This window comes from Saccharopolyspora hirsuta (assembly GCF_008630535.1).
Classification (GTDB): domain Bacteria; phylum Actinomycetota; class Actinomycetes; order Mycobacteriales; family Pseudonocardiaceae; genus Saccharopolyspora; species Saccharopolyspora hirsuta.
Map to the genome: position 1 here is coordinate 1 of NZ_VWPH01000001.1, position 461373 is coordinate 461373.

Here is a 461373-nt window from a genome sequence, read left to right on the forward strand (position 1 = left end):
CACCAGTTCAAGCGTCTACGGATCCGCTGGGAACGCCGAGCCGACATCCACCTTGGCCTCATGCACCTGGCCTGCGTCCTCGTCTGCTACCGCAAGCTGCCGACTTCATTATGAAACCAGCTGTAAGCCCGCACCCGCCCTGACCAGCAGCGCACCGACCGCCGGAAAACTCCGGTGCGGGTTTTCGCCGGCCGGTCAGCCGGTGGGTTCCGGGGTGACGGTGCCCGCGGTGCCGTCGACGGTGATGAGCTGACCGGTTTCGATGCGGGTCGTGGCGTCGCGGACGCAGATGACCGCCGGGATGCCGTACTCGCGGGCGACCGTCGGCCCGTGCGCGATCGGGGAACCGGTCTCCGTGACCAGGCCGGACGCGGTCATGAACAGCGGCGTCCAACCGGGGTCGGTGGTCGGGGCGACCAGGATCTCGCCGGGTTCGATCCGCGCGTCGGCGGGGTCGCGGATCACCCGCGCGCGGCCGGTGGCGGTTCCCGGCGACGCCCCGAGCCCGGTCCACGCGCCGTCCGCCACCGGCGGGGCGATCGCCTCCAGGTCGGTGCCGTCGGAGAGCAGGGCGACGGGGACCCGGCGCCGGTCGAGTTCCCCCTGGTAGGTGGCCTTCCGGGTCGCCGCGAGCTCCCGCTGGTCGCGGCCCGCGACCGCGGCGCGGATCTCGTCGAGGTCCAGGAACACCACATCGCCGGGCTGGTCGAGCACCCCGTTGGCGGCCAGATCCTCGCCCACCAGCAGCACCTGTCGGCGCATCTCGGCCAGCGGGTGCACCCAGGCGAACTTCGCGAGCTCCCGCAGCCCGGTCAGCTGGCGGGTGCGGCGCAGGAAGAACCCGGCGAGCCGCCCGCGGACCGGCCGCAGCCGCCGGGCCCGGGCGGTCAGCTCCGCGACGGTCGCCTCGGCCTGCGCGGCGGCGCGCGCGAACCGCCGGTCGGGGGCCTGCTCCTGGTCGGTGATCTGCAGGTAGTTGGCGATGGCGGCGAAGACGGGGGTCGGGTCCTCGGACCAGCGCGGCACCCCGATGTCCACCTCCGCGGCGCAGCGGTTGCCGTACTCGGCCAGGAACGCGGCCAGGCCGAAGTCCGGCAGTTCGCCGTTGCGGTAGCGTTCGGCCAGCTCGGCTGGCGGTGCGCTGCTGAGCAGCTCCCGCTGCTCATCGTCCAGGTCGTGCACCACCTGCCACAGGGCGAGGTCCATCATCGTGGTGATGTTGTGCGGCAGCCCGCGCAGCACGGTGTCCAGCTCGGCCTCGTCGGCGATGCCCCGGAGCAGACCGCGGGCGAGCTGGCTGACCAGCAGTCCCGTCATCATCGGCCAGATGACGTCCGAGATCTCCTCGCCCGCGAAGGGCTCCTGCGCCGCCTCGGCGAGCCGGAGGCGCTCGGCGGTGGTGGCCGGTCGCGATGCCGGTGCGGACTTGCGCCGGATCTCCGCCGCGGAGCGGAACGCCCGCGCTCGCGCCGCGTCCGGCCGGGCCAGCGAGCCGCCGATGCCGACCACCGCTGCGGGAAGCACCTGCCGCACGAGCGTCAGCCAGGGCAGGCGGATCGGCATCCCGCGCTGCGGGGCGAACCGCGGATCTTCGAGCAGCCGCCGCGCGATCGCTTCGCACCGCGGTCCGTAGGTGCGCATCATCCGCGGCACCTGATCGCGGGTCCACCTGCTGCGCAGGAGGTCGGTCGGATCGCTGTAGAGGTGCCCGTGCACGTCGACGACCCAGACGTCCATCGCGGACCTCGTGCCGGTGGACCCCAGCCACATCCGGCCCGCCAGCTGCATCGCGGACATCCCGACCGGGGTGAACGGCCGGAGCATCCCCTGCATGTGCCCCACCTCGAAGTAGACCCGCGGCCCCGGGCCGTTCGCGGGCGGCGGCAGCGGGAAGAGGGTGGTGATCGGCCGGGACTGCAGCACCCAGAGCGTCCCGTCGCGGTCGATGGCCCACTCGACGTCCTGCGGGCTGCCGAAGTGCCCCTGCAACCGCGAACCGAGCTCCCGCAACGACTTCAGCTCACCCCTGCCGAGGCACCCGCCGGTCTCCGGGATCGCGTCCCCGAGGACGTAGTGGTCCGCGTTGACGCTGCCGTCCACGACGGCGGTCCCGAGCCCCGGCGCGGCATCGACGACCATCTCCGCCCGGCAGCCGGTGAGCGGGTTGGCGGTGAACAGCACACCGGCCACCTCGGCGTCGACCATCCGCTGCACGACGACGGCCATGCGCGCGGACCCGTGGTCGATCCGGTTCGCCTCGCGGTAGGCCACCGCGCGCTCGGTGTTCAGCGACTCCCAGCACCGCTGGACGGCTCCGACCAGCGCTTCCGGTCCTTCGACGTCGAGGAGCGTGTCGTGCTGACCGGCGAAGCTGGCGCCCGGGAGGTCCTCCGCGGTGGCGCTGGAGCGCACGGCGACGCGACCGGAGCCCAACCGCTGGTAGGCGTCGAGGATCTCCTGCGCCGGAACGACCCCGGACCGGTGGGCCCGCGTGGTCACGCAGAACCCGTCCGGCACCGGGAACCCGGCGCGCCGCATCTCGCCGAGCGCGGCGGCCTTGCCGCCGACCAGCTCGACCGCCCCGGCGCCGACCTCGGCGAGATCGACCACCTCAGCACCCCGTCCGGCCGACATGACAGCTCCCTCCTCGCCACGCCGACCAGGCTTCCCGGCACACCACCGCGAGGAGGTCAGACTGGCCCGAGCCCGTGAGCACGTGAACACCGCGACTGGCCGACACCGACATGATGGGGCGCTTCCACCACCGCCGCCGGTCGGACGCCGCTGAAAGGCCGTGCGATCGCAGTGGCCGGGCCGCCGGACGGCGGCTGACCGGGGACCGGTCGCGGTCGTGGGCTCGGCGCGCGGGGGTCCGGCGCAGCGGGTAGGTGCGGGCGTGGTGACTTCGTCCTGGTGCACGGGGCCTGGCACGACGGGGCGCATTGGGCTCCGGTCGTCGAGCGGTTGGCATCGCTGGGCCACACCGCCCACGCCCCGACCATCGCCGGGCACGCGGACTGCGTTCGATCCATTGTGGACTACTAGGCGGATCGAGAGCTCTCCGGCGCCGTGCTGGTCGGCCACGGCTTCAGCGGTTCGGTCATCGCCGGGGTCGCCGAGCGGGTGCGCCGCCTGGTGTTCTGCAACGCCTTCGTGCCGCTGCCTGGCCAGTGCCCGCTGGACGACTGCCCGCCGCACTACCGGACGCTGTTCCAGCGGCTGACCTGTCGGCCGGTTGGCCCAGATGTCGGGCAGTCACGAGGCGCTGCTGGTCAACCCGACCGGCCTGGCGGACCAGCTCGTCGAGGCCGGTCGGGGCTGACGCCCCGTCCGAGATCTTCGATACCGTGGTGGCGGAGTGTCGGATCTTCGACGGGGAGCTCGCGTGGGACTGTTCGGCGGCATGATGGGCAACGCTTCGCGCACCGATCCGGGTGCGGCGGTGAAGGAGTTCGGGCGCCTGCTGGCGCAGGGCGAGGAGATCCACGCCGCCTACCAGCTGATCCGGGACTCGTTCCTGTTCACCGACCGGCGCCTGATCCTCGTCGACAAGCAGGGCGTGACCGGCCGCAAGGTCGAGTACCACTCGATCCCGTACCGCGCGATCACCCACTTCTCGGTGGAGACCGCGGGCACCTTCGACCTCGACGCGGAGCTGAAGATCTGGCTGTCCGGCACGGCCGAACCGATCTCCAAGCAGTTCGGCAAGGGCGTCGACGTCTACGAGGTCCAAGCCCTCCTGAGCACGTTCATCCGCTGACCCGCTGGCGAAGGCGCGGCCTTCGGAAGTCCCGACCGATGAGGTCTGTCGGTCGGGACCTCTGCTCTTCGGCCCCACCGCGCGGCGGGACCGTCCCAGGACAGGATGAAACCGCTGGTCACGGGGGTGAAGCCGCTCCGGCCGCGCGAAGGGGTCTTTTTGTCCACAGTGGATGATCATCGGGGTCCGGGACGCAGCTGCGGCGCTTGACCATCTGGGGGAACGTCGGTCAAGCGCCGCAGCCCGGAAGCCGACCGCCGAAGCGGCGATCTCGGCGGTCGGCTATTCGGTCGCGAACGTCACTCGCACTCTCAACGGTAAACACCCTGATGGCATATACCAACCACCTTCGGTGCATGCCACCCCTTCGTGCGACCAGATCGCTTCCGGAACGCGGCGACCGCCGCCGAGGTCTCCGTCCCGGGGGTCCGCGCCGGTATATCCTGGAAGGCTTCGTTCCAGCGAAAGGAGCAGCTCCGAGCATGTCGAACGCTGAACAGGCCGACCGCGACTACCTTCGGGTGGTGACCGTCGGCGAGCTGATCCCGCACGACGACACCATCACGCTCGCCGACTACGACCCCGACTGGCCGCGGCTCTTCCAGCGCGAGGCGGACCGGGTCCGGGCCGCGCTGGGGGACACCGCGCTGCGCGTCGAGCACGTCGGGTCGACCGCGGTTCCGGGCCTGCCCGCGAAACCGATCATCGACCTGGTCCTGGTCGTGCCGAACTCCGCGGACGAGCAGTCCTACCTGCCCGCGCTCGAGTCGGTCGGCTACGTCCTGCGGATCCGCGAACCCGACTGGTGCGAGCACCGCGTGCTGAAGGGACCGGACACCGCCGTCAACCTGCACGTCTTCAGCTCGGGCGAGCCCGAGATCGACCGGATGCTGCGGTTCCGCGATCGGCTGCGGGCCAGCGCCGCCGACCGCGACCACTACGCGCGCACCAAGCGCGAGCTGGCGCAACGCGTGTGGCGGTACGTGCAGGACTACGCCGACGCCAAGACCGCGGTCGTGGAGGAGATCATGAGCCGCTGCGGCTGAACCGGGTGCCGCGCGGCGGTCGAGTTGACCGGGGAAGCGGGGAGGACCATCGCGCCGCTCATCGAGGAGGTCACGAGCTGGGCGCGGATCGCGGAACTTCCTGCTGAGCAACGGGGAGCGGGCCCGATCTGAGCGGTGGTCGTCGACTCGCGGGCCCGGTGTCGCAGAGGGTGCCGACCGGCGCGGAGCCGGTCGGCACACCTGGTGCGGCGGTCTTCGGGGGTTTCGCCCGAATCGGGTCAGTTGTTGCCGGCGAGGGACGAGGCGTCGCCGCCGTACCCGGCACCGCCGTTGCCCGCGGAGGCGTTGCCGCCGTCGCCGCTGGACAGGGCGCTGATGCCGCTGAGCACGTTCACGCCGACCCCGCCGTTGCCGCCGGCACCGCTGCCGCCGACTGCGCTGGAGGTCGCGTGGTCGCCGCCGTGCCCGTGGCCGCTGGCGAAGGCGGGCGAACCGATGGCCAGCGCCGCGGCGCAAGCAGCGGTGACACCGATAAGACGAAGCGAAGTGCGCATTGCTTGAACTCCCATCCATGTTCTGAAACGGTGCCGGGTCGGCATCAGCGGTCCCGGGTCTCCGGGATCTGAGGGGGTGCGCCGACCGGCAGGGCCTACGTTGCCCCGAACCCGGTCGATCCGCTTTGGCCGCCACACCAAAGAGAAACAGGGCCACTCGGGCGGACGATCGCACTGCGCCGTCCGAGTGGAAGCGACAGGTTACAAGGCGAAAACCCTCTTTTCCGCAGGGGAAATCCGACCAGATCAACATCGCCTCGGTGCGGAGATGGTGATGTGCAAGGGTTTTCGCGACGACTGATCAGCGCGAGCTCGGAACGTCAACTGCGATGACCCGTCCGGGAGCCGCTTTCGGTGGGTGAATCTCCTTTTCTTCCTGCTCTTTCGGGTTTTCGGTGCGGCTGCCAGCTCCGCGATGTCCGTTTGGTCTGAATGCTGCCCGTCGGCGGGGGCGGCCGGTGATCGGGCTGCGTCGTTTCGAAGTGGATCTAGGTTTCACTCGATCGTGAGAGCGGGCTGCGGAGTGGCTGGTCAGCGCCGGCCTGTGGACGCGTTCGGTGTCGAAAACTCGCGTCCTGCAACGGATTCAGGTGGACTGGCCCGGTGCCCGAGGTGTTCGTCGCGAATCGGTCCGTGCAAAAAGGACGTTTCTGATGTGCGGGCCGGAGATCTGGAGGGTCGATGCAATCGTCACCCCGACGTGCGGAGCGCGGCGCTGTGTGGTTCCCGCGCTCCCGTGGTACGCAGCGTGCCATGCCTGAGGAGACCGACCGTGGAACGCTCCCGCTGACCGCCGCCCAGACGGGGGTGTGGTTCGCCCAGGAGTTCGATCCGGCCAACCCCCTCTACCGCGCCGCGGAGGCGCTGGAGATCAGCGGCCCGGTGGACGTGGCGCTGCTCGAGGTCGCGTTGCGGCAGGCCATCGCCGAGACCGAGGCCTTCCGCGTCCGCTTCGACAGCGACGACCGCGGACGGGTCTGGCAGAAGGTCGAACCGCTGCTGGACTGGGAGCTGCCGCACGTGGACCTGCGCGGGGCCGCCGACCCGGTGGCCGCGGCCGAGGAGTGGATGTGGGCCGAGCTCGGCTCGCCGGTGGACCTCCGCAGCGCGCCGCTGTTCTCGTTCGCGGTGCTGCGGACCGGGCAGGAGAACTACACCGTCTACCTGGCGCTGCACCACATCACCATGGACGGGTTCGGCCTCTCGCTGTTCATCCAGCGGGTCGCCGAGCTCTACACGGCCGCCGAGGAGGAGCGGCCCTTCCCGCCGTGCCGGTTCGGCTCGCTGGCCCAGATCCTGGCCGACGAAGCGGACTACGAGGCGTCGGAGCGGTTCGCCCGCGACCGTCAGTACTGGGCGGAGCACCTGGCGGACTGGCCCAAGGCGGACCGGACGCGCCGGCTGTCGTCCATCGTGCCGCACACCTTCCTCCGCGAGACCGGGTACGTCACCCCGGAGGACGCCGAAGGCCTGCGGGCGCTGGCCCGGCAGGCGCGCACGGGCCTGCCGCCGGTCGCGATGTCCGCGCTGGCGCTGTACGTGCACCGGTTGGCGGGCGACGACGAGGTCATGCTGGACCTGACCGTGAACGGCCGGTCCGGCAGCGTCGCGCGCAGCGTGCCGTCGATGGTGGCCAACGTGCTGCCGCTGCGGACCTGGATGACGCCGTCGACCACCGTGGCCGAGCTGATCCGCACCACCGCGAACAGCGCGAAGGACCTGCTGCGCCACCAGCGCTACTCCTCGTCGCACCTGGTGCGGGACCTGGGGATCGCGCACCACCGCGGCGGGTACCTCGGCGACTGGGGCATGAACGTCATGACCCACGACGGACGGCTCCGGTTCGGCAGCCACCCGGCGGTGCTGCGGAACCTCTCGAACGGTCCGGTGACCGGGCTCGGCGTCAACGTCTACGACCGGCCCGCCGACGGATCGCTGCGGATCGACTTCAACTCCGACCCGGCGAAGTACGACCGCGCGACCACCGCCGCGCACCACCGCCGCTTCCTCGACCTGCTGCACGTGCTGGCGCACACCGACCCCGAGCAGCGGGTGGGGGAGATCGACCTGCTGTCGGCCGCCGAGCGCGAGCTGGTCGTCAGCACGTGGAACGACACCGCGCTGGGGACACCGACCGCGACGGTGCCGGAGCTGTTCGAGGCCCAGGCCCGCGCGGAACCCGACGCCACCGCGCTGGTCTGCGGCCCGGAGCGGCTGACCGCCGCCGAGCTCAACACCCGCGCGAACCGCCTGGCGCACCTGCTGGTCGAGCGCGGCGCCGGTCCGGAGGAGCGCATCGCGCTGGCCCTGCCGCGCACCGCGGACTACCTGGTCGCGGTGCTGGCGGTGCTCAAGGCCGGGGCGACCTGCGTGCCGCTCGACCCGAACCACCCGACGGCCCGCCTCCAGGCGCTGCTCGCGGAAACCCGGCCGCGCCACGTGCTCACCACCGCGGCGATCAGCGCGACCCTGCCGTCCGGACACCCGCTGCTGGTGCTCGACGAGCTCGCCACCGACCAGCACCCCGGCACCGACCCGACCGGTACCCACCGGCCGGAGCACGCGGCCTACATCAGCTTCACCTCGGGCTCGACCGGCGGTCCGAAGGGCGTGGTCGTCGAGCACCGCCAGCTCGCCAACCTCTTCCACGACCACCGCCGCGAGCTGGTCGAACCGGCGGGCCGACGACTGCGCGCGGCGCTGACCGCGTCGTTCTCCTTCGACACCGCCTGGGAAGGACTGCTGTTCCTGGCCGCGGGCCAGGAGGTCCACCTCGTCGACGACGCGGTGCGCCTCGACCCGGCCGCGCTCGTGCGGCACTTCGCCGAGCAGCGGATCGACTTCGCCGACCTCACCCCGTCCTACCTGCGCCGCCTGCTGCCGGAGGGCCTGCTGTCCGGGCCCGAGCAGTTCCCGTGGCTGCTCATGGTCGGCGGTGAGGCGATCGATCCCGGGCTCTGGGCGACGCTGCGCGACCACCCCGGCGTCGAGGCCTGGAACTACTACGGGCCGACGGAGTGCACGGTGGACGCGGTGTACTGCCGCATCGAGGGGGACCGGCCGCTCATCGGCCGTCCGGGGCGCAACGTCCGCGCGTACGTGCTCGACCGGGCGGGGCAGCCCCAGCCGCCGATGGTGCCGGGCGAGCTGCACCTGGCCGGTGCGCAGGTCGCCCGCGGGTACCTGAACCGCGAGGAGCTCACCGCGCAGTGCTTCCTGCCCGATCCGTTCGGGCCGCCGGGCGCGCGCATGTACCGCACCGGAGATCTCGCCCGGTGGACGGAGGACGGCCAGCTCGAGTACCTCGGCCGCACCGACGACCAGCTCAAGATCCGCGGTGTCCGCATCGAGCCCGGCGAGGTCGAGGCGGTGCTCACCGAGCACCCCCGGGTGGAGGAGGCGGTGGTGACGGCCACGCAGTCCGACGAGCCCGAGCTGATCGCCCACGTGGTGCCGGGACCGGAGCCGGTCGACGCGGCGGAACTGCGCTCGTGGACGGCGAAGCGGCTCCCGACCTCGATGGTGCCCTCGTCGTTCGTCCTGCTGCCCGAGCTCCCCCTGACAGCGCACGGCAAGCTCGACCACGCCGCCCTCCCCGCGCCCGAGGTGCGCACCGGTCGTGCCGCCCGCACGCGCCGCGAGGAGCAGCTGTGCGCGTTGTTCGCCGAAGTGCTCGGCGTCGGGCCGGTCACCATCGACGACGACTTCTTCGAGCTGGGCGGGCAATCGCTGCTGGTCGCCGAGCTCGTCACCCGGCTCCGCGCCGAGCTGCGGACCGAAGTGCCGCTCGGCGCGGTGTACGAGGCGCCGACCGTGGCCGAGCTGGCCGACCTGCTGGAGCGGGAGACGCCGTCGAGCGCGTTCGAAGCGGTCCTGCCGCTGCGCACCGGGGGCTCCCGGCCACCGCTGTTCTGCGTGCACCCGGTGGGCGGTCTGAGCTGGTGCTACGCGGGTCTGCCGCGCCACCTGCCGGACGACCTGCCGGTCTACGGGCTGCAGTCGCTCGGGCTGACCAGGGCCGACGGGCTGCCGTCGACGTTCCCCGAGATGGTCGACGGCTACGTGCGCCAGATCCGCTCGGTGCAGCCGACCGGGCCGTACCACCTGCTGGGCTGGTCGCTCGGCGGCGCGTTGGCGCACGCGATCGCATCCCGGCTGCAGGCCGACGGCGACCAGGTGGCGCTGCTCGCCCTGCTCGACGCGCGGCCGGTCGACCCGCAGGCCCACCGGACCGAACCCGCCCGCGAGGACGTCCGAGCGCTGCTGTTCGAGGCCGCGGGCCTGCCCGCGGACGCCGAGCACCACCCGGCGCTGGGGGAGGAGCAGCTCGCGGCGCTGACCACCGTGCTCCTCAACTCCGCGGCGCTGCTGCCGACCTACACCGAGTCGTTCTTCGACGGGGACCTGCTGTACTTCCGGGCGACGGAGGCCGACCAGGTGTCCGACGGCGGTGCGTGGCGCGAGCGGATCACGGGCTCGGTGATCTCGCACGACATCGAGTGCACCCACAACGCGATCGTCCAGGCCGAACCCCTGGCGATCATCGGTCGGCTGATCGCCGAGCACCTGGAGCGCGAGCCCGCGACCGCCAGCACGTAGCGGGTCCGAAACCCGCCAGCGGCCGGGTGGTGCGGCGCTGACACTGTCGGCATGCACGACGATTCGCGGGAACTGCTGGACCGCACCGCGGCGCACGCCGCCGAGTTCCTGGCCGGGCTGGACGCACGACCGGTGGCGCCCGCCGGGAGCCTGACCGAGCTGCGGGAGGCGCTGGGCCGCTCGTTGCCGGAGGAGGGCACGGACGACGTCCGCGTCGTCGACGAACTGGTGCGGGACACCGCCGAAGGGTTGCTGGCCAGCGCGGGCGGGCGGTTCTTCGGTTGGGTGATCGGCGGTGGGGTGCCCGCAGCGCTCGCGGCGGACTGGCTCACCGCGACGTGGGACCAGAACGCCGCGATGCACGCGTGCGGGCCCGCGTTGGCGGTGGTCGAAGAGGTCACCGGTGCGTGGCTGAAGCAGTTGCTCGGGCTGCCGGAGGAGGCGTCGTTCGCGTTCACCACCGGGGCGCAGTCGGCGCACGTGACGGCGTTGGCCGCGGCACGCCACGCGCTGTTGGCGGAACGCGGGTGGGACGTGGAGCGGCGCGGCCTGACCGGTGCTCCGCCGCTTCGGGTGCTGACCTCGGGTGAGCAGCACGCATCGATCGACCGCGCCGTGCGGCTGCTCGGCCTGGGCACCGACCAGCTGCAAGCGGTGGGAACCGACGCCGAAGGTCGGATCGACCTCCCCGCACTGGACCGGGCGCTCGCCGAGTCGGACGATCCGACGGTGGTGTGCCTGCAGGCGGGCGAGATCAACACCGGGGCGTTCGACCCGTTCGAGGAGGCTTGCTCGCTGGCCGCTGCCAGGCGCGCGTGGGTGCACGTCGACGGCGCCTTCGGGTTGTGGGCGGTGGTGAGCGACCGGCACCGGCACCTGCTGTCCGGGGTGGGTGCGGCGGATTCGTGGACCACCGACGCGCACAAGTGGCTCAACGTCCCGTTCGACTCCGGGCTGGCGTTCGTCCGGCACCCGTCCGCGCACCGCGAAGCGATGTCGATCCGCGCGAGCTACTTGGTGCACGCCGCCGAGGAATCCGGCACGCCGCCCGCCCGCGACCAGCTGGACTGGACCCCCGAGTGGTCCCGCCGCGCCCGGGCGGTACCGGTCTACGCCGCGATCCGCGCCCTGGGGCGGCGGGGAATCGCGGAGATGATCGACCGCTGCGTCGACCACGCCCACCGCCTCGTGACCGGGATCGGCGACCTCCCCGGCGCCGAGGTCCTGGCCCGCCCGCTGATCAACCAGGGCCTGGTGCGCTTCCGCGCCCGGACGGAGACCACGACGCCCGCACCGACCAGGTCATCGCGCGAATCCAACGAGAAGGCGAGACCTGGTTCGGCGGAACCACCTGGAAGGGCCAGCGAGCCGTGCGCATCTCGGTGGTGAACTGGCGAACCGACACGAGGACGTCGACCGAGCCGTCGAGGCCGTCCGCGCAGCGCTCGGCTGACGCGATCTCGGAGATGTGCGGTTCGGGGGTCGGGTGTCCGCGGGTAGGCTCGGCGGGGAGTTCAAGCGGTTGTGGAGTTGAGACTGCCCGATGGCGAGATCTGAGCGCCGGAGTGTTCCGGACGAGCAGTCGCGACTTCAGGTGAAGCCCGTTGTGTGGGCCGCTGGCGTGATCGGGGTCTTCGCGCTCGCGCTGGTGTCCGTGGCGATCCCGCTCAACGCCGTGGCGTTCGGGATGTGGGTTCCGCTGGCGTTCCTGCTCAGCGCCGCGCACGCCGGGGCGCTCGGGGTCGCGCTGTTCTACCCGCGCACGGTGAGCGTCGTTGCGTGCGTCGCCGTGTACCTGCTCGCGGTGGCGAGCGCCGATCTCACGGTTGTCTGGCCGGTTTCGGTGACGACGCTGATCGGGCAGGCGTTGCTGGTCGGCGTGCTCGGGGTGCAGCAGGTGTGGTCGGTCGGTCTGCTGTGCTGGGGCGGTGGTGTCGTGGCCGCTGTCGCGGCGGCTGCGCTCGTTCCGCACGACGTGCCGGTGAGCGGGAACCTCGTGCTGTTCAGCTCGATCACCGGTGGCGTGTTCGTCGTCGCGCTGATCGTGCAGCAGTGGCGGCAGATCTCCGCGCAGCTGGTGCGGGAACGCAGGCTCAGCGCCGACGAGCACGCCAAGCGGGTCATCGCCGAGGAGAAGACGCGGGTCGCCCGCGAGCTGCACGACGTGATCGCGCACAGCATGTCGCTGATAAACGTGCAGGCGACCACCGCGCGGTACCGGCACCCGGGGCTCGACGCGCGGATCGCCGCGGAGTTCGACGAGATGGCCGCCGCGTCGCGGCAGGCGTTGAGCGAGATGCGGAGCGTGCTGGGAGTTCTGCGCAGCACGCAGACCGGCGGGGAGCTGGTTCCGCAGCCCGGGCTGGAGCGGATCCCGGAGCTGATCGACAGCGCCCGCCGCGCGGGCGTGGACATCACCGCGCACGGCACCGAGCTGCTGGAAGACCGCGAGGCCAGCGGAATCGCGGGTATCGCGGCGTTCCGGATCGTGCAGGAGGCGCTGAGCAACGTGACCAGGCACGCCCCCGGCGCGCGCACCGAGGTGCGGTTCGGCCGCTCCGGGGACGAGCTGACGATCGTCGTGCGCAACGGTGCCCCGGATCGCGTGGCGAACGCGGTGCAGGGCGGCGGGCACGGCTTGGTCGGTATGCAGGAGCGGGCCGCGATCGTGGGTGGAGCAGTTCGGTTCGGGCATCTCGACGACGGCGGCTACGAAGTCCGCGCCGTGCTGCCGCTGCGCGAGATGAGCGACGATCCCCAGGAGTTCGCATGACCATCAAGGTGCTCGTCGTCGACGACCAGGCCATGGTGCGGGCCGGGTTCGCCGCGCTGCTCGACGCGCAGCCCGACGTGGAAGTGGTCGGCGAGGCGGACAACGGGGCCCGGGCCATCGAGATCTCGCACGAGCGGCAGCCCGACGTCGTCGTGATGGACGTGCGGATGCCGGTGCTCAACGGGATCGACACGACGCGGCAGCTGATGAACCCACCGGACGCCGCCGCGCACGTGCCCCGGGTGCTGATGCTGACGACCTTCGACATCGACGACTACGTGTACGAGGCGATCCGGGCGGGGGCCAGCGGTTTCCTGCTCAAGGACGCGCTGCCCGCCGACCTGGTCTCGGCGGTGCGAGTGGTCGCCAGCGGTGAGGCGCTGCTGGCACCGACGGTGACGCGGCGGATGATCGAGCACTTCGCCAGGTCCACCCCGCCGCGGCGGACCTCGGCACCGCGGCTGTCGGGGCTGACCGACCGCGAGCGGGAGGTGTTGGTCCTGGTCGCGCAAGGCCTTTCGAACAGCGAGATCGCGGCGTCGTTGTTCATCGCCGAGCAGACGGTGAAGAGCCACGTCAGCCGGATCATCGGGAAGTTGGGGATTCGGGATCGGGTGCAGGCCGTCATCGTCGCTTACGAGTGCGGGTTGGTTTCGGCCGCTGGGGATTGAGGCGGCGCTTGGGGTTTTGCGGTGATAGTGGGGTGCGGTTGGGTGCGGGGTTGATTTTGGGTTCGAAGCGGTGGGTGGTCGGCTTGGGGTGATGCAATTTCAAGCGAAATTGCGTCGTCGCCGCCCCCCCGGACTGCCGTGGTCGTGGCCTGGGGCGAGGTGAGCGGACGGCCGAGGCCGTTGCGGATGTCCTGGTAGTACCTGGGGCGGGGTGCCCCCTACCGTGGTAGGGGGTCTGAATGCGCTCCCCGGAGCGATGTGCTGCGGGGTGCTGAATTTCTACGCTTCTGCCGGTTCGGAATTCGTCCGGGCACGTTCACGGGGAGAAGCGGCATTGACCATTTCGCGCGCAGATATCGCACCGGCCCCGGTCGCCGGTTCGGGGCCGTTCCGCGATCGGGTTCTCGACCTGGTTCGGGCCGGTTGTTTGGTGGTGGTCGTCGTGCTGCACGCCATGATGGCCGGGATCGAGGTCGGCGACGACGGTGTTCGGATCACCAACGCCTTGGAGAACCAGGGGTGGTTCACGCCGGTTTCCTGGGGTGTCCAGGTGATGCCGCTGTTCTTCGTCGTCGGCGGGTTCGCCGGGGTCACTCAGTGGCGTCGGATGCGCGATTCCGGGGCCACTCCGGCCGATTTCGCTCGGGCCCGGCTCGTTCGGCTCGCGCGGCCCGCGCTCGTCGCCTTCGCCGCGATCGCCGTGGCGCTGGCGGTGGCGGGCGTGGCCGGGGTTCCGGCGGAGCTGCTCGCGCAGGTCGGGTTCCGGATGGGGCAGCCGATGTGGTTCCTCGGCGTCTACCTGGGGACCTCCGCGCTGGTCCCGCTGCTGTGCCGACAGCACGAGCGCGCGCCGCGGGTGACGTTGGCGCTGCTGGTGGCGGTGGCGTTCGGCGTCGACCTGGTGGCGATCGCCACCGCGGTGCCGGTGGTCGGGTTCGTCAACCTCGCGTTCGTGTGGCTGGCCGTGCAGCAGATCGGCTTCTGGTACGCCGACGGCTGGTTCCGGTTCCGGTCGAACGGGCAGCTGCTGGCCGGGGCGGTCGGTGCGTTCGCGCTGCTGCTGGCCAGCACGACGTCCGGCCTGTACCCGGCCGACATGCTGGCCAACCTCAACCCGCCGACCACGAACCTGGTGCTGCTCGGCGTCGTCCAGGTGTGCGTGCTGGCGCGGTTCGCCGACCGCCTCGCGGTCCTCGTCGACCGCCCGGGGCTGCGCAGCGCGGTCGACGCGATCGGCAAGCACTCGCTGACCGTCTACCTCTGGCACATGCCCGCCGTGGTGCTGTTCGCCGCCGCACTGCTGGTGCTCGGGTTCCCGTGGCCGGAACCGCTCAGTGCCGCGTGGTGGCTGACCCGGGGTGCGTGGCTGGCCGGGATCGCACTGGTCCTCGTCCCGCTCGCCACCCGCCTGGGCCGGTTCGAGCACGGTGCCGGAATTCCCCGTCGCACGAGGGGATTCGCCGCAGCCGGTGTGGTCGTCGCCATCGCAGCCGTTCTCACGGTGCTGGTGGTGGGCTTCACCGTCGGCTCGGCCGCGATCGCTGCCCTCCTGCTCCTGATCTCACTGCGCATGCAGCGAATCCGACAGGCCACAGTGGACATCTAGGGCCTGCGACCGGACCGGTTCGGCGCCGCCGTCGTGGTTGCGGGGGCATGCCGGAGACTGCGGTGTTGGTGATGGGCGGGTTGACCACGCTCAGGAAGATGCCGATCAGCACGAAGACCGCGAGAACGAGCGATCTCAGTGGATCACCATCTGCACCAAGCTGCGTGCTACCGGCATGCCCATCAGGGGCATCCGCCGCTACGCCGAGCTCGTGACCGCGGGCGGCGGCAACGAGGACGACCGCCTGGGCCTCCTCGGGTCGCGCCGGGACCACGTGCTCGCCCGGACCGCCGAACTCCAGGACAGCCTGGAGAGGATCAACCACAAGGTCGACGTCTACCGAGGACGCCTGGCCGCCGGAGATGCCGACCCGCTGTGGGCGCCGCGCCGCGGTTGCCCCGTCCTCCCGGTAGTCCCGTACGGCGAACGTCGGTCAGCTGACTTTCCCAGCGACTGTTGACGGTGGGAGAACCATCTTCTACAGTCCTTCCCTAATCGTTTAGGAATTCGTTGCGGCGGCATCGTCGGCAGCGACCTAATCGTTTAGGGAGAATGTGGTGGCAAAGAAGCCCACGCTGCGTGACGTCAGCCGTGCGACGGGTCTGTCGACGTACACGGTGTCCAGGGCGTTGAACGACGGCGACGACGTGGCGCCTGGTACCCGAGAGCTGGTGCGTGCGGCGGCCCGCGAGCTCGGGTACGTGCCCAACCGGGTTGCGCAGGAACTCCGGAAGAACACCCGCAGCTCGATCGCGGTGATCACGGCCAGCACTTCGAACTACTACTACATCGAGATGATGAAGGGCGTGCAGCGCGTGCTGCGGTCCACCGGCCGGACGGCGTTCGTGGCGGACATCGCCGCGGAAGGCCTGTACTCCGCGGAGGTGGAGGATGCCACCGTCCGCCAGCTGATCCAGTCGCGCACCGCGGGGGTCATCGCGACGCTGACGCTCAGCCCGGCCAATACGCGGTTGCTGGACGACTGGGACATACCGGTGGTTTTCGTCGACTCCGCCCCACCTGCGGAGGCCGCGAACGTACCTCACATCGGCACGGACAACGTCGCGGCGAGCACCCAGGTCGGCGCACACCTGGCCGAACACGGTTACCGCGACTGGCTCTTCCTGGCCTACCCCAGCCGCTGGTCCACCAGGGTGGACAGGGAACGAGGCCTGCAGGAGGCCGCGCACCGCCACGGCGCCCGGCTGGAGGTCGTGGAGAGCGACAACGACGCCGAATCCGCCCGCTGCACCCTGGAAAAGTACCTGGACGAGCGTGCCGGGGCCCTGCCGCAAGCCATCGTTGCGGGCAACAACCCGATGCTGCACGGCGTGCTGCGCTGCCTGCGCACGCGCGGAGCCCGGGTACCTGCCGACGTCGGGCTCGTCGCGTTCGACGAGTTCCCGTGGGCGCCGCTGCTCGATCCGCCGCTGACCGTGCTGAACGAGAACAGCGAGGAGATCGGCGAACTCGCCGCCCAGACGCTCACCAGGGTGATCGACCAACAGCTCGCCGCCGAGCGAGAAGGCCAACAGCCCCGGCCCCGGTACACGGCGCAGGATCGGCGTGAAGTTCCCGCCGAGCTGGTCATCCGCGAATCCTGCGGATGCCCGGCGCCGTGAATGCCTCGCCCGCACCGGTCACCGAACGCCATCTGACCGGAGAAGATCTGCTTAGGACAAAGGAGCAGCCGTGAAGCGTACCGTCCGCAGGGTGGCGCTGGCCGCCACCGCGCTGGCCGTTCTCGGCGCCGGCGCGTGCACCTCCGGTGATCAGGACGTCGCCGCCAAGCCCACGAAGATCGAGAAGATCGGCTTGATGGTGCAGGACATGTCCAACCCGTTCTTCTCCTCGATGGAGAAGGGCGCGAAGGAATCCGCAGCCGCCATCGGGGCGACCGTCAACACCCAGGACGCGCAGCTCGACCTGGCCAACCAGAACAACCAGATCGACGCGTTCATCCAGCAAGGTGTGGATCTGATCGTGGTCAGCGCCGTCGACGAGAGCGGGCTGCAGCCCGGCATCGAGCGGGCGAAGCGCGCGGGCATCATTGTGGTCGCGGTCGACACCCCGGCGAAGGGCGCTGACGCGGTGATCATGACCGACGCCGTGCAGGCGGGCGAGAAGTCGTGCGAGTACCTGTTCAGCCAGCTCGGCGGCAAGGGCAACGTGCTGCTGGTGGATGGCACGCCGATCCAGACCATCCGGGACCGGATCACCGGCTGCGAGAACGTGCTGCCCAAGTACCCCGGGATCAAGGTCGTCGGGCACCAGGCGTCCAAGAACGACCGGGCGTCGGGGTTGATGGTGACCACTGACATGCTCACCGCGACGCCAGACGTCCAGGGCATCTTCGGGATGAACGACCCCTCCGCGCTCGGGGCGGTGCTCGCGGTGGAGCAGGGCGGCAAGAGCGGCCAGGTCAAGGTGACCGGTGTGGACGGTAGCCCCGAAGGGGTCTCGGAACTGCAGCGGCCCGGTTCGCCGTTCGTCGGGACGGCGACGCAGAACCCCGCCGAGATGGTCCGGCAGGCCGTCCAGGTCGGCCAGGACATCGTCGCGGGCAAGCCGCCGCAGCAGCGGACCATTCTGATCCCGAGCGAACTGGTCACCCGGGAGTCGGTTGGCCAGTACGCCGGGTGGTGACGACCTCCGGTCGGGCCGCCGGGTTCGCCGGTGGCCCGCGAGCGACGAGAGAGCTTCCATGACCAGGTCAACTCCGCCCTTGCTGCAGATCGAGGGCGTCACCAAGAGATATGGTCCGACCCTCGCGCTGGACTGCGTCGACTTCGACCTCCGAGCCGGCGAGGTGCACGCCCTGATGGGCGAGAACGGCGCCGGGAAGTCCACCCTGATGAAGATCCTGGCCGGCAACGTCGACCGGGACTCGGGGCGGATCCTGTTGAACGGCGAGCAGATCGAGATCCGGTCGCCGGGAGACGCCGCAGCGCACGGCATCGCGATCATCCACCAGGAGTTGAACACGGTTCCGACCATGACGGTGGCCGAGAACCTCGTGCTCGGTCGCGAACCGCGCACCCGGCTGGGCGTCCTGGACCGCCGCGCGATGCTGGCGTCGGCCGAGGAGAAGCTGGCCCGCATCGGGGCCGACATCGATCCCCGGCGGCGCTTGGGCGAGCTCAGCGTCGGGATGCAGCAGATGGTGGAGATCGCGCGAGCGGTCGCCGAAGACGCCGCCATCCTGGTGCTGGACGAACCGACCGCAGCGCTGTCCCGGGCCGAGGCCGAACAGCTGTACCGGATCATCGAGGAGATGCGGGACCGCGGCGTGGGATTGATCTACATCTCGCACCGCATGGAGGAGGTGTGGCGACTGGCCGACCGCGTGACCGTGTTCCGGGACGGCGGCTACGTCGGCACCCGGGCCAAGAGCGAGATCGAACCGCCCGAGGTCGTGCGCATGATGGTCGGCCGCACGCTGGACGACCTGTACCACCGCCAGCGGCATCCGATCGGGGAGCCCGTCCTGGACGTGCGGGAGCTCACCGACGGCAACGGCGTCGGCCCGGTGAGCTTTCAGGTGCGGGCCGGGGAAGTGGTGTGCCTGGCAGGTCTGATCGGCGCCGGGCGCACCGAGGTGGCGAGGCTGCTGTTCGGAGCCGACCGCGCCCGCGGCGGTGACGTGCAGGTGTCCGGTCGATCGGTGGTCGCCCGGCACCCGGCCGAGGCCATCGCGGCGGGCATCGCCATGGTCCCGGAAAGCCGCAAGGAACAGGCGCTGTTCCTCGACCACGCGGTGGAGACCAACATCGCCATCAGCTCGCTCGACGACTTCCACCGGGCCGGAGTCCTGCAGCGCGGCCGAATCCGCCGCGGCGTCGAGGACCAGATGCAGCGCCTCCGCTTGCGGCAGAACGCCCTGCGACTGCCGGTGCGCGCGCTTTCCGGCGGCAACCAGCAGAAAGCGGCGCTGGCGCGCTGGCTGATGCGACAGGCGGACGTGCTCGTCCTGGACGAGCCGACCCGCGGGGTCGACATCGGCGCCAAGAGCGAGATATACGAAGTGATCAACGAACTGGCCGGGGCGGGCAAGGCCATCCTGGTCATCTCCTCCGACTTGCCGGAGGTACTCGGCATCAGCGACCGGATCCTGGTGATGCGGGGCGGTCGCATCGTCCACGAACTCGCCGCCGATGACGCGAGCGAGGAGAGCATCATGCTGCACGCGACCGGCACAGCCCGGCATGTTCCTGGAGACGTCCCATGATTCCGCAGACGACGACGCAGGGCACCGACGCGGTGCGGGAGCGCAAGTCGTTCGACTTCGCGACCTGGTGGGATCGCGTGGGAATCCTCGCCGTCCTGATCGCACTCGTCGTGCTGATGGCGCTGATCGCGCCCAACTTCGCGTCGGTGGAGAACCTGCTCAACATCGCGCGGTCCATCTCCATCAACGCGATCCTGGCCGCGGGTTTGACCTTCGTCATCCTCACCGCGGGAATCGACCTGTCGGTCGGCTCGATCGTTGCGGTATCAGGGGTGGCGGCCGTGCTGGCCGCGGTCGGCGGGTTGCCCACGCCCGTCGCGGTGCTGATCGGCATCCTCGCGGGTGCCGCCGCCGGGCTCGGCAACGGCCTGCTCACCGCGTACCTGTCGCTGGCCGCGTTCATCGTCACGCTGGGCAGCATGACCCTGCTGCGGGGTCTCGCGTACACCATGACCGACGGCCAGCCGATCGTGTCCAACACGCTGAACTTCCGGGACATCGGCAACGGCTACTTCGCGGGGATCCCGGCGCCGGTGGTGGTCATGGCCATCGTGTACCTGGTCGCCTGGTTCGTCCTCGAACGCACCAAGTTCGGCCGCCACGTGTACGCGGTCGGCGGGAACGCCGAAGCCGCTCGGCTCGCAGGCATCAACGTCAAACGCGTGATGACGGTCGTGTACGTCATCGCCGGGGCCTGCGCCGGGCTGGCCGGTGTGATCTTCGCGGCGCGCGTGGTCTCCGCGCAGCCCAACGCCGGCACCGGCTACGAGCTCGACGCCATCGCCGCCGTCGTGCTCGGTGGCACCAGCCTCGCGGGCGGTCGCGGCAGGATCATCGGCACCTTGGTCGGGTCGGTCATCCTCGGCGTCCTCAGCACGGGGCTGATCCTGATGAACGTGCAGTTCTTCACCCAGCTGCTGATCAAGGGCGCAGTGATCATCCTGGCGGTCGCCATCGACAGCCTGAAGCGCCATCCCATCCGCCTGCGCCGCGGTGGCACCCCGGCGACGAGCCCACCGGCCGAATGACCCCGCACCGCACCAGGAACCAGACAGGAAGGACGGACGTGGGCCTGCCTACCGTCGTCATCTCCGACCCCCGCCCCGGGCACCGCATCCACGAGCCGGTCCGCTTCGTCGTCCCGGCGGAACTGGACGGCGATGTGTGGACCGCGACGCGGCCCGATGGCACCACCGTGCTCTGCCAGCGGCTGACCGAGCACACCGCGCCGGGGGAGACCGCGTTCGTCGCCGCGGTGTCGTTCACCGGTCGGACCGAACTGGTGCTCACCGGCCCCGCCACCAGCACCGCTGCCGGTATCCGCCAGCTGGAAGCAAGGGAGGAAGACGCCTTCGTGCGGCTGGACACCGGGTACTTCGACCTGGAGTTGTGCACCGGGACCGCCCAGGGCACCGGATCCTCCAAATGGGGACTTCGGCACTTCTCCACGTTGGCGGAGGGGGTCGACCTGCTGCCGTCCGGGAACAACGCCATCGGCGGCTTCTACGGGCCGTTCTTCACCCCGGAGAACGGCTTGATCAACCCGCCTGAGCACGCGGTTGTCGACATCGAGGTCGTCGAACGCGGGCCGGTGCTGCACCACTACCGCATGCACGGCGTGATCCCGGACGGGCTCCTCGACGAGCTGCGCGGCAAGAGCTTCACCGTCGACTGGATGTTCACCTGCGGCACGCCGCACTTCACCAGGCGCTACGTGGTGGACGACTTCCAGACCGTCATCAACGGGCGCTCGGTGACCAACCTGATCACGGTCGGCGACGAGTTCGAGGGCGGCCGGGGCGAGTTGGTGTTCGACCGGTTCGAGTCCTACGACGCGACGACCTACCGGGCCGGCGACCCCTACGCGGCCGAACTCGCCGCCATGGTCGCCGAAACGCTGGAGACCTCGCAGTCGCGGAACCCGAAGTTCGACGAGTTCAAGTCGCTGCTCACCGAAGACCTGGAATCGGCCCATTGGGATCTGTACTGGCGGCTGTTCTGCTCCTGGGAGAACGCGCTGGACGAACCGGAGATCCGAGAGCGCCTGGCCCGAGTACGCGCCCGGGCGCACGCGCTGGCCGACCATCCCGACCGGGAGTGGATCATCACCCGTGACCCGGTGGACGTCTCCGCCACCCCGCACGAAACCGCCTTCCCGGGCCCAGCGGCCAAGACCGCCGAATACCACACGGGGAGCGGGCGGACGATGGTGTGGTGGACCGAAAAGCCCTCCGGGGCCTTCCAAATCGTCCAGCGCCCGCAGTCGGGCTGGGTGAACTGGGGCAGCAACGGCGAGAACGAGTGCCCGCAGCTACCGACCGGTGTGTGGATCAAGACCGCTTATGGCCAGTTCTCCGACTGGCGCGCGGTGGCCGATGACCTGGAAACGCCACCAGAGGTCCGCCTGGCGTGACACCCGGCCGATCCACGTGAGGGGCACCGTCGACGGCGGTGCCCCTCACGCACTGATCGAGCAACGCTGCGTGGGCAGCGTGCCTGTCTCGCCCCCCGAGCGAGACAGGCACGGCTGGTCTCAATTCGCCCGCGACAGCGTTCCCGGCCGGAGACCGCTCACTTCAGCAGGAACCCCGCGTCGATCTGCTGGGTGCTGCCGGTGATCCACTTTCCCGCGTCGGACACCAGGAACAGGACGACGTCGGACACGTCGCGCACCGGCATCGCGTCGACCGGCATCAGGTTGTGGCGCATCGCGTCGCCGAGCTCTTCGTGCTCCTCCAGCCACTGCGGGAAGTATTCGTTGTTGGACATGGGGGAGTCGACGCCGGTGGGGTGGATGGTGTTGACCCGAATGGACTCCGGAGCCAGCTCGCGCGCGAGCGTCCGCATGAGACCGACGATGCCGTGCTTCGCCGCCGCGTAGTGGGTGCAGCCCGCGACCCCTTTCAAGCCCGCGATCGACGACGTGAGGACGACGGAACCGCCGCGGCCGCCCGCCCGGATGTGCGGGATCACCGCCCGGCAGGACTTGAACACGCCGGTGAGGTTGATGTCGATCATGTCGTCCCACGCCTCGTCGGTCAGCTCCCACGTGTTCTCCGACAGGCTGAGGATGCCCGCGTTGGCGAGCAGGATGTCGATGCGCCCGAATTCGCCCATCGCGGTCTCGGCGAGCCTGGTCATGTCCGCGGTGCTGCGGACGTCGGCTTCCAGCGCGATGCAGCGGCGCCCGGTCCTCTCGACGGCGGCGACGGTCTCGTCGAGGTCACCCGGGCGCCCGGTCGGGAACGGCACGGAGCCGACCTGCTCGGTGATGTCGCACACGACGACGTCCGCGCCCTCCTCGGCGAGCCGCACCGCGTGTGCGCGCCCCTGCCCTCGGCCACCTCCGGTGATGACGGCGACTTTCCCGTCGAGCTGTCCCATTCCCGGCTCCTTTCAGCGGTTTTCCCGTGATGCGCGGAGGAAGGCGATGCTGTCGGCGGCCAGCGCGTCCATCGACGGCGCGACCGGGCGCCACAACGACACCGCCCGTGCGATTTCGACGATCGTGGGCAGGAACGACTCGACCACGATCTGCCCGGAGTAGCCGATCCCGTCGAGCGCGGCGAACACCTCCGGCCACGGCAGGTGCCCGCTGCCGGGCGCGCCGCGGTCGTTCTCCGAGACCTGGAAGTGGAAGACCCGGTCCCCGGCGGTGCGGATCGCGTCCCCGAGATCCTTCTCCTCGATGTTCAGGTGGAAGGTGTCGAGCAGGAGGCCGACGTTGTCGCGGCCGGTGGCTGCGCACAGTTCCAGACCTTGCTCGACGGTGTTGACCAGGTCGGTTTCGAAGCGGTTCAACGGTTCGATCGCCAGCCGGACGCCGTGTTCGCCCGCGTGGTCGGCGGCGGCCCGCAGGCTTTCGGCCGCCCGCGCGCGTTGCTGGGCACGCTCGTCCGGGGGCAGCAGCCGAGCTTGCCCTGTCGGTGCGTACATCGGTCCCGCCACGTGCGGTGAGCCGACCGTGGCCGCCAGCTCCACGCAGCCGCGCACGTAGTCCAGACCGGCAGCGCGGGCCTCCGGGTCCGCTGCGGACAAATCGCGGTCAGGTCCGAAGGCGCCGCAGATGCTGACGGCGAGTCCGTGTTCTCCGGCGGCGTCGCGCAGTGCCTGGGCGGACAGCAGATGCGGATTCTCGACGCAGACCTCGATCACGTCGTAACCGAGCCTGGCGACCTTTGCGAAGGCCGCGGGGCAGTCGGCGTCGGAGAACGGCGAGGCGAGCACGAACGTGCTCAGTCCCAGGGGATTGCGCATGGTCGTCACACCAGGCCCAGCTCGTTCTCGAGCTTCTTGGTGTGGGTGATGGCCGCTTCGGTGTACGGGTCGAGGAATTCCGGTGCGCCCGCGCCTGAGAGCACGCCCCAGACATCACCGGCCGCGGGCAGCAGTTCGTAGGAGATCCAGCCGGTGTAGCCGATTTCAGCGATGGCTCGGACGATCGGCCGGAAGTCGGTGTGCCCGCAGCCCGGCGCGGCGCGGTTGCTGTCGGCCAGGTGCACGTGTGCCAGCCGATGCCCGCAGTGCCGGATCGCCGCGGCGATGTCCCGCTCCTCCAGCGCCATGTGGAAGGTGTCGGCCATGCAGCCCAGCGCGGGATGTCCAGCCTCGTCGACGAAGGTGACCGCCTGATCCATCCGGTTGATCAGGTAGGTCTCGTACCGGTTCCATGGCTCGACCGCGATGCGCACGCCGTGGTCGTCGGCGTAGGCGGCGATCGCCCGAGCGGCCTCAACCGCCCACGCCCATTCGCGTTCCCGGTCAGTTTCCGGCGTGATCTTCATGCAGGCCGTCGGAGTGAAGGTGACGACCTCCGCTCCGAGCGCCGCGGCGTAATCGACGTTGCCGCGCAAGTAGTCCAGTGCGTTCCGGCGGATGGCTTCGTCGGTGCTGACCACGTCGCGTTCCGGGGTGAAGATGCTGATGATCGACGACGCGCGCACGTCGTGCTGCTCCAGCTCGCGACGGACCTCCGCAACGTCGTGCTGTGCTGGTTCTCCGACCAGTTCCACGCCGTCGTAGCCGAATTTCGCGATCCGCGCGATACCGTCCGCGAGCGGCTCCCGGCCGTAGACGAGCGTGTTGTAGGTGTAGCGAAACATCGGTCCCCTCAATCCGTGGCCTGGAAGTCGTGGGTGTGGTCGTCGACGTTGTGCGTGGTGAAGGTGATCGGATCGCCCAGCACGATCTCGCCGTCGGCCCCGATCGTGCGGCGGCCGAGTCGCAGCGCACCGCATCCTCCGGGACACCAGAACCAGCAGCCGCGGCTACTCGCCGGCCCCGGCGCGGCGCAGGCATTCCCGGACGTACCGGTCGGAAGCGGTCAGCTGCGAGGTCACCTTCTCCAGCGGCCAGCCGCCCGTGCCGTGGCACTTCAGGCTCGCCGGGCCCTGGTAGCCCAGGCGCCGCAGGGTGGCGAGCGGGACGCCGTGGTCGAGGGTCCCGTCCGGACGCGGCAGCTGCCGCTCGCCCGGCCCGAAGTTGAGCCCGTCGACCCCGCGCTGGTAGTCGCGGTCGATGTCCCAGATGTAGTAGTAGAAGAGCTTCTTGCGCTCGGCGAGGAAGGTGAGCACCTCGCTGATCGTTTCCTCCATCACCCACAGATGCGACGGTGCGACGCAGACGCCGAGGTTCGGGTGGTCGAGTTCGGTGACCAGCCGCTTGATCTGCGCGAAGCTGTCGACCCCTTCCTCCCACCGCTGCTCCTCACCGACGCCGGACTCGAAGTCCGCGCTGAACGGGACCGTCAGGTGGTTCTCGACCGCGATGCGGATCCCCTTGGCGGCTGCGGATTCCACCAGCGGCGGCAGGAAGGAGCCGACGAAGTCGGGAAAGTTCGCCTCGCAGTCGAAGACGATCGTGTCGATCCCCAGCTCCGCCGCGAGGTCGATGCGTTCGGCGATCTCGTGCTGGTTCTTGCCGTACGTGGTGAGCCCGCACGGTTTGATTCCGTAGGTGTCCAGTGCCTTCCGGATCGCACCGACGTCGTCGCCGGGGTTCACGTGGTGCGCGAGGGGAGCGGCCGAGGACCACAGGTTGACCTCGCGGAATCCCAGACCGGCGAGTTCGCGCAGCGCGACGTCGAGCGGAAAGTCGTGGTAGGGGAGAATTTCTGCGGTGTAGCGCATGTCGGTGCCTCTCAGTCCCAGGTGAAAACGGCTTTGTCGGTCAGCCGGCGATCGAATGCGCGGAACGCCTCGGGCGCGTCGTCGAGCTGGTACCGGTGACTCACCAGTCGCTCGATCGGCAGCGCGTGCTGCACGGCGAAGCGGCTGAGCTCCGCGAACTGGTCGATGGGGAAGTACCACCCGCCGGTGACCCGCAGCAGCTTGCGGATGATCTGGTCGCTCGGGTTGATCGTGGTCTGCCGCGATTCGCCGACGAAAGCGACGCTGCCGAGCTTGCGCACGCAGTCCAGTGCGGAATTCTGCGCGGGCGGCGCGCCCGAGCATTCGACCACGACGTCAGGCCCCCGGCCGCCGGTGAGCTCCCGCAACCGGGCCACCGCGTCGTCCGAACCGGAGTTGACGACCGCGTCCGCGCCGAGTTCGCGCGCCAGCGCCAGCCGTTCGTCGAGCAGGTCGACCGCGAGCACGGTCGCGCCGAGCGCTTTGCCGACCAGCACCGCGGCTCCGCCCATCGGGCCCATTCCGAACACCGCGAGCGTCGTCGCGCCGCCCACGGCGAGGGACTTCTGGGTGGCGTACTGCGTGCCGACCATGTCGGTGAGCAGCGCTCCAGCGGTGTAGGAGAGTTCGTCCGGCAGCGGCAGGCAGTTCACCGCCGGCGCCACGAAGTACTCGGCGTCGCCGCCGTCCACGTCGAACCCGAGGCACTTCCACCGGGGACAGAGCATGAGCCGGCCGCCGCGGCAGTGCTCGCACCGCATGCAGCCGATCGCGAGATAGCCGGTGACCCGGTCGCCCAGCGCGAGCCCGGTCACCCCGGGGCCGGTCTCGACCACGTCGCCGGCCGGCTCGTGCCCCGGCACGACGAGCCCGCGGCCCGCGGCGTCGCCGCCGACGATCGGATTCCCGGTGTACAGGCTCATGTCGCTGCGGCAGATCGCCGAGGCACGGGTGCGCACGAGCACCTCGCCGGGGCCCGGCCGCGGCACTTCCCGCTCGACGACCCGGACCTCGCGCTCGCCCGGCAGCAGAACGGCTTTCATGGCATTGCTCCTTCTACTTGACGGCGCCGAAGGTGAGCCCGGAGACGATCCGGCGGCGCAGGATGAGGGTCAGCACGACGATCGGTGCGACGATCACGGTCGAGGCGGCGGTGAGCATTCCCCAGTCGGTGCCGAACATGCCGGTGAACTCCATGATCCCGACCGGTGCGGTCTTGGCGTCCTGGCGGGTGAGCGACAGGGCGAGCAGGAACTCGTTCCAGGACAGGACCGCGGTGAGGATCGCCGTGGTGGCGACCGACGGCACGAGCAGCGGCCAGAGCACCCGGCGCATGGTTCCCCAGCGGGTCAGGCCGTCCAGCATGGCGGCTTCGTGGAGCGCGTACGGGATCTGCAGAATGGTGCTCCGGAGGATCCACACCGCGATCGGCAGGTTGATCGCTGCGTACGGCACGATCAGGATCGGGTAGGTGTCGAACAGGCCGAGGTTCCCGGCGAGGATGAACAGCGGCACGACGGAGACCATCGGCGGGAACATGTAGGTCGAGAGGATCCACGACGACAGGAACCGCCGGGGCCGGAACTCCCGCAGCGAAAGCGCGTACGCAGCAGGCACGGCCAGCACCACGGTGAGGACGGTGGCACCGACCGTGACGATCACGCTGTTGAGCACCAGCGGCCCGAACGCCTGTCCCGCCCCGCCGCCGGTGAGCACCTTCGCGTAGTTCTCCAGGGTGGGCCGGAACGACCAGCTCGGCGGCACGCTCGTGGCGACGCTCGGCGGTTTGAGCGAAGTGACCACCATGAACACGATGGGCACCAGCGACACGAGCAGCCATGCCCACAGCACCAACTGCCCGGACCAGGCACTGACCTTCCGGTTGGCCACGTCCTACGCCTCCTCGTGGTCGCCGTGCCGGCCGACCAGGCGCAGCAGCAGGGGGGTGAGCATGAGCAGGAACACCAGCAACAGGAGCCCGACGGTGGCGGCCGTGCCGATCCGGAAGCTCTGCAGCGCCACCCGGTAGATGGCGAGGTTCACGATCTCCGTCGAATCGCCGGGGCCGCCGCGGGTGAGCACTTGGAACGAGTCGAAGGTCTTGAACGCCTGGATGGTCCGCAGCACGAGCGCGATGCCGAGGAACGGCATGAGCGTGGGCAGCGTGACGTGCCGGAACGCCTGCCAGGCCGACGCCCCGTCGATCGCCGCCGCCTCCATCGGCTCCTGCGAGAGCGATTGCAGGCCGGCCATGAGGATCAGCGCGACGAACGGGGTCCACTGCCAGACGTCGAGTCCCAGCACGGCGAGCCAGGCGGTGGCCGGTTGCCCGAGCCAGTCCAGGTCGGTGGGGACGATGCCGAGCGCGCCCAGGTAGTGGTTCACCCAGCCGTAGTTCGGGTTGACCAGCTGCCGGAACAGCAGTGCGGACACCGCGGGGGCGATCGCGAAGGGCAACAGCATGAGCGCGGCGGCCGGACCCGAGCCGCGCACCTTCGCGCTGAGCGGGATCGCGAGACCCAGACCGAGCAGCATCTCCACCGATACGGCCACGACGACGAACACGAGCGTCGTGAGCAGCGAAGCGAGGATCTTCGGATCGGTCAGCACCGCGCCGAAGTTGGCGAAGCCGACGAACTGGCTCTGCCCGCCGAACAGGTCGACGCGGTGGAAACTGGACACCAGCAGGTAGAGCGTGGGCACCACCGTCAGCGCGAGGAGCACGAGCAGCGCCGGGGAGACGAACAGCCAGCCGGCGCGGTTGCTCCGCCGTCGGGCCCGGCGGTCCGCGCCCGGCCTCGTCTCGGATGGAAGAGTGCTGAGCGTCGTCATCGGGGCACCTCGTATCCGGCGGCGGCGAGCAGGCGGCGGACCGATCTCGCGGCCTGGTCGAGCGCTGCGCGGGGCTCGGCACGTCCGGTAGCGGCGGTGTTGACCGCCACCGCGATCGCCTGGCTCACCTCGGTGTAGTTGGTCAGCCGAGCTCGCCCGACACCGACGGAGAGGGTGTCCCGCAGCGCCCGGTAGAACTCGGCGTCCGGGTTCGCGGGGTCGGCGACCAGCCGGTCGTACACCGACGTCCGGGTCGGGTGCAGGCCCGCCTTCGCCATCTCCAGCTGGACCGGGGCGCTCGTGAGCCAGGTGATCGCGCGGTAGGCCCACGCCTTGTGCGCCGAACTGCGATTGATGCTCAGCATGTACGTGCCGAAGTGCGGCCCCGTCGCCTGCCCGCGCGGCACCGGGGCGTAGCCGACCTCGCCCAGGCCGGGCGAGTCGAGCTCCATGCTGTGGTAGTTCATCGACATCGCGGCGAGGCCGGCGCCGAAGGTCGACGCGGTCTCGTCCCAGGACGCCGACGCGGTGCCCGGCGGCACGACCGGGCGGTCGGTGATCATGTCGCGGTAGAAGGCCAGGGCCCGCTCGCCGGGCTCGTCCGCGAAGCGCAGGCTCAGATCGTCCCCGATGAGGTGCCCGTCGCCGCCGAAACCGGCCAGCAGCGTCTTGAAGTCGTCGGTCGCCCAGTCGCCGACCCCGGCCATCCACGTGGTGCCGTAGCGCCGTTCGGCCGGGCGGGTGAAGAACGCGGCCACGGTGCGGAATTCGTCCCAAGTGGACGGTACGGTCAACGGCTCGCCCGTGCGGGCGGCGAACGCGCTCTGCTCGGCCGGATCCTCGAAGAGGCTCTTGCGGTAGGCCATGGTGAGACCGTTTGCCTGGATGGGCAGTCCGTAGATGTCGAACCCGGCCGCACTGATCGCGTCCGTCGCGGCCGGAGCACCGGTGGCGGGGAAGTGCGCGGTGGGCGTGTCCTCGCGGTAGACGGCCGTGTCGTAGAAGATCTTCGGGATGAAATCGCCGAGGTCGACGTCCGCGAAGTCGTTGAGCGCCGGTTGGCGCAGGTAGCCGCTGAGCGGTTCGATCACTCTCGTCAGAGCGGGGGTCCACGGGGTGTCCATGATCATGATGTCGTAATGGCCGCTGCGGACCGCCAGCTCCGCGAACGTCCGCTGCTGCAGAGCGTCGTAGGGCTGGCCGTCGATCTCCAGGCCGAATCCGAACCGGTCGCGGAAAGCCGGCAGCTGCGTGCGCACGGCGTCGAGGTTCCCCTCCGCGGTGGCGTACAGCATGCGCAGCCGGTCGGGCCGGGGCTGCGCCGCGTGAGCGCCGACCGGTCCGGGCGGCGCGGCGCAGCTGGACACCGCCGCAACCCCCGCGGCCAATCCCGCAGCCCGCAGCAGCTGCCTGCGGGTGAGCTGGTGGAGCGCCACGGGCACCTCCTGGACGTCGCTGTCCTGGCCGTCGTTTCTGTTGGTGGAGAGCAAAGTAATGTTTGCTGTGAACAAAAGTCAACCCTGCTCGTGCAGAAGAGTGCGGATCCGCGGCAATCCGCGCCTCGGAACCGACCTCAGGATTTCCCCGGAACAGCTGGGCGATCTGGCCACCGTGCTCGACCTCGTTCGCTCGGGCAGCGCGGACCAGGCCGGAGGTGGATCGAGGACGGCGAACTGGGGCTGTCCAGCGGTGGGCGTGCCCCGCGCGAACTGCGGTTCCGGACGCCGAACCGCTCCCGATCGCGGCGAACGACAACCGGCCGTCGTCACTTCAGCCCCGCGACGATCTTCCGGCCCGTCTGGAATCCCGGGCCGCCGTTCCTCACCGACCTGCCTGATCGCACCGGCGCGCGCTGCTGCGGTCCCGTTCAGGACATGAGCCGCACGCCCAGGGGCGTGATCGAGCCGTCAGGGGTGGTGAGGTCCCCGCTGCCGGAACCCTCCGCCAGCGAGAAGCGGACGAGCCGTCCCCACGGCCTGCGGCCGTCCTGCTCGTGCCCTCGTGACCGGCCGCACGGGAATCCGAAACCGAACCACAGGTGCCCGGCCGGGTCGATGATCTCGCTGGAGATCGTGCCGTCGGTCGTGCCGTGGTTGCACAACGACCGGCCGTGCTTCCCGACCGGTCCGCCGTCTTCCCGGTGGTCTTGCAGAACTTGCCGCAGCGCTTCCGGCGTGGCGCTGTCCAATGCGCCGAGCAGTTCGCTGCCGCGGCCGTGCCGGTGCGTCGACGCGGTGGCGTCGTCCCAGGCAGGAGCCGGGTTTTGGGTGAGGCACCGCCACGCATTGGCCCGCGCCTCGGCGCCGGTCGTGGGACTGCACACCGCCACGCGTCCGCCGCCCACCTCGACGGCTGCCATGCCTCCCGCGCGGTCGGCGAGGAGGTAGTTGCCCGGCAGCGTGCTGTCCCCGCGCATGTAGGTAATCGCCTCATCCACAGTGGACGCGTTCGTGAGCATCCGGGCGGACCACTCCTGCGCGGGGTAGTCCGCCATGTCCTGCTCCGGCACGAACGCGTAGGTGAAGCAGAGCCCGGCGCTGTTGACCCCGCGAGTGAGCATTCCCGCCCACGGCACGACGACGTCGGCGGGCGGCACGACGACCCGGACTGCCAAGTACGAGTGGCGTTCGCCGCTCGCGGCCAGCAGATGATTCGTCGTGGCGTACGGGTTGTCGCTGTTGCTGGCCAGCAGCCAGTACCGGGGGCCGTTCATTCCTGCCAGGAAACACATGACTACTCCGATGCGGACTCTGGATTGCGGGATGCCGTCCGAGGCGGCCGGGTTCTGCCGAGCAGATGCGCGTTGGCCGCCTCCAGGTCGGGCGTGCGCGGCGGCAGCGGCGCGATCTGCACCAGGACCGGCTCCGGCATCGAGCGGCAGGCGTCGCCGCACCCCTTGGTGTGCATGCAGTCCTGGGAGCAGATCCACTGCTCGTGGTAGGGGCACGGGAACAGGTCGTCGGTGCTGACCACCTCGCCGTCGAGGGGGCACGCGACGACGAGATCTTCTCGCGGCCAGGCGATCCGGGGGCGGATCGCGTAACCGCGGCCGCGGGTGCGCGTGCCCAGCCACCAGGTCAGGCCGCCGGCGATCAGGAAGCTGACCCAGTTGGACAGGTAGAGCGTGACCTGGCCGCCCAGATGTCCGAGCAGGCCGCCCACCGCCAGGAAGGAGCCGACGACGGTCGCGGCGAACAGGGGGACGACCCCGGACCAGTTCCAGTGGCGCAGCATGGCGCGGCGGTACTCGATGAACCGGCCGTTGTCCGGCCCGTGCCCGCCCCGGCCCCGGACCAGCAGCAGGTCGGCGATGCTGACGCCGATCCAGGCGGCCAGCAGCACGCCCTCGACAGCGAGGACGGTGCCCAGGTGGCCGAGGACGTCGAGGTACATCGCCAGGGTGCCGAGCACCACCATGACGACCGCCCAGACGGACCGTCCCGGCGTGAGACGCAGGCGGGAGAAGAAGTTCGCCAGCGACAGCGAACCGCTGTAGGCGTTGAGCAGGTTGATCCGCAGCTGGGTGATCACGATGAGCACGAAGCCGACGGTGCCCATGATGGTGACCACGTACTGGCCGGGGTTGGCATCTCCGCCCGAGGACGCCCACAGGAACAAGCCGATCGCGCCGGCGATGACGTAGGCGCCGAAGGCGTACGGGAGCAGGGCGACCCACAGCGCGCCGCGCCGGCCGCCGCGGGCGAGGCTCTGGTCGTTGGCGAGCAACCGTCCCATGTCGGCGTGCCCGAACGCCACGTTGCCGACCAGTCCGTTGTACGACGCGATCGCGCCGAGCAGGCCGATTCCGCCCACGCTGCCCAGGTGCGCGGCGAGGAACTCGCGAGTGACCGACAGATCCGATCGGGACAGCACGATGATCAGCAGTGCCGCCAGCCCGACGACGTAGGCGTAGAGCGTCCACTTCTGGAACTTGGCGACGAACTGCAACCCGTACAGCACCAGCGGCAGGAACACCAACCCCACCAGCAGGTACGAGACCTTCAGCGGGATGCCCGTCTGCGCGGACAAGGCGCTGGAGAGGATCTGGCCCTCGGTCGCGAAGTAGGTCAGCCAGCTCACCCAGTAGAGCAGAGTGGTCCAGGCGGCGCCGTCGAAGCCGAGGGCGAGGCCGCGCGACATGAGCGCGGAGCCCAGTCCCGTGCGCGAAGCGGTCTTGACGTACAGCACGTTGAGCAGGGTCTGCACCAGGACCGCGTAGACGATGGCGACGAGCACGTTCGCGATGCCGAACGACGCCGACAGCCCGGCGGGCAGCGACAGGAAGATGGCCGCCGTGGCGCCGCCCATCAGGGAAAGCACGATCTCGGACGTGCGATAGCGCCAGGTGGGCGGCACCTTGCCCAAGGCGTAGTCGTCGCGTGCGACGCTGCCGGACCCGATGCGCGCGGGCAGGTCACCGGTATCGCTCACTGTCTCTCCTCAGAAGTTCGTCGAAACGACGCAGCACCGCGCGAAATCGTCGCGGCTGCGCCCGTACAGCGGGGTGGTCGAGCGCCCGCGCGGGGCGGTGCCGATCAGTCGTGCTCTGCTGCGGCGTGGACGGTGAACCGATCGCCCCTGGCCCGCAGCCGGGTGCCGTAGCGCTGGGAGAGTTCCGCCAGCTCCTCGCCGATCGTGCCGATTTCCGGGCCGCTGGCGAGTTCGGGCGCGCCCCGGTGCGCCGCGGGCCGGTCCCGGCCGAGCGAGATCGGCCACAACTCGACGTCGGCGAGTGCGCCGTCGTCGAACGTCAGGGTCGCCACCACGGAGCGGGCGTACTCGGGGTGCTCCGGAAAACCGGTGGAGGTCGCCGCAGCCCGCGCGCCGGGCGAGCCGGGTGCGACCCCGAACACGTCGTAGGTGTGCGGAGTCAGCCGGTCCTGCAGGTGGATCTGATCCACGAAGTTGCCCAAGCCGTAGAAGATCGGGCGCCCGCCGTGGAACTCGATGCCCCGCAAGCGGTGCGGCCCGTGCCCGGCGACCACGTCGGCCCCGCTGTCGATGACGGCGTGCGCGAACTCGCGCTGGAAGGCCGCGGGCTCGGTCAGCGCCCCGCCCTGCTCGTGCCCGTGCACGCTGACCACCACGACGTCGGCCCGCTCGGCGGCTTCGGCCACCCACCGCTGGATCCGCTCCAGATCCCGGGGATCGCACCACGTCTGCACCGCCGGTTCGTCCGCTTCCCGGAAGACCTGCCCGAACAACCGCTCGTCCTGCTCGTCCGGCAACGGGGGCAGGAATCCCATGTCCACCGCGTACTTCAGCTGCTCGTCGAAGCCGAGGTCGCGGTGTGCCGCCCGCAGCGCGGCGAGCTGCTCGGGCCGTACGTGAAGCCGGGTGTGGAAGCGCAACGGGTTGAGCCCCGGCCGCGGTGGCATCAGCTCGGCCGGGCCGCTGGCGTCGTCGCCGGTGCCGAAGGTGGACGTGCAGGCGATCACCGCGACGCTGCCGGTCGGCCGGTCGACGTACGCGGGCATCGTCGCCTCCTCCAGCGACTTCCCGGCCCCCGCGTGCGCGAGCCGACGGGCCGCCAGCTCCCGGATGGTGCCCGTCATGCCGGGAACGCCCAGGTTCAGCGCGTGGTTGTTGGCGAACGACACGACGTCGATCCCGACGTCGGCGAGGTCGTCGAGCACGCACGCGTCCGCGGTGAGGGTGGGCGTGAGCGGATGGGAGGTGTGCGGTCCGTCGTGGTCGGCGGCGACCGTCTCCAGGTTGGTGAACGCGACATCCGCTTCCCGCAGCAGGGTCCGCAGCGCCTCCGCGCCGGGGGTGGCCCGCACCATCGCTCCGCGGGTGATCATGGCGTCGCCGGACAGTGCGACCACGAGCTTCATGTCAGCCGACCACCAGGTCGTCGAGCGCGGCGCCGGCCGCGAGCTTCCGCGGCGTCGGATAGGCGGTTTTGCTGTGGCGCCAACCGAACAGCGCCCGCGCGTGGGCGATCGCGAGTGCGGCCTTGACCGGGTTCAGCACCGGCACACCCAGCTTCGCTTGGAGGTCGACGTCCAGCTCCAGGAAGGCCATGCTCATGCAGCCCAGCACAAGCACGTCGGCACCGTCGCGTTCGATGAGCCTGCGGCCGGCTTCGGCCGCCCGCAGCGCGGATGCCTCCCGGTCCGCGCCGAGTTCGAGGACCGGGACGTCCACGACGGCGATGCCCGCGAGCGAACCGGCGAGCCCGGCGTCGGCGACCAGGCGGCGGAGAGGATGCACGACCCCGTCGGCGATCGTGACGATCCCGAACCGGTGGCCGAGCATCGCGGCCAGGTGCGCGGAGGCCGCCCCCGGGCCGACCACGATCGCGCGCTCGGTGAGCTCGCAGAGCGCGTCCAGGCCGGGATCGCCGTAGCAGCCGAGGATGATCGCGTCCGCGCCTTCGGCCTCCAGCCGCGTGACCAGCCGCGCGGTCTGCTCGACCGACACGTGCTCCTCGTAGGCCGACTCGATCGAGGCCGGTCCGGACGGTACGTCCTGCACGGCGACCTCGACGCCGTCGGGCGCCCAGCGCTGGAGGAGTTCCTGCCGCCGCCGGACTTCCGCACTGCCGAGCGCCGTTTTGGACATCGGTCCGGGGACTGCGTAAACGATGCGCATGGTTCACCTCTCGTTCGGGACGGGGGACACTCGCGGGCGGGGCGGCGGGAAGAACGTGGCGAGCGCCTTCTCCCCGGGGCCGCGGGTGCGCAGCGACACCACGAAGAACACCGCCAGGCTCACCGACACCCCGGGGAGCACCGGGTCGAGCCCGGCCGGCTTCCCGGCGGCGTACCAGGCCAGCGCGACGACGAATCCGGCGCACATCGACGCGATCGCACCGGCAGCGGTGGCGCGCCGCCAGTTCAGCCCGATCACGACGGTCGCGAAGAAGAACGAGGCGACCAGCGATGCCTGGAGGGCCACCACGAACTGGACCAGCGCCAGCTGGCGCAGGGCCAGGAAGACCGGGACGACGCCCAGCACCAGCACCGCGGCTCTGGTGAGCCACAGCTGAGCCCGGTCCGACAGCCGCCACACCTCGCTGAGCAGGTCGTTGGTCAACGCGGATGCCGACACGATCATGATTCCGGAGACGCTGGAGGCGATCGCGCCGAGCACCGCGATGATCAGCAGCGCGCCGATGATCGGGGGCAGCACGTCGGCCGAAAGCACCGTCGAGGCGATGTCCGGGGTCGGCAGCGACGGGAAGATCGCCCGGGTGGCCATGCCCAGGACGCAGACCGACAGGAACACGATGGCCTGGAACAGGAACGACCACCCCACCGCCCGGCGCACGGTCCGGATGTTCTTCATGGTGTAGAGCCGGGCGAGCTCGTACGGCGTGGTCGCCTGCGCGAACAGGAACGCCAGCCCCAGCCCGAGCAGCGCGTTGGACGAGTAGAACCAGCCGGTCATGCTCGGCTGCACCTGGTGCACGATTCCGCCGATCGCCTCCGGCCCGAGCTGCAGGAGCACCGCGGGCACGGCGGCGACGAAGCAGCCCGCCATCAGCAGCGCGTGCAGGTAGTCGGTGTACGCGGTCGCCCGCATGCCGCCGATCAGGACGAACAGCAAGGTCACGCCGATGGTGATCAGCACCCCGTGCAGGAAGGGCAGGCCCAGGATCGCGTGGAAGATCTGGCCGCCGGCCTGGTACTGCGCGGTGAGGTACACGGTGTAGGCGACGATGATCAGCACCGCGGAGATCACGCTCGCCGCGCGGGAGTTGTAGCGCGCGCGGATGAACTCCGGCACCGTCTTGCCGCCGAAGCGGGCGAACTTCGGGGCCACGAACAGCACCTGCACGATCCAGCCGCCCCACAGGCCGAGCACCACCATGCCGAAGCTGGCTCCGGTCAGGTAGTGGATTCCCAGCGTGCCGACGAACGTGCCGGCGCTCATCTGGGTAGCGGCGAGCGAAGCACCGCCGACCACGGAGCCGATCGACCCGCTCGCGGTCAGGTAGTCGCGGACGGTCCGGGTCTTCGCCCGGACCACACGCTGATCACCACCAGCAGGACGAAGTAGCCGATGGTGACGCCCCAGAAGATGGACTGCGCCGACATGGTCATTTCCCTTCGCGGTCGCGGCGGGTGTAGGCCCAGACGAAGTACAGGACGACCCACGACACGGAGAACAGCGCGTAGACGAAGAACGGCGTCCCGAGGGAGAACATCCCGCTCACCTCTTTCCCGCGCGGGATTCGCGCAGCATCACGACCGCGGAGAGCGCGACCCCGAGCAGGATGATCAGGACCCCGCCCCAGCTGGCGGCTCCCCAGCCGGAGGAAGGGTGTTCGCCGAGCCGGTAGGCCAGGAACGAGGGCAGTCCGACCAGATCGCGCTGTTGCACGCCGCTGGACCCGATCACCACCGGAAACGGCTCGCCCTGCACGTGATAGCCGTCGGGCACGTGGTAGCGCAGCCGCACGGCCCGGCTGCCGTCGGTCGGGACGTCCGGCACCAGGATCGGCACCTGTTCGCCGCCGCGCTGCTCGACGGTGTAGGCGATGACGTAGGACAGCGGCCCGGCGTGCGGGGCGGGGAAGCTGATCGTGTCCGCGCCGGTGCCCGTGACCGTGGTGGTGGGCACGACCGCCGAACCGGCACTGACCCGCAGGCCGGTGAGCCGCACCTCGGGGAACGCGGCGACCAGGTGCCGGATCGGCGTGCCCGCGGCGATGCCGTCGACGGTGATCGACTCGGTCACCGTGACGGTGCGCGCCTGCGGTGCGGGCGTCACGTCGAGCTGCGCTTGGCGGAGCACCGGCTCGGCGGTGCCCTGCGCGGTCGCGGTCGGCGGGGCGGCGACCACGGCGAGACAGGCGATGCCGAACAGCAGGCGGTATCGCATGGGGACTCCTTGGGGGACGTGGTGCTCAGGCTCGGCCGGGGGAGGCGGTGGGGAATCCGCCGCGGGCGAGTTCGTAGCGTTCGGCCACGGCGTAGACCGCGTCTTCGCGGCCCTTCGGCCCGATCAGCTGCCAGCCGAGCGGTCGGCCGTCGGACGTGCTGCCCGCGGGCAGGGAGAGCGCGGGATGGCCGCTGACGTTGAACGGGATCGTGCGGACGCAAGCATCCAGCCCGGCCAGGTCCAGCTGGGGGTCATGGACCGTGGCACCGCCGGGCATCGTGGGCGCGGCCAGGACGTCGGCTTCGCCGAGCACGGAGTCCACCTGGCGGCTGAACGCCTGGCGGGCCTCCAGCGCGGCCAGGTACGCCACCGCGGGCACCTCGCGCCCGGCCATCAAGTTGGCGAAGGTCGCACGGGTTGTTGCACTGCCCGTGGTCGGGATGCACGAACCCGTAGGCGAATTCGAGCATGTTCGTCTTCCCGAAGACGACCGCTCCCGCGTCCCGGAGTCTGCTGTGGACAGCAGAGTCCGCGGTGGCCGTGGTGTCGCGCAGAATGCGCGAACCGGCGATCGTGGGAACCCCGGCGATGTCGAAGATGTCCTTGATCGACACCGGGATTCCGGTCAGCGGACCGCCCTGGCCCGCGGCGAGGGCCGCGGCTGCCGCGCGCGCCTGCCGCCTGGCCTGGTCCGCGAGCACGGTGGTGAACGCGTTGAGCTCGGGCTCCAGGGCCTCCTGGCGGGCCAGCACGGCGTCCAGGAGGTCCTCGGGGGAGAGCTCGCCGTCCCGCAGCAGCCGCGAAACTGTCGCTATCGACGCGAACAGGAGGTCGCTTCCGGGGTTCATGTCACCAGATCTGTTCGAGCACGCGGACCACGTTGCCGCCGACGACCAGCTGGATCTCCTCGTCGGAGTAGCCGTGCTTCACCAGCCAGCCGACGATGTTGAAGAAGCACTCGGTCGGGTTCTCGAGCCCCGCGACGTACGGGACCTCCTCGTAGTCCGGGCCGACGTGCGCGTCGTGCACCCCGAGGTTGGCCGCGAAGAGCTTGTGCAGCCCCACGTGGTCGCCGTAGAGGGTGTCCGGCCCGAACGCGACGTGCTCGATGCCCATCAGCTCGACGCAGTAGGTGAAGTGGTCCATCACCGACTCGAGGCTGTGGCGCGGGTGCTGCTTCGACAGCGTCGTGTGGGGAGCGGCTTCGAGGCCGAGCACGCCGCCGGTTTCGGCGCACGCTTTGAGCACGTCGTCCGGCATCATCCGCGGGGTCGGCCAGACCGCCCGCGCCCCGGCGTGGGTGATGAGGACGGGCTTCTCGGACGCTTCGAAGACGTCCAGACAGGTCTGGTCCCCGGAATGCGACACGTCGATCGCCATGCCGAGCTTGTTCATCCGCGCCACGGCGCGCCGGCCGAACGCGGTGAGGCCGCCGTCCCGCTTCTCCTTGAGGCCGCTGCCCAGGGTGTTCGACTCCGAGTACGCGATGCCCATCTGCCGCACGCCGAAGCCGTAGAGCAGGTCGATCCGGTCGACCTCGTTCTCGATCGGGGTGGATGCCTCCAGGCACAGCACGAGCCCGACCTGTCCGTTCTCGTGGGCGGCGCGGATGTCGTCGAGGCCGTGCACGACCCGCACGAAGTCCTGATGCGCCAGGTCGCACAACCGCATGCCGATGTCGTAGAGGATGTCGTCCCACTTCCAGCCGCATTTGCTGGTGACGCAGGCGGTGCCGTCCATCAGGTTGTCGAAGACGGCGGTCATGCCGGAGCGGGCCAGGCCCGCGTAGCCGGTGTGCTCGCGGCCGGTGCGGATGTACTCGCGGATCTTCCCGACGTCGCGCGGGAAGACCTGCGGGTGGTCGTGCAGGCTCACCACGATGCTGTCCTCGAGGAGTCGGCGGGTCCTGGACAGCTGCTCGGCGTCGAGGCCCAGGTCGTATTCCGGGACCCGGTTCAGCTCGTCGCTCAGCTCGAACGTCTCGTAGTCGACCCCGGGGGTCAGGTAGGAGTACGACTGGTAGCCGGTGTACTGGGTTGCCTTGCTCATCCTTCTCCTGTTCCTGGTGCGTTGTCCGCGTGCGCCCGGACGGGCCGCGGCCGGTAGGCCCGCTTGACCGAGCCGAGTTCGACGGTGGTCTCCAGGCTCCGCACGCCGTCGAGATTGGCGATGGTGCCGGTGAGGAAGTCCGACAGCGCCGCGTTGTCGCGGAGGACGGCTTCGCAGACGAGATCGGACGCGCCGGCGGTCGCCGAGACGTAGCGCACGGAGGTCTCACGGCAGAGCCGGCGGGCGATCGCGTCGACCTTCCGCAGGTCGACGCGCATCCGGAGGAACGCTTCGATCTCGTACCCCAGCAGCGCCGGATCGATCAACGGGCTGAACGTGAGGTAGCCGCAGTCGACGAGGTGCCGCAGCCGCCGGGTGGCCAGGGACTCGGTGATGCCGAGCCGCTGCGCGAGGGCGGCGTAGGAGAGCCTCCCGTCCTTCGACAGCGCGGCGATGAGGTTGAGGTCCACTGCGGACAGTTCCGGACACGGGCCCTGGTGGGCTGCGCGCGGACGGGAGCGCGGCGTGAGCGCGTCGTGGCCGAGGAGTCCGCGGGCCCAGTCGAATCCGACCTTGAAGGTGCGCAGTACCGATTCGACGCTGGCTTCGAGCGCGCCCTCCAGTTCCCGGAAGTCCTCGTGGATCACGCGCATCAGATGGTCCCGGTCGGTGCTGATCAGTTCGGCGAGCACGTCGAAGCTGCCGGCGAGCAGGACGACCAGCCGGGTGTCGGGACGCTCCGCCAGACGGTCGGCGACCGCGCGGGCGTGCCCTGGCACACAGCGGAGGTGGACCAGCACCGGGGTGCCGAACTCGCACCGCAGCGGGTCGGGAACGGCGACCACCCGGGCGCAGCCGGAATCGAACAACCGTTGTGCCCGGCGCGCGACCTTGCTCTCGGACAGGCCCAGCGCGCGGGCCATGTTCGCCCAGGTCTCCCGGCCGTCGACCGCGAGCCGGGCGAGAATTCGCCGATCGGTTTCGTCGAGCATGCGACACACCCACGATGCGAGTTGATGAAGGAATCCGCTGTCTGCGCACATGAGACTGCGGCATCCCAGCAGATTGTGTCAACGAAGTGCCGGAATCCCGCAGCAACTTCGCGCAGCGACGCGCCGCCGACCTGCCCGGCGCGCGTTGTAGCTGGTCAGCGCCGTGATCGCGATGCCGACCAGCGATGCGGGTTTCCCGCATTCCGTTTTCGCCGGTATCGGGTGCGCAGCGGTGCCGTTTCCGAATCATTGCCGACTGCGTTTCGCGACGAAAAGCGTTGACCTGTTCGGTGCGAATTCGGTGGCGGGAGAAACCGCGCCCGCCGCCATTCGGAGCGAACCGGAATCGCAAACGCTCGGACGACGACTACGTCGGCCTTCACGGGCAGAACCTGTCGGCCATGAAGCCACCTCGGGAACTGCCGCCGTGCCCTGAGCCCAATCCCGCAGCTCGTATCAGTCGGGGGTCGAGGGTGCCCTGTCCCCGCACCGCAGAGAGCGCACTTGCTCGCGGTGACGACGACGATCGGACCACCATGCGAGGCGGTCGCGCGAGTTCTGGGGGAAGACCACCCACAGCGCCGCGACAACCAGCATGCCGGCGATGAGGAGTGCCAGAGCGACCGGCGGGAGTGACGCTCCCGCCGTGCCCAGCACGGCAGCAACGGATCCGGCGATAGTCGCCACCTGCGACCACGATGCCCTCATCGCAGATCACCGCCGTGAGCACCGGTGCGTGAGGATGGTCCGTCCGCGCGTCGCACTCGGTTGCTGCGCACCGTGTTGAGTTTGGTTCTCGGATTGCGTGCTTCGTTCTGAGAGCACAGAGTTCGCAGCAGCAGTGCGGGCCCGGGGCGTGCGTCCCGGAGATCTCCGAGGAACCGGTCTGCGGTCGGCAGCAAGTCGCACATCTGAGCGTGCCGATTCTCGGCCGCGTCCAAGACCTTCGCATGCGCGGTGACGCCCGCGACCGGATGGCGAAGCGCGTCGACGAGTGCGCTGATTGGCGGCCCACCGTCCATTTCCACGTGGATCTGGGTGTTGCCTAGACCTGACCACACATCGAGAGCCCTCGCCCCGGTCAACAGGCTTGTTCGGATCAAGCGGTTGGGCGCGTCGAGGTCGTTGACCCACCCGTGGCCATTCTCGAGGCGCCATGCCTGCGCGTTGCAGGTGCCGTGTGCGATCTGGGTTACGGGATGGCACAGAGCCATGAGCGCGTCCTCGACGGTCACATCACCGTCCCAGGAGAAGTCAACCGAGTCGGCCCCTTTGCCCACGACCCCGATCCTCCATGAATTGCCGGAGAGTTTGATTCGGCGCAGCAGCGCACTGGCTAGCCGGACTGGGAGGTAGAACCGCGGTCGTCCGAGCTGCAGCCGTTCTGCTTCGCCCGGGGCGAGCGCGTGCGGGAACCGGTCGTTGAGTGTCAGAACCGTTGGTCGTTCGGCGTAGAGGTATTCCTGCGCTGCGTTCCACTCCCGTGCCCCCACTCCGGTTGCGATGACCTGGGCATGCGCATCCGGATGGCGAGCGAGAGCACCAATTGCCCGGACTTTCGCGACTTCTGCCACCGCGCTCGCGCACCTACGGTCCCGTAGATCTCCGGGTGGGCTTCGTTCTCGTCGTCGGCCATGGGCAGCAGCTCGGCCAGCAACGGGCCCAAAGCTCGCGGGTGGATCTGGATGCGGAGCGAATCAGGTTCGGGATGGACGAGGACCGGCGCACCGCGTCCGGTGGTGGCCCGGTTCCGGCCAGGAGCCGTTGCGGGATTTGATGAAGATGTGCTGGCGGTGCCATTTGAAGCAGGGCTCGCGCTGCCGGGGGCCACCAGGTACTGATGCGTCCGGTGAGCCGGTCCTCTGCGAACTGAGCGACGTCCGGCGTGGCGTCGCTGGTCAGAATGGCCGCCGCCGCGGTGGACTGCGGTGAAACCGTGTTAGAAGAGGCTGATGTTGTCAAAGGTCAGGGCGTACACGAGTCCCAGGTCAGCTCCGTCCTGGTTCTCAACACCTGCACAAAGAAACCCCAGGTCAAGTGCATGACCTGGGGTAGATGCCGTGTCCGAGGACGGACTTGCACCAAATCCCCACCTTGTTCGAGCCTGCAATTCTGTGCCTGGCAGGAGGTACCTCGGGTGCGGGTGGGAGGCTCTGATGCGGGCTTCCCGGGATGCGGTGGAGCGGTCGGTGACCGTGATCATGGGCTCGGTCATCGCGTTGACCTTCCTGTTCGGGTGCGGCAACGTCCTGAACCTCGCTTTGCGGTTGGGGGTGCCGATGTACGTGGCGCCGCTGGTCGCTCCGGCGGTTGATCTGTCGGTGCTTGGGTTGCTGGTGGGTACGCGCTACCTGGCCCTGCATGGTGCGCGGCCGGAGCAGCTGCGCCCGGCACGACGGCTGCTGCTGTTTGCGTCGTTGGTGACGTTGGCGTTGAACGTGGCCGAGCCGATCTGTGCCGGCGAGTTCGGCAAGGCGGCCTTCGATGCGGTGGGGCCGTTGCTGCTGTTCGGCTGGGCGGAGGTCGGGCCGGGGCTGCTGCAGGCGATTTCCGCAGCCGGGACGCCGTCCAACGCTGAAGGACAGAGAGCCGTTGACCTTGCCGGTGACGGTGGTGCTGTATCGACAGCGTCGTGCACGGTTTCGGACAACGTCCCTGGTCAGCAGCTGGATGATGACGATGCGGGCACGCGCGGAGTCGAGGAGCTCGTGTCTTGCGCCGTCGATCTCGACGTAGAACATTGGCGGCGGCACCATCGGCCGATCTCGGCGGAGACGTTGCGCCGGGAACTAGGTGTGGGTTCTGCGCGTGCACGCGCGTTGGTGAAACGGATCCGATCTGGCCACACGCCCGTTGGTGAGCACTAGTGGACCTCGCCGATTGGCGCTACCCAGCACGATCCGGTGCCGACGTTGGTGGTCGCCTAATTGCGTTCCTCGCCCGCCCTGGAGGGCTTGAACCACTTCGCTGCCCACCGGTTGCCTGTGGTTGCGATCCTCGCAAGCCCCGGAGGGGCTGGCGCCACACGCGGTGACTGAGCTCGGCGACATGGCCGGCTGGGGGTTGCGATCCTTGCCAGCCCCGGAGGAGCCTGGCGCCACGTCGAGAACGGCCAGGTGGAGCTCGACGTCCTGGTGCTCGTTGCGATCCTCGCCAGCCCGAAGGGCTGGCGCCACGTAGGCCCATCGGTAGAGCCAGACCTCGCGGCCGGTGTTGCGATCCTCGCCAGCCCCGAAGGGCTGGCGGCACCCATCACGGTCACCGTGAAGCACCGCATCGACGCGGTTGCGATCCTCGCTAGCCCCGGAGGGCTGGCGCCACCCGCTGTCCTGCGGAAATTCGCTCCGAAGCGCGCCGAGTTGCGATCGTCGCCAGCCCCGGAGGGCTGGCGCCACACGGTCGCGAGGTAGACATCGCGGGTGTCGACGTTGCCGTTGCGATCCTCGCCAGCCCCGGAGGGCTGGCGCCACCCGACGGCGGCCGGGTGGCCCGATCAGCGGCTTCGTAGTTGCGATCCTCGCCAGCCCCGGAGGGCTGGCGCCACACCACGCCAGCTCGGCGCATTCCTCGCAGGTGTTGCAGTTGCGATCGTCGCCAGCCCCGGAGGGCTGGCGCCACCCGGGCTGCCGCCGCTTTGGTACAGCCGCTACCCGCTGTTGCGATCCTCGCCAGCCCCGGAGGGCTGGCGCCACGGATGTTGTTCGGTGCCCGCGGGTCGCGGTAGGCCGCGTTGCGATCCTCGCCAGCCCCGGAGGGCTGGCGCCACCGGTACAACGTGATGCTCCCGACCATCATCACCTCGTTGCGATCCTCGCCAGCCCCGGAGGGCTGGCGCCACCCCTGGCTACGTCGGTTGGTGGTGGCGGGGCCGGGTTGCGATCCTCGCCAGCCCCGGAGGGCTGGCGCCACCGCAGCCGCGGCCGACCTCGTGCGGGCCGCACATCCGGTTGCGATCCTCGCCAGCCCCGGAGGGCTGGCGCCACCGGCTCCAGAACGTGACAACGCCGAACTCGTCTACGTTGCGATCCTCGCCAGCCCCGGAGGGCTGGCGCCACGGGTGCCGCCCTCAACCACCACCCAAGGGGAATCGTTGCGATCCTCGCCAGCCCCGGAGGGCTGGCGCCACACGCTGCTGCGCGAGCTGCGCGCCCTGGTCGGCCGGATGTTGCGATCCTCGCCAGCCCCGGAGGGCTGGCGCCACCTGCTGGCGGGCTTGCCGAGGTTGAGGGCTTGGGCATCGTTGCGATCCTCGCCAGCCCCGGAGGGCTGGCGCCACCCCGCTCCCTCCAGAGGTACTAGAACTGGACGAGCAAGTTGCGATCCTCGCCAGCCCCGGAGGGCTGGCGCCACCCTGCTTGAGCAGGACTTTTCCTTTCTTCTGGGGTTGATCTTAATGGTTTGGTGATCGACTTGCCCGTGGGGTAGTTCGGGATGTCGTGGCGTGTCGGTGGACGCTTGGGGTTCCGAAGGGTGGTTGTTGGTTTCCGCGGGGTTGTCGGTGGGGGCGGGTACGGTGCGCGGCGTTCTCCTGGACGAGGCGTTCGGTGGAGGTTGTGGTGTGGGCTCACAGCGTCAATAGCCGGTTGCGTCGGCACTTGCTGTCCGATCACGCTCGGGAAACTGGGGCGCTCGCGCGGCGGTTCGCTGGCGAGTTCGGCGCCGGCGAGCTCGGGTTCGCGTTGGGGCTGTTTCATGATGCGGGTAAGGCGCGCGGGTGCTGGCAGCGGCGGCTGTTGGAGGTTGAGGGCACCGATGAGGCAGTCGGGTTTCCGCATAAGGATTTCGGTGCTCGCTGGCTGGTGGATGTGGCGGGGCCTGCGGCCTTGGCGATCTTGGGGCATCACGGTGGGCTGACGTCGGTCACGGCGTTCGAGGAAGTGATCCGGGAGGAAGGGACTCTAGAGGAAGAGGTCAAGCGGGCGTTTCTGGCGGAGGTGCCGGAAGCGGAGGAGATCCTGCGGGTTGGTTCGCGTGGTCTGGTTCCTGTTGGGTGGTTGCGTGATCCGTTGACGGCGGAGCTGGGGATCCGGCTGGTCTTCTCAGCGTTGGTCGACGCTGATCACCTGGACACCGCTGCGCATTTCGACGGACTCGATGCGCCTGCGGTGCGCCGGGATGCCGACATGGGTGCGCTGCTGGCGCGGTTCGAGCAGCAGCGGCTGGAGTTGCTGGTGAAGCGTGGTGGTTCGCCGATCGATGCGGTACGGGAACGGGTGTACCGGCGCGCAGTGGAACACGCCAGCCAGGCGACCGGTATCTACCGGATGCCGGCCCCGACCGGGATCGGTAAGACGCTGAGCTCGGCGGGTTTCGCGTTACATCACGCGGCGCTGCTGGGCAAGAAGCGCGTGATCGTGGCGGTCCCGTTCATCACCGTCACGGAGCAGAACGCCAAGGTGTACCGCAGCATGCTCGGCACGGAGAACGTGCTGGAACATCATTCGGCGGTGACGCCGCCGGAATCCGGTGCGCAGGGACGCCGGTGGCGATCCGCAGCGGAGAACTGGGACAGCCCGTTCGTGGTGACCACGACGGTGCAGCTGTTCGACTCCTTGTTCGGCCGCAAGCCCTCGCAGATGCGCAAGCTGCACCGGCTGGCCAACTCGGTGCTGATCCTGGACGAGGTGCAGGCACTTCCGCTGCGGGTTCTGGTGCCGATCCTGGATGCGTTGCGGGTGCTCTCCGAGCAGTTCGGCACCACGGTGTTGCTCACTTCGGCCACACAGCCTTCGTTCGAACACCTTCAGGTGTGGAACGACCTGGAGCTGCCCTCCGTCGTGGACGACCCGGTCTCGCTGTTCGAGCAGATGCGGCGCGTGTCCTACGAGTGGTGGCTGGATCCGAAACCGAGCCTGGACGAGGTCGCTGACACCGCTGGAAAGCACGAGCAGGTTCTGGTCGTGGTGAACACGGTCAAGGACGCCCGAAAGGTGTATCAGCGGTGGGTGAGCGAATCCCCGGATGCGACGTGGCACCTGTCGGCCCGGATGTGTGCGGCGCACCGCCGCGCTGTGCTGGATGCGGTGCGCGAGCGGTTGGACGACGGTCTGCCTGTTCGGCTGGTATCGACCCAGCTGATCGAAGCCGGCGTCGACGTGGACTTCCCGGTGGTCTACCGGGCGATGGCGCCGGCGGAGAGCCTGCAGCAGGCTGCTGGGCGCGCGAACCGTGAGGCGAAACTGCCAGAGCTCGGCAAGGTCGTGATCTTCGACGCCCACGACATGTCCGCCCCGGCCGGCTACACCATCGGGACCGGAGCGACCCGCACCCACTTCGGCCCGCGTCCCGGTGGCGCGGTCGACCCCGATGACCTGCCGACCCTGTCGAAGTACTACCGCACCCTGTTTCAGCGGTCGAACACTGATGAAGGTGCACGGTCCGTGGAGATCCAGCGTAACCGCGCGAAGTTCGACTTCGAGGCTGTCACCGACGGCCCTCTGCGCCGGTCCCACGACGGCCAGGGGGCGTTCCGGGACCGGGAGTTGGCGTTCCGGATGCTTGATGACGAGACGATCTCGGTCGTGGCCACCGGATACGCACAGCAGGCCGCGGACCTGATGGACCAATTGCGTGCTGATCCCGAGCACGCCGGGCACTGGCTTCGGAAGCTGCAACCGTTCTTGGTGTCGTTGCCGCGCCGGGTCCTCAACGACCCCGGCGTCGCCGACCTGTGCACCCAGATCGTCGGTGACCTGCACGAGTGGTGCGGGGCTTACGACACCGGGTACGGCATCGACACATCGTGCCTAGTCAAGGAAGAAGTCTGGTAACGGCGATGCTCACTGGGATCCTGTAGCCGGGGCACCGAACCCGTTCGGTGCCCCGGCCGAACTGCTCTACCGCGCGACGACACTGTTGCGATCCCCGCCAGCGTTCTGGCGCTGACGCACACGCTAGCTCACGAAGCCTGGTGACCTGGCAAAAGGGCGACCCACCCTGAGTGGACCCTACCTGGCGACGACACTAAAAATCGTACTGCTACAGTGACGGCGTCATCACAGCGGGTGCGTGCACTGGGGAGCGCAGTCAAACCCGCGGCATGGCCCGGCTGAGCACCACCGGGGTCATGAGGATCCGACAACCGTTCTGCGCCACCGTGTCTCGGCCTTCCATTCGTGTGGAATGTGAAAATTTCCCCCGGAACAAGTGTTTTCGCCGGTTCGGTGGTGTTGTGAGATGTCAAGGAGGTGCGATGGACAAGGATTTGCCGCTGTCGGCCAGCGGTGCTCGTCCGGTGAGCGTGCAGGTGTGGGGCGAGGCGGCTCTGTTCACTCGTCCGGAGTTGAAGTCCGAGCGGGTGACCTACAGCGCGATGACTCCGACCGCGGCGATCGGGGTACTGGAAGCCATCTTCTGGAAGCCCCAGTTCCAATGGCGCCCGGTGGCGATCGACGTGCTCAAACCGATCCGGCAGTTCACCCAGCGCCGCAACGAAACCATCGATCTGCCGTCGGTGGAGGACGCGGCACTGCGGGGGCGCACGGTCGACACCGTAGCGCACCGCACTCAGCGCAACTCGGTGTGCTTGCGTGACGTGGCCTACCGGATTCACGCGCATGTGGAGCTGCGCGAGGGCGCGACGAAGAATGAAGCCGCCTACCGAGACCAGTTCCGGCGGCGGGTCGAACGCGGCCAATGCTTCCACCAGCCGTACCTGGGAACGCGGGAGTGCAGCGCCGATTTCGGTCCCGTCGACGAGACACCACGGCTGCCGCTGACCGAGGACCTGGGGATCATGCTGCACGGCGTGCACCACCGCGACGACGGGGTGTCGTTCTCCTGGTTCACTGCGCGCCTGGACAACGGGCGCCTGCACATTCCCCGCACTGGTATCCCCGCCACGGTCGGGGTGGGGGCCTGATGCTGCTGCAGCGCTTGGTCGACTACGCGCGGGCCAACAACGTCGGTCAGGCCTTCCACAAGGAACGGGAGTTCACCTGGCGGCTGGAGCTCTCCAGCACCGGGGCCGCACCGGAGCTGGTGGGCATCCGGGAGCCCAACGCACGGGGGAAGCTGGCCGGGCAGCGGCATGTGACGCCCGCGGTGACGCGCACCGTGGGGGTGGCAGCCCAGCTCGGGGCCGATGACGTCCAGTACGTGCTCGGCTGGGGAGATGAGAAGACCAAACCTACCCGTGTCGCCCAGTGCCACGAGGAGTTCGTTGCCTTGATCAGCCGGTGGGCTCAGTGCTCGCCGGAGGATCCTGTTGCCGAGGTGGTTCGGAAGTTCTACGCCTCCGGCGGTGTCAGCAGGCTGATCCGCCCGGAAGCGATCGGGGCCAAGGAAGGCGTCCTGATCGCCGTCGACGGTATCCCGGTGATCAAGCAGGACTCCCTGGTGCGCTTCTGGGCCGACGAAGTCGCCGCCCGCAAAGGCGGCGGCACCAGCGGGGTGTGCCTGGTGTGCGGGAACGTCGGCGTGCTGCTCGACACCGTGCCCGGAAACATCTCCAAACGCCTGGTCCCGGGGGCCGCGAACAACGCCGCGCTGGTCAGCGTCAACGCTCGCGTCTTCGGCTACGCGCTGACCACCGGCCTGGAACACACGCCGATCTGCTTCTTCTGCGGCGATGCGATGAACGCCGCGTTGACCCACCTACTGTCGGGACCGCACACCTTTGGACTCCAGCAGCAGGACAGCGCCATGACCTGGTGGACCTTGGGGAAACCCCCCGAGGACTTCTTCCAGGTCATGCCAGACCGCCCGGATCCGGACGCAGTCGGACGTGTGCTCGCTCAGCTGCGCAACGGCCGGCTCGCACGTGCCGATCAGACCGCCCAGACTGCGACGCCGGACCGGTTCTGCTCGGTGTCGCTGGGCGGGAACTCCTCGCGCATCGTGATCCGGGACTGGATCGACCAACCGCTGCAGGACATCCTGTTCAACCTCGCCCGCTGGTACGACGACCACCAGACGTGCACCCTGTGGGACGACGAGCCGGTCTCCTACGGGCTCTACCAGCTGGCTCTGGCCACCGGGCGGTGGGACAAGGACCGCGTCCGCTACTTCCCCCTCGATGCCAAAGGCGCCGACCGGCCCGAACACATCCAGCGTGATCTGCAGCGCACCAGTCTGCGCGCGGTGCCCCTCCCGCCTTCGGTGCTTCATCACGTCCTGCACCGCATCGCCACCGACGGCCGCATCGACGGGCCTCGCGCCGCGTTGCTGCGCCTGGCGCTGCGACGTCACCCCGACAAGGAGATCGCCATGCCAGCCGAGCTCGACGACACCAATCACGATCCCGCCTACGTCCTGGGCCGGGTCTTCGCGGTGTACGAGAAGATCCAGTACAACGCCAACAGGTCCCCAAGAAGCGGCGGCAACGGGAACAACAGCGATAGCGGCGAGAACGGCAAAGCCGAATCACAGTCGCTCAACGCCGGGTTCGGCGACCGCTTCTACGCCGGCGCTATCACCAATCCGCGTCCGGCGATGATCGCCGGCGAGCGTCTCGCCAAAGCATGGCTGTCGAAGATCCGGCGCCGCCCCGGCGGGACCGGAGCAGGACTCGTCTACGTGTTCAACACCGAGCTCAGCGAACTGCTGGACCGTATCGGCGACATCCCGGCGCGCTTCAACCCCGCGCAGCAGGCCCAGTTCGTGCTCGGCTATCACCACCAGCGCGCCCACGACGCCGCCCAACGCCGCAAACCGAAAACCGGCACTGACGCCTGACCCTCCTCAGCACACCTCACCCCGGCCCGTAACAGCCGGGCCATCAAGACGACCTTATGGAGAAGACATGAGTACCGAAACCCACCTTGACCCCGCAGTCCGGCACGACATGGTCTTCCTGTTCGACATCGCCGACGGAAACCCCAACGGAGACCCCGACTTCAGCAACCGACCCCGCATGGACGAAGAGACCGGACACGGTCTGGTCACCGACGTCGCCCTCAAGCGCAAAGTCCGCAACATCCTGCCGATGGCGGCCAACGACCCTGACCGGTACAGCATCTTCGTCGAAGCCGGGCACGCCCTGAACACTCGCCTGGCCGAAACGATGAGTGTCAACAACATCGACACCAAGAAGAAGCGGCTCACCCCGGACGAGCTGCGCACCGCACGCTCCTGGCTTGCCCACCGCTACGCCGACATCCGCCTGTTCGGCGCGGTCCTCAACACCGGCGAGACCAAGGCACTGGGCCAGATCTACGGGCCCGTGCAAGTCACCAACGCCCGCAGCATCGACCCCATCGTCGCCCAGCAGCACACCATCACCCGTATAACCCAGACCACCCAGGCCGACATTGACAAAGGCGAGAGCACCGAGTTCGGCAGCAAGTGGACCGTGCCCTACGCCCTCTACGCCGCCAAGATCTACTACTCGGCCTCCCGCGGCACCCAGACCGGCGTCGACGCTCGCGACCTCGAACTCCTCTACCGATGCCTGGAAATGATGTTCGACCACGACCGCTCTGCGACCCGAGGCACTATGACTGCCCGCGGCCTCTACGTCTTCAGCCACGACAACGCCTTCGGCAACGCTCCAGCCCACACCCTCACCGACCGGGTCCGCATCAACCGCACCGGTGACACCTCCGAGCCCCCGCGCAGCTTCGCCGACTACACCGTCTCCCTCGACGACGACAACCTCCCCAACGGAATCACCGCCACTACGCTCATCGCCTGACCACCGTGATCTCCGACGACGACCCTGCCGACCAGCAGTGGGCGAGTGTCCCGATCTCCGCGATCGAGCACTTCGCCTACTGCCGGCGGCAGGCCGCACTCATCCACCTCGACCGCTACTTCGCCGACAACGCCGACACTCAACGCGGCCATCTCTCCCATGAAGTCGTTGACCACGCCGGCCCCAGCATCTCCCGCGACGGAACTCGATGCTGGCACGCGTTACCGGTTACCGAGGCAGAACTCGGCATACACGGAGTCTGCGACGTCGTCGAATTCCGGACCGAGGGCCCGATCCCGATCGAGCACAAATCCGGCAGCTACCGACCTGGAAGCCCGCGGACTTGCAAGTCGCAGCTCAAGTCCTCTGCCTGCGCAGCATGTTCAACGCCGACGTTCCCAACGGCGTGATCTTCGCGGGAAAGCACCGGCGTCGATACAACGTCATAGTCGATTCCACACTGGAACAGCGAACCCGCACCACCATCCATGAACTTCGTGAACTCCTGCGAGAAGGCTCCGTTCCACCACCGGTCAACGACACTCGCTGTCGTCGCTGCTCACTCCACAGTGGCTGCATGCCCGATGCAGGCTTTCACCCCACGACGCTGTTCACTCCGCACCCACTGGGGAAATGGGATGACTGAACTTCTCCGCACGTTGTTCGTCACCACGCCCGGCACCAGCCTGCACTTGGAGGGAGACACAGTCCGCATCTACCACCCGGACAAACCAGGCCGGCACGTGCTGCCGCTGCTGCGCATCGAGCACATCGTGGTGTGGAACGGAGTCGACGTCAGCGACGACCTCATCATGCGTAGCGCCGAAGACCACCGCGGCATCACCTGGATGTCCCGCAACGGCCGATTCCTCGCCCGCGTCACCGGAAACCAATCCGGGAACCCACTACTGCGCTTGGAACAGACCCGCGCCTACGACGACCCACAACGGCGCCTGTCGATCGCACGGACCATCGTCGCCGGCAAACTCCAGAACTACCGCCAACTTCTCCTCCGCGCCGCCCGTGATCTCGAACCACCACAACGTGAGGAAATCCGTGCGGTAGCAGCGACCCACGCCGAATCCTTGACCGCTGCCGCACGCGCCTCCACCCTCACCGAACTCCTCGGCATCGAAGGGAACGCCGCCCGCACGTACTTCCAGGCCCTACCGAAACTGACCCCGTACGCCCCCGCTGGCCGTACTCGGCGCCCACCCCAGGACGCCTTCAACTGCCTGCTGTCCTTCGGCTACGGCATGCTTCGAGTGGCCACCACCGGAGCCCTCGAACAAGCCGGCCTCGACCCCTGCATCGGCTACCTTCACGGCGTCCGGCCGGGCAAACCCTCCCTCGCACTTGACCTGATGGAAGAATTCCGCCCCCTCCTCGTCGACCGTCTCGTCCTCACTCTCTTCAACCGCAAACAGATCACCAGCGCACACACCATCACCGACCCCGCAGGAGGAGTCGCACTCACCGACGAAGGCCGCAAATTCTTCCTCAACGAATGGTCCAAGGCACGAGAACGCCCTTGGCTGCACCGAGAACTCGGACGCGACGTCCCCGCAGCGCTCCTGCCCCTCACTCAGGCTCGCCTATTATCCCGCCACCTGCGAGGCGACCGTCCCCTCTACACCCCATGGATCGCCAGCTGATATGGAACTCCTCGTCACCTACGACGTCGACACCACAACACCAGCTGGGCGTCGAAGACTCCGCCAGGTAGCCAAAATCTGCGAATCCTACGGAATCCGTGTGCAGAAATCCGTCTTCGAAATCGTCTGCACCGACGCAGACTGGATCACCATGCGCCACCGCCTCCTCGACATCATCTCCACCGAGCACGACAGCATCCGCATCTACACCCTTCACCGCGGAACACTCGACACCGCACAACACCTCGGGCACTCACCCCCAGCACCCCACCACGACCCACTCATCTACTGAACCCCACTTCGGAACCCCAAGCGTCCCGCGACACCCCAGCACCTTCCGAAGTGAATCCCGCGCAAGTCGATAACAAAACCGTCACGACCACCAACATCAACCACGTAAACCCCTGCTTACGCAAGGTGGCGCCAGCCCCAGCGGGCTGGCAAGGATCGCAACGATATCGACCACAAGCGTGCCGTTCGGCATATCAGCTGTGGCGCCAGCCCCAGCGGGCTGGCGAGGATCGCAACCCCTGCCAGGACGTCAGCAGCGCCGGACGCCGCGCCGGTGGCGCCAGCCCCAGCGGGCTGGCGAGGATCGCAACGATGACGCGATCTCGAAGGGTCCCCGGCATCCGCTGTGGCGCCAGCCCCAGCGGGCTGGCGAGGATCGCAACCAGGTCGCCAGCGCAGGGTCCTGAGACGACAAGTCGTGGCGCCAGCCCCAGCGGGCTGGCGAGGATCGCAACAACAGGGAGGAGCTGCAGCGGCTGCGGGAGGCGTTCCGTGGCGCCAGCCCCAGCGGGCTGGCGAGGATCGCAACGACCTCTCCGGCGCGGAGGCGGTGCTGGAGATCGACGGTGGCGCCAGCCCCAGCGGGCTGGCGAGGATCGCAACTTAGGGGGACTGCATGAGTCCAGACACGCTAGGGCAGGTGGCGCCAGCCCCAGCGGGCTGGCGAGGATCGCAACCGGCGGCACCCTCGGTGCGACTGCAGGCACATCCCGGGTGGCGCCAGCCCCAGCGGGCTGGCGAGGATCGCAACCGGATCGGTTGAGTGCGCAGTGGCATCCACGAGGGCGCGTGGCGCCAGCCCCAGCGGGCTGGCGAGGATCGCAACGCCGCCGCAGCCCCGGAGCGGGCCAACCCCAGCGGTGGCGCCAGCCCCAGCGGGCTGGCGAAGATCGCAATATCCCCTATGTTGAGTCCGAGGTGTCCGGGGTCGTGTGGCGCCAGCCCCAGCGGGCTGCTGCCGCCGGCCCTGATCCTCGCCAGCCCTAGCCGACTGGCGAGGATCGCAACTTCCCCTGGCCCGTGATGCCTCGCTAGCGAGGTTCTGAGGTTCTCGCCGTCGTCGCGCCACGTCACGGAGGAGGGCAGGTCGGCGCTGGTGAGGAACTACCGCTGCCGCTACATGCAGGAGTACGCGCTGGCCAACAAGCTGGACCACCCACGCAATGTCTACTTCCGCGAGATCGACATCCTGCCCGAACTTGATGGGTGGCTGGCCCGCTTGTTCACCGAGGAGCAGATCGAGGACACCGTCGCCCGCCTGGTGGCAGCGGCAGAACAGGACACCGGTGGGGACACCGAAGCGCTTCGATCCGCTCGAAGGACCGTCAAGGACTGCGAGCGCAAGCTCGATCAATACAGGCAAGCTCTCGACCAGGGAAATGACGCTGGTGTCATCGCCGGCTGGATCGCAGAGGCCGAAGCCCAGAAGCTGAAGGCACAGGCCGCGCTACGCGGCAACAGATCCCGGCCTGCGAAGATCGCACCGACGTCGATCCAGCAGATGCTCGGCGCATGCCGTGAGACCGCGGCTTCCCTGCGCAGCGCCACCCCGGACCACAAGGCGTCGGTCTACCGCGCTCTGGGAGTCAGGATCGTTTACAACAAAGAAACCCACACTGCAGAAGTCCAGGTTGATCCTGATCCAAGCAGTGTGGGGATTTCATCGTGTCCGAGGGGGGACTTGAACCCCCACGCCCTTTAACCGGGCACTAGCACCTCAAGCTAGCGCGTCTGCCATTCCGCCACTCGGACATCTCGGGCCGCCCTCGTTCCCGGGGTGTTCCCGCTGTGTTGTGTAGATAGATTAGCCCATGGTCATCCGGGGGCCAACGGGACCCCCCTCTTAGCGGCTCGGGTGATAGAAATGCCTGGTGAGCGAGCACAGCGGTATGTCCGGTACTGATCATGAGGCGGGGTTGCGGCTGGCCGAGGAGGAGGTTGTCGGCCTGGCCAGCGACTTGATCCGCATCGACACCACCAACACCGGTGATCCCGAGACGCTCGTGGGCGAGCGGGCCGCCGCCGAGTTCGTGGCCGGCAAGCTCAGCGAGGTCGGGTACGAGGTCACCTACGTCGAGTCCGGCGACCACCCCGGGCGGGGCAACGTCATCGCGCGGCTGCCCGGCGCCGACTCCAGCCGGGGCGGGTTGCTGGTGCACGGGCACCTGGACGTGGTGCCCGCCGATCCCGCCGAGTGGTCCGTGCACCCCTTCTCCGGGGCCGTTCAGGACGGGTACGTGTGGGGCCGGGGCGCGGTCGACATGAAGGACATGGTGGCCATGAGCCTGGCCATCGCTCGGCGGTTCAAGCGGGACGGCATCGTGCCGCCCCGGGACATCGTCTTCGCGTTCCTCGCCGACGAGGAGGCCGGGAGCTTCCACGGGGCGCAGTGGCTGGTCGACCACCGGCCGGAGCTGTTCGAGGGGTGCACCGAGGCCATCAGCGAGGTCGGCGGGTTCTCCGTCACGCTCAAGGACGGCGTGCGGGCCTACCTGGTGCAGAGCGCTGAGAAGGGCATCCGCTGGTTGAAGCTGCGGGTCCGGGCGCGGGCCGGGCACGGGTCGATGGTGCACGACGACAACGCCGTCACCAGGCTCTCCGAGGCCGTCGCCAAGCTCGGCAACCTGTCGCGGATGGTCGGGGCCACGCTGCGCGACACCGCCAATCCGACGATGCTCACCGCCGGGTACAAGCACAACGTCATCCCGTCGGTCGCCGAGGCCGCCGTGGACTGCCGGATCCTGCCCGGCCGGGAGGAGGCGTTCGACCGGGAGCTGGCCGAGCTGCTCGGCCCCGACGTGGAGCGCGAGTGGGTCGGGCTGCCGCCGGTCGAAACCAAGTTCGAGGGCCGGATCGTGGACGCCATGAGCGCGTCGCTGATCGCCGAGGACCCGGGGGCCAAGGCGCTGCCCTACATGATGTCCGGCGGCACCGACGCCAAGTCGTTCAGCCGCCTGGGCATGAGCTGCTACGGGTTCGCCCCGCTGAAGCTGCCCGCCGACCTCGACTTCTCCTCGCTGTTCCACGGCGTGGACGAGCGGGTTCCGGTGGATGCGCTGCAGTTCGGGGTGCGGGTGCTGGACCGGTTCATCCGCAGCAGCTGAGTGTCGGTGGTGTCTGGTTTCATCCACCCGAGTTGATCATCGGGGAGGTGCGGCGTGGACCTGGCGCGCTTGATCGAGACCTACCTGGAGCACCTGCAGGCGCGCAAGCTGGCGGCGAACTCGCTGCGGGCCTACCGCCGCGACCTGGAGTCGGTGGCCGGTGAGCTGGTCGAGCTCACCGGCACCACCGCCGACCGGCTGCCGGTGGAGCGGGTCGACGCCTCCGTGCTGCGCTCGGCGTTCGCTCGGTTCGCCGCGGCCCGGTCGGCTTCGTCGGTGACCCGGGCCTGGTCGACCTGGAACGGGTTCTTCGGGTTCCTGGTGGTCGAGGGCGCGGTGCCCGGCAACCCGATGCAGGTCGTCCCCAAACCGCGCAACGCGCCCTCGACGCCGAAGCCGCTGCAGGGCGAGGACACGCCCGAGCGCTTGCTGCGGATGGTCGCCGCGGGGGCCCGGCGGGCGCGCAACCCGTGGCCGGAGCGCGACCTCGCGGTGCTGGCCACGCTGCTGTGCACCGGCGTGCGCTCGGCCGAGCTGCTGGAGCTGACCGTGGCGTCGCTGGCCGGGCGCAGCGGCGACCGGCGGCTGCACGTGCACGGCAAGGGCGGCAAGAACCGCTCCATCCCGATCGAGGACGCCTTGGACGTGCTGATCCAGAACTACCTGCGGTCGCGGCGGGAGCGGTTCGGCGAGCGGCTGCCCGGCGGCGAACCGCTGTTCGTCGACCACCGCGGCGAGCGGCTCCGGCGCGGCGGGCTGCAGTACCTGGTGCGTCAGTCGTTGCGGGCCGCCGGGGTGTCCGACCGGGTGCAGCCCGGCGCGATGGTGCACGCCCTGCGGCACACCTTCGCCACCCGGCTCGCCGAGGACGGGGCCAACGCCGCCGAGATCGCCAAGCTGCTGGGCCACTCGTCGATCAACTCCAGCCAGACCTACATCGACGTGACCGCCCGCGAGCAGCGGATGTCGGTGCGGGCGAACCGGACGCTGCACGTGCTCGGCGAGCTCTCCGGCGGTTAGGCCCGGCGTCTGTGCTCCGCCAGCGTCTCCAGGCGCCGGCGGTACTCCTCCTCGTCGATCTCCCCGCGGGCGAAGCGCTCGGCCAGCACCTCCTCGGCGCGGCTCGCTCGGGGTTCGGTCCTCGTCGTGCGCTGGAGGTAGCGCACCAGCGCGACGATCGCGATGACCACCAGCGCCCAGAACAGCACCGTGCTCACGGTCATCGCCAGCATGCCCCACAGACCCCATCCGCCTCCGTAGTACATCGCGCCGCCCTCCCACAGCTGCGAGTTGCGCCCACCACCACTGTCCGACCAGCGTCGCCACCGGCAAAGGGGGCGATGGTCACCGCCGAGCTCGGCTGGTCGGCCCGCCGAGGACCAGCCGTCGCCGACCGGCTCCACCTCGAACGGTTCAACGCCTCCGGGACCAGCACCGACTCGGCGTTCGAGGCCTTGAACGATCACGGAACGCCTCCCGCGCCGCTCACCGCGAGCCCGCCACCCGCGAATCCGCCAGGCGCGACGGATCGCCCGCTGGTTGAACGGGCTCTGCGGTCGGGAAGCGGGGGATCGCGGGGCTGGTCACCGGTGCGGGGCTGCCGGTATAACCGGTGCGGAATCGGGGTTGCACCTACGGGCGGGGGAGAGCGGCATGGACAGCGGGTTCGCGGAGAGTTGGGTTCCGGAGGGCGTTGACACCACGGTTGCGAGCCCCGCCCGGGTTTACGACTACGGCTTGGGCGGAAGCCACAACTTCGCCGTCGACCGCCAGGTCCACGACGAGTTCCGCCGGATCTCCCCGGCTGCTGAGCGCTCCGCGTGGGACAACCGGGCGTTCCTGCAGCGAGCGGTGCGGTTCTGCCAGCAGCAGGGCATCGACCAGTTCCTCGACCTGGGGTCGGGCGTGCCGACGGTGGGCAACGTCCACGAGGTCGCCCAGCAGCACGACCCGGCCGCGCGGGTGGTCTACGTCGACATCGACCCGGTCGCGGTCGCGCACTCCCGTCGGCTGCTCGACGGCAACGAGGGTGCCGTCGCGCTCCAGGCGGACATGCGGCACCCCGATGCGATCCTGGAGCATCCCGAGACGCGTCGACTGCTGGACTTCGACCGCCCGCTCGCGGTGCTGATGGTCGCGATGGCCCACTACCTCAACGACGCCGACGCCCCGGCGGCGATCCTGGCCCGGTACCGGGCGGCGATGGCCCCCGGCTCGCTGCTGGTGTTCTCGCACATCACCAACGAGGACTTCCCGGAGGAGATCAGCCGCGGAGAGGCGATCTTCAACGCCCACCTGGCCGAACCGATGAAGGCGCGCACCCGCGCTGAGATCAGCGCTCTGCTCGATGATTTCGAGCTGGTGGAACCGGGGCTGACCTACCCGGCGCTCTGGCGCCCGGACACGCCGCTGCCCGCCGAGGACGACCCGCGCTTGTCGGCCTGCTTGGCCGCGGTCGGCGTACCGCGCGGCCGCTGACGCCCGGAGCGCCGACGCAAACCCGGCCGGTGGATGCATCGTGGTCCGGGGGAGGGATCAACGACGACACGCGCTCTCGTGCGCGTCGTCGACAGCCCTTGCAGGCACATGAACCTGGACCTCTACCACGCCCGGATCGGTGAGGGAAAGATCGTCGAACTGACCCGCCGGGGTCGCTACCACGGACGTGCTCCGCGGTAGCGACCCGAAGGGATTCCCCGCGGTCACGAGTACCGGGTTCGGACCTCGGCTTCGAACTCCTCCAGGGTTCTGCCGCGGGTTTCCGGGACTTGGGTGGCGGTGAAGATGATGCCCAGCACGCCGATGGCGGCGAAGACGAAGAACGTCGGGGCGATGCCCAGGGCCGCGACCGTCGGGGGGAAGCCGAAGGTGACGGCGGCGTTGGCCAGCCACAGGGTGAACACGCACACGCCCATGGCGAAGCTGCGGATCTTGAGCGGGAAGATCTCGGAGAGCATGAGCCACACCAGGGGGCCGAGGGTGCCCTGCATGGAGAACACGAAGGCCACCACGAACAGCAGGATGACGTAGGGCTTGGCGGCGGTGTCCGGCAGCAGCAGCGACGAGGCGCCCACCAGGACGTGGAACGCGGTGATCAGCGCGAAGCCGCCGATCAGCATGGTGCGCCGGTCGATCCTGTTGATCAGCGCGATGCCGACGCTGACCCCGAGCACGCTGAACAGGCCGTTGGCGGTGTTGGCGATGACCGCGCCGTTGCCGGAGAAACCAGCGGTCTGCAGCAGCTGCGTGCCGTAGTACATGATCGAGTTGATGCCGGTGAGCTGCTGGAAGATGCCCAGGATCGCGCCGATGAGCACCAGGCGCCGGATCCACGGGACGGCCAGGTCGAACCAGCCGCCGGTCTGCGACTGCCGCTCCTGCTCCGCGAGCGCGCGGACCTCGGCCATCTCGGCCGTCGCGCGCTCCGGCGAGCGGACCTGCTCGAGCACCGCCAGCGCATCGGCGTCCCGCCCCCGCGAGGCGAGCCAGCGCGGGCTCTCCGGCAGCCGCAGCATGCCGATGAGCAGCGCGATCGCTGGCAGCACGGCCACCACGAGCATGGCGCGCCACACCGAGGTGTGCTCGCCCCAGAGGTTGATGATCAACGCGTTGACCAGGAAGGCCGCGAACTGGCCCGACACGATCATGATCTCGTTGCGGGTCACCAGGCTGCCGCGCCGCTCCGCCGGGGCGACCTCGGCGAGGTAGACCGGGACCGTGGTGGACGCACCGCCGACCGCGAAGCCGAGGACGAAGCGGAACACCGCGAGCACCTGCCAGTTCGGCGCCACGGCGCAGCCCACGGTGCCGACGACGAAGATCCCGGCGAGCAGCAGGATGTTGTGCCGCCTGCCGTGCCGGTCGGCGAGCCTGCCGCCGATCGCCGCCCCGAGCGCGGCACCGAAGATCAGGATGCTCACCACGAATCCCTCGGTGACGGGGGTGAGCCCCAGATCGGTCTTCATCGGTTCCAGCGCGCCGTTGATGACGCCGGTGTCGTAGCCGAACAGCAGCCCGCCGAAGGTGGCCACGACGGCCACCAGGCCCAACCTCCGGTGGTGCGGGCCGGGCGCTTCGGCAGGCGCTGCGGGGCGTCTTCGGGGCGTTCGCGTGCTGCTCATCGGGGCGAACCTCCATCGTTGGGGGTTTCGGTTGCTTCGTCCTCAGCGGACGTCTGGGGCGGGGTGGCGCGGGGCGCCGGATTCGTGGAGTTCGACGGCGTTTCCCGACGGATCGTGGAGGAAGGCCTGCTCGGCGGTGCCGAGCGCGATCGGCTCGCCGACCGCCACGCCGCGGCTGCGCAGCAGGTCCAGCGCCGCCGCAAGGTCGGGGACGCGCACCGCGAAGTGCTGGCCGGTCGCTGGCGGCGGCTCGCCCTCGATGAGGTGCAGCTGCTGGTCGCCGACGTCCAGCCAGGCACCGCGCACGGGCGAGTCCGGCCGGTCGGTGCGCTGGCGCAGGCCGAGCGCACCGACGTAGAAGTCCAGTGCGTCGTCGAGGTCCCGGACCATCAGCGACACGTGGTGGATTCCCCCGGGGCCCACCGGGCTCACCCGACCGCGGACCGCAGTTCCGCCGCGGCGGCGAGCAGGTTCTCGGCGGCCAGCGCGAGCCCCTCGGTCTGGGAGTAGGCGGTGTCCTCGTGCTCGATGTTGACGGCCATGTCCGGGTCGACCTCCGCGAGCGCGGCGAGGAACTCGGCCCAGTACGCGGTGTCGTGGCCGATGCCGACCGCGACGAACTTCCAGGCCGGGTTCTCCGGCCAGGCGTTGCACCAGAAGCCGATCCCGGTGGGAACCTTGCCGGGGGCGTCGGCGGGCACCCGCGCGAAGGACGTGTCGAGCACACCGCGCACGTCGACGCCGGGGCAGAGCATCGCGTCCTTGGCCGCGGCGTGGAACACCAGCGGGCCCAGCTCGCGGATGCAGGCGACCACGTCCATGCCCTGCCACATCAGGTGCGAGGGATCCATCTCGGCTCCCACGTTGGTGGCCCCGGTCAGCTCCACCAGCTTCTTGAGCGTGACGGGGGAGAACACCAGGTTGTGCGGGTGCATCTCGATGGCGACCCGGACGTCGTTGGCGCGGGCCAGGGCGTCGATCTCGGTCCAGAACTCCGCCGCCACGCCCCACTGGTAGTCCAGCACGTCCATGTACACGCCGTCCCAGGGGTTGACCACCCACGACGGGTACTTCGCGTCGGGATCCGAGCCGGGCGTGCCCGACATCGTCACCACGTTCTTGACGCCGAGCAGGCCCGCGAGGCGGATGGTGCGCCGCAGGTCCTCGGCGTGCTTCGGGCCGACGCCCGGCAGCGGGTTGAGCGGATTTCCGTTGCAGTTCAACCCGGTCAGCTCCATGCCGCGCGCGGCGAACAGCGCGAGGTAGTCCCGGCGGGCGTCGGCCGAGGACAGCAGGAGGTCCACCGGGCAGTGCGGCGCGGGGAGGAAACCACCGGTGTTGACCTCCACCGAGGTCAACCCGTTGTCCCGGAGGAAGTCCAGGGCGTCTTCCAGCGGTCGGTCGTGCAGGCAGGCGGTGTAGGCGCCGAGCTTGAGCGGCATGGCGGGGCCTTTCGTCTTGTGCGGTGGGGTTTTCAGTCGACGTCCACGGCCGCTCCGCCGCGCTCCGCGGAGCGCACGACGGCCTGCGCGACCTTCATGGTGTGCAGGGCGTCGGCGAAGGTGGCGCACGGCGGGAGCGGGTCCGCGGCTCCGGTGACCTGGTCGAGGAACGCGCGGCACTGGTAGACGAACATCTCGGCGTTGCCGCCGCCGACGCCGGGAGCCTCCATCGGGTACCCGCCGGCGAAGTAGGGCAGCTGCGGACCGGCGATGACCTGCCGGGCGCCGCGGGTGCGGGCTTCGGGCTGGGTGTCGTCGAAGAGGTACTCGGCGGGCCGGTGCCAGTCGAACGACGCGCGGCCGGAGAGCCCGCAGGCGTCGAAGGCGAGCCCGTTGGGCAGGCCGAATGCGGTGCGGGACACCGAGAACGACCCGGTCAGCCCGGACTGGAACCGCGCTGTGAAGACGGCGGTGTCCTCGTTCTCGACCTCGCCGACCTCGTCGCCGACCGGTGCCGCGTTGTGCCCGACGACCGGCCCCAGCGGCAGCGGTCGCTTCGGGATCTGCGTGGACAGCGCGCCGCCGGAGACCGACGTGATCGGTCCGCAGACGTGCTCGGCGACGTCGATGACGTGGGCGCCGATGTCGCCGAGCGCCCCGCTGCCCGGGCCGCCCTTGAACCGCCAGCTCAGCGGGCTGCGGGGATCGGTGGCGTAGTCGCACCAGTAGCGGCCGTTGAAGAGGGTCAGCTCGCCCAGCTCGCCGCGTCGCACGTGGTCGCGGATCGCGGAGATCGCCGGGGACCGGCGGAAGGTGTAGCCCACCGCGGTCACCGCCTCGGCGGTCCGCTCGGCGGCCACCATCGCCTCGGCGTCGGCCAGCGAACCCGCCAGCGGTTTCTCGCACAGCACGTGCTTGCCCGCCCGGATCAGCGCCTCGGCGATCGGGCGGTGCAGGGCGTTGCCGACGACGATGCTGACCGCGTCGATCGACGGGTCCTCGACGATCTCCTCCCAGCTGGAGACGGCTTTCTCGTAGCCGTAGCGGCGGGCGGCGTCGGCCGCCAGCTCGGTGTTGGCGTCGGCGATCGCGGCGAGCCGGACCGGTGGGAGTCCGTCGCCGAAGACGGTGTTGACCTGGCGGTACCCGGCGGCGTGGCTGCGTCCGGCCATGCCAGCGCCGATGACGGCGACGGACAGTGGTTGTTTCGACATCGTTTCCGCTTCCTCCTGCGTCCCGGGACCGTGCCTGGTCGGTGCGGGGAAAGGCCTGTTCAGACGAGAGATCACCGGGCGGCTGCAGCGCGCGGCCGCGGTGGGGAGAGGCGAGCAGCTGGCTGCGCTGGGTTACCAGAACGTTCCGGTAATCTGTGGTGGCAAACACTATGCAGACATGGTGCTTATGTCAAGACAAAGTGTCGGCCCGGTTTCCGGGCGGGCGGGAGAGGTGGGCTCGCGTGGCGGGGAAGAACGGGCGGACGACGATCGTCGACGTGGCGAAGGCCGCCGGGACCTCGGTCGCCTCGGCGTCGGTGGCGCTGCGCGGAGAGCGCGGGGTCTCGGAGCGGACCCGGGCGCACGTCCTCGCGGTCGCGGACCGCCTCGGATACCAGCCCGACCAGCGCGCCCGGCTGCTTCGCGAGCAGAAGTCCCGCCTGCTGGGGGTGACCTTCTCGGTCGACCAGACCTTCCACGCCGAGGTGATCGAGCACCTCTACCGCGCCGCGGACGCCCGGGGCTACGGGCTCGTGCTCAGCGCCACCACGTCCAGCCGCTCGGAACCGGAGGCGATCGACAACCTGCTGCGGGACCGGTGCGAGACGCTGATCCTGATCAGCCCCGAGCTCCGCGACGAGCAGCTGGCGGACCTGGCGGCCCGCGCCTCGCTGGTCACGATCGGCTCGGACCTGCGCGTGACCGGCGTCGACTCGCTGCGCTCGCACGACCACCAGGGCATCGCCGACGCCGTCGCGCACCTCGTCGAGCTGGGTCACCGGGACATCACCTACATCGACGGCGGGGCGATGGTCATGAGCTCGACCAGGCGGGCGGCCTACCTCGACGCGATGGCCGGGCACGGCCTCGACGCGCGGACCCGGGTGATCGCCGGTCGCCCCACCGAGGAGTCCGGGGTCGAGATCGCGACCGCGATGCTCGACGGGCGGGAGCCGATGCCGACCGCGATCCTCGCGCACAACGACATGATCGCGATCGGCGTCCTGCTCACCCTGCGCGCCGGGGGCGTGGCCGTCCCCGGCGACGTCTCGGTGATCGGCTACGACGACACCCGGATGGCGGCGCTGGCCTCGATCCAGCTGACCTCCGTCAGCCAGGACGCCGCCCACCTGGCGACCGCGGCCGTGGACCGCGCCATCCTGCGCGCCGAAGGCCCGGTCGCGGCCGCCGAGGTCGTCACCCCCGCCCGGCTCGTGATCCGGGGGACCACCGCGCCGGGACCTGATCACCCGCGATCCGGCTGATCCTCCGGCAACCGGGCGAAGATCCGGTCCAGGTGGGCCAGGCTGCGCGCGGTGTCGCGACGGGGCACGTCGACGGGGGACCGCTCGTCGAGCGCAGTGTCCTGCTCCAGCACGTACCAGCCCGCGTACCCGGCCCGGTGCACCGCGCGGAGCATCGCCTCGGTGTCGACGTCGCCGTCGCCGAGCGGGACGAACAGGCCCTGCGCGACGGCGGCGGTGAACGGCACGGCTCCGGCGCGGACCTGCTCGGCGAGATCGGCGCGCACGTCCTTGAGGTGGATGTGCCCGATGCGGCCGGGATGGCGCTGCGCCAGGGCGACCGGGTCGGTTCCGCCGATGAGCAGGTGCCCGGTGTCCAGGCACAGCGGCATCGGAGAGTCCGCGACGAACCGCTCCACCTCCTCCTCGGTCTCCACGTGGGTGCCGACGTGCGGGTGCAGCACCGTCCGCAGCCCGTGCCCGGCGACGACCTCCGCGATGCGATCGGCCGTCTCGATCAGCCTGCGCCACTCCTGGTCGCCGAGCGCGGGTCGCTCGTCGTAGCCCGTCAGGCCGGTGGCGGCGGCCAGCACCACCACTTCGCCGCCGCAGCGCGCCATCTGCTCGGCGGCTTGGGCGGCGGCGTCGACGCTGGCCCGCGCGGTGGCCGCGTCGTGCAGCGGCACCGCGAGGAAGCCGCCGACCAGGTCCAGGCCGTGGCGGGCCAGGTCCGACTGCGGGTCCGGCAGGTAGCCGGGCGGTCCCAGTTCGGTGGCCCGCAGCCCCAGCTCGGCCATCTCGGCGAGCACGTGATCGGCCGCCAGCAGGCGACCCCATCCCGGAACTTCGCTGACGCCCCAGGAGATCGGGGCTCCGGCGATCTTGAACCCGGCGGTCATGCGGCCACCTCCGCGGCGAGCGACACCGGGGCGCCGGTGCGCGCCGATTCCTCGCACGCCAGCGCCAACCGGAAGCTGGTGAGGCTTTCGCGGGGCGGCGACGGGTTGGCGGCGCGGCCCGTGATCACGTCGAGGAACACCTTCATCTCGTTGACGTAGGCGTCGTGGTAGCGCTCGGTGAACGACTGCCACGGCGCTTCGGGGTGCGGACCACCGGATTCGAGGGAGCGCAGCGGCGTTCGCCCGTCCCAGCCGACGGCCAGCGAGTCCTCGCTGGCGAAGACCTCCAGGCGGCAGTCGTAGCCGACCGGGTCGTGCCGGGACGCCGACAGCAGGGCATGCGCGCCACCGGCGAAGCGCAGCGCCACGATCGCGTTGTCCACGTCGCCCGCGTCGGCGAACGCCTGGTCCACTAGCACCGATCCGGCCGCGTAGACCTCGGTGACCTCGTCGCCGACCAGCCACGGCACCGCGTCGAGGTCGTGGACGAGGCAGTCCCGGAACAGCCCGCCCGAGGTGGCCACGAACTCCGCGGGCGGCGGCAGGTGGTCGTTGCACACGGCGCGCACCAGGTAGACCGATCCGGCTTCGCCGGAGCGCAGCCGTCGGTGCAGTTCGGCGGTCGCCGGGTCGAACCGCCGCTGGAAGCCGACGAGCACCGGCACCCCGGACGTCTCGATCTCCTCGACCAGCGCCGCCATCTCGGTCAGGTCGGGCGCGAGCGGTTTCTCGCACAGCACGGGCGTTGCGGCGGCGATCGCCCGGCGCACGAGTTCGGGGTGGGTGTCGGTGGGCGTTGCGACCAGCACGCCGTCGGCGGCGACCAGTTCGTCCGCAGTGTCCACTGCGGTGACCGCGCCGCCGAGCGCGGCAGCGGCGTCCGCTGCCCGGCCGGGCACCGGGTCGAACAGCAGGAGCTGGTCCACGTCCGGCAGGGCGGCGAGGTTCGCGGCGTGCATGGAGCCGATCCGGCCGACCCCGGCTACTCCGATCTTCATCTCGGCTACGGCCTCGTTTCGTCTGGGAGGAGGTGAGCGCGATTCCAGGGGGATTGCGCTGCGGCGGCGGAACTTCCGAGAACCCGCAGCGGTGCCGGGGGATTCCCGCACCGCTGGCGGCCCACTGCGCTCGCAGCGTTAGAGCGCTCTAATTTTGGAGCGCTCCAATGGTGTAAGCTCCTTCACGTCGGTGTCAAGACCCTGTTTCCCCTGAGGAGGTCCGCATGGCGCGGCCGACCATGGAGGACGTCGCGGCGCGCGCCGGGGTCTCCCGGGCGCTGGTCTCGCTGGTCATGCGGGATTCGCCGAAGGTGAGCCGGGAACGCCGGGAAGCCGTGCTGCGGGCCGCCGAGGAGCTCGGCTACTCGCCGCACGCCGTGGCGCGGTCGCTGGCCTCGCGCACCTCGACGTTGCTCGGCGTGATGGTCTCCGACCTGCACAACCCGTTCTTCGCCGAGATCGTCGACGGGCTGGACGCGGTCGCCCGCAGCGAGGGCTTCGAGCTGATCATCAACACCGGTGGCCGCAGCGTCGCGCGCGAGCGCGGGGCCGTTCAGAGCCTGCTGTCGTTCCGGCCCGCCGGTCTCGTGCTGCTCGGCGCCGCTGTGCCCGCCTCCGACATCGCCGCCGCCGCGGACAAGGCTCCGGTCGTCCTCGTGGCGCGCGATTCCCGTCTGTCCACCGTGGACACCGTCAACGACGATGGCAAGGCCGGTGCCGAGGTGGTCGTCGACCACCTCGTCGCGCTGGGCCACACCCGGATCGTGCACCTCGACGGCGGCCGCGGCTCGCAGGCGGCGGTCCGCAAGCGCGGCTACGTCGGGGCGATGCGCAAGCACGGCCTGGAACCCGCGGTGCTCAGCAGCGAGTACACCGACAGCGCCGGGGCGAAGGCCGCCGGGCAGCTGCTGGAGCGGTTCGACCCGCTGCCCACCGCGATCGTCGCCGCCAACGACTTCAACGCGGTGGGCGCGATCTCCGCGCTCGACGAGGCGGGACTGCGGGTGCCGCAGGACGTTTCGGTGGTCGGCTACGACAACACCTCGTTGGCCGCGCTCGCGCGCATCGGCCTCACCACGATCGACCAGCCGCGCCGCGAGATGGGCAGGCTCGCCGCCGAGGCGCTGCTGCAGCGCATCCGCGACGGCCGCGTGGAGCCGGTCCGCCACCTCCTGCAGCCGAAGCTGGTCGTGCGCGGCACCACCGGGGTGCCGAGGAGCTGAGGGCGCGGCTCCACGCCGATCGCCGGAGCGGTCAGGCGTTCTCGGTCGGTGCTTTGACCGCGAGCACCGGCACGTCGGCGTTCAGCAGGAGCCGCTGGGCGAGGCTGCCGAGCACGAGCTTGCCGACGGGGGAGCGCTTGCGCATCCCGATGACCAGCAGCTCGACCTCCTCGTGGTGCTCGTCGAGCAGGTCGAGCACGTGGTCGGCGACGTCGACGCCGGGTTCGCGCTCCAGCACCCGCACGTCGACTCCGCTGGGCAGGTCGGCGATCGGGTTGAGCCGGAGGTTGGCCACCAGCAGTCCGGTGTTGCGCAGGTCGGCTTCGGCGGCCGCGGTGCGCAGCGCGACATCGCCTTCCGCGGAATCGGTGACCGCGACGAGAACAGCCATCGTCAACTCCCTCGCACAGCAGGGTGGGTGTACTTGGTGCGCAGTTCGGCTTCCAGGCCTTCCAGGGAACGGCCGCGGGTTTCGGGCACGCACTTGGCCACGAACGTGATCGCGACGATCCCGAGCCCGACGAAGAGGAAGAACGTGGTCGATATGCTGAGCGCGGCGACGAGCACCGGGAAGGTCAGGCCCACCAGGAAGTTCGTCAGCCACAGGGTCAACCCGGCGACGCCGAAGCCGAAACCGCGCAGCTTCAGCGGGAAGATCTCCGAGAGCATCAGCCAGGTGACCGGTGAGATGGCGCCCTGCTGGAAGGCCAGGAACGTCACCGTGAGGGCGAGGACGACGAACGCGCGGACGGTGCCCTCCGGCAGCGCCAGCGACACCACGCCCACCAGCAGCAGCGAGCAGGTGGTGCCGAGCTGACCGGCGAGCAGCATCGGACGCCGGTTCACCTTGCCCAGCAAGTAGATCCCGACGAAGGTCGCGAGCACCGAGATGACCCCGTTGGCGATGTTGGCCAGCAGCGCGCCGTTGGCGGAGAAGCCCGAGGTCTGCAGGATCTGCGTGCCGTAGTACATGATCGTGTTGACGCCGCTGATCTGCTGCACGACGGCGATGCCGATGCCGACCAGCACCAGCCGCCGGATCCACGGCGTGGCCAGGTCCCGCCAGCCGCCGGTCTGCGACTGCTTGTCCTCGGCGGCCAGCCGCTCGACCTCGGCGAGCTCGGCTTCGGCCCGCTGCGGCGTGCGCACCTGGCGCAGCACGTCGAGCGCTTCGCCGAAGCGGCCCTGGGAAGCCAGCCAGCGCGGGCTCTCCGGCATCACCAGCATCCCGAACCACAGGGCCACTGCGGGCAGCGTTGCCACCACGAGCATCCAGCGCCACACGTGCGCGCTGTCGCCGAGCGCGGCGGCGATCCCGGCGTTGAAGGTGAACGCGAGCAGCTGCCCGGAGACGATCATCAGCTCGTTCTGGGTGACCAGCCGCCCGCGCCGCTCGGCGGGCGAGATCTCCGCCAGGTAGGTGGGCACCGTGACCGAGGCGCCGCCGACCGCCAGGCCCAGCACGAACCGGGACCCGACCATGACCGCCGTGGTGGGGGCGAAGGTGCAGCCGAGCGTGCCGATCAGGAAGACCACGGCCAGCAGCAGGATGTTCCGGCGGCGACCGCGCTGGTCGGAGATGCGGCCGCCGACGATCGCGCCCAGCGCGGCGCCGAGCAGCAGCGAGCTGGTGACCAGCCCCTCGGTCACCGGGGTCAGGCCGAGGTCCTCGGTCATGAACGGCAGCGCACCGTTGATGACGCCGGTGTCGTAGCCGAAGAGCAGGCCGCCGAAGGTGGCGATCAGGGTGACCATGCGCAGGCGGCGGCGATGCGGGCCGGGGGCCTCCGGGGGGACGGGTGGCGTTGTCGTCTCGCTCTGGGTGGAAGGCATCGTGGGTCCTTCGGTGTGGCCAGCAGTGCTTCCCGAGGGGGAGGTGCCGGTCTCGTGCGCGGCTGGGCGTCGGCGGATCGCGGGACGCCCGTGGTGGCGGATGGGCCGCATCGTCCGGGTTCGCGAGGTCGATGCGCGGATGGGCCGGGGAACCGGGTTCAGCCTCGGCCGTTCTCGCCTGGTGCGCCCCGAGGTGGCGCGGCGACGTCCGTACTATGCTGCCGGTCACACAAGTTTGTCAAGACATATCGACATGGTCGGGCTGGGGGCGCCGTGCTCCGCCCGACCCGCAGCGGAGCACGGCGGAAGTGCTCACCAGGTCTTGACGTACTCGTCGATCTTCTCGCGCATGTAGATCGAGGACTCGCGGGCCCGGTCCTCCCAGGCGAACACGCAGGCGACCATGATGCCGTCGAAGTCGTTGTCGCGCAGGCAGCCGAAGAACTCGTCCCAGTCGACCTCGCCCTGCCCGATGTCGAGGTGCTGGTGGATGCGGGCGGGCGAGCCCGGCGGGTTGACGATGTAGCGCAGCCCGGACGACGCGGTGTGGTCGAAGGTGTCCGCGACGTGCACGTGGGTGAGCAGGTCGCCGGCGCGCTTCATGATGCCCGGCGCGTCGTTGCCCATGTGGAAGGTGTGCGGCGCGCAGTAGAGGAACTGCACGTTCGGCGAGTTGATGCCGCGCACCATGTCCACCGCGACGTGACCGTCCTCGACGAAGTCGTCGGGGTGCGGTTCGAGCTTGAGCGTGATGCCCTCGCGCTCGAAGATCGGCAGCAGCTCCTCCACGGACCGCCAGAACTGGCCCTCGCTGCGGTCGGGCGATTCCGGGCGGCCGTTGAACTCCGAGACCATCACGTCGACGCCGAGGTCGCTGGTGATCTGGATGGCGCGCTTCCAGTAGCGCACGGCCGCTTCGCGCTGCTCGTCCTCCGGGCCGGACCACCGGTACAGCGGCAGCACCGAGGCGACGCCGACCCCGGCCGCGTCGAGTTCCCGGCGGAACCGGCGGACCGTGGCGTCGTCGACGCGGGGGTGCTTGAAGAAGGGCAGGAAGTCCTCGCGCGGGGACAGCTCGATCCACTCGTAGCCGAGTTCGGCCACCAGGCGGGGGAGTTCGAGCAGCGGGGTGAACCGGAACATGTGCGGGTCGAGTGCGATTTTCACGGTGACTCCTCGGGTGGCGTGTCAGGAGTAGAAGTCGGGGCGGTCGGCGAGCTCGACCTCGGTGCGCTGGCCGGTGGCCTGGGCCTGGACGCCCGCCTCGCAGGCGGCTGCCGCGGCGTAGCCGTCCCAGGCGTCCGCGGCGGCCGGGTCGGTGCTGCCGCGGCGGGCGGCGTGCGCCCAGCGCTGGAACTCCTGGTCGAAGGCGGCGCCGAAGCGGTCGCGGAAGTCCTGCGGGACGGCGCCGCCCCAGCGGGCGCTCTGGTGGACGAGCGGACCTCTGCTGGCGCCGATCAGCGCGGTGCCCCGCTCGCCGACCGCCTCGCAGCGCACTTGGTAGCCGAACCCGCAGTTGACGAAGATCTCCACGTCGACCAGCACGCCGCCGGTGGTCTCGATGGTGACCACCTGCGGGTCGAGCAAACCTTCCGGCGCGGCCCCCGAGGAGTGCGGCCACCGCACGGACACCGCGCTGATCTCCTGGTCGAGCAGCCAGCGCGTGGTGTCGAACTCGTGCACCACCGAGTCGTAGATCATCATCTGGCTGGTGAAGCCGGGTGGTGTCTCGGCGTTGCGGTGCGCGCAGTGCAGCAGCAGCGCGCGGCCGAGGTCGCCGGTGCCGAGCAGCTGCTTGAGCTCGACGTACTCGGGGTCGAAGCGGCGCATGAACCCGACCTGCACCAGGTGCTTGCCGCGCGCTTCCTCGGCTTCGACGACCCGCAGCGAGGACTTCGAGTCCGGGGTCAGCGGTTTCTCGCACAGCACCGGGATGCCCCGCTCGATCGCCGCCAGCAGCAGCGGTTCGTGAACCGCGCCGGGCGAGGCGATCACCAGAGCGTCCACATCGGACGCGCCGATCACCTCGAAGGGGTCCTGCTCGGCGCGGGCCCCGGTACCGGCCGCCGCCTGCGCCGCGCGCTCGCCGTCGGGGTCCCCGACGGCGACCAGCCGGGCATTGCTGATCCGCTCGTGGATGCGGCGCGCGTGATCGGCGCCCATCTTCCCGGCGCCGATGAGACCGACCCGCAGGTCCTGGTCGCTCATGAAATCCTCCTGTGCCGCAATGGCTTTCGACTGGGGAGCGGCGCGGCCGCTCGGGCTGCGCAGGTCGACCACCCGAGCGGGACGGCCGCGAGGGGCGGTCCTTCAGCGGCCGGTGCCGCAGCGGGTCAGGTAGTCGCGGGTGCGGCGCGCGATCGGCAGCGGGACGTCCGGGTGGACCGGGTAGAGGTCCTGCTCGACGATCGCGAACAGGTCGGCGTCGAGGTTCTCGGTGGCCTTGATGATCGGCTCCAGGTCCGGCACCCCGGCAGGTGGCTCGCACATGACGCCGCGCTGCACGGCGGGCCCGAACGGCAGGTCCTCGGCCCGCACCCCGGCCAGGACCTCCGGGTCGACCTGCTTGAGGTGCAGGTAGCCGATGCGGCTGGGGTGCTTCTCGATCAGCGCCAGGTTGTCGCCGCCGCAGTAGGCGATGTGCCCGGTGTCCAGGCACAGCGTCACCAGGTCGGGATCGGTGATCTCCAGGAAGCGCTCGACGTGCTCCTGGGTGTCGACGTGGCTGTCGGCGTGCGGGTGGAACTGCAGCTGCACGCCGAACTCCTCGCGCAGCGCCCTGGCGAGCCGGTCGGTGCCCTTGCCCAGCGCCGTCCACGCCTCGGTGCTGAGGGTGCGGTCTTCCAGCTGTTCGCCGGTGGCCGGGTCGCGCCACATGTCCGGGATGACCACGATGTGCTCGGCGCCGAGCGCGCTGGTCAGCTCTGCGACCTGGCGGACGTGCTCCCAGGTCTCGGCCCAGACGTCGCCGCGGTGGAAGCCGGTGAAGCAGGTGCCCGCCGAGAGCGTGAGGTCGCGGGTGCCGAGCTCGTCGCGCAGCTGCTCGGGGTCGGTGGGCAGGTATCCGTAGGGGCCGAGTTCGATCCACTCGTAGCCGGCTTCGGAGACCTCGTCGAGGAAGCGGTGCCACGGGGTCTGCTTGTCGTCGTCCGGGAACCAGACCCCCCAGGAGTCCGGTGCCGAACCGATCCGCAGGCGGGCGTCGTTGCTCATCGGTGCCCTTCCCCCCCGGCAGGCGGCGCTGCCGAACCGGCCGGGTGTTCAGGTGGGGAGGTGGTGTTGTCCCGGCGGGGTTCGCGCGCCTGCGGCCCGGTGCTCTGCCGGTGGGCGCGGCGCGGAACGCGTCGCCGTTCGGTAGCCGGTAGTTTTCACCGCCGGAACACACCTGTCAAGAAAAAGTCCTGACATATTTACGTACTGAGCAACTTGGGCGCGAGGTCGGTCCCGCGGCCGCCTCAGGTGTCGCCGCGCAGCGAGAGGTCGAACGAGTAGCGCGAGGCGCGGTAGACGTGCGAGCCGTACTCGACGACCTTGCCGCTCTGGTCGTAGGTGGTGCGCTCCATCGTGAGCAGCGCGGCGCCCGCGGGCTCGTCGAGCAGTTCGGCCTCGGTCTCGGTGGCCACGCGCGCGCCGATGGTCTGGTGGGCGGCGTGCAGCTGCACCCCGGCGGCGCGCAGCAGTTGGTAGAGCCCGCGCTCTTCGAGCAGGTCGTCGTCCGGCTCGATCAGCCCCGCGGGCAGGTAGTTCTGCATCCGCGCGATCGGTTCACCGCGCGCGGAGCGGACCCGCTGCAGGTGCAGCGCCTTGTCCTGCTCGGAGATGCCGAGGATGTGCGCGATCTCGGGGGAGGGGGTGATGATCTCGTTGACCAGCACCTTCGTGGTGGGCTGCTGGTCGATCCGGCTGAGGTCGTCGAAGAGGCTGCTCAGTTCGAGCGACCGCTTGACCCGGTTGAACACGACCTGGGTGCCGGCGCCGCGCTTGCGCACCACCAGTCCCTTGTCGACCAGGGAGCCGATCGCCTGCCGGACGGTGGGGCGGGACAGCCCGAGCTGGGCGGCGAGGTCGACCTCGTTGTCGAGGCGCGCACCGACCGGCAGGGCGCCGGAGTCGATGGCTTCCTCGATCTGGCTGGCGACCTGGTAGTAGAGCGGGACCGGGCTGCGGTGGTCCACGGAGATCTGGGTGGCCGGGTCCCAGGGCGGCTTCGGGCTCCGACGTCTCTTTGTCGAGGTCACCTGCACACGGTACCAAGAACGCTCGACATCATTAAGTAATTATGTACTGACAAAGTCTTGACAGTGTTCCGGCCCGCCGAGTAGACAGGAGCCACCACGCGTTCCGGCCATCGACGGCCCGCGATCCTTCCGGAGGTCTCTGGCATGAGCCGCCCGTTCGACGTCATCACGATGGGCCGCATCGGAGTGGACATCTACCCGCTGCAGACCGGTGTGCCCCTGCCGCAGGTGGAGACCTTCGGCAAGTACCTCGGCGGCACCGCGACCAACGTGGCCGTGGCAGCCGCGCGGCTCGGCCACCGCAGCGCGGTGATCAGCCGGACCGGCGCCGACCCGTTCGGCGAGTACGTCCACCAGGCGCTGCGCGGGTTCGACGTCGACGACCGGTGGGTCAGCGCGGTCGAGCAGTACCCGACGCCGGTGACGTTCTGCGAGGTGTTCCCGCCCGACGACTTCCCGCTGTACTTCTACCGCCAGCCCAAGGCGCCGGACCTGGAGATCCGCGCCGACGAGCTGGACCTGGGCGCGATCGCCGAGACGCGCATCTTCTGGATGACCGGCACCGGGCTGGCCGAGGAACCCAGCCGCTCGGCGACGCTGGCCGCGCTGCGGCACCGCGCCAAGCGCGGCACCACGGTGTTCGACCTGGACTGGCGGCCGATGTTCTGGCCCGACCACGGCGAGGCGCGCCACTGGTACCGGGAGGCGCTGCCGCACGTCACGGTGGCGGTCGGCAACCTCGACGAGGTCGAGCGCGCCGTTGGCAGCCGCGACCCCGAGAAGGCGGCGGAACTGCTGCTGGACGCGGGCGTCGAACTCGCCGTCGTCAAGCAGGGGCCGGCCGGAGTGCTCGCCCGCACCCGCGACGCGGAAGTCGTCGCGCCCCCGGTCCCGGTCGACGTGGTCAACGGCCTCGGCGCGGGCGACGCCTTCGGCGGGGCGCTGTGCCACGGACTGCTCGCGGGCTGGGACCTGGAGCGGACCATGCGGTTCGCCAACGCAGCCGGTGCGCTGGTCGCCTCCCGCCTCGCCTGCTCCTCGGCGATGCCCTACGAGCACGAGGTCGAGGACCTGCTTTCCCCGAATTCCGATCGCCGGGCGCACAGCGCTTGAGCGGCAACGAAAGTGAGCACCGTGTCTGATCTGAGCATCACCGACCTCACCTGGGTGCGCGCGACGCGCCCCGGGGCGATCGCGGACGCAGCGGCGGTCCGGGCGCGGCGACCGCTGCTCGGTGACAACGGCCGCATGATGATCGTGGCCGCCGACCACCCGGCGCGCGGCGCGCTCGCCGCCGGGGCGAACCCGCTGGCCATGGCCAACCGCACCGACCTGCTGGAGCGGCTGTGCATCGCGCTGCAGCGCCCCGGCGTGGACGGCGTGCTGGGCACCGCCGACATCCTCGAAGACCTCCTGCTGCTCGGTGCGCTGGAGAACAAGGTCGTCATCGGCTCGATGAACCGCGGCGGCCTGGCCGGAGCGGACTTCGAGCTCGACGACCGCTTCACCGGGCACCGGGCGGAGGACATCGAGCGGCTGCGGTTCGACGCCGGGAAGCTGCTGCTGCGGCTGGACCTGACCGACCCCGGTTCGCTGAACACCATGCACGGCGCGGCCGAGGCGATCAACGACCTCGCCGAGCGCGGGCTGATGGCCATGGTCGAGCCGTTCCTGTCGCACCGGGTGGACGGCAAGGTGCGCAACGACCTGTCGGTGGAGGCGGTCGCCCGCTCCATCTCCATCGCCTCCGGCCTGGGCGGCACCTCGGCGCACACCTGGCTGAAGGTGCCGGTCGTCGACGACATCGACCAGATCGGGCGGGCGCTGGAGGCCACCACGTTGCCGACCGTGCTGCTCGGTGGTGAGGTGTCGGCGGACCCGGCGGCGACCCACGAGCGCTGGCACAAGGCGCTGCAACTGCCGAACGTGCGTGGTCTCGTGGTCGGCCGGACCTTGCTGTACCCGCACGACGACGACGTGGCCGGGGCCGTCGACGCCGCGGTCGGTCTGCTGTGAGCCTGGGAGGATCAGCGTTGACGGACAAGCGCTTCCACCGCCCCGCCGGAACGACGGCGCGGGGCGAGTACACGACCTGCGTCGATCCCGAGTCGGCGGGCTGGGGCTACTCGTCGCTGCGGGTGCTCGAACTCGGGGCCGGTGCGCAGCACGAGATGTCCACTGAGGACAGCGAGTGGATCGTGCTGCCGCTGTCCGGCGCCTGCACCGTGGCGTGCGACGGCGAGGTGTTCGAACTGGCCGGGCGCACCAGCGTGTTCGACGGGGTCACGGACTTCGCGTACGTGCCGCGGGACGCGCAGGTCCGGATCAGCAGCGCGGCCGGTGGCCGGTTCGCGCTGACCGGCGCGCGCTGCGAGAACCGGCTGCCCGCCCGCTACGGCCCGGCCTCCGGGGTGCCGGTCGAGCTGCGCGGCGCCGGGCAGGCCAGCCGCCAGGTCAACAACTTCGGCGCGGCGCACGTGTTCGAGGCCGACCGGTTGATCGCCGTCGAGGTGCTCACCCCGTCGGGGAACTGGTCGTCGTTCCCGCCGCACAAGCACGACGTGCAGCGGGACGGCGAGTCTCAGCTGGAGGAGATCTACTACTTCGAGATCGCCGACGCCCGCGGCACCTCCGGGGTCGGCTACCAGCGGGTCTACCCGTCCGGCCCGGACCGCACCACCGACGTGCTCGCCGAAGTGCGCAGCGGGGACGTGGTGCTGATCCCGGACGGCTGGCACGGGCCGTCGATGGCGGTGCCCGGCTACGACATGTACTACCTCAACGTGATGGCCGGTCCCTCGCCGGACCGGGCCTGGCTGATCTGCGACGACCCCGCGCACGCGTGGGTGCGCGACACCTGGGCCGAGCAGCCGGTGGACCCGCGGCTGCCGCTCTACACCGCTCCTGAAGAGACCACAGTGGAGGAACGATGACCACCCGGCGGTTGACGGTCGCGCAGGCGCTGGTGCGGTTCCTCGCCAACCAGCACACCGAGCGCGACGGGGTGCGACGCCGCTTGATCGCCGGCTGCTGGGGCATCTTCGGCCACGGCAACGTCGCCGGGATCGGCCAGGCGCTGCTGGAGTCCGAGGGCGAGATGCCCTACTTGCAGGGGCGCAACGAGCAGGCGATGGTGCACGCGGCGGTCGGGTTCGCCCGCCAGAGCAACCGGATGTCGACCTACGCGTGCACGACCTCGATCGGGCCGGGCGCGACGAACCTGGTCACCGGGGCGGCGCTGGCCACCATCAACCACCTGCCGGTGCTGCTGCTGCCGGGCGACGTCTTCGCCACCCGGCCCGCGGACCCGGTGCTCCAGCAGCTCGAAGTGCCGCACGCGCGGGACGTGTCGGTCAACGACTGCCTGCGGCCGGTGTCGCGCTACTTCGACCGGATCTGGCGCCCGGAGGCGCTGATCCCGTCCGCGCTGGACGCGATGCGTGTGCTCACCGACCCGGTGGAGACCGGTGCGGTGACCCTGGCGCTGCCGCAGGACGTGCAGGCCGAGGCTTACGACTGGCCCGAGGAGTTCTTCGCCGAACGGGTCTGGCGGGTGCACCGCCCGGCACCGGACGCGCAGTCGGTGGCCGAGGCCGCCGAGCGGATCCGCGCCGCGAAGCGACCGCTGATCATCGCCGGTGGCGGGGTGCACCACAGCGGTGCGGAGAAGGCGCTGCGGACCTTCGCCGAGCGCACCGGGATCCCGGTGTCCGAGACGCAGGCGGGCCGCGGCTCGCTGCGCTTCGACCACCCCTGCGAGCTGGGCTCGATCGGCCACACCGGCACCGCGGTCTCCGACGACATCGCCCGCACCGCGGACCTGGTCATCGGCATCGGCACCCGCTACTCGGACTTCACCACCGCGTCGCGCACCCTGTTCGCCGACCCGGGCGTGCGGTTCGTCAACGTCAACATCACCTCGCTGGACGCCCACAAGCAGGCGGCGACCCCGGTGATCGGCGATGCGCGGGCAGCGCTGGAGCAGCTGACCGGCGCGCTCGACGGGCACCGGGTGGCCGAGGACTACGTGCGGGAGTACCGCGCGGGTGCGCAGCGGTGGGCCGAGGTCGTCGAGCGGACCACCCGCAGCGCGGCCGGGGACGAACGGCCGGGGCAGGCCGAGGTGCTGGGCGTGCTCGACGAGGTGCTCGACGACCGCGACGTGGTGATCAACGCCGCCGGATCGCTGCCCGAGGACCTGAACAAGCTGTGGCGGGTCAAGGAACACCGGCAGTACCACGTGGAGTACGGGTTCTCGTGCATGGGCTACGAGATCCCCGCCGCCATCGGCGCCCGGCTGGCCGACCCGTCGCGCGAGGTGTTCGCGCTGGTCGGCGACGGCACCTACCTGATGATGCCGACCGAGCTGGTCACCGCCGTGCAGGAGGGCATCAAGATCAACCTGGTGCTGGTGCAGAACCACGGCTACGCCTCGATCGGCGGCCTGTCGGAGAAGGTCGGCGGCGAGCGGTTCGGCACCGCCTACCGCTACCGCGACGACACCGGCGCCTTCACCGGGGAACCGCTGCCGGTGGACCTGGCCGCCAACGCCGAGAGCCTCGGCGTGGACGTGCTGCGAGCCTCCACCGTGGACCAGCTGCGCAACGCGCTGCGGGCCGCCCGGTCCTCGGACCGTCCGACGGCGGTGTACGTCGAGACCGACCCGGCGAAGGCGCAGCTGCCGCCGGAGGCGTGGTGGGACGTGCCGGTGGCCGAGGTCTCCACCCGCGAGAGCACCCAGCTCGCGCGCAAGCGCTACGAGGACCAGGCGCGTGCTCAGCGCCACCACCTGTGACTTCCGGATCGTGAGGAAAACGCTGTGAAGACCATTCAGCACTGGATCGACGGCAAGATCGCCGAGGGCACCTCCGACCGCTTCGGCCGGGTGACGAACCCGGCGACCGGTGCGCAGACCGCCCGGGTCGCGTTCGCCGACGTGTCCGAAGTGGACGCCGCGGTGGAGTCCGCGGCCAAGGCGTTCGCCTCGTGGGGCACCGCGTCGCTGGCCAAGCGGACGCAGGTGCTGTTCAACTACCGCGAACTGCTCAACAAGCACCGCGACGAGATCGCCGCGCTCATCACCGCCGAGCACGGCAAGGTGCACTCCGACGCCCTGGGCGAGGTCGCCCGCGGGATGGAGATCGTCGAGCTCGCCTGCGGGATCCCGCAGCTGCTCAAGGGCGAGACCTCGACGCAGGTCTCCACCCGGGTCGATGTGGAGTCGATCCGGCAGCCGCTGGGGGTGGTCGCCGGAATCACGCCGTTCAACTTCCCGGCCATGGTGCCGCTGTGGATGTTCCCGCTGGCCATCGCCTGCGGCAACACCTTCGTGCTCAAGCCCAGCGAGAAGGACCCCTCGGCCGCGCTGCGGCTGGTCGAGCTGGCCGCCGAAGCGGGCCTGCCCGACGGCGTGCTGAACCTGGTGCACGGCGACAGGACCGCGGTGGACCGGCTGCTGGAGCACCCCGACGTGGCGGCGGTCAGCTTCGTCGGCTCGACCCCGATCGCCAAGCACGTGCACGACACCGCCGGGGCCAACGGCAAGCGGGTGCAGGCGCTGGGCGGCGCGAAGAACCACATGCTGGTGCTGCCGGACGCCAACCTCGACCAGGCCGCCGACGCCGCGGTCTCGGCGGCCTACGGCTCGGCGGGGGAGCGGTGCATGGCGGTGTCGGTGGTCGTCGCGGTCGACCCGATCGGCGACGAGCTGGTCGGCAAGATCGCCGAGCGGGCCCGCGGCCTGCGCATCGGTCCGGGCACCGACCCGGCCAGCGAGATGGGGCCGCTGATCACCGCCGAACACCGGGACAAGGTCGCCTCCTACGTGCCCAAGGCCCGGGAGCAGGGCGCCGAGGTCGTGGTGGACGGCACCGGCCTGCAGGTCGAGGGGCACGAGAACGGCTTCTTCGTCGGCGTGAGCCTGCTGGACAAGGTCACCCCCGACATGGACGCCTACCGCGACGAGATCTTCGGCCCCGTCCTGTCCGTCGTCCGCGTCGCCAGCTACGAGGAGGGGCTGGCGCTGATCAACTCCTCGCGCTGGGGCAACGGCACGGCGATCTTCACCCGCGACGGCGGCGCGGCCCGCCGCTTCCAGCTCGAAGTCCAGGCGGGCATGGTCGGCGTCAACGTCCCGATCCCGGTGCCGGTGGGCTACCACTCCTTCGGCGGCTGGAAGGACTCCCTGTTCGGCGACCACCACATCTACGGCAACGACGGGATCCACTTCTACACCCGAGGCAAGGTCGTCACGACCCGCTGGCCCGACCCCAGCGACGGCGGCATCGACCTCGGCTTCCCCAGCAACACCTGACCGGTGTCGGTGCTGAGGCCAGGGCCTGTGCGAAAGTGACCCGGACCGAACTCGGTGTTGCGGACGCACAGGCCCAGACCTCGCTCGGCGACCGTTGCTCGGACTGGGGCGTACTGGTTGAGGCGGCGCTCCGGACTTCGTTCGGCTCTCAGTACATGCGCCGAGGGTCGACGGCCCCAACGGCTCCATTCACCCGACTGGCGGAGCCGGAGTGCCGTCGGCCAACTCGTCCGGGGCCACCACCAGACGCACCGCCGACGCTCTCTCGCAACCACGCGCCCTCATTCCCGACCTGCACCGAGTTACCGCTTTCCAAGCGCTGCACGGCGAGCTCGAACAAGATGGGGACTTGTTTTCCCTGGCCACCCCGGATTCCGTCGAATTCAGCGAGTCGGACCATGCTGAATGCAGTTGGTGATGCCGCGTCGGCAACCGGGGATCCGGGCTTCGACATCGGAGAGGTGTCGTGGGCCACCGCGTGCAACAGATTGCCTCATGGCAATCAAATCACGGCGCGTGTCGAGGGTGCGCACGTCGCCGGTCCAGCTGCTCCGACTGGTGCTTTCGTGCTGGCGAAAGGCCAGGTCGGTGGTTGGGTGTCGCCGGTTTCTCCGCTTTGGCGCGCTGAGGAAACATCATCTCGGGGTACGGTTGTGCTCGCGACGCCGTCGCTGCTGAGTGTGCCGATGCGGAGGAGCGGTCCATGCCAAAGCCCGAACCGGCCATCAAGAATCCGGACAAGGGATACGTAGCACTTCTCGGGTGGAGCCTCAACGCGGTGGAGGCTCTCGACCGGTTCGACCGGCGGTACGTCGTCGTAGCGCCGGACTGGGCCGAGGAGTACTGCTCGGAACACGACATTCCCTACTTGCCGTGGAACTTCGAGCGGCTCAACGACCGCTCGATGGAGATCGCCGAGACGCTCAAGGCGGAGGGCGTCGACATCGCGATCCCGCTCTTCGAGGAGACGGTGGAGTGGGCCGGGGCGATCAACTCCGTCCTGCTGGACAACCCGCGCCTGTTCGGGCAGGCCATGCTGCTGCGGGACAAGGCGCTGATGAAGCGCCGCGCCCAGCTGGGCGGGATCCGGGTCGGGATCTTCGAGGAGGCCCACGACCGGGACGACGTGATCCGCTTCCTCAAGCGCGTCAACCAGACGTTGCTCAAGCTCGACGGGGACCCGAACGACCCGATCCACATCAAGGCGTTCGACAAGGCCGGGTGCCTGGGGCACCGGGTGATCCGCACGCCGGACGAGATCGACACGATTCCGGACGAGGAGTTCCCGGTCCTCATGGAGTCGCACCTCGACGGCTGGGAGTTCGCCGTCGAGGCGTGGATCCACAACGGGAAGATCAAGTTCCTCAACATCTCCGAGTACGTCACGCTCGGTTACTCGGTGTTCGTTCCGGCGACGCCGGAGCTGGAGCGGTACCGGCCGCAGATCACCGCGCAGATCGAGAAGCTCATCAAGACCTTCGACATCGAGTTCGGGTTCGTGCACCCGGAGTACTTCGTCACCAGCGACGGCGAGATGTACTTCGGCGAGGTCGCCTACCGACCGCCCGGTTTCAAGGTCTTCGAGCTGCTGGAGCGGGCGTACGGGTTCAACGCCTACCAGGGGCTGGTGCTGGCCTTCGACCCGAAGACGACCGAGGAGGAGATCGACGCCTTCTTCCCGCGCGAGGTCGTCGACGCGACCGGGGTCGCGGGCTGCTTCGGCGTCTACCCGCGCCGCCGGGTAGTCAACGAGCTGCGGATCCCGGAGGAGACCGAGGACGATGACTACTACGAGTCGCACGACCTCTCGGCGCCGCTGGAGGAGACGGTCACCAAGAGGACCGCGTTCGGCAACCACTGGGGTCTGGTGTACTTCTTCGGTGACGACCCCTACCGGATGCGCGATCTGTTGAAGAAGCAGGAAGAGCTCGACTTCTACGTCTGACGGCTCCGCCGGGCGCAGGAGACCTACCCGAGGGACACCTTTGAAACGGAATGCCGACGTCACGGGCGAGGTCACGACGCTGGACAAGCGCGTGGCCTCGCTCGACGCCGCTGTTCAAGCCATGGCCGAGACCCGCGACTTCGGGAAGCACGCGAAGCTGCGGCGGGTCCTGGAGGCGCTGCGGCGGGTGCTGCTGCAGCCGGGCGGCGCCGCAGCTGTCCAGGCCCGGGCGCAGGCGCTGGAGGAGGCCGGCCTGTTCGCGGGTACCGACTGGGCATCGCCGGAGATCCTGCTCCCGTCGCTGGTCGGCCCCGGGCTGCGCAGCGGGGACGCGGACACCGTCGTGGTGGAGGCGACCAGCGAGCTGCGGATGCTCGCCGTCGCCCGCGGCGAGTACGAGCACCCGACCGTCTCCGCCGAGGACGCGCGCCAGTTCCTCTCCCAGGTGCTGGCGATGAACCTGGAGCTGCTGTTCACCCCGCCCAGCGAGGCGGAGCGGGTCCGGCAGGGCCGGACCGCGCAGCTGATCCGGGACCTGTTCCGGCACCTCGCCGAGGAGATCGGCTACGACAACGTGCTGGACGAGCTGGTCGACGAGATCTGGCGGATCCTGCGCCAGCGCCCGATCCAGGTCGACCAGGTGCAGTCGCTGATCACCCGGATCGCGATCTACCGCGACGATCCGGACGTCGACCTGGGCCCGTCGGCCGGGCAGGGCCTCGACCGGCTCATCACCAGCCTGTTCGGGACCACCGAGGCGTGCCGGGACGACCCCGGCCTGGACGTCTTCCGCGCCAGGCTGGAGGCGATGGACACCGGTGGCCTGCAGTACGAGGCCACCGGGTTCGCCCGGGCGATGCACGACACCGGGCTGGTGTCGCCCTACCACGCCGAGCTGCTGCGGTTCCTGCTGCACGAGAGCGACTACCTGGTCGGTGAGGCGCTCGGGTTGTCCGACATCGGCCGCAACTGCCTGCTGCGCTACCGCGACCTGGTGCACCGGCTGATCGAGGAAGCGGTGCACCCGCAGACCGCGCAGTGCGTCTACGGGCTTGCGCTGCTGCTCGACCGCGGCATCCTCTACGAGCCGCCGGTGGTGCCTGCGCTGTGGCGCCAGCTGGCCCTGGACCTAGCGCCGGTCGCGCGGCAGCGGTTGACGGCGGTGTTCGGCGACCAGCCGGGGCCGAACGCGCGATTGACCGCGGGCGTGCTGTCGGTGCTGGGCCAGCCGCTCGGTGTCGGGCAGGGCGACAACCCGACCTGCCAGTCGGCCCGCGCGCTGTCGATGTGGGCGTACAACGACCCGGACTACCTGCTGCAGGTGGTGGTCTGGGCGGCCCGCGACGACGAGATCATCATGCACTTCGAGGGCCAGCCGGTCTCGTCGAAGGACTGCGACACCGGTGTCGCGAGCACCCTGCCGGTGGACCTGGACCCGGTGTCGTTGCTGGTGGTGCCCCACCTGGACCGGATCTACGCGGAGATGGGCAGGCGCTGCGCCGATCGGCCCGGGGACCCGCACCGGTGGGTCAACCCCGAGTTCCACGGCTGGTGGGCGGGCCGCGGGTTCTGGATCAACGTCGAGGTCGCGACCGGCAAGCTGGTCGACCTCGACGGGTTCCTGCGGCAGTTCCACGCGAGCTACCACCCCGCTTACAACGGCGGGCAGCCGGTGATCCACCCGCAGCCGGCGGGCATCGCGGTCACCGACAGCGCCGCCCGCTACATCGGCTGGCACGCGATCACGATCCTGCGGGTCGCACCGGATCCGCAGGACGTCATGCGGGTGTACTTCTTCAACCCGAACAACGACAGCGGCCAGGACTGGGGCGACGGCGTGGTGGTCTCCACCGCGGGCAACGGCGAGCGGTTCGGCGAGGCCTCGCTGCCGTTCGACCAGTTCGCCTCGCGGCTCTACATCTTCCACGCCGACCCGCTCGAGCGCGGGGAGCCGGAGAGCGTGCCCGCCGAGGACGTCGCGCGGATCATCGGCTACATCGAGCGCAGCTGGGGCGCCGACCGCCTGCCCGCGGGTGAGCTGCAGGCCACGAAGGATCCGCAGTCCGACCCGCGCGCACCCCGGTGACCTGCTCTCCGCCACGCTGACGGGGCTGGGATCGGCCTCGCCCGCCCATGACGCACCGGTGGCTCCCCAGCCGACTTGAGCTGGGGAGCCACCGAAGAGCGGAGAGCGGGTCAGACCACGCGCACGAGGTCGGCCTGCGGGCCCTTGGGGCCCTGGCTGACCTCGTAGGTCACCTGCTGGTCCTCCTCCAGGCTCCGGAAGCCGCCGGCGTCGATGGCCGAGTAGTGCACGAACACGTCCGGGCCGCCCTCGTCCGGGGCGATGAAGCCGAAGCCCTTTTCCGAGTTGAACCACTTCACGGTTCCGTTGGTCATGTGAGTCTCCTCCTGGGAGCTGGGGTATGACGGGCAACCACACCGCGCGGTTGTCCGGGCCGGGGGATCTCAGACGGCGGCTAACTCCAGCTGCGACCAAAGGAAGAAGCTCGCCCGCATCATCATCTGCGAGCATGCACGAAACACGAACCCAGAAACAACGGCCACTGCTGACCATACACGCCACGCGGTCGTCGTCAAGCAGGGCGCGGCGGTGATCGCAGTCGAAGTTCTGCGTCAGCTGGTCCGGTGGGGGGCGTCCGGGGGCGCTGCCGTCGGCGCGAGCGCGGTGTGGATCGTGTCGTGGCACTCGAGCAGGGCGTGGAGGCCTGCTGCCTGGAGCGCGTCCTGAACGGCGCGGTTCGAGGTGACGATGCGGAGGGTGCCGCCGCGGGTTTGGGTCAGCATGTGGGCGTGGGTCAGCAGCTGCAGGTCCGGGACGTTGAGCAAGTACATGGTGCTGAGGTCCACGACGACCAGCCGGGTCGTCGACGTCGGCTGCGGCCAGAGGATCGTCTCGAGCTTCTCCACCGTTTCGGCATCGACGGTGCCGCTCACGGTGATGACGACCGTGTCGGGTCTGGGGAAGGTCGCCTGGACGCTAGGTCCAGCTGGCGGTCTCCCCTCGATGGTCTCGCGGAGCGCCACGGCCTGCGCGTTCTCGGTGCGGGCCTCGGGAGTTCGATTCTCAGGAGTCATTCAGTTGTCCTTCCGCGGGCGAGCCTTCTCGCGGCTCGGTCCAGTGGCTGTGCGCAGCGAAGCTCCGTGTGATCTTATAGTTTGCTTGCCGTAGGACAAGCAAGTGTCGTGGCGCGTTGATCACGGGTCGCTACTGCGTGCGAGCGGTACCGGCGCCCTCAATATTGATTGCCATATGGCAAATAAGCTGCATGTCTCGTGCGTGGTGGGGGAGTGTGCTCCGGGTGACGGGGACGAGAGCCGATCAGAGCAGGATCCAGTTCCGTTCCTGCGCCGCGGGGCTCCCGCCGTGGTGCGGTCCCAGCCAGTCGACGCACACCGCCACGGCGTCGTCGTCCAGGTCGCTGTCCTGGAGGAAGGCCCGGAGGTCGCTGAGCAGCGATCGCACGGCTTCGGCCGGGTCCAGGTGCCGACTGCTGTACAGCGCTCGTCGCAGGGCGCTGGTGCTGTAGTTGCGGTCCGCGAGCACGGCGTCGTAGATGCCGTCGGTGAGGATGAAGAGCCGGTCTCCCGGCTCGAGCTGGAAGTGCTGCACCTCGTACTCGGTGCCGTCGAGTATCCCGAGCGGGAGCTGGGCGTCCAGGTCGACCTGTTCGACACCGTCGTCGCGGACGCGCCATACCCGGGGTGAGCCGGCGTCGATGGCGCGGACCTCACCGGTTACCAGGTCGATCTGCATCAGGAGCGTCGAGACGTGCTGGGACCCCGCGTGATGCGACCAGATGGCCTGGTCGGCGAGCGCTGCCTGCGTGGCGAGGTTGGCTCCGCTGCGGCGGGCGTTGCGCAGCGCTGTGATCGCCAAGGTGGTCAGCATGGCGGCGGAGGTGCTCTCGCCCATGCCGTTGGTGACCGCGACGGTCAGCGAGTCGACGTCCTGGGCCCAGTCGAAGTTGTCGCCGCGGACGGCGTAGGCGGGTTCGAGCTGGCCCGCGAGCCGGTAAGCAGCGCATTCCGCGGAACGCACGGGTAACAGCTGCCATTGCATCTCAGCGGCGAGCGTCAGCCGTTGGGGTCGGCGCGCGCGCCGGTACCGGTCGGTCGCCACTTCCGCGAGGGTGATGGCGTGCGCGGCGAGCGCCGCTGCTTCCGCGAGTTCCTCGCGCGTCGCTTCGTCGGGCTCGTCAGGCAGCCGGAGCCAGAGGACGCCCAGCCGGTCGCCCCGAACGGTCATCGGCAGGTGCAGCGCCACTTCGCCGTCGAGCGGCTGTTGGACGTGCACCTGGTCGCAGAAGACGCGCCCCTCCAAGGTCGCGACCAGGGGAATGCCGGGGCCCTCGGGTTCGAGCACCGGTTCCAGGACCGCGAGCCTGAGATCGACCAGGTAGATCTCCAACCCGGCAACGCCGAAGTGGTGGCCCAGCAGCGCTTCGAGCACGCCCGGCAACTCGTGGGCGGGAGCGTTGCGCAGGGCTCGATCGATGGACTCGAGACGAGTGGGGACGATCACCTTTTCTCCGGCTTCACCTGGGCCCGCTCAACTGCGGGCGATCTTCGATCCTGACGTGACAGAATGCGTCCGGGAGTCCGAAGGAGCACGATGCACCCCGGCTAGGAGGATTGTTCTGGTGCGCCAACCCGAGTCTGTTTCCTCCGAAGCGCTGGACGACTTCGAAGCCGGTGTCGGGCTGCTCCTGGTCGTGTGGGCGCGCAGCGCCGAACGCATCAAGCCCAAGGTCTCGGCGTCGCAGCTGCGGGCGCTCGTCGTCGTGGACAGGCACGGCGCCATCAACGTCATGAGCCTGGCCGACGAGCTGGGTTCGATCCCCTCCGTGACGAGCAGGCTGTGCGATCGGCTCCAGGCCGCCGGACTCCTCGACCGGGTCGCCAGCGAGGGGGACCGCCGCGAGGTCATGCTCCAGCTGTCCAGGGACGGTCGCCGCCTGCTCCGCCAGTTCCGCCGGGAGCGCCAGGCCGACCTGAAACAGGTGCTGGACGCCATGAGCCCCCGAAGCCGCAGTGCGCTGCTCACCGGGATGAGCGCCTTCTACGCGGCCGCGACCGAGCTCGACCTGTCCGAGGACATGCTCGCCTGACCTGCTGACCGGTGCTGTCCGTGCCAGACCGGGCTGGCCATTCCTGCCGGTCGGAGCGGCGCGGATGCGACCATGTCTTCGCCCTTCCCGTTTTACTTGTCGGAGGACAAGTAAAGTACCGCCCTTGCGGCGTGCGGCACCAGCCGGGGCGGATGCGTCACCGGTTCGTCGTGATCTGGCAGCGGCACGGTCGAGCGCGCCTGCGGAAGCGGGCCGAGCGGTTCCCGTCCTGCGGACCGCGCCCACGTGATCTAGGCTGAGCGCTGCCGCACTCCCCCGCGGTAGAGGTCGGGACGTTCTCGGGCCCAGCTGCCATGCCTGGGCTCAGGACCTCTCGACGAGTTCCTGCCGGGCGGTGGTGGGCGGAGCCCCCAACGACCGCCGCCCACCGCCGCTCCCTCGAAGGACCCTTGCGTTCCCCCGTGGGCGACCGCCTGCGCGGTGGGTGGGTGTGGACAGCTACCGCTCCGGGTACCTCCATGTCCAAGGACTCCGGAGGTGGTGGAAGTGGTGGAGCCCCCCGGTGCCCGCCGGTGTGCACTCGTTCGGGCCCGTCGTCGGCCCGCGCTTCGACGCCGCCTGAGCTTGTCCAGATGCGTGATTTGGAGAGGGGGCGGTGACGATGGCCGGTGAAGGTGCTGGTGCGCGGAGCCGGGAGGACGTCAGCACGGAATCCAGCTGGGCGACCACCTCAGCTCGGGCCGGCGAGGCGGCCACGACCGAGGTCGCCGAGACCGAGCACGGGCGCACCACGATCGCCGCCGGTGTGGTGCAGAAGATCGCCGCAGTCGCGACCCGCGAGATCTCCGGGGTGGCCGCGCTCGGGGGCGGTGTGGCGCGGGTGTTCGGTGCGCTGCGGGAACGCATCCCCGGATCTTCGGCTTCGCAGACCTCGGGCGTGGCGGTCGAAGTGGGGGAGAAGCAGGCTGCGATCGACCTGGAGATCACGGTGGAGTACGGGATCGCGCTGCCGGATCTGGCGCGGGCGGTGCGGCGCAACGTCATCACCGCGGTGGAGCGCATGACCGGGCTGGAGGTCGTGGAGGTCAACATCGTCGTCAGCGACATCCGCCTGCCCGGTGAGGAGGAATCCCCGGCTCCCGCGCGCGTGCAGTGAGGACCGCCGCCGGTTCGCGCTGTCCGGCTCGCCCGCTTCTTCGAAGCGCTTCGCAGGCCAGGCCCGGTCGCTGACCTGGGTGGTGGGCACGGGATGTGATCTTCGGTAGCGTGGCGGAATCGAACAGGAAGGCGGTGATGCGAGTGAGCAACTCGGCTCCGAGCCAGATGACCGTGGACCAGCTCGCCGAGATCGTGCAGCAGCTGCGCGAGAGCGGCTCGGGCGACACCCCGGTGGCCGTCAACGTCGGTGACCGCCTCGTCCTGCCCGTGTTGCACAGCGCTGTGCGATCCCACGAAGGGCACGCCTACCTCGAACTCCGCGCGCCCGACGTCACGCACATGGGCTAGGCCCACTCGGTGGGGACGAGACGCGGGCGGTGTCACACGTTCGGCGGTACGCGGGAACGATCAACGCAGTACGGTCGGGACTCCGCCGCGCGCAGGAGCGTGGCGCCGGTGCCCCGGGTCGGCCCACCACGGCCCGGGGCACCGCCACGTTCGCGGTGACACCGCAGCCGGTGCCCAGCCTGCCGCGATCGTCCTGTTCAGTTGCCCAGTGGCAAGTTGTTGGCGACGTCCGCATCACGTTCGGGGGTCGATGACGCCCAGCAGACCGGGCAGACGTATTTCCTTCCCCGAGATGCACGTCAGTGCTCGCCATGCTTCGAGGAGCTCCCGGGTAGCACCTTCGGTATCGCCGTTGCCAGCGCGGTCGAGTCCGGACTTCACCTGCTCCACCACGTCGAGGTGCTCGGCCAGCAGGAGCGGAGCGACCTCGTCCAGCTCCGCGCGGGCATGGTCGAGGTCACCCATCGCCACCTGGTCCGGATCGACGTAGGTGTCCGGATCCGCTGTGGTGGCGCACGCGGCCAGGACTCCCTGGACCCCCAGCTGCAGACGCCACGCGGCCTGCGCCACGTGGTCGGTACGGTCGCCGTCCATGCGCGAACATTAGCGGACCGCGGAGCTGAAGTCGTCCGCCCTGCAGGGGGTTTCGCGATCGACCGGAGCGAGTTCACGGGAGACCTCCCATACGCGTTGCCTATGGTCGGAGTAGGGCATCGCTCATTGTCGGCACCCGCGCGAGCGCTTTGACTCGGTGGAGGACAGGCCGTCCGCGAGGCAATAGGGCTTCGCGGGCCAGCCAGTACGGATGGATAGGGGTGCGGCGATGGGTGCTGACCTGGCCGGGAAGGTCGTGCTGCTCACGGGTGCGACCGGTGATATCGGCGTTGCCTACACCAGGGCGTTGACCGCGCGTGGCGCGAACGTGGTCGCCACCGATTTGGACAGCTTCGCCGAAGCCGGTCGGGAGATCGTGGACGAGGCCACGGCGCAAGGTGCGGGTGAAGCGGTTTTCGCCGGGTGCGACATCACTTCGGACGAAGACCTGCAGCGCGCGGTGGACCTCGCCGGTGACCGGTTCGGCGGCCTGGACTGCCTGGTCAACAACGCGGCGATCTACCGGACGCTAGGACCGAAGAGGACGCTCACCGAGCTGACCAACGACGAGTGGGACCTCGTGCTGCGGGTCAACGTTCGCGGCTGCTGGCAGTCGATCCGCGCCGCTGTCCCCGCCATGCGGGAGCGGGGTGGCGGGCGGATCGTCAACATCGCCTCCGTCGTGTCCCGGACCGGGGCGGCGGGTTTCGCGCACTACGTGGCGTCCAAGGCGGCGGTCGAGGGCTTGACCAGGGCCGCGGCGCGCGAGCTGGGACCGGAGGGCATCGCGGTGAACGCCGTCTCGCCCGGCTTGGTCGACGACGCGGCCTCTCGCGACATCAACGATGCGAACTACTTGGAACGCATGAAGACCACGCGTTCCGTGCCGCGCTCCATGAACCCCGAGGACCTGGTCGGTGCGGTGGTGTGGTTGTGCGGAGACAGCAGCGGCTTCGTGACCGGGCAGACGATCGTGGTCGACGGCGGAGGGGTGTTCGTGTGATGCGCCCGGACGACTTCCCGCCTCGGATCATCGTCGGCATCACCGGTGCTTCCGGTGTGATCTACGGAATCCGCGCACTCGAGCTGCTGGCACAACTGGGCGTCGAAACGCACCTGGTGATCACTCGCGCTGCACGGGCGACTTTGGCGCAGGAGACATCCTGGACAGTTGCGGACGTGCGGGAGCGAGCGTCGGTGACGCACGCGGACCACGACCTGGGCGCGGCGATCGCGAGCGGCTCGTTTCCGGTCGACGGGATGCTCGTCGCGCCGTGCAGCGTCAAGACGTTGTCCGCGATCGCCAACAGCTTCGACGACAACCTGCTGGTGCGCGCCGCGGATGTGACGTTGAAAGAGCGCAGGCCCCTCGTGCTGATGTTGCGCGAGACACCGCTGCACACAGGGCACATCCGGCTCATGGCGCAGGCCGCCGAGGCGGGTGCGGTGTTGATGCCGCCGGTGCCGGCGTTCTACGCCCAGCCGACGTCGATCGAGGAGATGGTCACCCACACCGTCGCTCGCGCGCTCGACGCCCTGGGGTTGGCGCACCCGCACGCGGCGCGGTGGTCCGGGGAGCGCAGCTCGTCCTCGACTACCGAGCGGCGGTCTGTTGGCGCATGATGTCCGCATGGAGCTCCACCAACTGCGCTACGTGCTCGCGGTCGCGCGCGCCGGGAGCTTCAGCCGGGCGGCCGAGGACCTCTTCCTGGCCCAGCCGTCGTTGTCGGTGCAGATCCGCAAGCTCGAGAAGGAGCTCGGCGTCGCCCTCTTCGACCGCTTGGGCCGCAGGGTGGTGCTCACCGCGGCTGGCGAGGAGTTCGTCGCCCACGTCCAGCAGGCGTTGGCGCACCTCGACCGAGCGCGGGCGGGCGCCGCCGCCGTGCGCAGCTTGCAGGGCGGGCGGGTGTCGATCGGCGTGTTGCCCAGCGTCGGCGCCGGGCTGCTGCCGGGAGTGCTCGCGGACTTCCGGCGCGAATACCCGGAGGTCGAGGTCCGGCTCACCGAGCACAACGTCTCCGCCGAGTTCGAGCGGATGGTGGAGGACGGGCGATTGGACCTCGCGGTGATCCGGGCCCCCTGGGTGCGGCCTGGACTCGTGGGCCGGTCGATCGTGCGTGAACCGATCGTCGCGCTGGTCCCGCCGGAGCATCCGCTGGCCGACCGGAGTGACATAGCGCTCGTCGAGTTGAAGTCCGAGAAGTTCGTCGCGATGCAACGGGACTACGGGCTGCGGGAGCTGCTCGAGCAGACCTGCAACCGAGCCGGTTTCGAGCCGACGGTGACGGTGGAGACCACTCAGCTGTCGGTGCTGCAGGGCATGGTGGCCAGCGGACTGGGCGTCTCGTTGCTGCCGGAACTCGCGGGCGCGGGCTATCCCGTCACGATCCCGATCGACGACGAGGGCGCGGCCAGGGAGCTGGGCATCGTTCACCGCGCGAGGACCCCGCTGTCACCGCCGGCTGCTCTGTTCCTGGACCTGCTCGCGGGCGCAGCGGCCGATCGGCCTTCTCGGGGCTAAGCCTCGAACTCGCCTCGCTCGGCGCGTTCTGCCAGCGAGGTCCAGAACCGCAGGGCCGCGTGCTCCATCTCCAGGCCGAGACCGAGCGTGACCATGCGTCGGGAAATGGCTGATTCGTGGCCGAAGCGCTCCTGCATCTGCTCGTACTCGGCGATGCGGTCCTGATGCTGCTTGATCTGGTCCTGCGCGAGCCGCTTGATGTCGTCGGGGGCGGCGAGCTCGTTGAAGAAGAGCTTGATCTCGGCGACGTCGCGCAGCTCGAAGTGCTGGTCGGTGGGCTCGGCCAGCCACGAACGCAGGGCTGAGAGACCGGCGTCGGTGATCGTGTAGGTGCGGCGGCGACGGCCGTCGTCCTCCTCCTCGACTTCGAGCAGTCCCAGCTGTTCGAGCCGCTTGGGCTCGGAGTAGAGCTGGGCGTGCGGGAAGTGCCAGAAGTAGCCCACCGAGTGGCCGATGGCTCGTTTGAGGTCGTACGAGGTCGAAGGCCCGCGCATGGCGATCATCCCCAGCACGACGTACGAGGTCGTGGAAAGCCGAACCGTTGACACCCTCCAAACCCTACCGTACGTTTCCAACCATCTGTTTCGGACGATGTGAAACGGATGATCTGCTTCTGACTTGTGTCGCACCGCTGACGCTGCGAGAGGACTGGGAATGGATCTCGGGACAGTGCTGAGCTGGACCGCTGAGCGGTACCCCACCAGACGTGCGGTCGGCGGCGAGCCCTCGATGACCTACGCGGAATGGGACGCCCGCACCAACAGGCTGGCCCGGGCCCTTGCCGAGCTCGGTGTCGGTCACGGGGACCGGGTCGTGTTCTTGCTCGCCGGTGGCGAACCGATGGCCTCGCTGCACCTGGCCGCGCAGAAGCTCGGAGCCGTCTCGGTTCCGCTGTCCTTCCGCTTCGGTGTTGACGAGCTCGCCTACTGCTTGTCCGATGCGGCACCGAAGTTGCTGGTCACCGATCAGTCCACGGTCGAGACGGCGCGCGCGGCGCTGCAACTCACCGAGCCCGTGCCGCACGCGCACGTCGGTGAAGGCGTTCCGACCGGTGTCACAGCGCTGCTGGAACTCGCCGCCGACCAGGGCGACGGCGCGATCCACGTGCAGGTCCGCGATTCCGACACGAGCGTGATGCTCTACACCTCGGGCACCACCGGGAAGCCGAAAGGCGTTCCGCGCACGCACCGGGCGGAGTTCCACGCCGCCGTTGCGCACCTTCACCAGAGCCGCTCGGCTCCCTTCGAGACGACCCTCGGCGTGATGCCCATGTTCCACACGATGGGCCTGCGCACTCTGCTGTCCAGCGTGGTCAGCGCTGGGACCTGGGTCCCGCAGGTCCGGTTCGACGCCGAGGAGTCGTTGGAGCTGATCACCCGGGAGCGCGTCTCCGCGCTGTACCTGGTGCCCACGATCTACTGGGGCCTGCTGGGAACAGGTCGGCTGGGGGAGACCGGCGTCCGCAAGCTCGCCTACGCCGGTGCCGCGATGACCCCGGCGCTGGCGGAACGGCTCGTCGACGAACTCGAACCCGAGGTGTTCGTCAACCACTTCGGAAGCACCGAGATCTACACCTTCACCGTCGGGCCGGACGTCGCGGCGAAACCGGGTTGCGCCGGGCGCCCCGGCGTGTTCACCCGGGTTCGCCTGGTCGACCCGCACCCGCAGGCCACCCCGGACGCGCTGGTCGGTGCCGGCGAGCAGGGCCAGATCGCGATCTCGATGGAGTCGCCGGAAGCCTTCGCCGGGTACTGGAACCGGCCCGACGCGGACGCGAAATCCATCCGCGGCGGCTGGTACTTCCCGGGCGATCTCGCCGTCGCGGACGAGGACGGCGATCTGTGGGTGTCCGGACGCGTGGACGACATGATCAATTCGGGTGGCGAGAACATCTACCCCGACGAGATCGAGGACGCGCTGATCCGCTGCCCGGAGGTCGCCGACGTCGTGGTCGTCGGGATGCCGGACGACCGCTGGGGACAGGCCGTCACCGCGTTCTTCGTCCCCGCAGCGGGGCTCACCCCGGAGGACGCCGCCGCCGCGCTGACCGAGTACATCCGCTCCGGGGCCGGGCTGCCGCCGCTGAAACGGCCCAAGAAGGTCGTCGCGGTCGCCGAGGTCCCCAAGTCGGCGGTGGGCAAGATCTTGCGCCGCGAACTCACCGGTGGGCAGTTCACACCGCTCGCAGAGCTGTCCGCTGCTTCGACCGGATCGCGAAAGTGAGCACTCCGATGACGCCTGCACGCACCACGGCACGCATCGAGGACCCCGCCCTGCTGACCGGGCGCGGCCGGTTCCTCGACGACCTCGACCCGCTGCCGGGCACGTTGACCGCGGCGATCGTGCGCAGCCCGCACCCGCACGCCCGCATCCGCGGCGTCGACCTCACCCGTGCTCGCTCGCACCCCGGTGTGGCGGCGGTGATCGGACCTGACGAGGTCCTGGAAGCGCTGAACCCGTTCCCGCTGTCGCTGAAGACGCCCATGCCGTACTACCCGACGGCGACCGATCGGGCGCGCTTCGTCGGCGAACCCGTCGCAGTCGTGGTCGCCGCCGATCGCTACGCCGCCGAGGACGCCGCCGAGCTGGTCGCCGTGGACTACGAGCCGCTGCCGCCGGTCGTGGACGTCGAGGCCGCGATGCGCCCCGAGGCGCCGCGACTGCACGAGACGGCCGACAGCAACGTCGCCACCGACCGCACGTTCCACTTCGGTCCGGTGGACGAGCTGTTCGCCGCAGCCGATCACGTCGTCCGCGGCGAGTACCGGTTCCCGCGCTACTCGTCGACACCGATGGAGTGCTACTCGGTGATCGCCGACTGGCAGGACGAGGTGGACGGCCCGGCCATCACCGCCTGGGCCAACTTCCACGGACCGTTCTCCATGGTCCCGGTGATCGCGGGCTCGCTGGGCGTGCCGACCTCCCGCGTGCGGCTGATGATCCCGGCCGACAACGGCGGCAGCTTCGGCATCAAGGCCGGGATCTACCCCTACGTGGTGCTGATGGCGCTGGCCAGCAAGCACGCCGGACGTCCGGTGCGCTGGACGGAGGACCGCAGCGAACACCTGCTGGCCAGCTCGGCGGGCTCGGACCGGGCGATGCGCTTCGAAGCCGCGGTCAGCGCGGAAGGCAAGGTCCAGGCGTTGCGCGCGGACCTGGTCGACAACGTCGGGGCGTACCTGCGCCCGCCGGAACCGAGCACGCTCTACCGGTGCTTCGGAAACCTCACCGGCGCCTACGACATCGAAGCCGTGCACATCCGCTCGCGCGCGGTGGTGACCAACAAGACGCCGACCGGGCTCAACCGCGGTTTCGGCGGCCAGCAGCTCTACTTCGGGCTGGAGCGGATGATGGACAAGATCGCCGCGACCTGCGGGATCGACGTCGCGGAGATCCGCCAGCGCAACCTGGTGCCCGCCGACGCGTTCCCGTACCAGACGGCGACCGGCGGCATCTACGACTCGGGTGACTACCCGCAGGCTCTGGCCCTGGCGTTGAAGAACGCCGACTACCCGGCGCTGCGGCAGCGCCAGCGGGAGGCGCGGGAGCGCGGCGAGTACTTCGGCATCGGGCTGGCCACCATCGTCGATCCGTCGGCGACCAACATCGGGTACGTGGGACTGGCCACTCCGGCCGACGAACGCCCGCCGGGACGCGGCAAGTCGGGGTCCACCGAGCACGTTCGGGTCAGCGTCGACGTCAACGGGATCGTCTCGGTCCTGCTGGGCACCGTCCCGCAGGGCCAGGGGCACGCCACGGTCGCGCAGCAGGTCGTGGCCGACCGGCTCGGACTGCCGCTGGAGAAGGTCCGGCCGGTGGTGGAGATGGACACCGCCACCACACCGTGGACGATCAGCTCCGGCAGCTACTCGTCGAGGTTCGCCCCGCTGCTGACCAGCGCGCTGGTCGAGGCGTGCGACCGGCTCGCCACCACGATGCGGACGGCGGCCGGGTCGATGCTGGGAGTGGAACCGGAGGAGCTCGAACTCGCCGACGGGCGGATCCGGCACCGCGAGGACCACTCGAAGGCGGTGGAGTTCCGCCACGCCGCGGGCGTGGTGCACTGGGATCCCGGTTCCCTCCCGGACGGAACCTCGGCCCGGTTGTACGAGGAAGCGGCCTTCACGCCGCCGCAGGCCAAGGCCGCCAGCCGCGACGATCAGATCAACTCGAGCCTGTGCTACGGCTTCGTCGCCGAGCTGGTGGTCTGCCGAATCGACCCGCAGACCTACCAGGTCGACCTGGAGCTGGTGTCCACAGTGCACGACGCGGGCACCATCCTGAACCCGGTGCTGCTGGAGGGGCAGGTCCACGGCGCGCTGGCGCACGCCATCGGCGGCGCGATGTACGAGGAGATGCGCTACTCCGACAACGGCCAGCCCACCTCCGCGACGTTCATGGACTACTTGTGCCCGACCACCGCGGAGGTCGGCTACGAGCTGCGCAGCGACCACCTGGAAACGCCCTCGCCGCTGACCCGCCTCGGCGCCAAGGGCTGCGGCGAGGGCAGCTGCATGAGCCTGCCGGTGGCCATCGCCAACGCGGTCGCCGACGCGCTCGCGCCGTCCGGCGCCGACATCACCTCGCTGCCGATCCACGGCGACGTGATCCACCGCCTGCTCACCGCGGCGACAACGGATACCGCGGTGCTCGAAGGAACAGAAGGGGAGAACTGACGACATGGCCCTCACCGGAGGCGAGATCAAGCTGACCCGCGGCCACGACGGCCGGGTCGCGTACCTGACGCTGGACCACGGCAAGTACAACATCATCACCTGGGAGACCCGGCAGGTCATGGCCGACCGGTTCGCCGAGATCGACGCCGACGACGACATCCAGGTCGTGGTCGTCCGAGGCGAGGGTGAGCACTTCTCCTCGGGCGGCGACATCGCCGGGTTCATGGAGGTCGACCCGATCGACTTCACCGACCTCGGCCACAACGTGACCGCGCCCGCCCGCAGCGCCAAGGTCGTCATCACCGCCGTCGACGGCTACTGCTTCGGAGTCGGGTTCGAACTCGCGCTGTCCTCGGACATCCGCCTGGCGACCGAACGCAGCCAGTTCGCGCTGCCGGAGATGAACCTCGGCATGATCCCGGGCTCGGGCGGAACGCAACGTCTCGCTCGGCTGATCGGACTCTCCCGCGCCAAGTACCACGTGCTGACCGCGTCCCGGATCAACGCCGCCGACGCCAAGGACTGGGGACTGGTCGCCGATCTGGCCGCCGATCGAGCGCAGCTGGACGAGAAGGTGGAGCAGCTCGTGACCAAGCTGATCGGGTTCTCCCCGCTGGCCGCGCGCACCGCCAAGGAAGTTCTCGACCGCGGCGTCGACGCCCCGCTGTACAGCGGCATCGAGCTGGAGCGCAAGGCGTACGCGATGCTGCGCTCCAGCAAGGACTTCGCCGAAGGCGTGGCCGCGTTCAACGAGAAGCGCGCCCCGAAGTTCCAGGGACGGTGACGGGCTAGATGAAGGCCGCACCTTTCGCGTACGCACGCCCTGCGGCGTTGTCCGACGCCGTCGCCGAACTCGTCGACGCCGACGGAGGCGGCAAGGTCATCGCCGGCGGGCAATCCCTGGTGCCGGTGCTGGCCATGCGGCTGGCGCGGCCGACCACCCTGGTGGACATCAACGCCGTCATCGGGCTCGACGCGCTGCGGGCGGTCGGCGACCGGCTGGAGGTCGGCGCCACCGTCCGGCAGCGCCGCGTGGAGCACGCGCCCGAGTCCGCGCAGGTGCCGTTGCTGCGGCTCGCGCTGCCCTGGGTCGGGCACCGCGAACTGCGCAGCCGGGGCACGGTGTGCGGGAGCCTGGCGCACGCCGATCCGGCCGCTGAGCTCCCGGCGGTCGCCTGCTGCCTGGACGCGGAGCTGAAACTGGTCGGTCCCGAGGGCGAACGTGCCGTTCGGGCCCGCGAGTTCTTCGACGGGGCGATGACGACCGCACTGGGCCCGGAGGACGTCCTGGCCGCGGTCTCCTTCCCCCTGGCCGGACCGCGCGAGGGCTTCGGATTCGCGGAGATCGCGCGCAGGCACGGTGACTTCGCGTTGGCCGGAGTGGCAGCGCACGTCCGCGTCGACGACGCCGGTGACGTGTCCGCCGCGACGATGACGGCCTTCGGCGTCTCCGACCGGCCCGTCACCCGTGACCTGACCAGCCTGGTCCGCGCCGCCGGTGGCGGCGAATCCGAGCTGGCCGGTGCGCTCGACGACGTGGTGCGCGAGGTCGTCGACACCGACGGCGACGTGCACGCGTCGAACGGCTACCGCCGACGCCTCCTGCGCGTGCTGGCGGCCCGGGAGCTGGCCAAGGCATACCGCCGTGCGGTGCGCGGCACAGCGGAGGTGGAATCATGACGAGCACACGAGAACCCGTGCAGGAGGGCCTTCGGCCGGTCCGCGCCGAAGCCGGTGAAACCGTCGAGGTGCGGTTCACCGTCAACGGCACACCCGCGGTGCTGAACCTCCCCGCCCGCGTCACGCTGGTGGACGCGTTGCGCGACCACCTGGGACTGTCCGGGACCCACGTCGGGTGCGAGCACGGGGTCTGCGGGATGTGCACCGTGCTGGTGGACGGCGAAGCAGCCCGCGCCTGCCTGCTGTTCGCCTGCCAGCTCGACGGCTCTGAGATCGTCACCGTCGAGGGGCTCGGGCGTCCGGACGACCTGCACCCGCTGCAGGAGTCCTTCGGCCGGAACCACGCCCTGCAATGCGGTTTCTGCACCCCGGGTTTCCTGCTCAGCTCCTACGACCTGCTCAGCAGCAAACCCGAGGTCACCGACGAGGAGCTCCCCGCGGAACTGTCCGGCGTGATCTGCCGCTGCACCGGGTACCGGAACATCCTGACCGCCGTCTCCGAAACCCGCGCCGCGCACCCGGGGGGAATCCCCGAGCCGGGCAACTGCGCCCGGCGGGCGCTGGTCGGCCGCTCCGGCGGCCAGTCGGCGACGGTCGTCGAGGAGCGCGCAGAACCTCCGGGCGAACCGGCCAGGAACGTGGAGATCGTGCTTCCCGAGGGAGACCCGACGATCGCGGTGCAGGTGGACACCGCCTTGGACGTGCCGTTCGACGAGGTGTGGCGCGTGCTCGACGACGTGCACGTGCTGGCGGGATGCCTCCCCGGCGCGGAGCTCACCGAGGAGCTCGGCGAGCAGCTCTACGCCGGACGCGCACGGGTCGCGGTCGGCCCCATCAAGCTCTCGTTCCACGGGATCGCCCGGGTGCTCGAACAGGACCGGGAAACCGGGACGATCCGCGTGCTCGCGCAGGGGCAGGACACCGGAGGGGCGCAAACCCAGGCCGACATCACCCTCCGGGCCCGCGCGACCGCTGCGGGGACGGAACTCCGCGCCGATGCGGCCGTCCACTTGACCGGCCGCATCGCCCAGTTCGGCCGAGCGCTGGCAGGCGACATCAGCCGACGCATGTTCGAGCAGTTCGCCGACTCGGTCCGCCACGCCGCCACCACCGGAGAAGCACCGCAGCAGTCCCACGCCGCGCCGAGCGCGCTCCGCATGGTGCTCGGCACCCTGCTGGACCGGATCAAGCGAATCGGCCGTTCCCGAGGTGGGAAGTGATGAAGGCGCCCATCCAGCCGGTCAACCCGGCGACCCTCGAACCTCTGGAACCCGCGGAACAAGCCACGAACGCCGAGATCGGCGAAGCGGTGTCGGAAGCGGCACTCGCGATGCGCACCGGGTGGCCGCGAGAGCACCGGCGCCGGGCGCAGTCCTTGAACGCCTGGGCCGACCTGCTCGGCGACCACAGCTCGGAACTCGCCGACGACCTGGTGCGGGAAACCGGGAAACCCATCGGTGAGGCGCACAAGGAGGTCGCGGGCGCGATCGATGCCCTGCAGTTCAACGCCGGCCTCGCCAGGCTCCCGCTGGGCCGTGCCGCCGGTCTGCCCGACGGAACCGAGGCGCACCTGGTGCGCGAACCGGTCGGCCCGACGGTGTTCATCACCCCGTGGAACTGGCCCGTGCTGCTGTTGCTGCGCGATCTGGCCCCGGCGTTCGCCGCCGGAGTGACGGCGCTGGTCAAGCCCGCCCCGCAGACCACGCACATCACCCGACGCGTGATCGCGCTCGGGCACCGGGCCGGAGTGCCGCGGGAAGCGCTCCACGTGCTCCCCGGTGACGCCGACGTCGGCGCTGCGCTCGTCACCCACCCCGACACCAGAGCCGTCGCGATCACCGGATCGACCGAGGCCGGGCAAGCGGTCATGCGAGCCGCTGCCGCCACCATGACCAGGCCGCTGCTGGAGCTGGGCGGCAAGGCCTCGATGATCGTGCTGGAAGACGCCGACCTGGAAGCCGCGGTCGAGGTGGCGGCCCGTGCCGCTGTGATCACGAGCGGCCAGATGTGCATGGCGTGCACCAGGATCCTCGTGCACGCACACCACGCGAAGGACGCTGAGAAGCTCCTGCGCGAACGAATGGCCGCCTTGACGCCGGGAGATCCGAGGGACGAGAGCACCGATCTCGGTCCGCTGATATCCGAAGCCGCGATGAACAAGGTCCTCACCGCCGTCGACCGCGCGCGTGAGGACGGTCGCGTCCTGGTCGGCGGACACCAGGTGCGACCTGACGGCCTGCCAGGTCATTTCCTCACCCCGGTGCTCGTGTCCGAACTGGATCCGCGATCACCCGTGGTGCAGGAGGACATCTTCGGTCCGCTGCTCTCGCTGGAGGTCTTCGACTCCGACGAAGCGGCGATCGAGTTGGCCAACGCCACGTCCTTCGGACTTGCCGCAGCGGTGTGGACGCGCGATCTCGCGCGCGGCTTCGCCGTGGCGCGCGAGCTGCAGGCCGGAACCGTGTGGCTGAACGGGTACAACCACTCCTACGCCGAAATGCCCTCCGGCGGCGTGCGGATGTCCGGCATGGGCCGCACCCGGGGAATCGAGGGCGTCGAGCAGTTCACCGAACTCAAGCACGTGCACTTCCCGGTCGGGCTATAACCCGAGTCAATAGGAGCTATGCGCAGCAGGTTCTGGCTGGTCCATTCGCACCGGTCTAACTTCGCCCGTAGTTTCTCTGGCCGCAGCGGAGCGGTGTGGGAGGGTTCCCTTGCAATCAGGTTGGTTAGTGGTTCTCATCGTCGCGGGCTACATAGCGCTGCTGGCTCTGATCAGCTTCGCCGCCGGGCGATCAACACGCACGGCATCGGGTTTCACCAGCGGCGGCAGGAGCTTTCCCGCCGTCCTCATCGGATTCCTGCTCGCATCCGAGTTCATCGGGACCAGCGCCAGCATCGGAACCGCGCAGGAGGCCTACAGGTCTGGTATCTCGGCCGCGTGGAACATCGTCTCGCTGGGAATCGGGTTCGTGCTCTTCGCCTTCCTGCTGGCGCGCAAGTTCAGCGAGCTGGGGGAGAACACGATCTCCGGTGCGCTCGACCGCTACTACGGGAGGCGGGTGCGCACCGCCACATCGATGATCATGGTCTGCTCCTTGCTGATCGTCGCCGTCTCGGTCTACGCCAGCGGTGGCGCGATCCTGAGCGGACTCCTCGGCATCGACCACGACCTGGCAGTTCTCCTGGTCGGTGTGCTCGCCACGCTCTACGTGGTGGTGGGCGGCATGCGATCGGTCGTCTACACCAACGTCGTGCATGCGATCGTGAAGATGGCCGGGGTAATCATCCTCGCCGTCGTGGGCGCCGAGCGCGCAGGAGGCGTGAACGGGCTGCGGGCAGCGCTGCCGCCGACGATGTTCTCCTGGCACGGAGTGGGTTTCGGTCAGATCTTCGCGTGGCTGATCGCCGGTGTCGGGGCCATCTTCGCGACCCAGTACGTCGTGCAGGCGATCACCACCGCGGGCAACGCGCACCGCGCGCAGCGAGCCGGGTTCTACTCGGCGCTCATCCTGGTTCCCTACGGTCTGCTCGCCGCGTTCATCGGAATGTGCAGCGCGGTGGTCTACCCGCACATCGAGAGCATCCAGGCCATGCCCGCGTTCGCCGTGGACATCGACCCGGTTCTGGCCGGGATCGTCGTCGCCGGGCTCGCCGGGGCGATGTTCGGAACCATCGCAGCCCTGGTCATCGGCGCCTCCACGCTGCTGCTCAAGGACTTCTACCAGCCGCACTTCAACGCCGCCGGGGACGACCGCCGCGACGTGCTGTTCCTCCGGGTGGCGACGGTGGTGACCGGCTTGGTGCCGATCGCGCTGGCGCTGTTCGCCACCGATGTGCTCACCGTGACCTTCCTGGCCAAATCGCTGCGGGCGGCACTGGCAGTCCTGGTGCTGCTGATGTTCTACGCGCCCCGCTACGGCACGAGGGCCGGTGCGTTCTGGGCGATCGTGCTCGCGCTGCCGACCACCATCGGCTGGTTCCTGCTCGGTGACCCCTTCGGGATCGACAACGCCTACATCGCGGTCGCGACGCCCCTGCTGGTCATGACCTGCACCCACCTCGCACCAGCCCGGTCGAAGACCGGCCCGGCGGTCACCAGGGAGAAGATATGACGAACAACGCCCCACCTCTCGGCGCTGACCTGCGCGGCTGGCTGGACCACCTGCAGGCGACCGGACGTCTCGCCGCGGCCAGGCCAGGAGCGGACCTCCGGTTCGAGCTGCCCGGCATCGCCCAGCGGCTCGATGGTGACCGCGCGGTGCTCTTCGGAAAGCCCGGCGGGAAGGACATCACCGTCGTGTCCGGGCTGCTGTCACGCCGCGAGTGGATGGCGGAAGCCCTCGGGGTCGCCGAGGCCGAACTCGTCGACCGCTTCCAGCAGGCCTGCGAGAACCCCGTTCCGTGGACCGAGGTCGAGCACGCCCCGTGCCAGGAGGAGGTGTTCCGCGAGGTCGATCTCGGCTCGCTGCCCGTTCCCACGCACAACGAGCACGACCACGGCCCGTACATCACCGCAGGACTGCTCATCGCGCGCAATCCGGCGACCGGGCTCCAGAACGTCTCCATCCACCGGCTGCAGGTCAGCGGGCCGAACCGGCTCGGGGTCCTCCTGCTGCCCAGGCACACGGCCGCGTTCTTCGGACAGGCCGAAGCGGCTGGGGCGGACCTGGAGGTGGCGATCGCCATCGGCGTCGACCCGCTCACCTTGATGTCCTCGCAAGCGGCGGTACCGATCGACCACGACGAGCTGGAGATCGCCGGAGCGCTGCGCGGCAGCCCGCTGCCGGTCACCAAGGCGGTCACCAACGAGGTCCGGGTTCCTGCCGACGCGGAGATCGTGCTGGAGGGCAGGCTGCTCGCCGACGTCCGGGAGCCGGAGGGGCCGTTCGGCGAGTTCCCCCAGTACTACGGTCCTCGCGCCGATCGCCACGTGGTGCGCATCGACGCGATGACGCATCGCCGTGACCCGATCTACCACACCATCGTCGGCGGCGGGTTGGAACACCTGCTGCTGGGGTGCATTCCGCGGGAAGGCTCCTTCCTGGCGCACCTGAGGCAGAACTTCCAGTGCGTTCGGGCCGTGCACCTGCCGCGCGGCGGTGTGTGCCGCTACCACCTCTACGTGCAGGTCAGCGACCCCGAACCCGGCGAGGTGAAGAACCTGATCCTCGCGGCGCTGGGCGCGCACTACGACATCAAGCACGTGACGGTGGTCGACTCCGACGTGGACCTCTTCGACCCCGACGAGGTGGAGTGGGCCGTCGCCACCCGCTTCCAGGCCGACCGCGATCTGGTGCTCGTCGGTGGTGCGCAGGGATCGCGGCTCGATCCGTCCACAACGGACGGTGTTGGGGCGAAGATGGGGCTCGACGCGACGATTCCACCCGTCGACGACGAAGACCGGTTCACCAGGATCCGCGTGCCGGGGGCCGAGGAGATCGACCTGGAGCGCGCAGTGACGTCCGCGCCGGCGAACTGGCGCTCCGCACCCTGACCCGCGCCGAGGCCGCCCGAAGTTCTCACCGCAACACCACACCAGCAGACCTCGACGAGGAGGTGGACATGTCCACGACGAACACGGGACTGTCCAGAAGAGCCACGCTGTACGCGAGTTTCGCCTCGGTGGCGGGGTGGGCGTTCGACCTGTTCGATCTGTTCATCCTGCTCTACGTCGCCAGCACCGTCGGCGATCTGATCTTCCCGGTGGAGAGCCCGACCTTGAGCCTTGCTGCGGTCTACGCCTCGTTCGCCGTCAGCGTGCTGCTCCGTCCGGCCGGAGCCGCGATCTTCGGCGCGGTCGCCGACCGCAACGGGCGCAAGCAGACGATGGTGATCGTGCTGGCCGGGGTGGGGTTGTCCACCGCGGCGATGGGCGCGGTGCCGACCTACGCCGCCGCCGGTATCGCCGCACCGCTGCTGTTCCTGGCGCTGCGCCTGGTGCAGGGCGTGTTCGTCGGCGGCGTCGTCGCCGCGACGCACACCCTGGGCACCGAAAGCGTCGGGCAGCGCTGGCGAGGACTGATGTCCGGGCTGATCGGTGGCGGCGGCGCGGGCATCGGTGCCGCTCTGGCCAGCGGCGTCTTCATCCTGGTCAGCACGATCTTCCCGGGCGAGCAGTTCAACGTCTGGGGGTGGCGCGTCATGTTCTTCACCGGGCTCGCGGCGGCGCTGATCAGCTTCTTCGTGCTGCGCGGGGTCGAGGAATCGCCGCTGTGGAAGGCGCAGCAGAAGGCTCCCGGTCCGAAGACGCGCTTCACCGACCTGGCCCGGGGCGGCAGGGGAGGGATGCTCGTGCTGAACCTGGTGCTGGTCGCCGGCGCCGGTTCGCAGTACTACCTGACCTCCGGTTTCCTCCCGACGCTGCTGGGCAAGGTCAGCGGTGTTGCCCAGAGCGCTCAGGGCACGATCCTGCTGGTCTCGAGCCTGGGCGTGATCGTTGCCGCGGTTGCGGCGGGGGAGCTCAGCGAGCACTTCGGCCGCCGACGCACGATGCTGGTGATCGGCTCGTTCAACCTCGTCGCTCTGCCCTTGCTGGTGTGGCTGATCACGAGCGCCGATCCGGCGAACACCGGCCTGATCATGTTCTGCGCATCGGCCCTGGCCTTCTTCGCCAACGCCGCCTACGCCCCGGTCCTGGTGTTCCTCAACGAGCGCTATCCGACGGCGCTGCGAGGGCGGGGAACCGCGATCTGCTGGAACCTCGGCTTCATGATCGGTGGTCTGATGCCGAGCTTCGTCAACCTCGCCAGCCCGGAGCTGGCCGACGTGCCCGGTCGGCTCATGGTGTTCCTGTTCGTGATGGTCCTGGTCTTCATCGTCGCGGGAGCGCTGAGCCCGGAGACCCGTGGCGCCATGAACGCCGAGGAGACCGAGAGAAAGGCGCTTCACCCCGCAGTCGAATGAGAGTGCCGCGGTCGTCGCACGCGAGACGGGCAGCCCCAGCGCTGCTGGGGCTGCCGTGCTTCGCCGGGTGCCGCGAGCTCAAGCGGTGGTATCGGCCAGCGCCGGGATGCCGTGGGGTGTGGTGGCGTGGAGCCATTGGGCGAGGCGGGCGGGGGTGAACAGTTCGTCGAGGACCATGAATGCCGCTCCGGTGAGTCCGGCGCGGTCGTGGAGGGTGGACTGCTCGATGCGGAGTTCCCGGGTGGCCAGGGGGAGGGAGCGCTGGTAGACGTTCTGCCGGATGGTGGCCAGCAGCAGGTCCCCCGCCTTGGCGACGCCGCCGCCGATGATGACCAGCGACGGGTTGTAGAAGCTGACCAGGGTTGCCAGCAACGTGCCGATGTGGTGCGCGGCGGTGACGAGCAGCTCCACGGCCGTGCGATCGCCGCGGGTGGCCGCGTGGACGACGTCCGAGGCTTCGATGCGCCCACGGTCGCGGAGCGCTTCCGCGAGCACCGAGCTGCGGCCGGTCTCGGCCGCACGCGTGCCGTCGCGGGCGAGGGCTGCGCCGGCGGCGACGGCTTCGAGGCAGCCGGTGTTGCCGCACCGGCAGACGATCGACTCGTCGTCGAGGACCGCGGCGTGCCCGATGTCGCCAGCGCACCCCTGGCGACCGCGGTGCAGGCGTCCGCCGGAGACCAGCCCGGCTCCTATTCCCGTGCCGATCTTGACGTAGAGGATGTCGTCGTGCTGGCTTCCTGACCCGGCGCGCACTTCCCCGAGCGCCATCAGGTTCACCTCGTTGTCCACCCACACGGGAGCGTCGAAGGCGCCGCCGAGCCGGTCGCGGACGGGGTAGCCGTCCCAGCCGGGCATTATCGGCGGTGCGATGGGGCGTCCGGTGGCGAACTCGACCGGGCCGGGCAGGCCGATCCCGATGCCCCAGACGTCGGCCGAGCGCGCCCCGATCTTGTCGAGGATCTCGTGGAACAGCGCCTCGACCCGGCCGAGCACGGCGTCCGGGCCGTCGGCGATGTCGCAGGTCTCGTCGTGGAACTCGACCACCTCGCCGGCCAGGTTGGTCGCTCCGATGGTCAGGCTGGTCGCCCCCAGCTCGGCGACCAGCACGAGTCCGCCGTCCGCTCGGAAGCGCAGCTGCCGGGCGGCGCGCCCTCCCGTGGACTGGGCGAGGTCTCCCTCCTCGACCAGCCCGTGGCGGGCGAGCTGGGCCACCCGCTGGTTGATCACGGTGCGCCCGAGCCCGGAGCGCCTGGTCAGCTCGGGGCGAGTCGTTGCTCTGCCGGAACGCACCAGATCGAGGACGGTGACGAGGTGCCGGAAGTCCTCCGGGCGGGTGCCGTTGTGGTCGGAGCTGGGACGTGGTTCAGACACGTCTTCATCTTGCCAGAAGCAGACTTATGTGTGCGGAATGTTGACTTCTGCACATCGTGAATAGAAGATTGGCCGACATGAGCAGAACGCGGCCGTTCGGGAGGCAATGATGCGGCTCGGTTACCACTCGATCACCTGGGGCGGCGTCGTCGGCGAGGCCGCCGGCGTCACCAGTGCGAAGGACCTGTACTACCGCGCGAACGGGTCGATGGCCGAAGCGATCCGGGACATCGGCTCGGCCGGGTACGAGGGCGTCGAGATGTTCGAGGGCAACGTCGCGGACTACGCGGACGAGCCGGAGGTGCTGCGCGGGATGCTCGCCGCCAGCGGCCTGGAACTGGTCAGCGTGTACACCGGGGCGAACTTCATCTACGCCGATGCCCTGCCCGACGAGATGAGCAAGGTGACGAGGTCGGCGGATCTCGCCGCGGAGTTCGGGGCGAGCCACCTCGTCGTGGGCGGCGGTGCCCGGCGCGCGGCCGGAACCGCGCGGGGCGACTACGACCGGCTCGGTGACGCGCTGGACCAGGTCGTCGAGATCGCGGAGGCCAGGGGGCTGACCGCGAGCTACCACCCGCACCTCGGCACGATCGTGGAGAACCCGGACGAGATCGAGGAGGTCCTGAGCCGGTCGCGGATCGGGTTCTGCCCGGACACGGCCCACCTCGCCGCCGGTGGCGGCAACCCCGGCGAGCTCGTGCGCAGCTACCCGGATCGCGTGCGGTTCGTCCACCTCAAGGACTTCCGCCCGGACCCGGTCACGTTCCTCCCGCTGGGACACGGCGATCTCGACCTCGCCGACGTCGTGAGCGCCGTTCGCGAGGCCGGGTACGACGACTGGCTGATGGTCGAGCTCGACTCCTACGACGGCGATCCCCGCGCAGCGGCTGAGATCAGCAAGGCCTACCTCGACGAGCTGCTCGGCTGACCGTTCCGGGCCAGGACAGGCCGCATCACCCATGGAGAAGCGATGCAACGACGCCGCTACTTGTCCGCCGCAGCTCTGCTGTGCGCCGCGCTGATCGCCGCGAGCGGGTGCGCCTACACCGACTCCGACGTTCCGGTGCGCGGTGACCGGGCCGCGGCGGCCTCGCTGGAGAGCATGCGCGGGCAGGTGCTGAGCAAGGGCCCGTACGGGGAAGATCCCGCGCTGGCCAGCGACATCACCCTGACCCCGGAAGAGGTCGCGAAGGTCCGGTCCCGGAAGGCGACGGCCGCGATCTCGATGCACTACACCGGCGACGACTGGACCGCGGCCCAGCTCGCCGGGCTGCAGAAGCAGTTCGACGCCCTCGGGATCGAGGTCATCGCGGTCACCGACGCCAACCGGAAGCCCGAGAAGCAGGTCTCGGACATCGAGACCATCATGGCCAAGCACCCCGACATCCTGGTGTCCATCCCCACCGACGGGGTCGCCACCGCCAAGGCGTTCCAGAAGGCCGCCGACGAGGGCGTGCACCTGGTGTTCATGGACAACGTCCCGAAGGACATGAAGCCGGGCGCGGGATACGTGTCGGTGGTCTCCGCGGACAACTTCGGCAACGGGGTCGTCTCCGCGCACCTCATGGCCGATGCGCTGGGCGGGCGCGGGAAGATCGGCGTGGTCTTCTACCAGTCCGACTACCTGGTGACCCAGCGCCGCTACGACGGCTTCACCTCGACGATCAAACGCCACTACCCCGGGATCCAGATCGTCGAGGAGAAGGGCTTCTCCGGACCTGACTACGCCGGCCAGTCGCTGGTGGCCGCCAACGCCATGGTGTCCAAGCACCCGGATCTCGCCGGGATCTGGGGGGTGTGGGACATCCCGACCGAGGGCATCGTCTCCGCCGCCCGGTCCAGCGAGCGCCCCGACCTGGTCATCACCACCCAGGACCTGGGCAAGAACGTCGCGATCGCCATGGCCCGGAAGCGCAACATCACCGGCCTGGGGGCGCAACGACCGTACGACCAGGGCGTCACCGAAGCCACGCTCGGGGCCTACGGCCTGATCGGCAAACCGGCCCCGCCATTCGTCGCTCTGGCCCCGCTGGCCGTCACCCGGGACAACCTCGCCCAGGCGTGGCGCGAGGTGTACCGCAGCGACGCGCCACCGGAGGTGCAGCAGTGGCTGCACCGCTGAGCGCAGAACAGCCTCCCACCCGGAAACCCGGGCACCAGTGAAAGGACTCCACGACATGCGCACCATCAACGTCGGCCTCATCGGCGCCGGATTCATGGGCAAGGCCCACTCCTTGGCCTACGCCGCCATGCCGATGTTCTTCTGGCCCGCACCTGCCGTTCCGCACCGCAAGATCATCTGCGACGTCACCGAGGAAGCCGCGGCCGAAGGTGCCCAGCGCTACGGGTTCGACGAGTCCACGGCCGACTGGAAGCGGGTCGTCGAGCACCCGGACGTCGAGGTCGTCGACATCGCCACCCCCAACCACATGCACGCGGAGATCGCGCGGGCCGCGGCCGCGGCGGGCAAGCACATCATCTGCGAGAAGCCCCTCGCGCGCACCGCCGAGGAAGCGCGGACGATGTACGAGGCCGTGCGCGACGCCGGTGTGGTGCACATGGTCGCGTTCAACTACCGCCGCACGCCCGCTGTGGCCCTGGCCAAGCGCTACATCGACGAGGGCGCGATCGGTGAGCTCATCAGCTTCCGCGGCACCTACCTGCAGGACTGGTCGGCCGATCCGGAATCGCCGCTGTCCTGGCGGTTCCAGCGCGAGATCGCCGGATCCGGGGCGGTCGGCGACATCGGCACGCACGTGATCGACCTCGCGCGCTACCTCGTCGGCGAGATCAGCGGGGTCAACGCGATGCTCAAGACCTGGGTCCCCGAGCGGCCGCTGTCCGCAGGCGGTGCCGATCAGCTCGGCACCGGACGCTCCGCGGGCGACGCACCGCGCGGGCCGGTCGACGTCGACGACGAGATGATCACGATGTTGCGGTTCTCCAACGGGGCGATCGGGTCGCTGGAAGCCACCCGCAACGGCCACGGCAGGAACAACTTCCTGACCTTCGAGCTGCACGGCACCGAAGGGTCGATCGTGTTCAACTACGAACGCCGCGATGAGCTGCAGGTGTGCTTTGCCTCCGACGGCGCCGACCGCAAGGGTTTCCGCACCGTCTACACCGGAGCCCCGCACCCCTACGGCGAGGCCCTCTGGCCGATCCCGGCGCTGGGCATCGGCTACGGCGAGACCAAGATCATCGAGTGCCACGACCTGTTCCAGGCCATCGTCGGCCAGGAGGCTGTCAGCCCGGACTTCGGCGACGGCTACCAGATCGCGCGGATCTCGGACGCCATCCTCGAGTCGTCGGCGACCGAGTCCTGGGTCAGCGTGCCGCCGCTGGAAACGACGCCCGGGCGAGGCTGAGATGTCCGCAGACGCCGAGTCCACGGGGGGCGAAGCACCGGCCGTCGAGCTGCGCGGGATCCACAAGTCCTTCAACGGCCTGTCCGTCCTGCGCGGCGTGGACTTCGAGGTGGCGCCGTGCGAGGTGCACGCGCTGGCAGGTGAGAACGGCGCGGGGAAGTCCACGCTGATGAAGATCCTGCAAGGCGTGCACCGGCCGGATTCCGGGGAGATCCACCTCCGGGGGCGCCGACTGCAGCTCTCGTCCACCAAGGACGCGCGCGCGGCCGGAATCGGCATGGTGTTCCAGGAGTTCAGCCTGGTTCCCACGCTGACCGTGGCGCAGAACATCTTCCTCAACTACGAGCCGAGGCGGCGCGGGCTGATCGACGACCGCGAAGCCGTCGAGCGAGCACGGGCGTTGCTGGCCGACATGGGTGTGGACCTGGACCCGGCGGCGCAGGTCGGCTCCCTGCCCACCGGGGCCTGGCAGTTGACCGAGATCGCGAAAGCCCTGGCCCAGCAGGCCAGCGTGCTGATCATGGACGAGCCGACGGCCAGCCTGGCCAAGGACGAGGTCGACGCGCTGTTCGCGCTCATCTCGCGGCTCACCCAGCGCGGCATCTCCATCATCTACATCAGCCACCGGATGGAGGAGGTCTACCGCATCGCGGACCGGATCACGGTCCTGCGCGACGGGACGCGCGTGCTCACCGACGAGCTGTCCCGGCTGTCCCCCGAGCAGATCGTCGAAGCTATCGTCGGCCGCACCGTGGAGAACGCTCTTCAGTGGCAGCCGCGCGAGGTCGACCGCGCAGGTGCCCCGCTCCTGGAGGCGCGGAACCTGCGGTCGGCGACCGGCGTGAGCGACGTGTCGCTGGAGGTGCACCGCGGCGAGATCGTCGGGCTGGCCGGGCTGATGGGAAGCGGCCGCACCGAGGTCGCACGCTGCCTGTTCGGCGTGGACAAGCTGGAGTCGGGCGAGATCCTGCTGCACGGTCGGCGTCGCGAGATCACCTCGCCGGCTGCCGCGATCGACCAGGGCATAGCGATGGTGCCCGAAGACCGCAGGCTGCAGGGCCTGGTCCTGGACCACTCGATCCGCGACAACCTCCTCCTGCCGCTGCTCGACGGGTTGAAGCGGGGCCCGTTCGTCGACGACGGGCGTGGGACCAGCACGGTTGCCGCCCTCGTCGACAAGCTCCAGATCCGCGCGGCCTCGGTCAGCCGACCGGTCCGGCTGCTCTCCGGTGGCAACCAGCAGAAGGTCGTCATCGCCAAGTGGCTGGCCACCGACCCGGACCTGCTCATCCTCGACGAACCGACCGCCGGGGTCGACGTGGGCACCAAACAGGAGATCATCGAACTCATCCGCGGTCTGGCAGACGAGGGCAAGGGGATCATCGTCATCTCCTCCGAACTGCCGGAACTGCTGGCCATCAGCGACCGCATCGTCGTGCTGCGGCACGGCACCGTCGCTGCGGGCCTCGACCGCGCTGGCATCGCCGACGAGGAATCCCTGCAACTCGCCATCCAAGGAGTCTGATGCCGCCATGTCCCTGCAGACCCCATCCCCAGGCACCACCCGGGCGGAGCCAGCTTCGGGCGCGACGGGCCTGACCAGCGCGCTGCGCGGCGTCGACTGGCGCAACTACGCGATCTTCGTCGGTTTCGCCGTCGTCTTCGCGCTGTTCGCGGTCCTGCTGGCCGACGACGGATTCCTCACCTCCGTCAACCTGCTCAACATCTTCCGGCAGACCGCGATGATCTCGGTGATGGCCGTCGCGGTCACCTTCGTGATCGCCGCCGCCCAGATCGATCTGTCGGTCGGGTCCGTGGCGGGCCTGGCCAGCGTCGTCGCCGCCATGGCCATGTCCAGCGGGAACACGCTGATCGGCGTGCTCGCCGGACTCGCCGTCGGGGTCGTGGTCGGCGCGATCAACGGGGGACTGGTGACCTTCTTCGGGATCCCGTCCTTCCTCGTCACGCTGGCCATGATGGGCATCGCCCTCGGTGTCGCGCAGTGGATCAGCAACTCCGGACCGGTGCCGATCCTCAACGACAGCTTCAACAGCATCTTCGGCGGGGGCAACATCGGGCCGGTCCCGTCGCTGCTGGTGTGGACGGTCGCGTTCGTCGCCGTTGGCGCGGTCGTGCTGTCCAAGACGCGCTTCGGCCGCCAGGTGCTGGCCACCGGCGGCAATCCCGTGGCCGCCGCCTTCACCGGCGTCAACACCCGGCGGATCACCTTCAGCGTCATGATGCTGTCCGCAGTCGCCGCCAGCGTCGCCGGAATGCTCTACGCCGGACGGCTGGAATCCGGCCGCTACCAGTGGGGCGACGGCGATGAGCTGTCGGTGATCGCGGCCGTCATCCTCGGCGGCACCAGCCTGTTCGGCGGCAACGGCAGCGTCGTGCGAGCTCTCTTCGGCTCCCTGCTCGTCGGGGTCATCAACAACGGCCTCGTCCTCGCCGGCCTCGACGTCAGCCAACAGCAGGTCGTCCGCGGCGCCATCATCATCATCGCCGTCGCGCTGACCCGACGGAAGTAACGCCCGCCCAGGCGATGCCGCAGCTCGCCCGGAACCAACGGAGATCACGACATGACTGACCAGCTGCGCGCCGGCCTGCTCGGAGCCGGATTCATGGGCAGCGTCCACGCCCACGCCATCCGCGCCGCGGGCGCCACCATCACCGCCGTCTCGGCCTCGACACCCGAACGCTCCGCGCAGGCGGCGAGCGAGGTCGGCGCCCGCCGGGCCGTGGCCAGCGCCGACGACCTCATCCACGCTGACGACGTGGACGTCGTCCACGTCTGCACGCCCAACGCACTGCACGCTCGGCAAGCCCTGGCCGCACTGGAGGCGGGGAAGCACGTCGTCTGCGAGAAGCCCCTGGCCACCACTGAGGCCGAGGCGCGCCAACTCGCCGACGCCGCCCGCGATTCCTCTGCGATCACCGCTGTCCCGTTCGTCTACCGCTTCTACCCCTCGGTCAGGGAAGCGCGCGCTCGCATCGCCGCGGGCGAAGCTGGCGCGCTGCGGCTGATCCACGGCTCTTACCTCCAGGACTGGATGGCCCCCGCCGGTGCGGGGAACTGGCGCTCCGACGCCTCCCTCGGAGGGGCCTCCCGCGCGTTCGCCGACATCGGCATCCACTGGTGCGACCTGATCGAGTTCACCACCGGCCACCGCATCGACCGGCTCACCGCCAGCACCGCGGCAACGCCGTCTTCCGACGCCGACGGCGAGGACGCGGCGGTGCTGCTGTTCGAAACCGACCGCGGTGCCGCCGGTTCCGCCGTGATCAGCCAGGTCAGCCAAGGACGGAAGAACCGCCTGTGGTTCTCCGTCGACGGTGAGACCGCCGCCTACTCGTTCAACCAGGAACAGCCCGACACGCTGTGGGTCGGCGGCGAATCCCACAACCAGGTGCTCCACCGGGGAAGCGCGTCCGAAGGCCCCGACGCCGCGCGGTATTCCGCGCTCCCGTCCGGACATCCCCAGGGGTACCAGGACTGCTTCAACGCCTTCGTCCGCGACACCTACGCCGCGATCGGCAACGACGCCCCGGACGGCCTGCCCACCTTCGACGACGGGCTGCGCGCCGCCGCGCTCACGCAGGCCGTCCTCGAGTCCGCAGACACCAAGACCTGGGTGGAGGTACCACGATGAAACTCGGCTTTCTCACCGCCTGCATGCCCGAACGCCGCCTGGAAGACATCGTCGAGTGGGCTGCCGACCGCCGCTTCGAAGCCCTGGAAGTCGCGGCCTGGCCGAGCCTGGGCGACCGCCCGTTCACCGCCAGCCACCTCGCCGTGGAACAGTTCGGTCACGCCGACGCCGACCAGATCAACGAGCTGTTCGACAACAACGGCCTGACGTTGTCCTCGGTGGCCTACTACGACAACAACCTCCACCCCGATCCGGCGGAGCGCAAAGCCATCAACGGCCACGTCGCCGCGTGCATCGACGCCGCCGGACTCCTCGGGTGCCCCACGGTGGGCACCTTCATCGGCCGCGACCCCGGCAAGACCGTCGCGGACAACCTCCGCGAAGCCGAGCGCACCTTCCGACCGCTGGTGGAACGAGCGGGGGAACGCGGCGTCAAGCTGGTCATCGAGAACTGCGTGATGGAGGGCTGGCACCCCGACGGTTACCCCGGGAACCTCGCCTATTCTCCGGAGCTCTGGGAGTGGATGTTCTCCCTGGGGCTCTACCTCAACTACGACCCCTCCCACCTCGTCTGGATGGGCATCGACCCGGTGGCCGCGCTGCGCCCCTACGTCGACCGCATCCCGCACGCCCAAGCCAAGGACATCGAACTGTTCCCGGAACGCCGGAACCGCTACGGATATCCCGGCAAGGCCGTCAACCGCACCGACCCCTGGGACACCGGCTGGTGGCGCTACCGGGTCCCCGGACTCGGCGACGTCGACTGGCGCAAGGTCGTCGACGCCCTCTACGAGGGCGGCTTCGACGGAGTGCTCTCCGTGGAGCACGAAGACCCGATCTGGGGAGGCGCGCCCGACAAGGTCGACACCGGGCTGGACATCGCCCACCGGACCCTCCGCCCCCTCATCGTGGCCTGACGTGAGGCGGTCCGGTTCGGGCCGACAGGGTTGTCCCTGATCACCGCTCAGGTGTCAACCGAATCAACAACGTGAAGTGGGGCGTGGTGGCCGAGAAGACCACCACGCCCCACTTCACGTTGTGATCGTGCAACAGGGGGCAGCGTGCCGAGAGGCGAGCGCGCGATCAGCCGATGCCGAGCTGGACGAAGACCAGCCACGCGAGACCGGGGACGACGGCGATCATCGCGATGGCCCAGATCAGGAGCATGCGGAAGAACGGCTTCTCGTTCTTGGGCTCCGCGCTCGCGAGCAGCAGGGCACCGCTCGTCGACATAGGACTGACGTCCACCACGGACGAGGCGATCGCGATCGTGGTGATGACGCTGATGGCGCCCAGCGCCGGGTCCGCGGCCAGCGGCACCACGACCGGGCTGATCGCTCCGAGAGTGCCGGTCGTGGAGGCGAAAGCGGACAGGACGCCGACGACGTAGCTGGTGGCCAGGGTCGCCGTCGAGCTGGCACCCGCCCCCTCGATGGCGTTGCCCAGCGCGTCGATCGCGCCGATCTCCTTCAGCAGGCCGACGTACATGACGATGCCCGTGACGAGCAGCACCGCCGACCACGGAAGTCCCTCGATGGCCGGCTTCTGGATGCTGGGCCGCAACGCGATGAGGGCCAGCGAGATCACCAGTGCGGAGACCCCGACGTCCAGGTCCAGCACCAACGTCAGCAGCAGCAGCGCTGCGACACCACCGAGGACCGTCAACCGCATGGGGGTGACCTCGGCGGCCGCCACCGGCTCGGCCCGCGTCGCGACTGCGGTGCCGCCACCGGAGAGTCCGGGGTCGTCGACGACTGGGTGGTCGTCCGCGGCCGGACCTCCGCGCTTCGCGCGTCGCCGGACGGTCCACGCCTGGACGGCGGCGTAGCCGACCACCGCGAGGAACGCGTTGAAGGCGAAGCAGTAGAGGTAGAGCTGCAGGGAGCCGTCTGCGGCACCGGCCGCGTCGAGCATCTCGTTCGCCACCACGCCGAAGGGGTTGACCGGTGAGAAGGCCCCCGCGTTGGCGCCCTGGACGATGACCAGGCCCATCGCGAGCGTGCTGATTCCGAAGCGCCGCCCGAGTGCGAGCGCGACCGGAGCGACGATCGCGACCGCCGCGGGCGTGAACGCTCCGGCGGTCGCCAGCAGCGCGGTCAGGGCGAACATGATGACCGGCACGAGAGTGCGCCGCCCGGCCGTGAGCCGTTCAGCCCACGCGGCGAGCATGTCGATCGTCCCGGTGACGCGGACGATCGAGAACAGCAGGGTGGCGCCGACCAGGATGAAGAACAGGTCGGCGGGGAAGACGCCCACGATGGTGTCGGTGTCGAGGTCGGTCAGCAGCAGCCCGACCCCGAAGGTCGCGACGATGGCGATGAGACCGGCGTTGATGTTGGTGACCGCGCCCACGAGGAACGCGGCCACCAAGATCAGGAAGGAAGCAGCCGCAAGGGACATCGTTGTCCTTTCGGAGTGGACGAGTTCAGAGAGCGGAGTTCGGACCTGCGAGCAGGCTCCCGGCGCCCGGAATGGCCGGTTGGTGGCCCAGCGCCTTCAGGATCTCGCGGGTCGTGGCCGTCGCCGCGGTGATCACCGGCAGTTCGAGCTCGTCCTCCGCGCGCTGGACGGCGGCGAGCGAGGGCATCTGCACGCAGGCGGACAAGATCACCGCGTCAGCGCCTTCGCGCCGCAGGTCGCCGGCGATGGCGGGCAGCTTCTCCGGATCCAGCCGGCCGACCGCCACGTTGTTCTCGACCTCGAGGCTGATGTCGTCGAGGATCTCGATGCCCTCGCTCTCGATGTACTGGCGCACCGTCGCGGTGAGCGGACGCATGTACGGGGTGACCATGACGGCCTTCTTCGCGCCGATCTCGGTCAGTGAGCGGACCAGCGCGCCAGCGCTGCTGACGACCTGGGCGGGGTTGCCGTTGTTCCTGGCCGCGTCGGCGATGATCTGCTCGGACTCTCGGTGCGCTCCAGGGCCCTGGGCCATGACCGCGACCAGGCAGGCGTAGGCGATGACGTCCGGTTGGGCGTCGGAGACCGCGACCGCGCAGTCGGCGGCCTTCCCGACCATGGCCGCCAGCTCTTCCTTGTTGACCGTCCGCATGCCGGCGCGCGCGGAGTGGAAGGTGTAGACGTGGCCCGTCGCGGCTGCCTGCCTGCGGAACAGCTCGGGCAGTTCGGTCTCCATCGTGGTGTTCGAGCTCGGCACGATCAGCCCGATCCGGGAGACCCCGGGCAGCTTCGCCGGGGAGTCGCTGTCGCAGGCGCGGTGCTGAGTGGTCATGGTTCTCCTCATTCGTCGCGGGCCAGGGGCTCCGACCCCTCACGATCATCACATCGTGAGTTAGTGACTCATAATGTGAATTGCTATAGTCCATGTCAAGACCACGGCGTGAGCGCGCCGGTTCCAGACTTTCCGAGAGGGGTGCGCGGTGGTGACCGAGCGAGGTCCAGGCACTCCGCCGCTGCTGGTGCTCGAGAAGATCAAGCGGATCCTCGACTGCTTCTCCGTGTCGGCCCCTGAACCGAGCCTGCGTGAGATCGTGCAGCTCAGCGGGCTGAATCAGAGCACGTGCCAGCGCTTGGTCCACAATCTCGTGCGCGAGGGCTTCCTGGACCGCTCCGGGGACCGCTACCGGATCGGGCTGACGCTGGTGCAGCTCGCGGCACCCGGCACGTTCGGGCTCGACATCGTGCAGCGAACGAAGCCGGTGCTGCAGCGGTTGTGCGACGAGACCGGCGAGACCGCGTGCCTCTACGTGCGCGACGGCGCGTTCAGAACGGTGATCGCCGTGGCGGAAACGCGTCACATCGTGATGCGTCTGTTCAAAGTCGGCATGGTGATGCCGCTGCACGCCGGTGCCCCGGGCAAGGTCTTCCTGGCCCATGACCCCGCAGCGCGCGCGGACGTGGTCAGGGAAGGGCTGTCGAGGTACACGGCGCACACGCCGACCGACATCGACGTGTTGGACGCGCAGGTCGAGCTCGCCAGGGCCCAGGGCTACGCGGCGTCCTTCGAGGAGCGGCACGAAGGCGTCGGCTCGATCAGCGCGCCGGTGTTCGACCACGCTGGCGAGTTGGCGGCGGTGCTCGGAATCGGAGCGCCGACGCAGCGGGTCACCGAGGACGATGTCGACAAGATCGCGCCCCTGGTCGTCGCGGCCGGGCAGGACGCCAGCACCGCACTCGGGTATCGGCCGAGCAAGATCCATCCCGCCTGAGCACCAGGCCGACTGCCTCACACGGAACCCGCGCGGGGTCAGGTTCGGATCAGCTGGTCGCGCTTGTGCGTGATCTCGTCGAGCAACTGCTGGAACGATGTGGCGAACTTGTCCACGCCTTCGCGCTCCAGCACCGCGGTGACGTCGTCGTAGTCGATGCCGACGGCGGCGAACTGGTCGAGCAGGCCGCGCGCCTGGTCGACATCCTGCTCCAGGGTGTCCGCGACGTGGCCGTGGTCCTGGAAGTCGTCCAGGGTCTGCCGCGTCATGGTGTTCACGGTCTGCGGTCCGATGAGCTGCTCGACGTAGCGCACATCGCGGTACTGCGGGTTCTTCGTCGAGGTCGAAGCCCACAGGCAGCGCTGCGGGGTCGCACCGGCGGCTGCTAGCTCCTCCCACTCGGCACCCGCGAACAGCTCCTTGTAGCCCTGGTAGGCGAGTTTGGCGTTGGCGATGGCCAGGGTGCCCTTGAGCTCCTGGTGCCCGCCGATGGCGTCGAGCCGGCGGTCGGCTTCGGTGTCGACGCGCGACACGAAGAACGACGCCACCGAGGCGACCGATCGCAGGTCGCCGCCGTTGTCCCGGAGCCGCCGCAACCCCCGCAGGTAGGCCTCGCCCGCGGCGCGGTGCCGGTCCAGGGAGAACAGCAGCGTGACGTTGACCGGAATCCCGCTGGCGATGGACTCCTCGATGGCGGGCAGCCCGGCCCGCGTGCCGGGGATCTTCACGAACAGGTTCGGCCGGTCGATCAGCTGGTGCAGCCGCGAGACCTCGGCGATGGTGGCCCGGGTGTCGTTCGCCAGGTTCGGGTCGACTTCGAGGGACACCCATCCGCCGAGGTTGTCCTGATCGCGGTCGAAGACCTCGCGGAGGGTGTCGCACGCGTCCCGGATGTCCTCGCGCGCGACGGCCAGGAAGATCTCCTTGGGATCGGATTCCGCGGCCAGCAGGTCGCGGAGCTGATCGTCGTAGTAGTCCCCCTCCGCGATGGCGCCTTGGAAGATCGTCGGGTTGGACGTCACCCCGGCCAGGCCCCGCTCGACGAGGCGGGCCAGGTCGCCGTCGCGGATGAACTTCCTGGACAGGTAGTCGACCCAGGCGCTCTGCCCGTGCTCGGCCAACGCGTGCAGCGGTGTCCTCATGGCGCCCTCCCGTGCGAGCCGTGTCCAGCGGTCTACCCGGAAGATCCGGCGGTCACACCCGGCCGCTGCGCACCGGTGGCACCTGGGCCGATCCGGTGAACATCTGAGGGCGGGATCGATCTGGGCGAAGACGGGGGTGTGCGTCGGCGAGGTACTGGGTAGCGCGCTGGGCGGCCGGTGAACATCGACGAAGAGGAGGAGTGAGAGCACGTGGCCGCGACCTCTCGTCTGCCCAAGCCCGTCAGCGAGGCCTGGCACTGGCAGCTCCACGCCGCCTGCCGGGACGTGAGCGTCAGCCGGTTCTTCCACCCGGAGAACGAACGCGGCACCGCGCGCGACGACCGCGAGGAGCAGGCCAAGCTGATCTGCGCGCGGTGCCCGGTGGTGCGGCAGTGCCGCGAGCACGCGCTGAAGGCCCGCGAACCGTACGGCATCTGGGGTGGCCTGGGTGAGCGGGAGCGGCGCGAACTGATCGACCGGGGCCGCGTGGCGTGACACCGGAAGCACCTGCGCACGTGATCACCTGCTGACACAGGTGGTCTGCACGGCGGAAGCGGTGCGTGGGCCGCAGGTCGAGATGCAGTACCAGACCGTGACGTACCTCGCAGGCGAAGCGCCGGGCTCGGCGGCAGCGGCCTGGGGTTGAAGCCCCGGTGCGGTCGGGTAGCCGAGGGCCGCGACCCCGACCGGGACGACGTGGAGGAGGTTCGTCCGGATGTACCACGCCAGGAAGCTGAGAGGTGCGGCGCGCCGCATCACCGCGAGGCTGTCCGCGCGTCGCGCGGTCCCGAAGCAGCGATCGGGCCCGCCGGGCCTCTTGCGCACCGGCCCCAGCGGTCCGGAGGTCTTCCGGGAGTTCGTCGGAGATCGAAAAGGCGGGGACCGCCGGAGGTGAGGTGCTGCGCCGCCGCTGGTGGTGGCCTGTGCGCTGGCGGGCACCGTCCTGCACGACATCGACCTCACCGGGCGCGAGGAACTGGACCTGGCCGGGGCTGGACGGACTCCGCGTCGGCACGAACGCGGTGCACCTCGACCTGAACGCAGCACCGACCGCATCGAACTCGAACTCCGGCTGGACCTCGAACACGGCGGAACCCTGCCCCACGTCGTGCGCCGGGAGGAAGCAGCTACTGCCTGGTTCCGCCGGTCGGGTTCGCCTTCTCAGCGCTCACCGTGGTGAGGTGGCGGCGCATGGCCTCCGACGCCTCGTCGCGCCGGTCGGCCAGGAGCAGGTCGGCGATCTCGACGTGCTCGCGGCACCGGATGATCGCCCGGTCACGCGCCAGCGAGCGGCGGTACTCGATGAGGCGGCGCAACCGGTCGATGCGCTTGAGGGTGTCGATGAAGAACGTGTTGCGGCTGCACTCCGCGATCGCCTCGTGGAAGCCGCTGTTGAGGTCGAACAGCTCGGCGTTGCCGACCGTCCAGATGTCTCCGCCGACCAGCCGCTGCTGCTGGGCGCGCACCTCCTCGATCGCCTCGCGGTCGAGCTCGAAGGTCGGTTCGAGGATGGCGGCGGGCTCGATGACCAGCCGGAACCGGTAGCTGTCCTGGTAAGCGCGCAGGGTGGTGAGCATGGGCTGGAACTCCCAGCCGTAACCGGGACGCCGCTCGATCCAGCCCTCACCGCTGATCCGGTGCAGGATCCGAGAGAGCTGGGCGGGGGTGAGGTCGTAGTCGCGGGCGAGCCCGTTCTCCGTGACGCGGTCGGGGAGCTTGCCGTCGAGCCGGTCGGCGGCGATGCGCAGGTACAGCTGCTCGGTGTCGTCGACGTCGGTCTCCGCGGCGGGGAGTTCCCCGGCGGTGCGCAGGACTACGTACCCGCCCCGGTCGGCGACGCCGACGACACCGTCGTCGGCCAGCAGCCGCAGCGCGCTGCGGACGGGGGAGCGCGACACCCGCAGGTGCTCGGCCAGCGTCCGCTCCACCAGCTTGGTGCCGGTGGGCACCTGCCGCTCGCGGATGTAGTCCACGATGCGGGCGGCGGTCTGGCGTGTCAGCGGGGTCGGTGCCACGGTCTGCGTCCCATCCTTCCGGTCGCCGCGGGGTGCGGTCCGGGACAAGGCTAGGACGCGGTCCTCGTCACCGCGGCAGGGCGTCGACGAGGTGCTCGACTGCCGGTGGTTCGGCGAAGTGCGGGCTCGCCAGCTCCCGCCAGCGGGCGAAGCCCGCCGAGGCGCGGAAGGTCACCGTGTGGTGCTCGACGGTCTCCCACTCCACCAGCAGCCGGTACAGCAGCGGGTCCTCCACGCTGCGCACGAGCCGGACGCCGTGGCATCCCCCGGCGGCGAGGAACACCGGGACGGCCTCGGCGACGGCGGCCTCGAACGCCGCCCCGGAACCGGTGTTGATCCGGATGTGCGCGATTTCGATGATCACGTCGTTCGTCCTCTCAGTTCAGGGTGATGGCGCCGGTGAGCACGGTGAAGGCGACCATGCCGAGCGAGACGACCACGACTCGCAGCAGCGCGAAGCGCTGGAACTCGCCGAGGTCCTTGTCGATCAGCCCGAGCAGCACCCACAGCGGTGCCGAAGCCGGGCCGATGGAGTGCAGCATCTGGCCGATCACTCCCGCGCGGGCGATCTCGTAGGCCTCGATGCCGTGGTGGCCCGCCGACTCCGCGAGCACGGGCAGGATGCCGAAGAAGTAGGCGTCGTTGGACATGAAGAAGCTCAGCGGCAGCCCGATCAGCGCGGTGAACAGCGGGATCAGACCGCCGAGGGAGTGCGGGACGACGGAGAGCAGGGTGTTGGCCATCGCGTCGACCATGCCGGTCTCGGACAGGATTCCGGTGAAGATCCCGGCTCCGAGCACCAGCACGACCACCGGTACCGCGTTGGCGGCGTGCTTGCGGACGACCTCGCCCTGCTCGGTGAGCTCGGGGTGGTTGACCAGCAGCGCGATCACCAGACCGGCCATGAACAGCACGGCCGGTTCGGCCACCCCCGCCACGAGCAGGACCAGCAGCACCAGCGTCAGTCCCGCGTTGAACCACAGGCGCCAGCCGCGGGCCTGGTCGTCCTCGGAGCGCTGCTCGCGCAGCTCTCGGGCGACCTCGGCCAGGACGGCGTCGTCGATGCGCTTGCGCTGCCCGCGACCGAGGAAGAAGGCGACGACGATGATCAGCGCCGAGGTCAGCAGCAGGCTCGGGATGAGCGGGTTGAAGTAGGTCGCGGCGTCGAGGTGCAGCACCGAGATCGCCCTGGTGGCCGCACCGCCCCACGGCGTGGTGCCCGAGATCGTGCCCAGCGCCATGGTGGCGATGGTGGCGATGACCAGCGGGTTGATGCCGAGCCTGCGGTAGATCGGCAGGAACGCCGAGCAGATGATCATGTAGCTGGTGGTGCCGTCCCCGTCGAGCGCGACCAGCAGGGCCAGCACGGCCGTGCCGACGCAGATCCGCACCGGGTCCCCTTTGGACAGCCGGATGATCCCCTTGGAGATCGGGTCGAAGAGACCGGCGTCCATCATGACGCCGAAGTACAGGACGGCGAACAGCAGCAGGACCGCCGTCGGAGCGACGGTTTCGATCCCTTCCACGGCCATGTCGCCGAGACTCGCGCCGCGACCGGCGATGATCGCGAAGAGCACGGGCGCGGCGATGATGGCGGCGAACGCTGTCGCGTACTTGCGCATGACCAGCACCATGAAGGTGCCGAGCGTCAAGAAGCCTAGGGTGGCGAGCATCGTTGCTGCTCCAGGTGAGCTTGGGACTTCCGGGCAGGAGGCATCGACCGGGGCGGCCGAGGCCGCCCCGGTGGGGTGAGAACTGCCGTGTTCGGCAGGGCGAGAACCGCGGCCTGCGCCCTGCTCCTGGGGCGCCCAGGGCTGCCGCGGGCCTAGTCGGCGGTGGCGGCGTGTTCGGCGTCGACTCGGGTGGTGATGCCGGTTTCGACGATGGTGCGGGTGGCGTCGACGGAGGCGTAGGTCCAGAGGATGCGCATCGGTGCGGTGGCGGAGGCGTTGCGGAAGCGGTGGGGGACTCCGGCCGCGACGTAGGTGGTGTCGAAGGTGGTGAGTTCGTGCTCCTGGCCGTCGATCTCGACGATGGCGTTGCCTTCGAGGATCACGACGCTCTCCGGGCAGTTGTGGGTGTGCAGCGGGATGCCGACACCGCCTTCGAAGAGCGTCTGCCCGTTGAGGAACACCCGTGCGCCGCGCGCGCGTGTGACCAGCGGGATCGTGCTCGCGCCGCCGCCGCGGGAGAAGGCGTCGAGTTCGGCCGGGCGCAGCACCGAGGCGGGGAACTCCGCGTCGCAGGGGTCGTGGGACTGTGCGTTCATCGCGAACCGATCCAGAGCGTCTTGACGTTGACGAATTCGCGGATGCCCTCCGCGCCGAGTTCGCGGCCGTAGCCGGACTTCTTGATGCCGCCGAAGGGAAGCCGCGGATCGGAGGCCACGAGGCCGTTGATGAACACCGCGCCCGCGTCGATGCGGCGCGCGAAGTCCCTGGCGCGATCGAGGTCGCTGGTCCACAGCGCGGCGCCCAGACCGAACTCCGTCCGGTTGGCCAGCGCGAGCGCCTCCTCGGCGTCGGCGACGCGGGTGATGGCCGCGACCGGCCCGAAGGTCTCCTCGGTGAAGGCGGCCATGCCGGGGGTGACGTGGTCGAGCACGGTGGGCGGGTAGAAGAACCCGGGGCCCTCCAACGGCTTTCCGCCGGTGAGCACCGCCGCCCCCGCCTCCACCGTGCGCTGCACCTGGTCGTGCAGCGCCTCGCGCAGGTTCGCCCTCGCCATCGGGCCGATCCTGGTGGTGGGATCAAGGGGATCGCCGACCGGCAGCGCCCGGGCGGCCTCGGTGAAGGCGGCGACGAAGTCGTCGGCCACGGCCTGCTCCACCAGGAACCGCTTGGCGTTGACGCAGCTCTGCCCGACGTTGGTGAACCTGGCCTGCACGGCGGTCTCGGCCGCTGCGGCGATGTCGGCATCGGCCAGCACGATGAAGGGGTCCGACCCGCCGAGTTCGAGCACCTGCTTCTTCAGCTGCGCCCCGGCCTGGGCGGCCACGATCGAACCGACTTCGGTGGAACCGGTGAGGGTGACCGCCGAGATGCGGTCGTCGGCGATGAGGTCGGCGACCGCGGGCACCGGCAGCAGCAGGCTGCGGCACAGGCCCTCCGGAGCACCGGCTTCGCGGACGACCTCCTCGACGGCCAGCGCGCACTGCGGAACGTTGTTGGCGTGCTTGAGGATCGCGCCGTTACCGGCCGCGAGCGCCGGGGCGGCGAAGCGGAAGTACTGCCAGAACGGGTAGTTCCACGGCATGATCGCCAGCACCACGCCGAGCGGGTCGTAGACCACTGCGGACTCGGCGGCGTTGGACTTCACCGGTCGGCCTGCGAGGTAGTCGGCGGCGTGCTCGGCGTAGTGCTCGCAGGTCAGGGCGCACTTGTCGATCTCGGCTTCGGCCTCGGTGATGGGTTTGCCCATCTCCGCGGTGATCAACCGGGCGTACTCCTGCCTGCCCGAGCGCAGGACCGCGGCGATGGAGCGCAGCAGCGCGACCCGTTCGGAGATCGGGAGCCTGCGCCACTGGCGCTGCGCGGCCACGGCTCCGTCGAGAGCGATGTCGACCTCGGCTGGTGAGTTCGGTTCGAACCGGGCGAGTTCTGCCTCGGTGGCCGGGTTGGTGGAGACGATCACCGCTCGCCGCCCTTCTCGTCCAACGCGGCCAGGACGGCGTCGGTGAACGCTTCGGTGCCCAGGGAGCCGCCGATGTCGCGGGTCCGGGTGGCCGGATCGGACAGCGCGGACTCCACAGCGGATTCGACGAGCGCCGCGGCTGCGGTCATCGTCGGCGCGGTGTGCTTGGTGCCGAGCCAGTCGAGCAGCATCGCCGCGGACAGGATCAGCGAGGTCGGGTTGGCGACGCCCCGACCGGCGATGTCCGGCGCGGACCCGTGCTGGGCCTGGCCCACGCAGATGTCGTGACCGGCGTTGATGGAGCCGCCGAGGCCGAGGCTGCCGGACAGCTCGGATGCCTCGTCGGAGAGGATGTCGCCGAACATGTTCGTGGTCACCAGCACGTCGAAGGTGTGCGGGCGGCGCACCAGCAGGGCGGCGGTGGCGTCGACGATGAGCTCCTCCAGCTCGACGTCGGGGTAGTCGGCGGCGACCTTGCGGACCTCGCGCAGGAACAGGCCGTCGGAGAGCTTGACGACGTTGGCCTTGTGCACCGCGGTCACCTTCTTGCGGCGGGTGCGGGCCAGCTCGAACGCCGTGCGCGCGACGCGCGCGGAGGCCTTGGCCGAGACCTTGCGCACCGACAGGGCCAGATCTTCGTCGGGCATGAACTCGCCGGTCCCGGCAACCATGTTGCGGTCCGAGTAGAAGCCTTCGGTGTTCTCGCGAACGATCACCAGGTCCATCGGGTGCCGCAGGACCGACAGGTCCGGGCGCGAGCGGCACGGTCGCACGTTGGCGAACAGCTCGAAGGCGGTCCGCAGCTCGGCGGAGGGGTTGATGCCGCCGTCGGCGCGGGACGGGTAGTCGTAGTGCTGCACCGGGCCGAGCAGGACGCCGTCGACCTGCGGGATGCGCTCCATGACGCGCCCCGGCAGCGTGGTGCCTTCTTCGGCGAGCGTTTTCAGGCCGATGTCGTGGATTTCGATCTCCAGGCCTAGGCCCAGCAGGCGATCGGTGGCGGTGAGGACCCGGAGGGTGGCGTCGGTGATCTCGGGACCGATGCCGTCCCCCGGCAGGACGAGCAGGTGCACGGTGTCGGGTTCCTTTCCAGGCGGGCCAAGTCGGCCGCGAGGAGAACCCTAGAACCCATCTTGGTTTTTTTCAACCAAGAAATACCAACATCTTCGGCCGCGTTCCCCGCTCCGGGAAAGCTCCGGTCGACACCGGCGTTCGGGGCGGTCAGCTCGTCGAGGGGCGGTTGACCGGGAGGTTGCGGGCGAGGACGCCGGTGAGGGCGAGGCCGCCCGCGGTGACCCAGAGGACTCCGGCCGATCCCAGGCCCGCGGCGACCAGACCGATGGCGCCGGGGATGATGACCTGCCCGGCTCGGTTCCCGGTGAGGCGCAGCGACATCGCGCGGCCGCGCGCGCCCGGCGGGGCGGATTCGGCGAGCCAGGACATCGTCAGCGGTTGCCCGACACCGAGTCCGAAACCTGCGACCGCCACCGCGACGAGCAGCAGCCAGACCGGTACCGGGGCGGCGGCGACGGTGATGCCGACGGCGGCGCCGAAGATGCTCAGGATCAGCAGGCGTCGACGCCCGATCGCCTCGGAGAGCCGCCCGAGGAAGAACCGCGAGGCCATCGACGAGGCCGCGCGCAGCACCAGCAGCGTGCCGATCAGGGAGGAGGCGATGCCGCGTTCGGCGCCGAGCGCGGGCAGGTAGACCAGCGAGATGTCGACCGCGGCGAGCACGGTGCACGCGGTCAGCAGCGCTCCGGCCAGCCCCGGCAGTCGCAGCAGCTGCCGCACGCCGATGTTCTCGGCAGTGGTCGGGCCGTGCTCGGTCCTGGTGCTGTCGACGGCGAAGGTCAGGGCGAACAGGACGACCGCGATCGCGATGCTCCCCTGGAAGATCGGCGTGGTGTCCGGAATCGCCCGCGTCCCGCCGAAGGCCACGATCAGGAGCGGTCCGGCGGCTTGGCCGAGCGAGGCGGCGAAGGTGTAGTACCCGAACGCGGCGTCCATCCGGCCGGATGCCGTGCTGTTGGCCACCAGCGCCTGCTGGCCGACGATCGCGCCCAGGTGCGCAGTGCCGAGCACGACGCTACCCGCCACCAGGCCGGTCACCGTGTCGCCGAGCGTCAGCAGCAGGGTGCCCGCTGCGCACATCAGCAGGCTGCCGACGAGCATCACCCGCCGTTCGCCGAGCCGGTCGACGAGGTGGCCCGCGGGAAGTGCGAGCACCAGCGGGACCAGCGCGAAGCTGCCGGAGAGCACGCCGAGCCAGGACGCCGGAACCCCCAGTTCCAGCGCTCGGTAGGTGGTGGCGGGGCGCAGGACGAAGGTGATGAGCTGGGTCAGCGCGGCGTGGGCGAGCAGCACCCGGACCCGCCAGCTCGCGGTGGTCACTGCTGCAGCAGGCGCCGCGTCGCTTGGGCGGCGAGGCTGGTGTCGATGTGCTCGGTCATCACCGCGGCCGCGCGGTCGGAATCACCGGCGATGATGGTCTCGGCCAGCATCCGGTGCTCCTCGTCCTTCTTGGCCCTGGCCTCCGGACCGCGGTCGACCTCCAGGGCGAACCTGCGGTAGCGGTCGGCCTTGTCCCACAGGCCTTCCAGGGTGTTGATGAGCAGATCGTTGTGCGATGCCCGGTAGATCGCGCGGTGGTAGCGCCGGTGGTGCAGCAGGTGCTGGTAGTCGGGATTTCCCGGCATCGCCCGCAGGCCCTCCAGGGACGCCCGGATCTCGGCGATGTCGTCCTTGGTGCGTCGTTGCGCGGCCAGCGACGCGGCCAGCGGGTCGAGGGATCTGCGCAACTCCAGCAGGTCCCGGTTCTCCTCGGCTTTGAGCTCGGTGACCTTGGCGTCGCGGTGCGCGCCGAGCTCGACCAGCCCCTCGGCCTTCAACCGCCGCAGGGCTTCCCGGAGCGGGGTGGTGCTGATGCCGATGCTGCGCGCGAGCGTGGCCTGGTTGATCACCGACCCGGGAGCGAACTCGCCGGAGAGGATCTTCTCCCGCACCTTGTCGTAGGCCACGTCGCTCTTGGTCATCAGTGGCGTTTCGGGTTCTGTCATCGCCCAACCTCCTGGCTCGTTTATAGCCTACAACACTCCCGTTCTGCTTCGTGCTGACCAGTGGATATGGGCACTTCATAAGCGTTAATGCGGCAACTTTCGCGGGTCGAGGTGGCTTGGAGGCGATCTTGATCGAGGGTTGACGAGGCGAGATTATAACCTCCAGGATGAGGGCGCGCCCCGGCAGCAGCGTGGCTGCGCCGGTCGGCGCCCGCCTCGGATTCGGCAGAGCGATGCGCGCTGGAAGCTCGCGCGATCGAAGCTCTCGGGAAGGACATCGCAGAGAATGCAGACCACGACGAGTCGTTACCGCCTGGGCGTTCTGGAAGGCGACGGGATCGGCCCCGAGATCGTGCCCGCCGCGGTACAGGTCCTCGACGCCGCGTTCGAGACCGCTGGCGTGCGGGTGGAGTGGACCCGGCTGCCGCTGGGCCGTTCCGCGATCGACGAGTTCGGCGCGGCGGTCCCGCAGCACACCCTCGAAACGCTGTCCGAACTGGACGGCTGGCTGCTGGGTCCGCACGACAGCGCGGCCTACCCGGAGCCGCACCGCTCGGCGCTCAACCCGAGCGGCACGCTGCGCAAGCACTTCGGTCTCTACGCCAACATCCGGCCCGCGAAGTCCTTCGAGGGGACCAGGGCGATCGTGCCCGGCACCGACCTGGTCATCGTGCGGGAGAACACCGAGGGCTTCTACGCCGACCGCAACACCCACGCCGGGACCGGCGAGTTCATGCCGACCCCGGACGTGGCCATCGCGCACGGCATCATCACCCGCGCTGCCGTCGAGCGCATCGCCCGCACGGCCTTCCGGCTGGCGCGGGGCCGCCGCAAGAAGCTGACCATCGTGCACAAGGCCAACGTGCTGCGCCTGACCACCGGGCTGTTCCGCGACGTGTGCCGCGAGATCGCCGAGCAGTACCCCGAGGTCGCCGTGGACGACTTCCACATCGACGCCATGACGGTGCACCTGCTGCGCCGGGCCGCCGACTTCGACGTGCTGGTCACCGAGAACATGTTCGGCGACATCCTGTCGGACCTCACCGGCGAGATCGCCGGGTCGCTGGGCATCGCGCCGTCGGTCAACGCCTCCGACGAGGTCGCCATGGCCCAGGCCGCCCACGGCTCCGCGCCCGACATCGCCGGTCAGGACATCGCCAACCCGGTGGCGATGATCCTCTCCAGCGCGATGCTGCTGGACTGGCTCGCCGACCGCCACCAGGACGACTCGCTGCGCCGCGCGGGCCGGATCGTCGAGGACGCGGTCAACGCGACCGTGCGGACCGGGACCGCCACCGCCGACCTCGGCGGCTCGGCGGGCACGGCCGCCTTCGCCGCCGCGGTGGCCGAGACCGTCCGGGCCTCGGCATGAGCCCGCTGGTCGCCCTGGTCCACGCCACGCCCGCGGCCATCGGCCCGGCCCGGACCGCCTTCGCCGAGGCCTTCCCGGAGGCCGAGCTGTGGCACCTGCTCGACGACCGGCTGGCCGCCGACGCCGATGCGGCGGGAGGCCTGACTCCGCCGCTCCGCAAGCGCATGCTCACCCTCATCGGTCACGCCGTCGACAACGGGGCCGACGCGGTGCAGCTGACCTGCTCGATGTACGGGCCGGTGGCCGCGCTGGCCGGTCAGCTCTGGGACGTCCCGGTGCACGGCTCCGACGAGACGATGCTGCGCGAGCTCGGCTGGTCCCGGCCCGCGCGGGTGGGGGTCATCGGTTCGCTGGACTCGGCGGTGGCCGATTCCGCGCGCCGGGTGGCCGAGGTCGTCCCTGGCGCGGAGATCGTCCCGATCACCGCGGCCGGGGCCGCCGAAGCTGCGTCGAGCGGGGACGCCGAGCGCCTGTCAGCTGCCTTGGAGAACGCCGCGCGCGGTCACGAGGTCGGCGTGTTCGTGCTCGCCCAGTACTCGCTGACCCCGCAGTGGATGCGCCTGGAGGCAGCGCTGTCCACCCCGGTGCTGAGCCCGCCGCAGCTGGCGGCGGGTGAACTGCGGCGGAACCTCCTGGAGGCGCCGTGAGCCGCGAGCGACTCGGCGTCATCGCCGACGACTACACCGGCGCCACCGACGTCGCCGCGGCGCTCCGCCGCAGCGGCATGCGCGTGGTGCTCCACTTCGGACTCCCCGGAGCCGGAGCGGCGGTGCCCGACTGCGATGCCGTGGTGATCGCGTTGAAAACCCGCACGATCCCGCCGGTTCAGGCGGTGGAGCAGTCGCTGCGGGCGCAGCGGCTGCTCGTCGAGCGGGGTGCGACGAGGCTGTACTTCAAGTACTGCTCGACCTTCGACTCCACCGACGAGGGCAACATCGGTGCTGTCGCGGACGCGCTGGCCGAGGCCGCGGGGGAGGGCCTGACCATCGTCTGCCCGGCCTCGCCCGAGCACGGCAGGACCGTCTACCAGGGCCACCTGTTCGTGGGCGACCGGCTGCTGTCGGAGTCCTCGATGCGCCACCACCCGCTGACGCCGATGACCGACCCGGACCTGGTGCGAGTGCTGGGCAGGCAGACCGAGCACCCCGTCGCGGCCCTGCCCCTGCCAGTGGTGCGCCGGGGTGTCGAGGCCGTCCGGCTGGAGCTGGACCAGCTGCACGCAGCGGGGTTCCGCCACGTGGTCACCGACGCCGTGCTGGACCAGGACCTGGCGACCATCGGCCGCGCCTGCGCCGACCGCAGGCTGCTCACCGGTGGTTCCGGCCTGGCCGGAGCGCTCGGCGACCCCGGCGCGCGCCCCGACGCGGCGGAAGCGGACCTGCCGGGTGGGCCGGGGATCGTGCTCGCCGGGAGCTGCTCGACGACCACGCTCGGCCAGGTCGCCCGGGCTCGGGAGGACATGCCCTCGTTCCGCCTGCGCATCGGTGCCGAGGCTGAGGCGATGGCCTGGTTGCGGGACCACGCGGGGCAGACGGTGATGCTCTACGCCTCCGCTCCACCGGAGGAGCGGGGCGGCCCCGGGGAGGCCGAGGCCTTCGAGCGGACCCTGGCGGCGCTCGGCGAACGCGCCGTGGAGCTCGGCTACCGGCGCCTGGTCGTCGCAGGTGGTGAGACGTCGGGAGCGGTGGTCAGGGCGCTCGGAGTCGAATCGGTGGAGGTCGCGGCCGAAGCCGATCGCGGAGTGCCGTGGTGCTTGAGCACGACCGGACCCCGCATCGCGCTGTTGCTCAAGTCCGGCAACTTCGGCACCCGCGATCTGCTCAGCCGCGCTGCCGGAGGAGGGCTGCGATGACCGCACTCGCGGACCAGGTCGTCGAGCTGGGGGCGTCGCTGTTCGCGCGCCGGATCACCTCCGGGCGCACCGGGAACATCAGCGTCCGCGACGGGGACCGGGTCCTGCTCACCCCGACCGGGGTGTCCCTGGGCGCGCTCGACGAGCTGTCGGTCCTCAGCGCCGACGGCGAGCACCTCAGCGGTCCGGCCCCCACCAAGGAGGCGTTCCTGCACCTGGCGATGTACCGGGCGCGGCCGGGCGCCTCGGCCGTGGTGCACACCCACAGCACCCATTCGGTCGCGGTGTCGTGCATGGCCGGTCTGGACCCCGGCGACGTCCTGCCGCCGCTGACCGCCTACTACGCGATGCGCGTCGGGGCGTTGCCGCTGGTCCCGTACCACGCACCGGGCGACGCGTCGCTGGGCGCGCTCGCCGAGGAGATGGCCCGCGAGCACCACGCGCTGCTGCTGGCCAACCACGGTCCGATCGCGGCGGGCGGAGACCTCGCCGCCGCGGCGGACGCGGTGGAGGAGATCGAGGAAACCGCCCGGATCTTCCTGCTGCTGCGCAACACCGCGACCACTCCGCTGACACCCGGTCAAGTGGCCGCACTTCGGCGCTGACGTCCGCGGCTCCGCTCGGGGTGCCGTCGCGCACCTGAACTCTTCGACTCCCTTGACGTTTCGCCGCGGCGCCCGTTCGCGCCCATCGCGGCGAGTCCGAACCGGAGGAGCAAAGATGCTCGCAGTTCTGGGATTTTCGACGTTGGGCGTCTTCATGGCGCTGGTCCTGCGCAAGTACCTGACGGCGTTCGTGGCGATCATGATTACCCCGATCGCCTTCGCGGTGGTGGCGGGATTCGGCGCGGACCTGGACTCGATGATGACCTCGGGGCTGGAGACCGTCGCGCCGACCGCGGTGCTGCTGCTGTTCGCGGTGCTGTACTTCGGCGTCATGATGGACGCCGGTCTCTTCGACCCGATCTCCAAGGGGATCATCCGGCTGTCCAAAGGGGACCCGGTGCGGATCTGCGTCGGCACGGCCGTGCTGGCCCTGCTGGTCGCGCTCGACGGGGACGGCACCACCAGCTACATGATCATCTGCTCGGCGTTCCTGCCGATCTACCGCAGGCTCGGCATCAACCCGCTGGTCATCGCCACCATCGCCACCATGGCGCTGGGCACGATCTCGGGCACCACGCCGTGGGGCGGTGCGGCGACCCGCGGCATCAGCGTGCTGCACCTGGACGCGACCGACTACTTCGTGCACATGATCCCGCCGATGGTGCTGACCTCGGGCTTCATCATCGCGGTTGCCTACCTGCTGGGCCGCCGGGAGCGCAAGCAGATCGACCCGGCGACCATCGCCGAGTTCGCAGCGGAGATCGCCGGGCAGGAACGCGACGGCTCGGCGCGCCGCGGCTGGCGCCTGTGGTTCAACGCGGGCCTGACGGTGCTGCTGCTGGTGCTGCTGGTGCTGGGCGTGGCCGAGCTGGTCAACCTGTTCATGGTCGCCTTCGTGATCGCGCTGCTGGTCAACCACCCGAAGCTGACCGAGCAGGGCGAGGTCGTCCGCAAGCACGCCGCGAACGCAGTGCCGGTCGTCATCCTGGTGCTGGCGGCAGGCATCTTCACCGGCATCATGACCGACACCGGCATGACCAACGCCATGGCCACGGCCATGCTGGCGGTGGTCCCCGACTCGCTCGGCAACCTGATCCCGCTGTTCACCGCTGTGATCGGGCTGCCGCTGAGCTTCTTCATGTCCAACGACGCCTACTTCTTCGGCGTCCTGCCGGTGCTCGCCGAATCGGCCTCCCACTACGGCATCAACGCCACCGAGATCGCCCGCGCCGGTGCGATCGGCCAGATGATGCACTCCATCGGCCCGGCCTCCGCGCCGCTGTGGGTGCTGCTGGGGCTCGTCAAGCGAGACCTCGGCGAGTTCCAGCGCTTCGCCCTGCTGTGGGTCCTGGCCGGTTCGGTGGCCTACATCGCCTTCGCGCTCGCAACGGGCGCTATCAGCATCAGCTGAAGAAACGCCGATCCGCGGGCGAAGACGCTCTGCTGCGGAAGAGACCTGGGCTACGCTGCCTGCCGTGGCGGAACAAACGTGGTCACCCAGCCCGGGGGCGCCAGTGGTCGAGTACCGTTCCAGCCGGGCGATGTTCATCGGCGGGCTGGCCATGTTCGTCTTCTTCGGGTTGGCGGCCGTCTTCCCGGACATCGGGACTCCGTCGCGTACTCCGGGGTCGGATTTTTCCCCGGCCTACGGCTCGTTCCTCTGCGGCGCGCTCGCGCTGGGCGGCCTGCTGCTGATGGTCGGATCCGTTCCCCGCACGCATCGCTTCGCCGTCGACGAGCGTGGGCTGTGGTGGCGCGCCGGTCGCAAGTCCGACCTGATCGCGTGGGAGGAGTTGCGCGCGGTGCGCGGCCAGGAACCGCGCCCGCCGGTCAAGGGCGACCCGAACTCGAAGGCGGTGCTGCCAGCCCTCGTGTTCACGCCCGTGGACCGCCGCTTCGCCACCCGCCACCGGGCGCTGCTGCAGGTCCTGCCCACTCGTGATCCGGAAGTGCGACTGCGACTGCCGAACGTCGCCACGGTCCGGCAGTTGGTTCAGGAGATCGCCGGAGTCCGGCCGGACCTGCTCCGCTAGCCCGCGGCTGCGTCTCGACTCGCTCCAACCGCGGTTTTCGATATGCCAGCGATACGCGCCCGCTCCTACGATCGGGGGCATGCGCGTGCTGGTCGTCGAGGACGAGCTGTACATGGCCGAGGCCATCCGCGATGGGCTGCGCTTGGAGGCGATCGCGGCCGACATCGCTGGTGACGGTGACACCGCTCTGGAGATGCTCAGCGTCAACTCCTACGACATCGCCGTCCTCGATCGGGACGTCCCCGGGCCCTCCGGCGACGAGATCGCCGAACGGATCGTCGCCTCGGGCAGCGGTATGCCGATCCTGATGCTCACCGCTGCCGACCGGCTGGACGACAAGGCTTCCGGGTTCGAGCTCGGCGCCGACGACTACCTCACCAAGCCTTTCGAGCTGCGAGAGCTCGTGCTCCGCCTCCGAGCCCTCGACCGCAGGCGCGCCCACAGCAGGCCGCCGGTGCGGGAGCTCGCCGGGCTGCGGTTGGACCCGTTCCGCCGCGAGGTCTACCGGGACGGCCGGTACGTCGCGCTCACCCGGAAGCAGTTCGCGGTGCTCGAAGTCCTCGTGGCCGCCGAAGGCGGTGTCGTCAGCGCCGAGGAGCTGCTGGAACGGGCTTGGGACGAGAACGCCGACCCGTTCACCAACGCCGTGCGCATCACGGTGTCCGCGCTGCGCAAGCGGCTCGGTGAGCCCTGGCTGATCGCCACGGTGCCCGGCGTCGGCTACCGCATCGACACGGGGCCGGGTGGGGGAGGTGAACGTGGATAGGGCGCCTGGGCTGAGCGTTCGTCTCAAGCTCACCTTCAGCTATGCCGGTTTCCTCATGATCGCCGGCGCTGTGCTGCTCGGGGCGTTCGCGGTGTTCCTGGCGGGATACCGGGAGCGGGCGCAGGACGCCGGCCAGGTCGTGATCGCGCCTTCGGGCGCCGAGCTGCTGCGTGAGTTCGCACCGGCGGCCGCGGCCGCGATCGTGTTCCTCCTGGTGTTCGGCTTCGCCGGAGGGTGGGTGCTCGCTGGGCGGATGCTGGCCCCGCTGACCCGCATCACCGATGCCACGCGCACGGCTGCGAGGGGGTCGCTCTCCCACCGGATCGAGCTGGAGGGCCGCCAGGACGAGTTCCGGGAGCTCGCCGACGCCTTCGACGGCATGCTCGCGCGGCTCGAAGCGCACGTCGCCGAGCAGCAGCGCTTCGCGGCCAACGCTTCCCACGAGCTGCGCACTCCGCTCGCGATCACGCAGACCCTGCTCGACGTCGCCCGCAACGATCCGAACCGGGAAAGCAGCGAGCTCGACGAACGACTGCGCACCGTCAACGCCCGAGCCATCGAACTCACCGAAGCACTGCTCCTGCTCAGCCGCACCGACCAGCGCTCCTTCGCCCGGGACGACGTCGACCTGTCCCTCATCGCGGAAGAAGCCGCGGAAACGCTCCTCCCGCTCGCCGAGGAGCACGGCGTCGCCGTCGAAACCTCCGGGGGCATCACCCCGACCGTCGGGTCCCACGCGCTCCTGCTGCAGCTGACCACGAACCTCCTGCACAACGCGATCGTCCACAACCTGCCCGAGAACGGCACCGTTGAGGTCAGCACCGCTGCCGGTCCCCGGGGTGCCGTGCTCACGGTCGAGAACACCGGCAACAAGCTCAGCCCGCACGTGGTCCCCACCCTCACCGAGCCGTTCCAGCGCGGCACCGAACGCACCCGCGGCGGCCACGCAGGTGCCGGTCTCGGCCTGGCGATCGCCAAGAGCATCACCCGGGCGCACGACGGGACGCTCACGCTCACCCCTCGCCCCGACGGCGGGCTCTGCGTCACGGTACGACTACCCGCCGCTCGGCAGGTCCCGTAGGACGCTGTTGGTTCGTGGCGCTCCGATCAGGATTCCCCGGTTCGCGTGGAACCGCTCGAACACGTGCAGGGGTAGCGCTGCGGAGTCCGAGTTGTGGGAGTAGCCCGACGGGTTGTGGAACCGCAGCACTCCGTCCTCGACCGCGTGGACCAGCACGAGGTGGCCTCCTCGTTGCGGAGCGCGGGTATCGGGGTCGCGAATCTCGGGAGACACCGAGGCGATGAGGACCTGCCCGGGCCGCACCTCTCGGCTGGAGACCTGAATCGGCGTGCGCTCGACCAGTTCGCAGCGGAATCCGAACTGCGAGCTGACCCAGGCCATGAACGGCCGGTAGATGAGCCCTCGGACCCTGCCGGAGGGCTCCACGACGTAGCAGCCCCGCTCCAGGGCCAGCGCGAGGAGTTCGCCCATCGTCATCCGGACATCGGTCCAGCCGCGCAGCAGCGACTGCAGGCAGGCCAGACCGCAGACCTTGCGGGACCAGAACAGGTACTCCTCGTTCGAGCGGTATCCGTCGGCGGCCCAGTCGTGCCGCCGGGCGCGCGGCAGGAAGACCTCCAGCCCCGCTCGGTCGGTGCGCCGCACGACGACCTCGTCGTTGCGCTCCAAGCTGCCCCACTGCGAGACACAGCGGAGACGCCGGTCAGACGACGGGAAAGTCGAAGTAGTCATCGGGATGGGGCTCGTTCCTGAGCGTGTAGTGCCACCATTCGCGGTCGTACCGGTCGAACCCGCAGTCCTCCATGATGGAGCGGAGGTGCTCGCGGTTCCGGGCCTCGGTCGGCGTGATCCCGCGGGCACCGTGATGTGAGATCGGGTCCATGAGGTCGTGGCGGCCGCCCATGGGCGCCAGCTCGCCGGTGGCGAGGTGGTAGAGCGTCAGGTCTACGGCGCTGCCCCGGCTGTGGCCGGATTTCGCGGCCACGTACCCGTGCTCGACCATCTCGGTGCGGTCGATGTTCGGGTAGTGCCGCATTTTCGTCCGGCCGTCCTCCGGCTGTTCGGCCCAGCGGAGGAAGCAGGCGACGGCGCGCTGCGGGCGGTACCCGTCCCAGAGGAGCAGCCCGAAGCCGAGGGAGGCCGCCTTCTCGCGCGCTTGCTCCAGGGCCGCGCACAGGGACCGGGTGCCGACGATGCGGTTGGCGAGGTAGCCGTCCACCGGCTTGCCGGTGAAGTTGTCCCAGGTGGCGTACTTGGCGTCCCAGCGGATGCCCGGCACCCAGTCGTCGACGTAGCCGAAGTCGTTCACCGCTTCGCCCCGTGCAACGTCGTGGAGATGAGCCGGTCGATCAGGTCGGGCAGCGGCACCCCGGCGGCGGCCATCATCCGCGGGTAGCGGCTGTAGGAGGTCATGCCGGGCATGGTGTTGACCTCGTTGAGGACCACCTGCCCGTCGTCGGTGAGGAACATGTCGACGCGGGCGAGCCCCGCGCAGCCCAGGGTGCGGTAGATGGTCTTCGCGGTCTCCTGGACGAGCTGGCGCGATTCGTCGGAGATGTCGGCGGGAACGACGAACGTCGAGTTCTCCGATCCGGTCTCGGGGGAGTCCTCCTGGTGGATCCGGAAGAACCCGTGCGAGAGGTCGACCCGGTCCACCTCGCCAGTGACCAGGCCGGACGGTTCCTCCAGGACCGCGCAGCCGATCTCGCTGCCGGACACGGCCTCCTCGATCAGGACCTTCGAGTCGTACTGCCGCGCCGCGCTCAGCGCGCTCGGCAGCTCATCGGCCCGGGTGACCTTGCTGACGCCGAACGAGGAGCCGGAACGGGCGGGTTTCACGAAGACCGGATACCGGAGGCGGTCGGGATCGACCTCTCCGTCCTCCGCGACCACCCACCAGGTCGGGGTGGCGATTCCGGCGCTCCTGGCGAGGGTGTAGGCGAGTGCCTTGTCCATGCACGCGGCCGAGGCCTGAACGCCGCAGCCGACGTAGGGGATGCCGGAGAGCTCCAGCAAGCCCTGGATCGCGCCGTCCTCGCCGAGCCTGCCGTGAAGCACCGGCAGGACGACGTCGAGGTGCACCGCCTCGTAGCCGTCGCGCTCCCCGATCAGCAGGCCGTGCACGCCCCGGTCTGGTGACAGCGTGACCGGACGAGCGTTCTCCCAGTCCGCGTCGGGGCCGTCGCAGAGCCTCCAGTCGCCGTCGGTCGTGATGCCGATCCAGAACGGCTCGTACTTCTCGGTGTCGAGGTTCCCCGCCACCTCCCGCGCCGACTTGACCGAGACGGGGTGCTCCTCGCAAGCACCTCCGAAGATGATTCCGACCTTCAACCTGCTCATGCGGTTCTCCCGTTCTCGAAGTTCAGGCAGTTGAGGAGGCTGTTCTCGACCACGTCCCGCAGGGCGTGCTCCGTGTAGTAGGCGGAGTGCGGGGTGATCAGCACGTTCGGCAGGCGCTGCAGCCGCACCAGGGCCTCGTTCCCGAGATGCCTGTTCCGGCAGTCGGCGTAGAAGATCCCTTCCTCGCCTTCGATGACGTCCAGCGCCGCACCGCCCAACCTGCCGCGCTCCAACGCCGACAGGAGGGCCTCGGTGTCGACCAGCGGTCCGCGCCCGGTGTTGACCAGGTACGCGCCGTGCTTCATCCGCTCGATGCGGCGGCGATCGAGGAGGTGGTGCGTGTCCTCGGTGAGCGGGGTGTGGAGCGTGACGATGTCGCTCCGCTCGATCAGCTCGTCCAGAGGTACGTGGTCGGCGCTGGCGCGGGACGGCCTGTCGTGGGGCAGGACGCGGCACCCGAAGCCGCGCAGCCGGTCGATCACCGCGGTGCCGATGCGCCCCGTCCCGACCACGCCCACGGTCAGATCGCGCAGCTCCTTGCCGCGGGCCTCGAGCCGGTAGTCGTGAGAGTCGGTGCGGCGGACGGTGGATTTCGCGTGGCGCACGGCCATCAGCATCAACATCACCGCGTAGTCCGCCACGCTGTCCGGCGAGTAGGCGACGTTGCCCACCGAGATGCCGACGCGCTCGGCGTGCTCCAGGTCGATGTGGTCGTAGCCGATGCTCCTGGTGGAGATGTATTCCACACCGGCTTCGCGGAGCGCCAGGAGCGTCGAGCTGGTGATCCGGGCCTTGTGGCTCACGCTGATGCACCGACCACCGCGCGCCAGTTCGGCGTTGGCTTCGCAGACGGCCGACTCGACGATCGTCGGCGATGCACCGAGGCGGGCTCCCACCTCGCGGAACACGGCGGCTTCGTCCGGGCTGCACCCGAAGACCGTGAGCGAGGGGGACGGCTCGGCCATCGCCGGGGAGCGACGGTCCGCGGTCGCTCCGCTGTGGATCGAACCCAGTTCGCTGGCCATGCTTCAAGTCAAGACAGCGCGGTGTTGCCAGCCTGTATGAGTTTTTCGATATGCGGACGATATGCCGCTCGATTCGCCCGCCAGGTCCACCGGGCCGACCGGAGAGCCCGATCGGCCCGGGGCGCGAGAAGGCCGAGCGGGGTCAGGCGGTGAGCGCCCCGTTCGGTGTGCGGGTGGATTCGGGGTCGTACCGGCGCAGGCCCACCAGGACGAGGGCGCCGAGCGCGACCACCGCGGCGGCGCCGACGTAGAGCTGCGTCGCGGAAGCCCCCGCGTCCTTGAGCACGCCCGCGATGGTCGGGGACAGGATGGCGCCGATGCGCCCCATCCCGAGTGCCCAGCCCATGCCGACGCTGCGGACGTTGGTCGGGTAGAGCGGCGGGCCGACGGTGTAGGTACCGGCGATGCAGCCGTTGATCAGAGCGCCGACGACGACGCCGATGCCGAACCCGAGCCAGAGAGTCGAGGCGCTGATGATGAAGACGATCATCATCGCGGCCGAGAGCAGGGAGAACCCGATCAGCACGACCCGCGGCGCGCGCACGCGGGCGGCGACGCCGTAGAGGACCGAGCCGACCGTGCCGCCGAGTGAGATCGCCATCCCGGCTGTCACCGCCGCGCTCTCGGAGAGACCTTCCTCGACCAGCAGCGTGGGGGTCCAGCTGTTGACGAAGTAGAAGCCGAACATGACCGTGATGAAGGTGAGCCAGAGCAGGATCGTCGGGGTCAGGAGCTGCTTGAGCCATCCCGCGCCGGTCCGGCCGGTGTCCGCCCGGGTGGTGGCCGCCTCGTCGAGGTCGGCGTCGGTGACGGCCGCCACCCGCATCCGGGCCAGCGTCCGGTTGATCCGCTCCAGCGCGCCGCTCGGACGGCGCTGTTCGAGGAAGGCGACCGACTCGGGCAGGACGGCGGCGATCACGACCAGGGCGAGCAGGGTCCCAGCGCCCCCGGCGTAGAAGACGATTCTCCAGTCGCCGCCCACGGTGGCCTTCGCGACCAGGCTGGCCGCGGTGGCGCCGATCCCGTACCCGGCGGTGTAGATGCCGATGGCGAGGCCGCGGTTCTTGGCGTTGGAGAACTCGCTGGCGATCACGTTGGTGCTGGCCAGGATGCCCCCGACACCGATGCCGGTGATGAGGCGGAACAGGCCCATCACCGTCACCGACGGTGCCGCGGCCGCGCCGAACATGCCGATCGTGGCGAGGGCGAGGCTGATCAGGATCAGCGGGCGCCGACCGATGAGGTCGGCGAAGGGGGCGAGCAGCATCGAGCCGATCGCCATCCCGATCAGCCCGACCGAGACCAGCAGGCCGAACTCCGAGCCGGTGAGCGCGAACTCCTCGGTGACCGACGGCCCGGTGAAGGCGACTGCCATGACGTCGAAGCCGTCGAGGCAGTTCATGAAGGTGCACAGCGCGACGATCAGCCATTGGTAGCCGCTCATCGGTGCCTGCGAGATGCGTGCGGTGACGTTCATGGGGCTCCAGGTGGTGGGGGATCCGCGCGGACCCTGCGGTGCACCGGATCAGGTGAGTCGGAGGGAGAGGACGGCGGGATCTCCCGAGCTGCTGCCGGATGCCACTGCTCGGGAGACGCAGAGGCACAACCTGTTCGAGCGCTCCTTCTGGGACTCGCTCAGGAAGACGTCGCGGTGGTCGATGGTGCCGGTGGCCTCGACCACCTTCGCCAGGCACAGCCCGCACTCGCCCTTGCGGCAGTCCGAGAGCGTGTCGACCCCGGCAGCCTCGAGGGCGTCGAGGATCGACGTGTCGGGTGCGACGGTGATCTCCCGGTCGAGGTCGGGGAGGCGTACCAGGAACTCCTCGGCCTGGTGCCGGCCGCTGGAACCGAACGTCTCGAAGCGCAGGTTGGGCACCGGCAGGTCGTGCTCGGCCCAACTGCGCGAGATGGCGTTCATGAGCCCGATCGGGCCGCACATGTAGAGCTCGGTGCCCGCGGCGGCGGGTGCCCGGGCGATGTCGGCGACGAGGTCCTCCACCGACAGCGGGGTGCCCTCGTCGTCGACGTGGACGCGGACGCGGTCGCCGTGCTCGGCGACCAGATCGTCGAGGTAGGCCATGGCGGCGCGGCTGCGCCCGACGAGCACCAGCTGGTAGTCGGCGCCGCGCCGACGCAGCGCGGAGGCCATGGCCACCAGCGCGGTGACGCCGATGCCGCCCGCGACGAGCACGTAGCGGGTCGCGCCGACCGCGAGCGGGAAGTTCTGCAGCGGCCCGGTGACCCGCAGGTCGTCCCCGACGCGCAACCGGTGCATCGCGGCCGAGCCGCCGGACGACGTGGGGGAGAGCCGCACGCTGAGCGTCAGCCTGCGGCCGCCGTCCTCGGAGCGCACCACGGAGTAGGAACGCACCCGGCGGACGTCGTCCCCGATCTGGACGTCGATGTGCGTGCCGGGCGCGGCGTGCTCGGGCTGCTCGGGGGCCAGCACGATGCGGCGGATGCCGTCGGCGACGTCGGAGACCTCGACCACCCGGGCGCGCTGCCAGCGGGTCTGTGCCTGCACCGCCATCTCAGGCCCCCTGACCGGCGTCCGCCGCGGAGGAGGGGCGTCCCTCGGCCGCGAGCATGCGTTCGAGGATCTGGCGCACCCACATCCCGCCTGCGTCGATGTTGAGGCTGTAGAACTCGTGCTCCGGGTTGGCGTCGATGGCGCGCTGCTGGGCGCGCAGCATCTCCTCGTCCTCGCCGAAGACCCCGTGCACCGCCTGGCGCAGCTGGGTGGTGATGGTCTGGCTGTCCAGGCGGTAGTTGCGCATGAACGCCCAGAAGTAGTGGGAGGTGCGGTGGGTCTCCGGGGTGATCGTGTTCATCACGTACCCGTTGACGCCCTGGCTGCGATCCCCTTCGGGCGCACCGGTACCCGCCTTCGCCACGCCGACGTCGATGCAGATCGTGCCCGGCGCCTCGAAGTGGATGATCTGCCAGCGGTCGACCTTGCCGGAGAAGCCAGGGAACTTGTCCCGCATGTTCTTCAGCCAGAACGGCGGGGCGTCGATGCCGCGCATCCACCGGCTGACGGTCACCGTGTTGCCCTCGTGGGTCACGTCGAACTCGGCCTCGGACAGCTCCTCCTGGCCGATGCTCGACGAGTGCACGAACTCCTCGTGGGTGAGGTCCATGAGGTTGTCGAGGATGAGCTGGTAGTTGCAGTCGGCGTGGATCGTCTCGCCGTCACCGGCCCAGGCGGGGTCGTCCATCTGGTGCATGTCGGGCACCGCGGCCGGATCGGCCAGGTCCGGATCGCCGACCCAGACCCAGACGTACCGGTAGCGCTCGACGACCGGGTACGAGGGGACCACCGCGCTGGGGTTGATCGTCTCCTGCGCGGGCATCCCGGTGCAGCGACCGGCCGCGTTGTAGCGCAGGCCGTGGTAGGGGCACTGCAGCTCGTCGCCCAGGACCTTGCCCTTCGACAGCGGCGCGAGCCGGTGCCAGCAGGCGTCCGCGAGGGCGACCGCGCGACCCTCCGAGTTGCGCCACAACGCCAGCGGTACCCCGGCGACCGTGCGGGCCAGCGGCTGCTTGCCGGTGACCTCGTGGTCCCAGGCCGCGACGTACCAGGCGTTGCGGGGGTGGTTGAAGATCTTCGCGGCGGCGGTGGTCGGGGGCGCGGTGTCCGCTTCGGGGGAGGCAGTGCTGGGCAAGGGGACTCCCTATGAAGATAGGTATGTGTTGCGCGAGTCACAATCTAACTATGGATATAGTTAGTTGGCAATGGTCGGTAGCTTGGCGAATCCGGAGGGGGAGGTGTCGTGTCGCTGCGCTACGCGCTGATCGCGCTGCTCACCGGTCGTCCGATGACCGGGTACGACATCTCGAAGAGCTTCAGCCGCTCGGTGGCCCACGTCTGGCACGCCCCGGACTCGCAGATCTACCCCGAGCTCAACCGGATGGAGCGCGACGGGCTGCTCACCTCGGTCGAGGTGCCCTGGGGCAAGAAGGGGACGAAGAAGGAGTACCACGTCACCGACGCGGGCCTCGCCGACTTCCGGCAGTGGATGGAGTCGCCGCTGGCGCCGCAGCGGCAGCGCGACCCGGCGTACCTGAAGGCGGCCTACTTCGACTTCGCCGACCCCGAATCCGTGCGCGAGCAGCTCCGGCAGCAGCAGGAGTACTGGCAGGAGCAGCTGAGCATGCTCGAAAGCACGCGGGCTGCGCTCGTCGACCGCACCCACCCCACCCTGGCGGCCCGCCTGGCCAAGCTGACCGAGCGGGAGGCCGAGCTCGCGGTGCGCTACAAGATCTACGCCTACGACGGTCTCATCGCCCGTGCCCGCACCGAATTGGCCTGGATCGCGGACGGTTTCGCCCTCGTCGACGAGCTGTACGGCTCGTGACTCCCGGGATTCGACCTCTGGCTCTGCCCGCGGGCGCCGGTCCGTCCTGGGTTGCCTCGGTTCTCAGCTTGGATTGAAGAACCGCCCCGGTTCGCCGGTTGTCTTCTCTCGCTGCGCCGCACGTTGTTCGCTGCGGCTGAGGGAAAAGGCTTGGGGGAAGGCCGTTTTCGCTGATCGGTTCAGGGGGCGCCGGGAGTGGGACGGTGTATTGACCAAGCGCTCGTTAGGGGTTAATACTGCCTGCCATCGGTCCAGCGGTGGGCCGGGACGGGAGGCCAACGGTGTCTGACCGGAGCGAACTCCCGCATCGGCGCTCCTCGCTGGCCGACCTGCACCACGTCGGCGTCGTCGTGCCCGACGTCGTCTTCGGCGAAACCCGGTTCACCTGCCGGATTCGGGAGATCGAGCAGCGGGGGATGTGCCCGGCAGGGACCCCTACCACCGCGATCCGCTGGGGCAGGTGTTCGAGCTGCTGGACCGGGCGCTCGCCGATTCGACGGCGCGCCGGATCGACCACAGTGGACCGACCGGATGAAGGTGCCGCAGCAGAGCGGAATCCGAACGGGAGGAAGGCGTGACGGTGAAACTCGCGGGCAAGGTCGTGTTCATCACGGGAGCTGCGCAGGGGCAGGGCCGGAGCCACGCCGTGCGGCTGGCCGCCGAGGGCGCGGACATCATCGCGCTCGACATCTGCGAGCAGCTCGACTGCGTGGCCTACGAGATGGGCGACGAGGCCGGGCTGGAGGAGACGGTTCGGCAGGTCGAAGCCCAGGGGCGCCGGATCCACGCGGCGAAGGCCGACGTTCGCGACCGGCAGGCGGTGGAAGCTGTGATCGCCGAAGGCGTGCGGAAGTTCGGGCGGCTGGACGTCGTCGCCGCCAACGCCTCGATCTGCACGGTGCAACCGCACGAGGAGGTGACCGGCGAGGTCTGGCAGACGACGCTCGACGTCAACCTCACCGGGGTCTGGCACACCTGCGCCGCCGCCGTTCCGCACCTGGTCGCCGCCGGTGGTGGCAGCATCGTCATCACCGGATCCACCGGCAGCGTCGTCGGCCTGCCGTTCTACCTGCCGTACGTGGCCACCAAGCACGCGCTGATCGGGGTGTGCCGGTCGCTCGCGCTGGAGCTGGCCGACCGCAACATCCGGGTGAACGTCGTCCTGCCGACCGGGGTCGACACCGCGCAAGGGCACTCGAAGGTGCTGCCCGAGCTGCTGGCCGGGCGGCCCGACCTCGGGCCGGTGTTCATGAACAGCCTGCCGGTCACCCGCATCGAGCCCGTCGACGTCAGCAACGTCCTGGCGTTCCTCGCCTCGGACGAAGCCCGCTACATCACCGGCATCGCGATGCCCGTCGACGCCGGGTCCACCATCCGCTGATCCCCGGTGCTGTCCGCGGTGGGGCTGGGCTGCAACAACTTCGGCATGAAGCTGGACCAGCAGGCCAGCGCCGAGGTGATCGGCGCGGCCCTGGACGCGGGGATCACCCACCTCGACACCGCGGAGATGTACGGCGAGGGGCGCTCCGAGGAGTACATCGGGGCCGCGCTGGGTGCGCGGCGCGACGAGGTCGTGATCGCCACGAAGTTCCTGCCGCGTCCCAAGGACGAGCCCTACACGCCCGGGGCGCTGCGCAAGCGCATCCTCGAAGCGTGCGAGGGGAGTCTGCGGCGGCTCCGCACCGACCGGATCGACCTGTACTACCAGCACTACCCGGACGCGGAGGCGCCGGTGGACGAGGCGCTGGAGACCCTCGACGAGCTGGTCAGGCAGGGCAAGGTGCTGCACGTCGCCTCGTCCAACGTCAACGCCGAGCAGATCGCGACGGCGGCGAACGTCTCCGCGGAGCGTTCGCTGGTTCGCTTCTGCGGCACCCAGATCGAGTGGAACCTGCTCTCGCGCGACGTCGAGCGGAGCACCGTTCCCGCGGAGCGGGAGAACGGGCTCGGCGTCGTCCCGTACTTCCCGCTGGCGTCCGGGATGCTCACCGGCAAGTACCGGCGGGGTTCCGAGTTCCCGGCGGGCTCGCGGTTCGACGCGATGTCGTTCTTCGCCGACCGGTTCGTGAACGACGAGAGCTTCGCCCGGGTCGAGGCGCTGACCGCGTTCGCCGAGGAGCGGGGGCGCTCGATCCTCGAACTGCCCGTGGCGTGGCTGGCCGCGCAGGACGGCGTCGCGTCGGTGATCACGGGCGCCACCACGCCGGACCAGGTGCGCGCGAACGCCGCCGCGAGCTGGACGTTGACCTCGGCGGACCTCGCCGCCCTGCGCTGATCGGCGGTCAGACGCCGAAGCCGCCGTCCACGTCGAGCTTCTGGCCGGTGATGAACCCGGCCCGGTCGGAGGCGAGGAAGCAGGCGGCTTCGGCGACGTCCGCCGCGCTGCCGAAGGTGCGCAGCGGGATGTTGCGCCTGGTGGCCTCCAGGGCGCGTTCGTCCAGGTCGCCGCTGGTCATCAGGTCGGCGGCCATGCCGTCGGTCAGCATGCCGGGGCCGACGCAGTTCACGCGGACGCCGAACCGGCCTTCCTCGGCGGCGAGTGCCCGCGCTGTCGCCTCGACGGCGCCCTTCGGGCCTGCGGACAGGCCGTCGCGGACCGGGTAGCGGCGGGTGGCCGCCGTGGTGATCGCGACGACCGACCCCTTGCTGGCCCGCAGCGCGGGCAGCGCCGCGTGCACGAGGTTGAAGAACGCCCCGGCTTCGGCGGCGAGGTGTACGGCGAAGTCGGCGGGTTCGACCCTCGCCAGGTGGACCTGCCGGACCAGGGGACCGGCCGCGTGCACGAGGGTGTGGATCGCGCCGAAGCGCTCGACGACACCGTTGACGTAGCTCGCGCACTGCTCGGCGTCGGTCAGGTCGAGCTGGTCCGCCACCGCGCCGAGCTCCCCGGCCAGGGCGTCGGCCGCTCGCCGGTCGCTGCGGTAGGTCAGCGCTACCCGGGAGCCGCGCTCGTGGAGCATCCGGCAGATCGCGCTGCCGATGCCCCCGGTGCCGCCGGTCACCACCGCGACGCCGGGTTTGTCCTGGAAGTCCTGCACGGTCGTCCTCCTTCGGAAGTCGTCGCTCCCCGGCCCACTGACCGGGAACGGGTCTCGCCCCGCCGGTTCCGGACATGTATGGTCCCACGTCACCAAGCGCTTGCTAGGTGTCAGAAGTCGTTGCGCCGTGCGGGGTTTCGCGGCGTGGCCGTGCCGAGGAGGGCGATCGTGTTCGACGAGGAGGTCGCGGCGGTCATCCGGTCGCTCGACGAGGGCTTCCCGCGCGTCGAGGAGATGACCGGGGCCGAAGCGCGTGCCGCCGTCGCGGCGCGGCGGCAACCGGTGGACAACCTGGACGTCGTGGCGAGGACCGAGGACCGCAGGATTCCCGGACCCGGCGGTGAGATCCCGGTCCGCCTGTACTTCCCGCACCACGACGCGGGCGGGCCGCTCCCGGTGGTCGTCTTCTGCCACGGCGGCGGCTTCGTGTTCTGCGACATCGAGTCGCACGACGGGTTCTGCCGCGAGTTCTCGGCGCGGACGACGTCGGTGGTGATCTCGGTGGACTACCGGCTGGCGCCCGAGCACAAGGCGCCCGCCGCAGCTCACGACGCCTACGCCGCGCTGATCTGGGCCGCCGAGCACGCCCGTGAACTCGGCGGGGACCCGGACCGCCTGCTGATCGCGGGCGACAGCGCCGGGGGCAACCTCGCGATCAGCGCTTGCCTGATGGCCAGGGACGCGGGACGGCCCGAAGTGGCGGCTCAAGTGCTGATCTACCCCGCGCTCGACCCCGCTTGCGACACCGCGAGCTACCGCGAGCGCGGCACCGGCTACGGGAACACCAAGGCAGCCATGCAGTGGTACTGGCGCCAGTACCTGCCCGAGGACGGCGCGGTCGAGCCCCGGTACCTGGTCGAACCGCTGGCCGCGGCGACGTTCCGGGGGCTGCCACCGGCCATCGTGGTGACCGCCGGTCTGGACCCGCTGTCCGACGAAGGCCGGGCCTGCGCGAGGGCGCTGGCGCGGGACGGGGTGGCGGTGACGCACCGGCACTACCCGGGCCTGTTCCACGGATTCCTGACCATCATGCCGCTGCAGGCCGGGCGGTCGGCCCGCGACCTGCTGTGGCACGACCTGTGCGCAGCCATGAAGCGAGGAACACCATGACCACCGGAGCTCACGGGGTGCGCGACGTCCTGGTCGTCGGAGCGGGGTTCGCCGGTCTCTACGCCGTGCACGCGTTCCGCGAAGCCGGGCTCGACGTCGTCTGCCTCGAAGCGGGCGAGGACATCGGGGGCACCTGGTTCTTCAACCGGTACCCGGGCGCCCGCTGCGACGTGGAGAGCATCGACTACTCGTACTCCTTCGACGAGGACCTGCAGAACGACTGGGTGTGGAGCGAGCGCTACGCGACCCAGCCGGAGATCCTCGCCTACATCCACCACGTGGCCGACCGCTTCGGCCTGCGCCAGCACGTCCGGCTGGAGAAGCGGGTCGCGGCCGCGCGCTTCGAGGAGTCGTGCTGGCGGGTGCGCACCGAGGACGGCGACGAGCACCGCGCGCGGTACCTCGTGTTCGCCACCGGATCCCTGTCGACGCCGAACAAGCCGGACATCCCCGGTGCCGATTCCTTCGCCGGGGAAACGTACTTCACCGCGCGCTGGCCGGAACCGGGTCCATCGCTGGCGGGCAAGCGCGTCGGCGTCATCGGCACCGGCTCGTCGGCGATCCAGTCGGTGCCGATCCTGGCCGAGCAGGCCCGCTCGCTCACCGTCTTCCAGCGCACGCCGAACTACAGCGTGCCCGCATTGAACCGGAAGCTCACCGACGAGGAGCAGCGGCGGATCCGCGCGGAATACCCGGAGCGGCGGCGGAAGTCGCGGATGAGCGGCGGCGGGTCGACGCACGAGCCCTACCCGAAGCCCGCGCAGGAGTGCACCCCGGAGGAGCGGGAGGCCGCGCTGGAGGCGGGCTGGCGCAACGGCGGCGTGCTGTTCGGCAAGACCTTCCCGGACCAGTTCACCAACGTCGCGGCGAACGACTTCGCCCGCGAGTTCGCGGCGCGCAAGATCCGGGAGATCGTCAAGGACCCGCGCACCGCCGAGGACCTGATCCCCACCGATCATCCCATCGGCACCAAGCGGATCTGCACCGACTCCGGCTACTTCGAGACGTTCAACCGGGACGAGGTCTCGCTGGTCAACCTGCGCCGGGACCCGATCGAGCGGATCACCGCCGCGGGCATCGAGACCCGCAGCGGGTTCCACGAGCTCGACGTGCTGGTCTACGCCACCGGGTTCGACGCGATGACCGGCGCGCTCATGCGCATCGACATCACCGGTCCGCTGGGCGACCGGATCCAGGACGCGTGGGCGGAAGGACCGGTGACTTACCTCGGCGTGCAGATCCCGGGGTTCCCCAACCTGTTCACCGTCAACGGCCCGGGCTCGCCGTCGGTGCTGGCCAACATGGTGCTGACCGCGGAGCAGCAGGTCGACTGGATCGCCGAGCTGGTCCGGCACGCCGACGACGCCGGGGCGGCCCAGGTCGAGGTGCGCCGTGACGCCGCGGTCAAGTGGACCGAGCACGTCCAGCAGGCTGCGGACGCCACGCTGTTCCCGCGCGCGAACTCGTGGTACCTGGGCGCGAACATCGAGGGCAAGCCGCGCCGGTTCATGCCGTACGTGGCCGGGCTGGGCGCCTACCGCCAGCGCTGCGACGCGATCCGGGACGACGGCTACGAGGGGTTCGTGTTCACCTTCCGCTGAGTCCTGGACAGCGGGACTCGCGCTGGGGTTGCGCGGAGGAGCGTGCGAGGGTGGCGGTGTGCTTGCAGCGACAGCCGGTTCCGGGAATTCCGAAGAACTTCCGATCGCGGACGCGGTCGCCCGCCTGAGCGGGGCCGAGCGGACGGGAACGCCCGCGGCCCCGGTGCGGGACGTGCTCGGCGAGACCGACGTCGCCCTCGCCTACGCCGTGCAGCAGGAGCTCGCGCGGCAGCGGGAGGGCAGAGGAGCGGTGCCGGTGGGCCGCAAGATCGGGCTGACCTCGCCCGCGGTCCAGCGGCAGATGGGCGTCGACCAGCCCGATTTCGGGGTGCTCTTCGCCGACATGGACGTCTCCGGCCGGGCCGAGATCCCCTCGGGCCGCCTGCTGCAGCCGAGGGTCGAGGCCGAGATCGCGTTCGTGCTGGCCGAAGACCTGGCCGACGGCGAGCTGGACGTGGCGCGGGTGCGCGCTGCGGTGGACCACGCGGTGCCCGCGCTGGAGATCGTCGACAGCCGGATCGCCGGGTGGGACATCGCGATCACCGACACCATCGCCGACAACGCCTCCAGCGGGCTGTTCGTGCTGGCCGACCGGCGGCTCCCGCTCGACGAGTTCGAGCCGCGGGAGACCACCATGCGGCTCTACGCCGACGACGAGCTGGTCTCGGAGGGCAGCGGGGCGGCGTGCTTGGGCGATCCGCTCGCCGCGCTCGCCTGGCTGGCCCGGACTGCGCGGTCCTTCGGCGACCCGCTGCGAGCTGGGCAGATCGTGCTCTCCGGGGCACTGGGGCCGCTGGTCCCGGCCCGTCCGGGGATGCGCTTCCGCGCGGAAATCGACCCGCTCGGCGAGGTCGCCACCACGTTCTCCGGGGAAGAGGCATGACGAAGACGAAGGTCGCCATCATCGGCTCGGGCAACATCGGCACCGACCTGATGATCAAGGTGCTGCGCACCTCCGAAGCCCTGGAAGTGGGTGCGCTGGTCGGGATCGACCCCGACTCCGACGGGCTCGCCCGGGCCGCGCGGCTCGGCGTGCCGACCACCGCCGACGGCGTGGACGGGTTGATCGCGCTGCCGGGCTTCGACGAGATCGGCATCGTGCTCGACGCGACCTCGGCCAAGGCGCACCTCGCCAACGCCGCGAAGCTCGCCCCGTTCGGCAAGACGCTGATCGACCTCACCCCGGCCGCGATCGGCCCGTTCGTCGTGCCGCCGGTCAACCTCGACGCGCACCTGGGCGAGCGCAACCTCAACATGGTCACCTGCGGCGGGCAGGCCACGATCCCCGTGGTCGCAGCGGTGTCCGCGGTGACCCCGGTGCACTACGCCGAGATCGTCGCCTCCATCGCGTCGAAGTCCGCCGGGCCGGGCACCCGGGCCAACATCGACGAGTTCACCGGGACGACCGCGCGCGCCATCGAGTCGGTCGGCGGTGCGGCCCGCGGCAAGGCGATCATCGTGCTCAACCCCGCCGAACCACCGCTGATCATGCGCGACACGGTGTTCTGCCTGATCGGCGACGCCGACCAGGACGCCGTCCGCGCCTCGGTCGAGGAGGTGGTCAAGCAGGTCGCCGAGTACGTGCCCGGCTACCGGCTCAAGCAGCGCGTGCAGTTCACGCCGGTCGAGGCGGGCGAACCGGTGCACACCCTGGTGCCCGCCGGGGCCGGACCGGTCACCACCCGGGTGTCGGTGTTCCTGGAGGTGGAGGGCGCCGCGCACTACCTGCCCGCCTACGCGGGCAACCTCGACATCATGACCTCGGCCGCCCTGCGCGTCGCCGAGACCGTCGCCAGCACCCCGGAGGCCGCTCGATGACCCTCTACATCCAGGACGTGACGCTGCGGGACGGCATGCACGCGATCCGGCACCGCATCGACCCGGCGGACGTCGGCCGCATCGTGGCCGCGCTGGACGCCGCCGGGGTCGACGCGATCGAGGTCGCCCACGGCGACGGCCTCGCCGGGGGTTCGGTCAACTACGGGCCGGGCAGCCACACCGACTGGGAGTGGCTGGAGGCCGCGGCCGACAACATCGGCAACGCCGTGCTCACCACGCTGCTGCTGCCCGGGATCGGCACCGTCGCGGAGCTCGACCGAGCTTGGGACCTCGGCGTGCGATCGGTGCGGATCGCCACCCACTGCACCGAGGCCGACGTGTCCGCGCAGCACATCGCGAAGGCCCGCGAGCTGGGCATGGACGTGGCGGGCTTCCTGATGATGAGCCACATGAGCCCGGCGGCCGAGCTCGCCGCCCAGGCCAAGCTGATGGAGTCCTACGGCGCGCACTGCGTGTACGTCACGGACTCGGGCGGTCGGCTCACCACCAGCGGGGTCCGCGAACGGATCCGCGCCTACCGGGAGGTCCTCGACCCGGCCACCCAGATCGGCATCCACGCCCACGAGAACCTCTCGCTGTCGGTGGCCAACAGCATCGCCGCGATCGAGGAGGGCGCCGTCCGCGTCGACGCTTCGCTGGCCGGGCAGGGCGCCGGGGCCGGGAACTGCCCGATCGAGCCGTTCATCGCGGTCGCCGAGCTCGAGGGCTGGCAGCACGGGTGCGACTTGTTCGCGCTGCAGGACGCCGCCGACGACCTGGTCCGGCCGCTTCGCGACCGGCCCGTGCAGGTCGACCGGGAGACCCTCACCCTCGGCTACGCCGGTGCGTACTCGTCGTTCCTCCGCCACGCGGAGCGCGCGGCCGAGCAGTACGGGGTGGACGCCCGCAGCCTGCTGCTCGAAGTCGGGCGCCGGGGCCTGGTCGGCGGCCAGGAGGACATGATCGTCGACATCGCGCTCGACCTGACGGCCCGCAGCGCATAGGTACCTGTCACCGGAACGGCAGCAGCGGGCCGACCAGGCGCCGGGTCGCCAGCCGGATGTCGGCGTCGGCCTGCTTGGTGGTCGTCTTGCCGCTGAGCCGGGAGATGAGCACGCCCCACCAGCTGAACACCAGCAGGCGGACGGTGCTCTCGACCTCCTCGCCCGGCGCGGAGCGGGTGAGGGTGTCCAGGATCGCGTGGAACAGCGCCGAATCGCGCTCCGCGGACCCGAACGGGCCCGAGGTGTAGTTGGTGGCGGCGCACTGCACCATCGCCGCGCACAGCCGGGGGCGGCGGAGCAGTTCCCGGCTCAGCGCCACGAGGACCTCGCCGATGTCGCTGACGAGGTCCTCGCTCTCGTCCGGCCACAGCCGTCCGAGGAGCTTGCCGAGCTGCGCTTCGAAGACCGCGGCGAACAGGTGCGTCTTGGACGGGAAGTAGCGGTAGAGCGTCCCGATCGCGACCCCGGCGTCCTTGGCCACGTCGGTCATCTGCACGTGGTCGAGGTCCGCCCGGGCGCCGAGCTCCGTGGCGGCGTCGAGGATGCGGTCCCGGCGCGCGACCTGCCCTTCGGACATCGGCGATGCGGGTGGCCGGGCCTCGGCGATTCTCGCCACTGTTCCCCCTGTTCCGGTCGCACCTGGTCAGTTCCAGGATAGGACCAGGATCGGATCGTGCCTCTGAGGTTCCGCTACCTGCACCGCTACGCAAGTTGAGTGAATACAGTCTTTCAGCTGGTGGACTGGCCGTCCGGTCGGGTGAGGAAGGCGAGGACCGCGCTCTCCCAGGCCTCCTTCTGCTCGATCATCGCCCAGTGCCCGCAGTTGGGCAGGACGTGCACCTCGGCGCGGGGGATGGTCCGCATCGGCAGCAGTGCCATGTCGACCGGGCTGACCCGGTCGTCGCGGCCCCAGGTGATCAGCGTCGGTGCGGTGATCTTGTGCAGCATCGCCCAGTACGGCTGCTGGTCCGATGCGGCAGCGGCGGCCGCCAGCGCTTCGCGGCTGTACATGCGGCGCGCGGATTCGAGGGTCTTCGGGTCGGTGGCCTGCTGCCAGCGCTCCTCGATCATCTCCTCGGTCACCACCGCCGGGTCGAAGACCATCGAGTGCAGCCAGCGGACGAGCTTCTCCCGGGTCGGGTCCTCGGTGAAGTCCACGAGCAGCTTGATGCCCTCGCCGGGCGAGGGGCTGAAGATGTTGCGGCCCACGCCACCGATGGTCACGATGCGCCGGAACAGGCCGGGTCGGGCGATGGCGAGGTTGGCCGCCACGATGCCGCCCATCGAGTTGCCGATGACGTCCACCTGATCGAGGCCCAGGCCGCGCAGGAACCGCAGCACCGCGCTCGGCGCGGCGACCATCGGGTGCTCGTCGGTCGGGTCGCTGACCCCGAACCCCGGGAACTCCAGCACCAGGCAGCGGAAGTGCTCGGCGAACACCGCGAGGTTGCCGCGGTAGTTGCGCCAACCGGTCACCCCGGGACCGGAACCGTGCAGCATCAGCAGCGGCGGCCCCTGCCCGGCTTCGTGGTAGCGCAGCACGCCTTCATCGGTGCGCAGCTCCCGCAGGGTGCTCTCGCAGGTCGGTTCGATCATGGTGTGCAGGACCCTCCGATCAGGACGCTGGTGGCGTTTGGAGGACCGTAGGAGCGGGCGGGTGCGCGCGGTCTGGTCCATCCCGCACAGCGGGACCGGTCACAGCCAGTCGCCGCCGACCGCGAGCAGCTGGGCCACCGGCTCGTTCGACCACGACCGCTGGGCGACCGCGAGGTTCGGCCGCGGCTGCTTGGGCACGTCCGCGATGGCGGCGAGCTCGGTCGAGACGCCGCGGGCGGCCTGGATGAGCAGCGGCGCGACCCGCTCCAGGGGCGATCGCGCGTCGCCCACCAGCGAGATCGCCGCCACCGGGCCGTCCGGTCCGCGCAGCGCGATGCCGACGCAGCCGATCTTCGGGAAGCACTCGCCGCGCTCGAAGGCCAGCCCGCGGCGGCGCCGGATCCGGTCCAGCTCCTGGTGCAGGACGCCGGGATCGGCGATGCTGCGCGCGGTGCGCCGCACCGGGTTGCCGTACTCGGCCTCGACCCGCTCCGGGGGCAGCCAGGCGAGCATCGCCTTGCCGAGCGCCGTGCAGTGCGCCGGGGCGCGCCCGCCGACCCGCGAGGGCACCTCGACGGCGGAGCGGCCGCCCACCTTGTCCAGGTAGTACACCTCGGTGTCGACGAGGACCGCCAGGTGCACGACCAGCTCGGTGCGGATCGCCAGGTCGTGGAGCACCGGCGCCGCCGCGCTGCGCAGGGCGTTCTGCCCGATCTCGCGGCCGCCGAGCCCGAGCGCGCGCTTGCCCAGCCGGTACCCGGCCGCGGTGTGGTCGAGCCACCGCAGGCGGACGAGCTGGTCCAGGATCCGGTGGGCCGTGGAGCGGGGGAGGCGGGTCCGCCGGGTCACGTCCTCCAGCGTCTGGTGGGTGTGCGGGCGTTCGAACAGGTCCAGGATCAGCGTCAGCCGCTCCACCATGGACGGCGGGACGCGCTGCTCGACTGCCGGCTCGGCACTCGTCCTCAACGTTGAGGTCATGCCACACCTCTCGATCGGCTCGATCGGCGAATTGGAATTGATTCTAATCGCATGCTAGCAGCGGCGTGTGCGCCCGGAAAGCACTTGAGCCGCGAAATCCGTTGTGCGGGAGCAAGAATCCGAGATCCCGCTCAGCGGGAGCGCGCGTTGAACCGCCGTCCCCGGTCGGCTACGGTCACCGCCGGTGACCACAGTTTCAATTGAAACTGTCAATCCCGCCCGCGCCGGATCGCGGTGTCGATTGTGGACGGATCGGCTTCCCGCGCTCGCTGGAACGGTTCCGTTGGAGGAACCCCATGCCCACTGCGCAGGAGGTCTTCGGCGGCGGCCTCGCCGTGGTGACCGGGGCCGGAGCCGGGATCGGTGCCGGGTTGACCAGGCACCTCGCCGGGGACCTCGCCATGACCGTGATCGCCGTCGACGTCGACGCGCAGGCCGCGCACCGGATCGCCGACGAGCTGGGGGAACGCGTGGTGCCGCGCGTCGTCGACGTCCGGGATCCTGATGCGGTCGACCGGCTGGCCTGCCAGGTGGAGGAGGAGTTCGGCCCGGTCCGGCTGCTGATCAACAACGCCGGTGTCGAGCAGTTCGGCTACCTGTGGGACGTCCCGCCGCTGAACTGGCAGCGCGTCGTGGACGTCAACATCAGCGGCGTCTTCCACGGCATCAGGGCCTTCCTGCCCGGCATGATCGCCGCTGGTCGGCGCAGTCACGTGCTCTCGCTCGCCTCGATCGGCGCGGTCACCTCGGTCCCCCTGCAAGCGCCCTACATCATGAGCAAGCACGCGGTGCTGGCGATGACCGAGTGCCTGTACCAGGAGATCGCCGAGATCGGTGCGGACATCGCCGTCTCGGCGGTGCTGCCGGGGCTGGTGGAGTCCAACATCTTCAGCGCCGCGGGTGGCGTCGAGTCCGGCGACGTCGCGGCCGCCGAGGCGCAGCGGAAGCGCATGCTGGCCGTTCGCGAGCAGGCCATGAGCGCCGACGAAGCGGCCGAGAACATCGTGGCGCAGGCCGCGCGCGGCGAGTTCTACATCGTCACCCACCCCGAGGTCGTGCACGCGGCCATGTCGGCCCGCGCCGACCAGCTCGCGAACCACCGCGCACCGGCGCCGCACCGGAGCCGCTTCGCCGCACCCGAGCAGTCCCGTTGAGCGGGAGGAGGGCTTCACCGCAGGTCGCAGCGGTGGTGCGATGCCGCGCAGCACCAGCACCACGGCGAGGAGACGTCGATGCCCACGAGCACACCGCCCGCTCCCACCCCCGCGCGCGATACCGCGGTCGACCTCGTCGTGATCGGTTCCGGCACCGGGATGGCCGCCGCGCTCGCCGCGCACGAGCGGGGCCTCGACGTCCTGATCGTGGAGAAGACCGACTACGTCGGTGGCTCGACGGCCCTGTCCGGTGGCGCGTTCTGGATCCCGGCGAGCTCGCTGCTGGCGGAGCAGGGCGCGGTCGACTCGCCGGAGCGCGCCGAGGCCTACCTGCGGTCCGTCGTCCACGGCTCCGCGCCGGACGAGCGGTGGGAGAGCTTCCTGCGCCACGGCGACGAGACCATCCGGATGCTTCGGCGGACCACGTCGATGCGCTTCATGTGGAGCAAGGGCTACTCCGACTACCACCCGGAACTGCCCGGCGGGGTCGCTGCCGGTCGCAGCTGCGAGTGCAAGCCCTTCGACGTCGCGTCGCTGGGCGCCGAACGGGCCCGGTTGCGGTCGTCGGCGCTGAAGTCGCCGGTGCCGATGCCGATCACCGGCTACGACTACAAGTGGATGAACCTGATGGCCCGGGTGCCGAGCCGCGGCCTGCCGCGGGTGGCGCTGCGGATGGCGCAGGGCATCGGCGGGAAGCTGCTCGGCCGCGAGTACGTCGCGGGAGGTCAGGCGCTCGCCGCGGGCCTGTACGGGGGAGTGCTCCGGGCCGGGATCCCGGTGTGGACGCGGACCTCCTTGCAGCGGTTGACCGCGGAGGGTGGCCGGGTGACGGGCGTGGTGGTCGAGCAGGGCGGACGTGAGGTGGCGGTGCGAGCCCGGCGCGGAGTCGTGCTCGCGGCCGGGGGTTTCGACCACGACATCGCGTGGCGCAAGGAGTTCCAGTCGGAGGCGCTCGAACCCGGCTGGAGCCTGGGCAACCGCGGCAACACCGGCGACGCCATCCGGATCGGCCAGGAGGTCGGGGCCGACATCGCGCTGATGGACCAGGCGTGGTGGTTCCCCGCCGTCGCGCCGCTGCCCGGCGGGCAGCCCTCGGTCCTGCTCGCCGAGCGGTCGCTGCCGGGATCGCTCATCGTCGACCGGCACGGCCGCCGGTTCGTCAACGAGTCCACCGACTACATGAGCTTCGGCCAGCGGGTGCTGGCGCGCGAGCGGTCCGGCGACCCCGTCGGACCGATGTGGATGGTGTTCGACCAGCGCTACCGCAACAGCTACGTCTACGCGGGCGGGGTGTTCCCGCGGATGGCGCTGCCGCAGAGCTGGTACGAGGCCGGTATCGCGCACCGGTCGGACGACCCGGCCGACCTGGCCCGCCGGGCGGGGCTCCCGGCGGAGGGGGTCGTCGCGTCCCTGCGCCGGTTCAACGAACTGGCGGCAGCGGGTGTGGACGACGACTTCCACCGCGGGGCCAGCGCGTACGACCGCTACTACGGCGACCCGACCGTCGCGCCGAACCCGAACCTGCGCCCCCTCGACGGCCCGCTGCACGCGGTGCGGATCGTCCTAGGCGACCTCGGCACCTGCGGTGGCCTGCGCGCGGACGGACACGGGCGCGTGCTGCGGGCCGACGAGTCACCGATCGACGGGCTCTACGCGATCGGGAACACCGCGGCCAACGCCTTCGGCGCCACCTACCCGGGCGCCGGGGCCACCATCGGGCAGGGCCTCGTCTACGGCTACGTCGTGGCGAAGCACGCCGCGAGCCGGGCCTGACGACGGTGGTCCGCGACCTCTCCCGGTCAGTGGGACCGGCCCGCGACCGCGGGGCGGCCGACGAGCATCGTGCTCGCATGGCGATCTGGGACGACGAGTGCGACGTGCTGGTGGTCGGTTCCGGCGGCGGCGCGCTGACCGGGGCGTACACCGCGGCCCGCGAGGGGCTCTCGGTGCTGGTGGTCGAGGCGGCCGACAGGTTCGGCGGGACCACGGCGTACTCCGGCGGCGGGCTGTGGTTCCCGGGGAACGCGGTGCTCAAGCGCGCCGGGGACCAGGACACCCCGGAGGCGGCGAAGACCTACTTCCGCGCGGTGGTGGGCGACCGCACGCCCCGCGAGCTGCAGGACGCGTTCCTGGACAACGGCGCCCGCCTGGTCGACTACCTGGAGGAGGACGACGACTTCGAGTTCGTCGTCTACCCCTGGCCGGACTACTTCGGGTCGGCGCCGGGGGCCAGCGCGACCGGGCGGCACATCATGCCGATGCCGATGACGCCGGAGCGGATCGGCTCGCTGCGGGACCAGCTCCGGCCACCGGTGGACGTCGAGCGGGCGGGCGCGCCGCTGCCGGACCTGCTCATCGGCGGCCAAGCGCTGATCGGCAGGCTGCTGCTCGCGCTGTCCAAGATGGACTCCGCGAGGCTGCGGCGCGAATCGGTGTGCGACGAGCTGGTCACCTCGGACGGTCAGGTCATGGGCGCTGTGGTCGAGGAAGGCGGCGAGCGGCGGCGCATCCGCGCGCGGCGCGGCGTGCTGATCGCCTCCGGCGGGTTCGAGCGGAACCAGGAGATGCGGACCGCGCACGGGGTTCCCGGCGCGGCGCGCGACACGATGGGAGCGCCGAAGAACCTCGGCAGGGCCATCCGGGCGGGGATCGACGTCGGTGCCGACACCGACCTGATGTCGGAGGCCTGGTGGTCGCCGGGCATCGTCCACCCGGACGGGACGTCGACGTTCTCGCTGTGGTTCACCGGCGGCATCTTCGTCGACGGTGCGGGCGAGCGCTTCGTCAACGAGTCCTGGCCGTACGACCGGATCGGCCGCGTCGTCCTCGAACGCGTCGGCGCGGACCGGATGGCGCTGCCGTTCTGGATGATCTACGACGACCGCGAGGGCGAGCGGCCGCCGGTGCGCTCCACCAGCGTCCCGATGGGGGAGACCGGCGACTACGTCGACGCCGGGCTGTGGTTCAGCGCGGGCACGCTGGCCGAGCTCGCCGGGAAGATCGGTGTTCCCGCCGAGAACCTGGAGCGGACCGTGGCGCGGTTCAACGACTTCGCGGCCGCCGGGGCGGACGCGGACTTCCACCGGGGGGACGAGCCCTACGACCGGTCGTTCGCCGGCGGGGGATCCCCGCTGGTGCCGATCGAGCAGGGCCCGTTCCACGCCGCCGCCTTCGGCGTCTCCGACCTCGGCACCAAGGGCGGCCTGCGCACCGATGCGAGCGCCCGGGTGCTCACCGCCTCGGGCGAGGTGATCCCCGGTCTGTACGCCGCGGGCAACTCGATGGCCGCGGTCAGCGGGACCACGTATCCGGGCGGGGGCAACCCGATCGGGTCCTGCATGGTGTTCAGCCACCTCGCCGCGCTGGACATGCTCACCCGCTGATCACGAGGAGCACCATGTCTTCACCGAACACACCCGTGCTGATCACCGGCGCCGCCTCCGGGATCGGTGCTGCCTGCGCTCGTGCCCTGGCCGCCGCCGGGCGACCGGTGGTCCTGTGGGACCGCGACGAACGCGGGGTGGCCGACGTCGCGGCGCAGGTCGAGCAGGACCACGGCGTGCCGGTCGTCGCGACCGGGATCGACGTCGCCGACGTGTCCCGGTACGACGACGCGCTCGCCGAAGCCCGGCGAATCGTCGGCCGGATGGGCGGTTTCGCGCACTGCGCCGGGATCGTCGACTCGACGCCGATGACGGAGGTCCGGCTGGAGGCGTGGCAGCGCGTCTTCGACGTCAACCTCACGGCCTTCGCCTACGGGACCGCCGCGCTCGCCGACGACCTGACCGCGCTGCCGGACTCGGCCGTGGTGGCGATCTCGTCCATCAACGCGACGCTAGGGCAGGCGAACATCCCCTCCTACAGCGCCTCGAAGGCCGGACTGCTCGGGCTGACGCGGTCGCTGGCCGCGCAGCTCGGCCGCTCCGGGGTCCGGGTGAACGCGGTCTGCCCGGGCTACATCGAGACGCCGATGCTCCGCCGCAGCCTCGCCGACGACCGGCGCGGGGCCCGGATGCGCGGTGACGCGATGCTCGGCCGCGTCGGGCAACCGGCGGAGGTCGGCTCCGTCGTCCGCTTCCTGCTCAGCACCGAGGCCAGTTTCGTCACGGGCAGCACGGTTTTCGTCGACGGCGGGGTCACGGCCAGCGACCGCCTCAGCTCGCTCGACTGACCCGACCCCGCGCTCGGCGACCTCGCCCGTCGCGACGGATCGAAGTTCCATTGAAATCGAACCTCCGATTTCAATGGAAATTGGATCACATCGGCATGTCCGCGTCCGACGCGCCGACGCCCGGCGGAGATCTGCGCGATTTCAATGGAAATCGGACATCCGATTTCCATTGAAATCGCGGGATCCGGCCGCGGTGCCGGTCTCGTTGAGCGGGAGGGCGCCTGTTCCGGGTGGCCCGGACTTCCCACCATGGAGGCGAATCGACGGGACCGAGTCGGAGGAGTTCCCCATGGCAGCACCGCGGACGGCCGAGGAGAACGAGGTGCGGGTGATCGAGGCTGAGGCTCCGCCGACCCGCTACGCGCGCGGCTGGCACTGCCTCGGCCTCGCCGACACCTACCGAAGCGGAAAGCCCCACGCGATCGAGGCTTTCGGCACCAAGCTGGTGGTGTTCGCCGACAGCAGCGGGGCGCTGAACGTGCTCAACGCCTACTGCCCGCACATGGGCGGGGACCTGAGCCGGGGCGAGGTCAAGGGCGACGAGGTGGCCTGCCCGTTCCACGACTGGCGCTGGCCGGGAAGCGGGCGCTGCGCGAGCATCCCGTACGCGCGGCGGGTGCCGCCGCGGGCGCGTACGAAGGCGTGGACCGTGCTGGAGCGCAACGGGCAGCTGTTCGTGTGGAACGATCCGCAGGGCAAGCAGCCGCCGCCGGAGGTGACCATCCCGGAGATCCCCGGGGTCGGCTCGGACGAGAGGACCCCGTGGACGTGGAACTCGCTGCGCATCGACGGCTCGAACTGCCGCGAGATCGTGGACAACGTGGTGGACATGGCCCACTTCTTCTACATCCACTACTCGTTCCCGACCTACTTCAAGAACGTCTTCGAGGGGCACATCGCCAGCCAGACGATGCACAGCAAGGCCCGGCCGGACGTGAAGATCGGCACGAACTACAGCGACGACAGCACGCTGCGGTCGAGCGCCGCCTACTACGGGCCCTCCTACATGATCGACTACCTGTGGAGCGACACCGGCGAGACCACGATCGAGACGGTGCTGATCAACTGCCACTACCCGGTGTCCCCCACGAGCTTCGTGCTGCAGTGGGGCGCGATGGTCAAGAAGCCCGAGGGGATGTCCGATGCGGACGCCGAGCAGATGGCGCAGGGCTTCGCCGCAGGTGTGGAGAAGGGCTTCCTGCAGGACGTCGAGATCTGGCAGCACAAGGCCCGGATCGACAACCCGCTGCTGTGCGAGGAGGACGGGCCGGTCTACCAGCTGCGGCGCTGGTACGAGCAGTTCTACGTCGACGTCGAGGACGTGACCCCGGAGATGAACCGGCGGTTCGAGTTCGAGATCGACACCGAGCGCGCGATCGAGTTCTGGCAGGCCGAGGTCGACGACAACCTGGCCCACGGCCGCGTGATCGTCGACGACAGCGCTCCCACCGCCTGATCGGAGACCGCAGGTGCAACCCTTGTCCTGCCGCAGCTGCGGCACGTGCGTGCTGGTCAAGAAGAACAGCCCGGCCCACACGCAAGTGCAGTGGACCACCGACACCGACCGCTGCGCGGAGCTCGCGCAGAGCCCGAACGCCGACCGCGCGACGGTCCTGACGTGCCTGCAGCTGCGCGACAGCATCGAAACGGCGGTGCGGCGCGGGGAGCTCCAGGTGGACGCGCCGTGATGCGGGGGAGGAGCGTGCGATGACCGAGTCCGCCGCGCACCGGTTGCGGGTCCGGGAGGTGATCGAGGAGACCGCCGACTCGCGGTCGCTGGTGTTCGACGTGCCCGCCGGGGCGGCCGACCGCTTCGCCTACCGCCCGGGCCAGTTCTTGACCCTGCGCATCCCGCTGGGCGACGAGCACGTCGCGCGCTGCTACTCGCTGTCGAGCGCTCCCGGCCTGGACGAGGGCCTGAAGGTGACGGTCAAGCGGGTGGCGGGCGGGGTCGGGTCGAACTGGCTCTGCGACCACGCCCGCCCCGGCACCGAGCTGGAGGTGCTCCCGCCAGCCGGGACGTTCACCCCGAAGTCCCTCGCGGGCGACCTGCTGCTCTTCGCGGGCGGCAGCGGGATCACCCCGATCATGTCGATCGTCCGCGCGCTGCTGCACGAGCGGACCGGGACCGCGGTGCTGATCTACGCCAACCGGGACGAGCGGTCGGTCATCTTCGCCGACGAGCTCACCGCGCTGGCCGCCCGGCACCCGGGCCGGTTCGTGCCGATCCACCTGCTGCAGAGCGTCCAGGGGCTGCCGACCGTGGACGAGATCGCCGCACTGGCAAGACCTTTCGCGGACCGGGACGCGGCCTACGTGTGCGGCCCGGAGCCGTTCATGGACGCGGTGACCGCCGCGCTGGGGCAGGTCGGCATGAGCCGCGACCGGGTGGTGCTCGAACAGTTCCGGTCGCTGAGCTCCGACCCGTTCGCCGGTGGGGAAACGGCGATCGCCCCCGGTGCCGAAGCGGCGGCCACCGTCTCGGTCTCCCTCGACGGCGAGCACCACGAGCTGCCCTGGCCTGGTGGGACCACCCTGCTCGACCTGCTCCACGCGAACGGGGTGGACGCGCCGTTCTCCTGCAAGGAGGGCGCGTGCAGCGCCTGCGCCTGCCGCCTGGTCTCGGGCGAGGTGAAGATGCTGCGCAACGAGGTGCTGGAGGAGGAGGACCTCGCGGAGGGCTGGGTGCTGGGCTGCCAGTCCGTGCCGATCACCGAGCACGTCGAAGTCACCTACGACGACAACTGACACGAGGAGAGGCCATGCCGGAGCCGTCCGTCATCCGCGACACCGTCGCGAGCTACCTGAAGACCGTCGCGACCGGAAGCGCAGCGGACGTCGCGGCCCTCTACACCGAGGACGCCGTGCTCGAAGACCCGGTGGGCAGCGAACCGGTCCGCGGCCGGGCGGCGATCACCGAGTTCTACTCGGCCCTGGAGAACCTGCGCCAGGAGACCGAGCTGCTCGCGGTCCGGGTCGCCGGGAACAGCGCCGCGTTCCACTTCCGCGTCCGCACCGAGACACCGGACGGTGTCGTCGAGATCGAGCCGATCGACGTCATGACCTTCGACGAATTCGGCCGGATCACCAGCATGCAGGCGTTCTGGTCCGCCGAGGACGTCCAGGTCCGGTAACCCGCTCAGCGCTCCGCGGCCGGTTCGCCGATGCCGAACCGGCCGCGGAAGAAGATCATCGGTCGGTGCTGCGCCGGGCGCTCCACTCCGAGGACGCGCCCGACGACGATGTCGTGGTCTCCCGCCGCGACCACCTGGTGGACGTCGGCGTGCACGCGCATGAGCACGTCGGGCAGGACGGGTGTGCTCCAGCGGGAGCAGGACCACTCCGCCCCGTCGAACTTGCGTCCGTCGCTGGAGCCGAACCGCGCGCACAGCTCGTCCTGGTGCCCGGCCAGGACGTTCACGCAGAAGCGGCCGGTCCGGCGGATCCGGGGCCAGGAGCGGCCGCGGTGGTCGGCGCAGAACATGACCAGCGGCGGGTCCAGGGACACCGAGGCGAAGGACTGGCAGGCGAAACCGACCGGCCCCGCGTCGTCGAGCCCGGTCACCACCGTCACCCCGGTGGCGAAGTCGGACATGGCCCGCCGGAACGCGTGCGGGGTCACGACGTCGGTCGAGGTCTGCGCTTGCTGCGTCATGAACCCGAAATTAGGGCGGGTGCGCGAGGTTCGCGGCCGCGGATCCCGGTCAGCGGCGGGCCGTCGAGCAGGTCCCGGTCAGCGGGAGCGGGAGTGGGGACGTGGTGGCGGGGGACCGACAATGCCCGGAACAGCCGAGACGAAGGGCCGGAACATGCCCCGCACCTTCCTGATCACCGGCAGCGCCTCGGGAATCGGCGCTGCGACCAGCGCGTACCTGCGTGAACGGGGTGTCCGGGTGATCGGCGCCGACAGGCGCGACGCCGACATCACCGCCGATCTCGCCACCGGAGCGGGAAGAGCTGCGCTCGTCGACCGCGCTCGTGACCTGGCCGGAGACAAGCTCGACGGCGTGATCGCGTGCGCTGGCGTCGCGCTGTTCGACCCCGTGACGATCCGGGTCAACCACTTCGGCGCGGTGGCCGTGCTCGAAGGCCTGCGCCCGCTCCTCGCGCGCGGCACCGATCCGCGCGCGGTCGTGGTCTCCTCGGTGGCGTCGGTGCACCAGGCTGACCCCGACATCGTCGACGCTGCGCTCGCCGGTGACGAGGACGCCGCGGTGACCGCCGCCGGTGCCGCGGTGGAGCGCGGTGCCGGTGCGCAGGTGTACTCCTCGTCGAAGGTGGCGATCGCCCGGTGGGTGCGCCGGACCGCGATCACCCCGGAATGGGCGGGTGCGGGAATACCGCTCAACGCCATCGCCCCCGGCACCGTCGTCACGCCGATGACCCGGGGCATGCTCGACTCCGAAGCCGGTCGCCAGCTCGTCGACGGCAGCGTCCCCATGCCGCTGCACGGTCACGCGCGACCGGAGCAGGTCGCGCCGCTGCTCGCCTGGCTCAGCTCCCCGGAGAACTCGCACGTCACCGGCCAGGTGGTGTTCGTCGACGGCGGCGCGGAAGCGGTCCTGCGCGGGGACCGGACCTGGTAGCGAAACTAGCGCGAGCGTGCGCGATTCGCGCCGGTCGGTCCCGGTCAGCGGTGGGGCGTCGAGCGGGTCCCGGTCAGCGGGAGCAGGGGTGGGGCGGGTCCGCGCACCGGACCTAGCTTCATCGCACCGCCGCAGACCGGCGGCGGTCGTCCGAGCAGTCCGGAGGTGCGTGCATGGCGCACGAGGTGGTTCGCCGAGTGGAAGAGGTCGCCGCCCGGCTCGCGGCGACCGCGGAGGACAGCGAGCGGTTGGGCAAGCTGTCGGACGAGAGCGTCAAGCTGGTGCGCGAGGCCGGGGTCATGCGGCTGCTGCAGCCGACCGACTTCGGCGGGTACGCGGCCCACCCGCGGGACTTCGCCGAAGCGGTGATGGCGGTGGCGAAGTCGTGCGGGTCGACCGGCTGGGTGTGCGGGGTGGGCGGGGTCCACCCGTGGGAGATGGCGCTCATGGACCGGCAGCTCCAGCAGGAGGTCTGGGGCGAGAACCCGGACACCTGGATCGCCTCGCCGTACATGCCCAGCGGCATCGCCACGCCCACCGACGGCGGTTACGTCCTCAAAGGACGGTGGCAGTTCTCCTCCGGCACCGACCACTGCGACTGGATCTTCCTCGGCGCGCTGGTCGGCGACGCCGAGGGCAAGCCCGCCCAGCCGTCCCAGGTGCTGCACGTGGTGCTGCCCCGGCAGGACTACACGATCGTCGACGACTCCTGGGACGTCATCGGCCTGTGCGGCACCGGGAGCAAGGACGTCGTCGTCGACGGCGCGTTCATCCCGGCGTACCGGACGATCGACGCCGAGGAGGTCGCGCAGGGGGAGCGAGCAGCCGAGCGCGTCGGCCGCACCGAGACGGTGTACCGGCTGCCGTTCTGGACGATGTTCCCGCTGGGCATCACGTCGGCGGTCGTCGGCATCGTGGAGGGCGCGCTGGCCTGCCACCTCGACTACCAGCGGGACCGGGTGATGGCGGCAGGCACCCGGGTCCGCGACGACCCGCACACGCTGTACGCGATCTCGGAGGCGGCCGCGGAGATCGCCGCTTCCCGCACGCAGCTGCTCGACGGCGTCAGCCGCCTCTACGACCGGGCCGAAGCGGGCCAGCCGATCACCTTCGAGGAGCGGTCGGTGGTGCGCCGCAACCAGGTCCGCTGCGCGTGGCGCGCGGTGGCCGCGGCCGACGAGATCTTCGCCCGCTCCGGCGGGAACGCGGTGCGCCGCACCAACGCGGTGCAGCGGTTCTGGCGCGACGCGCACGTCGGCCTCCAGCACGCCATCCACATCCCCGGCTCGATCTACCACTCGAACGCCCTGACCTCGATGGGCATCGAGCCCGCCGAGCAGCTCCGGGCCCTGATCTGATCCACGACTGGAGAGGAAGCCATGACCGACATCAGCTCGCTGGGCTACGTCCGGGTCCGCGCCGCGGATTTCGACGCCTGGCGGAAGTTCGCCTACGACACCATCGGTTTCGCCGAGGGCAGCGGTCCGGAGGCGGACGCGCTGTACCTGCGCCTGGACGAGCGGATCGGCCGGATCGTGGTGCTCCCGGGCGAGGTGGACCGGGTGGAGGCCGTGGGCTGGGAGGTCCGCGACCACCTGGCCCTGCAGCGGGTCCAGGACGCGGTCGAAGCGGCCGGGCTCGCCCCGAAACCGCTGACCGGGGAGGAGGCCGACACCCGCAGGGTGGAGGCGGGCATCGCCTTCGAAGCCCCGGGCGGCACCCCGCTGGAGGTCTTCCACGGCCCCGCGCTGGACCACAGCCCGGTGGCGACGAAGTTCGACAACCGGTTCGTCACCGGTCAGCTGGGCCTGGGCCACGTCGTGGTCCCGGTCAGCGACCTCGACGGCGCGTACCGCTTCTACGCCGAAACGCTCGGTTTCCTGCCCCGCGGTGCGTTCCGGCTGCCCGCCCCGCCGGAGCACGGCCCGGTGCGGCTGCGGTTCATGGGCGTCAACGCGCGGCACCACAGCCTCGCGCTGCTGCCGTCGCCGGACCTCAAGGCGCCTGCCCTGGTGCACATCATGGTGGAGCTGGAGGACCTCGACCAGGTCGGCCGCGCCCTGGACAGGGTGGTGGACGCCGGGTTCCACGTCTCGTCCACGCTGGGCCGCCACACCAACGACAAGATGGTCTCCTTCTACGTCCGGACCCCTGGCGGCTGGGACCTGGAGGTCGGCTGCGACGGCATGCTCGTCGACGAGACCTCCTACACGGCCGAGGAGATCACCGCGGACAGCTACTGGGGCCACAAGTGGGACTTCGGCTCCTGACCTCGTGGAGCGGGACATGAACCGTTACGAAGGTCGGCGCGCGCTCATCACCGGTGCGGGCTCGGGCATCGGCCAGGCGACCGCGCTCCGCGTGCTCGTCGAAGGCGGCAGCGTGGTGGCGGCGGACATCAGCGAGCAGGGCCTGGCGGACACCGCGCAGAACGCGGGCACCGACCGGCTCAGCACGCTCGTGCTCGACGTCTCCGACGAGGAATCGGTCAAGGATGTTGTCGCCGAGGCCGTTTCCGCGCTGGGCGGCCTGGACGTCCTGGTCAACGCGGCCGGGATCCTGCGCTCCGCGCACAGCCACGAGATGCCCCTCGCGGACTTCACCGAGATCCTGTCGGTGAACCTGGTGGGGACCTTCCTGGTGATCCGCGAAGCCATCCCTGCCCTGCTGGAGGGCAACAGCCCCGCCGTGGTCAACTTCAGCTCCACCTCGGCGGCCTTCGCGCACCCGTACATGGCGGCCTACGCGGCGAGCAAGGGCGGCATCCAGTCGATGACGCACGCCCTCGCCGCCGAGTACGCCAAGCGAGGCATCCGTTTCACCTCGGTGCAACCCGGTTCCATCTCGTCGGGCATGACCGACGGCAGCGGCGCGAGCAGGTCGAGCGTCGGCCCGGGCCTGCCCGAGGACGCCGACATGTCGTTGTTCGCGAAGCTGAGCCCGGCCATCGGCGACGGCTTCGCCGACCCGGGGACGGTCGCGTCGGTGGTGGCCATGCTCGCCTCCGAGGACGGCGAGTTCATCACCGGAACCGAGATCCGCATCGACGGCGGAACCCACTTCTGACGCCCGAGGGCACCTCCCCCCGGAGGTGCCCTCCGCGCCGCTAGTCGAGCAGGCCCATCATTCCCGGCAGGCCCAGGGACAGGGCGGGGATGAAGGTGACGGCGATGAGCAGCAGGACCAGTCCGACGAAGTACGGCAGGAGCTTCGGGACGACCTGCTCGATCGACACCCCGCTCACGCCGGTCCCGACGAACAGGACCGATCCGACCGGCGGCGTCATGGTGCCGATGCACATCGCGAGGATGAGCACCATGCCGAACTGCACCGGGTCCATGCCGACCTCCTCCGCGATGGGCAGCAGGATCGGGGTGAAGATCAGGATCGCCGGTGTGATGTCCATGAACGTGCCCACCACCAGCAGCAGGATGAGCATCAGCACCAGGACGACCACCGGCGAGTCCGCCACCGACAGCAGCGCCTGCGTGATCGCCGTCGGGATACCGGTGTAGGCCATCACCCAGGACATGCCCGCGGACGCCGCGATGAGGAACATGACGATGCCGGTCGCGACGACCGTGCGGGTCACGACGTCCTTGAGGGCCGTCCACGACATGCTCCGGTACGCCAGCGACAGCACCAGCGTGTACAGGACGGCGACCGCGGCGCCTTCGGTCGCGGTGAAGACCCCGAGCACGATGCCGCCGACCACGACGACGATCAGCAGCAGGCCCGGGATCGCCCCGAGCAGGACCCGGAAGGCCTCGGCCGCGGTGACCCGGTCGACCTTCGGGTACTTCTCCCGCCGGGTGAACGCGAAGGCGATCACCATGATCACCAGCCCCATCAGGATGCCGGGCACGTACCCCGCCATGAACAGCGCCGAGACGGACACCCCGCCCGCGACGGTCGAGTAGACGATCGCGGCCGTCGTCGGCGGGATGAGCAGCCCGGTCGGGGCCGAGGCGATGTTGATCGCGGCCCCGAAAGCCGGGTCGTACCCGGCCTTCCGCTGGCGCTCGTGCAGCGTGCTGCCGATCGCGGCGGCCGCCGCCACGGCCGAGCCGGACAGCGCGCCGAACAGCATGTTCGCCAGCACGTTGGTGTGCGCCAGCGCGCCGGGGACCCGGCCCACCGCCACCAGGGCGAGGTCGACGAGCCGACGTGCGATGCCGCCGGTGTTCATGACGTTGCCCGCGAAGATGAACAGCGGGACGGCCAGCAGCGAGAAGCTCTCGATGCCGACGTTCATCTGCTGCCCGATGATGTAGGTGGAGTCGTCCCACGGCAGGAACGCCAGCGCGGTGACGAACGAGGCGATCCCGAGCGACACCGAGATCGGCACCCCGGTGAACAGCAGGACGAAGAACGCGCCGAACAGGACGGCGACAGCGGTCAGGGCACCCATCAGTCCGTCCCCTCGGTCTCGATCGAGACCTCGCCGACGAGGTCCTCCCAGATGTTGAGCAGCTGCGCGAACGCGATCGCGAGCCCGGCGATCGGTCCGATCGCGTAGACCAGGCCCCGGGAGATCCCCAGCAGCGCCGAGTAGTTGGTGGCCGCGCTCAGCGCCAGCATCGTGCCGCCGACCACCAGCACGACCACGGCGAAGACCAGCACGAGGACGTCCGAGCCGAGGACCAGCGCGCGCCGCACCGGGGGCGAGAACCGGTCCCGCAGGACGACCAGCGACATGTGCTTGCGCTGGAGGAACGCGTACGCGGCGCTGATCATCGACGTCCAGATGAGCGCGTAGCGCACGAGCTCCTCGGTGAAGGCCGCGGGCGAGCCCAGGACGTAGCGGGTGAAGACCTGGTACAGCACCAGCAGGGTCATGATGACGAGCAGGGCACCGGCGAAGGCCGCCAGCACGCCGCCGAGCGCTCGTCGCACCCGGTTGAGACGGTCGAGCGCGGTCATGGCGTGCCTCGCTTCCGGGCCGAGCCGATGACGGACAGGAGCTCCGCGACCTCCGGGTACTGCGCGGCGTACTGCTCCACCACCGGCCTGGTGGCCTCGCGGAATGCCGCGGTGTCGACGTCGGTGATGAACTCGACGCCCATCGCCTCCGCCTCGGCGACCGCCTGCCGGGTGGTCTTCGCCCAGTCGACCTTCTGCCGCTCGGTCGACGCGCGGGCCGCCTCGGTGAGCAGCTGCTCGTCGGCCGGGTCGAGCCGCTCCCAGGTCTGGGTGCTGATCACGAGCATGTCGGGGATCCGGGTGTGCTCGGTCATCGAGAACGCGTGGGAGACCTCGCCGTGCGCGCTGTCGGTGAGCACCGTCTCGTTGCTCTCGGCGCCGTCGATCAGCCCGGTCTGCAGCGAGGTGTAGGTGTCGCTGAACGCCATCACGACCGGGGCGGCGCCCAGCGCGCCGACGAAGTCGGTCTGCGAGCGCATGTCCTGCACGCGGATCTTCCGCCCGCGCAGGTCTTCCGGCGTCCGCACCGGCGTGTTCCCGGTGTAGAAGGACCGCGCCCCGGAGGTGTAGTAGGTGAGGCCGACGAAGCCGTCGTCGGCGGTCGAGCGGAAGTGCTCGGCCATCTGCGGCGAGTCCATCACGTCGTAGAACTCCTGCTCGGAGTCGAAGACGTAGGGCAGGCCGAAGGTGTGGTAGCCGGGGGCGTAGGTCGCCAGCCCCGGTGCGCTGACCCGGGTCATGTCGACGATGCCCTCGTGCAGCTGGCCGAGCACGTCGGGTTCGGCGCCCAGCTGACCGTTGCCGTAGATCTTCACCACGATGCGGCCGCCGCTGCGCCGCTCGACGTCGTCGGCGAACGAGGCGAGCGCCTGGGAGGTGACGTGGTCGTCGCTGAGGTTGTTCGCCAGGCTCAGCACCAGGGGGTTCTCCGGCGTCGCCTCGGCGCTCGTCCGCGCGCCGGACACCGGCGCGCACGCGGCGAGGGCCGCGACGAGGACCAGGGCGACGGTGCCGCTGATCAATCGGTTCCTCATGCGTGCCTTTCTCACATGCCGATCATGTCGACGGGCTCGAACGAGATCGCGACGGCGAGGTCGCCGCCCGGATCGGGGGTCTTGATCAGCACGGATCCGAGCCCGATGTCGTAGTGCCAGCCCACTTCCGCGGCGTCGAAGCGACCGCGGTGCAGGTGCTGCGGGAGGCGCTGGCCGTCGAGGGCGACCCAGTGCGGGCACCGGCCGGGCCGGACCACGTCGAACAGCAGCCGTTCGACGGAGCTGCGGTACTCGCCGCGCCGGGTCAGCTCCAGGCGCACCTGCTCACCGGCGGTCATCCGGACCTCGGTCGTGCGGAACGCGCCGTCCTCGTGGGCGCGGGTGAGGCCGTCGTCCTCGTAGAGGGTGAACTCCGCGTCGCGATCGGGGGCGCAGATCAGCCGCAGCTGGGTCACCTCGTCGCGGGTGAGGCTGTTCAACTGGTTCTCCGAGACCGGGACGATGCCGCCGCCGCGCAGGAACAGCGGGATCGAGCCGAGGTCCACCGGCAGTTCCACGACCTGCCCGCCCTCGTAGCGCTCCCGGGTCCAGGCGTCGTAGAACACCTCGCCCTCCGGGAGCCGGACGGTGCGGGTGCTCGCCCCCGGGGTGAGCACGTTGGCGACGAGCAGCGCGTCGCCGAGCATGAACTCCTCGGACGTCTCGTCGACCGCCGGGTCGTGCTGGAACGCGCTGACCAGCGGTTCCACGATCGGCCAGCCGGTCGCCGAGGCGCGCGCCGCGAGCGAGTACAGGTAGGGGAACAGCCGGTAGCGCAGCTTGATGGCGTCGCGGACGTGGGGAGTCCGGTCGGGGTACATCCACGGCTCGGTCACCGTGTTGTCGGAGTTGACCGAGTGGATGGAGAACCGCGGTTGGAAGATGCCGTGCTGCACCCACCGCACCAGCAGCTCGGGATCCGGTGCGGGGCCGTGGAAGCCGCCGATGTCGCAGCCGTGGTGCGGGAACCCGGACAGGCCCATCCCGAGGATCGTGGCGATGTTGTGCCGCAACGACTCCCACGAGGTGGAGTTGTCGCCCGCCCAGCTCTGCGCGTAGCGCTGGATGCCCGCGTGACCGGACCGGCACACGATGTAGGGGCGGGCCGACGGGTTCGTCGCGGCGATGCTGTCGCGGGTCACCCGGCACATCAGGTTCGGCATGACGTTGCGCAGACGGCCGATCGTCGCGCCTGCGCCCTCGAAGTCGACGCCGGAGTCGGTGTCGATGATGCCGTCGTACTCGCAGTTGTCGTTCCAGACCGACGTCGTGCCCTTGTCCAGGACCGCTTCGGTGAGCCAGCGCTGCCACGCCTCGCGGGCGGCGGGCTTGGTGAAGTCGACGAACCGGCCCGGCCCGCCCCACCAGGCACCGACGGCGGGGCCGTCACCGGCCGCGTCCGCGCTGCGGGTGACGAAGACGCCGGCCGCGTCGAACTCCTCGAAGCGCGGGTGGACGTCGAGGACGCCGGGCTTGACGTTCGGGGACACGGTGATGCCGCGCTCGGCCATCGCGGCGAAGAAGCCCTCGGGGTCCGGGAAACGGCGCTCGTTCCAGGTGAACACGCACCGCTTCGACCCGGCCTCGGTCTCCTGCGCGGTGTAGCCCGACGAGAGCTGGAAACCGTCGACGGGGATGTCCTCGGCCCGGGCGATGTCGATGAACTCGATGATCGCGCGGTCGCTGTCCGCGTCGAGCTCGGAGTAGTACATCGACGAGGCCAGGTAGCCCAGCGCGTACTTGGGCAGCAGCGGTGGCCTGCCGGTCAGCGCGGTGTAGCGCTGCACGACGTCGCGGATGCCCGGACCGGCGATCAGGAAGAGGTCGATGTCGCCGCCGTCGGCGCGGTAGCGGCTGTGCGGCGGCCAGTAGTTGCTCCGCTCCCGGCCGAGGTCGAAGTCGCAGTCGTAGGTGTTGTGGTAGAAGTACCCGACCGCTTTCCGGTTCTCCCGGTTCATCTTGATGTAGAACGGGATGTGCTTGTACAGCGGGTCGGTCTCGCGCGGGTCGTAGCCGAGGGCGTCCTTCGGGCTCAGCGTGATGAGCTTCTGCGCCTTGTTCAGCGGCCCGGTGGTCTCGCCGAAGCCGTAGAACGCGTCGTCGCGGGAGATCTCGCTGGTGTGGATGCGGCGACCGTTGGCGTCCTCCAGGTAGCCGAGCCCGACGACGTCGGAGTGCAGCAGGGTGCCCGCCTCGTCGTGGACGCGGATCCGGAACGGGTCCTTCTCGACGTCCACGCGGAGGTTCCCGCCGGTCACCCGGACGCGGTCGCCCAGGTCCTCGACGTCGAACGGCAGCGGCGTCACCCGCGTTCGCTCGGCGCCCATGAACTCGTCGAGCCGGTCCGGCCACGCCGTCGTGGTGAGCGTGTAGGACTCCTCGGCGAAGTCGCCCTGGAAACCGGCGCGAACGCGCAGGACGCCGTCGGCCGGGAACATGAGCCGGATCTCGACACCGTCGGTGCGGACCCGGACCTGGTCACCGGACCGCTCCACTCGCTCGACTCGTGATGTGACGCGCACGTGAACTTCTCTCGATCTGGCGGATTCCGCTGCCCGGGCGGCAGCGCCGACGACAATGATGGGGCTCGGCTCACCAGTCGTGAACCGTGCCGTCCTGCAAGCGGTTCACCGGCAGGTACGCCCGCTCGTAGGGGTACTTCGCCGCCAGGTCCTCGTCGAAGTGGATGCCCAGCCCGGGTTTCTCGCTCGGCCGCAGGCCGCCGTGGGCGAACTCGTGCGTGGGCCCGAAGACCTCCCGCGTCTGCTCGCTGTGGACCATGTACTCCTGGATGCCGAAGTTGTGCAGCGCCAGCCCGAGGTGCACCGCGGCCGCCAGCCCGACCGGAGAGACGTCCGTCGGACCGTGCATCCCGGACTTGACCTGGTACATCGCCGCGTAGTCCATGATCCGGCGCACGCTGCTGATGCCGCCCGCGTGCGTGATCGGCGAGCGCACGTAGTCGATGAGCTGCTCGCGGATCAGGTGCTGGTAGTCCCACACGGAGTTGAACACCTCGCCGATCGCCAGCGGCGTGGTGGTGTGGTGGCGCACCCAGCGCAGCGCTTCCTGGTTCTCGGCGGGCGTGACGTCTTCGAGCCAGAACAGGTCGTAGGGCTCCAGGGACTTGCCCAGCTTGGCCGCCTGGATCGGGGTGAGCCGGTGGTGCGCGTCGTGCAGCAGCGCGATGTCCTCGCCGAACTCCCCGCGGACGGCTTCGAACACCGAGGGCACGTGCCGCAGGTAGGCGCGGGTGTCCCAGCTCTCCTCGGCGGGCAGCGCGGAGCGGCGGGCGGGTTCGTAGTCGTAGCGGGTGTCGTCGCCGATCGCGGCGGCCGCGCTGGAGGCGACGCCGTACACCGAGTCCAGGCCCGGCACGCCGGTCTGGATGCGGATCGCGCGGAAGCCCTCCTCGATGTGCTGGCGCACCGAGTCGAACAGCTCGGGGATGTCCTTGCCGCTGGCGTGGCCGTAGACCAGGCAGCGGTCGCGGCTGGCCCCGCCGAGCAGCTGGTACAGCGGCAGCCCGGCGACCTTGGCCTTGATGTCCCACAAAGCGGTGTCCACCGCCGCGATCGCGGCCATCGTCACCGGGCCGCGCCGCCAGTACGCGCCGCGGTACAGGTACTGCCAGGTGTCCTCGATGGCGTGCGCGTCGCGCCCGATCAGCAGCGGCACGACGTGGTCGGTGAGGTAGCTGGCCACCGACAGCTCCCGGCCGTTCAGCGTGCCGTCGCCGTAGCCGACCACGCCGTCGTCGGTGGTGATCTTCAGGGTGACGAAGTTGCGGCCCGGGCTGGTGACGATGACGTCTGCGCGCTCGATGAGCACTGGTCCTCCTTGACTTGAAACGACGAGCGGTACGCCGGTCCGCCGTGCTCGGGTGATCGGTGCGGTGGCTGCGGTCTCGCGGTCGGTTCAACGTAGGAGCCGCCCCGTAGACTGGCAACCAGTTGCCATTTGTTGCCAACATCAACACCGGAGGTGCGCGGTGGACCAGGGCAGGCCGACGATCTACGACGTCGCGGAGCGCTGCGGCGTCGCGGCGTCCACGGTGTCGCGCACGTTCTCCCACCCCAGCCGGGTCAACCCCGCCACCCGCGCGAAGGTCCGGGCCGCCGCCGACGAGATCGGTTACCTCCCGCGGCCGCTGGCGCGCGCGGAGGCGCCCGGCCGCGCGCGCACGATCACCCTGGTCGTCACCGACATCGCCAACCCCTACTACGCCCCGCTGATCAAGGCGGCCCAGTCGCAGGCGCTGGCGAAGGACTACGCGCTGGCCCTGGTCGACAGCGACGAGTCGCCGCGCGTCGAGGCCAGCAACCTGCGCCAGCTGCTGGCGACCGCCAGCGGCGCCGTCCTGGCCACCTCCCGCCTCTCCGACGACGTCATCCGCCAGATCGCCCAGCACCGCCCGCTGGTCATCGTCAACCGCGAGATCGACGGGATCCCCAGCCTCGTGGTGGACACCGCGGCGGGCATGCGCAAGGCCGTCCGCCACCTGGCCGCCATCGGGCACCGCCGCATCGCCTACCTCTCCGGCCCCCGCAACTCCTGGATCAACAGCGTGCGCTGGCGCGCTGTGCAGGAGGAATCCGGCGCGCTCGGGCTGGACGCGGCGTTCGTGGGCCCGCACGTGCCGAACCTGCAGGGCGGGCGCGAAGCCGCCGACGCGCTGATGCTGCAGCGCGCGACCGCCGCCATCGCCTACAACGACCTCATCGCCATCGGCGCCCTGCAACGCCTGCAGGCCGCCGGTGTCAGCGTGCCCGCGGACTTCAGCCTCATCGGGTGCGACGACATCTTCGGCGCGGACCTGACCTCCCCGGGGCTGACCACCATCGCCGGGCCGACCGAACGGCTCGGCAGGTCCGCCGTCGACGCCCTGCACGCCCAGCTCACCCGCGGTCCGGGGGTGGAATCCGCGCTGTTCGACGCCCACCTCGTCACGCGCGGCTCCACCGCCGCACCCCGGGATGACAACTGATGGCAACAAGTTGCACCGGGTCCCGCGAGATGGCGATGCTGCCCGCATGGACCGTGGCATGGCAGCAGCAACTCCTGGGACCCACCGCGAGCGCGCGGTGCCGCTCGCGCCGCATCCGGATCGGCTGCTCCCGCCCGAACCGTCCCAGCGCAACATCGCGCGGCGGCTCTACGACACCGTCCGCGACCTCCCGCTGATCAGCCCGCACGGGCACGTGGAGGCCCGCCTGCTCGCGGCCGACGAACCGTTCACCGACCCCGCGTCGCTGCTGGTCACGCCCGACCACTACGTCACCCGCCTGCTGCACGCCCACGGCATCCCGCTGGCCGACCTCGGACTGCGCGACAGCACCGGCGACACCGGCCCCGCGCAACCGAGGGACGTGTGGCGGACCTTCTGCGAGCACTGGCACCTGTTCCTGGGCACCGCGTCGCGGGGCTGGCTGGAGGCAGAGCTGCACGACGTGCTCGGCGTGACCGTGCAGCCCTCGGCCGACACCGCCGACGAGCTGTTCGACGAGCTCACCGCCCGGCTGCGCGAGCCCGCGTTCCGGCCGCGCGCGCTGTACGACTCGTTCGGGATCGCGGTGCTGGCCACCACCGACGACCCCGCCGACGACCTGGCCCACCACCGGGCGCTGGCCGAGGACCCGTCCTGGTCGGGCCGCGTCGTGCCGACCTTCCGCCCCGACCGCCACCTCGACGCGACCAGCCCCGGCTGGACTGCGGCGCTGGACGACCTCGCCGCCGCCAGCGGCATCGACACCGGTGACTACGACGGGTTGATCCGAGCGCTGGAGAACCGCCGGGAGCACTTCCGCGCGCACGGTGCGACCGCCACCGATCACAGCGCCCCCGATGCACGCATGGCGTTCCTGGACACCGCGCAGGCGCGGCGCTTGTTCGGCGCGGTCCGAACCGGCACGGCCAGCGCCGATGAAGCCCGCCTGCTGTCGCAGCAGCTGCTCGGCGAGATGGCCCGCATGTCCAGTGAGGACGGCATGGTCATGGCGCTGCACACCGGCAGCAGGCGCAACCACCACCCGGGCACACTGCGCCGATTCGGCCCCGACACCGGCCACGACATCCCGCTGCAGGCGGAGTTCACCCGCGCGCTGCAGCCGATGTTGGAGCGCTTCGGCACGAACCCGCGGTTCCAGACCGTCCTGTTCACCCTCGACGAGACGGTCTTCTCCCGCGAACTCGCCCCGCTCGCCGGGTTCTACCCGTCGGTCTACCTCGGTGCGCCGTGGTGGTTCCTCGACGCGCCCCGCGCGATGCACCGCTTCCGCGACGCCGTCACCGAAACGGCTGGTTTCTACCGGAACGCGGGCTTCATCGACGACACCCGCGGGTTCTGCTCCATCCCGGCCCGCCACGACACGGCCCGGCGGGTCGACGCGGCCCACCTGGCGGGACTCGTCGCCGAGCACGTGCTCAGCGAGGACGACGCCGCCGTCGTGATCCGCGACCTCCACGACCGCCAGCCGCGAAAGGCGTTCCGGCTGTGATGGCACGACTGACCCGCTCCGCGGCCCGCGCGCGTCCACCGGCCCCGGTGCGCGCCGTCCACATCGGACTCGGTGCGTTCCACCGGGCCCACCAGGCCGTGCACACGATGGCCGACCCGGACTGGGGCATCGCGGCCTACACGTTCCGCAACACCGAGCTGCCGCGCGTTCTCACCGAGCAGGACGGTCTGTACTCGCTGCAGGTGCGCGGAGACGGGGAGCCGCAGGCGGAGATCGTGGATGCGATCAGCCGCGCCCACCCCGGCAGCGATATCGAGCAGTGGCTCGCGGATCTGGCTTCTCCCGACGTGGCGCTGCTGACGCTGACGATCACCGAGGCCGGTTACCGGGCGTCCGGGGACGGCACGGCGATCGGCCGCGTCCTAGCCGGGCTGCGCGAGCGCCACCGCGCGGGCGGCGCCCCGATCGCGCTCGTGCCCTGCGACAACCTGCCGGGCAACGGCGGCGTGCTGCGGGCGGCGATCCGCACCGCCGCAGCGGGGGAGGAGCTGGCCTTCCGCTCGTGGATCGAGGACCACGTGTCGTTCGTCGACACCGTCGTCGACCGGATCACGCCCGCGACCACCGAGCAGGACATCGCCACCGCCGCGCGGCTCACCGGGCTCGAAGATCGGGCTCCGGTGGTGACCGAACCGTTCAGCGAGTGGCTGCTGGCCGGGGACTTCCCGCTCGGCAGGCCCGCGTGGGAGAACGCCGGTGCCCGGTTCGTCGACGACCTCGCCGCGTACGAGCAGCGCAAACTGTGGTTCCTCAACGGTGCGCACACCCTGCTGGCCTACGCGGGCGCCGCGCTGGGCTGCGCGACGGTCGACGAGGCCGTCCAGCACCCGGTGCTGGCGAGCTTGGCGGAGTCCTGGTGGGACGTCGCGTCGCGCCACGCCGCGCTCCCGGCTGAGGATCTGGCCGACTACCGGCAGCGGCTGCTCCAGCGCTTCTCCTCCCGCGGGATCCGGCACAACCTGCGGCAGATCGCCGCAGACGGTTCCCAGAAGATCCCCGCCCGGATCCTGCCGGTGCTGCGCGCCGAACGAGCCGAACGGCGGATGCCCGAAGCCCCGGTCGCGACGTTGGCCGGATGGCTGATCCACCTGCGCGACCGCCAGGTCAGCGACCCCCGAGCCGACGAACTGGTCCCGCTGGCCCGCTCGGCGGACGCCCCGCGCCGCGTCCTGTCCACTCTGGACGTCAGCCTCGCCGACGACGGCGAGCTGATCTCCGCAGTGGAGGACTATGCCGAGCGCCTCCGGCTTTCCGCTGGCTGAACCGCGCAGAGCGTTCAGTCGTCACCGCGCGGCTCGGTCGGTCGCGCGCCGCGGAGGACGATCTCGGTGGCGGCGACGATGGCGTCCGGGGGGACCGAGTCGGGGTCGACGGCGCGCTGGATGGCCAAGCCGTCTTCGAGCGCGTGGATGACGAGGGCGGTGAACTCCGCTTCCGCGGCATCAGTCCCGAGCTCGCGCGCCACAGCACCGGTCAGCGCCTCGCGGGCGTAGGCCTCTCGCTGGGCGAGGACGGACCGTTCACCAGGCGGGCGTCGAAGCGTGTGGCGCACGAGCTCCAGGCGCAGCGCCAGCCACTCCTCGAGGTGAGCGGATCGCTCGCGGTGCCAAGCCCGCAACGCTTCCCAGGTGTCGCCCTCGCCCGCCGCGAGCTGTGCGACTTCCTCCCGCTCACGACGGGTTCGTTCGTCCAGCAGTGCCGCGACGACGGCGTCCTTGTCGGGGAAGTGCCCGTAGAACGCCCCTCGGGTGTACCCGGCGCGGTCGGCGATCCGCTCGACCGAGGCCCCGGCGACACCGTGCTCGGCGAACACCTCGGCGGCCGCGTCGAGCAGCCGCGAGCGGGTCAGCACCTGCGACTCGCGACGTGAGAGCCGTTGCCGGGACATCACCACTCCTCGTTCATATCCAGTGCTGAATCCAGATGCACTTCTGTATCTTAACGGCATGGGCACGAGCGCATCCGAGGTCACGAGCTGGTCGGCGACCCGCATCGCGGCAGCTGTCACCTCGGGCCGGACGAGCGCGGTCGAGGTCCTGGAGGCGCACCTGGATCGCATCGACAGGTACAACCCGGGCCTCGCGGCGGTCACCTCGCGGCGGGACGACGACGCGCGGCGGGACGCGGCGGCCATCGACGAAGCTGTCGCGCGCGGTGAACGGGTCGGCCCGCTGGCGGGGGTGCCGATCACGGTGAAGGAGACCACCGACGTGCGCGGGCTCGCCACGACGCACGGGCTGCGGGCCTTCGCCGACCGCATCGCGGCGGCCGATGCTCCTCCGGTCGAAGCATTGCGCCGCGCTGGCGCCGTCATCGTCGGCCACACCAACATGCCGACCTTGACGCTGACCGGCATGCACCCGCGCAGCGAGCTGTTCGGCGACACGGTCAGCCCGTGGGACCCGGATGTCACGCCCGGTGGGAGCAGCGGCGGAGATGCCGTCGCGGTGGCCACCGGGATGGCGGCGATCGGCCTGGGCAACGATTCCGGCGGCTCCACGCGATTGCCCGCGCAACTGTGCGGAGTGGCCGGTTTGAAGCCGACGCCGGGACGCTTCCCCGCCGACCACCGCATCGGTCCGGCCGACCCCGCACCGGCCTCCGCGCTGTTCCCCGTCGACGGGCCGCTCGCGCGGTGCGTGGCCGACCTGCGCACCGCGTTCGAGGTGCTCGCGGTCGCCGACCCCCGGGACCCGCGTGCCGTTCCGGCCCCCACGTCCGGGCCGCAGCTGCCGCGCGCCGTCGGTGTCGTCCGCGATCCCGGTGGTCACGGGGTGGATCCGGCCATCGCGAACGCCGTGGACGCCGCCGCCGATGCGCTCGCCGACGCCGGTTACGAGGTCGGCGAGGTCGATGTCCCGATGCTCGACGACGCCCTGGCGGTGTACACGGGCATGGTGCTCACCGAGTTCGCCGGGAACTGGCCCGCGATCAGCGCGCTCGTCGGCCCCGAGGCGTCCCGCTACATCAACTTCGACCTCGACGAACACCCGCCGCTGGACCTGGAGCAGTACCTCGAACGCGCCGCGCGCCTTCTGACGGTGCGCCGGGCGTGTGCCCAGCGGGCAGCGGTGACGCCGCTCCTGCTCGGTCCGGTGAGCACACGTGCCCGCTTCGCACCAGGGCAGGAATCCTCGTCAGCGGAGGAGAAACGGCGGTACGGACGCTCGATGGCGCTGTCGGTGTGGACAACCGCGGTCGGCGCGCCAGCGGTCGCCGTCCCCACCGGACTCGTCGACGGAACCCCGGTCGGAGTCCAAGTGATCGGACCGATGTTCCGCGAGGACGCCGTTCTCGACGCAGCACAGGCCGTCGAGAACGCATGCGGCACGCTGACCCCCGTCGAACCCCGAGCCGGTGGGCGGAGTTGATGGGTGCCAGCCGCGCACGGGCTGCGTCGAACGGCTCCTCGAAACCTCTTGCCCGATCAGCGAGAAGTCCGGCCGCGAGTTGCGTTCTTCGGGTTGCTCCTCACGCTGGGGGTGGGCTTGCCCGCTGGGGGCGACCATCGGCCGCTGGGCCGTGCGACATGCGTGAAGTGGAGCCGACATGCCTGGGATTCCGCCACCGATCACTCCCGTTCTCGAACCCGCCGCGAGGGAACTGGCCGAAGCGACGGACCCGCACCCGCGGATCTACGAGGTCCCGCCGGAGGAGGGACGTCAGATCCTGGTCGGGCTGCAGAGCGACAGGAGCGTGCCCCGCCCGGACGTCGACGAGGAGTGGGTCGACGTGGACGCCGGGCAGTGGGGCACCGTCCGCACCCGCATCATCCGGCCCAAGGGGGCGAGCGGACCGCTGCCGGTGGTGTTCTACATCCACGGCGCGGGCTGGGTGTTCGGCGATGACATGACCCACGACCGCCTTTTCCGCGAACTGGCCGTCGGCGCGGGCGCCGCGGGCGTCTTCCCCGTCTACGACCGGGCTCCAGAGGCGAAATATCCCACCCAGGTGGAGCAGAACTACGCCGTGGGGCAGTGGGTCGTGCAGCACGGCGCGGAGCACGGCCTGGACACCTCGCGCATCGCCGTCACCGGCGAGTCGGTCGGCGGTTGCATGGCGGCGGTGTTCGCGCTGATGAACAAGGAGCGCGGCGGGATCGACCTCAAGGCCCAGGTGCTGCTCTACCCGGTGACCAACGCCGATTTCGACACCCCGTCCTACGTGCAGTTCGCGGAGGGCTACTACCTCACCCGCGAGGGCATGAAGTGGTTCTGGGACGCCTACACCACCGATCACGCGCAGCGCACCGAGGTGTACGCATCGCCGCTCCAGGCGTCGCTGGAGCAGCTCCGGGGGCTGCCCACCACCCTGGTCATCACCGACGAGGCCGACGTGCTGCGCGACGAGGGGGAGCAGTACGCCAACCGGCTGCGCGAAGCCGGTGTGGACGTCACCTCGGTCCGGGTGGCCGGGATGGTCCACGACTTCCTGCTCCTGGACAGCCTCCGCGACACCCGCGCCGCCAACGTCGCCCGCAAGCTCGCCGTCGACGCGCTGCGGACGGCGCTGCACGACAGCTGAGGCAACCGCAGCTCGCCACGAAGTTGACGGTGCTCACATCCCGGCCTAGGGTGATGTGAGCACTGTACACATGTGAGCGAGGGAGTTGTGCCGATGCCGTCGACAGAGCAGGGCGCCGTCGAGGTCGATCTGGGTGGTCGCACGGTCACCGTGCCGAAGGGCGGGCTGTACGACCGGTACCGGATGGACACCGATCTCGACGAGGTCGCCCGCGATCCCCGCGTCCGCGGCGTGGACTTCTTCCGGCGGCTGCCCAAGACCCGGGTCGATTCGCCGATCGGCCCCACGCTCACGCCGAACTTCTACTACCGCATCTCCACCGCCCGGATCACGATGCTCGCCCGGTCCCGCGCGATCCGCCGCCGCCTGCCCGGGGAGCTGGCGCCGCTGGAGGTCGCGCCGGGCCTCGGGCTGATCTCGGTGATGTTCTTCCGCTACGACGTGTGCGACATCGACTTCTACACCGAGGCCGCCGTCGGGGTCGCGGTCCGCCCGGCGCGGCACGGTCGGCTCGGGTTCGTCGACCTCGTCGCCGCGCTCAAGAACGAGCACCTCGACTCCTACGTGCTGTCCCTGCCGGTGAGCACCGACATCGCCCAGGTCCGCGGGCACGACGGTTACGGCTTCCCCAAGTGGGTCACCGGTCTCGACGTCGGCATCGACGCCGACCGGACGACCGCGCGGGTGGCCAACGACGCGGGCGGGACCGACCTGTCGCTCTCGGTGGCCACGCCCGCTCAGACCGCCTTCCCGAGCGGTAAGCGCGTTTCGTCTCTCACCTCGTACACCTCGATCAACGGTGCGTGGCACTCGACCTTGAGCCAGACCAACGTGCTGTCGGCCGGAACCGCGATCTTCCCGCGCAACGTAGGCCTGCGGACGGGGGAGGGCCGCATGTCCGACGACCTGCGGTCGCTCAAGCCGATCAAGACCGTCCAGCTCGACGTCGTGACCGAAGGCCAGCTCGCCCTGCACATGCCCGTCCCCATCTCGGTCCCGCCCCGGAACTAGGGCGAAATCGCCCCCGAAAACACCACGGAGCTCGCCATGATCACTGACGACATCCCCCGCTCGGCGCCTGCTCGCGGATCCGGTCTGCCCCCATCGCTGACCCCGGCGCTGCTCGCGCGCCTGACCGCACGAGTCACCGCTGCCGCGGACGCGGCGAAGGTCACCACCAATGCCCCGTACACCGGTGCCCCGCTGGCCGACCTGCCGGTCTCGACGCCCGCCGACGTCGACGACGCGTTCGCGCGCGCCCGCGCCGCCCAAGTGGGGTGGGCCGCCGTGCCGGTGCGGGAGCGCAAGAAGATCCTGCTGCGTTTCCACGACCTCGTCCTCGAACGCCAGGACGAGGTTCTTGACCTGATGCAGGCCGAAAGCGGGAAGACCCGCCGCGACGCCTTCCTCGAAGTCACCGACATCGCGATCACGGCCCGGTACTACGCGCGCAACGCTGCCAGGCTTCTCTCGCCGAAACGCCGTCGGGGTGCGATCCCGCTGCTGACCCGAACCGCGGAACTGCGCCACCCCAAGGGCGTCGTCGCCATCGTCTCGCCGTGGAACTACCCGCTGAGCATGGCCGCGGGCGACGCCCTTCCGGCGCTCATGGCGGGCAACGCCGTCGTCCAGAAGCCCGACACCCAGACCGCGGGCACCGCGCTGTGGGCGCTCGACCTGATGCGCGAAGCCGGTTTGCCGCCAGGCGTGTGGCAGATGGTGGTCGGCCGCGGCAGCTCCATCGGTGGCGCGCTGATGGACAACGCCGACTACATGATGTTCACCGGCTCCACCGCCACCGGGCGCCAGATCGCGCGGGACGCCGGTGAGCGCCTCATCGGCTCGTCCCTCGAACTCGGCGGCAAGAACGCCATGCTCGTCCTCGACGACGCCGACATCGACCGGGCCGTCGACGGCGCGATCGCCGCGTGCTTCCCCTCGGCCGGTCAGCTCTGCGTCTCCGTCGAGCGCTTGTACGTGGCCGATGCCGTCCACGACCGGTTCGTCGCCGAATTCGCCGCCCGCACCGGGAAGCTCCGGATGGGCGCCGCCTACGACTACAGCCAGGACGTCGGCTCCCTCACCAACCCGGCCCAGCTGGAGACGGTCACCGCGCACGTCGACGACGCCGTCGCCAAGGGGGCGACGGTGCTGGCCGGGGGCAGGGCGCGGCCGGATCTCGGGCCGCTGTTCTACGAACCGACCATCCTCACCGACGTCACGCCCGACATGACGCTGTACGAGAACGAGACCTTCGGTCCCGTCGTCTCGATCTACCGCTTCAGCGACGTGGACGAGGCGATCGCCCGCGCCAACGCCACCTCGTACGGCCTCAACGCCAGCGTCTGGACCCGGAACGGGGTGCGGGGCCGGGCCGTCGCCGCCCGGCTGCGCGCCGGGACGGTCAACGTCAACGAGGCCTTCGCCGCCGCGTGGGGGAGCATCGACGCGCCGATGGGCGGGATGGGCGACTCGGGCCTCGGTCGCCGCCACGGCGCCGACGGGATCCTCAAGTACACCGAACCGCAAACCGTTGCACACCAACGAATCCAGGGGTTCAACCCGCCGACCGGTGTTTCGCACGAGACCTGGGCCGTTGTCCTGACCAGCGCGTTGAAGGTCCTGAAGGCAATCGGGTCCCGCTGAGGACGGGATACCGCGCTCACCAAGCCAGGGGAGGGTTCCGGCAGGTGCCGGTGCCCTCCCCGTTCGCTGCGCTGCAAAGGACATTCGCCGTCCGGTGCTGCAGAACACCAAAAGCCCGTTGATCTGCGCTTCAACGCAGTTCAACGGGCTTTCTGGGGCGGGAACCGCCTACGCGGGCCGCCCCACCGGCGCGGTGCGCTGTTGGGCGGGCAGCCAGGCGCGGTAGCGGCGCAGGGCCCGCCGCTGCCGGAGCTGCTCGGAGAGCAGCGCGTATGCCGGATGGGTGCCGGGTGCGGGTTCGCTGCCGCGGGCGAGGCGGCGCAGCTGGTGGCGCACCTGCGCCATGCTGGCGGCTGAGGCGAGCGTCTTGTCGGACCAGGTCACCGGCCGGAGCTTCCGATCGGCCTCGCGGCCGTGCCGCCAGCGGTCGGGCAGGTCCGGGGTGACGGCGAGGGCGGTGCCCATCCCGACGAGCGCCACGCCGCTGTCGAGCACCTTCTCCGCGGTCTCCCGCCGGGTGATGCCGCCGGTGAGCATCAGCGGAAGCGGGCTGGTCCTGACCAGGTCCGTCGCCAGCTCCAGGAAGTAGGCCTCGCGGGCCCGGGTGCGGGAGTCGGCGGAGTTGCCGGTCATCGCCGGGCTCTCGTAGCTGCCGCCGGACAGCTCGACCAGGTCGACGCCGAGCGGTTCGAGCATCGCGATCACCTGCCGGGCGTCGTCGGCGTCGAACCCGCCGCGCTGGAAGTCGGCGGAGTTGAGCTTCACCGCGACCGCGAAGGAGGGCGAGACGGAGGCGCGGACGGCGCGCACGACGTCCAGCAGCATCCGGGCGCGGTTCTCCAGCGTCCCGCCCCAGGCGTCGGTGCGCTGGTTGGACAACGGGGACAGGAACTGCGACAGCAGGTAGCCGTGCGCGGCGTGGATCTCCACACCGTCGAATCCGGCCCGTTCGGCGCGCGCGGCCGTGACGGCGAACCGGTTGACGGTGGCCTCGATCTGCTCCGGGGTCATGGCGACGGGCTTCCCGAAGCGGCTGCTGTGCTTGCCCAGGTCGACGCCCACCGCCGACGGGCCCCACACGACGCCGGGCATGTTCGCCTCGACCTGGCGGCCGGGGTGGTTGATCTGCATCCAGATCGATCCGCCGCCGGACTTGCCCGCTTCGGCCCACCTGGTGAACGGCTCCAGCGGCGCGGCATCGTCGAGCACGACTCCGCCCGGACCGGTCATCGCCTCGGCGTGGACCATGACGTTGCCGGTGATCAGCAGCCCGGTGCCCCCGCGCGCCCACCGCCGGTACAGCGCCAGCAGCTGCTCGTCGGGCAGCTGGCCGTCCCCGGCCATGTTCTCCTCCATGGCCGCCTTCGCGATGCGGTTGACCAGTGCTGCCCCGGAGCGCAGGCGCAGGGGCGAGAACAGCTCGCCGGTCATCGAGTTCCCCTCTCGGTCCGATCAGCTAGAATGTATGCACCGTTTACATTAAGCGGTGGATGTAAGCGCTGTAAACATCGAGGAGCGTGACCTGTGCCGCAAGCGAGCGGTTCGTACCACCACGGCGACCTGCGCGCCGCCTGCCTGCGCGCTGCGCGAGAACTGCTGGAGGAGGACGGCAGCGCCGGGCTGTCGCTGCGGGCGGTGGCGCGGCGAGCTGGTGTGTCGGCGACGGCGCCCTACCGCCACTACCCGGACCGCGACGCGCTGGTCTCCGCGGTCGCGGCCGAGGGCTACCGCGAACTCGCCGGATACCTGGCCGCGGCCCACTCCGCGCCCGAGACCCCCGACGACCTCGCCGCGATCGCCGTCGCCTACGTCCGCTACGCGCTCGACCACCCGGCGATGTTCCGGGTGATGTTCGCCGAACCCTGCGATCCGAACAACCAGGAGCGGGTCGCCGCGACGGCCGCGATCTGGGACTACGTCGGCGGCATCGTCCGCGGGGTCTTCCTCGGGGCTGATCCGGACGCGCTGTCGAACGCGGTGTGGGCGGTGGTCCACGGCCTGGCGTTCCTGCACCTGGACGGCAAGCTCGACGCCACGACGCCCGAGGTGGTCGACAGCCAGGTCCGCGCCGCGGTCAACGCACTGTTCACCGCCGCGCGGACGGGCGCGTGAGACCTGAGGCCGTCACCGCCGCAGCGGTGGGATGGTGGGGACCTCGGAGGCGTTGGCGATGGCTTCCGGGGTGAGGCGGAACTGCTCGGGGTAGTGCTCGCGGGTGGTGCGGCGGGCGGGTTCGGTGGTGCGCCACATGTACAGGCAGCGCGGGCACTGCAGCACCTCCCATGCGCCGGGCACCGGCGAGGTCGTCACGGTGCGGATCTCCGGTTCGGTGCAGCGGGGGCAGATCGTCTGCATCGGATGTCCTCTCGTCGCGCGGAAGTTCAGCGGTTGGCCAGCAGCGAGCGCAGGCGGTCGGCCCACTCGGCCGCTTCGGGCAGGTCCTTGGTCGGGGTGCCGAAGTTGCCGCGGACGTCGGGTTTCACCGGAGTGGTGGCGTCGATGATCATCTTGCTGGTGATCCCCGCGGGCTGCGAGGCCGGAGCCAGCTCCACCACCGACAGGTTCGGGATGACCACCACGTCCTCGGCCGGGTTGACCTTCGCCGACTGCGCCCACATGACCTGCGGCAGGTCGAACGGGTCCACGTCCTCGTCGACCAGGATCACCTGGCTGACGTAGCCCAGGCCGTGCGGCGTGGTCATCGCCCGCATGCCCACCGCCTTGGCGAAACCGCCGTAGCGCTTGGCCGTCGAGATGATCACCAGCAGCCCGTGGGTGTACATCGCGTTGACCGCCTTGACCTCGGGGAACTCCGCGCGCAGCTGCTTGAGCAGCGGAACGCAGGTGTTGGGCCCCACCAGGTAGTCGCACTCGGTCCACGGCATGCCCAGGTACAGCGACTCGAAGATCGGGTTGGTGCGGTGGGAGATCCGCTCCACGCGCACCACCGGCATCCGCCTGCCGCCGGAGTAGTGCCCGGTGAACTCGCCGAACGGGCCCTCGATCTGCCGCACCCGGGATTCGATGAATCCCTCGATGACCACCTCGGAACCCCACGGCACGTCGAAGCCGGTCAGCGGGGCGGTCGCGATCGGCATCGCCTCGCCGCGCAGCGCACCGGCCATCTCGTACTCCGACTGGTCGTAGGCCATCGGCATGCCCGCCACGATCGGCACCACCGGGTCGTTGCCGAGGGTGATGGCCACCGGCAGGTCCTCGCCGCGCTCCTCGGCCTTGCGCAGGTGCTGGGCGATGTCGTGCATCGGCACCGGCTGCAGCGCGAGGCGGTCCGTCCCGATCACCTCGATCCGGTAGATGCCCAGGTTCTGCTTGTCGAAGTCCTCCGGCGCGTCCGGGTCGCGGGAGACCACTGCGGCCTTGTCCAGGTAGAAGCCGCCGTCACCGTCGTTGAGCCGGAACAGCGGCAGCACGTCGAACAGGTCCACGTCCGCGCCGGAGACGCTGTTCTCCCGCCACGGCGCGTCCTCCCGGCGGACCGGGGTGACCGGGAAGTCGTCCCAGCGCCGGGCGAACTCCTCGACCTGCTCGCGGGTGGAGGTCTCCTTCGGCAGGCCCAGCGCCATCGCGTGGTTGCGCCACGAGCCGTGCACGTTCATCGCGATCCGCGCGTCGGTGAAACCGGTGACGTTGTCGAACCACAGGGCCGGGGCGCCTTCCCCGATGCGGCCCGCCGCGTTCGCCGCTGCCGCGAGATCGGGTTCGGGGGACACCTGCTCGTTGATCCGCAGCAGCTGTCCCTCCTTCTCGAGCGCGTGCAGGAACGACCGGAGGTCGTCGTAGGCCATCGTGTCTCTCCTCAGGAAGCCTTGAGCTTGGCGGTGCGCAGCCCCTCCCAGCGCTGCGCGGCCGGGGCGGGCAGGTCCAGCTGGTCGAGCACCCGGGAGGTGATGTGCTCGACGAAGTCGTCGATCGAGGTCGGGTTGTTGTAGAAGGCGGGCATCGGCGGGACGATCCGCACGCCCATCCGCGCGAGCGCGAGCATGTTCTCCAGGTGGATCTCGCTCAGCGGTGTCTCGCGCGGCACGATCACCAGCGGACGGCGTTCCTTGATCGTCACGTCCGCCGCTCGCGCCACCAGGCCGTCGGCGTACCCGGCGCGGATCCCGGCGAGGGTCTTCATCGAGCACGGCACGATCACCATGCCGTCGGTGCGGTAGGAGCCGGACGAGATGCTCGCGCCCTGGTCGTCGGGGTTGTGGACGACGTCGGCGAGCTCGCCGATCTCCTTGACGCTCCGCCCGGTCTCCAGCTCCGCGGTGGCCCGCGCCCAGCGGCTCAGCACCAGGTGGGTTTCCACCTCTGGCAGTTCGCGCAACCGCTCCAGCAGCCGCACGCCGAGCGGCGCCCCGGTCGCTCCGGTCATCCCCACGACGAGTCGCACGCTTCTCCTTTTCGGTCATCTTGCGCTGATGAATCCACGCTAAGCGCCGATCTCGCAGGTGAACCGGTACGCTGGCGACAAGAGATGGGGAGAATCGGACAGCGAGCAGATGGCAGAGATCACCGACGTCGCCTACCGGCCGGGGTTGAACGCGCCGATCGGCATGGACGTCATCGACTTCGCCGAGCTGCGCTCGCGCGCCCGGCGCCGGGGGATCGACCTGGCCGGACCGCAGCGCCCGGACTTCCACCACCTGATCCACGTGCACGCCGACGCGGACGAGCTGCGGCACACCGTCGACTTCACCGAGCACGTCATCCCGCCCGGCGGCTGGTTGTGGGTGCGTCCCGGCCAGGTGCACCAGTACGGCGCACTGACGCGTTCGCGGGGCACGATCGTCATCTGGCGGCCCGGTTTCGTCACCGTCGACCCGCCACCGCCGGAAACCCCGGTCCGTCCCGGCGGTTCGGCGCGCGAAGCGGTCGATCTGGCGCTGCGGCACCTGGTCGCCGACTACGCAGACCTGGGCTCGATGACGCTGGAAGCGCACAACAAGGCGCTGCGCATGCTGCTGGCGGTGCTGCTGCTCCGGCTGGCCCACGCGGGTTCGGCACCGTCGCCGTCCACCCCGGCCGACGGCCCGTTCGAGCGCTTCAAGGCCGCGGTGGAGCGCAACTTCACCCGCACGCACCGCGTCGCCGACTACGCCGCCGACCTCGGCTACAGCACCCGAACCCTGACCCGCGCAACCCTTTCCGCGACCGGCCGCTCGGCGAAGTCCTACTTGGACGCCCGCATAGTCCTGGAGGCCAAGCGCCTGCTCGTCCACACCGACCGCGCGTCAGCGGACATCGCGCGCCACCTGGGGTTCACCAGCCCCGGCGACTTCAGCAAGTTCTTCCGCAAGCACGACGGACGAACCCCGCTCGCCTTCCGCGCCGAGGCCCGAGGCACCGGAGCGTGACGGCGGCGCGCTGATCAGCCCGCGGCCGGGAACGGGTGGTGTTCGACCCTGGTGCCTCGTCCCGCGCGGCTTCGAGCTCGGCTCTCGGCCCGTGGTCAGTTCGAGGTGGACGTGCGCGGGATTTCGCGCAGCCGCCGGGGAAGGTCGTCGATGTCGCCCGGCACCGGTTCGAGCCAGCGGGCGGTCGCGGCCAGGTCCTCGGCGGTGCGCACCGGGCCGACGAGCATGACCTCGCCCACCGGGCTGCGGCTGCGAGTGCACCGCTGCACCAGGAGCGTGTGGCCGCTGAGCGCACCGGTCACCTTGCCCGCGTGGCACCAGAGACGCCCGAGGGGGCAGGTGGCTCGGACGAGCATCCCGTGCGGGCAGCGGCGGATGATCTCCCGCAGCACGGCCAGGACGGGTAGTTCCCCGCCGTCCTCGCAGCTGTCGCACAAGACGACCGTGAACCCTGCGGCGTCCGAGGTGCCGTGCCCCTGCTGTCGATCCACGTCCCGTCTCCTGCGCGTCGGTCCGACGGAGAAAGCCGCTGCCGGTCAGGCGTTCTCGAGCTGCTTTTCGGTTCGGGAGAAGGTTCGGCTGGCCGGGGCGAGGGCGGCCAGCGCCGGGGCCAGGGCGCAGATCAGGGTGCAGGTGATCAGGACCGCCGCTGGCCCGAAGGCTTCCGTCGCCGGAGCGATGAGGACCAGGCCGAGGGGCGCCAGGCCGTAGGAGAACAGGAAGTCCAACGCGGACACCCGCGCCAGCTTGTCCGGCTCCACCTCGCGCTGGATCGCGGTGAACCAGGGGACGTTGAACAGCTCGATGCCCAGCCCGGCGAGGACGTATGCGGCCAGCACCACCGCCGGGTGGACGGGGAGGAGCAGGCTCAGCGGTGCGAAGGTGTAGCAGCCCAGCCCGGCCAGCGCGGCCCAGCCCTGCGCGCGGGGGCGCCAGCGCGCGATGATCAGCGCTCCGACGAGCGCTCCGACGATGTAGGCGGTGGTCGCCGCGGCGAGCACCGCTTCACCGCCGTAGCGGTCGCGGCTGATCAGGGGGAGCAGGACGCCCGTGGCCGAGTAGCCGGTGGCGATCACCGCGGTCAGCGCGCCGAGCCCGGCGAGGAACCAGGGGTGCCTGCGCGCTTCCCGGAGCCCTTCGGCGAAGTCGGTGGTGAACGAGCTCCGGGGGCCCGCCGCGGGTGCGGCGGCGGTGCCCTTCGGTGGCAGCAGGGCTGCCAACAGCCAGAGCGCCCCGATGCCCACCAGCAGTGTCGGGATGTCCAGGAACACCGCCAGCAACGCGGTCAGGCCCGGCGCGACCAGGGTGGTCACCCGCACCGCCAGGGTCATCGCGGCGTTGGCCTGCTGGCGCTGCTGCTCGTCGACGACCTCCGCGGTCAGGGCCTGGAAAGCGGGGCGGCACGCGCCCTGCCCCGCACCTGCCACGGCCGCCGCGACCGCCATCAGCGGCACCGACCAGCCCAACCCCACGGCGATCGCCGGGAGCGCCAGCGCTGCGGCCAGGCCCGACCACAGCACGACCGCGCGTCGCGAGTAGCGGTCCGAGACCACGCCGCTGATCGGGACCGCGGCCAGGAACCCGGCGGTCCGGGCGGCCAGCAGCAGGCCGAGGGTCACGGGGGTCAGCGAGCGGTCGAGCACCGCGAGGCCCAGCACGAACGGCAGCGCCCAGGTCGCCAGGCCGGAGGCGGTCGTGCCGGTCCACAGCCGCAGGAAGGTGGGGTTGCGGACGACGGAACTGCTGCGCAGCGCGCGGGTGTTCGGTGCTGCTGGCGTGGCCACCGGGTGATGCTCCTCAAGTTAATGAAAATGGTTTTCGTTATCGTACTGGGTGGTCGTCGTGCGCGCGCGGAGTGGTCGCGGCTCGTGGTCCCGGGGCGCGGTTCCAGCTCATCCGCGACCACGGCATCGCCAGTTCCTCCAGCGCGGGAACGTTGTGCGGGGCGAGCGAGGCGAGGTCGACGGCTTCCCGGTGACGGCTGAACACCGAGCCGGTGTAGCGGTGCCCGGTGTCGGCCGCGATGAACACCGCGGTCCGGTCCGGGTTCTCCGCGCGTTCCCAGCGCGCCGCGAGGTAGGCCGCACCGGTGGACAGCCCGGCGAAGATCGCGTGCCTGCGCAGCAGGTCGATGCTGCCGGAGAGCGCGGCGCGGAAGGAGATCCAGTGGATGATGTCGTAGCGGTCGTGGGCGACGTTGCCGAACGGGATGGAGCTGCCGATCCCGGCGATGATGATGTCCGGGTCGGCGACGTGCTCGCTGCCGAAGGTGATGCTGCCGAACGGCTGCACCCCGACCAGCTGCACGTCGTCGGACTTCTCGCGCAGGAAGCCCGCCAGCGCCCCGGTCGACGCGCCGGACCCGACACCGCCCACGATCGTGACGCCCTCCGGGCCCAGCTCCCGCTCCAGCTCCTCGGCCACCGCCCGGTAGCCGAGGTAGTGGATGTCGTCGTGGTACTGGCGCATCCAGTGGAAGTGCGGGTTCTCCTCGAGGATCTCGCCGATGCGCTGCACTCGTCGGCTCTGGTCCAGCTTCAGGTCGCTGGTGGGTTCCATCTGCTCCAGCGATGCGCCCAGCACGGCCAGCTGGGTGCGCAGCGTGTCGTCGACGGTCGTGGAGCCGACTATGTAGCAGTGCAGCCCGTAGCGGTGGCAGGCCAGCGCGAGCGCGTAGGCGTAGATCCCGCTGGAGCTGTCCAGCAGGGTGTCGCCGGGGCGCACCGCACCGCGGTCGAGCAGGTGGCGCACCGCGCCCAGCGCCGAGACCACCTTCATGGTCTCGAACCGCAGGCACACCAACCCGTCCTCGACCCGGATCAGGTCCGGTTGGCCGATCGAATCCGCGACGTGGTCAAACATCGAGCTGGTCCCTTCCTGAACGGGCTGCCGAGGTGCGGAACACCCGGGTGACCGCGATCCCGTCGCGGGCCAGGGCCTTGCCGCACCGCTCCAGCCGGTGCGGCAGGTCCGCGGCAGCGGGGTCGAAGAGCACCCCGGCGACGTTGCCGCTGTGCGCCACCTGGATCCCCACCGCGCCGGAGGTCCGCGCGATCTCGGTGAGGACCGGGAGTTCTTCCTTGGGGAGCAGTTGTTGGTTGAGCTGGGCGCTTTCCGTGCTGACCTCGCCGAGCAGAGCGGTGTCGGCGGTGTCGACGGCGCGCCGCAACCTGCGGCGGAGCCGTTCGAACGCGGAGATCCGCGAGGTGTCCACTGTGGGCAGGTCGAGTGTGTTGACCGGTCGTCCGGCACCCGTGAGGCAGCCGAGGACGACCAGCGGGGGCAGTGCATCTCCCAGCACTTCGAGGACACGGCCCTCGCGTTGTGCGAAGAGCAGCGCGCGGTCGTCGAGCATGAGCGGGTCGGACGCCTGCTCGGCGCGCACCGCGAGGGCGGCCACGGTGTTCGCGGGCAGCCGGACGCCGAAGGAGTCCGCCACCGCGCGGACGGCCGCGATGATGTCGCTGGTCGAAGACCCCATGCCGAGCCCTACCGGCAGGTCGCCGTTCAGCCGCAGCCGCCCGCCGCACACCCGGGAGCCGAAGCCCTGCAAGATGCTCACGGACCTGAGCAGGTCCAACGTCAGCAGCGCCGCCCGCCGGGCCTTCACCCGGTCCGCTGGCACCACCGAGAGGGATTCCGGTGCCGCGCCCGGCTCCGGCCGGAACTCCGCCCGGGTGCCCAGCCCGCTGATCGGCAGCGTGACCAGTCCCCGGCACGGTTGGCCCAGTGAATCCCGGAAAACCCCTTGCAGGATCTCCCCGTGATGACCCGGCGCGCGGCCGGTGCCGACGGCAGGCGCGGCCACCAGCTCACCGCGCAACGCCTCGTCAAGCACCGGCGCGCACCCCGGACCGGCCCGACGCGCTCACGCCGTCTCCGCCCGATATCGGTACAGCACCGTGGGGTCGGCGCTGAACTGGGAGAACGGGAACGGCTCCGCCGACAGCGCGGTCACCCCGGCGCCGAGGAAGGCCCGCGCCACCGCGCTGCCGGTCTGCGCGTAGACCACCAGCGGCACCTCGTGCTCGCGGCAGTGCTGCAGGATGTGGTCGAACGTGCCGTTGCTCAACGTCATCCCGGTGGCCACCACCGCCTCGGCCGGGGCCAGCACCTCGGCCATGGACTCGGCCACCGGATCGCCCCACTGGGTCCGGCGCAGGTTCAGGTCGCACGGCAGGCATTCCCCGCCGCGCTCCCGGATCGCGGCGACCAGCGGGTTGACCACGCCGATCAGCGCGACCTTCGCGCCGGGATCGATGTCGAGTAGTCCGGCGATGGCCGTGTCCCGCGCGTGCGCGCGCGTCTCGGGCGTGCCTGCGGGAAGGGTGATCGGTTCGGCGTCCGAGTCGCGGTGCGGTCGGGCTTCGGCCAGGTAGGCGTCCAGCGCGGCGATGCGCAGCGGGGCGGGGGCTTCCCGGAGCAGCGCACCGAGCGGGGACCCGGAGGCTTCCCGGCCGATCGACGGGTCGAGCTCACCGGCCTCGAACGCGCAAGCACCGAAGGAGCGGCCGACGCGCACCAGGACGTACTGGTTGAGGTAGGTCGTGCCGCCACCGGCCAGCCGGGTGCCGTGGTGCAGCCAGAACACGCTGGTCGCGGTCAGCTCGGCCGGATCGGGGCCGTGCGCGCCGTCCAGCACCTGGGTGGTCAGCTCGGCGACGGTGGCCGCGGTCATCGGTCCTCCCGGGTCAGGCGGAACAGGTAGGTCAGCACGCCGTCCTGCCAGTCGTGCAGGTGGGCGATCTCGGCCGCGAACCCGACCTCGGTGGCGTGGCCGATGATGGCCCGCAGGTCCGCGGTGTTGGAGACGATCAGGAACACCTCGCCGCCGGGGGCCAGCAGGTCGCGCTCGGCGATCTGGGCGAAGAACCGGGCCACCAGCGGGCTGCCCGCGCACACGTTGCGGACGATCGCCGGGTCGTCGCTGACCCGCTGGCTGACGGCGGGCGGGTTGAAGGTGATGACGTCGGCGCGGAACCCGGCCGGGAAGTCCGCGAAGAGGTCGGAGACCACCGGCACGAAGGTGCTGCGGCTGGTGGGGGCGGCGAGCTCGTCGAAGTAGCGCTGCGCGGTCCGCACGCTGGCGGCGTCGACGTCGCAGGCGTGGATCTCGGCCGCGCCGCGCAGTCCGGCGACCACGGCCTCCACGCCGAGCCCGACGCCCATGGCCGCGTAGACGCGGCCCGCGACGTCGATGGTGCCGTCGAGCAGTCGTTCGTGGATCATCCGACTGGTCGCGCCGGGCATGAACACGCCGGGCGGCAGTTCGAAGGTCCACCCGTTCCACTCGTACGTGCGGACGGTGTGCAGGTCGGCCTTGGGCTGGTTGAGCGCGATGATTTGCGCTGCGGGCAGCGGTTCGGGGAGCTGGTCGAGCTGGACCGCGTTCGTCACTGCGTGGCTGCCTTTCCTCATCGTCCGATCGAGCGCAGGTAGGCGGCGAACTGCTCGGCGCCTTCGATGTTGCGGGGGCCGCTGACGGCCTGTCCGTAGTCGAGCACGTAGAACTGTCCCTTTTGGACCGCCGGGCTGCTGGCCAGCGGCGGGTACGACTTCAGGAAGGCGATCTTGTCCGCGACCGGGCGGTCGCCGTAGTCGACCACGGCGATGACCTCCGGCGCGGCCTCCACCACGTCCTCCCAGCCGACGCTGGTCCAGCGCTGGTTGAGCCCGCTGAAGATGTTGCGCCCTCCGGCCAGCGAGATGAGCGCGTCCGGTGCGCCCTGGGCGCCGGAGGTGAAGGGCTGGTCGGTGCCCGAGTCGTAGAGGAACACCCGGGCCGGTTCGCCGGCCGGGCGCTGCTGCCGCAGGGCCTCGGCGCGCTTCTGCAGGTCGGACACCAGCGCTTCGGCCCGCTCGGGCACGTGGAAGATCGCACCGATCTGCCGCAGGTCGGTGTAGAGCGCTTCCAGCGGCGGCACCTGGACGGGGTGCGTGCCGTAGTTGAAGCAGCTCTCGGTGTGCTGGTAGCTGCGGATCCCGACCTGGTCCAGCAGTTGCGGGGTGATGCCGCGCGCTTCGCTGAAGCCGGAGTTCCAGCCCGCCAGCACCCAGTCCGCCTTGGCGCCGATCACCACCTCGCGGCTGAGCACGTCGGTGCTCAGCACCTCCACCGACCGGTAGTCGTCGAGGTAGGGCGAGCGCTGCACCGCCGGGTCGGCCGTCGACGGCATCACGATGCCGCGCATCCGGTCGGCCAGGCCGAGCGCGAACATCTTCTCGGTGCTGCTCATGTCGTAGGCGACGGCCCGTTGCGGCAGCGGGTAGCTGATCTGCTCGCCGCAGTTGTCGATGACCACCGGCGCGGCCTCGCCGGGACCTGGTTGCTGCACTGTCGCGCCGCACCCCGCCAGGAGTGCGACGCTGCCCACCAACGCCGCGGTGCGGCGCAGGGTTGCGCGGTTCATGTGGTTCCTTCCGGTTCGGTCAGGTCGTAGAGCAGCTGCGGGGCCCCGGTGCGCGGGTGCGTCACGATCGACGGGGTCACGCCGAAGACCTCGCGGACGAGTTCGGGTTCGAGCACTTCGAGGGGTTTCCCGGTGCGGACCACCGAGCCCCGGGACATCACGGCGAGCCGGTCGCAGGTCGCCGCGGCCAGGTTCAGGTCGTGCAGCGCGACGAGCACGGTCAGCCCGCACCCGCGCAGGAACGACAGCAGTTCCACCTGGTGGCGCACGTCGAGGTGGTTCGTCGGCTCGTCGAGCACCAGCACCTGCGGCTCCTGCACGAGCGCGCGGGCGATCAGCACCCGCTGCCGCTCGCCACCGGACAGCGACAGGATGCTGCGCCGCGCCAGGTGCTCGACGTCGGTGCGCTGCATGGCCTCCCGGCACAGCTCCCATTCCGCGTCGCTGAGCCGCTGGTTGCCGCGCAGGTGCGGAAACCGGCCCAGCGCAACGATTTCGGCCACGGTGAAGTCGAGCTCGGTGTGGCTCTTCTGGGTGAGCGCGGCGATCGACCGCGCGCTCTCGGCCAGCGGCATGGAGTTCAGGTCGGTCCCGTCCAGCAGCACGGTGCCGGTGGTGGGGCGCAGCGCCCGGTAGAGGCAGCGCAGCGCGGTGGACTTGCCGCTGCCGTTGGGGCCGACCAGGCCCACGACCTCACCGCTGTCGGCGGACAGGTTCAGTCGCTCGACGAGTGTCGTCCCGGCGATCTCCACCGACACGTCTTCCAGCGTCACGTCCATGTCAGCTCCCGCCGAACAGGTAGCCGCGACGCCGCATCAGCGCGACGAACACGGGCACCCCGATCAGGGCCGTGATCACGCCCAGCGGCAGTTCCCGCGGTGCGAACGCGGTGCGGGAGACCAGGTCCACCCACACCAGCAGCACGGCCCCGGCCAGCGGTGCGACCACCAGGACCCGGTTGTGCGCCGCGCCGACCAGGATGCGCACCAGGTGCGGCATGACCAGCCCGATGAACCCGATCGCGCCGCTGACGGCCACGATCGCCCCGGTGACCACGGCGGTGAGCAGGAACAGGCCGCGCCGCAGGCGAGCCGCGTCGACGCCGAGGCTGGCGGCGGTCTCGTCGCCCATCGCCAGCACGTCCAGCGCCCGCCCCTTCCGCGCCAGCAGCACCACGGCGACCGCGACGGCCGCGGCGGCGATGGGCAGCGACTGCCAGGTGGCGCCACCGAGGCTGCCCAGCAGCCAGAACAGCACGGTGCGCGCGGATTCCCCGAAAGGCGCGAAGAACACGATCACGCTCATCGCGGCCTGGAACCCGTAGGCCAGTGCGACGCCGATGAGCACCAACCGCAGCGGGCTCAACCCGGCCCGGCTGCGCGCGATCAAGTACACCAGCGCGGTAGCCCCGAGCGCCCCCAGGAAAGCAGCCGCGGACAGCGCGAAGATCCCCAGCGAGGAGAACAAACCGAAGGACACCACAGCGCTCGCACCCACCGATGCCCCGGAGGAGACACCGAGGATGAACGGATCGGCGAGCGCGTTGCGCACCAACGCCTGCACCGCGACGCCGATGGCGCTCAACCCGGCGCCGACGACGGCCGCCAGCAGCACGCGAGGCGCGCGAACCTGCCAGATCACGGCGTAGTCGGTGAACTCCTCAGCCCGGATCGAACCGCCGGTCACGGCGGCCCAGAGGTAGCGCGCGGTGTCGGCCAGCGGCACGACGGTCGGCCCCAGCGCGATCGCGACCAGCGCGGACACCAGCAGCACCGCGGTCAGCACCGCGGCGATGAGCACCAGCGGAACACGCGGAGCCAACTCCGGCACCGGTGTCCTGGCGCGTTCCAGAAGCATCTCGTCCCCATCCTCGAACCCCGACGCCGTCCTCGGTGACCCAGCCTGTCGCTAATGACAATCATTGTCAACAAATCGGCAATGTGATCAACCTTGCGCGAGGACCGCTTGACGCGGACTCCACCCGCACAGCTCGAAGAATGGGTTGGCTGGCTTGGGTGTGGCCGCCAGGAGCGGTCCGATCGAGGTGAGGCCAGGACGGTTCGGATCAAGAGGAACGCATTGCGAGCGAGAGGCGGAGCGGCGAGTCGAGCTTCTTGGGCGCGCTGCGCCGCCTTAACCGTCGGTTCTCTGCTGCACGAATTTGCCCACGCCATTTCGCCGGGGCCGAACCAAGATCTTCAGATCGCTTCACTCGTTACGCGGAAGCGCACGCAGTGTTGCTCGTCGGCGTCGATCAGGAGGTGCTTAGCGCAGTCCACCCAGTGGCTCCGCATGCGCAACTTCCCGGAAAGACGGGCTTTTTCGGCCAAGGGCGACCGTTCTGGTCACAGCCACGCCACCTCCGGGGTCAGGGGTTCGGCGGAGCGCTGGGCTTCGGTGATCGCCGTCATGAACGCTTCCGAGGCTGCTGCGAGGGGGCGGTGCGGATCGCGGACCACTGCGATCTGGCGGCGGGTTTCGGGGTCGTTCAGCGGTCGGTGTTCTAGGTTGGCGAACTGGACCAGCGGTAGCACCAGTCCCGGCATCACCGCCACTCCCAGGCCTGCCGCGACCAGGCCTGCGACGGTGGCGATGTTGCGGGATTCCAGCACGAGCTCCGGGCGGACCTGGGCCGTGGCGAAGGCGCGTTCGGCGTGCTGGCGGATGCTGCTGGTCGGTTCGAAGGCGATGTGCGGCTCGCCCTCCAGGTCCGCCCAGTTCAGGTTGCGGCGGCGCGAAAACCGGTGCTGGGGCGGGAAGACGCAGCAGAACTGGTCGGTGGCGATCGGGCGGACGTCCAGGTCCGGCAGCGGTTCGGCGGTCACGGTGACCGCCAGGTCGACCTCGCCGGAGCGGACCTGCTGCAGCACCTCGTCGGACATTCCGTCCGCAATGGACAGGTCGACTCCGGGGTGCGCTGCGCGGTAGGCGGAGACGACCGGCGGGAGCAGGATCGCCGCCAGCGACGGCAGGGCCGCGATGCGCACCCGGCCGCGGCTGCCCGCCAGGAAGCCCTCGAAGTGGTTGATACCGGCGTCGAACGCTTCGACCACGCGCCGGGCCACGCGGCAGAACTCGTCGCCTTCCGGCGTGGTGACCAGGTTTCGCGTGGTGCGCTGGAAGAGCGTGATGCCCAGCTTGCGCTCGACCTCGCGGACCGTTCGGCTCATCGAGGACTGGGCCAGGTGGAGGTTGTCCGCGGCGAGGGTGAAGCTCCCGGCGTCGTGCACCGCGAGCACCAGGCGGAGCTGCTGGAACGTCAGGTCCATGCGCATAGTGCATTAATCTATCAGTAACTTTTGCTTGACCTGCATGAGCGATGCGGATCACAGTACCTCCGTTCGACTTCGGAGGTGCTCATGCTCGCCGCGAGCGGATTCCTGACCGTCGGGGTCTTCCTGGCCCTGGTGCTGTCCCGGCGCGTCTCGGTGCTCTTCGCGCTCACCCTCGTGCCGATCGCGGCGGCGCTGGCCAGCGGCTTCGGCGGCCAGCTCGGGGCGCTGATCGCCGACGGGCTGGTCACCGTCGCCCCGGTGGCCATCATGATCACCTTCGCGGTGCTCTACTTCAGCCTGATGATCGACGCCGGGCTGTTCGACCCGGCGGTGACCCGGATCCTGCGCTGGGCCGGGGGAGATCCGCTGAAGATCACCGTCGGCACCGCGCTGCTGACGCTGCTGGTCGCGCTCGACGGCGACGGGGCCTCGACGTTCCTGATCACGGTGTCCGCGCTGCTGCCGATCTACCAGCGGTTGGGCATGCGGCGCATCGTGCTCGCCGGGGTCATCTGCCTGGCGGCGGGCGTCATGAACATGGTGCCGTGGGGCGGCCCGACGGCCCGCGCGATGGCCGCGCTGAACCTGGACAGCGGCCAGCTGTTCGTGCCGGTCCTGCCCGCGATGATCGCCGGGATCCTGTGGGTGCTGGTCGCCGCCTACCTGATCGGCAGGGCGGAGCGGAAGCGGCTCGGCGTCATCGAGGTCGACGTGGTGGACCGGGCCCGGCTCACCGGCGCGCAGCGGGTGCGGTTCTGGATCAACGCGGTCCTGACGCTGGCGCTGGTGGTGTGCCTGCTGGCGCAGCTGGCGGACCTGGAAGTGCTGTTCCTGCTGGCGTTCCTGGTGGCGCTGCTGGTCAACCGGCCGTCCTGGGCGGGCCAGCAGGAGCTGCTGACCAAGCACGCCTACAACGTCGTGCTGGTGGTCGTGGTGATCTTCGCCGCCGGGGTGTTCACCGGCATCCTCACCGGCACCGGGATGATCAAGGCGATGGCCGAGGCCCTGGTGTCGGTCATCCCCGACTCCGCGGCGGGGCTGCTGCCGGTGGCCACCGCGATCACCAGCATGCCGTTCAGCCTGGTGTTCACCCCGGACTCCTTCTACTACGGCGTGGTGCCGGTGCTGGCCGAGACCACCGCGGCGCTCGGCGGCGACCCGGCCGCCATCGGGCGGGCCGCCATCCTCGGCCAGATGACCACCGGGTTCCCGCTCAGCCCGCTGACCGCCTCGACGTTCATCCTGCTCGGGATGAGCGGGGTCGACCTCGGCGACCACCAGCGGTTCATCTTCAAGTGGGCGTTCGGCACCACGCTGGTGATGACCGCCGTCGCGCTGGTCACGGGGGTGCTGTGATGCGCATCGGCAGCGGGGCGGGCTTCGCCGGGGACCGGATCGAGCCCGCGGTGGACCTCGCGGCGCGGGGCGGGCTGGACGACCTGGTCCTGGAATGCCTTGCGGAGCGCACCATCGCGCTCGGCCAGCAGCGCAAGCTGCGCGATCCGGCGCTCGGCCACGACCCGCGCCTGCGCGCGCGGTTCGAGCGGCTGCTGCCGGTGGCGCGCGAGCGCGGCGTGCGGGTCGTGACCAACATGGGCGCGGCGAATCCGCTCGCCGCGGGTCGGGAGACCCGCGACCTGCTGGCGGAGCTCGGGCTGGCCGGGAAGGTCGCGGTGGTCACCGGGGACGACGTGCTGGACCGGCTCGACCTGCGGCTTCCCGCGCTGGAGGACGGGATCCCGCTCGCCGACCACGGCCCGGTCGTGTCGGCGAACGCCTACCTCGGCGCCGACGCGCTGCTGCCCGCGCTCGACACCGGGGCGCACGTGGTGCTGACCGGGCGGGTCGCGGACCCGTCGCTGTTCGTCGCGCCGCTGGCGCACCGGCTGGGCTGGGAGCTCGACGACTGGCCGCGCATCGCGTCCGGGACGCTCGTCGGGCACGTGCTGGAATGCGCGGGTCAAGTCACCGGCGGGTACTTCGCCGACCCCGGGGTGAAGGACGTGCCCGGCCTGGCCGAGCTCGGCTTCCCGTTCGCGGAGGTGGCCCCCGACGGCACCGCGACCATCGGCAAGCTCGCGGGCACCGGCGGCGTCGTCTCGACCGCGACCGTGCGCGAGCAGCTGCTCTACGAGGTCACCGACCCGACGGGCTACCGCACGCCCGACGTGGTGCTGGACTTCCGCACCGTGCGCGCGGAGCAGACCGGCGTCGACCGCGTCCGGATCGGCGGCGCCACCGGTCGCGCCCGCCCGGCGGAGCTGAAGGTCAGCGTCGGCTACCGCGCCGGGTACCGGGCGGAGTGCGGCATCAGCTACGCCGGGCCGAACGCCGCCCGCCGGGCCCGGCTGGCCGCGGACGTCGTCACCGCCCGGCTGCGCGGCACGGGGTTGCGGATCAGGGCGGACGTCCTCGGTGCGCTGGGGGATTCCGGCGAGCCGAGCGACGAGTGCCGACTCCGGGTGGCCGCGATGGCGCCGAACCCGGCGGCGGCCGACGTCGTGTGCCACGAGGTCGAAGCGCTCTACACGAACGGACCGGCGGGCGGCGGCGGCGTCCGCACCGACGTCCGCGAGGTGGTCGGGATCGTGTCGGCCCTGATCCCGCGCGCCGACGTCGAAACCCGAGTGACCGTGCTGGAGGCCGACGGTGCTGCTGCATGACATCGCCCACTGCCGGGCCGGGGACAAGGGCGACACCTCGACGCTGTCGCTGTTCCCGCACCGCGACGAGGACTTCCCGCTGCTGGTGCGGGAAGTGACCGCGCAGCGGGTCCGCGAGCACCTCGCCGACCACGTCCGCGGCGAGGTCCTGCGCTACGAACTCCCGAACCTGTGCGCGCTGCAGTTCACCTGCCGCCAAGCCCTCGGCGGCGGCGTGACGACCTCCCTGGCCCTCGACACCCACGGCAAGACCCTCAGCTCCCGCCTCCTGTCCCTCCCGCTGCGAGGAGAACCCTGATGCGCAGAAGGACCTTCCTGGCCGGTGCCACGGCCGCTGGCGCGCTGCTCGCCGCCGAACCCGCCTTCGCGGCGGGACAGCTGAGCGATCCCTTCTTCCGCTACGACCGCCCACCGCAACACGGAGTTCGGACCGAACGAGTGCGCATCCCGCTCCGGGACGGGAGTTTCATCGCAGCCGACCTCCACCGCCCGGATTCCCCGGGCCCGTTCCCCGGCATCGTCTACGACTACAACGCCTACGACCAGCTCGACGAATTCGGGCGTGCGGCGAGGGACTTCGTGGTTCGCGGCTACGCCGTGCTGGTGTGCAACGCGCGCGGATCAGGTGCCTCGCCCGGCGAGCTCGACCCGTTCAGCGCCCAGGAGCAGCGCGACAACCACGACGTCGTCGAATGGTTCGCCGCGCAGCCGTGGTGCACGGGGCGGATCGGGCAGTCCGGCGTCAGCTACGGCGGGCACGCGAGCCTGCTGGTGGCGGTTACCAAACCGCCGCACCTGGTCGCGGTCGCCCCGGTGAACGCGCTGCACGACTGGTACGAGAACACCATCTACCGCGGCGGCATCTACTCGCCGAGAATCCGCCCCTGGCAGGAGGAAACGGCGCCGGAGACGCTGCGCACCTACGCCGAGCACCCGCGCTACGACGACTTCTGGCGGGAGCGCAGCGTCCAGCACCGGTGGGCGAACCTCGACATCCCGGTGCTGGAGTTCAACGGCTGGTACGACCGCTACCGCGACGGCATGGTGAAGAACTACCGGGCGCGACCGGACACCGTCTGGTTGGTGTCCGGGCCGTGGGCGCACGGCATGCCCGAAGGCCAGCACGCCGGATTCGACCACCGGCCGTTCCTCGCCTGGTGGGACCGGTGGCTGATGCGCCTGCCCGGCGCGCCGCTGCCGCGGGCCAAGGTCACGTCGTACGAGGTGCCGGGCCCGGGTGCTGGCCGGGGCTGGCAGCAGTTCGCCTCCTGGCCGCCGCCGGACGCGACCGCCCTGCAGCTGGCGCTGACCGCGGACGGCCGGTTGTCCGAGGGAGGCAGGCCCGGGCATCGGAGCTTCCGCGTCAACACCCGCCCAGGGCCGGGACGCCCCGACGAGCGCCTGGTCTTCGAAACCCGGCCGCTGCGCCGCGACCTGGTGCTCGCCGGGGACCTCGAAGCCAAGATCTGCGCGTCGTTCTCGGCCCCGGACGGCAACATCGCGGTGATCGTCGAGGACGTGGCCGCGGACGGCACGGCGGTCCGCATCACCCAGGGATGGCTGAAGGCCAGCCACCGGCACGGGCACGAACGGCTGGCACCGGTGGAGCCGGGTGCCGAGTACGCGCTGCCGGTGCACATCTGGCCGACCCACCACCGCCTCGTCGCAGGCCACCGCCTGCGCGCCACGGTGTCCTCGGACGACTACCCGGAAATCGACTGCGACGCCCCACCCGGCCAGGTCAACCTCCGCCTCGGCCCCGGAGGCTCAACCCTCCGAGCCACGGTGCGGGCCTGAGGCTGTGGCCATCGCGGTGATCGGCGGTCATGGAGCCTGCCGGTTAACTCGGATGGCCGAACTTCGCGGGAAGTGGTTGAGAGGAGTCCTTCGCGATCTCCATGCTGGGCCGCTGTCGGCTCAGGTCGTGGTGACACGTGGGGGATGTGTGGCAGGGCGTCGGATCGGCGGTGCTGGTGGAGGGTCTGATCCAGCTCCGCGCAATGCCGGGAGTCTCGTCGTTGCTGGCACGCTCGCCGTCGCGCTCGCATCGGGCAGTGGCGCGTTGGGTGCGGGTTCGTCGGTGACCACGGGATCGGCAGCAGGTGAGTCGGCGGTGAGCGGGGCCGCGAACACGGCGGTCCGGAATGTCGCGTCGCGAAACCTCAAGGCGCGCAAGACCGAGGCCAGGCGGTCGGTTCGGCGGGGGCAGGTGGACGATGCCTGGCGGCGGATGGGGCTGCGCAGGATGCGGCAGTCCGACAAGGTCGCTGCCGTCGACTGCGTTGCGCACTCGTTCGGGGAAGTTCGCGATTTCCTGGTCCGCACCCCGTGCAAGTCGCTGGACCGGATCCTCTTCGCCGTCGGCGATGATCAGGGCGATGCTGCTGTCGTGTCCGTGGCGTGGGTCGACTTCCGGAACCGCAGTACTGCCGGGAAGTTCCATCGCCTGGAGGATCGTCACGGCACTGGCGACATCAAGCCGTTGGGCAGTTCTCTCCTCGGTATGCGCGATATCGAGTTCACCGGCCACCACTACCACGCGGAGCGGAGGGGGACCACAGTGACGATCGCGGAAGCGGAAACGCTCTCCGGTGCCTATAGCGCCGACGATCTCGATGCTATCGCCGAGGTCGCTGCGCTGCTCCCGCGTCCGTGATCGGCGGTGTGCTCCGAACGGGCGGTGGGGGTTCCGGGAAATCGATTCCCCGGCCAGAATGGCTGCGACTGTTTCCTGACCGGCCTGTTCGCGAGAGGAGCGGTGTGACGACTGCCGTCGCCGCTGGGGAGGCGGTGTGATCGACCCGCGCGGTCAAGCGGTGCTGATCCTCGATCGGGAGTCCGGGCAGTTCCAGGACAAGACGTCCGAGGTCCGCGAAGTCGAACCCCAGGCGGACGGAAGAGTCGGCGTCGTATTCACCCGTGGTCGCCGTTACCCGTACGGGAAGGATCGCGTGCGCGTCCTCCGCAATCCGGAACGCGTTGAGATCACCGGGGACGCCAGGGTCGAGGTTCAGGGCGCTGTTTGGGAGAACGCCTTCGAAGTCGTCACCTTCGCCGCGCCCGAGGGCGCGTGGTCCCGCGTCTTCTACCGGATCCGGGGGAGCGAAAAGCACCTGCTCTATCCCGCTTCCCAGGTACGCGTGCTCACCAGCGCGACCGGATCAGGGCCTGCTGCCGATGTCCTTCGCTACTGGCGCACCATCCTGTCCGGTCTCCCCGCGGACGATCCGCTGGTGCGGCCGTACGCCAAGCTCGGTGGGTTCGTCCACCCCGAGAGCGTGCTGGGGACGTACCTGGTCGGTGCACCCATCGAGCCGCGAGAGCTGGACGGCATTCCGATCTTCCCCTTCCGGTGCAACCTCAGCCAGCGCGAGGCGGTGGAGAACGGGCTCACCCGGTCCATCTCCGTCATCGAGGGGCCGCCCGGCACCGGGAAGACCGAAACCATCCTGAACCTGCTCGCCAACATCGTCATCCGGGGCCGGACGGTCGCGGTGGTGTCCCAAGGCAACTCCGCCGTCGACAACGTGAAGGAGAAGCTCGATCGACTGGGCTTCGGGCATGTGCTCGCGAACCTGGGGAACGCGGACAAGCAGGAGGAATTCTTCAAGGATCAACCTGCTCGCAATGCGAAGGTCGCCACTCTCGCGGCCAACATCCCGCAGCCGCCCGACCTCGACCGGCTGGCCAAGGTGGACGAGCGCCTGCGCCGATTGCAGTCCGCAGAACGCAACCGTGCCGAACGGCGCCAAGAACTCGCGGCCTACCGGTTGGAGCTGCGGCACTTCGAACACCATTTGGAGCAGGGCGCGGGGGAGATCCCGGACCTGACCGGTCTTCCGCTGCTCCGCCGTTCGTCCGGCCGCATCCTCGACTACCTGGCGGAAAGCGAGCTGGAGCGCGAAGGAGCGCGTCCCGGGCTGATCCGGCGGATCCGGAAGTACTTCAAGTACGGTTCCCTGCGCGGGCTCGACCCCGACGACACCAGCGCGGTCCTCCGGCTGCAACGCGCGTACTACGACAAGCGGATCGCCGAGCTGGACCGGGAGATCGCGCAGCTCGACGACGAACTGCAGCGGGCGGATTTCGACGGGTTGGCGCAGGAACACCGAGACCTCTCCGTCCAGACCCTGCGCGCCGCGCTCGGCGCCCGGTACAGGTCGTCGTCCCGGAAGACCTATCAGAAGGACACCTTCAGGCTGGGCAAGGAGTTCGCCGCGTTCATCGCGGACTACCCGGCCCTGCTGAGCACCTGCCACTCGTTGCGGTACAGCATCGCGAGCGGGTTCCTGCTCGACTACGTCATCATCGACGAGGCCTCGCAGGTCGATCCGCTCGTCGCCGGGCTGGCGCTGTCGTGCTGCCGCAACGTCATCGTGGTGGGAGATCTCAAGCAGCTGCCGCCGATCCCTCCCGAGTCCGCAGCGGAGCCCGCTCCACCGAGCCCCGCCTACGACTGCGCACGGCACAGCATCCTGTCCTCGCTGGTGGAGCTGTACGGCGATGCCCTCCCGCGCACCCTGCTGCGCGAGCACTACCGGTGCGATCCGGCCATCATCGGGTTCTGCAACAAGAAGTACTACGGCGGCGACCTCATCCCGTACACGACCAGCCGTGAGGCCCGCCCGATGATCGTGGTGCGCACGGTCGAGGGCAACCACATGCGCCAGCACCGGAGCGGAGGTCGCTCGAACCAGCGCGAGGTGGACGTCATCGAAGCCGAGGTCATCCCGGAGCACTGCGCGGGGATCGAGGCCGCGGAGATCGGCATCACCACCCCGTACCGCCTGCAGGCCGACAAGGCGGGCGACCAGCTCGACACCATCGCGGCGGACACCGTGCACAAGTTCCAGGGCAGGCAGAAGGAAGTGGTCATCATGACCACGGTCCTCGACGAGACCTGGCGCGGGCGCAGCGGGCTGAAGTTCGTGGACAACCCGCAGCTGATCAACGTGGCGGTGTCCCGGGCGATCCGGCGGTTCGTCCTGGTGACCAACCACGACATGCTGCCGACCAGCCGCCACATCCGGGACCTGGTGGGGCACATCCGCTACCACGATCCCGACGGGGGAGTCGAGGACAGCGCGGTGGTCTCGATCTTCGACCTGCTCTACCGCGACTACTCGCGCCGACTGCGATCGCTGGCCAGGCGGCTGAAGAACGAGCGGCAGTACAAGTCCGAGGACATCGCTTGGACCGTGCTCCACGACATCCTCGCCGAGGAGCAGTACGAGCACCTGACCGTCGTCGCCCAGGTCCTCCTGAAGAACCTGTTCCCCGACGTCAGCGCGCTCACGCCGAGGCAGGCCAGGTACGTCGGGAATCGCGCATCGGTCGACTTCGTCGTGTACAACCGGGTGACGAACCAGCCGCAGCTGGCGATCGAGGTCGACGGCTTCGCCTACCACGAGAACAACCCCGAGCAGCTGAAGCGCGACGAGCTCAAGAACGAGATCTTCCGCATCCACAGCATGCCGTTGCTGCGGCTGCCGACCACGGGAAGCCGCGAGGAGCGGCGGATCCGGCAGGCGTTGGACGCTGCGGAGAGGCACTGGGCGCAGAAGGCGGCTCGCTGACGAGCCAGCGGTGGACCTGCGGCGATCACGTCGCGCAGCTCCGGGTTCACCGGTTCGGGTCTTATCGGCGGGAACGTCGGGAACGGATCATTGGCCGCCAGAAGACTGATGCCGAGACCTGCGCCCTCCGCGTTGGCGCACCCGACGACTGATCGAGATCCGTCGCACGAGATCGGAGCAGCCAGTTGACCGAGCCCTCGCTGTCCGCGCCCTTCAGCTACGACCGGGTCTGGACCAACTGGGCCGGGAACCACACCGCCACCCCGGCGGTGTACGCCCGGCCCCGCGACGAGTCCGAGGTCGTCGAGGCCGTCCGCTACGCGATCCGGCAGGGGATGAACGTGCGGGTCGCCGGGGCGGGGCACTCGTTCACGCCGGTCGTGCCCACCGGCGGGCTGATGCTCGACCTGACCCGGTTGAGCGGGGTGACCGCGACCGATCCGCAGCGGTTGCGGGCGAGCGCGTTGGCGGGCACGACGGTCGGGCAGCTCGGTGAGCCGCTGTGGGAGGCCGGGCTGTCGCTGTCCAACCAGGGCGACATCGACAAGCAGGTGATCGCCGGTGCGATCGCGACCGCCACGCACGGTTCCGGCATCGGGCTGCCGAACATGTCCTCGGCGCTGCGCCGGGTGCGGCTGGTCGACGGGCGGGGTGAGGTCGTCGAGATCGGTGAGGACTCGGTGCGGGAACTGCGCGCGGCGCAGGTCGCCATCGGCTCGCTCGGCGTGATGCTGGAGGTCGAGCTGGCCGTTTCCGCCGCCTACCACCTGAAGGAGGAGATCAGCTACCGGCCGTGGCAGGAGGTCGAGGAGTCCTGGGACGCGCTCATCGCCGACCACCGGCACTTCTCGTTCTTCTGGTGCCCCGCGGACCACTCGGTGGACCTCTACCAGCTCCCGGCGCCGCCCGAGCAGCCGATGCGCGACCACTGCTACGTCAAGATCTACGACGAGGTCGAGGTCACCGAGCCGGACGGGCTGGTCTCCGACGACGTGGGGAACCGGACCGACCGCGCCTACCGGGTCTACCCCGGCGGGTACGACGAGCCCTTCCACGAGATGGAGTACATGGTCCCGGCCGAGCGCGGTCTGGAAGCGCTCGACGAGATCCGGCGGTTGATGCTCGACGAGTTCCCCGACCAGCTCTACCCGATCGAAGTGCGCTGGACAGCGGCCGACGACGCGTACCTGTCGCCGAACTACCAGCGCGACACCTTGGTGATCTCGGTGTCCGGCGAGCCCGGTACCGACTACTGGCCGTTCCTGCGCGCCGTGGACCAGCGGCTGCGCGCGTACCAGGCCCGCCCGCACTGGGGCAAGATCCACTTCATGACGCGGGACCGGCTGGCCGAGCTGTTCCCCGAGTTCGACACCTTCCTCGCCGTGCGCCGCGAGTTCGACCCGAACGGCACCTTCCTCAACGACCACCTGCGACCGCTGCTGGGCTGAGCCGCGGAGGTCGCGCCGAAGATCTCGTGGAGAACTTGTTCCAGCGGTCGTGTGTCGTTGAGATGTGCTAGGCGCGTTTGCTTCGATCTCCGCATGGACAAAGAGATAGAACGTGTTCTAACCTAGCGGGCGCTTGGGTTGGCGTCGGAACGAGGTCCGCTTGCGGTGAAAGGCGTCGGGGATGGCTGAGGCTGATTACGTCGTTGTGGGTGCGGGCAGTGCCGGGTGTGCCGTGGCGCGACGGCTGGCCGAGCGGGGGGCCAGCGTCATCCTGGTCGAGGCCGGGGCTCGGGACGACCGGGGGCCGCTGAAGAACCTGCTGCGGATCCCGGGGGCCATCGCGGTGGTGCACTCCACGCCGCAGCTGAAGAAGTTCTTCGACTGGGGCTACAAGTCGGTGCCCCAGGAGCACGCGGCCAACCGCAGGATTCCGCAGACCCGCGGCAAGGTGCTGGGCGGATCGAGCTCGGTCAACGGCATGCTCTTCGTCCGCGGCAACCGCGAGAACTACGACGACTGGGCCGACGACGGCTGCAAGGGCTGGTCGTACGAGGACGTCCTGCCCGCGTTCAAGCGCCTGGAGCACTGGGAGGGGGGTGCGAACGACTTCCGCGGGGCGGGCGGTCCGATCCGCGTCCGCAAGCAGGGCGGTCTGACCGAGGCCGCGCAGGGCTTCATGCAGGCGGCGACGAGCCGCCTCGGCGTCCCGGCGCTCGACGACTACAACGCGGACAGCCAGGAGGGCATCGCCCCGGTCCAGCTCAGCGCCGACCCGGGGGTGCGCTACTCCTCGTCGAAGGGGTACCTCCACGACAACCCGCTGGACCACCTCGTCGTCCTCACCAACGCGACCGTTTCCAAGGTGGTGCTGAGCGGCTCGCGCGCCACCGGGGTGGAGGTCATCGGCAAGAAGGGCGACCGGCGCGTCATCAGGGCGGGGCGCGAGGTCATCGTGTCCGCGGGTGCGTTCGGGTCGCCCCAGCTCCTCATGCTGTCCGGCATCGGCCCGGCCGGTCACCTGCGCGAGCACGGCATCGAGGTGCGGGCGGACCTGCCGGTCGGGGACAACCTGCACGACCACCTCTTCGTGCCGGTGTCGTTCCGGATGGACTCGGCGCTGCGCAGGCCGACCCCGACCTACTTCGCGCGCGGCCTGGCCCGGGAGTTGTTCCGCCCCGGCTCGGGCTGGGCGGGCGGCTCGCAGTTCGAGGCGACCGGGTTCGTGCGCACCTCGCACGCCGGGTCGGTCCCGAACCTCCAGCTGCTGAGCCTGTACTGGGTCTACCCGATCCCGAACCAGGACTCCGACAAGGCGGTGCGCCCGCCGTCGACCAAGCCGGGGCAGAGCGTCTTCCCGACGCTGATCTACCCCGAGAGCCGCGGCACCGTCCGCCTGTCCAGCGCGGACCCGCTGGCGCCGCCGCTGATCGACCCGGCCTACCTGAAGGTCGGCAAGGACGCCGATGTCCTCCTCGAAGGCATCAGGATGGTGCGCGAGGTGATGGACGGCGTCGGCGACAATCAGGGCGAGATCGGACCGGGCCAGCAGTACTCCGACGAGGAGGAGCTGCGCCGGGTCCTCCCGGACTACGTGCACAGCGTCTACCACCCGGTGGGGACCTGCCGGATGGGCTCGGACGAACGAGCGGTGGTCGGACCGGACCTCAAGGTGCTCGGCATCGACGGCCTCCGGGTCGCGGACGCCTCGGTGATGCCGTCCATCATCGGCGGCAACACCAACGCCCCGTCGATCATGATCGGCGAACGCTGCGCGGACCTGATCCGGAGCTGACCCCCGCGGTCCGGTGCGGGGGTTCGACGCCCGCACCGGGGCGATGCGGTTTGGGTATCGAGCGATGCAGAAAGGATTCTGTACAGGCATTGTGGACGGCTTCTAGCGTGGGTTGCGCATCCCGGCGGCGGTTTCGCCGCCCGGGCCGGTAGTCCAGCTTCGTGCCGTTGGCGGGTGCCCCTTCCCGCCGTTGCCGAGAGGATCCTCGTGACATCGTCGTCATCTCCGAGTCCTGATCGAGCGCCCGAGACCGATTCCGCGGAGCTGCGCAGCGCCGTCGGCAAGTTCTTCCGGCGGGCGATGCCGCTGCTCGTGGTCATGCTGGTGGTCAACCAGATGGACCGGACGAACATCGGTTTCGTCCGCGAGCACCTGGAGGCCGATCTCGGCATCGGGGCGGCCGCCTACGGGCTCGGGGCCGGGCTGTTCTTCGTCGCCTACGCGATCTTCGAGGTGCCGAGCAACATGCTGCTGGAGCGGTTCGGCGCCCGGATCTGGTTGTCCCGCATCATGATCAGCTGGGGTGCGGTGACGTTCGCGATGGCGTTCGTGCAGGGGCCGACCAGCTTCTACGTCGGCCGGTTCCTGCTGGGGGTCGCCGAGGCCGGGTTCTTCCCCGGCGTCATGTACTACCTGACGCGCTGGCTGCCGGACCGCTTCCGCGGCCGGGCCGTCGCGATCTTCCTGGGCGGATCCTCCACGGCCTACATCGTCACCGGACCGGCCTCCGGCGGTCTGCTGGAGCTCGACGGGGTGCTGGGCGTCGCCGGGTGGAAGTGGATGTTCCTGGTGCAGGGCGTCGTCTCGGTGCTGCTGGGGTGCTACGCGCTGGTGGCGCTGGTTTCCCGGATCGGGGATGCCCGGTGGTTGACCGCGGGGGAGAAGGCCGCGCTGAGCGCTGCGGTGGCCGAGGACGACCGGCGCCGCGAGGCCGCGGCGGCCGGTGACCGGCAGGTGTCGAAGCTGCGGCTCGCGGTCCGGCCGCAGGTGTTGTTGCTGTGCCTGATCTTCTTCGCCATGACGCTCAACGGGTACGCGGTCACCTTCTGGTTGCCCAGCATGGTGGGGCGGATCGAGGGCCTGTCGTCGTTCGGGATCGGGCTGGTGTCGGCGGTTCCGTGGTTCGTCGCGCTGGTCGTGATGTACCTGCTGGGCAGGCGGACCGACCGCACCGGGGTCCGCCGCCCGTGGGTGCCGGTGATGCTGCTGCTCGCCGCCGGGGGCACGTTCGCCTCGACCTTCGGGTCGCCGGTGTGGGGCGTGGTGCTGATCGGGCTGGCCGCGGTCGGGTTCAAGTGCGCCGCTTCGCAGTTCTGGCCGATCGCCCAGCAGGCGCTTCCGCTGTCGGTCGTGGCGGCCGGTGTCGCGCTGATCAACTCGCTGGGCAACCTCGGCGGGTTCGTCGCGCCCACGGCGTTCGGCATCGTCGAGGAGACCACCGGGAGCACCACCCTCGCCATGTACGGCCTGGCCGTGGCATCGGTCCTGGCCGCCGGTCTCGCGCTGTTCGTCCGCCCTGCGCCCCGCGCGGAGGAGACGATCACCGTCGAAGCCCGGAAAACCGCTCGCTGAACCGCCCTTTCCGCCCGAGGAGGAGTCCTTGTCCGCTCACCACCGCATCAGCGAGGTCACCATCACCCCGGTCGCGTTCCGGGACCCGCCGCTGCTCAACAACGTCGGCGTGCACGAGCCGTTCGCGATCCGCTCGATCGTCCAGGTCCGCACCGACCAGGGGCTGATCGGGCTGGGGGAGAGCTACGGCGACCGCGCCCACCTGGCCCGGCTGCGGCGGGCGGGGGAGCACCTCGTCGGCACCGACGTCTGGGATCTGCACGCGGTGGAGCGCGCGGTGCTGACGTCGCTGGAGGGCGATGACGGCAGCGGTGGCGGCGGCATGTCCGGCATGGTGGCCGCGGGCGTGTCCAACCGGGTGTTCTCGCCGTTCGAGGTCGCCTGCCTGGACGTCCAGGGGCACGAGACCGGGTTGCCGGTGTCCGCGCTGCTCGGCGGGGCGGTCCGCGACCGCGTTGACTACTCGGCGTACCTGTTCTACAAGTGGGCCGCCCACCCCGGTGGCGATCCCGACCGCTGGGGCGAGGCGCTCGACCCCGACGGCCTGGTCGCGCAGGCCCGGCGCATGATCGAGGAGTACGGCTTCTCGGCGATCAAGCTCAAGGGCGGCGTGCTGCCCCCGGACGAGGAGGCCGAGGGAATCCGCGCCCTGGCCGAGGCTTTCCCGGACCACCCGCTGCGGCTCGACCCGAACGCGGCGTGGAGCGTCGAGACCTCGGTGCGGATCGGGCGGTCCCTGGACGGCGTCCTGGAGTACCTGGAGGACCCGACGCCGGGCATCCCGGGCATGGCCGCGGTCGCCGAGCAGGTGCCGATGCCGCTGGCCACGAACATGTGCGTGGTGGAGATGGGCCACGTCGCCCCGGCGTTCCGCTCGGACGCGGTGCAGGTGGTGCTGTCCGACCACCACTTCTGGGGCGGGCTGCGGAGATCCGCGCTGCTGGCCGGGATCTGCGCGACCTTCGGGGTCGGTCTTTCCATGCACTCCAACAGCCATCTCGGGATCAGCCTCGCGGCGATGACCCACCTGGCCGCCGCGACGCCGGAGCTCACCTACGCCTGCGACACGCACTGGCCGTGGAAGGAGGAGACCGAGGACGTCGTGAAGCCGGGTGCCCTGACCTTCGAGAAAGGTGCCGTCGCGGTCCCGACGACGCCCGGGCTGGGCGTGGAGCTCGACGCGGACCGGTTGGGCGCGCTGCACGAGCAGTACCTGTCCTGCGGGCTGACGGAGCGCGACGACACCGGCTACATGCGGCGGATCCGGCCGGACTTCACCGTGCCCTCGTGGTGACGATCAGCGCCAGCAGCGCGGAACCGATCCGGATTCCGGAGCCGTCGGTCGGCGGGGTGGACGCGGACGGTTCCGCTGGGCCAGGAGAAGTCGAGGTGGTCCTGCTCCGCGTGCAGGTGTCCACCTAGGACGGTCTCGAACAGTACGTAGATCGCGTACTCGCACGCCCCCAGCTGGTCGAGCAGTCCGGCGGTCAGCTCGGCCAGCGCGTCGAAGGTGTACTCGAACTCCTCGACCGGCGGCGCGTCCGAGAAGCCGAAGCCCACGTGGTCCGGTGCGATCACGTGGTACCGGTCGGCCAGCCGGGGGATCAGCGCGCGCCGCCCGGTAGATGATCCGGCGTCCGTCCACTGTGGCATAACGGTGATGCGTCACTGTGACCGGATCCGGTGCAGGTGCGTGGTGTTCGCGGAGAAGCCGGTGACCATCGCCTCTGTGGTGGCGTCGGCCGCCGAACAGCGGGTGGCGGAGCACCCCGATGTGGCGGTGCGGAGTGGTGGAGCGCGACCGGCCGGTGCGCTACCCGGTCGAGCACGCCAAGGCCGCGCAGCTGGTCGTAGGCAGCCGGGGCGGGATGACCGGGATGCTGCTGGGGGCGACCAGCCGCGCACTGCTGCACGTGGCACTGTGCCCGGTGCTCATCGCCCGGAACCGCGCGGCCTGAGGTGCACGGGGTGGACACCTCCTTCCACGGAGTGCCGTTCCCGCTGCTCGAACTGCTCCCGACGGTCCCCCCGCGGGCTGCGGGGTTCGTTCCGCCCGGACCACGCCGCCGCGGTTCGGTGACGAACTTCCCTGGTCGGGGCGGGCCCGCTGGGGGATGGTCGCGGCAGTGCAGTCCAGGGCGAAGGGGATGCCGATGAGCACCGTCACGGGTGAGACCGGGAGCGGCTGCGGTGCGGGCGAGTGGTCGGCGGCGGAATCGGTGGTCATCAGCCGCGCGGTCCGCAACGCGCCGTCGGTGCACAACACGCGGCCGTGGTCGCTCGCGCTGCACGGGCGGACCGCGGAGCTGCGGGAACGCCCGACCGTGCTGGTGCAGCACGATCCCGACGGCCGGGACCGGCGCCTCTCCTGCGGTGCGGCGCTGGTGAACCTGGTGCTGGCGATCCGCGGCCTCGGCCGGACCGCGGAGGTGGCGTTCGGTTCCAGCGCTGGCCTGGTGACCGCCACGGTGACCGCGACCGGGCGGGCCGAGCCGAGCGAGGTGGAGCGTCGTCGTTCCGGGGCGGTGCTCGACCGCCGCAGTTGCAGGCAGGCGTTCGACGGCACCGGGCTCCCGGCGCGCACCCGCGACGCGCTGCTGGAGGCGGTCGAGGCTCCCGGCGTCACCGGCCGGTGGATCTCCGGTGCGGAGGAGACCCTGGGGGTGGCGAGGCTGCTCACCTACGCGGCGCGCGCCTTCCGGGACAACGCCGAGTACCAGCGGGAGCTGTCCTCGTGGACGACGACCACGGGTGAAGGCCTGCGCCGCGAGGGGTTCGGCGAGCAGGGCCTCGCGGCGGTGGGGCTGGCCACGGGCCGCACCCGGCTGCCCGACGAGTTCGCGCTGGCGGCCCGCATGCAGCGCGAGGCGGTGCTCGTCGTGGGGGTCCAGCCAGAAGGGCCGGTGGATCAGGTCCGCGCGGGTGCTGCGGTGGAGCAGGCGTGGCTGGAAGCGACCAGCCGCGGTCTCGCCGCTTCCGTGATCACGCAACCCCTGCACCTGACGGAAGTCCGCTCCGGCCTCGCGGCCGGCCTCGGCCTGGTCGGGGCACCGCAGGCGCTGATGCGCTTCGGGGCGCAGGTCGGCCGGTGAGCACCACGCCGGTGGTCGCCGATCACGAACGCGGGGAGGCACTCTGCTGTACGTGATGATCGGACGGTGCTACCGCTGTTCGGCGACTCCGTCGATGATCACGTCGGCGGGGTCCCGGCGCGGGGCGGCCGCAGCGGTGGTCCCGTGGCCGATCCGCAGCAGTGCTTGCGGTGCCGCGTGCCCGCCCAGCAGGTCCATGGCCTCCCTGCGGGTTTCCGGGACCTCGAGGACCTGGGAGATCATCGAGGCCGCCAAGCCCTGCGCGGTCGCCGTCAGCCACAGCCGCTGCAAGGCCTGACCGGCCTGCAGCTCGGCTTCCGGATCGCTGGTCCGGGTGCACAGCAGCACCAGCAGCGGGTGGGACTCGAACTTCGTCCCGGGAGCGCGTTCGGTCCGGCCCGCGGTGAAATCGCGGTGGACCCACTGATCGGCCGGGTCGGGTTTGGGCCCGGCCGCGGACAACGGCACCCCTTCGGCGCTGTCCTCGCCGCGGCCGACCCACGCCGCCAGCTCGGCCCGGAAGCGGGCGTCGGCGACCTGGACGCGGTTCGCCCGGTGCACCAGTCCTTCGAGGACGCCCAGCTGTCCGGGCGGCACCACGTGCAACCAGGTGTTCTCCTCCTGCGCGGCGCGGACGAGCAGGTGCCGGTCCGCGCTGGAGACCGGGACGTCCCGGAAGGGTTGCCGGTGGCTGTGCCGCGCGGGGATCGCCGCGTGGAGCCGGATCTCGTCCGGGCGCGGCTGGCCCTGCCCGCCGCTGCGGATCTCGGCCAGCGCGGTGGTGGCCCCCAGGTGCGGCAGCAGGGTCACCAGCGGGTGGATCCCCTCGTGCGCCAGGGCGAGGCGGAGGTTGAGCAGCGCCGCCCCGCACGCCAGCCGGAGCTCCCGGTCCTCCGGGTCGGCGGCAGGCAGCCGCCGCCCCGGGTCCGCGTGCAGCTCGATCAGGTGCGGCGTGATCCGGAAGCGCCAGGGCTGGCTGTTGTGCAGCGACGGGGCCATCCCGGCGAGCCGGACGACCTGCCGGACCTGGCTCGCCGTCAGCCCGAAAGCGGTGGGGAACGTGCTCATCCGAACCTCCCGGTCCGCGGGTTCGATGCCACCATGCCCGCCGCGCACCCGGACGGGCGAGGGCCGAACGACCTCGACGCCAGGTGCCGCGCAGGCGACGAACTGCTCTGACCCCGCTGCGGCCGGATGCCGCAGCCTGGACGCGTCGTGAGGCGCGGCAGCCCGGTTGGTCGCGGTGCACGCGTGGACCGCTTTGCCGCTGGACCCGTTCACGTGGGCGGAGCACTGGGAGCTGCCGTGGAGCGAGGTGCGCGAGAAAGCCCGCGGAAGTGCTCGCCTCGTGCTGCGCTGCCCCGGGAGGCGCAGGACGCGGTGGTGGGCAGGCATGGCCGGGGTTTCGTGCACCGCGGCTTGCTCGGTTCGGTGAGCCACGCGATCGTCAACCTGGCCCTGTTCCCTCTCCGTGCCGGGTGAGTTGCGCGTTGCGGATGACGGCCACCGGGCACTGCGCGTGGTTCAGGACGCCCGCCGCCACCGAGCCGAGGAACAGTCCGTCGAATCCGCCGCCTCCCCGGTGGCCGACGACGAGCAGGCGGGCGTCGCGGGCGGCATCGGTCAGGGCGGCCACCGGGTGGCCGCGCTGGGCGACCTCGTGGACCACGACGTCCGGGTGCGCCTGGCGCAGGTCTGCGGTCTCCCTGCTCAGGATTCGGCGAACCGTGTCGTCCACCTCGTCGCGGAAGTTCGGGGACAGCGGGGTGTAGAGCAGGTTCTCCTCGTGCCACGCCTGGAGCACCACCAGGTCCGCGCCGAGCTGGGCCGCGGCGGAGAACGCGAACTCCAGCGCGCTGCGGGCGCACGGCGAACCGTCGACCCCGACCACCACCGGCCCGGCGTCGGTCGGGGCGCCCCGGCGCACGACGACCACCGGGCAGGACGCGCGCGAGGCGACGCCGAGGCTCACCCCGCCCAGCAGCGCCCTGGTGAACCCGCCCAGCCCGCGAGCGCCCACGACCAGCAGGTCCGCTGCCGAGCTGCGGTCCACCAACACCTCGACGGGGCGGCCGGTCAGGACTTCGGCGGTCACCTCCAGGCCCGGGTGGTCGGTGCGGCATTTCGCCGCCGTCCGGCCCACCGCGTCCTCGGCGTGCTCCGCGCGCGCCGGGTCGTCGTTGGCGAGGACGACGTGCAGCGGGACGTGCCGGCGATCTGCTTCCGCCGCAGCCCATTCGGCGGCCTGCGCGGAGCTGTCCGAACCGTCGACACCCACCACGACAGCAGGCATGGTGAACTCCTCAGCCTCTCGCGTCCCGCACCACGGCCACCGGGCACTGCGCGTGGTGCAGCACCCCCACCGCCACCGATCCCAGCAGGAGGCCGGTGAAACCGCCGCGACCGCGGTGCCCGACGACCAGCAGCCGCGCTCCCTCCGCGGCGGCGGCGAGTTCGGAGACGGGGTGCCCGCGCTGCGCGATCCGGTGGACCGGCACGTCCGGGTAGGACTCGGTGCAGCCCGCCAACTGCTCGGACAAGCCGCGCAGCGCCTCGTCGCGCATCGCGGCCAGCTCGTGGTCCAGGGGCGGTACGACGGGGGCGAGCTCCAAGTCCTGCCACGCCTGCACGGCCACGAGCTCGCACCCGTACCGGGCCGCGGCGTCGAACGCGTACTGCAGCGCGGCCCGGCTGTGCGGGGAGTTGTCGACGCCGACCACCACCGGGCCGCTGCCCCGGTTCTCCCGCGCGACCACGACCGGGCACCGCGCGTGCGCGGCGACCTTGGCGCTGACCGATCCGAGCAGCGTCGCGGCCAGCGCGCCGCGCCCGCGCGAGCCGACCGCGACCAGCTCCGCGCCGTCGGAGAACTGGACCAGCACGTCGGTGGGGTCGCCGTGCACGACCTCCGACGCCGCCAGCACGCCCGACCGGCGGGCGGCGAACCGGTCCGCGACCGGGCCGACGGTCTCCCAGGCCTCGTCGTCGGCCAGCGGATCGCGCGTCACCATCACGAACTGCAGCTGCTCGGCGCGCCTGAGCACGGCCTCGTCGGCAGCCCACTCGGCCGCCGCCAGCGACGCCGGGGAACCGTCCACCCCGACGACCACTCGTCCACCTGGATGCATACCGCCCCCCGCCTCGGACGTGCTGGGCGCTACCTGGGGTACCCGGACCGGCGGCCGCACACGGGGACGTTGGGCCTCGAACTCACGGCGGTTCCCCCTGCCACGGTCGTTGTTCGAGGGAGAACCTCGCGGTCTCGCCGGGGCCGAGCCGCACGGCCGTCGAACCGCAGGCGCAGGTGATGGGCGGCCGGGCGGGGCCGGGCGCGGTGCGCACGGTCGCGGTGCGGCCGGTGACGGTGACGGTGAGCGGTTGCCCCCGGTAGCGGAGGGTCAGCTCCAGCTCGCCGAGCTCGGTCGGCCACAGCGGGTCGAGGTGCAGCGCGCCGTCGCGGGCCTCCACGCCCGCGAAGCAGCGCTGCAGCAGGTCGACGCTGCCTGCCATCGCCGCGAGGTGGATGCCTTCGCTGGTGGTGCCGCGCTGGGTGTCGTGGACGTCGGCGGCGAGCACGTGGTCGAAGAACTCCAGCGCCCGGTGGCGGCGGCTGCGGGCGAGCACCCAGGCGTGCACCACCGCGCTGAGGGTCGAGCCGTGGCTGGTGCGCTGGAGGTAGTACCGGATGTTGTGCGGGATGGTGCCGGACGGCAGCGGATATCCGAGACCGTCGAGGAGTTCGGCCAGCTCGTCGGCCGGGAGCAGGTAGAACAGCATCAGCACGTCGGCCTGCTTGGACGCCCGGTAGCGGTTCGGGTCGTCGCCCTCGGCCTCGAGGATGCGGTCCAGCCGCTGGATGTCGCCGTAGCGGCGCCGGTAGCCGTCCCAGTCGAGTTCGTCGAGCTGGTCGTAGCCCTCGAACTGGCTGATGATGCCGTCGCCGTGGAAGGGCACGAACATCCGTTGCGCGATCCGCCGCCACCGGTCGATCTCGGCGTCGCGCAGGCCGAGCTGCTCGACGAGCTCGTGGCGCCGGGCCGCGGGCAGCTCGCGCAGGACCTGCGCGGCGGTGCGGCACAGCCAGGCCGTCATGACGTTGGTGTAGGCGTTGTTGTCGATGCCGGGGTCCTCCCGCCCCGGGTAGGCGGTGTGGTACTCGTCCGGGCCGACCACGCCGCGGATGACGTAGCGGTCCCGGCTGCGGTCGTAGTCGCACAGCGCGGCGAAGAACCGGGTGATCTCCAGCAGCAGCTCCGCGCCGAACTCGTCGCGGAACTCGTCGTCGCCGGTGGCCCGGTGGTAGTGCTGGACGTTGTGCGCGATGGCGATGCCGACGTGGCGCTGCAGGTGCGTGCGGTCGGGCAGCCAGCGCCCGGAACGCGGGTTGAGGTGCAGCTGCTGGCTCTCCTCCCGGCCGTTGCTGCCGCTCTGCCACGGGAACATCGCGCCGGGCAGCCCGGCTTCCGCGGCCGCGCGGCGCGCCCGGTCGAGGCGGCGGTACCGGTGCAGCAGCAGCGATCGGGCCAGCTGCGGGCGGCGCAGGGTGAGGGTGGGCAGCACGAACACCTCGTCCCAGAACACGTGCCCGCGGTAGGCCTCGCCGTGCAGCCCGCGGGCGGGCACCCCGACGTCGAGATCGCTGCTGCTGGGCGAGATCACCTGCAGCAGGTGGAAGAGGTGCAGCCGCACCGCGCGCTGCGCCCCCTCGCTCATCGACAGTCCGCAGTGGAACTCGCGGTGCAGCCGGGCCCACGCCAGCACGTGCGACCGGAGCAGCTCGTCGAACCCGGGCGCGCAGCGCGCCCCGTCGACGGCTTCGGCGACCGGTTCGGTCGAGGCGGGGTCCCGCGAGGTGTGCACCGAGGCGATCTTCTCGATCCGGACCTCGGCCCGCTGCTCCGCCCGGACGGCGATGTCGTGGGTGATCAGGTCGTCCTGCTGGACCAGCGTGCGCGCGGAGTCGACCGGCTCGCCGCGCGCGAACACCCGTGCGCGCGCGGCTTCGGCGATGCGGATGCGGGACTGCGACGTCCGCGCGTGCAGCACCACGGTGTCCGGCGCGGACTCGAACGCGCGGTGGCCGGTGAGGTGCTGGCCGTCGAGGTCGCGGTAGCGGGCGACGCCGCTGTTGGTCACGCGCCCGTCGATGCCGCAGCGGAACGTGATCCGCCCGGACCAGTCCTCGGCGACCAGCGCGGTGTCCAGCCCGGCGAGGTGCGGTGCGGACATGTGCACGAACCTGCGCTGCACGACTCGGGTGGTGCGCCCCCGGTCGTCCCGGAAGCGCAGGCGGCGCACCAGGATTCCGCGTTCGAGGTCGAGCTCCTGGTCGTGGTCGAGCACCTCGACCCGGCGGAGGTCGAACCACGGGCCGTCGTCCACCCGGAAGGTCAGCAGCAGCCAGTTCGGCGCGTTGACCAGCGACTCGTCCTCCACCGCCCGCCCCGCTACCTGCGTGGTCAGCCGGTTGTAGCAGCCCGCGAGGTAGGTCCCGGGGTAGTGCACGTCGTCCGCCGCGGACTCCGGGGCCGCGCCGCGGGTGGCGAAGTAGCCGTTGCCCAGCGTGCACAGGGCTTCGCGGCGTCCCTCGTCGGCCGGGTCGAAGCCCCGGAAGCCGAACTGCCAGGCGCTCACCGCTGCTCCCCGGTGGCTGCGATGCGGGAGAGCAGGTCGAGCAGCGGGCGCGTCCCGTCGACGCTGCAGCGCGCCCAGGTCAGGCGGTCGCCGTGCTCGGCGCTGAGGACGACGATGCCGAACCCGTCGTCGTGGATCTCGCGGAGCGCGTCCTCGTCGGTGTGGTCGTCACCGGCGAAGACGGGCACGTGCTCGGCGCCGGTCAGGCCCGCGCGTTCGAGCAGCCACCGCACCGCGCGGCCCTTGTGCCAGTCGATGTCGGGCAGCAGCTCGACCACCTTGCGGCCGGGCGCGACCCGCAGGCCGGGAAGCTCCGATCCGACCCGCCGCACCGCGGAGACCACCCGGTCCACCTCCTCGGGCCGGACGTTGCGGTAGTGCGCGGCGAGCGCGAAGCGCTTGCGGTCGACCAGCGCCCCGGCCACCGGTTCCAGCTCGGCGGTGAGGCGCTGCTCGGCCGCGTCGAGGTCGGGCAGCGCGGCCTCACCCGCCTCCTGCGCGATCGACCCGTCACCGGGCCCGGCCAGCTCGAACCCGTGGCTGCCCGCGCACCACACGCCGTCGACCCGCACCCGGCTGCGCACGTCGCTCAGGTCGCGACCGCTGATGACCGCGACCGGGCAGCGCCGGACGAGGTCCTGCAGCGCCGAGCGGGTCCGCACCGGCAGCGCGACCTTCGCCGGGTCCTTCCGGATCGGTGCGAGGGTGCCGTCGAAGTCCAGCAGCAGCACCGGACGACGGCCGCGCACCCGGTCGGCGAGGTCGGCCCAGCGCTCGATCCCGTCGGGGACCTCGGAAAGCCGCCGCTGCCCGGGACTTGCGAGGACCACTTCGTCCAAACTGGACACCACCGCGTCCGCGCCGGAGGCCAGCAGCCGGTCGGGCGGGCCCGCGCGGGCGACGCCCAGGACGAGCGCGAAGCCACCGGCGCGGGCGGCGGCCGCACCCGCCTCGGCGTCCTCCACCACCACCGAGTGCGACGGCGGCACGCCCAGCCGCCGGGCGGCTTCGCGGAAGACGGCGGGGTCGGGCTTGCCGGGCAGGTGCAGCTGGTCCGCGACCACGCCATCGACGCGGACGCCGAACAGGTGCGCGATCCCGGCTCGTTCGAGCACGCGGCCGCAGTTGCGGCTCGCGGAGATCGCGGCGGTCCCGACGCCGTGGCGGCGCAGCGACTCGACGAGCGCGACGGCGTCGGGGAACACCTCGACGCCGTGCTGGTCGAGAGCGGCCAGGAAGTACCCGTCCTTGAGCCCGCCCAGGCCGTGGGCGGTCTCCCGCCCGGCCTCGTCCTCGACGTCGCCGCGGGGCAACCGGATTCCTCGGGAGCGCAGGAAGTCCAGCACGCCGTCGATCCGCGACTTGCCGTCGACGTGGTGGTGGTAGTCGTCGTCGGTGAACGGCCGGTGGTCCTCCGCCGGGCTCGGCGGTCGCCCGGCCAGGTACGGGTCGAACAGGCGCCGCCAGGCCGCGGCGTGCAGGCGCGCGGTGTCGGTCAGCACCCCGTCCACGTCGAACAGGACCGCGCGGTGGCGGATCGGATCGATGCTGGTTGCGACCATGGCGGCTCCACACCCGGATGCGGCGTGCTCGCGGAGTACCCACGTCGGGGCCCGTCGCCACCCGGGTCACCGGGGGCGCTGCTGGCCGGGGAACCACCAGTCGGGCGGTGGTGGTCTCGCGTCGGGCTCCCAGCTGAGGTCGGCACCGGCGGGCAGGGTCGTGCTGAGGCGGTGGTCGGCCAGGACGCGGGCGATGTCGGAGGGCGAGATGATGCCGCGAAGCTCGCCGCCCGCGCAGACCAGGACGCGGCCGCGGCCCGCCTCGGTCATCCGCGGCAGCACCAGCGCCAGCGGTTCCCCGGGCTCGGCCACCGGCAGTTCCGCCAGGGGGCGGGCCACCTGGTGCAGCGGGGTGCCGCTGCGGGCTTGCACCGGCACCTCGCGGAGGTCGTGGAGCGTCACCAGCCCGCGCGGTCGCCCGTGCTCGTCGAGCACCGGGAGGGTGGAGTGCCGGTGCGCCACGGCCGCCTCGCGGAAGAACTGCTCCACGGTCTGCTCCGCGGGCGCGGTGTCGACCGGGCCGGACATCACGTCACCGACGGTGATCCCGGCGAGGGCGACGCCGATGCGGGCCTGCTGCTCCTCGGCCGAGGCCATGTTGACGACGAAGAGGCCGAGCAGCACCCACCAGAGCCCACCGGGGCTGCGCGCGAGCACCTCGGCGATCCCGGCGGCGATCAGCAGGAACCCGAAGCCGCGCCCGGCCCACGCCGACCACACCGCCGCCCGGAACCGGTCACCGCGCCAGGCCCACAGCGCGGCCCGCAGGACCCGGCCGCCGTCCAGCGGGGCGGCGGGGACCAGGTTGAACACCGCCAGCACGGCGTTGAGCACCGCCAGGTACCCCAGCACGGCGGAGACGAGCTCGTCGGCACCCAACTGAGCGGCCGCCCAGCCGCCCGCGCCGAACACCAGGGCGAGCGCGAAGCTGGTGGCCGGGCCGACGGCGGCGATCCGGAAGTCGGCACCGGCGGTGCGCGCCTCGCCCCGCAGCCGCGCCATCCCGCCCAGCAGCCACAGCGTGATCCCCTCCACGGCAACACCGTTGCGCCGGGCGACGACGGCGTGCGCGATCTCGTGCGCCAGCACGGAGCAGACCAGCAGCAGCGCCGCGATGATCCCGCTGACCGCGTAGGCGACCGGCGCGCGCCCGGGGAAGTCGGCGGGCAGCACGTACCCGCCGAGCCCGGCGGACACCAGCGCGACGATGCCGAGCACGCTCCAGTGCAACCCGACCCGGACCCCGGCGAACCGCCCCACCGGCACCGAATCCCTCATCAGGCCCTCCTGCGGACACCTCCCACTATCCGGCCGGAGGGCGGGCCTGACCAGGGCCATCGGCTCTCCCGGTGCGGCGCGACCTGGTTTCGGGCGGTGGCAACCGGGTTCGGCCTCGTCGAGGTCGAACCCGGTCTCACGAGCGGGGAGCTCTCGGCGAGGTCTCGAGTTCGTCCTTCGCCTGCTGGTAGAGGACTTTCGCGGCCGCTGTCACGGGGAGGGCGAGCATGGCGCCGAGGACTCCGGCGAGCGCTCCGCCGACGAGGATGGCGACGAACGCGCCGAGCGGGGTCAGCTCGACGGTCCGGGCGAAGATCCGCGGTGCGAGCAGGTAGTTCTCGATCGCCTGGTAGACGATGAAGAACAGCAGGGTGACCACGGCCAGGGTGAGGCTCTGGCTCAGCGCCACCAGGGTTCCGGCCGTGGACGCCAGCGTGGCCCCGATCTGCGGGATGGTGTCCAGCAGCGCGACGACGAGCGCGAGCAGCGCCGGGTAGGGCACTCCGGCGGCCAGGAAGAACAGGTACGACGCGGTACCGGCGCACAGCGACACGATCGCCTGGCCGGTGACGTAACCGCCGACGCGGCCCATCGCGGTGCGGAGCGCCTCGGCGCGCCCCGGTTTCGCCTGGGACTCCGCGGCGGCGTGGATGCGCGGCATGGCCAGCGAGAAGTACACGGTGAGCGCTCCGACGGTGCACGCGGCGAAGAGACCGCCGAAGACGGTGCCCAGCACGGCGAAGCCCGCGGTCAAAGCTTCTCGGACGAAGGTCGCCGCCTTGGAGGCGGCCTGCTTCAGCGCATCGTGCAGGGCCGGGTCGTGCAGGTGGGACCCGAGGTCGCCCGGGTTGCCGAGATTCGCGCCGAGCCGCGTCAGCAGCACGGGGACCTGCCCGATGAAGTGGCCGACCTGGCCGACCGCCGGGACGACGGCGAGGAGCACCACCGCGCCCACGACGAGGAGGACCCCGAGCAGGACGACGGCGATCGCCGGACCGCGCCGCCAGCGGTGCCGGTGCAGCCAGGCGACCGCTGGCTCGACGCCGAGCGCGAAGAAGAACCCCAGGAACACCAGTACGAGCATGCTGCGCACGGTGTAGGCGAGCGCGGCCAGCACGCCCACGGCCAGGTACACGCAGGCGATCTGCGCGTGGCGGATCAGCCGGAGCCCGGTTCCCGACCCGCCGGGAGAGTTGGTCGCCACGCCGGTCTCCGATCTCGTTCGCGACGGCAGGGCTCACGCCGAGCGTAGGGACTTCTGGAGCGCTCGCACCCGTTGCGGGGCGCAGCACCGGCTGGCCGCGCGCTCTTCACCCGATCGTGGACCCGGTGGTGTGCGGTCGAGCCCGCGGTGAGAATGGCGGGACCCGTTTGCGAGGGAGGGCGCGATGACCCGCAGTTCCGGACCTCGGCCCGCGGAACCGGGGATCGCGGCGAACAACGCGCAGGTGCGCGAGCGGTTCCCGTTCGACGACACCCGAGATCTCGACGACGCCCGACGCGGTTTCCTGGGCACGGCGGAGGAACCGCTGATCCGCGATGCGGGTGGTGCCGTCGCCTGGGACCTGGCGGCGTACGGCTTCCTCGACCAGGACTGCCCGGACACCGCCAACCCCAGCCTGTGGCGGCAGGCGCGGTTGTGCTCGGAGCACGGCCTGTTCGAGGTCGTCGAGGGCATCTACCAGGTCCGCGGATTCGACCTGTCCAACATGACGCTGGTGGAGGGGGAGCGGGGCGTCTTCGTCATCGACCCGCTGCTGTCGGCGGGGCCCGCGGCCGCCGCCCTCGCGCTGTACCGCAGCCACCGCGGCGACCGTCCCGTCACCGGCGTCCTGTACACGCACAGCCACGTCGACCACTTCGGCGGCGTGCGGGGCGTCGTCACGGAGCAGGAGCTCGCGGCGGGCGTTCCGGTGCTCGCCCCGCAGGGCTTCCTGGTGCACGCCGTGAAGGAGAACATCTACGCGGGCACCGCCATGGCCCGCCGGGCCGCCTACATGTACGGCGCGGCGCTGGCCAAGGGCCCGCAGGGGCAGATCGGTGCTGGTCTGGGCCCGACCACCTCCACCGGGGCGGTCGGTCTCGTCCCGCCGACCACCGACATCACGCGCACCGGCCAGGCGGAGACCGTCGACGGCGTCCGGATGGTCTTCCAGCTGACCCCCGGCACCGAAGCCCCGGCCGAGCTCAACATCCACTTCCCGGACCACGCGGCACTGTGCGTGGCGGAGAACGCCACGCACAACATGCACAACCTGCTGACGCTGCGCGGCGCGGAGGTGCGCGACCCGCACGACTGGGCGCGCTACCTCACCGAGGCCATCGACCTGTTCGGGAACGCCTCCGACGTCGCCTTCGCCTCCCACCACTGGCCGGTCTGGGGCCGCGAGCGGGTGATCGCGTTCCTCGCCGAGCAGCGCGACATGTACGCCTACCTGCACGACCAGACGCTGCGGATGCTCAACCGGGGCATGACGCCGCTGGAGATCGCCGAGGAGTTCGAGCTGCCGCCGGGACTTCAGCGGGCCTGGCACGCGCACGGGTACTACGGGTCGGTCAGCCACAACACCAAGGCGGTGTACCAGAAGTACCTGGGCTGGTTCGACGGGAACCCCGCCCACCTGTGGGAGCACCCGCCGGTCGAGGCCGCCACCCGGTACGTGGAGTTCATGGGCGGTGCCGACGAGGTCGTCCGGCGCGCTCGGAAGTCCTTCGAGGAGGGCGACTTCCGCTGGGTCGTGCAGGTGGTCAACCACGTGCTGTTCGCGCAGCCCGATCACGAGCAGGCGCGTGTCCTGCAGGCCGACGCGCTGGAACAGCTCGGCTACGGCTGCGAGAACGGGACCTGGCGCAACTTCTACCTGATGGGCGCGCACGAACTGCGGCACGGCTCGGTCGGCACACCGACCGCCACGACGTCCTCGGACGTGCTCAGCGCCCTGACGCTGGAACAGCTCTTCGACGCGCTTGCGATCCGGGTGGACGGACCGCGGTGCTGGGACGCGGAGATCACCGTCCGCTGGAACGTCCGCGACGGCGAGCCGCACACGCAGCTGCTGCGCAACGGCGTGCTCACCCACGTCGTCGGCAGCGGGCCCGCGGCGGGCAGCCCCGACGTCGAGGTGGCACTCGACGAAGCGGACCTGCGCGGTGTGCTGCTCGGCAGCACGACACCCGGAGCGCTGGCCGAGCAGGGCCGCGCTGAGATCACCGGTGACGCCGGGAAGATCGCGGAGCTCTTCGGCTACCTCGCCGAACCCGACCCGGACTTCGCCATCGTCACGCCCTGACCGCACGGGCTCGCCGACCCACTTTAGTACTATGCGTACTAGTGGTGCGCAAACCCTGGAACCCCTCGGCGATCAGCAGCCGTGGATTGCCGCGTCGTCCGCCGGGCCGCGCTCGGCGGCACGGCGGCCACGCTGGTGGCGGGCCCCGGCGTCTCGCTCCTCGTCATGGGGCTGGCGGTTTGCTAGGTCGTCTACCTCTAGTCGCCAGCACTACGGATCCAGCGTCCGGAAGACCAGGCCGGGGTGCGGTTTCGGGCCGAACGACGTGGACTTCGGGGGCAGCCGGACACCGGCCGAGGCGGCGGCCCGGAGATCGGCCTGGGTCGGAGGGGCGGTCAGCACCGCCAGACCGCCGCGCGTGCGGACCTGGTGGACCGCCGAGCGGGCGCTGGCCGTGCACGTGACGTGCTCCGGCTGGACCCGCCACAGGTCGTTGATCAGCACGGCGTGCAGGACCGTCGAGTGCACGTTCCGAATGGCCGGTGGGAAGTTCTCGAGGCTCGTGTCCAGCAGCTGTTGGTTCGGCGCGCTCGCCAGGAGAGCACCCGTCGGCGTCACCAGGACGAACGCAGGCCCGGTTCGCGCGTGCTGCTTGAGGAGCGCCGACCACTCCGGGAGTTCGCCGCGCAGCGGCTGGATGCGGAACGCGCGCGACGCGGCCTCCAGCGCGGCACGCGGGTCCACGTGGGGGAGCACCCGGTGGACCGGGGCCAGCCGCATCGGGGTTCGCGCGACGTCGACCAGGAGCCCGAGGACGTAGTCCCACGGCCCGGGTCCGCTGCCGGTCGCGTAGTACTCGCGGCGGAGCTGCCGCGCCGCGGCCCGCCGGTGGTGGCCGTCCGCGATGAACGCCGCCCGCGCGGCCAGCTCCCCGGCGATGTCGTCCTGCACATCGCGGTCGGACACGCGCCACACGCGGTGCAGGCCGCCGTCGTCGGCGAGCACCTCGGACACCGGCGGCAGCGCGGTCGCGCGCTGGAGGTGCTCGCTGGTCCGGCCGTCGCCGGAGAAGCCCAGCAGGATCGGGTCCAGGTTCACGGCCGCCTCGTGCATCAGGTCGGCGATGCCGCTGATCTGCTCCGGGACGGAGTCCTCGTGCGCGAGGAGCCCGCTGTCCAGGTGCACTGCGGCGAGGATCCCGCGCAGCGTGCCGCGCGGCCCGATCTGCTCGTAGGCGTACAACGCGGGCTCGCGGTCGCGGACGAGCGTGCCGCTGTGCTGCCAGGCGCGCAAGGTTCGCGCGGCTTCCGCTGCCGGGGCCTGGCCGGTGCGGTCCCACGGCGTCGCGTAGCGGGTGCCGAGGCGTCCGAGCTGGTGCGGTGCGATGTGCCAGCCGCGGAACGGGACGGCGGTGACCCCGTTCCGCGCTGGTTCGACGGCGGGAAGTGGCATGGTTTCGTCGACTCCGGGGGTGTGCTGGTCGAAATGCTCCTCCTCGGCCGCCTCGTCGTCGAAGGCACCCCTCTCCACCCGTGCCGGACCGGTGGCGAGGAGCGCCCCGAGACCGCACATCGCCGCCATCACGAGCACGGCACCGGCAGCGGGCAGGACCCCGGTCACCGGACCGGCCAGCAGCGGCCCGGTCGACTGGCCGATGAGCAGGTAGCTGTTGGCCGCGCCCACGAACGAGCTCTTCTGCTCGGCCGGGGCGTGCTTGCTGAAGTGCAGCAGCAGCGATTGGGCCAGGGCGGCGAAGCAGAACCCCTGGACCAGCCGGAACGGGACGAGCGCGAGCGAGTCGAGCGGCAGGGCGAGGAACGCGGTGCTCGCCCCGCAGCCGAGCGCCGCGACCGCGAAGGAGCGGACCGGGCGCTGGGCGTGGTCGTTGTGCTTGCCCCACCAGAACGAGCCGAGCAGCGACGCGCCCCACATCACCGAGTGGAGCACGCCGACCCACAAGCTCGCCGCGGTGGGTTCGGTGCCCCGGAGGTGTTCGGCGAAGACCGGGATCAGGCCGTACACGCCGAGGTACGCCGCGACCGCGGCCAGCGCCAGCGAGGTGGCGCCCGGGACCCGGGCCACGGGCGAACGCCGCCGCGCGGAGGTCCGCGCCGCCCGGCGTTCCGGTTCGCGGAGGCCGACGGCGCAGCCGATCGCCAGCACCGCGGCCGCAGCGGCGATCACGAGCATGAGCTCGGACAGGCCACCGCTGCCGACGAACAGCCCGCCCGCGATCGGTCCGACGAGCGCTCCGGCGGCGGTCGCGCTGAACGACTTGCCGAGCGCAGAACCCCGCTTCCGGTCGGAACCGGTCGATCCGGCGAACGCCGCCGCGGCCTCCACCACCCCGCCGAGCGTGCCCTGCAGCAGGCGCCCCGCCACCAGCAGCAGCGGGGTGGTGGCGGTGGCCATCACGACCATGGCCACCGCCAGACCGAGCAGCGCCCGCACGACCATCCACTTCCGGCCGACGCGGTCGCCGAGCCGCCCCCACAGCGGCGTGGCGACGGTCAGGGCCAGGGCCGGGGCGGCGATCGCCACCCCGGCCCAGGTCTGGGTCCGCGCGGTCCCGGTGGTGCCGATCTGCTCCAGGTAGAAGGGCATGATCGGGACCAGCATCATCAGCCCGGCCGTGTTGACGAACTGCCCCGCCCACAGCAGCGGGAGGTTCCACCGCCCGTCCGCGGAGGTGCTGGCCGGGCGCGGCCGGGCCTGGACGCTGCGGGTCACGACGGCACCGCCGCTTCCGGTTCCCGCGCGGCGACCCAGTCGTCGCTGTAGACGAGGTCGAGGTAGCGCTCCCCGCGGTCCGGCAGGACGGTCACGATGCGCCCCGGGTCGGGCAGCCGGGAGATCAGGCGGGTTATCCCGGCGACGACCGCGCCGGACGAGCCGCCCGCGAAGATCTTCTCGGTGCTCAGCAGCCGTCGGCACCCGGCGGCTGACTCGGCGTCGGCGACGTGCAGCACGTCGTCGATCTCGGTCGGGTCGAGGATCTCGGGCACCCGGCTGGCCCCGAACCCGGGGATCCGGCGCGGGGCCGGGGGAGCGCCGAAGACGACCGAGCCGACCGCGTCGACGGCGACGACCTTGAGCCGCGGGTTCGTCTCCCGCAACCGCCGGGCGATGCCCTGGATGGAGCCCGTCGTGGAGACCGCGGCAACCAGGTAGTCGATGGGGCCGTCCACGGCGCGCAGGATCTCCTCCCCGGCGGTCTCGTGGTAGGAGCGCCAGTTGAGCTCGTTGGCGTACTGGTTGATCTGCACCGCGTTCGGCGTCGATGCCACGAGCTCCCGGGCCCGCCGGACGCGGGTGTGCAGGTAGCCGCCCGCCTCATCGGGCTCGGTGACCATCTCCACGTCGGCGCCGAACAGCTCCAGCAGCCGGAGGTTGGTCGGCGACGTCTTCGGGTCGACCACGGCGGTGAAGGACAGCCCCCGCAGCCCCGCGACCATCGCCAGGGCGATGCCGAGGTTGCCGGAGGTGCTCTCCACCAGCCGCATGCCCGGGCGCAGCGTCCCGTCCGCGAGCCCCCGTTCGACGATGAACCGGGCGGGGCGGTCCTTCATGCTCCCGCCCGGGTTGAGCATCTCCAGCTTGGCGAGCACCTCGGCCCCGGGGAAGCACCGGCTGAGCCGGACCACCGGCGTCGAGCCGACGCAGTCGATCACGGAGTCGTGGATCACGCGAACCTCCAGGGAGTGGGCGCGCTTCAGCGCGCAATCGGGTGTCGGGAAGTGCGACCGCGGCAGATCGCGGCCGTGCGTGGAACCGGGTGTGCTCGTCCGCGGGCACGGCGAACTCACGTCGAGCTCACCGACTCGACGAGCACTGCTGGTCGTGCGTCAGGTTCGCGAAATTCCCGCCAGCGTCAGGAAAGCGACCCCGAAGGGTCTCCAGGGCGGCCTCGACCGGAGAAGCGCTGGCCGCACCGTGCGGCTGTGCAGAACTGCTGTGACCGCCGCGGCGGCGACGAGCAGGAGCCCGAGGTCGGGCGATCTGTCGGCGAACGAACGCGCGGGGACGCTGCTGCTGAAGTCCAGCGCGGAGTCGCAGAAGGGCGCTCCGGGATCCGACCGCTCGCCCGGCCTCGCCAGCAGCTGCTCGCCGCTCAGGTCGTTCGCACCGGCCTGCACCGCTTCGTGCACGTGCGCCGAGGCACCGGTCGTCCTCGGATGCCCGGGAATCCCGTGCGCCGGGAGCAGGCAGAGCGGGACGAGGACGCCGAGCAACAGCAGGGGCAGCATCAGCCGCTGGAACCGTTGCGGTGCGGTCGAATTCCTCATGGCAACCACGCTGGTGCTGAGTCCGGGGAGGTGCCGCGGGCAGTGAGCGGGAAGGAGATCAGAAGCATGTCCGGGCGTGTCCGAGCTGGGATGTAGCTTAGTACTATCGAGTTTAGTTCACGCGACCCGGGGGTGCTGCGCGGGGTGACCGCTCGGTCGCGCAGCGCGAGGTTTCAGGGGCATCCTCCGGCGCATGGTCGGCCCCTGGGGCTCGCACCTGCGGAAGGGTGGTGACGACTGCAATTTCGGTTGAATTGCCCACCTCGCCACCGCAGGCTCCGTCGACAACGACGCAATTTCGATTGAAATTGCAGCAATCCCAAGGTGATCCCCTACCGCTTTGAACCCAAAACCAACCCCGCGCCCAAACCGCGCCCCTCCTCGCCGGGTCCTCCCGGTATCACCACCGGCCGCGCTGCATCAGCCCCCGAAAGGACGAAGTACTATCTGCCTTAGTACTAAGTCTCCCGAAAGGACGGTGCCCATGGGATCTCGACCGCCGATGAGCAGGCGGGGCTTCCTCGGCCTCGGTGCCTCGCTCGCAGCGCTCGGCGTCGCGCAGGCGTGCTCCAGCCAGGCCGTCCCGCTCTCGCCCGTAGGACCGACCTCGCCGCTGGTGGGGGACCTCGAACGGACGCGCCGGGCGGGCAACCCGCGGGTGGTCGACGTCGGACTGCGCGCCAAGCCCGGAACGGTGGACCTCGGCGGGGTGCAGGTGCAGACCTGGTCCTTCGACGACCGCGTCCCCGGCCCGGAGATCCGGGTGCGCCGCGGCGAGGTCCTGCGGGCGAGGCTGAGCAACGAGCTCGAGCAGGACACGTCCATCCACTGGCACGGCATCGCGATGCGCAACGACATGGACGGCGTGCCGGGGCTCACCCAGGACCCGGTCCGGCCGGGGCTGAACCACACCTACGACTTCGCGGTGCCCCACGCGGGAACGTACTTCTTCCACCCGCACGTCGGCACGCAGCTGGACCGCGGCCTGTACGCGCCGCTGATCGTCGAGGACCCGGACGAGCCGGGCCGCTACGACGCCGAGGCGGTCATCGTGCTCGACGACTGGCTGGACGGGGTGGCCGGGACCCCGGACGCCGAGCTCGAACGGCTGCGCCGCGAGGGCATGGCGATGGACCACGGCAGCATGGGCCACGGCTCGATGGGCACGGGGCAGTCCGCCTCGGGGCCGCTGGGCAGCGACACCGGCGACGTGCAGTACCCGCACTACCTGATCAACGGGCGAATCCCGGCCGCGCCGGTGACCGTCGGCGCCAAGCCCGGGCAGCGGTTGCGCCTGCGGATCATCAACGCCGGTGGCGACACGGCGTTCCGGGTGGCTCTCGGCGGCCACCGGATGACCGTGACCCACACCGACGGCTTCCCGGTGGAGCCGGTCGAGACCGACTCGCTGCTGATCAGCATGGGGGAGCGGTACGACGTCGTGGTCACCCTCGGCGACGGGGTGTTCCCGCTGGTCGCCGACGCGGAGGGCAAGGACGGCCGGGCGCTGGCGCTGGTCCGCACCGGCTCGGGCGCGGTGCCGTCCGCCGACGTCCGGCCCCGCGAGCTGGACGGCAGGCTGCTGCAGGCCTTGGAACTGGTGGCCGCCGAGCCGGTCCGGTTCGCACCCGAGCAGCCGGATCGCACGCACGTGGTCGAGCTGGGCATGGACATGTCCGAGCCCTACCGCTGGACGATCAACGGCAAGACCTACGCCGAGCACCGGCCGCTGCAGGTCCAGCGGGGCGAGCGGGTGCGGCTCCGCTTCGTCAACAAGACGATGATGTTCCACCCGATGCACCTGCACGGCCACACCTTCCAGCTCGTCCGCGGACGAGCGGCCGGTGCGCGCAAGGACACCACGATCGTGCTGCCGATGCAGACCCTCGACGTGGACTTCGAGGCGGACAACCCCGGGCAGTGGATGCTGCACTGCCACAACATCTACCACGGCGAAGCCGGGATGATGAGCTCGCTGTCCTACGTGGTCTGAGGTGCGGGCGAGGCGGCTCCCGACACCCGCCGATTTTACCCCGAGGGGGTATCATCGGTGCTGTTGGAGCGAGTGACGGGAGTCCGCTGTGCACGGCTACACCCAGGACAAGGAGAACTACCTCAAGCGGCTGCGGCGGGTCGAGGGGCAGGTGCGCGGACTGGCGCGCATGGTCGAGGAGGACAAGTACTGCATCGACATCCTCACGCAGGTCTCCGCGGTGACGAGGGCGCTGCAGGCGGTGTCGCTCGGGCTCCTGGACGAGCACCTCAAACACTGCGTCGCCGAGGCGATGGCGGAGGGCGGCGAGCGCGCCGACGAGAAGGTCAAGGAGGCCAGCGACGCGATCGCGCGCCTCGTCCGGTCGTGAGATGCCCGACGGCCCCGGTGGGACCTGGTTCCCACCGGGGCCTTCTGCTGTCCGGGGTTTGTGCCCCCGGGATCTCCTCGGCCAGGGTTCAGATACCCTACGGGGGTAATGTTCAACAGTCCTGCTGCGGAGGAGTCCTCATGAGTGAAAGCACGTTCGTGGTCAAGGGAATGACCTGCTCCGGGTGCATGAGCAAGGTGACGACCGCGGTCACCGGCGTCGACGGCGTCACCGACGTCGACGTGGACATCAGCAACGGCGAGCTCACGGTCGTCAGCGACTCCCCGGTCGATCCGGAGGCCATCCGCAAGGCGGTCGGCGACGCCGGTTACGAGATCGCGAGCTGACGATGAGCGAGCCGCCGGTGGTGATCAAGACCGTGGACAACGGGCCGTACCAGGTGAAGGGCCCGGTCAAGGTCGTCGACCACGAGAACAACGTCTACGAGCTCGGCCCGGGCCGCACCCGCCTGCTGTGCCGCTGCGGTCTCTCGGCGAAGAAGCCGTTCTGCGACGGATCGCACGCCCGCGAGGGCTTCACCGCAGCAGACCGCGCAACTCCTGCTGAAACCCAGTAGGCGCAAGACGAAAACACCGGTGGGCCGCTCATCAGGGCGGCCCACCGGTGTTTTCGTCACCTCCGCGGTCGGCGGCACGCAGCCAGCGCAGCTGCAGCGAGTTCGACGGATGCCTCGCCGACCGCTCCCCGTCGGCGGAACTGCGCCTTGACCGAGGGGAGGAGCTGGTGGCAGCAGAGGTGCACAGCGGCCTCCAGGCCCGCGTGCACCTTTCCCCACTCCCGCGTCCCGCGCAGGCGGACGAGCGTTCGCATCGGTCTGCTCCTTCGGGTCGAAAAGCCTTGGATGCCAGAGCGGCGTGGCCTCCCGCACGAGGTGCGGAAGGCCACGCCATCGGGGTCGACCTCAGCCGCGGTGCGCGGCGGTCAGCGCGGCCCCCTCTCCTTCGGTGCTGGGCAGCGGTTCGGCGGCGATGGTGCTGCGGAAGCGGCGCAGCCGCAGGCTGTTGCCGACCACGAACACCGAGCTGAACGCCATCGCGGCCCCGGCGAGCATCGGGTTGAGCAGCCCGGCGGCGGCCAGCGGCAGGGCGAGCACGTTGTAGGCGAAGGCCCAGAACAGGTTGCCCTTGATGGTGCCCAGCGTGCGCCGGGACAACCGGATGGCGTCGACCGCCGCCCGCAGGTCCCCGCGGACCAGGGTCAGGTCGCTGGCCTCGATGGCGACGTCGGTGCCGGTGCCCATGGCCAACCCGAGGTCGGCCTGGGCGAGCGCGGCGGCGTCGTTCACGCCGTCACCGGCCATGGCCACCACCTTGCCCTCGGCCTGCAGCCGCTTGACGACGTCGACCTTGTCCTGCGGCAGGACCTCGGCGATGACCTCGTCGATGCCGACCTCGGCGGCCACCGTGCGCGCCACGGTCTCGTTGTCGCCGGTGAGCAGCACGGGCTTGAGCCCCAGCTCGCGCAGCCCGGCGATCGCCTCGGCGGAGGTGGGCTTGACGGTGTCGGCCACCTCCAGCACGGCGCGCGGAGCACCGTCCCAGGCCACCGCGACCGCGGTGCGACCCTGCTGCTCGGCGGCCCGCTGCGCCGCGGAGAGCTCCTCGGTCAGCGGCTGGCTCCACTGCTCCAGCAGCGCAGGCCGCCCGACGAGCACGGCGTGCCCGTCGACGACGCCCTGCACACCCAGCCCCTCGACGTTGGTGAAGCCCTCGACGGCGGGGAGCTCGCCGACCCGGCCCGCGGCGCCCTGCGCGATCGCCTTGGCGATCGGGTGTTCCGAGGCGTTCTCGGCGGCACCCGCCAGGCGCAGCACCTCCTGCTCGTCGACGCCGTCCGCGGTGTGCACGGCGACCAGCGACATCTGGCCGCTGGTGACGGTCCCGGTCTTGTCCAGCACGATCGTGTCGATGCGGCGGGTGGACTCGAGCACCTCCGGGCCCTTGATCAGGATGCCCATCTGCGCCCCGCGCCCGGTGCCGACCAGCAGCGCCGTCGGCGTGGCCAGCCCCAGCGCGCACGGGCAGGCGATGATCAGCACCGCCACCGCGGCGGTGAAGGCGGCGGCGACGCCGGACCCGGAGCCCAGCCAGAACCCCAGCGCGGCGAACGCCAGCGCGATCACGATCGGGACGAAGACCGCGGAGATCCGGTCGGCCAGCCGCTGGACGGCGGCCTTGCCGTTCTGCGCGTCCTCGACCAGCTCGGCCATCTGGGCCAGCTGGGTGTCCGACCCGACGCGGGTCGCGCGGACGACCAGCCGACCGCCCGCGTTCACGGTCGCGCCCACCACGGCGTCCCCGGCGCGCACCTCGACCGGCACGGACTCGCCGGTGAGCATGCTGGCGTCGACCGCCGAGGTGCCCTCCTCGACGACACCGTCGGTGGCGATCTTCTCGCCGGGGCGGACCACGAACCGGTCGCCGACGGCGAGCTGCTCGGTGGGGACCCGCACCTCCCGGCCGTCGCGGAGCACCGCGACGTCCTTGGCGCCGAGCTCCAGCAGCGCCCGCAGGGCGGCCCCGGCGCGGCGCTTGGACCGGGCCTCGAAGTACCGCCCGGCGAGGATGAACATCGTCACCCCGGCCGCGACCTCGAGGTAGATGTTGCCGTCCCCGCTCATCCGCTGGATGGTCAGCTCGAACGGGTGCGTCATGCCCGGGACGCCTGCGCTGCCGAACAGCAGCGCGTACAGCGACCACAGCAGGGCGGCGGTGGTGCCCATGGAGATCAGGGTGTCCATGGTGGCCGTGCCGTGCCGCAGGTTCGCCCACGCCGCCCGGTGGAACGGCAGCGCGCCCCACACCACCACTGGTGCTGCGAGGACCAGCGAGATCCACTGCCAGTAGGTGAACTGCAGCGCCGGGACCATCGCCAGCACGATGACCGGAACCGACAGGACGGTCGAGACGATCAACCGGTTCCGCAGCGACCGGGTGGGGTCGTCGGCGGCTTCCCCGGCGCCCTCGGCGGCGGGCTCGGAGGGCGGCTTGGGCAGTTCCGCGGTGTATCCGGCGGCCTCGACCTGCTGGACCAGCTCCTGCGGGTCCAGCTCTGCCGGGAAGGTGACCTTGGCCTTCTCGGTGGCGTAGTTGACCGAAGCGGTGACGCCGTCGAGCTTGCCGAGCCGCTTCTCCACCCTGGCCGCGCAGGAGGCGCAGGTCATCCCGCCGATGGCCAGCTCGATCTGGGCGGTGGCACCGCCCCGTGTCCCAGTGCTCACCGAAGTCCTCCCCGCTCACCCGTGCTGCCCGGTGCGATCGGCGTCGAGGTGGGCGCGAGGGTGCGACCGCCCCCGGTCGACGCCGGTCCGGCCGGGATGTCGTGCGTGACTCCCGCGACGGTGCCGCTGTTGGTGCCCGTTCCCGCGGCGTTCCCGTCGCCGGGGTGCTCGACGTGCGCATCGCCGCCGCCGAGCTCGAACGGACCGACCGCGGATCCGATGGCCCACGCCCCGCCGAAGGCGAGCGCGAGCACTGCACCGTAGGCGGAGAGCTTCGCTGCTGTGTTCATTGCGACCCTTTCGCTACCCGGACCCGCCGCGGCGGGTCCGGCCCTCGTCAGGAGGCGAGTTCGTAACCGGCTTCCTCGACGGCTTCCCGCACGTCGTCCTCGGACAGCGCAGCGGAGCTGCGCACGCTCACCGCACCGCTGGACAGGTCCACGGACACGTCCGACACGGTGTCGATCTTGGTGATCTCCTCGGTGACCGACCGCACGCAGTGCTCGCAGGTCATCCCGACCACGGTGTAGTTCGCCTCGACCATCTCGCCGTCCCTTCCCGGTCTCGTCGCCCGTCCTCGCCGGGCGATCCGCTGCCACGTTTATACCCTAGGGGGGTATGGCTGTCAAAGAGTGGGGTCCGGGTCGGGTCGATGTGGTTTCAGCGGCGGCTATCTCTTGGACCGGGGGTTTGGCTGGGGATCAGTAGTGATACCGGGGTTGGGTTTGTGGGGAGGAACTGGGTTCGGTGGTCGGCCTGGGGATGCTGCAATTTCAATCGAAATTGCAGTCGTCACCACCCCTCGGACGGCCGTGACAGCGGTCGACCTCGCACTGGAGCTCCGCCTGCTTGTCCTCGAGCGCCATTCGCTCGTCGCTGAGGTCCTCTTCGGGCTCGGCGGCCTCTGCGTCCAGCTTCAAGTCCGCTTCCGCTCCGGGGTGCGAAGTCCTGGGCTCGCAATCTGGTCGGGGGCTGCGGTTGATCGCTCGTTCGGGGGAATCTTGCCGGGGTGGGCCGGGTCGCTGCTGGTGCCGCTCTCGCGCAGGGGGTAGGGGTAGGTCCGCGATCGGTGATCACCGGTCTGCGGATGTACCGAAGGGAACACGACATGGCCCTGACCAAGGACCAGTTGGTCACCGAGATTGCCGAGGCCGTGGACGTCTCCAAGGCGTCGGCCCGGGCAGCTCTGGACGCTCTCACCGAGATCGTCGCCGGCCAGCTGGAGAGCGGTGGCGAGGTGACGCTGCCCGGTTTCGGGAAGTTCAAGGTCGCGGACCGCCCCGCGCGCACCGGGCGGAACCCCGCCACCGGGGAGGCCATCGAGATCGCGGCCAAGCGGGTCGTCAAGTTCGTCCCGGCCAAGGCCCTCGAGGACACGTTGAACAAGACGTCCTGAACGACCGGGGCTCGACCGAGGCCCGAGTCGTGAACGCAGCGGGGCGGACGGCGTGGTTGCCGTCCGCCCCGCTGCCGTCCGGGTCAGCCCTCGACGACTTCGCCGTGGTGCTCCCCGCCGATGCAGTAGTGCTCGACGCCGGGTCCGAGCACCACCCGGCCCCCGCCCCGCTCGCACTCCTCGCGGGTGGTGCGTTCTTGCGCGAGAGCTGCTGGTGCCGTTCCGAGCAGTGCCATTCCGGCCAACAGGACCGCGATCGCTGCACGGCGCATCTCGTCACCCCTTCCGCAACCGGTGTTGCGGCCACAGCACACCAACGCGAGGGGAGCCGCACCCACCGAGTCACCGGTCCGGATGTCACCCACCTCGCAGCGGGCCCGGGTGACCGTCCGGTCGGGGTCAGTCCTCGACGGTGATGGCGGCCGCCGGGCACATCTCGGCCGCGTGGCGGACGTCGTCGGCCAGGTCGTCCGGCGGGGTGGGGTTGAGCAGGACGACGAGGCCGTCCTCGTCCCCCTGGTCGAACACCGCCTCGGCGGTGAGCACGCACTGGCCGGAGCCGACGCACTTGTCCTGGTCCACGGTCACCTTCATGGGTCCTCCTGAGCGGTGGGGTGGCTTCCGCATGCTACGCGAGCCATCGCGGCCGAATCTCGTTCTCCGCCAAGACTTTCGGGTAAACGTCATCAGGCACGAGGTGCTGCCGCCCGCGGTCTGCGCACTGTTCTCGCGGCCTCCCGGACGTCGGCGTCGGGGTGGTCGCGCAACGCCGTGAGCCGGTCGGACCACGCCGGGGTCCAGCCCGTTCGGCGGGCGGTCGTGGTGACGAGCTGGACGGCGAGCAGGCCGGGGACCGATCCGTCCTGCTGGCGCAGGTGGTCGGTGACCGCCGCGGCGGTGTCGGGATCGGGGTCGAGCGCGGACATCCGGTAGCTGCTCGGGCCCGGCCACCGGTTCGGCCGTTCGTCGACGGCGTCGACGAGTTCGTCCCAGATGGCGAGGTCGACCGGCCCGGCGAGGGATCGCTCGGCCAGGTTCCACAGCAGTTGCGCGCCCGCGGCGTGCATCCCCGCTGTGCGGCACGCCTCGACGAGGATCCGGGACGCGTCGGTGCTGATCTCGTCGCCGTCGGCACGGCCCGTGTGCGCTCCGGCCGATGCCAGCTCCGCCAACCGGTGCCAGGCGATGTCGGCGGTGTCCGGTTCGCCGGTGGTGATGTCCAGGACCAGCTGGTCGGCGGCGGTGGCGAGCGCGGTCGGGCGCTGCAGGAGGAGGCGGCAGACGACCGGGAACGCGTCCTGCGACGCCGGGGCGGTCGCCAGTCGGGGCAGCTGGTCGATCGCGCCCGGGGCGTGGTGCCACCACTCGGCATATGCGGTGACCAGGTCGTACGACGGTGCGGTGGCTGCCCGCACCAGGGCATCGGCCAGCACGCGGGCGAAGCCGGGGCGTTGACCTGGCGTGAGCCGACCCGGTGCGGCTCTGAAGACGGCGGATCGCACGGCTGGTTCGCCGAGGACCGCTTCGCCCAGCATTCCCGGCACGCGCGGATCCTCGTCGAGGAAACCGAGCAGAGCGGCCGCCGCAGCAGCTCGGACGTCGTGGTGCAGCGCGGGATCGGCCCAGACATCCGCCAGCACGTCGACAGCCCCGACGGGATGGCGCTTGGCCAGCAACCGCGCGGCTTCCTTCGCCGCCCCGACCGAAGCGCGTGCGATGACCGGCCCCAGCGCCCCGACCGTCGCCGACTCGGGCAGCGCGTCCAGCGCAACGCCCAAGGACCGCACCGCACCGCGGACCACCGGACCCGCTGGCGCGTTGGCATGGCGCTGCAGAACGGGGAGGGCGTGGTCAGGCGCAGTGGTGGCCAGGCGCGACAGCGCGGCTATCGCCACCGGAGGGGGAGCGTCGTCGGCGATCGCCGCCAGCGTTCCAGGCTCGGTGATGAGTCGAACTGCTGATTCCCGTTCTCGTGGCGGGTTTTCCTCGTCGCGGGCCACTGCTGCGGCGTGCGCTTCGACCGCGGCGCGTTGTTCCGGGGTCCACCGTCCGGTTCGGCCAGCGGGCAGGGAGGGGAGTGCTTCGCCGGAGTCCAGCAGCCGGTCGAGCAGGTCGGTCCGGCGGGTCGCGACGACTTGCCAGAGAGCGTCCACCCGGCCCAGTTCCGGGTTGTGCGCGACCAGCTCTCCGACGCGTTCGTCTCGGGTCGCGGGCGCGGTCGTCCACACCTTCGCCGCTGCCGCGGCATCAGCGGGATCCTCGGCGGTGCGGGCGATTTCGCCGATGAGCCGGTCGAGTTCCGGCGGCAGGGCCGATGCCAGCAGTTCTCCCGCCCGCAGCGCCGGCGCGAACCTCCCGCGGCGCGCGTCCCGAAGAACGCGATCGCGCAGTCCGTCCCACAATCCGGAGGCGGGCAGCCCCGGGACCGACGGTCCCCGCCCCGGGGTGCGGAGGTCGGCGTGCAGGGGGACCAGCAGTGCTTGCAGGTCGTTCGCCCGGTCCGGGTTGCCGCGGGCCAGCGCGCTGGTCAGCGAACGGGTCAGCCACCGCGAGATCAGCGCTGCGGTGTCCGCGGTCATGTCCGGAGCGCCGGTCGCCGCCTGCACGGCCTCGCGAAGCACCGCCACCGGGACTGCCGACTGTAGCCGGGCCGGTGCTGCGGCGACCGGGCGCAGCGCGGCAGCGCGGACCAGGTCCTGGTCGTGCCAGGCGCGCCGGGCCGCGCGCAGCGCCGCGACGAGCGCCTCCGGATCGTGCTCGCGCACGGCGCAGGACAGCAGTGCCGTCCACGCGGCACGTCGCTCTTGGTAGCGGTGGCTGGCCGTGGCCTCCAGCAGTGCCGGGGCGGCTTGGTCGTAGGGCAGAGCTGCGGTGATGGCCAGTCGCCGCCAGTTCCGGTCGGTGTCGTTCTCGGCGAGGATGCGGTGCGCCAGCTCGGCCCGGTCGGCGGACGGCAGCACCGCGAGCTCTTCAGCGCTCAGATCGGTCAGCATCCGATCGGCCGGGTAGGCGAGTTCGACGACCTGCCGCCGGTGTTCGAGCGGCACGGCGCTGAGCACCGACTCGCAGGCCGGGCCAGCTCTCAGCGAGCGCAGCAGCGATGCGGCCCGGTCCGCGGGCAAGGCGGCGATCGCCGCCCGGCTGCGCGCGTTCAGCGGAAGGCCGCGGTGACCGAGCGATCGCAGCCAGCTCGGATCGGCCTCGACCAGCGCGGCCGGATCGGCGAACAGCGCCGCCGCGACCTGGGGATCCCACGCGAGGTTGTGCGCGATCCGGGGCTGCCCGCGCAGCACCTCGGCCACCGCCCGCGGTCGTCTGGTCGCCAGGACCGCGAGCAGGCCCCGGTGACGGCGCAGCCACCGGGCGAGTTCCCGTCCGTGCTTGTCGGCGGCCTCGGCCAGCACGAACTCCGCCACGGCGGCGGGCGCGACGCGCGCGAGCCGGTGCAACTGCCCCGCACCGGGACCGGCGGTGCTCAGCCACCGCGCGACCACGTCCGGCGAGCAGGCGGGCAGCAGGTCGGCGAGTTCCCGGCGCCCGTACTGCTCGTGCACCTCACCGACGAGCCGGTCCGCGAGCGCGCGGCGGCGCGAGCGCCGCAGGACGCCGTACACGGCCAGCCGATCCCGCCGAGCGCCGCCGCGGACCAGCGCGGCCAGGACCTCGTCGGACACCGGAAGCCGGATCGCGGCCGACAGCGCACGCCGCCGCAGCGCGGGATCGGCCACCGCCCGCTCCACAGCCGCGAGATCACGCCGCACGACGGCCAGGTGGAGGCCCAGATGTCGTTGATGGGAATCGCCGGAGTCAAGCCGAGCGCGAACGGACTGGTACTCGGCGTCGGAAAGCCGTCGGCCGTAGGCGGACAGCGCCCGCATCCGCGCCGGGAACGGCAGTGCGTCGAAGGATTCGTGGCCGGGACCACCCGGCTCGTGCGCCGCGCTCACCGGAGGGTGGCCGGGCAGACCTTTCGTTCGGACATGCCGACCATGATTCACGCCGACCCCACCCTTGGCAAGCGGTTCGGGCACGGTCCACTTCGGAGAGTCCCGACCGCGCCGTTCGCCGCACCGACCAAGAAGGAGCGCAAGGTCTCTGCAAGCGGGACAGGGGGCTGGAGATGCTGAAAGGCCCGCCTCGGGGAGGCGGGCCTTTCGGGGGAGGCGTCAGGCGGTGTAGCCCTTCGGCTTGATCAGGGAGGCGAGCTGGTCGAGGTCGAGCCAGTAGTCCTCGATGCCGCTGAAGCGGGCCGGGTCGGCGATGTGCACCGTCCGGTTCGCCTCGTCGTAGCCGGCGATCGTCACGTAGTGGTAGATCGTCTGGTCCGACGGGTAGCCGGGCGGCTGGTTGCCGGGGGCCGCCACGATGTTGGCCACCATCGCCTTGCCCTCGTTGATGTTGCGGACGATGTCCGACCACAGCTGGTCGGTCAGCTCCGGGGTCAGCTGCTTGTCGCTCCAGTCGCGGGCCTCGTAGTGGGCCGCGCCGCCCAGCTGCTTGTTCAGCCCGTCGACGACCTGGTGGATGGTGTCCGTGCCGTTCTCGGTGGTGCCGAGCGCGGCGGCCAGCGCGGCCTGGTCCGGGAGGGCGTCGGTCTTGGCGGACAGCGCGATGCGGGTCGCGGTCGGACCGCACCAGTAGCTGGTCTGCTGCGCCTGGTAGTCGAGGTCGAGGGACTTCGAGACCGGCTTCGGCGGCTCCTGCGGAGCGGGCTCCTGGTGGGCCGGGGCGGCCGGAGCAGCGGGCGGGGTCTCCGGGGCGGGCGGAGCCGCCGGGGCCGGGACCTCCGCCGCGGGGGCGGCCGGGGCCGCCGGTGCGGCCGCGGGAGCCGGGGCCGGGACCTCGTGGTCGACGGCCCGGACCTGGGCGGACGTCGGTTCCGGCTCCGAGCCGCCGGTGACCAGGGGCTGGCCGACCAGCACGATCGCACCACCGGCGACGACCACCGGGAGGACCTTGCCGGACACCCGGCGGAGCGAGCCGCCTGCGTTCAGGCCGAACTTGTCAACGAGTGCGCGGACCGAGGCCTTCGGGGTATGGCCGCCCGCGTTGTCCTGCTTCTGCACGTGCGCCTTTCCACGTCGGGGGAGATCCGATCACCACCGCCGGGGGTGCGGTGGCGGCCCGGGGGAGCCGTCGTGACCGGATCGTGATTTCAAAGCCACCAGCAACGTAACTAAGAGTCATCGGCGCTTCAACGTTTAACCTGATCGGGTCGGCATCTTGACCTTGACGACTCCGGTGAGTAACGGTTTGCGCCGGTCGGTGGGAAACCCCGCGCCCGAGCTCCGGACGAACCGGGTGCGCATCCGCTGCCGACGGCATCGGTGCTGGTGAGGGGTGCAGGTCTGATGATCGGCGGCGCTCGCCGGTCGAGATCGGCTTCGCGCGCGGTCGTTCCCCGCGGAGATCGCCCAGACCACCGCCGTGACCCTGGGCACAAGGTGCGGAAACGATCGTCCGGCCGGGCGGGTGTCGGCGCGTTGCGCGAGGTGGCTGCTGCTCCCGGAGCGCCTCGGGAGAAGGCGCGGCCGATAGACTGAGGTCGGGTGGAGCGATCTCTGAAGCGGGCGGTGACCGGTGGCCATTGATGCGTTGGACGTCGCCGCGCTGTTCCACGAGAGCCGCCGCGAGTCCGCGCCCGCCTACCGCCGCCTCAAGGACGTGCTCATCGAGCAGATCGGCACCGGGCGGTGGCCGGAGGGCGAGCTGCTGCCCTCGGAGAGCCAGCTGGTCAACGCCCTCGGGCTGTCGCGGATGACGATCAACCGGGCCCTGCGCGAGCTGAGCGCGGAAGGCCTGGTCAACCGCCTGGCCGGGGTGGGCACGTTCGTCGCCGAGCGCAAGAGCAGCTCGGCGTTGTACGAGGTGCGCAACATCGCCGACGAGGTCCAGCGGCGGGGGCACCGGCACCGCACCGACGTGGTGCTGCTCCGCGAGGAGCCCGCCGACCCGCGCGCGCACCGCCTGTTCGGGATCGCCGAGGGGCGGCCGGTGTTCCACTCGGTCGTCGTGCACTTCGAGGACGGCGTGGCGATCCAGCTCGAGGACCGCCACGTCAACCCCGAGCTCGCCCCGGACTACCTCGACCAGGACTTCGCGGTGCAGACGCCGAACAGCTACCTGTCGCGGATCGCGCCGCTGGGCAAGGGCGAGCACGTCGTCGAGGCGGTGCTGGGCACTGCGGAGGACTGCGCGCTGCTGGGCATCGAGCCGTCCGAGCCGTGCCTGCTGATCCACCGGCGCACCTGGTCGGAGGGCCGTCTCGTCAGCACCGCGCGGCTGTTGCATCCTGGATCGCGGTTCCGCCTCGAAGGCACCTTCGACGCGACCTGATCGATCAAAACCCTTCTGCTGTCCGGATTGTTCGTGTTCGTCCTCGGGTGGGCGCCGTGCGCCAGCTGATTTCGAACCGAGCTCTTGACGAGCTGTATATACAGCACTATACATATCGCACCGCCTGCGATTGTGCGCGCGAGCACAGTGCGGCGGCCTCGAACCGAGCGGTTCACCAGCCCGGTCGCGAAACGGGGAACGACGTGGTTCCCGCAGGGAGGAACTAGGTGAGAAAAGGCGCTGCGGCCCTGAGTCGAGGCCTCACAGCACGGCACATCCGCTTCATCGCTCTCGGCTCGGCCATCGGGACCGGCCTCTTCTACGGATCGTCGGAGGCGATCAGCCAAGCGGGCCCCTCGGTGCTCTTCGCCTACCTGATCGGTGGCGCCGTGGTCTTCGTGGTGCTCCGGGCGCTCGGCGAGATGGCCGTCGCCGACCCGGTGCCCGGCTCCTTCGGCGAGTACGCCAGCAGGCACCTCGGCCGCCTGCCGGGCTTCATCACCGGCTGGACCTACACCTTCGAGATGATCATCGTCTGCATCGCGGACGTCACCGCGCTGGCCGTCTACATGGGATTCTGGTTCCCCGACGTGCCGCGGTGGACCTGGGTGCTGGCCACGCTGTTCGTCATCGCCGCGGTCAACCTGCTCAGCGTCAAGGTGTTCGGCGAGCTGGAGTTCTGGTTCTCGGTGATCAAGGTCGTCGCGATCATCGCGATGATCGTCGGCGGCATCGCCGTGCTGGTCTTCGGCTTCACCGCCGGTGGCGGCCACACCGAGCCAGCGGTGAGCAACATCTGGTCCAACGGCGGGATGTTCCCGAACGGCATCGAGGGCTTCCTGCTGTCCTTCGCGGTGGTGATGTTCGCCTTCGGCGGCACCGAGATCATCGGCGTCACCGCCGGTGAGGCCGAGGACCCGGAGAAGACCATCCCGCGCGCGGTCAACACCGTGCCGGTGCGGGTCCTGCTGTTCTACGTGCTGACCCTGGGCGTAATCATGTCGATCACCCCGTGGCAGCAGATCAGCGGCGAGGGCAGCCCGTTCGTGGAGATCTTCCAGAGCCTCGGCCTGACCTCCGCGGCGGCGGTGCTCAACGTCGTGGTCATCACCGCCGCGCTGTCGGCGATCAACAGCGACATCTTCGGCGCCGGGCGCATGCTGTTCGGGATGGCCGAGCGCGGCCAGGCCCCGGCGATCATGGGCCGGGTCTCGCGCAACGGCGTGCCGTGGATGACCGTGGTCATCATGACCGTCGCGCTGCTGGTCGGCGTGGTGCTCAACTACGTCGTGCCGGAGGACGTCTTCACGATCATCGCCTCCATCGCCACCTTCGCCACGGTCTGGGTGTGGCTGATGATCATGCTCTCGCACTACCGGGCCCGCCGGAGGATGAGCGCCGAGCAGGCCGCGGCGCTGAAGTTCCCGGTGCCGCTGTGGCCCTACGCGCAGATCGTCGCGATCGCCTTCCTGGTCTTCGTCTTCGTCCTGCTGGCCTTCTCCGCGGACACCCGGGTGGCGCTCGTCGTCGGCGCGGTGTGGCTCGCGCTGCTGTCGCTCGGCTACTGGCTGGGCATCGGCAGGCGGACCGGCGGCCGGGATTCCGACGAGCGCGTCGTCTCCGAGGCCGGGGCGAGCTGACCCCGGCCGCACCCCAACGCTCCAGCGGCGGCCGTCGACCCGGCCGCCGCTGGTTCCCAGTTCACGCGCTGACCCCGAAGCAGGCGCGAAACCCCACTCACGAGGAAAGAAGTTCGAACATGAGCCGTACCGAAGCCGCCGTGGACACCACCGTCGTCGTGGGCGTCGGCGCGGTCAGCCCGGCCGACGTCGTCCGCGTCGCCCGCGGCGGCGCGCGCGTGGAGCTGTCCGAGGAGTCCAAGAAGGAGATCGCGGCCACCCGCGGCCGGATCGAGAGCCTGGCCGAGGAGCCCAAGCCGGTCTACGGCATCTCCACCGGCTTCGGTGCGCTCGCCACCCGGCACATCCCGCTGGAGCTGCGCAAGCAGCTGCAGAAGAGCCTGGTCCGCTCGCACGCCGCGGGCACCGGGCCGGAGGTGGAGCGCGAGGTCGTCCGCGCGCTGATGCTGCTGCGCCTGTCGACGCTGGCCACCGGCCGCACCGGGGTGCGCCTCGAGGTCGCCGAGACCTACGCCGCGGTGCTGTCGGCCGGGATCACCCCGGTCGTCCACGAGTACGGCAGCCTGGGCTGCTCCGGTGACCTCGCGCCGCTCGCGCACATCGCGCTGGCCATGATGGGCGAGGGCACCGTCCGCGACGCCGACGGCACCGAGATGCCCGCCGCCGAGGCCCTCGCCGCCGCCGGGATCACCCCGGTCGAGCTCGCCGAGAAGGAGGGGCTCGCGCTGATCAACGGCACCGACGGCATGCTCGGCCAGCTGGTGCTGGCCTGCCACGACCTGCGCGAGCTGGTGAAGCTGGCGGACATCACCGCCGCCATGAGCGTGGAGGCCCAGCTCGGCACCGACCGCGTCTTCGCCGCCGACCTGCAGGCCCTGCGCCCGCACCCGGGCCAGGCCGCCGCTGCCGCCAACATGTCGCGCCTGCTCGCAGGTTCGGGCATCGTGGCCAGCCACGCCGGTCCGGACTGCACCCGCGTCCAGGACGCCTACTCGCTGCGCTGCTCGCCGCAGGTCGCCGGTGGCGTCCGCGACACCATCGCGCACGCCGAGTCGGTGGCCTCGGTCGAGCTCGCCAGCGCCGTGGACAACCCGGTGGTCACCCTCGACGGCCGGGTGGAGTCCAACGGCAACTTCCACGGCGCCCCGGTGGCCTACGTGCTGGACTTCCTGGCCATCGTCGCCGCGGACCTGGCCAGCATCAGCGAGCGCCGCACCGACCGGTTCCTGGACCCGGCCCGCAACCACGGCCTGACCCCGTTCCTCGCCGACGACCCCGGGGTGGACAGCGGGCACATGATCGCCCAGTACACCCAGGCGGCGATCGTCTCCGAGCTCAAGCGCTTGGCCGCCCCGGCCAGCGCCGACTCGATCCCGTCCTCGGCGATGCAGGAGGACCACGTCTCGATGGGCTGGTCCGCGGCCCGCAAGCTGCGCCGCGCGGTCGACGGCCTCACCCGCGTGCTGGCGATCGAAGCGCTCACCGCGGCGCGCGCCCTCGACATGCGGGAGCCGCTGACCCCGTCTCCGGCCACCGGTGCCGTGCGCGACCGGATCCGCCGCGAGGTCGCCGGGCCGGGCACCGACCGGCACCTGGCGCCGGAGATCGAGGCGGCCGTCGAGCTGTGCCGCAGCGGGCAGCTGGTCGCCGCCGCGGAGGAGGTCATCGGGGCGCTGGACTGACCGTCCACGACGGTCCGGGGGGCGGCGGTTTCGCGTGAAATCGCCGCCCCCTTCGCGTGCGGGGTGCCGGTTTCGCGCGAAATCGCCCACAGTGGACACCGCAGGGCCGCTGTCTGGGATGCTGGACACCTGCTCCGGACCGGGCATTGCCTTCGACCCGCGCGCGGCGACTAATGGAACGAACTGAATTCCGCTGGGCGAGGAGTGGGACATGGCCGGTGCGTTGCAGGTCGAGCGGAGATCGATCGACCCGGTTCCGGAGAGCGAGCGGCACGGCAGCCCGCGCAGCCTGTTCACGCTGTGGTTCGCGAGCAACATGCAGATCACCTCGGCGGTGACCGGTGCGCTGACCGTGCTGGTGGGGCTGCACCCGCTGTGGGCGCTGGTCGCCATCGCGCTGGGCAACGCGCTCGGCGGCGTGCCGATGGCCCTGCACGCCGCGCAGGGGCCCAAGCTCGGCATCCCGCAGATGATCCAGAGCCGGGCGCAGTTCGGCGTCTACGGCGCGGTGCTGCCGCTGGTCCTCGTAGTGCTGATGTACCTCGGCTACTTCGCCAGCGGCAACGTCCTGGGCGGTCAGGCGCTCGCCGCGATCACCCATATGCCGGTGGACCTCAGCATCGTGCTCTACGCGGCGCTGTCGGCGCTGATCGCGATCGTCGGGTACCGGCTGATCCACCGGTTCGGCTGGCTGGCGTCGCTGGTGTCGGTCGTGGTGTTCGTGTACCTGACCTTCCGGCTGGTCACCACGCACGACCTCGGGGCGGTGCTGGCGAACGCGCAGCTGGACGTGCCCGCGTTCCTGCTCGCGCTGTCGCTGACCGCCTCCTGGCAGCTCACCTTCGGCCCGTACGTCGCGGACACCTCGCGCTACCTGCCCGCGAGCACCTCGATCCGGGCGACGTTCTGGTGGACCTACGGCGGCACCGCGCTCGGCGCGACCTGGGCGATGTCCTTCGGCGCGCTGGCCTACGCGGTCGCGGGCCAGCAGTTCAAGGGGCACGAGGTCACCTACGTGGTGGGGCTGGGCGGCGAGGCGCTCGTGCTGCCGCTGCTGCTGGCCATCGCGCTGGGCAAGCTCACGATCAACGTGCTCAACATCTACGGCGGCTACATGACGGTGGCCACCACGATGACCGCGTTCACCCGCCGGGTGGGGCTCTCCCCGGCGACCCGGATCGGCTACATCGCGCTCGTCGGCGTGCTCGGCGGGGTGCTGGCCGTGCTGGGCCGCGGCGACTTCCTGTCGAACTTCGTGCTGTTCCTGCACTTCCTGCTGTACTTCCTGACCCCGTGGAGCGCGGTCAACCTGGTCGACTTCTACTTCCTGCGCAAGGAGAACTACGACCTCGACGCGATGTACGACCCGGACGGCGCCTACGGCCGCTGGTGCGGTCCGGCGCTGGTGGCCTACTTCATCGGCATCGCGGTGCAGATCCCGTTCTCCAACGTGGACGGTGTCTTCACCGGGTTCGCTGTGCCGCTGCTGGGCGGCGCGGACATCGCGTGGCTGCTCGGCCTGGTGGTGCCCGGCGCGATCTACTGGGCGGCGATGCGCAACCGCATCGGTGCCGGGAGGAGTGCCTGACGATGACCGGATCGAGCGCGTCCCCGGCGGTCGGCCGGGCGCTGGACGTCCTGGTCCGGCTGGCCGAAGGCCCCGGCCCGGTGCGCGCGGCGACCCTGGCCCGCGACCTCGGCGTCCCGCGCTCGTCGCTGTACCACATCCTGTCGGTCCTGGTGGACAAGGGATTCGTGGTCTACCTGGCGGGGGAGCAGGCCTACGGCCTCGGCGTGGTGTCCTTCGAGATCGGCTCCGCGTACCTGCGCCACGAACCCCTGGAACGACGAGCCGCCCCCATCCTGCGCCGCCTGGCCCGCACCCTCGGCCAGACCGTGCACCTGGGCATCCTGCACGGCGCGGAAACGGTGTACCTGCTGAAGGAACAACCGACCTCCGGCGCGGACGTCTCCCTGATCACCGACGTCGGCGTGCGCCTGCCCGCCCACCTGACGGCCAACGGCCGAGCGATCCTCGCGGGCAGCGCCGACGCCCAGCTGCGAGCCCTGTTCCCGCGCCGCAGCGACTTCATCACCCGAACCGGCAAAGGCCCCCGAACCCTCGCGGAACTCCGGGAATCCCTGGCCACCGACCGAGAACGCGGCTGGTCGGAAGAGGTGGAGCTGGTAGCCCCGGGCCTGCGCTCGGTGGGAGCCGCGGTCTACGACCACAATGGACGTCCGGTGGCGGCCCTGAGCACGACGTGGAGCCGATTCCACGAACGCCACGACCCGACAGAGGTCGGCGAAGCCATGCGCTCCGGAGCGGCGAAGCTGACCGCGGCGATCTCCGGCCGAACCCCGCAGGCGGACTGAACACCGCTGGCGAGATCCGATGTGACGGAGCGCCTGGGGTTGCGCATGAAATCGGCACCGTCGTCGACGAAACCTCCAGTTGGCACCGCAGCCGGTTCCGAGAGAAATCTCTGACGTCACCACCAGGTCTTCCGGCGAGCGATCGTTGCCGTGGCCTCGGCGCCTCGATCCCGTCTCGGATCCGAGAAACACCCGGCGCACTGCTGTCGCCGACGCGGGGCGCGGGGTCTGATGGGGGACAACGAGAACCTGTCGGATCTGGAGCAGCGCATGAGCAACGAGCACGTCCGCACCATTCGCGCGCCGCGCGGCGCGGAGCTGAACTGCCGCGGTTGGCAGCAGGAAGGCGCACTGCGGATGCTGATGAACAACCTCGACGCCGAGGTCGCCGAGCGGCCCGAGGACCTGGTGGTCTACGGCGGGACCGGCAAGGCCGCCCGGAGCTGGGCCGCCTTCGACGCGATCACCGAGACGCTCAAGACCCTCGAGCAGGACGAGACGCTGCTGGTGCAGTCCGGCAAGCCGGTGGGCGTGCTGCGCACCCACGAGTGGGCGCCGCGGGTGCTGATCGCCAACTCCAACCTGGTCGGCGACTGGGCGAACTGGGAGGAGTTCCGCCGCCTCGACTCGCTGGGCCTGACCATGTACGGGCAGATGACCGCCGGGTCCTGGATCTACATCGGCAGCCAGGGCATCCTGCAGGGCACCTACGAGACCTTCGGCGCGGTCGCCCGCAAGCGCTTCGGCGGCAGCCTCGCCGGTACCATCACGCTCACCGCAGGGCTCGGCGGCATGGGCGGCGCGCAGCCGCTGGCGGTGACCATGAACGAGGGCGTGGCGATCTGCGTGGAGGTCGACCCGGCCCGCATCGAGCGCCGCATCGCCCACCGCTACCTCGACGTCCGCGCCGACGACGTCGACGAGGCGTTGCGGCTCGCGAAGGAGGCCCGCGACCAGCGCAAGGCGCTGTCGATCGGGCTGGTGGGCAACGCCGCCGAGGTGTTCCCGCAGCTGCTGGCGATGGACGCGCCGATCGACATCGTCACCGACCAGACCTCCGCGCACGACCCGCTGTCCTACCTGCCCGCGGGCGTCGCCGTCGAGGAGTGGGCGGCGCTGGCCGAGCAGGACCCGGCGGCCTTCACCGAGCGGTCCCGCAAGTCGATGGCCGCCCAGGTCGAGGCGATGGTGGGCTTCCTGGACAAGGGCGTCGAGGTCTTCGACTACGGCAACTCCATCCGGGACGAGGCCCGCAAGGCCGGTTACGACCGGGCGTTCGACTTCCCGGGCTTCGTGCCCGCGCACATCCGGCCGCTGTTCGAGGAGGGGCTCGGCCCGTTCCGCTGGGCGGCGCTGTCCGGCGACCCCGCGGACATCGCGGCCACCGACAAGGCGATCATGGAGCTGTTCCCGGAGAACGAGCACCTGCACCGGTGGCTGACGATGGCCGGTGAACGGGTCGCCTTCGAGGGCCTGCCCGCCAGGATCTGCTGGCTGGGCTACGGCGAGCGCCACCTCGCCGGGCTGAAGTTCAACGAGATGGTGGCCTCCGGCGAGCTGTCCGCGCCGATCGCCATCGGCCGCGACCACCTCGACTCGGGTTCGGTCGCCTCGCCGTACCGGGAGACCGAGTCGATGCTGGACGGCTCCGACGCCATCGCCGACTGGCCGCTGCTGAACGCGCTGGTCAACACGGCGTCGGGCGCGTCGTGGGTGTCGATCCACCACGGCGGCGGGGTCGGCATGGGCCGCTCGATCCACGCCGGTCAGGTCTGCATCGCCGACGGCACCGAGCTGGCCGCGGAGAAGCTGGCGCGGGTGCTCACCAACGACCCTGGCATGGGCGTGCTGCGCCACGTCGACGCCGGTTACGAGCACGCGACCGAGGTCGCGAAGGAGCGCGGCGTCCGCGTCCCGATGCTCGGTTCCTGAGCGGATGGGCCCGGAGGCGTTGCCGCACAACGCCTCCGGTCCGGACACAGTGGACTTCGAGGAGTGGAAGTGATGGGTGGAGCGGTGAACCGCGCACCGCAGCGGTGGAGCGGTCGGGACGACGGTCCGGGGCTAGAGCACCTCCGGTGGCACCACGTCGTCGGCAGCGACGACTCGGCGGACCTCGCGTTCCTCGGGTTCCGCAGCGACGAGGGGGTGCGCCGCAACAAGGGGCGGCCGGGCGCGGCGGACGGGCCGCGCGCGCTCCGCCAGGCGCTGGCCTCGATGGCCCTGCCGGGACCGCTGAGCGCGGTCGACGTGGGTGACGTCGAGGTCGTCGGAACTGCGCTGGAGGACGGCCAGCAGCGGCTCGGGGAGGCGGTGACCGGCCTGCTGGACGACGGGAAGTTCGTCGTCGTGCTCGGCGGCGGCCACGAGATCGCCTACGGCAGCTACCTCGGCGTGGCCGGATCGGCGCGGGTGCGCTCGGGGGCGAAGCTCGGCGTGCTCAACCTCGACGCCCACTTCGACCTCCGCGCCGACGAAACCCCCAGCTCCGGTACGCCGTTCCGCCAGATGGCCGAGCAGGAGCAGCAGCGCGGCGAGGACCTGCACTACGCGGTCCTGGGCATCAGCCAGCCGAGCAACACGAAGGCCCTGTTCGACACGGCCGACAAGCTCGGCGTGTCCTACCTGCTCGACGACGACTGCGGCCCGTCGAACCCGGCGGTGGACGAGTTCGTGGACAGCTTCCTGGCCAGCTGCGACGTCGTCTACCTGACGATCGACCTCGACGTCCTCCCCGCAGCTGTCGCCCCAGGCGTGAGCGCCCCGGCGGCCTACGGCGTCCCCCTGGAGACCGTCCAGCGCGTCTGCGACCGGGTGGCCTCCAGCGGCAAGCTGGTCCTGTGCGACGTCGCCGAGCTCAACCCGGAGCTGGACGTCGACAACCGCACAGCCCGCACCGCCGCCCGCCTGGTCCACCGAATCACCACCCAGCACACCCGCCGGTAGGGAAACCCATGTCCGACCAAGACGTCGCACCACCCCAAGAGCTCACCGAGGAAGCCTTCGCGGAGATGCTGGAGGAGGAGCAGGGCACCATCCACCGCGGACTGGAGTAGCGCACGTCGCGATCAGAGCCGCAGGTGAGGTCACCGAAGGGCCGCGCGGTTCCCCCGCGGCCCTTCGGTGAGTGGGATGATCTGCCGCTGACCAGGGGCCGAACCCGGGCTTGGTGCGCGGCCTCAGCAGCAGCCCGGTCAGTCGAGTTGCTGCGCTGCTTCGGTGAAGACGTCGCGGAGCCGGGCGCGGGCCGTCTCGGCACCATCCGCAAAACCGTCGTCCCCGGGCCGCGCAGATGCCGCCCGTCGGCGCGACCCCGCCCTTGGAACCGGCGACCAACGTCCGATGTGGACAATTGCGAGCGCGCCCGACCGTCCTGTCCGGTTCGTGGTGGTCCGCGCCGGAACCTGCTCGCTCACCCAGTTCGCCCGGATCGCCACGGGGAAGATCTGTTGCCCCGGTGGCAAAAACGCGAACTGGCGAGAAGTGGTCGGCGGGGTTCTCCGTGCGGCGGGTGTCGGTCAAGGTTGTGGATCAAGAGCTCGCACGAGCTGGAGCCAACGTCCCGCGCGCAGCGGGTGGAGGTGTCGGTGAGCGCGAACGGAACCACGCCGCGGCGCGCGGCCCGCTACCTCGACCCCGCCGAGCTGGCCGACGTGGAACTGCTGCTGGACGGTGCTTTCCCGCCGCTGCGCGGCTTCCTCCCCGCCGACGAGGTCGAGTCGGTGCGCACCCGGCACCGCCTGCGCGGGGGAGCGCCCTGGCCGGATCCGCTGACGCTGCGGATCCCGGTCGAGGCAGCCGCAGCTGACGAGATCGAACTGCTCGACCTCGAAGGTGCGCCGGTAGCGCTGGTCCGCAACGAATCCCCGTGGACCGACGAGACCGGCATGCACGCGGCCGGACCCGTCGAGGCGGTCGGTGAGCCCAGCGGCGTGCTGCGCAGCATGCGTCCGCCCGCCGCCGACGTCCGCGCGAAGCTGCCCACCGGTCCGGTCCTCGGCGTCCTCCCGGAACAGCCGCTGCACCACCGCGAACTCGCCCAGATCCGCGAGCTGGCCGCCGAGCACGACGCGCACGTCCTGGTCCTGCCGCGCACGAGCGGTCCGCGCCCGGAACTGCTCGTGCAGGCCGTGCTCGCCGCCAGACCAGAGCTGCCGGACACCACGATCGTGCCGGTTCCGCTGGTGCGCCGCGCTGATCCGAAGCGCGACGCGGAACTAGCCGCGCACGTCGCCGCCGCCTACGGCGCCACCCACCTGATCTCGCCGCACACGCTGGACCAACCCCCGATCGAGGTGCTGGAGCCGCCGGACGTGGTGCGCGACCGGACCGACCGCTGGCACCCGGCCGCGCAGGTCGCCCCGGCCGACCGCCGCCCCGGCCTCAGCCCCGAGCGACTTCGCGAACTGCTCGACCGCGGCGACGACCTGCCCGGCTGGTTCACCACGCCCGCGATCGCCGCGCAGCAGCGCAGAATGCACCCGCCGCTGCGCGACCGCGGGTTCACGGTCCTGTTCACCGGGCTGTCCGGGGCGGGCAAGTCCACGCTGGCCCGCGCGCTGCGCGACGAGCTCCACCGGCACGACCACCGCGCGGTGACGCTGCTCGACGGTGACGTCGTCCGCCGCACGCTGTGCGAGGGGCTGGGGTTCTCGGCCGAGGACCGCAGCCGGAACGTGCGCCGCATCGGTTTCGTGGCCGCGGAGGTCACCCGGCACGGCGGTGCGGCGATCTGCGCGCCCATCGCCCCGTACCACGCCGACCGGGATGCGGTGCGGCGCATGGTGGAGGCGGTGGGCGGCTTCGCGCTGGTCCACGTCGCCACGCCGCTGGGGGAGTGCGAGCGGCGCGACCGCAAGGGCCTGTACCGCAAGGCGCGGGCCGGGCTGCTGCCCGAGTTCACCGGCGTCTCCGCGCCGTACGAGGTTCCCGGCGACGCCGACCTGGTCCTGGACACCTCCGGGCTGTCGCAGGACGCCGCGGTCGGGCGCGTCGTGGCGCTGCTGCGCGAGCGGGGTTGGGTGGGGCCGTGGACTGGGGCGTAGCGGCGGCGGGGCTGCTGACCGGTCTGCTGGTGGGCACGACCGGCATGGGCGGCGGGGCGCTGACGATGCCGCTGCTCACGCTGGTGTTCGGCGTGCCGCCGCTGGCCGCGGTGTCCTCGGACCTGGTGGCCGGGGCGGTGATGAAGCCGGTCGGTGCGGTGGTGCACCTGCGGCGGGGCACGGTGCAGCCGAAGCTCGTCGGCTGGCTGTGCCTGGGCTCGTTGCCGTGCGCGGCGGTCGGCTCGCTGCTGGCCGGGGCGCTGGGCAAGGGCGCGGAGTCGGTGCTGAAGGAGATCGTCGGCGGTGCGGTGCTGCTCGCCGCGGGCATGCTGTTCCTGCGGATGGTGCTGGCGCGCCGCGGTGCCGCCCCGGACGGATCGGTGGTGCGGCCGCTGCCGACCGTGCTGCTGGGCGGGGTGGCCGGGCTGGTGGTCGGCGCCACCTCGGTCGGGTCCGGCTCGATCATCATCGTGGTCCTGCTGCTGATCAACCGCGGGCTGAGCTCGGCGCGGCTGGTCGGCACCGACCTGGTGCAGGCGGTGCCGCTGGTGGCGGTCGCCGCGGTCGGGCACCTCGTCGCCGGGGACGTCCACTTCGGACTCGTCGGGTCGCTGCTGGTCGGCTCGCTGCCCGGGGTGCTGGTGGGGGCGCTGGTCTCGGCGCGGGTGCCGGACCGCCCGGTGCGCGTGCTGGTGGGCGGGATGCTGGTGACCACCGGGCTGGCGATGCTCGGCGCGGACGTCGTGCTCAGCGCATCGGCCGGGCTGCTGGTAGTGCTGATCGGTGCGGTGCTCCCGCTGGTGCGGAACACGCGGCGGGCGCCCGCGGTGAGCGGGAGGTAGCGGCATGGCTGAGGACGACCACGGGCTGGCCGCCCGGCTGGCGCGACTGGCCGGGGAGCGCTTGATCGAGCTGCGGGCATCAACGTCCACATCGGACCCGAAGGCGCTCGGCGCAGCGGGGGACGAGGCCGCGCACGCCCTGCTCGGCGCGGCGCTGGCGCAGGAGCGCTCGGACGATCCGGTGCTCTCCGAGCACGGCATCTCCGGCCCGGAGCGCAGTCCCGGCGGGCGGGTGTGGATCGTCGACCCGCTGGACGGCACGCGGGAGTTCTCCGAGCCCGGGCGCGCCGACTGGGCGGTGCACGTCGCACTGGTCGAGAAGCACGAGGTCATCGCGGCGGCCGTGGCCCTGCCCGCGCAGGGTGCGGTGCTCAGCACCGGCGATCCGCCCGAGCCGCCCGCGGGTGGCAGCGGGCGTCCGAGGATCGCGGTCAGCCGCAGCCGCCCACCGGAGTTCGTGCGCGACATCGCCGAGGACGTCGGCGCCGAGCTAGTCCCGATGGGCTCGGCCGGGGCGAAGATCGCCGCGGTGGTCCTCGGCGAGGTGGACGCCTACCTGCACGACGGCGGGCAGTACGAGTGGGACAGCGCCGCCCCGGTCGGGGTCGCCCGCGCCACCGGGCTGCACACCAGCCGCCTGGACGGCTCCGACCTGGTCTACGGCCGCGCCGACCCGTGGTTGCCGGACCTGCTGGTCTGCCGCGGCGAGCTGGCCGAGCCGCTGCTCGACGCCCTGTCCCGCACCAGACCAGAGGGGAGTCGCTGATGCCCGCCGAGCTGTCCCGGTTGGACCTGCTGGAATCCGAGGCGGTGCACCTGATCCGGGAGGTGGTCGCCGAGTTCGACCGCCCGGCGCTGCTGTTCTCCGGGGGCAAGGACTCCGCGGTCCTGCTCCGGCTGGCGGAGAAGGCGCTGGCCCCGGCCCCGATCCCGTTCCCGGTGCTGCACGTCGACACCGGGCACAACTTCGAGGAGGTGCTGCACTTCCGCGACCGCCGCGCCGCCGAGCTCGGGGTCCGGCTGGTGGTCGCCTCGGTGCAGGACTCCATCGACGCCGGTCGGGTCGCCGAGCCGACCGGCAGCCGCAACCGCGCGCAGACCACGACCCTGCTGGACGCCATCGCCGAGCACCGCTTCGACGCGCTGTTCGGCGGCGCCCGCCGCGACGAGGAGCGGGCCCGCGCCAAGGAGCGGATGCTGTCCTTCCGGGACGCCTTCGGCCAGTGGGACCCGCGCAACCAGCGCCCGGAGCTGTGGAACCTCTACAACGGGATGATCCACCCCGGCGAGAACGTGCGGGCCTTCCCGCTGTCGAACTGGACCGAGCGCGACGTGTGGGCCTACGTCGAGCGCGAGGGCGTGGAGCTGCCGTCGCTGTACTTCGCGCACAACCGCAAGGTCTTCGAGCGCGACGGGATGCTGCTGGCCGACAACCCGTTCCTGCCGCGCGACCCGGGGGAGCAGCTGGTCGAGCGCTCGGTCCGGTTCCGCACCGTCGGCGACATGACCTGCACCGGCGCGGTGCCGTCCACGGCCACCACGGTCTCCGAGGTGATCGCCGAGATCGCCGCGACGAGGGTGAGCGAGCGCGGGCAGACCCGCGCCGACGACCGCACCAGCGCCGCCGCGATGGAGGACCGCAAGCGGGAGGGGTACTTCTGATGGACACCTTCGCCCCGGCCGACAGCCTGCTGCGCTTCGCCACCGCGGGCGCGGTCGACGACGGCAAGAGCACGCTGATCGGCCGGCTGCTGCACGACTCCAAGTCGCTGCTGGCGGACCAGCTCGAACAGCTCGAGCTGGCCAGCGCGGAGCGCGGCGACGCGCAGCTGGACCTGGCGATGCTCACCGACGGGCTGCGCGCCGAGCGCGAGCAGGGCATCACCATCGACGTTGCGCACCGCTACTTCGAGACCGCGCGGCGGGCGTTCATCATCGCCGACACCCCCGGCCACGCCCAGTACACCCGCAACATGGTCACCGGCGCCTCCACCGCCGACCTGGCGATCGTGCTGGTCGACGCCCGCCACGGCCTGACCGAGCAGAGCCGCAGGCACGCGGTGCTGGCCGGGCTGCTGCGGGTGCCTCAGCTAGTGCTGGCGGTCAACAAGATGGACCTGGTGGACTTCGCCGAGCCGGTGTTCCGCGCCATCGCCGAGGAGTTCGCCGCGTTCGCCGCCCGGCTGGACCTGCGCGCGGTCACCGCCATCCCGATCTCGGCGCTGCGCGGCGACAACGTGGTGCACCGCTCGGCGTCGATGCCCTGGTACGACGGACCGTCGTTGCTGGAGCACCTGGAAGCGGTCGAGGTCGCCGACGAGGGCTCCACCGGCGAGTTCCGGCTGCCGGTGCAGTGCACCCTCCGCGCCCCGGAGCGCGACTACCGCGGCTGTGCCGGGCAGATCGCCAGCGGCGCGGTCGCCCCGGGCGAGGAGGTCCTGCACCTGCCGTCCGGGATGCGCAGCCGCGTGGTCGCGGTCGACTTCGCTGGCAACGAGCTCGACCGGGCCAGAGCACCGCAGTCGGTCGCAGTGCGGCTGGCGGACGACATCGACGTCGGCCGCGGCGACATGCTCTGCGCTCCCGAGAACGCCCCGGTCGCCGCAGAAGAGCTCACCGCCGCGGTGTGCTGGATGTCGGCGAGATCCGCCCTGGAACCGGGGATGAGGCTGCTGCTCAAGCACACCACGCGCACCGTCAAGGCGGTGGTCGCCGAGATCCGCGACCGGTTGGAGGTCACCACGCTGGAGCGCGGCCCGGCCGATCGGCTCGCGCTCAACGAGATCGGCGAGATCGTCCTGCGGCTGGCGCAGCCGGTGTTCTGCGACGCCTACGCCGACAACCGGTTCACCGGCGGCGCAGTGCTCATCGACGAATCCACGCACGCGACCGTCGGCGCGGTCCTGATCACCGAGGCGCGCTGAAACACCCGATCAGCAAGGAGCAGGAATGGTTCAGATCATCGGGGCCGGGTTCGGTCGCACCGGGACCGCCTCGCTGAAGGCGGCGCTCGAACGCCTCGGCTTCGGCCCGTGCTACCACATGTTCGAGGTCATCGCGCAGCCCGAGCGGGTGCACGACTGGACCCGGGCGCTGGACGGCGAGGTATCCGACTGGGACACCGTCCTCGGCGGCTTCGCCTCCACAGTGGACTGGCCGGGCTGCACCTTCTGGCGCGAGCTGGCGGACTTCTACCCCGATGCCAAGGTCCTGCTGACCGTCCGCGACCCGCAGAAGTGGTACGACAGCGTGCACAGCACGATCTACCAGTTCGTCCAGGAGGAACCGGGCGACGACGACTTCAGCTCGAAGCTGCGCCCGATGGTCGAGCGGATGATCTGGAACGGCACCTTCGACGGTCGCTTCGACGACCGCGAACACGCCATCGAGGTCTTCGAGGAGCACAACGCCGCGGTGCAGGCAGCGGTCCCGGCCGACCGGCTGCTGACCTACCAGGTCGGCGAGGGCTGGCAGCGCCTGTGCGACTTCCTCGGAGTCCCCGTCCCCGAGGAGGACTTCCCGCACGTCAACGACGCGGCGTCGATCCGCGGCCTGGTCGACCAGATCAGCCGCGAGGGCAGGATCCCGTCCCCGTTCGAGTCGTGAGCGGCGACGACCACCAGGACTCGACCTGGACCCGGAAGCGCTCCGGAGCGAGGGCGCCCGCCCCGTCGGGGAGCGCTGCCGCGATCGGGACCCCGGTGACGCGGGGCAGTTCCGTTCGGTTGCACTGCTCGGCCAAGCCGAGTTCATCGGGCACCGCGCCGAGAACGAGCCCGGCCGGTTCCAGGCCCCGGGACCGCAGCGCGCCGACCGTGAGCTCGGTGTGGTTGAGGGTGCCTAGCCCGATCCGGGTCACCACGTAGACCTGCACCGGGTGGGTCCGGGCGAGCTCGGCGGCGAGGTCCAGCAGCGTTCCGCCCGCGGTGTCCAGGCGGACCAGCAGCCCGCCCGCACCCTCGACGATCACGGTGTCGTGGCTCCGGGCCAGCTCGCGGATGCGGGCGGTGTGCGCGCTGATCGGGGGGATCTCGACGCCGCGCAACCGGGCCGCGGTGTCGGGGGCGAGCGGGTCTTCGAGGCTGGTGAACTCCGCGACCTCGCACCCGGCCAGGTGCGCCACGGCGCGCACGTCGGGTTCGTCGGTGCCGAGGCCGGTCTGCGCGGGCTTGACCACGACGGTGCCCGGCCCGGAGCGGACCGCGAGGGCCGCGGTCGCCACGGTCTTGCCCACCCCGGTGTCGGTGCCGGTGACGACGGCGATCACGGCCACCTCCGGTGCTCCTTGACGACGCGGACCAGCGCGTCGACCGAGTGCTCCCAGCGCGCGTCGTCCAGACCCGCGTGGGTGGTGATCCGGAGGCGGGAGATCCCGTCCGGCACCGACGGCGGCCGGAAGCACCCCACCCGCACTCCGGCCGCGAGCGCGGCGGCCTGCGCCGCGACGGCGACCTGCGGCGAGGGCATCGGCACCGAGAGCACGGCACCCGCCGACCGCGGCACGCCGAGCCGGTCGGCCAGCTCAGCACCGCGCTCGTGGATCCCCGACGGGCGAGCGGGGTGCTCGCGCAGGCAGCGGAGCGCGGCCAGCGCGGCGGCGGTGGGTGCCGGTGCCAGCCCGGTGTCGAAGATGAACGGGCGGGCCCGGTTGACGAGGTGGTCGACGAGCACGGCGGAACCGAGGACCGCGCCACCCATCGCGCCGAGCGATTTGGACAGCGTCGCGGTCATCACCACGTGCGGGTGGTCGGCCATGCCTTGCGCGTGCACCGATCCGCGGCCGCCGTCGCCGACCACGCCGAGCCCGTGCGCCTCGTCGACGACCAGGAGGGCGTCGTGCTCGGCGCAGACCGCGGCCAGGTCCGCGAGCGGGGCGGCGTCGCCGAGCACCGAGAAGACCGATTCGGTCAGCACGAGCGCCCGCCGCCCGCCGGCCGCGCCCAGCGCGGTCCGGACCGCGGCCACGTCGTTGTGCGGGACCACTTCGATCGCCGCCCGGGACAGCCGCGCGGCGTCGATCAGCGACGCGTGCACGTGCGCGTCGGAGACGATCAACGACTGCTTGTTCGCCAGCGCCGTCACCGCGGACAGGTTGGCGTGGTAGCCGGTGGAGAACACCAGCGCCGCCTCCCGGCCGGTGAACTCGGCGAGCTCGCGCTCCAGCTCGGCGTGCAGCGCGGTGGTCCCGGTGACCAGCCGGGAGGCACCCGCCCCGGCTCCCCAGCGCAGCGCGGCACCGGCCGCCGCCCGGCGCACCGCGGGATCGCAGCTCAACCCCAGGTAATCGTTGTTGGCGAGGTCGATGACGTCCTCGTCGACCGCCCGGGGCCGCAGCGTCCGCTGCAACCCGGCGTCCTCGCGCGCGGCCCGCTGCTCGGCGAACCACGTCGTCCAGCTGCTCATCCGACCTCCGCAGCTGCCGCGATCCCGGCGCAGATCGCGGCGATGTCGTCGTCGGTGCACACGTAGGGCGGCATGGTGTAGATCAGGTCCCGGAACGGGCGCAGCCACACGCCTTCGGCCAGCGCGGCTTCGGTCGCCTTGACGACGTCGACGGCGTGGTCGAGCTGGACCACCCCGACGGCACCGAGCACCCGCACGTCGAGGGCGTTGATCTGGTGCAGCGCCTGCAATCCGGTGTTGATCCGCTGCACGTCGGCCGCCCAGTCGCCGGTGCTCAGCAGGTCCAGGCTGGCGGAGGCGACCGCGCACGCCAGCGGGTTTCCCATGAACGTGGGCCCGTGCATGAGAACGCCGGAGTCGCTGGCGGACAGGACGCGCGCGACCTCCGTCGTGCACAAGGCAGCGGCCAGCGACAGGTAGCCGCCGGTGAGCGCCTTGCCGACGCACAGCACGTCCGGGGTCACCTCGGCCGCCTCCGCGGCGAAGAGCGTGCCGGTCCGGCCGAAACCGGTGGCGATCTCGTCGAAGACCAGGACCAGCCCGTGCTCGTCGGCGACTTCCCGGAACACGGCGAGACATTCGGCCGGATAGGGGTGCATGCCCCCGGCGCCCTGCAGCAGCGGCTCGACGATCAGCCCGGCGAGCCGGTCGGCGTGCTCGGACGCGAGCGCGCGGAAGCCCGCGGCCCACGCGTCCACATCACCGCCGAGCCGGGGCGGGCGTTCGCCGAACACCTGCTCCGGCAGCACTCCGGACCACATCGCGTGCATCCCGCCGTCCGGGTCGCACACGCTCATGCAGTCGAAGGTGTCGCCGTGGTAGCCGCCGCGCACGGTGAGGAACCGGGTCCGGCCCGGCCGCCCGGCACCGCGCTGGTACTGCAGCGCCATCTTCATCGCCACCTCGATGCTCACCGACCCGGAATCGGCGAGGAACACCCGGTCCAGCCCGGCCGGTGCGAGGTCGATCAGCCGCCGCGCCAGCTCGACCGCCGGTTCGTGGGTCAGCCCGCCGAACATCACGTGCGACATCCGGTCGAGCTGGCCGCGCACCGCCGCGTCGAGCACCGGGTGCCGGTAGCCGTGGATCGCCGACCACCACGACGCCATCCCGTCCACCACCGCCCCGACGCCGTCGAGGACGATCCGGCTCCCCTCGGCGCCGGTGACCAGGCGGGTCGGCGTGGGGTCGACCATCGAGGTGTACGGGTGCCACAGGTGCTCGCGGTCGAAGGCGAGCAGTTCCGCCGGGGTCATCAGGCGTTCGGCAGGACGTCGGTGCCCGCGCCGCGGCGGCGGATGGCCGGGTCGCGCGCTTCGCGCTGCGCGAGGTCCTCCTCGGATCCCTGGACGACGAAACCGTTGTCCCGGATCATCTCCAGGTCCGCCTCGGCCGCCTGGCCCTCCGAGGTGAGGTAGTCGCCGAGGAAGATCGAGTTGGCGACGTGCAGCGCGATCGACTGCAGCGAGCGCAGGTGCATCTCGCGGCCACCGGCGATCCGGATCTCCTTGTCCGGGCAGACGAACCGCGCCATCGCCAGGATCTTCACGCAGCGGGTAGGGGAGAGCTCCCAGGTGTTCTCGAACGGGGTGCCGTCGAAGGGCATCAGGAAGTTCACCGGGATCGAGTCGGAACCCAGCTCCCGCAGCGCGAACAGCGCCTCGACGAGCTGCTCGTCGGTCTCGCCCAGCCCGGCGATCAGGCCGGAGCAGGGGGAGATCCCGGCGCCCTTCGCCTTCTCCACGGTGTCCACGCGGTCGGCGTAGGTGTGCGTCTGGACGATGTTGTCGTGGTGGCTCTCGGCGGTGTTGATGTTGTGGTTGTAGGCGTCCACACCGGCGTCCTTGAGCCGCTCGGCCTGCCCGTCCTTGAGCAGGCCCAAGCACGCGCAGACCTCGACGCCGGGGTACTCCTGCTTCAGCGCCACGACCATGTCCGCGACCTTGTCGATGTCCTTAGTGGACGGTCCGCGGCCGGAGGAGACCAGGCACACCCGGCTGGCGCCGCCCTTGAGCCCGGCACCGGCCTGCCGAAGCGTCTCGGACTCGGACAGCCACGAGTACTTGAGGATCGGGGCGCTGGAGCCCAGCGCCTGCGAGCAGTAGTTGCAGTTCTCCGGGCACAGCCCGGACTTCAGGTTCACCAGGTAGTTCACCTTCACCGCGTTGCCGAAGTGCGCGCGGCGCAGCCGACCGGCCGCGGCGACGACCGACATCAGCTCGGCGTCGTCGGCGCGCAGCACCGCGAGGGCGTCCTCGGGCGTGGCCGGTGTCCCGGCGAGGACGGCATCGGCGAGCTGGTGGAAGTGGGCGCTCATCGCTTCTCCCCGAATCAGAACCTGAACAGCGTTCACCTGAACGGCGTTCAGGTTAAACTGGGGTGGATCGATCGGTCAACGGGAGGGTGCTGGGTGCGCTATCACCGCAAGGACGTCGTGGCCCGCGCGATCGAAGTGCTCGACGAGTACGGCCTGGAATCGCTGACGATGCGCCGCCTGGCCACCGAGCTCGGCGTGCAACCGAGCGCGCTCTACCACCACGTCCCGAACAAGCAGACGCTGCTGGCCGCGATCGCCGACGAGGTCCTGCGCCGCGGCCGGAGGCCCCGCCGGGCCGAGCGCTGGGACCAGCGCGTGGTCGAGATCTGCGGGGAACTTCGGGACGCGATGCTCGCCTACCGGGACGGCGCCGAAGTCGTCGTCACCGCGCACACATTCGGCCTCGGAGCCGGAGAACCGGCCGAACAGCTGCGGGCGGCGCTGCGCGACGGCGGGCTGCCCGACGACGTGGTCGACGTGGGCACCCGGGCCCTCCTGCACCTCGTGTTCGGCCACACCGTGGAGGAGCAGATGGCGCTGCAGGCGGCCAGCGCCGGGGCGATCGACCGCGCGCCCGGCGGACCGGCGGACTTCGAGCGCGGGCTCGACCTGGTGCTGGACGGTCTCCGGGCCAGGGTCAACGGCTGACACCGCCGCTCTTGATCACCCTGTCGGGTGGTCTTGGTGAGGTGCCCGCGGAATGAGCCGCCGCAGCGGCCCGGCGTGATGCATGGTGGACCGGGGATGACCAGGGCCGATCGTTTCCGCGCACCGCCGCGGGAGGAGATCGGCGGCCCCACGTGACCCGCCCGCCGAGACCGCGAAGGACGCCGCACCGTGAACAGCGTCAGCGAAGCGCTGCAGCTCTACCCCGAGCTGGCGGTCCTGGTCGGGCTGAACACGCTGTGGACCTTCTGGATCTTGACCGATTCCCTCGGCCGCCCGGAGTGGCTGGTCGGCGTGATGAGCTGGCCCGAGCACAGCGACGCCCTCTGGATCGCCGACCGGCAGCACGCGCTGGCCGCCCGGCTGCACGTGGCGACGCCGTCCGGCGGGATCGTCTGGCGGTCCTCGGGCGCGCTGACCGCGACCATCGACGCGCTGAGCAGCCTCCCCGCGCCCGACGCGCCCGACGCACCGCGCAAGATCCTCAAGCCGGGTCCGTTCTGGCCCCCGGCCCGGCTCTGGTGACCGTCAACCCCAGGTGTCGCCGGTGGTCAGGGCGATCGTCGCGCCGTTCGGATCGGTGATCACCAGGGTTTCGCCGAGCAGCGGGTGCTCGAGCCGGTCGGCGACCTCCGCGCCCACCTCGGTGACCAGCTTCTCGGCATCGGTCAGGTCGGCCACCGCGAAGAAGCACAGCCAGCCCCAGGCCGCCGCGATCCGCCGGTTCGTCCGGGAGGCCAGCGGGCGGTCGTCGACCAGGTACTCCGCGCCGCCGGTGGTGGGCCGCACCGACCAGTTCAGGGTGCTGGCCCAGAAGGCGTCGGCGCGGTCCGGGTCGCTGGTGGCCAGCTCGATCCAGCGGGGCTCGCCCGGCCGCGGCGCCGGGGCCAGCGGACCGTGCTGGGCGCGCCCCCTGGCGACCATCGCCAGCGCGTCGTCCGGGCCGGTCAGCGCGCAGCTCGGGGAGCTCCCGGCGAACACCGGGCGCCAGCCGAGCGGCTCGCCCGCGCGCGGTTTGCGGATCGTCGAGCAGCGGCGGTTGCCGACCCAGCAGTCGAAGCCGCGGCCGGTCGGCTCCGGGGTCCAGTCGAGCAGCGCCCGGTAGCGGACCGCGGCGGCCACCGGGTCCGGGCTGATCAGGTCGACGCGGCGCAGGCCGCGGACCACGGGTCGTGCGGGCACGGGCGACACCTCGCCACCGCTGGGGACCAACCCATCCTGGTCACCTGGACCGTCCCGCACAATCCTCCGTTCGCCCGCAGAGCGCAGGACTCACCGCAGCCGTTCCAGCTCCGCGGCCACGTCCACCACCTGCGCCGCGAGCTTGCGCAGCTCGGTGCGGTCGGCGTCGTCGTCCACCGCGGTGACCACGTCCTCGGCGGCGCAGCGCAGCTGGAACAGCCGGTCCTGCAGGTCGGCGAGCTCGGCGGCGGAGAGCACCACGGCGTCCTCCGGCAGCCCCCCGCGCTGGACGGCGGTGCGGCGTTCGTAAGCGCGCTGGCGGCAGGACTGCGCGCAGTACAGGCGTGGACGTCCCTGGCGACCGGCCTCCGGAACGCGCCGCCCGCACCAGGCGCAATGCCGGACTTGCCGCTGACGACGGGAGGGCTGGGCCGAGATGTCCACGATCGATCACGTTAGTCAAGGGCCCCGCCTGCGTGATGCAGGCACGCCGATCGGGCAGAGTTGTCCGGTGTGACGCATCCTTTCCTGCTCGGCCCCCGGCCCCGCGCGTTCGCCCACCGCGGGTGGCACCTGGGGGAGCTGCACGACATGGAGAACTCCCTGAGCGCGTTCCGCCGCGCCGCCGAGGAGGGCTTCCAGTACATCGAGACCGACGTGCACGCCACGGCCGACGGCGTGGTGGTGGTCAACCACGACCCGACGCTGGAGCGCACCACCGACGGGCGCGGCGCGATCCGGCGGTTGCCGTGGTCGGCCGTGCGCACCGCGCGGATCGGTGGCCGGGAGCCGGTGTGCTCGCTGGACGCGGCGCTGGAGGAGCTGCCGGAGGTCTTCTTCAACATCGACGTCAAGGACGACTCCGCGGTGGAGCCGGTGCTGCGGACGCTGCGCGAGCACGACGCCTGGGACCGGGTCTGCCTGGCGTCCTTCGCCGAGCACCGGTTGACCCGGCTCCGGCGCGCCGCCGGACCCCGGCTGCTGACCTCGACCGGGCGGCGCTCGGCCGGGCTGCTGTGGCTCGGCTCGCGCTGGGGCGGCTGGCCGCTGCGGTCGCTGGTCGTCGGGGGCGCGGCGCAGGTGCCGCAGGGGTTCGGCCGGGTGCGGGTGATCGACCGCCGGTTCGTCCGCCAGGCGCACCGCTGGGGGATCGAGGTGCACGTCTGGACCGTCGACGACCCCGCCGAGATGCGGCAGCTGCTGGACGCCGGGGTGGACGGGCTGGTCACCGACCGGCCCGACCTGCTGAACGCGGTGCTGCGGGAGCGGTTCGGCGAACCGAGGTCGGAGGTCGGCGGGTGAGTACAACTACGCATTGTCCCCGCTCGGGCCTCCACCGTGTTCGATCGAGCCAGTAAGGTCCGGTTACCCCCAATCGAGTGATATTGGTTTCGGAGGACCGAACGGATGAGCGTGATGGGCAGCGACGTGGCACCGGACGCCGCGCAGCGGCGCCGGGAGCAGCGTGGTTGGTGCTGGTACGACTGGGCCAACTCGGTGTTCCCGACCTCGGTGTCGACGGTCTTCCTCTCGCTCTACCTCACGGCGGTGGCCACCTCGGCGGCGCAGGCCGACACCGAGCGCAACGGCGTGAACCCCTGCCCCGGGGGCAACGCCCTGGTCGACTGCGACATCTCGATCTTCGGGTTGAGCTTCCCCGCGGGCTCGCTGTGGGGGTACCTGCTGTCGGTGGCCACCGTCGTGCAGGTGCTGGTCCTGCCGATCACGGGGGCGATCGCGGACCGGTCCAGCAGCAAGCGCCTGATGCTGGCGGTGCTGGCCTTCGGCGGCGCCGCCACCACGGCGCTGCTGGCGCTGGTCGGCGGGCAGAACTGGCAGCTGGGCGTGGTGCTGTTCATCCTCGGCAACATCTGCTTCGGCGCCTCGGTGGTGGTCTACTACTCGTTCCTGCCGGAGATCGCCACCGCCGACGAGCGGGACATGGTCTCCACCAAGGGCTGGGCCTTCGGCTACCTGGGCGCCGGGGTGGCGCTGGCCCTGCACCTGGTGATCTACCTCTTCCACGACTCGATCGGGATGGACTCCGACGCCGCGGTGCGGCTGATCTTCCTGTCCTCGGGCGTGTGGTGGGCGGCGTTCACGCTGCTGCCGCTGGCGGCGCTGCGCCGCCGCGCGCCGGAGGACGCGCCGCGTTCGGCGGTGAGCGTCACCGACGGTTTCCGGCAGCTGAAGAGCACCCTGCGGGAGGCCAAGCACTTCCCGCTGACCCTGGCGTTCCTGGGCGCCTACTGGATCTTCACCGACGGGATCGCCACCGTGGTCCAGGTCGCCCCGCAGTACGGCAACCTGGAGCTGAAGCTGCCGCAGGACGCGCTGATCGTCACCGTGCTGATCGTGCAGTTCATCGCCTTCGTCGGCGGCATGCTGCACGGCCTGCTGGCCAAGCACATCGGCGCCAAGAAGACGATCCTGATCAGCCTGGCGATCTGGCTGGTCGTGGTCATCGCGGCCTACTTCGTGCAGGCCGGGCAGGAGATGCAGTTCTACGGCCTGGCGGTGGGCATCGGCCTGGTGCTCGGCGGCACGAACGCGCTGTCCCGGTCGCTGTTCAGCCAGATGGTCCCGCCCGGCCGGGAGGCGGAGTACTTCTCGCTGTACGAGGTGGGGGAGCGGTCCACCTCGTGGCTGGGCCCGCTGGTGTTCGCCGGGGTCGGGCAGGCCACCGGCTCGTTCCGGCTGGCCATCATCTCGCTGGTGGTGTTCTTCGCCCTCGGCCTGCTCCTGGTCGCCCTGGTGCCGGTCCGCCGCGCCATCGAGGCCGTCGGCAACCCCGCGCCGAAGGTGCTCTAGCCCGAAGCGGTTCGCGACTGCGGAGCGCACCTGCCGGGTGACGCTCCGCGGTCGCCCTGCCGTTCCGGTGCCGTTGCTCCAAGCTGGTGATGGGCGGGTTCGGGGATCACGGCGTGTTCGGAATATGCCGGTACGCTGCGTCGTGAAAGGGGGGAACGAAGTGTCGCTACATTCCGTTACTTCTTTACGGCGCTCGTGCTCCTTCTGGGGCGTGATCTATGTCCCACTCTCGACGTTTTCCCTGGACCTGGTTTAGCCATAGTGACTCACCATCTGGCACTATCACCCGTTCGAACGCACCTATAGATTGCCAGTGGGATAACGCGTCACGAACGCGGACCGACTGCATCTCTAGGGAGAAGGCTGTCGTTGACGGGTGAACAACGTCACCGACGGCAACCAGAAGCACGACACCGGGAACAGACGGCGGGCCTCCCGTCGTTGCACACGGTGAGCACAACCGCCCGGGCTCGGCCCCGGGCCGAAGTGAAAGGAACCGTCATGGCCGACCGCGTTCTGCGTGGCAGCCGGCTCGGAGCAGTGAGCTACGAGACCGATCGCAACCACGACCTCGCACCGCGCCGGACGGTGCGCTACGCCTGCCCCAAGAGCCACGAGTTCGAGGTGCCGTTCTCCGACGACGCCGAAGTGCCGCCGACCTGGGAGTGCCGCCTGCACGGCACCGAGTCGAAGATCATCGACGGCAGCGAGCCGGAGCAGAAGAAGGCCAAGCCGCCGCGCACCCACTGGGACATGCTCCTGGAGCGACGCACCATCCCGGAACTCGAGGAGCTGCTCAACGAGCGCCTGGACCTGCTGCGCGCCCGCCGCGGCCAGTAGTCCGAGCGGCGACACGCTGACGAAGCGCCTGGGACCAGCTCCCAGGCGCTTTGACGTGTTTTCAGCCGGATGTCAGCGGCGGAGGGCGCGGAGCGCTCCGGCGACCTGGTGACCGCGGCGGCGGAGGCCCCACTTGGTGACCCGCACCAGGGCTTCGCGGACCACCTCGGCGTCCATCTTCGAGCTGCCGACCTCGCGCTCCACGAAGGTGATCGGGGCCTCCACCACCACGAACCCGGCCTCGACCGCGCGCCACGCCAGGTCGACCTGGAAGCAGTAGCCCTGCGAGGCGACGTCGTGCAGCCGGACCGTCTCCAGCACCTCGCGCCGGTAGACCCGGAACCCGGAGGTGATGTCGTTGATCGACACCCCCAGCGCCAGCTTCGAGTAGGTGTTCGCGCCGCGGGAGAGCAGCGCCCGGTACCAGGGCCAGTTCACCGTCCGCCCGCCGGGCACGTAGCGCGAGCCCAGCACCACGTCGGCCCCGGTGCCGTCCGGGCCGAGCATGCCGATCAGCCGCGGCAGGTCCTCCGGGGAGTGCGATCCGTCCGCGTCCATCTCGATGATCGCGTCGTAGTCGCGGGCCAGCGCCCAGTCGAACCCGGCCACGTAGGCCGCTCCCAGCCCGGCCTTGCAGGTGCGGTGCAGCACGTGCGCCCGCTCGTCCTCGACCGCCAGCCGGTCGGCGATCTCACCGGTGCCGTCCGGGCTGCCGTCGTCGACGACCAGCACGTGCGCCGCGGGCAGCGCGGCGAACAGCCGGTGCACGATCGGCTCCAGGTTGTCCCGCTCGTTGTAGGTGGGGATCACCACGAGCACCGCGTCGGCACCACCGTCGGGGGTTCGCCGGGTCGACATCCATGTCCTCCTAGCCGGTCGCGCGGACCGGCCGTGCGTTCTGCGTTCGGTCGTTTCTCGGAGTGCGGCCTCAGCTGCGCTCGCGCCGCGGCAGCCACCAGGTGGCCAGCACCGCGCCGGCCGCCAGCGCCACCAGCACCCACGTCGGCGCGGCCCCCAGCTCGGTGGCCACCGTCCGCGTCGAGCGCAGCGGTACCTCGGCGATCAGATTCTGCGCGGTGAACTGCTCGGTCTGCTCGCTGACCGAGCCGTCGGGCTGCACCGCTGCGCTCACCCCGCTGGTCGAGGCCACCACGACCGCGCGGCCGTGCTCCACGGCGCGCAGCCGGGCCATCGCCAGCTGCTGGTAGCTCATCTCGGAGTGGCCGTACCAGGCGTTGTTGGTGGGCAGCGCGAGCACCGTCGCGCCCTGCTGGACCGCGCCGGTGTACACGTCGTCGTAGGCGACGTCGTAGCAGATGCCCACACCCACCCGGACGCCGCCGACGTTGAGCACGCCGGGTTCGTCGGCGGGCACCATGTCCCGCGGGAAGCGGTCCACGAACGGGGTGACCAGGCGGGCCACCGAGCGCATCGGGATCGTCTCGGCGAAGGGCACCAAGTGCTGCTTGACGTAGCGGTCACCGGCACCGGTCGCCGGGTCCCACTGGACGATCTGGTTGCGCAGCGTCCCGTCGGCGTCGATGCCGATACCGCCCACCACCAGCGGGACGCCGAGCTGCTCGGCGATGGCGGAGAGCTCCGGGTCGGTCCGGCCCGGCCCCCAGCTGCCGACCTGCTCGGGCAGCACGACGAAGTCCGGCTGCGGCACCCGCCCCGCCTGCACGTCGGCGACCAGCCGCCGCGCCTCCGCCACGTGGTTGGCGCGCAGCTCGTCGTCCGCGTTGAGCAGCCCGAGCCCGATGTTGGGGGCGTTGCCCTGCACGAGCGCGACCCGCGCGGTGCCCTCCTCGGCGTCGGTGCCGATGAGCGGCAGCATCGCCACCCCGCCGACGACCGGGACCAGGACCGCGGCCAGCGGAGCGGCCCAGTTCCGCCGCGCGCGCAGCCGGTGCACCAGCTCGGCCAGCCCACCGCCGACCAGCGCGACCGCGAAGGAGACCAGCGCGCTGCCGCCGAGCGCGGCCAGCGGCAGCAGCAGCCCGGTGTCCTGGGTGAAGGCCAGCCGACCCCAGGGGAAGCCGCCGAACGGGACGCTGGAGCGCAGCACCTCGAAGGCGACGAACACCGCCGCCATCCACACCGGACCGCCGGGCAGTCGGCTGACCCGCGCCATCCCGGCACCGGCGAGCCCGATGAACAGCGCCTCGACCGCCGCCACGCCCAACCACGGCCACGGGCCGAAGTCGGCGCCGAGGAAGTCCTGCAACCAGCCCAGCAGCGGCAGCAGGAAGGCGAAGCCGAACAGCAGGCTGTAGCCGAACCCGGCGCGCGCCCGGCGGTGCCGGACCACCGCGGCGAACACCGCGAACGCCAGCGGCGCCAGCCACCACAGCTCCCGCGGCGGTGATCCGGCGTAGAGCGCGAACCCGGCCGCGACGGCCGCCAGGACCCGCAGCAGCCAGCTCACCCCGGCCGACCGACCTCTGGTTCTGCTGCGATCCGGCCGTGCGGTGCGCTGCGGACGAGTCGTGGGGGAAGCCAAACGATCAACCTTCTAGGTGCTGCGGTACCGGCCGGGCCGGAACGCCGAACGTCGTGCCAGTCGAGGTGCGCGAGCGGTCGGCGCGCACTGAACAAATGTACGCCGGGCCGCCGGGGCCGAACGGGCCCGGCCGCCGGTCGGCGGCTGATCAGGTGGTTGCCGGGCGGAGGTCGGTGCGCCCGGCGGACCGGTCCGCCATGCTGGGCGCGAGTCGATCTGGGAGGTGCGGAGTGGTCGCGGAGCTCGGCGGTGGGCAGCACCCGGTCATCGCGTTGCACGGCTGGTTCGGGTCGGGGGCCGCGTGGCGGCCGCTGCAGCCGCACCTGGACGGCAGCCGGTTCCGGTACGCGTTCCCGGACTACCGCGGGTACGGCGAGCGGATCGAGGAACCCGGCGCGCACACCCTCGCCGAGGCCGCGCAGGACGTGCTGGCGCTCGCCGACGAGCTGGGCTTCGAGCGGTTCTCGCTGGTCGGCCACTCGATGGGCGGTGCGGTGATGCAGCGCGTGCTGGCCGATGCGCCGCACCGGGTGCGGGCCCTGGTCGGGATCTCCCCGGTGCCCGCCAGCGGCGTCCCGTTCGACGAGCAGGGCTGGGCGCTGTTCACCGGCGCGGTCGACGAACCCGGCAACCGGCGCGCCATCCTCGACCTGACCACCGGCAACCGGCTGACCGGGGTGTGGCTGGACGCGGCCGTGCGCCACTCCCTGGAGCACTCCGACCGCCGGGCCTTCGGCGACTACCTGGAGGCGTGGGCGAAGGCCGACTTCCAGGCCGAGATCCAGGGCAACCCGGTGCCGGTGAAGGTGATCGTCGGCGAGCACGACCCGGCGCTGGGCGCGGAGACGATGCGGGCCACCTTCCAGCAGCACTACCCGAACTGCGAGCTGGAAACGCTGACCAACGCGGGGCACTACGCGATCGACGAGACGCCGATCGCGCTGGCCACCAGCATCGAGCGGTTCCTCGCCGCCGTCTGAGCCGCCGACGAGTTCGATGACTTGCCGGATCACGGTCGACACGAAGCGTTACGCTGGGCCCGGTGATCTTGGGTGCGAGAGGAGCGGGCGATGACCGGGCACGACGTCGGCGGCAACCGCTTCGACGGCGAAGCGCACGGGGTCGTGCAGGCGCACAACTTCCACGGTGACGTCCACTTCCACGCGCCGGAATCGCCGAACCCGCCGCCGAAGCAGGTTCCGCCGCCGAGCCGGTTCTTCACCAACAACGAGCGGCAGCTCGGCGACATCAGCAAGTACCTGAAGCCCGGCGCCGGTGCGGAGGAGCGCCCGCCCGCGCTGGTGGTCGTGCAGGGACCGCCGGGCAGCGGGAAGAGCGAAACCGCCTACCAGTGGGTCCAAAAGCACCGCGGCCACTACCCGGACGGCGCGTTCTACGCCCGGCTGACGGCCGAGTCCGGGATGGTCGGCGAGGCGCTGCACCAGTTCCTGCTCGCCATCGGCTACAAGTCCGCCGAGCTCCCGGCCGGTCTGGACGCCCGCTCGAACCTCTTCCGGTCGTGGACCAGCGGCAAGAAGGTCGTGGTGGTGATCGACGACGCGATCACCGCGGCGCAGGTCCTGCCCCTGCTGCCGGGCGCGGGGAACTCGGCGGTGCTGGTGACCGAGGCCCGTTCGCTCAGCTCGCTGCGGGTGCGCGCGGGCGCGGAGTTCGTGCCCCTCGACCCGCTGACGGACGACGCCGCACGGCTGCTCCTCTCCCGCATCGTCGGCGAGGCGAAGGACCTGACCGGCGAACCCGAGCAGGTGGACCGGCTGATCGAGCTGTGCGAGGGGCAGACGATCGCGCTCTGCGTGGCGGCCTCGGAACTCGCCCGCGCCCCGGAACGCCCGGTGGCCCGGCTGGTTCGCGAGCTGTCCAAGCAGCGTCTGGGGCGGCTGTCGCGCGACGCGGACCTGTCGGTCAAGGCGGTGTTCAACACCGCGGTGGCGCGCCTCGACGAACGCGCTAAGCAGCTCTACGCGGCGTTCGGGCAGCACCCCGGGGCCGGGGAGGTGAGCTTGGCGGCGTTGGCGGCGGCCGTCGACCTCGACGAGGACGACGTGCGCGAGGCGCTGGACCTGCTCGTGTCCGCGCACCTGATCCGCGAGGTCGCCGAGGACCGCTACTTCGCCTACAGCCTGGTCCGCGAGCACGCCCGGCCGCTCGGCAGCGCTGAGATGCGGAACCGGTTCACCGAGTTCTACGTCCGCCGAGCGCTCTCGGCAGGACACGCGGTGCAGCCGAAGCGCGGCTGGTTGGAGGCGCTGTGGCCGGGTTTCCGGCCGGAGCCGGTGACGGCCGACGAGGCGCGGGAGTGGCTGGCCGCCGAGCGGGCGAACCTGCGCGCGGTGGCGAGCGAGCTGCGCGCGGCCGGTGCCGAGCAGGTCTGCCAGCTGGCCGTCGCGCTGTGGCCGTTCCAGGAGCAGGGCAAGCACGTCGACGACATGGACGTGCTCAACGAGTACGCGGTCGAGGTCGCCGACCACCGCGAGCTGACCTTCGCCGCCGGACTGGCGCTGATCCAGCGCGGATTCGCCTTCCGGGCGCGCGGGGAGTCCGACAAGGCCGCCGGGCTGTTCGCCGAAGGCGAGGCCAGGGCCCGCGCGGTCGCCCGCGACGACCTGGCCGCCACCGCCGTGGAATCGCTGGGCATCAGCTTGCGGGACCAGGGCGACCGCGAAGCGGCCCGAACCGCTCTGGAGCGGAACTTGGGGATGGCCGAGCAGCTGGGCGATCCGCGCCGGTTGGCGCTGGCCCGGATGCACCTCGGCTCCGTCGCCGAACCCCAGCTCGGTGAGCAGCTGCTCGATCAGGCGCTCGCCGCGTTCGCGACCGAGCCCTACAACGCCGCGAAGACGCGGATGTGGCGCGGACGTCGGCGCACCGAGCTGGAGCGCTACGACGAGGCGAACGCTGATCTGAGCGCTGCGCTGGAGTACATGACCGAGCACGGGCACCACTTCGACCGGGCGCAGGTGCTGGTCGGCCTCGGTGACAACGCTTCGGCCGCAGGCGATGCGGAGGCTGCGCAGCAGCACTTCCTGGACGCCGCCGCGATCTGCCGGACGCGTGGTTTCGCCGAGCTGGGCGAGCAGGTGCAGGCGCGGCTCGATCAGTCCTGAGTGGACAGGTGGAGCAGCTCTTCGCGCGGCCCCAGGCCGATTCGGAGCCGTTCGGGCAGTTCACGCGGTGACCGGCCGGAGCACAGCCAGGCGTGCAGGACGGCGGCACAAACCGGACCGAGGTCGTCGGCACCGCGGAAGCGCACTGCGGGCAGGTCGGTGCCGCTGATGATCCAGCAGCCTGCGCGGTCTCGCGTCGCTGCGAGCATGCAGCCCGGTAGGCGGGACAGCGACGAGCGGATCCAGCGCAGCGGGTCGTCGTAGCGGTCGTCGTGGACGAGGACTTCCGCGAGCTCCAGCCAGCGCCGGTCCGGTTCATCGGCGCAGGCCACCAGAACTCCGCCGGAGATGGCCGGTTCGTCCAGCGCGGCGGCCGGGAAGCGCGTGACGGATGCGGTGCGGTCGGCCAGCTGCACCACGATCAGCTGGCTGCCTGCCCCGGCGGGCTCCGCGGTCGGCAGCGGCACAGCGGCGGAATCCGCTGGGACGGGCGGTTCTTCGAGTTCCATGCGGGTGTAGATCTCGGCGCGCAGCAGCGCTGCCGACCGCCCGGGCTCGGAGGTGGCGAGGTCGGTGATGTGCGCGAAGTCCGCAGGCCGGTGGGCATCGATCGCCGCGTCGACCTGCTCGGCGAGCGGCGCGTGCGGGTCCAGCCGGGGTGCGGTCCGCAGCAGGGCGGCGATCGGGGAAGCGGGGTCGACGGTCTCCTCCGGCCACGTCGCCAGCAGGACCGGGGTGCCCAGCGCGGCCGAGTAGAACGTCACCGAGCCGTGGTCGCCGATCGTCAGATCAGCGGCGACGAGCCCCGCCCGCCAGCCCTCCTCCGGCGGCAGCACCACCACACCGGCCCGGGCGCACTCGGCCAGCCACATCCGCACCTGCCACGGCGAATGGCCGTGCCAGATGTTCGGGTGCAGCGCCACCACCACGCGGTACTCGTCGAGCGGCAGCTGGCGGGCGAGCCGCAGGACCAGCGACGGGTGCTGGCCGAACAGCGAGGCCCGGCCCCAGGTGGAGGAGATCGCGATGCAGCGCTGGTCGGGCCCGATCCCCAGCCGGTGCCGGTAGGAGTCCCGCAGCGGTCGGCTGGCCAGCATCCGGTCGAAGCAGGGATCCCCGGCGACCAGCGCGATCGGGACTGCCTCCGGGCAGTAGCGGGCGAGCCGGTCCCGCTGCTCGTGGTGCGACAGCACGGCGACCGAAGGAACTACCTCGCCCTCGTGCAGCAACCACGCATCGGAAAGACCGAAGACCGGATTCTCCTGGATTCTCCTGGATTCTCCTGGATTCTCCTGGATTCTCCTGGATTCTCCTGGATTCTCCTGGATTCTCCTGGATTCTCCTGGATTCTCCTGGATTCTCCTGGATTCTCCTGGATTCTCCTGGATTCGAGGAACTTATTGTAGCCCATTCCGTGGGGCAGCACGATCAGCGGCGCGCCGATCTCGTGCAGCGGTCCGCCGTAGCTCGCCGAGACGGCCAGGTCGAACTCGCCCCGGACCGCCTGCTCCCAGTCGACCGGGCTGATGCCGCGCTCGGCGAGGAATTCGGTGGTGCCGGTGGTGAAGGCGCTGGACCCGATGCACGTGAACACCGTCTGGACGCGCAGGTCACCGGCCCACAGCGGGACCACGTCGAGCAGGCGCGTCGCGGCGGTGACGTTGTGCACGACCACCAGCACGCGCCGGGTGGTCGAGGCGGTGCGCCACCGCCTGCCGGGCGCGCCGATCAGCAGTTCGTCCCACTCCAGCGCCACGTGATCATCCTAGACGCCGGGTCCGCCCACCTGATCGCGGGAATTCGGCCGCCGGACCGCGGGTTGGCGGCTCGGCCGCGGCGCGGTGGTCCTACTGTGCCTGCGTGCAGAAGACGATCACGCCCTCCTGGCGCCTGACCACCGCGGTGCTGGCCACCGCCCTGATCGGGGTGGGTGCGCCCGCCGCTTACGCCGCGCTCGGCGACGGGGCGCCAGCGCCGGACGGGCGGGGCGCGCCCTTCGTGGAGACCAGCCTGCTGTTCGGCACCGTCCGCCCCGACGGCGGCGAGCCGGTCACCGACGAGCAGTTCCGGGCGTTCGTCGACGAGGTGGTCACGCCCCGGTTCCCGGACGGGCTCACCGTGCAGGACGGCTACGGCCAGTACCGCGACGCCAACGGCGTGATCGAGCGGGAGCGGTCTTATGAGCTGATCCTGCTCTACCCGGTTGCCGAGCACCAGGACAGCGATCCGAAGATCGAGCAGATCCGGCAGGAGTACGTCAAGCGCTTCGCCCAGGAGTCGGTGGCGAGGGTCGACGACCGGGCGGCCGTGGACTTCTAGCCGGGGGATCGGGTACCGGGCGATCAGTGGTGATACCGGGGTGGGTTGGGGAGGAGAGGTGCGGTTGGGTGCGGGGCTGGGTTTGGGTTCAAAGCGGTGGGTGGTTGCGTTGGGTGATGCAATTTCAATTGAAATTGGCTGCGTTGCGGTTGTTGACGGAGCCTGCGGTGGTGAGGTGCGCCAATTTCAATCGAAATTGCGGCCCTCACCGCTACGCCCCTAGGTCGTGGTACAGGGGCGAGGACGACGGTGAGTTGCGGTCGTGGAGCCAGGGGCACGCTTCGCAGGGCCGTCGTTCTGGTGGTGACGGCAGAGGTTTCTCTCGAAATCGGCTGAGGTGCCGACCACGGCCCTTGATGCCAACGGTGCCGATTTCGTCAGAGATCGCGCCCGACCGGCAAGGCGACCACTAGGTGGATCTGCATCCGCAGGGAACCGAGGCTCCTAAGGACGAGCCCGGCTCACCACCCCACCGTATCTGCGATCAGCGGCCGTGGTAGGTGAAGGCAGCCCAGTGCGCGGGGGAAGTGGGGTCTGTTTCGGCGAAGTGCTGGGTCAGGTCGGCCGGGGCATCGGGGATCGGGGTGCGGTTCGGGTCGAGCATCCAGAGCTGGGCGGCTCGCAGGGCTTCGGCGGGGTCGGGGGAGCCGTCGTTGAGGTGGTGGTGGAAGACGATCATGAACATCGCGGTCACCAGGTCGTCGATCTCCCACTTGGTGCCGACCACCCCGCCCGCCCCGGCCGCCAGGAACGCGGTGGCCAGGGTGAGGACCTCGTCGTGCTGGCGGGCGGTCAGGTCGCTGGCGCACGCTGCCAGCACCACGAGCGCGCCGCGCGGGCCGTTCCTGTGCCGCAGGACCTCGCGCACCGGCAGCGACCGCCCGGCGCCCAGCAGCAGCGCGGATTCGACCGGGAGCTCGGCCGGTTCCGCGTGGCAGCCCAGGTGCAGCAGGGTCGCGCCGGGCAGCGCGGCCAGCACGTCGTCCGGGGTCGGCACCGAACGGCGCCCCGGGCGACCGAGGTAGTGGCCGTGCGGGTAGTGCGCCTCGTGGATGTGCCCGATCTCGTGGCGGGTCCAGTGCAGGTCGGGCGTGCGGACCAGGACCGGCCGGTCCGCGAAGGGCGCTGCGGGGCGGCGGGCCGCTTCCGCGAACTGGCGCGCGGAGGCCGCGTAGCCGATCACGGCGTCCTGGCAGGCGTAGCGGAACTGCCCGTCCCCGAGCGGTTTCCGCGCCGCGTGCCACGGGACGAGGCTCAGCGGGCCGGTCGGCACCAGCACGATCCGCGCCGGGCGGTCACCACCCAGCCAGTCCAGCAGGGGACCGATCGCGGCAGTCCACGCCCAGTCGCACAGGGCGTCCAGCGAGGCCTGCCAGGGCTGCTGCACGACCGGGCCGAGCGCGGCGCGTTCCCGCTGCAACCGGTCGAAGTGCTGGACCGGGGTGCGCTCGCGCAGCGCCGGGAGCGGCAGGTGGTGGAGGCCTCCGTCGTCGGTGATCACCACGGCTTGGCCCGCGATGAGGTACACCAGCGCCCGAGCGCCGCGGTTGCGCAGTTCCGCGCTGACCTCGGACGTGCTCGGCGGGGAGAGCAGTTCCTCCTCCGCAGCGGTTCCTCTCAGCGCGCGCTGCGCCGCCAACCGCAGGTCGCTGGGCAGCTGGAGCTCCGCCGGACCGCTCCGCCCGGAGCCCGCGTCCCAGGGCTGCTGCAGGTCGACCTCGGCCGACCACCGCTCGGCCAGCTCGGGATGACCGCTGTCCCGCAGCAGGTCCGGCATCGTCGCTGCGGAGGTCGCCGCGTGCAGGACCATGCCGCGGCCGAGTTCCAGCGCTTGCACCGCTGACTCCAGGTCGTTCGTGCGCAGGCACCGCTGCGCCGCCACCGCGGCGTTGCCGACGGCTGCCGAAGCGACGCCCATCGCCCGCTGCGGGCTGGACTGCAGCAGCACGCCGCGCGCCCGCACCCGCAGCGCTTCCAGCCCGGTCTCGATCGCGAGCCGCAGGTCGCCGCGCTCCTCGTAGTTCGCGGCCAGCAGGTTCAGGTTGGCCGACAACGCCTCGCTGGTGCCCGGCGGGTGGTCCCGGATCATGCGCTCGAGCCCGTCGATCGTCGCGTCCAGCGCGTCGGCGGAGCTGCGCCGCCAGGAGCGGGCTTGGCGGGCGAACGCCAGCAGGTGCACCGTGAAGTACTCCAGCTCCTTCGGCAGGTCCGACCGTCGGCTCACCGCGTCGAGCGCCGCCAGACCTTCGTCCGCCAGATCCACGTCGCCCGCGGCCAGACCGGAGGCCGCGCAGAGCAGCGCCGCGCCGGAGAGCTCGCTGACCTGCGCCACGTCGGATTCCGGCAGCTGCTGCGCGGCCAGGAGCGCGTCGCGGGCGGCGTCGAGCTCGGCCGGTCCGGGCGGCGCCGATCCGGCCCGGAGTCCCAGCTGCGCCAGCAGGCGCAGCGAGATGGCGCACCGGGTCGCCCAGCGGACGCGGTGCTCCGGCACGGTGTCACCGGCCACGTCGCGCAGCTTGCGCATCCCGGCGTCGAAGTCGGTGGCCCGCTCCGAGGTCATCTCGCTCATCCAGGACATGAGCTCGGACAGGCGGTGGTCGTCGGGGGAGTAGTACTGGGCCGCGTCGGCGTCCTCGCGGTTGCCGGACAGCAGGTAGCGGGTCATCAGCATCTTGCCGACGACCGGGTTCATGTCGGCGCGCGTCTCGTCGTCGGGCGGCAGCAGTTCGTCGGCCCGGCGCACGTGGTCGAGCGCGTCCTGGACGGTGTCCAGCGAGTGGCCCAGGCCGTACTCGGCGCTGAGCGCGAGCAACGCGTGGCTGAACCCCGATGCGGCCTCGGCGTCCGGGTAGTCCTGCGCCACGTGCTGGGCGATCTCCTTGGCGCGGGCCAGCGCTTCGGCCGCCCCGTCGCCACCGCGGTGGGCTTTGACCACCAGCGCTGAGGCCAGCGCGATCAGCTCCTCGGCGCGCGCGGACGAGCCTTCGGGCAGCGCCTGGATCCGCTGCTCGCTCCGGTTGATCAGCCTCGTCAGATCGTCGGGGCTCAAGCTGTCGGGCGAGCCCGGCCGCACCCGGAAGAGCAGGAACACCTCGTGCAGCAGCGAATCGGCGGGCAAGTCCCCGGCCGCGGCGGTGAGCAGCCGCTCGACCTCCGCGTCGTCCCGGCAGCCGGGCAGGGCGGCGCTGACCGAGCGGAGGACGGTCAGCTCGGTGCTGCTCAGCTCGCCGCCGACGGCGGCAGCCAGGTCGTGCAGCACCTCGGCCAGACCGTGCTCGCGCAGATCACCGCCGTTGATCGACCAGACCAGCAGGCGGATGGCGGCGAGATCCTCGTCCTCGGTCCCGGAGACCGCCGCCAGGTGCCGCTCCACCTCGGGCAGCTGCTGCCGGTCGACGTAGCGGCGGATGCCGTCGAGGTCCGGATCCGGACGGCGCAGCTGGGCGGGGACATCGCGGAACAGCAGCAGGAGTGCGAGCGCGGAGTGGCAGAGGTCCTGCGTGCCCGGATCGGACCAGCCCAGCGCTTCGGTGAACGCTTCGGTGGCCAGGCGGTGGTCCTCCGCCGTTCCGCCCATCTGCAGGAACCGCATCTGGAGCATCGAGGCCCGGCACAGCCGCACCTGCCGGTGGAGGACACCGTCCGGCAGCCCGGCCAGCGCGACGTCCAGCAGCTCGACCGCCTCGCCCACGTCGGTCGGATCTTCGGTCTGCAGGGCGAGTTTCGCGCTGATCAGGCCGCTGTGCGCGAAGACCTCCGCGCGGCCCGGAGCGCCCACCGGTTTCAGGTCGCGCAGGTCGCGCATGATCTCGGCTGCTCGGCGCAGGTCCGGCAGCGAGTCGCGGGTCGCGTGGGCGAGTGCGAGCTGGAGGAGGGCGCCGATCTGCTCGGGCGGGTCCAGGACGGCCACCAGGGCCTCGGCGATCTCGACGGACCTGCCGGGGTCCTGGCCGGTCAGCTCGGCCCGCTGGAGCAGCAGGCCGTTGAGCACCAGCAGGTCTCCGGCCAGCGGCTCGCCGTCGTCCGTTCCGAGCAGCTTCTTCCGCTGCGCGGCGATCGCCTCGTCGAGCTCGGCCAGCTCGGCGGGCGGGTCGACCGGCATCGGGTCCGACGCCACGGCAGCGCGGATGGCGACCAGCTGGTGGCGGCGCGGATCCTGCTCCTCCAACCCGCCGATGAGGACGTCGAGGTCCCCGGCCAGGACGTCCCAATCCCGCTGCGTGGTCTCGGAACCCTGCCCGATGATGACGTTGACGCGGATCGCGGCGAGCTCCGGGATCGCTGCGGTGCGGGCGGAGAGCGCGTCGAGGTGCCCGCGCAGCACGGCGGCCGGGGCAGCGCGGGCGCACTCCGCCACCTGCTGCTCCGACCACGGGCCGGGGCGGCGGTCGGCGCGCGGCAGCTGCTCGGCCAGGACGAGGTTGACGAGCTCGACGCGGCAGCGATCGGCGAAGTCCGGATCGGGGTCGGGCCAGTCCAAGGCCGCGGTGAGGGTTTCGACGGCGTAGTGCAGGTCGCTGTCCGGCCCGCCCATCGCCCGGAACCGCGCGGAGCACAGCGCGGCGCGGTGGAACTGCACGCCGCGACGCAGCTGGCCGTCGTCGAGCAGCGCGAGCGCGGCGTCCAGCTCGGCGATCGCCTCCGCCGCGCACTCGGCATCGGCCAGCTGGATCGCGGTATCCGCCCAGACCATCCCACCCCGGGCGCGGATCTCCACGTGCAGCGGAATCTCGTCGTCGAGCATCGGGCGGAGCTCCCGGAGGCGCGCAAGCGCGGTCCGCAGGGCCTGCTCGCCGTCGCGGGCCGCGCGGACCCAGTGCGACATGGCGAGGTGGAGCAGCGGTAGGGCGCGGGCGGGGGAGCCCGCGGGCAGCGCCCTGTTCAGCCCGTCGGCGATGCTGATCGCCTCGGCCGGATCCTCGCCGGTCAGCTGGCTGCGCTGCAGCAGCAGCTCGACCAGTTCCACGGCGCAGCGGTAGGCCTGCTCGTCGTCGGTCTCGCGGACCAGCGCCTCGCGCCGCGCGGCGATGGCTTCGGCGAGTTCGGCTGGAACTTCGGTCATCGTGCCCCCAGTGCAGTGGCCCGACCGCCTAGAGTAGCGCGGGTCGAGCGCGCCCGGAGCGGTTTCGTCCACAGTGGTCGCAAGCGCCGGGGTCATTCGCGGGACAGGTTCCGCGACGGGTCCGGGCTGCCGGTCACGGGCTCTGGTCTCGCGGCAGTGCCTCGGTGAGGATGGCGGACTCCGGGGCGGTGGTGGTGGGGTGCGCCTTGACAGCACTGCTAGCTTGGCGCTCGTGACTGCCGGGTCGGCTGAAAGCCGCGCACAGATGGGGTTCCCGGCCGCGCGGTGATCGCGGCGCGGGCCCGCAGCCCGCCCTCCGAACGCATCCCGACGAACTCCCGGGATTGCGGAAGGAGGTGAGATCGATGTCCTCTCCCGAGGTTTCGCCCGCCGCTTGGCAGGCCTTCCAGGACGAGCACGGCGTGGGCTCCGTTGTCGAGGCGACCGTGGTGTCGGTTGTTCCGTTCGGCGCGTTCGTCGAGGTCGCGCCAGGAATCCACGGCTTGATGCACGAGGATTCGTGGGACCGGACCCCGCAGGTCGGCGAGTCGTTGCCGGTTCGCATCGCGGAATGGGGACCGCCGAGGCTGAGCGTCGCGCCCGCCGGATGACCTGACCGTCTCGTCCGCAGTGGTCGTGGGGGCACCCACGACCACTGCGGCAGCGGTGCTACCTGCCCGCGCGGCGGGAGATCGCGACGCCGAGGAGGCAGACCGCGCCACCGGCCAGCGCGTGCAGCGTGGGCGTCTCGCCGAGCAGCAGCCACGACAGCAGGACCGAGACCGCCGGGGCCGCGTAGGTCGTCGCGCTGAGCTTGCCCGCGTCCATCCGGCGCAGGGCGTAAGCCCAGGTGGTGAAGCCGATCGCGGTCGGGAACAGTCCCAAGTAGACGGTGCCCAGGATCGCGCTCGGCGGAGCGGTCGCGAGCTCGTCGAGCAGCTGCGGGGCCCAGGGCAGCAGCACCGCGGTGGCGACCAGGCAGCCCAGCCAGATCGCGACCAGCCCGTCCACGCCCCGCAGCGCCGCTTTCTGGATCAGCACCCCGGACGCGTACAGGACGGCGGCGACCAGGCAGAGCACCACGCCGAGCCAGTCGCGGTGCCCGGAGGAGCCGAACGCGATGATCGACAGCCCGCCCAGCGCGACCAGGGAACCGACGACCAGCACCTTGGGGTAGCCCTCGCCGAAGAACAACCCGGCGCCGAACGCGATCAGCAGCGGAGCGGTGTTCACCAGCAGCGCCGCGGTTCCGGCGTCGATGTGCAGCTCGGCGGCGTTGAGCACCACGGTGTACCCGGCCAGCCAGAGCACCGCGTACACCGCGACCAGCGCCAACGTCCGGCGCGACTGCGGCATCCGCGGCGCACCGCGGAACCTGATCAGCACCAGCACCGAGAGCGCGGCCGCCGCGACGGCGAGGCGCATCAGGGCCATCGGCGCGGGGGAGAGCGAGTGGCCGATGCCGCGGATGGCCACGAAGGCCGATGCCCACAGCACGACGGTCACCAGGACGGCGGCGGTCGCCTTCCCGCGTTCGGTCGAGGACGGAGTGTCGAGGGTCCGGGTCTGAGCGGTCACGCTGGCCATCGTCACCAGCCCGAGAAGAAAGGACAAGCGACTATTTCTTCCGAACGGTTAAGCGTTGCTTTACGATCGAAGGCGTGCTTGACCTGCCGAGGCTGCGCGTGCTCCGAGCCGTCGTCGCGACCGGTTCGATCCGCGCGAGCGCTGCGGCGCTCGGGTACACGCCCTCCGCGGTGAGCCAGCAGCTCTCCTCGTTGCAGCGCGAAACCGGGCTGCAGCTGTTCGAACGGGTCGGCCGCGGGATCGAACCGACCACCGCGGGCCGGACCCTCGCGGCCGAGGCCGAGTCGCTGTTCGAGGCGGTCAGCAGGCTCGAAGGCGTGGTCGGCGACCTGCGCGCGGGGCGGATCGGCAGCCTGTCGATCGGCTACTTCGGCACCGCCGGGGCGACCTGGCTGCCCTCGATCGTGGCCGCGCTGCGCGCCGAGTTCCCCGAACTGCGCCTGGAGCTGCGGCTGACCGAGCTCGACCCGTCCGATCCGGACATCGACATCCTCGTCGAACGACCCGGCACCGAGTACCCGCCGCAGGTGGCGGTGCACCACCTCATCGACGACCCGTACCTGGTGGTGGTGCGCGAGGACGACCCGCTGGCCGGACGCGCGGAGGTGCCGCTGGCCGAGCTGGCCGACCGGCACTGGGTGGACAACGACGTCGCCGCGGGGGCGTGCCGACAGGTCCTCCTCGAATCCTGCGCCGAGGCGGGGTTCGCGCCCCGGTTCGTCGTCGAGACCCGCGACTACCAGACCGCGATCCCCTTCGTGGCCACCGGGATCGGCGTCACGGTGATCCCGAGGCTGGGCATCGGGAACCTGCCCGCCGGTCTGACCGCGGTCCCGGTGGTGGCCCCGGCCACCGTGCGCCGGATCAACGTCGTGGTGAAGAAGTCGGTCGCCGACCACCCCGCCGCGCAGCGCACCGTCGAACTGCTGCGCGGGCTCACCGCCGGGGACTTTTGAACCCCGCACGCCGCGGGAACCCCTGGTGCACGAGTGAACGGGGGGGAGCCATGACGTCCGAACCAAGCGCAGGGCGGCCGGAGACCGAACCGCGCGCCGAGACGACGCGGAGCACCTGGGCGCTGGCCACGTCGGCGCAGGTTGCGCAGCTGTCGGGATGGCTCGCCTTCGCCGGGTCGATGCTCGGGCTGCTGGGGATCTTCAACATCATCACCGGGATCACCGCGCTGGCCCGCCCGGACTACTTCCTGGTCGACGCCGGTCGGCTGCTCGTGTTCAACTACCCGGTCTGGGGCGGGATCTGGCTGGCCCTCGGCATCGTGCAGGTCGCGGCCGGTGTCGGCGTGGTGTACGGCCGCAGCTGGGCCCGGTTCATCGGCATCGACCTCGCGGCGCTGTGCGCGATCGGGCACCTGGTGTTCCTCACCGCCTTCCCGCTGTGGTCGGTGCTGGTCATCGCCCTGTCGGTGATGGTCATCTACGGGCTGGTCGTGCGGAGCGCCCCGAGCCGCTAGCCCTCGGCGCGCGCCCGGGACGCGGCTGCATGCGCCGCGCTGCGGCGAGGCCGGTGAGGGCGAAGACCGCGGCACCGCCGAGGAACAGCCCGGTCGCGTGCGGGAGGAAGCCAGATCCTCCCGGGGGCCCGGCGACGGCGGCGAAGATCGCGACGCCCAGCGCACCGCCGGTCTGCCGACTCGTGTTGCTCGCGCCCGACGCCACCCCGGGCGAATCGGGTGCGGCTTCGAGCGCGGCCGCGACGATCGCGGGGGTCAGGACGCCGAGCCCGGCACCCCACAGGGGCAGGAAGAGCAGGAGGGTGCTGAGGTCGGGGCTGATCGCCATGCCCGCGAAACCGGCGGCGGCGATGAGCAGACCGAGCCCGCTGGTCGGCCACACGCCGAACCGCGCGCTGAGCCGCCCGGCCGGGGCCCCGAGCAGCGGCAGGGGCAGCATCGCCGGGAGGGCGGCGAGCCCGGACAGCAGCGGGCTGAGCCCGTGCACGTCCTGGAGGAGCTGCGTCAGCAGGAACAACCCGCCGAGCACGCACAGGTTCATCAGCCCGGCCACCAGGCATGCCGAGACCAACACCCGGCGCGCCCGCTCCGGGACCCGGATGAGCGGATGCCTCGCCCGGCGCTCGATGTGGACGAACGCGACCGCGATGCACACCGTCGCCAGCGCGAGCAGCCCCGCCAGCCGTGCTGAGGTCGCGCTCTGGATGATCGCGGTCACGAGGCAGGCCAGACCCGCACCCAGCAGAGCAGCGCTCGCCCACGCCACGGTGCCGCCTCGGCCCGCGCCGACACGGGGGCGGGGCAGCCGGACAACGGGGACGAGCGCGAGGGCGATCACCGGAACACCGAGCCAGAACACGGCCCGCCAGCCCGCGGCCTGGACCAGCAGACCGCCGACCACGGGACCAGCGGGAAGGGCCGCACCACCGATCGCCGCCCACGTGCCGACCAGCCGCGCGCGGTCGTGCGGCGAGTTCTCCACCAGCAGAGCGAGCGTGCCCGGAAGCATCAGCGCCGCACCGGTGCCTTGGACCGCGCGAGCGGCGATCAGAACACCGATGGTCGGTGCCAGCGCGCAAAGCACCGATGCTGCACCGAAGCCAGCCATGCCGAGCAGAACGCACCGGCGGTGGCCGAGCCGGTCTCCGATCGCGCCCGACGCGAGCAGCAGCGCGGCCAGCGGCACCGAGTACGCGTCCGCCACCCAGGCCAGCTCCGAACTGCTCGTGCCCAGGCCGGAGCTGATCTGCGGCAGTGCGACGTTGACGACCGTCACGTCCAACAGCACCAGGAAGTAGCCACCGCACAACGCGAGCGTCAGCGGCCACCGCGAGCGAATTCGAGCCATGCCAGCGATCGTCGCCCCGAAACACTTCACGCCCGGTCGAAGCGTTCTGCTCCTAGCATCGGGACGTGACCACCGAGCTCGAACGCGGCGAGCCGGACATCGCCCGGCTCGCGTCCGCCTTCGCCGATCCGCGCCGCGTGCGCGTGCTGACGGCCCTGGCGGACGGACGCGCCCTACCGGCCGGACGGCTGGCCGAGGAAGCCGGGACTGCTGCCTCCACCATCAGCAACCACCTCGCCGTGCTGCTGGACCACGGCCTCGTCGCCGTCGAACAGCAAGGTCGCCACCGCTACTACCGGCTGGCCAACGGCGAGGTCGAGGGCGTTCTGGAAGCCCTCGCCGCACTCGCGCCCCGCACCCCGATCACCTCCCTGCGCGAGCACACCAGAGCAGCCGCCCTGCGCGCCGCCCGCACCTGCTACCACCACCTCGCCGGGCGAGCCGGTGTCGACCTCTTCCAGCAGTTCATCAGCGCGGGGTGGATCACCGGTGGCGACGGACGGCACCACCCCGAGGCCACCCGCGACCGGCTCTCCGCGCCGGGGAAGGGCACCCACTACCGGCTCGCCCCGGACGGAGCCGCCGCGCTGGCCGCATGGCAGATCCCGGCAGGACTGCTGTCCACCGAGCGCCCCCTGCGGTACTGCGTGGACTGGACCGAGCAGGCCCACCACCTCGCCGGGCCCCTCGGCACCGCGATCACCACCCGGCTCTTCGACCTCGGCTGGATCGTCCGGGGCACCGTCCCGCGCAGCGTCCGCATCACGGAACGAGGGCACGACGGGCTCGCCGAGCTGACCTCGGTCGGGAAGTCCAGCTAGCAGCACCGGCGCTGCGGCTGGCCGGAGCGATCGATGGGTGCGGCACTCGATCACGAGAGCTCCGGGCGGCAGCTCCAGCACGGCCCGCTCGCTGTCGGTGCCGAACTCGGCGATGGCGTCCGCAGAGGTCAGCTCGATCACGGAGTTGTCGGCTGCGTGCGCTCGGGAACCCGTGGCCCGCACCGCCTTCCCGCTGCTGACGGCGCACGCAGCGGCGACCCCTAGCCGATCCGGGCCGGATCGCGGTGACCCGGTGTCCGGGTCGGGATGGCGAAGGCAGGCGCCGTTCCGACCAGGGCGACGCCGCCGATGGCGGCGAGGGTGGTGAGGAGCCCGTCAGGTCCGGTGTGGAGGAGCCAGGTGACCAGGGCGAGGCCGATCGCTGTTCCGATCTGCAGCGCGCTGGACGCGGTCGCCGAAGCGACGCCGCCGTGCTCGACCGGGACACCCGTGGTGGCTGCGGTGAACATCGCGGGGAACACCAGGCCCATGCCGAGCCCGGCCAGCAGCACGCCGGGCGCGATCGTTGCGACGTCGGCGGTCCCGGTGACGACCACGAGGCCGGTTCCGGCCGCACCGCTGATCAATCCGCCGATCAGGACCGCGCGGAGCCCGACGCGCAGCAGGAGCCGTTCGCCCACGAGGTTGCCGAGGGTGATCGCGCCGGTCGGCAGCAGGAAGGCCAGCCCGGTCTCCCACGCGGTCAGCCCGAGGCCGGTGCGGAGGTGGATCGTGAGGACGTACGGGATGGACTGCAGGCTGATCCCGAAGATGGTGATCAGCACGAGAGCGGCGCGCAACGGCCGGTGCGCCAACAGGGACAGGGGCAGCAAGGGATCCTGGGTCCTGGCCTCGGTGCGGACGAACAGCAGTGCCAGCACGAGCGTGCTCGCTGCGCTGACGAGCAACCACACCGGGGAGGTCCCGGGTTCGGAAACCTGGACGATCGTCAGCACCAGCAGGGTGGCTGCGGCCGTGCCGGTGCACGCCCCCATGAGGTCGAACCCGCTGCCGCGACTTCGCGACGGGTCCCGGGAGAACACCGCGAGCCCACCTGCGATGGCGATCACGGCCAGCGGCACGTTGACGGCGAACACGCCGCGCCAGCTCATCCCGGTCAGGATCCCGCCGGCGAGTGCACCCGCGCTCAGGCCGCTGGCACCGGATGCCGCCCAGATCGTCATGGCCCGCCTGCGCAGCGGCCCCTCGGGGAACGTCGAGGTGACGAGGGCGAGCGTGGAGGGGAACAGCGCAGCGGCGCCGAGCCCCTGAACTGCCCGAGCGGCGAGGAGCATCGCGGGCCCGAGGGCGAACGTGCCCGCGATCGACCCGGCGAGGAACAGGAGCATCCCGAACAGGAAGACCCGCCGCCTGCCGAGCAGATCGCTGAGCCGTCCGAACAGCAGGAGGAACCCGCCGAACGCCAGGGCGTAGGAGGTGACGACCCATTGCACCTGCCCGCTGGTGAAGGCCAGCTCGCGCTGCACGTCGGGCAGGGCCACGTAGACGATCGTGAAGTCGAGTCCGGTGATCAGCGATGACAGGCCGAGCAGGCCCATTCCGATCCTGGCTCGGGAGGATGACTGCGGCATCAACTGAGCTCCACGCAGAGATAGTAATCAGTAGGTGACGATCACCAACTGTACACTTCTGCCATGGCAAGGAACCGTCGCATCGATCGAGCGGAGCGCGAACCCGATCTGGGCATGCTCGCTGCCAGGTTGCTGTGGCCGGTCGAGGAAGAGCTCTTCGCCCGGCTGGCCGAGTGCGGGCACGCGCACGTGCGCCCCCGGCACGGCGCGCTGCTCGCGTACCTGGACGAGACCGGGGTCAGGCCGACCGAACTGGCCAGGATCACGGGGCAGCACAAGCAGGTCGTGGGTCGCGTCCTCGACGAGCTGGAGGACCTCGGGTACGCGGAGCGCCGCCCCGATCCGTCCGACCGGCGGAGCAAGCTCGTCGTCCTCACCGAGCGCGGCCGCGACGAGCAGGCGCAGGCCGACCGCATCCTCGCCGACATCGAAGCCCGCTACGAAGCCAAGCTCGGGGCAGAGCGGTACCGGGAATTCCGCGCCCTGCTGCGGGAACTCGTCCAGCCAGCGCAGGATCCGCACCGCTCGTAGCCGCTGCGGTGACCCGTGCGCCCGTTCGCATTGCGGTGCGGCAGATCAGGTCGGCGAGGGCGAAGACCGCGGCGCTGGTGAGGTACCAGCGGCACGTCTGCGATCACGGGGCTCGGCCTGTGCTTCGCGGGGACACCTGCGCAGGTGCGTCCTGCCGACCGTGGTCAACTGCTGACCGGTCGCGCGCGGGGCCGGGCGAGCGCCCGCGCCGCGCGGCGGGTGGTTCCCCACCCGGTCAGGCACAGCACGACCAGCGCGGGCCAGAGCAGCACGCGAGCGGTTTCGGCGAGCCAGCCCGCGCCGCTCGCCGCCGCGACGCCGAAGGTCGCGGTGCAGGTCATGCCCAGCGGGAACACCGTGGCCCAGCGCCGGAAGTCGTAGCGCAGCCGGGGCACGGCCAGCTCCAGCACCGCAAGCACCGCGCACCAGGCGGCCGTGATCGCCCAGAGCACGAACGCACCCGCCCCGACGACAGCGGCCGCCGCCAGGTGCAGCACCCGCAGCGCAGAACCCAGTTCGCTGGTGGACACCGTGCTGATCGCCAGCGCACCACCCGCGATCCAGTGGTCACCGCAGCCGCGCACCAGCTGGCGGAAGTCGAACCGCGACAGCACGAAGACGTACAGGCCGAGACCGAGGACGTCCGCGACCGCCGCGACCGGCAGCAGCCACACCGCGCCGACGGCCAGCTTCGCGGCCAGGACCGCGAGCGACTGGGTGGCCACGCACAGCAGGAAGCACACGCCGACCACCGGAGACTTCAGGCCCCGGAGCACTCGCGGCATCAGCACCGCCCACAGCGCCACCGCCGCTGCCAGGAGAACCCAGCTCGCGGCAGGCCACCCGTGCTGGGTGAGACCGACGCCGAGCACACCGGTCGCCGCGACACCGGTCAGCGCACCCGGCCGCACCGATTCCGCGCGCCAGCCCGCCGCATCCGCGGCCAGGCGGATCAGGAACGACACCGCCAGCAGCACCCACACCGCCCCGGCCGCAGCCAGCAGCACCGCGGACAGCACGGGGTGACCCGTCAGCTGCGCGGCGACCGACACGATGCCGGTGCCCATCACCACCGCGCCGGATTCGCACGGGATCCGGCGCACCACCGCCGCGAACACCGCTCAGAGCCGCTGCCAACCGCGCGGCGCCCGGCGGGTGCCGACGCGGTCGCCGCTGCGGCTGCGGTAGACGACGTACGGGCGGAACAGGTAGTGCACGGGCGCGCTGAAGGCGTGCACGAGGCGGCTGAACGGCCACAGCGCGAACAGCGCGAGCGCGAGCAGCGCGTGCAGCCGGTAGTCCAGCGGCGCATCGGCCATCAGCTCGGGATGGGGTTGCAGCAGGAAGATGTCGCGGAACCAGGGGCCGATCGTCTCGCGGTAGTCGTAGGGGCCGCGGATCCCGTTGTCGACCACCGTCGTCCACAGCCCCGCCGAGATCACCGCGACCAGCAGGACGTAGGTGAACTGGTCGCTGCGGCTGGTGGCCCGGCGCACGGCCTCGGTGCGCAGCCGCCGCCACAGCAGCACCACGAGCCCGGCCAGCGCGCCGCACCCGGCGAGCGTGCCGACCAGCAGCGACACCACGTGGTAGTTCCCCTCGGTGACGCCGAAGAACTCGGTCAGCGCCTTCGGCACCAGCAGGCCGAGCACGTGCCCGCCGACCACCAGCAGCAGTCCGTAGTGGAACAGCGGGCTGCCCACCCGCAGCAGGCGGGATTCGTGCAGCTGGCTGGAGCGCGAGGTCCAGCCGAACTTGTCGTAGCGGTACCGCCACACCGTGCCGCCGATGAACACGGCCAGCACCACGTAAGGCAGCACGCCCCACAGCATCGTGTCGATCGGGCTGATCACCGGCTTCCCTCCCGGAGCAGGAACGGCTGCAGGCCGACCAGCTCGGTCGGGGCCTGCGCGGGCACGGCCGCGGTCTCGCGGCTGCGCGGAACCGCGTCGAGCACCGCCAGCACCGCCCCGGCGTACGGCGTGTCGACCTCGCCGAGCTTGCGGTGCAGCAGCTCGATCGCGGGCCGGAACCGGCCGAGCAGCGCCTCGCCCGGATCCGCGGCGGCGACCGAGAACTCCAGCAGCGCGGGCAGGTAGTCCGGCAGCTCCCCGTCGGCGATCCGGAAGCCGTGCGCGCGGAAGATGCCCGCAAGCTCGGCCAGCGCGCCGCCGCGCAGCCTGGTGTCCCCGTGCACGAACCACGTCAGGTAGAGGCTGCGCCGCGGGCTGACGTCGAACACCTCGATGTAGTGCTGCTCTGCGACCGGCAGCGGTGTGCCGGCGAGGTGGTCCAGCAGCCGGTGCAGCGGTTCGGCCGTGGGGAGATCACCGAGCTCGGCGGTGGCCTCGCGCAGCAGCGGGAGCTGCCGGACCAGCTCGGCGTCGGGGTAGTGCAGGCACCACGCCGCGATCTGCCGGACCAGGCCGCGGGTGCGGGCGTTGAGCCGTCGACGTTTCACCTCCCACCCCCGCGCAGCGTCGGGAACATCCCGTCCGGTCGGCCGTCGCCGTTCCACACCACCAGATCGGTGCTCCCGGTGCGCAGACCGCCCATGCCCGGGCCGCCGTCGGTGTCCAGGCCGCAGGTGGTCGCCAGCGACTCCAGCTCGTGCGCGTCGCCGATCCCCGCGGTCGGGATGACGTAGCGCTCCTCGTACTTGGCGATGGCCAGCAGCCGGTACATCGACTGCAGCTCGGCGGCGTCCAGCCCGACCTCCCGCAGCGGTGCCTCGTCCGGTGGTTCGCCCAGGTTCACCGAGCGCATGTAGGAGCGCATCGCCGCGAGCCTGCGCAGCGCGTCCCGCACCGGGGCGACGTCGCCCGCGGTGAACAGCTCGGCCAGGTACTCGACCGGGATGCGCAGCGCGTCGATCGCCCCGAAGAGGTTGTCCGCGTCCTCGCCGTCGAAGCCGGTCTCGGCCACCGCGTCCACCACCGGCGACAGCGGCGGGACGTACCAGACCATCGGCATGGTGCGGTATTCCGGGTGCAGCGGCAGCGCCACGCGGTACCGGCAGATCAGGTCGCGCACCGGCGAGCGCCGGGCCGCCTCGATCCAGTCGTGCGGGGTCCCCGCCCGCTCGGCCGCGGCGACCACCGCCGGGTCGTGCGGGTCCAGGAACAGGTCGCGCTGCGCCGGGTAGAGCTGGTGCTCGTCGGTGACCGAGGCGGCCTCGGTGACCCGGTCGGCGTCGTAGAGCAGCACGCCGATGTAGCGCAGCCGCCCCACGCAGGTCTCCGCGCAGATCGTGGGCTGACCAACCTCGACCCGCGGGTAGCAGAAGGTGCACTTCTCGGCCTTGCCGGTGCGGTGGTTGAAGTAGACCTTCTTGTACGGGCAGCCGGAAACGCACATCCGCCAACCCCGGCACTGGTCCTGGTCGACCAGCACGATGCCGTCCTCGGTGCGCTTGTACATCGCGCCGGACGGGCAGGAGGCCACGCAGGACGGGTTGAGGCAGTGCTCGCAGATCCGCGGCAGGTGGAACATGAACGACTGCTCGAACTCGAACTTGATCCGGGTGCCCAGCTCGGTGCGCAGCTTGGCCACCACCGGGTCGGCCTCCCCGTGCTCCGGGGTGCCGCCGAGCGAGTCCTCCCAGTTCGGTCCCCAGCGGACGGACGTGGGGCGACCGGTGACCGCCGAGGTCGGCCGGGCGACCGGGGTGTCCTCGCCCAGCGGTGCTTCCAGCAGCATCCGGTAGTCGTAGGTCCAGGGCTGGTAGTAGTCGTCGAGCTCCGGCAGGTCGGGGTTGGCGAACAGCGTGGCCAGCTTGCGCAGCCGCCCACCGCCGCGCAGCTTCAACCGCCCCCGCCGGTCGAGCTGCCAGCCGCCGCGCCACTTCTCCTGGTCCTCGTAGACGCGCGGATATCCCTGCCCGGGGCGGGTTTCCACGTTGTTGAACCACGCGTACTCGACGCCGCCGCGGTTGGTCCAGGTCTGCTTGCAGGTGACCGAGCAGGTGTGGCAGCCGATGCACTTGTCCAGGTTCATGACCATGGCGAGCTGGGCCATCACGCGCATCAGTACTCGACCTCCTGGCTGCGGCGGCGGATCACGGTCACCTCGTCGCGCTGGTTGCCGGTGGGCCCGTGGTAGTTCAGCGCGAAGGTCTGCTGGGCGTAGCCGCCGATGAGATGGGTGGGTTTGACCTGCACGCGGGTCAGCGAGTTGTGGATCCCGCCGCGCCGTCCGGTGGTCTCGCTCTTCGGCACGTTCACCGTCCGGTCCTGCGCGTGGTACATGAACACCGTGCCCGCGGGCATCCGGTGCGAGACGACCGCGCGGGCCACCACCACGCCGTTGCGGTTGACCGCCTCGACCCAGTCGTTGTCCCGCACCCCGATCGCCGCCGCGTCCACCGGGCTCATCCAGAACGTCGGGCCGCCCCGCGACAGCGTCAGCATGATCGGGTTGTCCTGGTACTCGCTGTGGATCGACCACTTCGAGTGCGGGGTCAGGTAGCGCACCACGACCTCCGCGCCGTCGGGCCCGAGCCGACGTTCCCCGGCGAGCCGGTGCAGGTCCAGCGGTGGTCGGTACAGCGGCAGCTGCTCGCCGAGCTCGGCCATCCAGTCGTGGTCCAGGAAGAAGTGCTGGCGGCCGGTCAGGGTGTGCCAGGGCTTGAGCTGCTCGACGTTGATGGTGAACGGCGAGTACCGCCGCCCGCCGGACTCGTCGCCCGACCACTCCGGGCTGGTCACCACCGGTGCCGGGCGGGAGCGGGTGTCGGCGAAGGTCACCCGGTGCCCGCCGTGGTGGGTCGCCAGCTGTGCCAGCGGCCGCCCCACGCGCTGCTCCAGCGCACGGAAGGCCTCCGTGGCCAACCGGCCGTTCGTGGTGCCGGACAGAGCGAGCACGGCATCGGCGAACCGGCGGTCGGTGTCCAGCCGCGGTCGTCCGGCGGCCGGGCCCGCGGTGGCGAGACCGTTGGCGCTGCCCAGCCACGCCAGCTCCTGGTCGACCTCGACCGTCCAGCCCTTGGTGGTCACCCCGAGCTTGTCCAGCAGCGGTCCGGCCGCACCCAGCTTCGCGGCCACCGCCGGGTAGTCCCGCTCGACGACCGTCAGCGCGGGCATGGTCCGGCCGGGCTGCGGATCGACCTCGCCGCGGCGCCAGTCCAGCAGCACCCCGCCCGGCTGCGCGACCTCGCCGGGCGTGTCGTGGCCGATCGCGGTGGCGACCACGTCCCGCCGCACCCCGAGGTGGGTGGCGGCCAGCTCGCTGAACTTCGCGGCGATGCCGTGGAAGGCGTCGAAGTCGGTGCGGCACTGCCACGGCGGGTCGACCGCGGCGTTGAACGAGTGCACGTAGGGGTGCATGTCCGTGCTGGACAGGTCGTGCTTCTCGTACCAGGTGGCGGCGGGCAGCACCACGTCGGAGAACAGCGTGGTGCTGGTCATCCGGAAGTCCAGCGAGAGCAGCAGGTCCAGCTTGCCCTCGGCGGACTCCGCCCGGTGTACCTCGGCGGGCGGCTGCTCGGGCTCGGCCGAGCGCGGCTGCGCCTCGGTGCCCAGCAGGTGCTTGAGGAAGAACTCGTTGCCCTTGGCCGACGAACCGAGCAGGTTGGAGCGCCACACGGTCAGCACCCGCGGCCAGTTGCCCGGCGCATCGGGGTCCTCGCAGGCGAAGCCGAGCCGACCCGAGCGCAGCTCCTGCACGACGTGTTCCACCGGATCGCGCCCGGCGGCCTCGGCCTCGTCGGCCAGCTCCAGCGGGTTCCGGTCGAACGTCGGGTAGGACGGCATCCAGCCCGCCCGCGCCGAGCGCGCGATGCAGTCGGCCGCCGTCGTCCCGCTGAGCGAGCCAGCGGCCCCGGGCCAGGTCAGCGCGTCGGTGGTGAGGCCGTCGTAGCGCCACTGCCCGGTGTGCAGGTAGAACCAGGCCGTCCCGATCATCTGCCGCGCCGGGCGGTGCCAGTCCGCCGCGCTGGCCAGCGTGGCCCACCCGGTCAGCGGCCGCACCTTCTCCTGACCCACGTAGTGCGCCCAGCCGCCGCCGTTGCGGCCCTGGCAGCCGGTGAGCAGCAGCAGGGTGAGGAACGTCCGGTACACCTCGTCGGAGTGGAACCAGTGGTTGGTACCGGCGCCCATCAGGATCATGCACCGGCCTTCGGACCGGACCGCGGTGTCGGCGAACTCCCGCGCGATCCGCACCGCGCGCGCCGCCGGTACCGAGGTGATCTGCTCCTGCCAGGCCGGGGTGCCGGGTTCGGGGTCCGCGTAGTCGGTCGGCCAGCTGCCGGGCAGGCCCTCGCGACCGACCCCGTACTGCGCGAGCAGCAGGTCGAACACCGTGGTCACCAGCGGTCCGCCCGGCGTCAGCCGCACGGCTGGCACGCCGCGGGTGACGGCCGCACCGGCCCCGTCCGGCGAGTCGAAGCGCGGCAGCAGCACCTCGACCGCTCGGTGCGGGTGGTCGTGCAGGCTCAGCCGCGGGGTGACCTCGCCCAGGTCGAGGTTCCAGCGCCCGGTCTCCTCGTCGTTCCAGCGGAATCCCAGCGACCCGTTGGGCACCACCGGCTGGCCGGTGGCGTCGTCGAGCAGCACGGTCTTCCACTGCTCGCGCGCGCCCGTCCGCCCCAGGTCGGCGGCCGTGACGAATTTCCCCGGCACCAGCGCGCCGTCGCGCTCGACCAGGCCGACCAGGAACGGCAGGTCCGTGTAGCGGCGCACGTAGTCGGTGAAGAACGGCGTCGGGCGCTCGACGAAGAACTCCTTGAGCACCACGTGGCCCATCGCCACCGCGAGCGCCGCATCCGTGCCGGGGTGCGGGGCCAGCCACTCGTCGGCGAACTTGGTGTTGTCGGCGTAGTCCGGCGAGACCACCACGACCTTCTGCCCCCGGTAGCGCGCCTCGGTCATGAAGTGCGCGTCCGGGGTCCGGGTGACCGGGACGTTGGAACCCCACATCACCAGGTACGCCGCGTCCCACCAGTCCGCCGACTCCGGCACGTCGGTCTGGTCGCCGAACACCTGCGGCGAGGCCACCGGCAGGTCGGCGTACCAGTCGTAGAACGACAGCATCGGCGCGCCGATCAGCGACAGGAACCGCGATCCGACGGCGTGCGAGACCATCGACATCGCCGGGATGGGGGAGAACCCGGCGATCCGGTCCGGCCCGTGCGCGGCGATGGTGTGCACGTGGGCGGCGGCGATCATCTCCAGCGCCTCGTCCCAGGAGACCCGCACCAGCCCGCCCTTGCCGCGCGCTCGCTGGTAGCGCCGCCGCGACTCCGGATCGTCCACGATGGACGCCCACGCGGCCACCGGGTCCCCGGTGGCCGCTTTCGCACGGCGGTACATCTCGACGAGCACGCCGCGCGCGTGCGGGTAGCGGATCCTGGTGGGGGAGTAGGAGTACCAGGAGAACGACGCGCCCCGCGGGCAGCCGCGCGGCTCGTACTCCGGGTGGTCCGGACCCACCGACGGGTAGTCGGTGTCCTGGGCCTCCCAGGTGATGATCCCGTCCTTGACGTAGACGTTCCACCGGCAGGAGCCGGTGCAGTTCACGCCGTGCGTGGAGGGCACCACCTTGTCGTGGTTCCAGCGGTCCCGGTAGAAGGCGTCGCCCTCGCGCCCGCCGGTGCGGAAGACGGCCCGCAGGTCCGCTGTCGTGTCCTCCTTGGAGAGCAGGCGGCCGAGTCGGAGCAGTGCGTCCCCGGCCGCGCCGCCGTCCGCTCGGCTCCGGGCGGATCGGCCGGATCCGCTGCCGGTGTCCCGTACGGGCGCTGCGCACATGCTGCTTTCTCCGATCGTGCTCGGGAAGTGCGGGTGGGAAATGTGGTGGGTGGTGCTCTGCTCGAATTTACGGCCGCTGGGCGGTGCTTGTCAGGGTCGTCAAAAGTGGGAACGTTCACGCCCGGTAAAGGCGTGAAAACGATGCGTGTTCGGTTTGCGAGCGTCGGGAAGCTGGCCTGGTTTTCGGGGAAGACCGTCGTTTGGGAATAGTGAGGTGGGGATCTACCTGCGGACATGGTGGGTTCGCGCGTCGTGCGGTGGTATATTCCAAGAATTCATCGAGTTGCTTCATCTGGCCCCTCCTGGCCTTCTTGTCTATTTTGTGTGGTTTTGTGGATGATTATTCGATTTGCTTATCGGACGAATTGGTGAGTGTTCTTCCGAATGGCTTACGACTTCCGTTGGCGGCGGTGCCGCCTTGGGTGGCTAACGGGTATTTTGTTGTGGCTGTCGGATTGAGCCTTTTTCATCCTGGCTGTGGACCGCAGCTGCGAAGGGCGAACTGCACCGGTCGGCAGGTGTCGCATGCGCCGCCAGGCGCATAGCCCACCCTCGCAGCTTGCACTGCCGCGGGTTCTCAGCGTTCGCCTGGCGAGGACGGCCCTGACGCCGTGTATCGGTCATACATCAGTCAGGGACCCCGCAGTCCAGGCGGGCGCTGAGGTTCCGCCACCCGCACCGCCACGCAGAACGAGGTGGGAAAACCTCATTGGGGGGTGTCTCTTCGGTCGCGACGGCGGCGGCGTGGCCGCGGTGGGCTGGCGAGCTCTCGGGCTGGAGCGAGGCGAACGCGCCGGGTCGACACGTGGCGTCCGAGTGCGGCGGGAGCGGGCAGCTGTTGCCGGGGTGGGTCAGTCGGTTTCGAAGCGGATCGAGTCGGGATCGGGGTAGGTCGGGTGGCGGTGCGGTCCGGGCTCAAGTCCGCGTCGAGGTGTGTGAATCCTCCTTTCTCGCAGTGGTCCTGGCCCGTGGTCCACAGTGGATGGAACCTGGTCGGTGTGTTTCTCGGTGCGGGGTGGTGATCGAGAACGCCATGTCACGATGATGCCAGCAGGTCGAACGAGTTTTCGACCACATTTCGGTCCCTCGATCGGTTGATCATCGGTCGCCCGTCCCGCGTGCGGGGTGCGGGATGCGGTCCGGAATACCGGTCTGGCCTGCGGTGTTGTTAGCCGTGTGCGGGAGTCTTCGGCGCGGCGCGACGTCTCCCGGGCGCAGAAGCTGCTGGCCCGGGAGCGTGCGAGCGCGCTGGCGCGGATCGAGTCGCTGCAACGCCACCTGGCCGCGATCGGCGACGTCTCGACCTGGACCGGCACCGACGACGAGCACGACCCGGAAGGGGCCACGCTCGCCTACGAGCGCGCTCAGGTGCAGGGATTGCTCGCTGATGCGCGACGCGAGCTAGACGAGCTCGACCGGGCGGTCTCGCGATGGGAGAAAGGCACCTACGGCGTCTGCGCGCGCTGCGGGAAGGACATCGCCTGGCAGCGGCTGGAAGCGCTGCCCGCCGCGACGACCTGCATCAGGTGCGCGTCAGCGCGGCACTGAGTCGAGGGTCCGGGAGAAGGTCCGGCGGTAGTCGCGCGGCGGCACGCCGACGATGCGGCGGAAGTGGTGCCGCAGCAGTGCCGCGGTGCTGAACCCGCACTCGCGCGCGATCTGCTCGATGCCCAGCTGGGTGTCCTCCAGCAGGCGCCGCGCGTGCAGGACGCGCTGGGTGGCCAACCACTGGTTCGGTGTCGTGCCGGTCTCGGCGACGAACCGGCGCGCGAAGGTGCGCGGCGACATCTGCGCGCGTGCGGCGAGGCTGGCGACGCTGTGCTCGACGTCCAGGGTCTCCTGCATCCAGGTCAGCACCGGTTCGAGGCTGTCCCCGGTGCACTCGGGGACGGGCAGGTCGATGAACTGCCGCTGCCCGCCGTCGCGCTGCGGTGGCACCACCATGCGCCGGGCGATCCGGGTCGCCGCGGTGGAGCCCAGCTCGCGGCGCACCAGGTGCAGGCAGGCGTCGATCCCCGCCGCGGTTCCCGCGCTGGTCACCACGTCGCCGTCGTCGACGTAGAGCACGTCCGGGTCGAGTTCGGCGGTGGGGAAGCGGCGGCGGAACTCGGCCGCGTGGTACCAGTGCGTCGTGCAGCGGCGGCCGTCCAGCAGCCCGGCAGCGCCGAGCAGGAACGCGCCGGAGCACACGGAAAGCATGGTCGCCCCGCGCGCCGCGGCGGCCCGCAGCTCCGCGAGCACCTCGGGCGGGTAGTCGTCCCTGATCCGCGCGGCTGGCACCGCCACGACGTCGGCGCGGGACAGCTCGGCGAGCCCGTGCCCGGGAACCAGCTGCATCCCCACCGAGGTGCGCACCGGGTCGCCCGGTCGCTGCCCGCAGATGCGGAAGTCGATCGGCGGCACCCCGTCGGCGGTCCGGTCCAGGCCGAAGACCTCGCACAACACGCCCAGCTCGAACGGGGCGACGTCGTCCAGCACCACCGCGGCCACGCTGCGCAGCATGGCTGTCACGGTAGCTGGCAGGATTTTGCCGCACAATGGCATCACTGCCGCTGTCGACACCGGAGCCGCGCATCGCACGCTGGGGGCCTGCGAACCCGCGAGCCACCAGGGATGACGCACCATGAACACTCCGCTCGACCGGCCGTTCCCCGCAGGGCTGACCGGACTCCGCCGCTACTTCGCGGTGCAGAACTGGCTGTGGTCCGCCTACCTGACCTCCCTGCAGCCGTGGGAGGCGGAGGCCGAGATGCGCTGGGTCCGCAATCCGATCAACCGGCGCTGGGAGCTGCGCGGTGGTGTTCTGCCGCCGTGCGAAACCGAATCCACTTAGGACCTGCGCAGGTCGGCGCGCTCGGTGTACGTCCGGTGCGGTAGTGCGACTGCCGCTCGCCGACGGACGACGCGGCGGCGCTGCGGGCCGAAGCTGGATCCGACGTTGGACCGGTTTCGGAGGTGTCGCGATGTTGACCCAGTTCTTGGCGCAGTGGAGCCCTGTCTGGCACGGCCCGCACGGTGGCCCCGGATGGCCGATCGGGCTGGTGTTCCTGCTCCTGATCGTCGCGCTGGTGGGCGTTGTCGTCTGGTCGGCGGTGCGCGGTCGCCCGCGTCGGCAGTCGGCTGTCGAGCGGGCTCGGGAGATCCTCGCCGAGCGCTACGCCCGGGGTGAGATCAGTTCCGAGGAGTACCGCGAACGGCTCGGCGGCCTCGGCTGATCCACCTGCGGTAGTTGGGAACGAACCAGTCTCGAATATATGACGGTGAATTTCCAACATATCCCCGTTCGGGGGAACGCGTTCTTCCGGGTGGCGCGTTACCGTCGGGGCAGGTGCGCACGAAGCCGTACGGCACACCCCGGATTCGTCCGGGGCACAACACTGGGGGGAGAGGTCGGGGGCGAGCTGCGTTGGCTGGCCCCCGGCCGCTCGATCGACCACGGGAGTGGTCTGCGATGGATCTGATCACGAAGTGCAGTGAGCTCCCGCACGAGCAGTTGTGCGAGGAGATCCGGATCGCCGGGCTGGCCCGCAAGCAGGCCCTGGACTCCGGTTCCGAGGCCGACGTGGAGATGGCCGAATCAGTGCTGGACTGGTACCTGGACGAGCTCGCCGAGCGGTTGCGGCGCGGCCGCGTCCCGGACGTCCGGACCGTTCGCGACAGCAGGGAGGACGAACCGGTCCCGCAGTGACCTGCGGTCGCCGCGGGATGCGGTCGGGAAGAGCTGGCCGCGCGGTTCAGCGCGGGTTGCGGGAGGCCAGCCGGGAGCCGGGTTCGGAGAGCCGACCGCGCGCGGTCACCAGTGCGGTGCGGGCATCTTCCGGGGAGCCGTGGGCCAGGCGTTCGGCCGCGGTGCGGACCGCGTCCGCGGCATCGGTGGAGATGTCGATCTGCGGGTGCTGGTCGAGCATGTCGACCGCGCGGGTCAGCTCCTGCTGGGCGCGGTCGGCCGGGTCGTGCTGTGCGGTCAGTAAGTCGATGAGGGCCGTGTCCACCGCGTCGCGCAGGGCCGCCTCGGTCGAGCTGTGCTGGGCAGTCACGAGGCGGAAGTCTATGCGCTGGGGCCGCCGGTTCTCCTCGTCGAAGATCACCCACATGGGTGGTCCTTGCGATGTGGATCACCGCGATGAGCAGCGGTATCGGTCCCCGGTCGGAGCGCGGCCGTTCTCCGGAGCGGTCCGGTCGTGGTGGTATTCGGGGCGTGGACTGCGGACGAGCGCTGGGAGCGGCTGGTATGGACCGTGTTGCGCGGGAGGATCCCGAGCTGGCCTCACCCCGGCTGGTCCGGGCCGCTCGGCGCTCACCGGCGCGCAGCGGCGCGGAGAAGGACACGCGGACGCGCCGCACCGCGGTGAACCTGGCGCTGCTGCGGGCCCCGCTGGAGGGGCTGGAGCTGGACAGCTTCGACCACGCCGCGCTGACCTGGCTGGCCGACCGCGACGGCGAGGTGGTGGCGACCGTCTTCAGCCTGCTGGGCCGGGCACGTGCGGCGGCCCCGCCGGGGTCCACTGAGGACTCCCGGGCGGCGGGACGGGTTCCCGGCCCGGGCTGACGCGTAGCCTGGAGTCGATGTTGCTCGCCGCCGAACCCGGGAAGTAGGGGAGAGAGATGTTCGGGACCATCCTCGGATGGATCGTCTTCGGCCTGGTCGCGGGGTTCATCGCGAGGGCGATCGTGCCGGGCAAGGACGACGTCGGACTGGTGCGGACGATCCTGCTCGGCGTCGCCGGTTCGATCGTCGGCGGACTGGTGTTCGGCCTGCTGACGGTCGGGCTGCGCGGTTTCCAACCGGCCGGGTGGATCGGTTCGGTGATCGGCGCGGTGATCGTGCTGGTGATCTACAACAAGGTCACCGGGCGCAAGCGCGGGATCCGCTCGTAGCGGAGCCCGTTCGCGCGCTTCCAGGGGGAGATCGGACAGCCGGTCTCCCCCTGCGCTTCCTCCGGGCGACTACGGCTTGCGGCCGACCCCGGCCAGCCCGGGGAGCCGCTCCGGGTTCTCGCCGACCTCGGCCGGGGCGGCCGGTCGCCACTGCTGCAGGAAGACCACGCCCGGGTCCACCAGCTCGAACCCGTCGAAGAAGCCGGCCACCTCGGTGCGCGTGCGCATCGTCATGGGAGTCGTGGTGCGCTTGCGGTAGAGGTCGGCGTGCGCCGGGCCGACGTCGGGGCGGCTCTCGGCGGAGGCGTGCGAGACCACCAGGAAGCTGCCCGGCGCCATCGCCTCCCGGTAGCGGGCGATGATCTTCCGGGGATCGTCGGCGTCGGGGACGAAGTGCAGCACGGCGACCATCATCAGCGCGATCGGCTGGCTCAGGTCCAGCAGTTCGGCGACCTCCGGGCTGGCGAGCACCTGCTCCGGGTCGCGCAGGTCGGCGTCGACGATCGCGGCGTCCGGGTTGTCGCGCAACAGCTTCCTGCTGTACGCGACCGCGACCGGATCGGTGTCCACGTACACCACGCGCGCCCCGGGCGCGGCCTGCTGGGCGACCTCGTGCACGTTGCCGACGGTGGGGATGCCCGAGCCGAGGTCGAGGAACTGGCGGATGCCCCGCTCGGCGCAGAACTCCACGGCGCGGCGCAGGAATGCGCGGTTGGCCTGCATGATCAGCGGCAGGTCCGGCCACATCGCGATGGCTTCCTCGGCCATCTGCCGGTCCACCGCGAAGTTGTGGTCGCCGCCCAGGTAGTAGTCGTAGACCCGCGCCGCGTTCGGCTTCTCCAGGTCGATGTGCCCGTGCTCCGGCGACGACTCGGACATCCAGCTCCTCCTCACGGCTGGGCGGTGCGCTCCCGCCCAGCCGTGATGCTAATCCTGTCCGTTATGCCCGGGCTAGACCGCGGGCTCGGTCGTCCCGCCGAGCCGGACCACGACGCCCAGGGCCAGCAGCGCGACCGCCGCGCCGCCGGTCATGGTGATCGCCATCGCCGGACCGTCGTTGCCCAGCAGGCCGACCAGCGGCGCGATCAGCGCGCCGAGGCCGAACTGCCCGGCGCCGAGCAGCGCCGCCGCGGTCCCGGCGGCTTCGCCGTGCCGGGAGAGCGCGAGGGCGGGCGCGTTGGGCAGGACGAAGCCCATCGCGCCCAGCACCAGCCACATCGGCACGATGAACCCGTACAGGCCGCCGGTGCCGGTGGTGGTCAGCGCGGTCAGCACCAGGCCCGCCGCGGTGGCCGCGATCAGCGCGGCGAACACGATCTGCTTGGGGCTGTAGCGGTTGAGCAGCACGACGTTGAACTGGGAGGCGCCGATCAGCGCCACCGCGCCGACGCCGAAGACCACGCCGAACGCCTGCTGGTCGAGGCCGAACTGCTCCTGGAGCACGAACGACGAGCCGGAGATGTAGGAGAACAGCGCCGACATCGCCAGCGCCGCCACGATGGCGAGCAGCACGAAGTCGCGGTCGGTGATCAGCTGGCGGTAGGTGCGCAGGACCGGTCGGAACTGCGCGGCCTGGCGGCGTTCCGGCGGCAGCGACTCCTTGAGCGCGAAGATCGCCACCACCTGCAGGATCGCGCCGAGGACTGCCAGCGCGCCGAACACCCCGCGCCACGACCCGGCCAGCAGGATGGCACCGCCCAGGCTCGGGGCGAGGATCGGCGCCACGCCCATCACCAGCATCAACCGGGAGAGCGCGGTGGCCGCGGCGCGGCCGCTGAACAGGTCCCGGACCACGGCCAGCGCGACGACCATGGTGGCGGCCGCGCCGACGCCCTGCAGCGCGCGCAGCGTCCCCAGCACCGCGATGTTCGGGGCGAACAGGCACGCCACCGACGCCGCGATGTGCAGGACGGTCCCGACGATCAGCGGCAGCCGCCGACCGACGATGTCGGAGAACGGGCCGATCAGGAGCTGGCCGATGCCGAGGCCGAGCAGGGTGCCGGTGAGGGTGAGCTGCACGGTGGAGGCGCTGGCCTGCAGGTCGTTGCCGATGGCGGGCAACGCGGGCAAGTACATGTCGATGGTCAGCGGGCCGAGGGCGATCAGCGCCCCCAGCACGACGATGACCCGGAATCGGTCGAATCCGGTCGGCTCCTCGGTCGCAGATCGCGCATCCCGGGCCGCCGGAGGGCTCTGCACCGCAACGTTGTCCATCGCTGCCTTTCGAATTCACCGCGAGCGGTGGAAGATTCTGACGCGCTCCTTAGCGATGGCCGCGATCGCTTTGTTCCCGCGATTGCGGAAGAATCGGTGTGATGCGGGCTACATCGCCGTTCTCGCGGGTCGAACCCGTTGTTGCATCGGGATTTTCCGTACATCACGTTAACGCCGCTAAATGTCCCCTGTGGACGTATTCCTGGATTTCGGTAAAGGAATGATGAATTCTTCGATCGTCGGGCGGCGAACCGGTTTCACTGGTCGTGGCGAGTGCTGCCGCCGCCGTGGCGGCCTGTCCTCCCCGGTCGCGAGGGCTCCGCAGGAGGCCCGCCGGGGGGTAGGATTTCCGGGTTTGACCAGGCCGGTGAAGTGGAGTGGGGCGATGCACGGATACACCCAGGACAAGGACAACTACCTCAAACGGCTGGCGCGCATCGAGGGGCAGGTCCGCGGCCTGGCGCGGATGATCGAGGAGGACAAGTACTGCATCGACGTGCTGACCCAGATCTCGGCCGTGACGAAGGGCCTGCAGGCGGTCTCCCTGCGCCTCCTCGACGAGCACCTCAAGCACTGCGTGGCCGAAGCCCTCGCCGAAGGCGGTCAGAACGCCGACGAGAAGGTCAAGGAGGCCAGCGACGCGATCGCCCGCCTCGTGAAGTCCTGAGGGGAGAGGGCCGGGGGCGGTCGTCGGCCGCCCCCGGCCTCGGGATCAGCTCTGCGCCAGCAGCCCGCGCATCGCGTCGATCTCGGCCTGCTGGGTGTCGATGATCTGCTGGGCCATCTGCTTGGCCGCCGGGAACTGGCCCTCGGACAGCTCGGTCCGGGCCATCGTCACCGCGCCCTCGTGGTGCTTGATCATCAGGTCCAGGAACATGCGGTCGAACTCCGCGCCCCGGGCCTGCTCCAGCTGCTCCATCTCGTCGGCGGTCATCATGCCGCCCATGCCGCCGTGACCCATGTCGCCGTGACCCATCGAGCTGTGGTCGGTGCTCGGCGCCGGGGCGGCGCCCCAGTCGCGCAGCCAGCCGGTGAGCGTCTCGATCTCCGGTCCCTGCGCGGCCTCGATCTGCTTGGCCAGGTCCTTGACCTGCTGGGACTGCGCCCGCTCCGGGGCCAGCCGGGACATCTCGACCGCCTGCTGGTGGTGCGGGATCATGCCTTGCGCGAAGGTGACGTCGGCGGCGTTGCTGGCCGCCTGCTCCTGGCTCGCCGGAGCCTCCGGCGGCGTGCTGCCGGTCTCCTGTCCGTTGCCGCAGCCCGCCAGCGCGATAGCGGCGACCGCGCTGATCGCGGCGGCGAATGCGCGTGTGCGCTTCATCGTTCGTCCTCGTCTTCCATGAGCTGTTCTCGGGCACGCGTCATCGAGACCACGGCGCGGTGCCGTGGCCGATCAGCTGCCGATCAGCGGCGGAGGACGCAGAGGGCCGCGAGTCTTCGCGGCACGGGGAGCGGTGGCGGGACCAGCACCGGCAGGACCACCGCGAGGTTCCTCGGCAGTTCGGCCGCGGCGCGGAGGATGCGCCGGAGCTGGGGGAGCAGCAGCAGGAGGAAGCCGACGACGATCGCCAGGCACAGGTGCAGCGCGCCGTGGTCCGGGGCCGCCGGGGGGTGGTGGTGCTCGGCCGCCGCGGTCTGCACGACGGCGGTCTCCGGCGGGTGGGACTGCTCGTGCTGGGCCGGGACGTGGTGCATCACCACGACGCAGAGCGCCAGGGCCAGCAGCAGGCCCCAGCGCAGCAGACCCGGACGTTCTCGCACGTCACCCACCATACCGGGGCGGGGTTCGCCGGTCGTCAGGACTTCACCAGCCGGGCGATCGCGTCGCTGGCCTCGCGGATCTTGTCCTCGGCCTGCTCGCCGCCCTCGGCCAGCGCTTCGGAGACGCAGTGCTTGAGGTGCTCGTCCAGCAGGCCCAGCGCCACCGCCTGCAGGGCCTTGGTGGTGGCCGAGACCTGGGTGAGCACGTCGATGCAGTACTTGTCCTCCTCGATCATCCGGGCCAGGCCGCGCACCTGGCCCTCGATCCGCCGCAGTCGCTTGGCGTAGTTGTCCTTGTCGTGCGCGTAGCCGTGCATCGGCACCTCCCCGGAGTTCTGCTCCCTTTATACCCTAGGGGGGTACTGTTCGGCAAAGTCGATCAGAGGAAGCCCTCCGGCTTGACCGGCCCCTTCGCCGCGTCCGGCTTCTCCCGCTCCGCGCGCGCCAGCCACAGCACACCGCCCAGCTGGATCAGCGCCGCGCCGCCGGTCAGGGCCACCGCGATGACGGCGTAGACCTGCCAGCCCGAGATGAAGCCGAGCACCACCGCGACGACGAAGAACAGCAGCGTGCGCACCAGCACGGTGGTGAGTTGACTCTTGCTCATCAGTCCGGGGTCCTCCTGGTCGCGTCCCCCGTCGAGTGTAGGTGGCCGGAACCCGCGCCGACCGCGGGCGGCCATTGGGGCGATTGACGCGCCGACCGCGGGCGGCCATTGGGGCGATTGACGCGCCGACCGCGGCGATCCTATTTTGCCAACAGGTGTCCTCAGATTCTGGAGGGATCGCCGATGTCGAAGCCGACACCGCTCGGTCCGGACTCGCTCATGTGGCGCTACTTCGGCGATTGGCGCGGGCTGCTGCTGTCGCTGTGGGCGGGGTCGATGCAGAACATGCACCCGCAGCTCGGCGCGGGGGTCGAGGAGCACTCGCGGTTCTTCGACGAGCGGTGGGAGCGGCTCTACCGGTCCCTGTACCCGATCGGCGGGGTGGTCTACGACGGCCCGCGCGCCGAGCAGACCGCGCGGCAGGTGCGCGGCTACCACAACACGATCAAGGGCGTCGACAAGCACGGCCGCCCCTACCACGCGCTCAACCCGGACACCTACTTCTGGGCGCACGCGACGTTCCTGGTGATGCCGATCCTGGTCAACGAGCACTTCGGCGAACCGCTCACCGAGGAGCAGAAGGAGCAGATCTACGCCGAGGGCGTCCAGTGGTACCGGCTGTACGGGATGAGCATGCGCCCGGTGCCGCCGGACTGGCCGAGCTTCCAGCGGTACTGGGACCACATGTGCCGAGAGGTCCTGGAGGACAACAAGGCGACCCGCGACGTCCTGGACATCTCGCGGATCGGCAAACCGCCCCTGCTGCGCTGGCTGCCCACCCCGCTGTGGAAGCTCGCCCGCATCCCGATCAGCCGCGGGTTCGTCTGGCTCACCGTCGGCCTCTACGACCAGGCCATCCGGGACAAGCTCGGCTACCGCTGGACCGCGCGCGACGAGCGGATCCTCCGCGTCCTGGGCCGCGCGCTAGCGCTCGCCTGGCGCCTGGTGCCGTTCGAGCGGCGGTACCACCCGCGCGCCCGGGCGGCGTGGCGCCGCGTGCGCGGCGAGGTCCCGGCCGACGCGCCGCTGGTCGAAACCCCGGCGCGCAACCTTCCGCCGTCGGACCGCCGCGACGACCCCAAGCACTACTCGCCCGCCCAGGTCGGCTGAAACCCGGTGCCTCCTGCTGGCGGTACGCGCCCGGATCCGCACGTGCTGTGATCACCAGTGGTGAACCGCCGCCTCACCGCGATGTTCGCGTGCGCTCGCGCGCCCGCGATGGGAGGAGGTCGTTGATGATCCGTCGCACCTGCGCGGTCGTCGCCGCGCTCATGCTGGCCCTCACCCCGGCCGCCGCCGCGGCCGAGGCCAAGCCGGTCGCCACCGGCCTGGACATCCCGTGGGGCCTGGCGTTCCTGCCGGACGGCTCGGCGCTGTTCACCCAGCGCGACACCGGGCAGATCATGTCCCTGAAGGACGGCCAGGTCACCGAGGTGCAGAAGATCGAGGACTCGCAGCCGACCGACGGCGAGGGCGGGCTGATGGGGCTGGCCGTGTCGCCGGAGTTCGAGACCGACCGGACGGTGTTCGTCTTCTACAGCACCAGCGAGGACAACCGGATCGCCAAGCTGCGGCTGGGCGAGGCCCCGCAGCCGATCCTGACCGGGATCAAGAAGAACCGCTTCCACAACGGCGGTCGCCTGGCCTTCGGACCGGACGGCATGCTCTACGCCGCCACCGGGGACGCCCAGGACAAGGGCAGCGCGCAGGACCAGAACTCGCTCAACGGCAAGATCCTGCGCATGACCCCCGATGGCGCCCCGGCCCCGGGCAACCCGTTCGGCGACTCGGTGGTCTACTCGATGGGCCACCGCAACCCGCAGGGCCTCGACTGGGACGACGCGGGTCGGCTGTACTCCTCGGAGCTCGGCGACAGCACCTGGGACGAGGTCAACCTCATCGAGGGCGGCAAGAACTACGGCTGGCCCGAGTGCGAGGGCGAGTGCGGCAACGCCGAGTTCGTCGACCCGCTGGTGACCTGGCCGACGCGCGAGGCCTCGCCCAGCGGTCTGGCCGTCCACGACGGCAACATCTACGTCGCGGCCCTGCGCGGGCAGCGGCTGTGGCAGATCCCGCTCAACGGCGACGGTTCGGTCGGCGAGCCCACCGCGCTGTTCCAGGGCGAGTACGGCCGCCTCCGCACGCCGGTCTCGGCCCCGGACGGCACCCTCTGGGTGACGACCTCCAACCAGGACAACAACGGCAACCCCGGCCCCGACGACGACCAGATCCTCAGCGTCACCCCGTGATTCCGGCCGGAGGGCGCCTCCTGCCGGGACCAGCAGGAGGCGCCCTCCGCGCGGACCCGCCCGCGGCGGATCGGCTGGCGCCGGGGGCGAACGGCTGACCGCCCGAATTGCGATTGCGCCAGCACGTCGGCGGTTCATACGGTCTCCGCAGTTCCCGAAGCACTCCAGGGAGGAGCGGGATGACCGCGACACATCGCGCTGGCACCGTTGCGCTCACGCACTTCGCCGGTTGCGCAGGTGACCACAACGACCGGGGGATGGTCGGTTCGCAGCTCGTGGCGGCGAGCCTCGCCGCGCGCTTCGGCGGCCAGCCCGTCGTCATCGGTGAGCCGCGTCCGGCGCTGTCGGTGGGCTGGGAGGAGGAGCTCGCGGCCGCCCTGCCGGAGCTGCAGGCCATGTCCCGGCGGTACGAGCAGCTGCTCGCCGACGGTGGTGTGCCGGTGACCGCGTTGAGCCGCTGCGCGGTCGCGCTGGCCACCTTGCCGCGGATCGCCGCTCACCGGCCGGATGCGGTGGTGGTGTGGTTCGACGCGCACGCCGACATCAACACGCCGCAGACGACGCCCACCGGTTACCTGGGTGGTCTGGCACTGAGCGGTCCGCTCGGCCTGTGGGACTCCGGGCTCGGGAGCGGGTTGTTGCCGCAGAACGCGGTTCTGGTCGGTGCGCGCGACATCGACCCGCCGGAGCAGCGCCTGATCGACCGCGGTGCGGTCGGGCTGGTCCCGGTCGGCCCCCGGCTGCCGGAGGAGCTGCGCCGGGCGGTCGGCGGTCGGCCGGTGTACGTCCACCTGGACTGCGACGTGCTCGAACCCGGCGTCGTGGCGACCGACTACCGCGTTCCCGGCGGGATGAGCCTCGCGGACCTGCACCGGGCCGCCGAGGTGCTGGCCGAGTGCGAGATCGTCGGCGTGGAGATCGGCGAGCTCGAAGCGGACTCGGAAGCGACGACGGCGGCGCCGGTCGTCGAAGCCCTGGAACCGCTCCTGCGAGCAGTCGAGCGAGCTTAGGGGGAGGGCGGGCACCTCCGCAGCGGGAGGTGCCCGCCCCGGTTCAGAGGTACCAATCGCGGTCCGGGTTGGAGACCTTCGGCGCGACCCGGTCCACGCCGGGCCGGGCCGCCCAGCGGATCCCGTTGGCGATGACGCGCTTGATCTCCGGCTGGTTGTAGACCGGGTAGCGCTCGTCGCCGGGGCTGAAGTAGAAGATCCGCCCCCGGCCGCGGTTGAAGGTCACCCCGGAGCGGAACACCTCGCCGCCGCTGAACGAGCTGATGAAGATGAGCTCGTCCGGGGCCGGGATGTCGAAGAGCTCGCCGTAGGTCTCCTGCTCCGGGATCACCAGCGGGTTCGGCACGCCCTCGGCGATCGGGTGCGTCGGGTTCACCGTCCACACCGCCTCGCGCTCCGCGGCGTTGCGCCAGCTCAGCGAGCAGGTGGTGCCCAGCAGGCGGGTGAAGATCTTGGAGAAGTGCCCGGAGTGCAGGACCAGCAGCCCCATGCCGCCGAGCACGTGCTGCTGCACCCGGTCCACGACCGCGTCGTCGACCTGGCCGTGCGCCTTGTGCCCCCACCACAGCAGAACGTCGGTGTCGGCCAGCACCTCCTCGGTCAACCCGTGCTCGGGGTCGCTGAGCAGCGCGGTGCGCACGGTGGCGTCCGGGATCTGCTCGCCGATCCCGGACGCGAGCGCGCCGTGGATGCCGTCGGGGTAGTACTCGTCCATCCCGACGGGGTCCTTTGTGGACTCGTGCACGCCTTCGTTCCAGACGGTGATGCGCAGCGCGCTCATTCGACCACGATCTCCCGGTTCTCGGTGGCGGACTGGTAGCAGGCGTCGATGATGCGGGCTCGCTTCAGGGCGAGGGAGCCGTCGTTGGTGGGCCACCGGGCCGGGTCGCGGAGGACCTGGACGAAGTTCTCCACCACGCCTGCGTGCGCGCGGCCCGGTTGCGCGGTGGGCTGGTAGTCGGCGATCTCGCCGTCCACGTCGCGGTACACGTGCAGGTCGCCGACCAGCTTCTTCGTCGCTCCGACGGCCTTGAGCTCCGCGCCGCCGTCGGTGCCCAGGACGCTGAAGTCGATCAGGTCGTCCGGGCTGCGGAACGCCGCCCAGGAGGTCTCCAGCACCAGCGTGGCGCCGCCCTCCAAGCGCACGAACGCCGCCGCGAAGTCCTCCACCTCGTACTCCGAGGTGCTCTGGTCGGCGGTTTCCCGCTTCATGCCGCCGATCCCGCGCGGGCCCAGCTCCGAGTAGGTGACCGCGTTGACCGACAGGACGCGCGGCTCGCCCAGCAGGAACAGCGCGTAGTCGAGGACGTGGACGCCGATGTCGGCCAGCGGTCCGCCGCCGGACATCTCCTGGTTGGTGAACCAGCTGCCCAGCAGCGGGATGCCGCGGCGGCGCATCCACGACGCCTTCGCGTAGTACGGGCGGCCGAGCTCACCGCGCCGGATGATCTCGCCGAGGGTCTGGATGTCACCGCGCAGCCGGTGGTTGAACACCACGTCCAGCACCCGCCCCGCGGAGCGGGCCGCGTCGACCATCTGCTGGCCCTCGACGGCGTTGCGGGCGAGCGGTTTCTCGCTGAGCACGTGCAACCCGCGCTTGAGCGCGGCGATGGCGATCGGCGCGTGCAGGAACGTCGGCACCGCGATGCTGACCGCGTCGAGATCGGGCACCTCGAGCAGCTTCTCCCAGCTCTCGAACAGCATCGACGCCCCGTACTGCGCGCCGAGCGAGGCCAGCAGCTCCGGTTCCTTGCCCGCGATCGCGACGATCTCGACATCCGGCAGGTCCTGGTAGGCCGCGAGGTGCTGCTGGCCTGCCCAGCCGATGCCGACGACGCCGACCCGGATCGGACTCATGGATATGGTCTCCTTCACCTTGTGACGGGTGGTTTCAGCCCTTGATCGCGCCGGAGGTCAGACCGGCCACGATGCGCTTCTGGAAGACGAGCACCAGGAGCAGCAGCGGCAGGGTGACGATCACCGAGGCCGCGCTGATGGTGCCGATGGGTTGGTCGAACTCGTTGGTCCCGGCGAAGAACGCGATGGCCACCGGAACCGTGCGGGCGGTCGGCGTGGAGGTCAGTGTGACCGCGAGCAGGAACTCGTTCCACACCGAGATGAACACCAGGATCGCGGTGGTGGCGATGCCGGGCACCGCCAGCGGCAGGATCACCTTGCGGAACGCCTGGAACGGGGTGGCGCCGTCGATCAGCGCCGACTCCTCCAGCTCGAAGGGGATCTCGCGGAAGAACGAGGTGAGCACGAAGATCGCCATCGGCAGCGCGAAGGTGAGCTTCGGGATGATCAGCCCGAGCAGCGTGTCGTAGATGCCCAGGTCGCTCCAGATCTTGAACATCGGGGCCGCGATCGCGATGACCGGGAACGTGGTCACCGACAGCACCGCCGCGAGGATCAGGCCCTTGCGGGGGAGCTTGAGCCGGGCCAGCGCGTAGGCGGCGAACGAGGCCAGCAGCAGCGCCAGCGAGGTGGTGACCACCCCGACGACGACCGAGTTCCGCAGCGCGGTCAGGAACTTCCCGTCCTGCAGGACTTCGAGGTAGTTCTGCAGCGACGGCGCGGTGGGGAACAGGCTGCCCGAGGACAGCTCGGCGCCGGTCTTCAGCGAGGTGTTGATCAGCCAGTAGAACGGCACCAGCGAGGCCAGCATCACCAGCACGGCGAAGACCAGCGCCAGCGGGCGCAGCCGGTTGCGGTCCCGGCGTCCGGCCGGAGCCGGGGCCGGGGCGGTGGTCTCGGCGGGGACGAGGACGGTCGCCATCAGCTCTCCTTCGCGACGTCGCGGATGTTGCCGCCGGCGAAGCGGATGTAGACCAGGGACACCACCATCACGGTGGCGAAGGTCAGGATCGACAGCGCCGAGCCGGGGCCGATCAGCCGCCCCTCGCGCAGCTCCTGGTAGGCGAGCATGGACATCGTCTCGGTGCCGCTGGCGCCCTTGGTCAGCACGAACGGCAGGTCGAAGACGCGCAGCGCGTCCAGCAGCCGGAAGATCGCGGCCAGCGCGATCGCCGGGCGCAGCAGCGGCAGCGTGACCCGCCAGAAGGTCTGCCAGCGGCTCGCCCCGTCCAGGTCGGCGGCCTCGTAGACGTCGGGCGGGATGACCTGCAGCCCGGCCAGCACCAGCAGCGCCACGAACGGCGCGGTCTTCCACACGTCGGCGACGATGATCACGGTCATCGCGTAGCCGGGTTCGGCCAGCCACACGTGCTCGCCGCCGGGCAGGCCCAGGGCGCGCAGGATCCCGGTCACCAGGCCGAGGTTGGACTCGAACATGGCCTGCCAGGTGATCGCCGAGACGACGGTCAGCACCGCGTAGGGGACCAGCAGCGTGGAGCGCAGCAGGCCCCGCCCGCGGAAGGCCAGGTTCAGCAGCAGCGCCATCGCGACGCCGAACACGATCTCCAGCCCCACCGAGACGATCGCGAAGAAGAACGTCTGGCGGAACGCCGTCCACCACTCCGGCGAGGTCAGCGCGTTCCAGTAGTTGGTCAGCCCGACGAACTGGGACAGGTCGGCCTGCCGCACGCTGTAGACGTTCAGCGACAGCCACACCGCGTAGCCGATCGGCACGGCGGCCACCAGGAACATCACCACCAGCGCGGGGGAGACCATCCACACCGCGGTGCGCCGCTGCTGCTGGTCGACCCGGCGGCGTCGGCGGGTCGGTGTCATCGCGGTCATCAGAACGTCTCCTGAGCGGTCCGGATGTCCTCGGCCATCTTCCGCACGCCCGCCTCCACCTCGGTCTGGCCGGAGATCACCTGGTAGACGTTCCGGTAGATGGCCCGGGACAGCTGCGGGTACACCGGTGACTTCGGGCGGGGCTTGGCGCTGAGCACCGACTGCTTGAGCTGCGGGATGAACGGCAGCTCGGCGATGACCTCCGGATCGTCGTAGGTCGCAGCGCGCACCGGGGCCTGGGAGTGCTCCAGCACCATGGACTTCTGGAACTCGGCGCTGGTGGCGTGGTCGATGACGGCCACCGCACCGGCGGGGTTGGCGGCTTCGGTGGCGATGGCCAGGTTCCAGCCGCCGAGCACCGCCGCGGGCTCGCTGTGCTCGTCGAAGGCGGGCAGCGGGGACACCGCGGTGCCCGGACCGGCTCCGGTCTGCTCAATCTGCTTCAGCGCGCTCGGCCACTGCCGCAGGTATCCGGCGCGCCCGGACTCGTAGGCCCGCCGCCCGGCGTCCTCGTCGTAGGTCAGGCTCGCCCGGTCGACCGCTCTGGAGTTGAGCCCCTCGGTCATCAGGCGGAGCACGGCGCGGGTCTGCGGGGAGTCGATGGTGACGTTGCCGTCCTCGTCGATCACCGACCCGCCCGCGGAGTACAGCATCTCCAGGAAGTTCACGGTCAGGCCCTCGTAGCGCTTGGCCTGCATCTCCACCTTGTGCTGCGGGTCGGCAGCGGCGTTGGCGTAGACCTGGGACCAGGTGGTCGGCGGCGGCACCCGGTCCTGGCGGTAGAACAGCAGGCCCGCGTTGGTGTAGAGCGGCACTGCCCAGAACCGCCCGTCGTAGCGCGCGGTCTCCAGAGTGGACGGGATGAGGTCGGCGCGGTGCGCCTCGACCAGCCTGCTGTGGTCCTGGATCCAGCCCTGCGCGGCCCACTCGCTGACCCAGGTCACGTCCATCAGGTAGATGTCGCAGCCGCGGGAGCCGCCCTCGAGGCGCTGGACGGCCTGGGTGCGGGTGGAGTCGGTGTCCTGCCCGATCTCCAGGTAGTGCGCGGTGACCCCGGTGCGCTTGGCGTTGAACGTCTCGGTGAGCTTGGCGTAGGTCCCGTTGTCCCGGTTGCCGCAGATCGTCACGTCGCCGGTCGCGCCGCGGGCGATCGCGGGGTCCACGACGGGGGTCCGGGGTGCGTGTTCGCCGACCGGGCCGGTGGCCGGGGCGCTGACGCAGCTGGTGAGGGTGATCGCTGCGGTGGTGGCGAGAACCGCCCAGGCGGGCGCTCGTCTCAGCTGCATGGTCTCTCCGCTTCGCTGGTGGCGGGACGGCACCCGGCACCGGTCGAACGGCGTGAGACGTCCACATGGTCAGTCCCGCGAGCGCGGTGTGTCAAGGCTTCTCCCGCAGCAGACCGCGGATTCCGTCGGCGGAGAGCACGTTCTCGATGCCCGCCACGACCGCACCGGCCAGTCCCGCGGAGCGGCCGAGCGTGCTGTTGGCCAGCGACAGGTGGCGGGTCGCCAGCGGCAAGGCGCGGCGGTAGACGACGCTGCGGATCCCGGCGAGCAGGTCGTCGCCCGTCGCGGTGATCAGTCCACCGAGGACGATCCGCTTCGGGTTGTAGAAGTGCACCAGCATGGCCACGACCTCGCCGATCGTCGCCGCCGCCGTGCGGACCTGGCGCACCGCGGTGGCGTCGCCGTCGCGCAGCAGCTGCGCCAGGTCCTCCACGTTGCGCGGCCCGCCGTCCTCGGTGCGCAGCGCGCGGAGCACCGCGTCGGCGGAGGCGACGGCTTCGACGCAGCCGACGTTGCCGCACTGGCAGACCACGTCGTCGGCGCCCGGCACCCGGATGTGCCCGATGTCCCCGGCCGCGCCGTCGGAACCGCGGTGCAGCTCCCCGCCCGCGGAGACGACGCCGCCGCCGATGCCGGTGCCGACCTTCAGGAACAGCAGGGGGGATTCCTCGGCGGGCAGCGCGCGGGCCTCGCCGAGCGCCATCAGGTTGACGTCGTTGTCCACCGCGGCGGTGCAGGCGAACCGGGCGGCCATCGCGTCGCCGACCGGGAAGCCGTCCCAGCCGGGCATGATCGGTGGTCGCACCGGCATGCCCATCCGCGAGTCCACCGGGCCGGGCAGCCCCATCACCAGCGCTTTCACCTTCTCCGGCGGCATTCCGGCGTCGACCAGCAGCTTGCGCAGGTGGTCGGTGAGCACGTCCAGCGAGCGCTCCGGGCCGACGGCGATCTCCAGCTCCACCTCGCGCTCGGCGAGCACGTCCTGGCCGAGGTCGGCGACCGCGAGCCGGGTGCTGTGCACCCCGACGTCGGCGGCGAGCACGACCCCGGCGCGCGGTGCGATCGCCAGCCGGTGCGCCGGGCGGCCCCGGCCGCCGCTGCCGACCGGGCCGCGCTCGACGACGACCCCGGCGGTGATCAGCGCGTCGAGGTGACTGTGCACAGTGGACCGGGACAGCCCGGTGGCGCGCACCAGCTCGCCCCTGCTCTCCGCCGCGCCGGAGGCGATCAGCCTGGCCAGGCTGCTGTGCACCAGGCTGTCGTCGGCTCGTCCGGACGTCCGCGGCACCGCCAAGCGGACCGGTTCCCACCCCATCGTCGCAGCTCCTGACTGAAATCCTGCTGATTAATGACTGAAAAGAAAATAAATAGCAGATCTTGTCGGTATAAAGGAGGAGATCTAGTTTTAATCACGACGTAAATCGGGCGTGAGACACCCGCAGCAGTCAACTGATCCGACGAAGGAGGCTCCCCTGTGAGCCCTGGACCTTCCGGGCGCGGCGCGGCCATCTTGGGCGCCGGGATGATCGGCGAGGTGCACCGCCGCGCGGCGCTGCTCGCCGGTGCCGACGTGGTCGGCGTGCTGGCGTCCTCGGCGGCGCGGTCGGGCGAAGTGGCCGAGCGCTGGGGCGTGGCGGCCTACGGCGACCTCGCCGAGGTGCTGGCCGACGACCGCGTCGACGTCGTGCACATCTGCACCCCCAACGCCACCCACGCGCCGTTAGCCGAAGCCGCGCTCCGCGCGGGCAAGCACGTGATCTGCGAGAAGCCGCTGGGCATCTCGCTCGCCGAGGCAGAGGACATGGCCGCTGCGGCCCGCGCGAGCGAGCTGGTGGCCACGGTGCCGTTCGTCTACCGCTACCACCCCGTGGTGCGGGAGATCCGGGCGCGCCGCCAGGCGGGGGAGTTCGGTCCTTGGAACCTGCTGCACGGCAGCTACCTGCAGGACTGGATGCTCTCGCCGGACGCCTCCAGCTGGCGGGTCGACCCGGAGCTGGGCGGGGCGTCCCGGGCGTTCGCCGACATCGGCTCGCACTGGTGCGACCTGGTCCAGTGGGTGTCCGGGGAGACCTTCACCGATCTGCTCGCCGAGCTCAGCATCGCGATCCCGACCCGTCCGGCCGCGTCCGGGCCGACCTTCGCCGGGCCCACCGAGGTCGCCGGTGACCGGGTCGAGGTGCGCACCGAGGACTCCGCGGCGCTGCTGCTGCGCACCGCGTCCGGGGTGCTGGGGTCGGCGACGATCTCGCAGGTGGCGGCCGGTCGGAAGAACCGGTTGTGGTTCGAGCTCGACGGGGCGCGGGGCAGCGCGGTGTTCGACCAGGAGGAGCCGGAGCGGATCTGGCTCGGCGGCGTCGACGGCAACCGCATCCTGGTCCGCGATCCCGAGCACGGATCGCCCGAGCAGCGGCGGCTGTCGAAGCTGCCCGCCGGGCACGCGCAGGGCTATGCCCAGTGCTTCGAGGCGTTCGTCGCGGACACCTACGCCGCGATCGACGGCGGCAGCCCGGAGGGGCTGCCCACGTTCGAGGACGGCCTGCGCTCGGCGCGGCTGGTCGACGCCGTCCTCCGCTCCGCCCGCAACGGTTCCTGGACGAAGGTGTGATGATGCAGCTCGGAATGCTCACCGCGTGCCTCCCGCAGTGGTCGTTGGACCGGATCGCCGGATGGGCCGCGCAGGCCGGTTACGAGGCGCTGGAAGTGGCGGTCTGGCCCAGCACCGGCGGCCGCGACTTCGAGGCCGCGCACCTGCCGGTCGCCGACTTCGGCCCGCGCGAGGTCGAAGAGACCCTGGCGCTGTTCGACGAGCACGGCCTGGCGCTGTCGGCGTTCGCCTACTACGAGAACAACCTGCACCCGGATCCGGTGCGGCGCGAGGAGATCCGCACGCACCTGCGGCACGCGATCGACGCCGCGCAGGCGCTCGGCGTGCCCTGCGTGGGGACGTTCGTGGGCCGGGACTGGACGAAGTCGGTGGCCGACAACCTGGCCGAGGCCGAGCGGATCTTCCCGGAGCTGGTGGACTACGCGGGCGAGCGCGGTGTGAAGATCATCGTGGAGAACTGCGTGATGGAGGGCTGGCACCCGGACGGCTACCCCGGCAACCTGGCGTACTCGCCGGAGCTGTGGGAGTGGATGTTCGGGCTGGGCCTGTACCTGAACTGGGACCCGTCGCACCTGACGTGGATCGGCATCGACCCGGTGGAGACCATCGCGCCCTACATCGACCGCATCGTGCACGCCCAGGCCAAGGACGTGGAGCTGGATGCGGCCGCGCGCCAGCGGTACGGCTTCTTCGGCAAGGTCGACAAGGGCGGCAACCCGTGGGACATGGGCTGGTGGCGCTACCGCGTGCCGGGCCTGGGGCAGGTGGACTGGGGGCGCGTGGTGGACCGGCTCTACGAGCACGGCTTCACCGGAACGCTGTCGGTGGAGCACGAGGACCCGGTGTGGGGCGGCGACGACGAGCGCATCACCCAGGGCCTGAACATCGCGCACCGCACCCTGCGCCCGCTGATCGTCGGCTGACCGGGAGGTGGCGGTGCTCTCCGTTCAGCTCTACAGCGTTCGCGACCAACTGGCCGCCGACCGGCCCGCAACCCTGGCGAGGCTGGCCGCGATCGGCTTCCGCCACGTCGAGCCCTTCGGTCTCGGTTCCCCGGACCGCACTTCGGCCGAGCGGCTGGCGGCGGCCCGCTCCCTGCGAGCTGACCTGGACGCGGCGGGACTGGCGGTCTCGGCAGTGCACGCCGGGCTGCCCGGCGACATCGCGGAACTCGAGGAGGAGTGCGCGGTCCTGGGGGCGGACACGGCCTTCATCCCGCACCCGCGCCTGGTCCGGGGCTTCGGCGAGGAGACCTTCGCCGATCCGGGCCAGCTCGACGCGTTCGCCGAAACCCTGGGCGCAGCAGCCGAATCGGCGGTCAGCCTGCGCTTGGGCTACCACAACCACTGGTTCGAGTGGGCCCGCCTGCCCGACGGCACAACGGGATACGACCGCTTCTGGCGCCGCACCAGCGCACGGCTCCTCGCGGAGCTGGACGTCTACTGGGCGGTTGCGGCCGGTGCCGACCCGGCGTCGGTGCTGGCCGAGCTCGGCGACCGGGCGGTCGCGCTCCACCTCAAGGACGGTCCGGCGGAACCGGGAGCTCCGCAAACCCCGATCGGGACCGGGCGCGTGGACGTGCGCGGGGTCCTCGCCGGTTCGTCGTCGATCCGCTGGCACGTGGTCGAGATCGACACCGCGGACCTGGACCCGTTCGACCTGCTCGCCACCAACGCCGCGACCCTGGTGTCCGACGGCCGCACCACGTGGTCCTGACCGGCGGCGGTGTCACTGGATCGGGGGATGGGTCGGCGTGCGCGGGGCCCGGCGGCACCGTTGGCGTTGATGATGATCCGCATGGTTGAGAACGGTGTGGACGAGACCGAGGGCGTGGGCGGTGCTGGGCACCGGGTGGACGAGGAGCGGTTGGCCCGGACCCGGACCGGTGGGATCTGGGTGTCCGTCGTCGTGGCAGCGGTCGTGCTGGTGTTCCTGCTCGTCTTCATCCTGCAGAACTCCGACGGCGTGACCGTGCACTTCCTGTGGATGGCCGGGAACCTGCCGCTGGGCGTGGCGATGCTCTTCGCCGTGCTGGCCGGTGCGCTGCTGGTCGCGCTGGTCGGCACGGCGCGGATCCTGCAGCTGCGCCGCTCCGCCAAGCACCGCGCCCGCAAGCAGAAGTGAGGTCGTGAGCGCGCACCGGTGTCCGGACACCGGTGCGCGCTCACGAGTTCCGGACTCCGGTCACTGAGCGGTGAAGCCGCCGTCGACGGACAGGTTGGCCCCGGTGATGAAGCTGGCCTCGTCGCTGAGCAGGAACGCCGCGAACGCGGCGACCTCCTCGGGCTTGGAGACCCGGCCGACCGGGTGCAGCCCGGCGATCTGCGCCTCGCCCTCCGGCGTCGCGCCCATGCTGGTGCGGAACGCCGGGGTGTCCACCGCGCCAGGGGCGATGGCGTTGACGCGGATGCCCCGGGCGGCGTTCTCCAGCGCGACCGCCTTGGTCAGGCCGACGACACCGTGCTTGGCCGCCACGTAGGGCGAAACGCTGCCCATGCCGACCACGCCCAGGTTCGAGGCGTTGTTGAGGATCGCCCCGCCGCCCGAGGCGAGGATCGCCGGAACCTGGTGCTTCAGACCGAAGTAGACGCTGCTCAGGTTCAGCTCGATCTCGCCGTGCCACCCGTCGGCGGCGATGTCCTGCACCGCGCCGAAGGCGCTCACCGCACCCGCGTTGTTGAACGCGCCGTCGAGTCGCCCGAACTCGTCCACCGCCGCGCGGACCAGCGCCGCGACCTCGCTCTCCACCGTCACGTCGGTGGGCACGAACAGCGCCCGGCCGCCCGCCGCGCGGATGTCGGCCGCCAGCTCCTCGCCGACGTCCTCGCTGCGGGCCGCCAGGACCACCGCCGCACCTTCGGCGGCCAACCGCCGGCTGGTGGCCTCGCCGATGCCGGAGGTCGCACCGGTGACCAGGACCACTTTGGACTCGAAACGCGCCGTGTTCATCTCTTCCTCGAAGGTTCGTCGTCATCGGACGAACCAATGCTGCTGGCGCTGCAGCTCGGGGGCTGGCGGTAATCGGCCATCGCGATCGCGCGGTCAGCGGATGCCCTCCCGGCGCAGGCGCTGGGCTAGGTCCGCGGTGACCTTGGTCAGGAGTTCGCCGGTCTTGCGGGCCTTGGCGTCGGTGGTCTGGTCGATCGGCATCGAGCAGCTGATCGCGTCGGTGCCGGGGATGCGGTAGGGCACCACCGCGGCCACGCAGCGGATGCCGGGCGTGCCCTCCTCCACCTCGGCCGCGTAGCCGCGCTCGCGGGTGGTGGCGCAGGCCTCGTGGAGCTGTTCCAGCGACACCAGGGTGTTCTCGGTCAGCGCGGGCAGCGGGTCGGGGAACAGCTCGGCGACCTCCTCGCGGGTCAGCTCGGCCAGCAGCGCCTTGCCGAGCGCCGTCGCGTGCGCGGGCAGCGTGCGGCCGATCTTGGAGGTCAGGTACGTCGAGCGCTGCGACTCGCGGGTCTCCAGGTAGACCACCTGGTTGCCGACCAGCCGCGCGTAGTGCGTGGTGAACCCGGTCTGCTCGCGCAGCTCCTCCAGGGCCTCGGTGGCGAAGCGGATCGCCGGGTCGCGGTCCAGGTACGCGGTGCCGCAGATCAGCGCCCGCGCGCCCAGCCGGTAGCGGGTGTTGCTGGAGTCGGCCTCCAGCCAGCCCGCGTCCAGCAGCGTGCGCAGCAGGCCGTGCAGGCTGGAGCGCGGGAAGCCGGTCTTGACGTGCAGGTCCGACAGCGACAGCCAGGAGGGGTGCGCGGCGAACACCTCGACCAGGTCGATCGCGCGCCGCGCCGACTTCACCCCGGCCGCTTCGGATGCGCTGCCAGCGGCTGCCGGTCGGGCCATGTCCAGGTCCTCCTCCGTCGCGACGTCACGCCGTTCACGATCCTAATCAGGCCAACACCGCGTTCGCATACATGAACGACGTTCAAGAGGGGCGATTTCGCGCGAAACCGCCACATCGGCCTCGTGCGGACCGGTGGTTTCGCGCGAAGTCGGCGTCAGTTCGGCACACCGAGCGGGGTGGTGGTGAACGGGCCGCCGAGGTAGCGGTGCTGGTCGCCCGGTGGGAGTTCGGCGGCGAACCGCTCCGCGTCGTCCCGCGCCTTGTAGCCCAGCTCCTCGGCCTCGGCCAGCGAGCAGACCTGGCGGGTGTTGGCCGAGACGCCCCAGATGACCCGGTAGCCCGGCGCGGGGTGCGCCAGGCAGGCCTCGAACAGCCGCGCGCCGTCGTCCGGGGACAGCCACAGGGACAGGCCGCGCACGTCGGCGGGGCGTTCGAAGCAGAAGCCGATGCGGATGCAGACGACGTCCATGCCGAACCGCGAGTGGTACAGGCTGCCCAGGGCTTCGACCGCCGCCTTGCTCACGCCGTAGTAGGTGTCCGGGCGGGGCGGTGAGTCGGCGGGCAGCCCGCCGGGGGCGGCGTCGGCCACCTCGCGGAATCCCGCGGCGTGGTTGCTGGAGGCGAGCACCACGCGGCCGACACCGGCAGCGCGCGCCGCCTCCAGCACGGTCCGCGTGCCGTCGATGTTCACCGAAAGCGTTTCGGCCCAGCTGTTCTCGCGGCTGTGCCCGCCCAGGTGCAGCACCGCGTCGACGTCCTGGCAGGCCGCCGCCATCACGTCCGGGTCGGTCAGCGAGCCGCGGACGGTCTCCACCGCCTCGTCCGGTCGCGGCGGGGGGATCGGGGCGATGTCCAGCAGGCGCAGGACCCGGTCGGGGCGGCGCAGCCGGGGGCGCAGCAGCGTGCCCATGCCGCCCGCCGCGCCGGTGATCAGGATCCGTTGCGTCACCCTGTCGCTCCCTTCGGTTGACACGTGATCTGGGTCATACTAGCGTTCTGCGGCAGATTTCTCATGAACGAATTTATTCGAAAATCGGGCCATCGTTCAAGTATGTGAACGACGAAGGGGTCGGCCGGTGCACGCTCTCGACTGGGCAACGGTGTGCGGTTACTTCGGGCTGATGCTGGTCATCGGCTGGTGGTCGCACCGCAGGGTCAAGACCGACAAGGACTTCTTCATCGCCGGCGGCCGGATGCCGTGGTGGCTGGCGGGGATCTCGCACCACATGTCCGGCTACAGCGCGGTGATGTTCGTGGCCTACGCCGGTGTCGCCTACACCGACGGCGTCACGGTGTACTTCTGGGGGTTCGCCAGCATCGGCGTCGGGGTGGCGATCGGCGCCTGGCTGTTCGCCGCCCGGTGGAACCGGCTGCGCACCAGGTTCGGCGTCGCCTCGCCGCTGGAGTTCCTGGCCCGCCGCTACAACGTCCCGGCCCAGCAGGTGCTGGCCTGGAGCGGCTCCTCGCTGAAGGTCTTCGACGTGGCCTCGAAGTGGTTCGCGGTGGCCGTCCTGCTCGACTCCTTCGCCGGGGTGCCGCTGCTCTGGGGCATCGCGATCACCGGCACCGTCACCCTGCTGTACTGCACCGCGGGCGGGCTGTGGGCCGACGCGCTCACCGACTTCGGCCAGTTCGTCATCCAGGCGGCGGCCGGGATAGTGATGATCTGGGCGGTGCTGGACGGGCTCGGCGGCATCTCCGGGCTGTGGACGATGTGGGACCGGCTGCCCGCCGGGCACACCTCACCGGTCACCGGCGACTACACCACCGTGTTCCTGCTGGTGTACGTGCTGGTCAAGACCCTGGAGTACAACGGCGGGATGTGGAACCTGGCGCAGCGCTACATGGCCGCGCCAGGTTCCCGGGAGGCCCGGCGCGGCGCGCTGCTGTCCTCGGCGCTGTACCTGCTCTGGCCGCTGGTGCTGATGTTCCCGATGTTCGCCGCGCCGCTGTTCGTGCCCGGCCTGGAGGACCCGACCACCTCCTACGCGGCGATGACCCAGGCGCTGCTGCCGCCGGGCATGATCGGGCTGGTGCTGGCCGGGATGTTCTCCCACACCATGGCGATGGTGGCCTCCGACGCCAACGCGATCTCGGCGGTGATCACCCGCGACGTGCTGCCGGTGCTGTGGCGCAAGGCGCGGCGCTTCACCGAGATCCAGCGGCTGCGCACCGGGCGCATCGCGACGTTCAGCTTCATCGCGCTGAGCATGGCGGTGGCCACCCAGGCGCAGAACCTCGGCGGTGTGCTGTCCATCGTGGTCTCGTGGGTCGCGGCGCTGATGGGCCCGATCTCGGTACCGCTGCTGCTGGGCATGCTGCCGTGGTTCCGCCGCTGCGGAGCGCGTGCGGCGATCGTGTCCTGGGCGGGCGGGCTGCTGACCTACGGCGTGCTCTACTACGGGCTCGACGCCAGCCAGACCGCCACGGTCGCCACGCCGATCCTGGTCTCCCTGGCGCTCTACATCGGACTGGGGCTGGTCGCCTCGGAGCGCACCGAGCGGGTCGACGAGATGCTGGCCGAACTCGACCGCACGTCGGGCCCCGCCCCGGCGGCCCGTTCGGCGGCGGGGGACTGACGTGCGGGTCACCGGTTACAGCTACCCGTGGGACGTGGACGCGGAATTCCTGGACCGCGCAACGGATCTCGGCGTCGACGAGGTCGCCGTGGCGGTCGCCTACCACAGCGCGCGGGCGGCGACCCCGTGGTCGAAGCGCGGCACCAGCGTCCTGGCCCGGCACGCCGCGCTGTACCGGCCGGTGCGGACCGGGTGGGGAGTGCTGCGTCCAGCCGCGGCCGACTGGGTGGATTCCCCGGACAGCGCGGGCGATGCGGTCCGGCTGCTGTCCGCAGCGGGCGTCCCGACGGCGGCCTGGCTGGTGCTGACCCACAACTCGTTGCTGGGCAGCGCTTTTCCGGAGTTCACCGTGCGCAATTGCTTCGGGGAGCACTACCCGTGGGCGCTGTGCCCGGCGCACGAGGAGGTGCGCGAGTTCGCGGTCCGGTTGACCGCGGAGGCGCTCGCCGACCTTGACGTGCGGACGGTCGTGCTGGAGGCCTGCGGGCAGCTCGGCGTCGTGCACCAGCACCAGCACGAGAAGACCGACGCGGTGTGGTCGCCCGCCGCCGCGCGGCTGCTCTCGGTGTGCTGCTGCCCGGCGTGCTCCGCGGGCTGGGCGGAGGAGGGGATCGATCCGGTCGCGACCAGCGAACTGCTGCGAGCGGAAGTGCGACGGCTGATCAGCGACGACCTGACGGCCGAGGACGACCGGTTGCCCGTCGATCTCAGAGCTGTGCTGTTGGGCAACCGGCAACGCGCGACCGACCGGCTGCGGCGGGAGGTGTGCGAGCAGATCGGCCCGCAGCGGCGAGTGCTCCTGCACGCCAGCGCGGACCCGTGGGCGACGGGAGCCCTCCCGGGGCTCACGCCCTCCGCCGCCGGGGAAGTGGACGGTGTCGTGCTGCCGTGCTGGAAACCCACGGGAATCGCCGAGATCGCGCACGCACCGTCCGCAGTGGACATCGGCGCTTACGTCACAGCGGTCGGGCCGGAAGTGCCCGACACGGCGCAGTACGTGCGGGATCTCCGCGCTGCGGGCGCGGACGAACTGCACCTCTACCACCTCGGCCTGGCCGGACCCGCGCGCTGGCCGCACCTGCGGCGCGCGGTCGAGGAGGCCCACCGGTGACTCGCCGACCTCGCCGGGTCGGTGGTGGTGGGTCGGGGGCTCGCAACACCTGGCGGCGGGAGCGAGCCCCCGACTCCGCAACTCCGAACGAGTCGCGGGTGCGGAAGGCCTGCCCCCGCACCCGCCTGCGCTCAGCTCGACTTCGAAGTGGACACCTGGAAGTCCCGGAACTGCGCGTGCACGTCGCGGCTCGGGCCCCAGGAGGTGTCGTGGCCGCCGAAGAAGGTGGAGAAGAAGATCCCCGAGAACGGGATGTCGGCGACCTCGTGAATTCCCCGTTCCTCCAGCACTTTCTGGCCGTCGTACCAGACCGTGATGGTGCCGCTGGTGCGGTCCACCGCCTGCTCCACGGTGTGCCACTGGTCGTCGGCCTGCCAGAGCCACGACCCCAGGCCGACGTCCTCGCCGTAGCCGTCGCCCATCGACGGGTCGTAGACGTACACCGTGGCCTTCGGCTCGTCGCTTCGGATCCGCCACATGTACCGGGTCGACCAGGCGTCGCCGTGCTGGCCACCGCTGGCCTGCCCGGGCGGGCCGCCGTAGAGGCCCGGCAGCTTCCCGCCGCGCTCCCCGAAGTCCCAGTCGGCGGGGAACCGCACCTGGTAGCTCAGGTGCAGCACCGGCGCGTCGGCGAGGTCGTCGCGGCCGATCGAGCGGAAGTCGGTGTAGAACTGGCCACCGCCCTCGCTCGGGCAGTCACCGCAGGAGGGCGCCGAGGAGCCCTTGCCGTAGAGGACGTCGAGCTCCTCGCCCTGCGGTGTCATCCGGTCGAAACCCCAGTCGCCCTCGGCGACGAAACCCCACTGCTGCTTCCAGGAATCGTTCGGGAAGTCGGCGAACCCGCCGCGCCACGGCTCGGCGGCGGGGGAGGCCCCGCCCGGCGCCGCGGACAGCGCCAGCAGCGCCGCCAGCGCGATCCCGGTCAACCCGGTCAATCGTCTCTTCCGCACGTCGTACACCTCGCATCGGGTAGTGCTTCGATGTCGACCGGGCGGCGGAGCGGTCAGCGCCGGGAAGGGTCCCGGCGATCTCCAAGCACACACCAGGAACCGGGGCTCGGTCAACCCTCCACCGCTGCCCGGAGAGGGTTCTCGTTGACGATTTTTTCCGGATGCGCCAAGGTGATTCCGGCCGGACCTCCGGCCCCGGGTCCTCCGCCGCCGACCCGTCGACTCCGAGGAGGAACGATGTCGACCACCCGACTGCGGCGGATCGCGGTGCTGACCGCGGGGCTCGCGCTGACCACCGCGGCGACCGCGTTCGCCGCCGAGCGCGCGGTGATCCCGGTCACCAACGCCGAGGAGCTCGCCCGGGCGCTGGCGCAGGCCCAGCCCGGCGACACCGTCGAACTCGCCCCCGGCAACTACGACGGCACCTTCTTCACCACCGCCAGCGGCACCGGGTCCGCGCCGATCACGCTTACCGGACCCGCCGACGCGGTGCTGTCCAACACGCAGAACGGCTGCGACCCCAACGTCCCCGACGGCCGCGACGTCAGCTACTGCGGCTACGGCCTGCACCTCAACGGCGCCGACCACTGGCGGCTGCAGGGCTTCACCGTGGAGAGGTCCGCGAAGGGCATCGTGCTGGACCGCTCCAACCACAACGTCATCGACGGCGTCGAGGTGCGCGAGATCGCCGACGAGGGTGTGCACTTCCGGGCCGCCAGCTCCGACAACGTCATCCAGAACTCCTACGTGCACAACACCGGCACCGAGCAGCCGCAGTACGGCGAGGGCCTCTACTTCGGGTCGGCGGAGAGCAACTGGGACAAGTACGGCGACACCCCCGGCCAGCCGGACCGCAGCGACCGCAACAAGGCGCTGGACAACCGCCTCGGCCCGGACGTCCGCGCCGAGCACGTCGACATCAAGGAGGGCACCGCCGACGGCGAGGTGCTGCGCAACTCCTTCGACGGGCAGGGCATGACCGGCCAGAACTCCGCGGAGAGCTGGGTCAGCGCCAAGGGCAACGGCTACCAGATCTCCGCCAACCGCGGGGTGAAGTCCTTCGAGCACGGCTTCAAGGTGATCCAGCGGGTGGACGGCTGGGGCTGCCGCAACGTCTTCCACGACAACCACGCCGACGTGCAGGCGGCCGGTTACGGCTTCCAGCTGCCGCACGACGAGCGCTGCGGCGCCGAGCGCAACGAGGTCTACCGGGACAACACGGTGGTCAACGCGGGCTCCGGTTTCTCCGATGTGGAGCCGATCGGGTGAGCGCCGCTGGGCCGTTCGGGGGTCGTCCGGCGGGCCGTCGGAGTCAGCGCGTGAGTTGTTCAGCACAACTCCGCGGAAAGGTCAGTTCGGTCACTATCGGATGATCTTAGTTCGATACAGTGCGTTCGCATCGGGGACGAGCGAGCGCGCCGGACGTGCGGGCGCCGAGATCGGTCGGAGAGGAGCCGGAGCAGCACGCTGATCGAGCAGCGCCTGTCGGCAGCGCGCGGGTCGTTCGCGGCCGCGCGCTGCACTTCGGCGCGGACGGACGGTTTCCGCACGGGCCAGAACCATTGAGAGTGCATGGAAGTGACAACCCAGAACGAGTCGTTGGCTCCTCCGGAGAAGCGGAGAGGGCGCCGGGCAGGGCAGGAGAAGAACTCGATCCGGTCGCGGCTGACGTGGTCGGTCGTCATCCCGTGGATCGTCGTCTTCATCCTCTGGGCGGTCGGGTGCGCCCTGTTCGCGTTCGAGGCCATCTACACCCAGCAGGTCGCGACCAGCGTGCGGCAGATGTCGCTGCCCGCGATGGCGGCGCTCGAGGAGGTGAAGAAGGAACGCCTGCTCACCCTCGAGACCGTCGACGGTCCGGGCCGGAACCCGGCGGAGCTGCTCGACCAGCAGCGCCGGACCGACCGGGCCGTCAACGACATGAACCGGACCGCGGCCGGGCTGCTCGACTCGGCGCCGGAGGAGATCCGGCGCTCGATGACCGACCTGACCGACCAGCTCGATCGGATGGAGGGCGTCCGGTCGCGGGTGACCTCCGGGCAGATCTCCTACGCCGAGGTCGTCGACTTCTACGACACCCTCTTCGACACGGCCACCCGGATGGCCGACGTGCAGGCGAAGCTCACCCTCGACCCGGAGACCCGGCAGGGCGCGATCGCCGCGACCGACCTGCTCCGCGCCTCGGACCTGTTCTCCCGGGAGACGTCGCTGGTCGGCACCGTGCTCGACACCAGGCAGCTGAGCCCGGAGCAGCACCGCGAGCTCACCCGCTACATCGACTCGTACCACAGCACGCTGGAGCAGAACGCCTCCAGCATGCGCCCGGCCGTGCACGACCGGTACCAGAAGCTGCTGACCAGCCCGTCCTGGCAGCAGCTGGTCGCGGCCGAGGACCGGCTCATCGGCAGCCCCGGCCTGGACAGCGGTGACGCGCTGCCGATCGGCCTCGAGGAGTGGCGCCGGATCTCCGACGAGGTCGGCACCGAGCTCTCCGCGATGGTCACCGCGCAGGCCGACGAGGTGTCGGCGGTCGCGGTCGAGAGCGGCAACGATGCACTGTGGACGGTGCTGTGGGGCAGCCTGGCCGCGCTGGTCGTCGCGCTGGTGTCCTTCGTCTACGCCCGCCGCGTGTACCGCACGGTGGTCGACGAGGCCCTGCTGACCCGGCTGCAGGGCCTGCGCACCGAGTCGCTGGTGATGGCCAACAAGCTGCCCGAGGTGGTGCGGCGGCTGCGGGAGGGCGAGCCGGTCGACGTCAAGACCGAGATGTCCGCGCTGGAGAACTACGGCAACGACGAGGTCGGCCAGGTGGCGCAGGCCCTCCAGCTGTTCCAGCGGCAGGCGATGGACGCCGCGGTCGGCGAGACCCGGGCCCGGCAGGGCGCGCGCGTGGTGTTCGTCGGCATGGCGCACCGCATCCAGCGGCTGCTGCGGCAGATGCACGGCACCATCGACCAGCTGGAGAAGAACGAGGAGAGCTCGGCGCAGCTGGCCAAGCTGTTCGAGCTGGACAACTCCACCACCCGCGCCCGGCGCACGGTGGAGAACCTGCTGGTGCTCGGCGACCAGCAGCCCGGTCGCCGGTGGAGCCGCCCGGTCGCGCTGATGGACGTGCTGCGCTCCTCGATCTCCGAGATCGACCAGTACTCGCGGGTGGTCATCGGGCACGTCCCGAAGGTGATGGTCAACGGCGCCGCCGTCGGCGACACCATCCACCTGATCTCCGAGCTGATCGACAACGCCACCGCGTTCTCCCCGCCGAACACCCAGGTGCAGGTGGACGTCAAGGAGGTCGCGCGCGGCGTCGCGATCGACATCGCCGACCAGGGCCTGGGCATGAGCGAGGAGACCCGCGAGCGGGCCAACGAGATGATGTCCACCCCGCCGGAGTTCGACCGGCTGGTGCTGGAGAGCAACAAGGCCGAGCAGCTCGGCCTGTTCACCGCGGCTCGGCTGGCGCACCGCCGCGACATCGCCGTGGAGTTCGGCGTCTCGGCCTACGGCGGCACCCGGGCGACGGTGCTGCTGCCGGACCGGCTGCTCGACGCCGACACCTCGCTGACCACGAGCAACGGCAGCGGGCCGCTGAGCCCGCCCGCCGCCCCCGCGGACCGGAGTGGCGGCGGACACGATCTCGCGGCGGTGCCGCAGCCGCGCGAGTTGAGCTGGAATGGGGTCATGACCGACCAGCCCGACCCGGCGGCAGCGGCGCCGGCCGAAACCGCGTACGAGTGGCCGCAGTCGGACCCGGCGCCGGAGCCGGCGGCCGATCCGGCGGCGGTGCAGGAGGAGCAGCGGAAGCCGAAGAGCGGACGGCCGCCGCTGCCCAAGCGGGTCCCGCAGGCGAACTTGGCGGACGGCCTGCGCGACGACCCGGACCAGGAGGAGCAGGGCGTGGTCGCCTCGCCCAGCAAGCTGGCCGGGTTCCGGCGGGCCTTCCGCGGCGGCTCCGGCGATGCGCCGGACGACCGCGCGTGAGCAGACCAGACAACGAGAAGTGTGTGTGAGGTGGCCATGACCGAAACAGCGTCGAAACTGAGTTGGCTGCTGGACGACTTCGTGCAGGGCGTGCACGGTGCCGACCACGCAGTCGTGCTCTCCAACGACGGGTTGGTGATCGCCAGGTCGACCGACCTGGACCGCGACTCCGCCGACAAGCTGGCGGCCGCGGCGTCGAGCATGCGCAGCATCGGCAAGGGCGTCAGCAAGGACTTCGGCCGCGGCCAGGTGGCCCAGACCCACGTCGAGATGGAGCACGGCTTCCTGTTCGTCTCCGCCGCGGGCAGCGGGGCGTGCCTGGCCGTGCTGTGCGCGTCCGACGCCGACATCGAGCTGGTGGCCTACGAGATGGGTCGGCTCATCACCCGCGTCGGCAGCTTCCTGTCGGCGGCACCCCGGGAGGCCCGCGGCGCGGTGGCGGAGAGGACCTGACGGTGGACGAGGCGTGGTATGACGATGAGGCGGGCCCGATCGTCCGCCCGTACACGATCACGCGCGGTCGCACGCCGACCAGGAGCACCCGGCTCGACACCGCCAGCCAGGTGCTGACCGTCGAGCCGCGGCCGGAGACCCCGCGGCTGGAGCTCACCCCCGAGCACCGCTGGATCCTGGACGCCTGCGCGCGCCCGGTGTCGCTGGCGGAGCTGGCCGTGCTGCTGGGGCAGCCGGTGGGAGTGGTCCGGGTCCTGTGCGGCGACCTGCTCGACCACGGCGCCGTCTTCGTGCGCTCGCCTCGTACAGAAGTCAGCCGAGATATCTTGGAGCAGGTGTACCGTGGGCTTTGCAGACTCTAGCCTGGTTGAAAGCCGTTCCGTGCCGGGCAGATCCACCCCGGACGGCGCGGAGGCCGCGCCGATCCCGGTGAAGCTGGTGGTCGCGGGCGGGTTCGGGGCTGGCAAGACGACGCTCGTCGGTGCGGTCAGCGAGATCCCGCCGCTGACCACCGAGGAGGAGATGACCGTCGTCAGCGAGGGCGTCGACGACGTCACGGGGGTCGAGCGCAAGACGACCACGACGGTGGCGCTGGACTTCGGGCGCATCACGATCTCCGAGCAGATCGTGCTGTACCTGTTCGGCGCCCCCGGTCAGGACCGCTTCTGGCCGCTGTGGAACGACCTGGCGCTGGGGGCCGCCGGTGCGGTGGTGCTGGTGGACACCCGCAAGCTGGAGGACGGGTTCGCCTCCATCGACTTCTTCGAGCGGCGCGACATCCCGTTCGTGGTGGCGGTCAACGTCTTCGACGACGCCTACCACTACGAGCCGGAGGAGCTCCGCGAGGCGCTGACGATCCCGCCGGACGTGCCGATCGTGATGTGCGACGCGCGGGAGCGGGAGCTCGCCAAGAACACGCTGCTCACCCTGGTGCGGCGGGCGATCGACAAGATCCCGTCCACATCGGACGCGAGCTGACCGGGCGAGGTCGCGGGCGCGCAGTCGGCCCGCGACCTCGCGGCCCTCACGGCGTGATCGGCTCGGCGCGGCAGCGGAAGTGCCGCAGGACCGGCGGGTTGTGGGTGAGGCGGTAGCCCGGGACCCGCTCGGGGTTCTTGGCGATCTCGGCCAGGACCTCGGCGATGTACTCCATGTGGCTGTGGTCGTAGACCCGGCGGGGCAGTGCCAACCGCATCAGCTCGAACGGCGGCGCGGTGACCAGCTCGTTGTTCTCGTCGAAGGTGCTCAGGAACAGCCCGCCGCCCGCGGCCCGGACGCCGCCCTCCCGGTACAGCGCGCAGGTGAGCGCGTGGTCGGGCAGGTGCTTCGGCTGCAGGTGCGGCAGCAGCGGGGTGGCGTTGACGTAGACCGCGTGCAGCCCGGTCGGGCGCAGCGTCTCCACGCCCGCGGCGTGCAGGCGGTCGGCGAGGTAGGCGGCCTCGTGCTCGCGGTCGGCGAGGTAGTGCGGGTCCAGCACCTCCCGCAGGCCCTGCGCGAGGTGCTCCAGCGTGTGGCCGGTCAGGCCGCCGTAGGTGCGGAAGCCCTCGGTGGCGATGATGTCGACCTCGCAGCGGTCGGCCAGCTCCGGGTCGTGCACGGCGATGAACGCGCCCTCGTGCGAGAGCCCGTCCTTCTTGAGGCTGGCGACCACGGCGTCGCCGTACTCGAACGCCCGGCGCGCCACCTCGCGCGGGCTCCAGTCCCGGTAGTCCGGGTCGCGCCGGGTGATCAGCCAGGCGTTCTCGGCGAACCGGGCGGCGTCCAGGACCAGCGGCACGCGGTGCTCGCGGGCCACCGCGCTGATCTCCGCCAGGTTGGCCATCGACACCGGCTGCCCGCCGCCGCCGTTGTTGGTGATGGTGACGACGATCTGCTTGACCCGGGGCCCGTCCGGCCCGTCCAGGACGGCTTTGACCGCCTCGACGTCGATGTCGCCCTTGAACGGTGCGTCGCTGTGCATGTCGAACAGCTGCGGGCTGGGCAGGTCGCGCGCCTCGGCGCCGATGCGCTCGACGTTGGCCCGGGTGGTGTCGAAGTGCATGTTGCTGAGGCTGATCTCGCCCGGTCCCAGCAGCGCGCCGAACAGCACCCGCTCGGCCGCCCGGCCCTGGTGCACGGGCAGGACGTGCTCGTGCGGCACGAGGTCGCGGACGGCGTCCCGGAACCGGAACCAGGAGTCGGCCCCGGCGTAGCGCTCGTCGGCCCGCTGCGCCCACGCCTGCTGGTCGGTGGAGACCGCGCCGGTGCCCGAGTCCGACAGCAGGTCGATGCTGACCATCTCACCGCGGATGTTGAACGGGTTGTGCCCGGCGCGGTCCAGCTCGGCGATGCGCTCCTCCCGGGTGGTGATCGGGATGGGGCGCACGACGGCGGAGACGAAGGGCCGGAGGTGCGGCATGCGGGGTGCTCCCTACGCTGGTGCTGACGGGTTCGCCGGGACCGGTCGGTGCCCGGTGGCTTCAGTCCTGGACGGGGGTTCCCCCGTAGGCCTCGGACGAGAGGTAGAGCGAGGTCCCGGTCCGGTTCGGGCTCAGCCGCAGCGAGACGTGGGCGAGCAGCCCGGATTGCGCCTCCAGCGGGCGGTCGGTGAGCGCGCGGATGGAACCGTCCAGCGCGGCGGGGTCGAAGCGGAGTCGCCGCAGGTGCTCGGCGATCCGCTCGCGGGCCACCCCGTCGTGCGGCACGTAGTCGCGGATCGGCAGGTAGAGGCTGTAGTTGCTGGGCTTCTCCGCGTCGCCCCCGACGAAGGAGTAGCTCGACATCAGCGGCCGCCCGCCGAACACCTCGGTGCCGGGGGCCAGCACGGAGCAGAACTCGCGGATGGCGTTCTGGTCGATGCCCGGGACCGCCCCGGCGGCGAACTCGGCGTCGGCGGGGCGGGCGTCCAGCTGCCGGAAGTAGAGCTTGACCCGGGCGTGCGCGCTGCGGTCGAGGTCGATGGCGAAGAAGGTCGGCAGGTCCTTTCCTTCCCGCCGCAGGGCGTAGGTGTTGACCAGTTCGGCCGCGCCGGTCATGCCCAACCGGCCGAAGGCGTCGGTGACCACCCGCGGCGCGGCTTCGGCGCCGTGCAGGTCGGTGTTGAAGTAGAGCTTGAACGACGGGGCGCCCTGCGCGTCGAAGATCAGCGAGAACGCCCAGGAGAACCAGCTCTGCGGTTCGTCGGCGGTGAAGACGTCCTGCACCGCGCGCAGCCGGTCCAGCGCCAGGTCGTAGCGGTCGGACAGGCTCGCCACGAGGTCCTTCGCGGCCTGCAGGTTCGCCGCCGGGCTGGGCCGCTCCGCCAGCCGTTCCAGGTGGATGCGCAGGTGGCGCGCGCCGTTGTCCTCGAACTGGACGGAGAACTCCAGCGGGGTGGCGTCGTCGGCCACGCCGGAGGGCCACAGCGGTGGTTCGGACAACGAACGGGACGAGACCGGCCCGAGCAATTCCTCGAGGAGTTCCGGTGGTGCGGCGTTGTCGATGCCCATGACGTCGCAGAGGTTCCGCAACTGTCTTTTCGTCAACTCGCCCAGCGTGGTATCGGCAGGACTCATGGAAACCCCGATCCATGTAGCTCGAAATCGGTAGCAGGCGGCGCGCGTGCGGCGCGGTCACGCTAATACGCGCGTTCCGGACATGCCAGATCCACTGGAGTGATCTTGGACATCCACTGCATTCGGCGGTTCCCGGCCTGGGCGAATGCGTTCCGCAGTCGGAATCGGACCGGTGCTGTTGAGATCGATTCGTGATCGACCGGTGATTCCGGTTCGGAATTCGATTTGTTAGGGGTTCCGTCCTGTTCGTCCGGGCGTCGGAATCGCTCCCGGCGATCGGACGTCCGGAGTTCACCGGGGCTTGCCGGGTCGGGGCTTCGGGATTCACCGGGTGTTTCGGTCCGCGCTGGTCGAACTCGCGGGGGCCCGGTCGGACCCCCGCGAGCGGAGCGGTCAGCGGCCCAGGTGCATGCCCCCGGAGACGTGCACGACCTGCCCGGTGATGTGCGAGGCCTCCGGCGAGGCCAGGAAGTGGACCAGCGCGGCGACCTCGTCGACCCGGCCGAGCCGTCCGTCGGCGGCCCGCGACTCGACGAACTGCCGCCGCGCGGCGGGGAAGTCGCCGCCGCGGAAGAAGTCGGTGCCCTCGGTCGGGCCGGGGGAGACGACGTTGGCGGTGATGCCGCGCGCGCCGAGCTGGAAGGCCAGCTCGGAGGTCCACGGTTCCAGCGTCGCCTTCACCGCGCCGTAGCTGCCCTGCCCGGACCGCGCGGTCACCGAGCCGAGGTTGACGATCCGCGCGTGGTCGGCGAGCCGGGGCAGCAGCGCGTGCGTCACGAGCACGGCGCTGAGCACGTTGGCCTCGAAGTTCGCCGTCCACGAGGCGCGCACCGCGTCGAGGTCGTCGGCCGCAGGGGTGCCGCCGGGCAGGTCGGTGTTGCCGCCCGCGGCGTTGACCAGCACGTCGATCCGGTCCGGCAGCTCGGCCGCGGCGGCCCGGACCGCGGCCGGGTCGGTGGCGTCGACCGGCACGGCGCGGGCCGCCGGGCCCAGCTCGGCGACGGTCTCGGCGAGCTTCTCCGGGCGCCTGCCCAGCAGTGCGACCTGGTCGCCGGCCGCCACCAGCCGGGCCGCCACGGCGCGACCGATCCCGGTGCCGCCGCCGGTGACGACTGCGTTGCGGGGAGTCGAACTCGCGTTTCGCGGTTTCTCGTGGCTGGGTTGCATCGCGGTCCCCTGAGGTGCGGTTGAGCAGGACTCCGGTTGACGCGAGGGGGTCATGCTTCCTCCAAGTTCTTTAGGTCTAAAGACTGACGCGATGCTAGCTCGTCTTTAGGCCTAAAGACAACCGGGCTAGACTGCCGCCATGAACGCTGACGCGGTGGACGGCATCGTCGAGCAGTGGGCGCGGGAGCGGCCCGACATGGCGGTGGACGCCATCGGGGTGATCGCCCGCATCCTGCGCATCGCCAAGCTGATCACCGACGAGCGCCGCCGCGTGCTGGCCGAGCTGGGCATCGACAGCGCCACCCTCGACCTGCTCGCCACGCTGCGCCGCGCGGGCGCTCCCTACCGGCTGACTCCGGCCGAGATCGCGGAGAACTGCCTGGTCAGCGGGGGTGCCATCACGCAGCGCGTGACCCGCGCCGAGGACGCCGGGCTGGTCCGGACCCAGCGGTCGGCCTCCGGCAAGCGCACCGTGGCGGTGGAGCTCACCGAGCACGGCCACCAGGCGATCGAGCACGACATCGAGGTGCTGATCGGCCGGGAGCGGCAGCTGATCGCCGGGCTCCCCGCCGACGACCGCAGGCAACTGGAGGGGTTGCTGCGCGAACTGCTGGGGCGGATGAGCCGCGAGTGACCGCCGCCCCGCCGCCGGGAAGGCGGCGAAGGGCACTCCGGTAGACTTCGGCGGCCGGGGAGCAGAGTGGAAGTGAGAGTCTCGATGGCGCGTGACGCGGACCGCGGTGGTCCCGCGGGGAACTCCGGGATCTTCAGCCGGATCGACCCGTACTGCTGGATCCCCGTGGTGCCGATGTTGCTGCTGGCGCTGGTCATCCTGATCGCGATGGGCATCTGGGAGCTGAGCCTGATCCTGCTGGTCGGCGCCCTGGTGATCCTTGGCTTCGACTACTGGGTGAACAGCCGCAAGCCGTCCGCGCCGCGCCAGGCCCAGCGCCGCCCGCGCCGCGACGACTTCGACGACCTGGACGACCGGCCCCGCCGCGAGCCGCCCCGCCGACCCGCGCGCCAGCCGGAGCGCCCCGCCGCGCGCGGCGGAGCTCCGCGAGGCGGTGCGCAGCGCGGTGGCGCCACCCGCGTCGGGAACCCGCCGCGCGGCGGGCAGGGCGGTCGCCCGCAGCAGCGCCCGGGCGGTCGCCCCGGCGTCCGCCGCTGACCGGAGGTCACCGCCGCTTCGGCATGCGTCCCAGCAGGAAGAACTCCTCGTTGGGGCGCAGTGCCATGAGGTGCGCCAACCGGTTGGACATCGCGAAGAACGCGGTGATCGCGCCGATGTCCCAGATCTCGTCCTCGGACAGCCCGGCCTCCCGCGCGGCGGTCAGGTCCTGCTCGCCGAACAGCGCTGGGTCCTGGGCCAGCGCCAGGGCGAGGTCGACGATGGCGCGCCGCCGCTCGTCCAGCTGAGCGCCCCACGGGTTGGTGGCCACCAGGTCCGCCAGCTGGGAGTCCTTGGCCCGCACCCGCAGGATCGCGCCGTGCGCGACGATGCAGTACGTGCAGTGGTTGGCCGCCGAGGTCGCCACCACGACCAGCTCCCGCTCGGCCTTGGTCAGGCCGGAGTCGCGCTGCATCAGCGCGTCGTGGTAGTCGCAGAAGGCGCGCAGCTCGTCCGGCCGGTGCCCCAGCGCCAAGAAGACGTTGGGCACGAACCCGGACTTCTCCGCGATGGCCCCGATGCGCTCCCGCAGGTCCTCGGGCAGATCCGCGAGCTGCACCGAACCGAACCGGCTGATCTCGTCGCTCATGCCCGGCACGGTATTACCCCGACCGCACCACGTCGACGGTCCGAGCGGACTACCGGGAGTGCTGGAGGGCGTAGCCGAGGACCCGGGTCAGCTGCAGGAGGTCCGCGGCGCGTTCGCGCCGGGCTTCCTCGCTCGGCGCGAGCCAGCCGTACGAGGTGGAGCGGTTCTTGTTGCCCTCGATCAGCCAGGCCCGCACGTGCTGCCCGAGGGCGCTGTCCGGGGTGACGGCGACCTGCTGACCGCTTTCCGCCGCGGCCAGCGATTCGGCGAGCCCGGGGGTGTCGGTCAGGCTGTGCAGCTCGGTCAGCCGTCGCACCTCGGCGAAGGCATCGGCGGGACCGCTCACGCGGTACGGCAGGCTCTTCGGCGCCGCGCTGAACCAGGGATCGAAGTGCACGCTGGTCAGCGGCCCGGTCAGCAGCTCGTAGCTGGGGGCGACGCCGGTGAGCAGGCGGATCACTCGGAGCGACCGGGAGAACGGGCTGTCCTGGCCGTTCTCGCAGTCCTCCAGGTCGAAGCCGACCTCGCGCAGCAGCGGGTTGAGGCGGTCCGGCTCGGTCCCGTGGCGCATGTCCGGGAAGACCGGGTCGAGCCCGGTCACCAGCTCGCCGTCCACCGCGTGGTCGAGGTGCGGGCTGGCGTAGTCGTGGCGCAGCAGGGACACGGCTTCGGTTCCCCGCGACAGGATCGGCGTGAGGGACGAGCCCCAGAACCCGTACGGCTCGAACACGAGGGTCCAGTCGCCCAGCCGCGCCACCATGGCGAGTTCCAGACCGCTGTCGGAGTAGCTGTCCGCCGCGTCGATCGGCGAAGAAGTGCGGACGGCGGTGGTGTCGGTGAACCCGCCCATCAGCCGCAGCGCCTCGTCGATCCCGACGTCCTTGACGAAGGTCAGGCAGAAGATCTCGCCGAGGTGGCGGGGATCATCGGGATAGCTGTCCGCCCAGGCGAATTCGTCGCGGTCCTCCACGTGGCCCCCATCCTTGATCGACATCGGGCCGCGAGCCTATCCCGCGCCACCGACCGAAGGGCTCCGCAGCGGACGGCGGCCGGGGTGTTCGCCCCGGCCGCCGACGTGTCAGACGCTCACCGCGTCCCGTTCCCGCTCGCCGTTCGTTTTGGGCGGCTTCAGCCCCAGCTCCTCGGTCGGCACCCGGTAGGTCTCCCGGCCGGTGGCGACGGCGAGGGCGTTCAGCACGCACAGCCCCGCGGTGAACAGCGCGACGTTCACCCAGCCGTCCCGGCCGCCGCCGATGGCCTCGGCGATGCTCGGGGCGAACCCGGCCAGCGCGAACCCGATCTGGGTGCCGACGGCCATGCCGGACAGCCGGACCCGGGCCGGGAACATCTCGCCGTAGAAGGCGGGCCAGATCCCGTTCGTCGCGCTGTAGACGACGCCGAACATCAGGACGCCGGTCAGGAAGATCAGCGGGTAGCTGCCGATCGACAGCGACCACAGGTAGGCCGCCATCAGCACCGCGCAGCCCAGCGAACCGCCGACGAACACCGGCTTGCGGCCGATCCGGTCGGAGAGCCGGGCCCACAGCGGGATCGCGATCAGCGCCGCGACGTTGGCCAGCACGCCGACCCACAGGATCGGGCTGCGCTCCAGCCCGACGGTGTTCACCGCGTAGCTCAGCGCGTAGACGGTGAAGATGGTGCTCACCGCCGCGATCACCGAGGCCACCACGACCCGCAGCACGTCGGCCCAGTGGTCGCGGAACAGCGGGGCCAGCGGCGTCCTGGACCGCTTGGTCTCGCCGGTGGCGATCTCCTGCTCGAAGACCGGCGTCTCGTCCAGCTTGCGGCGGATCACCAGGCCGACGACCACCACGAACGCGCTGAGCCAGAACGGCACGCGCCAGCCCCAGCTCAGCAGGTGCTCCTCGGGCAGCGCCGCCACCGGCAGGAACACCGCGGTCGCCAGGATCTGCCCGGCCTGGGTGCCGCTGAGGGTGAAGCTGGTGTAGTAGGCGCGGCGGTCCGGCGGCGCGTGCTCCAGCGACATCGAGTTGGCCCCGGCCTGCTCACCTGCCGCCGAGAAGCCCTGCAGCAACCGCAGCGCCACCAGCAGCGCGGGCGCGGCCACGCCGATCTGCTGGTACGTCGGCAGGCAGCCGACCAGCACGGTCGCCACCCCCATCAGCAGCACCGTGTGCACCAGGACCCGCTTGCGGCCGAAGACGTCGCCGATGTGGCCCAGCACGAACGCGCCGACCGGTCGCGCGAGGTAGCCGACGCCGAAGGTGGCGAGCGCGAGCAGCGTGCCGGTGGCGGGGGAGGAGGCCGGGAAGAAGATCTTGTTGAACACCAGCGCCGCGGCGGTGCCGTAGATGAAGAAGTCGTAGTACTCCAGGGCGCTGCCGATCCACGCGGCGACGGCGGCCTTGCGCGGTTTTCCGCGCGGGGCGGTCGGTTGGGTGGTCACTCGAAACTCCTGCAGTCCGCGCACCGTTGCTCAGCCGGGCGAGTTATGAACCATCTAGTTAGTTCCAAGAGGGTGAGGTGTTGCCGGTCACCTGTCAAGGGATTGTTTCGCGCCGGTTTCCGCTCCGCCGGGGAGGCGGTCAGCGGGCGGTGAGGAAGTCGATCACCAGGTCGCCGAGCATCGTGCGGTAGTGGTCGCGGCGGGCCGGGTCCAGCATGTCGCGCTGGAAGATCGCCTGGAACGTGTAGCGGTTCGCGGTGCGGAAGACGCAGAACGAGCTGATCACCATGTGCACGTCGAGGGCGTCCACGTCGTCGCGGAACTGCCCGGCCGCCCGCCCGCGCTCCAGGATGCGGCCGAGCACGTCCACCGCCGGGTCGGCCAGGCGGGGGAGCAGGTCGGACTTGGCCAGGTGCTCGGCGCGGTGGATGTTCTCGATGCTGACCAGCCGGAGGAAGTCCGGGTGCGACTCGTGGTGGTCGAAGGTCAGCTCGGCGAGCCGGCGGATCGCCGCCACCGGCTCCAGGTCGTCGACGTCGACCTCGCGCTCGATGCCGCGGATCACCGAGTAGGCGTTCTCCAGCGCGGCGAGGTAGAGCTGCTCCTTGCCGCCGAAGTAGTAGTAGATCATCCGCTTGGTGGTGCTGGTGCGCGCGGCGATCTCGTCCACCCGGGCGCCCGCGTAGCCCTTGTCGGCGAACTCCAGGGTGGCGACGTCGAGGATCTCCGCGCGGGTGCGCTCCGCATCGCGCTGCCGGACGTCGCCGGTGTCTGATGTTGGTGCTGCCACGGCGCTCCCCGGGGGTGGATCGGAATTCCCGTTCACTGTAGTGCAGCGCCCCTTCCCCGATCCGGGCTTCCGCCCTACTATTAACTAGCTAGTTCGTTCATTGACCGAGGCGGGGATGTGCGCAAGCAGGACAGCTACCTCATCGGGCTCGTCGGAGCGGGCATCGGCCCGTCGCTGAGCCCGCCGCTGCACGAGCGCGAGGCCGACGAGCTCGGCCTCCGGTACCTCTACCGCAGGTGGGACCTGGACGTGCTGGCCAGACCGGCCGAGTCCGTCGGCGAGCTGCTGGCGGCGGCCCGCACCGCGGGCTACGACGGGCTGAACATCACGCACCCGTGCAAGCAGCTGATCGTCGAGCACCTCGACGAGCTCTCGACGGACGCCGTCGCGCTCGGCGCGGTCAACACGGTGGTGTTCGCCGAGGGCCGCGCGATCGGCCACAACACCGACTGGTCCGGTTTCGCCCGCAGCTTCAGCCGCGGTCTTCCGGACGTCGCGGTGGACCGCGTGGTGCTTCTCGGCGCGGGCGGTGCCGGTGCCGCGGTCGCACACGCCCTGCTGACGTTGGGCACGGGCGTGCTGCGCGTGCTCGACGCCGATCAGGAGCGCGCGGAGGCGCTGGCCGCGTCGTTGCGCGGGCGCTTCGGAGCCGACCGGGCCGAGGCGGCTCAGCCGGAGCGCCTCGCCGAGTCGTTGGCGTGGGCGGACGGCTTCGTGCACGCGACCCCGACGGGCATGGCCGCGCACCCCGGGTCGCCGGTGCCCGCCGAGCTGCTGCGGCCCGGGCTGTGGGTGGCCGATGTCGTCTACCGGCCGCTGGAGACCGAGCTGGTCGCCACCGCGCGTGCCGCCGGTTGCCGGGTGCTCGACGGCGGCGGCATGGCCGTGTTCCAGGCCGCCGAGTCGTTCCGCCTGTTCACCGGTGTGGAGCCGGACGCCGACCGGATGCTGCGCCACTTCGCCGAACTCGCCGGAGGTGTTCGTGTCCGCAGTTGAACCGCGCCGGGTGATCGCCACCGTCTGCCTGTCCGGCACGCTGGAGGACAAGCTGGCCGCCGCCGCGGCCGCCGGGTTCGACGGCGTGGAGCTCTTCGAGAACGACCTCGTCGTCTCCGCCGCCTCGCCCGCCGAGATCCGGCAGCGCTGCGCCGACCTCGGCCTGACCATCGACCTCTATCAGCCGTTCCGCGACTTCGAGGCGGTCCCGCCGGACGTGCTGCGCGCCAACCTGCGGCGCGCCGAGCGCAAGTTCGACGTGATGGAGCAGCTGGGCGTCGACCTGGTCCTGGTGTGCTCGACGGTCTCCCCGGACGCGGTGGACGACGACGAGCTGGCCGCCGAGCAACTGCGCCTGCTCGCCGAACGCGCTGCCGCCCGGGGCATGCGCGTCGCCTACGAAGCGCTGGCGTGGGGCCGGTTCGTCAACACCTATGAGCACTCGTGGCGCATCGTGCGCCGCGCCGACCACCCGGCGCTGGGCGTGTGCCTGGACAGCTTCCACGTGCTCTCGCGGGGCGGCGATCCGGCGCTGATCCGCACGATCCCCGGCGAGAAGCTGTTCTTCCTGCAGCTGGCCGATGCGCCGCAGCTGGACATGGACGTGCTGCAGTGGAGCAGGCACCACCGGCTGTTCCCCGGCCAGGGCGCGTTCGACCTGCCGACCTTCGTCGGCAACGTGCTGTCCACCGGCTACCGCGGGCCGCTGTCGCTGGAGGTCTTCAACGACGTCTTCCGCCAGGCCGACCCGAAACCCGCTGCGCTGGACGCGATGCGCTCGCTGCGCCTGCTGGAGGAGCAGGTCGGGTTCCCGGTGGCCGCACCGGCACCGGAGCTGTCCGGTCACGCCTTCGCGGAACTGACCGTCGACGAGGTGGCCGGGGCGAAGCTCGCGGAAACCCTTGCCGCGCTTGGCTTCGAGCGCACCGGCGAGCACGGCAGCAAGCCGGTGCAGCTGTGGGAGCAGGGCGGTGCGCGGGTGCTGCTGAACGCGAAGGCGGAGACGCCGGGCACGGCGGTGATCGGTGCGCTCGCGGTGGAAACCGGGGACCCGAGCAGCTCCGCGCTGCGGGCGGACGCGATGCACGCACCGGTCCTGCCTCGCACGCGCGGGCCGCAGGAGGCGAACCTGGCCTCCGTGGCGGCACCGGACGGCACCGAGGTGTTCTTCTGCTCCGACAGCTGGCTCGCCGACTTCTCGGGTGCCGGTGCGTCCCCGGTGCCGGGGCTGGGCATCACCGGCATCGACCACGTCGCGCTGACCCAGCCCTTCGACCACTTCGACGAGGCCGCGCTGTTCTACCGCTCGGTGGTCGGGCTGCGACCGGAGCCGATCGCGGAGTACGCGGCGCCCTTCGGAATGGTGCGCACGCGAGGCGTCGTCGACCCGACCGGATCGGTGCGCATCGCCCTGACCGGCACCCTGGTGCGGCGCGGCGAGTGGGCCCCGGCGGTGCGCGATCCGCAGCACATCGCCTTCGCCTGCGAGGACGTGCTCGCCGCGGCACGCGCGTTGCGCGAACGTGGAGCGCCGGTCCTGCGCGTGCCGGACAACTACTACGACGACCTCGACGCCCGGCTGGACCTGGACAGGGAGCTGCTGGTGCAGCTGCGCGCGAACTCGGTGCTCTACGACCGCGACGAGCACGGTGAATACCTGCACGTGTGCACCGAGATCCTCGGCTCCCGCATCTTCTTCGAGCTGGTCCAGCGCATCGGCGGCTACGCGGGCTACGGCGTGCCCAACGCCCCGGTCCGCATGGCGGCCCACCGGCGCCAGCGCCTCGCCGCGGACGGCTAGTCCAAGAGCCGCAGGGTCGCCAGCTCGGCCTCCGGGGACCAGTCGGGCGTCCAGAGGCGAGCGCCGTCGCGGCGGTGCAGTCGGCGGAGGAAGGACAGGACGCCCGAGGTCCCGGTGGACCACGGTGCGCTGGAGGTCTCCAGCGAGTTGTCCGGGAACACCGGCGTCGCGTAGTCCCCGCCGCTGCGGGCGAGCGCGTGGACGGCGATCTCCTCGGCACCGCGCCAGAACTCCTCGTCCTCGGTGGCGATGGCCAGGTCGATGAGCGCTTCGCCGATCCCGGCCAGACCGCAGCACTGCGAGACCACCCACGCCTGCGGGGCCAGGCCCAGGCAGGCACGCGCACCGTCCTTCGCCAGCGCCAAGTAGCGGTCGTCGCCCCAGTGCAGGGCGGCGGCGAGCAGCGCCGACGAGATGCCGGACATGCCCTGGCACCAGGAAGCCGCCATCGGCCGTGCGGGACGGCGGTGCATGACCTGGATCAGCTCCGCCGACTCGTCGGCGAGCGCTTCGAACCGCTTCGCGGCGGCTTCCTCCGCCGCTGGATCACCGGTGCGCTGGTGGTAGCGCAGCAGGAAGTGCGCGATTCCCGCGTCGCCGTGGGCGAAACCGGCTTCGAGCGCAACACCGGTCTCCGGGTCGGCGGGCACCGCGTCCTCGGTCTCCCGGGTCTGCCCGGACAGCAGCCGACGGGCGCACTCGTCGGCGACCGCCAGGTGCCCGCCGTCCGGCTCCAAGGCGTGCAGGACCAGGTGCCCCGCGCCGATCCCGGCCACGCCGTGGATGTGGTCGGCGCGCTCGTCGCCGAGTTCGACCGGTGTGGACACCGGCAGGTCCGCAGCGGTTCGGCGTGCCGCCGCGAGGAAGATCTCGGTGCCCGTGCGCCCGAAGTACAGGGCGGCGGGCAGGCGGGTCGGTGGCGTCGCCCCGATCGTCCAGCGGGCCAGCTCGATCCCGGACTCGACGCCTTCGGGGTGGTGCAGCAGCTCCAGCCCGAGCCCGGCCGATCCGCTGTAGACGTTGGTCTTGGGCGGTTCTCCGCGATCGGTCGGCTGCGACATCATCTCGCGCGCAGCCGCCACGCACTCGCCGACGGTGTGCGCCAGCACGGATTCGAGCAGATCGGAGGAGAGTTCGGGTGATCTCGGCCGGTGTCCGCGGCGGGTGGTGCGACGCACGCGCAGATCCTCGAACGTCGCGGTGCGCTCGGCGGGGTCCAGGCTCAGCAGCCCCGGGATCAGCGCTCGGACACCCGTCGCGTCCGGATACAGCCTTTCCAAGCACAGCAGGGTGCGCTCCAGGTTGCGCACCGGGTCCGGGTCGACGCCGATCGGGTTGATCCCGGTGGCGGCGAAGAACAACGTCGCGCCCAGCGAGAAGTAGTCGTCGGCGGGTTCGGCCGGGCGGTCGGTGTGCTGGTCGGGCACGCTGTAGCCGCGCGTCCAGCCGTGCAGCTGGAACCCGTCGAAGTAGCTGTTGCCGAAGTCGATGAGCGTGCAGCGGCCGTCGTCGTCGAGCACCACGTTCTTCGGCGAGAGGTCGCGCACCACCACGCCGCGCTCGTGCACCGCTGCGAGCACCTCGGCCAACCGCGCGGCCAGCCCGCCCAGATCCCGGTCCGGGCTGGCGGCGTCGTCGAAGAACCTGGTCTGCTCGCCGACGTACCGGTTGAGGTCGCGGGTCCCGACGTCGGTGGTCACCAGGTACTCGTCCTCGCCGTGCCGGAAGTGGTCGAGCAGCTGCGGCACGCCGTCCACCCCGTCCAGCGCCTGCAGCACGCGCCGCTCGTTGCGCATCTGCATCCGCAGGTCGATGCCGTTGACGTTCTCCCCGACGTGGGCGCGGGCCTCCTTGACCACCACCTGCCGACCACCGGGGTCCACGGCCCGGTAGACGTTGCCGCGCGGCCCGCGCATGACGCCGGACGTCAGCCGGTACCGGCCACCGAGGACGGTCGTGCGCTGCGCCGCGTTCTCCTCGGCGGGGCGGAACGGATCGGTGGCCCACGGCGGGCAGCTGAACTCCGGACCGGCCGCGCCCGGCAGCGCGGTGCCGTCCGGGCCGATCACCACGAGTTCGAAGTCACCGTTGTCGTCCACCCGGTACTGCGGGCGGAACGGCGCGTAGCGGTAGTACACCGGGGAATCCGACCGGATGCGGCGATCGCTGGCGATCCGCGGGCCCGTCATCCCGGCCAGCGCCTCGGCCAGCAGACCGCCCAACCGCACCACGTCGGCCTGCGGCGGGTAGACGGTCATCGCCTTGCCGACGGTGGCCGGGTCGACGTCACCGGAGTTGAGCTCCCGCAGCACTTCGGGCGAACGCGCGACCTTGAAGTCGCAGTCGTGCGACAGCAGCAGCGGCACGGCGATCTCGACGGTCCGCTCCAACGTGCCCGGCCGCGCCGAGATGTGCAGCTTCCAGCCCTGATCGGGCACCGTGCCACCGGGATTGCGCACGCTCACCCAGGTCTCGTCGACGGCCACCTCCCGCCCGGCGGATTCCGCGTCCCGGGCCAGCCGCTCGGGCAGATCGGTCGTGCTGCTCATCCTGCTGCTCCCCGGTCGAAACGGTCGGACGCGGCGGGAAGGTCCGCGATGGACCTCCCCGCCCTTGGCGAGAACCCGTCAGACGATGGACGGACAGCAGGGCCAGCTGCTGCACACCGTGCGCTTGCAGGTGTTCACGCAGGCCTGGGGTCCGTGCAGGACCTCCTTGAGGTCCACCTCGAAGTCGACCGAAACGTCCTCGATCTCAACGGTTCCCGCGTCTCGCGGCTCCAGCAGCAGGGTGGGCATGATCGCTCCTTCCTCGTCCGCCGATCTGGCGGGACGTCGCGGGGTTGCGAAGGCGGCAGCGGATTTCCCAGCACACCAACGAATTCCGGGTACCGCGCCCCCCACTGCGCGGTGCGTCCCCAGTGCAACCCCTGGAATTGTTGGCACACCGGGTTTCGCAGACCTAGGGCCAAACGGAGGAACAACGCGAGTTTACAGATCTCCCTTGGGTCGATTAACTTCTCGGGCGTGATGGGGAGAAGTCGTTGCCCGGCACGATCTCCGGGAACCGGGCGCCGCGGATGAGGTGGCGACGCCGCACCGCGGTCGAGCCGACCGATCTCGTCGTGCCGTACTGGCAGGCGCACGACGCCGAGCTGCTGTCCGCGGGGCTGGGCGCCATCGCGCGCCGCCTGCCGACCCTGGTCCGCGACGCGATCCGGGTCGCCTGGCAGGCCAGCCGCCTCGACACGGCGGCCACCCTCGGCCTCAACGTGCTGGCCGGTCTGTTCACCGCCTTCGGGCTCCTGGCCACCAACGACGTGCTGGAGTCGCTGTTCGCCGCGGGCGCGACCGCGGACCGGGTCCGCGCGGCGATCCCCGCGCTGCTGCTGGTGGCCGCGGCCGCCGGGCTGCGCGCCGGGCTGCTGGCGGTCGCGACCTGGGCCCAGGAGCGGCTGAAGCCCCAGGTCGAGCGGCTGGCCGAGACCCGGCTGTTCCGGCTGACCACCCGGGTGGAGCTGACCGCGTTCGACGACGAGGAGTTCCACAACTCGATGCAGCGGGCGCGGGACAACGGCGTGCCCGACTCCGCGACCGTCGTGGAGATGACCGTCAACGTCCTCACCGGAGCGATCGGCGTGCTCTCGGCGGCGGTCACCCTGGGCATCCTGCACCCGGCGCTGATGCCGCTGCTGCTGGTGACGGCGGTGCCGGACGCGTGGGCCGCGCTGCGGTCGGCGCGGATGCGCTACGCGGCCTTCCGGCGCGTGTCCACCGCGCGGCGGCGCAAGTTCCTGCTCTCCGACCTGATGGCCGAGCGGCCGCCCGCCGCCGAGGTGCGGGCCTTCACGCTGCGCCGCTTCCTGCTCGGCGAGTACGACCGCATCGCCGAGTACGAGCAGCGGGTGGAGCTCGACGTCGCCTGGCAGCGGGCGACCACCCGGATGACCGGCGACCTGCTCGGCGGCGCCGCGCTCGCCGCGGTGTACGGGACGCTCGGGCTGATGCTGGCGTTCGGGTTCGTCCCGCTGGCCGTGGTGGGCACCGCGGTGCTGACCATCCGGGCCAGCCAGTCGTCGCTGACCAGCCTGGTGCAGTCGGTGAACAAGCTCTACGAGGCCGGGCTGTACTTCGGGGACTACCTGGAGTTCTGCGCGCTGGCGGAGCGGTTCGTGCCGCCCGAGCGCGCCGAGCAGCTGGAGCCGTTCCGCCGGATCGAGGCGGACGCCGTGCACTTCACCTACCCGGGGGCGGACGCGCCCGCGCTCGACGGGGTGAGCGTGGCGGTCGAGCGCGGCGAGGTCGTCGCGCTGGTGGGGGAGAACGGTTCCGGGAAGACGACGCTGGCCAAGCTGCTGGCCGGGCTGTACGCACCGGATTCCGGCGCGGTCCGGTGGAACGGCGTCGACCTCGCCGAGGTGTCCGGCGACGCGCTGCGCGAGCGGATCTCGGTGATCGCCCAGGACCACACGCGCTGGCCGCTGACCGCGGCGCAGAACATCACGATGGGGCGGCCGCGCGACGACGAGCGGATGGACGAGGCGGCGCGCGCAGCCGGTGCCGACGCGGTGCTCGCCAGGCTCGGCGACGGCTACGAGACCCTGCTGGACCGCAGGTTCCGCGGCGGGCACGACCTGTCCGGCGGGCAGTGGCAGCGCATCGCGATCGCCCGCGCCTTCTACCGCGACGCGGACGTGATGATCTTCGACGAGCCGACCTCGGCGCTGGACCCGCGCGCCGAGCACGCGCTGTTCGAGCGGATCCGGCGGCACGCCGAGGGGCGGACCGTGGTGCTGATCTCGCACCGGCTCTCCAGCGTCCGCTACGCCGACCGGATCTACGTGCTGGACCGCGGGCGGGTCGTCGAGCAGGGAACCCACGCCGAACTGCTGCTCACCGGCGGTCGCTACGCCCAGCTCTACGAGCTGCAGGCCGCCGCCTACCGCGAACCGAGCTCGGCGTGACGGGCTGGCCCGCCTCGGCGGCGCTGGCGGTGGCCGGGGTGCTCGCCTTCGCCGCGGTCGGCAAGCTGCGCGACCTCGGCCGGTTCGCCGAAGCCATCTCCGGGTACCGGATCCTGCCCGCCCGGCTGGTTCCGGTCGCGGCGCGGGTCGTCGCCGGGGCGGAGCTGCTGAGCGCGGTGCTGCTGGTGGTGCCAGCGGTGCGGGTGTGGGGAACGGTGCTCGCGGTGGCGTTGTTCAGCGCGTTCCTGATCGGGATGGGCAGCGTGCTGCGCCGCGGGATGGAGGTGCCCTGCGGCTGCCTGCGGGGTTCGGAGCGGGTCGGTGCGGCTTCGCTGACCCGCACCGGGTTGCTCCTGGTGCTGGCGGTGTGGGCGGGATTCGGGGCGGATGCGCCCTTCGACGCCGTGCAGCTGCTCGTCGCCGCGCTGCTGCTGGTGGTGGTGTTCGGCACGGCGGCGCTGGTGTCGCGCCGGGAAGGACAGCCGCCCGCTCCGGTCGTGGGCAGGAGGATCGAGATCGGTGCCGATGTGTCGGCTTTCGCCGATGGTGGGAACCGCGTCCTGTTCGCTTGCATTTCGCCGCTCTGCGGCGCCTGCCGGGCGATGCTGCCCGTGTTCCGCGCGGCCGCCGACCGGGTACCGGTGGTGCTGGTGAGTTCGGGCGATCCGGGCGAAGTGCGGGATTACCTTGCCGCGCAGGGGATCGAGCTGCCGCTGGTGACCGGGCCGGACGTCTTCGAGGCCAACGGCGTCCCCGGGCCGCCCTACATCGTGCTCACCGACGGGACCGGCACGGTGCTGGCGCACAGCGGTGCGAACCGTCCGGAGCAGGTGGCCGACCTGATCGCCGGGAGTTGACCCCGGATTCCGGTATCGGCCACTTCGTCCTCTGTGGGCGGACATCGCCGAATCGGCCGCAAGATCAAGGAAATTCGCGGTGCTCGGATCCGGGGTGCGGGCGGCGCGCCGCTCCGTGGTCGTAGATTGGGATCGGCGGAAGCGGACTACCCGGAGTCGGGAGGCGAACACGTGGTCGAGCAGGCAGCGGCCGGTGCCCACCGCTGGCGCGGCCGGATCCCGAGCGCCACCGCAGGCGCGCTGCTGGTCATCGCGCTGCTGTGCGTCGGCTCGGCGGTCGGGCTGGCGCTGTTCGGGAACGTGCAGCCGGTGCGCAGATTCGTCGACGACGTGCTGTTCCCGGCCCCGCCGAACCTCGCCTACGGGGCGTTCGTCGCGATCCTGGCCGCCGCGCTCAAGCGGCGCAAGCGGTTCGCGCTGTGGATCCTGATCGGCGTCCTGCTGCTGCAGATCGTCGGCGACGTCGTGGTGCTGGTGGTGCTGGGCGACCACGTCCAGGCGCTGTGGATGGCCGAGCTGGGCACCCGCTACCACCTGCCGGTCGGCCACACCTGGGTGTTCAGCACCAACATCGTCATCTCGGTGCTGGCGCTCGGCGTGCTGTGGTGGGCCCGCGACGAGTTCTACGGCCGCTCGCAGCACGGCAGCGGCTACCGGGCGGCGGCGGTGTTCGGGCTGCTCGTCGCCGTGTTCGTGGGTCTCGGCTTCGGACTGGTCACGCTGTTCCCCGGTTCGCTGACCGACACCGGGGCGCGGCTGACGTGGACCGTGGAGCGGGTGCTCGGCGGCGCGGTCGACTTCGACGTCACGCGCATCGGGCACGCGCCGGGCTGGGTCAACCTGGTCCTCGGCCTGTTCGGGATGACCGCCCTGTTCACCGCGCTGTACCTGCTGCTGCGGGCGCAGCGGCTGGCCGCCGCGCTGCACCCGGACGAGGAGCAGCACGTCCGCGCCCTGCTCGCCGAGCACGGCGCGCAGGACTCCCTCGGCTACTTCGCCACCCGCCGCGACAAGGCCGTGCTGTTCTCCGACAGCGGCAAGGCCGCGATCACCTACCGGGTGGTGGCGGGGGTCTGCTTGGCCAGCGGCGACCCGGTGGGCGACCCGGAGGCGTGGCGCCCGGCGATCGACCGGTGGCTGGCGATGTGCCGGGAGTACACCTGGACCCCGGCGGTGATGGGCGTCAGCGAGGCGGGCGCGACGGCCTACTCCCGGGCCGGGATGAAGGTCCTCCAGCTCGGCGACGAAGCGATCCTGCACGTCGCGGAGTTCAGCCTCGAAGGCCGGGAGATGCGGCCGGTGCGGCAGGCCGTCAACCGGGTGCGCCGCGCCGGGCTCACCGCCCGCGTCCGGCGGCACCGCGAGGTGCCGGAGCAGGAGATGGCCGAAGCGGCACGGCTGGCCGAGGCCTGGCGCGACACCGAGACCGAGCGCGGGTTCAGCATGGCGCTGGGGCGGCTCGACGATCCGCACGACGGCGACTGCGTGCTCGTCGAAGCGGTGACCGACGACGGGGAGCCGGTCGCGCTGCTGTCGCTGGTGCCGTGGGGGCGCAACGGGCTCTCGCTGGACCTCATGCGCCGCGACCGCGACGCCGACAACGGCGTGGTCGAGTTCATGGTCAACGCGCTGGTGCAGGCCGCGCCGCGGCTCGGGGTGGAGCGGATCTCGCTCAACTTCGCGATGTTCCGCGCCGCGTTCGAGGAGGGTGCGCGAATCGGCGCCGGGCCGGTGCTGCGGGCTTGGCGCGGGCTGCTGCTGTTCTTCTCCCGGTGGTGGCAGCTCGAATCGCTGTACCGGTCGAACGTCAAGTACCGGCCGCGCTGGTTCCCGCGCTACGTCGCCTTCGCGGAGCGGCGCGACCTGGCGCGCGTCGGCATCGCCTCGGCCGCGGCGGAGGGCTTCCTCCCGGCTCCCCGCCGGACGGTCACATCGGACTCGCCGGTGGTGCCGGTACCGGCGGTGGAGGCGCCGGAGCGGCGGCGCACCGAGGAGCAGCAGCAGGTCCGGCAGGACAAGCTGGCGGCCCTGCGCGAAGCCGGGGTCGACCCGTACCCGGTCGCGGTCCCCCGCGCGGAGAGCTGCCAGGACGTCGCCGACCGGCACCGGGGGCTGGCGCCGGACCACCGGACCGGCGAGCGCACGTCGGTGGCCGGGCGCGTGGTCCTGGTGCGCGACCACGGCGGCGTGTGCTTCGCGACGGTGCGCGACTTCTCCGGTGACCTGCAGGTGATGCTCACCGCCGAGGAGTCCGGCGCGGAGCTGCAGCGGTCCTGGCGGCAGCAGGTGGACATCGGCGACCAGGTGTCGGTGACCGGGGAGGTGGTCACCTCCCGCAAGGGCGAGGTCTCGATCCTGGCCACCGGCTGGCAGCTCGCCGCCAAGTGCCTGCGCCCGCTGCCCGACAAGCGGCGCGGACTGGTCGACCCCGAGTCCAGGGTCCGCCAGCGGCACGTAGACCTGATCGTGCGCCCGGAAGCCCGGGCCACCCTGCGCGCCCGCAGCGCGGCGGTGCAGGCCGTGCGCGAGACGCTGCTGCGCGAGGACTTCCTCGAGGTGGAGACACCGATCCTGCAGCCGGTGCACGGCGGGGCCAACGCGCGGCCGTTCACCACGCACATCAACGCCTACGACATGCGCCTGTACCTGCGGATCGCCCCGGAGCTCTACCTGAAGCGGCTGTGCGTGGGCGGGGTGGAGCGCGTGTTCGAGATCGGCCGCAACTTCCGCAACGAAGGCGTGTCGCACAAGCACAACCCCGAGTTCACCATGCTGGAGGCCTACCAGGCCTACGGCGACTACACGACGGTCCGCGAGCTGTGCCAGGAGCTGGTGCAGGCCGCCGCGACCGCGGCGAACGGGGCCCCGGAAGCAGGTGGGTGCGACTTGCGCGGCGACTGGCCGGTGGTGCCGGTCAACGTCGCGGTGTCGGAGGCGCTGGGGGAGGAGGTCACCGCCGACACCGAGCTGCCGCGCCTGCGGCGGCTCTGCGACGCCGCGGGTGTGCCCTACCAGCAGCAGTGGACTCGCGGAGCGGTGCTGCTGGAGATGTACGAGCGGCTGGTGGAGGCGCGCACCACGACCCCCACGTTCTACGCGGACTTCCCGGCCGAGGTCTCGCCGCTGACCCGGCCGCACCGGGACGACCCGAGGCTGGCCGAGCGGTGGGACCTGGTCGCGTTCGGCACCGAGCTGGGCACCGGCTACTCCGAGCTCGTCGATCCGGTCGAGCAGCGCCGCCGGCTCACCGAGCAGTCGCTGCTGGCCGCGGGCGGCGACCCGGAGGCGATGGAGCTGGACGAGGACTTCCTCGCCGCGCTGGCCTACGGGATGCCGCCCACCGGTGGCCTGGGGCTGGGCCTGGACCGGTTGATCATGCTGCTCACCGGTGGTTCCATCCGCGAGACCCTGGCGTTCCCGCTGGTCAAGCCGCGCGGCTGAATCAGCGGCTCCGGTGCTGCCAGGCGAGCTCGACCAGCTCGGCCAGCCGCTCGGTGGTGACCTGGCCGAGGTCGACGCGGATGCCGATGGGCTTGCCGGACCGCAGCACCGGCTCGATCCCGGCGCCGACCGCGGCTGCCACCTCGTCCGCACCGAGCGAGAGCATCGCCCGGCCCTCCTTGTCGATCGAGGCGAAGTTCTTGCCGCGGACCGCGAACGCGGGCATCCGGAAGTGGGTGCCCTCGGTGGTCCCCGGCATGGCCAGCGCCAGGCGCCGGAAGTCGTCGAGCGTGGTCATCGGCACTCCTAGGACTTCGGGCCCCGCACGGTAGCCGACAGGACCGACGGTCAGTGCTCCGCAGGCGGCCGGTCGGTGAAGTGCTCGGCGGCGAAGGTCAGCAGGTAGGGCAGGCCGATGCGAGCGGTGCGCCAGGTGTGCCACTCGCCCGGCTCGGTGCGGACGGCGACGTCGGCGCCGCGGGCGGCGAGCTGGTCGGCGAGGCGGTAGGCGAGGTCGACGTCGCTGTGCGCGACGACACCCGCGTGCAGCATCACCGCGAGCGGCTGGGGTATCTGCAGGGTCGGCAGGTACTCGCGCGGTGTGTTGGCGCGCAGCAGGTCCGGGTGCCCGGCGAGCAGGTCGGTGCCCGGGTCGTCGGACGGTTCGCTGGCCAGGACGACCGAGTACGTGCCCTGGTTGCGCAGGCCCAGGTTCAGCGCGCAGAACGCGCCACCGCTCATCCCGCCGATCGCCCGGTCCCCGCGGTCGGGCAGGGTGCGGAACCGGGCGTCCACCTCGCGCGGCACGGTGGTGGTCAGGTACGTCTCGAGCTGTGGTCCGCCCGGCACGTCCAGGCACTCCCAATCGGTGCCGGTGCCCGCGGTGGCGTCGACCGCGACCACGATCATCGGGGGCGTGGTGCGCGTGTCGGCCAGGGCTTGGAGCGTTTGCACCGCGCCTCCCGGGCCGAGCCAGTCGTCCGGCCCGCCGCTCGGGTAGCCGTGGACCAGGTAGACCACGGGGTAGCGCTCGTCGGCGTGCGCGGGATCGTCGTAACCGGGCGGCAGCAGCACCCGCGTGCGGCCGGTGGGGATGCCGAGCCCCGGATCGGGCAGCGAGACGTCCGCCACGCGCACGCCACCGGGCACGGCGGGCGGGATCGGCGTCGCCGGTTCCGAGTCCTGGTTCCCGCCGCTGGCCAGCAGCAGCAAGCGCCCGAGGTCGTCCAGGGAGCGCACGTAGCCGACGTAGCTGTTGACCCCCGCGGCGACCGTCACCAGCGCCAGCAGGACAGGCACGGCGATGGCGGCCCGCCGCATCCGACGCCGCTTGACGACCACGATCGCGAGCACGGTGAGGGCGGCCAGCACGACCACCAGCACGACGGACTCCAGCGGACTGCGGCCGCCTGCCTGCTCGGTGACGGAAGCGGGCAGCTGGGGGCCCGGACCGATCGCACCTGTCAATGCCACGCGCACGCCGACGATTATGCCCGTGATTCGAAAAGCCGTTCCACGGCGTGGATTTCACGCCACATGTGCGGTTGTTCCGATTTCTGCGCGAGTGCGGCGAATCCGCGCCCGCGTGCCGGATCCCGGTACGCTCGGTGTCGTCCACTTCGGTCGGGGTCGGTTTTCGGGGAGGTTGCCGGGAATGCGGTCGATCGCCGAGCACGTGGCCGACCTCTCCCTCGTCGACTGGTGGCCGGTCCGCGCCGCGCTGCTGCTGGCGACGTTGCTGGCGGTCGCCCTGCTGCTGCGCCGCCGTCGGGACCGGGCGGTGCGCTACGCGTTGGCGCCGCTCGCCGCGCTCCTCCTCGTCGTCAACGTGCTGCTCGGGGTGAATGCGTACTTCGGGTACTACCTCACGGTTTCGCAGGCCCTGGGCACGGTGGGCGAGGAGGAGGGCTCGCTGGCGATGCTCGACGGGAAGGCCGTTCCGCGCTCCGCGGGCGCGGTGGTCGAAGTCCAGATCCCGGCCCGCAGCTCGGGCTTCCAGGCCCGCCCGGCCGAGGTGTACCTGCCCCCGGCGTGGTTCACCAGCCCCCGCCCCAGGCTCCCGGTGATCTTCCTCCTGCACGGAACCCCGGGCAGCCCGCAGGACTGGCTGGACGGCGGGGAAGCCCAGCGCACGGTGGACGCCTGGGCGGCGGCCCACGGCGGAACGGCGCCGATCGTGGTGATGCCGGACGTCAACGGAGCGGTCTTCGACGACACGGAATGCGTCGACAGCCCCCGCGGCAACGCGGAGACCTACCTGACCGAGGACGTCCCGGACTACGTCCGAACCCACTTCCTGACCCGAGATCCCGGCGAGCCCTGGGCGGTGGCGGGCCTGAGCGAAGGGGGCACCTGCGCGGTCGTGCTCGCCCTCCGCCACCCGGACCTCTTCGCGACGTTCGCCGACTTCGGCGGCCTCCTGGGGCCCCGGGACGGCGACACCAACGACCCGGGCACCACGGTCGCGACCCTGTTCGCGGATTCCCGGGCGGACTTCGACGAGCACGAACCGGCGTGGCTCCTCGGGCACCGTCGGTACCCGGGGGTGCACGGGTTCTTCGCCGTGGGGTCCGACGATCCGGAGCCGCTGGCCGCCCAGTCGCAGCTCACCGACCTGGCGCGGCGGGCCGGGGTGGAGACGTCGGCCGTCGTCGTTCCGGGTGGGGAGCACACGTTCGACGTCTGGCGGGCCGGGTTCGCGGCCGCGCTTCCCTGGATCGCCGAGCGGATCGGGCTGGGGGCTTCGCGGTGAGTTGACCGCGGGTCCGGGGTCGCGGCACGGAGAAGTGGCGTCGTGTAAGAGTTTTCGCGTCTTGCGCGAATGTTGATCACCGGATCGTGCGACAGTTATTTGCTCGAAATCGTGTTCGACCGTTGGAAGAATGGATGGCGCAACTCCCGACGAGCCAACAGGAAAGTGAGCCAGCCCATGACCACCGAACGCACTCGGCAATCCGCAATCGAGCACGACCACGACCGGGAGCTCACCCAGGCAGCGCACCTCCATCCGATGGTGAACCAACGACCCCAACTCGTCCCCGAGAGGAACATGCCGGTGTCACCGAACAACCCGCTGCGGCGCCATCACCGGCCCGGGCCGCTCCACCTCCCGTCCCCCGGGGTGATCCACCCGTCGTTGTCGCACACCGGTCCGTCCCCGTGACACCGAGCCACGCCCGGGGTCGGGACCGGACGCGCCTGCCGACGGCCAGGCTGCCATCCGGTCCCCGCGCTCCACAGCGCTGCCACGAACAACCCTGCGTACCTTGAAAACTCAACAGCGGAATACGGAAAGCGCTCTCAGGTGGTGTCGAGCGGAAACCTCAAGCACGTGCGCAGGTGCGCAACCCGGCGACCAGAGAAGCGCGGTCGAGGTCACGGCCGATGAAGACGACCTTGCTGCCCCGGGAATCACGCCCCCAAGGCTCGGCGGGGCGGAGTTCGAAGATCCGGTGGATGCCCTGCAGGACGAACCGCCGAGCATCTTCCCGAACGGCGAGAACGCCTTTGAGCCGGTAGAGATCGTCGCCGTGCTCGGCGGTGAGCCGACCGAGCCACTCCCGCAGCGCGGTCTCGTCGAGGTCCCCGTCGACCGCGCTGTCCAGCTCGATCCCGACGGAGTTGACGGCGGGGTCGTGGAAGTGCTCCTGCTCGTCGAGCCAAGCCGGGTGCACGATCCGGTTGAAGGCGCCGACGCCGAGGATGTCGGCGAGGTCGACCTTCGAGTAGTTCGAGGTGAGGATCTCGGCGGTGGCGTTGATCCCGCGAAGGCGTTCGCGGAGGTCGGCGAGCTCGGCTTCGCCGACGAGGTCGATCTTGTTGAGCACCAGCCGGTCGGCGAAGGCGATCTGGTCCACGGCCTGGTGACCCACCCCGGCGCCGTCCAGGTGCTGGCCGATGTGCTTGGAGTCGACCAGCGTCACGATGGCGTCCAGCGCGAAGTGCTCGCTGATCTCCTCGTCGGCGTAGAAGGTCTGCGCGACCGGGTTGGGGTCGGCCAGGCCGGTCGTCTCGATCAGCACCCGGTCGATCCGGTCCTTGCGCTGGATCAGCTTCCGCAGGATGTCGATCAGGTCCGTGCGGGCCGTGCAGCAGATGCAGCAGCCGTTGGACATCTCGAAGAACTCCTCGTCGGAGCGCAGCACGAGCGCGTCGTCGATCGGGATCTCGCCGAACTCGTTCTCGACGACCGCGATGCGGTGCCCGTGCTCGGCGGTGAGGATGTGGTTGACCAGCGTCGTCTTTCCAGCGCCGAGGAAACCGGTCAGCACGGTCACGGGGATCTTGCTCATCGTCGTCCTCCATCGGTGCCCAGCAGGCGGCGGGCGTCGGTGCGTGCGGTTGCCGAGACCACGATCCGGTCTCCGGCGAAGTCGGGGCCGCGGGTCGCGTCCAGCCCCATCCGGGACGTGGTGCCGCCGGCGTCCGACGACGGATCCAGCGGTGATCCCGGAAGTCCGTCCACCACGAACAGATCGCGGTGCGGTTGGAAGTGCGTGGCCAGCGCCCACAGCACTTCGGCGTCGGACGTGATGTCGACGTCGGCGTCCACCGCCACCGCCGTCTTCACGTACGGGTCCCAGCCGAGCAGGCCGAGCAGCACCTGGCGGGCCTGGCCCGGTCGGGACTCGCGCAGCGCCACGTAGCAGTGGAAGTGGGTGCCCGAGGTCGGGTAGTGCACGGCGGTGACATCGGCGAAGCGGGCCTTGAGCTTCTCCGCGAGCTCCGATTCCCGCGGCACCCGCGCGAGGTTCAGGTGGTCCACGGTGTTCCCGCCCGCGACGTCCACCAGCAGTGCGTCCTCGCGGCGCAGGACCGCGTCGACCCGCAGCACGTTGTTCGTGGAGCGGTGCGAGGAGTAGCCCGAGAACTCGCCGAACGGGCCCTCCTCGGCGTGGTGCTGAGGGTCGATGGTGCCCTCCAGCACGAACTCGGCCCACGCCGGGACGCCGATCCCGTGCCGGGGGGTGCGCACCAGGTCGAGCGGTTCGCCGAACAGCCCCCCGGCCACCGCGCGCTCGTCCACCTCCGCGGGGACTCTCGCGGACGCCGCCAGCATGAACAGCGGGTGGCCGCCGATCACCACCGCCACCGGCATCGGTTCCCCGCGCTCGGCGTACTTCGCCAGCAGCCGCCACAGGTCGCCGCGCGAGTGCAGGCTCGTCGCCAGCTCGGTGGGGGAGTGCACCATCGACCGGTGGTAGCTCAGGTTCCCGACCCCGGAATCGGGGTCCTCGGCCACCACGATGCCGCTGGTGATGTAGGGCGCCCGGTCGGATGCGAAGTGCTGGAGCATCGGAACCGACGTCAGGTCCACCTCGGCGTCCTCGACGAGGGGCGAGGAGTCGACGATGCGCGGCGCGATCATCCGCTCGGCGCGGGACTGGTACGCCTCGTGGAGCTGCTCCGGCCCGACGTCGAGGAACCGGGCGATCCGCCTGCGGGAGGCGAAGACGTTGGTCACCACCGGTGCGGCAACACCGCCGACGTCCTCGCACACCAGCATCTCGTCCCGGCCGCGTGCGATGAGCTCGTAGATCAGCCCGGTAACGCCTTCGACGGCGGACACCGGCTCGTCCACCACGACGACGTCTTCCGGGTGCGCGCGCCGGTACTCGGCGAAGAAGGCGTGCGCGTCCTGGCGCGGGGAGGGGGTCACCGGGCTGCTCCTGGTTCTCGTCGGGCGCCTTGCCAGCGCGGGAAGAGGTCGTGGTCGATGCCGAACTGGTCCAGGACCTTGCCGGTGAGGTGCGCCAGCAGGTCGTCGACCGACTCGGGCTGGTGGTAGAAGGCGGGTACCGGGGGCAGCACCACCGCCCCGGCCTCGGTGACCGCGGTCATGTTGCGCAGGTGCACCAGGCTCAGCGGCGTTTCGCGGGTGACCAGCACCAGGCGTCGGCGCTCCTTCAGGCACACGTCCGCGGCGCGGGTCAGCAGGTCGTCGCTGTAGCCGTGCGCGATCCCGGCGAGGGTCTTCATCGAGCACGGCACCACCACCATCCCCGCGGTGCGGAACGAGCCCGAGGCGATGCTGTCGGCGATGTCCCCGCGCTGGTGGCACACGTCGGCCAGCGCGGCCACGTCGGCAGGCCGGAGCCCGGTCTCCAGCTCGACGGTGCGGTGCGCGGCGCGGGACATCACGAGGTGAGTCTCGACCGCGTCGATCTGCCGCAGGCTGGTCAGCAGGTGGATGGCGAGGTGCGGCGCGCTGGCCCCGGTCACGCCCACCACGAGTCGGTCACGCATCTCGCTCCCTCCGCAGGTGGAACAGCGCGTTGAGCACCACCGCCAGCACGGTCCCGGTGGCCACCCCGCTGTCCAGGAAGACCTGCGCGACGAACGGCAGCTGGTGGTAGAAGTCCGGCGCGCCGGTGGGCACCAGGCCGACGCCGAGCGCGACCATCACGACCACCAGGTTCCCGGACCGGCTGAAGTCCACACGGGACAGCAGCTCGATACCGGACACGGTCAGCGCGGCGAAGGTGACCACCGCGACCGCACCGATCACCGGCTGCGGGATCGCTGCCACCAGTCGGCCGATCGGCTGCACCACGCCGAGCAGCACCAGAATCACCCCGCCGACCGCGACCGGGTAGCGGCTGCGGACCTTGGTCAGCGCGATCAGCCCGATGTTCTGCCCGAACGTGGTGTAGGCGAAGCCGCTGAAGACCCCGCTGAGCGCGGTCAGCAGCCCGTCCACCCGCAGCAGGCGGCTGATCTCGGTGGGCCCGACCTCCCGGCCCACCACCTGCCCGACGGCCAGCCCCTGCCCCGAGGCCTCCACCGTCAGCACCAGCACGACGATGAGGAACAGCAGGATGGACGGGACGTCGAACTGCACCATCCCGTAGTGGAACGGCTCGGGCACGCCCAGCACCGGGCCGGAGCCGACCTCGGCCAGCTCGCCCATCCCGGCGGTCCACCCGACGACGGCGCCCACCACCAGCGCGAGCAGCAGCGAGAGCTGTCCCAGCAGGCCGCGCAGGAACCGGGAGAACACCACGACCAGCAGCACGGTGAACCCGGCGATCAGCAGGTTGCCGGGGGCGGCGTAGTCGGGGGCGCTCGGGTCCTTCCCGGCGATCAGCCGCAGCCCGACCGGGATCAGCGTCAAGCCGATCAGCGTGATCACGGTCCCGGTCACCACGGCCGGGAACAACCGCAGCAGGCTCCCGAAGAACGGTGCCAGCAGCACCCACAGCACTCCGCCGACCAGCAGCGAGCCGTACACGGTGGGCAGTCCTTCGGTCTGGCCGATGAGGATCATCGGCACGATCCCGTTCGACGCCGCGCCCACCACCAGCGGCATCCGGATGCCGAACTTCCACAGCCCCAACGACTGCAGGACGGTGCCGACACCGGCCAGCACGAGGTCGATGCAGACCAGGGTGGCGATCTCGTCCTGGCCGAGGCCCAGGGCGGCGCCGACGACCATCGGCACCACGACCACACCCGCGTACATCACCAGCACGTGCTGCAGGCCCAGCAGGATCGTGTGCCCCCACGGTGGTCGGTCGTCCACCCCGACGTCCGATGTGGACGGGCTTTCGCGCACCATCTCGCCCACCTCTCAGGAAGTCCGCCGGTTGAGCACCAGGTTCAGCAGGAAGGCGGCGATGCCACCGGCCGCGATCCCGGAGGACAGCACCGGCTGCAGGACACCGGGCAGGTTCGCGTAGAACTCGGGGGCGCCCACCGGGAGCAGGCCGAAGCCGAAGGAGATGGCCACGATCAGGATGTTGCGCGGATTCCCGAGATCGGCCTGCGCCATGATCTTGACCCCGATCGCGCCGACGGTGCCGAACATGACCACCCCGACCCCGCCCAGCACCGGGCCGGGCAGCGAGGCGACGACCGCGCCGAGCTTGGGCAGCAGGCCGATCACGACCAGCAGCGCTCCGGCGGTGGCGACCACGAAGCGGCTGAGCACGCGGGTCATGCTCACCAGGCCGACGTTCTCGCCGAAGGTGACGATGGTGAACGAGTTGAACACCCCGGCGAAGGCGGTCCCGACCCCGTCGGCCCGCAGTGCTCGGGCCAGGTCGTCGCGGCCGACGTCGCGACCGGCGATCTGCCCGACCGCCAGGGTGTCCCCGGTGGACTCCACCATGTTCACCAGCTGGATGATGATCATCGGCAGGATCGCGGCGACGGTGAACTCGGGGAGCCCGAACGCGAACGGCTGCACCGCGCCGAACCAGGCCGCCTCGCCCACTGCGGAGAAGTCGGCCAGACCGAGCGGCAGCGCCACGAGCGTGCCCAGGACCAGCGCGATCAGGATCGCGAAGCGCGCAACGGCGGCCGGGGCGAAGGCCTCCAGCAGCACCACCAGCAGGATCGTGCCCAGCGCCATCAGCAGCCGGGTGGGGGAGGCGAAGTCGACAGCGGTGGGATCGGTTCCGGCGATGAGCTTCGAGGTGGAGGGCAGCAGCGAGAAGCCGATGATGGCGATGATGGTGCCGGTGACGATGGGCGGGAAGAACCGCATCAACCGGCTGAACCACGGGGCGACGACCCAGGTGAGCAGTCCGGCGACGATGGTCGCGCCGAACACGGCGGGCAGTCCGCCGTCCTTGCCGACCAGGATGGCCGGGGTGATCCCGGTGAACGTCGAGCCCATCACGATCGGCAGCCGGGCCCCGACGTTGAGCACGCCGAGCGCTTGGAGCAGTGTGGCGACGCCGCTGACGAGCACGTTCGCCGACACCAGCATCGCTATCTGCTCGGTGGGCAGCCCGATCCCGAGGCCGATCAGCAGCGGCACGGTGGCCATGCCGGAGTAGGCGACCAGGACGTGCTGCAGGCCGAGCGGCAGCATCTGGCGCAGCGGCGGGACGGTGTCGACGGCATCTGGTGGGGCGGTGCTGCGAGGTCTGGGACGTAATCGCATGGCTCCTCCTCGGGCCTCAGCGCAGCAGGTGCGTCATGCCGGCGCGGTGCAGCAGGAGTTCGGCCCGCTGTCGGGCTTCCGCGGCGGCGGAGGTCTCGTCGACGCGAAGGCAGCGGCCGTCGCGCTGGACGATCTCGCCGTCGACGACGGTGACGACGACGTCCGAGCCGTGCGCGGCGTAGACGAGGGTGCTCACGACGTCGTGCAGCGGTTGCAGGTGCGGTCGGTCGAGGTCGACGACGATCAGGTCGGCGAGCCGACCGGGTTCCAGCACACCGGCGTCGATCCCGGCGCAGCGCGCGCCGTCGCGGGTGGCCAGGTCGAGCGCGTCCTGCGCGCGCATCGCCGTCGGATCGAGGGTGGTCGATCGTTGGGCGAGGACGGACTGCTTCATGCACTCGAACAGGTCCTGCCGGTGCCCGCAGCTCGGTCCGTCGGTGCCCAGCCCGACCACCGCGCCGCGTTCGCGCAGTCCGGCCAGGTCGAGCGTGCCCGACGCCAGGTAGGCGTTGGACGTCGGGTTGTGCACGACGCGCGCGCCGGAGCTGGCGATCTGCTCCACTTCGGCGTCGTCGAGCCAGATCGCGTGCGCGAGGGTGGCGCGCTGGTCGAGCAGGCCGGTTTCGGCGAGCCACTGCACCGGTCGTGCCCGGTAGGTGTCGAGGTAGCTCCGCGGGTCGCCGCGCCCTTCGCAGCAGTGCGCGTGCCAGCTGGTGCCGAGCTCCCGCGCGAGTTCGACGCTGCGGCGGACGAGCTCCTGGTCCACGTAGGTGAGGTTCAGCGGTGCGGGCCAGATCTCGACCCGGGATCCCGGCGGGCGGTGCTGCACGGCTTCGCGGGTGATGGCGAGTTCGTCGGTGGCGGAGTACCGGAACAGCGCATCGGGTTGTCCGCGCTTCGCGGCTATTTCGGTGCGCGGCCCGACGATTCCGCGTGCGACCGCCCCGCGCAGCCCGGTTCGCTCGACGACGTCGGCGACCGCGAGCGTGGTGTCCAGATCGGTCGGTGCGTAGTGGTTGTCCACCACGGTCGTCGTCCCGTGGCGCAGTGCTTCGGCCGCGGCGAGGCGTGCCGCCGCCACCGCGTCCGCGCCGTCCACGGCGATGGAGTACGGCCACATGAAGTCGCACAACCACGGGACGATGGACATCCCCTCGCCCAAACCCCGCGCCAGGGCTTGGTAGAGGTGGTTGTGCCCGTCGACGAGGCCGGGCAGCACGGCCTTCCCGGTGCAGTCCAGGACCGTTCTCCCGTGCCAGCCGACCATTTCGGACTTCGGTCCGACGGCGACGATCCGGTTGCCGGTGATCGCGACCGATCCGGGACGGTGGATGGTGCGGCGGTCGTCGACGGTGAGCACCGTCGCGTCGGTGAGCAGCAGGTCGCAGAGCTTCTCGTGCACGGCGGGCATGCACGCCTCACTTCCCAGGGCCGTTGACGGCCCACTCGGTGCGGAGGGATTCGGATCGCCGAACGGAGGCCCACGACGGGGAGGTCACCGGCGAGTGCGATGCGGATAACATGTAAAGCTCGCCGCGCCCGCCCTGTCAACCGCGAATCAGCGCTGAACCGGTTCGCCCAGCCCGCGTTTACCTGCTGGAAATGCAGAGATGCGCGAAATTACATGCAACTTGTTGACAGCGGGCTCCGGCCGGTGTTGCACTCGATCGCGCCGCGGTTCCAGCGCGGCGACCCGTAGGTGCGGTGATGCGCGGCCGGGGTGCTACCGATGGGAGAGATCGGCGTTGATCATCGACACGCATGTGCACCCGACGAACCTGGTAGACGAGGCGTGGCGGCACACCGGTGAGCCCTTCACCGGCGAGCGCACCCTCAAGATGATGGACGGTCCGATGTGGATCAACGGCAAACCGCGCCGGGTCGACATCAGCTGCATCATGCCGCCGCCGGGCAACACCGCCTGGCGGGACGGCAACCGCGGTGGGCGCGAGGGCATCCGGGAGTACCAGGCCTACGTGACCTCGCTGGTGCAGCGCTACCCGGACCGGTTCGTCGGCAACTTCATCTACAACCCGCGGTTCGGTCCGGAGAACGGGGCCAAGGAGCTGGAGTTCCACGTCAAGGAATTCGGCTACAAGATGCTCAAGCTGCACGCCAACATGCACGCCTACCGCCCGGACCGGGCGCTGGACTGGTTGCGTCCGGTGATGCGGGTGTGCGACGAGCTGGGCATCGTCGTGCTGATCCACACCGGCGACGGCCCGTACTCGATCCCCACCCAGTTCTACCCGATCATCCGAGAGTTCCCCGGGGTCACGTTCATCCTGGGGCACTTCGGGGTGCAGACCGGCGGCGTGTACTGCTTCGAGGCGTTCTGGATGATCCAGGACTCGCACAACGTGATCGGCGAGTCCGGCTGGTTGCTGCAGTCGCGGATCGTGGAGTTCGCCAAGGAGATGAAGAAGACCAAGATGGTCTACGGCACCGACTCGCCGCCCAACGAACCGGGCATGTGGGCGCGCGAGCTGGAGGTGCTCTGCCACGAGCCGCCGCAGGGGCTGAGCCTGTCCGAGGACGACCTGGAGGGCTACCTCGGCAACAACATGGCCCACCTGCTGGGCCTGCAGCCGACCCCGCCGCCGAAGGACCGGGCCGAGGCGGAGGCGTACCTGCGGGGTGAGATCACGCAGGCCTCGGCGACGAACTCGCACGCCGACGCCTACGCGGGCTACACCCCGGACTCCTGGGCCGAGGAGCTGGACCCGGCGAGCTGAGTCAGCGGCCGAGGCGGTGGCGTTCGGGGGTGCGGGCGGTGGCCTGGCCGAGGCGGACGCGCAGCCGGGCGATGTGGCGGCGGGCGGCGGCTTCGGCCATCTCGGGGTCGCCGCTGGCCATCGCGTCCACCACCGCCCGGTGCTCGTCGAGCGCCAGCCTCGGCGCGTCGTCGCTGCGCCACAGCGAGTGGAGCGCGAAGTGGGAGCGTCCGGCGATCGGTTCCAGGGCGGCGAGCAGGTGCGGGTTGCCTGCGAACTCCCGCACCGCTCGGTGGAACCGCATGTCCAGCTCGATGTGCGCGGCGTTGTCGGCGTCGGCGGCCAGCGCCCGCTCGTGCTCGTCGAGGATCTCGCGGAGCTGGGCCAGCCCGTCGGCGTCGAGGTGCTCGGTGGCCAGCCGCGCGGCCAGGCCTTCGAGCTGCTCGCGCACCACGTAGAGCTGCCGCAGGTCGTCGATGTCCACCCGGCTGACCTCGGCGCCGCGGTGCGGCACGTGGGTGGCCAGCCCGTCGTGGATCAGCCGCTGCACCGCCTCGCGCACCGGGCTCCGGCTCACGTCGAGCTGGCGGGCGAGCTCGGGCACGCTCAGCCCGGTGCCGGGCGGCAGGGTGCCGTCCAGGACGGCGGCCTTGAGCGCGGCGTAGGTGCGGTCGGCGAGCAGGCCTTCGCCGGTCAGCGGGGCGAGGTGTCGGGGTGCCGGGGACATCGCGGGACCTCACTCGTCGGTGGGGGAATCGACAGCGATATTACATGTAATTCGCCCGTCCGTAGGGAGCAGGCATGCGTGAAGAGTCCGTCCACCGCACGATCAGCACCGAGCGCGCCGGGGCGGTGGGGCGCAGTGCGCCACGCCCGGACGGGACGCTGAAGGTCACCGGTCAGTTCGCCTACTCCTCGGACCTGTGGGTGTCCGGCATGGTGTGGGGGACCACGCTGCGCAGCCCGCACGCCGCCGCGCGCATCCGGTCCATCGACGTGCGGAAGGCGTTGGCGCTGGACGGGGTGCACGCGGTGCTCACGCACGAGGACGTGCCCGGCGCGAAGACCTACGGCATGAAGGTGGCCGACCAGCCGGTGCTGGCCATCGACGAGGTCCGCTACCAGGGCGAACCGGTGGCGCTGGTGGCGGCGGACGACCCGCGGACCGCGAAGCGGGCGGCCGCGCTGGTGCAGGTCGACTACGAGCTCCTGGAGCCGGTGACCGACGCGGGGCGTGCCTTGGACGAGGCGACCCGGCACGTGCACCCGGGCGGGAACCTGGTCCGCCACGTCAAGATCCGCCACGGCGACGTCGCGGCCGCCCGGGCGCGGGCCGACGTCGTGGTCAGCGGTGAGTACGAGGTGGGCATGCAGGACCAGGCGTTCCTGGGGCCGGAGTCCGGGTTGGCGCTGCCCACCGAGGACGGCGGTGTGGAGCTGCACGTCTCCTCGCAGTGGCTGCACAAGGACCTGGAGCAGATCGCGCCGTGCCTCGGGCTGCCCGTCGACAAGGTGCGCCTGACGCTGGCCGGGGTGGGCGGCGCGTTCGGCGGTCGCGAGGACCTCTCGGTGCACGTCCACGCGTGCATGCTGGCGCTGCGGCTGGGCAAACCGGTGAAGATGGTCTACAGCCGGGAGGAGTCGTTCTTCGGGCACGTGCACCGCCACCCGGCCAGGATGCGCTTCGAGCACGGCGCGACGCGGGACGGGAAGCTGGTGCACGTCAAGGCGGAACTGCTGATGGACGGCGGTGCGTACACCTCCACCTCGCCGGTGGTCATCGCCAACGCCTGCTACTTCGTGGCCGGTGCCTACGAGGTGCCCAGCGCGGAGATCGACGGTTTCGCGGTGTTCAGCAACAACCCGCCGTGCGGCGCCATGCGCGGGTTCGGCGCGGTGCAGTCCACCTACGGCTGCGAGTCCAACATGGACAAGCTGGCCCGCGAGCTCGGCATGGACCCGCTGGAGCTGCGGCTGCGCAACGCGATGACGACCGGCACGGTGCTGCCCACCGGCCAGGCGGTGGACGGCCCGGCACCGGTCGCCGAGCTGCTGGCGGACCTGCGCGACCGCCCCCTGCCGCCGCCCGGCTCGGAGCTGCTGCCGGGCGGGCTGGCGAACACGTCGCGCGGCGAGGGGATCCGCCGCGGCGTCGGCTACGCGATCGGGGTGAAGGCGATCGGCTACTCCGGCGGTGTCGACGACATCTCCACCGCCCGGGTGGTGCTCTCGGCGGCTGGTGGTGAGCCCGTGGTGTCGGTGCACACGGCGGCGGCCGAGTGCGGCCAGGGCATCACCACGGTGCAGTGCCAGATCGCCAGCACCGAGCTAGGCGTGTCACGGGTGGTGGTGCTACCGGCGGACACCGCGATCGGGGACGCGGGTTCGGCTTCCGCCTCCCGGCTGACGTGGATGTCCGGCGGCGCGGTGCAGGGCGCCTGCCGCCTGGTCGCGCGGGAGCTGCTGCGGCGCGCGGCCGAACGCACCGGTCGCCCGGTGGCGGCGCTGGCGCTGCGCGACGAGCACGTCGTCGACCCCGCCGGGACCGCGCTGGTGCCGATCGCGGAGCTCGTCGGATCCGGCGATCTGGAGCGGGTTTTCGAGTTCCACCACCGGCCGACCTCGACCATCGACCCGGAGACGGGCCAGGGCGACGCGCACATCGCCTACGCCTTCGCGGCGCACCGCGCGGTGGTCGACGTCGACGTGGACCTCGGGTTGGTGAAGGTGGTCGAGCTGGCCACCGCGCAGGACGTCGGCAAGGCGATGAACCCGCTGTCGGTGGCCGGGCAGATCGAGGGCGGCAGCGCGCAGGGCCTCGGTCTGGCGGTGATGGAGGAGATCTTGCTGGACGAGCACGGCCACGTCCGGAACCCGTCGTTCACCGACTACCTGATCCCGACCATCCTGGACGTGCCGAGCATGCCGATCTCGCTGTACGAGTTCCCGCACCCGGATTCGCCGTACGGCCTCAACGGCGTGGGCGAACCGCCGACGCTGTCGTCGACCCCGGCGATCGTCAACGCCCTGCGCGCCGCGACCGGGCTGGACCTGGCCAGGGTTCCGGTCCGGCCGCAGGACATCGCCCTGGCCTCCGGCTGACCGGGCTCACACCGCGGCGAGCTGGTCGGCGAAGCGGGTGTCGACGAACTCGGCGAATTCGAACCGCCGCGGGATCTCCCCGGCGGCCACGAACGCGTCCGCCAGCTCCTGCTCGGAGCGGATCACCTCGGCGTCGAGGGGCACGGGCAGGTCCGGGCCGAGTTCGGTGGCCCGCCGGGTCACCTCGACGGGCAGTCCGGTGTCGTCGGCCCACGCCTGCGCGCGCCGCTCGCGGTTGGCGTCGGAGAACCGCTGCGCCCGGGCCAGCCGGACCAGGTAGTCGGCGATGGCGGTGTTGCGGCCCGCGTCGGCGAGCGCGGCGGGGCCCGCGACCTGGAAGCTCAGCCCGTTGGCGGTGCCCCTCCCGTCGGCCAGCACCCGGACGTCGGATTCGAGCTGGACCTGGGAGAAGTACGGGTCCCAGATCGCCCACGCGTCCACCGAGCCCTGCTTGAACGCGCCCATCGCGTCGGAGGGCTGCAGGTACACGAGTTCGACCTCGTCCGGGGTGAGACCGGCCTTGCGCAGCGTCAGCAGGACCTGCCCGTGCGCGGAACTGCCCTTGGCCAGCGCGATCTTGCGACCGCGCAGCTGGTCGACCTGCTGCAGCGGGGAATTCGCGCGCACCAGCAGGACATCGCTGGTGACGTTGCCCTTCGAGGCGGCGACCACCCGGATCTTCGCCTTGGCCGCGGCGGCGAACAGCGGTGGGGTGTTGCCGACGCCGCCGATGTCGACGGCATCGGCGGAAACCGCCTCCAGCAGCGGCGGCCCGGACGGGAAGGTGGCCCACTGCACGGTGTAGGGGAAGTCGTCCAGACCCGCCGAGCGCAGCAGCGACCGGGAGTTGCCCTTCTGGTCGCCGACGCGCAACGTCACCGAGGCGAGCTGCTGGGGCGGGACGGGCGCGGGCACCGGTGCCCGCAGCGGATCGGGTCGGCCGCCGGAGCAGGCGGTGAGCAGCCCGCCGGCGGAAAGGGCGAGCACGGTCAGGAAATCACGACGGCGCACGGTCGGTTGCTCCGAATTCACGGGAAGCGGGCAGGGGAGAACCACCCCGACCGGTTCAGCGCGGCAGGGCGGGTTTCAGCGCGAGGGGATCAGCGGCAACGACACGCGGAGCTGGCCTGCCGTCGCAGATCGACGTGCAAGCGCCAGGTCAACGCGATGCGTCCGGTCACGCCGCAGATGCTCGCAGTCCGCGCGCGCCACCGTCAACGACGCGCACGACCCTCCCAGAGATCGGGAACGCTCGCGCCAGGAGTCCGGAGCGCAGGACGAGGTCGGAGAACCTCACTCCAGCCGGATCCGCCACGTCCGGGAGACGAAGGTGAGCAGGGCCAGCACGGCGGAGAAGAACATCCCGCCGCCTTCGCCGAGGAACAGGCACATCACTGCCAGGACGGACGCCACGAGGACCAGCAGCATCCGCGGCGAGAGCTGCAGCCACAGCCGGCGCAGCGCGCTGGTCTCGGTCAGCCTGCGAGCCAGCTTGGGGTCGTCGCCCATGAGCTGGTTCTCGATCTCCTTCAGGCGGCGACGTTCGTCCCTGGGTAGCATGGCCACCTCCCGGAAGATCCGCCTCCTTGAACAAGTATTGCAACGATCGTGGCGGCTGTGAAGGGCCCATCGGCCCGTGCCGCCGGGGCTGGCAGGATCTGGAGCGTCGGCTGTCGCGTGTGGGGAGCGTGGGATGGAGATCTGGGTCAACCCGGCGTGCTCGAAGTGCCGGTCGGCGGTGTCGTCGTTGGACGAGGCGGGGGTCGAGTACACCGTCCGCCGTTACCTGGACGACCCGCCGACGGCCGCGGAGCTGGGCGAGGTGCTCGACCGGCTCGGGCTCGAGCCGTGGGACGTCGCGCGCACCGGCGAGCCGGTGGCCGCGGAGCTCGGCCTGAAGACCTGGCCGAAGGACGCGGACAGCCGGGACCGGTGGATCGCGGCGATGGTCGAGCACCCGAAGCTGATCCAGCGCCCGATCATCACCGCCGACGACGGCACCGCGGTGGTGGCCCGCACCCCCGAGGCCGTCCAGTCCGTTCTGCCCCGATAGCGCCTTGATGCGCAGAACGGGGCGGGTGCGTCGTGCACCCGCCCCGCTCCTTCGCGATCAGGCCGCGATCGGCTGTTCGACCCGCAGGGTCAGCTCGCCGTCGGCGGCGGACACCCGCAGCCGGGCGCCCTCGGCGAGCTCGCCGTCCAGGATCAGGTCGCTGATCCGGTCGTCGACCTCGCGCTCGATGGCCCGCCGCAGCGGTCGGGCGCCGAACTCCGGCCGGTAGCCGCGCTCGGAGATCCAGGCCACCGCCGCCTGGTCGAACTCGACGTCGATGCCCAGCTCGCCCAGCCGCCGCACGGTGTGCTGCAGCAGCATCCGGGTGATGGTGTGCAGCTGCTCGCCGTCGAGCCGCTTGAACACCACGATCTCGTTGATGCGGTTGAGGAATTCCGGTCGGAACGCCTCGCGCAGCCGCGGCATGATCCGCTCGTCCAGCGCCGGGTCGGCGTCGGTGGCGGTGAAGCCGATCTTGCCGCCGGGGCTGGAGATGACCTCCGAGCCCAGGTTGCTGGTCATGATCAGCACCGTGTTGCTGAAGTCCACGGTGCGGCCCTGACCGTCGGTCAGCCGACCGTCGTCGAGCACCTGCAGCAGCGTGTTGAACACGTCCGGGTGCGCCTTCTCGACCTCGTCGAGCAGCACCACCGAGTACGGGTGCCGCCGCACGGCCTCGGTCAGCTCACCGGCCTCGCCGTGCCCGACGTAGCCGGGCGGGGCGCCGACCAGGCGGCTGGCGGTGTGCCGCTCCTGGAACTCGCTCATGTCCAGCCGGACCATCCGCTGCTCGTCGCCGAACAGCGATTCGGCCAGCGCCTTGGCCAGCTCGGTCTTGCCGACCCCGGTCGGCCCGAGGAACAGGAAGCTGCCCACCGGCCGGTTCGGGTCGCCGAGCCCGCTGCGCGAGCGCCGCACCGCGCGGGCCAGCGCCCGCACCGCGTCGTCCTGGCCGACCACGCGCTCGTGCAGCTCCTGCTCGAGGTTCTGCAGCCGCTCCTTCTCCGCCGCGGTCAACCGGCTGACCGGCACCCCGGTCGCCCGCGCCACGATCTCGGCGATGTCCTCGGCGGTGACCTCCAGCTCCCCGGCGGCCCCGGCCTCGCCGAGCCCGGACCTGGCCTGGTTGATCTCGTCGCGCAGCGCCGAGGCCCGCTCGTAGTCCTCCTCCGCGACCGCTTCGTCCTTCAGCTGCTCCAGCCGCTCGATGCGCTTGCGCAGCTCGGCGTCGTCCGGGGCCAGCGCGGCGAGCCGCTTGCGCGCCCCGGCCTGGTCGATCAGGTCGATCGCCTTGTCCGGCAGGAACCGGTCGTTGATGTACTGGTCGGACAGCCGGGCCGCGGCCTGCACCGCGTCCTCGGTGTAGCGGACCTGGTGGTGCGCCTCGTAGCTCTCGCGCAGGCCCTGCAGGATCAGCACGGTGTCCGCCACGCTCGGCTCGGGCACCTGCACCGGCTGGAACCGGCGCTCCAGGGCCGGGTCCTTCTCGATGTGCTTGCGGTACTCGTCGAGCGTGGTCGCGCCGATCACGTGCAGCTCACCGCGGGCCAGGCGGGGCTTGAGCATGTTGCCCGCGTCCATCGCGCCCTCGGCGCCACCGGCGCCGACCACGGTGTGCAACTCGTCGACGAAGACGATCAGCTCGTCGCGGTGCTCGGAGATCTCGTCGATGACCTTGGTCATCCGCTCCTCGAAGTCACCGCGGTAGCGGGTACCGGCCAGCATGCCGGACAGGTCCAGCTGCACGACCCGCTTGCCGTCGAGCACCTTCGGCACCTGACCGGCGACGATGCGCTGGGCCAGGCCCTCGGCGATCGCGGTCTTGCCGACCCCGGCCTCGCCGACCAGCACCGGGTTGTTCTTGGTGCGCCGGGACAGGATCTCCACGGTCTGCTCGATCTCGGTGGTACGGCCGATCACCGGGTCGAGCTCGCCGTCGCGAGCCCGCGCGGTCAGGTCGCGGCCGTACTGGTCGAGGGTCGGGGTGCTGCTGCTCCGGCTCGGCTGCTCCGGCGCGGTGCGCGACTGCTGGCTCGCGGCGCGCAACGCCTCGGGACCGGCTCCGGCCGAGCCGAGCAGTCGCCCGGTCTCCGAGTCGGGGCTGGCCGACATCGCCAGCAGCACGTGCATCGGGCTGATGTAGGTGGAGCCGAGCGCGCGGGCGACCCGGTGCGCGTCGGCGAGCACCGTGCGCGCCGCCAGGGTCAGCGTCACCGGCTGGTCGCCGACGGCGTCACCGGCCGCGGGCAGGTGCTCCTCGACCTCCGCCGCGAACGCGTCGGGGTCGACGCCGACCTGCTTCAGCTGCGCGCGGGTGGGCTCCTCGTGCGCGGCCGACCACAGCAGGTGCAGCGCGTCCAGGTCGGTCTGCCCGCGGTCCCGCGCGAACCGCGCGGCACCGCTGACCAGCTGCTGGGCCTGCTCGGTCAGCAGCTGGGAGATGTCGATCCGCCGGGAGCCGGACGCGGCGTTGTCGGCCCCGAAGAAGCGCGCGAAGTACTCGTCGAACGGGCCGCCGGCCGGTCCGAAGAACGTCGCCATGCCTAACCTCCTCGCGACGGTGTTGCTGGCTTCCGCCGCCATCTACTTGAGTCTGCTGTTATCAACCAACGTCAGTCCTCCCGCGGTAATTCCCAGCAGCCCCACGAGTGGCGCGAGTCACTCCCGGCACCGTTCGGAGTTGGGTGTTGACTTCGAGCGAAGTGGAGGTCGGAAGCTGTGCTCGACGGTCAGTTCGTGGAGAGGTGTGGACGTGGAGACTTCGGTGGATCGTTCGGTGTTCGACACCGCGTACGAGCAGGGCACGGCTCCCTGGGTGATCGGCGAACCGCAGCCCGCGATCGTCGAGCTGGAGCGGGCCGGTGGCATCAGCGGGAAGGTGCTCGACCCGGGCTGCGGCGCCGGTGAGCACACGATCCTGCTGGCCGAGCGCGGTTACGACGTGCTGGGCGTGGACTTCTCCGGGGCGGCGGTCGAGCGGGCGCGGGCCAACGCGGTCGAGCGGGGCGTGGCGGCCCGGTTCGAGGTCGCCGATGCGCTGGCGCTGGACGGCGGCCCGTACGACACGGTCGTGGACAGCGCGCTGTTCCACGTCTTCGGGCCGGAGGACCGGGCGAAGTACGTGCGCAGCCTGCACGCGGTGTGCCGGCCAGGCGCAACGGTGCACGTCCTGGCGCTGGCCGACACCGAACCCGGTTTCGGCCCCCGCATCCCGGAGTCGGTGCTCCGCGAGGCCTTCGGTGTCCCGGGGTGGCGGCTGGAGGAGGTGCAGGAGCGCCGCTACCGGGGTGTCGCGCGCGGGGAGCACGCCGATGGCCTGGGTGTTGAAGACGGTTCGAAGGTGGACGTCCCCGCCTGGTTGGCCACGGCGACCCGGCTCTGACGTCCACAGTGGAGACTGGGGGTGGTTCCGGCCGGTCGCGGCTGGCACACTCGGGCCATGACCGAGGATGCTGCGTGCGCGGTGGCGCACGGCGAAGTGCCGGTGGACGCGGGCGGGCGCGCGCTGGTCGCGGTGTTCGCGTCGCCGGTGGCGGAGCACCTGCTGCGATACGGCCGGGACCTCGGCTTCCGGACGGTGCTGGTCGAGCCGGACCCGGAGCGGGCCGGTGACGCGGCGCTGCCCGAGGTTCCGGAGCTGGGGCCGGACGCGGACGTCGTGGTGACCGACCACCACCGCGCGGAACTCGGGCCGGTGCTGCGCGACGTGCTCAAGCGCGAGGTCCGCTGGGTGGGTGTGATGGGCAATCCGCGCCACGTCGGCCCGCACGTCGCGGCGCTGCGGGAACTCGGCGTCCCGGATGCCGAGATCGCGCGGGTGCACCGCCCGATCGGCCTGAACATCGGCTCCCGGACCCCGCCCGAGATCGCCATCGCCACCCTCGCCGGGCTGCTCGCCGACCGCAACGGCAAGCCCGGCGGCTTCGAGTTCTGAGCGCACCGCCGGTGCTCGCTTTTGCCGGGGCGAGCTGGTTATGCTCCGGACACCCAGCGCTGGGGCGACCTGGTGTTCGGGTGGTTTCCGGAGCGGAGGGGTGGCGTTGGGCGGTGATCGGGCGGATGGGTCGCGGTCCGAAGTGCTCGGGGATCTGGTCGGCTGGGCGGCCAAGACCGGTTGGGGCGTGGCGCGCATCGGCTTCGGGCTGATCAAGCAGCTGCCCGGCGGGGCCGAGGTCGAACGCGGATTCCGGACCGTGGAGCGGGTCGTCGCGACCGGCGTGCGCCAGTGGCTCGACGACGTGGAGTCCCGCCCGGAGGAGCCCGCCGAACCCGCGCCCGACGATCCGGTGGAGCCCGCCGAGGAGCCCCCGAAGCGCGTTGATCTGCGCGAGCGGATGGCCGAGCTGCTGCACCGTTCGGCCATGACCGGTCGCGAAGAAGCCGCCGAAGACCTGTATTCGGGCATCCTGCGCCTGATCACACCGGACGAGGCCCGCATCCTGGCCGGGCTGGGCGACGGCTCGGCCTATCCGGTGCTGCACGTCGCCGAACGCAGCGTGGTCGGCGGGAATGCCCGGTTCGTGCTGCGCAACGGTTCGACGGTGGGGCGTTCGGTGGGCGTTTCGCTGACCGAGGAGGTGCCGCACTACCTGACCAGGTTGCACGCGCTCGGCCTGGTCGAGATGGGCCCGGCCCTGCCGGACCGGGACGACCAGTACGAGCTGCTGCAGACCGATTCCCGGGTGCGCGAGGCGCTGCGCTCGGCGAAGGCGACCAAGCCGGTGCGCCGCAGCGTGCGGATATCGGCGCTGGGCGCCCGGTTCTGGCAGCGGTGCGATCCGAGCTCGGACGTAGGGGTGGGATGAACGCGATCGTCCAGGACTTCGCCGAGCACTGGCCGCTCTACCTGTCGATCCCGCTGGTCGCGGCGCTCATCGGTTACGTCACCAAGGTGATCGCGATCCGGATGATGTTCGCCCCGGTGGAGTTCAGGGGGATCAAGCCGTTCCTGGGCTGGCAGGGCATCGTGCCCAAGCACGCCGCGAAGATGGCCGGGGTCGCCTGCGACACGCTGACCCAGCAGCTGATCAAGCCGCAGGAGGTGCTGGACCGGCTGGACCCCGAGCGCATCGTCGCCGAGGTCGAGGAGCCGCTGCGGCAGACCATCGAGGAGATCGTCCGGGAGGTCGCCTCGGCCTACCAGCCGGGGCTGTGGGAGTCGTTGCCGCGCAGCGTGCAGCGGGCGGTGATCAGCCGGGTGCAGGCCGACGCGCCGCGGCTGCTCACCGAGGTGCTGGCCGAGATCAAGTCCGATGTGGACAACGTCTTCGACCTCAAGGACATGGTGGTCACCAGCCTGGTCCGGGACAAGGAGCTGCTGAACCGGATCTTCCTGGAGGCCGGGGGCAAGGAGTTCCAGTTCATCCGCCGCTCCGGCGCGGTGTTCGGCGCGCTGATCGGCGTGGTGCAGATGTCGGCCTGGGTGGTGTTCAAGGTGCCGCTCATCATGCCGCTGTTCGGCCTGTTCACCGGTTGGTTCACCGACTGGCTGGCGCTCAAGATGATCTTCCACCCGCGGCGGCCGAAGCGGTACTTCGGGCTGTTCGAGTGGCAGGGCCTGTTCCACAAGCGCCGCGACCAGGTGGCCGAGGCGTACTGCGACCTCATCGCCCAGGAGATCATCACCCCGCGCAACGTCATCGAGGCGGTGCTGCGCGGCCCGATGTCGGACAAGGTGATGGCCCTGGTGCAGCGCCAGGTCGACGACGAGCTCAGCCGCCGCGCGAGCATCACCAAACCGCTGCTCGTGCTGGCCATCGGCGGCCGCCGCTACCAGGACCTCAAGCAGCGGATCTCGGAGCTGCTGATGGCCAAGCTGCCGGAGACCATGGGCTACGTCGAGGACTACGCGGCCGACGCGATGGACATCCGCAACACCCTGGTCGGCAAGATGAAGGAGCTCGACGCCGAGGAGTTCGAGGAGCTGCTGCGCCCGGCCTTCCGCGAGGAGGAGCGCACCCTGATCGCCACCGGCGCCGCCCTGGGCTTCGTCGTCGGCGAGGCCCAGGTCCTGCTCCTGGAGCACCTCGCCCCGTGATCACTCCTCGGCGGCGAGGGCTTCGAGCACCGCTCGGCCGTACTTGTTGAGCTTCTGCTCGCCGATGCCGCTGATGCCGCCGAGCTCGTCCAGCGTGGTGGGCCGGACGGCGGCGATCTGGCGCAGTGTCGAGTCGTGGAAGATGATGAACGGCGCCTTGCCCTCCTCGCGCGCGGTGGCCAGGCGCCAGGCCCGCAGCCGCTGGAAGACCGGCTCGGCCTCGGCGGGCATCTCCTGCACCTCGGCCTTGGCCGTCTTGGCCTTGGTGGGTGCGGCGACCCGCTTGGGCTCGGTGCGCAGCAGGACCCGGCGGGGGTCCTCCCGGCGCAGCACCTCGCCGCTGGACTCGGTGAGCACCAGCGTGCCGTAGTCGCCTTCGACGGAGAGCAGCCGCTGCGCCAGCAGCTGGCGGATCACCCCGCGCCACTCGTTGTCGCTGAGGTCGGCGCCGACGCCGAACACGCTCAGCGAGTCGTGCCGGAACTGCTCGACCTTCTGCGTCTTCTTGCCGCGCAGGATGTCGATGACCTGCCCGGCGCCGAACCGCTGGTTGCGCTCGCGGTCGAGTCGGACGATGGTCGACAGCAGCTTCTGCGCGGCCACCGTGCCGTCCCAGGACTCCGGCGGGGCCAGGCAGGTGTCGCAGTTCTGGCAGGCCACCGGGGTGTCCTGGCCGAAGTAGGCGAGCAGCTGGGTGCGGCGGCAGCTCACGGTCTCGCACAGCGCCAGCATCGAGTCCAGGTGCCGGGACAGCGTGCGGCGGTGCGCCTCGTCGCCGTCGGAGAGGTCGATCAGCTTGCGCTGCTGCACCACGTCCTGCAGGCCGTAGGCCATCCAGGCGGTGGAGGGCAGCCCGTCGCGACCCGCTCGGCCGGTCTCCTGGTAGTAGCCCTCGACCGACTTGGGCAGGTCGAGGTGCGCGACGAAGCGCACGTCGGGCTTGTCGATGCCCATCCCGAAGGCGATGGTGGCGACCATCACCAGGCCCTCCTCGCGCAGGAAGCGGGCCTGGTGGCGGGCGCGGACCTCCTTGTCCAGCCCGGCGTGGTAGGGCAGCGCGTCGATGCCGTTGGCGACCAGGAACTCCGCGGTGCGCTCCACCTCGGCGCGGGAGAGCCGGTAGACGATCCCGGCGTCGCCGGAGTGCTCGGTGCGCAGGAACTGCAGCAGCTGCTTGCGCGGGTCGTTCTTCGGCACGATCCGGTATTGGATGTTCGGCCGGTCGAAGTCGGAGACGAAGTGCCGGGCCTCGGTCAGCTCCAGCCGGGTGGCGATCTCGCGGCGGGTGGCCGGGGTGGCGGTGGCGGTCAGCGCGATGCGCGGCACCTCGGGCCAGCGCTGGTGCAGCACCGACAGGTTCAGGTAGTCGGGGCGGAAGTCGTGGCCCCACTGCGCCACGCAGTGCGCCTCGTCGATGGCGAACAGCGAGACCTCGCCGCGGTCGAGCAGGTCCAGCGTCGAGTCCAGGCTCAGCCGCTCCGGCGCCAGGTAGAGCAGGTCGAGCTCGCCGGAGACGAACGCCTGCTCGGTGCTGCGGCGCTGCTCGTAGGTCTGGGTGGAGTTGAGGAACCCGGCGCGCACGCCGAGCTCGTTGAGCGCGTCGACCTGGTCCTGCATCAGCGCGATCAGCGGCGAGACCACGACCCCGACGCCGGGGCGCACCAGCGCGGGGATCTGGTAGCACAGCGACTTGCCCCCGCCGGTGGGCATCAGCACCAGCGCGTCGCCCCCGGCGATGACCTGCTCGACGATCTCCTGCTGAGAGCCGCGGAAGGAGTCGTAGCCGAACACCCGCTGGAGGACTTGCTGCGCATCGCTCAAGAGATCGGGGGAAGCCACGGCGCGCATCTTACGCAGCCCCCACGACCGCGCCCCGCTCCGCCGGTGCCGACATGCCGGGGAGCGTCGGGGCATCTGCTGTGACGTGCGTCCTGCCGGGGTGGGCTGGCCCCGGGAATAGCTCCTAGGGAAGAATCGTTCCCGGAAGTAGTTGAATCTCGTACTAAATGGGCGGGATCTGGCCAGCGAGGGAGCTGACATGCAGTTCGGGATCTTCACGGTCGGCGACGTCACCGCGGACCCGACCACCGGCCGCACCCCCACCGAGGCCGAGCGGATCAAGGCGATGGTGCGGATCGCGCTGAAGGCCGAGGAGGTGGGCCTGGACGTCTTCGCCACCGGCGAGCACCACAACCCGCCGTTCGTGCCGTCCTCGCCGACGACCATGCTCGGCTACGTGGCGGCCCGCACCGAGCGGCTGATCCTGTCCACCTCGACCACGCTGATCACCACCAACGACCCGGTCAAGATCGCCGAGGACTTCGCGATGCTGCAGCACCTGGCCGACGGCCGGGTGGACCTGATGATGGGCCGCGGCAACACCGGCCCGGTGTACCCGTGGTTCGGCCAGGACATCCGCCAGGGCATCCCGCTGGCGATCGAGAACTACCACCTGCTGTACCGGTTGTGGCGCGAGGACGTGGTGGACTGGGAGGGCAAGTTCCGCACCCCGCTGCAGGGCTTCACCTCCACGCCGCGCCCGCTGGACGGCGTGCCGCCGTTCGTCTGGCACGGCTCCATCCGCAGCCCGGAGATCGCCGAGCAGGCCGCCTACTACGGCGACGGCTTCTTCCACAACAACATCTTCTGGCCCAAGGAGCACACCCGGCGGATGGTCGACCTGTACCGCCGCCGGTTCGAGCACTACGGGCACGGCTCGGCGGACCAGGCGATCGTCGGCCTGGGCGGACAGGTGTTCATGCGCAAGAACTCCCAGGACGCGGTGCGCGAGTTCCGGCCGTACTTCGACCACGCGCCGGTCTACGGCGGCGGGCCGTCGCTGGAGGAGTTCAGCGAGCAGACGCCGCTGACCGTGGGCAGCCCGCAGGAGGTCATCGACCGGACGCTGAGCTTCCGCGACTACGTCGGCGACTACCAGCGCCAGCTGTTCCTGATGGACCACGCCGGGCTGCCGCTCAAGACCGTGCTGGAGCAGCTGGACATGCTCGGCGAGGAGGTCGTCCCGGTGCTGCGCAAGGAGTTCGAGTCGTTGCGGCCCAGCCACGTCCCGGAGGCGCCGACGCACGCCTCCCTGCTGGCCGCGAAGGAAGCGGAGAAGGCGGAGGCGGCGAAATGAGCGAGCGGAAGCTGGTCGTGGTCTCGGCGGGGCTGAGCCAGCCGTCGTCGACCCGGCTGCTGGCCGACCGGCTGGCGGCGGCCACCGAGCGGGAGCTGCCGGTGGACACCCGGGTGGTCGAGCTGCGCGACCACGCCAAGGACGTGGCCAACAACCTGGTCACCGGTTTCCCCGGCACCGAGCTGCGCGAGGTGCTGGACGAGGTGGCCGCGGCCGACGGGCTGATCGCGGTGACACCGATCTTCCAGGCCTCCTACAGCGGGTTGTTCAAGTCGTTCTTCGACGTGGTGGACAACGAGTCGCTGGTGGGCAAGCCGGTGCTGATCGGCGCGACCGGCGGATCGCCGCGCCACTCTCTGGCGCTGGAGCACGCGATGCGCCCGATGTTCAGCTACCTGCGCGCGGTGGTCGTCCCGACGGCGGTCTACGCGGCCTCGGAGGACTGGGGCAACGGCGGCGACGGCACGGCCCTGGCCGACCGCATCGACCGCGCGGCGGCCGAGTTCGCGGCCCTGATCGCCGCCCGCCCGGCAGCCTCCCGCCCCGACCCCTTCGAAGAGGTCGTCCCCTTCGAACAGCTGATGGCCCAGAACTGACCCCGCCGGAGGGCGTCCCGATCTCGGGGCGCCCTCCGCTCGTCTCATCGCCGGGCTCTGGACCGAGGTCTGCCTGACCTACCCGACCCTGGACATGCTCGCCGAGGGTTACGACGTCCACCCGGTGGCGGACGCGGTCGGCGGGATCAGCCCGGTGGCGCACGAGCGCGCCTTCGACCGGATGATCGCCGCCGGAGCACGCCCGATCACCGCGATCGCCTTCGGTGCCGAACTGATGCGCAACTGGGCCCGCCCCGACTCCGACAACCTCCGAACGGTGATGCGCTGGTACTTCCCCGAACGCCACCGCCTCGGCCTCTGACGGCAGCCATCACGGCCGGTCGTAATCCCATCGGATCGCCTTCCCAACGGCGCGCGAGCTTGCTGGAGGGACCGAGTGCGATACCAGAACTTCACTGTGCACGGACCAGATCTAGCGAAGTCGCACTGTCATGGCTTGGCTGCCTGGTGAATCTGAGCGTGATCGTTGAAAACCGTTCGTGGACAACAAGATCGGTTAGCGTGCCGGCTGACGGTTCGGACTCCACTTGAGAGAGCGCGCCTTGCGGTGAGCGTGGCGACTGCCACCCGCACCCGAGACTCCGCTGGCCGAGGGTGCCCAGGCGGTGTGCGCCGTGCTGACCGAGGCCTTCCGGCATCGCCGTCCCGCTTCTGGGCGGCTCAGCGCGTGCTTGCGGGGCGTTCACCCGGATGGCGGGCAGATTTCCGGGAGAACTTGCCCGTTCGGGCGCTACGGTGGTGGGATGGGTGATCGGATTCCGGCGTCCGAGCCGGTCGGGTTGGCCGACGTCGTCGCGGGGTTGCGGGCCGACGGCGTGGAACTGGTCGAGATGTCCTTTGTGGACAACGCGGGGAACGTGCGGGTCAAGGCCGTGCCGCTGGAGCGGTTGCCCGCGGCCGCGCGGTTCGGGGTCGGGGCCTCGCCGTGCTTCGAGACCTTCACCTTCGACGACGTGATGGTGCCCGGTCGCTACCTGGGCGGTCCGGACGGGGACCTGCGGTTGGTGCCCGACCTGGACCGGTTGGTGCGGTTGGCGGCGATGCCGGGGTGGGCCTAGGCGCCCGCCGACAAGTTCACCCAGGACGGCGAGCGGTTCGTCGGCTGCCAGCGGGCCTTCGCCGCGCGCCAGGTCCGGGCCGCCGCCGACGCCGGGTTGGCGGTCTTCGCGGCTTTCGAGCACGAGTGGGCGCTGGGGCGGAGCGACACCGAGGAGTTCGTTCCGGCTTTCGACGGCCCCGGCTACGGCCAGGTGCGCCTGGAGGCGATCGCCGACTACGCGCGCGAGCTCGTCGGCGCGCTGCGCGAGCAGGGGCTGGAGGTCCAGCAGTTCCACCCGAAGTACGCGCTCGGGCAGGTCGAGGTCTCGGTGGCGGCGGCCGATCCGGTGGCCGCTGCCGACGACGCGGTGCTGGCGCGGCACACCGTGCGGGCGGTGTCGCGGCGGCACGGGTGGCGGGCCAGCTTCGCGCCCTGCCTGGTGCCGGGCGGGGCCGGTTCCGGCGGGCACCTGCACCTGTCGGTGCACGACGGGGACGGCAACCTGTTCGCCGACGGGCCCGGCCCGCACGGGCTGCGCGCGGCGGGGGAGTCGTTCCTGGCCGGTGTGCTGCGGGAGCTGCCCGCGCTGCTGGCCGTCGGCGCGGGCAATCCGGCGAGCTTCCTGCGGTTGGAGCCGTCCCGATGGGCCGGGGTGTGGCAGGTGTGGGGGCGGGAGGCCCGTGAGGCGGCGCTGCGCCTGGTCACCGGGACGACCGGTACCGAGCAGTGGGCGGCCAACGTCGAGGTGAAGTGCTTCGACGGCACCGCGAACCCCTATCTGGCGGTCGGGGCGGTGCTCGCGGCCGGTCTGGCCGGAGTTCGCGAGGAGCTCCGGCTGCCCGCCGAGGTCACCGGCGATCCGGCGGCGCTGGGTGAGCACGACCGGGCGGCGGCCAGGATCCGCCGCCTGCCCACGAGTGCGGCGGAGGCCGCCGACGCGCTGGCGGCATCGGAGGTGCTGGCCGGGGCGATGGGACCGGAGCTGCACGACGCGATGCTCACCGTCCGCCGCGCCGAGGCCGAGCGCTGCGCCGACGCCGACCCGGCGGAGATCGCCGCCGCCACCCGCTGGCGCTGGTGAGCGTCAGCCCGCGGTGAGCTCGAACGCCCGGGCCAGCCGCAGCAGGGTCGACTCGGCGTGGTTGGTGCCGACGAGCTGGACGCCGACCGGCAGGCCGTCGCTCGTGATCCCCGCCGGGACGGAGATCGCCGGGAGGCCGATCACGCTGATGCCGAAGGTGTAGCGGACGAACGTCGGGAACGGGTCGACCTGGCGTCCGTTGTGCTCCATCAGACCGGTCTGCGCCAGCGGGATCGCCGGGGACGGCGTCGTGGGCGTGAGCAGGACGTCCACATCGGACAGCGCGGTGAGGTAACCGCGGCGGATCGCGGGCACCGTCTCGCTCATGGCGGCCAGGTACTCGTGCGCGGGGACGGGCGCGGCGTCGGGCCCGAGCTGGCTGAGCAGCAGGGCGGCGACGTCGGGGCCGATGCCGTCCAGCTGCTGCTCGATCGAACCGAGCCCGCGCTCGCGGAACAGCTCGGCGACCAGCGCGACCGCCTCCGGGGTGGCGATCAGGAACCCGGTCTCGCTGCCGATCTCGGCGTGCTCGACGGTGACTTCGCGCAGGTCCGCGCCCGCGTCGGCGAAGCGCTGCGCGGCCTCGCGGTGCAGCCGCTCGACCTCCGGGTGGTTGTCCGCCCAGTAGTCGCCGACCGGGATGCCGATGCGCACACCGCGCAGCGCCGCGGGATCGGCGGGCAGCGCGTCCGGATCCACCGTCTCGCCGCCGGTGAGGGCGTGCATCAGCAGCGCCGCGTCGGTGACGTCCCGGGTGATCGGCCCGGCGACGTCGAAGCCGAAGGACACCCGCAGCACGCCCTCCAGCGGCAGCCGGTCGCGGGTCGGCTTCAGCCCGACCGCACCGCAGACCGAGGCCGGGATGCGGACCGAACCACCGGTGTCGGTGCCCATCGCCGCAGGCACGATGCGCGCCGCGACCGCCGCCCCGGAACCGCCGCTAGACCCGCCCGCGCTGCGCGTCGGGTCGTGCGGGTTGCGCACCGGGCCGAAGTGCGGGTTGTCCGACGTGATGCCGAAGCTGTACTCGTGCATGTTGGTCTTGCCGACCACCACCGCACCGGCGTCGGTCAGGCGCTGCACCACCGCGGCGTCGGTGTCCGGCGTCCAGTCCCGCAGCACGCCCATCCCACCGGTGGTCCGGATGCCCGAGGTCGTGTAGTTGTCCTTGACGCTGATGGGCACGCCGTGCAGCGGGCCGACCGGTCCGCGCTCGGCGAGGTGGCGGTCCAGCTCCTCGGCGCGCTTCACGGCGTCCTCGGCGAGGGTGATGTGGGTGTTCAGCTCGTCCTGCGCGGCGGCCTCCAGGCAGGCCGAAACGAGCTGACGGCTGGACAGCCCGCCGTCGCGGACCCGGGCCGCGAGCCCGGCCACCCCGCTGCCGATCAGGTCGGCGTGCTCCGAAACTGATGACATGCGTCGGCTCCCCGTGCTGATCCGTCCGGTGTGGATGGTTTCGCCGGAGTATCGCCCGCGAGGGCCCCGGTCGAAAGGCCCACCGGCTAAGGGTTCTGCGTATTGAGCAGCGGCGCGGCGGCTGGTAGCGGGTGGCGTTGGCCATGCCGCTCTGGCACCGGGCGCGAGCCGTGCGGAAGTATGCTCGTGATGGCCGGGGAAGGGATGGACACGATGCCTGAGGTGACCAACCCGCCTGCCCGCAACACGCGTCCGCGCAACCGGCGCGCGCTGATCACCGCAGCCGCGGCGGACCTGTTCTACCGCCAGGGCTACGCGCGGGTGGGCATGAGCGACATCGCCGAGGCCGTCGGCGTCGGCTCCTCGGCGCTGTACCGGCACTTCGCGGGCAAGCAGCAGCTGCTGACCCGCGTGGTGCTCGACGAGCTGCGCCCGTTCAGCGAGATCACCGCCGAGGTCGCCGACCTCGACCAGGTGGTGGAGCGGCTGGCCGCGGCCGCGCTGGAGCACCGGCAGCTGGGTGTGCTCTGGCAGCGCGAGGCCCGCCAGCTGCCCGAGGAGCAGCGCGACGCGCTGCGCAAGGAGCTGCGCGAGGTGGCCAGCGGCCTGGCCGAGGTCGCCCGCGCCTTCCGGCCGGAGCTGACCGGTCAGGACGCCCGGTTCCGGGCCTGGTGCATGTTCAGCGTGCTGACCAGCCCGTCCTACCACCAGGTGGACCTGCCGCGGCGGGAGTTCGAGCAGCTGCTGCGGGCGATGGTGGTGGTCATCGGCAACCAGTCCCCGCACCGCTTCGCCGAGCGTCGCGCCGACTCCGAGCAGCGGGCGGCGCTGTTCGCCGGGCGCGCCTCCCGGCGGCGGCTGCTGCTGGCCGCGGCGATGCGGCTGTTCTCCGACGCGGGCTACACCAAGGTGACCACCGAGGACGTCGGCGCGGCGGCCGGGATCGCCGGGCCCAGCCTGTACAACTACTTCGCCAGCAAGCAGGAGCTGCTCGGCACCGTGATCACCCGCGGCAACGCGTGGCTGGAGGTCGAGCTCGAGCGCACCCTGGCCAGCACCCCGGCCGCCGACGACGCGCTGCGCGAGCTGCTGCGCTCCTACATCACCTTCGCCTTCGACCACGGGCGCTTCATCGACATCCTGGTCAGCGAGGTCAACCACCTGCCGGACGCCGAGCGGCACCGGGCGCGGCAGACCCAGCACGCCTACGTGGCCGAGTGGGTCGGGCTGCTGTGCGAGGCCCGGCCGGAGCTGGACCAGGTGCGCTCCCGGATCCTGGTGCAGGCGGCGCTGACGGTGGCCAACGACATGGCGCGCACCGGCGCGGTCCGCGACGTGGACGCGCTGCTGCGGGTCGGGGCGGCGTTGATGCTGGATACCCCGATCGGTTGAGTGCGATCGGCCACAGGGCGAGAATCACGGCTACCGGCCATTCACTTAACCGGCGAATTCGCAGCTAGTTGCCCCACAGGTTCGGCTACCAGCAGGTCACTTCCGCATTGACTTGGCGACGGCCGTCGAACTACTCTCCGCGATGGCCAGTGCTGCGCCCGCCGAGATCGCGGCCGGGGCGCGGATACTGGGGTCGAGCAGGTTACGAGGACGGGTTGGTTGCATGAGCAGCGCGACGGAGCCGGTCGGTCAGCCACCGGTGGACGTGCCGGACATCCACACGACCGCGGGCAAGCTGGCGGATCTGTACCGGCGGAACGACGAGGCGGTGCACGCCGGCTCGGAGCGCGCGGTCGCCAAGCAGCACGCCAAGGGCAAGTACACCGCCCGCGAGCGGATCGACCTGCTGCTGGACCCGGGGTCGTTCGTGGAGCTCGACGAGCACGCCCGGCACCGCTCGACGAACTTCGGCCTGGACGCCAACCGCCCCTACGGCGACGGGGTGGTGACCGGCTACGGCACCGTCGACGGCCGCAAGGTGTGCGTGTTCTCCCAGGACTTCACCGTCTTCGGCGGTTCGCTGGGCGAGGTCTTCGGCGAGAAGATCGTCAAGGTCATGGACCTGGCGCTCAAGACCGGCTGCCCGCTGATCGGCATCAACGACTCCGGCGGCGCGCGGATCCAGGAGGGCGTGGCGGCGCTGGGCCTCTACGCCGAGATCTTCAAGCGCAACACCCACGCCTCCGGCGTGATCCCGCAGATCTCGCTGATCATGGGCCCGTGCGCGGGCGGTGCGGTGTACTCGCCGGCGATCACCGACTTCACCGTGATGGTCGACCAGACCTCGCACATGTTCATCACCGGCCCGGACGTGATCAAGACGGTCACCGGTGAGGACGTCACCTTCGAGGACCTCGGCGGCGCCCGCACGCACAACTCCCGCTCGGGCAACGCGCACTACCTGGCCAGCGACGAGGACGACGCCATCGGCTACGTCAAGGAGCTGCTGTCGTTCCTGCCGAGCAACAACCTCGCCGAGGCGCCGGTCTTCGACGCCGAGATCGGTGAGGGCGCGATCGCGGACTCCATCGGCGACTTCGACCGCGAGCTGGACACGCTGATCCCGGACTCGCCGAACCAGCCCTACGACATGCTCCAGGTCATCGCGCACGTCGTGGACGACGAGGACTTCCTGGAGGTCGGGGCGCTGTTCGCGCCGAACATCATCACCGGCTTCGGGCGCGTCGAGGGCCGCCCGGTGGGCGTGGTGGCCAACCAGCCCACCCAGCTCGCCGGCACCCTGGACATCGACGCCAGCGAGAAGGCGGCGCGGTTCGTGCGGACCTGCGACGCGTTCAACATCCCGGTGCTGACCTTCGTGGACGTGCCGGGCTTCCTGCCGGGCACCGACCAGGAGTGGAACGGCATCATCCGCCGCGGCGCGAAGCTGCTCTACGCCTACGCCGAGGCGACCGTCCCGCTGGTCACCGTGATCACCCGCAAGGCCTACGGCGGCGCCTACGACGTGATGGGCTCCAAGCACCTCGGCGCGGACGTCAACCTGGCCTGGCCGACCGCGCAGATCGCGGTGATGGGCGCGCAGGGCGCGGTCAACATCCTCTACCGGCGCCAGCTGGCCGAGGCCGCGGAGAACGGCGAGGACGTCGAAGCGGTGCGCGCGCGGCTGCAGCAGGAGTACGAGGACACGCTGTGCAACCCGTACGTCGCCGCCGAGCGCGGCTACGTCGACTCGGTGATCCCGCCGTCGTTCACCCGCGGGTACGTGGCGCGGTCGCTGCGGATGCTGCGCGACAAGCGGGAGAGCCTGCCCGCGAAGAAGCACGGCAACATCCCGCTGTGACGGTTGCCGGAGGAGGTGCGCAATGAGCCACGACGCGGATGCGGTGCCGGAGCGGCCGGTGCTGCGCATCGTGCGCGGTGATCCCGACGAGGCCGAGCTCGCCGCGCTGACCGCCGCGCTGACCGGGCTGGCCGCGGCCCAGGCGGCTTCGGCCGAGCCGCAGCAGCGCGAGCCGATGTCGCTGTGGGGCGACCCGGCCGCGGCGGTCCGCCACCCCGCGGGGCGGCGGCCGTTGCGCCCCGGCCCGCACGCCTGGCGCGCTTCGGCGCTGCCGGGCTGACCAGATGAGTTTTCGCCAGTGTCGTCCGGCGTCGCGCCGGGAGTTGAGGAGTTGACCGCTGTGGACGTGACGCCGATCAGCAAGGTCCTGATCGCCAACCGCGGTGAGATCGCGGTTCGGGTGATCCGCGCCTGCAAGGACGAGGACATCGCCTCGGTCGCGGTGTACGCCGAGCCGGACGCGGACGCGCAGTTCGTGCGGATGGCCGACGAGGCCTTCGCGCTGGGCGGTTCGACGCCCGGCGAGTCGTACCTGAACATCGACAAGATCATCGACGTGGCCAAGCGCTCGGAAGCCGACGCGGTGCACCCCGGCTACGGGTTCCTGTCCGAGAACGCCGACTTCGCGCAGGCAGTGCTGGACGCCGGGCTGATCTGGATCGGCCCGTCGCCGCAGGCGATCCGCGACCTCGGCGACAAGGTCACCGCCCGGCACATCGCCACCCGCGCCGGTGCGCCGCTGGTGCCCGGCACCAAGGACCCGGTGTCCGGCGCCGACGAGGTGGTGGCCTTCGCCGAGGAGCACGGTCTGCCGGTGGCCATCAAGGCCGCCTTCGGCGGTGGTGGCCGCGGGCTGAAGGTCGCCCGGACCATCGAGGAGATCCCCGAGCTCTACGCCTCGGCGGTGCGCGAGGCCGAGACCGCGTTCGGCCGCGGCGAGTGCTTCGTGGAGCGCTACCTGGACCGGCCGCGGCACGTGGAGGCCCAGGTGCTGGCCGACCAGCACGGCAACGTGATCGTGGTGGGCACCCGCGACTGCTCGCTGCAGCGCCGCCACCAGAAGCTGGTCGAGGAGGCCCCGGCGCCGTTCCTCAGCGACGAGCAGCGCCGCACCATCCACGAGGCGGCCCGCGCGATCTGCGCCGAGGCGGGCTACTACGGCGCGGGCACCGTGGAGTTCCTGGTCGGGCTGGACGGGACGATCTCGTTCCTGGAGGTCAACACCCGGCTGCAGGTGGAGCACCCGGTGTCGGAGGAGACCACCGGCATCGACCTGGTACGCGGCCAGTTCCGCATCGCGGCGGGGGAGAAGCTGGAGCTCACCGAGGACCCGCAGCCGCGCGGCCACTCCATCGAGTTCCGCATCAACGGCGAGGACGCCGGTCGCGGCTTCCTGCCCGCGCCCGGCACCGTGACCCGCTTCGTGGTGCCGCAGGGCCCGGGCGTGCGGGTGGACGCGGGCGTGGAGTCCGGCAGCGTGATCGGCGGGCAGTTCGACTCGCTGCTGGCCAAGGTGATCGTGACCGGCGCGGACCGCCAGCAGGCGCTGGAGCGCTCGCGGCGCGTGCTCGACGAGATGGTCGTCGAGGGCATGGCCACGGTCCTGCCGTTCCACCGCGTGATCGTGCGCGACCCGGCGTTCACCGGCACCGACGGCTTCAGCGTGCACACCCGCTGGATCGAGACCGAGTTCGACAACACCATCGAGCCGTTCACCGGTGGTGCTGAAGTGCCGGAGCCGGAGGCGCGCCAGACCATCACCGTCGAGGTCGGCGGCCGCCGCCTCGAGGTGACGCTGCCCGCGGAGCTGGCGGTGTCCGGAGCCGCCCCGGCGGCGAAGGCCAAGCCGCGCAAGCGGTCCGCGGGCAAGGCCGGGGCGGCGGTCTCCGGCGACGCGGTGACGGCGCCGATGCAGGGCACCATCGTCAAGGTGGCGGTCACCGACGGCCAGCAGGTCGAAGCGGGCGAGCAGATCGCGGTCCTGGAAGCGATGAAGATGGAGAACCCGGTGACGGCCCACAAGGCGGGCACGATCACGGGCCTGTCGGCCCAGCCGGGCGACTCGGTCTCCCAGGGCACCACCCTCTGCGAGATCAAGGACTGATCGCGACTCCGCGATGGCCGTGGGGCTCGGGTGCGAACCCCGAGATCCACGGCCATCCGGCTCTTGCCGCCTGCGGGTCGCGTCAGCACCGCTCGCCGGTGGTCGGGAGCTCGTTGATCTTGCCGCCCTCGGACTGGTGGCGCGGGCGGTCCCGCACGGAGACCTGCGGGAACCGGCGGACCGATCCGGTCAACCACCTGCGCCCGGAGCTCGTCGTCCGGTTGCGATCGAGTTCACCTGCTCGCGGGGAGGATCCGGGACGACTGGTCGCTTGCTCGGGCATCGACTTCGCGGGGTCCGTGTAGCGTCGATCACGAGGCTGATGCGGTGAGCGAGGTGGCCGAGCACAGCGAGGAGAACGTCGATGCCGCACCTGAACCGGCGGACCCTGCTGCTGGGGACCGCGGGCACCCTCGGACTGGCGGGTGTGCTGCCCGTCGTCACCTGGGCGAACGAAGGTTCGTCGCAGGAGGAGTACCCGCCGAACTGGCCGGGCGTGAAGCCCTACGGCGCTGCGGACACCCGGAAGGACCTGTGGCCGCGGGACGACAACTCGCGCGTTCTCGAGCTCGAGCTCCGCCCCCGGGACGAGGAGCTCGGCCGGGTCTGGATCCGGGACACCTACGTCAACTGCTTCGTCGTCGGCGGGAAGCCGCGCTACGTCGCCACGGGCACCACCCGCGCTGCCGGTCTCAAGAGCTCCTCTCCTTGGAACGACGGCATTTTCATCTGGGTCGCCGAATCCCTCGACGGGCCTTGGGAGTTGGTGGACACCACCGGGATCCGGCCCGGTGCGGAGAAGGGCAAGGTGTGGTCACCGGAGTTCGTCGGCGAGAACGAGCCCGGGCGCACCGTCGTCGCCCCGTGGCAGGAGCACTGGTACGACGAGGAGCACGGCAAGCGCGGCAACGTGTGGGCACCGGAGGTGCACTACTTCCGCGGTGCCTGGTACATCGTCGCGTGCATGGGCGACCACTCCCGGAAGGTCGGCTCGTTCCTGCTCAAGAGCGAGGGCGGCATCGAGGGGCCGTACCGGGTCGTCGAGGGGAACCTCGACAAGCCGTTCGGCGATCTGGCGCCCGGCGGGCCGGAGTGGATCGACCCGCAGGTCTACCACCACATCGACGGTGGCCTCCACACCGAAGGCGACAGGGCGTGGCTGGTGCTGCACAACCACCTGTACTCGGAGTTCCGGGACGACATGGAGGACATCGTGCAGCCGACGAACCTCCCGAAGTTCGAGCAGGCGCCCTACTCGCCGGAGCCGTACCTCGAAGGCGCTCACGTGTTCAAGCACGAGGGCAAGTACTACCTGGTGCACGCTGCCTGGAACCGGAGGTCCGAGAGCCCCGACGGCAGCACCCGGTACGCCTACAACACGCCCGAGGCCGAGCGGTACCAGTACGACGCGATCATCGCGGTCGCGGACAACTTCGAGGGGCCGTACTCGAAGCGCTGGACCGCCGGTGTCGGAGCCGGGCACAACAACCTCTTCGCGGATGCCGACGGCCAGCTGTGGGCGACCTTCTTCCGGAACCCGGTCGCCGGGTACTGGGCCGACCCGTCGCGGAAGGACGACGCCGCGGTGGCCGGTGTGGTGCGGATGGAGTGGACCGGCCCGCAGGGCAACCGGATCTACGTCCAGCGCAGGGAGCGCTGACCGGGAAAATCCGGTGACGCCGGGGTGAGCGGTCGGGTACCAACGCCGCATGACGACGGTGATCCGGCCCGCTGACGAGCTGCTCGCGCTGCTGCACCGGGAGGATCCCCTGGCGGCCACGGCGCTGGGCGTTCGCGGGTACGACCACCAGCTGCCCGATCTCACGGAGGCCGGGGATCTCGCTCGCAAGGCCGATGCCGAGGACATCGCGCGGCGGGCCGCCGGGCTCGACGGGCAGGACGACGTGACCCGGGCCGTTGTGGTGCAGCAGGCGATGGCGTTGGTCGCGCGGGTCGACGCCCGGCTGGTCGAGCACACGCTCGCGTTCCAGCTGACCTCGCCCGCCGGGGCGCTGTTGCACGGGCTTCCGCAGGTGCAGCCGGTCGGGGACGACGCGGAACGCGCTCACCTGGACAGGTTGGCCGCGATTCCGGGCTATCTCGCTGCCGCCGCCGAACGGCACCGCGCTGGTGCGGCGGCGGGACGGCTTCCGCTGGCCTACCTGGGGCGCGCCGCCGTGGCGAGCCTCGACCAGTACCTCGCGGGTCCCGATCCGCTCCGCAAGCCGACGCTGAGCGGATCGAGGGCCGCTGAACGCGAGCGCCTGCTGGCAGACGTGGTCCGCCCGGCGTTCGCGCGCTACCGCGAGGTGATCGACACCGAGCTGGTGCCGCGCGGAAGGCCGGACGAGCAGCCGGGTTTGTGCTGGTTGCCCGAGGGCGGGGCGGTGTACGAGGCGCTGTCGCGCGTGCACACGACGACCGAACGCGCGCCGGACGACCTGCACCGGACGGGTCTGGACCTCATCGAGGAGCTGGCGGCGGAGTACGTCGAGATCGGTTCGCGGGTCTTCGGCGCCACGACCGCGGAGGAGGTGCGGGAGCGGCTCCGCACGGACCCGGCGCTGCGGTGGGGGAGCCCGGGGGAGGTGCTGAGCACGGCGCGCGAGACCGTCGAGCGCGCGGAGCGGGCGGCGGTGGGCTGGTTCCGGCGGGTGCCGAACGGGCGTTGCGCGGTCGAGGCCGTTCCCGACAACGAGGCGCCCAACGTGTCCGCCTACTACAACCGGCCCGCGCTGGACGGTTCGCGGCCGGGGACCTACTTCGCCAACACCTACCGGGCCGAGGAGCGCGAGCGGTTCACCGCGGAGGCGGTGGCGTTCCACGAAGCCGTGCCGGGGCACCACTTCCAGCTGGCGCTCGCGCAGGAGGTCGAGGGGCTGCCGAAGTTGCGCGGCCTCGCGGACATCAACGCCTTCGTCGAGGGGTGGGCGCTGTACGCCGAGCGGTTGGCCGACGAGATGGGGCTGTACTCCGGTGACCTCGCCCGGCTGGGCATGCTCGCGGAGGACTCCTTGCGCGCCGCCAGGTTGGTGGTCGACACCGGCCTGCACGCGCGGGGCTGGACCCGCCAGCAGGCGGTCGACTTCATGCTCCAGCACACCCTGCTGTCCGAAGTGGACGCCCACGTCGAGGTCGACCGCTACGTCGAGTGGCCCGGCCAGGCGCTGTCGTACGTGGTGGGGCGCCTGGAGATCCAGCGGCTGCGAGCCGGTGCAGAGCGCGCGCTCGGCACCGGGTTCGACCTCGCGGCCTTCCACGACCTCGTGCTCACCGGCGGCCCGCTGCCGATGACCGTGCTGGCCGAGGTCGTCGGGAACTGGACCGCTGATCAGCTGCAGCACGCCTCCGGCTCGACGCGGAGGTCCGGGGCCTGGCCCGCGGTCTGAGAATCGCCCTTGACCACGTAGACCTCCCAGGGCTCGCGGCCGGGGCCGTGCACCCAGACCTTGTCCTGGCGGGCGTAGCAGCAGGTGGTGTCGTTCTCGACCTGGGTGAACAGGCCCAGCGCGGCCAGCCGTTCGGTGGCGGCCTCGACGGTCGCGGTGTCGTCCACCTCGACGCCGAGGTGGTCCATGACCGTGTCCTGGCCCGGCTCGCCCTCCAGCAGGACGAGCTTGAGCGGCGGGTCGGCGATGGCGAAGTTGGCGTAGCCGGGGCGGCGCTTGGCCGGTTCCGCGCCGAGCAGCTTGGTGTAGAAGGAGATCGATCCTTCCAGGTCACCGACCCGGAGGGCGAGTTGAACGCGCGACATCACGGCTCCTTGTCCAGATGGATGTCGAATCAAGCTTGCGCGCCTGTTTTGATGTGTGTCAAGTTAGAGGCATGTCGAAACAGGACGTCGAGCTGTGCTGCTCGCCGGTCATGCGGGAGCCGCTGACCGCGGAGCGGTCGGCGGAGCTGGCGCGGGTGTTCAAGGCGATCGGCGAGCCGGTGCGCCTGCGGTTGCTGTCGCTGATCGCCTCGCACGCGGGCGGTGAGGCCTGCGTGTGCGATCTGACCGGGGCGTTCGAGCTGTCCGGCCCGACGATCTCGCACCACCTCAAAGTGCTGCGCGAGGCCGGGGTCATCGAGGGCGAGCGCCGCGGCACCTGGATCTACTACCGGGTCCGCCCGGAGACGCTGCGCGCGGTGTCGAGCGTGCTCGTGCCCGCCGACGGCGCAGAGGTGGCGACCGCATGACCCGGGACTCCGCGATGGCCCGCTTGTCGACGCTGGACCGGCTGCTGCCGGTGTGGATCGGCGCCGCGATGGTGGTGGGGCTGCTCGCCGGGCGCTGGGTCCCGGGCCTCGGTCCGGCGCTGGACGCGGTGCAGGTCGACGGGATCTCGCTGCCGATCGCCCTGGGCCTGCTGGTCATGATGTACCCGGTGCTGGCCAAGGTCCGCTACGACCGGCTGGACACCGTCACCGGTGACCGGCGGCTGCTGGTCTCCTCGCTGCTGATCAACTGGGTCGTCGGCCCGGCGGTGATGTTCGCGCTGGCCTGGGTGTTCCTGCCCGACCTGCCGGAGTACCGCACCGGGCTGATCATCGTGGGCCTGGCGCGCTGCATCGCCATGGTGATCATCTGGAACGACCTGGCCTGCGGCGACCGCGAAGCCGCCGCGGTGCTGGTGGCGCTGAACTCGGTGTTCCAGGTGATCGCCTTCGCCGGGCTCGGCTGGTTCTACCTCTCGGTGCTGCCGGGCTGGCTCGGCCTGCCGCAGGTCGGGCTGGAGGTCTCGGCGTGGCAGATCGCCAAGTCAGTGCTGATCTTCCTCGGCATCCCGCTGGTGGCCGGGTACCTCACCCGCAAGCTCGGCGAACGCGCCAAGGGCCGCGAGTGGTACGAGTCCCGGTTCCTGCCCAAGATCGGCCCGGTCGCCCTCTACGGCCTGCTGTTCACCATCGTGGTCCTCTTCGCCCTGCAGGGCGACGCGATCACCTCCAACCCGCTCGACGTCGCGCGCATCGCCGTGCCGCTGCTGGCCTACTTCGCGATCACGTGGGCGGGTTCCTTCGCGCTGGGCAAGGCCATCGGGCTGAACTACGAGCGCTCGGTGACGCTGTCGTTCACCGCGGCGGGCAACAACTTCGAGCTCGCCATCGCGGTGGCCATCGCGACCTTCGGCGTCACCAGCGGCCAAGCCCTCGCCGGTGTGGTCGGCCCGCTCATCGAGGTCCCGGTGCTGGTCGCGCTGGTCTACGTCTCGCTGGCGGCCCGCCGCTGGTTCACCGCACCCGACGCCGAACTCGTGAGAACCCCGGAGTGACCGTGCCCCGCACCCCCGAAGTCCTGTTCGTCTGCGTCCACAACGCCGGGCGCTCCCAGATGGCCGCAGCGCTGCTCCAGCACCACGCCGAGGGCCGGGTCGCCGTGCGCTCGGCCGGGTCCGCCCCGGCCGAGACCATCAACCCCGCTGTTGTGGCGGTGATGGCCGAGCTCGGTCTCGACTTGTCGCACGAAGTGCCCAAGAAGCTCACCACCGACGCCGTCGAGGCCTCCGACGTGGTGATCACCATGGGCTGCGGCGATGCCTGCCCGGTGTTCCCGGGCAAGCGCTACCTGGACTGGGAGCTCACCGATCCGGCGGGGAAGGGCGTCGAGCAGGTCCGCGAGATCCGCGACGACATCGAGCGCCGCGTCCTGGACCTGCTGGCCGAGCTCGTCCCCCGGTAGTGCAGGTGGGGGGCTCGTGAGCGCTTTCTGGTGCTGTGGCACCGGAAAGCGCTCACGATCACCTGGGCAGCGCTGGCAGGGTGAGTGTCGACGGCTGCTCCGGCGAGGTGTGGATGGTCAGCGGGGACAGGGCTGCGGGCAGGTCGCGGACCGTCGGGAGCAGATGCGGGACGTCGTAGGCCTGCACGGAGATCCGCAGCTTGTGGCCGGGTGGGATCACCGCGCCGGTGGGGAAGACCTCCACGTCGACCGGTGCGACCTCGCCGGGCTGAAGCAGGTTCTGGGCTTCCTTGGTGAACGGGTGGTACGGCTGGATCAGCTGGCCGTCGAGGTAGCGGGAGCGGGATTCGTCCAGCGCGCGGTGGGAGAGCACCTGCCAGCCGCCGGTCAGGCGGTCGACCTCGCCGCTGGGGGACACCGACGACACCGAGACCGACAGCATGCCGTTGCCGGTCGGCGTCGAGACGTTGAGGTGCGCGTTGATCGGGCCCCGCACCCGCAGCGGCTCGGTCACCGGCTCGGTCTCGAAAACCGCGCCGGACAGGTCGTTCCAGCGGTTGTCCTCGCACAGCTTCCCGAGCCCGACGGCGTTGGGAAGTCCCGCGGTCCACTGGTTGGCCGAGCGGGTGCACAGCCCGGAGACCGGGATCGGCGCAACGGTGCTCCGCCCCGGCTCGACGCCGTCCGCGACGAGTTCGCCCGGGGCGCCGGGGAAGGAGGTGCCGGAGAGCTGGAACGTGGTGGCCCGCTGCTCGTCGATCCAGTCCTGCGCCTGGTGCCACTGGCCGGAGCCGATCTCGTGCCAGGTCAGCGGTGGGATGTCGGCGTCCAGTGCGGGGTCGGGCAGACCGCGCACGTGGTGGTCGAACCAGCGCAGCTGGAGTTCCTGCAGCGTGCCGTGCCCGGCGTCCTCGACACCGGCGCCCGTGCTGGCCTGCAGGTGGTCCCACGGGCCGAGGATCATCTTGGTGGGCACGCCGCGTTCGCGGAGCCGGTCGAACAGCATCGGCGTGCCGCGCTGGAACAGGTCGTACTCGCCGCCGACGAGGAACGTCGGCACGTCGATGCGGTCGACCACGTTGATCGGCGAGCGCTCGGCGTAGAACGGCCCGTCGAAGGCCGAATCCAGCCCCAACGTCGCGGAGAGCAGCAGCGGCGCGGTGAACCCGGTGGCGCCCTGGATCCGCGAGAGGTACATCTGCAGCGCGTTGTCCGGCTCGGCGGGGCCGTAGGCGGGCGGGATGAGCCCGGTCCCGGTGACCAGGCCCAACCACAGCGGGATGAACCCGACGTCGAGCGCACCACCGGAGGCGACCACATCGCGGTAGGTGTCGGCGGCCGGGACCTGCGGGAAGATGGCCTTCAGCCCGGCGGGCCGGTTGGCGGCGGCGAACAGCTGGCTGATCCCCATGTACGAAGGCCCGTGCATCCCGACCGAACCGCTGCTCCACGGCCGTTCGGCGGAGGCGGCCCACTCGACGATCTCCCCGGCGTCGGTGTTCTCCCGCTCGCTGAACGCCGCCCACGACCCACCGGAGCTGCCGGTACCGCGCGCATCCACGGTGACCTGCACGTACCCGCGCTTGACGAAGTAGCTGGGATCGCCGAGAGCGACCGACGCGGGCCCGTTCAGCACGGACTTGTTGTAGGCGGTGATGGTCACCAGCACGGGAAACCGGCCCTCGACGGGATTCCCGTCGGCATCGGCGGGCCGCTGGATGTCCCCGCGCAGCACGATCCCGTCGGACATGGGGATCGAGACGTCGGTCTCCGTGGCGACCCCGGGGTACTCCTCGGCGCGGGCAGTCCACCCGACCCGCGCGGAAGCCGTGGTCAACCCGGCGAGAACCATCGCCAGAGCGAGTAACAGTGCCAACCAGCAGCGCCGCATGATGACCTCCCAGCACGTCGGGGAGATCAACGATCAGACCAGCGCGGGGTTACGCGGAACCGCCCGCGACCGGCGGCCGCGGGCGGTACGAGAGGTGATCAGCGGTCGAACCGCCCGTCCTTGACGGCGCGCACCTACCCGGCAACGTCAACCCGAAGCGTTGGGCCGAACGGGTCCTTGGAGTCGCGGATTCGGTCTAAGGAGGTGGCCAGTTCGACGCAGGTTCCGGTTTCGGTGCTGTAGCTCGACTTTCGCCAGGTCGTTTTACGGATCACGGGATCCCTCCGCGCTTTCGGCGATGTGCTCTATCAGCTTGGCAGACCCCGTCGGGCTCATAGCAGCGCCGAGCACGCGCGCTGCAGCTTGTCGGTAGCTGCTCACATCCTGCGGCTCGTGCAGGAACAGGGCGGAGTTCCGCATCTCCAATAGCACCACGGTCGAGTCCTCGGTTTCGATGAGGTGGGACGGCCCTTCCAGCGCGGGGTGCGACCCGCTGTCGTGCCGGAGTCCCCGCAGGTCGACGTTAGGTCGGCGAGCCATCTGGAGGAGGTGCCTCAGCTGTGCCGAAAGCAGTTCTCGGGAACCGATGATCTGCCGCAGGGCAGCCCCACCGATGAATGCGACGAACTCGGCGGGCTGATCACGCGTGATCACCTCGCGCCTGCCAACCCGAATCGCCACCCGCCTGGCGACTACCGGATCCGCCAGCGCAAGCGCTGGGCCGGGGAGAAGCTGTACATCGTGCTGGACAACTTCTCCCCGCACCGGCACGCCGAGGTCCGCACCTGAGCGGCTGATAACGACATCGAACTGGTCTTCTTGCCGACCTACGGCTCGTGGCTGATCTGGATCGAGTCGGCCTTTGCGGGCCCTGCGCTGCTTCGCGTTGAACGGCACCGACCACCGCACCTACGACGAGCAGAACACCGCCTTCATACGCTGCCGGAACGGCCGCGCCGAGCCGAAGGTCCGCTTCGCGCCCGGGTCACCGATCCGGCAGTGGACCGAATATCCGGCCAAGTCCGCATGACAAACCACTAGTCCATGTGGTCGGCAAGCCACTCCAGAATGCGGTCCGGGTCTTTCTGGAAGTGCAGGTATCCGTCCCAGCGGCGCGTGGTGCCGTGGATCCAGAACAGCTCCTTCGGCACGTCCGAGGGGATGGCGTCGAACATGGACTGGACATCGGCCGGCCGCGTCATGAGGTCGTCGTGGACCTGGTAGACGAGCGTCGGCACCCGGACGCTGCCGGCCGCGCCGGTCTCGACCGGGGACATCTCGTCGAGGCCGAAGCCGGTGCGGAGTCTGATCAGCCGGTCCAGCTCCTCCATCCGCTCGGCCGGGATGCAACGCCGCTCGAGCGTTCGCTCCAGAACCGCGCGCGGCGACAGCGGCTGGCACGCGACCAGGCAGCAGACGTCCGTGAACTCCTGCGGGGCCCGCTGCATCGCGAACAGCGTGGCATCGGCGCCCAGGCATCGGCTGAACAGCGCGATCCGCGACCCGCGCAGGTCAGGACGCGACCGCGCATACCGCAGCGACCCAACGACGTCGCGCGACTCGAATCTGCCGCTGGTGGTCACGCCACCGTTGGCGGCGCCGCTGAGGCCGAAGTTGCGCAGGTCGTAGGCGAGGACGTGGTAGCCGGCGGCGTGCAGGAGCGCGATGTCCGGGACCAAGTCGACCTCGATGTCATTGCCGGTCTCGCCGTTGACCGACCGCCAGGGCTCCAGATGGGACGGCAGCCCCGAGCGGCTGAAGAACCGTGGATGGTTGACGATCACGATCCGGTCGGAGCCGGGGGCCGGCACGAACCAGCCTTCGAGCGGAATGCCGTCCTCGGAGGGGAACGTGACGTCCTCGAAGTCCAGCCCGTGCTCGGCGGGGGAGTGCAGCACGGGCGAGCGTGGCGAGGTGCTGAAACGGTCGGCGATGGCTTCGAGCATGTCAGGCTCCCGTACGTGTCATGCCGCCGTCGACGTGCAGGATCTGGCCGGTGATGAAGTCGGCGTCGTCGGAGACCAGGAAGCCCAGGGCGTTACTGAGGTCCGCCGCGACCGACTGGCGCTTGATGGTCTGCAGGGCCGTCACACGGGCGAGCACCTCGTCGGTTGTCGGGCCGTTGGGCCGGGCCCGGCCCAGGAAGCCCTGGGTCGCCACCAGGCCGGGTGCTATCGCGTTGATCGTGATTCCGCTGTCGCCGAGTTCGTTGGCGAGCGCCCGGGTCAGCACGTGCACGGTGCCCTTGCTGGTCATGTACGCGAGGTCGCGGTTCTGGGTCAGGGTGATGCCCGAGCCGGTATTGACGATGCGCCCCCACCCTGCGGCCCGCATCCCCGGCGCGAACGCCCGAGCGAAGAGCAGGATCGACTCGACGTTGACCGCCTGCACCTCGCGCCACAGCTCGATCGACATGTGCTCAAGGTCGGTGGAGGGGAAGATGCCGGCATTGTTGACGAGGATGTCGCAGCGCCCGTACCGGTCGAGGACCGTGCCGGTCACGGCGTCGACCTGCGACGGATCACTGATATCGCACACCAGTCCCAGCTTGTCGCCGCCGCCCGTCAGCTCGCTCACGGCGTCCACCGGGTCGTCGATGTCGACGGCGACCACGTGCGCGCCGTCCGCGGCGAGCCGCTGGCAGTATGCGTATCCGATGCCCCGGGCCGCCCCGGTCACCACCGCCGTCTTTCCGTCAAGCGCCACGGGTGAACTCCAGTCCGATCTGGGTGGCGATCGAGAAGTAGTCCTCCAGGTGCCAGGTCCGCACGATGCGGCCGTCGACCACCTGGTGGAAGTCGGCCGCCCGGAACTCGACCTCGCGGCCGGTGCCCTCGACGCCGAGCAGCTCGCCGGTGTGCTTCCCGCGGCTGACCGTCCGCACTGCGACCATGTCCCGGTTCACGACGACGTGCTCGATCTCGATGGTCAGATCACCGAACACACCACGAAGGTGGGCAATGTTCGCCTTCCATCCCTCTGGGCCGCCCCCGGCGCGCAGGGCCGGGACGGCCTCCCAGCCGGCGGCGAGGGCATCATCCACCAGCGCGCTGTCACCGGTGGAGAGTGCCTCGTAGAAACGCCGGACCGCGATTTCATTGTCGTTTGCCATGGATCTCACGGTAGGGACGCAGACTCTCGGTCATCAAAGACCTGTTCCGGAACACGTCATACCATTCAGGCATGACAGATCTCGACATTCGGCTGGTGCGCTACTTCACCACCGTCGCGTCGCATCTGCACTACGGCCGAGCCGCGGCCGAGCTGCACATCGCGCAGCCGTCGCTGAGCCGGCAGATCAGCCAGCTCGAAGCCCAGGTGGGTGCGCGGCTTTTCGACCGGACGCGACAAGGCACGCGGCTCACCGAAGCGGGAGAGGCATTCCTCCCCCACGCACGCGCCTTGGTGCGCTCGGCCCAGCAGGCCACGGCCGCCGCCCGGGCCGCCGCGCGGCCTACCCGGATCACCGTCGGCTACACCGCGGGCCTGATCGTCACCCCGGTGGTGCGGAACCTGCGGCACGAACACCCCGACGCCGATGTGCGCACGCTGCACCTGAAGTGGAACGAGCCGCGCCAGGCCCTGCTCGACCGGCGGGTCGACGCGGCGATCACCCGGCTGCCGCTGCAGACCGACGGCCTGGACGTGACGGTCCTCTGCGACGAGCCGAAGATGCTGCTCGTACCGGTCGGGCACCGGCTGGTGGGAAAGGAGTCGGTCACGCTCGACGACATCGAGGGCGAGCCGATCCCCCGCTTCCCGGATCCGGAATGGGACGCGTACTGGCGCATCGACCCGCGGCCGGGAGGCCGCCCCGCCCCCGGCGGGCCCTCGGTCGAGACCATCGAGGACAAGCTCGAACACGTCGCCGCCGGGCAGGCCGTGGCCATCATCCCGGCCGCCCTGCACACCGGCGGCACCCGACCCGACCTCACCACCATCCCGCTGCACGGCGTCGAACCGAGCCACATCGTCGTGGCGACCCGGGCCGCGGACAGCAGCCGACTGGTGGCCGCGTTCCGCATGTCGGCCGTGACCGCATTAAGCGGTTGATCACCTCTTCGATCAGCAGGGCAGAAACGTGATCCATTGTGGATTCCGGAAGGTCGGCAAGAGCAACGTGGAGAACCTTGTTCGCAGCCCGGGCGTCGAGCATCAGCCTGGGCAAGTCGCGCACCAAGGAGTCGGCCTCGATCCTGTCCCGCTTCGCCCACCGCCCGAAACCGCGGAGCAAGATTCCGCCACCCCACACCGAAGCGCTCGCGATCAGCCGGACCAGTTCGCTGGCGAACAGGATCTCCTCGGCGCTGGGCTCCTGGACGCTCCCGGCGCGGATTTACTGGTACGGGTTGGTGCGAATCAGGTTCACCGCAGAGCCGACGCCGACGGCGGTGGTGAAGTGGTCGATGAACGGCGTCTGGAGGTCACGGGGGCTGTTGGAGGCCGTAGAACGACCGCGCTGCGCGGCGCAGTTCCTCGATCGAGACGTCGACCTCGCTCCTCGGCTTCGCGGACCCACGTCGCGCGGGCGACTTCGAAGCTTTCCGCGGCTTCGCCGGTCCAGGTCGCGCGCAGCGGTCCGAGCGAGGTGTCGAGGTCGGCCAGCTTCGTGCGGATCTGGCCGGTGGCGTCTCGGACGCTTTCCCACGCTTCGCCGATCGCGGCGCAACGGACGGCGAACCGGTCCAGCTCATCGCCCTGGAACTCAAGACCCCGCAACAGTCGTAGATGGCGGCGGATCGATGATCAACCGATTCGGGCCGGATTGTGATCAGGACGGGGTGGGCGCGGCCGGTGGGGCGGTTTTGGGGTTTTCGCTTGACGGGTGACCGGACGTGGCGGGACAGTTACCCGCTGGCTTGATCACGGGGGTGTGGGCCGGATGGTTGGTGGTGGCGGTTTAGCGGGGCGTTCCGGTGTTGTCGAGGACCTGATCGGTTCGTGCGTGCGGCGGGGTCCGGGGGCGGCCGAACGGGCGGATCTGCCCGTCGTCGTGCTGGTCGGGCCGCGGGGGAGCGGGAAGACCGCTGCGCTGGCCGACATTCGGGAGCGGTGCGGGGATCGGGTGCCTTACGCCCACTCCGACCTGGAGCGGGCCGTCAAGCCGCCGCGGGCGATCGTCACCGAGCTGGCCTTCAACCTCAGCCGCAAGTTCGAAGGGCATTCGCGCATCGACTTCCGGCAGCTCTGGCTGTGCCTGCTGGTCAAGGGCGCGCAGCTGAACCAGGAGAACCGGGAGAAGGCGCTCGCCCAGGTGCGGGATTCGCTGGCGGCCGACGCGGAGTTCTCCGAACGCACGAACAAGGTGGTCGACGGGGTCGTCGACAGCGTCACGCAGGCCGGGGTGGTTCCGTGGTGGTTTCCGCTGGCCGTCAGCACATTGTTGCGCGGGCGCGAGGCGCTGAGCTGGCGGCGCAGGCTGCGCCGGGCCTCCGAGCTCCGCGAGGCCACGCCGCAGCGGTCGCCGAACCTGCAGGACGTGCTGGTCGACATCGGGGTCGCCGACAGCGGGCTGATGGACGAGGTGTTCTGCGCGGCGTTCCTCGCCGACCTGCGGGAGGCCTACCGGGGGCGCGGCGGGCGGCGCAAGGCCAACTGCGTGGCGCTGCTGGACAACGTCGACTCGCCCAACGGCATGCAGTTCCTCGACCTGCTGCTGCACAACCGCCAGCGGCACCGGCGGGACCCCGATCCGCTGGTGGTGGTCGGCACCAGTCGGCAGTGGCACCCCCGGTGGGGGCGGCAGGGGAGCGCGCGCTCCCCGGAGCAGGCCGGGCTCGCCGATTGGGCGGACCGCCGCGAGCTGGACCGCGGCCCGGACTCCTGGTGGTACCCGGTCGAGCTGCGCGACCTGACGTCCACCGAGGTCGTGGAGGTCGGCCGGTTCGCCGCCGGGACCGCACCGTTCGTGCACGAGCTGACCCGCGGTCACCCGTGGGGCATGCGGGAGGTCCGCACCGCGCTCGGCGATCAGGCTTCGGGACCGGCGATGCGGGGCTTCCTGGAGCACCGCGCCGCGGACGGGCCTTCGCTCGCCGAGCGGGCGCGCGACTACCTGCTGCAGGACTTCGACCCCGCGCAGCGGGAAGTCCTGGTCGGGCTGTCGGCGGCGCCGAACCTGGAGCTGGCGACCCGCGCGGAGGTCCGCCTCGGCAGCGACGACGACGCGGGGGCGCTGCACGAGGTTCGCACGCGGTTGTGGACCGTGCTGGACCGCGAGAACCGGCTCGCGCTGCACCCCTGGCTGCGCCGCCTGCTGCTCCACGAGCTGGCGAACCGGCCGGACGACCACCCGGAGCGCTGGGTCGTGGTGCACGACCGGCACCGGCAGCACCACCGCGAGAACGGCAACACCGCGCTGGCGCTCTACCACGCGCTCGCCCTGCAGGACCTCGGCGCGGTGGTGGCGCACCTGCAGCGGCAGTTCGAGGAGATCGACACCGAAGCCGACGTGCGGCCGTGGCTGGAACGGCTGGACCTGATCACCGCCGCCCCCAACCGGTTGCGCACCGACCGGGAACCCCGCGAGCAGGTCGAGGAGCTCGCCCGGACGGTCCCGGCGGCGGACGGGGACCTGGCGCGGCTGGTCGCGGCGAAGTGGCTGATGTCCGATCCGCTCGGCGATCCGGGCCGCACCCTGCGCGGCATCGCGCGCAGCGAGTTCGAGCAGCTGGCGCGGCAGGCCCGTGCGGGATTCGTGGTGTTTTTCGGCGAGAGCGAGAAGTACGCCTGACCTGGAGGCAGCGGTGGGCATCTACCTGGAGCAGACGTGGTGGCGCAAGAACCGCCGGAAGGTGCTGGTGCTGTCCGCGGTCGTCCTGCTGGTGGTCGCCGGGGTGGTGACCTGGGTGTGGCAGTCGCGCTGGTGCGCGGCGGGCATCCAGCGGGTCGCGGAGACCGGCGAGTGCGTCGGGCTCTCCGACGGGTCGTTCGAGTTCCACCCGGACCTGTCCGGCGTGCTGGCGAAGATCGAGGAGGAGAACAAGCGCGTCGAGGCGGCGGGCAACTACGTCAGCATCGCCTACCTCGCCCCGATGACGCTGACCGGCGAGGACACCATCACCACCGAGGCCACCCGCAACGGCCTGCAGGGCGCCTACCTGGCGCAGGTCCGGGCGAACGACCCGGTGCTGCGCGGGCAGCCGGGCTCGCGCAAGACCGGTTGGGGCGGTGACTTCCCGCTGATCCGGCTGCTGCCGACGAACCCGGGCAGCCAGTTCCAGCAGTGGGCGCCGGTGGTGGAGCAGATCAAGGCCGCGCGGTCCACCCCGGACCGGGTGGTCGCGGTGGCCGGTCTGGGGCAGAGCCACGAGGGCACCAGGTCGGCGGTCCGCGAGCTGTCCGCGGCCGGAATTCCGATGGTCGGTGCGACGATCACCGCCGATGCCTTCACCGAGGACGAGAGCGCGGGCCGGTTCAGCGGGCTGGTGCGGGTCGCGCCGTCGAACACCGAGCAGGTGGAGGCCGTGGTCCAGCAGCGGCTGAACGGCAGTCGCCGCGCGATGCTGGTGCAGGACGAGAACCAGTCCGACCTGCTGGCCACCGACCTGGCGTCGGCCTTCAACGAGGTGTACCCGCGAACCGGCGGCCAGCTGCTGCGGCCGGAGACCTACAACACCGAGCTCGGCAGCTCGGCCAACGCGTTCGACCCGATCGTCCGCAACATCTGCGTCGCCAAGCCGGACGTGCTCTTCTTCTCCGGCAGGTACCGGGACCTGAGCACCTTGCTGAACGTGCTGGCGGAGCGGCGCTGCCCCGACGTGGAGCTGCGGGTGCTGACCTTGGACAGCGTGGTGGACATCGCGGGTGTGGACGAGATCCGCAGCAACCTCTCGCCGGGAACCACGGTCGAGTACACCCACCTGTCCAGCCCGGCCGCCTGGGACGTCGCCCCGTGGGCCTTCGACCGCTCGGTGGTCGAGTACTTCCGCAGCGGCTACTTCCGCGAGTTCCAGGACGATTCGGCGGGTGACGGCATGGCGACCACGTCGTTCGACGCGGTCGGGGTGGCGGTCACCGCGATCCAGCGCGCGGCGGGCACCACGCACGACGTGGACGTCGTCACCCCGAAGTCGGTCACCTCGCAGTTCCACCGGATGCACGGCACGGACCAGCTGGCGGGCGCCAGCGGCTTCCTGTCCTTCGACTGCGTCGGCCACCCGGAGGACAAACCGATCTCGGTGTTCAGCCTCGAGGCGGGCGATCCGCGCCCCACCTCGGAGATCCGCCCCGAGGTGGTCTCCGCATCGGGCCGCATCCGCACCGACCCGAAGGACGCCGAGTCCTACGTCCCGACCCCGCGCTGCCGGTGACCGGTGGAGGGCACCCCCGGGGGAGTGCCCTTCCCGGGTCAGCGGCGGATGAGGCGTTCGAGGGTGTCGAGGGCGACCGGGATGGAGCGCTCGTCGATGTCGAACAGCGGGTTGTGGTGGGGTGCGGTGTTGCCGCCGCCGACGGTCATGTACGTGGCGATTCCGCCGTTGCGCTGGACTTCGCGGGCGAACAGGCTCGCGTCGTCGCTGCCGCCCATCTGCTTGAAGCCGTCGCCGGTGGTGGCTCCCGGGAGTTCGGCGGCGATGGCGTTGATCGCGTCGACCAGTTCCGCGTCGCAGTCCATCGTGGACGAACCGCCGGTTTCCACCACGTCCACCGCCACTCCGTGCATCTCGCCGGAGCCGCGCAGGGCCGTCTTGATGCGCTCGGTCAGGGAGGCGCTGACGTCGGAGTCGGTGGAGCGGGCTTCCAGGGTCATCTGCGCCCAGGACGGGACGATGTTGACGTTGTCGCCGCCGTGCAGGGTGCCCACGTTGATGCGGGTGTCCGCTGTGGAGTAGCGCGGCAGCGCCATCACGTTGAGCAGTGCGCTCGCGGCCGTGACCAGCGCGTTCGAACCCTGCTCCGGGGCTCCGGCGGCGTGCGCGGCGGTGCCGGTGAAGGTGGCGCGCATCTTCGTGGTGGCCAGCAGGCCCCGGATGCCGCCGCTGACCTCGCCCGCCGGTTCGTCCAGGCCGAGGTGCACGGCGACGAACCGGTCCACCCCGTCGACCGCGCCAGCGGCGAGCATCGACGCCGCCCCGCGCCCGCCCTCCTCGGCGGGCTGGAACAGGAACCGCGCCGTACCGGCGAAGTCGTTGTCGGCGACCAGTCGGCTGGCCAGGCCGAGACCGATCGCGGTGTGCCCGTCGTGCGCGCAGGCGTGCATCGCGCCGTAGTCGCAGCGGAAACCGTTCGCCGCCGGGGCGTGGTCGGGGCTGTCCGACTCGGTCAGCGGCAGGGCGTCCATGTCGAAGCGCAGACCCCAGGTGGGGCCGGGGCGGTTGCCGCGGACCTCGGCGATCACGGCAGTGCCGAACTCCGCCGCGCGCTCGACGTTGCCGGCGTCGGCACCGGTGCGCACCGCGCGCTCCGCGAACAGCTCGCGCTGCTCGGCGGTGGGGTAGTCGACCACGTTTTCCGCGCGCATCGCCGCCTGCCCGGTCAGCGGTTCCAGGCCCAGCTCGCGCAGGCGGGACACGACGATGCTGGAGGTGCGGATCTCCAGGAAAGCCGGTTCGGCGTACCGGTGGAAGTCGCGCCGCAACGCCACGAGCTCGTCGAAGTGCATCATCTCTCCTCTGTGGATGGTTACAGCCGGATGCCCGAACCCGGTCCGACGGGCAGGTCGAAGAAGTAGAACACCGCCAGGATCAGCAGCCACATCGCGAAGAACGGCAGCACGAACACGCTCAACCGGGCCAGCAGCGTGCCCAGCTGCGTCTCCGGCTGGTACTTCCGGTTCACGCTGAGCAGGATGTAGACGTAGGCGTTGAGCGGGCTGACCGCCTGCGTGGTGGAGTCGCCGATCCGGTACGCGGCCTGGATGAACGCCGGGTCGTAGCCGAGGATGGTGAACGCCGGGATCATCACCGGGGCCAGCAGCGACCACAGCGCCGAGCCGGAGGTGATGAACAGGTTCGCCACCGTCGCCAGCAGCACCATCACGATGATCGCCGGGAACCCGGTCAGGTGCGCGGCGCGCAACCCGTCGGCCGCGCCGATCGCGATCAGCGTGCCCAGGTTGGACCAAGTGAACAGGGCGATGAACTGGGCGGCGACGAAGATGAACACGATGTAGCCCGCCATGTCCTTGACGGTCTCGGTCATCATCCGCGGCACGTCCGCGCGCTTGGTGACGGTGCCCGCGGTCAGGCCGTAGGCGAGCCCGGCCAGCAGGAACGCGATGATGATCAGCGGCACGATGCTGTCCAGGAACGGCGAGGGCACCAGCGCGCCGTCCTCGCCGCGCAGGAAGCTGCCCGGCACCAGCCAGGCGCCGAAGGCCACCACCGCGTAGCCGACCAGCACGGCGAACGCCCGCCACACGCCCTTGCGCTGCTGCGCGGTGAGCTCCGCGGTCTGCTCGCCCTCGGGGTCGGTCCACGGGCCCAGCCGCGGCTCCAGCACCCGGTCGATCAGGAATCCGCCGACCAGCGGCAGCAGCAGTCCGGCGGTGGCCGCGAAGAAGTAGTTCATCGCGATGTGGGTGTGCACCTCGACGCCCAGCGGGGCGATCTGGACCGCCTTCTCGGTGATGCCCACCAGCAGCCCGTCCAGCGACCCGACCAGGACCCCGCCGCCGTAACCCGTTGCGCCGCAGGCGAAAGCCCCGATCAGCCCGGCCACCGGGTGGCGGCCCGCGGCCTTGAACATCAGCGCGGCCAGCGGCGGGATCACGATCAGCGACGGGTCGGACATGACGTGCGCCTGGCAGGCCACGAACGCCACCGCGTAGGGCAGCAGCCAGCGCGGCGCGCGGCCGAAGACCAGGGTGACCGCGGCGGACAGGAATCCGGTCCGCTCGGCGAAGCCGACCACCAGCATCATCGCCAGCACGGTGCCCAGCGGTGGGAAGCCGATGAAGTTGTCCACGAAGTTGGTCAGGAACCAGACCAGGCCCTCGGAGCTGAGCACGGCGCGCACCGGGACCGGTTCGGCCTTGCCGGGGACGTCGACGGTGACGCCGAAGGCGGCGATCGCGGTGGAGATCACCGCCAGCGCGGCGAGCAGGTAGACGAACAGGAAGAACGGCTCGGGCAGCTTGCCGCCGACCCGCTCGATGCCGGTGAACACCCGGTCCAACCGGGTCGGCCGGGTACGCGCTGTGTCCATGTGTGCTCCGGGCGTATCGGTCCCGCGGGCCAGTACCCGCGGTTGGCGGAAAGGATGGACAACGCACCAGATCCGCTGCTTGGATTGCCGGAAATCGTCACATGAAGGTATGCGCATGCAAGATTCGTCCGGCCTCGACGAGCTCGACCTGTCGCTCGTCAACGCCGTGCAGATCGCCCCGCGCGGTTCCTGGCAGGTCATCGGCTCGGTGCTGGGCGTGGACCCGAGCACGGTCGCCCGCCGCTGGCAGCGCCTCACCGAGCAGGGACTGGTGTGGATGACGGCCTACGCGCGGCTCACCGCGCCGTCGGCGTTCGTGCTCGGCTGCGTGGAGATCGACTGCCGACCGAGCGAGCGGGACCGCCTGGCGGTGCTGCTGGCCAGGCTGCCGCAGGTCGTCTCGGTGCACCACGTGGGCAGCGGCCGGGACCTGCTGGTGCTGATCAACGCCCGGAGCCTGCCCGCGCTGTCGCGGTTCGTGCTCGACGAGCTCAGCCACCACCCGGGCGTCCGGAGGACGAGCGTGCACGCCGCGACCACGATTTTCGGCGAAGGCGTTCAGTGGCGGCTCAACGCGCTCTCGCCCGCGCAACGCGCGCAGCTGGCCGCGCACGCGCCTCCGCGCGCGAAGCAGGGCGTGCTGACCGAGAGCGACCGGGACCTGATGGTGGCGCTGAGCACCGACGGCCGACGGACGGTGGCGGACCTGGCCGAGCTGACCGGCACGAGCGTGTCAACAGCGCGCCGCCGCCTGACCAAGCTGGTCGACCAGGGCCTGGTGTCGATCCGCTGCGAAGTCGCCCAGAGCCTCACCGGCTGGCCGGTCTCGGCGATCTTCTGGGCCAACGCCCCGGCCGACGAGCTGTCGGAGGTGGGCAGAACCCTGGCGAAGCTCCCGGAGATCCGGTTCTGCGCCGCGGTGACCGGGGAGCACAACCTGGTCATGATCGTCTGGCTCCGCTCCCCGGAGGACTGCCACCGCCTGGAGGAACGCCTGGCGGACCGCCTGCCCACGCTGTCCCTGGCGGAGCGGGCCATCACCCTCCGCCAGCTGAAGCGCCAGACCAGGATCCTCGACGACCTGGGCCGCAGCACGGAAGCGGTCCCCACCGACCCCTGGGCTGACCTCCACCTGCCGAGCTGAGGCGGCCGGAATCACCGCCCCTTCGGCGACAGTACGGTCACGACCGCCGAGTCGTCCGCAGCGCCGAGCCCGGCCTGCTCACCGAGCAGGTAGAGCTGGTGCGCGGCCGACGCCAGCGGGGTCGGGACGCGGGATTCGCGCGCCAGCTCGCTGACGATCCCCATGTCCTTGACGAAGATGTCCAACCGCGACCGCACCTCCGCCCCGTCCGCGTAGGCCTCGACCATGCGGGGACCGCGGTCGGAGAGCACGAACGAGCTGGCCGCTCCCTTGCCGAGCGCCGCCACGACCGCCGCCGGGTCGAGCCCGATGCCGCGCGCCAGCGCCACCGCTTCGGCGGCCGCCGCGATGTGCACCCCGGCCAGCAGCTGGTTGATCGCCTTGAGCGCCTGCCCGTCACCGGGGTTCGGCCCGACCACGGTGCAGGTCGAGGCCAACCGGTCCAGCACCGGCCCGGCGACCGCGAGCGCTTCGGCATCGGCGCCGACGACGACCAGCAGGTCACCGCATCCCGCGCGCGTCGGTCCGCCGCTGACCGGCGCATCGACCAGCCGGTGGTCCGGCAGCCGGGCCGCGGTGTCGCGAGCCGCTTGTGGTCCGACCGTGCTGGTCAGCACCACGACTGCGCCCGGACGCAGCGACGACGCGACGCCGTCCGGGCCGAACAGCGCCGCTTCGACCTGCTGCTGGTCGCGGACGGCCAGGAGCACCACGTCGGCGTCGGCCGCTGCTCCGGCCGGAGTGGTGGCTTCCGCCGCGCCGCGCGAAACGGCGTCCGCGCGCCGCTCGGCGTCGACGTCGAAGGCGGTCACCGGGAACTCGCCAGCGAGGTGGGCGGCCATCGGCAACCCCATCGCGCCGAGCCCGATCACCGCGACCCGAACTCCGGACATCGAAACCTCCACAGTGGACTTACGAGTGGCGGAAGGAGCGGACGACGTGGGCGAGGGCGTTCTCGTCCCCGACGTTGCCGGGGAAGACGACGTAGGGCGTGCCGGCGGAATCGCCGGTCACCGGCTCCCACAGCGACACCATGCCCGGCAGCATCGTGCCCCGGGTGATCGCGCGGCGGATGCCCAGACCGCCGGTGGCGACGTCGCTGGAGGTGATCCCGCCCTTGGCGACGACGAACGCGGGCCGGTGCGCCCGAACGGTCGCGGCCACGGCCTCGACCAGCGCCGACGACACCGCCCGCGCGATCGCCAGGCTGTCGTCCGCGTCGGCCCCGGTGACCAGCGACCGGCTGGTGCGGATCACCGCGTCGCAGCGCTGCATCGCCGCCGCCGCGCGGGCGCTGACCTCGGCGATGTGCCCGCCGCGCGCGGCCGGGTCCAGCAGCGTCGGCACGTCCAGCTCGAACTCCTCGACCCCGCCCAGCTCGCGCAGCCCGGCCAGTTGCGCGGTGGTCAGCCCGACGTGCGAGCCCACCGCGATCAGCCCGTGTCCGGAGCCGTACGCGCGCAGCGCCGCGCTGTCCAGCGGTGCGCTGGCGGTCTGGCCGATGCGGGCGCGGACGAACGCCGGGCCGATCCGGTACAGCAGCCGCGTGCCCCGCGATTCCGCTTGCCGCAGCGCGGAAGCGAGCAGCCGGAGGTCGTCGTCGCAGGCCGCGTCGACCACCACCGGCCGCCGGTCGCGCACCCCGGCCAGCAGCTCGGCGACGTGCTGCGGTCCGCCGCCGCGCAGATCGGTCAAGGTGATGGCCAAGACGTCGTCGGGGGTGATCCGGCCACCGGTCTTCTCCGCGACCCACTCCCGGAGGTTCGAGCTGCGGTACCCGAAGGTCGCGTCGCGGGCGAACTCCGTCTCCCCGGCGGGAACCATCCCGGCCGGGGTGCGCGCCCAGTGCACCGAGTCGACGGTGACCCGCCCGGCGTCCGGGAACGCGGGCACGACCACCACGCCGTCGACCGGGCGGCCGTGCCGCGCCAGATCGTCGGCCAGCGCATCGGTCTCCACCGGGAAGTGACCGCGCAGCGTGGAATCGCTGCGGCTGGCCACCACGAAGTCCACGCCCTCGGCCTCGGCCGCGGCCGCCAGCGCGTCGAGCACCTCGCGGTTGCGGGCCGTCGCGTCGGCCGCCGCGAGGCTGCGGGTGTTGGTGAGCACGAAGCAGGCGCCGCCCGGCTGCCGCAGGCCCCACCGCAGGTCGTCCACCGACCAGCTGGTCAGCACCGGCACGTCGGCGACGGTCTGGGTGCCGGTCGGGTCGTCGTCGAGCACGACCAGGTGCGGGCCGCCGGTGATCTCGCCCGGCTCGACTGCGCGGGCCGGCGGCAGCCCGGCCAGCAGCTCCTCGACGTGGATCATCAGGCCTCCGGGGTCACGTGGGTGCGCAGGTCGTCGGCGGTCTGCGCGAGGTGGTCGCCCATCGCGCGCCGGGCGCGGGCCGGGTCGCCGGACTCCAGCGCGCGCAGGACCTTGTCGTGCTGGGCGATGGCGTTGGCGCGGATCTCGCCGACCGCCGAGGTCTCCCGGCGGCCCTCCACCAGCAGTCGGCCGAACGGCTCGAACATCAGCGGGATGAACGCGTTCCCGGTGGCCTGCATGACGGTGTGGTGGAAGGCGAGGTCCGCGGTCACGAACAGCTCCACGTCCCCGGCGTCGTGCGCGGTGCGCATGTCCTGGAGCTGCTCGCGCAGCTGGGCGAGGTCGTCCTCGGTGCGCTTGGTGGCGGCGAGCTCGGCGGCGCCGACCTCCAGCAGCCGCCGGGCCTCGATCAGGCCCTCCGACACCGGTCGTCCGGCGCGGGGAGCGGTCGCGGCGCGGATCATCGGGTCCAGCGCGGTCCACTGCGCGGGAGCGTTGACGTAGGTGCCGCGCCCGCGCTGGATGCGCACCACGTTCTGCACCCGCAGCACCTTCACCGCTTCGCGCACGGTCAGGCGGCTGACCGAGAACTGCTCGGCCAGCTCGGCCTCCGAGGGCAGCGCGGTGCCCGGCGGGTAGTTCCCATCGATGATCGCCCCGAGCAGCTGCTCGGCGAGATCGTCCGGCAACGACATAGCTCATCCCATCAGACGTCAGATGTCTCGGCACGATAAGCGACCGACCAGGTGGCGTCAAGGGCCGTTATCGCTGTTCGAGGCGGTAGACGCGGCGGGCGTTGTCGCGGCCGACCATCCGGGCCACCCGGACTGCGTCCGAAGTGGACCAGTCGTCGGCGGCCACCCGCTCGCCCAGCGCGGTGCGCATGGCGCGCCGCCACAGCAGCGCACCGAGGTGGTGCAGCTCCGGCGGTCCCCAGGCGTCGGAGGAGAACAGGACCTTCGCGAACGGCGCGAGTTCCAGGGATTCGGCCACCACCGCGGCCGAGCGCGCACCGGTGTGGTTCACCGCGAGCCCGACGTCGAAGTGCACGTGCGGGAACGCCTGCGCCAGGTACCCGGCGTTGCGGTGGTACGGGTAGCAGTGCAGCAGCAGGAGGTCCACGCCGTGCGGTTCGACGAGCTTGATGAACCGGGTGAGCAGCAGCGGATCGCAGCGGTGCAGCTCGATGTCGGGATCGCCGTACCCGGCGTGCAGCTGCAGCGGCAGCCCGCGGTCGACGCCGGTCCACAGCAGGAACCGCAGCAGCACCGGATCGTCCACCCGGCCGCCTGCGCGCAGCCACCGGTCCGCAGCGGCGACGACTTCCGCCCTCGACGGGCGCTCGGGGTCGAAGTCGAAACCGAAGCGGTAGGCCACGATGCTCTTGAGCCCCACCGCGTCGACCGTGCGCTCCGCCAGCACTTCCGGGAACCGCCCCGGCAGCTCGGCCGCGCCCACGCCGTCGTGCGCGAGGTCTTCCAGCACGGCCTCCAAGCGCACGATCTCGTCGGCCCGCGCACCGGAGGCCGATGCCATCTCAGCGGGGGAGAGGATCGAGTCGCCCTTGTAGCCGGTCTCCACCAGGAAGTGCTCGACACCGCTGGCCGCCAGCAAGCGTCGGGTGACCTCAGCAGCACCCAGTTCTTCGCGCCGCGCCACGTAATCGGCGGCGTCGGCGTGCGGCGGCAGACCGAGCACCGGAGCGCACCAGCGGCGGACGGCGAACCCCAGCTGCGAGTCGAACTGCGTCATCCACCCCGGAACCGGCCGGTCCGACTCGGTGAGGTGCAGCTCCAGCCCGGCCCGGTCGACCTCGCCGCGGAGCGCGCCGTGCACGTGGTGGTCCACCAGCGGCACCTCGTCCACGGCGACCGCCAGGTCCTCGACCGACATCGCGCCTCCTCGCAGTCGTGAGCGGCGGTGGTCGCCCTGACCGCCATCGCCGCTCACGAGCACGCGTAGTGCTTGACCCCGTCGATGGTCTCCGCGCGGAGCTTGGACTGCAGGACCAGGACGTCCAGGTGGGCCGCCGTTTCCAGGACCGCCAGCATCTGGTTGTACGGGTCCAGGTCGTCCAGCGCGTGCTCGCGGCGCGTCCAGGTCAGGCCGCGCGCCGTCTCGTAGGCGGTGCTGGCGCCGCGCTCCACGACCGCCGCGGTGTCCGCCAGCCGCCGGTCGTGGTGGTCCAGCAGCTCGTCGATCCGCCGGTGCGCGCTGTCGGTGACCGGGCCGTGCGCGGGCAGCAGGCGCATGTCCGGCATCGCGCGGACCAGCCGCAACGAGGCCATGTAGTCGCGCAGCGGCAGTTCGCTGGGGGCCTGCTCGAAGCCGATGGACGGGGTGATGTGCGGCAGCACGTGGTCCCCGGCGAACAGCAGCTCGCTGGCGTCGTCGATGAACACCACGTGCCCGCGGGTGTGGCCGGGGGTGGGCAGCGCGCGCAGCGGGCGGTCGGCCAGGCTGACGTCGGTGGACTCGGTGATCCACTCGTCGGGGTCCTCCCAGCCGGTCGTCGGGCGCTTCGAGCCGCGGGCGGCGATCACCGCGTCCCGCACCGGTTTCGCCCCGCACGCGGCGAGCATCTCGACCTGCTTCTCCAGCGCCACGTGGTCGGGCCGCATCAGCGTCCGGAGCGTGGGCTGCTCGCCCTCGCCCAGCAGCACCCGGGACCCGTACTCCCGGCGCAGGGCCACCGCCTGCGTGTAGTGGTCGCGGTGCGCGTGGGTGACCAGGAACCGCCGGATGTCGCCGAGCCCGGCGCCGATCTGGCGCAGTCCGGCGCTGAGCTGCTCCCGCGCCTCGTCCAGCGCCCAGCCGCCGTCGACCAGGGTGAGCGCATCCCCGTCGGCGATCGCGTAGACGTTGACCGCGCGCAGGCCGTCGTTGGGCAGGGGCAGCGGGATCCGGTGCACGCCGGGCGCTACCTCGTGCGCACCGGGCTGCATCCACTCGTGCCGGGAGTCGCCCATGACCACACCTCCGAGCCCGCCCCCGTTCGGGGGCGTCCCAGTAGACGTACCACAGACATACCGACCGGTTAGTGTGGACTGCGCCACGTCGCGCTCAGAGCACCGGGTGCACCTCGGGGTGGGCGTCCCACCAGCGGTGGAAGGCCGGGTTGTCCGGCACGTGCGCCAGGTACGCCTGCGCGAGGTCCTGGTAGAGCAGGTCCGCCTGCGCCCTGGTCAGGCGGTCGGGCCGCCAGACCACCACCAGCCGGGCCACCAGCGGGTCGCCCGCCAGCGGCAGCACGACGGTGCCCTCCGGCACCGCGAACGTGGGCTCCACCAGCCGGATCCCGTAGCCGCGCACGACGAGCTCCCGCGCGCCGCAGCTGGGGGCCTCGAACCGGATCCGCGGTTCGAAACCGGCGTCCAGGCAGGCGGCGCGGAACGCGGCCAGCGAACCGTCGTCGGCACCGGGCGGCCCGATCCACGACTCCTCGCCCAGCTCCGCCAGCCGGACCTCGTCGCGGTCGGCGGCCCAGTGGTCGGCGGCGAGCGCGACGAACCACGGGTAGCGCGGGACGAGGACGCGGCTGGTGACCGGCTGTTCCAGCGCGAGCTCGAAACCCGCTGCGCTGGCGACCAATCCCGCGTCGTACCGGCCCCGCGACAGCGAATCCGCCAGCACCGCAGCGGAAGGCTCGACGTGCAGCATCACCGACTGCCCCAACAGGCCGTCCTGCACCCGGTCGACGATGCTCGGCACGCACGCCAGGTGCGCGCAGCCGAGGTGCAGCGGCTCGGTCGACGGCGACGGCCTGCCCGCCGCGCCGAAGAGGGAATCGACCTCCGACAGCACGATTCGGGCCCGGTCGACGGTCCGGCGACCGAAATCCGTGGGCACCACACCGGTTCGGCTGCGCACGAAGAGCGAGTCGCCCAGCATCTTCTCGATTGCCTGAAGCTGGTTGCTCAGCGCGGGTTGGGTGAGTTCCAGCCGGGCCGCGGCGCGCGTGATGCTGCCGGTTTCCGCGATCGCGCAGATCATCCGCAGCTGCCGGATCTCGATCGTCATGGCGACTGTATATCGCAGCTGATGACGCCAGATCACCGCGAGCGGCCAGAGTTCCCCGCACGTGCGCACGTTCCACCCCGCAGATTCCCGGAATTCGCCCCCACGCCAGGAGGGAGGACGTGCCGTTCAGAGCACGGCGTGCCGCTGGTTGGCGGAGTGCGTTGTGCCGCACCGTCTTCCTCGGCCTGGCGCTGACCGCGCCCGCGGTCCGGAAAAGGCGGAAGGAGTGGTTCTCTCGTCGCACCTGCGGGGTCCGGCATTGCCCGGAGGACCGGTGGTGATATCCGGGCCGGGTTGGGGAGGAGGGGTGCGGTGGGGTGCGGGGTTGGGTTTGGGTTCGAAGCGGTGGGTGGTTGCGTTGGGTGATGCGATTTCAATCGAAATTGGCTGCGTTGCGGTTTTTGACGGAGCCTGCGGTGGCGAGGTGCGCCAATTTCAATCGAAATCGCGACCCTCACCGCTGCGCCCAAGGTCGTGATACCGGGATCCGAGTGACTGCGAGCAGGGCCGTCGGCGGAGCCAGGACGCTGATCGCACGGCCGTCGTTCCGGTGGTGGGTGCAGAGATTTCTCACGAGATCGGCTGCGGTGCCAGCTGGAGGTTTCGTCGAGACGGTGCCGATTTCGTGAGAAATCGCGCCCGACCGGCAACGTCACCACAAGGTGGATCCGCCTCCGCAGGGAACCGAGGCTCCTAAGGTCAAGTCTCGCTCACCACTCAAACCGCATCCTTGGCACGCCAGGGTGACCGATTCCTACCGCCCAAGCACAAGCCCCGCCACCGTCCGACCCGAGGACCAGCCCCACGCCTCCTCCACGCCACGCAACCCCCGCGACCCAGCGCGGTGGTGCGCCGGTTTTGCCCATAACTGACAGTGAGCACTCCGGGCGTGGCGAGGTGCCAGTTTCAGGCAAAACTGACACCCCACGATGCTCGGCCGAACTGTGCCGGGCTCCGCGCTCGCCGGGCACCCGGGCCGGGTGGTGACGAGCAGTAGTCGTCGATGATCGCGCTGAGTGACGGAAAATCACCCGGTCGCCGCGTGGGGTGGCGCACCCGGCCGTGCCAATCTGGATGGACGCTTCCACCGGGCTTCAGCCGGATGGGGGGCGGGTACCTCATTGGGGTCGAAGGGAACGTTGCTAGGAGCTCGTCATGTTGAGCAGGCACGAGCGGGACCGGCTCGCCGAGATCGAATCGGCGCTGGTGTCCGGCGATCCTCGGCTGGCGGAGAAGTTCGAGCGGTTCGACGGGCGCCGGGACTGGACCGGCATGCGCCGGTTCCTGGTGTTCCTGGTGTTCGCGCTCATCGCGCTGCTGGCGGTGCTGTGCATGCTGAGCGGGCTGGTGCTGAGCTCGATAACGCTGTTCACGGTCGCCGTCGCGGGTGCGGGTGTGCTCTGGTGGCGGAGCAGGCGCAAGGACCATCCCTGACCCGTCCGATGTGGATCGCAGCGCTGATCACAGGTGCGGCAGCGCCTGCAGGACCGTGTCGGGCTCGACGTAGGTGCCCTCGGGCAGCGTCCGCAGGCGGGCCAGGTGCGCGGCCGGGGCGCCCAGCGCCGCGCACTGCTGGCAGATCTCCTGCTTGGTCGCCGGAAATCGGACGTGGCAGAGGAACCTGAGCAGCTCTCCGCGATCGGGTGGGGACAACATCACTGGCCTCCGGGCGGCAGCGTCGACATCCGGCTACCCGCCCGCAGGCTGCTGGAACCCCGAAATCAACGGTGGGCTTTGAGCAGCTCCCGGGCCTCGGCCGCGATGGAGGCGGCATCGATACCGGCTTGCCCGAGCAGCTCCGCCGGGGTGCCCGAACCGGGCATGACGCGCACCGCCAGGACGCGCACCGGCGCACCGACCCCGGCCAGCGCGCTGAGCACGGTCTCGCCGAGCCCGCCCTCCGGCCAGTGGTCCTCGGCGGTGACCAGCCCGCGGGTCTCGGCCGCCGCCCGGCGCAGCGTCGCGGCGTCCACCGGCTTGATCGAGTACAGGTCGATCACCCGCGCCCGGATGCCCTCCGGGGCGAGGATCTCCGCCGCGTGCAGCGCCTCGTGCAGGGTGATCCCGGCGCCGACCAGCGTGACGTCGTCGCCGTCGCGGACCACCCGGGAACCGCCGACCGGGAACTCCTCGTCCGGCGCGTAGATCACCCGGGTCGCCCCGCGGCTGGTGCGCAGGTAGTTGACCCCGGGCCGGTCGGCCATCGCCGCGGTCAGCCGCACGGTCTGGTTCGCGTCGCACGGGTAGAGCACCGTGCTGCCGTGCACCGCGCGCAGCGCGGCCAGGTCCTCCAGCGCCATCTGCGACGGCCCGTCCTCGCCGATGGCGACCCCGGCGTGCGAACCGGCCAGGCACAGGTCGGCCCGGCTGACCGCGGCCATCCGGATGAAGTCGTAGGCGCGGGTCAGGAAGGCGGCGAAGGTCGAGGCGAACGGGCGCCACCCCCGCACCTGCATGCCCACCGCCGCGGCGACCATCTGCTGCTCGGCGATGTACATCTCGAAGTAGCGGTCCGGGTGGGCGTCGCGGAACATCTCGGAGAACGTCGAGTTCGACACCTCGCCGTCGAGCGCCACCACGTCGCCGCGGCGGTCGCCGAGCGCGCGCAGCGCCTCGCCGTAGGCCTTGCGGGTGGCGACCTCGGTGCCCGGCTCGAAGGCGGGCAGCCCGCCGCCGCGGACCTCGAAGACGTGCGGCTCGGCCTGCGCGGTGGGCTTGGCCGGGGTGACCCGCAGGTCGCGGACGCCGCCGAGCTCCTGGATCGCCTCCTCCGGGTGCACCAGCGCCTTGCCGTGGAACCCGGGCCGGTCCTCGACCTCGGCGACGCCCCGGCCCTTCTTGGTCGCCGCCAGCACCGCGACCGGGCGGCCGTCGCCGTCCTCGGCGTCCTTGAGCGCGGTCTCGATCTGCTCCGGGTCGTGCCCGTCGATCTCCAGCACCCGCCACCCGGCGGCCTGCGCGCGGGCGGCGTAGGCGTCGAGGTCCCAGCCGTGCATGGTCTGCCCGGTCTGGCCCAGCCGGTTGACGTCGACCAGCGCGATCAGGTTGTCCAGCTGCGCGAACCCGGCGTGCTCCAGGGCCTCCCAGACCGAGCCCTCGGCCATCTCGCTGTCCCCGCACAGCACCCACACGCGGTAGGGCAGCCGGTCCAGCCGCTGCCCGGCCAGCGCCAGGCCGACGCCGATCGGCAGCCCCTGGCCGAGCGACCCGGTGGCCACGTCCACCCAGGGCAGCACCGGTGTGGGGTGCCCCTCGACCCGGCTGCCGAACTCGCGGAAGGTCATCAGCTCGGCGTCGTCGATGGCCCCGACCGCCTTCAGGCACGAGTACAGCAGCGGTGAGGCGTGCCCCTTGGAGAAGATCAGGTGGTCGTTGCGCGGGTCGTCCGGGTGGTCGAAGTCCAGCCGCAGGTGCCCGTCCAGCAGCGCGGCCAGCAGGTCGGCGGCGGACATGGAGGAGGTGGGATGCCCGGACCCGGCGGCGCTGCTGCACCGCACGGAGTCCACCCGCAGCTGCTGCGCCAGCTCGTAGCGGAAGGTCAGGTGGTCCATGCCCCACCAGATGCCCACCCCCGCAGCTCCCGAAACGCGCCGAGCCGCTACCCGGGACTAGCGCAGGTCGGAGTTGCTCAGGCCGGAGAGCAGGCGCTTGACGACCTCGGGGTCGATCTCCGCGGTCTCCTCGGCCGGGTGCTCGGCCATCGGGCTGCGCTTGGTCTTGGAGCGGCGGGGGAGCGGGACCGCGTCCGCCGATACCCCACCCGGTAGCGGCACCTCGCACCACACGAGGCTGCCGCCGCCGCGCAGGGCGGTCGAGCCGCAGCGGCCACCGGCGAACCCGGGCGCCAGCGCCGGCGGGACGGTGGCCTGCTCGTCCTCGACCTCGGCGACCAGGCTGTCCCCGCTGAGCCGCAGGCGGACCGTGATGAAGCCCGCCGAGTCCTGGTTCGCGTTGTCCACGGCCGCGGTGACCAGGGCGGTGGTGAGCTGCGTGGTCTCGTCGACCAGATCGCGCAGGGACCACTCGGCGAGGGTGAACCGGACGAACATCTCTGCGCAGTTGACCGCGCTGGGCAGTGCGATGAGTCGCAGGTCGTCGACTTGTGCGGTTTGGGTGTTCACCTGGCTGTCGTCCTCCATCCGCGTCCGCTGCGCGTCGTCACCCGGAAGCCGTATTTTGCCAACTCGTTCGGGCGGCTCGTGCACAGGGGCGGTGGTTATCGGTCACTGCTCGCCGGGCCGGTTCCGGGGAATGTCGATTTCTCCGAGGCGTGCACCACGCGCTCCCGGCCCCCCGGCCGGGTGCCGCGGTCCGGGCCTCACGTGACTCGGTGCATGTGCGACATCCCTCGATGGTCTGCTGTGGACGATTTGGCGGCGAACCCGTTGCGGTGCCGCGCTTTTCGGTGCCGATGCCGGTGCTGCCGGGGTGGCTGGCCAGCTGCTGCGGCAACGGTCCCGGACAAAAACGTACGTGACGGATCCGGTTTGGTACAGACCGGAACGTATCGTTTCCGCAACGGGAATATTCCAGCCGGATGAGCGATGGATGTCCAGCTGCTGAATGGGCGGCGTCCGAATAACCCCAGCTCGGGGTGAATGCGACCGCTGCGCATTCACCCCGTCGAGGTCATCCGATAGTGTCAAGTCCTTCCTTGAGCGCCTTGCCGAGCAATTCGATCTCCGACTCGGCGATGGTCAGCGGCGGCGACACCGCCAGCGCCTTGCCCAGCGGGCGCACGATGACCCCGAGGTCGCGGATCGCCTTCTGCGCGCGGCCGACGGCGCCCGGGTCGGCGGCCAGCACCTCCGGCGCCAGCTCGACCGCGCCCAGCAGCCCGACACCGCCGCGCACCTCGCCCACGGCGGGGTGGTCGGCGAGCTCGAGCAGGGTCTCGTGCAGCGGGCGCTCCAGCTCGTCGGCCCGCTGGAGCAGCTTCTCCCGCTCCAGGATGTCGAGGTTGGCCAGCGCCGCGGCGGCGACCGTGGGGTGCCCGGAGTAGGTCGCGCCGTGCCGGAACACGCGGCCGGGGTGCTCCCAGAACGGCTCGGCCACCCGCTCGGCGACCACCACGCCGCCCAGCGGCAGGTAACCGCTGGTCACGCCCTTGGCGAAGGTGATCATGTCCGGGCGCAGGCCCCACCGCTCGACGCCGAACCAGCTGCCGACCCGGCCGAACCCGCAGATCACCGAGTCCGCCACGAACAGGATCCCGTGCTCGGCGCAGAGCTTGGCGACCGCCTCCAGGTAGCCCGGCTGCGGCGGGTAGAGGCCGCCCGCGCCCATCACCGGCTCGGCGAAGAACGCCGCGACCCGGTCCGCCCCGATCTGCTCGACGGCCTCGCGCAGGGCCTCGGCGTCGTCGTGCGCCACGCGGGTGGTGGCCGGGACCAGGTCGCCGAAGCCGCTCCGGTTGACCTCGATGCCGCCGATGCTGGTGCCCATGCCGTTGGTGCCGTGGTAGGCGTTGCCGCGGCTGATGATGTGCGTGCGCTCCGGCTGCCCGCGCTGCGCCCAGTACTGGCGGGCCAGCTTGGCGGCGGTGTCGATCGACTCGCCGCCGCCGGTGGTGAGGAAGATCTTCGCGCCGTCCACCGGCGCGAGCCCGGCCAGCCGGTCGGCCAGCGCCTCGGCCGGTGGGTTGGTGAAGTCGTTGAACACGAAGTAGGACTCCAGCGTGCGCATCTGCGCGGCGGCGGCCTCGACGATCTCGGTGCGCCCGTGGCCGACGTTGGCGTACCACAGGCTCGCGGTGCCGTCGAGGTAGCGGCGTCCGTCCTGGTCGTAGACCCAGACCCCCTCGGCCCGGCTGACGCAGAACTGGCTGGACCGGACCTCGAACATGTCCGCGAACGGGTGCCACAGCGAGGTGCTGCGCGGTGCTGTCGACATTTCCGCCTCTCCGTGATTCACAGTGGTGGTCGCGTTTGTCGTTGATCTTGCGTTCTGGTGGTTTCTCGTGGCTGGGTTGCGCCACGGTCCCCTGAGGTGCGGTTGGGTGGGGCTGGAGTTGGCGCAGGGGTCGCCTGTCCTCCATCGGTCTCGCCCTCCCACTCTTATCGCCGACCAGCCGGTACGCCAGTGCCAAAACGCCGAAGTTCGGCGCGCGGATTGGCCAGATCGCCACCCGGCGGTCACGCTCCGTGCTCGCCCGGTGGTCAGTCCACTGTGGTCCCTCCCGGCTGCTGGGAGGCGTTGACACGCGCTCGGTGCGCCGCCGACGATCGACCCGTGATGTTCCCGGTGCTCACCAGGCGGCGGCACGTCGACTTCCGGCGGGTCTGCGCCCAGGCGTGTCGACCCGGCGCTGCGCGCACCCGCTGAGCGGGCGGCGCGAACCAGTCCACAGTGGAGGACCTCGAAACCCAGGGAGCACGTGTGTCCAGCGTTCTGGTAATTTCCGGCAGCCCGTCGCGCACCTCGAAGACCGAGCGGATCGGCGAGCACATCGCCCAGCGGCTGGCCGCGGCCGGTCGCAGCGTCGACCACCTCCGCGTCCGGACCCTCCCGGCGGACGCCCTGCTCGGCGCCGACACCCGGGCCCCGGCCATCGCCGAAGCCCTCGCGGCGGTCGCCGCGGCCGACGGCGTCGTGCTGGCCACCCCGACCTACAAGGCCAGCTACTCCGGCCTGCTCAAGTCGTTCCTGGACCTGCTGCCGCAGTTCGGCTTCGCGGGCAAGGCGGTGCTGCCGCTGGCCACCGGCGGCAGCATCGCCCACGTCCTGGCCATCGACTACGCGCTGCGCCCGGTGGTGCACTCGCTCGGCGCCCGGCACGCGGTCCAGAGCTTCTTCCTGCTCGACAAGCACGTCACGGTGGTAGACGACGAGATCAGCGTGCACCCGGACAGCGGCGGCCCGCTGACCGACGTGATCGAGCAGTTCGACAAGGCCCTCGACGGAATCCCGCACAGCACCGTCCTGGGCCGTTCCGCATAGGGGGTTCGCAGAAGGCGCGGGGTGCCAGTCCCTAACTGGCACCCCGCGCCTCCTGCTGGTCAGCGCCGTTCCGGCGGGCTGATCTCGGAGCGCTCGATCGCCGAGGGCTCGATGCCCCACTTCTGCAGGATGCGCTGGTAGGTGCCGTCCTCGATCAGCTTGTTCACCGCCGCCTGCAGCGCCGGTGCCAGCGGGGACCCCTTCGCCAGCGCGAAGCCGACGTCCAGGCGGCGGAAGTCGTTGAGGAAGCGGAGGTTCGGCTGCTGCGAGGTGGCGTGGCGCAAGCCGTTGATCGTGCTCATCAGCACGTCGATCTTGCCCTGCCGCAGGGCCGAGTAGGAGGCGCTCTGCTCGGAGAACACCTGGACCTGGTACGGCGGGAGCCCGGCCTCCGCGCAGCGGTGCGCTTGGGCGTTCAAGGTCGACTCGAACGTGGTGCCCGCGCCGGTGCCGATGATCCGCCCGCACAGCTGCACGATGTCGGTGACCGGCGCGAGGTCGCTGTCCCGGCGGACCGCGAAGCCCTGGCCGTCGTCGATGTAGGTGACGAAGTCGATGGTCTTCCGGCGCTCCTCGGTGACGCCGAAGTTGCCGGTCCCGACCTGAAACTTGCCGCTGCCCAGCGCGGGCAGGATCGCCTCGAACGCGGCCTCCTGCCGCTCGACGCGCACCCCGAGCACGCGGGCCACCGCCTCGGCGATGTCGATGTCCAGGCCGACGGCGGTGCGGTTGTCCGGCAGGTAGAACGCGGCCGGTGGGCCGCCGATCGAGCTGCCGAACTTCAGCACCCCGGACTCGCGCACCTCCGGTGGCAGCAGGGCGGCGATCGACTCGTCCTTCGCGACCGGGGACACGACGTCGGCACCGACGTCCAAGCCCGGCGCCGGTTCGGGGGCGGGTGCGCAACCGGCGAGCAGTGCGGCGGCCGCCAGTGCGGTGGCAGTTGTTCTCACGCGCGTGAGCATTCGGTGAAGACCCTTTCGGGGAAAGGCGAACGGGTGCGGGGTGGTGGTGGCACCCGTGCGGGAGAACCGGCTGAGCGGCCGGTGGCGCGAGGTCGGCAGCGTCAGCCGCGACAAGCGGCCGACCACACCAGGGCGAGGTCGATGTGGTTGCGCTTCACCAAACGCAGTTGCCTGGTCACGCCCCGAGAATCGCCCGCTGCCGTCCGGGGTGTCAACGACGATCAACCTGTGGGACGGCCTTGACGGTCCGGCCGGGGCGGCTAGCGTTGACCAGCGGTGGTGGCTGGCCCTCCTGCGGCTTTTCCCGATCGTTCAGCGCGATTTCGTCTTCCCCGCTGTCGTGGGTGCGCAACGGTGTTCCAACCCGGTTGCGCGCTCACGACCTCCTGGCGGGGCCGATCGCAGTCCGACAGGAAGTCCTGATGACCAGATCCTCGCATCTCCAGGCGGTTCCGGAGGTCCGGACCGCCGACCGCGCCGAGCCGCCGAGAGCGGTACCGGCCCGGCACCCCGGCCGGTGGATCGCCGCCGTGGCCGTGCTGGCCGTCCTGGCCGCGGTGCTCCACTCCGTCGCCACCAACCCGAACTTCGAGTGGTCGGTGGTCGCCGCCTACTTCACGCTGCCCGCGGTGCTCAACGGCCTCTGGCTGACGCTGTGGCTGACCGCGGTCACCATGGTGCTCGGCTTCGCGCTGGGCACCGTGCTGGCGGTGATGCGGCTGTCCGGCAATCCCGTGCTCAGCTCCGTGAGCTGGCTCTACACCTGGCTTTTCCGCTCGATCCCGCTGCTGGTGCAACTGCTGTTCTGGTTCAACATCGGCGCGCTGTACCCGACGGTGAGCATCGGTCCCTGGTTCCAGATCGACACCGTCAACCTCATCGGCGGCACCGCCACCGCGGTCATCGGCCTGGTGCTGCACGAGGCCGCCTACGCCGGTGAGGTGGTGCGCGCCGGGATCCTGTCCGTCGACGCCGGGCAGACCGAGGCCGCGCAGTCCCTCGGCATGTCCCGGCTGCGGGTGCTGCGCCGGATCGTGCTGCCGCAGGCGATGCGCGCGATCATCCCGCCCGCGGGGAACATGCTGATCGGAACGCTCAAGAGCACGTCCATCGTCAGCGTCATCGCGGTGCACGACCTGCTGTACTCGGTGCAGCTGATCTACAACCGGAACTACCAGGTGATCCCGCTGCTGCTGGTGGCCACCACCTGGTACCTCGTGGTCACCTCGATCCTCACCGCGGGCCAGTACTACGTCGAGCGCCACTACGCGCGGGGTGCCGAGCGCGAGCTGCCGCCGACTCCGCTCCAACGCCTCCGGGCCGTGCTGAAGGGAGGCCGTTGATGCTGGAGATCACCGGACTGCGCAAGAGCTTCGGGTCGGCGCAGGTGCTGCGCGGCGTGGACCTCTCGGTGCGGCGGGGCGGGGTGACCTGCGTGATCGGGCCGTCCGGTTCCGGCAAGAGCACGCTGCTGCGCTGCATCAACCACCTGGAGAAGGTCGATGCCGGGCGGATCGAGGTGGACGGGGAGCTGATCGGCTACCGGGAGTCGGGAGGTCGGCTGCACGAGCTCGGCGATCGCGCGATCGCCCGGCAGCGCGCCCAGATCGGCATGGTCTTCCAGAACTTCAACCTGTTCGGCCACCTGACGGTGCTGCAGAACCTGGTGGAGGCGCCGATCGGCGTGCTCGGCCTGTCCAGGGCGGACGCGGTGGAGCGGGCGCGGGAGAAGCTGCGCCGGGTGGGCCTGGAGGGGCGCGAGGACGCCTATCCCCGGCAGCTCTCCGGCGGCCAGCAGCAGCGGATCGCCATCGCCCGAGCGCTGGCGATGGAGCCGAAGCTGCTGCTGTTCGACGAGCCCACCAGCGCCCTGGACCCGGAGCTGGTGGGGGAGGTGCTGGCGGTGCTGCGCGACCTGGCCGAGGCCGGGCACACGATGGTCGTGGTGACCCACGAGATCGGCTTCGCCCGCGAAGCGGCCGACGACGTGGTGCTCCTCGACCGCGGCGAGGTGGTGGAGTCGGGGCCGCCGGGCCGACTGCTGGACCGCCCGAGCGAGGCGCGGACCAGGGAGTTCCTGCAGCACGTGCGGTGACGGGGAATCCACTGCGGACGGTCGCGGATCACGCCGGGTGATCGGGGGTTCGCGAACTGCTGCTGTGATCTCGGTCGTACTCCTGGGGATCGGATCGTGCGAAGGTCGGGTGATCCGAGCGGAAGGAGCGTCGATCATGACTGGCCGCAGCCCGAAGTTGCAGCGCGCGTACGACCTCAGGAGCAAGGAGGAGGCGGAAGCGGTCTACGACGACTGGGCCGCCGAGTACGACGCGGACATGGTCGGCGGCATGGCCTACGTGGCCCCGGCCAACGCGGCGAACCGCCTGGTCGACCTGGCGGGCGACCCGGGACCGGTGCTCGACGCCGGGTGCGGGACCGGACTGGTCGGCGCGGCCCTGGCGGCCCGGTCGGTCGCGGTGATCGACGGCGTCGACCTGTCCCAGGGCATGCTCGACCAGGCCAGGGCGCGCGGCGTGTACCGCGACCTGACCAAGGCGGACCTGACGCAGCGCCTGGACATCCCGGACGACACCTACGCGGCGGCGATCTGCGTCGGCACGATCACCGACGGCCACGTCGGCCCGGAGGTCTTCGACGAGCTGGTCCGCGTGGTGCGCCCCGGTGGCCTGGTGGTGGCCACGGTGGCGCACGTGTGGGAGTCCCGGAAGGTCGGCGAGCACCTGGACGGCCTGGTCGCGGCGGGCCGCATCCACCTCCGCGAAGCCGACGAGTGGGACTCGGTCAACGGCGAGAACGTCCGCTGCCGGATCCCCGTGCTCGAAGTCCGCTGACCTCTGGGGGATCGCGGTCCTGCTGTCGCATCTGTGCGTGGGAGGGGCTTGGCGATCGGTGGTGATAGCGGGGTGGAGTTGGGGAGGAGGGGTGCCGTTTCGCACGGGGCTGGGTTTGGGTTCGAAGCGGTGGGGGGTTGCGTTGGGGTGTGCAGCGATTTCAATCGAAATTGCCGTCGTTTTCGGGGAAACCTGCGGTTGGGGTGGTGAGGCAATTTCAATCGAAATCGCGTGAGGTCCGGAACCGCTGTGACGGGAGTGGTCTGGGGAGCGGGCGGGGTGGGAGCATGATCGGCATGGCGGCGTTCGATGCTGTGTTGTGCGATCTCGACGGGGTGCTGCGCTGGTGGGATCCGGCGATCATGCGGGATGCCGAGCGTGCGGGCGGTCTTGCGCCGGGGGCGTTGGCCGAGGTTGCGTTCGCTCCGCGTCTTGTGGAGCCCGCGATCACCGGGGTGCAGACCGATGAGGAGTGGCGGGAGGCCATCGCCGTTGAACTCGCCGAGGTCTGCGGGGTGGATGCTGCGCGTGCGGTGGTCGCGCAGTGGTCGGAGCCGCACGGGGAGGTCGTCGAGGAGGTGGCCGAGATCCTCGGGGGCGTAGGGGTTCCGGTGGTCCTGGTGTCCAACGCGACGTCCAGGCTCGAGTCCGACCTGGCGGCGTTGGGGGTGCTCGACCTCTTCGACGCCGTGGTGAACAGCTCCCGCGTCGGCGTCGCCAAGCCCGATCCGCGCATCTACCGGTTCGCGGCCGAACGAGCGGGGGCTGAGCTCGACCGCTGCCTGTTCGTCGATGACACCCCGGCCAACGTGGAAGCCGCTCGCGCGCTGGGGATGACCGGCGTGCACTACCGGAATCCGGCCGAGCTCCGGGACGTTCTCACGGCGGGCCGTCGAGCCAGCGCTGGATGAGCGGGGCCGTGATCGCGACCAGGTTCTCCTTCGGTTCCGCGCTGATCGCCTTCGTGCGCAGCACCAGGCGGGAGGCACCTAGGCCCATCAGGTGGCTGCACACCAGCTCCGCGCGCAGGCGCGCGTCGGGGCCGGTGAGGCGTTCGGCCAGGCGGGAGACCAGCTGGTGCTCGAAGTTCGCGCGGAACTGGGCGCCCGCCGGGCGCGAGGAGGTGAACACCGCTCGGACCAGCGGATCGCCCTGGGTGCGGTCGTGGTAGTCCAGCAGGGTGCGGACCAGGTGCTCGCCGAGCCGGGGGAGCTCGCAGTCCAGCAGCCGCTCGGCGTCCTGCTCGAAGCCGGAGGCCTCGGCGAACAGGTTCTCCTTGCTGCCGAAGTACTTCACCACCAGCGCGGCGCTGACCTCGGCGTCGGCCGCGATGTCGCGCAGCGTCACGTCGGCGTAGCCGCAGGACGAGAAGCGGCGCCGGGCCATCTTCAGGATGGCCTCGCGGGTCGCGCAGGCGTCGCGCCGCTGGTCTTCGCCGACTGCCGTGGCGGGTGCCGTGCTGGGCATGCCGTTCAGGCTAGCGCGGCTGCCCGCCCGCGGTCGCCACCTGCGCGGTGGGAACTTCGCCGCGCCGGGAGCGATCACACCCGCGCGGGTACGGGTGCGGACCGCCGCGCGGTGGGGGTGGCGGCGGCGATCAGCGCGGCCAGCAGCGCCGCCGAACCAGCGACCATGAACACCCAGGAGTAGGCGGTCACCGACGGGTACTCGACGCCGGAGATCTGCACCACCGACCCCGTGGTCAGCGCCACCACGATGGCGCTGCAGCTGGACGTGCCGATCGAGCGGGCCAGGGTGTTCAGGCTGTTCGCGGCGGCGGTCTCGGCCGGTGGCACGGCCCGCATGATCAGCGTCGGCAGCGCCCCGTAGGCCAGCGCGCCGCCGATCGCCACGACGGTCAGGTTGAACACCACCAGCGGCAGCGGGTCGTGCAGGAACGATCCGGCGAGGTTGCCCGCGGTCAGGACGGTCCCGCCGAGGATCAGCGTGGTGCGCGGGCCGTGCCGCCGGGAGATGCGCGCCGACAGCGGGGAGAACACGCCCATCGCGCCGCCGATCGGCAGCAGCACCAGCCCGGTGACCACCAGCGACATGCCGAACCCGTAGCCGGTGCCGACCGGGGCCTGCAGGATCTGCGCGCCGACCATGAACCCGGCGAACATGGCCAGCCCGATCAGCACCGAGGCGATGTTGGTCAGCAGCACCGCGGGCCGGGCCGAGACCCGCAGGTCCACCAGCGGCGAGGGGGTGCGCAGCTCGTAGCCGCCCCACACAACGAACAGCACGGCGGCGGCCAGCAGCAGGCCGAGCACCGCCGGGCTGGTCCAGCCCCAGTCGTTGCCCTTGGAGATCGCCAGCAGCAGGCAGGTCAGCGCCGCCGAGAGCCCCAGCGCGCCGACCAGGTCGAACCGCCCGCCGCTGCGCAGCGGGGATTCGGGCACCACCAGCCGCACCAGCGCGAACTCGACGACGCTGAAGATCGCCGCACCGGCGAACAACCAGTGCCAGTTGAAGTGCTCGGCGACCAGCCCGGTCACCGGCAGCCCGACCGCGCCGCCGATGCCGAGCGTGGCGCTCATCAGCGCCACCCCGGAGGTGATCCGCTCCTCCGGCAGCTCGTCGCGCATGATGCTGATGCCCAGCGGGACCACGCCGATGGCCGCGCCCTGCAGCACCCGGCCGATCAGCACGGCCCCGAAGTCGTCGCTGACCGCGCCGATGGCGCTGCCCGCGGCCATGGCCGCCAGCGAGACCAGCAGCATCCGCCGCTTGCCGTACATGTCGCCGAGTCGGCCCAGCACCGGGGCGCACACCGCGCCCGCCACCAGGGTCGCGGTGATCAGCCAGGCCGCGTTGGCCGGTGTGGTGTTGAGCAGCCGGGGGAACTCCGGCAGCAGCGGCACGACCAGGGTCTGCATCAGCGACACCGCGATCCCGCAAGAGGCCAGCACGCCGATGACGACCCCGCCTCCCCGCGATTCGCGGTGGTGGTTGCGTTCGGGGGTGATCTCGCGCTTCGGGGACCCTTGTGGCTGGGTTGCGTCACGTTCCCCTGAGGTGCGGTTGAGTGCGTCTGGACCAGGCCCAGGGGCGTTCATCTGTGCTCCTCGCTGCGCGGTGAACTTGCGTTCACCAAGCAAGTAAACCTGTGTTCACCACGGCGCACAAGGGTCCGTCGGGGTGTGATCCCGTCCGGCGGAAGGTGTTTCGCCCGCACGTCGGTCCACAATGGACCCGCGGCGGGCAGGGGTTTCGGCTGGTCCCGAGCTGCTAGCGGCTCAGGTGAGCATGCGCTCCAGGACCATCCGGCGGCTGGAGAGCACGTGCTGCTTGGCCACCTCGGCCGCCCGGTCGGCGTCCCCGGCGGTGATCGCGGCCCGGATCGCGTCGTGCTCGCGGCAGACCCGCTCGGGTTCGAGGTTCATCCGGAACAGCCAGGCCAGCCTGCCGTGCAGCGGCTCCAGCATCGAGGCCAGCAGCTCGTTGCCGGACAGCTCCAGGAGCTTGCCGTGGAAGGCCTCGTTGGCGCTGGACATCTCCTCGATCTCACCGGCCTCGTGGGCCTTGCTGGCCCGATCGACCAGCTCGGCCAGCACCGCGACGTCGCCGGACCCGGCGCGCTCGGCCGCCAGGCGCGCGGCGTAGACCTCCAGCGCCTCGCGCACCTCGAACAGCTCCTTGGCCTGCTCGCGGTCGAGGCCGCGGACGAACACGCCGCGGCGGCCGGGCGGCACGTCGACGAAGCCCTCGCTCTGCAGCATCCGGATCGCCTCCCGCACCGGGACGCGGGAGATCCCCAGCTCGACCGCGAGGTCCTGCTCGAAGATCCGGTCCCCGGGCAGCAACCGGCCGTCGGCGATGCGCGCCTGCAGCTCCTGGCGCACCCGCTCGCGCAGGGGAACGCGGGGTTCCGCGGCTTGCTCTCCGGTGACCGACACGGTGCCTCCTCGTCGCTGGCTGCCGCACCACCCTAGGCCAGGGACCGGGCGGTGCGGCAGCGTTCGCGATCAGATGCCGCGCTTCATCGCCCGGGTGCCCAGCAGCAGGCCGACCGCGGCGATCGCCACCGCGGCGAGCCCGCCCGCCAGCACCGACGGGTCCAGCAGCTGGCCGGAGAACAGCGCCCGCTCGGCGTCGGCGATGTGCGAGACCGGGTTGATCCGCGCCACCACCTGCAGCCACGCCGGTCCGAAGTCCATCGGCAGCAGCACCCCGGACAGCAGCATCAGCGGGAACAGGGCCAGCTGGGTGATCGCGTAGAACAGCTCACCGCCGGGGTGCGAGGCGATGGCCACCAGGTAGGACAGCGAGCCCAGCCCGACGCCGAACACCAGCAGCAGCGCCAGCCCGGCCAGCACGCCGACGGGGTGCAGCTGGAAGCCCAGCGGCACCGACAGCGCGATGAGCAGCGCGGCCTGCACCAGCAGCAGGGCGAACTCCTTGAGGGTGCGGCCGACGAGCATCGCCGAGCGGCTCAGCGGCGTCACCAGCATCCGCTCGTGCGAGCCGCTGCCCAGCTCGACCAGCAGGTTGTACCCGGCCATCATCGGCCCGAACAGGCACATCATCACCAGGATGCCGGGCACGAACCACTGCCACGGCGAGCTGCCGAAGCCGGAGGTCCCGGCCAGCAGCGGGCCGAACAGGAACAGGAACAGCAGCGGCTGCGCCATGCTGAGCAGGATCGTCGCCGGTTCCCGCAGGGCCGGGGTGATCTCCCGCTGGAAGACCGTCGCGGTGTCGCGGAAGAAGTGCGGTCCCGCCTCCGGTTCCGCCTCTCCGCGTTTTTCAGTGGTGGTTGCGTTTGGTGTCGTTCTTGCGTTTTGCGGTTTCTTGTGGCTGGGTTGCATCACGGTCCCCTTGGGTGCGGTTGAGCGGAACTCCGGTTGGCGCAAGAGGTGTCACGTTTCGCTCTCGCGCAGGCTCCGGCCGGTCAGGGCGAGGAAGACGTCGTCCAACGTGGGGCGGGCGGTTTCCGCCGCGACCGACTTGACGCCGTTGTTCTCCAGCGCGCGCAGGTACTCCGGCAGCGCGGTGTCGGCGCGTGGCACCCGGACGCGGATGGTGTGGTTCTCGACGGTCACCGCGTCGGTTTCGGCGATGCGCGCTGCCGTCTCGGCCGCTGCTGCCACGTCCGGCGGGGCGACGGTGATCGTGATGCGGTCCCCGGCGAGGTCGGCCTTGAGCTGACCGGGCGTGCCGTCGGCGATGACCCGGCCGTGGTCGACGATCACCACCCGCTCGGCCATGCTGTCGGCCTCGTCGAGGTAGTGGGTGGTGAACAGCAGCGTGGCGCGGTGCTCGGCGCGCAGCCGCAGCACGTGCTCCCAGATGTTGGCGCGGCTGTGCGGGTCCAGCCCGGTGGACGGCTCGTCCAGGAACAGCAGCTCGGGCCGGTTGACCAGGCCCATCGCGATGTCCAGGCGGCGGCGCTGGCCGCCGGAGAGGGTGCCGGGCTTGCGGTCGGCCAGCGCGGTGAGGTCGAGCAGCTCCAGCACCTCGTCGGCGCGGCGGCGGGCGTCGCGGCGGGACAGGCCGTAGCTGCGGCCCTGGGTGATCAGCTCGTCGCGGGCCCGGTAGTTCTCCCCGGCGCTGTTCTTCTGCCCCACGTACCCGATGCGGGCGCGCACGGCCGCGGGCTCGGTGCGGATGTCGTGCCCGGCCACGGTGGCGGTGCCGGAGGTGGGCGGCAGCAGCGTGGTGAGCATCCGCAGGCTGGTCGACTTCCCGGCGCCGTTCGGACCGAGGAAGGCGACCAGCTGACCGGGTTCGACGTCGAGGTCCAGGCCGCGGACGGCCTCGACGGGTTTGCGTCTGACGGTGAACCTGCGGGTCAGGCCGCGGGCGCGGATCATCGACGACTCCTGTCCGGTAGAGCGCCCGCCGAATGCGGGCACGACGAAGAAACCCCAGTTCAGGGGCGGTTTCGGGATGAACTCGATCCTGCCCGGGCGCGGGGCCGCCGGTCAAACGTGAACAGCACTTTCATGTTTGCGTTGACCTGCGAAAACGCCATTCGTGGGCGGTCTCGGCTGGCCGGGCGAATCGGACGAATGCGCAGTTCGGAGGCGGCCCGGGAGGAATTCCGGGGAAATTTTGCTGTGAACCTGAGGTTTACACGTGGTACTGTAAACCTCAGGTTCACAAGGAGGTTGGAAGGTGGAAGAGGTCGGGAGGTTGGTGCGGCAGCTGGCCGAGGCGTCGCCGGTCGAGGTGGTCGACCCGGGGCCCAAGGCCAGCGATGTCGGCGACGAGCAGGCGCGGCGGTTGCGCGCGCTGAGCAGGTTCCGGGCGGCGCTGGACGCCGAGGAGCGGGTGGCCGAGGCGGCGCTGCGGCAGACCGCGGAGGCCGCGGAGGAGTCGGTCTGGCTGGGCGCCAGCCTGGCCGACCTGAGCGCGGTCACCGGGCGCACCCGCCAGGCGGCGCGGAAGCGCTGGCCGGAGCTCGGCGACGTCTACCGCCGCCGCAAGTGGCTGGGCAACCACGTGGAGGACATCACCCACATGGCCGGGCTCCTGGCGTCCCGCGCCGACGACCTGGTGCCCACCTGGGGCCACGGCACGTTCATGCGGTTGATCCGCGAGCTCCGCGAGGGCATCCAGCGCTGCGAGGCGGACTTCGCCGCGGACGCCCAGGGCGGCGAGCACCCGGCGGCCCGCTGGCGGGCCCTGGACGACCTGGTCAACGTGACCCTGCGCGGAGCTGTCGAAGCGGCGGGCGAACCGCAAACGCCGGAAGCGGACTTCGCCCTCCACGGGGCCAAGGGCGTCCTCGGCTACTACGACCACGCAACCGCGTCCGAGGACGCCTGACTCACGAGAACACGGCGAGCCCGTAGATCAGGAAGACCAGCAGGTGCGCAGCACCGTGCAGGGGCGTGACCTTCTTGCCCGCGAACGTCGTGATCGAGAGCAGGAGGGTCACGCCGAGCAGCACCAGATTGGTCGGGCTCTCGGCGAGCACGACGGTCTGCCCGGTCAGCAGTCCGATGGTCAGCACTGCGGGGATGGTCAGGCCGACGGTGGACACCAGGGCGCCGTGGCAGAGGTTGCTCACGCGCTGGATCTCCCCGCTGTGCGCGGCCCGGATCGCGGTGATCGTCTCCGGGAGGAACACGATCATCGCGATCAGGATGCCGGACAGCGCCACCGGAGCCCCGGCGCGGTCGAGACCGTCGTCCAGCAGCGCGGCCATGTCGTGCGACAGCAGCACGATGGGGACCACGGTCAGCACGAGGGCGAGTGCCCGCAGTGCCAGCTCGGAGCGGTGCTGCGACAGGACCTCGGTGATGGCGGTGCGCCGCTCCGGGGTGGTGTCGTGCTGCGCCGAGACCTCCTGGAAGTCCCCGCGCTGCTTGCCCATCTGCCGCTGGAGGAAGAAGGCGTACAGGAGCACGGTCAGCACGATGACCGGGATCTCCTGCCCGGCCCCGTAGGCACCGCCCGAGCCGATCAGGCCGGGCAGGGCGAAGGCGAGGGTGCTGAGCACCACGAGCAGCGACAGGTAGGCGGAGACCCCGGTGCGATTGGGTTCGAGGGTGTCGTGCCGCAGACCGCCGACGAGCAGCGCGACGCCGATGACCAGGTTCATGATGATCATCGAGACGGCCATCACCGAGTCGCGCGCGATGGTGGCGTGCTCCCCGGGCCCGAGCATGACCGCCGAGATCAGGACGACCTCGATCAGCACGATGGACAGCGTCAGCACGAGCGTGCCGTAGGGATCGCCGAGCCGGTGCGCCAGGTGCTCGGCCTGCGCGACCACGCCGAAGGCGCAGACGACGATCACGCCGACGATGCCGCCGAGCACGCCGACCAGCGCCGGACCCGGAAGGTGCGCCGAGAGAACCGGTTCGGCCGCGATGACCCCGAAGAACGCGCCCCAGCCCAACAAGAGCCGGAAGACGACAGCGGGAGTGATGACGCTTCGAAAGGTGGATGCTGTCCGCACCGACGTGCACCTGATTCTGCTGGGCCGTCCCTGCTCGCGATGTCGCTCACGGGTCGTCCCGCTCGCACCTCCGTACCCCCACCCTACCCGCCCCCCCCCGGAAGCCGGACTCCCGGGGCGCGGGGCGGATCACAGGTCGGCGAGGGTGGTGATGGGGTTTTCGACGCAGTCGGCGATGTGGCGGAGGAAGCCTCCTGCTGTTCCTCCGTCGCAGACGCGGTGGTCGAAGGTCAGGGAGAGCTGGGTGACCTTGCGGAGGGTCAGTTCTCCCCGGTGGGCCCAGGGTTTGTCGGTGATGCGGCCGACGCCGAGGATCGCCGCTTCCGGGTGGTTGATGATCGGCGTCGAGCCGTCCACGCCGAACACGCCGTAGTTGTTGAGGGTGAAGGTGCCTCCGGTGAGGTGCTTGGGTTCCAGGTCGCCCGCGCGGGCTCGTTCGGTGCGGTGGGCGATCGCTTCGGCGAGCTGCGCGGTGGTCATCTCGTGCGCGTCGTGGACCACCGGGACCACCAGGCCGCGCGGGGTCTGGGCGGCGAAGCCGAGGCCGATGCGGGAGTGCTGGACGATCTCGTTGCGGTCGGTGTCCACCGATGCGTTGAGCTCCGGGAACCGGCGCAGCCCGGCGACGCAGAACCGCGCGAGCAGCGCCAGCAGGCCGATCCCGCGGGCTTTGAGCGCGTCGCGGGCCTCCAGGAGGCGGGTCGCGTCGACGTCCACCCACGTGCTGGCGTCCGGGATCTCGCGGCGGCTCCGGGTGAGCTTGTCGGCCACCGCGCCGCGCAGGCCCCGCAGCGGGGTGCGGATCTCCTGCGGCCGTGCGGGTTCGGGCTGCCGGGCCGATTCCACGTCGCGGCGCAGGATCACGCCGCCCGGGCCAGATCCGTCCACAGCGGACAGGTCGATGCCGTGCTGCTTCGCGAGCCGACGCACGATCGGCGACAGCACGCGCGGAGCTCCGGTGCCGTTGGTCGGCGGTACGGCGTGGACGGGCCGGGCGCGGTTCCTGCGCCGACGCGTTGCGGTCCCGGTCCCGTAGCCGACGAGCACGTTGCCGGATCCGGCACGCTCCTCGGTCCGGTGCTGCTCGTGCGGGGAGTCCGGGCTGGTGATCGTGGTCAGCGGGGCGCCCACCGCGATGACGTCACCGGGCTCGCCGTGCAGCGCCTCGACGACTCCGGCGTGCGGGCAGGGCACGTCCACGACCGCCTTGGCGGTCTCCACCTCGACCACCACCTGGTCGGCCTCGACCCGGTCGCCGACCGCGACGTGCCAGCGGACGATCTCCGCCTCGGTCAGTCCTTCGCCCAGGTCGGGCAAAGCGAACACAGCTCCGCCTCTCCGCGATTCACCGTGGTGGTCGCGTTCGGAGGTGATCTCGCGTTTCGGGGTTTCTCGTGGCTGGGTTGCGTCACGGTCCCCTGAGGTGCCGTTGCGCGGGACTGGGTTTGACACAGGGCTGCTCACGCCGCTCCCTCCTGCGCGCCGATCCACTTCGTGTCCGGTTGGTCGTCCCACTGCAGCCTGGCGAGGGTGTCGAGCACCCGGTCGACGTTCGGCAGGTGGCTGTGCTCCAGCTTCGGCGGCGGGTACGGGACGTCGAACCCGGAGACGCGCAGCACCGGCGCGGCCAGCGAGTGGAAGCAGCGCTCCTGCACCCGCGCCGCGATCTCCGCGCCCACGCCCGCGAATCCCTGCGCCTCCTGCAGGACCACGCACCGGCCGGTCTCGCGCACCGCGGCGGTCACCGTCTCGTCGTCGAAGGGCACCAGGCTGCGCACGTCGAGGACTTGGACGTCCCAGCCCTCCTCGGCGGCGGCTTCCGCGGACTCCAGGGCCAGCGGGACGCCGGGGCCGTAGGCGATCAGCGTGGCGTCGCGGCCCGGTCGGCGGACCACAGCGCGGCCGATCGGCTCGGTGCTCACCGGCAGCTCGACGTCCTCTTTGGACCAGTAGAGCTTCTTGGGCTCCAGGAACACCACCGGGTCCGGGTCCGCGATCGCCTCGCGCAGCAGCGAGTACGCGTCCGACGGCGTGGCGGGGGAGACCACCTTCAGACCGGGGGTGTGCGCGTAGTAGGCCTCGCTGGAATCGCAGTGGTGCTCGACGCCGCCGATGCCGCCCGCGAACGGCACCCGGATCACGATCGGCAGCGACACCGCCCCGCGGGTGCGGTTGCGCATCTTGGCCACGTGCGAGACGACCTGCTCGAAGGCGGGGAAGGCGAAGGCGTCGAACTGCATCTCCACCACCGGGCGGAACCCGGCCATCGCCATCCCGACGGCGAACCCGGCGATGCCGGACTCGGCCAGCGGGGTGTCGAAGCAGCGGTCCTCGCCGAAGGTGTCCTGCAACCCGTCGGTGATCCGGAACACCCCGCCGAGCTTGCCGACGTCCTCCCCGAAGACCACGACGTTCTCGTCCTCGGCGATGGCGTCGCGCAGCGCCGCGTTGAGCGCCTGCGCCATGCTGGTCGGAGCCATCACAACGCCTCCTGTTCGGCCTGGAGCTGGGCGAGCTGCTCGCGCAGCTGCGGGGTCGGCTCGGCGTAGACGTGGCGGAACAGCTCCGCCGGGTCCGCGGTCGGCTCGGCCTGCATGCGGCTGCGGACCTGCGCGGCGAACTCCTCGGCCTCCGCGGCGATCCGCTCGACGGCGGCGTCGTCGAGGTGCCCGGCCGCGCGCAGGTGGCGCTCCAGCCGGTCGATCGGGTCCCGCTGCCGCCACTGCTCGACCTCGTCGGCGGAGCGGTAGCGCCCGGCGTCGTCGGCGTTGGTGTGCGCCTCCATCCGGTAGGTGTGCGCCTCGACCAGGAACGGTCCGGCACCGGAGCGGGCGTGCGCCACGGCGGCATCCAGCACCGACAGCACGGCCGCCGCGTCGTTGCCGTCCACCTGCTCGCTGCGCACGCCGTAGCCGATCCCCTTGTGCGCCAGCGAAGGCGCCACCGACTGCTTGGCCAGCGGCACGCTGATCGCATAACCGTTGTTCTGCACCAGGAACACCACCGGGGCGCGGAAGACCGCGGCGAAGTTCAGCGCCTCGTGGAAGTCGCCCTCGCTGGTGGCGCCGTCGCCGATCAGCGCCAGCGCGACCGCGCCGCTGCCCTTGCGGGCTTCACCGTGCGCCAGGCCGACCGCGTGCAGGGTCTGGGTGGCCAGCGGGGTGCACTGCGGGGCGGTGCGGGTGCTCGGCACGTCGTAGCCGCAGTGCCAGTCGCCGCGCAGCAGCGTCAGCACCTCCACCGGGTCGATGCCGCGGGTCACCAGCGCCACCGAGTCCCGGTAGGTGGGGAACAGCCAGTCCTGCGCGCCGATGCTCAGCGCCGCGCCCACCTGGCAGGCCTCCTGGCCGCGCGAGGACGGGTACACCGCCAGCCGACCCTGCTTGGTGAGGGTGGTGGCCTGCGCGTCGAACCGGCGGCCCACGACCATCGCCCGGTAGGCGGCCAGCAGCCGGGGCGGCTCCGGCACCGGGTAGTTCGGATCGGGCTGCTCCAGCAGCCCCACCGGACTGCTCGACGGAAGCCATTCCACGGTCGACACCTCCATTGGACGACTGGCTTGAGATCGTCGGCCAGCGGTGTCATGTGATACAAGTCATCCGCGAGCAATCGGGACGAACGGCTTCAGGGGTGCGTGATGATCGACCAGACGTCCGGCGGGAGCGGTCTTCGGCGCGGGCGGGCCGGACGAACGGCACCCGCGCTGGACGACATCGACGCGCGCATCGTCGACGAGCTGGTCCGCGACGGCCGGATGTCCATCCGCACCCTGGCCGAACGGGTCAACATCTCCCGGAGCAACGCGCACAGCCGGGTGGACCGGCTGCTCGACAGCGGGGTGATCACCGGGTTCCACGCCCGCGTCGAGCCGACCAGGGCCGGGCTAGGCACGGCGGCGCTGATCGGCCTGTCCATCGAGCAGGACACCTGGCGCGAGGTGACCCGGCGGTTGGCCGAGATCGACTCCGTCGAGCACGTGGCGCTGGTGGCGGGGGAGTTCGACATCGTGGTGCGGGTGCGCACCGAGGACAACGTGTCCCTGCGCAACCTGGTCTTCGACCACATCCAGTCGCTACCGGGCGTGCGGACCTGCCACACCTGGCTCATCTTCCACGAGTTCGAGCCAGAACACCGCTGACCGGCGAGGTCAGGGGAGGTCGACGTCGACGACCACCGGGGCGTGGTCGGAGGTGCCCTTGCCCTTGCGGGCGTTGCGGTCGACGTAGGCGTCGGTGACCGCGCCGCTGAACCGGTCGTTGCCGTAGACCAGGTCGATGCGCATGCCCTGGTTGTTGGGGAAGCGCAGGGCCCGGTAGTCCCAGTAGGTGAAGGCCACGTCGTACTTCAGGGGGCGCGGGTGGACCTCGGTCAGGCCCACCTCGGTGAGCGCGGTCAGCGCCTTGCGCTCGTCCTCGGTGACGTGCGTGCAGCCCGCGAACTCGGCGATGTCCCACACGTCGGCGTCGGTCGGCGCGATGTTGAAGTCGCCGAGCACGGCGAACGGGAGCTCCGCCAGCTCCTCGGCGGCGGTGGCGCGCAGCGCGTCGAGCCAGCGCAGCTTGTAGGCGTAGTGCGGGTGGCCGACCTCGCGGCCGTTGGGCACGTACACCGACCACACGCGGACCCCGCCGCAGGTGGCGCCGATCGCGCGCGGTTCCTGGGCCTCGAACATCGCCCCGTCGGCCATGAACCCGGGCTCGTCGAGCAGGCCGCGCCGCACGTCGTCGATGCCGACCTTGGACAGCACCGCGACCCCGTTCCAGCGGCCGGTGCCGTGCGCGGCGACCTCGTAGCCCAGCTCACCGACCTCGTCGTACGGGAAGGCGTCCTCGGCGCACTTGAGCTCCTGCAGGCACAGCACGTCCGGCTCGGCGGTGCCCAGCCAGTCGAGCAGCTTCGGCAACCGGGCCCCGACGGAGTTGACGTTCCAGCTAGCGATCCGCACGCCAGAACCCTCCCACACGACCCCGTCAGCTCAGCCGGGCACCCGGGGGTGCGATTTCATTGAGGTTTTTCCAACCTCGTTACCTGCCGGTCGGTGCCGGTCGCCCTTCGCAGCTGCGGTCTACGGGCAGGATGAACAAGTTCAATGGAAATCGGACCTCCGATTTCCATTGAAATCGCACAATGTCCGCCGAGGTCGGACGGCCGGGTCAGCGGGGGAGCCACTCGGGGCGGGAGGAACCGCGGGGGACGAGGACGTGGCGGTAGGCGCCGGGGGTTTCGCTCATCCGGACCTGGTCGGTGACGCCCTGGTAGCGGCCGAGCGGGGTGTCCGCGGTGAAGGTCTCCGGGGGCAGGTAGGCGTGCTCCTCGCCGGTGCCCGCGATCGCGCGGGCGTAGTCGCGGTCGAAGATGCCCATGCTCAGGATCCACAGCGCCGCGCGGGTCAGCGAGACGTGCACCCGGTAGCTGCCGCCCTCGGTGGCGCGGCGGACGAGCGCCTGGGCGGTGCCGAGGGCCATCAGCCAGGACACGATGTAGTCGTTGACCACCAGGATCGGCGGCAGCTGCGGGGTTTCGCCGTCGCCCTCGAGGTTCATCATGCCCACCACGCTGCCCGCGGACTGGTCGAAGCCGACCCGCCCGGCCCACGGTCCGGTGCGGCCGTTGAACGAGGTCGTGACGTGCACGATGCCCGGCCGCGCCGCGGCGGCCTGCTCCGGGGACAACCCGATCTGCTCCAGGTAGCCGGGGCGCCGGTTGGCGAAGAAGACGTCGGCGTCGGCGAGCAACCGCTGGATCAGCTGCGGGCCCTCGCCGCGGTAGGGGTCCACTGTGGAGGAGCGCATGCCGACGTTGGCGGTGATGTAGGTGACGTCGTGCTCGAGCTCGTTGGGCCGCCACAGGTTGAGCACGTCGGCGCCGTGCAGCGCCAGCGCCCGCCCGGCGCCCGCACCGGCGATCACGTGCCCCATGCCCAGCGCCCGCACGCCGTCCAGCGGTGCGCTGCCGCCCGGCCGGAACGGTTCGGGTTCGCTGTCGCCGATCTTGGTGATCTCGACCAGCGGCTGGTGGGCCAGCGACTCCTGGTAGTGCGGTTCGGCGAACAGCTCGGCCGGGGTCCGCAGCATCGGCAGGACCACGCCCGCCTCGGCCGCGGCGTCCTCCAGGTCGCGGCCCCGCCACCCGGCGATCGCCTTGGCGACCGCGTCGGCGTCGTCGGGCACGTCGAGCAGCTTCTGCGCGCCGACCTTCAGCTTCGGGTACGGGTTGAGCGGCATCACCCAGCGGTCGTCGGCGGTGCGGTAGAAGGCGAAGCCGAGCGCGTTGCCGACGTTGGCCGGGCTGCTGCCGGGGTAGCCGTTGAGCAGCTCCCACTTGCGGTCGTAGAACGGGCACAGCCGGTGCGGGGCGGTGCGCAGGTCCACCTCGATGTCCTGGCCGGGGCCGCCGCGCAGCTGCCAGATCTTGGCCATCGCCACCGACTTCGCGGCCAGCGCGATGGCGGCGGCGCCGCCGAGCCGAAGCGTGCTGGGCACCACCGGGTCGGCGCCGCGGAAGGTGATCCGCCCGCCCGAGTCGGCCGGGCTCAGGTCGACCCCGGCGAGCACGTCGGTCAGCTCGGCCAGCAGGTCGAAAGCGTCGTCCGCGGCGGGTGCGGCCATCGCGCGGGTGATCCGCTCGGTGAGCGACATGGTGCCTCCAGTGCGCATCGACTTTTCATTAACGATGCTAACTAGCTGTCGGCCGGGCGGCTCGACCGATCCGGGCAGGCCGGTGTGACCGCAGCGGTCACGGAACGGCGGGCTCGCCTGCGTACTGGTAGCGCCACACGCCGTCGGCGCGGCGGTCGTGCCGGTCGTAGCGCGCGCACGGGGACTCGCCATCGCGCGGGGAGGGGAAGGTGAACTGACCGAGGGGTAAGTCCGCCTCCGGCGCGGGGATGATGAACGACCGGCCGTCCTCCGGGCCGCCGATCAGTTCGGCGTGCACGTGCTGCTGCATGGATGATCTCCCTGGCTGCGTCGTCGCCCTTCTCGCCCCATAGGAACAAATGCGCTGCCCGTTGGTTCCAGGTTTCACCCGATCGTCTCAACTTGATGTGTCAGCAGGCGGTTTTCGCAGTCCAGCCCGATTGCGCTTGGTTAGCGGACGACCACTCCGGGTAGGACCGGGGCATGGCCGAGGACAAGCTCGCGACCTACCGGCGCAAGCGCGATCTGAAGCGGTCCGGGGAGCCCAGCGGCGGTGAACCCGGGGATCAGCCGCGGTTCGTGGTGCAGCGGCACGACGCCTCCAGCCTGCACTACGACTTCCGGCTCGAAGTCGACGGCGTGCTCAAGTCGTGGGCGGTGCCGAAGGGCCCGTCGCTGGACCCGCGGGAGAAGCGGCTGGCCACCCCGACCGAGGACCACCCGCTGGACTACGCGGACTTCGAGGGCGAGATCCCGGAGGGCTACGGCGCGGGCACGGTCATCGTCTGGGACACCGGTACCTACCGCAACGACACCGAGCGCGACGGCGAACCGGTGCCGATGGCCGACGGGCTCGACGCCGGGCACGTCAAGGTGCGGCTGCACGGCACGAAGCTGCGCGGCGATTTCGCCCTGACCCGCAGCAGGATTCGCGGGCGCGAGCAGTGGCTGCTGGTGAAGGTCGACGACGACGGGGCCGACCGGCGGCGCAACCCGGTGAGCACGCAACCGGAATCGGTGCTCTCCGGTCGGACGAACGACGAGCTGCGGTGACCGGCGGTGAGCGCGCAGCTGGAGGTCCGGGGACGTCGGTTCGAGGTGTCCAACCCGGACAAGGTGCTCTACCCGGACGCGGGTTACCGCAAGCAGGACGTGCTGGACTACTACCGCTCGGTTGCCGATGCGATGGTGCCGCACACCCGCGGGAAACCGGTGACGCTGCGGCGCTTCCCGGACGGCATCGACGACGGCGGGTTCTTCCAGAAGGAGGCGTCGGACCACTTCCCGGACTGGGTCCGGGTGGTGTCCGTGCCGCAGCGCGGGGAGCGCGGGGTGGTGCACCACGCGGTCGTCGACGACGCCGCGACGCTGCTGTACCTGGCCGGTCAGGCCTGCCTGGAGTTCCACATCGCTCTCTCCACAGTGGATGATCTGGAGCGGCCGGTGCTGGTGGTGCTCGACCTGGACCCGCCGGACGGGGTCGGGCTGACCGAGCTGCGGGAGGTGACCCGCCGGATGTGCGAGCGGTTCCGCGACGCCGGGCTGCAGCCGCACGTGCAGGCCACCGGCGGGCGCGGTTTCCACGTCGCCGCGCCGCTGCGCGCCGAGCGCGGGTTCGACGAGGTCCGGGCCGAGCTGCGGGAGCTGGCCGGGGAAGCGGTGCGCGACGAACCGCGGCGGCTGACCGTCGAGCAGCGCAAGGACAAGCGGGGCGACCGGATCTTCCTGGACACCAACCGCAACGCCTACGGCCAGACGATGATCGCGCCGTACTCGCTGCGCGCCCGCCCCGGCGCCCCGGCCGCGACCCCGCTGGACCTCGACGAGCTCGGCCGCGCGCGGCCGCAGTCCCACGGCCTGGCGAACATGGCCCGCCGGTTGGCGCAGAAGGACGATCCGTGGGCCGATCTGGACCGGAGGTGAGCAGGATGTCCGAGCACCCGGAAGAACCCGAGACCCTGCAGGGCGCCGAGAGCCTGGACGAGGAGGAGCTCGGCGGCGACTCGGTGGAGCGCGGGGTGCAGCCGCCGGACAGCTGGACCACGGCGACCGAGAGCCGCCCGACGCCCCGCGAGGAGCGGGAGGGCGGGTCCCTCGACGAGCGGCTGGCCGAGGAAGTGCCGGACGAGGACCGGTGAATGCGGGTTCCGCGACCCGGGTACACCCGGTGAACAGGCCTTGAGGGGAGGGGCAGTGGACACCGAGATCACCCTCGTCGTGGACGGCGTCGAGCACCGGCTGACCGTCGACACGCGCACCACGGTCCTCGACGCGCTGCGGGAGCGGCTCGGCATCACCGGCCCGAAGAAGGGCTGCGACCACGGGCAGTGCGGCGCGTGCACGCTGCTGCTCGGCGACCGCCGGGTCAACAGCTGCCTGATGCTGGCGGTGGCCTACGACGGCGCCGACCTGCGCACCGCCGACGGCTTGGCCGACGGGGACCTGCACCCGGTGCAGCGCGCGTTCATCGAGCACGACGCTTTCCAGTGCGGCTACTGCACCCCGGGGCAGGTGGTGTCGGCGGTGGGGATGGTGCGCGAGATGCGCGAAGGCGAGCCGAGCGCGGTCACCCCCGACGCCGTGGACCTGGCCGACGAGGTGCGCGAGCGGATGAGCGGGAACCTGTGCCGCTGCGGGGCCTACGCCAACATGATCCCGGCCATCGTGGAGGTCGTGCGGCGATGAGACCGTTCCGCTACCAGCGCGTCCCGGACGTCAGCAGCGCGGTGAGCACGCTGGCCGCCGATCCCGAGGCGGCCTACCTGGCCGGTGGCACCAACCTGGTCGACCTGATGAAGCTGGAGGTCGCGGTGCCGGACCTGCTGGTCGACGTCCGGGGCCTGACCTCCGACCGGATCGTGCAGCACCCGGACTTCGTGCGGATCGGCGCGGCGGCCACCAACAGCGCGCTGGCCGCCGACGAGGTGGTCCGCCAGCGGTTCCCGGTGCTGTCGCAGGCCGTCCTGGCCGGTGCCTCGGGGCAGCTGCGCAACCTCGCCACCACCGGCGGCAACCTGCTGCAGCGCACCAGGTGCGTGTACTTCCAGGACATCAACACCCCGTGCAACAAGCGCGAACCGGGCACCGGCTGCTCGGCGCGGGAGGGCTTCCAGCGCGAGCACGCCGTCCTCGGTGCTTCCGAGGCGTGCATCGCCACGCACCCCTCCGACATGGCCGTGGCGCTGGCCGCTCTCGACGCCGTGGTGAACACCGAGGGCCCGGCCGGGTCGCGGGCCATCCCGCTGGTGGACCTGCACCGGTTGCCCGGCGACGAACCGCAGCGGGACACCGTGCTGGAGCACGGCGAGCTGATCACCTCGGTCGACGTCCCGCTGCTGGACTTCGCCACCAACTCCCGGTACCGCAAGGCGCGCGACCGGGCGTCCTTCGCGTTCGCGCTGGTGTCGGTGGCCGCGGCCGTCGACGTCGCCGACGGCGTGGTGCGCGACGTCCGCCTGGCGCTGGGCGGTGTCGCGCACAAGCCGTGGCGGGCCAGCGACGCCGAAGCCGCGCTGCGCGGCGCCGAGGCATCGGCCGAGGCGTTCCGCCGGGCCGCCGATGCCGAACTCGCCGGGGCGCGGCCGCTGCCCGGCAACGAGTTCAAGGTTCCGCTGGCGCGCAACATGATCGTCGGCGTGCTGTCCGAGCTGGCGGGGGTGCCGCGATGACCGCGACGACCGGCATCATCGGCGCCCCGGTGGACCGCGTCGAAGGGGCGGAGAAGGTCCGGGGCGCGGCGCTGTACGCGGCGGAGCACCCGGTCGACCGGCCGGTGCACGCCTTCCCGCTGCAGGCGGAGATCACCCGGGGCCGGATCACCCGCATCGACACCGCCGAGGCGATGGCCGAACCCGGGGTGGTCGGGGTGCTCACCCACGAGAACGCGCCGAAGCTGGCTTCGACGCAGGACGCCGAGCTGGCCGTCCTGCAGTCCCCGGAGATCGCCTTCCACGGCCAGCTCATCGGGGCGGTGCTCGCGGAGAGCGTCGAGGCCGCGCGGCGGGCGGCGCAGGTGGTGCACGTCGGCTACGAGCAGCAGGCTCACGACGTCGACCTGCACCCGGCGCGGCCGGACCTGGTCAAGCCCGACCTGGTCAACGGCGGGTTCCGCACCGACACCGCCGAGGGGGACGTGGACGCCGCGCTGGCCAGCGCCGCGGTGGTGCTCGACGAGGTCTACACCACGCCGCAGGAGCACAACAACCCGTTGGAACCGCACGCCACCATCGCGAGCTGGTCCGACGGCGACCTCACCCTCTACGACTCCACGCAGGGCGTGCACTGGGTTCGGGAGGCGATCGCCGCGGTCTTCGGCCTGGACCAGGAGCGCATCCACGTGGTGTGCCCGCACGTGGGCGGCGGTTTCGGGTCGAAGGGCCTGCCGCACGCGCACGTGGTGCTGGCCGCGATGGCCGCGCAGCACGTCGCGCCGCGCCCGGTGAAGCTCGTGCTGACCCGGCAGCAGATGTTCACCGTCGTCGGCTACCGCACCGGCACGCTCCAGCGCATCAGGCTGGGCAGCGACGCGACCGGACGGCTGACCGCGATCAGCCACGACGCGGTGTCGCAGACCGCCCGGATCAAGGAGTTCGTCGAGCAGACCGCGGTGCCCACCCGCACCATGTACGCCGCGCCGAACCGCCGCACCACGCACCGGGTCGCCGAGCTGGACGTGCCGGTTCCGTCGTGGATGCGGGCCCCCGGCGAGTGCCCCGGCATGTTCGGCCTGGAGGTGGCGGTGGACGAGATGGCCATCGCCTGCGGGCTGGACCCGGTGGACTTCCGGATCCGCAACGAACCGGAGACCGATCCGGCCACCGGCCGCGCCTTCTCCAGCCGCAACCTGGTCGCCTGCCTGCGCGAGGGCGCGCAGCGCTTCGGCTGGGCGCAGCGCAACCCCGCCCCGCGCTCCGGCCGGGACGGCCGCTGGTGGGTGGGCACCGGGGTGGCCGCCTCGACCTACCCGGTGTTCACCATGCCCGGCTCGCGCGCCACCATCCAGGCCCGGCCGGACGGCCGCTACCGGGTGCTGATCGGCGCGGCCGACATCGGCACCGGCGCGTGGACGGCGCTGACCCAGATCGCGGCGGACGCGCTGGATGTGGACATGTCGGAGGTCCAGCTCAGCATCGGCGACACCGACCTGCCCTACGCCTCCGGCGCCGGTGGCTCCACCGGGATCGGCTGCTGGGGCTCGGCGATCGTGGACGCGGCCCGCCGCCTGCGCGCGCAGCTGCCCAACGGCGAACCGATCCCCGACGAGGGCGTCGAGGTCACCGGGTCCATCCCGGACAACCCCTACGCCGGGCAGCTGGCGATGCACAGCTTCGGCGCGCAGTTCGCCGAGGTCCGGGTGCACGCCGACACCGGCGAGGTGCGGGTGCCGCGGATGCTGGGCGTCTTCGCGGCCGGTCGGGTGGTCAACGCCAAGACGGCGCGGTCCCAGCTGCTGGGCGGGATGACCATGGGCCTGTCGATGGCGCTGCACGAGCACAGCGTGGTGGACCCCCGCTACGGGCACGTGGTCAACCACGACTTCGCGGAGTACCACATCGCGACCAACGCCGACGTCGGTGAGATCGAGGTGGACTGGATCGACGAGCACGACCCGTACGTGAACCCGATGGGCACCAAGGGGATCGGCGAGCTGGGCATCGTGGGCACGGCGGCGGCGATCGCCAACGCCGCCCACCACGCCACCGGCATCCGCGTCCGCGACCTGCCGATCACGCTGGACAAGTTCCTGAGCGCTTAGGACCGGTCCAGGCGCAGCAGCACCCGCAGGCCGTAGCGGACGAGGTCGTGGCCGCGCACGAACAACCACGGCAGGCCCTTGGCGATCAGCCAGCGCAGGTGGTCGAAACCGCTGGTGCGCACGCCTCCGGAGGACTCCAGCGAGACCTCGCCGGGCACTGCCACGCCGACGGCCTCGAACTCGTCGGCCAGCGACGCGGCGAGCAGCCGGTGCCCGAGCTCGGACGGGTGCAACCGGTCGACGCTCCACGACGACGGGTGGTACACGCCGGGCAGCCGGTCCAGGTCCACGACCCCGGCCGCGTGTTCGGCCGCGACGTCGTCCAGGACCCGGTTCAGCGCGTCGATCCGCCTGGTCAGCGCGTCGCGCAGCGGCCCGGGCAGCCGGAAGACCCGCGCGTGGTCGTGGTAGCGGACGGTCACGACGGTCGCCCCCGCAGCGGTCAGCGCGCGCAGGACGTCGGCCAGCATTCGCCGCAGCCGCAGCGGATCGAAGTCGTAGCGCATGGTGTCGTTCATGCCGACCAGCACCACAGCCGCGTCAGGTGCGGCGCGCAGAGCCGCGGGCAGCTGGGTGCTGTGCACGTCGGCGACGCGCGCACCGCTGGACGACATGTTCGCCAGTTCCGCCGCACCGAGCGCTTCGGCCAGCAACGGCGCGAAACCCCGCCACCCACCGGCCACCGGATCGCCCATGCCCGCACCGACCGAGTCGCCGAGGACGGCGAGCGCACGAATTCGTCGCGGACCCCGCAGGTCCGCCAGGATCGCCTCCCGCACGTGATCAGCGTGCTGGGTGATCACCGTGCCGCGGTGAGGCAGCGGTGACCATCCGGCGACCGCTGGGCGAAGAGTCAGCGCGCGTCAGCCGGGGTGCAGCCCTTGCCCGGCCAGAACGGCCACTCCTCGAAGGCCCGGCACCTGCCGTCCGCAGCGAACCGGACGATCCACAGGTCGCGGTACTCCTGCGGCTCCGGGCCGCCGTAGTGGACCTCCACGCGGACGACCGCGGTGTCGCCTTCGAGCGCCACCGGGCTGCTGGTCATCCGGAACTGCTCGTCGGGGCCGGTGCGCTCGGCCTCCCACATCCGCGCGATGGCGTCCAACCCGACGACCGGTTCCAGGTACGGCGCCTGCTGGTAGCTGGCGTCCGGGGTGAAGAGCTCGGCGAGGGCATCGACGCCCGGCGCGCGCCACGCCCGCTCGTACCCGGCGACCCACGCGAGCGCTCGTTCCCAGTCCATGGTCCGGGAAGTCTGGCACAGCCCCGGAGCCCGCGCTTTTTCACCGCTCCGCGGCGAGGGCCCGGGCGGCGACGGTCCGCAGCGGCAGGCCGAGGGCGTCCGCGGCCGCAGCCACGTCGTCGTGCTCCGGCTTGGTGTGCCAGGGTCCGTGCTTCAGGCGGATCCGGTGACCGTCCACGGTGACCTCCGTGGTGCGGCGGGGGAGGGCCCGGCGGTCGACCGGGTGGCGGCGGACGCCGAGGCTGCCGGTCTCGGCCAGGACCAGCTCGGTCAGCTCGGCTTCCCGGTTCGGGTGGCACAGGACGTGCAGCACGTGCGCCGGGCGGGACTTCTTCGTCGTCGACGGAGTGGTCCACGCGTCTGCCGCACCGGCCCGCAGCGCGCGATCGATGACGTGGCCGAGCAGTTCGCCGGTCACATCGTCCACATTGCACTCCAGGACCACCATCGGCTCGACCGGCTCGGCGGTCAGCGGGGCGCCGAGCGTCGCCGAAAGCACGTTGGGGCGCTGGGCGAATCGCTTGGTCCCGGCGCCGTAGGCGGTTTCCCGCACGGTCATCGCCGGAGGTGGGACGAACCTGGTCCCGGCGGCTTGGAGCAGTGCGGCACCAGTGGGTGTCACCGTCTCACCGGGCAGGTCCGTGCCGACGACGGCTGCGCCGCGAAGGAGCTGCAGCGTCGCCGGAGCGGGTGCGGGGAGGAGGCCGTGGGCGCACCGGACCGTGCCGCTGCCCAGCGCCAACGGGGCGGAATGCACTGCTGTGACGTCCAAAGCGTGCAGAGCAGCGGCCACGCCGACGGTGTCGACGACGGTGTCCAGACCGCCGATCTCGTGCAGGTGCACGTCGTCGGGGTGCTGGCCGTGCAGCGCGCCTTCCACCTCGGCGATCGCGCGGACCGCCGCCGCGGCCAGCTCCGCGACGGGTTCGGGCCGGGCCTGCCGCACCCGCGCGAGGAGTTCCGAGGCGCGCCGCTCGGTGCTGGTGTCGTCGACCTCCACCACCGCTCGGGTCGCCGCGATGCCGTCGACCTGCACCTGCTCGGCGCGCAACCGACAGCCCGCCAGGCCGGTCGACTCGACGGCGGCGCGGACCTCGTCCAGCGGTGCCCCGAGCCCGATCAGCGCACCGAGCAGCATGTCCCCGGAGACACCCGTGACCGGGTTGAGCCAGAGGATCATCGACGCCCCGCCGCGGTGTGGGCCAGCCGGTGCGCGGCCATCGCCGCCCCGAACCCGGAGTCGATGTTGACCACGGTCAACCCCGCCGCGCACGAGGCCAGCATGGCCAGCAGCGCGGTCACGCCGTCCAGCGCCGCGCCGTAGCCGGTGGACGTGGGCACCGCGACGACCGGGCACGCCACCAGACCGCCCACCGCGCTGGCCAGCGCCCCCTCCATCCCGGCCACCACGATCACCGCGTCCGCGCCCGCCAGCTCCTCGCGGACCGCCAGCAGCCGGTGCAGACCGGCCACCCCGACGTCGCGCACGACGTGCGTGGTCAGCCCGATCGCGGTGCACACCGCCTCGGCCTCGGCGGCGACCGGCCAGTCCGCGGTGCCCGCGGTCGCGATGCACACCCGGAACGGGCGCGGCGGAGCCGGTCGCCACACCAGCAGCCGCGCGGTCTCGTGGTAGCTGCCGCCGGGGACCCCGACCTGCGCGGCGGCGTCGGCGTCCAGCCTGGTGACCAGCACCGGGCCGGTGCTGCGGGCGAGCAGTTCGGTGACGATGCCGGTGATCTCCGCGGGCTGCTTGCCGGGCGCGTAGACCACCTCCGGCAGCCCCTGCCGGGCCTCCCGGTCGGTGTCCACCCGCGCGTAGCCGAGGTCGGCGAACCCGGTCACGACGCGCTCCGGACCGGCAGCAGCGGCAGCAGCGCGTTCATCCGCCCGCTCCGGAACCCGCCCAGGTCGACGGCGCAGAACTGGAACCCGGCCTCGCGCACGACCCGGTCCAGCTCGGCGCGCTGCGCTGCGGCGCGGGCGATGTCGTCCTCCGGGACCTCCAGCCGCGCGACGGTGCCCTGGCCGTGCGCGCGCACCCGGCAGACCTCGAAACCCAGTGCGCGCACGGCGGTTTCAGCGCGCTCGATGCGCCCGAGCACCTCCGGGGTCACCGGGTCGCCGTAGGCGACGCGGGAGGCGAGGCAGGCGGCGGCGGGCTTGTCCGCGGTGGCGAGACCGAGCTCCCGGCTCACCCGGCGAACGGCCTGCTTGGTCAGCCCGGCGTCCACCATCGGCGCGACGGCGCCGCGCTGCGCGGCCGCCCGTTGGCCGGGGCGGTGGTCGCCGAGGTCGTCGAGGTTGGTGCCCAGCGCGATGCGGCCGCCCAGCGCGGCCGCCAGCGGCTCGATCGCGTCGAACAGCGCCGATTTGCAGTGGTAGCAGCGGTTTCCGTCGTTCGCGGCGTACTCGGGCCGCTCCGCCTCGTCGGTGCACACCTCGACGTGCGGGAAGCCGCGGGTGCGGGCGAACTCCTTGGCCTGCCGCCGTTCCGCGGCGGCCAGGCTGGGGGAGACGGCGGTGACGGCCAGCATCCGCGGCCCCAGCACCTCGTGCGCCACGGCCGCCAGCAGGGCCGAGTCCACACCCCCGGAGAACGCCACCACCAGGGCGTCCTCCGCGCTGATCCGCTGCCGGAGCCGAGCGAGTTCGGACGCGCTCACGGGCTCACTCCTTCCAGGCTCAGATGGCGGTCATGCCGCCGTCGAGGACGAAGGCGCTGCCGTTGGCGAAGCGCGCCTCGGCCAGGAAGACGATGCCCTCGGCGACCTCCTCCGGGGTGCCCATCCGGCCGTCCAGCTGCCGCTGCTCCATGGCCTTCCGGGCGGCGTCGGGGTCCGGGGCGTCGGCCAGGATCTTGCCGATCCACTCGCTGGCCACCGTGCCCGGGCAGATCGCGTTCGCCCGGATGCCGCGATCGGCGTAGTCGACGGCGATGGAGCGGGTGAGCCCGATGACCCCGGCCTTGGACGCGCAGTAGGCGGCCCGGTTGCGCACGCCGACCACCCCGGCCACCGAGGAGACGTTGACGATGCTGCCGCCCCCGGCCGCCACCATCCGGGGCAGCACGATCCGGCAGGTCTCGAACAGCGCGGTCAGGTTCACCCCGAGCACGGCGTCCCAGTCCTCGCGGCTGGTCTCGGTCACCGTCGCGGCGACCCCGATCCCGGCGATGTTGGCCAGCAGCCGCGGTGTGCCGCCGAAGTGCTGCTCCGCGCGGTCCACGGCGGCCTCGAACGCATCGGCGTCGCGCACGTCGAGCACGACCGGCAGCGCTTCCGACCCCGCCGCGGCGACGGCTTCGGCGGCCCGCTCGGTCCCGGCGACGTCGACGGCCACGATCCGGTACCCCTCGGCGGCCAGCGCGACGGCGGTGGCGTGGCCGATGCCGGACCCCGCACCCGTGACGATGGCCGTGCGAACGTCGTGCAACGGACTCCTCCTGGTGCTCCACAGTGGACCGAAGGGGGTCGAGGTCTGATCATCCGACCACTGCACTCTAGGCGCGGGGTGGACCGCGCTGTCAAGGGAGGATTCCGGCTCGCGGAGCCGGTTGACGGCCGCTGTGCGGAGCGGTAAGCGCGGCCGCCGGACTCGCCGACGCATCGCACGTCCGGGTGGCTCGCCGGGGCCGCGACCGGGAGCGGACCTATGTTCGAAACCGGACGGACCGGCGTGCGGGAGGACGTGATGGCGGACAACGCGGCGCGGCAGATCGCTTCGGGCTACGCGACCGGAGGGGCTGCCGTCGAACTCGGTGCGGTGGTGGTGGACGGCGCGGTCGACGCCGGGGCGGCGGTGCGCATCCCGCTGGCCACCATGAACCGGCACGGCCTGGTCGCCGGGGCGACCGGCACCGGCAAGACCAAGACGCTGCAGCTGCTGGCCGAGCAGCTCTCCGACGCCGGGGTGCCGGTGCTGCTCGCCGACGTCAAGGGCGACCTCTCCGGGCTGGCCGAGCCCGGCGCGGGCGGCGACAAGGTGACCGAGCGCGCCGCCGAGGTCGGCGACGACTGGCGGGCCACCGCCTACCCGGTGCAGTTCTGGTCGCTGGGCACCCGCGGCCGCGGCGTGCCGATCCGCGCGACCGTGACCGGCTTCGGACCACTGCTGCTGGCCAAGGTGCTGGGGCTGAACGCGACGCAGGAGTCCACGCTGGGCCTGATCTTCCACTGGGCCGACGAGCACGGCCTGGCGCTGCTGGACCTCAAGGACCTGCGCGCGGTCATCCAGTACTTGACCAGCGACGAGGGCAAGGCGGAGCTGAAGGGCATCGGCGGGGTGTCGGCGGCCACCGCGGGCGTCATCCTGCGCGCGCTGTCCAACCTGGAGGCCCGCGGCGGGACGGAGTTCTTCGGCGAACCGGAGCTCGCGGTCGGCGACCTGCTCCGGCAGGTCGACGGCAGGGGAGTGGTGAACCTGCTGGAGCTGGACGACGTGCAGTCCGACCCGGTGCTGTTCTCCACGTTCCTGATGTGGCTGCTCGCCGAGCTCTTCGAGGAGCTGCCCGAGGCCGGTGACCTGGACCGCCCGAAGCTGGTGTTCTTCTTCGACGAGGCGCACCTGCTGTTCTCCGAGGCGTCCAAGGCCTTCCTGGAGCGCATCGAGCAGACGGTGAAGCTGATCCGCTCCAAGGCCGTCGGCGTCTTCTTCTGCACGCAGCTGCCCACCGACCTGCCCAACGCGGTGCTGTCCCAGCTGGGCGCCCGCATCCAGCACGCGATCCGCGCGTTCACCCCCGACGACCAGAAGGCCTTGAGCCGCACGGTCAAGACCTACCCGACCACCGAGCACTACCAGCTGGACCAGGCGCTGACCTCGTTGGGCATCGGCGAAGCGGTGGTGACGGTGCTCTCCGAGACCGGCGCGCCGACCCCGGTCGCCTGGACCCGGTTGCGGGCACCGCGGTCGTTGATGGGGACGATCGGCGAGGACGCGGTGCGCTCCAGCGCGGCCGGATCGCAGCTGTGGGGCCGGTACCAGGAGACCGTCGACCGCGAATCGGCCTACGAGCGGCTGGCGAACAAGGTCGCCGCCGCACCCGCCCCGGAGGAGCCGGACGAGGCCGCGGACAAGCCCGGGATCTTCCAGCAGGCGATGCAGAACCCGGCGGTCCGCTCGTTCTTCCGCTCCGCGGCCAGCGCCCTCGGGCGGGAGATCACCCGGGGCCTGTTCGGCAACCGCCGTCGGTGACCGCCGCCCGGGGCGGCGGTCACCGGCCGATCAGTGGTCGCGGTGGGTCATCAGGTGGGCCAGCGCGGTGAGCTGCTCGGCCGGGCGGGCCTCGAGGTCGGCGCGCCGCAGGTCGGCCAGGGCCGAGTTCAGCAGCTCGTCGGTCTGGTGCTGGCTCCAGCTGCGCCCGCCCGCCAGCGCGATCAGCTCGGCGGACTGGGCCAGGTCGCTGCCGGACAGCGGCTGGTCGCGGAGGTAGACGGCGGCCAACCGCTGCCCGGCGGGCGTGCCGGAGGTCAGCGCGGAGACCACCGGCAGGGTCTTCTTGCGGGTGCGCAGGTCGGAGAACACCGGCTTGCCGGTGATGGCCGGATCACCCCAGATCCCCAGCAGGTCGTCGACGTGCTGGAACGCCAGCCCGAGCCGCTCGCCGAAGCTGCGCAGCCGCGCGATCTGCTCGGTCTTGCCGCCGCCGAACATCGCCCCGAGCGCGCACGCGCAGCCCAGCAGCGCACCGGTCTTGTCGCGGGCCATCCGCTGGCACTCGGCCAGGTCCACGCTGCGGCGGTCCTCGAAGGACAGGTCGGCGACCTGCCCGTTGATCAGGTTCAGCACGGTCGTGCTCAACGTCCGCACGGCATCGCCGGACTCGGGGTGGCGGCACGCGCCGAGCACGTCGGCCGCCAGCGACAGCAGCGCGTCCCCGGCCAGGATCGCCGGGCCGCTGCCGAACACCGTCCACGCGGTGGGCCGGTGCCGCCGGGTGACGTCGCCGTCCATCACGTCGTCGTGCAGCAGCGAGAAGTTGTGCACCAGCTCCACGGCGACGGCGGCCGGGACCGCCACCGCCGGGTCGCCGCCGACGGCGCTGGCGGTGAGCAGCACCAGCGCCGGGCGCAGGGCCTTGCCGCGGTCGGCGCGCACCGGGTTGCCGTGCTCGTCCCACCACCCGAAGTGGTATCCGGCGACCTGCTGCATCCGGGTGGGCAACCGGTCGACCGCGGCCCGCAGCGCGGGCTCGACCATGGTGCGGCTGCGGGTCAGTGCCTCGTAAGCAGCGCCCGCCCGGCGGGCGTCCTGCTGCATGGTCGTCATCGGTCCGCCTCTCCGAGATTCGCAGTGGTGGTTGCGAGGGGCGTTGATCTCGCGTTTCGCGGTTTCTTGTGGCTGGGTTGCATCACGGTCCCCTGAGGTGCGGTTGAACAGGACTCCGGTTGACACGAGGAGCGTCAGAGTTCGAAGCGGTGGCGTGAGCCTGGTGACGGGCCCGTGACGCCGAGTTCGCCGATCGTGAGCGCGCAGCACCGCCGCGCGCTCACGACGAGTCGCGACCGATCAGCGGTTGGTCTCGACGTGCTCGAGGACGCCGAGCGCGTCCGGGACCAGCACCGCCGCCGAGAAGTAGGTGCTGACCAGGTAGGAGATCACCGCCCGGTCGTCTATCCCCATGAAGCGCGCGGAAACCCCGGGCTGCTGCTCGTCGGGGATGCCGGTCTGCTGCAGGCCGACCACCCCGCTGTCCTCCTCACCGGTGCGCAGGCACAGGATCGAGCTGGTGCCGCGGTCGCTGATCGGGATCTTGTCGCTGGGCAGGATCGGCACGCCCCGCCAGGCCCGCACCTGGCGGCCCTGCACCTCGGTGGTCTGCGGGTAGACCCCGCGCCGGGTGCACTCCCGCCCGAACGCGGCGATGGTGCGCGGGTGCGCCAGGAAGAACCGCGACTTGCGCCGCCGGGAGAGCAGTTCGTCCAGGTCGTCGGGGGTGGGCGGGCCGGTGCGGGTGTGGATGCGCTGCCGGAGGTCGGCGTTGTGCAGCAGGCCGAACTCGCGGTTGTTGATCAGCTCGTGCTCTTGGCGCTCGCGCAGGGCTTCGATGGTGAGGCGGAGCTGTTGTTCGGTCTGGTTCATCGGCTGGTTGTAGAGGTCGGCGACCCGGCTGTGCACCCGCAGCACCGTCTGGGCCACGCTGAGCTCGTACTCGCGGGGTTCGAGCTCGTAGTCCACGTAGGTCGCGGGCAGCTCCGGCTCGCCCGAGTGCCCGGAGGCGAGCGCGATCTCGGCCTCGCCGTGCTTGTTCTGCTTCGGCACCGGCCGTCCCCGGGTGGCCGCGATGTGCGCCCGCAGCTGGTCGAACCGGAGGTTGACCGCCTGCAGCGCCCGGCTGGTCAGGATGAGCGCGGTGCACGGCGTGACCGCCTTGTAGGTGTGCTGCCAGGTGCCCTCCCCGCCGAGCACGTCGGCGCCGAAGAACTCGCCGTCGGCGAGGACGGTCAGCGCGGCCTCGTCGCCGTACTCGGCGGTGCCGAGCTTGTTCACCTTGCCGTGGGCGATGAGCACGACCTGCTCGGCGGGCTGCCCGGCCCGCGCGATGGCCTGGCCCGGCTCGAACTCCTGCTGGATGAACCGGTCGGCGAGCGCCCCCAGCGCGGTGTCGTCGTCGAACCCGCGCAGCAGCGGGAGTTCGCGCAGCTCCTGGGGGATCACGCGCACGTCGGCGCCGGTGTTGGTGAAGGTGATCCGGCCGTCGCCGATCGCGTAGGTCAGCCGCCGGTTGACCCGGTAGGTACCGGCCCCGACGTCGACCCACGGCAGCATCCGCACCAGCCACCGCGAGGTGGTGCCCTGCATCTGCGGGACGGTCTTGGTCGTCGTCGACAGCTTGCGCGCTGCCGCGGTGCTCAGGCTCAGCGGCGATGCCTCGCCCGGTTCGGTCACAGTCACGATGTCCACTGCTCCTAGAGGTGGGTCGAGGTCGCTCACGCGCGGCCGAGCTCGACGTGCTCCAGCACACCGATCGCGTCGGGCACCAGCACGGCCGCCGAGTAGTAGGCGCTGACGAGGTAGGAGATGACGGCCTGGTCGTTGATCCCCATGAACCGCACGGACAACCCGGGCCGGTACTCGTCGGGGATGCCGGTCTGGTGCAGCCCGACCACGCCCTGGTTCTCCTCACCGGTGCGCACCAGCAGCACCGAGCTGGTGCGGGTGTCGCTGACGTGCAGCTTGTTGCACGGCAGGATCGGCACGCCGCGCCAGGAGGGCACCTGGTGGCCGTTCAGGTCGATGCTGTGCGGGTAGATGCCGCGCTTGCTGCACTCCTGCCCGAACGCGGCGATGGTGCGCGGGTGGGCCAGGAAGAAGCCGGGGTCCTTCCACACCAGCGTCAGCAGCTCGTCGAAGTCGTCGGGGGTGGGCGGGCCGGTGCGGGTGTGGATGCGCTGCCGGAGGTCGGCGTTGTGCAGCAGGCCGAACTCGCGGTTGTTGATCAGCTCGTGCTCTTGGCGCTCGCGCAGGGCTTCGATGGTGAGGCGGAGCTGTTGTTCGGTCTGGTTCATCGGCTGGTTGTAGAGGTCGGCGACCCGGCTGTGCACCCGGAGCACGGTCTGCGCGACGCTGAGCTCGTACTCGCGGGGTTCGAGCTCGTAGTCCACATAGGTCCCGGACAGCTGCGGCTCGCCCGCGTGGCCGGACGCGATCTCGATGTCGGCCTCGCCGTGCGGGTTGTGGCGGCGCCTCGGCTCGGCCAGCGTCCGCTGGACGTGCTCGCGCAGCACCTCGGAGTGGCCGTTCATCTCCCGGAAGGCCTGGTGCCGCAAGGTGAGCACGGTGCAGCGGGTGACCGCCTGGTAGGTGGAGTTCCAGGTGACCGGATCACCGCTGAGCACGTGCGCGCCGAAGAACTCGCCGTCGGCGAGCACGCCGAGCACGGTCTGGTCGCCGTACTCGCCGGTGCCGATTTTGTTGATCTTGCCGTGGGCGATGAGCACGACCTGCTCGGCGGGCTGCCCGGCGGTGGCGATCACCTGGCCCGGTTCGAACTCCTGCTGCACGAACCGGTCGGCGAGCGCGCCGAGCACGTCGTCGTCATCGAGGCCGCGCAGCAGCGGGATCTCGCGCAGCTCCTGCGGGATCACCCGCACGTCCGCGCCGGTGTTGGTGAAGGTGACGCGACCGTCGCCGAGGGTGTAGCTCAGGCGCCGGTTGACCCGGTACACGCCGCCCGCGGCCTGCACCCAGGGCAGCATCTTCAGCAGCCAGCGCGAGGTGATGCACTGCATCTGCGGGACGGACTTGGTCGTGGTCGCCAGATTTCGGGCCGCCGCCGTGCTCAGGCTCAACTGCGGGGCCTCGGTCTCGCCGGGGTTGAGCGGTTCGGTCCCAGTCACGCCAATACCACCAATCATCTCGGTCGCTGAGTTCGGGCAGCTGAATTGCGCTGAGGATTGTTTTCGCCGGAATGCGGAATGGTTCGAATGAAATGGCTCGCCGGTTCCCGGGGTGCCGTCTTCCTTGCTGCCGACGGCGACGTTAGCACCGCTGATCACGACCGTACAGTCACCCGAAAGTGCTGCTCGTATCGGTAAAGTTCGTGGTAGTTCGCGGGTTTCGGGTCACCTGGAGCGCGGCTTGCGCAAAACGCTGCGTAATCGTCCCGGGCATCGGTGTCCGACAATTCAGCGGCGGTCCACCTGCTTGCACTAGGCCGTTCCGGCGATCTTGGAATATTCCCGGGGCATATTGCTCCGGGCGGGCGAACTGATCCGCTCCCGCAGATTCCACGAATCGGACTATCTGTGCTCCGTCCAATTCGGAGTACTGTTCGGCCGCGGAGGAACCGCGTTCTTCGCGGTGTTTCCCTCGGAAATTCTGAAATCGTGTCGAGCGGGCTGCAACGCCCGCTCTCGTGCATCAGGAGGCGGGCGAGCGTGTGCGCAAGCGGCATCCGGTCCGGGCAGATCGAGTGGGAGGCGATGTCGTCGTGAAGTGGAACCTGCGGTTGGTCGCGGCCCAGCGCGGTATCTGGAAGGCCGCCGAGCTGCAACGGCTGCTCGCCGAGCACGGCCTGGTGGTCTCGGCCGGGAAGATGTCCGGCCTGTGGTCCAAGACCCCGGCCAGCCTCAAGCTGTCCGATTTGGACATCATCTGCACCGCGCTGGGCTGCCAGGTCGGCGAGCTGCTGGTGCCCGAGCCCGTGGTGGCGCGCGGCGAAGCCCTCCGGAGCGCCGAGTGAGCACCTACGTGCAAGGCCTCATCTGGGTCCTGAGCGCGTCGGTGGCCGCGGCCCTGGTCGGCTACCTGGTGCGCCGGCTCGGGCAGGACGAGGGGAGGCCGAGCAACAACGACGCGGCGGGCCAGGTGTTCACCATCGTCAGCGGCCTGCAGGCGGTGGTGCTCGCCTTCGTGCTGGTGACCCTGTTCGACACCGTGACCGACGCCCGGGAAGGGGCCTACCGGGAAGCGCAGAGCCTGGTCTCGGTGGCCTGGGCGGTGGACTCGCTGCCCGATCCGGCCGGTGCCGAGGTCCGCGATCTCGGTGCGGGCTACCTGCGCACGGTCGTGGAGCAGGAGTGGCCGATCATGCAGCGCGGCGGTGAGGTGGCCGGGCCGGGCTGGTCCCAGCTGGACCGGATCCGCGAGGTGGTGCTGCACGCCCCGGCCGAGGGCGAGTTCGAGGAGGACCGCAAGACCGAGGCGACCACCCAGCTCGGCCAGGTCTACGAGGAGCGGCACGAGCGGCTGACCCGGGCCTTCGACCGCGGCGTGGTCGCGGTGGTGTGGTTCGTGCTGATCGTGGGCAGCGTGGTCTGCGTGCTGCTGCCGAACCTCTTCGGCGGCACCAGGCTGTTCCCGCACATCGTGCTGGTGTCCACATTGGCCGGTGCGCTGGCGCTGCTGCTGTTCGCGATCTTCCAGCTGCAGAACCCGTTCAGCGGCGGCTCGCGCATCGGCCCGGAGGCCTTCAGCTGGGCGCTCGAGCGGCTCGGGCGAAGTTGATGCGGTGGGCTGCGGCAGCGGCGGCGGCCCTGGTGCTGCTGGCGTCGGTCGCCTGGGTGGCCGGCGCGGCGGCGGTCCCGGGGTGCTCGGTGCTCCAGATCCGCAACCGCGGTGGTCTCTCCACTCTGCACCGGGTGGACTTCCCGGCCGCGGACAGCACCAGGTTGGACGCCCCGGGCTACCGGCTGAACGCGCTCGGCTACTCGGCACCGCAGCGCGTGGTGTACGGGATGGCCTCGCGCGGCGCCTCGGGGCCGTTCCCGGACGGCGGGCACGCGGTGGCGGTGACGCCCGACGGGCGGACCCGCGACCTGGGGCCCGTCCGCGCCGGGCGCGAGGGCTCCTGGTGGCACCCGCTGCGCGCGCCCTCGGCCGGGGCGGTGTCCGGGAACCGCTGGTACCTGGTGGAGGACGGCTACCTGCACGTGGTGGACGTCGACCCCGGGAGCCGGACGTACCTGGAGGTGCTCTCGACGGTCGGCGTCGAGGGGCTGGGCTGGCCGATGTCGCTCGACGACTTCGACGTGGACCCGGTCGACGGCCAGCTCTACGGCATCTCCGCCACCAGCACCGGGGTGGCGGCCGTGGTCCGGCTGGACCGCGGTGGCCGGGTGGTGGCGGTGACCGAGGTGCCGGAGCTGCCGCCGCTCAGCTACGGATCGGTGGTGATCGGTCCCGACCGCGCGCTCTACGCCACGGCCGACGAGTCGGGGGCGGTGTACCGGGTGGAACGGGACGGTTCGGCGACGTGGCTGGCGACCGTGCTCCCGATGGCGAGCTCGGACGCGGCGGGCTGCCTGACCGGGGACCCGCCGGACCCGCCGCCGACGACCGCACCGCCGCCGCCGACGACGACCGCACCGCCGACCACCTCGCCGGCGAGCGAGCCGCCGGTCCCGCCGTCTGCCGAGCCGCCGTCGAGCAGCTCGGTTCCGGAGCCCGGCCTGCCCCCGGGACCGAGCCCGACGCCGGAACCGCCGCCGCCCAGCCCGCCACCGGCACCTCCGACGCCGGGCAACTACGCCGTGCCCACGGAGGAACCCGAGGTGGAGACCTCCGGTCACACCACGGAGGAGAAGCGGCGCTGGGCGCTGGCGGCGCTGGTGCTGCTGATCGGCGGCAGTGCCGCGGTGCGCCGGTTGGCGCGGTGAGCGGGCCGGTGTTGGCAGCACAAGTTACCGATGAGTAGCATCGGTGCCCATGACGACCGAGACCGCTGCCGCGGATTCCTTCGACGTCGGCGCCATGCTGTCCCAGACGGTGCCGATGGTGCGCACGCTGAACCTGGAGTACGTCGAGATCGCGCCGGAGCGGGCCGTGCTCCGCCTGCCCGACCAGGCGGAGTTCCACAACCACGTGGGCGGTCCGCACGCCGGTGCGATGTTCACCCTCGCCGAGTCCGCCAGCGGCGCCATCGTGATCGCGGCGTTCGGCGACCAGCTGCACCGCGCGACGCCGCTGGCCGTCCGCTCCGAGATCGACTTCAAGAAGCTGGCCATGGGCGAGGTGACCGCCACCGCGGTGCTCGGCCGCCCGATCGCCGACGTGCTGGCCGAGCTGGACGCGGGCGAGCGCCCCGAGTTCCCGGTCCAGGTCAGCATCCAGCGCGCGGACGGCGCGGTCACCGGGGAGATGTCGATCACCTGGACGCTGCGGCCCAACGGCTGACCCGACGTCCCGCGGCGGTTCCACTGTGGATCGCCGCGGGAGGTCCGCAGCTGCGATTCCCTTGCACTAGCAGCGTTGTCGCACGCCCGGTCGCGGTCCTATGGTTCGGATGTCGCCGAACCCGAGGAGTCCGGATGCGACCGAAGCGGGCCAGTTCTGGGCACGGGCACGGGCACCGGTGGGCTCGGCTGAAGCACGCCGTCACCCCGCACAGCCACGACGCCGTCGAATCCGTCGACCGGGCGCTCGAAGCCAGCCGGAAGGGCGTGCGGGCGCTGTGGATCTCCTTCGCCGCCCTGGCGGTCACGGCCGTCGGCCAGGCCGTCCTGGTCGCCTTCACCGGGTCCGTCGCGCTGCTCGGCGACACGCTGCACAACTTCGCGGACGCGCTCACCGCGGTTCCGCTCGCGGTCGCCTTCCTGCTGGCCAGGCGCGCGGCCACGCGCCGGTTCACCTACGGCCTCGGCCGCGCCGAGGACCTGGCCGGGCTGATCATCCTCGTGGTGATCGGCGCATCGGCCGCGATGGCGGCCTGGGAGTCGGTGGCGCGGCTGGTCTCCCCGCAGCGCGTCGACCACCTCGGCTGGGTGGCCGCGGCCGGGCTGCTCGGATTCGCCGGGAACGAGCTGGTCGCGCGCTACCGCGTCCGGGTCGGCCGGGAGATCGGCTCGGCCGCGCTGGTCGCCGACGGCCTGCACGCGCGCGCCGACGGCTTCACCAGCCTCGCCGTGCTGGGCTCGGCCGCCGGTGCCGCGCTGGGCTGGTGGTGGGCCGACCCGGTGGTCGGGCTGCTGATCACCGCCGCGATCCTCGCGGTGCTGTGGAGCTCGGCCAAGGAGGTCTTCGCGCGCGTGCTCGACGCCGTGGACCCCGAGCTCGTCGGGCGCGCTGAGCGCGCGCTGGCCACCACGCCCGGTGTGCGGGGCGTCGGCGGCCTGCGGCTGCGCTGGGTCGGCCACGCCCTGCGCGCCGAGGCGGAGCTGGAGGTGGACCCGCGGCTCAGCCTCGCCGAGGCCCATCGCATCGCGCACGAGGCCGAACACCGCCTCTGCCACGCGCTGCCCAGGCTGGGCGGCGCGCTCATCCACGCCCACCCGTCGGGGCACCAGGAGGCGCACGAGCTGGTCGCGCACCACCGCTGACGACATGCAAGTCGCTGCTTGCACGCAAGCATTCACTTGCCTATTGTGGTCCGCGTGAGCGACGTGTTCAAAGCGCTGGCGGATCCCACTCGGCGGGCGATCCTCGACGAACTGGCCGATCATGACGGCCAGACCCTGTTCGAGATCTGCGGTCGGCTGACCGGCAAGCACGGGCTGGGGTCGTCCCGCCAGGCCATCTCGCAGCACATCGACGTGCTGGTGGAGGCGGGGCTGGTCGAGACCCGGCGGGACGGTCGTTACAAGTTCCACCACCTGAACACCGGTCCGCTGGCACACCTCACCGACCGGTGGCTCAAGCCAGAAGCGGAGGAGACCCCTTGAAGATCTACGTGACCAGCGTCTTCGTCGACGACCAGCGCAAGGCGCAGAAGTTCTACACCGAGGTGCTCGGCTTCCGGACCAAGCGCGACATCCCGATCGGCGAGGCGAGCTGGCTGACCCTGGTCTCGCCGGAGGCCCCGGACGGCGTCGAGCTGCTCCTCGAGCCGGACGGCCACCCTGCGGTGAAGCCGTACAAGGAGGCCCTGGTCAACGACGGCATCCCGGCCACCTCGTTCCAGGTCGACGACGTGCGGGCGGAGTTCAAGCGCCTCACCGAGCTGGGCGTGCGCTTCACCCAGGAGCCGACCGAGATGGGTGATGTGACCGCTGCGGTCTTCGACGACACCTGCGGCAACCTGGTCCAGATCGTGCAGATGTGATCAGCCGGGGCGCCCCTCCGCCGGAGAGGGGCGCCCCGCTCGTCCGAGGACCAATGGCCCTTCCCGGCCTCCGGGAGCGGAGTCATCCTCAGTGCTGTTGTGCAGTGGCACGGCGGAGCTCCGCGACGCCCGCGGGAGCTCGGTCCGTTGTGCGCGCGGCTTTCCGGCGAACTGGGGGGCACGTTCGCGGGGCGCGCCATCTTCGACGACACCGCCCCGGTCGCAGGGAGGCCCGATGCGCCGCTTCATCCGAGATCGCGCGGCTGCGCCGCGGAGCATCGGACTGATCGGAAGCGCGCTGTTCGTGGCCGCCGCGTGCGTGCCCGGCGGTGAAGAACCGGCGGGCAGCGGAGTCGGCACGCCCCCGCCGCCGGAAACGGCACCGCCGGTCACCGGAGGTGCGGTCGTGGTCCGCACCGAGCAGGTGCCCGGCCTTGGCCCGGTGCTGACCGGCCCGGACGGCCGCGCGGTGTACCTGTTCGACCAGGACGGTGAGTCGAAGCCCACCTGCGTCGACGGCTGCGCGCGGGACTGGCCCCCGCTGACCGCAACGGCCCCGCCGGAAGCCGGACCGAACGTGGACCCGGCCCTGCTCACCACGACCCGGCGCCAGGACGGCGCGACCCAGGTCGTCTACCACGGACACCCGCTGTACTACTACGTCGGCGACGACGTCCCGGGTCAGGCGAACGGCCACGGAGTCCGCTCGGCGGGCGGCTACTGGTACGCCCTCTCACCCGCGGGCAACCGCATCTGACGCGCCCGCACCCGGGGCTTTCTTCCCTGGAACGGGCACTCCAGCTCCTGCACGGTGGGTTCACCGGAGCGAATCCGGGGCCGAGCCGGGGAGGTCGTGATCATGGCAACTCGTGGAGCCGGGCGCATGCGGACGGGCTGGGTGGGGTGGGTGTACTTCGCGGCCGCGGTCCTGCTGGTGATCGGCGTCATCCAGATCGTCAACGGCGTGATCGCCTTCGCCCACTCGGGGACCGTGCTCACGCCCGCCGGGACCGAGATCCGCGTCAGCTACGGGACGATCGGCTGGAGCTACCTGATCACGGGTGCGGTCCTCGCCGCCACCGGCGTGGGGCTGCTCAGCGGGCGCACGTGGGCACGCGTGGTGGCGGTCGTGCTCGCGGTGATCAGCGTGCTGGCGAACATCGCCTTCTTCGCGGCGTACCCGCTCTGGTCCGCCGTGGCGATCGTGCTCAACGCGGTGGTGATCTACGCCCTGGTCGCGCACGGCAAGGAGATGGCGCCCCGGTAGCGCAGGTCGGGTACCGGAGGTGTGCCGTGAACCTGCAGGTCCTGCCGCTGGCCGTCACGATGATGGCCGGGCCGCAGATCATGTCGGCGATCGTGCTCGTCACCGCGGAGCGCCCGGTGCGGGTGTCCGCGGCGTTCCTCGTCGGCGTGATCGTCGCGACGACGGTCGGCGTCAGCATCGCCGGTGGGGTGGCGGCGCTGCTCGGCGGCGCTGTTGCGATCGACGGTGAATCGCACGAGGCCAGCACGCTCGGCAAGGTCATCCAGATCGTGCTGATCGGGTTGTTGGTGCTGGCAGCGGTGAAGTCCTACCTCGGGCGGAAGACGGCCGAACCGCCGCGGTGGCTCGGCGCGCTGCTCTCGGCGACCCCGGCCACGGCGCTGAAGACGGGCCTGCTGGTGATCTTGGCGATGCCGTCGGACATCCTGGTGATGCTGACCGTCGGGATGAACTTGCAGCACAACAGGAGCGGGCTGAGCGGCGCGATCCCGTTCATCGCGGCGACCGCGCTGATCGCGGCGCTGCCGCTGCTGCTCTACCTGGTGCTGCGCAAGCGGGCCATCACGGCGATGCCGAAGGTCAGGGACTGGATGAACACCCGCAGCTGGCTGGTGAACATCATCGTCTGCGGGATCTTCATCGGACTCGTCGCTACCGGCGGTTGAGGCGTTCACCGGCGGC

The 461373-nt window shown here is 71.1% G+C and carries 423 protein-coding genes, 1 tRNA gene, 3 pseudogenes and 2 CRISPR repeat arrays; of the genes and pseudogenes, 221 read left to right on the plus strand and 206 right to left on the minus strand.

What is annotated here, in order from left to right; all coding sequences use genetic code 11:
* Positions 1-114 (plus strand): annotated as a pseudogene (locus F1721_RS00005) (IS5/IS1182 family transposase); the annotation flags it as partial.
* 81 nt (positions 115-195) lie between these two features.
* On the opposite strand, the gene F1721_RS00010 reads toward F1721_RS00005, so the two are convergent.
* Positions 196-2634, minus strand: a complete 2439-nt coding sequence (locus tag F1721_RS00010; protein WP_150064415.1) for a PEP/pyruvate-binding domain-containing protein — start codon at positions 2632-2634, stop codon at positions 196-198.
* A 751-nt stretch (positions 2635-3385) separates the two neighbouring features.
* Between F1721_RS00010 and F1721_RS00020 the strand changes: the two genes are divergently transcribed.
* Both F1721_RS00020 and F1721_RS00025 read left to right on the plus strand, forming a co-directional pair.
* The gene (locus F1721_RS00020) at positions 3386-3760 is read left to right on the plus strand and encodes a PH domain-containing protein (RefSeq protein ID WP_150064416.1); all 375 of its coding nucleotides are present in this window, start codon (positions 3386-3388) and stop codon (positions 3758-3760) included.
* Positions 3761-4242: 482 nt separating this feature from the next.
* Entirely contained in the window at positions 4243-4806 is a 564-nt protein-coding gene (locus tag F1721_RS00025) for a GrpB family protein (protein WP_150064417.1), read from the plus strand.
* A gap of 239 nt (positions 4807-5045) precedes the next feature.
* Here the strand turns inward: F1721_RS00025 and F1721_RS00030 are convergent, their stop codons facing one another.
* Entirely contained in the window at positions 5046-5321 is a 276-nt protein-coding gene (locus tag F1721_RS00030) for a hypothetical protein (RefSeq protein WP_150064418.1), read from the minus strand.
* 753 nt (positions 5322-6074) lie between these two features.
* On the opposite strand from F1721_RS00030, the gene F1721_RS00035 reads away from it, so the two are divergent.
* The 11 genes from F1721_RS00035 (at position 6075) to F1721_RS00085 (ending at position 21611) form a co-directional block, all read left to right on the plus strand.
* Positions 6075-9920: a non-ribosomal peptide synthetase gene (locus F1721_RS00035; RefSeq protein ID WP_150064419.1), complete on the plus strand. Its 3846-nt coding sequence runs from the start codon at positions 6075-6077 to the stop codon at positions 9918-9920.
* 51 nt (positions 9921-9971) lie between these two features.
* The gene (locus tag F1721_RS00040; RefSeq protein WP_246153942.1) at positions 9972-11309 is read left to right on the plus strand and encodes a pyridoxal phosphate-dependent decarboxylase family protein; all 1338 of its coding nucleotides are present in this window, start codon (positions 9972-9974) and stop codon (positions 11307-11309) included.
* A gap of 205 nt (positions 11310-11514) precedes the next feature.
* On the plus strand, positions 11515-12693 hold the full coding sequence (locus tag F1721_RS00045) for a sensor histidine kinase (RefSeq protein ID WP_246153943.1): 1179 nt from the start codon (positions 11515-11517) through the stop codon (positions 12691-12693).
* Positions 12690-13364, plus strand: coding sequence for a response regulator (locus F1721_RS00050; protein WP_150064421.1), 675 nt, complete (start codon positions 12690-12692; stop codon positions 13362-13364). The genes F1721_RS00045 and F1721_RS00050 overlap by 4 nt, the downstream gene beginning before the upstream one ends.
* A 334-nt stretch (positions 13365-13698) precedes the next feature.
* Complete coding sequence (locus tag F1721_RS00055) at positions 13699-14970, plus strand: acyltransferase family protein (protein WP_246153944.1); 1272 nt, start codon at positions 13699-13701, stop codon at positions 14968-14970.
* A 175-nt stretch (positions 14971-15145) separates the two neighbouring features.
* Positions 15146-15430, plus strand: coding sequence for a MerR family transcriptional regulator (locus F1721_RS00060; RefSeq protein ID WP_211840258.1), 285 nt, complete (start codon positions 15146-15148; stop codon positions 15428-15430).
* A gap of 97 nt (positions 15431-15527) precedes the next feature.
* Complete coding sequence (locus F1721_RS00065; RefSeq protein ID WP_150064422.1) at positions 15528-16592, plus strand: LacI family DNA-binding transcriptional regulator; 1065 nt, start codon at positions 15528-15530, stop codon at positions 16590-16592.
* A 70-nt stretch (positions 16593-16662) separates the two neighbouring features.
* Complete coding sequence (locus F1721_RS00070) at positions 16663-17616, plus strand: ABC transporter substrate-binding protein (RefSeq protein WP_211840259.1); 954 nt, start codon at positions 16663-16665, stop codon at positions 17614-17616.
* A 58-nt stretch (positions 17617-17674) separates the two neighbouring features.
* Positions 17675-19198 (plus strand): sugar ABC transporter ATP-binding protein, encoded by a 1524-nt coding sequence (locus F1721_RS00075; protein WP_150064423.1) that lies wholly within the window; start codon positions 17675-17677, stop codon positions 19196-19198.
* Positions 19195-20226, plus strand: a complete 1032-nt coding sequence (locus tag F1721_RS00080; RefSeq protein ID WP_150064424.1) for an ABC transporter permease subunit — start codon at positions 19195-19197, stop codon at positions 20224-20226. Before F1721_RS00075 ends, F1721_RS00080 begins: the two co-directional genes overlap by 4 nt.
* 38 nt (positions 20227-20264) lie before the next feature.
* Positions 20265-21611, plus strand: a complete 1347-nt coding sequence (locus tag F1721_RS00085; RefSeq protein ID WP_211840260.1) for a hypothetical protein — start codon at positions 20265-20267, stop codon at positions 21609-21611.
* 158 nt (positions 21612-21769) lie between these two features.
* Here the strand turns inward: F1721_RS00085 and F1721_RS00090 are convergent, their stop codons facing one another.
* The 19 genes and pseudogenes from F1721_RS00090 to F1721_RS00180 all read right to left on the minus strand — a co-directional run bounded on the left by F1721_RS00090 (position 21770) and on the right by F1721_RS00180 (position 41605).
* Entirely contained in the window at positions 21770-22582 is an 813-nt protein-coding gene (locus F1721_RS00090; protein WP_150064426.1) for a mycofactocin-coupled SDR family oxidoreductase, read from the minus strand.
* A gap of 12 nt (positions 22583-22594) precedes the next feature.
* Entirely contained in the window at positions 22595-23425 is an 831-nt protein-coding gene (locus F1721_RS00095) for a sugar phosphate isomerase/epimerase family protein (RefSeq protein ID WP_246153946.1), read from the minus strand.
* Positions 23426-23460: 35 nt separating this feature from the next.
* Positions 23461-24300 carry a sugar phosphate isomerase/epimerase family protein gene (locus tag F1721_RS00100; RefSeq protein ID WP_150064428.1) on the minus strand — a complete coding sequence of 280 codons (840 nt, stop codon included), beginning with the start codon at positions 24298-24300 and terminating at the stop codon, positions 23461-23463.
* Between the two features lie 165 nt (positions 24301-24465).
* Positions 24466-25326, minus strand: a complete 861-nt coding sequence (locus F1721_RS00105) for a sugar phosphate isomerase/epimerase family protein (RefSeq protein WP_150064429.1) — start codon at positions 25324-25326, stop codon at positions 24466-24468.
* Between the two features lie 11 nt (positions 25327-25337).
* A complete protein-coding gene (locus tag F1721_RS00110; protein ID WP_150064430.1) occupies positions 25338-26369 on the minus strand; it encodes a zinc-binding dehydrogenase in 1032 nt (343 codons plus the stop codon).
* Positions 26370-26382: 13 nt separating this feature from the next.
* Entirely contained in the window at positions 26383-27216 is an 834-nt protein-coding gene (locus F1721_RS00115; RefSeq protein ID WP_150064431.1) for a carbohydrate ABC transporter permease, read from the minus strand.
* Positions 27217-27219: 3 nt separating this feature from the next.
* A complete protein-coding gene (locus F1721_RS00120; protein ID WP_150064432.1) occupies positions 27220-28158 on the minus strand; it encodes a carbohydrate ABC transporter permease in 939 nt (312 codons plus the stop codon).
* Complete coding sequence (locus F1721_RS00125) at positions 28155-29594, minus strand: extracellular solute-binding protein (RefSeq protein ID WP_150064433.1); 1440 nt, start codon at positions 29592-29594, stop codon at positions 28155-28157. Before F1721_RS00125 ends, F1721_RS00120 begins: the two co-directional genes overlap by 4 nt.
* Positions 29595-30025: 431 nt before the next feature.
* The gene (locus tag F1721_RS00130) at positions 30026-30871 is read right to left on the minus strand and encodes a carcinine hydrolase/isopenicillin-N N-acyltransferase family protein (protein WP_150064434.1); all 846 of its coding nucleotides are present in this window, start codon (positions 30869-30871) and stop codon (positions 30026-30028) included.
* A gap of 20 nt (positions 30872-30891) precedes the next feature.
* A complete protein-coding gene (locus F1721_RS00135; protein WP_150064435.1) occupies positions 30892-32589 on the minus strand; it encodes a purine-cytosine permease family protein in 1698 nt (565 codons plus the stop codon).
* Between the two features lie 104 nt (positions 32590-32693).
* A complete protein-coding gene (locus tag F1721_RS00140) occupies positions 32694-33995 on the minus strand; it encodes a CapA family protein (RefSeq protein ID WP_150064436.1) in 1302 nt (433 codons plus the stop codon).
* Position 33996: 1 nt separating this feature from the next.
* Entirely contained in the window at positions 33997-34755 is a 759-nt protein-coding gene (locus F1721_RS00145) for an aspartate/glutamate racemase family protein (RefSeq protein WP_150064437.1), read from the minus strand.
* A 3-nt stretch (positions 34756-34758) separates the two neighbouring features.
* Positions 34759-36135, minus strand: a complete 1377-nt coding sequence (locus F1721_RS00150; protein WP_170301310.1) for a sodium:solute symporter family protein — start codon at positions 36133-36135, stop codon at positions 34759-34761.
* 183 nt (positions 36136-36318) lie between these two features.
* Positions 36319-36990 carry a hypothetical protein gene (locus F1721_RS00155; RefSeq protein WP_150064439.1) on the minus strand — a complete coding sequence of 224 codons (672 nt, stop codon included), beginning with the start codon at positions 36988-36990 and terminating at the stop codon, positions 36319-36321.
* Positions 36991-37015: 25 nt separating this feature from the next.
* Positions 37016-37384 (minus strand): amidase family protein, encoded by a 369-nt coding sequence (locus F1721_RS00160; RefSeq protein WP_150064440.1) that lies wholly within the window; start codon positions 37382-37384, stop codon positions 37016-37018.
* A gap of 16 nt (positions 37385-37400) precedes the next feature.
* Positions 37401-37838: pseudogene (locus F1721_RS35555) on the minus strand (amidase family protein); the annotation flags it as partial.
* Position 37839: 1 nt separating this feature from the next.
* Entirely contained in the window at positions 37840-39039 is a 1200-nt protein-coding gene (locus F1721_RS00170; RefSeq protein ID WP_150064442.1) for a dipeptidase, read from the minus strand.
* Positions 39036-40082 (minus strand): Lrp/AsnC family transcriptional regulator, encoded by a 1047-nt coding sequence (locus F1721_RS00175; RefSeq protein ID WP_150064443.1) that lies wholly within the window; start codon positions 40080-40082, stop codon positions 39036-39038. The genes F1721_RS00170 and F1721_RS00175 overlap by 4 nt, the downstream gene beginning before the upstream one ends.
* A 653-nt stretch (positions 40083-40735) precedes the next feature.
* Positions 40736-41605, minus strand: coding sequence for a hypothetical protein (locus F1721_RS00180; RefSeq protein WP_150064444.1), 870 nt, complete (start codon positions 41603-41605; stop codon positions 40736-40738).
* Positions 41606-42187: 582 nt separating this feature from the next.
* On the opposite strand from F1721_RS00180, the gene F1721_RS00185 reads away from it, so the two are divergent.
* The 10 genes from F1721_RS00185 (at position 42188) to F1721_RS00225 (ending at position 54312) form a co-directional block, all read left to right on the plus strand.
* Positions 42188-42898: a hypothetical protein gene (locus F1721_RS00185; RefSeq protein ID WP_150064445.1), complete on the plus strand. Its 711-nt coding sequence runs from the start codon at positions 42188-42190 to the stop codon at positions 42896-42898.
* Between the two features lie 345 nt (positions 42899-43243).
* Positions 43244-44381: a CRISPR direct-repeat array (repeat unit 37 nt; unit sequence GTTGCGATCCTCGCCAGCCCCGGAGGGCTGGCGCCAC).
* 194 nt (positions 44382-44575) lie between these two features.
* The gene (cas3, locus tag F1721_RS00190) at positions 44576-46801 is read left to right on the plus strand and encodes a CRISPR-associated helicase Cas3' (RefSeq protein ID WP_211840261.1); all 2226 of its coding nucleotides are present in this window, start codon (positions 44576-44578) and stop codon (positions 46799-46801) included.
* Positions 46802-47223: 422 nt separating this feature from the next.
* On the plus strand, positions 47224-47892 hold the full coding sequence (cas5c, locus tag F1721_RS00195) for a type I-C CRISPR-associated protein Cas5c (RefSeq protein ID WP_150064446.1): 669 nt from the start codon (positions 47224-47226) through the stop codon (positions 47890-47892).
* On the plus strand, positions 47892-49706 hold the full coding sequence (gene cas8c, locus F1721_RS00200) for a type I-C CRISPR-associated protein Cas8c/Csd1 (protein WP_150064447.1): 1815 nt from the start codon (positions 47892-47894) through the stop codon (positions 49704-49706). The genes cas5c and cas8c overlap by 1 nt, the downstream gene beginning before the upstream one ends.
* Before the next feature lie 67 nt (positions 49707-49773).
* The gene (gene cas7c / locus F1721_RS00205) at positions 49774-50664 is read left to right on the plus strand and encodes a type I-C CRISPR-associated protein Cas7/Csd2 (RefSeq protein ID WP_150064448.1); all 891 of its coding nucleotides are present in this window, start codon (positions 49774-49776) and stop codon (positions 50662-50664) included.
* A 5-nt stretch (positions 50665-50669) separates the two neighbouring features.
* Positions 50670-51074, plus strand: a complete 405-nt coding sequence (locus tag F1721_RS35255; RefSeq protein WP_281288722.1) for a CRISPR-associated protein Cas4 — start codon at positions 50670-50672, stop codon at positions 51072-51074.
* On the plus strand, positions 51044-51310 hold the full coding sequence (locus tag F1721_RS35260) for a CRISPR-associated protein Cas4 (protein ID WP_281288723.1): 267 nt from the start codon (positions 51044-51046) through the stop codon (positions 51308-51310). The genes F1721_RS35255 and F1721_RS35260 overlap by 31 nt, the downstream gene beginning before the upstream one ends.
* Positions 51303-52319, plus strand: a complete 1017-nt coding sequence (gene cas1, locus F1721_RS00215; RefSeq protein ID WP_150064449.1) for a CRISPR-associated endonuclease Cas1 — start codon at positions 51303-51305, stop codon at positions 52317-52319. Before F1721_RS35260 ends, cas1 begins: the two co-directional genes overlap by 8 nt.
* A 1-nt stretch (position 52320) precedes the next feature.
* Positions 52321-52611: a CRISPR-associated endonuclease Cas2 gene (cas2, locus tag F1721_RS00220; RefSeq protein WP_150064450.1), complete on the plus strand. Its 291-nt coding sequence runs from the start codon at positions 52321-52323 to the stop codon at positions 52609-52611.
* Positions 52612-52736: 125 nt separating this feature from the next.
* Positions 52737-53618: a CRISPR direct-repeat array (repeat unit 37 nt; unit sequence GTGGCGCCAGCCCCAGCGGGCTGGCGAGGATCGCAAC).
* 88 nt (positions 53619-53706) lie between these two features.
* Positions 53707-54312, plus strand: coding sequence for a hypothetical protein (locus tag F1721_RS00225; protein WP_150064451.1), 606 nt, complete (start codon positions 53707-53709; stop codon positions 54310-54312).
* Here F1721_RS00225 and F1721_RS00230 read toward each other — a convergent pair.
* Positions 54277-54362: transfer RNA gene (locus tag F1721_RS00230), tRNA-Leu, on the minus strand. The genes F1721_RS00225 and F1721_RS00230 overlap by 36 nt on opposite strands.
* Positions 54363-54499: 137 nt before the next feature.
* Between F1721_RS00230 and F1721_RS00235 the strand changes: the two genes are divergently transcribed.
* Together F1721_RS00235 and F1721_RS00240 are read left to right on the plus strand one after the other, a co-directional pair.
* Positions 54500-55714, plus strand: coding sequence for a M20/M25/M40 family metallo-hydrolase (locus F1721_RS00235; protein ID WP_150064929.1), 1215 nt, complete (start codon positions 54500-54502; stop codon positions 55712-55714).
* A 54-nt stretch (positions 55715-55768) separates the two neighbouring features.
* Entirely contained in the window at positions 55769-56734 is a 966-nt protein-coding gene (locus F1721_RS00240) for a tyrosine-type recombinase/integrase (protein ID WP_150064452.1), read from the plus strand.
* On the opposite strand, the gene F1721_RS00245 is transcribed toward F1721_RS00240, so the two are convergent.
* On the minus strand, positions 56731-56979 hold the full coding sequence (locus tag F1721_RS00245) for an SHOCT domain-containing protein (protein WP_150064453.1): 249 nt from the start codon (positions 56977-56979) through the stop codon (positions 56731-56733). The genes F1721_RS00240 and F1721_RS00245 overlap by 4 nt on opposite strands.
* A 388-nt stretch (positions 56980-57367) precedes the next feature.
* Here F1721_RS00245 and F1721_RS00250 point away from each other — a divergent pair, with 388 nt between their 5' ends.
* Complete coding sequence (locus tag F1721_RS00250) at positions 57368-58192, plus strand: SAM-dependent methyltransferase (RefSeq protein WP_150064454.1); 825 nt, start codon at positions 57368-57370, stop codon at positions 58190-58192.
* Between the two features lie 224 nt (positions 58193-58416).
* Here F1721_RS00250 and F1721_RS00260 read toward each other — a convergent pair whose 3' ends face one another.
* Genes F1721_RS00260 through F1721_RS00275 form a run of 4 tightly spaced genes read right to left on the minus strand, consistent with a single transcriptional unit; the run spans position 58417 to position 62491 of the window.
* Positions 58417-59835 carry a sugar porter family MFS transporter gene (locus F1721_RS00260; protein WP_150064455.1) on the minus strand — a complete coding sequence of 473 codons (1419 nt, stop codon included), beginning with the start codon at positions 59833-59835 and terminating at the stop codon, positions 58417-58419.
* A gap of 42 nt (positions 59836-59877) precedes the next feature.
* On the minus strand, positions 59878-60258 hold the full coding sequence (locus tag F1721_RS00265) for a VOC family protein (protein WP_246153948.1): 381 nt from the start codon (positions 60256-60258) through the stop codon (positions 59878-59880).
* A 5-nt stretch (positions 60259-60263) separates the two neighbouring features.
* Entirely contained in the window at positions 60264-61277 is a 1014-nt protein-coding gene (locus F1721_RS00270; RefSeq protein WP_150064456.1) for a sugar phosphate isomerase/epimerase family protein, read from the minus strand.
* A gap of 32 nt (positions 61278-61309) precedes the next feature.
* Positions 61310-62491, minus strand: a complete 1182-nt coding sequence (locus F1721_RS00275) for a Gfo/Idh/MocA family protein (protein WP_150064457.1) — start codon at positions 62489-62491, stop codon at positions 61310-61312.
* A 242-nt stretch (positions 62492-62733) separates the two neighbouring features.
* On the opposite strand from F1721_RS00275, the gene F1721_RS00280 reads away from it, so the two are divergent.
* Complete coding sequence (locus F1721_RS00280) at positions 62734-63756, plus strand: LacI family DNA-binding transcriptional regulator (protein WP_211840262.1); 1023 nt, start codon at positions 62734-62736, stop codon at positions 63754-63756.
* On the opposite strand, the gene F1721_RS00285 is transcribed toward F1721_RS00280, so the two are convergent.
* On the minus strand, positions 63738-64634 hold the full coding sequence (locus F1721_RS00285; protein ID WP_150064459.1) for a TIM barrel protein: 897 nt from the start codon (positions 64632-64634) through the stop codon (positions 63738-63740). The two genes, F1721_RS00280 and F1721_RS00285, sit on opposite strands and share 19 nt — an antisense overlap.
* The gene (locus F1721_RS00290; RefSeq protein WP_150064460.1) at positions 64631-65632 is read right to left on the minus strand and encodes a Gfo/Idh/MocA family protein; all 1002 of its coding nucleotides are present in this window, start codon (positions 65630-65632) and stop codon (positions 64631-64633) included. Before F1721_RS00290 ends, F1721_RS00285 begins: the two co-directional genes overlap by 4 nt.
* A gap of 224 nt (positions 65633-65856) precedes the next feature.
* On the opposite strand from F1721_RS00290, the gene F1721_RS00295 reads away from it, so the two are divergent.
* Positions 65857-66855 carry a LacI family DNA-binding transcriptional regulator gene (locus F1721_RS00295; protein ID WP_150064461.1) on the plus strand — a complete coding sequence of 333 codons (999 nt, stop codon included), beginning with the start codon at positions 65857-65859 and terminating at the stop codon, positions 66853-66855.
* A gap of 31 nt (positions 66856-66886) precedes the next feature.
* Here F1721_RS00295 and F1721_RS00300 read toward each other — a convergent pair whose 3' ends face one another.
* The 6 genes from F1721_RS00300 to F1721_RS00325 form a co-directional block, all read right to left on the minus strand.
* Positions 66887-67246: a universal stress protein gene (locus F1721_RS00300; protein ID WP_150064462.1), complete on the minus strand. Its 360-nt coding sequence runs from the start codon at positions 67244-67246 to the stop codon at positions 66887-66889.
* 2 nt (positions 67247-67248) lie between these two features.
* Complete coding sequence (locus F1721_RS00305; protein ID WP_150064463.1) at positions 67249-68688, minus strand: sugar porter family MFS transporter; 1440 nt, start codon at positions 68686-68688, stop codon at positions 67249-67251.
* 312 nt (positions 68689-69000) lie between these two features.
* Complete coding sequence (locus F1721_RS00310) at positions 69001-69855, minus strand: sugar phosphate isomerase/epimerase family protein (protein ID WP_150064464.1); 855 nt, start codon at positions 69853-69855, stop codon at positions 69001-69003.
* Positions 69856-69876: 21 nt separating this feature from the next.
* On the minus strand, positions 69877-70896 hold the full coding sequence (locus tag F1721_RS00315) for a Gfo/Idh/MocA family protein (protein WP_150064465.1): 1020 nt from the start codon (positions 70894-70896) through the stop codon (positions 69877-69879).
* A 102-nt stretch (positions 70897-70998) separates the two neighbouring features.
* A complete protein-coding gene (locus F1721_RS00320) occupies positions 70999-71901 on the minus strand; it encodes a sugar phosphate isomerase/epimerase family protein (protein WP_150064466.1) in 903 nt (300 codons plus the stop codon).
* Positions 71902-72143: 242 nt separating this feature from the next.
* Positions 72144-72926 carry a GntR family transcriptional regulator gene (locus tag F1721_RS00325; protein ID WP_281288725.1) on the minus strand — a complete coding sequence of 261 codons (783 nt, stop codon included), beginning with the start codon at positions 72924-72926 and terminating at the stop codon, positions 72144-72146.
* Between the two features lie 144 nt (positions 72927-73070).
* Here F1721_RS00325 and iolC point away from each other — a divergent pair, with 144 nt between their 5' ends.
* The 7 genes from iolC (at position 73071) to F1721_RS00360 (ending at position 83270) form a co-directional block, all read left to right on the plus strand.
* Entirely contained in the window at positions 73071-74039 is a 969-nt protein-coding gene (gene iolC, locus F1721_RS00330; RefSeq protein WP_150064467.1) for a 5-dehydro-2-deoxygluconokinase, read from the plus strand.
* 21 nt (positions 74040-74060) lie between these two features.
* Positions 74061-74942, plus strand: a complete 882-nt coding sequence (locus F1721_RS00335; RefSeq protein ID WP_150064468.1) for a Cgl0159 family (beta/alpha)8-fold protein — start codon at positions 74061-74063, stop codon at positions 74940-74942.
* A 17-nt stretch (positions 74943-74959) separates the two neighbouring features.
* Positions 74960-75859 carry a 5-deoxy-glucuronate isomerase gene (iolB, locus tag F1721_RS00340; RefSeq protein WP_150064469.1) on the plus strand — a complete coding sequence of 300 codons (900 nt, stop codon included), beginning with the start codon at positions 74960-74962 and terminating at the stop codon, positions 75857-75859.
* Entirely contained in the window at positions 75856-77721 is a 1866-nt protein-coding gene (iolD, locus tag F1721_RS00345) for a 3D-(3,5/4)-trihydroxycyclohexane-1,2-dione acylhydrolase (decyclizing) (protein WP_150064470.1), read from the plus strand. Before iolB ends, iolD begins: the two co-directional genes overlap by 4 nt.
* A gap of 24 nt (positions 77722-77745) precedes the next feature.
* On the plus strand, positions 77746-79239 hold the full coding sequence (locus F1721_RS00350) for a CoA-acylating methylmalonate-semialdehyde dehydrogenase (protein ID WP_150064471.1): 1494 nt from the start codon (positions 77746-77748) through the stop codon (positions 79237-79239).
* Positions 79240-79942: 703 nt separating this feature from the next.
* Positions 79943-81184, plus strand: a complete 1242-nt coding sequence (locus F1721_RS00355; RefSeq protein WP_150064472.1) for an ATP-grasp domain-containing protein — start codon at positions 79943-79945, stop codon at positions 81182-81184.
* Positions 81185-81224: 40 nt separating this feature from the next.
* A complete protein-coding gene (locus F1721_RS00360; protein WP_150064473.1) occupies positions 81225-83270 on the plus strand; it encodes a hypothetical protein in 2046 nt (681 codons plus the stop codon).
* Between the two features lie 110 nt (positions 83271-83380).
* Here F1721_RS00360 and F1721_RS00365 read toward each other — a convergent pair whose 3' ends face one another.
* The 3 genes from F1721_RS00365 to F1721_RS00375 all read right to left on the minus strand — a co-directional run bounded on the left by F1721_RS00365 (position 83381) and on the right by F1721_RS00375 (position 85730).
* On the minus strand, positions 83381-83584 hold the full coding sequence (locus tag F1721_RS00365; RefSeq protein ID WP_150064474.1) for a cold-shock protein: 204 nt from the start codon (positions 83582-83584) through the stop codon (positions 83381-83383).
* A gap of 237 nt (positions 83585-83821) precedes the next feature.
* A complete protein-coding gene (locus F1721_RS00370) occupies positions 83822-84283 on the minus strand; it encodes an STAS domain-containing protein (protein WP_150064475.1) in 462 nt (153 codons plus the stop codon).
* A 244-nt stretch (positions 84284-84527) separates the two neighbouring features.
* The gene (locus tag F1721_RS00375; RefSeq protein WP_211840263.1) at positions 84528-85730 is read right to left on the minus strand and encodes a PP2C family protein-serine/threonine phosphatase; all 1203 of its coding nucleotides are present in this window, start codon (positions 85728-85730) and stop codon (positions 84528-84530) included.
* A gap of 118 nt (positions 85731-85848) precedes the next feature.
* On the opposite strand from F1721_RS00375, the gene F1721_RS00380 reads away from it, so the two are divergent.
* From F1721_RS00380 to F1721_RS00390, 3 genes are all read left to right on the plus strand, one after another.
* Positions 85849-86316 (plus strand): MarR family transcriptional regulator, encoded by a 468-nt coding sequence (locus F1721_RS00380; protein ID WP_170301312.1) that lies wholly within the window; start codon positions 85849-85851, stop codon positions 86314-86316.
* Between the two features lie 622 nt (positions 86317-86938).
* On the plus strand, positions 86939-87433 hold the full coding sequence (locus F1721_RS00385; RefSeq protein ID WP_150064933.1) for an Asp23/Gls24 family envelope stress response protein: 495 nt from the start codon (positions 86939-86941) through the stop codon (positions 87431-87433).
* Between the two features lie 143 nt (positions 87434-87576).
* On the plus strand, positions 87577-87783 hold the full coding sequence (locus F1721_RS00390) for a hypothetical protein (protein ID WP_150064477.1): 207 nt from the start codon (positions 87577-87579) through the stop codon (positions 87781-87783).
* A 234-nt stretch (positions 87784-88017) separates the two neighbouring features.
* Here the strand turns inward: F1721_RS00390 and F1721_RS00395 are convergent, their stop codons facing one another.
* The gene (locus tag F1721_RS00395) at positions 88018-88377 is read right to left on the minus strand and encodes a hypothetical protein (RefSeq protein ID WP_150064478.1); all 360 of its coding nucleotides are present in this window, start codon (positions 88375-88377) and stop codon (positions 88018-88020) included.
* Positions 88378-88606: 229 nt separating this feature from the next.
* Between F1721_RS00395 and F1721_RS00400 the strand changes: the two genes are divergently transcribed.
* The 3 genes from F1721_RS00400 to F1721_RS00410 are packed head-to-tail and all read left to right on the plus strand — an operon-like array spanning position 88607 to position 90898.
* Positions 88607-89380 carry an SDR family NAD(P)-dependent oxidoreductase gene (locus F1721_RS00400; protein ID WP_211840264.1) on the plus strand — a complete coding sequence of 258 codons (774 nt, stop codon included), beginning with the start codon at positions 88607-88609 and terminating at the stop codon, positions 89378-89380.
* The gene (locus tag F1721_RS00405; protein WP_150064480.1) at positions 89380-90000 is read left to right on the plus strand and encodes a UbiX family flavin prenyltransferase; all 621 of its coding nucleotides are present in this window, start codon (positions 89380-89382) and stop codon (positions 89998-90000) included. The genes F1721_RS00400 and F1721_RS00405 overlap by 1 nt, the downstream gene beginning before the upstream one ends.
* Before the next feature lie 7 nt (positions 90001-90007).
* On the plus strand, positions 90008-90898 hold the full coding sequence (locus tag F1721_RS00410) for a LysR family transcriptional regulator (RefSeq protein ID WP_150064481.1): 891 nt from the start codon (positions 90008-90010) through the stop codon (positions 90896-90898).
* Here the strand turns inward: F1721_RS00410 and F1721_RS00415 are convergent.
* Positions 90895-91446, minus strand: coding sequence for a PadR family transcriptional regulator (locus tag F1721_RS00415; protein WP_246153949.1), 552 nt, complete (start codon positions 91444-91446; stop codon positions 90895-90897). The two genes, F1721_RS00410 and F1721_RS00415, sit on opposite strands and share 4 nt — an antisense overlap.
* Positions 91447-91552: 106 nt before the next feature.
* Here F1721_RS00415 and F1721_RS00420 point away from each other — a divergent pair, with 106 nt between their 5' ends.
* The 9 genes from F1721_RS00420 to F1721_RS00460 all read left to right on the plus strand — a co-directional run bounded on the left by F1721_RS00420 (position 91553) and on the right by F1721_RS00460 (position 104160).
* Complete coding sequence (locus tag F1721_RS00420; protein WP_150064482.1) at positions 91553-93121, plus strand: class I adenylate-forming enzyme family protein; 1569 nt, start codon at positions 91553-91555, stop codon at positions 93119-93121.
* Between the two features lie 8 nt (positions 93122-93129).
* Positions 93130-95574: a xanthine dehydrogenase family protein molybdopterin-binding subunit gene (locus F1721_RS00425; protein ID WP_150064483.1), complete on the plus strand. Its 2445-nt coding sequence runs from the start codon at positions 93130-93132 to the stop codon at positions 95572-95574.
* A 4-nt stretch (positions 95575-95578) separates the two neighbouring features.
* Positions 95579-96358, plus strand: coding sequence for an enoyl-CoA hydratase/isomerase family protein (locus F1721_RS00430; protein ID WP_150064484.1), 780 nt, complete (start codon positions 95579-95581; stop codon positions 96356-96358).
* An 8-nt stretch (positions 96359-96366) separates the two neighbouring features.
* Positions 96367-97254: an FAD binding domain-containing protein gene (locus tag F1721_RS00435; RefSeq protein ID WP_150064485.1), complete on the plus strand. Its 888-nt coding sequence runs from the start codon at positions 96367-96369 to the stop codon at positions 97252-97254.
* Positions 97251-98474, plus strand: a complete 1224-nt coding sequence (locus F1721_RS00440) for a xanthine dehydrogenase family Fe-S subunit (protein WP_150064486.1) — start codon at positions 97251-97253, stop codon at positions 98472-98474. Before F1721_RS00435 ends, F1721_RS00440 begins: the two co-directional genes overlap by 4 nt.
* Positions 98474-99859, plus strand: coding sequence for an aldehyde dehydrogenase family protein (locus F1721_RS00445; RefSeq protein ID WP_150064487.1), 1386 nt, complete (start codon positions 98474-98476; stop codon positions 99857-99859). The genes F1721_RS00440 and F1721_RS00445 overlap by 1 nt, the downstream gene beginning before the upstream one ends.
* Positions 99860-99986: 127 nt before the next feature.
* Positions 99987-101369, plus strand: coding sequence for a sodium:solute symporter family protein (locus tag F1721_RS00450; protein ID WP_211840265.1), 1383 nt, complete (start codon positions 99987-99989; stop codon positions 101367-101369).
* Complete coding sequence (locus tag F1721_RS00455; RefSeq protein WP_150064489.1) at positions 101366-102751, plus strand: UbiD family decarboxylase; 1386 nt, start codon at positions 101366-101368, stop codon at positions 102749-102751. Before F1721_RS00450 ends, F1721_RS00455 begins: the two co-directional genes overlap by 4 nt.
* Before the next feature lie 68 nt (positions 102752-102819).
* On the plus strand, positions 102820-104160 hold the full coding sequence (locus F1721_RS00460; protein ID WP_150064490.1) for an MFS transporter: 1341 nt from the start codon (positions 102820-102822) through the stop codon (positions 104158-104160).
* Positions 104161-104238: 78 nt separating this feature from the next.
* On the opposite strand, the gene F1721_RS00465 is transcribed toward F1721_RS00460, so the two are convergent.
* Positions 104239-105531: an ROK family protein gene (locus F1721_RS00465; protein WP_150064491.1), complete on the minus strand. Its 1293-nt coding sequence runs from the start codon at positions 105529-105531 to the stop codon at positions 104239-104241.
* A 106-nt stretch (positions 105532-105637) separates the two neighbouring features.
* On the opposite strand from F1721_RS00465, the gene F1721_RS00470 reads away from it, so the two are divergent.
* The 7 genes from F1721_RS00470 to F1721_RS00500 are packed head-to-tail and all read left to right on the plus strand — an operon-like array spanning position 105638 to position 113469.
* Positions 105638-106459: a sugar phosphate isomerase/epimerase family protein gene (locus tag F1721_RS00470; protein ID WP_246153954.1), complete on the plus strand. Its 822-nt coding sequence runs from the start codon at positions 105638-105640 to the stop codon at positions 106457-106459.
* Between the two features lie 42 nt (positions 106460-106501).
* A complete protein-coding gene (locus F1721_RS00475; protein WP_150064492.1) occupies positions 106502-107653 on the plus strand; it encodes a substrate-binding domain-containing protein in 1152 nt (383 codons plus the stop codon).
* 55 nt (positions 107654-107708) lie between these two features.
* The gene (locus F1721_RS00480; protein ID WP_150064493.1) at positions 107709-108899 is read left to right on the plus strand and encodes a levoglucosan dehydrogenase; all 1191 of its coding nucleotides are present in this window, start codon (positions 107709-107711) and stop codon (positions 108897-108899) included.
* 1 nt (position 108900) lies between these two features.
* Complete coding sequence (locus tag F1721_RS00485; protein WP_150064494.1) at positions 108901-110424, plus strand: sugar ABC transporter ATP-binding protein; 1524 nt, start codon at positions 108901-108903, stop codon at positions 110422-110424.
* Positions 110425-110431: 7 nt separating this feature from the next.
* Positions 110432-111430: an ABC transporter permease gene (locus F1721_RS00490; RefSeq protein ID WP_150064495.1), complete on the plus strand. Its 999-nt coding sequence runs from the start codon at positions 110432-110434 to the stop codon at positions 111428-111430.
* A gap of 51 nt (positions 111431-111481) precedes the next feature.
* Complete coding sequence (locus F1721_RS00495) at positions 111482-112552, plus strand: Gfo/Idh/MocA family protein (protein WP_150064496.1); 1071 nt, start codon at positions 111482-111484, stop codon at positions 112550-112552.
* Positions 112549-113469 (plus strand): sugar phosphate isomerase/epimerase family protein, encoded by a 921-nt coding sequence (locus F1721_RS00500; RefSeq protein WP_150064497.1) that lies wholly within the window; start codon positions 112549-112551, stop codon positions 113467-113469. Before F1721_RS00495 ends, F1721_RS00500 begins: the two co-directional genes overlap by 4 nt.
* Before the next feature lie 166 nt (positions 113470-113635).
* Here the strand turns inward: F1721_RS00500 and F1721_RS00505 are convergent, their stop codons facing one another.
* Positions 113636-114952 carry an SLC13 family permease gene (locus F1721_RS00505; protein ID WP_150064498.1) on the minus strand — a complete coding sequence of 439 codons (1317 nt, stop codon included), beginning with the start codon at positions 114950-114952 and terminating at the stop codon, positions 113636-113638.
* A 25-nt stretch (positions 114953-114977) separates the two neighbouring features.
* The gene (locus tag F1721_RS00510; protein ID WP_150064499.1) at positions 114978-115784 is read right to left on the minus strand and encodes a maleate cis-trans isomerase family protein; all 807 of its coding nucleotides are present in this window, start codon (positions 115782-115784) and stop codon (positions 114978-114980) included.
* 148 nt (positions 115785-115932) lie between these two features.
* Between F1721_RS00510 and F1721_RS00515 the strand changes: the two genes are divergently transcribed.
* On the plus strand, positions 115933-116721 hold the full coding sequence (locus F1721_RS00515) for an IclR family transcriptional regulator (protein ID WP_246153955.1): 789 nt from the start codon (positions 115933-115935) through the stop codon (positions 116719-116721).
* Positions 116722-116759: 38 nt separating this feature from the next.
* On the opposite strand, the gene tal is transcribed toward F1721_RS00515, so the two are convergent.
* A complete protein-coding gene (gene tal, locus F1721_RS00520; RefSeq protein WP_150064500.1) occupies positions 116760-117863 on the minus strand; it encodes a transaldolase in 1104 nt (367 codons plus the stop codon).
* A gap of 210 nt (positions 117864-118073) precedes the next feature.
* On the opposite strand from tal, the gene F1721_RS00525 reads away from it, so the two are divergent.
* Positions 118074-118358, plus strand: coding sequence for a WhiB family transcriptional regulator (locus F1721_RS00525; protein ID WP_150064501.1), 285 nt, complete (start codon positions 118074-118076; stop codon positions 118356-118358).
* A 632-nt stretch (positions 118359-118990) separates the two neighbouring features.
* Here the strand turns inward: F1721_RS00525 and F1721_RS00530 are convergent.
* The 8 genes from F1721_RS00530 to F1721_RS00565 form a co-directional block, all read right to left on the minus strand.
* Positions 118991-119878 carry a GntR family transcriptional regulator gene (locus tag F1721_RS00530; RefSeq protein ID WP_211840266.1) on the minus strand — a complete coding sequence of 296 codons (888 nt, stop codon included), beginning with the start codon at positions 119876-119878 and terminating at the stop codon, positions 118991-118993.
* A gap of 67 nt (positions 119879-119945) precedes the next feature.
* A complete protein-coding gene (locus tag F1721_RS00535; RefSeq protein WP_150064502.1) occupies positions 119946-120242 on the minus strand; it encodes an antibiotic biosynthesis monooxygenase family protein in 297 nt (98 codons plus the stop codon).
* A 13-nt stretch (positions 120243-120255) separates the two neighbouring features.
* Positions 120256-121551, minus strand: a complete 1296-nt coding sequence (locus F1721_RS00540) for a CitMHS family transporter (RefSeq protein ID WP_150064503.1) — start codon at positions 121549-121551, stop codon at positions 120256-120258.
* Between the two features lie 152 nt (positions 121552-121703).
* A complete protein-coding gene (locus F1721_RS00545; RefSeq protein ID WP_150064504.1) occupies positions 121704-122147 on the minus strand; it encodes a cupin domain-containing protein in 444 nt (147 codons plus the stop codon).
* On the minus strand, positions 122144-123511 hold the full coding sequence (locus F1721_RS00550; protein WP_150064505.1) for an NAD-dependent succinate-semialdehyde dehydrogenase: 1368 nt from the start codon (positions 123509-123511) through the stop codon (positions 122144-122146). Before F1721_RS00550 ends, F1721_RS00545 begins: the two co-directional genes overlap by 4 nt.
* Positions 123508-124584, minus strand: a complete 1077-nt coding sequence (locus F1721_RS00555) for an isocitrate/isopropylmalate dehydrogenase family protein (RefSeq protein ID WP_150064506.1) — start codon at positions 124582-124584, stop codon at positions 123508-123510. Before F1721_RS00555 ends, F1721_RS00550 begins: the two co-directional genes overlap by 4 nt.
* Before the next feature lie 148 nt (positions 124585-124732).
* Positions 124733-125905: an MFS transporter gene (locus F1721_RS00560; RefSeq protein WP_246153963.1), complete on the minus strand. Its 1173-nt coding sequence runs from the start codon at positions 125903-125905 to the stop codon at positions 124733-124735.
* Positions 125902-126570: a GntR family transcriptional regulator gene (locus tag F1721_RS00565; protein WP_150064507.1), complete on the minus strand. Its 669-nt coding sequence runs from the start codon at positions 126568-126570 to the stop codon at positions 125902-125904. Before F1721_RS00565 ends, F1721_RS00560 begins: the two co-directional genes overlap by 4 nt.
* 286 nt (positions 126571-126856) lie before the next feature.
* Here F1721_RS00565 and F1721_RS00570 point away from each other — a divergent pair, with 286 nt between their 5' ends.
* The 8 genes from F1721_RS00570 (at position 126857) to F1721_RS00605 (ending at position 134279) form a co-directional block, all read left to right on the plus strand.
* On the plus strand, positions 126857-127942 hold the full coding sequence (locus F1721_RS00570; RefSeq protein ID WP_150064508.1) for an isocitrate/isopropylmalate dehydrogenase family protein: 1086 nt from the start codon (positions 126857-126859) through the stop codon (positions 127940-127942).
* Positions 127939-128589 carry an Asp/Glu racemase gene (locus F1721_RS00575; protein ID WP_150064509.1) on the plus strand — a complete coding sequence of 217 codons (651 nt, stop codon included), beginning with the start codon at positions 127939-127941 and terminating at the stop codon, positions 128587-128589. The genes F1721_RS00570 and F1721_RS00575 overlap by 4 nt, the downstream gene beginning before the upstream one ends.
* A complete protein-coding gene (gene otnK, locus F1721_RS00580; RefSeq protein ID WP_211840267.1) occupies positions 128586-129794 on the plus strand; it encodes a 3-oxo-tetronate kinase in 1209 nt (402 codons plus the stop codon). The genes F1721_RS00575 and otnK overlap by 4 nt, the downstream gene beginning before the upstream one ends.
* On the plus strand, positions 129791-130399 hold the full coding sequence (otnC, locus tag F1721_RS00585) for a 3-oxo-tetronate 4-phosphate decarboxylase (RefSeq protein ID WP_150064510.1): 609 nt from the start codon (positions 129791-129793) through the stop codon (positions 130397-130399). Before otnK ends, otnC begins: the two co-directional genes overlap by 4 nt.
* Before the next feature lie 115 nt (positions 130400-130514).
* Positions 130515-131810: a CitMHS family transporter gene (locus F1721_RS00590; protein WP_150064511.1), complete on the plus strand. Its 1296-nt coding sequence runs from the start codon at positions 130515-130517 to the stop codon at positions 131808-131810.
* 103 nt (positions 131811-131913) lie between these two features.
* The gene (locus tag F1721_RS00595) at positions 131914-132432 is read left to right on the plus strand and encodes a hypothetical protein (protein WP_150064512.1); all 519 of its coding nucleotides are present in this window, start codon (positions 131914-131916) and stop codon (positions 132430-132432) included.
* 79 nt (positions 132433-132511) lie between these two features.
* Positions 132512-133198 (plus strand): response regulator transcription factor, encoded by a 687-nt coding sequence (locus tag F1721_RS00600; protein ID WP_150064513.1) that lies wholly within the window; start codon positions 132512-132514, stop codon positions 133196-133198.
* Positions 133191-134279, plus strand: a complete 1089-nt coding sequence (locus F1721_RS00605; RefSeq protein ID WP_150064514.1) for a sensor histidine kinase — start codon at positions 133191-133193, stop codon at positions 134277-134279. Before F1721_RS00600 ends, F1721_RS00605 begins: the two co-directional genes overlap by 8 nt.
* Here the strand turns inward: F1721_RS00605 and F1721_RS00610 are convergent.
* The 7 genes from F1721_RS00610 to F1721_RS00640 form a co-directional block, all read right to left on the minus strand.
* Positions 134253-134888: a hypothetical protein gene (locus F1721_RS00610; protein ID WP_150064515.1), complete on the minus strand. Its 636-nt coding sequence runs from the start codon at positions 134886-134888 to the stop codon at positions 134253-134255. The two genes, F1721_RS00605 and F1721_RS00610, sit on opposite strands and share 27 nt — an antisense overlap.
* 34 nt (positions 134889-134922) lie before the next feature.
* Positions 134923-135528 carry a D-Ala-D-Ala dipeptidase VanX gene (gene vanX, locus F1721_RS00615; RefSeq protein ID WP_150064516.1) on the minus strand — a complete coding sequence of 202 codons (606 nt, stop codon included), beginning with the start codon at positions 135526-135528 and terminating at the stop codon, positions 134923-134925.
* Entirely contained in the window at positions 135525-136559 is a 1035-nt protein-coding gene (vanA, locus tag F1721_RS00620) for a D-alanine--(R)-lactate ligase (protein ID WP_150064517.1), read from the minus strand. The genes vanX and vanA overlap by 4 nt, the downstream gene beginning before the upstream one ends.
* A complete protein-coding gene (locus F1721_RS00625; RefSeq protein WP_150064939.1) occupies positions 136556-137524 on the minus strand; it encodes a D-isomer specific 2-hydroxyacid dehydrogenase family protein in 969 nt (322 codons plus the stop codon). The genes vanA and F1721_RS00625 overlap by 4 nt, the downstream gene beginning before the upstream one ends.
* 202 nt (positions 137525-137726) lie before the next feature.
* Positions 137727-139061 (minus strand): MFS transporter, encoded by a 1335-nt coding sequence (locus tag F1721_RS00630; RefSeq protein WP_150064518.1) that lies wholly within the window; start codon positions 139059-139061, stop codon positions 137727-137729.
* A 48-nt stretch (positions 139062-139109) separates the two neighbouring features.
* Entirely contained in the window at positions 139110-140114 is a 1005-nt protein-coding gene (locus tag F1721_RS00635) for a PDR/VanB family oxidoreductase (RefSeq protein WP_150064519.1), read from the minus strand.
* A gap of 1 nt (position 140115) precedes the next feature.
* Positions 140116-141249, minus strand: a complete 1134-nt coding sequence (locus F1721_RS00640) for an aromatic ring-hydroxylating dioxygenase subunit alpha (RefSeq protein WP_150064520.1) — start codon at positions 141247-141249, stop codon at positions 140116-140118.
* 108 nt (positions 141250-141357) lie between these two features.
* On the opposite strand from F1721_RS00640, the gene F1721_RS00645 reads away from it, so the two are divergent.
* The 3 genes from F1721_RS00645 to F1721_RS00655 all read left to right on the plus strand — a co-directional run bounded on the left by F1721_RS00645 (position 141358) and on the right by F1721_RS00655 (position 144217).
* On the plus strand, positions 141358-141942 hold the full coding sequence (locus F1721_RS00645) for a PadR family transcriptional regulator (RefSeq protein ID WP_150064521.1): 585 nt from the start codon (positions 141358-141360) through the stop codon (positions 141940-141942).
* Positions 141943-142516: 574 nt separating this feature from the next.
* A complete protein-coding gene (locus tag F1721_RS00650) occupies positions 142517-143323 on the plus strand; it encodes a mycofactocin-coupled SDR family oxidoreductase (RefSeq protein ID WP_150064522.1) in 807 nt (268 codons plus the stop codon).
* A gap of 6 nt (positions 143324-143329) precedes the next feature.
* A complete protein-coding gene (locus F1721_RS00655; RefSeq protein ID WP_211840268.1) occupies positions 143330-144217 on the plus strand; it encodes an aldo/keto reductase in 888 nt (295 codons plus the stop codon).
* Positions 144218-144224: 7 nt separating this feature from the next.
* On the opposite strand, the gene F1721_RS00660 is transcribed toward F1721_RS00655, so the two are convergent.
* Positions 144225-144980: an SDR family oxidoreductase gene (locus F1721_RS00660; protein WP_150064523.1), complete on the minus strand. Its 756-nt coding sequence runs from the start codon at positions 144978-144980 to the stop codon at positions 144225-144227.
* Between the two features lie 168 nt (positions 144981-145148).
* On the opposite strand from F1721_RS00660, the gene F1721_RS00665 reads away from it, so the two are divergent.
* The 5 genes from F1721_RS00665 to dmpG are packed head-to-tail and all read left to right on the plus strand — an operon-like array spanning position 145149 to position 150513.
* On the plus strand, positions 145149-146090 hold the full coding sequence (locus F1721_RS00665) for an alpha/beta hydrolase (RefSeq protein WP_211840269.1): 942 nt from the start codon (positions 145149-145151) through the stop codon (positions 146088-146090).
* The gene (locus F1721_RS00670; protein ID WP_150064524.1) at positions 146087-147691 is read left to right on the plus strand and encodes a flavin-containing monooxygenase; all 1605 of its coding nucleotides are present in this window, start codon (positions 146087-146089) and stop codon (positions 147689-147691) included. The genes F1721_RS00665 and F1721_RS00670 overlap by 4 nt, the downstream gene beginning before the upstream one ends.
* Positions 147692-147749: 58 nt before the next feature.
* On the plus strand, positions 147750-148574 hold the full coding sequence (locus F1721_RS00675; protein WP_150064525.1) for a 2-keto-4-pentenoate hydratase: 825 nt from the start codon (positions 147750-147752) through the stop codon (positions 148572-148574).
* A complete protein-coding gene (locus F1721_RS00680) occupies positions 148571-149509 on the plus strand; it encodes an acetaldehyde dehydrogenase (acetylating) (RefSeq protein WP_150064526.1) in 939 nt (312 codons plus the stop codon). The genes F1721_RS00675 and F1721_RS00680 overlap by 4 nt, the downstream gene beginning before the upstream one ends.
* Complete coding sequence (dmpG, locus tag F1721_RS00685) at positions 149506-150513, plus strand: 4-hydroxy-2-oxovalerate aldolase (protein WP_150064527.1); 1008 nt, start codon at positions 149506-149508, stop codon at positions 150511-150513. Before F1721_RS00680 ends, dmpG begins: the two co-directional genes overlap by 4 nt.
* Before the next feature lie 7 nt (positions 150514-150520).
* On the opposite strand, the gene F1721_RS00690 is transcribed toward dmpG, so the two are convergent.
* The 3 genes from F1721_RS00690 to F1721_RS00700 all read right to left on the minus strand — a co-directional run bounded on the left by F1721_RS00690 (position 150521) and on the right by F1721_RS00700 (position 153087).
* The gene (locus F1721_RS00690) at positions 150521-151090 is read right to left on the minus strand and encodes a TetR/AcrR family transcriptional regulator (protein WP_246153965.1); all 570 of its coding nucleotides are present in this window, start codon (positions 151088-151090) and stop codon (positions 150521-150523) included.
* Positions 151091-151242: 152 nt separating this feature from the next.
* Positions 151243-152109 (minus strand): alpha/beta fold hydrolase, encoded by an 867-nt coding sequence (locus F1721_RS00695; protein WP_150064529.1) that lies wholly within the window; start codon positions 152107-152109, stop codon positions 151243-151245.
* 99 nt (positions 152110-152208) lie between these two features.
* Positions 152209-153087: an IclR family transcriptional regulator gene (locus F1721_RS00700; protein WP_211840270.1), complete on the minus strand. Its 879-nt coding sequence runs from the start codon at positions 153085-153087 to the stop codon at positions 152209-152211.
* Positions 153088-153383: 296 nt separating this feature from the next.
* On the opposite strand from F1721_RS00700, the gene F1721_RS00705 reads away from it, so the two are divergent.
* From F1721_RS00705 to F1721_RS00740, 8 genes are all read left to right on the plus strand, one after another.
* Entirely contained in the window at positions 153384-154241 is an 858-nt protein-coding gene (locus tag F1721_RS00705) for an SDR family NAD(P)-dependent oxidoreductase (protein WP_150064530.1), read from the plus strand.
* 78 nt (positions 154242-154319) lie between these two features.
* The gene (locus F1721_RS00710) at positions 154320-156014 is read left to right on the plus strand and encodes a 3-ketosteroid-delta-1-dehydrogenase (protein ID WP_150064531.1); all 1695 of its coding nucleotides are present in this window, start codon (positions 154320-154322) and stop codon (positions 156012-156014) included.
* 77 nt (positions 156015-156091) lie between these two features.
* Positions 156092-157624 carry an FAD-binding protein gene (locus tag F1721_RS00715; protein ID WP_150064532.1) on the plus strand — a complete coding sequence of 511 codons (1533 nt, stop codon included), beginning with the start codon at positions 156092-156094 and terminating at the stop codon, positions 157622-157624.
* A gap of 14 nt (positions 157625-157638) precedes the next feature.
* Positions 157639-158412 (plus strand): SDR family NAD(P)-dependent oxidoreductase, encoded by a 774-nt coding sequence (locus F1721_RS00720; protein WP_150064533.1) that lies wholly within the window; start codon positions 157639-157641, stop codon positions 158410-158412.
* Between the two features lie 289 nt (positions 158413-158701).
* Positions 158702-159868 (plus strand): 3-ketosteroid-9-alpha-monooxygenase, oxygenase component, encoded by a 1167-nt coding sequence (locus F1721_RS00725; RefSeq protein WP_150064534.1) that lies wholly within the window; start codon positions 158702-158704, stop codon positions 159866-159868.
* A 13-nt stretch (positions 159869-159881) separates the two neighbouring features.
* Entirely contained in the window at positions 159882-160100 is a 219-nt protein-coding gene (locus F1721_RS00730; protein WP_150064535.1) for a hypothetical protein, read from the plus strand.
* A gap of 19 nt (positions 160101-160119) precedes the next feature.
* Entirely contained in the window at positions 160120-161160 is a 1041-nt protein-coding gene (locus F1721_RS00735; RefSeq protein WP_150064536.1) for a ferredoxin--NADP reductase, read from the plus strand.
* Positions 161161-161174: 14 nt separating this feature from the next.
* Positions 161175-161546, plus strand: coding sequence for a nuclear transport factor 2 family protein (locus F1721_RS00740; protein ID WP_150064537.1), 372 nt, complete (start codon positions 161175-161177; stop codon positions 161544-161546).
* Between the two features lie 5 nt (positions 161547-161551).
* On the opposite strand, the gene F1721_RS00745 is transcribed toward F1721_RS00740, so the two are convergent.
* Positions 161552-162067 (minus strand): flavin reductase family protein, encoded by a 516-nt coding sequence (locus tag F1721_RS00745; protein ID WP_150064538.1) that lies wholly within the window; start codon positions 162065-162067, stop codon positions 161552-161554.
* A 121-nt stretch (positions 162068-162188) separates the two neighbouring features.
* On the opposite strand from F1721_RS00745, the gene F1721_RS00750 reads away from it, so the two are divergent.
* From F1721_RS00750 to F1721_RS00765, 4 genes are all read left to right on the plus strand, one after another.
* A complete protein-coding gene (locus F1721_RS00750; RefSeq protein WP_211840271.1) occupies positions 162189-162998 on the plus strand; it encodes an SDR family oxidoreductase in 810 nt (269 codons plus the stop codon).
* Between the two features lie 173 nt (positions 162999-163171).
* Positions 163172-164356, plus strand: a complete 1185-nt coding sequence (locus F1721_RS00755; RefSeq protein WP_150064539.1) for an acyl-CoA dehydrogenase family protein — start codon at positions 163172-163174, stop codon at positions 164354-164356.
* A 21-nt stretch (positions 164357-164377) separates the two neighbouring features.
* A complete protein-coding gene (locus F1721_RS00760) occupies positions 164378-165268 on the plus strand; it encodes a VOC family protein (RefSeq protein ID WP_150064540.1) in 891 nt (296 codons plus the stop codon).
* Positions 165269-165284: 16 nt separating this feature from the next.
* Positions 165285-166064: an SDR family NAD(P)-dependent oxidoreductase gene (locus F1721_RS00765; RefSeq protein ID WP_150064541.1), complete on the plus strand. Its 780-nt coding sequence runs from the start codon at positions 165285-165287 to the stop codon at positions 166062-166064.
* Between the two features lie 40 nt (positions 166065-166104).
* Here the strand turns inward: F1721_RS00765 and F1721_RS00770 are convergent, their stop codons facing one another.
* The 5 genes from F1721_RS00770 to manD all read right to left on the minus strand — a co-directional run bounded on the left by F1721_RS00770 (position 166105) and on the right by manD (position 172786).
* On the minus strand, positions 166105-167409 hold the full coding sequence (locus tag F1721_RS00770) for a TRAP transporter large permease (RefSeq protein ID WP_150064542.1): 1305 nt from the start codon (positions 167407-167409) through the stop codon (positions 166105-166107).
* Entirely contained in the window at positions 167409-167921 is a 513-nt protein-coding gene (locus tag F1721_RS00775; RefSeq protein WP_150064543.1) for a TRAP transporter small permease, read from the minus strand. The genes F1721_RS00770 and F1721_RS00775 overlap by 1 nt, the downstream gene beginning before the upstream one ends.
* Positions 167918-168955 (minus strand): TRAP transporter substrate-binding protein, encoded by a 1038-nt coding sequence (locus tag F1721_RS00780; RefSeq protein ID WP_246153967.1) that lies wholly within the window; start codon positions 168953-168955, stop codon positions 167918-167920. The genes F1721_RS00775 and F1721_RS00780 overlap by 4 nt, the downstream gene beginning before the upstream one ends.
* A gap of 11 nt (positions 168956-168966) precedes the next feature.
* Positions 168967-171477: a glycoside hydrolase family 31 protein gene (locus tag F1721_RS00785; protein ID WP_246153969.1), complete on the minus strand. Its 2511-nt coding sequence runs from the start codon at positions 171475-171477 to the stop codon at positions 168967-168969.
* A gap of 70 nt (positions 171478-171547) precedes the next feature.
* Positions 171548-172786: a D-mannonate dehydratase ManD gene (manD, locus tag F1721_RS00790; RefSeq protein ID WP_150064544.1), complete on the minus strand. Its 1239-nt coding sequence runs from the start codon at positions 172784-172786 to the stop codon at positions 171548-171550.
* Between the two features lie 160 nt (positions 172787-172946).
* Here manD and F1721_RS00795 point away from each other — a divergent pair, with 160 nt between their 5' ends.
* From F1721_RS00795 to F1721_RS00805, 3 genes are read left to right on the plus strand one after another with little or no spacing between them, the layout of a single operon-like run.
* The gene (locus tag F1721_RS00795) at positions 172947-173942 is read left to right on the plus strand and encodes a LacI family DNA-binding transcriptional regulator (protein WP_150064545.1); all 996 of its coding nucleotides are present in this window, start codon (positions 172947-172949) and stop codon (positions 173940-173942) included.
* Between the two features lie 46 nt (positions 173943-173988).
* Positions 173989-175452: a glucuronate isomerase gene (gene uxaC / locus F1721_RS00800; RefSeq protein ID WP_246153974.1), complete on the plus strand. Its 1464-nt coding sequence runs from the start codon at positions 173989-173991 to the stop codon at positions 175450-175452.
* Entirely contained in the window at positions 175452-176735 is a 1284-nt protein-coding gene (locus F1721_RS00805; protein ID WP_150064546.1) for a mannitol dehydrogenase family protein, read from the plus strand. The genes uxaC and F1721_RS00805 overlap by 1 nt, the downstream gene beginning before the upstream one ends.
* Before the next feature lie 14 nt (positions 176736-176749).
* Here the strand turns inward: F1721_RS00805 and F1721_RS00810 are convergent, their stop codons facing one another.
* Entirely contained in the window at positions 176750-177361 is a 612-nt protein-coding gene (locus F1721_RS00810) for a TetR/AcrR family transcriptional regulator (RefSeq protein ID WP_150064547.1), read from the minus strand.
* Between the two features lie 22 nt (positions 177362-177383).
* Here F1721_RS00810 and F1721_RS00815 point away from each other — a divergent pair, with 22 nt between their 5' ends.
* The 4 genes from F1721_RS00815 (at position 177384) to F1721_RS00830 (ending at position 182643) form a co-directional block, all read left to right on the plus strand.
* The gene (locus tag F1721_RS00815) at positions 177384-178844 is read left to right on the plus strand and encodes an amidase family protein (RefSeq protein WP_211840272.1); all 1461 of its coding nucleotides are present in this window, start codon (positions 177384-177386) and stop codon (positions 178842-178844) included.
* Between the two features lie 178 nt (positions 178845-179022).
* Positions 179023-179997, plus strand: a complete 975-nt coding sequence (locus tag F1721_RS00820; RefSeq protein WP_150064548.1) for an alpha/beta hydrolase — start codon at positions 179023-179025, stop codon at positions 179995-179997.
* Positions 179998-180090: 93 nt separating this feature from the next.
* Positions 180091-181008: an acetoacetate decarboxylase family protein gene (locus tag F1721_RS00825; protein ID WP_150064549.1), complete on the plus strand. Its 918-nt coding sequence runs from the start codon at positions 180091-180093 to the stop codon at positions 181006-181008.
* 36 nt (positions 181009-181044) lie between these two features.
* Positions 181045-182643, plus strand: coding sequence for a succinic semialdehyde dehydrogenase (locus F1721_RS00830; protein ID WP_150064550.1), 1599 nt, complete (start codon positions 181045-181047; stop codon positions 182641-182643).
* 168 nt (positions 182644-182811) lie between these two features.
* Here F1721_RS00830 and F1721_RS00835 read toward each other — a convergent pair whose 3' ends face one another.
* Positions 182812-184074 (minus strand): NADH:flavin oxidoreductase/NADH oxidase family protein, encoded by a 1263-nt coding sequence (locus F1721_RS00835; RefSeq protein WP_150064551.1) that lies wholly within the window; start codon positions 184072-184074, stop codon positions 182812-182814.
* A gap of 93 nt (positions 184075-184167) precedes the next feature.
* Between F1721_RS00835 and F1721_RS00840 the strand changes: the two genes are divergently transcribed.
* Positions 184168-184755, plus strand: coding sequence for a TetR/AcrR family transcriptional regulator (locus F1721_RS00840; RefSeq protein ID WP_150064552.1), 588 nt, complete (start codon positions 184168-184170; stop codon positions 184753-184755).
* A gap of 12 nt (positions 184756-184767) precedes the next feature.
* Here the strand turns inward: F1721_RS00840 and F1721_RS00845 are convergent, their stop codons facing one another.
* Genes F1721_RS00845 through F1721_RS00855 form a run of 3 tightly spaced genes read right to left on the minus strand, consistent with a single transcriptional unit; the run spans position 184768 to position 187045 of the window.
* On the minus strand, positions 184768-184998 hold the full coding sequence (locus tag F1721_RS00845) for a non-oxidative hydroxyarylic acid decarboxylases subunit D (RefSeq protein ID WP_150064553.1): 231 nt from the start codon (positions 184996-184998) through the stop codon (positions 184768-184770).
* Positions 184999-185024: 26 nt separating this feature from the next.
* Positions 185025-186449 (minus strand): non-oxidative hydroxyarylic acid decarboxylases subunit C, encoded by a 1425-nt coding sequence (locus F1721_RS00850; protein ID WP_150064554.1) that lies wholly within the window; start codon positions 186447-186449, stop codon positions 185025-185027.
* A gap of 11 nt (positions 186450-186460) precedes the next feature.
* Positions 186461-187045: a non-oxidative hydroxyarylic acid decarboxylases subunit B gene (locus F1721_RS00855; RefSeq protein ID WP_150064555.1), complete on the minus strand. Its 585-nt coding sequence runs from the start codon at positions 187043-187045 to the stop codon at positions 186461-186463.
* A 109-nt stretch (positions 187046-187154) separates the two neighbouring features.
* Between F1721_RS00855 and F1721_RS00860 the strand changes: the two genes are divergently transcribed.
* Positions 187155-188009, plus strand: coding sequence for a helix-turn-helix domain-containing protein (locus tag F1721_RS00860; protein WP_211840273.1), 855 nt, complete (start codon positions 187155-187157; stop codon positions 188007-188009).
* A 95-nt stretch (positions 188010-188104) separates the two neighbouring features.
* On the opposite strand, the gene F1721_RS00865 is transcribed toward F1721_RS00860, so the two are convergent.
* The 10 genes from F1721_RS00865 to F1721_RS00910 form a co-directional block, all read right to left on the minus strand.
* The gene (locus tag F1721_RS00865) at positions 188105-188500 is read right to left on the minus strand and encodes a hypothetical protein (RefSeq protein ID WP_150064556.1); all 396 of its coding nucleotides are present in this window, start codon (positions 188498-188500) and stop codon (positions 188105-188107) included.
* 45 nt (positions 188501-188545) lie between these two features.
* Positions 188546-189793, minus strand: a complete 1248-nt coding sequence (locus F1721_RS00870) for an MFS transporter (protein ID WP_150064557.1) — start codon at positions 189791-189793, stop codon at positions 188546-188548.
* Between the two features lie 37 nt (positions 189794-189830).
* On the minus strand, positions 189831-190871 hold the full coding sequence (locus F1721_RS00875) for a pyridoxal-phosphate dependent enzyme (RefSeq protein ID WP_150064558.1): 1041 nt from the start codon (positions 190869-190871) through the stop codon (positions 189831-189833).
* Positions 190864-191847 carry a GHMP family kinase ATP-binding protein gene (locus tag F1721_RS00880; protein WP_150064559.1) on the minus strand — a complete coding sequence of 328 codons (984 nt, stop codon included), beginning with the start codon at positions 191845-191847 and terminating at the stop codon, positions 190864-190866. Before F1721_RS00880 ends, F1721_RS00875 begins: the two co-directional genes overlap by 8 nt.
* Before the next feature lie 30 nt (positions 191848-191877).
* Positions 191878-192687 carry a Rossmann-like domain-containing protein gene (locus tag F1721_RS00885; protein ID WP_150064560.1) on the minus strand — a complete coding sequence of 270 codons (810 nt, stop codon included), beginning with the start codon at positions 192685-192687 and terminating at the stop codon, positions 191878-191880.
* Entirely contained in the window at positions 192684-193406 is a 723-nt protein-coding gene (locus tag F1721_RS00890; protein WP_246153976.1) for a class I SAM-dependent methyltransferase, read from the minus strand. The genes F1721_RS00885 and F1721_RS00890 overlap by 4 nt, the downstream gene beginning before the upstream one ends.
* A 17-nt stretch (positions 193407-193423) precedes the next feature.
* Positions 193424-194419 carry an ABC transporter substrate-binding protein gene (locus F1721_RS00895; protein ID WP_211840274.1) on the minus strand — a complete coding sequence of 332 codons (996 nt, stop codon included), beginning with the start codon at positions 194417-194419 and terminating at the stop codon, positions 193424-193426.
* Entirely contained in the window at positions 194416-195198 is a 783-nt protein-coding gene (locus F1721_RS00900; RefSeq protein ID WP_150064562.1) for an ABC transporter ATP-binding protein, read from the minus strand. Before F1721_RS00900 ends, F1721_RS00895 begins: the two co-directional genes overlap by 4 nt.
* Before the next feature lies 1 nt (position 195199).
* Positions 195200-196276 carry a FecCD family ABC transporter permease gene (locus F1721_RS00905; RefSeq protein ID WP_150064563.1) on the minus strand — a complete coding sequence of 359 codons (1077 nt, stop codon included), beginning with the start codon at positions 196274-196276 and terminating at the stop codon, positions 195200-195202.
* A gap of 488 nt (positions 196277-196764) precedes the next feature.
* Complete coding sequence (locus F1721_RS00910; RefSeq protein ID WP_246153978.1) at positions 196765-197688, minus strand: LysR family transcriptional regulator; 924 nt, start codon at positions 197686-197688, stop codon at positions 196765-196767.
* Positions 197689-197778: 90 nt separating this feature from the next.
* On the opposite strand from F1721_RS00910, the gene F1721_RS00915 reads away from it, so the two are divergent.
* From F1721_RS00915 to F1721_RS00960, 10 genes are all read left to right on the plus strand, one after another.
* Complete coding sequence (locus tag F1721_RS00915; protein ID WP_150064565.1) at positions 197779-199050, plus strand: CitMHS family transporter; 1272 nt, start codon at positions 197779-197781, stop codon at positions 199048-199050.
* A complete protein-coding gene (locus F1721_RS00920; protein ID WP_150064566.1) occupies positions 199050-200357 on the plus strand; it encodes an acyclic terpene utilization AtuA family protein in 1308 nt (435 codons plus the stop codon). The genes F1721_RS00915 and F1721_RS00920 overlap by 1 nt, the downstream gene beginning before the upstream one ends.
* Entirely contained in the window at positions 200344-200655 is a 312-nt protein-coding gene (locus F1721_RS00925) for an AtuA-related protein (protein ID WP_150064567.1), read from the plus strand. Before F1721_RS00920 ends, F1721_RS00925 begins: the two co-directional genes overlap by 14 nt.
* Positions 200655-202154, plus strand: coding sequence for a CocE/NonD family hydrolase (locus F1721_RS00930; protein ID WP_150064568.1), 1500 nt, complete (start codon positions 200655-200657; stop codon positions 202152-202154). Before F1721_RS00925 ends, F1721_RS00930 begins: the two co-directional genes overlap by 1 nt.
* 316 nt (positions 202155-202470) lie before the next feature.
* The gene (locus tag F1721_RS00935) at positions 202471-203013 is read left to right on the plus strand and encodes a hypothetical protein (protein ID WP_150064569.1); all 543 of its coding nucleotides are present in this window, start codon (positions 202471-202473) and stop codon (positions 203011-203013) included.
* A 136-nt stretch (positions 203014-203149) separates the two neighbouring features.
* Positions 203150-205933, plus strand: a complete 2784-nt coding sequence (locus F1721_RS00940; RefSeq protein ID WP_150064570.1) for an AAA domain-containing protein — start codon at positions 203150-203152, stop codon at positions 205931-205933.
* A 185-nt stretch (positions 205934-206118) separates the two neighbouring features.
* Entirely contained in the window at positions 206119-207381 is a 1263-nt protein-coding gene (locus tag F1721_RS00945; RefSeq protein ID WP_150064571.1) for a D-arabinono-1,4-lactone oxidase, read from the plus strand.
* Between the two features lie 181 nt (positions 207382-207562).
* On the plus strand, positions 207563-209173 hold the full coding sequence (locus F1721_RS00950) for a GMC family oxidoreductase (protein ID WP_150064572.1): 1611 nt from the start codon (positions 207563-207565) through the stop codon (positions 209171-209173).
* 207 nt (positions 209174-209380) lie between these two features.
* Entirely contained in the window at positions 209381-210745 is a 1365-nt protein-coding gene (locus F1721_RS00955) for an MFS transporter (RefSeq protein WP_246153980.1), read from the plus strand.
* A gap of 28 nt (positions 210746-210773) precedes the next feature.
* A complete protein-coding gene (locus F1721_RS00960) occupies positions 210774-212039 on the plus strand; it encodes a glucarate dehydratase family protein (RefSeq protein WP_150064573.1) in 1266 nt (421 codons plus the stop codon).
* On the opposite strand, the gene F1721_RS35560 is transcribed toward F1721_RS00960, so the two are convergent.
* Positions 211994-212398, minus strand: a complete 405-nt coding sequence (locus tag F1721_RS35560) for an alpha/beta fold hydrolase (RefSeq protein WP_387510156.1) — start codon at positions 212396-212398, stop codon at positions 211994-211996. The two genes, F1721_RS00960 and F1721_RS35560, sit on opposite strands and share 46 nt — an antisense overlap.
* A gap of 119 nt (positions 212399-212517) precedes the next feature.
* Here F1721_RS35560 and F1721_RS34885 point away from each other — a divergent pair, with 119 nt between their 5' ends.
* Together F1721_RS34885 and F1721_RS00975 are read left to right on the plus strand one after the other, a co-directional pair.
* Positions 212518-212703, plus strand: coding sequence for a universal stress protein (locus tag F1721_RS34885; RefSeq protein WP_150064574.1), 186 nt, complete (start codon positions 212518-212520; stop codon positions 212701-212703).
* A gap of 195 nt (positions 212704-212898) precedes the next feature.
* Positions 212899-213837 carry a nitroreductase family protein gene (locus F1721_RS00975; protein WP_211840275.1) on the plus strand — a complete coding sequence of 313 codons (939 nt, stop codon included), beginning with the start codon at positions 212899-212901 and terminating at the stop codon, positions 213835-213837.
* 69 nt (positions 213838-213906) lie between these two features.
* On the opposite strand, the gene F1721_RS00980 is transcribed toward F1721_RS00975, so the two are convergent.
* From F1721_RS00980 to F1721_RS01010, 7 genes are all read right to left on the minus strand, one after another.
* A complete protein-coding gene (locus tag F1721_RS00980) occupies positions 213907-214905 on the minus strand; it encodes an Acg family FMN-binding oxidoreductase (protein WP_150064575.1) in 999 nt (332 codons plus the stop codon).
* A gap of 379 nt (positions 214906-215284) precedes the next feature.
* Positions 215285-216130, minus strand: coding sequence for a universal stress protein (locus tag F1721_RS00985; RefSeq protein ID WP_150064576.1), 846 nt, complete (start codon positions 216128-216130; stop codon positions 215285-215287).
* A gap of 10 nt (positions 216131-216140) precedes the next feature.
* The gene (locus tag F1721_RS00990; protein ID WP_150064577.1) at positions 216141-216965 is read right to left on the minus strand and encodes a universal stress protein; all 825 of its coding nucleotides are present in this window, start codon (positions 216963-216965) and stop codon (positions 216141-216143) included.
* Positions 216966-217047: 82 nt separating this feature from the next.
* Positions 217048-219471 (minus strand): glycoside hydrolase family 65 protein, encoded by a 2424-nt coding sequence (locus F1721_RS00995; RefSeq protein WP_150064578.1) that lies wholly within the window; start codon positions 219469-219471, stop codon positions 217048-217050.
* Positions 219468-221033 (minus strand): trehalose-phosphatase, encoded by a 1566-nt coding sequence (otsB, locus tag F1721_RS01000; RefSeq protein ID WP_150064579.1) that lies wholly within the window; start codon positions 221031-221033, stop codon positions 219468-219470. The genes F1721_RS00995 and otsB overlap by 4 nt, the downstream gene beginning before the upstream one ends.
* A gap of 66 nt (positions 221034-221099) precedes the next feature.
* Complete coding sequence (locus tag F1721_RS01005) at positions 221100-222311, minus strand: site-2 protease family protein (protein WP_150064580.1); 1212 nt, start codon at positions 222309-222311, stop codon at positions 221100-221102.
* Positions 222312-222447: 136 nt separating this feature from the next.
* The gene (locus F1721_RS01010) at positions 222448-223515 is read right to left on the minus strand and encodes an AI-2E family transporter (protein WP_170301314.1); all 1068 of its coding nucleotides are present in this window, start codon (positions 223513-223515) and stop codon (positions 222448-222450) included.
* A 184-nt stretch (positions 223516-223699) separates the two neighbouring features.
* Here F1721_RS01010 and F1721_RS01015 point away from each other — a divergent pair, with 184 nt between their 5' ends.
* Positions 223700-225601 carry an alkyl/aryl-sulfatase gene (locus F1721_RS01015; RefSeq protein WP_150064582.1) on the plus strand — a complete coding sequence of 634 codons (1902 nt, stop codon included), beginning with the start codon at positions 223700-223702 and terminating at the stop codon, positions 225599-225601.
* 210 nt (positions 225602-225811) lie between these two features.
* On the opposite strand, the gene F1721_RS01020 is transcribed toward F1721_RS01015, so the two are convergent.
* The 3 genes from F1721_RS01020 to F1721_RS34250 form a co-directional block, all read right to left on the minus strand.
* Complete coding sequence (locus F1721_RS01020) at positions 225812-228271, minus strand: MFS transporter (protein ID WP_150064583.1); 2460 nt, start codon at positions 228269-228271, stop codon at positions 225812-225814.
* Positions 228268-229227 (minus strand): 2,3-diaminopropionate biosynthesis protein SbnA, encoded by a 960-nt coding sequence (gene sbnA, locus F1721_RS01025; protein WP_150064584.1) that lies wholly within the window; start codon positions 229225-229227, stop codon positions 228268-228270. Before sbnA ends, F1721_RS01020 begins: the two co-directional genes overlap by 4 nt.
* Before the next feature lie 159 nt (positions 229228-229386).
* A complete protein-coding gene (locus F1721_RS34250; protein WP_170301315.1) occupies positions 229387-229827 on the minus strand; it encodes a hypothetical protein in 441 nt (146 codons plus the stop codon).
* A 484-nt stretch (positions 229828-230311) separates the two neighbouring features.
* On the opposite strand from F1721_RS34250, the gene F1721_RS01035 reads away from it, so the two are divergent.
* The 4 genes from F1721_RS01035 (at position 230312) to F1721_RS01050 (ending at position 232767) form a co-directional block, all read left to right on the plus strand.
* Positions 230312-231820: a multicopper oxidase family protein gene (locus tag F1721_RS01035; RefSeq protein ID WP_150064586.1), complete on the plus strand. Its 1509-nt coding sequence runs from the start codon at positions 230312-230314 to the stop codon at positions 231818-231820.
* A gap of 88 nt (positions 231821-231908) precedes the next feature.
* Positions 231909-232190 (plus strand): metal-sensitive transcriptional regulator, encoded by a 282-nt coding sequence (locus tag F1721_RS01040; protein WP_150064587.1) that lies wholly within the window; start codon positions 231909-231911, stop codon positions 232188-232190.
* A 140-nt stretch (positions 232191-232330) separates the two neighbouring features.
* Positions 232331-232537 carry a heavy-metal-associated domain-containing protein gene (locus tag F1721_RS01045; protein ID WP_150064588.1) on the plus strand — a complete coding sequence of 69 codons (207 nt, stop codon included), beginning with the start codon at positions 232331-232333 and terminating at the stop codon, positions 232535-232537.
* A 2-nt stretch (positions 232538-232539) separates the two neighbouring features.
* Positions 232540-232767, plus strand: a complete 228-nt coding sequence (locus F1721_RS01050) for a CDGSH iron-sulfur domain-containing protein (protein WP_150064589.1) — start codon at positions 232540-232542, stop codon at positions 232765-232767.
* A 56-nt stretch (positions 232768-232823) separates the two neighbouring features.
* Here F1721_RS01050 and F1721_RS01055 read toward each other — a convergent pair whose 3' ends face one another.
* From F1721_RS01055 to F1721_RS34255, 5 genes are all read right to left on the minus strand, one after another.
* Positions 232824-233021 carry a hypothetical protein gene (locus F1721_RS01055; RefSeq protein ID WP_150064590.1) on the minus strand — a complete coding sequence of 66 codons (198 nt, stop codon included), beginning with the start codon at positions 233019-233021 and terminating at the stop codon, positions 232824-232826.
* A gap of 91 nt (positions 233022-233112) precedes the next feature.
* A complete protein-coding gene (locus tag F1721_RS01060) occupies positions 233113-235374 on the minus strand; it encodes a heavy metal translocating P-type ATPase (RefSeq protein ID WP_150064952.1) in 2262 nt (753 codons plus the stop codon).
* 53 nt (positions 235375-235427) lie between these two features.
* The gene (locus F1721_RS01065; RefSeq protein WP_150064591.1) at positions 235428-235721 is read right to left on the minus strand and encodes a hypothetical protein; all 294 of its coding nucleotides are present in this window, start codon (positions 235719-235721) and stop codon (positions 235428-235430) included.
* A gap of 47 nt (positions 235722-235768) precedes the next feature.
* Positions 235769-235975 (minus strand): heavy-metal-associated domain-containing protein, encoded by a 207-nt coding sequence (locus tag F1721_RS01070; protein WP_150064592.1) that lies wholly within the window; start codon positions 235973-235975, stop codon positions 235769-235771.
* A gap of 229 nt (positions 235976-236204) precedes the next feature.
* A complete protein-coding gene (locus F1721_RS34255; protein ID WP_170301316.1) occupies positions 236205-236351 on the minus strand; it encodes a hypothetical protein in 147 nt (48 codons plus the stop codon).
* 188 nt (positions 236352-236539) lie between these two features.
* Between F1721_RS34255 and F1721_RS01075 the strand changes: the two genes are divergently transcribed.
* The gene (locus F1721_RS01075) at positions 236540-236827 is read left to right on the plus strand and encodes an HU family DNA-binding protein (protein WP_150064593.1); all 288 of its coding nucleotides are present in this window, start codon (positions 236540-236542) and stop codon (positions 236825-236827) included.
* Positions 236828-236910: 83 nt separating this feature from the next.
* Here F1721_RS01075 and F1721_RS01080 read toward each other — a convergent pair whose 3' ends face one another.
* The 4 genes from F1721_RS01080 to F1721_RS01095 all read right to left on the minus strand — a co-directional run bounded on the left by F1721_RS01080 (position 236911) and on the right by F1721_RS01095 (position 241893).
* Complete coding sequence (locus F1721_RS01080) at positions 236911-237099, minus strand: hypothetical protein (RefSeq protein WP_150064594.1); 189 nt, start codon at positions 237097-237099, stop codon at positions 236911-236913.
* Positions 237100-237226: 127 nt separating this feature from the next.
* On the minus strand, positions 237227-237421 hold the full coding sequence (locus tag F1721_RS01085; RefSeq protein ID WP_150064595.1) for a ferredoxin: 195 nt from the start codon (positions 237419-237421) through the stop codon (positions 237227-237229).
* Positions 237422-237513: 92 nt separating this feature from the next.
* Positions 237514-240774, minus strand: coding sequence for a hypothetical protein (locus F1721_RS01090; protein ID WP_246153982.1), 3261 nt, complete (start codon positions 240772-240774; stop codon positions 237514-237516).
* Between the two features lie 219 nt (positions 240775-240993).
* Positions 240994-241893 carry a C39 family peptidase gene (locus F1721_RS01095; protein WP_246153984.1) on the minus strand — a complete coding sequence of 300 codons (900 nt, stop codon included), beginning with the start codon at positions 241891-241893 and terminating at the stop codon, positions 240994-240996.
* Positions 241894-242407: 514 nt separating this feature from the next.
* Between F1721_RS01095 and hutC the strand changes: the two genes are divergently transcribed.
* The 13 genes from hutC (at position 242408) to F1721_RS01160 (ending at position 258354) form a co-directional block, all read left to right on the plus strand.
* Positions 242408-243163, plus strand: a complete 756-nt coding sequence (gene hutC / locus F1721_RS01100; protein WP_246153986.1) for a histidine utilization transcriptional repressor HutC — start codon at positions 242408-242410, stop codon at positions 243161-243163.
* Positions 243164-243390: 227 nt separating this feature from the next.
* Positions 243391-244803, plus strand: coding sequence for an amino acid permease (locus tag F1721_RS01105; RefSeq protein ID WP_150064596.1), 1413 nt, complete (start codon positions 243391-243393; stop codon positions 244801-244803).
* A gap of 119 nt (positions 244804-244922) precedes the next feature.
* Positions 244923-246485 carry a histidine ammonia-lyase gene (gene hutH, locus F1721_RS01110; RefSeq protein WP_150064597.1) on the plus strand — a complete coding sequence of 521 codons (1563 nt, stop codon included), beginning with the start codon at positions 244923-244925 and terminating at the stop codon, positions 246483-246485.
* Positions 246486-246696: 211 nt separating this feature from the next.
* Positions 246697-248073, plus strand: a complete 1377-nt coding sequence (locus tag F1721_RS01115) for a purine-cytosine permease family protein (protein WP_150064598.1) — start codon at positions 246697-246699, stop codon at positions 248071-248073.
* A 2-nt stretch (positions 248074-248075) separates the two neighbouring features.
* On the plus strand, positions 248076-248861 hold the full coding sequence (locus tag F1721_RS01120) for an IclR family transcriptional regulator (protein ID WP_150064599.1): 786 nt from the start codon (positions 248076-248078) through the stop codon (positions 248859-248861).
* 270 nt (positions 248862-249131) lie between these two features.
* Complete coding sequence (gene hutU / locus F1721_RS01125) at positions 249132-250793, plus strand: urocanate hydratase (protein WP_150064600.1); 1662 nt, start codon at positions 249132-249134, stop codon at positions 250791-250793.
* A gap of 72 nt (positions 250794-250865) precedes the next feature.
* Positions 250866-251807: a formimidoylglutamase gene (gene hutG / locus F1721_RS01130; protein WP_150064601.1), complete on the plus strand. Its 942-nt coding sequence runs from the start codon at positions 250866-250868 to the stop codon at positions 251805-251807.
* 641 nt (positions 251808-252448) lie between these two features.
* Positions 252449-253906 (plus strand): adenylyl-sulfate kinase, encoded by a 1458-nt coding sequence (gene cysC, locus F1721_RS01135; protein ID WP_150064602.1) that lies wholly within the window; start codon positions 252449-252451, stop codon positions 253904-253906.
* On the plus strand, positions 253891-254748 hold the full coding sequence (locus F1721_RS01140; RefSeq protein ID WP_150064603.1) for a sulfite exporter TauE/SafE family protein: 858 nt from the start codon (positions 253891-253893) through the stop codon (positions 254746-254748). The genes cysC and F1721_RS01140 overlap by 16 nt, the downstream gene beginning before the upstream one ends.
* Before the next feature lie 4 nt (positions 254749-254752).
* Positions 254753-255514, plus strand: coding sequence for a 3'(2'),5'-bisphosphate nucleotidase CysQ (locus F1721_RS01145; RefSeq protein WP_150064604.1), 762 nt, complete (start codon positions 254753-254755; stop codon positions 255512-255514).
* The gene (gene cysD / locus F1721_RS01150; protein ID WP_150064605.1) at positions 255514-256410 is read left to right on the plus strand and encodes a sulfate adenylyltransferase subunit CysD; all 897 of its coding nucleotides are present in this window, start codon (positions 255514-255516) and stop codon (positions 256408-256410) included. Before F1721_RS01145 ends, cysD begins: the two co-directional genes overlap by 1 nt.
* Positions 256410-257672, plus strand: coding sequence for a sulfate adenylyltransferase subunit 1 (locus tag F1721_RS01155; RefSeq protein ID WP_150064606.1), 1263 nt, complete (start codon positions 256410-256412; stop codon positions 257670-257672). Before cysD ends, F1721_RS01155 begins: the two co-directional genes overlap by 1 nt.
* Positions 257673-257697: 25 nt before the next feature.
* Entirely contained in the window at positions 257698-258354 is a 657-nt protein-coding gene (locus tag F1721_RS01160; RefSeq protein WP_150064607.1) for a sulfotransferase family protein, read from the plus strand.
* Here F1721_RS01160 and bioD read toward each other — a convergent pair.
* From bioD to bioB, 4 genes are read right to left on the minus strand one after another with little or no spacing between them, the layout of a single operon-like run.
* Positions 258314-259021: a dethiobiotin synthase gene (gene bioD / locus F1721_RS01165; protein ID WP_246153989.1), complete on the minus strand. Its 708-nt coding sequence runs from the start codon at positions 259019-259021 to the stop codon at positions 258314-258316. The two genes, F1721_RS01160 and bioD, sit on opposite strands and share 41 nt — an antisense overlap.
* Positions 259012-260151 carry an 8-amino-7-oxononanoate synthase gene (locus F1721_RS01170; protein WP_150064608.1) on the minus strand — a complete coding sequence of 380 codons (1140 nt, stop codon included), beginning with the start codon at positions 260149-260151 and terminating at the stop codon, positions 259012-259014. The genes bioD and F1721_RS01170 overlap by 10 nt, the downstream gene beginning before the upstream one ends.
* A complete protein-coding gene (locus tag F1721_RS01175; protein ID WP_150064609.1) occupies positions 260148-261407 on the minus strand; it encodes an adenosylmethionine--8-amino-7-oxononanoate transaminase in 1260 nt (419 codons plus the stop codon). Before F1721_RS01175 ends, F1721_RS01170 begins: the two co-directional genes overlap by 4 nt.
* Complete coding sequence (bioB, locus tag F1721_RS01180; protein ID WP_150064610.1) at positions 261407-262468, minus strand: biotin synthase BioB; 1062 nt, start codon at positions 262466-262468, stop codon at positions 261407-261409. Before bioB ends, F1721_RS01175 begins: the two co-directional genes overlap by 1 nt.
* A 93-nt stretch (positions 262469-262561) precedes the next feature.
* On the opposite strand from bioB, the gene F1721_RS01185 reads away from it, so the two are divergent.
* Positions 262562-263116 carry a TetR/AcrR family transcriptional regulator C-terminal domain-containing protein gene (locus F1721_RS01185; RefSeq protein WP_150064611.1) on the plus strand — a complete coding sequence of 185 codons (555 nt, stop codon included), beginning with the start codon at positions 262562-262564 and terminating at the stop codon, positions 263114-263116.
* Positions 263117-263305: 189 nt separating this feature from the next.
* Positions 263306-263659, plus strand: a complete 354-nt coding sequence (locus F1721_RS01190; protein ID WP_150064612.1) for a hypothetical protein — start codon at positions 263306-263308, stop codon at positions 263657-263659.
* Between the two features lie 3 nt (positions 263660-263662).
* Here the strand turns inward: F1721_RS01190 and F1721_RS01195 are convergent, their stop codons facing one another.
* Together F1721_RS01195 and F1721_RS01200 are read right to left on the minus strand one after the other, a co-directional pair.
* A complete protein-coding gene (locus tag F1721_RS01195; RefSeq protein WP_246153990.1) occupies positions 263663-264316 on the minus strand; it encodes a VOC family protein in 654 nt (217 codons plus the stop codon).
* Positions 264317-264406: 90 nt separating this feature from the next.
* Positions 264407-264760 (minus strand): hypothetical protein, encoded by a 354-nt coding sequence (locus F1721_RS01200; RefSeq protein WP_246153992.1) that lies wholly within the window; start codon positions 264758-264760, stop codon positions 264407-264409.
* 69 nt (positions 264761-264829) lie between these two features.
* Between F1721_RS01200 and F1721_RS01205 the strand changes: the two genes are divergently transcribed.
* From F1721_RS01205 to F1721_RS01215, 3 genes are all read left to right on the plus strand, one after another.
* Positions 264830-265618 carry a glycerophosphodiester phosphodiesterase family protein gene (locus tag F1721_RS01205; protein WP_150064614.1) on the plus strand — a complete coding sequence of 263 codons (789 nt, stop codon included), beginning with the start codon at positions 264830-264832 and terminating at the stop codon, positions 265616-265618.
* 105 nt (positions 265619-265723) lie between these two features.
* The gene (locus F1721_RS01210) at positions 265724-267127 is read left to right on the plus strand and encodes an MFS transporter (protein WP_150064615.1); all 1404 of its coding nucleotides are present in this window, start codon (positions 265724-265726) and stop codon (positions 267125-267127) included.
* A 501-nt stretch (positions 267128-267628) separates the two neighbouring features.
* Complete coding sequence (locus F1721_RS01215; RefSeq protein ID WP_150064616.1) at positions 267629-267967, plus strand: RNA polymerase-binding protein RbpA; 339 nt, start codon at positions 267629-267631, stop codon at positions 267965-267967.
* Positions 267968-268039: 72 nt separating this feature from the next.
* On the opposite strand, the gene F1721_RS01220 is transcribed toward F1721_RS01215, so the two are convergent.
* Entirely contained in the window at positions 268040-268825 is a 786-nt protein-coding gene (locus tag F1721_RS01220; RefSeq protein WP_150064617.1) for a polyprenol monophosphomannose synthase, read from the minus strand.
* Positions 268826-268895: 70 nt separating this feature from the next.
* The gene (gene lnt / locus F1721_RS01225; RefSeq protein ID WP_170301318.1) at positions 268896-270395 is read right to left on the minus strand and encodes an apolipoprotein N-acyltransferase; all 1500 of its coding nucleotides are present in this window, start codon (positions 270393-270395) and stop codon (positions 268896-268898) included.
* A 305-nt stretch (positions 270396-270700) separates the two neighbouring features.
* Here lnt and F1721_RS01230 point away from each other — a divergent pair, with 305 nt between their 5' ends.
* A complete protein-coding gene (locus F1721_RS01230) occupies positions 270701-271450 on the plus strand; it encodes an alpha/beta fold hydrolase (protein WP_246153993.1) in 750 nt (249 codons plus the stop codon).
* A 90-nt stretch (positions 271451-271540) separates the two neighbouring features.
* Positions 271541-273595 (plus strand): P-loop NTPase family protein, encoded by a 2055-nt coding sequence (locus F1721_RS01235; RefSeq protein WP_150064618.1) that lies wholly within the window; start codon positions 271541-271543, stop codon positions 273593-273595.
* Here the strand turns inward: F1721_RS01235 and F1721_RS01240 are convergent.
* Both F1721_RS01240 and F1721_RS01245 read right to left on the minus strand, forming a co-directional pair.
* Positions 273586-274824: a hypothetical protein gene (locus tag F1721_RS01240; protein WP_150064619.1), complete on the minus strand. Its 1239-nt coding sequence runs from the start codon at positions 274822-274824 to the stop codon at positions 273586-273588. The two genes, F1721_RS01235 and F1721_RS01240, sit on opposite strands and share 10 nt — an antisense overlap.
* Positions 274803-275351 (minus strand): hypothetical protein, encoded by a 549-nt coding sequence (locus F1721_RS01245; RefSeq protein WP_150064620.1) that lies wholly within the window; start codon positions 275349-275351, stop codon positions 274803-274805. Before F1721_RS01245 ends, F1721_RS01240 begins: the two co-directional genes overlap by 22 nt.
* Before the next feature lie 104 nt (positions 275352-275455).
* Between F1721_RS01245 and F1721_RS01250 the strand changes: the two genes are divergently transcribed.
* Positions 275456-275914 carry a DUF3574 domain-containing protein gene (locus tag F1721_RS01250; protein ID WP_246153996.1) on the plus strand — a complete coding sequence of 153 codons (459 nt, stop codon included), beginning with the start codon at positions 275456-275458 and terminating at the stop codon, positions 275912-275914.
* A gap of 484 nt (positions 275915-276398) precedes the next feature.
* On the opposite strand, the gene F1721_RS01255 is transcribed toward F1721_RS01250, so the two are convergent.
* Positions 276399-280976, minus strand: coding sequence for a CHAT domain-containing protein (locus F1721_RS01255; RefSeq protein ID WP_150064621.1), 4578 nt, complete (start codon positions 280974-280976; stop codon positions 276399-276401).
* Between the two features lie 365 nt (positions 280977-281341).
* Here F1721_RS01255 and F1721_RS01260 point away from each other — a divergent pair, with 365 nt between their 5' ends.
* Entirely contained in the window at positions 281342-281587 is a 246-nt protein-coding gene (locus tag F1721_RS01260; protein ID WP_150064622.1) for a S1 RNA-binding domain-containing protein, read from the plus strand.
* Between the two features lie 58 nt (positions 281588-281645).
* On the opposite strand, the gene F1721_RS01265 is transcribed toward F1721_RS01260, so the two are convergent.
* Positions 281646-282563, minus strand: coding sequence for a DMT family transporter (locus F1721_RS01265; protein WP_150064961.1), 918 nt, complete (start codon positions 282561-282563; stop codon positions 281646-281648).
* Between the two features lie 74 nt (positions 282564-282637).
* On the opposite strand from F1721_RS01265, the gene F1721_RS01270 reads away from it, so the two are divergent.
* Positions 282638-283519: a LysR family transcriptional regulator gene (locus F1721_RS01270; protein ID WP_150064623.1), complete on the plus strand. Its 882-nt coding sequence runs from the start codon at positions 282638-282640 to the stop codon at positions 283517-283519.
* 50 nt (positions 283520-283569) lie between these two features.
* Positions 283570-284034 carry a DUF7144 family membrane protein gene (locus tag F1721_RS01275; RefSeq protein WP_150064624.1) on the plus strand — a complete coding sequence of 155 codons (465 nt, stop codon included), beginning with the start codon at positions 283570-283572 and terminating at the stop codon, positions 284032-284034.
* Here F1721_RS01275 and F1721_RS01280 read toward each other — a convergent pair.
* The gene (locus F1721_RS01280; RefSeq protein ID WP_150064625.1) at positions 283994-285382 is read right to left on the minus strand and encodes an MFS transporter; all 1389 of its coding nucleotides are present in this window, start codon (positions 285380-285382) and stop codon (positions 283994-283996) included. The genes F1721_RS01275 and F1721_RS01280 overlap by 41 nt on opposite strands.
* A 65-nt stretch (positions 285383-285447) precedes the next feature.
* Here F1721_RS01280 and F1721_RS01285 point away from each other — a divergent pair, with 65 nt between their 5' ends.
* Positions 285448-286203, plus strand: a complete 756-nt coding sequence (locus F1721_RS01285; protein ID WP_150064626.1) for an ArsR/SmtB family transcription factor — start codon at positions 285448-285450, stop codon at positions 286201-286203.
* A 221-nt stretch (positions 286204-286424) separates the two neighbouring features.
* On the opposite strand, the gene F1721_RS01290 is transcribed toward F1721_RS01285, so the two are convergent.
* Complete coding sequence (locus F1721_RS01290) at positions 286425-287795, minus strand: MFS transporter (protein WP_150064627.1); 1371 nt, start codon at positions 287793-287795, stop codon at positions 286425-286427.
* Between the two features lie 63 nt (positions 287796-287858).
* On the opposite strand from F1721_RS01290, the gene F1721_RS01295 reads away from it, so the two are divergent.
* Positions 287859-288326 carry a MarR family winged helix-turn-helix transcriptional regulator gene (locus tag F1721_RS01295; RefSeq protein WP_211840276.1) on the plus strand — a complete coding sequence of 156 codons (468 nt, stop codon included), beginning with the start codon at positions 287859-287861 and terminating at the stop codon, positions 288324-288326.
* A 164-nt stretch (positions 288327-288490) separates the two neighbouring features.
* Here the strand turns inward: F1721_RS01295 and F1721_RS01300 are convergent, their stop codons facing one another.
* Genes F1721_RS01300 through F1721_RS01320 form a run of 5 tightly spaced genes read right to left on the minus strand, consistent with a single transcriptional unit; the run spans position 288491 to position 296068 of the window.
* On the minus strand, positions 288491-289444 hold the full coding sequence (locus tag F1721_RS01300; protein ID WP_211840277.1) for a tellurite resistance/C4-dicarboxylate transporter family protein: 954 nt from the start codon (positions 289442-289444) through the stop codon (positions 288491-288493).
* Between the two features lie 3 nt (positions 289445-289447).
* Positions 289448-290179: a respiratory nitrate reductase subunit gamma gene (narI, locus tag F1721_RS01305; RefSeq protein WP_211840278.1), complete on the minus strand. Its 732-nt coding sequence runs from the start codon at positions 290177-290179 to the stop codon at positions 289448-289450.
* Positions 290176-290787 (minus strand): nitrate reductase molybdenum cofactor assembly chaperone, encoded by a 612-nt coding sequence (narJ, locus tag F1721_RS01310; protein ID WP_150064628.1) that lies wholly within the window; start codon positions 290785-290787, stop codon positions 290176-290178. The genes narI and narJ overlap by 4 nt, the downstream gene beginning before the upstream one ends.
* On the minus strand, positions 290784-292352 hold the full coding sequence (gene narH, locus F1721_RS01315) for a nitrate reductase subunit beta (protein WP_150064629.1): 1569 nt from the start codon (positions 292350-292352) through the stop codon (positions 290784-290786). The genes narJ and narH overlap by 4 nt, the downstream gene beginning before the upstream one ends.
* A complete protein-coding gene (locus tag F1721_RS01320) occupies positions 292352-296068 on the minus strand; it encodes a nitrate reductase subunit alpha (RefSeq protein WP_170301319.1) in 3717 nt (1238 codons plus the stop codon). Before F1721_RS01320 ends, narH begins: the two co-directional genes overlap by 1 nt.
* Before the next feature lie 1176 nt (positions 296069-297244).
* On the opposite strand from F1721_RS01320, the gene F1721_RS01325 reads away from it, so the two are divergent.
* Positions 297245-297616 (plus strand): TraR/DksA family transcriptional regulator, encoded by a 372-nt coding sequence (locus F1721_RS01325; protein WP_150064630.1) that lies wholly within the window; start codon positions 297245-297247, stop codon positions 297614-297616.
* Here F1721_RS01325 and F1721_RS01330 read toward each other — a convergent pair.
* The gene (locus tag F1721_RS01330) at positions 297602-298570 is read right to left on the minus strand and encodes a GlxA family transcriptional regulator (RefSeq protein ID WP_150064631.1); all 969 of its coding nucleotides are present in this window, start codon (positions 298568-298570) and stop codon (positions 297602-297604) included. The genes F1721_RS01325 and F1721_RS01330 overlap by 15 nt on opposite strands.
* A 121-nt stretch (positions 298571-298691) precedes the next feature.
* On the opposite strand from F1721_RS01330, the gene F1721_RS01335 reads away from it, so the two are divergent.
* The 3 genes from F1721_RS01335 (at position 298692) to F1721_RS01345 (ending at position 299756) form a co-directional block, all read left to right on the plus strand.
* Complete coding sequence (locus F1721_RS01335; RefSeq protein WP_150064632.1) at positions 298692-298901, plus strand: hypothetical protein; 210 nt, start codon at positions 298692-298694, stop codon at positions 298899-298901.
* Between the two features lie 130 nt (positions 298902-299031).
* The gene (locus tag F1721_RS01340; RefSeq protein WP_150064633.1) at positions 299032-299283 is read left to right on the plus strand and encodes an SHOCT domain-containing protein; all 252 of its coding nucleotides are present in this window, start codon (positions 299032-299034) and stop codon (positions 299281-299283) included.
* Positions 299284-299519: 236 nt separating this feature from the next.
* A complete protein-coding gene (locus tag F1721_RS01345; protein ID WP_150064634.1) occupies positions 299520-299756 on the plus strand; it encodes a hypothetical protein in 237 nt (78 codons plus the stop codon).
* Positions 299757-299802: 46 nt separating this feature from the next.
* Here the strand turns inward: F1721_RS01345 and F1721_RS01350 are convergent, their stop codons facing one another.
* On the minus strand, positions 299803-300105 hold the full coding sequence (locus tag F1721_RS01350) for a hypothetical protein (protein WP_150064635.1): 303 nt from the start codon (positions 300103-300105) through the stop codon (positions 299803-299805).
* A 194-nt stretch (positions 300106-300299) separates the two neighbouring features.
* Here F1721_RS01350 and F1721_RS01355 point away from each other — a divergent pair, with 194 nt between their 5' ends.
* Positions 300300-300617: a hypothetical protein gene (locus F1721_RS01355; protein ID WP_150064636.1), complete on the plus strand. Its 318-nt coding sequence runs from the start codon at positions 300300-300302 to the stop codon at positions 300615-300617.
* A 56-nt stretch (positions 300618-300673) separates the two neighbouring features.
* The gene (locus F1721_RS01360) at positions 300674-300946 is read left to right on the plus strand and encodes a GlsB/YeaQ/YmgE family stress response membrane protein (RefSeq protein ID WP_150064637.1); all 273 of its coding nucleotides are present in this window, start codon (positions 300674-300676) and stop codon (positions 300944-300946) included.
* Between the two features lie 69 nt (positions 300947-301015).
* On the opposite strand, the gene F1721_RS01365 is transcribed toward F1721_RS01360, so the two are convergent.
* On the minus strand, positions 301016-301825 hold the full coding sequence (locus tag F1721_RS01365; RefSeq protein ID WP_150064638.1) for an SAM-dependent methyltransferase: 810 nt from the start codon (positions 301823-301825) through the stop codon (positions 301016-301018).
* Between the two features lie 72 nt (positions 301826-301897).
* Positions 301898-303160: a multidrug effflux MFS transporter gene (locus tag F1721_RS01370; RefSeq protein ID WP_150064639.1), complete on the minus strand. Its 1263-nt coding sequence runs from the start codon at positions 303158-303160 to the stop codon at positions 301898-301900.
* 385 nt (positions 303161-303545) lie between these two features.
* Here F1721_RS01370 and F1721_RS01375 point away from each other — a divergent pair, with 385 nt between their 5' ends.
* Entirely contained in the window at positions 303546-303827 is a 282-nt protein-coding gene (locus F1721_RS01375) for a metal-sensitive transcriptional regulator (RefSeq protein ID WP_150064640.1), read from the plus strand.
* Between the two features lie 45 nt (positions 303828-303872).
* Here the strand turns inward: F1721_RS01375 and F1721_RS01380 are convergent, their stop codons facing one another.
* The 4 genes from F1721_RS01380 to F1721_RS01395 all read right to left on the minus strand — a co-directional run bounded on the left by F1721_RS01380 (position 303873) and on the right by F1721_RS01395 (position 305528).
* Positions 303873-304481, minus strand: coding sequence for a DUF305 domain-containing protein (locus F1721_RS01380; RefSeq protein ID WP_150064641.1), 609 nt, complete (start codon positions 304479-304481; stop codon positions 303873-303875).
* Positions 304482-304564: 83 nt separating this feature from the next.
* Positions 304565-304921 (minus strand): hypothetical protein, encoded by a 357-nt coding sequence (locus tag F1721_RS01385; protein WP_150064642.1) that lies wholly within the window; start codon positions 304919-304921, stop codon positions 304565-304567.
* Positions 304922-304956: 35 nt separating this feature from the next.
* Positions 304957-305238, minus strand: a complete 282-nt coding sequence (locus F1721_RS01390) for a metal-sensitive transcriptional regulator (protein ID WP_150064643.1) — start codon at positions 305236-305238, stop codon at positions 304957-304959.
* A gap of 62 nt (positions 305239-305300) precedes the next feature.
* A complete protein-coding gene (locus tag F1721_RS01395) occupies positions 305301-305528 on the minus strand; it encodes a hypothetical protein (protein WP_150064644.1) in 228 nt (75 codons plus the stop codon).
* Between the two features lie 183 nt (positions 305529-305711).
* Here F1721_RS01395 and F1721_RS01400 point away from each other — a divergent pair, with 183 nt between their 5' ends.
* The 3 genes from F1721_RS01400 to F1721_RS01410 all read left to right on the plus strand — a co-directional run bounded on the left by F1721_RS01400 (position 305712) and on the right by F1721_RS01410 (position 308787).
* Positions 305712-306638 (plus strand): oxygenase MpaB family protein, encoded by a 927-nt coding sequence (locus tag F1721_RS01400; RefSeq protein WP_150064645.1) that lies wholly within the window; start codon positions 305712-305714, stop codon positions 306636-306638.
* A gap of 125 nt (positions 306639-306763) precedes the next feature.
* Complete coding sequence (locus tag F1721_RS01405; protein WP_150064646.1) at positions 306764-307777, plus strand: PQQ-dependent sugar dehydrogenase; 1014 nt, start codon at positions 306764-306766, stop codon at positions 307775-307777.
* Between the two features lie 179 nt (positions 307778-307956).
* Positions 307957-308787, plus strand: coding sequence for an arginase family protein (locus F1721_RS01410; RefSeq protein ID WP_150064647.1), 831 nt, complete (start codon positions 307957-307959; stop codon positions 308785-308787).
* 43 nt (positions 308788-308830) lie between these two features.
* Here F1721_RS01410 and F1721_RS01415 read toward each other — a convergent pair whose 3' ends face one another.
* The 6 genes from F1721_RS01415 to F1721_RS01440 form a co-directional block, all read right to left on the minus strand.
* A complete protein-coding gene (locus F1721_RS01415; protein ID WP_150064648.1) occupies positions 308831-309568 on the minus strand; it encodes a ThuA domain-containing protein in 738 nt (245 codons plus the stop codon).
* A complete protein-coding gene (locus F1721_RS01420; RefSeq protein ID WP_150064649.1) occupies positions 309565-310644 on the minus strand; it encodes a Gfo/Idh/MocA family protein in 1080 nt (359 codons plus the stop codon). Before F1721_RS01420 ends, F1721_RS01415 begins: the two co-directional genes overlap by 4 nt.
* A 34-nt stretch (positions 310645-310678) precedes the next feature.
* Positions 310679-311566, minus strand: coding sequence for a carbohydrate ABC transporter permease (locus F1721_RS01425; protein ID WP_150064650.1), 888 nt, complete (start codon positions 311564-311566; stop codon positions 310679-310681).
* Positions 311566-312489 carry a carbohydrate ABC transporter permease gene (locus F1721_RS01430; RefSeq protein WP_150064651.1) on the minus strand — a complete coding sequence of 308 codons (924 nt, stop codon included), beginning with the start codon at positions 312487-312489 and terminating at the stop codon, positions 311566-311568. Before F1721_RS01430 ends, F1721_RS01425 begins: the two co-directional genes overlap by 1 nt.
* Positions 312489-313775, minus strand: a complete 1287-nt coding sequence (locus F1721_RS01435) for an ABC transporter substrate-binding protein (RefSeq protein WP_150064652.1) — start codon at positions 313773-313775, stop codon at positions 312489-312491. Before F1721_RS01435 ends, F1721_RS01430 begins: the two co-directional genes overlap by 1 nt.
* Positions 313776-313866: 91 nt before the next feature.
* Positions 313867-315090, minus strand: coding sequence for an ROK family transcriptional regulator (locus F1721_RS01440; RefSeq protein ID WP_150064653.1), 1224 nt, complete (start codon positions 315088-315090; stop codon positions 313867-313869).
* 159 nt (positions 315091-315249) lie between these two features.
* Here F1721_RS01440 and F1721_RS01445 point away from each other — a divergent pair, with 159 nt between their 5' ends.
* The 4 genes from F1721_RS01445 to F1721_RS01460 all read left to right on the plus strand — a co-directional run bounded on the left by F1721_RS01445 (position 315250) and on the right by F1721_RS01460 (position 318504).
* A complete protein-coding gene (locus tag F1721_RS01445; protein ID WP_150064654.1) occupies positions 315250-316380 on the plus strand; it encodes a Gfo/Idh/MocA family protein in 1131 nt (376 codons plus the stop codon).
* On the plus strand, positions 316380-317303 hold the full coding sequence (locus F1721_RS01450) for a sugar phosphate isomerase/epimerase family protein (RefSeq protein ID WP_246153998.1): 924 nt from the start codon (positions 316380-316382) through the stop codon (positions 317301-317303). The genes F1721_RS01445 and F1721_RS01450 overlap by 1 nt, the downstream gene beginning before the upstream one ends.
* A 13-nt stretch (positions 317304-317316) precedes the next feature.
* Entirely contained in the window at positions 317317-318096 is a 780-nt protein-coding gene (locus F1721_RS01455; protein ID WP_150064655.1) for a sugar phosphate isomerase/epimerase family protein, read from the plus strand.
* Between the two features lie 81 nt (positions 318097-318177).
* Positions 318178-318504 carry a LapA family protein gene (locus F1721_RS01460; RefSeq protein ID WP_246154000.1) on the plus strand — a complete coding sequence of 109 codons (327 nt, stop codon included), beginning with the start codon at positions 318178-318180 and terminating at the stop codon, positions 318502-318504.
* Between the two features lie 60 nt (positions 318505-318564).
* On the opposite strand, the gene F1721_RS01465 is transcribed toward F1721_RS01460, so the two are convergent.
* From F1721_RS01465 to F1721_RS01475, 3 genes are all read right to left on the minus strand, one after another.
* Positions 318565-319329: an SDR family NAD(P)-dependent oxidoreductase gene (locus tag F1721_RS01465; protein ID WP_150064657.1), complete on the minus strand. Its 765-nt coding sequence runs from the start codon at positions 319327-319329 to the stop codon at positions 318565-318567.
* A gap of 93 nt (positions 319330-319422) precedes the next feature.
* Entirely contained in the window at positions 319423-320217 is a 795-nt protein-coding gene (locus F1721_RS01470; protein WP_150064658.1) for an IclR family transcriptional regulator, read from the minus strand.
* Positions 320218-320372: 155 nt separating this feature from the next.
* On the minus strand, positions 320373-321167 hold the full coding sequence (locus F1721_RS01475; protein WP_281288730.1) for an NAD-dependent epimerase/dehydratase family protein: 795 nt from the start codon (positions 321165-321167) through the stop codon (positions 320373-320375).
* 127 nt (positions 321168-321294) lie between these two features.
* Here F1721_RS01475 and F1721_RS01480 point away from each other — a divergent pair, with 127 nt between their 5' ends.
* Both F1721_RS01480 and F1721_RS01485 read left to right on the plus strand, forming a co-directional pair.
* Positions 321295-322797, plus strand: a complete 1503-nt coding sequence (locus F1721_RS01480) for a sodium:solute symporter family protein (protein WP_150064659.1) — start codon at positions 321295-321297, stop codon at positions 322795-322797.
* A 1-nt stretch (position 322798) separates the two neighbouring features.
* Positions 322799-323908 carry a hypothetical protein gene (locus tag F1721_RS01485; RefSeq protein WP_150064660.1) on the plus strand — a complete coding sequence of 370 codons (1110 nt, stop codon included), beginning with the start codon at positions 322799-322801 and terminating at the stop codon, positions 323906-323908.
* A gap of 131 nt (positions 323909-324039) precedes the next feature.
* Here F1721_RS01485 and F1721_RS01490 read toward each other — a convergent pair whose 3' ends face one another.
* Entirely contained in the window at positions 324040-324858 is an 819-nt protein-coding gene (locus F1721_RS01490) for a polysaccharide lyase (RefSeq protein ID WP_246154002.1), read from the minus strand.
* 237 nt (positions 324859-325095) lie between these two features.
* Between F1721_RS01490 and F1721_RS01495 the strand changes: the two genes are divergently transcribed.
* From F1721_RS01495 to F1721_RS01515, 5 genes are all read left to right on the plus strand, one after another.
* Positions 325096-326127, plus strand: a complete 1032-nt coding sequence (locus F1721_RS01495) for a right-handed parallel beta-helix repeat-containing protein (RefSeq protein WP_150064661.1) — start codon at positions 325096-325098, stop codon at positions 326125-326127.
* A gap of 303 nt (positions 326128-326430) precedes the next feature.
* Positions 326431-328836, plus strand: coding sequence for a sensor histidine kinase (locus F1721_RS01500; protein WP_150064662.1), 2406 nt, complete (start codon positions 326431-326433; stop codon positions 328834-328836).
* 36 nt (positions 328837-328872) lie between these two features.
* A complete protein-coding gene (locus F1721_RS01505; RefSeq protein ID WP_150064663.1) occupies positions 328873-329289 on the plus strand; it encodes a roadblock/LC7 domain-containing protein in 417 nt (138 codons plus the stop codon).
* Between the two features lie 2 nt (positions 329290-329291).
* Positions 329292-329651, plus strand: coding sequence for a DUF742 domain-containing protein (locus tag F1721_RS01510; protein WP_150064664.1), 360 nt, complete (start codon positions 329292-329294; stop codon positions 329649-329651).
* Positions 329652-329670: 19 nt separating this feature from the next.
* Complete coding sequence (locus F1721_RS01515) at positions 329671-330267, plus strand: GTP-binding protein (RefSeq protein WP_150064665.1); 597 nt, start codon at positions 329671-329673, stop codon at positions 330265-330267.
* A 46-nt stretch (positions 330268-330313) separates the two neighbouring features.
* On the opposite strand, the gene F1721_RS01520 is transcribed toward F1721_RS01515, so the two are convergent.
* From F1721_RS01520 to F1721_RS01530, 3 genes are all read right to left on the minus strand, one after another.
* Positions 330314-331687: a tryptophanase gene (locus F1721_RS01520; RefSeq protein ID WP_150064666.1), complete on the minus strand. Its 1374-nt coding sequence runs from the start codon at positions 331685-331687 to the stop codon at positions 330314-330316.
* A gap of 61 nt (positions 331688-331748) precedes the next feature.
* A complete protein-coding gene (locus tag F1721_RS01525) occupies positions 331749-332792 on the minus strand; it encodes a tryptophan dimethylallyltransferase family protein (RefSeq protein ID WP_246154003.1) in 1044 nt (347 codons plus the stop codon).
* 423 nt (positions 332793-333215) lie between these two features.
* Complete coding sequence (locus F1721_RS01530) at positions 333216-333989, minus strand: SDR family NAD(P)-dependent oxidoreductase (protein ID WP_150064668.1); 774 nt, start codon at positions 333987-333989, stop codon at positions 333216-333218.
* Between the two features lie 139 nt (positions 333990-334128).
* On the opposite strand from F1721_RS01530, the gene F1721_RS01535 reads away from it, so the two are divergent.
* The gene (locus F1721_RS01535; RefSeq protein WP_150064669.1) at positions 334129-334623 is read left to right on the plus strand and encodes a MarR family winged helix-turn-helix transcriptional regulator; all 495 of its coding nucleotides are present in this window, start codon (positions 334129-334131) and stop codon (positions 334621-334623) included.
* Positions 334624-334707: 84 nt separating this feature from the next.
* Positions 334708-335160 (plus strand): hypothetical protein, encoded by a 453-nt coding sequence (locus tag F1721_RS01540; RefSeq protein WP_150064670.1) that lies wholly within the window; start codon positions 334708-334710, stop codon positions 335158-335160.
* A 7-nt stretch (positions 335161-335167) separates the two neighbouring features.
* Here the strand turns inward: F1721_RS01540 and F1721_RS01545 are convergent, their stop codons facing one another.
* From F1721_RS01545 to F1721_RS01560, 4 genes are all read right to left on the minus strand, one after another.
* Complete coding sequence (locus F1721_RS01545) at positions 335168-335749, minus strand: peroxidase-related enzyme (RefSeq protein WP_150064671.1); 582 nt, start codon at positions 335747-335749, stop codon at positions 335168-335170.
* Between the two features lie 49 nt (positions 335750-335798).
* Positions 335799-336743, minus strand: coding sequence for a DUF6461 domain-containing protein (locus F1721_RS01550; protein ID WP_246154004.1), 945 nt, complete (start codon positions 336741-336743; stop codon positions 335799-335801).
* 84 nt (positions 336744-336827) lie between these two features.
* Positions 336828-338177, minus strand: a complete 1350-nt coding sequence (locus F1721_RS01555) for an MFS transporter (RefSeq protein ID WP_150064672.1) — start codon at positions 338175-338177, stop codon at positions 336828-336830.
* Positions 338178-338316: 139 nt separating this feature from the next.
* Positions 338317-338967, minus strand: coding sequence for a TetR/AcrR family transcriptional regulator (locus F1721_RS01560; RefSeq protein ID WP_150064673.1), 651 nt, complete (start codon positions 338965-338967; stop codon positions 338317-338319).
* 117 nt (positions 338968-339084) lie between these two features.
* Between F1721_RS01560 and F1721_RS01565 the strand changes: the two genes are divergently transcribed.
* Together F1721_RS01565 and F1721_RS01570 are read left to right on the plus strand one after the other, a co-directional pair.
* Positions 339085-339963: a shikimate dehydrogenase gene (locus tag F1721_RS01565; RefSeq protein ID WP_150064674.1), complete on the plus strand. Its 879-nt coding sequence runs from the start codon at positions 339085-339087 to the stop codon at positions 339961-339963.
* The gene (locus F1721_RS01570; RefSeq protein ID WP_150064675.1) at positions 339950-341764 is read left to right on the plus strand and encodes a bifunctional sugar phosphate isomerase/epimerase/4-hydroxyphenylpyruvate dioxygenase family protein; all 1815 of its coding nucleotides are present in this window, start codon (positions 339950-339952) and stop codon (positions 341762-341764) included. The genes F1721_RS01565 and F1721_RS01570 overlap by 14 nt, the downstream gene beginning before the upstream one ends.
* On the opposite strand, the gene lanL is transcribed toward F1721_RS01570, so the two are convergent.
* On the minus strand, positions 341761-344313 hold the full coding sequence (lanL, locus tag F1721_RS01575; protein ID WP_150064676.1) for a class IV lanthionine synthetase LanL: 2553 nt from the start codon (positions 344311-344313) through the stop codon (positions 341761-341763). The two genes, F1721_RS01570 and lanL, sit on opposite strands and share 4 nt — an antisense overlap.
* Before the next feature lie 78 nt (positions 344314-344391).
* Positions 344392-344562: an SflA family class IV lanthipeptide gene (locus F1721_RS34260; RefSeq protein WP_170301320.1), complete on the minus strand. Its 171-nt coding sequence runs from the start codon at positions 344560-344562 to the stop codon at positions 344392-344394.
* Between the two features lie 245 nt (positions 344563-344807).
* Between F1721_RS34260 and F1721_RS01580 the strand changes: the two genes are divergently transcribed.
* From F1721_RS01580 to lysX, 3 genes are all read left to right on the plus strand, one after another.
* The gene (locus F1721_RS01580) at positions 344808-346727 is read left to right on the plus strand and encodes an ABC transporter ATP-binding protein (RefSeq protein WP_246154006.1); all 1920 of its coding nucleotides are present in this window, start codon (positions 344808-344810) and stop codon (positions 346725-346727) included.
* Positions 346724-347584, plus strand: coding sequence for a MauE/DoxX family redox-associated membrane protein (locus F1721_RS01585; protein WP_150064677.1), 861 nt, complete (start codon positions 346724-346726; stop codon positions 347582-347584). The genes F1721_RS01580 and F1721_RS01585 overlap by 4 nt, the downstream gene beginning before the upstream one ends.
* Positions 347585-347755: 171 nt before the next feature.
* Positions 347756-351025 (plus strand): bifunctional lysylphosphatidylglycerol synthetase/lysine--tRNA ligase LysX, encoded by a 3270-nt coding sequence (lysX, locus tag F1721_RS01590; protein ID WP_150064678.1) that lies wholly within the window; start codon positions 347756-347758, stop codon positions 351023-351025.
* A gap of 1 nt (position 351026) precedes the next feature.
* Here the strand turns inward: lysX and F1721_RS01595 are convergent, their stop codons facing one another.
* Together F1721_RS01595 and F1721_RS01600 are read right to left on the minus strand one after the other, a co-directional pair.
* Positions 351027-351323, minus strand: coding sequence for an MmcQ/YjbR family DNA-binding protein (locus tag F1721_RS01595; protein WP_150064679.1), 297 nt, complete (start codon positions 351321-351323; stop codon positions 351027-351029).
* Positions 351324-351373: 50 nt separating this feature from the next.
* A complete protein-coding gene (locus F1721_RS01600; RefSeq protein WP_246154008.1) occupies positions 351374-352504 on the minus strand; it encodes an alpha/beta hydrolase in 1131 nt (376 codons plus the stop codon).
* Positions 352505-352679: 175 nt separating this feature from the next.
* On the opposite strand from F1721_RS01600, the gene F1721_RS01605 reads away from it, so the two are divergent.
* Positions 352680-353777 (plus strand): alpha/beta hydrolase, encoded by a 1098-nt coding sequence (locus tag F1721_RS01605; protein WP_150064680.1) that lies wholly within the window; start codon positions 352680-352682, stop codon positions 353775-353777.
* 571 nt (positions 353778-354348) lie between these two features.
* Here the strand turns inward: F1721_RS01605 and F1721_RS01610 are convergent.
* Genes F1721_RS01610 through F1721_RS01635 form a run of 6 tightly spaced genes read right to left on the minus strand, consistent with a single transcriptional unit; the run spans position 354349 to position 361326 of the window.
* Positions 354349-355317, minus strand: coding sequence for a CobW family GTP-binding protein (locus F1721_RS01610; RefSeq protein WP_150064681.1), 969 nt, complete (start codon positions 355315-355317; stop codon positions 354349-354351).
* Positions 355314-356684: a UbiD family decarboxylase gene (locus F1721_RS01615; RefSeq protein WP_211840280.1), complete on the minus strand. Its 1371-nt coding sequence runs from the start codon at positions 356682-356684 to the stop codon at positions 355314-355316. The genes F1721_RS01610 and F1721_RS01615 overlap by 4 nt, the downstream gene beginning before the upstream one ends.
* Positions 356681-357271 (minus strand): UbiX family flavin prenyltransferase, encoded by a 591-nt coding sequence (locus F1721_RS01620; protein WP_150064682.1) that lies wholly within the window; start codon positions 357269-357271, stop codon positions 356681-356683. The genes F1721_RS01615 and F1721_RS01620 overlap by 4 nt, the downstream gene beginning before the upstream one ends.
* On the minus strand, positions 357264-358583 hold the full coding sequence (locus tag F1721_RS01625) for a nucleobase:cation symporter-2 family protein (protein WP_150064683.1): 1320 nt from the start codon (positions 358581-358583) through the stop codon (positions 357264-357266). The genes F1721_RS01620 and F1721_RS01625 overlap by 8 nt, the downstream gene beginning before the upstream one ends.
* 12 nt (positions 358584-358595) lie before the next feature.
* Positions 358596-359915 carry a nucleobase:cation symporter-2 family protein gene (locus tag F1721_RS01630; RefSeq protein WP_150064684.1) on the minus strand — a complete coding sequence of 440 codons (1320 nt, stop codon included), beginning with the start codon at positions 359913-359915 and terminating at the stop codon, positions 358596-358598.
* Between the two features lie 16 nt (positions 359916-359931).
* On the minus strand, positions 359932-361326 hold the full coding sequence (locus tag F1721_RS01635) for an amidohydrolase family protein (RefSeq protein WP_150064685.1): 1395 nt from the start codon (positions 361324-361326) through the stop codon (positions 359932-359934).
* A 334-nt stretch (positions 361327-361660) separates the two neighbouring features.
* Between F1721_RS01635 and F1721_RS01640 the strand changes: the two genes are divergently transcribed.
* Positions 361661-362650 (plus strand): amidohydrolase family protein, encoded by a 990-nt coding sequence (locus F1721_RS01640; RefSeq protein ID WP_150064686.1) that lies wholly within the window; start codon positions 361661-361663, stop codon positions 362648-362650.
* A gap of 1 nt (position 362651) precedes the next feature.
* On the opposite strand, the gene F1721_RS01645 is transcribed toward F1721_RS01640, so the two are convergent.
* Positions 362652-363356 carry a GntR family transcriptional regulator gene (locus F1721_RS01645; RefSeq protein ID WP_150064687.1) on the minus strand — a complete coding sequence of 235 codons (705 nt, stop codon included), beginning with the start codon at positions 363354-363356 and terminating at the stop codon, positions 362652-362654.
* 74 nt (positions 363357-363430) lie between these two features.
* On the opposite strand from F1721_RS01645, the gene pucD reads away from it, so the two are divergent.
* Entirely contained in the window at positions 363431-365731 is a 2301-nt protein-coding gene (gene pucD, locus F1721_RS01650; protein ID WP_150064688.1) for a xanthine dehydrogenase subunit D, read from the plus strand.
* Between the two features lie 6 nt (positions 365732-365737).
* Here the strand turns inward: pucD and F1721_RS01655 are convergent, their stop codons facing one another.
* Positions 365738-366742, minus strand: a complete 1005-nt coding sequence (locus F1721_RS01655; RefSeq protein WP_246154009.1) for an ABC transporter substrate-binding protein — start codon at positions 366740-366742, stop codon at positions 365738-365740.
* A 282-nt stretch (positions 366743-367024) separates the two neighbouring features.
* Positions 367025-367291: a DUF3040 domain-containing protein gene (locus tag F1721_RS01660; protein ID WP_150064689.1), complete on the minus strand. Its 267-nt coding sequence runs from the start codon at positions 367289-367291 to the stop codon at positions 367025-367027.
* A 133-nt stretch (positions 367292-367424) separates the two neighbouring features.
* Here F1721_RS01660 and F1721_RS01665 point away from each other — a divergent pair, with 133 nt between their 5' ends.
* Positions 367425-367784 carry an arsenate reductase family protein gene (locus F1721_RS01665; protein WP_150064690.1) on the plus strand — a complete coding sequence of 120 codons (360 nt, stop codon included), beginning with the start codon at positions 367425-367427 and terminating at the stop codon, positions 367782-367784.
* A 57-nt stretch (positions 367785-367841) separates the two neighbouring features.
* Here F1721_RS01665 and F1721_RS01670 read toward each other — a convergent pair whose 3' ends face one another.
* On the minus strand, positions 367842-370325 hold the full coding sequence (locus tag F1721_RS01670; RefSeq protein ID WP_150064691.1) for an ATP-dependent Clp protease ATP-binding subunit: 2484 nt from the start codon (positions 370323-370325) through the stop codon (positions 367842-367844).
* A 211-nt stretch (positions 370326-370536) separates the two neighbouring features.
* On the opposite strand from F1721_RS01670, the gene F1721_RS01675 reads away from it, so the two are divergent.
* The 4 genes from F1721_RS01675 (at position 370537) to F1721_RS01690 (ending at position 373821) form a co-directional block, all read left to right on the plus strand.
* Positions 370537-371166, plus strand: a complete 630-nt coding sequence (locus F1721_RS01675) for a class I SAM-dependent methyltransferase (RefSeq protein WP_150064692.1) — start codon at positions 370537-370539, stop codon at positions 371164-371166.
* A gap of 57 nt (positions 371167-371223) precedes the next feature.
* On the plus strand, positions 371224-371718 hold the full coding sequence (locus F1721_RS01680; RefSeq protein ID WP_150064693.1) for an XdhC family protein: 495 nt from the start codon (positions 371224-371226) through the stop codon (positions 371716-371718).
* 142 nt (positions 371719-371860) lie between these two features.
* Positions 371861-372589, plus strand: a complete 729-nt coding sequence (locus F1721_RS01685; RefSeq protein ID WP_211840281.1) for an Abi-alpha family protein — start codon at positions 371861-371863, stop codon at positions 372587-372589.
* Complete coding sequence (locus tag F1721_RS01690; protein ID WP_150064695.1) at positions 372586-373821, plus strand: DUF445 domain-containing protein; 1236 nt, start codon at positions 372586-372588, stop codon at positions 373819-373821. Before F1721_RS01685 ends, F1721_RS01690 begins: the two co-directional genes overlap by 4 nt.
* Here F1721_RS01690 and recQ read toward each other — a convergent pair whose 3' ends face one another.
* A complete protein-coding gene (gene recQ, locus F1721_RS01695; protein WP_150064696.1) occupies positions 373822-375669 on the minus strand; it encodes a DNA helicase RecQ in 1848 nt (615 codons plus the stop codon). It abuts the gene before it with no gap.
* Between the two features lie 190 nt (positions 375670-375859).
* Here recQ and F1721_RS01700 point away from each other — a divergent pair, with 190 nt between their 5' ends.
* From F1721_RS01700 to F1721_RS01715, 5 genes and pseudogenes are all read left to right on the plus strand, one after another.
* Positions 375860-376957, plus strand: coding sequence for an LLM class flavin-dependent oxidoreductase (locus F1721_RS01700; RefSeq protein WP_150064697.1), 1098 nt, complete (start codon positions 375860-375862; stop codon positions 376955-376957).
* Positions 376954-377553 (plus strand): FMN reductase, encoded by a 600-nt coding sequence (locus F1721_RS01705; protein WP_150064698.1) that lies wholly within the window; start codon positions 376954-376956, stop codon positions 377551-377553. The genes F1721_RS01700 and F1721_RS01705 overlap by 4 nt, the downstream gene beginning before the upstream one ends.
* 46 nt (positions 377554-377599) lie before the next feature.
* Complete coding sequence (locus tag F1721_RS01710) at positions 377600-377875, plus strand: isochorismatase family protein (RefSeq protein WP_211840302.1); 276 nt, start codon at positions 377600-377602, stop codon at positions 377873-377875.
* 442 nt (positions 377876-378317) lie between these two features.
* Entirely contained in the window at positions 378318-378632 is a 315-nt protein-coding gene (locus F1721_RS34890; protein ID WP_246154014.1) for a hypothetical protein, read from the plus strand.
* A gap of 57 nt (positions 378633-378689) precedes the next feature.
* Positions 378690-379694: pseudogene (locus F1721_RS01715) on the plus strand (glutamine synthetase); the annotation flags it as partial.
* A gap of 3 nt (positions 379695-379697) precedes the next feature.
* Here F1721_RS01715 and F1721_RS01720 read toward each other — a convergent pair.
* On the minus strand, positions 379698-381110 hold the full coding sequence (locus tag F1721_RS01720; RefSeq protein ID WP_150064699.1) for an amidase: 1413 nt from the start codon (positions 381108-381110) through the stop codon (positions 379698-379700).
* 213 nt (positions 381111-381323) lie between these two features.
* Between F1721_RS01720 and F1721_RS01725 the strand changes: the two genes are divergently transcribed.
* The 6 genes from F1721_RS01725 to F1721_RS01750 all read left to right on the plus strand — a co-directional run bounded on the left by F1721_RS01725 (position 381324) and on the right by F1721_RS01750 (position 389856).
* The gene (locus F1721_RS01725) at positions 381324-382502 is read left to right on the plus strand and encodes a TetR/AcrR family transcriptional regulator (protein ID WP_150064700.1); all 1179 of its coding nucleotides are present in this window, start codon (positions 381324-381326) and stop codon (positions 382500-382502) included.
* A 223-nt stretch (positions 382503-382725) separates the two neighbouring features.
* Positions 382726-384363, plus strand: a complete 1638-nt coding sequence (locus F1721_RS01730) for an acyl-CoA carboxylase subunit beta (protein WP_150064701.1) — start codon at positions 382726-382728, stop codon at positions 384361-384363.
* Between the two features lie 22 nt (positions 384364-384385).
* Positions 384386-384643 carry an acyl-CoA carboxylase epsilon subunit gene (locus F1721_RS01735; protein ID WP_150064702.1) on the plus strand — a complete coding sequence of 86 codons (258 nt, stop codon included), beginning with the start codon at positions 384386-384388 and terminating at the stop codon, positions 384641-384643.
* A gap of 60 nt (positions 384644-384703) precedes the next feature.
* Positions 384704-386467 (plus strand): acetyl/propionyl/methylcrotonyl-CoA carboxylase subunit alpha, encoded by a 1764-nt coding sequence (locus F1721_RS01740; protein WP_150064974.1) that lies wholly within the window; start codon positions 384704-384706, stop codon positions 386465-386467.
* Positions 386468-386831: 364 nt separating this feature from the next.
* Positions 386832-388127 (plus strand): family 43 glycosylhydrolase, encoded by a 1296-nt coding sequence (locus F1721_RS01745; RefSeq protein ID WP_150064703.1) that lies wholly within the window; start codon positions 386832-386834, stop codon positions 388125-388127.
* 49 nt (positions 388128-388176) lie between these two features.
* A complete protein-coding gene (locus F1721_RS01750) occupies positions 388177-389856 on the plus strand; it encodes a DUF885 domain-containing protein (protein WP_150064704.1) in 1680 nt (559 codons plus the stop codon).
* On the opposite strand, the gene F1721_RS01755 is transcribed toward F1721_RS01750, so the two are convergent.
* Positions 389799-390221, minus strand: coding sequence for an ArsI/CadI family heavy metal resistance metalloenzyme (locus F1721_RS01755; protein WP_150064705.1), 423 nt, complete (start codon positions 390219-390221; stop codon positions 389799-389801). The genes F1721_RS01750 and F1721_RS01755 overlap by 58 nt on opposite strands.
* 71 nt (positions 390222-390292) lie before the next feature.
* Between F1721_RS01755 and F1721_RS01760 the strand changes: the two genes are divergently transcribed.
* From F1721_RS01760 to F1721_RS01770, 3 genes are read left to right on the plus strand one after another with little or no spacing between them, the layout of a single operon-like run.
* Positions 390293-390649, plus strand: a complete 357-nt coding sequence (locus tag F1721_RS01760) for an ArsR/SmtB family transcription factor (protein ID WP_150064706.1) — start codon at positions 390293-390295, stop codon at positions 390647-390649.
* Positions 390646-391722: an ACR3 family arsenite efflux transporter gene (arsB, locus tag F1721_RS01765; RefSeq protein ID WP_150064707.1), complete on the plus strand. Its 1077-nt coding sequence runs from the start codon at positions 390646-390648 to the stop codon at positions 391720-391722. Before F1721_RS01760 ends, arsB begins: the two co-directional genes overlap by 4 nt.
* Positions 391723-391781: 59 nt before the next feature.
* Positions 391782-392129, plus strand: coding sequence for an arsenate reductase ArsC (locus F1721_RS01770; RefSeq protein ID WP_387511864.1), 348 nt, complete (start codon positions 391782-391784; stop codon positions 392127-392129).
* Positions 392130-392187: 58 nt separating this feature from the next.
* On the opposite strand, the gene F1721_RS01775 is transcribed toward F1721_RS01770, so the two are convergent.
* From F1721_RS01775 to F1721_RS35565, 3 genes are all read right to left on the minus strand, one after another.
* Positions 392188-394005, minus strand: a complete 1818-nt coding sequence (locus F1721_RS01775; RefSeq protein ID WP_170301321.1) for a CocE/NonD family hydrolase — start codon at positions 394003-394005, stop codon at positions 392188-392190.
* Between the two features lie 149 nt (positions 394006-394154).
* Entirely contained in the window at positions 394155-394292 is a 138-nt protein-coding gene (locus F1721_RS01780; protein WP_150064975.1) for a DUF397 domain-containing protein, read from the minus strand.
* The gene (locus tag F1721_RS35565; RefSeq protein ID WP_350940390.1) at positions 394285-394929 is read right to left on the minus strand and encodes a DUF5753 domain-containing protein; all 645 of its coding nucleotides are present in this window, start codon (positions 394927-394929) and stop codon (positions 394285-394287) included. Before F1721_RS35565 ends, F1721_RS01780 begins: the two co-directional genes overlap by 8 nt.
* Here F1721_RS35565 and F1721_RS34265 point away from each other — a divergent pair.
* The gene (locus F1721_RS34265) at positions 394907-395050 is read left to right on the plus strand and encodes a hypothetical protein (RefSeq protein WP_170301309.1); all 144 of its coding nucleotides are present in this window, start codon (positions 394907-394909) and stop codon (positions 395048-395050) included. The genes F1721_RS35565 and F1721_RS34265 overlap by 23 nt on opposite strands.
* A gap of 7 nt (positions 395051-395057) precedes the next feature.
* On the opposite strand, the gene F1721_RS01790 is transcribed toward F1721_RS34265, so the two are convergent.
* The 3 genes from F1721_RS01790 to F1721_RS01800 are packed head-to-tail and all read right to left on the minus strand — an operon-like array spanning position 395058 to position 397132.
* Positions 395058-395966, minus strand: a complete 909-nt coding sequence (locus tag F1721_RS01790; protein ID WP_150064711.1) for an alpha/beta hydrolase family protein — start codon at positions 395964-395966, stop codon at positions 395058-395060.
* Between the two features lies 1 nt (position 395967).
* The gene (locus tag F1721_RS01795; RefSeq protein ID WP_150064712.1) at positions 395968-396726 is read right to left on the minus strand and encodes an SDR family NAD(P)-dependent oxidoreductase; all 759 of its coding nucleotides are present in this window, start codon (positions 396724-396726) and stop codon (positions 395968-395970) included.
* A complete protein-coding gene (locus F1721_RS01800; RefSeq protein ID WP_150064713.1) occupies positions 396716-397132 on the minus strand; it encodes an ester cyclase in 417 nt (138 codons plus the stop codon). Before F1721_RS01800 ends, F1721_RS01795 begins: the two co-directional genes overlap by 11 nt.
* Positions 397133-397203: 71 nt before the next feature.
* Between F1721_RS01800 and F1721_RS01805 the strand changes: the two genes are divergently transcribed.
* Positions 397204-398073 (plus strand): LysR family transcriptional regulator, encoded by an 870-nt coding sequence (locus F1721_RS01805; RefSeq protein ID WP_150064714.1) that lies wholly within the window; start codon positions 397204-397206, stop codon positions 398071-398073.
* A 312-nt stretch (positions 398074-398385) separates the two neighbouring features.
* On the opposite strand, the gene F1721_RS35570 is transcribed toward F1721_RS01805, so the two are convergent.
* Complete coding sequence (locus F1721_RS35570; RefSeq protein WP_387511805.1) at positions 398386-398739, minus strand: WXG100 family type VII secretion target; 354 nt, start codon at positions 398737-398739, stop codon at positions 398386-398388.
* A 226-nt stretch (positions 398740-398965) separates the two neighbouring features.
* On the opposite strand from F1721_RS35570, the gene F1721_RS01810 reads away from it, so the two are divergent.
* Both F1721_RS01810 and F1721_RS01815 read left to right on the plus strand, forming a co-directional pair.
* On the plus strand, positions 398966-400753 hold the full coding sequence (locus F1721_RS01810; RefSeq protein ID WP_150064715.1) for a hypothetical protein: 1788 nt from the start codon (positions 398966-398968) through the stop codon (positions 400751-400753).
* A 13-nt stretch (positions 400754-400766) separates the two neighbouring features.
* Complete coding sequence (locus F1721_RS01815) at positions 400767-402332, plus strand: type 1 periplasmic-binding domain-containing protein (protein WP_150064716.1); 1566 nt, start codon at positions 400767-400769, stop codon at positions 402330-402332.
* A gap of 38 nt (positions 402333-402370) precedes the next feature.
* Here F1721_RS01815 and F1721_RS01820 read toward each other — a convergent pair whose 3' ends face one another.
* Both F1721_RS01820 and F1721_RS01825 read right to left on the minus strand, forming a co-directional pair.
* Positions 402371-403624, minus strand: a complete 1254-nt coding sequence (locus F1721_RS01820) for an amidohydrolase (protein WP_150064976.1) — start codon at positions 403622-403624, stop codon at positions 402371-402373.
* 20 nt (positions 403625-403644) lie between these two features.
* The gene (locus F1721_RS01825) at positions 403645-405168 is read right to left on the minus strand and encodes an AbgT family transporter (RefSeq protein ID WP_150064717.1); all 1524 of its coding nucleotides are present in this window, start codon (positions 405166-405168) and stop codon (positions 403645-403647) included.
* A gap of 115 nt (positions 405169-405283) precedes the next feature.
* Between F1721_RS01825 and F1721_RS01830 the strand changes: the two genes are divergently transcribed.
* On the plus strand, positions 405284-406312 hold the full coding sequence (locus F1721_RS01830; protein WP_150064718.1) for an Lrp/AsnC family transcriptional regulator: 1029 nt from the start codon (positions 405284-405286) through the stop codon (positions 406310-406312).
* A gap of 11 nt (positions 406313-406323) precedes the next feature.
* On the opposite strand, the gene F1721_RS01835 is transcribed toward F1721_RS01830, so the two are convergent.
* The 6 genes from F1721_RS01835 to F1721_RS01860 all read right to left on the minus strand — a co-directional run bounded on the left by F1721_RS01835 (position 406324) and on the right by F1721_RS01860 (position 412642).
* On the minus strand, positions 406324-407205 hold the full coding sequence (locus F1721_RS01835; protein ID WP_150064719.1) for an NAD(P)-dependent oxidoreductase: 882 nt from the start codon (positions 407203-407205) through the stop codon (positions 406324-406326).
* Positions 407206-407224: 19 nt separating this feature from the next.
* Positions 407225-408622 carry a four-carbon acid sugar kinase family protein gene (locus tag F1721_RS01840; protein ID WP_150064720.1) on the minus strand — a complete coding sequence of 466 codons (1398 nt, stop codon included), beginning with the start codon at positions 408620-408622 and terminating at the stop codon, positions 407225-407227.
* Positions 408622-409317: a FadR/GntR family transcriptional regulator gene (locus F1721_RS01845; RefSeq protein WP_150064721.1), complete on the minus strand. Its 696-nt coding sequence runs from the start codon at positions 409315-409317 to the stop codon at positions 408622-408624. Before F1721_RS01845 ends, F1721_RS01840 begins: the two co-directional genes overlap by 1 nt.
* A gap of 67 nt (positions 409318-409384) precedes the next feature.
* Positions 409385-410515, minus strand: a complete 1131-nt coding sequence (locus tag F1721_RS01850; RefSeq protein WP_150064722.1) for an amidohydrolase family protein — start codon at positions 410513-410515, stop codon at positions 409385-409387.
* 53 nt (positions 410516-410568) lie between these two features.
* Positions 410569-411591: an MBL fold metallo-hydrolase gene (locus F1721_RS01855; protein WP_150064723.1), complete on the minus strand. Its 1023-nt coding sequence runs from the start codon at positions 411589-411591 to the stop codon at positions 410569-410571.
* Positions 411592-411685: 94 nt separating this feature from the next.
* Complete coding sequence (locus F1721_RS01860) at positions 411686-412642, minus strand: LysR family transcriptional regulator (protein ID WP_150064724.1); 957 nt, start codon at positions 412640-412642, stop codon at positions 411686-411688.
* A 1155-nt stretch (positions 412643-413797) separates the two neighbouring features.
* Here F1721_RS01860 and F1721_RS01865 point away from each other — a divergent pair.
* Positions 413798-414076 (plus strand): DUF3040 domain-containing protein, encoded by a 279-nt coding sequence (locus tag F1721_RS01865; protein ID WP_150064725.1) that lies wholly within the window; start codon positions 413798-413800, stop codon positions 414074-414076.
* Between the two features lie 27 nt (positions 414077-414103).
* On the opposite strand, the gene F1721_RS01870 is transcribed toward F1721_RS01865, so the two are convergent.
* From F1721_RS01870 to F1721_RS01885, 4 genes are all read right to left on the minus strand, one after another.
* Positions 414104-414298, minus strand: a complete 195-nt coding sequence (locus tag F1721_RS01870) for a DUF2795 domain-containing protein (protein ID WP_211840282.1) — start codon at positions 414296-414298, stop codon at positions 414104-414106.
* 65 nt (positions 414299-414363) lie between these two features.
* The gene (locus F1721_RS01875) at positions 414364-416193 is read right to left on the minus strand and encodes a transketolase (protein WP_150064978.1); all 1830 of its coding nucleotides are present in this window, start codon (positions 416191-416193) and stop codon (positions 414364-414366) included.
* Between the two features lie 57 nt (positions 416194-416250).
* Positions 416251-416763, minus strand: a complete 513-nt coding sequence (locus F1721_RS01880) for an ATP-binding protein (protein WP_150064726.1) — start codon at positions 416761-416763, stop codon at positions 416251-416253.
* A gap of 508 nt (positions 416764-417271) precedes the next feature.
* Positions 417272-418534, minus strand: a complete 1263-nt coding sequence (locus tag F1721_RS01885) for an aminotransferase family protein (protein WP_150064727.1) — start codon at positions 418532-418534, stop codon at positions 417272-417274.
* 486 nt (positions 418535-419020) lie between these two features.
* Here F1721_RS01885 and ssuE point away from each other — a divergent pair, with 486 nt between their 5' ends.
* Positions 419021-419581 (plus strand): NADPH-dependent FMN reductase, encoded by a 561-nt coding sequence (gene ssuE / locus F1721_RS01890; protein WP_150064728.1) that lies wholly within the window; start codon positions 419021-419023, stop codon positions 419579-419581.
* A 59-nt stretch (positions 419582-419640) separates the two neighbouring features.
* On the opposite strand, the gene F1721_RS01895 is transcribed toward ssuE, so the two are convergent.
* Positions 419641-420534 (minus strand): ABC transporter substrate-binding protein, encoded by an 894-nt coding sequence (locus tag F1721_RS01895; protein ID WP_246154022.1) that lies wholly within the window; start codon positions 420532-420534, stop codon positions 419641-419643.
* Between the two features lie 434 nt (positions 420535-420968).
* On the opposite strand from F1721_RS01895, the gene F1721_RS01900 reads away from it, so the two are divergent.
* The 4 genes from F1721_RS01900 (at position 420969) to F1721_RS01915 (ending at position 424306) form a co-directional block, all read left to right on the plus strand.
* Positions 420969-421889, plus strand: a complete 921-nt coding sequence (locus F1721_RS01900; protein ID WP_150064730.1) for an amino acid ABC transporter permease — start codon at positions 420969-420971, stop codon at positions 421887-421889.
* Positions 421889-422641 (plus strand): amino acid ABC transporter ATP-binding protein, encoded by a 753-nt coding sequence (locus tag F1721_RS01905; RefSeq protein ID WP_150064731.1) that lies wholly within the window; start codon positions 421889-421891, stop codon positions 422639-422641. The genes F1721_RS01900 and F1721_RS01905 overlap by 1 nt, the downstream gene beginning before the upstream one ends.
* 136 nt (positions 422642-422777) lie before the next feature.
* Complete coding sequence (locus tag F1721_RS01910; RefSeq protein ID WP_150064732.1) at positions 422778-423395, plus strand: class I SAM-dependent DNA methyltransferase; 618 nt, start codon at positions 422778-422780, stop codon at positions 423393-423395.
* A 296-nt stretch (positions 423396-423691) separates the two neighbouring features.
* On the plus strand, positions 423692-424306 hold the full coding sequence (locus tag F1721_RS01915; RefSeq protein WP_246154024.1) for an HAD-IA family hydrolase: 615 nt from the start codon (positions 423692-423694) through the stop codon (positions 424304-424306).
* On the opposite strand, the gene F1721_RS01920 is transcribed toward F1721_RS01915, so the two are convergent.
* The 5 genes from F1721_RS01920 to F1721_RS01940 form a co-directional block, all read right to left on the minus strand.
* The gene (locus tag F1721_RS01920) at positions 424275-424862 is read right to left on the minus strand and encodes a TetR/AcrR family transcriptional regulator (RefSeq protein WP_150064734.1); all 588 of its coding nucleotides are present in this window, start codon (positions 424860-424862) and stop codon (positions 424275-424277) included. The two genes, F1721_RS01915 and F1721_RS01920, sit on opposite strands and share 32 nt — an antisense overlap.
* 74 nt (positions 424863-424936) lie before the next feature.
* On the minus strand, positions 424937-426454 hold the full coding sequence (locus tag F1721_RS01925) for an MFS transporter (protein ID WP_150064735.1): 1518 nt from the start codon (positions 426452-426454) through the stop codon (positions 424937-424939).
* 180 nt (positions 426455-426634) lie between these two features.
* Complete coding sequence (locus F1721_RS01930) at positions 426635-427294, minus strand: GntR family transcriptional regulator (protein WP_150064736.1); 660 nt, start codon at positions 427292-427294, stop codon at positions 426635-426637.
* Positions 427295-427363: 69 nt separating this feature from the next.
* On the minus strand, positions 427364-428206 hold the full coding sequence (locus F1721_RS01935; protein ID WP_150064737.1) for an ABC transporter permease: 843 nt from the start codon (positions 428204-428206) through the stop codon (positions 427364-427366).
* 51 nt (positions 428207-428257) lie between these two features.
* Entirely contained in the window at positions 428258-429211 is a 954-nt protein-coding gene (locus F1721_RS01940; RefSeq protein ID WP_150064738.1) for an ATP-binding cassette domain-containing protein, read from the minus strand.
* A gap of 304 nt (positions 429212-429515) precedes the next feature.
* Here F1721_RS01940 and F1721_RS01945 point away from each other — a divergent pair, with 304 nt between their 5' ends.
* A complete protein-coding gene (locus tag F1721_RS01945; protein WP_150064739.1) occupies positions 429516-430169 on the plus strand; it encodes a hypothetical protein in 654 nt (217 codons plus the stop codon).
* Position 430170: 1 nt separating this feature from the next.
* Here F1721_RS01945 and F1721_RS01950 read toward each other — a convergent pair whose 3' ends face one another.
* From F1721_RS01950 to pdhA, 4 genes are all read right to left on the minus strand, one after another.
* Positions 430171-431250: a calcium:cation antiporter gene (locus F1721_RS01950; RefSeq protein WP_246154026.1), complete on the minus strand. Its 1080-nt coding sequence runs from the start codon at positions 431248-431250 to the stop codon at positions 430171-430173.
* Between the two features lie 186 nt (positions 431251-431436).
* On the minus strand, positions 431437-432633 hold the full coding sequence (locus F1721_RS01955; RefSeq protein WP_150064741.1) for a dihydrolipoamide acetyltransferase family protein: 1197 nt from the start codon (positions 432631-432633) through the stop codon (positions 431437-431439).
* Positions 432634-432767: 134 nt separating this feature from the next.
* Complete coding sequence (locus F1721_RS01960; RefSeq protein ID WP_150064742.1) at positions 432768-433787, minus strand: alpha-ketoacid dehydrogenase subunit beta; 1020 nt, start codon at positions 433785-433787, stop codon at positions 432768-432770.
* A complete protein-coding gene (gene pdhA, locus F1721_RS01965; protein ID WP_150064743.1) occupies positions 433787-434854 on the minus strand; it encodes a pyruvate dehydrogenase (acetyl-transferring) E1 component subunit alpha in 1068 nt (355 codons plus the stop codon). The genes F1721_RS01960 and pdhA overlap by 1 nt, the downstream gene beginning before the upstream one ends.
* Before the next feature lie 90 nt (positions 434855-434944).
* On the opposite strand from pdhA, the gene F1721_RS01970 reads away from it, so the two are divergent.
* Entirely contained in the window at positions 434945-435445 is a 501-nt protein-coding gene (locus F1721_RS01970) for an Lrp/AsnC family transcriptional regulator (RefSeq protein ID WP_150064744.1), read from the plus strand.
* Between the two features lie 9 nt (positions 435446-435454).
* Here F1721_RS01970 and F1721_RS01975 read toward each other — a convergent pair whose 3' ends face one another.
* The 3 genes from F1721_RS01975 to F1721_RS01985 all read right to left on the minus strand — a co-directional run bounded on the left by F1721_RS01975 (position 435455) and on the right by F1721_RS01985 (position 438255).
* A complete protein-coding gene (locus F1721_RS01975; protein ID WP_150064745.1) occupies positions 435455-436252 on the minus strand; it encodes an exodeoxyribonuclease III in 798 nt (265 codons plus the stop codon).
* A 208-nt stretch (positions 436253-436460) separates the two neighbouring features.
* The gene (locus F1721_RS01980; protein WP_150064979.1) at positions 436461-437945 is read right to left on the minus strand and encodes a CoA transferase; all 1485 of its coding nucleotides are present in this window, start codon (positions 437943-437945) and stop codon (positions 436461-436463) included.
* A 97-nt stretch (positions 437946-438042) separates the two neighbouring features.
* On the minus strand, positions 438043-438255 hold the full coding sequence (locus tag F1721_RS01985; RefSeq protein ID WP_150064746.1) for a hypothetical protein: 213 nt from the start codon (positions 438253-438255) through the stop codon (positions 438043-438045).
* 173 nt (positions 438256-438428) lie between these two features.
* Here F1721_RS01985 and F1721_RS01990 point away from each other — a divergent pair, with 173 nt between their 5' ends.
* Genes F1721_RS01990 through F1721_RS02015 form a run of 6 tightly spaced genes read left to right on the plus strand, consistent with a single transcriptional unit; the run spans position 438429 to position 443700 of the window.
* Positions 438429-438998, plus strand: a complete 570-nt coding sequence (locus tag F1721_RS01990) for a DNA polymerase ligase N-terminal domain-containing protein (RefSeq protein WP_150064747.1) — start codon at positions 438429-438431, stop codon at positions 438996-438998.
* A gap of 6 nt (positions 438999-439004) precedes the next feature.
* Complete coding sequence (gene ligD, locus F1721_RS01995; RefSeq protein ID WP_150064748.1) at positions 439005-439868, plus strand: non-homologous end-joining DNA ligase; 864 nt, start codon at positions 439005-439007, stop codon at positions 439866-439868.
* 5 nt (positions 439869-439873) lie between these two features.
* Positions 439874-440083, plus strand: a complete 210-nt coding sequence (locus tag F1721_RS02000) for a hypothetical protein (protein WP_150064749.1) — start codon at positions 439874-439876, stop codon at positions 440081-440083.
* 55 nt (positions 440084-440138) lie between these two features.
* On the plus strand, positions 440139-440630 hold the full coding sequence (locus F1721_RS02005; protein ID WP_150064750.1) for a 2Fe-2S iron-sulfur cluster-binding protein: 492 nt from the start codon (positions 440139-440141) through the stop codon (positions 440628-440630).
* Entirely contained in the window at positions 440627-441613 is a 987-nt protein-coding gene (locus F1721_RS02010) for an FAD binding domain-containing protein (RefSeq protein WP_150064751.1), read from the plus strand. The genes F1721_RS02005 and F1721_RS02010 overlap by 4 nt, the downstream gene beginning before the upstream one ends.
* A complete protein-coding gene (locus F1721_RS02015; RefSeq protein WP_150064752.1) occupies positions 441610-443700 on the plus strand; it encodes a xanthine dehydrogenase family protein molybdopterin-binding subunit in 2091 nt (696 codons plus the stop codon). The genes F1721_RS02010 and F1721_RS02015 overlap by 4 nt, the downstream gene beginning before the upstream one ends.
* Here F1721_RS02015 and F1721_RS02020 read toward each other — a convergent pair.
* The 6 genes from F1721_RS02020 to F1721_RS02045 all read right to left on the minus strand — a co-directional run bounded on the left by F1721_RS02020 (position 443697) and on the right by F1721_RS02045 (position 448378).
* Positions 443697-444479 (minus strand): SGNH/GDSL hydrolase family protein, encoded by a 783-nt coding sequence (locus F1721_RS02020; protein WP_246154028.1) that lies wholly within the window; start codon positions 444477-444479, stop codon positions 443697-443699. The genes F1721_RS02015 and F1721_RS02020 overlap by 4 nt on opposite strands.
* A 74-nt stretch (positions 444480-444553) precedes the next feature.
* Positions 444554-444943, minus strand: coding sequence for a nuclear transport factor 2 family protein (locus F1721_RS02025; RefSeq protein ID WP_150064753.1), 390 nt, complete (start codon positions 444941-444943; stop codon positions 444554-444556).
* 40 nt (positions 444944-444983) lie between these two features.
* Positions 444984-446123, minus strand: a complete 1140-nt coding sequence (gene larC, locus F1721_RS02030) for a nickel pincer cofactor biosynthesis protein LarC (protein WP_150064754.1) — start codon at positions 446121-446123, stop codon at positions 444984-444986.
* Positions 446120-446788: a nickel pincer cofactor biosynthesis protein LarB gene (gene larB, locus F1721_RS02035; protein WP_150064755.1), complete on the minus strand. Its 669-nt coding sequence runs from the start codon at positions 446786-446788 to the stop codon at positions 446120-446122. Before larB ends, larC begins: the two co-directional genes overlap by 4 nt.
* Positions 446785-447609 (minus strand): ATP-dependent sacrificial sulfur transferase LarE, encoded by an 825-nt coding sequence (larE, locus tag F1721_RS02040; RefSeq protein WP_150064756.1) that lies wholly within the window; start codon positions 447607-447609, stop codon positions 446785-446787. The genes larB and larE overlap by 4 nt, the downstream gene beginning before the upstream one ends.
* Positions 447610-447628: 19 nt before the next feature.
* A complete protein-coding gene (locus tag F1721_RS02045; RefSeq protein WP_170301322.1) occupies positions 447629-448378 on the minus strand; it encodes an SDR family NAD(P)-dependent oxidoreductase in 750 nt (249 codons plus the stop codon).
* Between the two features lie 258 nt (positions 448379-448636).
* Here F1721_RS02045 and F1721_RS02050 point away from each other — a divergent pair, with 258 nt between their 5' ends.
* Complete coding sequence (locus F1721_RS02050) at positions 448637-450139, plus strand: helicase HerA-like domain-containing protein (RefSeq protein WP_150064981.1); 1503 nt, start codon at positions 448637-448639, stop codon at positions 450137-450139.
* Between the two features lie 30 nt (positions 450140-450169).
* Here the strand turns inward: F1721_RS02050 and F1721_RS02055 are convergent, their stop codons facing one another.
* From F1721_RS02055 to F1721_RS02065, 3 genes are all read right to left on the minus strand, one after another.
* Positions 450170-451213 (minus strand): family 2 encapsulin nanocompartment cargo protein polyprenyl transferase, encoded by a 1044-nt coding sequence (locus F1721_RS02055; protein WP_150064758.1) that lies wholly within the window; start codon positions 451211-451213, stop codon positions 450170-450172.
* Between the two features lie 240 nt (positions 451214-451453).
* Complete coding sequence (locus F1721_RS02060) at positions 451454-452839, minus strand: family 2B encapsulin nanocompartment shell protein (RefSeq protein WP_211840283.1); 1386 nt, start codon at positions 452837-452839, stop codon at positions 451454-451456.
* Between the two features lie 35 nt (positions 452840-452874).
* On the minus strand, positions 452875-454284 hold the full coding sequence (locus tag F1721_RS02065; RefSeq protein ID WP_425474392.1) for a family 2B encapsulin nanocompartment shell protein: 1410 nt from the start codon (positions 454282-454284) through the stop codon (positions 452875-452877).
* A 593-nt stretch (positions 454285-454877) separates the two neighbouring features.
* Here F1721_RS02065 and F1721_RS02070 point away from each other — a divergent pair.
* From F1721_RS02070 to F1721_RS02115, 10 genes are all read left to right on the plus strand, one after another.
* Complete coding sequence (locus F1721_RS02070) at positions 454878-455129, plus strand: helix-turn-helix domain-containing protein (protein ID WP_150064760.1); 252 nt, start codon at positions 454878-454880, stop codon at positions 455127-455129.
* Positions 455126-455893: a bestrophin-like domain gene (locus F1721_RS02075; RefSeq protein ID WP_150064761.1), complete on the plus strand. Its 768-nt coding sequence runs from the start codon at positions 455126-455128 to the stop codon at positions 455891-455893. The genes F1721_RS02070 and F1721_RS02075 overlap by 4 nt, the downstream gene beginning before the upstream one ends.
* Positions 455893-457044 carry a DUF6923 family protein gene (locus F1721_RS02080; protein WP_150064762.1) on the plus strand — a complete coding sequence of 384 codons (1152 nt, stop codon included), beginning with the start codon at positions 455893-455895 and terminating at the stop codon, positions 457042-457044. Before F1721_RS02075 ends, F1721_RS02080 begins: the two co-directional genes overlap by 1 nt.
* Before the next feature lie 49 nt (positions 457045-457093).
* Positions 457094-457561 carry a DUF4442 domain-containing protein gene (locus tag F1721_RS02085; protein ID WP_150064763.1) on the plus strand — a complete coding sequence of 156 codons (468 nt, stop codon included), beginning with the start codon at positions 457094-457096 and terminating at the stop codon, positions 457559-457561.
* A gap of 134 nt (positions 457562-457695) precedes the next feature.
* Positions 457696-458703, plus strand: a complete 1008-nt coding sequence (locus F1721_RS02090; protein WP_150064764.1) for a cation diffusion facilitator family transporter — start codon at positions 457696-457698, stop codon at positions 458701-458703.
* A 54-nt stretch (positions 458704-458757) separates the two neighbouring features.
* A complete protein-coding gene (locus F1721_RS02095) occupies positions 458758-459045 on the plus strand; it encodes an ArsR/SmtB family transcription factor (RefSeq protein WP_150064765.1) in 288 nt (95 codons plus the stop codon).
* Positions 459042-459425, plus strand: coding sequence for a VOC family protein (locus tag F1721_RS02100; protein ID WP_150064766.1), 384 nt, complete (start codon positions 459042-459044; stop codon positions 459423-459425). Before F1721_RS02095 ends, F1721_RS02100 begins: the two co-directional genes overlap by 4 nt.
* 235 nt (positions 459426-459660) lie before the next feature.
* Positions 459661-460182: a COG4315 family predicted lipoprotein gene (locus tag F1721_RS02105; protein ID WP_150064767.1), complete on the plus strand. Its 522-nt coding sequence runs from the start codon at positions 459661-459663 to the stop codon at positions 460180-460182.
* A 126-nt stretch (positions 460183-460308) separates the two neighbouring features.
* A complete protein-coding gene (locus F1721_RS02110; protein ID WP_246154030.1) occupies positions 460309-460692 on the plus strand; it encodes a DUF7144 family membrane protein in 384 nt (127 codons plus the stop codon).
* Between the two features lie 26 nt (positions 460693-460718).
* Positions 460719-461357, plus strand: a complete 639-nt coding sequence (locus tag F1721_RS02115; RefSeq protein WP_150064769.1) for a GAP family protein — start codon at positions 460719-460721, stop codon at positions 461355-461357.
* Positions 461358-461373 lie beyond the last annotated feature (16 nt).

Bases quoted from the DNA above. Each gene is read 5' to 3' on its own strand.
- F1721_RS00010 (WP_150064415.1), bottom strand. From the start codon at position 2,634: ATGTCGGCCGGACGGGGTGCTGAGGTGGTCGATCTCGCCGAGGTCGGC.
- F1721_RS00025 (WP_150064417.1), top strand. From the start codon at position 4,243: ATGTCGAACGCTGAACAGGCCGACCGCGACTACCTTCGGGTGGTGACC.
- F1721_RS00030 (WP_150064418.1), bottom strand. From the start codon at position 5,321: ATGCGCACTTCGCTTCGTCTTATCGGTGTCACCGCTGCTTGCGCCGCG.
- F1721_RS00035 (WP_150064419.1), top strand. From the start codon at position 6,075: ATGCCTGAGGAGACCGACCGTGGAACGCTCCCGCTGACCGCCGCCCAG.
- F1721_RS00040 (WP_246153942.1), top strand. From the start codon at position 9,972: ATGCACGACGATTCGCGGGAACTGCTGGACCGCACCGCGGCGCACGCC.
- F1721_RS00050 (WP_150064421.1), top strand. From the start codon at position 12,690: ATGACCATCAAGGTGCTCGTCGTCGACGACCAGGCCATGGTGCGGGCC.
- F1721_RS00060 (WP_211840258.1), top strand. From the start codon at position 15,146: ATGCCCATCAGGGGCATCCGCCGCTACGCCGAGCTCGTGACCGCGGGC.
- F1721_RS00075 (WP_150064423.1), top strand. From the start codon at position 17,675: ATGACCAGGTCAACTCCGCCCTTGCTGCAGATCGAGGGCGTCACCAAG.
- F1721_RS00080 (WP_150064424.1), top strand. From the start codon at position 19,195: ATGATTCCGCAGACGACGACGCAGGGCACCGACGCGGTGCGGGAGCGC.
- F1721_RS00090 (WP_150064426.1), bottom strand. From the start codon at position 22,582: ATGGGACAGCTCGACGGGAAAGTCGCCGTCATCACCGGAGGTGGCCGA.
- F1721_RS00100 (WP_150064428.1), bottom strand. From the start codon at position 24,300: ATGTTTCGCTACACCTACAACACGCTCGTCTACGGCCGGGAGCCGCTC.
- F1721_RS00105 (WP_150064429.1), bottom strand. From the start codon at position 25,326: ATGCGCTACACCGCAGAAATTCTCCCCTACCACGACTTTCCGCTCGAC.
- F1721_RS00110 (WP_150064430.1), bottom strand. From the start codon at position 26,369: ATGAAAGCCGTTCTGCTGCCGGGCGAGCGCGAGGTCCGGGTCGTCGAG.
- F1721_RS00120 (WP_150064432.1), bottom strand. From the start codon at position 28,158: ATGACGACGCTCAGCACTCTTCCATCCGAGACGAGGCCGGGCGCGGAC.
- F1721_RS00130 (WP_150064434.1), bottom strand. From the start codon at position 30,871: ATGAACGGCCCCCGGTACTGGCTGCTGGCCAGCAACAGCGACAACCCG.
- F1721_RS00140 (WP_150064436.1), bottom strand. From the start codon at position 33,995: ATGAAGCTCGTGGTCGCACTGTCCGGCGACGCCATGATCACCCGCGGA.
- F1721_RS00145 (WP_150064437.1), bottom strand. From the start codon at position 34,755: ATGCGCATCGTTTACGCAGTCCCCGGACCGATGTCCAAAACGGCGCTC.
- F1721_RS00155 (WP_150064439.1), bottom strand. From the start codon at position 36,990: ATGCGATACCGCCTGCTGTTCGGCATCGCCTGTCTCGCCGTGGTCGCC.
- F1721_RS00160 (WP_150064440.1), bottom strand. From the start codon at position 37,384: ATGGCCGGGCGCGAGGTGCCCGCGGTGGCGTACCTGGCCGCGCTGGAG.
- F1721_RS00170 (WP_150064442.1), bottom strand. From the start codon at position 39,039: ATGAGCAAGGCAACCCAGTACACCGGCTACCAGTCGTACTCCTACCTG.
- F1721_RS00175 (WP_150064443.1), bottom strand. From the start codon at position 40,082: ATGTGCGCAGACAGCGGATTCCTTCATCAACTCGCATCGTGGGTGTGT.
- F1721_RS00185 (WP_150064445.1), top strand. From the start codon at position 42,188: ATGCGGGCTTCCCGGGATGCGGTGGAGCGGTCGGTGACCGTGATCATG.
- cas5c (WP_150064446.1), top strand. From the start codon at position 47,224: ATGGACAAGGATTTGCCGCTGTCGGCCAGCGGTGCTCGTCCGGTGAGC.
- cas8c (WP_150064447.1), top strand. From the start codon at position 47,892: ATGCTGCTGCAGCGCTTGGTCGACTACGCGCGGGCCAACAACGTCGGT.
- cas7c (WP_150064448.1), top strand. From the start codon at position 49,774: ATGAGTACCGAAACCCACCTTGACCCCGCAGTCCGGCACGACATGGTC.
- F1721_RS35260 (WP_281288723.1), top strand. From the start codon at position 51,044: ATGTTCAACGCCGACGTTCCCAACGGCGTGATCTTCGCGGGAAAGCAC.
- cas1 (WP_150064449.1), top strand. From the start codon at position 51,303: ATGACTGAACTTCTCCGCACGTTGTTCGTCACCACGCCCGGCACCAGC.
- cas2 (WP_150064450.1), top strand. From the start codon at position 52,321: ATGGAACTCCTCGTCACCTACGACGTCGACACCACAACACCAGCTGGG.
- F1721_RS00235 (WP_150064929.1), top strand. From the start codon at position 54,500: ATGTCCGGTACTGATCATGAGGCGGGGTTGCGGCTGGCCGAGGAGGAG.
- F1721_RS00245 (WP_150064453.1), bottom strand. From the start codon at position 56,979: ATGTACTACGGAGGCGGATGGGGTCTGTGGGGCATGCTGGCGATGACC.
- F1721_RS00250 (WP_150064454.1), top strand. From the start codon at position 57,368: ATGGACAGCGGGTTCGCGGAGAGTTGGGTTCCGGAGGGCGTTGACACC.
- F1721_RS00260 (WP_150064455.1), bottom strand. From the start codon at position 59,835: ATGAGCAGCACGCGAACGCCCCGAAGACGCCCCGCAGCGCCTGCCGAA.
- F1721_RS00270 (WP_150064456.1), bottom strand. From the start codon at position 61,277: ATGCCGCTCAAGCTCGGCGCCTACACCGCCTGCCTGCACGACCGACCG.
- F1721_RS00275 (WP_150064457.1), bottom strand. From the start codon at position 62,491: ATGTCGAAACAACCACTGTCCGTCGCCGTCATCGGCGCTGGCATGGCC.
- F1721_RS00285 (WP_150064459.1), bottom strand. From the start codon at position 64,634: ATGACCGCCGGGTTCAAGATCGCCGGAGCCCCGATCTCCTGGGGCGTC.
- F1721_RS00290 (WP_150064460.1), bottom strand. From the start codon at position 65,632: ATGAAGATCGGAGTAGCCGGGGTCGGCCGGATCGGCTCCATGCACGCC.
- F1721_RS00295 (WP_150064461.1), top strand. From the start codon at position 65,857: ATGGCGCGGCCGACCATGGAGGACGTCGCGGCGCGCGCCGGGGTCTCC.
- F1721_RS00300 (WP_150064462.1), bottom strand. From the start codon at position 67,246: ATGGCTGTTCTCGTCGCGGTCACCGATTCCGCGGAAGGCGATGTCGCG.
- F1721_RS00305 (WP_150064463.1), bottom strand. From the start codon at position 68,688: ATGCCTTCCACCCAGAGCGAGACGACAACGCCACCCGTCCCCCCGGAG.
- F1721_RS00315 (WP_150064465.1), bottom strand. From the start codon at position 70,896: ATGAGCGACCAGGACCTGCGGGTCGGTCTCATCGGCGCCGGGAAGATG.
- F1721_RS00320 (WP_150064466.1), bottom strand. From the start codon at position 71,901: ATGAGCAACGACGCCCGCCTGCGGATCGGTTCGGCACCGGACTCCTGG.
- iolC (WP_150064467.1), top strand. From the start codon at position 73,071: ATGAGCCGCCCGTTCGACGTCATCACGATGGGCCGCATCGGAGTGGAC.
- iolD (WP_150064470.1), top strand. From the start codon at position 75,856: ATGACCACCCGGCGGTTGACGGTCGCGCAGGCGCTGGTGCGGTTCCTC.
- F1721_RS00355 (WP_150064472.1), top strand. From the start codon at position 79,943: ATGCCAAAGCCCGAACCGGCCATCAAGAATCCGGACAAGGGATACGTA.
- F1721_RS00365 (WP_150064474.1), bottom strand. From the start codon at position 83,584: ATGACCAACGGAACCGTGAAGTGGTTCAACTCGGAAAAGGGCTTCGGC.
- F1721_RS00370 (WP_150064475.1), bottom strand. From the start codon at position 84,283: ATGACTCCTGAGAATCGAACTCCCGAGGCCCGCACCGAGAACGCGCAG.
- F1721_RS00385 (WP_150064933.1), top strand. From the start codon at position 86,939: ATGGCCGGTGAAGGTGCTGGTGCGCGGAGCCGGGAGGACGTCAGCACG.
- F1721_RS00395 (WP_150064478.1), bottom strand. From the start codon at position 88,377: ATGGACGGCGACCGTACCGACCACGTGGCGCAGGCCGCGTGGCGTCTG.
- F1721_RS00400 (WP_211840264.1), top strand. From the start codon at position 88,607: ATGGGTGCTGACCTGGCCGGGAAGGTCGTGCTGCTCACGGGTGCGACC.
- F1721_RS00405 (WP_150064480.1), top strand. From the start codon at position 89,380: ATGCGCCCGGACGACTTCCCGCCTCGGATCATCGTCGGCATCACCGGT.
- F1721_RS00410 (WP_150064481.1), top strand. From the start codon at position 90,008: ATGGAGCTCCACCAACTGCGCTACGTGCTCGCGGTCGCGCGCGCCGGG.
- F1721_RS00420 (WP_150064482.1), top strand. From the start codon at position 91,553: ATGGATCTCGGGACAGTGCTGAGCTGGACCGCTGAGCGGTACCCCACC.
- F1721_RS00425 (WP_150064483.1), top strand. From the start codon at position 93,130: ATGACGCCTGCACGCACCACGGCACGCATCGAGGACCCCGCCCTGCTG.
- F1721_RS00430 (WP_150064484.1), top strand. From the start codon at position 95,579: ATGGCCCTCACCGGAGGCGAGATCAAGCTGACCCGCGGCCACGACGGC.
- F1721_RS00435 (WP_150064485.1), top strand. From the start codon at position 96,367: ATGAAGGCCGCACCTTTCGCGTACGCACGCCCTGCGGCGTTGTCCGAC.
- F1721_RS00440 (WP_150064486.1), top strand. From the start codon at position 97,251: ATGACGAGCACACGAGAACCCGTGCAGGAGGGCCTTCGGCCGGTCCGC.
- F1721_RS00445 (WP_150064487.1), top strand. From the start codon at position 98,474: ATGAAGGCGCCCATCCAGCCGGTCAACCCGGCGACCCTCGAACCTCTG.
- F1721_RS00455 (WP_150064489.1), top strand. From the start codon at position 101,366: ATGACGAACAACGCCCCACCTCTCGGCGCTGACCTGCGCGGCTGGCTG.
- F1721_RS00460 (WP_150064490.1), top strand. From the start codon at position 102,820: ATGTCCACGACGAACACGGGACTGTCCAGAAGAGCCACGCTGTACGCG.
- F1721_RS00470 (WP_246153954.1), top strand. From the start codon at position 105,638: ATGATGCGGCTCGGTTACCACTCGATCACCTGGGGCGGCGTCGTCGGC.
- F1721_RS00475 (WP_150064492.1), top strand. From the start codon at position 106,502: ATGCAACGACGCCGCTACTTGTCCGCCGCAGCTCTGCTGTGCGCCGCG.
- F1721_RS00480 (WP_150064493.1), top strand. From the start codon at position 107,709: ATGCGCACCATCAACGTCGGCCTCATCGGCGCCGGATTCATGGGCAAG.
- F1721_RS00485 (WP_150064494.1), top strand. From the start codon at position 108,901: ATGTCCGCAGACGCCGAGTCCACGGGGGGCGAAGCACCGGCCGTCGAG.
- F1721_RS00490 (WP_150064495.1), top strand. From the start codon at position 110,432: ATGTCCCTGCAGACCCCATCCCCAGGCACCACCCGGGCGGAGCCAGCT.
- F1721_RS00495 (WP_150064496.1), top strand. From the start codon at position 111,482: ATGACTGACCAGCTGCGCGCCGGCCTGCTCGGAGCCGGATTCATGGGC.
- F1721_RS00500 (WP_150064497.1), top strand. From the start codon at position 112,549: ATGAAACTCGGCTTTCTCACCGCCTGCATGCCCGAACGCCGCCTGGAA.
- F1721_RS00505 (WP_150064498.1), bottom strand. From the start codon at position 114,952: ATGTCCCTTGCGGCTGCTTCCTTCCTGATCTTGGTGGCCGCGTTCCTC.
- F1721_RS00510 (WP_150064499.1), bottom strand. From the start codon at position 115,784: ATGACCACTCAGCACCGCGCCTGCGACAGCGACTCCCCGGCGAAGCTG.
- tal (WP_150064500.1), bottom strand. From the start codon at position 117,863: ATGAGGACACCGCTGCACGCGTTGGCCGAGCACGGGCAGAGCGCCTGG.
- F1721_RS00540 (WP_150064503.1), bottom strand. From the start codon at position 121,551: ATGCTCGCCACCCTAGGCTTCTTGACGCTCGGCACCTTCATGGTGCTG.
- F1721_RS00545 (WP_150064504.1), bottom strand. From the start codon at position 122,147: ATGAACGCACAGTCCCACGACCCCTGCGACGCGGAGTTCCCCGCCTCG.
- F1721_RS00565 (WP_150064507.1), bottom strand. From the start codon at position 126,570: ATGACAGAACCCGAAACGCCACTGATGACCAAGAGCGACGTGGCCTAC.
- F1721_RS00570 (WP_150064508.1), top strand. From the start codon at position 126,857: ATGCAGACCACGACGAGTCGTTACCGCCTGGGCGTTCTGGAAGGCGAC.
- F1721_RS00575 (WP_150064509.1), top strand. From the start codon at position 127,939: ATGAGCCCGCTGGTCGCCCTGGTCCACGCCACGCCCGCGGCCATCGGC.
- otnC (WP_150064510.1), top strand. From the start codon at position 129,791: ATGACCGCACTCGCGGACCAGGTCGTCGAGCTGGGGGCGTCGCTGTTC.
- F1721_RS00590 (WP_150064511.1), top strand. From the start codon at position 130,515: ATGCTCGCAGTTCTGGGATTTTCGACGTTGGGCGTCTTCATGGCGCTG.
- F1721_RS00600 (WP_150064513.1), top strand. From the start codon at position 132,512: ATGCGCGTGCTGGTCGTCGAGGACGAGCTGTACATGGCCGAGGCCATC.
- vanA (WP_150064517.1), bottom strand. From the start codon at position 136,559: ATGAGCAGGTTGAAGGTCGGAATCATCTTCGGAGGTGCTTGCGAGGAG.
- F1721_RS00625 (WP_150064939.1), bottom strand. From the start codon at position 137,524: ATGGCCGAGCCGTCCCCCTCGCTCACGGTCTTCGGGTGCAGCCCGGAC.
- F1721_RS00630 (WP_150064518.1), bottom strand. From the start codon at position 139,061: ATGAACGTCACCGCACGCATCTCGCAGGCACCGATGAGCGGCTACCAA.
- F1721_RS00635 (WP_150064519.1), bottom strand. From the start codon at position 140,114: ATGGCGGTGCAGGCACAGACCCGCTGGCAGCGCGCCCGGGTGGTCGAG.
- F1721_RS00670 (WP_150064524.1), top strand. From the start codon at position 146,087: ATGACCACCGGAGCTCACGGGGTGCGCGACGTCCTGGTCGTCGGAGCG.
- F1721_RS00680 (WP_150064526.1), top strand. From the start codon at position 148,571: ATGACGAAGACGAAGGTCGCCATCATCGGCTCGGGCAACATCGGCACC.
- dmpG (WP_150064527.1), top strand. From the start codon at position 149,506: ATGACCCTCTACATCCAGGACGTGACGCTGCGGGACGGCATGCACGCG.
- F1721_RS00690 (WP_246153965.1), bottom strand. From the start codon at position 151,090: ATGTCCGAAGGGCAGGTCGCGCGCCGGGACCGCATCCTCGACGCCGCC.
- F1721_RS00695 (WP_150064529.1), bottom strand. From the start codon at position 152,109: ATGATCGAACCGACCTGCGAGAGCACCCTGCGGGAGCTGCGCACCGAT.
- F1721_RS00700 (WP_211840270.1), bottom strand. From the start codon at position 153,087: ATGACCTCAACGTTGAGGACGAGTGCCGAGCCGGCAGTCGAGCAGCGC.
- F1721_RS00705 (WP_150064530.1), top strand. From the start codon at position 153,384: ATGCCCACTGCGCAGGAGGTCTTCGGCGGCGGCCTCGCCGTGGTGACC.
- F1721_RS00710 (WP_150064531.1), top strand. From the start codon at position 154,320: ATGCCCACGAGCACACCGCCCGCTCCCACCCCCGCGCGCGATACCGCG.
- F1721_RS00715 (WP_150064532.1), top strand. From the start codon at position 156,092: ATGGCGATCTGGGACGACGAGTGCGACGTGCTGGTGGTCGGTTCCGGC.
- F1721_RS00720 (WP_150064533.1), top strand. From the start codon at position 157,639: ATGTCTTCACCGAACACACCCGTGCTGATCACCGGCGCCGCCTCCGGG.
- F1721_RS00725 (WP_150064534.1), top strand. From the start codon at position 158,702: ATGGCAGCACCGCGGACGGCCGAGGAGAACGAGGTGCGGGTGATCGAG.
- F1721_RS00735 (WP_150064536.1), top strand. From the start codon at position 160,120: ATGACCGAGTCCGCCGCGCACCGGTTGCGGGTCCGGGAGGTGATCGAG.
- F1721_RS00740 (WP_150064537.1), top strand. From the start codon at position 161,175: ATGCCGGAGCCGTCCGTCATCCGCGACACCGTCGCGAGCTACCTGAAG.
- F1721_RS00745 (WP_150064538.1), bottom strand. From the start codon at position 162,067: ATGACGCAGCAAGCGCAGACCTCGACCGACGTCGTGACCCCGCACGCG.
- F1721_RS00750 (WP_211840271.1), top strand. From the start codon at position 162,189: ATGCCCGGAACAGCCGAGACGAAGGGCCGGAACATGCCCCGCACCTTC.
- F1721_RS00755 (WP_150064539.1), top strand. From the start codon at position 163,172: ATGGCGCACGAGGTGGTTCGCCGAGTGGAAGAGGTCGCCGCCCGGCTC.
- F1721_RS00760 (WP_150064540.1), top strand. From the start codon at position 164,378: ATGACCGACATCAGCTCGCTGGGCTACGTCCGGGTCCGCGCCGCGGAT.
- F1721_RS00765 (WP_150064541.1), top strand. From the start codon at position 165,285: ATGAACCGTTACGAAGGTCGGCGCGCGCTCATCACCGGTGCGGGCTCG.
- F1721_RS00770 (WP_150064542.1), bottom strand. From the start codon at position 167,409: ATGGGTGCCCTGACCGCTGTCGCCGTCCTGTTCGGCGCGTTCTTCGTC.
- F1721_RS00775 (WP_150064543.1), bottom strand. From the start codon at position 167,921: ATGACCGCGCTCGACCGTCTCAACCGGGTGCGACGAGCGCTCGGCGGC.
- F1721_RS00780 (WP_246153967.1), bottom strand. From the start codon at position 168,955: ATGAGGAACCGATTGATCAGCGGCACCGTCGCCCTGGTCCTCGTCGCG.
- uxaC (WP_246153974.1), top strand. From the start codon at position 173,989: ATGGACCGTGGCATGGCAGCAGCAACTCCTGGGACCCACCGCGAGCGC.
- F1721_RS00805 (WP_150064546.1), top strand. From the start codon at position 175,452: ATGGCACGACTGACCCGCTCCGCGGCCCGCGCGCGTCCACCGGCCCCG.
- F1721_RS00810 (WP_150064547.1), bottom strand. From the start codon at position 177,361: ATGTCCCGGCAACGGCTCTCACGTCGCGAGTCGCAGGTGCTGACCCGC.
- F1721_RS00820 (WP_150064548.1), top strand. From the start codon at position 179,023: ATGCCTGGGATTCCGCCACCGATCACTCCCGTTCTCGAACCCGCCGCG.
- F1721_RS00825 (WP_150064549.1), top strand. From the start codon at position 180,091: ATGCCGTCGACAGAGCAGGGCGCCGTCGAGGTCGATCTGGGTGGTCGC.
- F1721_RS00830 (WP_150064550.1), top strand. From the start codon at position 181,045: ATGATCACTGACGACATCCCCCGCTCGGCGCCTGCTCGCGGATCCGGT.
- F1721_RS00835 (WP_150064551.1), bottom strand. From the start codon at position 184,074: ATGACCGGCGAGCTGTTCTCGCCCCTGCGCCTGCGCTCCGGGGCAGCA.
- F1721_RS00845 (WP_150064553.1), bottom strand. From the start codon at position 184,998: ATGCAGACGATCTGCCCCCGCTGCACCGAACCGGAGATCCGCACCGTG.
- F1721_RS00850 (WP_150064554.1), bottom strand. From the start codon at position 186,449: ATGGCCTACGACGACCTCCGGTCGTTCCTGCACGCGCTCGAGAAGGAG.
- F1721_RS00860 (WP_211840273.1), top strand. From the start codon at position 187,155: ATGGCAGAGATCACCGACGTCGCCTACCGGCCGGGGTTGAACGCGCCG.
- F1721_RS00875 (WP_150064558.1), bottom strand. From the start codon at position 190,871: ATGTTTGACCACGTCGCGGATTCGATCGGCCAACCGGACCTGATCCGG.
- F1721_RS00885 (WP_150064560.1), bottom strand. From the start codon at position 192,687: ATGACCGCGGCCACCGTCGCCGAGCTGACCACCCAGGTGCTGGACGGC.
- F1721_RS00895 (WP_211840274.1), bottom strand. From the start codon at position 194,419: ATGAACCGCGCAACCCTGCGCCGCACCGCGGCGTTGGTGGGCAGCGTC.
- F1721_RS00900 (WP_150064562.1), bottom strand. From the start codon at position 195,198: ATGGACGTGACGCTGGAAGACGTGTCGGTGGAGATCGCCGGGACGACA.
- F1721_RS00905 (WP_150064563.1), bottom strand. From the start codon at position 196,276: ATGCTTCTGGAACGCGCCAGGACACCGGTGCCGGAGTTGGCTCCGCGT.
- F1721_RS00910 (WP_246153978.1), bottom strand. From the start codon at position 197,688: ATGGACCTGACGTTCCAGCAGCTCCGCCTGGTGCTCGCGGTGCACGAC.
- F1721_RS00915 (WP_150064565.1), top strand. From the start codon at position 197,779: ATGCTCGCCGCGAGCGGATTCCTGACCGTCGGGGTCTTCCTGGCCCTG.
- F1721_RS00920 (WP_150064566.1), top strand. From the start codon at position 199,050: ATGCGCATCGGCAGCGGGGCGGGCTTCGCCGGGGACCGGATCGAGCCC.
- F1721_RS00930 (WP_150064568.1), top strand. From the start codon at position 200,655: ATGCGCAGAAGGACCTTCCTGGCCGGTGCCACGGCCGCTGGCGCGCTG.
- F1721_RS00950 (WP_150064572.1), top strand. From the start codon at position 207,563: ATGGCTGAGGCTGATTACGTCGTTGTGGGTGCGGGCAGTGCCGGGTGT.
- F1721_RS35560 (WP_387510156.1), bottom strand. From the start codon at position 212,398: ATGCCACAGTGGACGGACGCCGGATCATCTACCGGGCGGCGCGCGCTG.
- F1721_RS34885 (WP_150064574.1), top strand. From the start codon at position 212,518: ATGTGGCGGTGCGGAGTGGTGGAGCGCGACCGGCCGGTGCGCTACCCG.
- F1721_RS00975 (WP_211840275.1), top strand. From the start codon at position 212,899: ATGAGCACCGTCACGGGTGAGACCGGGAGCGGCTGCGGTGCGGGCGAG.
- F1721_RS00980 (WP_150064575.1), bottom strand. From the start codon at position 214,905: ATGAGCACGTTCCCCACCGCTTTCGGGCTGACGGCGAGCCAGGTCCGG.
- F1721_RS00985 (WP_150064576.1), bottom strand. From the start codon at position 216,130: ATGCCTGCTGTCGTGGTGGGTGTCGACGGTTCGGACAGCTCCGCGCAG.
- F1721_RS00990 (WP_150064577.1), bottom strand. From the start codon at position 216,965: ATGCATCCAGGTGGACGAGTGGTCGTCGGGGTGGACGGTTCCCCGGCG.
- otsB (WP_150064579.1), bottom strand. From the start codon at position 221,033: ATGGTCGCAACCAGCATCGATCCGATCCGCCACCGCGCGGTCCTGTTC.
- F1721_RS01005 (WP_150064580.1), bottom strand. From the start codon at position 222,311: ATGAGGGATTCGGTGCCGGTGGGGCGGTTCGCCGGGGTCCGGGTCGGG.
- F1721_RS01015 (WP_150064582.1), top strand. From the start codon at position 223,700: ATGACCCGCAGTTCCGGACCTCGGCCCGCGGAACCGGGGATCGCGGCG.
- F1721_RS34250 (WP_170301315.1), bottom strand. From the start codon at position 229,827: ATGAGGAATTCGACCGCACCGCAACGGTTCCAGCGGCTGATGCTGCCC.
- F1721_RS01035 (WP_150064586.1), top strand. From the start codon at position 230,312: ATGGGATCTCGACCGCCGATGAGCAGGCGGGGCTTCCTCGGCCTCGGT.
- F1721_RS01045 (WP_150064588.1), top strand. From the start codon at position 232,331: ATGAGTGAAAGCACGTTCGTGGTCAAGGGAATGACCTGCTCCGGGTGC.
- F1721_RS01050 (WP_150064589.1), top strand. From the start codon at position 232,540: ATGAGCGAGCCGCCGGTGGTGATCAAGACCGTGGACAACGGGCCGTAC.
- F1721_RS01055 (WP_150064590.1), bottom strand. From the start codon at position 233,021: ATGCGAACGCTCGTCCGCCTGCGCGGGACGCGGGAGTGGGGAAAGGTG.
- F1721_RS01060 (WP_150064952.1), bottom strand. From the start codon at position 235,374: ATGACCTGCGCCTCCTGCGCGGCCAGGGTGGAGAAGCGGCTCGGCAAG.
- F1721_RS01065 (WP_150064591.1), bottom strand. From the start codon at position 235,721: ATGAACACAGCAGCGAAGCTCTCCGCCTACGGTGCAGTGCTCGCGCTC.
- F1721_RS01070 (WP_150064592.1), bottom strand. From the start codon at position 235,975: ATGGTCGAGGCGAACTACACCGTGGTCGGGATGACCTGCGAGCACTGC.
- F1721_RS01075 (WP_150064593.1), top strand. From the start codon at position 236,540: ATGGCCCTGACCAAGGACCAGTTGGTCACCGAGATTGCCGAGGCCGTG.
- F1721_RS01080 (WP_150064594.1), bottom strand. From the start codon at position 237,099: ATGCGCCGTGCAGCGATCGCGGTCCTGTTGGCCGGAATGGCACTGCTC.
- F1721_RS01085 (WP_150064595.1), bottom strand. From the start codon at position 237,421: ATGAAGGTGACCGTGGACCAGGACAAGTGCGTCGGCTCCGGCCAGTGC.
- hutH (WP_150064597.1), top strand. From the start codon at position 244,923: ATGAGCCGTACCGAAGCCGCCGTGGACACCACCGTCGTCGTGGGCGTC.
- F1721_RS01115 (WP_150064598.1), top strand. From the start codon at position 246,697: ATGGCCGGTGCGTTGCAGGTCGAGCGGAGATCGATCGACCCGGTTCCG.
- F1721_RS01120 (WP_150064599.1), top strand. From the start codon at position 248,076: ATGACCGGATCGAGCGCGTCCCCGGCGGTCGGCCGGGCGCTGGACGTC.
- hutU (WP_150064600.1), top strand. From the start codon at position 249,132: ATGAGCAACGAGCACGTCCGCACCATTCGCGCGCCGCGCGGCGCGGAG.
- hutG (WP_150064601.1), top strand. From the start codon at position 250,866: ATGGGTGGAGCGGTGAACCGCGCACCGCAGCGGTGGAGCGGTCGGGAC.
- F1721_RS01145 (WP_150064604.1), top strand. From the start codon at position 254,753: ATGGCTGAGGACGACCACGGGCTGGCCGCCCGGCTGGCGCGACTGGCC.
- cysD (WP_150064605.1), top strand. From the start codon at position 255,514: ATGCCCGCCGAGCTGTCCCGGTTGGACCTGCTGGAATCCGAGGCGGTG.
- F1721_RS01155 (WP_150064606.1), top strand. From the start codon at position 256,410: ATGGACACCTTCGCCCCGGCCGACAGCCTGCTGCGCTTCGCCACCGCG.
- F1721_RS01160 (WP_150064607.1), top strand. From the start codon at position 257,698: ATGGTTCAGATCATCGGGGCCGGGTTCGGTCGCACCGGGACCGCCTCG.
- F1721_RS01170 (WP_150064608.1), bottom strand. From the start codon at position 260,151: ATGAGCAGCTGGACGACGTGGTTCGCCGAGCAGCGGGCCGCGCGCGAG.
- F1721_RS01175 (WP_150064609.1), bottom strand. From the start codon at position 261,407: ATGACCCCGGCGGAACTGCTCGCCTTCGACCGCGAGCACCTGTGGCAC.
- bioB (WP_150064610.1), bottom strand. From the start codon at position 262,468: ATGAGCGCCCACTTCCACCAGCTCGCCGATGCCGTCCTCGCCGGGACA.
- F1721_RS01210 (WP_150064615.1), top strand. From the start codon at position 265,724: ATGAGCGTGATGGGCAGCGACGTGGCACCGGACGCCGCGCAGCGGCGC.
- F1721_RS01215 (WP_150064616.1), top strand. From the start codon at position 267,629: ATGGCCGACCGCGTTCTGCGTGGCAGCCGGCTCGGAGCAGTGAGCTAC.
- F1721_RS01220 (WP_150064617.1), bottom strand. From the start codon at position 268,825: ATGTCGACCCGGCGAACCCCCGACGGTGGTGCCGACGCGGTGCTCGTG.
- F1721_RS01235 (WP_150064618.1), top strand. From the start codon at position 271,541: ATGACCGGGCACGACGTCGGCGGCAACCGCTTCGACGGCGAAGCGCAC.
- F1721_RS01255 (WP_150064621.1), bottom strand. From the start codon at position 280,976: ATGACCGAAGTTCCAGCCGAACTCGCCGAAGCCATCGCCGCGCGGCGC.
- F1721_RS01260 (WP_150064622.1), top strand. From the start codon at position 281,342: ATGTCCTCTCCCGAGGTTTCGCCCGCCGCTTGGCAGGCCTTCCAGGAC.
- F1721_RS01265 (WP_150064961.1), bottom strand. From the start codon at position 282,563: ATGGCCAGCGTGACCGCTCAGACCCGGACCCTCGACACTCCGTCCTCG.
- F1721_RS01275 (WP_150064624.1), top strand. From the start codon at position 283,570: ATGACGTCCGAACCAAGCGCAGGGCGGCCGGAGACCGAACCGCGCGCC.
- F1721_RS01280 (WP_150064625.1), bottom strand. From the start codon at position 285,382: ATGGCTCGAATTCGCTCGCGGTGGCCGCTGACGCTCGCGTTGTGCGGT.
- F1721_RS01290 (WP_150064627.1), bottom strand. From the start codon at position 287,795: ATGCCGCAGTCATCCTCCCGAGCCAGGATCGGAATGGGCCTGCTCGGC.
- F1721_RS01295 (WP_211840276.1), top strand. From the start codon at position 287,859: ATGGCAAGGAACCGTCGCATCGATCGAGCGGAGCGCGAACCCGATCTG.
- narH (WP_150064629.1), bottom strand. From the start codon at position 292,352: ATGCGCGTGATGGCCCAGCTCGCCATGGTCATGAACCTGGACAAGTGC.
- F1721_RS01320 (WP_170301319.1), bottom strand. From the start codon at position 296,068: ATGTGCGCAGCGCCCGTACGGGACACCGGCAGCGGATCCGGCCGATCC.
- F1721_RS01330 (WP_150064631.1), bottom strand. From the start codon at position 298,570: ATGCTGCGCAGCGTGGCCGCGGTGGTGCTGGACGACGTCGCCCCGTTC.
- F1721_RS01335 (WP_150064632.1), top strand. From the start codon at position 298,692: ATGAACACTCCGCTCGACCGGCCGTTCCCCGCAGGGCTGACCGGACTC.
- F1721_RS01340 (WP_150064633.1), top strand. From the start codon at position 299,032: ATGTTGACCCAGTTCTTGGCGCAGTGGAGCCCTGTCTGGCACGGCCCG.
- F1721_RS01345 (WP_150064634.1), top strand. From the start codon at position 299,520: ATGGATCTGATCACGAAGTGCAGTGAGCTCCCGCACGAGCAGTTGTGC.
- F1721_RS01355 (WP_150064636.1), top strand. From the start codon at position 300,300: ATGGACCGTGTTGCGCGGGAGGATCCCGAGCTGGCCTCACCCCGGCTG.
- F1721_RS01360 (WP_150064637.1), top strand. From the start codon at position 300,674: ATGTTCGGGACCATCCTCGGATGGATCGTCTTCGGCCTGGTCGCGGGG.
- F1721_RS01365 (WP_150064638.1), bottom strand. From the start codon at position 301,825: ATGTCCGAGTCGTCGCCGGAGCACGGGCACATCGACCTGGAGAAGCCG.
- F1721_RS01370 (WP_150064639.1), bottom strand. From the start codon at position 303,160: ATGGACAACGTTGCGGTGCAGAGCCCTCCGGCGGCCCGGGATGCGCGA.
- F1721_RS01375 (WP_150064640.1), top strand. From the start codon at position 303,546: ATGCACGGATACACCCAGGACAAGGACAACTACCTCAAACGGCTGGCG.
- F1721_RS01380 (WP_150064641.1), bottom strand. From the start codon at position 304,481: ATGAAGCGCACACGCGCATTCGCCGCCGCGATCAGCGCGGTCGCCGCT.
- F1721_RS01390 (WP_150064643.1), bottom strand. From the start codon at position 305,238: ATGCACGGCTACGCGCACGACAAGGACAACTACGCCAAGCGACTGCGG.
- F1721_RS01395 (WP_150064644.1), bottom strand. From the start codon at position 305,528: ATGAGCAAGAGTCAACTCACCACCGTGCTGGTGCGCACGCTGCTGTTC.
- F1721_RS01400 (WP_150064645.1), top strand. From the start codon at position 305,712: ATGTCGAAGCCGACACCGCTCGGTCCGGACTCGCTCATGTGGCGCTAC.
- F1721_RS01405 (WP_150064646.1), top strand. From the start codon at position 306,764: ATGATCCGTCGCACCTGCGCGGTCGTCGCCGCGCTCATGCTGGCCCTC.
- F1721_RS01410 (WP_150064647.1), top strand. From the start codon at position 307,957: ATGACCGCGACACATCGCGCTGGCACCGTTGCGCTCACGCACTTCGCC.
- F1721_RS01415 (WP_150064648.1), bottom strand. From the start codon at position 309,568: ATGAGCGCGCTGCGCATCACCGTCTGGAACGAAGGCGTGCACGAGTCC.
- F1721_RS01420 (WP_150064649.1), bottom strand. From the start codon at position 310,644: ATGAGTCCGATCCGGGTCGGCGTCGTCGGCATCGGCTGGGCAGGCCAG.
- F1721_RS01425 (WP_150064650.1), bottom strand. From the start codon at position 311,566: ATGGCGACCGTCCTCGTCCCCGCCGAGACCACCGCCCCGGCCCCGGCT.
- F1721_RS01430 (WP_150064651.1), bottom strand. From the start codon at position 312,489: ATGACCGCGATGACACCGACCCGCCGACGCCGCCGGGTCGACCAGCAG.
- F1721_RS01435 (WP_150064652.1), bottom strand. From the start codon at position 313,775: ATGCAGCTGAGACGAGCGCCCGCCTGGGCGGTTCTCGCCACCACCGCA.
- F1721_RS01440 (WP_150064653.1), bottom strand. From the start codon at position 315,090: ATGGGGTGGGAACCGGTCCGCTTGGCGGTGCCGCGGACGTCCGGACGA.
- F1721_RS01450 (WP_246153998.1), top strand. From the start codon at position 316,380: ATGATGCAGCTCGGAATGCTCACCGCGTGCCTCCCGCAGTGGTCGTTG.
- F1721_RS01460 (WP_246154000.1), top strand. From the start codon at position 318,178: ATGGTTGAGAACGGTGTGGACGAGACCGAGGGCGTGGGCGGTGCTGGG.
- F1721_RS01465 (WP_150064657.1), bottom strand. From the start codon at position 319,329: ATGAACACGGCGCGTTTCGAGTCCAAAGTGGTCCTGGTCACCGGTGCG.
- F1721_RS01470 (WP_150064658.1), bottom strand. From the start codon at position 320,217: ATGGCCCGACCGGCAGCCGCTGGCAGCGCATCCGAAGCGGCCGGGGTG.
- F1721_RS01495 (WP_150064661.1), top strand. From the start codon at position 325,096: ATGTCGACCACCCGACTGCGGCGGATCGCGGTGCTGACCGCGGGGCTC.
- F1721_RS01500 (WP_150064662.1), top strand. From the start codon at position 326,431: ATGGAAGTGACAACCCAGAACGAGTCGTTGGCTCCTCCGGAGAAGCGG.
- F1721_RS01505 (WP_150064663.1), top strand. From the start codon at position 328,873: ATGACCGAAACAGCGTCGAAACTGAGTTGGCTGCTGGACGACTTCGTG.
- F1721_RS01520 (WP_150064666.1), bottom strand. From the start codon at position 331,687: ATGCCGCACCTCCGGCCCTTCGTCTCCGCCGTCGTGCGCCCCATCCCG.
- F1721_RS01530 (WP_150064668.1), bottom strand. From the start codon at position 333,989: ATGCAACCCAGCCACGAGAAACCGCGAAACGCGAGTTCGACTCCCCGC.
- F1721_RS01535 (WP_150064669.1), top strand. From the start codon at position 334,129: ATGAACGCTGACGCGGTGGACGGCATCGTCGAGCAGTGGGCGCGGGAG.
- F1721_RS01540 (WP_150064670.1), top strand. From the start codon at position 334,708: ATGGCGCGTGACGCGGACCGCGGTGGTCCCGCGGGGAACTCCGGGATC.
- F1721_RS01545 (WP_150064671.1), bottom strand. From the start codon at position 335,749: ATGAGCGACGAGATCAGCCGGTTCGGTTCGGTGCAGCTCGCGGATCTG.
- F1721_RS01550 (WP_246154004.1), bottom strand. From the start codon at position 336,743: ATGTCGATCAAGGATGGGGGCCACGTGGAGGACCGCGACGAATTCGCC.
- lanL (WP_150064676.1), bottom strand. From the start codon at position 344,313: ATGAGCAGCACGACCGATCTGCCCGAGCGGCTGGCCCGGGACGCGGAA.
- F1721_RS34260 (WP_170301320.1), bottom strand. From the start codon at position 344,562: ATGCCCACCCTGCTGCTGGAGCCGCGAGACGCGGGAACCGTTGAGATC.
- F1721_RS01595 (WP_150064679.1), bottom strand. From the start codon at position 351,323: ATGACCACGCTCGACGACTTCCGGCGCCTGGCGCTGGCCATGCCGGGG.
- F1721_RS01605 (WP_150064680.1), top strand. From the start codon at position 352,680: ATGCGGTCGATCGCCGAGCACGTGGCCGACCTCTCCCTCGTCGACTGG.
- F1721_RS01610 (WP_150064681.1), bottom strand. From the start codon at position 355,317: ATGAGCAAGATCCCCGTGACCGTGCTGACCGGTTTCCTCGGCGCTGGA.
- F1721_RS01620 (WP_150064682.1), bottom strand. From the start codon at position 357,271: ATGCGTGACCGACTCGTGGTGGGCGTGACCGGGGCCAGCGCGCCGCAC.
- F1721_RS01625 (WP_150064683.1), bottom strand. From the start codon at position 358,583: ATGGTGCGCGAAAGCCCGTCCACATCGGACGTCGGGGTGGACGACCGA.
- F1721_RS01630 (WP_150064684.1), bottom strand. From the start codon at position 359,915: ATGCGATTACGTCCCAGACCTCGCAGCACCGCCCCACCAGATGCCGTC.
- F1721_RS01635 (WP_150064685.1), bottom strand. From the start codon at position 361,326: ATGCCCGCCGTGCACGAGAAGCTCTGCGACCTGCTGCTCACCGACGCG.
- F1721_RS01645 (WP_150064687.1), bottom strand. From the start codon at position 363,356: ATGTCCCCGGCACCCCGACACCTCGCCCCGCTGACCGGCGAAGGCCTG.
- pucD (WP_150064688.1), top strand. From the start codon at position 363,431: ATGCGTGAAGAGTCCGTCCACCGCACGATCAGCACCGAGCGCGCCGGG.
- F1721_RS01660 (WP_150064689.1), bottom strand. From the start codon at position 367,291: ATGCTACCCAGGGACGAACGTCGCCGCCTGAAGGAGATCGAGAACCAG.
- F1721_RS01665 (WP_150064690.1), top strand. From the start codon at position 367,425: ATGGAGATCTGGGTCAACCCGGCGTGCTCGAAGTGCCGGTCGGCGGTG.
- F1721_RS01670 (WP_150064691.1), bottom strand. From the start codon at position 370,325: ATGGCGACGTTCTTCGGACCGGCCGGCGGCCCGTTCGACGAGTACTTC.
- F1721_RS01680 (WP_150064693.1), top strand. From the start codon at position 371,224: ATGACCGAGGATGCTGCGTGCGCGGTGGCGCACGGCGAAGTGCCGGTG.
- F1721_RS01690 (WP_150064695.1), top strand. From the start codon at position 372,586: ATGAACGCGATCGTCCAGGACTTCGCCGAGCACTGGCCGCTCTACCTG.
- recQ (WP_150064696.1), bottom strand. From the start codon at position 375,669: ATGCGCGCCGTGGCTTCCCCCGATCTCTTGAGCGATGCGCAGCAAGTC.
- F1721_RS01700 (WP_150064697.1), top strand. From the start codon at position 375,860: ATGCAGTTCGGGATCTTCACGGTCGGCGACGTCACCGCGGACCCGACC.
- F1721_RS01705 (WP_150064698.1), top strand. From the start codon at position 376,954: ATGAGCGAGCGGAAGCTGGTCGTGGTCTCGGCGGGGCTGAGCCAGCCG.
- F1721_RS34890 (WP_246154014.1), top strand. From the start codon at position 378,318: ATGGGTGATCGGATTCCGGCGTCCGAGCCGGTCGGGTTGGCCGACGTC.
- F1721_RS01720 (WP_150064699.1), bottom strand. From the start codon at position 381,110: ATGTCATCAGTTTCGGAGCACGCCGACCTGATCGGCAGCGGGGTGGCC.
- F1721_RS01725 (WP_150064700.1), top strand. From the start codon at position 381,324: ATGCCTGAGGTGACCAACCCGCCTGCCCGCAACACGCGTCCGCGCAAC.
- F1721_RS01730 (WP_150064701.1), top strand. From the start codon at position 382,726: ATGAGCAGCGCGACGGAGCCGGTCGGTCAGCCACCGGTGGACGTGCCG.
- F1721_RS01735 (WP_150064702.1), top strand. From the start codon at position 384,386: ATGAGCCACGACGCGGATGCGGTGCCGGAGCGGCCGGTGCTGCGCATC.
- F1721_RS01745 (WP_150064703.1), top strand. From the start codon at position 386,832: ATGCCGCACCTGAACCGGCGGACCCTGCTGCTGGGGACCGCGGGCACC.
- F1721_RS01750 (WP_150064704.1), top strand. From the start codon at position 388,177: ATGACGACGGTGATCCGGCCCGCTGACGAGCTGCTCGCGCTGCTGCAC.
- F1721_RS01755 (WP_150064705.1), bottom strand. From the start codon at position 390,221: ATGTCGCGCGTTCAACTCGCCCTCCGGGTCGGTGACCTGGAAGGATCG.
- F1721_RS01760 (WP_150064706.1), top strand. From the start codon at position 390,293: ATGTCGAAACAGGACGTCGAGCTGTGCTGCTCGCCGGTCATGCGGGAG.
- arsB (WP_150064707.1), top strand. From the start codon at position 390,646: ATGACCCGGGACTCCGCGATGGCCCGCTTGTCGACGCTGGACCGGCTG.
- F1721_RS01770 (WP_387511864.1), top strand. From the start codon at position 391,782: ATGGCCGCAGCGCTGCTCCAGCACCACGCCGAGGGCCGGGTCGCCGTG.
- F1721_RS01790 (WP_150064711.1), bottom strand. From the start codon at position 395,966: ATGCTCGAAGCCATCGCCGACCGTTTCAGCACCTCGCCACGCTCGCCC.
- F1721_RS01800 (WP_150064713.1), bottom strand. From the start codon at position 397,132: ATGGCAAACGACAATGAAATCGCGGTCCGGCGTTTCTACGAGGCACTC.
- F1721_RS01805 (WP_150064714.1), top strand. From the start codon at position 397,204: ATGACAGATCTCGACATTCGGCTGGTGCGCTACTTCACCACCGTCGCG.
- F1721_RS01820 (WP_150064976.1), bottom strand. From the start codon at position 403,624: ATGCACTTCGACGAGCTCGTGGCGTTGCGGCGCGACTTCCACCGGTAC.
- F1721_RS01825 (WP_150064717.1), bottom strand. From the start codon at position 405,168: ATGGACACAGCGCGTACCCGGCCGACCCGGTTGGACCGGGTGTTCACC.
- F1721_RS01830 (WP_150064718.1), top strand. From the start codon at position 405,284: ATGCAAGATTCGTCCGGCCTCGACGAGCTCGACCTGTCGCTCGTCAAC.
- F1721_RS01835 (WP_150064719.1), bottom strand. From the start codon at position 407,205: ATGTCCGGAGTTCGGGTCGCGGTGATCGGGCTCGGCGCGATGGGGTTG.
- F1721_RS01840 (WP_150064720.1), bottom strand. From the start codon at position 408,622: ATGATCCACGTCGAGGAGCTGCTGGCCGGGCTGCCGCCGGCCCGCGCA.
- F1721_RS01845 (WP_150064721.1), bottom strand. From the start codon at position 409,317: ATGTCGTTGCCGGACGATCTCGCCGAGCAGCTGCTCGGGGCGATCATC.
- F1721_RS01850 (WP_150064722.1), bottom strand. From the start codon at position 410,515: ATGTCGGTCGAGGACCTGGCGGTCGCCGTGGACGAGGTGCCGCTGGTG.
- F1721_RS01855 (WP_150064723.1), bottom strand. From the start codon at position 411,591: ATGGGCGACTCCCGGCACGAGTGGATGCAGCCCGGTGCGCACGAGGTA.
- F1721_RS01860 (WP_150064724.1), bottom strand. From the start codon at position 412,642: ATGACGATCGAGATCCGGCAGCTGCGGATGATCTGCGCGATCGCGGAA.
- F1721_RS01865 (WP_150064725.1), top strand. From the start codon at position 413,798: ATGTTGAGCAGGCACGAGCGGGACCGGCTCGCCGAGATCGAATCGGCG.
- F1721_RS01870 (WP_211840282.1), bottom strand. From the start codon at position 414,298: ATGTTGTCCCCACCCGATCGCGGAGAGCTGCTCAGGTTCCTCTGCCAC.
- F1721_RS01875 (WP_150064978.1), bottom strand. From the start codon at position 416,193: ATGGACCACCTGACCTTCCGCTACGAGCTGGCGCAGCAGCTGCGGGTG.
- F1721_RS01885 (WP_150064727.1), bottom strand. From the start codon at position 418,534: ATGTCGACAGCACCGCGCAGCACCTCGCTGTGGCACCCGTTCGCGGAC.
- F1721_RS01900 (WP_150064730.1), top strand. From the start codon at position 420,969: ATGACCAGATCCTCGCATCTCCAGGCGGTTCCGGAGGTCCGGACCGCC.
- F1721_RS01905 (WP_150064731.1), top strand. From the start codon at position 421,889: ATGCTGGAGATCACCGGACTGCGCAAGAGCTTCGGGTCGGCGCAGGTG.
- F1721_RS01910 (WP_150064732.1), top strand. From the start codon at position 422,778: ATGACTGGCCGCAGCCCGAAGTTGCAGCGCGCGTACGACCTCAGGAGC.
- F1721_RS01915 (WP_246154024.1), top strand. From the start codon at position 423,692: ATGGCGGCGTTCGATGCTGTGTTGTGCGATCTCGACGGGGTGCTGCGC.
- F1721_RS01920 (WP_150064734.1), bottom strand. From the start codon at position 424,862: ATGCCCAGCACGGCACCCGCCACGGCAGTCGGCGAAGACCAGCGGCGC.
- F1721_RS01925 (WP_150064735.1), bottom strand. From the start codon at position 426,454: ATGAACGCCCCTGGGCCTGGTCCAGACGCACTCAACCGCACCTCAGGG.
- F1721_RS01935 (WP_150064737.1), bottom strand. From the start codon at position 428,206: ATGCAACCCAGCCACAAGAAACCGCAAAACGCAAGAACGACACCAAAC.
- F1721_RS01940 (WP_150064738.1), bottom strand. From the start codon at position 429,211: ATGATCCGCGCCCGCGGCCTGACCCGCAGGTTCACCGTCAGACGCAAA.
- F1721_RS01960 (WP_150064742.1), bottom strand. From the start codon at position 433,787: ATGGCTCCGACCAGCATGGCGCAGGCGCTCAACGCGGCGCTGCGCGAC.
- pdhA (WP_150064743.1), bottom strand. From the start codon at position 434,854: ATGGAGGTGTCGACCGTGGAATGGCTTCCGTCGAGCAGTCCGGTGGGG.
- F1721_RS01970 (WP_150064744.1), top strand. From the start codon at position 434,945: ATGATCGACCAGACGTCCGGCGGGAGCGGTCTTCGGCGCGGGCGGGCC.
- F1721_RS01980 (WP_150064979.1), bottom strand. From the start codon at position 437,945: ATGTCGCTCACCGAGCGGATCACCCGCGCGATGGCCGCACCCGCCGCG.
- F1721_RS01985 (WP_150064746.1), bottom strand. From the start codon at position 438,255: ATGCAGCAGCACGTGCACGCCGAACTGATCGGCGGCCCGGAGGACGGC.
- F1721_RS01990 (WP_150064747.1), top strand. From the start codon at position 438,429: ATGGCCGAGGACAAGCTCGCGACCTACCGGCGCAAGCGCGATCTGAAG.
- F1721_RS02000 (WP_150064749.1), top strand. From the start codon at position 439,874: ATGTCCGAGCACCCGGAAGAACCCGAGACCCTGCAGGGCGCCGAGAGC.
- F1721_RS02010 (WP_150064751.1), top strand. From the start codon at position 440,627: ATGAGACCGTTCCGCTACCAGCGCGTCCCGGACGTCAGCAGCGCGGTG.
- F1721_RS02015 (WP_150064752.1), top strand. From the start codon at position 441,610: ATGACCGCGACGACCGGCATCATCGGCGCCCCGGTGGACCGCGTCGAA.
- F1721_RS02025 (WP_150064753.1), bottom strand. From the start codon at position 444,943: ATGGACTGGGAACGAGCGCTCGCGTGGGTCGCCGGGTACGAGCGGGCG.
- larC (WP_150064754.1), bottom strand. From the start codon at position 446,123: ATGATCCTCTGGCTCAACCCGGTCACGGGTGTCTCCGGGGACATGCTG.
- F1721_RS02050 (WP_150064981.1), top strand. From the start codon at position 448,637: ATGGCGGACAACGCGGCGCGGCAGATCGCTTCGGGCTACGCGACCGGA.
- F1721_RS02055 (WP_150064758.1), bottom strand. From the start codon at position 451,213: ATGACGACCATGCAGCAGGACGCCCGCCGGGCGGGCGCTGCTTACGAG.
- F1721_RS02080 (WP_150064762.1), top strand. From the start codon at position 455,893: ATGCGGTGGGCTGCGGCAGCGGCGGCGGCCCTGGTGCTGCTGGCGTCG.
- F1721_RS02085 (WP_150064763.1), top strand. From the start codon at position 457,094: ATGACGACCGAGACCGCTGCCGCGGATTCCTTCGACGTCGGCGCCATG.
- F1721_RS02090 (WP_150064764.1), top strand. From the start codon at position 457,696: ATGCGACCGAAGCGGGCCAGTTCTGGGCACGGGCACGGGCACCGGTGG.
- F1721_RS02105 (WP_150064767.1), top strand. From the start codon at position 459,661: ATGCGCCGCTTCATCCGAGATCGCGCGGCTGCGCCGCGGAGCATCGGA.
- F1721_RS02110 (WP_246154030.1), top strand. From the start codon at position 460,309: ATGCGGACGGGCTGGGTGGGGTGGGTGTACTTCGCGGCCGCGGTCCTG.